Here is a 461,373-nt window from a genome sequence, read left to right on the forward strand (position 1 = left end):
AGAAAGATATAGCTAAATTTCAAGAAATTAGAAAAGCAAACAATTTTGCACCATTACTTGCACATGCTCCATATACTATGAATCTAGGTGGAGTGAAGGATGATGTTTATGAATTCGCAACAAGAGTAATAGATGAAGATATAAGAAGAATGGATTCACTAGGTATAGAATACATGTGTTTTCACCCTGGAAGTCATGTAGGTGGTGGAGTAGACTTTGGTATAGATAGGATAGTAAAAGGGCTAAACAATGCTATTAAAGGAGATGAAAATATAACTATACTCCTTGAAACAATGTCAGGAAAAGGGACTGAAATAGGATTTAGTTTTGAGCAGTTAAAGAGCATAATAGACAATGTCGAACATAAAGAAAGAATAGGTGTGTGTCTTGATACATGTCATATTTTTTCAGCTGGTTATGATATAGTTAATGACTTGGATGGAGTTTTAGGGGAATTTGACAAGATTATAGGTATAGATAGATTAAAAACTATACATTTAAATGATAGTATGATGCCATTTGGGGATAAAAAAGATAGACATGCTCCTATAGGTGAAGGTAAGATAGGGCTAAAAGCTTTAACTGATTTTATGGAACATCCAAGCATTAAAGATTTGCCATTCTTCTTAGAAACACCTTTTGATGAAGAAGGTCATAAGAGAGAGATTAAGATGATTAAAGAAATTTTATCTAGTAAATAGTATTTTGATATGATGTAAATAATATTTTGATGCTATTTAAGTAGCATTTTGATTATATTTGGATTAAATTTAGATTATATGCTAGTGAAATATAGATTGGTATATTATGAAGCATATTAAATAAAATTTTGATGTAATATAAAAGAGTATATTATAAACTATATAAATAAACTTGATAAAATGTGTATATATTTTGAATAGTATATAAATAGATTGCAAAAATTCTCATAATTTGTTGTATAATTAAAAGTAACATGTTAATAATGTTTAAAATTAATTAAAAGTTAGGTGGGGAAAGCTATGAGAAATTTAGGCAAAACTAGTATGAAGATAAAAAGAGTCGGTTTTGGGGGAATTCCAATACAAAGAATTACACAAGAGGATACTAATTTAGTTATAAATGAGCTAGAAAAACAAGGAATAAACTTTATTGATAGCGCAAGGGGATACACAATAAGTGAAGAAGCTATTGGAATTGCTATAGAAGGAAAAAGAGATAAATTTTTCCTAGCTACTAAAAGTATGTCTAGGGATTATGATTCAATGAAGAGAGATGTGGAAATAAGTTTAAATAACTTTAAAACTGATTTTATAGATTTATATCAATTTCACAATGTTAAAGAAGAAGAGTATGACAATATTTTTAAAGATAAAATGGCTTATAGTGCCCTTTTAGAAGCAAAAGAACAAGGGAAGATAAAACATATTGGTATAACTAGCCATAACTTAAACACTATAGAAAGAGCTTTAGAAAGTGGCAAATTTGATACTATACAATTTCCTTACAATATAGTTGAAGGACAAGCAGATGAGGTATTTAAAAAAGCTCATGAAAAAGGAATTGGTATAATAGTAATGAAACCTTTAGCTGGTGGAGCTTTAGATAATGCTACATTGGCTATTAAGTATATATTGTCTAAGGATTATATAGATGTGGTTATACCAGGAATGGATAGTGTTGAACAAGTTAGACAAAATGTCGCTGTGCTTGAAAATCTTGTATTAGATGAGGATGATGAGAAAAAAATTGAAGAAATAAGAAATTCTCTAGGTAAAAAATTCTGTAGAAGATGTGAATATTGTATGCCTTGTGCTGTTGGAATAAATATACCTTTAAGCTTCTTATGCGAAGGATATTACACTAGATATGGATTAGAGGAGTGGGCTAAGGAAAAATATGAGGTTATGGATGTTAAACCTACTGAATGTATTGACTGTGGTCTTTGTGAAAGTCGATGTCCATATGAACTTCCTATAAGAGAAATGTTGAAGACTGTTGTTGAAAAGCTAGGATAGATTTTACTTATTGAAATCGGTGTAATAAATTTACGCCGATTTCTTTTTTTATGTAAGTATAATTATTATGATAAGATTGTGTTTATGAAAGTATTAAGTGTTATGTCTGTGCAATTATTAAGTGTTATGTCTATGCAAGTATTAATTATTATATAAATATTGTTTTTGCATCAATATAGATTTATATAGCATATACAGATTTTTATTTTTCAAAAATATTATAAGATATATCGTATTTAGATATTGGATAAAGTTCAATTTCAACTCTAGGATTGTCCTTATCTATAAAATCAAATAAAAGTACTGGCTTAAGCTGCTTATCATTTTTTATTATTCCACTTTTTTCAATACCATCACAAATGCTCTTTGGATAGTTATGTAAATCGCCCATTCTCTTGTTAGGGAAGAATAATTTTAACACTGTTATTAAATTTTCTTCAACAGTTTCTCCTTGATACTGTTGATTTATAAAACCTGCAATCATGTTCTCATATGCTAAATACTTAGAATATTTTCCCTTTGAAGGCATCCATGCTTGACCATTTATATTATGAAGTTTAAAATTAGATTTACTAATGGGTCTACCTGGTATTGTTATTTTAATCAATTTATTCACCATCCTTATACAGTATTTATTATAATCTGTGGATGATTTAAAAGCAAATTCTTATTTGTTGTACCTTTCTGAATAACAAAGTCTAATTGGATAAGATATGATTTTAATAGTGTAATATATATTAGATTGTTGTAGATATGAAAGATATATTATAGAAGAAATACAAGGTAGCAATAGAGGGAAGAGATATGAAAGTTAAATTATAATAATGTTGTAGAACAACAAAAATATAGATAGTGAAAAATAAGTAGTGTTATAAGAGTAAAATAGCTAAAGATATAATATGGATGAAAGCTAAGCTATACAAATATTGTAGAATAACAAAATATAGATAGTTAAGAATAAGTAAGTGTTATAAGAGTAAAATAGTTAAAAATTAAAAATAGATAGATGTTAAATTATACTAAGATAACAGCATATAAAAGTCAAATTATATAGTAAATAAATTATATAAACATGTAAATTTTAAAAATTAGACTATTTAGACTATATATATTTAGGCTGTATAAATGTTGTTATGTCTAAACAAAGAAACATATGTAGCATAATTGTGATTTTAGAATTTAAGTTGAAAAGGAATAATTTTATGGATAATAACAGATTAAAAGAATTTTGTAACCTCATAGGATTAAAGTATGTAGGAATAGCTGGAGTAGACAAGTATGAAAATCTGAGAGAGATACTTGAAAATAGACAGAAAAAAGACTATTTAACAGGTATGGAAGAACCCATAATTGAAAATAGAATTAATCCTAGAAATATAATGGAAGATGCTAATTCTATAATAGTGTGTGCTTTTCCATACCATATAAATAGACAAGAAAAGAATAAAAATTCAAATTTATCAAAATATTGTCATGGAAAGGACTATCATATTGTAGTAAAAGATTTTTTACAACAAATTTGTGATTATATTTCCAAAAATGTAGAAGGTTTTAAATATAAGATATTTGCTGATAATGGACCATTAGTTGACAGATATTTAGCTTATTTATCAGGTATTGGATATTTTGGAATAAATAATAATATTATAACTGATGAATATGGTTCTTATATATTTATTGGATATATAGTAAATAATTATAAGTTTGAAGAAGATAAACCACTAGAAAAAAGCTGTTTTAAATGTGGAAAGTGTGTAAAATATTGTCCGGGAAATGCTATATTGGGAAATTATGATATGAATCCTAAAAAATGCTTATCATATATAACTCAAAAAAAGGGAGATTTGTCAGAGGAAGAAAAGTATGTTTTAAAGAAAAGTAAAAAGATATTTGGGTGCGATATTTGTCAAGAAGTATGTCCTCATAATATTGAAATACCAACAACTCACATCTTGGAATTTAAGGAAGATATAATAGACTATTTGGATTATGATGAGATACAAAATATATCAAATAAAGAATTTAAGAGGAGATATGGAGATAGAGCCTTTAGCTGGAGGGGTAAAAATATAATAAAGAGAAATATGGAAATAATTTTAGATAAGTATGATGACTAATAATAAGAGTCTACTTCATATACTTTAATGTGTATTTACTTTAACACTTATGGTGTAAAAGTCATATTATATCATTAAAGTTAAATATGAGGAGGTGGGGGAATATTGAAATATAATAATACATCTGAAATAAGTCCACTAGATAGTATATTGGGTCAAGAAAGAGCAGTAGAAGCTATGGAGTTAGGTTTAAAGATAAATAATCCAGCCTACAACATATACCTAGCTGGGGAATCTGGAACAGGTAAAAGTACTTATGCCTTAAAGGTTTTAAATGAATATGCATCTAAAAAAAGTACACATAAAGATTGGTGCTATATATATAATTTTGAAAACCCTAGAGAACCTATGATAGTTGAATTAGAAAAAGGGTTTGGAAGAGAACTTAAGAAAGATATGGAAAAGTTAGTAGAAAGTCTTTTAGAAGATTTTAAAAATGCATTTGAAAGTGAAGATTTTGAAATAGAGAAAAATAAACTTTTGGATGAATATGAAATAGAAAAAGATATGTTACTAAAGCAGATTAAAAAATATGGAGAAGAAAAAGGATTTAAACTAAAACAAAGTAAAATGGGAATAGTTTTCATACCTTTGAAGGAAGATGAAGAAGAAAGTGATATATCAGATGAAGAGTTTTATAAGGCTAAAAGAGAACTCGAAAACATGGCAATACAAGTTGTATATAAAATTAGAAACTTGGAAGAAAAAGCTGAAAAGGCTGTGTTAGAGCTTGAAGAAGAGATAGCTAAGCTTGTAGTAGAACCTCATATTAAAACGTTGTGCGAAAAATATGAATGTTATGAAAAAATTCAACTTTACTTAGAAAATATAAAAAAAGATATCATAGAATACATGTATTTATTTTACTTAGATGAAGAAGAATTGAAAGATAAGTATGATAAAGAACACTTTATAAAGTATAAAATTAATTTATTTGTAGATAATGGAGGTTCGAAAAAGAAGGAATCAGCACCTGTCATAGTAGAGATAAATCCAAGCCCATCAAACCTATTTGGAAAGGCAGAATATGATTATGCAAACGGAAATATAAAGACTGATTTTACAAAATTATTATCAGGAGCATTTCATAGAGCTAATGGCGGATATTTGGTGCTTTATGCAGACCAGTTATTAAAGTATACTATGTCTTGGGAAATTCTTAAAAAGACATTGCAAACAAAAAAAGTAATTTTGGAAACACAGACAGCAATTAAACCAGAAAATATGCCATTAGATGTCAAAGTGATATTGATAGGAAGTCATTATATATATGATATTTTATATAGATATGAAGAAGATTTTGGAAAATATTTTAAAATATTTGTAGATTTTGATAGCGAAATGGATAAGAATAAAAATAATGAAGATGGAATAGCTAGATTTATAGCATATCAATGCAATAAAAATGGCTTAAAACATTTTACAAAAGATGCAGTTGACGAAGTTGTTAAGTTTAGCACTAAATTGTCTGGTGATTTAGAGAAGCTCTCAACTAAGTTTAATAAAATAATGGAAGTTATAATAGAAGGAAGTGCATATGCAGAATTTAGAAGTTCCAATTATACAGAGCGAGATGATATTAAAAAAGCAATAAGTGAAAAGAAAAAGCGTATTAATAGAGTAGAGACACATATGGATGAATCAATTGAAAATGGTTTTACTCTAATAGAAACAGAAGGAAAAAAAGTTGGAGTAATAAATGGGCTATCAGTTTTAAGTACAGGAGAATATTCTTTTGGTAGGGCTTCAAGGATTACAGCAACTACTAGTCCAGGAAGCAATGGTATAGTAAATATAGAAAGAGAAGTAAATATGAGTGGCTCAATACATAATAAAGGAGTGCTTATATTAGGGGGATATCTTTCTGAAAACTTTGCACAGGATTTATTGATGTCATTAAATGCATATATTTGTTTTGAGCAAAATTATGGAGGTATAGATGGGGATAGTGCATCTTCTGCGGAGTTATATGTATTGTTATCATCTCTTAGTGGTGTAGCAATTAAGCAAAATATTGCAGTTACAGGCTCTATAAATCAAAAGGGAGATATACAAGTAGTTGGTGGAATAAGTGAAAAAGTAGAAGGATTTTATTCTATATGTAAAACTAAAGGCTTAAACAATGAACAGGGTGTAATAATTCCTAAAAAAAATCAGAGAAATCTTGTTTTATCAGATGAAGTTAATGATGCTATAAAAGATGGAAAATTTAAAATATATACAGTTGAAAGAGTAGAAGAAGCTATAGAGATATTGACAGATGTCAAATTTGAAGAAATAAAAAAATTGGTCAAAGAAAAACTACTATCTTTTAGTAAGATACAAATTGAGGCAAAAGAATAAGTTTATAATAGAATTTAATGGGTATTTATATGTATAATAAAAAGCAGGAACTTTAATAAGTTTTTGCTTTTTTTGTGAAATATCTGTAGAGTAAGTTTTGTTTTGTATGTTGATGTTTATTTTTTGTTGATATGATTAAACTATATATAAATAATGTTTTATAAATTGGTATTTTAAGGGGGATAATTATGAAAAGTGTAAATAAGAAAGATATAAGTAAGAATGATGCAACTAAGAATGATGTAAATAAAATTGAAACTCAAAAAGAAGTAGATGAAATAATTGGTGAAAAAGATATAGAAAATTTTGTAGATATTAAGGATAATAAAAAAAGTGTCAAAGTTAGCAAAAAAGATGCTCAAAAAAGTGAAAAAGATAGTAAATTAAAAGATAATAAATCTAGTAAAAATATACAAAAAGTGAGTAATAAGAAAGCTAAAAGTAAATCTGTGGATAAGAAAGAATCTAAAAACGAAAAAGATGTAAATAAAATTTTAGATGAATTAGAAAAATTATATCCAGATGCTACATGTGAACTAAATTATGGGACAGCCTTTGAACTTTTAATAGCAACTATATTATCCGCTCAATGTACTGACGTAAGAGTAAATAAAGTTACAGCAGAATTGTTTAAGAAGTACAATACAGCAAGAGATTTTGCAGATTTAAGTATTGAAGAAATTAGTAAAGAGATAAAAAGTTGTGGTCTTTATAAAAGTAAGGCTCAAAAAATAAAAGCTACATCTGAACAGTTGTGTGAATTATATAATGGTGAGGTACCAGATACTTTAGAAAAGCTTGTAAAACTTCCTGGTGTTGGGAGAAAGACAGCAGGCGTTGTTCTTAGTAATGCCTTTAATCATCCAGCAATAGCAGTAGATACACATGTATTTAGAGTCAGTAATAGAATTGGAATAGTAGATGAGCCAAACCCTCAAAAAACAGAATTTGCACTTATGGAAGCCATACCAAAAGAAAGATGGTCACACTCACATCATGTATTAATTTTTCATGGAAGAAGAATGTGTAAAGCTAGAAATCCAGAGTGTGAAAACTGTCCAATAAAAGATGATTGTAATTATTATCAAGAACTTAAAGAAATGAAATAACTTTTCTAAAGTAAGTTGTACAAGAGTGATTTTCTGATATAATAATACTTATGAAAATGTTAGATAGAAAACTATTATATATAATAATATAAAAATTATTATTAACATTATTATATATGATAGTATAATATTATTGTTATTCTGTTTATAAAATAAAGTTTAGTAAACAAGAACGATATTTAGGAGGATAAAAATGTCATTAAATATAGTATTAGTAGAACCAGAAATACCTCAAAATACAGGAAATATAATAAGAACTTGTGCAGCAACAGGTTCAACTTTGCATTTAGTAAAACCATTAGGTTTTTCATTGGATGATAAGCACTTAAAAAGATGTGGTCTTGACTATTGGGATATAGCTGATATACAATATTACGATAGCTTTGAAGAATTACAAGAAAAATATCCAAACAGTAGATACTTTTTTTCTACAACAAAGGCTAAACAATCGCATTCAGATGTAAAATATGAAGAAAATTGTTTTATAGTATTTGGGAAAGAAACAAAGGGATTACCAGAGTCTTTGTTGAAAGCAAATATGGATACTTGTATTAGAGTACCTATGTTAGATGTTGAAAAAGCTAGGTCATTAAATTTATCAAATTCAGTAGCTATAGTAGTATATGAGGCTTTAAGACAAATAGGATACCCTAATATGAGGTAGTTTAAATAATCCTAAATTAGAAAGGAGCATACTTAATGAAAAATCTAAAGATAATCTGTGACAGTTTATCGGACGTGCCAAAAGATTTGTTAGATAAATATGATATAGATATTGTTTCATTAACAGTTATATTAGAAGAAAAAGAATACAAGGATAGGATTGATATATCTGGAGATGAATTTTATAAAAAACTTAGAGAAGAAAATGCATATCCAAAAACTTCTCAAGCTACTTATGCCCAATTTAAGGAAGTTTTTGAAAAATACACGAGTGAAGGTAGAGCAATACTTTATATAGCTGGTTCGGCTACAGCTACAGGAACATATCAAAGTGCTGTAATGGCGAAGAATGATGTAGAAGGTGAAATATATACATATGATTCTAACTTACTTTGTATGGGAACTGGTCTGCTTGTAATAAAAGCAGGAGAGCTTGCAAGTGAAGGAAAATCTATTAATGAAATATTACCTGTTTTAGATGAATTAAAAGAAAAAGCTTTTGTTATATTTTCAGTGGATACATTGGAGTACTTACAAAAGGGAGGAAGAATATCATCTACTAAGGCGGCAATAGGAAGTATATTAAATATAAAACCTATTCTTGAAATAAAAGGAGGGTTAGTCTCACAATTATCTCAAGTAAGAGGTAAGAAGAATGTAATTTCTAAGATGATGGACTTGATAAAATCGAATTGTGGGGATGATTTATCAGACCAAGTTATATATATAGGATATAGTGATGACATTAAGGAAAAAGAACAATTGTCTAAAGTTATAGAGGATGAATTGAGACCTAAGGAAATTAAATTTTTCCAAATTGGTGTGTGTATAGGTGCACATGCTGGTCCTGGTGTAACTGGAATTATATGTCTAAAAAATAAATAACAATTTTTTATATTGGGATTATTTATTTTTTTATTAATTTATGATAAGATATGTTAAACATTGATACACTAGATATGATTTGTTTTAGATAGAATTAAGTGTTGATATATTAAGTTGAGTTTTTAGGGAAGTGTGTAAATAGATAGAAATCTATTACACACTTTTTTATGGTAAGTTTATTGAAAAAATTAAATAAATACTTGCAAATGAGGTATAACAAATCAGTAAATAGTATGTAAAAATGTCACAAAAATATAAGGAGTGGATTTTGATGCGTTTAAAAAAATTGTTGGTATTAATGTTAACTGTAGCAATGACTGCTGGAATGTTAGTTGGATGTAGCAGTAATTCAAGTAATAATTCTAGTTCTAATCAAGATAATAAAAATAAGCTAAGTAACAAAGAAAATTCAAAAAAATCTGTATCTATGATATTAGATATTGAAGGGTCAAATAATGGAGTCATGAATAATTCAGCTTTGTTAGCGTTAGATACTGCACAAAAAAATCTTAACATAGATACAAATAAAGTGGAATCAGAGGATTCATCAACTTTTTCTAATAGCATAGATATTTTATGTAATGATAATACTGACTTGATTATAGCTGTTGGTTCTAGATTTGCAAAGCCTCTAGAAAAGATAGCCAAGAAATACCCAAAGCAACAGTTTGCCATTGTAGATTATGAGTATGACAAACAACCATCTAATATAACTTCAATTTCTTTTGAGGATAATAAGACTGGATATTTGGCTGGATTAGTTGCTGGAAAGATGACAGAGACAGATAAGGTTGGTTTTATAGGTGGAGTAGAGGGTTCTAGTAGAAATAAATTTGAATCTGGCTTTAAAGAAGGTGTTAAATTTTCTAATAGCAATATAAAAGATATTTCAGTTGAGTATGTAGATATTTTTAAAGATAGTAAATCTGCTGAATCTGTTGCTAAAAAAATGATGGATAGTGGAGTAGATATTATTTTTTCTAATACTGAAGATGATTCAAAGAGTGTAATAAATATGGTTAGAGCAAAGAATAAAAAAGTGATAGCAATTAATAAAGATCAGCATGAGTTGGCTCCAGAAAATGTTATAAGTTCTATTGTAAAGGACTTTGAAAAGCCTACTTATGACTTAATACAAAGCTTTGTAAAAGGAGATTATAAGGGTGGTAAAGTTATAGAAAATACAATGAAGTCTGGAAGTACTGGACTTGCTCAAAATAGTTCTCAAAATATTCCTCCTGATGTGTTAGAATATGTAAATAAGAACAATAAATAATTTATAGAGACTTCATGTTCTATGTCAGGGAGTGAGTTTTGTGAAAATAAAAAGGATATTGATGTTTTGTTTTGTCATACTCTTTACAGTTTTTATACTATTTATCTGTAATTTTGATTTTGGATTTAATAGAGTAAATAATAATTCTAATATAAATAATAATAAGTCTAAACAAAGTGAATCTAAGAATGTGTCAACTTTGTCTGATAAAGATAAGTCAAATAGTGAAAGTAGCAATGATGAGGATGAATTGGAAGATGATTCTTATGTAAGAAAAACTGTTGGAGTATTGTTAGATACTGAAAATTTAGGTAATGAATCGTATAATAATAATGTACTGTCAGCTTTAAAAAGAGCTGATGAGGATTTTGATATTAGAGAGAAGATTGAAAGACCAAAGACTTTTAATGACTTTGAAAATAGCATAGAAAAATTATATAAATATGAACCAGACTTGATAATAGCAGTTGGAGCTAGATTTGCAGAACCGATTAAACAAGCTGCTACAAAATATCCAAAACAGCAATTTGCAATAGTTGATTATAATTATAAGGTTCAACCAGCTAATGTAATTTCTGTATCATTTCAAGATAATTCCACTGGATATTTGGCAGGTCTTATTGCAGGAAAAATGACTGACACTGGTAAAGTAGGATTTATAGGAGGGGTTGAAGGCTCTAGTAGAGACAAATATGAATCTGGATTTAGAAAAGGTCTTAAAACTTCAAATAAAAATGCTGATTTATTGGTAAAGTATGCAAATGTATTTGAAAATCCTGAGTCAGCTAGAACTATTGCAAAAGAAATGAGAGATTCTGATAGAGATGTTGTATTTTCAGCCACAGAGGATGATGGGAAAAGAGCTATTCAGGTAGCTAGAGAAAATGGTGGTAAAGTTATAGCTATTAATAAAGACCAATATGATATGGCTCCAGATAATGTAATAAGTTCGATTGTAAAGGATGTAGAACAGCCTGTTTATGAATTGATACAGAATGTTGTAAAGGATGGTTTTAAGGGAAGTAAAGTCATGGAGTTTAAGATAAAAGATGGAGAAATTGGACTTACTCCAAATAGCAATAGAAACATACCACCAGATGTTTTGGAATATGTAAAAAAAGAGTACAATAAGGTGAAAAGTACATACTAATTATTGCTGAAGATATGTATAGTATTTGTGTGGAATGTTATAATTATCTATAGAGGAGTTGATACATATGGAAGACAAAATTTTGCAATTTCTAGACAAAATGCAAAACAGTATTAACGACAGATTTAATAAATTAGAAAACAGATTAGATAAGATGGATACAAGACTAGATAAAATGGATGCTAGATTTGATGAGGTAGACATAAGACTAGAGAAGATGGGTGATAGATTTGATGAAGTAGACATAAGACTAGATAAAATGGATGCTAGATTTGATGAGGTAGACATAAGACTGGATAAAATGGATGCTAGATTTGATGAGGTAGACATAAGACTGGATAAAATGGATGCTAGATTTGATGAGGTAGACATAAGACTAGAGAAGATGGGTACTAGATTTGATGAAGTAGACATAAGACTAGATAAAGTAGATGTTAGATTTAATGGAATAGACTCTAGATTAGATAAGATAGAAAATAATCTAGTAGAAATTAAAAAAGATTTAAAAGACACAAAGGTAGAATTAGAATATACAGAAAAACATGTTGTAGCTGTTAAAGGAGACACACAAGAGATAAAAAGAGACTTAAATAAAATTGAAATAGTAACAGCAAGCAATTGGAACGATATAGCTAAATTAAAATCAATTAGATGATAGAGTAGAGTTTTTATAAAAATTTATCAAAAAAAACATTAATTAATTTAGATTAATTACATAAAAGTCCAATAATAAGTGTGTAAGTAGAAAAAATCTACTGCACACTTTATTTATATTCAAATAAAAAATTTATCAAAAAAAATAAAAAGGAGTAAAAAATGGAATTTACAAGAGAGCCATTTATACTAGATGACGATTTGTGTCTAGCTTTGGTGGACAAAAGAATTAGTTATCTAATGGAAAATGAATTAAAATTAAGAAATATAGAAATAATAAAAACAATAGAATGTAAAGAATTATATGAAAGTATAAAATATCACCCAGATATATGTATTTGTAATTTAGGAAAAGGAGATATAATTGTTGCGCCGAATGTATATAATCAATACAAAGAGTTATTAAGTAAACATAAATTTAATATAATTAAGGGAGAAGCTAATTTATCAAATAAATATCCTTATGATATACCTTACAATATTGCTATAGTTGGTGATTATGCCATACACAATTTTAAGTACACTGACAGAGCGATATTAGATTATATTGAAAATAATAAACTTAAAAAGATAAATATAGAGCAGGGCTATTCTAAATGCTCAATCTGTATAGTAGATAGAACATCTATAATAACATCAGATAAAGGTATTTGGAAAAGCATGAAGAATACAGAAATAGAGTGTTTATTAATAGAAAAAGGTCATATAAATTTATTTGAGATGAATTATGGATTTATAGGTGGATGTACAGGGTTAATTTCTAAGGATAAACTAGCTTTTTGTGGAGATGTTAAAAAACATCCTGACTATGAACGTATAAAAAGTTTTATAGAAAGTAAAAACAAGGAGATAGTTACACTTAGTAGTGAAAATTTACTCGATATAGGTTCTATAGTTCCTCTCATGACGAGAAAGGAGCGATAACTTTGGTTGAGAAGGATAATATTTCTTCTATGAAATTTTTGAGGAATAATAATGTAAACGATAGATTAATATATACAAATGACATTGTAGAAGTCGTAATTGATTCTGCAAAGCAAGAAGTATTAAATAAGAAGATACTTAATGGTACTAAAACTGAACAAAGAGCTCTAAATATTGATGAAATATCTACAGAAATAACTAGTATGATAATAAGTATAATGAAAGAGAAACTTTTAAAAGAATACATTCTAAAATGCTATGGGCGTACATATCCTGAAGATAAAAATAATATATACATATATTCACTAAACATATTTGCTAAAAAAGAGATTTTTATGAGAGAAACAGTATTTACAAGGGTTAGAAACTATATAGAGGAAAATGATTTTATAAATGTCGAAGGTTTTATTAGATTTAGAATGAGAGAATTTATGAAATATATTTCTGCTATAGGTGATATTGCAGTTGAAGAGTATTTAATAAAAAGAGACCAAGATGAGTTTATAAGAGTTTTAAAATATTTTATAGATACTCAAGAAGAAAAGATAGATTTACTTAAAGTTCATATAATGGAAGATAATACATTTATTTTATACGATAAAAATGGAAATAAAATAGACAGTATAGATGATGAAGAAATTATAAATATGGTCATAAGAGAAAATTTAAATTATGAGGACTTTTTAATAAGTACCTTATTAACTTTATGCCCTAAGAAGATAGAAATATTAGATTTATTAAATAACAATTGCTCAAAGGAAATCATAGATACAGTAGAAGCAATTTTTGAAAATAAAGTTAGTATAATTATGGAAAATTAGAATTGAAAGATATAATTTAAGATTTGAAAAGATAGTTAAAAATAAAAATATACTCAAATTACAGATAAATCAGAGTTAAAAGATAGTAAAATACAACTAAAATAATAAAAATAAAAATTAGAAATCAAAAAATTCTTTTGAAATCGACACGAAAGACTTATAATTGTATATAAAGCTATAATATAACTAGAGTTATTAAAGATAAAATATAGCTAACAAATATACAATTGATAAGGAGAAGTTTTATAATGGATAATTTAATTAGGATACTAATATTAGCTGTTATTGGTGGATTTATAGGTTATGTCACAAATGTAGTTGCTATAAGACTGATATTTAGACCAATAGTACCTATTAAGATACCTATTTTAAATATAGAGATAGTAGGTCTTATACCAAAGAGAAGAGCAGAAATAGCAGCAAATGTAGGTGAAATAATTCAAAACGAATTTCTTTCAATGGACGAAATACTTGCAAATATCATTACTGACGAAGATAAGGAAGAAGTTGTAAGATACATAAAAGCAAGGGTGAAAATTATCATACATGAGAAAGTTTCATTTATACCAAGCAGTATAAAGAACATGATTCAGGACTATTTAGGAGATATAATTGAATCTGAAGTGAAACAGAGCATAGATGAATTGAGCAAAAATATAATAAATAAAGCAAATGAGCGTATAGATATACAAAAAATGGTCGAAGATAAGATTAATGAACTAGATTTATATGAACTAGAAGAAATAATCATAAGAATAGCTAAAAATGAATTAAAACATATAGAAATCTTAGGTCTTGTATTAGGTTTCTTAATAGGTATAGTTCAAGGATTAGTGACTATATTTATCTAGTTATATCTATCATGCATGTAGATATGCTTTAAAAATTTAAAATTAGTGAAAATATTATAATATTACTATAAATCAAAAGATTAAATTAATATAAAATATAAGAATATTAGTTTAAAATTGATTGAGATGAAAAATAATGGGTAATTAATATATTACATTAATGTTGATTGATGTATGACTATCTGTTATAATGAAAATATATCAAAAATTATAGTGTTGAAGAGGAAGAGTAGAGTGGAAACCATTCACAGAGAATCTGGGTCTATGGCTGAAAACCCATGTAATAGGTCTATTTGAAAACTACCTTGGAGCTGAGCTTATTAGCAATATTTGTTTTACACGATTTGTGAAAGTGCTCGGGTGACTACCTTATAGTCATCAAGAGGGTTGTATATATTTGTATACACCAACTTGGGTGGAACCGCGAATTAATATCGTCCCAAATATATTTGGGGCGATTTTTTATTACAAAAAATTTAAAAATTATCTCAATAAGGAGGAAAAAACAATGATTAAAGTTGCTTTAAAAGATGGTTCAATAAAAGAATTTGAAAATGCTCTTTCTGTTATGGATGTGGCTAAATCCATTAGTGAAGGATTAGCTAGAAATGTGGTAGCAGCATCTGTGAACGGAGAGGTTGTAGGTCTGGACCACATGATAGATAGTGATTGTGATTTAAACTTATTTAAATTTGAAGATAAAGAAGGAAAAGACGTTTTTAGACATACATCAGCACATATGTTAGCTCAAGCTATAAAGAGACTTTACCCAGAAGCAAAACTTGCTATAGGGCCAAGTATAGAGAATGGATTCTATTATGATATAGATTTAGAACATAGATTAGTTCCAGAAGACTTGGAAAAAATAGAAGCTGAAATGAAAAAAATAGCTAAAGAAGATTTAAAAATAGAAAGATTTGAACTTCCTAGAAATGAAGCTTTAGAACTTATGAAAGAACAAGGAGAAGATTATAAGGTAGAGCTTATATCTGATTTACCTGAAAGTGAAATAATATCTTTCTACAAACAAGGTGATTTTACTGATTTATGTAGAGGACCACATTTACCATCTACTAAAAAGGTTAAAGCTGTTAAATTACAAAGTGTAGCAGGTGCATACTGGCGTGGTGACGAAAAAAATAAAATGCTTCAAAGAATCTATGGAACTTCTTTTGAAAAAAATAAAGATTTAGAAGAGTACCTACACTTATTAGAAGAAGCTAAAAAAAGAGACCATAGAAAATTAGGTAAAGAATTAGGTTTATTTATGATACCTGATGAAGGTCCTGGATTCCCTATGTTCTTACCAAAAGGAATGGAACTTAAAAATGAATTATTAAAATTCTGGAGAGAAATACACAGAAAAGCTGGATATATTGAAATAGAATCTCCAATTATATTAAACAGAAAATTATGGGAGACTTCAGGTCACTGGTATCATTACAAAGAGAATATGTATACAGTTAAAATAGATGACGAGGATTATGCTATAAAACCTATGAACTGTCCTGGTGGATTAATTTACTACAATTCTCAATTACACTCATATAGAGATTTCCCAATGAGAGTTGCAGAGCTTGGTAGAGTTCATAGACATGAGTTATCTGGAGCATTACAAGGATTAATGAGAGTTAGAGCATTTACTCAAGATGATTCACATATATTCATGTTACCAGAACAAATCAAAGATGAAATAAAAGGTGTAGCTAATCTAATAGATGGTATTTACAAGACTTTTGGATTTGAATACAATCTAGAATTATCTACAAGACCAGAAAATTCTATGGGAAGCGAAGAAGAGTGGGAAGCAGCTGAAAATGGATTAAGAGAAGCTTTAGAAGAGTTAGGTCTACCATATACTATAAATGAAGGTGATGGGGCATTCTATGGTCCTAAGATAGACTTCCATTTAAGAGACTGTTTAGGAAGAACTTGGCAATGTGGTACTATCCAATTAGATATGCAACTTCCAAGACAATTTGATAATACTTATATTGGACAAGATGGTGAGAAACATAGACCAGTTATGATTCATAGAGTTGCTTTTGGTAGTATAGAGAGATTTATAGGTATATTAATTGAACATTATGCTGGCAAATTCCCAGTTTGGTTATCTCCAACTCAAGTTAAGATACTTCCTATATCTGATAAGTTTATGGATTATGCTAATGAAGTTAAAAAAGTATTATTTGATAAAGGTATAAGAGTTGAATTAGATGATAGAGCTGAAAAAATTGGATTTAAAATAAGAGAAGCTCAACTTGAAAAAGTTCCTTATATGTTAGTAGTAGGTGAAAAAGAAGTAGCTGAAAATAATGTTTCTGTAAGATCAAGAGATAAAGGTGAAATAGGCAGTATTAAATTAGATGAGTTTATAGCTAGTATTTCAAAAGAAATTGAGTCAAGAGAAAGTGTTATTCAAAACTAATATATAAAATAAAGTTAATTGATATATAAAATGTTAACTTGTGTATAGATAGATATTTTCTGTATAGATAAGTATCTTGTGAATAAATAATTATAATTAGAGGCACATTTAGTCATATTTTTTATGATAATGTGCCTCTAATTTTTGCTTATAAGATATAAAGATTTATCTTCGTGTAATTTATATAACTTTTTAATGTATATTATCTTTATGTAGTTTATACAAAGCTTTAATATCGCTATTTTTTGTTAGTTATTTTTTATAATATTTAAATCGGCACTTGTAGTATCCACATACATCTTTGCAGTCCCATTTTTATAAACATATGAATCGCCATCCTGAAGTAATTTAAAACTACTATTTAAATTACCAGAGACCTTACTAAAATCTAAGATAAATCCTGAATTCTCAGGAATATACAAATCAATATCACCAGAAGTAGTATCACATTTGAAAGAAGACAACATTGCACTTGAATTAATTTTTATATCTCCACTAGTTGTCTCAGATTTGATATTGGAAAATTTACCCTCTATATTAACTTTACCAGAAGTTGATTCGCATATAAGATTCTTATTGTCCATATTTTCTAAATCTATATCTCCACTTGTTGTATTTATCTTCAAATCGTCAGTTTTACCAGAAAGTTGAATTTTACCAGATATTGAATTACAGGTAACACTTTTACTATCAAGTTTTTTTATGTTGATATTGCTACTAGTTGTCTCTAAAGTCATTTTGTCAATCTTACCATACATTTCTATATTACCTGAAACTGATTCAATATACGCCATGTTACTTTTAAGATAAGTACTATATATATCTGCTGAAGTAGTAGATACATTTATATTGTTATATAATTTTTCAGGTAAATATAGTTCAAGTACTGTTGATTTTGGAAGTCCAATTCCAATGAAGAATTTTTTTGCAGAATTATCAATGATAGAAAGGGTATTACCATCAACCTTTATTTTTGCAATCTTTTTCCTTGAAAAATTAGAAGGAGCTTTTTGAATTAATTTGATTTTATTAGAATCACTCTTTAAAACTCTAACTTCACCTGAAATCCAGTCAACATCAATATTATTTATTTTATTTGAAAAACTCTCACTTTTAACAGTTATATACTTATCATAATTTTTATTAGAGGATAAAAAACTTTCATTTTTAACTGAACCTTTAATCAAATCTTTGACATCATATTTAGATGAAGTAATAGTATTTGTAAGGAAAATAATAAATATTATAGAAAATACTATAGCCACAATACTCCAAACAATAATTTTTATTTTTAAAAATTTTTTATTCATATTTATCATCCTCCTCCGCGTCTTTTAATTGTAGTACACCTTCGACTATATGAATTCCCGCAGCACCTATTATGAATATTATCCATGAAAAGCTCCAAGCATCAAAACATATATTAACAATTAAAAAAATGCCAACTATTATCATCCAATATGCACTCATAAATGATTTATAAGCAAGATTTGTACTTTTAGTTTTTACTCTCCATTCTTTGAATTCTTCTACAATAGTATCATCAGATGGACTATAGTTTTGCTTTGTCATTCCATTGTAGACTAATAGACCTGTTCCAACTGCTATTAATATAAACATTGGAAGACTAGCCAGAGTTGGTTGGATACCCAAGTTTACAATTAAAACAGCAGTTAAAAATGGACTTATTATAAAAAGAGCAATTGCTATTGATACTCTCAAAGCTCTTTTTTTTCTTTCTTCAATTAATTCAGAAGACATAAAATATGGTTCTTTAACACTTTCAATTAATTCAGATAAATCTCCAATCCCAAATATTACTGAATTATATGCTTCTTGCTTTGACTTACCATTTTGTATTTGGTCGCTGTATTTTTCTTTTAGATTTTCGAATAGTTCATCTTTAAGTTCTTTGACCTTTCTTGTTTCTTTAACTTCTGTAAAGCTTTGTTCAATATAATCATGTATTTTATCTAACATATTTTCACCTCCTAAATTAATGTGTCTATTAACAATTTTGTATTATCCCATTCTTCACGGCTTTTTTTATATTTTTCTCTACCTTCGCTTGTTATAGAATAATATTTTCTTCTAGCACCAGTAGCCTCATCACCCCAATAAGATGTTATTGCACCAGATTGTTCAAGTCTACGAAAGGCTGTGTATAAGGTTGCTTCTTTTAACTCATACAAGCCTTGTGTTTTTTCTAATATAGATTTATTAATCTCATAACCATAGCTATCTTTTTCAAGTAAATGCTTTAAGATAATTGTTTCTGTATGACCTCTTATCATATCAGATGCGATTTTCATAAACATCACCTCCGTTTAAGTATATAATACTTTTATATACCTCGCCTGTCAATGTATTTCGTGTGATAAAATTTATTTTATTATAATTCTTACAGTTTTATATCGTTTTAGGAGAGAATTACATACTAAATCATATGAAAAACGTACTTTTATAGTTATTTATAGAGAAATGATGTTGTTATTAAATTGGAAGAAGGAAGAATGCTTAAATATATTAGCATATGTAATGATATTATTAAAAAATAAAATAAAATTCAATTTATTTAGGATAATTCTATCAAGGTATTTACTACAGGTGTAGAGTCGTATATAATTAAGTTATATGGAAAATTTTAAAAATTAAATTATTAATACACTAGGAGAAAATATTATGATAAAGTCAAATTTGTTTTGGAATATTTTCATTGCTATGTCTTTTATCATAGAATGGTTTGTTTGTAAAAAAATACTAGATTACACAAGTATACAAAAAATTTCCAATAAAAGAATAAATCTTTACATGATAGGTATTATTATTTTTGCTAATATATTTTATTTCTTTGACGTAATTCCAAATATAAGAGTAATTATATCTGTGATGATTATGATTGCATTTTACAAAATTTCATATAGAGTAAGGCTTACAAAAGCCATACTAATATCTTTAATGTATTGGATGTTGTTAATGGGTATAGATGCTTTGAGCATGTCTTTAACAATTTGGATTAATTCAATAGATGATATGAGCCAAATGTTAACAGAAAATATATATAGAATTGAGTCAATTGTATCTGGAAAGACAATTTTGCTTTTAATTTTATTTTTATATAAGACATTAAAAATAAAATTGAATATAGAAATAAATAAAAAGACATTAACATATGTAATTATACCTATAATTGCCAATATAGCGTCTTTCTTTGCTATTTTTGAATACATATTTAATCCTAAAACTAGTGGTAGTTTAATACATAATTATCAATTACTTATAATCTCTATCATGTTACTTCTATCAAGTATTATCTTGATTTTAGTTGCTAAAAAATTACAAGAGTATAATGCATTAATAGCAGAAAATAATATGATTAAAAACGTTTTACATAATAAAAATGAATATTATGAGGATATAGAAAAGAAACATTTAAAAACTAGATTATTAAGTCATGATATGAAAAATCATATCTTATGTATAAAAACTATGGTTAAAAAAGGTATTGATGTTACTTCATATTTAGATGACTTACAGATGGAGATTCAAAGTAATGATATTTTATTTAATACTGGTAATTTTATCTTAGATGCTATATTGAGTGAGAAGAAAGAAGTTTGTGATAAAAATAATATAGAACTTAAAATAGGAATAAATTTTGGTCACTGTGAAGCTATTGAATTAATAGATGTATGTCATATATTTTCAAATATCTTAGATAATGCAATTGAAGCATGTAAAAAAATTGAGGAGGGGAGTAAAGTAATTTGTGTTAAAGGTGATGTTTTACAAAATTTTTATCTTATAAAAGTGGAAAACACTAAAGTAAATGAAATTATCACAAAGAACGGACAAATTGTAACAGATAAAAAAGATGCACTTCATGGGCTAGGAATAAAAAGTATAAAAAACTCTGTAAATAAATATGGAGGTAATGTTGTAATTGAATATGATGATAAAAAATTTGTAGTGAAGATTGCTATACCACTTAGGAATGTGAAAAAAGCAATTAATATATAATTTGATGTGTCATGAGTAAATAATATAATTTTATAAAGATAATAGACTTAATTATTACCTATAAGAATCTATTTAAATTAGTGTGTTATATAGTGAATCATACATATAGTGTGTTGTACAAATAGTGTGTTGTACATATAGTGAGTCGTGCATAGAATGAGTTTTAAAATATAAAGTCTGAGATTTAGAGGTAATGTGGCTGGAAGTAGATAACAGGGGTGGAATCAGTAGACAAAATAACATAAAAAAGAAGTTGCATCGAAAGGAGAAAAACTCTTTAGAGATGTAACTTCTATTGCAACTAAAGTTATGTTATATTGATAAAATCAACAAAACATTTGTATCAACGTAACTGCTTATTAGTGAAACTATTAAATCGATAAATACATAATCAGATACTCTATATAAATAAAGTTGTTCTAGTATTTAATTTGGTTTTATTATACTTACTTTATATGTATGATAGCCTATATTTCCATTTCTGGAATTAGGCTTCTCATAGCCTCTATAGTTGTTTGTATAAGTTTGTCAAGTTCCCAATCAAGCATTTCTGCACCACTTCTTATAACATCTCTAGAACAGCCAGCAGCAAAAGATTTATCTTTAAATTTCTTTTTAACAGACTTTAATTCTAAATCAGATACACTTTTTGAAGGACGCATTATTGCAGCAGCACCAATTAATCCAGTAAGTTCATCTACAGCAAATAAAACTTTTTCCATAAATTGCTCTGGTTTAACGTCTGAGCCAGTCAATCCATATCCATGACTTACAGTAGAATCAATTATTGATTTATCTAAATCAAGTTCAGTCATTAATTCTCTTTGCTTAACACAATGTTCTTCAGGATACATCTCAAAGTCTAAGTCATGTAAAAGTCCAACGATTTCCCAAAATTCTACTCTTTCAGGGTCGTATTCTTTTGCATAATATCTCATAACACCAGATACAATTTGAGCATGTCTTATATGAAATTCTTCCTTATTGTATTTTTTTAAGATTTCCCATGCTTGCTCTAAATTTGGCATGTAACTCATTACTATCACTCCTCTAGCTGAATATTTTGAATTTTTATAAAGCTTATTTTTCATTGATTATATCAATCAATTTCCAATACGTCAACACACTAATGCATAATTTTGCATTTAAATTCAGAAATTAGTGAAAATTAAAATTTTATCAGTATATATGACACATTCATATATTATGCTACAGTCGTATAGTTTTGTATATTTTGTAAAATTAAGACTAAAATCAAACATCATAATGTATCTATGAATATAAATATTCTGCTTATATTATTTGTAAAAAATACAATTAGAATATAATAAAATCTCTATTTGCTGTACTTAGCACTTTTGTCTTTTAATATTATTTTTGAAATAATTGCTATAAAGAATGTAACTATACCAACTCCTATAATAATAATGTAAACTCTATCTGATAATAAATCAAAAAGTTTACCATATATGACCTGACCAAGAGGCATTGCGGCTGCTGTTCCTGCAAAAAGTATAGCCATTACTTTTCCTAACAGTTCATTTGGAGTTTCTAATTGAGTTATTGTTATGGCAAATATTGAAATAATTGTTGTCATGAAAAATATTAACATAGAGGATATTACAAGAATTAAAAATGGTGCTGCCAACCCTGTTTGTAATATAGATGGATATACCGAAAATGCCATTGGAATAAACATCAGTGCACATATACAAAGGTATATATATAAATTACTAATTTTTATATGTTTAGAGAACATGCCAATACTTATAGCAGCTACTAGTGAACTAAATGATATTGCTCCCTGTGCAGTACCATATAAGGTATCATTAGCACCCATTGTTATTTTTATTATATATGGTATACCTACAATTATCATTGAAGTTAAAAAGAGGTTTAATGCCATTGCTATAAATAATATTTTTAATAGAGTAGGATTTTCTTTACATATATGGACAATACCATCTTTTATATCATTAAAGATAGACTTTATGATATTATCAGACTGTTCTTGTTTAACAAAAGGCATCTGAATAAACATTTCCATAATAGCTGATAAAAAGAAGCTTATACAACTGATAATTACAATAGCATTAACTCCAAGAATTCCATATAAAACACCACCTAGTACAGGTCCAGCGATATTTGTAAGAGATGCAACTCCAGCTACGACACCATTTGCATTCATTAAATTTTTACTATCAACTAGGATAGGTGTACTCGACTGAACAGTGGGTTGATACATCGTACTTATTATTGAAAGTATAGTCATGATAATTCCTACAATCAGTATTGAACCTTTATTGTTAAATAAAAATAATGCTAAGACTAGAACAGTTAAACTACTTGAAAAATCAAAAATAACCATTAAATTTCTTTTATTAAATTTATCTGCAATAGCTCCACCAATAGGGGAACATATTATAATTGGAATTGAAGATACTGCAAGTATCGTAGCAAATATTCCAGCTTTTCCTGTCATATCAAGTATGTACAAGGATAAAGCGAATTTAAGTATTGAGGCACCAAACAGCGAAATTATTTGACCTAATACCATTAAGTTGAAGTTTTTGTTGAAAGTATTTAGTGATTTTGTCATATATACACCTACCTATCTAAGATTATTAAAACATTTATAATAATTGTTATAACAGCAATTACTACTAGAAGTTTTCTTTTTATTTTAATTCCTAACACTATTAAAAATATAGCAAACATTATAGATAGAGTAGAGTAGAAAGGCATAAGTTCACTACTAGGGTCTACAAGTTTTGTATGTATGTTTAATTTTTCATTTATTTTATATATAATATCGTTTAGTTTTTGTATTAGTTCAATCATATGGACTCTCCCAAAAGAATTTTAAAGGAATTTTAGCAGAAAAACAAAATTTATTATTTTTGCTGTGTAATTCACTTAATTTGTCTATTTAATTTATTTTATAGTTACCTATTCTACATAATCATTTATTTTACTTATATAATCTAGTAAAATTAGCACATCATATTATTCAAATATATCATCTACAAGATTCTCTATCATGAAATCGAATACTTCAAAGTAGTTATATCCAATATCTTCTTTTAACAGTAGACTTGATAATAGAGCATTACAAACACCAAAGGCTTTTTCTTTATCTATTTTTAGTTTAAAATCATACTTTTCAATTAAATCATAGAAGCTTTGTATATTGTTATGTTCAAGCTTTGAAACCATGTCTTTAGGTAATTTGTTTAAAAAAGCAATAGAATCATGATCTCTGGGAGCATATAAAAATGGATTTTTATCATATAAGCGATATAACATCTTTAAAGATGCTACAAATCCTTCTTTTGTAGGCATACTATTCAAGATTTCGTATAGTGATGATATAAGTCTGTTTTGAATTCCATTTAATACTTCAAAAAATAACTTTTCTTTTGAATCAAAAAATGTGTAGAAAGAGCCTTTTGCAATTCCTGCCTTTGAACAAAGCTCATCAATATTAGTTTTTTTATATCCATATTTAGACCAGTGGTTTTCACATTCTAAAATTAATCTTTCTCTTATATTGTTTTTTTCAACTTCTGTAAAGCTTTTAGCCATATTTATCAATCCTTTCCATAAGTATGTATATGTATGACTTAAAATATTTTTTTAGTCATACATATATAGTATTGTCCATTTATGAATTTGTCAAGCATGATTTTGTTAACAAACAACGGTTTTTTGCTACAATCTGCAAGTAGTATTATAGTAGAGGCAATTATATGAAAAGAGCCAATAGCCATAAGGAATGCCCTTATAGGTTATTGGTTCTATGTATGTGCATTTGATAACTGGCATATTTAATTGTTTTACAGGGGCATACTTTAGCACATAATCCGCAAGAAATACAATCATCCCAAATTGTGAAATATTTATCATTGCATGAACAGTTCTTTATATAACGGTCCATTATTTTATGAAAAAGTGTGTTTACTAAAAAATTGGATTTTGGATAGCTTTTTATTTCTTTTCGTGATGTTTCTTTTTTAAAACAGAATAGTGTTCTGTTTAAATTATATCACATAGGTAGATTAGGGTCAATAATTAACAAAATAATGTTCTTTTAATTGTATAATATGTTCTATTATTGCTGACATTATGATATGTGTAATTATATCTTGTAAGAAACTTAAGTATGAAATGATGAGGAATTATTTAAAATAAAAATACATTAAAATAAGTACTTAAACTACAGAGACATATTAAAAAATAGGTATTTAAATTAAAAAGCTACTTCTAATTAAAACGGTATTTAAAATACAAAAAATAAGGATTACAAATTTTTTTTAAAAGGTAAACGTTTATGAGAAAAAGAAATGTTTACATAACAAATAAATGGCTATAATTTAAATACATAATGTTATATCAGAGAGAGGAATAAAAATATGTTTAATGAACTTAAAACCGAAGAAAATGTATATAAAAATTTAATAAATGGGAAATGGGTAGAATCCAATTCAAAAAAACCAATAGAAATTTACTCACCAATAGATAACTCACTTGTTGGAAAAGTACAATCTATGACAAAGCATGAAGTAGATGAAGCTATTAAAAATACAAAAGAAAGTATAAAGGTATGGGCTGATATGCCTGTATACAAGAGGGCTAATATATTTCATAAAGCAGCTGACTTATTGCTAGAAAATATGGATGAAATAGCTAATATATTGGTACTTGAAATAGCTAAAGATATAAAATCTGCAAGAGCAGAAGTTGAAAGAACAGCAGATTTTTTGAGATACACAGCAGATGTAGGAAAGAATATGGAAGGTGAGGCTATTAGTGGTGACAATTTCCCTGGTGGAACACGTAATAAGATGTCTTATGTTTCAAGAGTTCCGTTGGGTACTGTTTTAGCTATATCTCCATTTAATTATCCTGTAAATTTATCAATGTCAAAAATTGCACCAGCACTTATTGGTGGAAATGCAGTTGTCCTAAAACCTGCTACACAAGGAGCTATTAGTGCACTTCATTTAGTAGAAATTATGAGAAAGGCTGGTATACCAGATGGTGTACTCAACACAATTACAGGTAGAGGTAGTGAAATAGGAGATTATGTTGTAACTCATAAGGGAATCAACTTTATAAATTTCACTGGTAGTACTGAAGTTGGTCAACATATATCAAAAATATCTAAAATGGTTCCGTTATTATTGGAACTTGGTGGAAAAGATGCTGCTATTGTATTAGAAGATGCCGACTTGGATTTTGCAGCTAAAAACATAGTAGCTGGAGCTTACTCATATTCAGGTCAAAGATGTACGGCAGTAAAGAGAATTTTGGTTCAAGATAGTGTGGCTGATAAGCTAGTTGAAAAAATAAAACCGTTAGTAGAGAAGTTAACAGTTGGGAATCCAATGGATGAAGTAGTTATTACACCTCTTATAGATAACAAATCAACTGATTTTGTTCAAGGATTAGTGGATGATGCATTGCATAAAGGGGCTAAATTAATAACAGGTAATGTTAGAAAAAATAATTTATTTTATCCAACATTATTGGATAATGTAAGTGTTGATATGAAAATTGCTTGGGAGGAACCTTTTGGACCAGTACTTCCAATTATAAGAATTAAAGATATAAATGAAGCAATTGAAATTGCTAATCAATCAGAGTATGGGCTTCAATCATCAGTATTTACAAGTGATATTGATAAGGCTTTTTATATAGCTGATAAGCTTGAGGTTGGTACTGTTCAAATAAATAATAAGACTGAGAGGGGACCAGACCACTTCCCATTTTTAGGGGTAAAGGCATCTGGAATGGGAACTCAAGGCGTTAAGTATTCAATTGAGGCTATGACTAGACCTAAGGCAGTAGTAGTAAATGTTAAGGGTCTGTAGATTATACTAGTAATATTGGATAGAGTGGAGAAATTAATTTTTTCCACTTTATATTTTGATTTTTAAAGCTTTATATAGCTCTAGAAAATAATGAAGTTTTAATCAGGATATAGATTTTGTATAAATTATATAGATATAAAAAAGGTTCACTCTAATTAGGGTGAACCTTTTTTCTCCTCTTTTTAGAGAAAGAACTAAAACTAATCCAGATATTGCAGTAGGGCAATATTTAATATAAATATCATAATAATCTTCAATATGGATTTGTATGAAAAGAATAAGTATTATATGAATTATTAATGTCAAAATAATTATATTTGTTAGTATATTTCCATTTCTAACTTTTTTATTTAGCTTGAATTCATCAACTTTATTTTTCATAGATATCTGTGATAAATTTTGTCTATGAGATGTTAGAGTGTGGTTACACTTGGGGCATATAGTTGTAGTATCGTCAAACTCTAAATCACAGTTTTTGCAATACATAAGCTATGACTTCTTACCCATGTCCATATCTGAAGATTTTGCACACATATCATATGAATTTGCTGTTGTTGCTACGAAAAAAGTAGTTGCTAGTGTTAAACTTAATACCTTTGATTTAGTTTTTTTCATTTGTTTTCCACCTCAAAACATATTTAATTAAAGTTAGAAAATTCTTGAAATTCTAACTAGAATTCAATGCTTTTATCTGTGATATTATGATTCGAATAAGAGTTATATAAAAAGATTAGATGATTAATTTAAGAGTGGTAATTTAATGGATTTTATTCTATATAAGTAGTATATCAGAAAAAATAAAACTATATCGTTGAAAAATAAAAAAATACATATAAATAATTTAATATCTAAGTATGGTGCAGAGTATAAAATTAAATGTAGGTCTAAATTAGATGATTCTATCTCTTTATTTTATATAGTTCGATCCCTAAAAGAATTATTTTAACATTGTTGAAATAGAAACAAAAGTTTAATATAATATTGTTAATGCACTAACGGGTGGGAGGATATATACCATGAATAAAGAAGAACAGGTCATGATGGGTTTTAGAGATTTACTAAATAAGACTGTTTGGCTTAATAAATTTAAGATGGAAGAGAGTCTCAAGGGTTATAAGTCTTCTGAAGTACATTGCATTGAATACATTGGAAGAAATGTAGACTGCAATGTGACAAAACTGGCAGAATACTTTTATATGACTAGAGGTGCCATAAGTAAAGTAACTAAAAAGCTAATAAAAAAAGGTGTTATTGAAAGTTACCAGAAGCCTGATAATAAAAAAGAAATCTATTTTAGACTTACTGAGCAAGGTAAAACAGTTTATAATATCCATGAGGAACTTCATAAAGAGTTTCAAGAACGTGATAAAGTTGTATTTGAGCAGGTAACTGATGAACAATTTGACAGTATGATTAGCTTTGTCGAAAATTATAACCGACATTTGGATGAAGAAATAAAAAAACAGGGGATAATATTAAAGTAGAATAAATCAGAATAATGAAAATGAAATCATATACAGCCTAACTCTATTGAGAATAGGCTGTATTTTTATTGTTATCTATTTTGTTGACAAGGAAACAAAAAAATGATACTATAAATATGTTTCCGAGGAATCAAAAAACGAATATAGGAATATACCTCTAAATGAGGCGAAATGATAAAAAATGAACATGCTACTAGGGAAATAAAATAATGAAAAAAGTAAAGAGGTAAAGAGGTAAAAAAGTAAAAAAGAAATAAATAAATATGTTTCTAAAGGAAACAAAATTATAATTTTTGAGAGGAGAATTTAAATGTTTATATTTAAATCAAACAATGAACAGAATACAGAACAAATTGTAGATAAAAAGGCTTTGATATTTGGTCTTATATCTGCGTTTCTTTGCGGAATCGGATTCACTATCATAGCACCTGTCGTTCCATTCTTAGTGCAACCTTATACAAATAGTCCAGAAGAACAAGCTATAGTTGTTACAATGCTAACTTCTGTTTATGCAATCTGTGTGTTTTTTGCAGCTCCTGGGCTTGGAGCTTTGAGTGACCGATATGGACGTCGTCCATTACTCTTATTATGCCTTTTGGGTTCTGCAATAGGGTACTTAGTTTTTGGAATAGGAGGAGCTCTATGGGTATTATTTGTTGGACGTATAATAGAAGGTGTAACAGGTGGGAGCATAAGCACTATCTTCGCATATTTTGCAGATATTACTCCTAGAGAACATAGAAGTAAATACTTTGGATGGGTGAGTGCATTTTCAGGTGTAGGCTGTGTTATTGGTCCAACTGTAGGTGGATTACTTGCTAAGTTTGGTTATTCTGTACCCATGTATTTTGGAGCAATAATAACTTTACTTAATGTTATTTATGGATTCCTGTATATGCCTGAGAGCCTTGATAAGAAGAATAGATTAAAGTCGATTACACTTGCAAGGCTAAATCCATTTATACAGCTTGCAAATGTACTTTCTGTAAAAAACTTAAAAAGACTACTTTTATCAGCATTCTTACTTTGGATACCAAATGGGTCTTTACAGTCAGTTTTTTCACAATTTACAATAGACACTTTCAATTGGAAACCCGCACTAATTGGACTTGTATTTTCAATTATGGGTATACAAGACATCATTTCACAAGGTTTTATAATGCCAAAGCTTTTGAAAAAACTTAGTGATGTACAGATAGCAATTCTTGGAATGGTTTCAGAGATTATAGGGTACAGTTTTATTGCAGCATCAGCCTTGTTTTCGTTCTATCCTATTTTTATTGTTGGAATGTTTATATTTGGTTTTGGCGATTCTATCTTTGGACCTTCATTCAATGGGATGCTATCCAAGTCTGTCGATTCTAGTGAGCAAGGGAGGATTCAAGGTGGTAGTCAATCCATTCAATCTTTAGCAAGAATAATTGGACCTATCATTGGAGGTCAAATCTATGTATTTCTTGGTCATGCGACACCTGCTTTTATGGGCATGATACTTATAGGAGTGGCAACATTAGTTTTGTATAAAGGGACACATGTAAATGTGTAAACTTTGTAAAATATAATAAGTAAAAATTCACTTTATGGAGCAGTTGATTTTAATAGATTGACTGTTTTTTTGTATTATATTATTTTTAATTAGATAAATTTGACTTTAAAAGTTTTTTATGATGACTATGTGTCCAGTTATGCACTTTTATCGACTAGTTACACAGTTTGTGTTGAATGTTTAGAAAATTCGTACTATTATATAAATAAATTTAATCATATAAGGAGGTTTGTTATATGAATATTTATTGTGGAGGATGGTCAAAATTTAGACCAGTAAAGAAATAAGAAGTAGAAAAATAATAAGTAGAAATATTCAATTAAGCTGTAGGAATGTTAAAAGATGTTGATTATGAAACACTTATCGTTGCTACTTAAGTTGTAGCAGGTACAAATTTAAAATTTATTTGTAATGCTACTGCAATTACAAAGGCTCCTAAGGATTATTTAGCAGAAATTATGATTTTCAAAGCTCTTCTTTGTGAAGAAAAAAGTAGAACATGTAATTAGATATATAAAATAAAAAATATAATTAGATATATAAAATAAAATAACTGTGTTAGTAAAGGCTTTATTTTACAAGCACAGTTATTTTAATATTAAAAAATTTTATAAAAAAGGGAGAAAATACATGGGAGAAAAAAATAAGCTTTTAGAAGAAATCAAAATCCTACTAGATGAAGGAAAAGTAGCAATAGATAAAGCTATAAATAAGAATCTAATTTTGATTCTTGGAGGCACAGGTTGTGGGAAAAGTACAGCAATTAATTATCTTGCAGGATGTGAAATGAAGGAAGTAGAAGATGAAGATACTGGTATCTCCTATATTGAATGTGTAGACCCTGTTGCAGAAATTGGTTCAGGAGCTGTTTCACAAACTTTGTATCCAAATATTGTAGATATGAGAAGAGAAGTAGAAGGAATGGATGCAAAATTATGTGATACTGCAGGATTTAGTGATAACAGAGGAGTAGCACATGACATTAGTGCAGCAGTTTCGTTAGGAGAGGTGTTTAGAAATTCTGCATCTATATGTGGAGTAGTTGTACTAATACCAGAAGCAGATATATTAGAGGCTAGACTTACAAAAGTACTTGATTTATTTCAACAATTAAATATGTGTCTTCATAAAGAGAATTTTAGAGGAAGTATTACTTTCTTTATTTCTAAAAGCTTTTTAGGAAGAACAGAAAAACAAATATATAATGTGATTAGAAAAAAATACGAACAATTGTGTGAAAGTCCAGAAAATAATATAAAAGATAAAGCTTGGTTATTTGAAGAATTGCTAAAAGGAGAAGGAAAAAATATTCATCTTTGTAAACCACTTGAAGCAGAGCAAAGAGAAGGATTATTAAAAGAAGTAATAAAATTAGAAGAAGTAAAAGATAAAACATCAGCATTCCAATATCCAATCAGTGCAGATGCAAGATTAGTTTTAGATACATTAATAAAAGATATTCAAAGTAGTATAGTATCTAGACTAGAAGTTTATGTCAAAGAATATACAGAAGACTTTATTAAGAAGGTTGAAAGAGTAACAATGATTCAAGAAATGTCAAAATATGAAAGAGTAGTAGACATATTTAAAAACTGGTTAGAAAGTTCAGTTAATGCAGAGAGTATTACTTTAGATAAATTTATCAATTTATTGTCAGGAGAAAGTGGATTATTCTTGGAAGACACATGTATAAAATTACAAAATGAGATAAGAAGAAACTTAGATATAATTAAAGATTTAAATAAATATACAGACCATGGAAATGCTGAAATTTCACTATCTTCTGTATATATGGAATCTATTATAGAAAAAACAAGTAAAAGTATAATGGAACAAAAATTTATTATTATAAGAAAGAAAATAGAAGAGATTTTAGTTTCTTATGAGGTACAAAAACAGGTATGGAGATTATCAAATAGAGATAAATTGATGGAAGTTGCAAATAAAACAGACTACATATATAGTAAACGTGATTTTGAGCCTATTTTAAAGAATCTTACAGATAGAAATAGTGAAGAATTAGAAGCAAATATAACAAGATTAAATGCATATGGAGAAAAAGGAAATGAAATAATTAGAAATCTTGTAAGTAAATATATTTTAAATCCATTTATAATAAAATCATTTATACTTAAAGAAAAGACGGTAATAGAAGTTAAAGCATTAATTAAAAACTTGGTAATTAGCAGTGTTTTAGAAGCTTTTAGAAATAGAAACGTGGGAGATGATGTCTCTACAATTATGTTTTCAGCTAAAGACACTATCTATATGGATACTAATCTTGGAATGGATTTTGCATCAGAAAAAAATATCATTATTTCTTGTGAGAATCTTGATGTAAGTAGTAATTCTAAGATTAATGTAAGTGGAAAGAGTGGAAATCTTATAGATAATTCTATATATGGAATCAATGGTGAAGATGGTAGAGATGCAGGAAATATTTATTTGTACATTAAAGAAGAAATTAGAAACTATCGCCTTACACTAATAGCAAATGGAGGAAATGGTTCAAGAGGAACAGATGGTAAAGATGGTGTGGCTGGAAGCACAGGTAGAAATGGAAGTGATGCAGGATATACAAGTTATTTCTATGGACAAATGTTTAAAGGTTATTTTGCAGAAGGAACAAGTGGTGCAAAAGGAGGAAAAGGAGAAAAAGGAGGAAATGCTGGAAGAGGTGGAAATGGAGGAAGTAAAGGAAATATTTACTTCTTGGCAGATTCAGATAAAAAGAGAGAGAAGTTAATCAGTTGTTGTGATATAACAGTAAGAGATGGAGAAAGAGGTCCAGATGGAAGACCAGGATTTGGTGGAAGTGGAGGAAAAGGTGGTCATCATGGTTATAATACACTTTCATTCTCTCCAAGTGCTATAGATTCTACTGTATACTATACAGGATATTTTAAAAGTTGGGATTATAAACTAACTAGTATTACTAGTTATCGTATAACTCTTGAAGGTGGAAGTTGGGAAAAAGGAAAAGAAGGTCCATCAAGAGAGTATGCTGATTATGGAGATAGAGGAGAATCTGGAGGATATAATAATCCAAATTATAAAAAATCAACAGCAGTTTTAAAAGTTGAAGAAAGCTTTGTTAAAGAGAAATATCAAAACTATTGTGCTGAAGTATAGAAAGGGATGGATATATGTCAAATGAATTGTATAATGGAATCATAAATCTTTTGGAAAATGGAAGGAATGAACTGGAAAGATACAATTTAAAAGAAAAATCGATTTTGTTATTCCTGGGTGCTTCAGGGGTTGGAAAAAGCACTTGTATCAACTATTTAAAAGGTTGTGATATGGAAGAAAAAACAGATGCGGAAACTGGACAAGTGTACATCACAGCTAAAGATTCAGCAGTTGATATTGGTAATGGTGTATATTCTAAGACTTTATGCCCAGAAGTTGTAGATATTGAAAATAAAGCATTTTCTTTATGCGATTGTCCTGGATTTTTTGATAATCGTGGAGCAGAGTATATGATTGCAGGAGCAATGCTTGTAAGAGAAACTATATCTGCATCTTTAAAAGTAAAAGGTATAGTAGTCATTTTAGACTACCAGTCTTTACTGGACTCTAGACATACACTGTTAATTGATACAGCTAAAAACTTAAAAGATATGTTTAATGAATATACACAGTATAAGGAAAATTTTTTCTTTCTTATCAATAAAATACCTAAGCCACTTAGTGGTAGCGTGACAAAAGAGAAAGTTAGAAATATACTGAAAAAAGTAAAAGAAGACCTAGATAGCCAAGAAAAATATTATGAAGGTTATAAGGAACTGGTATATCTGTTAAATGTGGTACTAGCAGATAATGTTTCTATAGAATTGTGTAATCCACTAGACACAAAGCCAGAAAATCTATTGAGAGAATTAGAAAAACTTCCAACTACTTTCAAGAAAACTGATATGGGATTAATGCTTACTGCTTCTTGTAAAATGGAGATACAAAAAGCTGTTGACACAACATATAAAGAACTAGAAAAACTTCTAGCTCCCTATATAGAAAGTGTAAAAAAGGCATTAGAAGATTCTATTTCCATTTTATCTTCTATAGAAAATCTAAAAGAAAAAAAATCTCAGTTGGAACAAATGTATCAGAGTTTATGTAAAACAAATAGTATTGAAGAACTTATGGAGTTTGTACAAGGGCTTTTCTATGGTGATGGAGTGCAAAAAGTAAATATATTAGAAAAAATACACCTTGTTCTAGAGCTAAATAGTTACTGCAAAGAAACTAATATTGTCGGTCTAAGTGAATTATTAAAGTCATTATTAAATACAACACTGGAAGATACATTAAAATGTATTAAATACTGGATAGCAGAGAAGGAATTGGAACAAGAAGAAGCTGAGAAGCTTCTAGATGCAGAATACAGAAGAGAAAAAATCCAAAATTGTACATATATAAAATCATATGAAAAAGATAAAGTGCTTTCTATATATATTCCTGTACCTAAAGTGAATTTATCAGATTTAACTAAAATAATATCTGGCTATAAACTTAATGAATTATCATCTATATATATGTATGGAGAGTGTGAGCTAAAAATAGATTGTGATATGAAGAAGGATGTTTTCTCAGGTAAAAATATAGTTCTATTAGTTGAAAGATTATGTATACCAAAAGGTTCTTATTCAATTAATGTTTCTGGAAATGACGCAAAAAAATTGGATGGAGAAAGTTCTATTTATAACGGAATGAATGGAAGAGTCGGAAATAATGCAGGAACCTCAGGCGATATTTTAATATCTTTTAAACATATACAAAAAGAAGGCGAACTTAAGCTTTATGCTGACGGTGGACAAGGTGGAAATGGTCAACATGGAAAAGTAGGAGAAACAGGAGCATCTGGAGTAGCTGGAGCAAATGCAAAACTAGGCTCTAAACCAGAGAAAAAAGAGTTTGCTGAGGAAAAAGGTGCAAAATACTATATAATAGAAGCAGAAAAAGGAAAACAAGGAAATACTGGAGGAACAGGTGGAGATGGTGGAAATGCTGGTCTTGGAAGTAAGGCTGGACAGATTTATCTCCTTGGAGAAGCAACAGTTCTAAAAAGTTATATAAGCCAAATAGACGGAAGACATGGCTTAGCTGGAAAAGGCGGTTCTGGAGGAAAAGGTGGAGCTGGGGGTCTTGGAGGAATCCGCGGAATTTTTGAAGAAGCAAGAATGTATACAGGAATTTCTGGTAAAACGGGTTATAGTGACATAAACTATTACTATTTTGATAGATATGTGATAGGGAGTGGTTCAGATAGTGAGGAAACAGCAGATGATGGAAAGGCATTAGATGATCTTTATACAAAACACAAGGACTGGACAATTAAAAAGCTTGCAGACTCAGGTCTAGATGGAGCACAGGGAAAAGAAGGAAATCCTGGAAAGTCATTAGTAGAAAACGAATTGTTAAAGCAAGAGTATTCTCTATCAATGGATACATTTTTCTATCAATTCTTTGAAAGATTTGGTTTTTCTGGAAGTAAAGGATATAGAAATCTTAAACTTTTATGTGCAGTAGGAATTTTAGAAGCTGATATTTTAGAAATTTCGCATATTTATGAGATTTTTAATGCAGTTGAGAAAGTGGAAATGCAGTTAAATAGAGAAATTCTTCAGAAGTATTATAAATTTGATAAGAAAAATAAAGAAGTAATTTCTTTAGATGATATGCATATTAAGAAAGCGTTTTACCAAGAAGCAAAAGAGATTTATGACTACCTTATAAATAAATTGATGCAGTCTAATAGAATAGAAGCTTTTGTAAAAGAAAATCAGAGTTTTAGTGAATGGAGTATGATTTTATTTGCATTAGAACAGAAGGCAGCATTTTACATGCAGATGATAGAGGAAGATGAAATTGGAGGAAATCGTGTTACAGATATTCGAACTCTGACAGATTATCTAGAGAAGACTTTAAAAGAATTGGAACAAGGAAAGAAAGATGAATTAAAAGAATCATATTTCAATACCTATAAGGAAAGTGTTCTAACTCAAATTAACTCAGGAAATCAACAGATAGAAGTTTTGAAAAAAGAGCTTGAAAATAAAATGCTTTCTGTTGGAGCAAAAATGAATCTTTTGATTCAAGAAATTCTAAAGATAAAAGAAGATGAAAAAGAAGATATAAAGAAACTAGAAGAAAAGAAGGAAAAACTTCAAGAACAGATGAAAATACAACTAATTCTTTCTGGAATACAGAGTGCGTTGAGTTTACTATCATCATTAAGTGGTATTGGTCAAGCGTGCTTAGGAGCTTTTGATAGTGCAAAATCTTTAAAAGAAAATCTTTCAGCTAAGGAAGAAGAGTATCAATGGACTAACAGAATGGTTAATTTTTCAGATTTCAAAATAGATTCTGAAGGTATGAGTTTTGTCCTTGGAACTCAGTTAAATGAAGATAGAAAGAATGCTTTAGGAGCAATGACAAATAAATTAGTCGGTGTTGATGATGGAAAGAGAGATAATTTTAATAAAATTAAAGAGATTATGACTAAGTCCTTAGATAATAATGACTACCAAGGGAAAGAAAATGACATTGCAGTAGCAAAAAATGGCTTGGATGAAGGCGAATATGAAAAGATATACAAAAGCATTCAGAAAAAAGAAATGGGTATGTTGGAAGCAAATTATAGTAATAAACAACAAAAAGATAAATTGGTTGCACTAGAGAAGTGTAAAGCATCTATTGAAAGACAGCAAAAAACAGCAACTATTAAAAATGTATTAAGCATTGGTAGTGCAAGTTGTTCTTTTATTAATACAGCAATTAGTAGTGTTAATAATTGTCTAAATGTAAAAGCTAGCTTTGAAGATAAAATAAAAGTAGTTAAAGATGCGATTAAGTCAAAAGAGGATAATATTAAAAAACTAGATAATTTAAATATTCAGATGGAAGAGTTCAAAAATAAAACATTGAAAGAATCTATTATACCATTTGTAGACGGATTTGATACTACAGTTAAAAATCAGGATATTTTTGAAAATGAAATAAGCAGACTAAAAATGAAAGATGTCCTAACTGAATTAATTAAGAAGTTTGAAATCTTGAAAATGGAAAATTCAGAGGATATTTCTGGGATTTTCAAAAAAGTACAGGATATGATGGATGCTCAGATTATTATTACTGATAAGATTGACAAGAAAAAAGATAATCTTGCAATGGGAGAACTGATTTATCAAATGTCAGACAGTGGTAACCAGATGAATGAGTATCAGAAAAAGCTTATTCATCAAATTGAATTGAATCAGATTAGATATTTGTGCCAATTGGAGGCAGCAGCTTTTCAATTATGGACATTTCCATTTGGAAGCAATATAGTAAATATCTTAAATAGATGTCATGTAGGGATAACAGAAAATGAAGATGAGGTGCTAAAGCAGGCAAAGGAACAAAATAGACAAATTAAAGAGTTTTTAGTTCAAGATACTTATCAATGGCAAAAGACAGATAATCATATTTTGAAAATACCATTAGCAGGAAGTTTAGCAGGAAAATCACGTGTGGGATTTGAAAATACATTTTCTTTATATGATTGTAATGAAGAAGAAGTGAAAAAGCTTTTGACAGGAGAAGAAATTAGCTTTGAAATTCCACTAAATCAAAACTATGATGCAATGAAATATGTGACTATTTATGCAAATATACCTAATCTTAGACGAAATATTTTAGATGATAGTTTAAAAATAAATGTACATATGCATTTATATGATAAAGGATATTTTTCTCTATATGATGATAACAAAGATATGCACTATCAATATGTATTTCCACAAAATTATATCGATATTACACATGGCTTGGATGTTAAATATAAAAAAGATGATGATTCAGATTCAGTAAACTCTATCTGGTCTTCAATAGAAGATAAAGGAATAGAAAAGTTTAAAAATGCGGGATTAAATTCTGGTAGAAGCCCATATTCTATGGCTAAGCTTTCTTTGAAAGCACATTTTAATAAGAAGCTTTCTTATGACCTATTGACAAGTGAGCAGAATAAAAAGCTAGAGTCATATTTTGAGAAGAGTAGCAAAGATGCATGGAATCAGAGTATAGAGAGCTTTAAAAAACTTGGATACATTGATAAAAGAGGCGTTTTGTTAAAAAACTGGTCTGAAATTAAAAAGGATATGGATAACAATGGAGAAATTATGAAGTATTTCTCTATATTACAGGCTGATTTGTGGGAAAAAATTATATATGAGCAGATGAGTATACTGAAAGAGAATATACCAAATCTGACAATTGAGTTTATTGGTTGTGGTATCTATGTAGAGTCTGAATTTAACTATCTAAAACAAAATGAACTAAAATGCTATGAACAGAGATTAATTGAAATATAGCGGTTTTAAGTGAGGTTTAAGGAAGGGTGTTTTTAGTAGTTAAGTAGAAATATTATGGAAATTTAGTCAAAAAAGCACTTTTAAATATTACTGTTTAATTGTTTAAAAGTGCTTTTTTTAATATGAATTATAAATTTTTTATGTATAAATGTGTTATACAAGGGGGTTTAATTGTAGTTATAAGTATTAGGTTTATCTAATAAATTTGTCATACTGTTTAAACTTATTCCAACAGTAGAAGCATTATGCAAAAACGCGGATGTACTTGGTCTAATAAATCCACCTACACCAAGAAAAATCAAACCTAAGTTGAAAGCAATAATAAACTTAGAACTTAAACCAATTCTTTTCATAAGTTTATTGCTAATCTGTTTTAAAGTAATTAAATTATTTAAATTATCTGCTGATATAGTAATATCTGAAATTTCTCTTGCTATTTCAGCACCTTCACTCATTGCAATTCCAACATCTGACTCAGATATAGCAGGGGAATCATTGATTCCATCTCCAATCATAATAACTTTACGACCTTTTAGTTTTTCATCTTTAATAAAATTGGCTTTGTCTTCTGGTAGAACTTCTGAATAATACTCATCCACTCCAATTTTACTAGCTATAGACCTAGCTGTTTTTTCACTATCACCAGTCATCATTACAATTTTTTTGAGTCCATATTCTCTTAAGTTTGAAATTACATCTTTAGCTTCTTTTCGTAAAGGGTCATTAATACAAATAACAGCTGATAATTTTCCTGATATTGCCATAAATAGGTGAGAATATTCGTCTGAAAGATTATTATATTTATACTCCTCGCCATCTGGTATAATACATTTTTCATCTTCAAATACGAAGTGTTTACTACCTATTATAACCTTTTTATTATCGACTTTTGTTGAAATACCATGTGCAATAATATATTCTACTTCTGTATGCATTTCCTTATGACTGAGACCTTGTTTTTCAGCTTCATGAACTACTGCATTAGCTATAGAATGTGGGAAATGTTCCTCTAGACAAGCAGCTAGTCTTAACATATCTTTTTTATTATAATCTTGGAAGGTAATTATATCTGCAACTGTTGGTTGAGCTTTTGTCAATGTGCCTGTTTTATCAAATACAATAGTATCTGCATAGGCAACATTTTCAAGGAATTTCCCACCTTTTACAGCAATATTATAATTGTTACATTCTCTCATAGCTGATAATACAGAAATAGGAATAGATAGCTTTAATGCACAAGAAAAATCTACCATCAAAATAGAAAGTGCTTTTATAGGATTTCTAGTAACTGCATAAGTAAATAGCGTTCCTAAAAAACTATATGGAACCAAGGTATCTGCTAGATGTTCAAATTTTCCTTCTACAGAAGACTTAAGTTTCTCAGATTCTTCAATCATAGTTACAATTTTTTGAAATCTTGTAGTACCAGCCTTTTCTTTGACACACATTACAATATTACCTTGTTCTATTACAGTTCCAGCATAGATGTAAGAGCCTTCTTTTTTATTAACTGCAAGAGATTCACCTGTAAGAGAGGCCTGATTAATCATTGCTTCACCAGATTCAATAATTCCATCTAATGGAATCATATTTCCCATATTTACACTAACTAAATCGTTTTCTTTTATTTCTGAAATTGGGACTAAAATTTCATTATCATCCTTTTTTAACCATACTTTTTCAATATTTAATGACATGCTTTGAGCTAAATCATCTATAGATTTTTTTCTAGTCCATTCTTCTAGTAATTCGCCTATACCAAGAAGAAACATCACTGACCCAGCTGTATTTATGTCTTTCCTAAAAATGGAGATACCTATTGCAGTTGCATCCAAAACAGAAATTTCTATCTTTTTATTTAGTAAAGAAGATATACCTTTTTTGAAATATTTTATAGAGTGAAGTCCTATAAAAAAAAATCTTAAATATTTTGGGAAAAATATCTTAGATACACTCTTTATAAATAGCTTATTTACTAATTTATCTCTGTAGTAATTATTTAACTCTCTACCAGTGTGTTCAGGGACTAGTTTTTCTATTTCGCTATTGTTGAAACTGAACTTAGTGATTTCTTTTATTATATAGTCTCTTTCACCTGTGTAATAAATAACAGCGTCACCAGTTCTATCATAAACCTTTGCTTTGGTAACACCATTTATAGAAGTCAAATAATATAGTAGAGTATCTGCCTGTTTGTTATTCAATTTACCAAGTTGTAAATCAAAACGTATACGACCTCTGATTTCATGCTTTATATAAAGATTCAATTTACTTCCTCCTGATACTATTAATCATAATACTTGATATTATTAATCATAACACCTGATATTATTAACCATAATAATCGTTAAATTTATTCTGCTGTGCAAGTACTATTTTTTTCTACAGTAGTATTTTCCTTGATGTCTTCACATTTAATGCTATCAGAATCAGTATTTTTTTCTACAGTTTGTACATTTTCATCTTTAATAGTTTCTTGTACAACTTTAGTATCTTCCTGTACATTTTTTGTTTTAGATGAAGATAATTCTTCTAGTTCATTGATTTCTTTTGCCTCAGCTAAAATATCTTCCATATTTTCTTGGATTTTAGTAGTTGTTTCAAGAACAGAATCCTTAACTTTCAACGCTCCAGCAGTTGCTTTAGTACAAGACTTTTTTACACAATCACTTGAAAGTATTTTGACACCTACAGTACCTAAAAGTACTCCTCCTAAAAATATCCCTGTTTTTTTCATTTTTAAAATATTCATTTTATCATATCCTTTCATTAAGTTAAATTTTATTTATATATCTTATGTATAAAGTAATAAATGTTAAAAATAGAGCGCGATTTTACAAAAGTAGTATTATATAGTTCTATTATGTTTCGAGAGTCCTATACGCTTTTGTATAATACTATATATTTTTGTATAGTTTTATGTGTTTTTTATATAGTCTATATAATTCTTTTACATTTTAATAATTCTCTTATATTTTAAAGAATTATCATGTATTTTAGAAAATTCTTGATATTTATTTCGAAAATTAAAAAGTTAATAATAATTGTTATTAATAGAATTGTAAAATCATATGACATTTATTACAATTTATGCAATTAAGTATAGCACGCATGAATGTAACTTTCAACAGAAAATGATAATTTATATCAATTAATTGGCTTATTTTATGAAAAATATTATTTTATCACTACTCAAGGCTCAATTATTGAGAGTTTTATTTGTAACACATTCCTATAAGTATTACATTGCTTAGAGAAACAAACTTATTCTTGTTTATAGTTGATTTTATTATATTAAATCTAATTTTTAAACAATATTTGATGATAGTAGGTAGATATGATGCTGAAAAGAAAATGGAGTTATTAGAATAAAAACACAGGTAAAATATGGGAAAGTATATGTTATAATATTTATAGCAAGAAGATGTAACCTATAATTTAAGAGTGGAGTTCATACTAGGATAAAACCTACTTCCTAATGAAAGGAGGTGGGAAGTATGAATAACTTTTTACTTAATGTAATAGCTGGCGTTGTTGCTAGTTTAATATTTTACTTAATTTGTAAAGTATTTACGAAAGTAAAAAGCCACTCAACTCGTGGCAAGAGTAAAAGTGGCTGGGAATTTGATTTTAAAATCAAGTTCCATAAGTTCAAATAGCTTCATTTAATTATGAACTTCACTCTACGACGAAATAGATTGTAGTTCTTCTTGCTTTTATTATACCACAAATTGGTACAGATATTCAAAAACAATATTTTTACTCTTATAGAAATTTGTTAAGTATAGTTATCCTTTTATGAGTGCATTTTCGATTGCTTTTTTTATAACTTTACTTGAATTTGTTGCACCTGATACAGCATCTACATCTACTTTTTGCTTGTTAAGTACTTTATCAATAACTTTTTCTGCTTTTTTTCCTCGTTCATTTTTATGTTCCAAAAGATTAATGTTTGAAATTTTACCACTTTTTACAGTGACTTCTACTTTAGCAGATATGATATTTATATTACATTCTCCAACACAGGTTCCATCAGCAATGTCAGAGATATTTACTTTTTTAAAGGTCATATTTTCCACTGTTTGTAATTGTATTTGGTAATTGTTTTGAATATCTTTTGTTTTAATTTAATTTCAGATATATTCAAATATATAAAGTAATAATGTCTATTATAAGAAATTGTATAGTTGTATATTTGTAGATTTATCTTATCTATTTGGGAATAGAGCGATAAAGCATATCAAATCCGTGTTTAAGAAATTCCTGTTTAGAAAGTTTTACTTCTTGTTTGATATAAGCTTCTTTATTTGGTGCTGTCTGTATAATGCCAGATAACATTCCCCACAGTGAAAATATAGTAGGCATAATTTCAATATCTTCTCTAAGTTCTCCTGATAAGATACTAGTCTTTAGTAACTGTTTTATTTTTTCATTGATTTCTTCACCAACACGGAAGGTTTCTTTTTCCCCAGGTGGGTAGTCTGTATTTTCAAAGTCAATGTTGATTTCATCGAGGGCTATTTTAAAACTTATTGCATAGAAAAACACCAGAGATATGACAATGTAGTGTTTATAATTTTCTGGTGCTATTTATATTAAATTATTTTAAAATTCTAACACTGTCGTTTTCAATTAATATTGCTTGATTATCATTAATAGCTTTTAATTCTAAAGTTTTAGAATACGCATTTACTATTTTTTCTACAGCTTTTCCAAATTCTCAATTTTGGAAATGTGGTACTACATAAAAATCAATTGAATTTAAGCTAGAATAGTCTTTTAAGTAGGGAGCTTTTTCTATATAGTCTATTTCAGATGAATATTTATTTTTTTATGATATTACAAATATCTGGAATATAAAGTGTTATATATAGTAGAGCAAATAAAGTTGTTAATAGGGGGTTAAGACCTAAAACTAAGCTGATTCCTATATCAATAAGCAATCCTATTGTAAATTTGATACCTTTATTAAGTTTCAATCAAATCACCATCCTTTTATTTTTTATTACCCAATTTAACTAAAAATAGTTGATTTTTATAAAAATTATTGATGTATAAAATTACTATCTTATAAGTTAATAGTATATTTAAACATTATACATGTCTATATTATTTTAAATATTATATATGTTTATATTATTTTTCTTATAAAACAATAAAAAAAGAAAAGACATTTTTAAAATTTACCTAAGAAATATATAAAAGAAATTTATAACTTAAAAAGTCATGAACTTGAAAAATAAGAGTTTGATTTTAAAACATATGTAAAATACAAAATATTGAGCTAAATACTGAAGAAATAATGATAATTATGCTGTTGGAAAATTATGTAAAATAATGGTAAAATATAGTTTATAATAGAAAAATTGATTTATATTATAATTATATTTATTTTTTTGGATTTATGCACTTAGAGGATTCATAATTTATGCTGATTACTACTAAAAGTGCATATATAATATTATGTTATAAGCTTTCATGAACTTCTATTTGAAAGGGGAGATTACAAATGGATAAAAGATATTTGGAATCCAGTGTATTTGAAGCTTTTCAAGACAGACTTTCTTATGTTTTCAGTGAATTTGATTATATCTATGTATCTTTCAGTGGAGGAAAAGATAGTGGTCTATTATTGAATTTAGTTTTGGATTATAAAAGAAAATATAATATAAAATCCAAAATAGGAGTATTTCATCAAGATTTTGAGGCTCAATATAGTATGACAACAGAATATGTTGAAAAAATGTTTGAAGACAATCTTGAAGATATTGAACCATATTGGGTATGTCTGCCAATGGCTACGAGAACAGCTGTAGGTAATCATGAAATGTTTTGGTATCCATGGGATGATGAGAAAGAAGAATTATGGGTAAGAAAAATGCCAGACAAAGAATACGTAATAAATCAAGAAAATAATCTTTTTACCTACTATAAGTATAAGATGAAGCAGGAAAGTTTGGCAAAGCAATTTGGTAGGTGGATGAGAAACAAGCATAAGGGTGCAAAAGTTGCTTGTTTACTTGGAACAAGAGCTTCAGAATCCTTACAACGTTATTGTGCTATTGTGAATAAACAGCATGGATATAAAGGAAAGTGTTGGATAACAAAGGAGTTTAAAAATGTATGGACAGCATCTCCTTTATATGACTGGGGACTAGAAGATGTTTGGGTAGCCAATTATAAATTCGACTATGAGTACAATAAAATCTATGATTTGTTCTATAAAGCTGGATTGCCTCCAAGAAAAATGAGAGTAGCATCTCCTTTCAATGATTCAGCAAAAGAGAGTTTAAACTTATATAAGATATTGGACCCAGAAGTATGGGTGAAATTGGTTGCTAGAGTACAAGGGGCTAATTTTACTTCTATTTATGGAAAAACAAAAGCTATGGGGTATCGTAGTGTAAAGTTGCCAGAAGGACATACATGGAAAAGTTTCACTTATTTTCTGCTTGATACACTACCTGAAGATATAAGAAATAATTATATTAAAAAATTTTCAACATCTATCGACTTTTGGCATAAAAAGGGTGGTGGTTTGCCAGAAATCGCTATATGTGAGTTGATAAGAAAAGGGTATAATATAGAAATAAATGGAATTTCTAATCATACAAAAGATAAAAAAAGTAGAGTCGTATTCTTAGGAGATATACCTGATGACACAGATGATATTAAATTTACTAAAGATATACCAAGTTGGAAAAGAATGTGTTATTGTATTTTAAAAAATGACCATATGTGTAAGTTTATGGGATTTGGTCCTACAAAAGAGCAAAGAATGAAAACAGAATACATTAAGAAAAAGTATGAAAAATTTTCTAAGATAGGAGTTAAGATGCTATGAAGTATAAAAGTCCTGTATATGAAATCATCGCTGTCCCAATTGAAAAGATAGAATCTAACGACTATAATCCAAATGCAGTAGCTCCACCAGAAATGCAGTTACTGTATAAAAGTATAAAAGAAGATGGATATACAATGCCGATTGTCTGTTATTATAATCCAGAAAATGACAAATATGTTATTGTAGATGGTTTTCATAGATATCGAATAATGCTTGAAAATAAGGATATATATGATAGAGAAGGTGGAGTACTTCCTGTTTCAGTAATTGATAAATCACTTGATGAGAGAATGGCAAGTACTATTCGTCACAATCGTGCAAGAGGTTCACATAATGTGGATTTAATGAGCAATATTATAAAGGAACTTTGTGATATTGGAAAATCTGATAAATGGATATCAAAGCACTTAGGGATGGATATTGAGGAGATTCTTAGATTAAAGCAAATAACTGGATTATCCTATTTATTTAAAGATAAAGAGTTTGGACGTGCATGGATTCCTTTTGATTCTGATACTAAACAAGATAATTAAAAAGATATGTTTTTAGTCTAAACACTATAGAAATACTATTAACCTTTTTGGAGCAGTGCTTTAAAGAACTATGAAGAAGTGTTTTAAAGAAATATGAGGCAGTATATTAAAGAAATATGAAGCAGTATATTAAAGAAAATATACTTGAGTTTAAAGCTTTTGAATAAATACAAGTATTGAGAATAGAGTAGTGTAAGATATAAATTACATAATATTAACAAAGAAAAAAGAGTAGGAGGATATCCTGCTCTTTTTCTTTGTTAGTACTGATTAACTTTTTTCATTTATGAATAAATAGTATATTTTAATAAAAAAATTATAAGTGTTATAAAATTGTTATTTTTTCATGTTAATCTTCTTATAGAAAATGAATTTAGATTATTACAAGAAAGGATGAATAGACATGAAAGACTTAATTCTTGAAACAAAAAATTTATCAAAAAGATATGGAGAGCAGATGGCAGCCAACCATATTTCACTTCAAATTGAACGTAATAGTATATATGGACTTCTTGGACCAAATGGTGCAGGTAAGTCAACAACACTTAAAATGATTGTTGGACTTCTTCATCCAACAGGAGGACATATTTTTTTTAATGGAAAGCCTTGGCAACGAGAATCTCTTACAAAAATCGGTTCTTTAATCGAATCACCTGCTTTATATGGAAACCTTACAGCAGAGGAAAATCTACTAGTTCACACAAGACTTCTAGGCATTCCACATGAAAAAATTCATGAAGTATTAGACACAGTTGATTTAAAAAATACTGGAAAAAAGAAAGCCTCACAATTTTCTATGGGAATGAAACAACGACTTGGAATCGCTATTGCACTTTTGAATAATCCAGAACTATTGATTTTAGATGAACCAACCAACGGGCTTGACCCATTTGGAATTCAAGAACTACGTGAGTTGATTGCATCTTTTCCTGAAAAGGGAATTACAGTAATTCTCTCAAGTCATATATTATCAGAGGTTGCTCAGGTAGTTGATAAAATAGGAATTATTAGTGGAGGAAGGCTATTATTTCAAGGTATACCAGACCCAAATGAAAATCTAGAGGAATTCTTCTCTGATGTAATCTTAAAAGGAGGAAAGTAAAATGAATGGACTTAAATCTGAACTTTTAAAATACAAAAGAACATTTATGGGGAAATTGATTGTTTTTATTCCAATATTCTTTGCATTATATGCAGGGATAACACAATCAACAATCATGAAAAACCCATTATCTCAAAGTAGCTCTTGGTCATGGGACAGCCTTCTAGCCTTGGTTTTTAATTCGTGGCCATTTGTATTTTTACCTCTTGGTATGGGATTGTTTGCTACTTTGGTAGCTAGTCAGGAAAGAAAAGCTGGGAATTATCGCACTTTGCGTGCATATAATGTTTCACCTATGATTCTTTGGACTGATAAGGTTATGGCTATGGCAGTTTACACTCTGCTATCAACACTAGTTTTGATAGTTTCAACAATTATGACTGGTTTGTTTTTATCAGAAGGAGCAATCCCATTTGGTAAGATTATTGCTGGAGGTTTTGTTTGTTGGCTTGTTTCTCTTTCACTTATCCCTATTCAGCTGTGGGCAGCTACATGGAAAGGAACATTTTTAAGTATGGGAATTGCACTTGTAGGTATGATGATAGGTGTTCTTACAGCAATAAAATCTTTATGGTTTGCAGTACCGTGGAGTTGGGCTATGAGACTGATGTGTCCTATTGCTGGTGTGCATCCAAATGGAGCTATTTTGGAGACTGGAAATCCACTTTTAGATTCATCTGTGATTCCTGTTGGGATTATCGTATCCGTGGTTATATTTGTTGGAATTACAGTAGTTACAGGTATTTGGTTTAATAGGAGGGAAATAAAATGATAGGAGTATTATCATCAGAGTGGCTAAAAACAAAACGTACAGCAATTCGTTGGCTTACATTCTTTATGCCTGTAGTCATTGCACTTTGTGTTGTTGCTTATCTGGCAATTAGGTCTGAAGTTACATATAAATTTGTTTTTGAAGGTTATTTTATAGTATGGACAGCAATTATCATTCCAGTAGGAATAAGTCTTCTATCAAGCTTTATTATACATGAGGAGGAACTTGCTGGAGAGTTCAATGGTTTTTTAAATACAGGAGTCTCCCGAATTAAGTTATACTTAGGAAAATTTTTTATATTGATTTTTTGTATGGCAGTCAGCACTTTTATTTCATCACTTATAATATGTGTCGGAATGAATATTATAATACCTGATGGAGGTAGCATTTCTCTATTTATGATGGCATCCTTACTTGCAGTAATAGGGACACTTCCAATTCTATCTATTCACTTGTGGGTCAGTTTTTTATGGGGGATGGGAGCATCCATAGGAATAAGCATGGGTGGTATTTTAATGGCTGCTTTGATTGGAGGAACAAGTCTTGGGGGTAAAATCTGGGTGTTTGTTCCTTGGGCTTGGCCAGTAAAGATGTCAATGTTTCCATCTATTTATTTTCAGACTACCTTATCAACTGCAATTTCTTCAGGAGCAGAGTCACAGCTAATAAATGCACTTAATTTAATAGGAATTGGACTTATCATTTTTCTAGTTGGTGGAATTATATGGTTTAACAGATGGGAAGGTAGAGCATGCAATGAGTAATGACTATGGACATTTTTATAAACTTGACCAATGAGAAAAATTATCAGATAATATATGAGCAGGTCACAATACAGGCTTGTTAATAATGCATAAGTATTGGAGGATAATTAAAATTGAGCAAAATATTGATTGTTGATGATGAAAGAGAATTGGTGGCATTATTAGAAAAAAAACTGAAGTCAAAAGGGCATGAAGTACTTATCGCATATAATGGAAATGATGGAATTGAATTAGCAAAGAAACAGCCAGACCTTATTATACTTGATATTATGATGCCTGGGGCTGATGGCTTTGAAGTTTGTAGTACCATACGAGATGATGTAGTGTGCCCTATCATTTTTCTAAGTGCAAAGCAATCAGAAACAGATAAAATAAAGGGATTAACTCTTGGTGGAGATGACTATATAGTGAAGCCTTTTGGGTTACGAGAATTGATGGCACGTATTGAAGCTAATCTACGCCGTGAAAAGAGGTCACAATATATCAATATGGAAAATAAACGTCCAAAAATGTATTTTGGAAAACTATGTTTAGATATACAAGAGCGTGCAGTCAAAATTGATGGCAAGGATGTTCACTTGACAAAGAGAGAATATGATATTGTAGAATTACTTGCATTGCATGCAGGACAGGTTTTTTCTAGAGAACAAATCTATGAAAAAGTCTGGGGATATGATTCAGAAGGTGAAGATTCAACAGTTGTTGAGCGTGTTAAGAAGATTCGTGCTAAATTTTCTGTGGTAACACCTAAAATTGAATATATTTCTACTGTTTGGGGGATTGGGTATAAATGGAACAAATTTTAGAGAAGGAGATTTTCATATAATGAAAAGCATAAAGAATCGGTCACTTTCAGCACAGTTTCGCAGAACACTTTTTTTAATTATAATCACCAGCATATTGGCGTCACTGATTACTTATGCTGGAGTAATTATGTTGTTTATTCGAGCTTTAAATAATAATGACATATATGGCGAAAATTATTATGAACAGCAGATACCAGAAATAGAAAAATACATTCATAAAAAAAATACAACTATTCTATCTCCTTCAAATGCAGAAGATTTGAACAATATGATTCATGGTGACGGATTACTCTATCAGGTTGTAGATAATGACAGTAACTTTTTATATGGTACATATAAGAAACAAATTTTTGAAACAAAGGAACAATTATTTAATAAACTAAATACTAAAATTATAGATTCGGGAAATTTTGTCAAGATTGTTCCTATTATTGATGATAGTGGAAAAATCAAAGGGGCTGTCCTTCTTGCTTATCAGTTGAAACTTACTTATGCAAATGGAAATGAAAATGAGTTGTGGAGAGACGATAGGGTTATTATTCTTGTTTTGTTATCTCCTTTTATATATATTATAGGATTTACAATACTATTTTCTCGAATTCTTGCTAAAAATATCAATCGACCACTAAAACTCTTGATGGATAGTTCACAGAAGATTAAAGAAAAGAACCTTGATTTTGAAATAGATTATTACGCGGATAATGAACTAGGAAATCTATGTAGTGCTTTTTCAGAAATGAAAGAAGAATTAAAAAAATCCTTATCTGCACAGTGGAAAATAGAACAGGAACGAGTAGAAATGGTAGAGGCATTGGCACATGACCTGAAATCACCATTATCTATTGTAAAGGTATATTCAGAAGCTCTGATTGATGATACTGAGATTAGTGAAGAACAACGTCAATATCTTGCAGTTATAGAAGCAAATGTAGATAAAAGTGTCTCACTAGTTCAGCAAATGCAATATACTTCTGAACTTGAAAAATCTTGTATTCAGTTACAGTTAGTTCCTATAAATCTGACTGAGTTTTTGGAGCAAAAAGTATACTACTATGAATTAGAGGCTAGGAAAAAAGAAATATCTATCACTTTAAACATTCAAAGTGATATAGAAGAATCTATTTTGATTGATATAGAGAAATTGGAAAGAATCTTTGATAATATCGTATCCAATAGTCTTCAATATACTCCAGAAGGTGGAAAAATCAAAATATCAGCAAAGGCAGAAAAAGAATATATCTCATATGAGGTTTGTGATTCTGGTACTGGATTTAGTGCTAAAGATATGCATAAAGTTTTTGAAAAATTTTATAGAGGTGATGAGGCTAGACAAACTAAGGATGGGCATTCTGGTTTGGGGTTGTACATTGTCAAGCAATTAGTTGAGATGCTTGGTGGTTCAATCAGAATAGAAAATGCGGAATGTGGTGGTGCATGTGTTATATTTCAGCATAAAATATTTAATCTCTAATCATTCATATTTAATTTTTTATTGTGTAGATATTGTAAATATATTAATAAGTGATTATGTTAAGTATATAAAAGAGGTATCAGCAATATGTTGATACCTCTTATTGTATTTGAGTATTGAAAAAATATCTTATAAGTTTTTAAATGAATATAGAAAGTTTCTACAATAAATAAAGAAACTTTCTACAAATAAAATCTGTTACCTTGACGTAATAAATATAGTATTATATAACTGTACCAATTAAAAGTAAATATATAACTTTAAGTTAGTTAAGGAGAATAATATGAAAAAATATTTACCTGTTTGTCCAGTAGAAATCACATTCTAAATGAGTTTATATGCGATTGTAATAATTTTTGATGTGTCTTAATAATGTGGCAAAAGGGATTTGGAGAGAAGAAGTTCCTTATTCTATGGATATGATAAATTATTATATCACTAATCTTGTTTAACTATTTTATGTCTGATAAAAAATAATAGTATGAGGTTAATTTATGAAAAGTACTAATGAAGAGTTGATAAAGCGAGGTTTTATTACAGAAGAATATATCAATAAATTTCAATCTTATTCAGATGAAGAGTTATTGGAACTAGCAAGTTCATCAAAAGCAGTTGAAAGGTCAGTTTATATAAATTTGATGTCAAAAAGATATGGAGTCGAAAATAAAGAATTTGTAGAGTTTTTGTTAGGAAAGCTTTGCGTTGAAAAATCTCTATATACGAAGATTGAGCTTTGTAATGCCCTTGAAAATGGGAATACTTATACTGCAAAACAGATGATTAAATATCTTGGAACAATAGGAAATAATCAACATAAATATTTGCCAGACAGGGTTTCTAAAAAGAAGAGTTATCCATTAGCAAGGGATATAATTGCAAGAAGTTTAGCAAGGATGAATGTAGAGATTTTACCTGTATTGTTTGACGTTTTAGAGAGTGATGATAGGATTAAGATTTCTGAGGTAATTGATGCTATAGGATTTATGATATTTTATAATCAAGGTGTAGCTAGTGAATATTACTTTAAAAAGATTGTAAGTGTAATGGAAAAGTATTCGGAAGATGATTTAATTATTTGGAAATGCGTAATGTGCCTTTCTTCTTTTAAGACTCAAGAAAGTATAGATATTCTTGAGCAAGTTTTATATAGTGATAAAAATGATTTAATAAAAAATGAAGCGGAGTGTTCTCTAAGTAAGATTAAAAAAGAGATAAAGTTGTAGAAGGAAATAAAATCAAAAGCAATAAAGTTGTAGAAGGAAATAAAATCAAAAGCAATAAAATTGTATAAAGAACAATCAAATTTGCTAATCTAAAAGGGGGAAACTGGTTTATGAGAAAACAGCTGTCAGATATGACATTAGAAGAGTTATGGAAGCTATTTCCTATATTTTTAACTAATCATAGGGAATGTTGGAAAGATTGGTTTAAAGAAGAAGAATCTAGACTAACTGAACTACTTCCTATGCGAAAAATTGTGAGAATAAGTCATATTGGAAGTACTGCTGTGAATACAATTTATGCAAAACCGATTGTTGATATACTGATGGAGATAAAGCCTGAGTGTAATATGCAAGAGATTAAAGAGATAATTGAGTCAGATGACTATATTTGCATGTCTGAAAGTGGTGATAGGATTTCATTTAATAAAGGATATACAGTAGATGGGTTTGCAGAACGAGTTTTTCATTTACATATAAGATATGCAGGAGACAATGATGAATTATTTTTTAGAGATTATTTGATTGATAATCCAAGCGTTGCGAAGGAATATGAGAATCTTAAGTTGAAATTATGGAAGGAATATGAGCATAATCGTGATGCTTATACAGATAATAAATCAGATTTTATTAAAGAGGTAATTGAAAAATCTAGGAAATTGTATTCTAATAGGTATAGTTAGGATGTTATTTACTATATTTAAGTTTAATATATTTAAATTTAAGTTTAATATATCAATGCTTACTAAAAATGAAATATTAAAATCACTTTGAGACAGTTGAAAAAGCTCACAATTTATATGTGTTTATATTATTATTAAAATATAAATTAAGGAAAGTCATTTCTGGCTTTCCTTTTTGGAGTTTTTTAAATATATTAAGATTCTCAGCTTAATACTAACACAAACTAATATAAAGAAATAAAGAAAAATCTGTATCAGTATAAGAAATATTCAACTCTCCACTATACTTATCAACAATTTCCTTGATATTTTCAACACCATATCCATGAGATTTACTATTATCTTTATCTGAAATAAATAAACCATGTTTTTTAATGATAGGATTTACCTTGTTATTTGTTAATAAATAGCTAAAATACTCATTTTCACAACGTGCTTTTAGCACCACTTTTCTATTGGATAAGTCGGAAATCTTTAAGGATGCTTCTATAGCATTATCCAAAGAGTTTGAAAAAATAGTACATAAATCCATTGGCTCTATACCAAAGTGATTGTCTATATCTATATTAAAATGAACATCAACACTATTTTCTTCCAATTCTGTATGACGAAGATTTAAAATTGAATTAAGGGCAGGGTTTTTACAAAATTGCTTACCACTTAAAGTCCCAAAACTAAGTTTTAATTGTGTAAAATAATCTTTAGCTCCATCAATATCTTCAACTTCTAAATAAGACTCAATCATTTGGAAGTGGTTATTTATATCATGTCGTATTTTGCGTATCTGAACCTGTTGATTCTCTAGTAAGTCGTAATATTCTTCTTTTATATGATTCGATTGATTTTCTAACTTCATCTTTACATTTTCAATTAATGGATTTAAAAGAAGTATCACACCAATATTAGCTATGATTGCAGATAAAATAATTAGATAAGTACCATAAGGTAAGTTACCTAAAATAATATTATAATCGCTACCCATAGGAATTAAATTAGTGGGTGGCAAAATAATGGCAATTAATATTGATAAAAATGAGGATATACATACTATATCAATAAAAATCCATATGCGATTTGTAAGGTACTGTTTTATATTAACTAATCTATTTTTTAAGAAAAAATGTATCAAAAACCATAAAAATACTTTAATTATGGCAGAAACTATCTTAAAGATTGAAAGTACTACAGTATACTCACTTGAGCTTACAAGTTCTCTATATAGAGGATTGTTTATAAAAAGAAAATTAACACCAACTATAATAGGATATAGTATCATTATAACTGATATTATAGGAATCAACCTACTTTTACTACAGACTATAAGGAGTATAAAATATCCAAGTAGTGTAAAAAGTATATTTACAGGGTCAGAAAGCCATATTATCATTTGACCAATAATAGAATAACCCAAAATCAATATTATTTTAAAAATCCAATGTTTCCTAAAATCTATAAAATAAGATGTTAGCTTATAAAGAAAAAAAGCCATAAAAATGCTAAGTAAAACTGTAATATAAATTGTAGCTTTTGATATTATTGAATAAGTATCCATTTGAAAACCTTTCTAAAAATTAAGATTCTAGCATATGTCTTGTAAATTTTCCTACAACTTCTTGATATTTTTGACGACTTATAGGAATTTTTTCATTTTGTACTTTAGCATATGTTTGATTTATACTGTTTACATAGTTTAGATTGACGATATATCTTTGATGTGTACGTATAAAATTAGATGGAAGAATATCTTCCATATCATTTAGTTTTCCATAATACTCTAAAGATTTGTCAGAGGTTACTACAGTCAGCTTTCTTAATTCACTTTTAAAGTAGAAAATGTCTTTTGTATTGATTTTACAAAGGTTAGTTCCAATCTGAATCGTAATAAAGTGTTCTTTCCATTGTTCTAATTTTTTTAGTGCTTCTTTTAAGACTTCACATATTTTTTCATTTTTATAAGGTTTTAAGATATAGTTTAAAGCTCCTACATCATATCCATGAAATACATAGTCAGAAAAACCTGTGACAAAGATAATTATAGTATCTTTTGAGTATTTTCGAATGACTTTTGCTATATCAACTCCATTAATTTCTCCAAGTTCAATATCTAAAAAAATGATGTCCATATAATAATTTTCATGTTCTAGATTATATATTAGACTTTCTCCATTTGAGTATTCTTTTATCTGGCAGGGATAGCCCCATAAATCCATTTCTCTTGTGATGATTTTATTTAGCATACTTCTTTGTTGTTTTTCGTCATCACAAATACAAATTGAAATCAATGATTATTCTCCTTTCAAGTTTTATATTTATATAATTAAGTATATAATAAATTGAGCTACCTAGATACATAAAAGAGAAAATATGTCTAGGTAGCAAAGTAGAGTCTTACTTAAATAAGTTTTGACTAAAATCGTACAGATAAGAATTATATAGACTTACTCAGAGAAGTTTTATCTAAAATAATTTAAGCAAACTTATTTTGAAATTCCAACAATTTCTTTAAATTTTTTGTAAGTCAACAGATATATAAGGTACATATAAACCCCACAAACCACTAGTAAACCTAGATTTATCAGAAGAGCATTGACTTCACTATGAACAATTCTACCATCATTGTTTACCATAATCATAAAGTTAAAAAGATATATTACAAAACTTCCAGTAATAAGAGGGTATGAAAAGATTTTCTTTAATTGGTTGCGAATACAGAATTTTATATAGTCGTTGTTAGCACCTAATCGACTCAAATCTATAAAAATCTGTTTGTGATTTACTGCTATTGTAACACCTCTTGTATATGCAATGATTCCCACAGCCGTAAAGCAGATTATACCTACATAGATGAATAACATCAAGAATACTGCTGTATTTTTTATCATATCTTGACTCTGCAAAGTTTTAAAATTAGGATAGTACTTCCATTGGAGATATAATTGATTATTATCTGGAGTTAATTTTAAAGAACCTTCTCCACTTGGATATTCTTCATCCAAAAAATACTTTTGACCAGTTGATTCAGCACGTTTTTTCACATATTCATCATACATAGTGTATGTTCCCATTTCCTTAGGTGTTCTTTTTATAATCTCTGACTTTAAATCATTAGCAAAAGCATAGGTATCTGTAGTTTTATCTACATTAAATAGGATAGAATTATTGTAGTTATTTATAGATAAACCTTTAGTAAATGCATTATAATCGTCTTCACTAAGGACGTAAGCAGTCATACGAGCATTTTGAAAGAAAGAACCATTAAATATTAGGTTTCCAGAATATTTAAAAGGAGTTTCTTTTTCTGTGGCTGGGCTTGATATAAATTTTGGAAAATCATAATCTCTATTATTATTTTCTTTACTTACAACAGCAAGATATTCACCATTTTTTATACTGATAGGTTTATCAATTAATTTAGAGAAATCCTTAGAATTAAAGAACATGGCTAAAGAATGTTTTTTCATATATACATCATCAATAGTTCTATCTTTATTAAATATTGATTCTGTACCATCTACAATTAATTCAATAGAAGGAAGTTCCATATAGTTTTGGATTTTTACTTTATGCTTATCTGCCAACTGTCCAATTTCTTTTTTAGATATTTGATTCACTCTTTGCTTATAAGTGAATGTGTAATCTATAGGATTCTTTTTAGTATTTTCATTAATTCCTGCAATCACATTAGGTATATAGAATACAGCAAATAAGGCTCCTGCAATTAAAAATGCAATAACACACATATTTTTTACAGTTTGCTTGCCCATAAATCTCATCATACTAGTAGATATAATATTTTTGTAGTATTTTTCTGGATGTTTTCCTCTTTTTGCATGTACTACTACATATGTCATAATCATGTAAATTCCAATAGCAGAGAATGCATACGTAATGTTCCATATAGATGGCATCATGTAATTAAGTTCACTTATGACTATTGAAGGTACTACATAACCTAGAAGAAGTCCTAATACCATAAAAAATGTTCCCAATATACCATACCAACTTTTTACCTCATGCACTGGTTCAGAGATTCTTTGGTCATTTAGTATATCAATTATATTTGTACGATTGATGAATTTTACTGAAAGTAAGAAAATACATAGAGTTACAAATATACAAAATATGAAACCATATATAAATCCTTGAGTTCCAAAGTGGTATGTCATTTCTCTTGTATCAATAATTACCAATTGGAATATCTTCCATATACCAAAAGATACAGGCATACTCAATAGAAGACCTAAAAAACAACAGACTATTGAAATAAGAAGTATTTCTGAAAATAGAATTTTTTTCAAATTTTTCTTATCTGTCCCTAGAGCCATAAAAATACCAATTTCTCTACTTTTAAATTTTAAAAATAGGGAAGAGGCATAAGTAGTAAAAACAGCACATCCTAATATAGCAACTGCAAATATCATTATGGCTTGTTTTCTACTATCTCCTCCAGCTGGAAGGATTGTTTGCACTGTAGGACTAAAATAAATTAAAGCATATGAAGTTACTAAGACTACAGAAAGTATTATACAAAAGAATAATGTTGTATAGTTTTTCCAATTGTAGGCTCGAAGTTTTCCATATAATTTATTAATTGTCATCTTGACCGCCTCCCATTTCTTTTAAAAGTTCCAATAATTCATCTAGGAATTCACGTCTTGAATTTGATTTTACGACTTCTTTGTAGACCATTCCATCTTTAAGGACAATGACACGGTCACAAAAACTTGCAGCAAAGCTATCATGTGTAACCATGAATATAGTGGCATCTAGCTCTTGTTTTGCTTTTAGGAATGAGTCAATTACTGTACGACAAGATTTGCTATCAAGATTACCAGTTGGCTCATCTGCTAATATCAAATCTGGATTATTCATAAGAGCTCTTGCTACTGCTGTACGCTGTTTTTCACCACCAGATATTTCAGCAGGGTATTTTTTGCGTATATGCTCAATACCAAATAATTTGCATAGGCTAGTAGCACGGTTTTCCATTTGTATAACTTTACCACCTTTGATAATTTGTGGAACACAGATATTTTCAAAGACACTAAGACCATCAAACAGCATAAAATCTTGGAATACAAATCCCAACTGCTGATTTCTAACTTCGGAAAGTTCTTTTTCTTGTAGGTTTCTTATATTATTGTTTCCAAGAGTTATTTCACCTTCATCAATTGGTATAAAGCATGAAATGCAGTTTAAGAGAGTTGTCTTTCCACTTCCAGATGCACCCATGATTGCAACGAATTCTCCTTTATTGATTTCAAAAGAAATATTTTTTAATACAGGGTACGTTTTATTACCTGCCTTGTATGATTTACATAAATTGTTTACTTTAAGCATATATATCATCCTCGCTTTCATTTATCTTGTAAGTCAATGATAGCATTTGAAAGGTGTATGGGAATATAAGTCTCGTTGTAAGAATTGGGTGTTTTTTTGTAATGTTTGAGTTAGAAAAATTTTTGAAAAGGTATTGTTACGATTATTTAGATAAAAGATATGTTGATGTATAAATGGTAGTCTTTTTTGTAAAATAATTATCTATTTTTATTTTATAATATAAAAACACTATTTTTTTACTAAAAAAGCTACCACAATCAATAACGAAAATACAATTGAAAGTATTGAAAAAGTAAAGTGAGAATTTGAGTCATTATTGCGATTATTAAGTTTTATCCAAAGTCCACATATAATTGTACATATCAATAAAACTGCTGATATTATCCCTATAAATGTAAAAAACATTAAAATTCCCCCTTTATTTAATGTAAGTATTTGAGTCCATGAGAATATCTTTAAGTTCTGTCAGAGTATGGCTGAGTTATGTATCAAAACTAAAAGACATATAATTAAACTGAAATAGTATTAAATAGACATAATACTAAATAGATATAAATACTAAACTGAAATAGTACTATTTTATGGTGTCTATTAAAAATAACTCTAATTGAGAGTCAATTAAAGCACTTCTTTTCTCTGCATCCATAATATCAATACCACTGTATCTTAAAAAGGCGTTAGAACGAAGAAGAACTAACTGTATAAATGAAGTTATTTGATATGCAATAACCTTGTAATCTTCTTCAGTTTTATTGTTGTCGTGATTTTTATAATGAGCTCTAATCAAAGGCAATATTTCAAATGGATAAATAATGTCTTCTTGAACTAATATGTAAGGTACAGAAATCTCTATAAATTGACTATATAAAATTATAACATCACAAAATGCCATTAACATTTCTTTTAACTCTTGCTTAGGTGTTAGATTTTGCTTATCATGTGTAGTTTTATATTCATCCATATGGCATTTTAAAATTCTCTTAATAGCAGTATTAATTAGTGCTTCTTTAGATTTAAAATAATAATTAATCATAGCCAAATTGACATTTGCTTTAGCTATGATTTCTCTAGCTGTGATACTTGAAATATCTCTGTTTGAAGTTAATAGCTGAACTGTTGTGTTAATTAGTTGCTCTTTTTTTGAATCTATTTTCATATTTTTCCCCTTAAGAATTCCTCATAAAAAAATTAAACGTGTTTAATACACGTTTAGATACTATCACGAAAGCTTTTATATGTCAATGGAGGGATAGTTTTTAAGGAGTATAGTAGGGGGAAGTTTTTTTATAATTGTCTTGTTAAATACATGATAAATAAGGTTATATGATACTAAGTTTAAGAGGTGTTCTATCAATCATGTATTAATATATATAATTATTAAAGATTGTATACTAATAAATAGAATTATGTTAAAATTTATATTATAATGAAATAAAAAATAAATAAAAAAAGTCATGAGTTCTTAAGTTTGGCGACTTACTCTTAGCTTTTTATACAGTCATTCTTGGTAAGAGAGTACTCTAGTTAGGGAGCTTTTTATATTGTTATCATCTTTTAATATTATCATAACAATCATAAAACATTAATAATTTCGATATTTAAAAAGTATACAAAATTATTAATGAGGCAATAAGCTTAAACCATATTAAGTATTGATTGTTATTAATAAATCTGTAAAATCTCCTTATCTTTAGTGCAAACATGCTAAAAATAGAGGAGAATTTTTTGTTGTAAATGACAAAGTTTTGTTACCATTTATATGATGTTAGACTCAGTATAACATCAAGATAATAAAAATGTATGAAAACTATCATAGATACTTATTAAAAACATTCTATAAGTAATGAAAAAAGAAGCGTGAAAAGAAAAAATGAAAATGGATTAATGAAGAGGGTAATAGAATAAAAAAGGAGATAGAGAATATAAAAAGTTAAAGGAATAAGGATTAAGCAAAAATAGGATAGCCAACTCTTTAAGTTTAGGAATAGTAAGGAGGTACTGTAGTTTATAAATGTGTAGCCTTAACTGTTTTTCTATCTAAGGGATAAGGGGGGATTTTTATGTATAGAATAGTTATTTGTGAGGATGATATTACACAAATGGTTTTCTTAAGAGAGTGTATACTAAAATCCTTAGAGGGAGTTTCTAGTCAAATTGAACTATTAGAGTTTAATTCAGGAGAAGAGTTATTGGAGTCTGCTTTAGAAGGAGTTGATATATATTTTTTAGATATTCAAATGCTTCAACTAACAGGGATGGATGTAGCTAAAATAATTAGAGAAACAAATGATACTTCTGAAATAATATTTATAACTTCAATAGTCGACTATATACAAGAAGGTTATAAGGTAAGGGCTTATAGATATTTATTAAAGCCTATAGATTTTGAGGATTTAAATGAAAATATTTTAAATTGTATATCAGATATTATTAAAAAAAGAGAAAACTTTATGCTGATAGAAAATAAAGGTATAATCAACAAAATTTTAATTAATAGTATTATGTATATAGAGGTCAGGAAAAAGGTTTTGACTATACATACTACAGATGGTATTTATAATACTAATAATAGTATGGATAAAATAGAGTTAGAATTAGAAAAATATAATTTTTTTAGATGTCATAAAAGCTATTTAATAAACATGGAATATATTCAACTTATATGCAAAAATACTGTAGTTATTAATAATGAAAATATTCCAGTCAGTAAATATAGAATATCTGATTTAAAGACAAAATTAACACATGTATTGGGAGATGTATTATGTTAGGGATAGATGTATGGGGGATTATTCTAACTTTATTTTCTACAATGATAGAATGGATTGTATTAAAATTTATATTAGATGAACTTAGTGAGCTAAGAAAGAGCAAGTCAGTTTTAAATAGTAGTCTACTAATTGCAATTATAATAATTACTACCTTGACTATAATTGAATTTGATATAAAGGTTAAGTTATTTATATGTATATTTATTACATATCTATTGTATAGAAGTAATTATGTGGTGGACCAATGGAAAAGTGTGTTTATAAGTTTATTATATTGGATGTTATTAATCGGATTTGATAGTACTGGATTAAGTATAGTAGGCACACTTAACTCTATACAAGAGATGAGTGATTTATTAAATAATAATTTATTAAAACTAGAATTAATAATTATATCTAAATCACTACTAATAGGATTAATACCATTACTTAAAGCTATTAGATTAAAAATAAAAATAAACAAGAAGGATTGTATCTATTTATTTTTCCCCTTAATAGCAAATATTGTTAGCATAATAGTTGTATTTGGATTTATTTTTAAAGATAAGAGTATTAATCCTACCGAAAGTTTGACAATACTTGTTATATCAATTGTATTTTTACTTTCAAATATTTCGTTAGTAAGTATTATAGGTAGAATAATAAAAGACAATAACCTAAAGATGGAACATGAAATTACAAAAGAAAAGATAAATATGCAATATAAATACTATTTAAATTTACAGGAATATCAGTCGAAAATAAGAAAACTATACCATGACATGAACAATCATATTATTTGTATTAAGAATATTTATGGTAAAAATGAGATTGCAGAGAAGTATATTAAAGATATAAATAAGCAAATAAATGAATGTAATACTATATTTAATACACAAAGTATGATTTTAGATGTTATTTTAAGTGAGAAAAAATCTATTTGTGATATAAATGGCATAGATTTTTTAGTAGATATTAATTTTTTAGAATGCAATTTTATAGAAATGGCGGATGTGTGTAGCATATTTTCAAATATGATAGATAATGCAATAGAAGCTTGTAATAAGATTTACGATACAAATATACAAAAAAAGATTAAATTAAGAGGAACTATTATAAATAGATTATTTGTAATTAAATGTGAAAATACAAAAATAAATGAGATTATATTAAAGAATAATAAAATTATTACAGATAAAAAAGACTCATTTTTACATGGAATAGGAATAAGTAGTATAAAAAGTTCAGTAGAAAAATATAATGGAAATGTAGAAATATATTCAGATAAAAATAAGTTTACAACTACTATTTATATACCATTATCTAGAAAATAATTCCAGTTGGAAATTTAAAGTGCCTAGTTGGAGTAATAGTATTGAAAAATAATATAGAGGATGTTATCTGCTAAGCATAGAAAATTTGGAGTTAATAAAAATAATCGAATCTTGCGTTAATAAGATAACATCCTTTTTAATTTTAAATAAAATAATATAACAAAAATAATATGATTTATATTTATATATATTATTACAATATTAATATTTGGAATGATTCAGCAACAAAGAGGGAGTAAGAAATGAAAAAAATTCAAAATATAAGATTAATAAAACTTATATTGAGTAACATAAAAATAGTAAAGGAGTAATTGATAGATAGTGGCTTGATATTAGCAATAAATATTTATTAAAAAATATTGAAAGAAAACATTTTATTAACTTAAGGAGGTCTTAATTATGATAGATTCTTTAGACAAATGTAAATCAATAATTAATGTATTCTGATAAGTGTCTAAAAGCTACATAAATAGTTGTTATAAATAAAAAACAGAGTGACTAAGAGAAAAAAGCGATATATCTAATCGGTATTGGTATGTATAGCTTCTTTACATTTAGTAAGGTAGCTTGTGAGTTTAGAGAGAACTTCTTAAATAACATAATAGTGATAAGAAGTTTTACATGATATAGATAAGAATTATTGGATAAAAATAGCTAACAGAATCAATCTGTTAGCTATTTTTATTTGTGTATTTTTATTACAAATCTATTTAACTTTTATTACTGGTATCTGAATTTCTGTAAGATAGTTTTCAGGATTTTCCTCATTATGAACCCCTTTATGACCAATTTGCCTATTGATACCAGACATTTTATAATCACTATTTTTATCCAGCCAGTAAGCAAATGACTCATACCCACCAGCTATATTTTCATATGGGCCATATACCATACTACATGCCATCATATCAACTGCCTCTGTCTCACGATATATAAATCCAGATTTGTTTTTTCCTAATTTTTTTACAACTGTTCCAACCTCTATATCTACACCACAATCTTTCAGTTCTTCATCATGATAAAGTGCTATATTGTTGCTTGCTTGGTGGGATATTTCTATATGTTCTTCTTTAATAAATTCATATAATTTTTCCCACAGTATACCTTCATGGTGATAGTCTGGAATTATTTCTCTAAGCGAGATAATCTTATAACTGGGAATTTCCTTAAAGATAACATTGTAATGAATCTCATCTTTATTGTCATCTATAGCCTTAATCAATTTATTAATATTATTTATTCTTTTTTGTTCTTTTTTAACTTCATCTTGTATTTCAATTTTTTTTCGATTCAATTCTTTAATCACAAGTTCGTCGTTCCAATTATGAATAATATTTGATATCTCTGAAACAGTAAATTTTGAATCTCTTAATAAAATAATTCTTTGTAAAGTTGAAATTTGGTCAGCAGAGTATAGGCGATAACCTGTGTATTTATCTATCTTTGCTGGTTTTAGAATACCAAGTTCATCATAATAACGTAACATTCGAATAGAGACTTGTGTTAGTTTTGAAAATTCTCCAATTTTAAACATGAAAATATGACCTCCTTCTCACTTATAATTAGTATATATTTTGTTTTTGTATACTTCAAGTGTTTAGGAAAATGCATTTAATTATCAGTTTAATCTATAATCAGCAGTCTAACTCAAATTCAAATTCGTCTGATTTTATCTTCTCAATTTCAGAATTAATTTTCTGTTTAAATTTAGCAGAAGAAATTATGTAAATAATTAATATGAGGCAAAATATTATTTTTACATATTGAGCCATTACATAGGCTTCAATAGGGTAGTAAGAATATAGTTGGATGGTAAAGAAGTCACACATCATATGTACAAATCCACCTGCTAAAATACTTCTATGTGTATTAATATATACAAATGTAATAACAAAGTTTAGAAGTATAGTAGATGGTATAAATAAAAGTGCATCAAATAAAGAATATTGCAGTAGATTATATGGCATTTGACCAGGTGTAAGATACCATCCCAAATACCAAACTCCACAAATAGAGCCTAAAATAATTGAAGCACCTGTAAATCCAAACCTGACTAATAATTTATCAAGAGAATACCCTATCCATCCAAATCCTTGGCTAAGTATACTTAGTATAAAGCTTATAAATAGCATAAGTGGTATTTTATAAGGTGTATAAATAGCTATGTGCATCCAATCCACATCATTAATTTCTAGATGAAAATATTTTCCTATTAGTAAAGAACAAATTACAATTAAAGCAAAAAAGAGTACTGTTAATAATGGCCATTTTACTCCTATTTCTTTGAAGCTAAAGCTCCTGTAAAGAAAATCTTTTCTTGCGCTATTTGGATATATTGTGAAAATAAAAAGTAGCCCTATGACGGAAGGGGCTGTATATGCGAAGTAAAAAAGAAGTTTTCCAAGCATGGTATTTGTAACTCCTAATAATACAGGTGTAAAGCTAAATAGCCAAGTCCATAATAGAGTGCTTGTAAAGAAAAAAATTAAATTTTTATCTGAATTAAAATGGGGATTATATAATTGCATCTTATGTTCACTATCCTTTCATTTTGTTAATAGTGGTTTAATTTATATTTATTTTATTTTGACTATAAAGTTGATTAATAAGTAGATAATTAGTGATATTAATAAAATATTTTCGATTTTTATAATTTTTATTAAATATTTAGCTTATCTCTAATATTTTTTATGTAACGGCGATTTATAATAACTTTTTCATTATTTGATAAAGTAGCTTGCATGCGATTATGTGATATTACTTTTATACTTTCTAGGTAATCCATATTTAAAATCATAGATTTAGATATTCGTAAAAAAGATGTATTGTGTAATCGGTTTGATAATTCATATATTTTTAGGTCAACTTCAAATACATCATCTTTATAGTAAGCAAATGTCTTATTGCCAACTGTCTCAAAGTATAAAATATCGCAAATATTAAGCTTATAAATTTCTCCTGCTTTTTTACCATTTATATCTAGTAATGGTGTATTTAGTAGTGAAATTATTTTTTCAATATTATTGTCAATGGCAGAGCATTTTATAATTATTTCAATATCATCAAAATTAGTGGATTGTTCGACATGTATTTTCATTAATTATCACCTCATTTTATTACTGTCATTAGAATAGCATTATATTTTATTGAGTCCAACTAGATGAGTGCTAAATTTCAAATTAAGTACAGTTAAATTCAAATTTAAAATAGTAAAATTCAAATTTAAAGTGGTAAAATTCGAAAAAATACTACGACCATTTGGGAATATTATCCAAATATCGTAGTACTTTTCATAGAATATCTCTAATTATTATACAAATAGACTTATCTTATGACTTACATATGTTGTCAAATTACTTCTCAAATGTCAAAATATTTTTAGATAGTACATCAATGCTGTTAGATAGTGTGTTCAATTTGCCCTCAATTCTAACCAATAAATACATGGATAGAGCTATAGGAAAACCAACATTAGTTATTAACAATTGTAAACTATCATCCATAAAATTACCTCCTATCCTAAACTAGGTCATAAGGAGTAGTATTAGTTTCTACAATCTTAGCTTCAACAGCAGAAGCAAGGTCAAATCCTCCAACTGAAAAAACATTTTTAGATACTATCAAATCCATAGCAGATTTTATATTTTCTTCAGTTAAGTCCTCCTTTGGATTTTCTATAGAAAAAGAAACTTGTTTATCCTTTGTATTCTTGAAACTCATGACTAATTTTTTCTTAATCTCCATACAGTTACCTCCACGATAATAATTTATTTTTTTAATTGATTTAAGTATTTTAATTATTGTTAGGGTAGAAAATACTCTGGTATTGTTATACTTAAAGCAAAGCAGTATTTAAAATAACTAACATGTTTAATTTACGAACATATTTAAATTACTTAAGATATTAAACTGCTTAAAGTATCAATATATTAAGTGTATAATTTGTTAAATTTATATAATATCAAGTGTATTATATATTGAACATGATATATAAATAGTTGATGAATTTTAATGTAGACTATAATCATTAGTATAGACTATATTTGAAAGTTACTATTTAGATAGTGATGTGCTATCTAGTTTTAAAATATCTACAATAGGATTTTCTTGAAGATTTGCGATTGCTTCTGCAACTGCATAAACATCATCATTTGATGCCTCTGCCTTTACATTTGCGAAAGATTTACTTTTAATAACTGCCTTACCCTTATCATCAAAACCAGCATCCAATTTCAGTTTTATACTAGATAAATTTTTTGTTGAAACAACTGCCATAAAACTACCTCCTAAAAATTTAATTTCAAAGATTTGTCGACTTTCTTTGTTAAATCTATAGTATCATATAAGATAATATAGGAGTTAAACCGTAATTTCTTAAGATTTTTTGTTAAAATTTTATAAAAAACTTTATAAGTATATATATTTTAATGATTGATTGAATGTTTGTATGCTCTATGTGCAATAGTTTTTTATTGATTTTGTTTAGAATATTTTCTAGAGGGGATAAAATGTTTAATATGTTTGTTTAGAATGAACTATCTAGATGTATCCAATATCTGTGTCCAGTAGCTAGATTGTAAGTATAGACCTTTAATTATTTTAGCTAGTTCATCGTCATATAATATACTCCATATATTGAACAGGAACACGATATTGAACAACAATATGCTATACTAAATTTTGAGAGGAGGTTATATTGTGAGTGAAATTCTGTTGGAACAGTTTGACTCTGATTTGGGAGGGATTTTGATGCCAGAATATGTAATAAAAAAACCTGATTGTCATTTTCCTGAGACTATCGTATGTGAATTTTCAAAATCTATGATACAAACAATTGTTGAAAAGTATAATGGTAAAAAAATAGGTCGTTTAATTAATGTTGCTGGAGATATACCAATTTATGAAGTATTTTTCAAGAATGTAAGAATTGGAATTTGTCAGGTTATGGTAGGTGCAACAGCATGTGTAACCAACTTTGAAGAATTAGTTGAGTTAGGAGCAAAGAAGATATTTATCTGTGGAGAATGTGGTGTGTTAGACAATTCTATTGATGATGCATATCTAATCATTCCAACATCAGCTATCCATGATGAGGGCACAAGTTATCATTATCAACCAGTCTCTGGTGAAATTATACTTAACCCACATGGAGTTAAAGTGATTGAATCTGTATTTAAAAGTAAAGGATTATCATACATAAAAGGTAAAATATGGACTACTGATGCTCCATACAGTGAAACACCTAATAAAATACTTACACGGAAGACACAGGGGTGTATTGCAGTTGATATGGAATGTGCTGCTGTAGCTGTCGCAGCACAATTTAGAAATGTTATATTTTCACAGTTTGTTTATGCTTGTGATAATCTAAACTCAGATGTATGGGAACAACGAGGATTAACTATACGTCCTATTTCACAAAAAGTATATACCTTTGAGCTTGCAATGGAGTGTGCTATTAAGTTGTAAATTTAAAGTCTTTTAACTTGTATTTTGATAATTTAAAATTGCCAAAGCAGTAAATCGATTAAGGTTTACTGCTTTTTTTATTGTTGAATTTAAAAGTGATATATAGCTATATGCTCCTTCTGGAAAAATATTATTATATTAAAAATGCTTTAAAAGTGTTCGTTTTAGTCTAAGGTTTATGTTAAAAAAATTATTAAATTTAATCTGTAAATAAAAAAGTTAAAAGTCCAATATTAACATTTTACTCTTAAACCATTAAAATCTTTATTAAAGCTATTAAATTTATCAAAAATATTTTAAAGGAGAGTGTAGTTTATGAAAGTAAAATTAGAAGATATACCAGTTCAGTTCCATGCAATGGTGGAAATAGTGGGGATTGATAAGTTTGTAGAGATTGCTAAATTGTATGGAGGTACAAACACTTATATACCTACATGTAAGGGGATTTTTAGATATGCAAGAAATAGGGAGATAGTGAGACAGTTTAATGGGGTTAATTATGGGGAACTCGCCATTAAACACAACATGTGTGTAAGCAATATTAAGCGAATAATAAATGAAAACAGTATATAAGTTGTTATACAAAGTATTTTGTAAAGATTAAGTGTGAGTAGGTAAAAGACATTTTATAAAGTTTTTTTTAGACAAAATTACTAAATTTATTGCCTATTAATTTAAATAGATTGTATATTCTATAAAATATTCTGTTAAATAATGGAGATATATTGAGAATTCAAAAAAAATAGTCGAAAATATTTGTTGGATAAAAAATAAACAAAATGATACAATTGCTTGTATAAAGGGGAAAAAACAATAAATAAGCTATATAAATAAAAAAATATAAATAAATATGACATAATATATTTGCATATTTAAGAATATAAATAGGGATTTTAAGGGATTAATAAGTATATTTAAAATATATTAAAATAAATATATATTTAAATTTAAACTTTATGTTATCTATATAAAGTAATAATTATTGAGAAATGATTACTTATTAGTAGAAAAGGGGTTAGTAGATATGAATAATGGATTTTATAAATTGAATTCAGTAGTATTAGGCTTTGATATAACAAATGATATTAATAAAATAAGATTTAATCATTATATAATGAGAAAAGAAAATATACAGAGATTGCAAGGTACTTTACCAAGAGGTCAATTTTATATGACAGTAAGAAGAACTGCTACAGATTTACAACTTTCTATTTCTACTATAAGTAGGCTTGTAAGAGAGTTTTCAGATTTAGGAGTAATAAGGCTTGTGTCTAAGGGAACAAGGGGGAAGATGCATTCTATATATAGCTATATCAGTTCAGAAATTAGTGAAGATTTATTTGATAGTACTAGTGAGAATTTACTTGATAGTGATGAAACTATAGATTTTAACTATAACAGTGTAGAGAACTATGAATTCAGTAATTTAGAGTATAGTTATGGAAATGTTGAAAATAAAGGTTGTATTGATGAAGATTGTATTTATGGTGGTGGAATGTCAAAGTACAATAGTGCTTATGATAATACAGAATGTAGTAGTTGTGATGACTGTAGTATATTAAGTAGTAAGAATAATTCTGCTAATAAAAAAAGCAATGACTTAGCTTCTAGTGGAATAAAAACTCATGGTAAAAATACTAGCTCTAATAATGAAAATATCAACAATGAAAATATCAACTCTGAAAAATCTGTTATTAATTTTACTAATGTAACTAATAAAATTAAAGATTATACCAAAAAAACACTTATTGGAGAAGAACTTAAAATCGAAAACTCTAATTTAAAATCGAGGTCTTCAAATGTTAGATTTAATGAAACATGTAATGACATAGATAAAATAACTAAAAATGACATAGAAGATAATCAAAGTAAAAATGTTATAAAATTAAGTAATAGTAAAGTATTTAGTAGCATGAATAGAGATGGTAAAAAGAGTGGTTTTGATAATATTCATGATACACAAAAAGAAGATAAGTTTGTAACAAATAAAAAAGAATCCTTAAATAAATTTAATAAAAAAAATATACAGCAAAGCATTATAAATATGCTAAATAAAAAAACAGGAAAAAATTTTAAAATCAATTCTCCAACGAGCATAAAACTTATCAACGAAAGACTAAAGGAAGGTTATGTCTTAGAAGATTTCTACAAAGTTATTGAGGTAAAAGTAGCTAAGTGGAAAGATACCATAATGGAAATGTATATAAGACCAGAGACCTTATTTAGCCATAAATTTGAATCCTATGTTAATGAAAACATATCTGTAAAAAATCAAAGTAATGTTTACCAGTGTAAAAAGAGCGACAATAATAGAAGTAATAATTATATGTATTCTGACTATACCACGTATGACGACAGCAATCGTGAAAGAAAAAAACATGAAAATGCAAGGTATTGGAATCCAATCTGTGAATTTTAATTAGTCTGATAATGCGTTTATAGGTGGAATGAATTTATATATTTTATAGCTGATAATGCATTTCTAACTAGTAATATATTTATATCTTTTATAATTAAAAGTATATTTCTAACTGACAATATCGTTGCAATCTAATATAAAAATAAAAGACTTAATAATATTAAAATATAAAACTTAAGAGGAAAGCGAGATTAATTTATATGGTTAAATCAAAAGCTGTTGAAATAGAGCAGGCTATTTTAGGCACAATTATTTTAGACAATAAATTAAACTACAAACTAGATGACTTAAATGAAAATATGTTTATGAATTCTACATGCATTGAAATATTTAAAATCATGAAAGAACTTAGAAAAGAAAATATAATAATTGATGTAGCAACTGTAAAATCAAAGATAGATGAGAAATCTTTAGCAATTAAAATGAGTAGTTTAACTAGTGTAATTACATGGGGTCAAACTTTTGGTATTGATGGTTATATAAAAATTTTAAAAGAAAACTTAGCAAGAAGAAGCATAAATCAAAATTGTCAAAGACTCTTGGAAGGCATAAACTTTGGAGAAAATATTGATACTTGCATCTATAAATTTGAAAATAATATAAGAAAAATCTTGGACAAAGATACTTATGAAAATGATGATGTACATAGCATAGCAGAAAAAGTCCTTGATTTTTTAGAAAGTAAAAAGGATGTTGGATTTAAGTTTGGGATAAGTTTACTTGATTCGACTATAGGAGGTCTTTTTAAAGGAGAGCTAACGACAATAGCAGCTAAATCAGGGGTTGGAAAGACTGCTTTAGCTCTTCAAATAATGTTAAATTCGGCCAAGCAAGGGAAAAAGACTCTATTTATAAGTAGAGAAATGACAAGTGAGCAAGTGTTTATGAGAAATATATGCAAGATAACAGGAGTAAGTACAAGAAATATGAAATCTAAAGAGATAAGTGAAAGTGATTGGAAACTAATTGTAAATGCAATAGGGGATTTACGTGAGAATAACTTAATTTATATAAATGACAAGATAGACACAATCAGTGCAATTAGAAAGAGGATAAGGCAAATAAAGCCAGACTTATTAATTGTTGATTATGTGCAACTTCTTACATCTCAAAAAAGTATGGAAAAAAGAGAAAGAGAAGTAGCCACTTTTTCTAGAGAATTAAAAAGTATGACTTTGGATTTTGATATACCAATAATTCAGTTAAGTCAATTAAATGATGAAATGAAAGATTTTAGACCTTATGGAGATAGACCTATGAGGGATAGTAAAGCCATCTACCACGATAGCAACAATGTGGTTTATATACATCAATTAAAAGGGAGTGATTATGAAGAAGCAGTAAAAGATATAGGAGAAAGTGAGGAATTAGTTAGAGAATCAGAGTACAGGGGAATTAAGATTGTTGATTTAATAGTTGCGAAGTGTAGGGATGGACAGACTAGGCATAAGCATTTTTGTTATTATGGGGATAGGTTGCATTTTCAAGAACTAAATTATTAGAGTAATGAGATAGCCATAACAAGCTTATTGAAAGTCGAAAAATAATATAAAATATGAGGTGAAAAGATGTTAGAATTAGAGGAAATCATAGAATTGCTTGAAGAACACAATATAGAAGTGAGTATTCCAAAGGAGTTACATAAGTATAATTTATTGGAGTATCTGAAATTGTGTCAACAAAGTGGGGGAACATATTTTTATATTAAGACAGTGGAGGGTGCTTTAAAAGAGGCTAGAAATGAGCTTATGATTAAATTGTTTAATGGAAAAAATTATATGGAATTAGCTAGAATGTTTGATATGAGTGTTATTAATGTCAGGTACATTGTTAGAAAAAAATAGATATATTGTGGATAAGGTAAGTGTGATGTGTATAAAGTTACGACTATAAATAAGTTTAAACTGTGAATAATAGAGTAAGACTGTGTATAAAGTTATGATTATTTGAACAACTCAATGTCGCTTATTTACTTAAAATCCTTCTACAATTAGAGTATAATTTCTAATCTGGATATCTTATGTGATTAAGTCACAGATAAAAAGCAAATATATTGTTATAATTCTTATAGATTAATAATACAGGGAGGTTATTATGTCTAATAAAAAAAAGAAGTATGCAAATATTTTAGAAAATGAGTGTGTAGCCTGTGGTAGCTGTATAAAAGTCTGTCCAAGGAGAGCTATCTCAGTACCATATGGTATTAGTGCAAAAATTGATAAAGACTTATGTGTTGGATGTGGTATTTGTAAGAAGGTATGTCCAGCATCTGTGATTGAGATTATAACAATATTAAAAGAGGAAGAAGGTAAGTGTCATGAATAATAAAAAACACTGGTATGACTATTTATGGATTTTTTCTTCTATATATTTGATATTGGGATTTGTAAATATTATTTTCGCTTGGATTGGGTTAATTTGTTTCTTTGTTCCATTACTTATTTCTATTATTAAAGGAAATAAAGCGTACTGCAATAAGTATTGTGGAAGAGGACAGCTGTTTAATTTGCTTGGAAATAAATTAAAGTTGTCAAGAAATAAAGATATTCCTAAATTTATTAGAAGCAAGTGGTTTAGATATGGTTTTTTGACGTTTTTTATGGTGATGTTCGCTAATATGCTTTTTTCAACTTATCTAGTGTTTGAGGGTAGTAGAAATTTTAAAGAGGTAGTGACTTTGCTTTGGACTATAAAGATGCCTTGGCAATGGGCATATCATGGGACTTTAGTTTCACCTTGGGTGGTACAGTTTGCGTTTGGTTTTTATAGTGTTATGCTTACATCGACTGTTCTTGGATTGATTACGATGATACTATTTAAGCCTCGTTCATGGTGTGTTTATTGTCCTATGGGTACTATGACTCAGATGATATGTAAGGCAAAGAGTAAGTCTATATAGATAGAGTTTATGTGAATATGTAAGGAGTATAGATAGAGTTTGTATAAAATAAACTTGTCTATGCTTCTTTTTTATGTGTAAGAGCATTAATTAAGTAGAAAAATTAAAAAGAGTAGATACAAGGAATTTAGATAGCAATAATAATTAAATAATAAGATAGAATATAAAGCAATGAAAGAGGCAGAAAGGGAAAGAAAAAGAGGGTGAAGGAGATAGGAAAATAACTATATAATAGGTAAAATATGTAGGAATTATATGTTATAATAGTTTTAGCAAGAAGATGTAATCTACAATTTATAGAGTGGAGTTCATACAAAAGGTTATCCTCCCAACGTATAGAAGGGAGGTGAGTATGTGTGGATAATTTTTTACAAGGTGTACTAGCAAGTTTAGTTGCCAGTTTAATAGTTTACTTAACTGATAAATTGTTTAAAAAAGTAAAAAGCCACTCTGGCAGGAGTGACTTTAGTTTTGAACTAAAGATTAAGTTCAACAAGAAACACTAATTTACGAACTCCACTCTACTGCAAATAGATTGTAGTTCTTCTTGCTTTTATTATATCACAAATTAGAAAAAATATGTAAAGTACTTGTTTTAATCGCAGGTACTTTTTTATGTAAAAATAAATTTGCCTACAGCCTTTTTGGTATACAGAATTAGTAAGTTTGAAATAACATTCATATAAAAACTTTAGTTGATTTTAAAATCAATATATTGAAGGCATTTTAAAATCAATTATTAACTTTTCATGATTTCTAAAGTATTTTATATCATCCATATCATGAGTAATTATTATAGCACTCTTGTTTTCCATCTTTCTTATTACAAAATCCATAACCTTATACTTAGTTTCTGTATCCAGCCCTTTAAATGGCTCATCCATTATAAGCAAGTCAAAATCATATAATAAAGCTCTTAATATTGCAACCCTTCTTTTCATACCACCACTTAATTCCCTTACTCTTTTATTCATACAACCATTTAAGCCCAATACCTCTAAGGCACTTTCAATTTCTGAATTACCCAGATTTTCACATACCAACTTTATATTCAATGACACACTTAGATTTTCACACAAACTATCATCTTGGAATACTGCACTAATCTTTTTATTACTAATACCTACAATTTTTCCGCTATCTGCTTTCTCCAAACCCATTAATATTCTTATCAATGTTGTCTTACCAATACCAGAGGTTCCTGTTATAAATGAGATAGCATTATCTTTAAATACATTATTAAAATTATCTAAAACAACCTTATCATTATATTTTTTACTTAGATTCTCAATTACTATATCCATTTAGTTTATCTCCAATCTTTTTAATAAATAGTCTATTAATGATAAAAATCCCTTTTGAAAGCAAATACTTATTATAATGATAACTATAGTCCATGCAAATAAATCTGGTGTATTTAAGTATACTTTAGCTTTGTATAAGTTTTCACCTATAGAATTAGCAGGCATTCCTATTATCTCTGCTGCTATTCCAGATTTCCAACATAGACCTAAAGAAACACTACATGCTGCTCTTAGATATGGTGCTACCTCAGACAAATATATGTACCTTATTTTTTTTATCTTACTGACTTTAAATACTTTTGCCATATCATTTAACTCTCTAGATATACTATTTATTCCATCTAGGATATTTCTATATACCACTGGCAATACCATCAAGAAGGATATAAAAATAGACAGGTTCTTTGAAGATATCCATATTAGAGATAATATTATGAACGAAGCTACTGGTATAGATTGTATTGTAAGTATTAAGGGTTCAATAAGTATCCTAAAATTTTTTTTATTAGATGCTATTATGGCAGATATTATTCCAATGATAAAGGCTAATATAAATCCTGTTGTTATTTTCAGAAAAGAAAAGAGTATAGATTGCCAAAACTCAAACTTCATAGATAATTCGAATAACCTTTTCAAAGATGAAAAAGGAGATACTAAAAGTATCTCCTGACCAATTATCATACTACTTATTTGCCAAACGATAAGCCAAAAGATTATTGCTAGTATATGAGTTTTACTAATTTTCTTGTGTATAGTAGAAATCTTCACCTGGCATCTTTCCTCCTATTGACTTTGGATTAGCATCATAAAGTACTTGTAAGTATCCACTTAATTTATCTTTCATTGTATTACCTTCTATAAATGTTATATTACACTTTGGAATTGCTTTTTTTGCTATCTGTGCTGGAACTATTTCATTTTCCTCAATAAGTTTTGAAGCTTCTTCTATATTATTGTTTGTAAAATCAACTGATTTCTTATATTCTTCTAAGAAACTTTTAACCTTTTCTGGATATTTATCAACAAACTCTTTTCGTGCAACAACAACTCCTGTTACTAAAGCACTTTCAGTATTTTTATCTTTATTTAAAGTATCCCATTCTTTTGTCAAATCCAAAGCTACTCTTAAGTTATCACTCTTAGTCAATGCTGTTGTTACAAAAGGTTGGGGAAGTAGTGCTATTCCATTTTTATCGTTTAATAATGCCGCCAAACATTCTGTATGTTCTGATTTGTATTCTATGTTGACATCTTTAGTTGGGTCAATTCCATTTTCTTTCAATATGTAATTCAAAGCATATTCAGGAGTAGAGCCTTTACCACTAGAATAAATAGTTTTGCCTTTTAAATCATTTACATTGTTTATAGAATTTCCATTCTCAATTATGTATAAAACTCCTAAAGTATTAATGGCTAGTGTTTCTATTTCACCATTGCTATTATTATATAAAACAGATGATAGATTTGCGGGAATAGCAGCAATATCTAGTTCTTTATTCACAAGCTTAGGTGTAATTTCGTCAACAGAATTTGCTATTGAAAATTCATAATCTTTTTCTTTTTTATCCTTTTCATCGCCAATCATCTTAACCATTCCCATTCCTGTAGGACCTTTTAGTGCTGTCACCTTTGCAACTACTTTAGTTTCTTCTTTTGTTTGTTTTTCTGGTGGGTTTGATGCACAACCTACCAATGAAATTATTATTAATGATGCCAGTAATAATATTGATAATTTCTTTTTCATAAAACCTTCCTCCTAGTATTTAATTTTATATAGAATCTGTTATTTAAGTTTATATTTCATATAGAATTTGTGTTAACTTTTCTTTATTCAATATTTTTATACACTTTTTACCAAACTCTAAACAATTTTCATTTTGTAATGATTGTAATTCCCTATATAAAGATGCTCGACTTACACTAATCCTTTTACTTAACTCCTCCTTAGAACATTCTAATAGGATAGTGTCATTTTTGCTAGTTTTTTCTAGTAAATATTCAATAACTTTCTTTTTACTAGACTGTATATTTAAAAACTCTATCTTTCTCAGTAAAAATTGTATTTTTCTATTACAATATCTTGAATACTCTAAAGCTACAGAAATGTCCAACTTCATCATATCTATAAAGCATTTTTTTGGATAAAAAACTACATAAACATCACTTTTGCATTTTAGTACAGTATCTAAGGATTCTTCATCAAATATATTAGAAATTCCAAAAACATCTCCTTCCTTTAGAATAGACATGTTAACTTCAGTTCCATCACTCGATATACAATAGATGGATACTTGTCCTGCTTTAACTACACCTACATAATATTCTTTATCAAAAAAATCACTTATAAATTGACCTTTTTTATAACTCTTTGCTTTTATCTTATCTTCTACAATGTATCTTTCAGAAAATAACTTACTATTTATTAGTACTTCTTTCTCATTCAAAGTCATCACCTTTTCTGATAAATATTCACTTTGATTGCAATAATATCACAGTATTTACCAAAATTCAATAATATTGATAATTATTTTCAATCAAGTTTATTTATTAATTGTCTCATCTGATACAATTTTTAGTAGTTTTTAATGCTATCATATCTCTTAACAAAATATGAAAGGAGACTTTACATAAGCCATGAAAACTATATTAATTTCTGGGTCATCCTCTGTAGGGAAGACCGCTTTAATAAAACATTTAATTCCATATCTTAAGTCTAATGGGCTTAACCCTTCAATATGTAAGATAGATTGTCTAGCTACTGATGATGATTTAATATATAAAAAATTGAATATACCTTATATTGTTGGACTTAGTAAAGACATATGTCCAGACCATTTTCTTATATCAAACATAAACGAACTTATGCTTTGGGCTAAAAATAAAAGTAGCGATATTTTACTAATAGAAACTGCTGGGCTTTGCAATAGGTGTTCACCTGCAACAAATAAAACACTACACATATGTGTATGTGATTGTACATCTAGCTTTAAGACTCCTCAAAAACTAGGTCCTATGTTAAGTGAAAGTGATGCCATAGTTCTAAGTAAAATAGACATGGTATCACAAGCAGAAAGAGAGATAATATCATTCAATATAAAAAAAATAAATCCTAATTCTAATATATTCTTTATAGATGGATTAGTTGGTTTTGGTGTAGAGCTAATTTCAAACTATATAAACAATGCTAATATTCTAAACAATGACGAACATTTATTGAGACATACAATGCCAAGTGGGGTGTGTTCTTATTGTATTGGAGAATGTAGAATTGGTGATGAATTCCAACAAGGCATAGTTTCTAAAATGAATTTTAGAGGTGAATTTTAATGAAAAGTATAACCATATATCCTGGAAAAAACAAACTTGGTAATACAGAGAACTTTGAATCTCTAACTTTTTATAGAGGTCATATTTATTCCATTGTAGGTAATACTGGTTCTGGTAAAAGCAGGTTAATCAAAGATATAGAGCAGTTTGTCAATAAAGATTCTTTGACTAATCGAAAAGTAGTCATTGATAATATGGAAGTTGCTATTGAGGAAAGAAATAAATTTTCTACAAATCTCATTTCTCATCTTAGCCAAAATATGAGGTTTGTTCTTGATTCTACAGTCGAGGAATTTTTAGTTATACATAAAGAATGTAAAAACAATACTTCTGTCTCAATAAAAGAAGTACTAGATGTAGCAAATTCCATAACAGCAGAACCTATTTCCCTATCTCAAGACCTTACATCATTGAGTGGGGGACAGACACGTGCCTTAATGATTGCAGATGTTGCTTTCATTTCAAATAATCCTATTGTTTTGATAGATGAAATAGAGAATGCTGGAATAAATAAAAATGTTGCTTTAGACATCTTATTGAAAAGTGATAAACTGATTTTTATAGTTACTCATGACCCTCATACAGCACTTATAGCAGAGAAGCGTATAATAATGAAAAATGGTTCAATCTTCAAAGTAATCAATAAGACTAACGAAGAAAAAGAAATCTTAGGCAAACTTAAAGATATATATGAATTTCAACTAGAATGTCAATATAAATTAAGAAAAGGAGAGACTCTTCATGAAAAATGTTAGGTTGTATTGGAGCAATATTTGTATACTTCATAAATATGAGAAAAACTATTTAGATAATTTAATTATGTCTTTAAAAGAGAAGGATATTAATTTAGAGGTAACTTATTTTGGTATAGGTTATCCTTACAAACTTAATGAATATTTAAAAAAAACAGACGCTTTAATTCCAGATATTATAGTTTCTACAGATTTAGAAGTGTATGAAGACAAGAATATCTATTCAAAGTTTTCAAGTAACTTATATCCATTATCGAATTATTTCAATATTAAGAGTGAGATTAAATCATCATCTATATATTTTGATGAAAGATTACTTCCATTTTTAGTTATACCATTAGTATTTTCTTATAACCAGAATTACAAGGGTTTGATAGATTCTATAAAAAACGTAATTGACACTGATACAAAAACTGTCATTGGTGGTATAAATAACTCTGGTGCGAAATCTGTTGTTAAAGCCATTTGGAGTAGGTATGGAAAAGAGTATGTAGAGAGATTTTTGTCCAATTCAACTATACTAGATATGCCAATACAATCATTTAATGATGTAAAAAATGGTTCGGATAGATTAGCTATAACTCCTAGTATATATGCAAAGCGTGCTAATAATAAAGATTTATTTATGTCATATCCTGATGACGGGGCTATAGCATTGCCATCTTATATTACTGCAAGTAAATCATTAGACGAAAAGACTATGTTAGAGGTATTAAAATCTCTTGTATCTAAGGAGTTTTGTAATTCTTTTGTGAAGTCTGCATCATTACTATCTTGCATCTATGATACTATAGAGGATAGTCTTATTAAAGATAATCAGTATAAGTTTTTATATCCTTCTAAAAAATGGTTAGATACAGTTACGACTGAAGAATTTTTTGAGGTTTATAATATGTATATATAATATATTTATTTTTACTTATTGTTTGTATGTTATTGTTTGTGACTAATAGTATTTTATATTTATGGATATATATAATTAGGCTAAGTAATCTTATTGAATCATCTTAGAGGAGAATTGTTTCAATGTCTAATGGTACTGTCGATTAATTATAATATTCATAGTCGATATAATTATAATGTGAGTTTTGTTTTTTAACAGAGCAATTATCATATAGATTAGGGGTTCTTAGGAACTCCTTTTCTGTTTTTATATAAAAAAAGAAGAAGATTCAAATTTTTATTTTGAGACATCACCTTTTATCATGGTAAAATGAGAGTATAAGATATTGATACAATACATATATATCGTTATGTGAATAATTTATCAGATATACTAAGTTCTAAGTCATTAAAAATTTACATTAATATAATGAAACTTGTATTTAAAAGTGCTTTTGATTTAAAAATGATAAGAATTCAACTAAAGGAGTAGATTTAGTTAAATCAAAACAAATTCAAAATAAAAATTATAATGAAGAGTAAATAATAAAACTATTAGAAGTATGTAAAGATACTGAATTAGAACTTCACATAAACTTAAATATTAGTCTGGGTATGAGAACATCCAAAATATTAGGTCCTTCATGGGAGAATGTAGATTTTGAAAGAAAAACAATTTCAATTGAGAAAATTACTGCAAAAGTAGATAATAAAGTAATTCTGAGGTGAATATTTTTAAAATCCTGTGAGTAGAAAATGGAGTGTCACTCTGAAGACATTATTTTGTGTGAAAAAATAATATAAAAAATAGACTAACAAAAGGAGGTTTTATGATATGAAAAATGAGATAGTAGTCATTGCTCCCTCTAAGTTATTTTCAGATACTGTATATGAAGTACTTGAAGAATTACATATAAAAATTCCATCATACATTGCTACAGGTAAAGAAACTATAGAACTAGCAGATAACATAATTAACTTAGGCACTAAAGTAATAATTACTCGTGGACAAAATGTTGATTTATTGCGTAAACATGTCTCAATTCCTATAGTGGATGTTGGATACAAATACGAAGACATATTTTATTCATATAAAAAAGCACTTAAGTATTCTTCAAAAATAGGATTTATAGGTTTAGAATCATCATATAAAACTGCTAAACGATTTAAAGAAATCTCCAATTTTGATTTAGAAATACCTAAGTTAAATTCTCTTTCTGAATTTGAAGATACAATAAAAGAATTAATTGATAATGGCACTGAGATTTTCATAGGTGGTAAAACAACAAAAGAAATCACCTCTAAATACAATAAACTCTGTATAGAGACTGAAGTTGAAAAGTCTTCTATTCATGCGTCTATCAATGAAGCAATTCATCTATATAACATAGGAATTGAAAAGAGAATAAATAACTCTATTACAGAAGAAATTCTAGAATGTACACATAGTGGTATAATTGCCATTGATAAAAATCACTCACCACTTTTTATAAATAATCAAGCAAAAAGGTTACTATTTAACCAAGTTGATAAATTTATAAAAGATTATTTAACTTCTGGTGATATTTCAGATTCACTAAAAAATGGGCACTCTATATGTAACAATATAATTAATTTTAAAGGTTCTTCCCTTACATTTGATTGTTTCCCGATTATAATTGATAGTTTGCATTTTGGATGTGTTGCAACCATACAAGATATCGAAAATATTCAATCAACAGAAAAAGAAATAAGAGAGAGTTTAATTTCAAAATCTCATTGTGCAAAGAACAATTTTAACGATATATTGGGTTCAAGTGATGCATTAATGCACTCGGTAAACATGGCTAAGAAATTTGCTAAATCTAATTCTACAATCATAATTACTGGTGAATCTGGTACTGGAAAAGAAATATTTGCTCAAAGTATTCATAACTATAGCAATAGATTTAATGGACCTTTTGTGGCTATAAACTGTGCAGCTATACCTGAAAATATACTTGAAAGTGAATTATTCGGATATGTAAAGGGAGCTTTTACAGGTGCTAGAAATGAAGGGAAAGCAGGTGTCTTTGAATTGGCACATAATGGGACTATATTTTTAGATGAAATTGGAGAAATTTCTAAAGATGTTCAAGTCAAACTACTTCGAGTATTACAGGAGAGGGAAGTCACTAGAATAGGGGATACTAAAGTTGTACCTATTAATGTAAGAGTTATAACAGCTACTAATAAAGATTTAGTGGAGCAGATTGATAATAATAATTTTAGAGAAGATTTATTTTACAGACTTTGTGTGTTGAAGTTAGATTTACCTCCTCTTAGAGAGCGAAAAGAAGATATCGAACAACTTACATATGCTATTATATCTCATTATAACAAACCAGTGTCAATATCTGATTCTGCACTTAAAATTTTAAGTAGATATGACTTTCCTGGTAATATAAGACAATTAAAAAATATAGTAGAAAGACTAGTAGTTATGTGTGATGATAATTTTATAGATGAGTACTTAGTTTCTGAAATTTTAACTTCTGAGCCACATTTTCGAAAGGATATAAGTTTAACTACTACAATAGATTATTCTCCTATTTTGGAAGAGAATAAAATCGTAGATTATGAAAAAAAATTAATTCTTGAGACGTTAGAGAAAAATAATGGAGTAAAATCTGTTACTGCAAGTCAGTTGGGTATCAGTACTACTACTCTTTGGCGTAAACTTAAAAAGTATCAACTTTCAGATTAAATATTTATTGAATAAAATAAAAGAGGCTGTTACATAACAATTTAGAATCGTTATGTAACAGCACCTGTTATTTTAAAATTTTTATATATAAATATTTTATATACATAGAGTAGAAGTCATTTATTACTAAACTCTGTAAACATCATCTATAATTTGTACACCTTTTTTTTCTAATGTCTCATTTACCCATTCTCTATTTGCAGTTCCTTCAGAAGCCTTTACCACTTTAGCATGGTCTTGTTTAGCATTTGCTTCTGCTTTATCAATAAGGTCTACTGCATCATTTTTAGGGATTACGATTACACCATCTTTGTCTCCTAATATTATATCTCCTGGATTAACAGCAATTCCTCCTATAGATATAGGTACATTCACTTCACCAGGACCTTCTTTATATGGGCCACCTGGAGTAGTTCCTGTAGCATATATTGGACAACTAGACTTTGATATAACATCAATATCTCTTATTGGACCATCTATTACAATTCCTGATACTTTTTTGAAATCTGCAAGATATTTGTACATGATTTCTCCCATGATGGCTTGTGTTCTATCTCCATTATTAGATAGTATTATTACATCGCCTTCTTGAGCTATATTAAGAGCTTGATGAAGCATTAAATTATCTCCTGGTCTTGATTTTACTGTTAACGCAACTCCACACATTTTGTTTTTTGGTGAAGACATTAACTTTATTTCTGAACTTAATGCACTTGACCTATACATACAATCTCCTACATTAGCTGCTGGTAATACACTAAATCTTTTTACAAGTTCTTTATCTGGTAAATCTCTTTTTAAATATACTCTATTTCCTATTGTCATTTTAAGTTCCTCCTAATAAGTGTTTATTGTTTACTAATCATTGTATATCGTTGCATTGTCCCAATCTATTGATTTTACTGGCCAAGTAGGGTTTTTACCTTCAAATACCTCATTAACTCCAATTGCAGAGTGTAAAGAGGCTCTATTAGTAGCTTCTTTAGTTGCTGCTCCTATATGAGGAGATACCACAACATTATCTAAATACAATATAGGGTTTTTAGAATCTACTGGCTCTTGTTGTAATACATCTAAGCCAGCACCTGCTATAATATTATCTCTACATGCTTCATATAAAGCTTGTTCATCTACAACACTTCCTCTTGCTGCATTTATAAAAAATGCTGTTTCTTTCATCATATTAAACTGTTCTTTTCCTATAAAATGTTTAGTGACAGAAGTTGTTGGACAGTGAACAGAAACAAAATCACTTTCTTTATATATTTTGCTTATATCTCTAGTTACTTCTACACCTTGTGGGAAGTCTTTAGATGGTTTATATGGGTCATATGCAACCACTTTCATATTGAATCCATCCATACACATCTTAGCAACTCTTGAACCTATGTTTCCACATCCAATAATTCCTACAGTTTTTCCATCAAGCTCACATTTAGGAGTTCTCAGCTTAGCTTTATAATAGTCATCTATAAAACTTTTTCTTACTTTTGTATAATTTCTAGAGCAGTATAACATATACATTAATGTTACTTCTGCAACAGAAGTACTATTTGCTACTGGACAATACAATACTTGAACACCAAATTCTTTTGCTGCATCTAAATCTACAGTATCAAATCCTGCTCCATGACGTACTATTACTTTTAAGTTATCAGCAGCTTCAAATACCTCTCTTGTTATTTTAGATAACCTAACTATAATTGCATCAATACCTTTTATATCATTTATTATATCTTTAGTCTCCATGCCTGAACCAGTTATCAGTTCATGCCCTCTACTTTCTAAGTAATCTCTTCCCTCTTGCATTATTTCTTGTGGTAATAATATTTTCCAACCCATTTTTTTCCTCCTAATTAATTTTCATATATGTAATCTGGGGCACAATATACTATAAATCCATTTTTAATTGTCATTTCTGTTTTTAATAATTTATCTGCCTCGAATTTACTACCTTTCCAATCTGTATAAGTTTGTTTAACATCCATAATGTCAAATATTGCTACATCTGCATTTGCACCTTCTGATAGACATCCTATCTGATTTTCCATTTTCATAAGTTTAGCTGGATTTTGTGTTGTCATTTTTACAACATCATATAGACTTATTCCCATACATATGTATCTAGACATAAGATTTGGTAGAGAGAATATAGGTCTTCTAAACATGCTTTCCAATACCAAATCTGTACTACAAATATCAGCTATAAATCCTTGTTCTTTTGCTTTTTGCATGACTTCAAAATCACCATGTTTTCTACCTTCTCCTGTATCAAATATGATTCCTCTTTCTCTTGCTTTCTTTACACATTCGTATAAATTGCCATTTGAGTCGAGGATAGTGTTTTGAACACCTTGATATACATGTTCAAATATATCTCCTGGTCTTAAGATATTTAACACATCCTCTGTAGGAACTGGTAAATTTGTACAATGCACCTCAACAGGGCATCCTATTTTTTCAGCTATTTTAATAGTCTCCTTTAATGGCTCTATTCCTAGACCTTCTACTAAATTTTCACTTAATCTTATTTTTAGACCTAATATATTATCTTTATTTTCATTGTATATTCGTTCTATTTTTTCATGATTGAAATACTTTGGGTCAATACATTCATGATAGCTAGTAGTTACTAATCCCGCTGAACAAACTTGTAAGAAACTTTTTATATTTACTTTACTTCTAGCCACAATTGAAGATTTAAAGAGTTGGTAGTTTGCTACTCCTGCTGAACAATCAATTGCACTAGTAACGCCTGTTGGAAGATATGTGCTATCTGGATATATACCAATTTCAGTTCCATCTGCAAACATATGAGCATGTGCATCAATCAGCCCTGGAAAAACAAATTTACCTCTTGCATCTATTGTGTGTTTTGCCTTATCACCATGTTTATATTCAGTTACTTTTCCATTGTATATAGCAATTGTTTTATTGCCATTTACATTATTTTTAGGGTCTATTACGTGTCCATTTACAATAAGTAAATCTAGCATAATTATTCATCTCCAATATATAAATTTAATGTGTACTTACCATAATCCAATTATTTTCCAGTAAGGTAAGCCTATTACTAAGAATATTGCTAATGCAACCATTACCATGATAGTGCCTACTTTCCAGAAATCTTTTTGAGATACATATCCTGATGCAAAGGCTATAAGACCAGCTCCATTTCCATAATGAGTCAATAAAGCTCCATAACTTGCAAAGAATGCTAGTAATAATGTAACTACCATCGGATTTGCTTTAGTAGATAAAACTATTGCAAATAGTACAGGATAAAAAGATGCTACAAATGCACTGTTTGATACAAAGAAGTATCTAACTGCCAAACTCACTAACAATAGTACTATTGTAACTAATAATCCATTTACATCTGATAGATTTAATACTGTACCTAATTTATCAGCTAACCAAGTGTAAAAACCTGCATCAGCTAATGAGCCAGCAATACCATAAAATGCACCATACCATATAAATATATTCCATGCTCCTTTAGCACCAATAACATCATCCCAATCTAAAATACCTGCTATAAGGACTAATGCTAAGAATACAAATCCTACTACTTGCATATTTAAGTTTATAAAAGGTATTTTTTCACCAAACATCCATCCAAGAATAGCAAGAATAAAGAATACAACTAGTATCTTTTCATGTTTTGTAATAGTACCTAATGATTCCAAATCTTTTCTTATCTGTGGTTTAATATCTGTTAAATGAGTTAAACCTGGTTTGTATATCTTATATACTATAAGTGGTGCTACTAGTAAGAATAAACCTGCTGGTACGATTGATGCCATAAACCAAGTTCCCCAAGTTAAGTTAACACCTAACATACTTGCTGCCAAAGAAACTGTTATCGCATTGGTTGCCATACCTGTCAAAAATAATGCTGCTGTTCCTTGAGATACTACATATGTTAATACTGTTAAATATGCACCTAATTTTTTAGGCTCATCATCAGGTTTAGAACCTGCACCTTCTGCTATATTTCTAAATATAGGGTAGATAATAGTTGTTCTAGATGAATTTGAACCTGTAGCAGGGCTAAGTATTAAATCACTTATCATCATTAGGTATCCAAGTCCTAAGGTAGAATCTCCTGCTCTTAGCAAAAGGTTGTATGCCATACGTTTTCCTAATCCTGTCTTTACAAAAGCTGTACAGACAATAGTTACAACAACTAAAAACCAAGTCATCTTATCTGAATATCCATGAAGTAGTATTGACTCATCCATAAACATAAGTGCTACACCTACAATGATTAAAGTAATGATTGGTTCTTTAAATGGTTTAATAATAAGACCTGCTAGTAAACCTAGATATAAAGCAACAATATCCCAAGTTTCTTTTTTTAATCCTTGTGGTGCAGGTAAATTCCATATAATTATTGGTATAGCTGCAACAAGTAAGAATTTCATCAACTGTTTTTTATTCATTTTCTTCTCCTTATTTAATTTTAGATTTATACTAAATTATAAAAGCACGAAATATGCCAACTTTTTAGATTAATAATATTTTATTTGTTTTTTTATGTGATTTATTGTAATTTAACTGTTAATCAAATTACTTTAATACAATTTTATTAAAATCTTTTTTTTTAGTTTGATAAAATAATATTATATTTATTTATATTATATTTCAAATAGAAATATTATATTTCAATTTGAAATGCAATATTTCCGATTGAAATATAGTGTTTGAATTGTTAACATAACAATAAAAGATATATATTCTTATATTCTTGATGAAATGGATAGAGAAGTTTCAGGTAAAGTCGTAGGTAAGTTATACTAATCATAAGAATAAACTTTAAAAAAATTTAAACTTATTTCATATTACTAATAGAAGCAAAACAAAGGTATTTTATTAGCAAATAAAAGTTCAAATTAAATTTATCAGTATTTATAAAAGTGGAAGGCAATTATATGGAAAATAAGATTAAATTAATGAAGAATTGATAGAATAAAAAAGGGTGCTTACATTATGAATAAAAGTGGAAATTTTAAAGAAGAAGTTGAAGAAAGAGATGAAAAGGAGATAAGAAGGAGATGATTCAAATTCTTATTTTGAAACATCTCCTTATAATGTTAAAGAACGAAGTCTATCTTTATCCAATACTTTTACACCACCACGAGATACAGACACAAGACCTTCTCTAGCAAAATATTTCAACATTCTAGACACAACTTCTCTAGCACTTCCCATATACTTAGCAATTTGCTCATGAGTCATATTTATAGTAGTATTATTGTTTTTAGTTATTTCATCAACTAAAAAAGATGCCAAACGCTTATCAAAACTCATAAAAAGGATTTGTTGCATTGCCCACATAACATCAGAAAAACGTTCAGTGGCTAGCTTATATGAGAACAATTCTGCGTGAATATTTTCTGTAGACAATTTTGAGAAAACAGAAGAACTAATTTGTATAATATCGCAATCTGTCTCAGCATCCACATATACATCAAAAGTTATTGTGTTTAGAATGCATGATGCTGATAAGATACATACATCACCATTATCAAGACGGAAAAGTGTCACCTCACGCCCTTCATCTGAAAGTATGTATGTACGTATTGTTCCAGACTTTATAATCAAAATACCAATACAATCACTATCACCACAATGAATTGAGTTTCCTTTTTTAAAGTGGGATATATTGGCTGAAGAGATTAATAAGCTTTTTTGTGAGTCAGTGAGTTTATCCCAAAAAGATAAACTTTGTGTAAGTATATCAATATCGTTTTGTGAAAGCATATAGTGATTCCTTTCCTAAAATAATTATAATCCAATAATACAAGTGAATAGATAAAATAACAAGTAGTTTGTGAAAAAGGATTATTCAATTGTATATTAATAGTATGATTTGTGTAGAAAATATATGTTAATATATATTATTGCCTATTTGTAAGTAGATTAAGTCATATTAAGCATGTAAATTAATGAATTATAATATACATATCTTGTAAGCTGAAAGAGCTGTTTGATAATGAATTTATCATACAATTCTTTGAGCCTACAAAATGCATGAAATAATTTTATATCTTTTCTGATGGTAGATTTGTATAACTAATATATATATTAGATTTGTATAACTAGAACATATCTTGAAGTATATTTATTTAGAAGAAATAGAATTTATTTTTAAAGTATGAAGCTCTTTATGTAGTTTTATTGCCATAAAACCTGCGATTATTGCAGCAGCAAAATCAGCTATTGGTTGTGCATATAAAATACCATTTAATCCCCAAAATATAGGAATAATCAAGATTATAGGAATAAAACATATACCTTGTCTACACATACCCAGTAACCCACCTTCCTTTGCTTTTCCTAGTGCAAGGAACAATGTAGAATATACTGTATAAAAACCAAATAACATAAATGAAAATCCATTTGCTCTAAGAGCCTTACTACCATTTTCAATTAATAACACATCACCACTTGTAAATTGTGAAATTATAGCTGTGGGAAAAAACACCATTACAAGACCAAGTACTACACAAAATAGAGTAGTCCATGCTATAGATGTTTTTATTGCTTGGTGTAATCTATCATAGTTCTTTGAGCCAAAATTATAACCAGCAATTGGTTGGAAGCCTTTTATAAACCCAAATACGATAAGACTTCCCAAAGACATTATTCGTGTTACTGCACCCATTCCAGCTATCACAGAGTCACCATATTTTGTAGCTTCCATATTAGTTAATGTAATAGCGAGACTAGTCAATAACTGGAATATTAAAGTAGGTACACCAATCTTTAAAATTTCTGACATGATTTCATTTGAAAAACAACATTCTTTAATTCTAAAACTAAACATACTTTTCTTGCTAAAAATGTACCTGATATAAACAAGTGTTGAAATCATCTGAGAAAGAGCAGTTGCAATGGAAGCACCTTTTACACCCATGCCAAAGGTATAAATGAATATTGGGTCTAAAACTATATTAAGCAATGCACCTAATAGCATAGCGCACATGGTTGTTTTAGCAGCTCCTTCACTTGTGACAATATTAGTCATAGTGACATTAAATACATTAAAAATAGATGATACGACATAGATACTAGCATAAGACATTGCATAAGGCATAATACTTTTTGTAGCTCCTAATAATTTTAAAACAGGATTGAGAAGAATCATAATGACAATAATAAATAATATACCAACTATTATACTGCTGTAAATAGCTGTACTAGCAACTTTGCCTGCTTTTTCCTTATCTCCATGACCTAGGAGTCTGGCAATGTAGGAAGCAGCTCCATTTCCAAATAATAATCCTAATCCCACAATAATCTGACCTAGTGGAAATGCAACAGATATAGCACCCATTTGACTTGTTCCAAGACCACCTACAAAGTATGCATCTACCAAATTGTACAATGCAGTTATCATCATACCTATCATAGTAGGTAATCCCATAGATAACAAGGCTTTTGGTATTGGGGCAGACCCTAATAATTCAATTTTTTTGTTGATTTCTTTCATGCTAAACACTCCCTTTCTATTGACATTAGCTCTAAAATATATTACTATAAATTATAGTAATAAAGAAAATGCTACTATAAATTATAGTATTTGTCAATAGAGAGAAAACGAGAGGAGAATTTTTATGGCAACAATAGATTTAATTGTACTGGGTATAGTAAAGCAACAGCCTCAGAGTGCTTATGATATTCAAAAAGTGGTGGAATATAGAAATATATCACGTTGGGTTAAAATCAGTACACCATCAATTTATAAGAAGGTAATTCAACTAGAAGAAAAAGGTTATATCCAAAGCACAATTGTAAGAGAGGGGAGAATGCCAGAAAAAGCAATTTACTCTTTAACAGAATTGGGTGAAAAACATTTTTTAGACTTAATGTTTGATACAGCTTCAAAGCCAGTAAATATTTTTCTGGATTTCAATGCTGTAATAGTAAATTTATACAGTCTTACACCAGAAAAGCAAAAGTTGTGTCTTAATAGTATTGAAGAAAATATACAAGTATTGAAGTCGTATATAGAGGAAAATATAAATACAAAATCGAATGTACCAGAAACAGGTAAGGCTATTTTAGACCAGCAATTGGTATTAGCTCAAACATTAGAAACATGGGTGAATTCTCTAAAGGTTATTCTAGATGTTGACAGTGAAAGAGATTAATCTCACTCATCTAAGAGAGATTGCAAAGTAATATAAAGGTCATCATGAATTAGCAATCTGAATTAGCAATCTCATTGTGGTAAAATGGATATTATGAAGCTAGGATTTTGACTAAAACGATTGATGACCTACTACAAGCAATTAAGAAACAAATTAGAAAATGGTCATCTGAATTTTATTCATTGGATATTTACGACTTATCCTGCCAAAACTTATTTGAAAATACTCCTTATGTACAGCCACTTATAACAAGATGGACAAAGTGTAATAGTATTTTCTTGAAAAGAGTAGGATTTGTATTGATTACAAGATATCCCAATGGATAACAAAAAATTATATGATGGAATTAGGGATAAGATAATGATTAAAAGCATACCAGCAAAACAAATTTTACAGAAAGTTAAATTTGACAACTCAAGATGGTTTGGGATTGATTATAATATGAATCTCTATCGTGGTTGTCCTCATGGTTGTATTTATTGTGACAGTCGTAGCACAGTATACAACATAGAAAATTTTGACCAAGTGAGATATAAGGAAAATGTGATAGAAACTCTAAAAAAGGAGCTACGTTCAAAGAGAAAAAAAGGAGTTGTTGGTATTGGAGCTATGTCTGACACATACAATCCTTTTGAAAAAGACCTTTGCATTACTCAACAAGCCTTGAATTTAATTTCAGAAAATCATTTTGGAGTATCTATTGATACAAAAAGTAGTTTGGTAGTTAGAGATATACCAATTTTGAAGGAAATAACAAGAAACAATTCTACTATTGTCAAAGTTACTATAACCACTGCAAATGATGAGTTAGCAAAGAAAATCGAGCCTAATGTGAGTCTAAGTTCTGAACGATTTGAAGCAGTAAAACAGCTCAATGATGCTGGAATATTTTGTGGTATATTATTGACACCTTTGATACCATTTTTGACTGACAATGAGAATGAAATAAGAGCAATTGTTGAAAAAGCACATAAGGCTAATGCAAAGTTTATCTATTGTATGTATGGAATGACAATGCGTAATGGTCAGAGAGAATTTTTTTATAAGCATTTAAAAAATATATCACCAAAACTAGTATTTCAGTATCAAAAAACGTATGGCTTAAATTATGTGTGTCCTAGCTTGAATGGAAAGAGATGTGAACAAGTGCTAAAAAAAGAATGTGCTCGTTATGGTATTTTGACAGAGATGAAAGATATTATAGAAGCCTATAAGAAATCAGACACACAGTTAAAGTTTTTTTAAGCTGTAAGTTGCAATTACCTTCATTCTTCTAAAAATGTATTCTATTATAAATTAAATAGCAAAAACTAAAAAGTAAAAACTAAAAAACAATAAATACAATGAAATTAGATAGTAATAATTATTCAATGTTTCAATTGTATTATCATTTAGTGAAGTGTATCAAATATGTAAAGAATAGTGAAGTGTATTAAATACGTAAAGGAAATATATGTTAAAAGGAAGGGGGATATATATGATAGAAATAAAAACTATAGATGAAAATAAAAAAGGTCATATTGAACTTTTATTGCTGGCTGACCCATATGAGGTAATGATTGATAAGTATCTTGATAAAGGCATTATGTATGCTCTATATGATAATGATGAACTTACTTGTATAGCAGTTGTAATTGAAATTTCTAAAGAAACCTGTGAATTAAAAAATATTGCTACATATGAGCATTTTCAAAATAGGGGTTATGCATCAAAGATGATAAATCATATTTTAGATGTTTATAGTGAACAGTATTCATCAATGGTTGTGGGTACAGCTGAAAGTGGAATCCCGTTTTATGAGAAATTTGGATTTGTTTATTCACATAAGATTAAAAACTTTTTTATAGATAATTATCCAGAGCCAATTTTTGAAGGGGAATCTCAATGTGTGGATATGCTGTATTTAGAATATAAATTCTAGATGCTAATGAGAAGATAAAGTGTTATATATAAAATAAAGAATCGTGATAAAGTAGATAAAGTGTTGCAGAAAGCACGTCTGAAAAGATGTGCTTTTCTATTACTATAAAACAGTATATTAGAGAATAGTTTGTAAAAAACCTATTGTCAATCAAATGGTTATACACTTAATAAAATCATATTTTGATAAATATTACTTTCAAAATATAAAGGAAAGGATTTAGATTTCCATTGATGCTATAATACAAAAAGAGAGGCAAAAATTATTACAAAATCATGTTTTAGCAACAAATTACATGAGTGCAACTTAAAGTTGACAATGTGCATTTCTTAAAATATAGAATTTAACAGTATAGTTTGATAATATTTGGATATCAAATCACAGGAGGTAATAATATATGAATTTTGGTGAAAAATTATTTAAGTTAAGAAAAGAAAAAGGATTATCACAGGAAGCACTTGCAGAATAAGTTGGAACAACAAGACAGGCGGTTAGTAAGTGGGAAAACAATCAGGGATTTCCAGAAACAGAAAAACTTTTACTACTATCTAATATTTTTGAAGTATCAACTGATTTTTTATTAAAAGATGAGAAATCAATAAAAGGAGCAAATGAAAAGGGATATTATGTAAGCAAGGAAGTGGCAAGGGGTTATCTCATCAATGAGAAAAGAGAATGCAAATATTTGGGGTTAGGTTTTTTGTTTTGGGTATTAGCAGGTATTCCTTATGTAATGTTTCCAACTCATACAAGTTGGCGTATTTTAGGAATTGCAGTTTGTGTTGTTTTAGGTATTGGTGCTGTTATACTTGGAATGTTTGCAGAACAAGAAGATTATAAAATCTTGAGAAAAGAGCCACTGTTATTTGATTATGAGTTTTTGAAAGAATTATCAAAGGAATATATTTCAATCAAGAAAAAATATAAGTTAGTTGCTATCCCAAGTACATTTTTGTTTGTGGTTGGTATTCTTATTATAGCAGTAACAGTTAGAGGGTACATTGAATGGGCAGAATATCATTTACTTGTATTTTTGGGATTGGCAGTTGGTATTTTTGGTTTCGTACAATCCATTGGGATTATGGATGCATATGAGCTGTTGGTAAAAAACGAACAGTATTGTGACCGATTTATCTTTAAAGTAAAGAGAAAATTAAAGAATAAAATTGATAGGTTCTAAAAGTAAATTTTTAAAGGTAGGAGCTAGTTAGGGCAAGGTATTAATTGTGAAATTTACAGAGACAGGATAAAAGGTCACGATAAAACAGCAAAATGTATGATAAGTATGAGTAATTATTATGATACTTTATTTTAGTATTATTTTATAAAAGTTAGAAGAGAGAAAGAAAAAATATAAAAAGGTCAAATTGACCAAATAAAAATAATATATATAGCATAATTTAAGAAAAATGTGAATGATGGAACTTAAACATAATACACATAGTATAATTTAAGAATCGTATGCATAATATAACTTAATCATAATACACATAGTATAAATTGAATGTTAATATAACTATAGAGAACTTAATATAGTTATATTAATATTAGAAGTGAATGAATATCATTCATTGACATAAAGAACTACCCATGATATACTGTGAACAATACAAGAAAGGAGGAGTTTAGATATGACAAATATAAAAGAAAAATCAAGAAAAACATTTAATAATCAAGCAGATACCTATGACCAAGATATAAAAGGACAACATGCAAGAAATCTTTATCCAGTTTTACTTAAAACACTTTCAGATATTTCATATGATACTATTTTAGATTTAGGGTGTGGGACAGGAGCAGTATTACAAGCTATTTTAAATGAAGATTGTAGGAAAAAGGCTTATGGAATTGATATTTCTGAGAATATGCTAAATATAGCAAAAAATAAACTAAAAGGGAATGCTACCTTAGTTTTAGGAGATTCAGAGTATTTGCCATTTGAAAATGAATTTTTTGATGTTGTATATTGTAATGATTCTTTTCATCATTATCCTAAACCTAATAAGGTATTGTCAGAGGTATGTAGGGTATTAAAGCCAGAAGGAACCCTAATAATTTGTGACTGTTGGCAACCATTTTTATTTAGACATATAATAAATATTTTTATGAAGTACAATAAAGATGGAGATGTAAAAATGTACTCAGAAAAAGAAATATGTAAATTGTTAGCTGTAGATTTTAGAAACATTGTGTGGAAGAGCGTGAATCATACTTCATATATTGTGACCAGCATAAAATAAGAAAGTATAAAAGAAAAACACATAGAGAAAAACATATAAAGAAAATTACATAAAATAAAACATAAAACATAAAAAAGCATAAAAAATAAAACATATGATACTTTATAATTTTGTAAATTTTTAACTCAAACCTGTCTAAATCTCAGGTATTTTTTAAAATTAATTAATGAATGAAATTCATTCATAAATAAGAGGACACATGAGTACAAAAATGGATTTTATCACAGAGGACACAAAGAAATGTCTAACAAAGATGTCTTTGCATTAATAGTAGCTATGTTTTTAAACATGGCATACAATCTAGTAGACAGTATATGGATTGGTAATTTATTGGAAGAGACTGCTATGGCAGTACTTACAACTTCCACGCCAATTATTTTAACTCTGACATCTATAGCTATTGGGGCTACAAATGGTATATCTATTTTACTTTCGCAAGTAATTGGGGCAAAAGAGCATAAAAAAGCAGAAAGTTTGATTTCTACTTCGTTTTTGGTATCAATAATATTTTCATTGATTATTACTGGAGTTATTGAGCTATTGTTACCATCCATCTTAAAAATATTGGTCAAGTTATAATAGGAGATGGTTATGCTAAACCTTTTTAATTTATAAAACTATAAAGGTTAGATTAATATTTATATAAAAATTGAGATGATTTTAATATAAAAGATATATTTAAATAGAATATAAAATTATTTTTAACTAATACTTCCAAAAATGTTCAATTGAATATATAATGTAATTATAAAAGCAAGCTATTTTTATAGTAGTGGTTAATTCTCTAATAAGGAGGGTGTAAAATGGCTAGTATGATTATGGAAGTTGTAGGAGTATTGTTTATAGTAATTGGATTAATTTTGACATTTGTTGAGATAAAAGGAAACTTCCCTTCTTTTTATGGTTTTGGTCAGAATGCTATAGGTAAAAATGCTATAGGAATTATAGCAGCAGGAATAGCATTAGTTTTCTTTAGAAATGGTATAGACAGCATAGATTCTATAGCTACTTATGGTATATTTTTAGCGATAGAGCTTGTTGTAATCTCTGCATATTTCTTAATAAGAAGAAAATTTTGTAGAGAAGATAAAAATTTAAGAGTTAACTAATAAAGTTGTCTACTATAAAATTAGAAAATTCAAAAAATAAATAAAATATTGCTTTTAAGTATTTAAAGTTCAAGAAACTATATTCTATATAAAAACAGAATGTGGTTTCTTTTTTTAGTGCAATAGCTTTAATAAAATTCTAATTGTAGAACAGGGTATAAAAGAAGGGGTCTTTCGTTATAAAAATGTGGCTTTAGATACTAAGTTCTTGGTGTTTGGTATTATTCATACTTTTAATGGGGCTATTTCCACATCATTCAAAGACAAATTATCTATAAATGATAATATTCTAAAAGGAAGTGTTAGAGTTGCACAAAATGTTACAGTTAAGCTGGAAAGTCGAAATGGAAATATAAAGGTTGATAAATAAAAATAGACAAAAGAATTATCAATTTTATAAAGTTCATAAAGTAGAGAATTATAAATTGAATAAATAAAACAATACTATAATAAATATTTTTTGTATACATAATTTTAATAATATGATGAAAAACTTTTAAATAACTTTATTTAAAAGTTTTTTTATTTCCACAAATAGAGATAGAATCCCAAAAATATATAAAAAAATCCATTATAACAAAAAATTAAACAAAAATAGTATTGACCTTTGTGTTGCACAAAGATATAGAATTCTAATCAAAGGAAAATGGTTTTTAATAGAAAAAGTTTTGACCAAAAACAAATCATACAAAGGAGAAACTATTATGAAAAATGAAAGTATAAGAGAAAATATGTCAGTATTTGGAGAGGTAATACAACCTTATGAAATTCAAGATTTCCTTAGGTTAATCAATTTAACAAAAACAGCATTTAGCCAAGAACTTAGCAAAATAGAAATAATGCCAGGCGGGCTTACAAATAAAAACTTTAAGCTTGAGATTGAAGATGGCACTCAAATAGCAATGCGTGTAGCAGGAGTAGGAACAGCAGGATATATAAATCGTCCAGCAGAAAAGCACAATGCTTCTTTAATGTCATGTCTTGGAATAGCTCCAGAAATATATTACTATGACCCAAAAACAGGTTCACAACTTTGTGAATTTATAAAATCAGATACAATGCATGCAGAGGATTTTATAAATAATTCAGATGTAGTCATGAAATCAGCAGAAATTATGAGAAAATACCATGATAGTGGAATGGAGTTTAAAAGTGTATTTAACCCAATAGCTAAGATGAAAGAGTACATACAAATACTTAAAGAAAATGGTTTTGATAAGAGATATGATGGATGGGATAGCATAACAGAAAAAGTAGATATAATAGAAGTTGCTTATCAAAATAATCCACAAAAATTAGTTCCTTGTCACAATGATACACTAGCAGAAAACTTTATGTATGATGGAAAAGTTATGCGTGTAATAGACTGGGAATACGGTGGAACAAATGATAGATTTTACGATATGGCATGTGTGTGTGTAGAAAATCCTCTTCCAAAAGATAAAGAAGAGCTTTATGTAAGAACATACTTTGGCGGAGAACCAACAGAAGAGCAAAGAGCAAGATTGCTTACAAGTAAGTTTTTAGTTAATGCACACTGGTCTTTATGGTCATTAGTTCAAATAACATATGGTAAAGACCATGACTTCTATTGGGAATATGGAAGAACTCGTGCAGCTGATTGTATAGAGTTTATGAAGGATGAAAACTTTGAACATTACTTAGATATAATAAATGACCCTAACTTTACAGAATCTGTAGAACCACTAGCATAAGAAGTATTTATTATGAGAAATATTAAATAAAAATTAAGTAATAAAGAGCTGATTAATGTTTTTAGTACATAGGGGGTATACTGTATGGAATTATTAGGAGACTCAGTACTGTATATCATCATGGCTTGTTGTGTAGCTGGAGGTTTAGCAAAGATTTTCAAAGAAGAATCGGAGCTAGCTAAATCTTTTGATGAAGGCTTACATACTATGGCAACGATGTTTATACCAATAGTAGGTCTTATGGTATCTGTTCCGTATCTAAAGGTCGGGGTAGAGAAAATATTTGGAAAGTTGTTTAGTATGTTTGGCGCAGACCCAGTGGTAGCAGCAGCTATGATTATGCCACCAGATTGCGGTTCATATGCTTTAGCTATAGAAATTGGGAAAACAAGTGAAATATTAGTGATAGTATTAGCAGTTGGATTTATGTGTGCATCGACAGTGGCATTTAATATTCCAATAGGACTTTCAATTTTAGATAAAAAAGATTACAAGTACCTAGCTTTAGGAGCTATGTCTGGATTTTTATCAGTACCTTTTGGAGTATTCACGTCATATATGGTTGCATTACTTACAAATCCTACAATACGTACAACACTTTCTACAGTAGGAAATTCTAATTATACTTTAAATTTAAGTATGCTAATGATTTTCCAAAATCTAATTCCTATTGTTGTGGTGTGTGTGTTGCTTGCATTAGGGTTAAAATTGTTTCCTAATGGAATGATAAAAGGATTCATGTATTTTGGAAAAGGTCTTACAAGCATATTAATAATAGTCGTAGTATCATCTATTGTTGAACACTATACAGGTATTTTCACTAAAGTATTTGGAAGTTGGGGATTTGACCCAATGTTTGCAGATGAGAAAGAAATGTTTAGGTCTATTGAGCTTCTAGGGAGTATTGCAATGATGCTTTGTGGAGCATTTCCAATGGTTTACCTTATACGTAAGTATTTTAAAAAGCCACTGGAAAAGCTTGGTTCAATAGCTGGGCTAGATAGTGCTGGTAGTGCTGGATTAGTTGCATGTATGGCAAATGGTATCGCAATTTTTGGACTAGTCAAAGATATGAAACCAACAAGTAAAGTAATATCTATGTCGTTTTTAGTTTGTGCAGGATATTCTTTAGGAGATTTTATAGCTTTCAATGTCAATTTCCAACCAAACTTGGTTATTGCAATACTTGTTGGTCAAATAGTAGGTGGAGTAATAGGTATAATATTTGCAAAATTAATTGCAGTTCCATACGTTCTTAAGATGGAAAAAGAAGATGAGGTAGCTGAAGCTTAGAGTAAAATTGATAAAAAAATAACAAAAACAAAGAAAATTAAGGGGAGTAGTTATGATTAAATATAAAACAATAAATTCTTTAAAATCACCTAGATTTGCAGGAATTAAAACATTCATGAGATTACAAAATGTAGTTACAACAGACGATGTAGATTTTGCTGTTGTTGGTATACCTTTTGATTCATGTGCTACATTTAGAGTTGGTGCTAGATTTGGTCCATCATCAATAAGAGAAATGTCAGTTCTAGGTTGTAAACCATATAATCCAGTTCTTGATGTTGGTATATTTGACTATTGTTCTGGGGTAGACTATGGTGATTTAGGCTCTGTACCAGGATATGTAGAAGATACATTTGATGTAATTACAGAGGGGATGTTACCTATCTTTGAAAATGGTGTAGTTCCAATAGCTATGGGAGGAGACCATAGTGTAACATTACCAGAATTAAGAGCTTGTCATAAGGTTCATGGACCAGTTGCTTTAATACACTTTGACTCTCATTATGATACAATAGCAGAATATTTTGGAAAGCCTTATAGTCATGGAACACCTTTCTACCATGCTGCTAAAGAAAATCTTGTTGATACATCTAAATCAATTCAAGTTGGAATAAGAGAAGGTTATTATGGTGAAGAAGATAAGTACCACTCAACTGATTTAGGGTATGAAGTTTTAAAAGCTGTTGAATGTCATAAGATGACTACAGAAGAAATAATAGAAAGAATTAAACAACGTGTTGGTGATTCAAAAGCATTCCTTACATTTGATATAGATTTTGTTGACCCAGCATATGCACCAGGGACAGGAACTCCTGTTATAGGTGGATTCTCATCTGCCCAAACATTAGAAATAATAAGAGGATTAAAGGAGTTAAATATAGTAGGCTATGACCTTGTTGAAGTTGCGCCACAATATGATGCTGGAAATGTTACTTCACTTACAGCTGCGGGTATAATGTATGAATTTATATCTCATATAGCTTATAAGAAAAAGCATAACATAAAGTATTAATATACAAGATTCTTGACTTTACTAAAATCCAATATTTACTAAAATAATGTCATAACGAAATATTGAAAGCTTAATAAAAGCTCCATAGATTGTTCTGTGGGGCTTTTGCTTAACAATTGTTTAATTTTAAATAAGTTTTTATAAAAGAGGAGATTAGATTGAATAATTTTGAAATAAAAACCAAAGTAAAATTTGGAGTAGATTCTTTAGAATATTTACAAGAGATAAAAGATAAAAAAGTGTTGGTTATAACAGACCCTTTTATGGTTAAATCAAAAACTATAGATAAAATCTTAGTAAATTTAAAACACAGTACATATGAAGTATTTAGTAATATAGTACCAGACCCACCTATAGATACAGTAGTACAAGGCATAGAAGTATTAAAAAATATAAAGCCAGATACAGTAATAGCTTTAGGTGGAGGTTCTGCAATAGATGCAGCCAAAGCTATAAAGGATTTTTCAAAGCAAATTTTAAGCACTAATGAAATCGAATTTATTGCTATCCCAACAACAAGTGGAACTGGCTCAGAAGTAACATCATTTTCTGTAATCACAGATAAGCAAAAAGGTGCAAAGTATCCTCTAGTGTCAGATGAATTAATTCCAGACATAGCAATACTAGACCCAGAGTTGGTTAAAACAGTGCCAGATTTTATAACAGCAGATACTGGAATGGATGTTTTGACACATGCATTAGAAGCATATGTATCAGTAAATGCTAATGATTTTTCTGATGCACTTGCTGAAAAGGCAATAAAACTAGTATTTGAATATTTATTGAAAGCATATAAGGATGGAAATGATTTAGAGGCTAGAGAAAAAATGCATAATGCATCTTGTCTAGCTGGAATGGCATTTAATCAAGCATCATTAGGAATAAATCACTCCATAGCACATGTTCTAGGTGGAAAGTTTCATATACCACATGGAAGAGCAAATTCAATATTATTGCCACATGTAATAGAATACAATGCTAATATCACAGGATATTTAAATACAGACTACTCATTATCAGCAAAAAAATATACACAAATATCAAAGTTAATAGGACTGAGTACCTCAAATACAAGAAGTGGTGTAAAGAGTTTAGTTAATGAAATAAAGAAATTACAAAAAGAACTAAACATGCCAACTAAATTGAGAGAATGCAATGTAAGTTTTGAAGAACTAAGTAATTTACAGAGTGAAATAGCAGTTTTGGCTATTCAAGATGGATGTACTAATGCAAATCCTAAAGTTCCCATAGAAGAAGACATAATAGAAATACTAAATAAAATTAAGTAAAAATGTGATAAAAATTAGGGGGCAAAATTGAACGAAGAAACTAAACAAAGAATTATACAAGAATATGTTCCAGGAAAGCAAGTAACACTTGCTCATATAATAGCTAATCCAAATGAGGATATATACAAAAAGTTAGGATTAATACTAGATAGAAAAGATGCAATAGGTATTCTTACAATAACACCGAGTGAAGCTTCAATAATAGCAGCAGATGTAGCAACAAAATCATCAGATATAACGCTTGGATTTATAGATAGATTTAGTGGGTCTTTAGTAATATCTGGAGATGTGAGTTCTGTAGAATCTGCATTAAATGAAGTATTAGAAGTGTTAGGTGAGATGTTGAATTTTTCATCAACTAAGATAACGAGGACATAAAATGAAAAATATAATTTTTATGGGAAAAACAAGTAGTGGAAAGACGACTCTTTGCCAAAAACTAGATGAGCTAGAGATTAAATATAAGAAAACACAGTCAATAGAAATTTATAAAAATGCAATAGATACACCAGGTGAATATATGGAAAATAGAGCATTGTATAATGCTTTAATAACTACAGCTGTAGATGCTAAAGTAGTGGCTATAGTTTATGATGCAACTCAAGAAGAAAATTATATGGCACCAGGTTTTGCAAGTATATTTTGTAAAGAAACTATAGGCATTCTGACTAAGATAAATAAATTAGATAAAAATCAAATAGATTTAGGAATAGAAAGATTAACGTTAGCAGGAGTCAATAAAATATTTAAAGTAGACACAATAGATGATGTAGGTATAGATGAATTATTTGAATATTTAAATGAGATAAGCTCATTGGAAGAAAAATATTGCTAGTCTATAGAACAATCTAACTTCTTTGTTTAAGAAATACTTTTAAATTATGAGGTGAGAAAATGAGAGAAGAGTTATTAAGTGTTGGGATAGATATTGGGACAAGTACTACTCAACTAATATTTTCTAAATTGATAGTTGAAAACACTGCATCTAGTTTTTCAGTACCTAGGATAAGTATAATAGACAAAGAAATTGTATATAAAAGTGAAATATACTTTACACCTCTTATCTCCAACAATGAGATAAATGGAAATGAAATAAAAAACATAGTTGATAGTGAATATAAAAAAGCAAATATATCTAAAGAAGACATACATACAGGTGCAGTTATTATAACTGGAGAAACTGCAAGAAAAGAAAATGCAAATTATGTACTTCATAATTTAAGTGGGTTTGCAGGAGACTTTGTGGTGGCAACAGCAGGACCAGATTTAGAAAGTATCATATCTGGCAAAGGAGCAGGAGCCCATATTTATTCTAAAAATCATTCAACTAATGTTGTAAATTTAGATGTAGGTGGAGGAACTAGCAATTTAGCTTTATTTAAAAGAGGTGAAGTATTAGATACTGGCTGTCTAGATATAGGTGGGAGACTTATAAAAATAGACAAGCATAGTAAAAAAATAACTTATATATCACCTAAGATAGAAAAAATCATAAAAGATTATAATTTAGGTCTTCAAATAGGAACTATAGCAACCATAGAAAACACAAAGCCAATAATAGATATAATGGTTGATTTAATATTACAAAGTATAGGAATAAAAAAGAAAACGAGTCTATTTGAGTTTATGGTAACTAATAAATCTATAAATTTAAGTGAAAAGATAGATAACATATCTTTTTCTGGTGGGGTCGCTGATTATATCTACTATGATAAAAAAATAGATGAATATTTTAAATATGGAGACTTAGGTATTTTATTAGGGCAAGCGATAAAAAATTGTGATGAACTAAAAAAAATAAATGTAATAACTCCATTAGAAACTATTAGAGCTACAGTAGTAGGTGCTGGTTCTCATACTACTGAAGTAAGTGGAAGTACTATAACTTATACAAGTGAAGATTTTCCACTTAAAAACTTACCTGTTTTAAAACTATCACGAGAAGAAGAAACTAGCAATGAAAAGGCATTAAGTGAAAGTATAAAAAATAAGTTAAATTGGTTTAAGTTAGAAAATGACTTACAAAAAATTGTTATCGCTATAGAAGGAAGTAAAAATCCAAGCTTTTTAGAAATTCAAGAGTATGCACGTGGATTAGTGAGTGGTATGGAAGAAATTATAGAAAATGACTTGCCATTTGTAGTAATTATAGAAAATGACATGGCAAAAGTATTAGGACAATCTATTTGTGCAGTTTTAGATTACAAAAAAGATATTATTTGTATAGATAGTATTAATGTTGAAAATGGAGACTACATAGATATTGGAAAGCCAATAGCTGAAGGTAAGGTGTTACCTGTAGTAATAAAGACATTAGTTTTTAATTAAAAAAGGGGGTAAGGAGATGATTTTAAAGACAAAATTATTTGGGCGTACTTATCAGTTCAAAGGATTATATGATGTAATGGCAAAAGCAAATGAAGAAAAGTCTGGTGATAAGTTAGCTGGTCTTGCAGCTCAAAGTGCCGAAGAAAGAGTGGCAGCAAAAGTAGTTTTATCTCATATAAAATTAGAGGATATAAGAAACAGTCCCGCAGTTCCTTATGATGAAGATGAGGTCACAAGAATAATTCAAGATGGAGTAAATGAAAAAGTTTATAGTGAGATAAAGGACTGGACTGTTTCAGAACTTAGAGAGTGGCTATTAGATAGTGAAACAAGTAGTTTAGATATAAAAAGAGTTTCAAGAGGATTAACTTCAGAAATGATAGCAGCAGTTGCAAAGCTAATGTCAAATATGGACTTAGTTTATGCAGCAAAAAAAATTAAAGTTACAGCTCATTGTAATACAACAATAGGAGAAGAAGGTACTTTATCAGTTAGACTTCAACCAAATCATCCAACAGATGACCCAGATGGAATACTTGCATCACTTCTAGAAGGATTAACTTTTGGAATAGGTGATGCAGTACTAGGATTAAACCCAGTTGATGATTCAGTTGAAAGTGTAACTAAAGTATTAAAGAGATTTGAGGAAGTAAAACAAAAATATAAAATACCTACTCAGACTTGTGTGTTGGCACACGTTACAACACAAATGGAAGCTATAAGAAATGGTGCTCCAACAGATTTAATATTCCAATCAATAGCTGGTTCTGAAAAAGGAAATGAAGCTTTTGGATTTAATTCAGAAACTATAGAAGAAGCAAGAAATTTAGCTTTAAAGCATGGAACAGCTACTGGTCCAAATGTAATGTATTTTGAAACAGGGCAGGGCTCAGAGCTTTCTTCAGAAGCACATCATGGGATAGACCAAGTTACTATGGAAGCTAGATGTTATGGATTTGCTAAAAAGTTTGAGCCGTTTTTAGTAAACACAGTAGTTGGATTTATAGGGCCAGAGTATCTATATGATGCAAAGGAAGTAATGAGGGCAGGACTAGAAGACCACTTTATGGGTAAATTACATGGATTACCAATGGGTGTTGATGTTTGCTATACAAACCATATGAAAGCAGACCAAAATGATATGGAAAATTTAGCGATATTATTAACTACAGCTGGATGTACATATTTTATGGGCATACCTCATGGAGATGATGTAATGCTTAACTACCAAACTACAGGATACCATGAGACAGCATCACTTAGAGAAATGTTTGGACTTACAGGAATAAAAGAGTTTGATGCTTGGATGGAACAAATGGGCTTCTCTAAAGATGGTAAATTAACAGAAAAAGCTGGAGATGCATCAATATTATTAGGGTAGGAGGTCTTAAGTATGAATGAAAAAGATTTAAAAGCATTAGTAGAGCAGTTAGTAAATCAAATGGCTGGTCAAATTGATTCTAGTGTTGTAAATGAAGTTGTTGAAAATACAGTAGACAAAGTAAATAAAAGTACAATAGACGATGATGCTTGCATAGAAGATATAACGGAAGTAGATTTAAAAAAGCAATTATTAGTAAAAAATCCTAAGGATGCAGAAGCCTATTTAGATATGAAATCTAAAACTCCTGCAAGAATAGGTATAGGTAGATGTGGAGCTAGATATAAAACAGAAACAGTTTTAAGATTTAGAGCAGACCATGCTGCTGCACAAGATGCTGTTTTCTCTTATGTAGATGAAGATTTTGTGGAAAATAGCAACTTAATAAAAATAGAAACTTTATGTAAGGATAAAGATGAATTTTTAACTAGACCAGACCTTGGAAGAAAGTTTTCAAGTGAAACTATAAATTTTATAAAAACGCAAATAGGTACAAATCAGAAGGTATTAATAATGGCAGGTGATGGACTAAGTTCAGCTGCTATAGAGGCCAATTCAAATGACTGTATTATGGCTATAAAGCAAGGTTTAAAGATGTATGGAATTGAAGTGGGAGATATTGTATTTGTTAAACATTGTAGAGTTGGGGCTATGGACCATTTAGGTGAAGAGTTAGACTGTGAAGTTGTATGTGTGTTAATTGGAGAAAGACCAGGTCTTGTTACAGCAGAATCTATGTCAGCATATATTACATATAAGCCTAAAGTTGGTATAGCAGAAGCCAAGAGAACAGTGGTGTCAAACATCCATAAAGGTGGAACTACTGCTGTTGAAGCAGGTGCACATATAGCTGAACTTATAAAAACAATTTTAGATAAGAAAGCTTCTGGAATTGATTTAAAATAATAACTTAAAGGAGTACAAGTTATGAAAAATGATATAATTCGTCCTAAAATACTGGGAATTAAAATGATTTCAAACATAAGTCCAGAAATGGCACAAAAGCTAGAATTAAATTCTGACCATAAAAGTTTAGGGTTTATAACTGCTGATTGTGATGATGTGACATATACTGCCCTTGATGAAGCAACTAAAGCTTCAGAAGTTGATGTTGTATATGCAAAGTCAATGTATGCAGGTGCTACAAATGCTTCAACAAAACTTGCTGGTGAGGTATTAGGTATAATAGCAGGACCAAGCCCAGCTGAAGTAAGAAGTGGATTAAATGCAGTAGTTGATTTTATGGAATACGGAGCAACTTTTATAAGTGCAAATGATGATGATTCAATAGTATATTATGCTCACTGTGTATCTAGAACAGGAACATATCTTTCTAAAGTGGCAGGAATCAAAGAAGGAGAAGCCATAGCTTATTTAGTAGCACCACCTTTAGAAGCTATGTATGCACTAGATGCAGCATTAAAAGCAGCAGATGTAAGTCTATGTGAATTATTTGCACCTCCAACTGAAACAAACTTTGGTGGAGCATTACTTACAGGTTCTCAATCAGCTTGTAAAGCAGCTTGTGATGCTTTTGCTGAAGCTGTTAAATCTGTAGCTGATGACCCAACAAGGTTTTAAAGATAAATGAATGCTGTAGGTTTAATAGAAGTAATAGGATATGTTGCTGCAATAGAGGCATGTGATGCATGTGTAAAGTCTGCTAGTGTAAATATACTTAGCATTGAAAAAGTAGGAGCGGGAATAGTTACATTAACGATAGTTGGAGATGTAGGCGCAGTTAAATCAGCTATAGAAGCTGGAGAAGTGGCTGTAAACAAGGTTGGAGTATTAAGAACAACTCATGTAATACCAAGGATACATAAAGAAGTAGCTGATAATTTATTTAAAAAAGAAGAAAGAATTACTCAGAAATATAATGAAGTTAGCGAAATACCAATTAAAGAAAATATGAAGATAGAAGAAAATGAAGATACAAATGTAGAAGCTTTAGAAGAAGATGTAAAAGTTGAAGAAAATGAAAATACAAATACAGAAATCTTAGAAGAAGACATAAAAATTGAAGAAAATGAAAATACAAATATAGAAACTTTAAATGAAGTAAAACCAGTAAAAGATGAGGTCACTAATAATAGAAATTTATTAAATATGAATATAAAAGAATTAAAAACTTTAGCTAGAGAATACGATTCTTCTTTGACTAATAAAGAATTAAATTCTTTAAGAAAAGAAGACCTAGTAGATTTAGTTTATAAATTGATTAGAGAGGATAAATAAAGATGGAAATTTTAGATAAAGATTTATTATCTATACAAGAAGTTAGAAATCTTGTAAAAAAAGCTAAAGAAGCTCAAGTTAAACTTTCCAGAATGAGCCAAGAACAAATAGATAAAATAGTTAAGTCAATGGCAGAGGCAGCATATGAAAATGCTGCTAAATTGGCTAAAATGGCCAATGAAGAAACTGGGTTTGGAAAATATGAAGATAAAATAGTTAAAAATACATTTGCATCTAAAATGTTATATGAAGCAATAAAAGATATGAAGACTATTGGGATAATAGGTGAAAATAAGGCAGAAAGAACGGTTGATATAGCTACACCAGTAGGAGTAGTAGCAGGGCTTATACCATCAACAAATCCAACATCAACAGTAATCTACAAAGCTATGATTTCTATAAAATCAGGAAATTCAATAATTTTCTCACCACATCCAAATGCAAAAAAATGTATACTTGAGACTATAAAAATAATAAGTGAGGCAGCTATAAAAGCAGGAAGTCCAGAGGATATTATATTAGGTATAACTAATCCCAGCCTTAAAGGTACTAATGAATTAATGAAGCATAAGGATACTAAACTTATTTTAGCAACTGGCGGAGAGGCTATGGTTAGAGCTGCTTATTCATCAGGAACACCTGCCATAGGAGTAGGACCAGGAAATGGACCAGCATTTATAGATAAGAGTGCAGATATTAAGTTAGCAGTTAAAAGAATATTAGATTCTAAAACTTTTGATAACGGTGTAATATGTGCATCTGAACAATCTATAATAGTAGAAAAATCTATGGAAGATATAATTGTTAATGAACTGAAAAATCAAGGGGCTTATTTCTTAAATGAAGAAGAAAGTGAAAAGCTGTCTAAATTTATATTAAGAGCAAATGGAACAATGAATCCTCAAATAGTTGGAAAGAGTGTAGAAGCACTTGCTAAATTAGCTAATTTAAGTAATGTGCCAAGTTATGCTAAAGTACTTATAGCAAGAGAATCTAGAGTAGGAAATGATGTAGCTTATTCTAGAGAAAAACTGACTCCAATACTTGCATTTTATGTAGAGGAAAATATTGAATCTATTATGCAAAAATCTAGAGAGATACTTTTAAATGAAGGTGCTGGTCACACATTCTCAATGCATGCTAATGATGAGGAACTTGTAAAGAAATTTGCACTTAATATGCCAGTATCAAGAATAATAGTAAATGCACCGTCTGCACTTGGAGGAATAGGTGGAGCAACAAACTTATCACCAGCTTTAACATTAGGGTGTGGAGCTATAGGTGGAAGTTCAACTTCAAATAATGTAGGACCATTAGACTTATTAAATATAAAGAAAATAGCCTATGGAGTTAAAGAAATAGAAGAACTTAGAGGTACAAATTCTAAAGTAGAAAAATCAATATTTGACTCTATGGATAGAGAAGAACTAATAAATGTATTAGTAAAAAAGATAGCTTTAGAGCTATGTTAGATTTTGAAAAACTAAAATAATTTTAAAAAATATTAATATAAAATTTTGGAGGTAAGCATTATGGCAAATGCAAACGCATTAGGGATGATAGAAACTAAAGGATTAGTAGGAGCAATAGAAGCAGCAGACGCAATGGTTAAGGCTGCCAATGTTCAATTAGTTGGAAAAGAGCAAGTAGGTGGAGGTTTAGTTACAGTAATGGTAAGAGGTGATGTTGGAGCTGTTAAAGCTGCTACAGATGCAGGTGCTTCTGCTGCTGAGAGAGTTGGAGATTTAGTATCTGTTCATGTTATACCAAGACCACACTTTGAAGTAGATGCTATATTACCAAAAGTAAATGTTGATTAATAAGTTTATATAGTAAATAAAATTTAAATTTGATAAAAAGGGGATGTCAATATATTTTGAGGGGTCCCCTTTTATACATCTAATAGGAGATGTGATAAAATGAGTGTTTTAACAGAGAATCAAATAAGAAAAGAAATGCGTGAAAATAAAGGGAATATAACTGAATATTACATTGAAAAAGGTCAAATTATAACTCCTTTAGCAAAGTCTTTTTTAGCCGAAAAAAAGATTGAAATAAAATATATTGATAATATTTCAAATGAAAATAATGAAAATAATAAGAATAAGGAAGCTATAAAAGAAACAGTAAGAGAAGAATCTTATAAGTACAAAACTGTATTTGGAGCTAAGTTAAATGAAAAGCCAGAACATATGACTCATTTAAATGGAGATATATTAGTATTTAAAGACCATAAAAGGATAATTTTAAGGGGAAAGATAGACTCGTTAGAATCAAAAATACTAGAAGTTCAAGTTTTATGCAACAAAAAGAGTCTTGGAAAATTAGTAAATGAATTACAAGAAATATTAGAGTTTGTAAGGAAAATAATGAGATGTGAAGTGTTAGAAGAAAAATTAGATAGCTTTAAGCTTTTAGGTCTATCTGAAAAAGAGTTGAGAGAGCATTCTCATAATCCTAAAAAATATTTTGGTATAGGTCATGAATTTCCAACTTATAAAATGGGTGAAGAAGTAGTACTCATAAATAGTATAAGAACTAGTACTAGGGAAGCTGAACTTTGTGCATATGAAGCGTTTAAAGGTGAATATGGAGAAGTTGAGAGAGAAGATTTAATAAAAGCTCTTAATAGATTGTCATCAGTGTTCTGGATTATAATTTATAAAATAAGAACTGGACAATACCAGTAGTTGGGGGAAGTTTATGGAAAACCTATTAAATGAAATAGTAAAAGAAGTAGTAAGTAGAGTTAAAAAAGAAGTATTTATAGAAGTTGAAGCGTCAGGAAGACATGTACATTTAAGTGAAGAAGATGTAGAAAAATTATTTGGTAAAGAATATATATTAACAAAATTAAAAGATTTATCTCAACCAGGTCAATATGCTTGTAAAGAAAGAGTTACAATAATTGGACCAAAGGGTACATTAAAAAATGTTGTAGTTCTTGGACCTTGTAGAAAGAAAACACAAGTAGAAATATCACTAACAGATGGTTCCATATTAGGATTGAAGCCACCAATAAAGCAAAGTGGAGATTTAGAAGATACCTTAGGTATTAAAATAGCTACAGAAAAAGGAGAGATTGAACTTCAAAAAGGTCTTATGGTAGCAAAAAGACATATACACATGTCGATAGAAGATGCCAAAAAATTTAATGTGGGAGACAATGAGATAGTTGAAGTTAAAGTATTTGGTAAAAGACCTCTAATATTTGATGATGTAGTTGTTAGGGTTAGCGATAAGTTTAAAACTTATATGCACATAGATTACGATGAGGCAAATGCATGCGCATATTCAAAAGGAAGTATTGCAAGGATAATAAAGAGATAGCTATATATCTAGAAAGGAAAGCTTATGGATTACAACAATATTATAGAGATTATAGTAGAAGAACTTTACAAAAAAATAAATACTACGAATGTTGGATATATAGAAAATGAAAATAGAAAAAAAGTAATTATATTATATGAAAATGATAAAAGTAAATTTGACTTATTAAATGATAAGTTTAATATAGAAATATTTGATAGTGCTACAAAAGATTGTGATGCAGTAATAGTATCAAAACTTTGTATGAGGAGTATTTGTAACTTAGCATTAGGAAATAGTTTTTCAAATGAAGAAAGATTTCTATTAAAAATGCTTATGAAAGGTAAGAAAGTATATGTGTTAGATGAAGGAATAGAATACAAACTCTATAAAGACACTGCACCTAAAGCACTATACAATAAATACAGAGCTTATGAAGAGGATATTTGTAGGTATGGAGTAAAGATTATAAAGAATTTAAATGAGATAACATTAAGTGAGAGAGCATTTAGTGAGGAAACGTTTAATAAAGAAATATTGAATGAAGAAATATTGAACGAAGAAAAAGTAAAAATAGATGATAATTTTAGCATAGATTTGACACAAAAAAGGCTTATATCTGAGTCTGATTTGAGAAAGCCTATGATAAGTGGAACTAAGGATATTATCGTAAGCAAAAATAGTATAATAACTCCATTAGCTATTGACTTTATAAGAATACATAATATAACAGTAAAAAGAATATAGTGGAGGAGACTTATGGAAATAGGAAAAATAGTTGGTAATGTATGGGCAACAAGAAAAGATGAAAAGTTAAATGGACAAAAATTCTTAGTTGTGAAACTATTAAATGCTAAAGATACATATAAAGAAGGTTTTTTAGTAGCAGCAGATAATGCAGGGGCAGGGAATGGAGATTTAGTTCTTATAACTAGAGGCTCTGCTGCTAGAACTTCAATAGAAAGACAGAGTGTTCCAATAGATGCAACTATAGTTGGTATAGTAGATTCTCTTGAATTTGCGGATGAATAACAAATGAGTAAAAGTATTGGTGATATAGAGATATAAGGTTAAGGAGGTAATAAGAGATGGATATAAGTACATTAAACAAAGATATGTTGGAAGTCTTAGTTAGACAAATAATAGAAGAAAATTTAAATAGTTCTAAAAATAATATAGATTTTAATAGACACAAAGATATAAGTGGAATAACTTCTATAAAATTACCAAGAGTAAAGGTAGATGAAAGTAATAGATTAGATACTGGTAATCCAAATGATATAGTTTATACAAAAGATTTATTTACTTTAGAAGAAAGTCCAAGACTAGGTTGTGGAATTATGGAAATGAAAGAAACAACTTTCGATTGGACCTTAAATTATGATGAAGTAGACTATATAATAGAAGGAACTTTAGATATATTAATAGATGGCAGAAAGATAACAGCATCTGAAGGGGAACTAATACTCATACCAAAAGGAAGTAGTATAAAGTTTTCAGTACCTAATTATGCTAGGTTTATATATGTAACATACCCAGCAGATTGGGAATCACAAAAGTAATAAAAAGACTATGGATAAAAGTAAGTAAAAAGGCTATGATAAGCTAACAATCATAGCCTTTATGTAATAGACTATATTTTTTTTACTGGAACTTGAATTTCCATAAGCGTTTCATTTAAGTAACTAGTAAGAGTCACATCTATTTTAAATATTTGATAAATATCGCCATTAAGGCATAGGTTGTGCTCACTCATATACTCTTTTATAAAATCAAAAGATGGATGGTATCTTTCAAGTTCATCACCATCATAATACATAGAAAGATATAACCCCCCTGGAACAAGTTTTTTTAAAGAGGACTGTATATCATCATCTTCTATGAATATAAATGGAGATAAAGGAATATAATCTTTAGATTCGTCTAAAATTAAATCATTACCATAAGCACCCACTCTATCGCTTGCAACAATTGGAGCAATCTCATTTAAATGAGATTCCAATTCAGTTACAGCAAGAGCTAATTCATGAGGTCCACCAGTTGGTTTATCAAAGGTAATCATATATCTATCTGGAAGTGTAAGTTCTGTAATTGTATTTACTGGAGATAGAGAATCTAGTTGTTTTAAAAATTCAACCTTTTTATTTAATACCTTTTCAAGCTCTATTTTTTCTCTGATTTCTGAGTGAAGTGTTTCTTGGTATTTTTCAAAAATTTCAATAGATTTTTTGAAATTTCTGTCATTAAAATAACTTGTAATATCATTAATACACATTCCTAATTGTCTTAGTTCTTTTACAGTTCCTAACTCTTCATATTGAAGAATAGAGTAATATCTATATTTAGTATTAGGGTCTACATAGTTAGGTTTTATAAGATTTATTCTGTCGTAATATCTTAGTGTTTCACTTGTAAGGTTTCTAAGTTTTGCTAATTGGGTAATTGACAAAAGTTTATTATGCACAATATTTACCTCCTATTTTAAGCTAAAAATTTTTAAAAGGAAAGATAGGCTTTTAATAGACGTCATATAAGGTGTTTAAATAAACTTTTTAGGAAAATGTAAACTAATTTAATTTGATAATACTAAATTATATTAATTTTCTTAACATAATAATATCAAAAAATAGGCAAAAAGTGAAGTATAAAGAACTGATTTTCTATGACCATTTTTATGGGAAAGTAAATATTAATTGAAAGGTGAAGTGTTTGGTATCACTTAGGTTGTAACTAAGTAATTTATTTTATTAAAAAGCATACAATAATAATATTTTATATCAAAAAAGTAGGATTTAGTCAGCATTATTAATTTATATTAAAAAATATAAATTAAGTACTATGAAATTTCAATATTAGATGTAGCATAAAAATAATATTTAATATACAATAAAATATAAAAACACATATCCTAGAAAGAAGGTATAACATGGGAGAATTGAGAAAAATTCCTGGGGTAGGAAAGGAAACTGAAAAAGACCTAATAATGTTGGGATATACAACAATTGAATCCCTTAAAGATGCCAATCCAGAAGAGTTGTACCAAAAAGAATGCTTAATGAGTGGGCAACATATAGATAGATGTCAACTATATGTATACCGCTGTGCAATATATTTTGCATCAACAGAAAACCCAGACCCAGAAAAACTAAAGTGGTGGTATTGGAAAGACTAAAGAATAATTATGAAGGATTAAAGAATAATTATAAAAGACTAAAGAGTGATTATAAAAGAGTTAAATATCAGTTTTGAATAATAATTAAAACTATTATTTAGCTCCTTTATAATACCTCACTCATCATATGTATCTTAACATAATATGTATTTCAATCAATGAATTAAATTAATTAAGAGAATCATTTAAAGATTTTTCTTCAGATAGCCATTTTCTGCATTGTTCAATCTTTATTGTAGGGTCAAAACCTCGGTCTTTCCCCATATTTGAAAGCATATCACAAGGAAAAGTATCACATTCTCCACAATGATTAAGTTCTTTGCTTTCACAGCAAGTCTTAACCTTACATTCACCACCCCAAAATGGACCTTTCATTTGAGTACATCCTTTACAATTTACTTTCTCTTTTCTTGCACAACTGTTACAGAGTACACCACATCTTGATTCAAACATATAAACTCTCCTTTTCTAACACTTAAATATATTATAAAATTCTTTTAATTCTTCCTTTTCATCTGAAGATAATTGACTTTTTCTGATGCCTTGAATTGCACCTTCTAGTGAATATAGACGGTTAATACATGCAGAAGCATCAATAGATTTTATTTTTAACCATGCCTGCTTGCTACCTATTTCCTTTAACTGTTCATAGGTTGTGATTCCAACTTGGTTTAATTGACCTTCAACTACAGGACCTATATTTGGTAATTTAGAAAGTTCACCCATTATATCACTCCTTATATCTTAAATATTAAATAGAATTACCAATCATAGTTTATAACTACTGTTCAAAAAATTCCTTTGCATATTCTACAGTACCAGACACTTCTTTCAATCCATTGTCTAGTAGCTCTATAGCCATAAAATTTTCATCTGGCACTTCAAATGGAGCTTTTATATTAAACTTACTTGCTACTTGATAGCCAAACTTAGGATAATATTTGTCATGACCTAAAACTACACAACCTTTATATCCTTTTGACTTTGCAATTTTATGTCCTTCTTCAATTAACTTTGAACCTATTTTTTTGCCTTGGACACTTGGAGAAACTGCTACTGGTGCTAGTGCAAGTAGTACATCATTTTTAATCTTTATTTCTGTAAATAGAATATGCCCAACTATATCTGCATCATCTTCAGCAACAAGTGAAAGTTCTGGAACAAAGCTAGTACTATTTCTTAATCGATTAACAAGGTTTTGTTCATCATGGTCAGAAGATTCTTCATTTGTAAATGCAGCTTTAATAACTTCATATACTTTATCTTTGTCACTGGCTTTTTCTTGTCTAATTATCATTTTAATTTATCCTCCTGTGGATTAAATTTTTTTATCTGTTATATTAAAGCTAATTCTATTAAGGTTAATTCTAGAAAATGAAAATAGCAGTGTACTATAGCCTTATCAATAGTTTTATCACTTTTCATAATAAAATGCATTACACCAAGAATAGTTATATCCTCTAATTTTTAACCATTCAGGAAAGGAAATTTTTTTGCTACTTTCATCATATTGAAACCATAAGTCATATAATTCTTGATAGTATGTTTTTTCTTTTAAATATTCATCATAATAATCTAGGTTTCCTTTATATTTTGTAAGTAGTCTATCTAATTCCTCTAAATCTTCTTTAATATTTTTTTTAGGGTTTAGAATTACACTTTCTTGTATATGATGAGAAGCAAACCATAACTCATCTATATATTTATTTAATAATAGTTCGACAGATTTAATATCTGTGTCATCTAATTTTAAAGCATCTTTTAGCATATCCTCAGAAGAGTAGTATCTATATTTATCATAATTCTCTTTATTTAAAGAAATAAATAGATTTAATTGATATCCCCACCTAAGAAAAGGCATTTCTTTATTTAAAACAGCTTTTTCAACTATTGGAAAAATTAATTTGACCACTAAAGGTTGTTGAAATTCTTTTATGTTGTTTTTATCAAAACGTTCCTTACAAATATATGTAACAAAATGCTTTTGTTTATTTTCAGGTAATTTTAATATGTAGTCGATTAAAAAGTCTAGTTTTTTGTTTGCTAATTTCTTTAATCCTCTATTTCTTGTACTTGCATATTCATTCCAAAGTTCTGTTATTTTGCTATCTTCATAATCTATAGTGTTCATTTATTGCCTCCAAATTATATCAAAAATCTTTAAATAGAAGTATCAAGATTTAGTACATGTATAGATAGTTATACATTAATATTAATGTGTAAATATTCAGTTATATAAATATTATCGATAATTAAATACCAATATTGATATGTAAATATTAAGCTATTTAAACAGATATCAATTGAACAAAATTAAATTTACTTATATATCTTTTATATCTTTTTTATATAGATTAGATTTTTCATCATAACAAAATTGATTTGCTTCTAAAACTTTTATAGATGCTACATTCGTTCTTGTTTCCTCGATTATTGGGTCAGCTACAATACGAACGACGTTTTTATTTTCTTCAATCACTTTGTCAGAAATCAATTTTACCAACTGCTTTCCAATGCTTTTTCCCAACAGATTCTTTTCACCAATTAGATAGTCAATACCATACGTTCCATTGGGTTGTGGAATTTCTGAATCCTCAAGGGGACTTTGATTATAATTATAATATTGGCAAAAACCAATAGCTTTGTGTTCAGATTCAACAATGAAATGATGTATAAAGTTATATTCATTATTTCTACCTTTTATTTCATTTAACCAATCAGAAGCATCCCCAAACCATTTTACAATATATTCTTGATATAACCATGATTTAACCATCTCAATATCTTTTTCTTCTAATTTTCGTAATGAATACATTACTCATTCACCTCACCAATTATAATTTCTAATTGTATACTTTGCTAACATAATGCGGAAACTGTATAATGCTTTCCTTGACTTTAATATTTAAACATTTATGTAATACTATATAAAGTAGAAGTTTATAGATTAAAGAACATCCAATATAATAACTCGTTGATTACAACTTTATCGGTTGTGATTTTTATATAATCTTACTACCATGTATCTGGAATAGAATTCCAAATTATGATTATAGTAGTAAGTATAATTAATAAAGTAACTAAGGATGTAACTAATATTGGTTTATTTTTTTTAATAATACCTACAAGTATACCTGCTATGAGTATTAATATTAATAAAAAGATTATTCCACTAAATGTAAGCATAGTTATATTTCCTCCTCATAAAATATAGGCAAGCTTTTTTATATTTTACCATACTACATCATGAAAGTCTTTTTTATTGATTAGATGGTCAAGAGGTGATTTGAATTATTTATCATACATACTTGATTTATTATAATACAAGAGGATGACACCATCTTGTCATATATAATTTTATTGTAAGGTTAAGATATAACATCATTTTTTCTAAAGTTTCTCTTAGCGATTTCAGAAAATATTATAGTAGTGGCAAATGCAACACATATTGTAACTATAGTATCATTAACGTTTAAAGCAGATTGTTTTATAATACCCATAGCACTTCCTAACATAGAGTATGGGAAAAATATACCAATAGAAGGTTGTGCTATTAGTAAGCCCATTCCAAATAGAGAAAGGCAAAGACTGATACCAATAGGAGTAGCAAAACTTCTAATCTTTATAGATAGGTATAGTTGTATAGAAGCTATTGAAATTGAAATAATCCAACCCTTAACAATCCAGCCAGGGAGTTCATTAGGTACACTTTGGGAAAATCCAATCATATTTCCAGCAACTATGTAAAAAATAACGAAAACAATTTGAGTGATAGCCGTAAGTATTGAAATAACTATAAGTTTAGATAAAAAAATGTTTTTTAAATTGATTGGAAGTGTCATTACATTATTCCAATTATGATTCATATGTTCAAGTCTGCAAACATAGGCACAAAAGATTGCTATTAATATAGGAAAGAAAAACTCACCATAAAATAGACTAACTTGAGTCCACAAGCTATACCATTCTTTCTTAAGGATATCTTGATTTAGATAAAAGTTTCCAGTACCAATTAGCACACTTAGAAGTGGTAAAGCCAATAATATATACCATATAAAAGAATTTTTTAACTTTAGGATTTCTCCCAAAACTGATTTTCTTAACATTTAAATCCCTCCTATATTTCCTTTTTTAATAAATGATTTTTTCCAATATAATAAATTAACATTCCAACAAAGAAGATTAAAACAGTCATTGAAAAATTCATATTTACTTTGTAAACTGATGAACCAAGGGCAGTGTCATAAGCATAATTTAGAGGCGTTAATTCTATGTAATAAGACCATATAAATAATCTACGAATACCTTGAAAAAATAGTCCTGATGTTAAACCTATAAAGCTACCTAACATACCAAGTGTAACAGCAAGCATTTGATTTTGGAATACAGTTGCAACCCATTGGTGCAGTGCTATTATAGCTATACTAACTAGTATCGTACCTAAGGTATATTTGATAATTAAGGACATAGAAAATGGTTCGATAAAGTCCTTAAAAGATGCAAAACCTAAAATAGCCAATATTTGTATAAGTATAGATAATGATATCAAAATAGTAGAGCATAAAAATTTAGAAAAATAAATACTATTTAAGGGTGTAGCAGAAGACTTTAAAAGTTTCCATGTATCTCCTTTATGCTCTATATCGCTTATTCGGGAAGTAATTATTGATATTAAGATAGGAAAAAATAATCCATTTAAACTTGTAAAACTCATAATCATGTATGAATATTCAAATCCACTTAGCATGTCTGGATTCTTTGTAAGAGCTCTACTTGAATTCATGATACACCATATTATTTCAACAGCTACAAATAAAAATGTCATCAAAATAATTTTCTTTCTTTTAATTTTATAAAATTCTAAACTAAGGTATTTCATTATAAAGTCACCGCCTTGCCAGTAAGTTCAAGGAATATATCCTCTAAGCTCTTTTTATGTTCTTCTATTCTAAATACATCCATATTTGAATGTACAAGTATGTTATTTATTTTAGCTACATCTGTATCTTTTAAATTTTCAATAGTTAAATATCCATCTTGTATAAGTGACATATATCCTTGTGTATTTAAAAGTTTTTGAGCAGATATTGGATTTTGTGTTTTAATAGCAATATGACTTTGACCTTTATCATGAAGTTCTTTTATACTATCTTGAAAAACAAGTTCACCATGATTTATTATTCCTATTGATGTGGCGATTTGGTCAATTTCACTTAGAAGATGACTAGAAATAAGAACTGTCATGCCATATTTTTCTGGAAGAGATTTTATTAGTTCTCTAATTTCTTCAATTCCAGCTGGGTCAAGTCCATTTGTAGGTTCATCAAGTATCAATAGTTTTGGAAACTTCATTATTGCCATGGCAATGCCAAGGCGTTGTTTCATACCTAGTGAATATTGACTGACCTTCTTATTTTTCTGATTTTCTAGTCTTACTATTTTTAAGGCTTCATGTATATTTTTTTTAGGTAAATCTAATAGTCTTTGCATAATAGTCATATTTTCAAGCCCTGTCAAGTGTCCATAATATGATGGAGATTCTATCAATGAGCCAATATCATTTAAAATTGATATTCTGTTTTTATCATTTAACTCTTTACCTAAAATACTAATATTTCCTTGTGTAGGTTTTGCAAGTCCAAGTAGCATTTTAAGAGTAGTAGATTTACCAGCACCATTAGGGCCTAAAAAGCCATATACAGCTCCTTTTGGTACTCTAAGGTCTAAGTCTTTTACTCTAAATATTTTATTGTATTCTTTTGAAAGTCTGTTTGTTTTAACTATCATTTCCATATGTTTTATCCTCTTTTCTATAATTTAGTATGAATTTTTATGACTTACATATAGTAGTGTTTGTAGCTTATATTAATACAATAAAGTACTTACATTTCAGATAGCTGAAGTTTACCTTACGATAACCTTAAATAGTCTATTGGGGTAAAGTTATAAAAATGGGTATATGATATACTTATGGAGGGTGATAATTATGGAAACAATAAAGGATAAAAAAATACTTGTGGTTGATGACCATAAAGAATTATTAAAAATGATAGATGAAATCTTAAGAAAAGATGGATTTAATAGAATTTTTCTAGCCTCTAGTTATGAAGAAGCTGTGAAAGTATTTAAAAATATAAAACCAGACTGTGCAATTTTAGATGTAGTATTGCCAGATGGAGATGGATTTTCTATTATGAGAAAAATTAGAGAGACGTCTAAGATACCAGTTATTTTTCTTTCTGCAAGAGGAGAGGATGAAGATAGATTGATTGGTTTGGGTTTAGGAGCTGATGATTATATAGTAAAGCCATTTTTACCTAAAGAACTTACTTTAAGGTTAATAGGTATACTAAATCGTGTATATATTCCTATGAAGGAAGAGGAGTTGCCAGTATTTAAACTAGGAGATTTTGTTGTCGTAAATTTAAATACTGCATGTGTAAAAAAAGATGGACAAGAAATATCTTTAACTGCTAAAGAACATTCCCTGCTTTTAAAGTTGTATGAAAATAAAGGGCGAATTGTTACTAGTGATGCACTATGTCAAGCTATATGGGGAGATGACATGTATGGGTATGAAAATACTCTTATGGTACATGTTAGGAGAGTTAGAGAAAAGATAGAGGAAGCACCATCTTCTCCTAAGCATCTTCTTACAGTAAGAGGGCTTGGATATAAATTAATTGTTAATTGATTTATGCCATAGGAAGATTTCAAGAGGAGTGATTTAACTTTGGATAGTGTAAAATATATATTGAGGCGATTTATAGGTTCAAGCATCTTGATTTCATTATTTCTAATTATCTTAAACATAACAGGATTTTTGATATTTTCATACATAACCTTTATATATCCATACTTGGGAGAATCGGATATAAGCACTAGCAGAGAGACTAAAGCAAATTTAATGATGCTTGAAGAAAAGTTAACCTCAAAAGATGGTAAATTTGTTTTGGATGAATCTAGCAAAGATGTGTTACATAAAAATCAAGCTTGGGCGATGTTAATTGATGATAATGGGGACAGAATATGGGAGTATGATTTACCCAAAGAAATACCAAAGCATTATACTTTAACGGATGTAGCTAAATTTTCAAAATTCTTTTTAAAAGACTATCCTGTGTATGTATGGGAGCATCCTGAGGGGCTTCTAGTTACAGGATATCCAAAAGACAAGTATACTAGGTTTAACCTTACTTATACCATTAGAGAAATAGAGCAATTTCCAAGGTTAATATTAGTTATGCTTTTGCTTAATGCAATAATTACTTTTTTAATAGCTTTGTTCATAGGATTAAAAATGGTAAAATCTATAAAGCCAATTATTACAGGGATGAAGCTTATTTCAAAGGGCGAGCCAGTATTTCTTCAAGAAAAGGGAATACTTAGTGATATTTCAAAATCTATTAACTCTGTATCTAGAGAATTACAGGAAAAAAATGCAAAGCTTAGAAAAAGAGAAGAAGCTAGGTCTAATTGGATTGCAGGAATATCTCATGATATAAGAACACCACTTTCAATGATAATAGGATATGCTGGAGAGCTTGAGGAAAGTAAAAATCTTTCTCAAAGAGAACATGAGCAAGTATCTATTATATGTAATCAAGGTATTAAGATTAGGGAATTAGTAAGCGACCTTAACTTAGTCTCTAAATTGGAATACAATATGCAACCATTGGATTGTGGTAAAATTAGAGTTTCTGTTTTCTTGAGAGAGGTTGTTTCTGATTTTATAAATAATAATTTGGATAATAACTTTTATATTGAGATTAATATATTGGATGAAGATATTATTATAGATGCAGATAAAAAGTTATTAAAAAGAGCTATTAGCAATTTGATACAAAATAGTATAACTCACAATCAACATGGGTGTAATATAAATGTAGTTTCAAGGTCTGATTTAGATTTTTGTTATATAACTATTGAAGATGATGGAAAAGGTATGAGCAAAGATAAAATTAGTTATTTATTGAATAATCAATATAATTTGAGTGATGCATATGCTAAAGGTCAGAATCATGGTCTGGGTCTTTTAATAGTAGCAGGTATTATAAACGCACATAAAGGTAAATTAAATATCACAAGTGATGATTGTCATGGTCTAAAAATAACTTTAAAATTACCACTAGCAAAGTAAAATTTTATGATAAAATAATAAATAAGCGTGAACAATGAAAATATTTTGAAAATAATTTTATTATTTATTGACAAAAATGTTCTATCGTAGTAGAATAAATATAAATTCTTTTCTTGTCAAGTTTTATTAAATAAAATAGTAACTTTTGCTTTATGCGCTTAGAGCTAAGTTACTCATGGTATCAAAATTTTCATAGGAATAATATATTTTGGAATTATTGTAAGACTGTTAAACTCTTTAAATAGTTCCCTTTTTTTTAATATTTTTCAATAATACTTAAAATATTATTGACAAAAATATTCTACTAAAATAGAATTATAATATAGTAGTTTTTAATTTTGAGAAGAAGATAATCAGATTTTAAGAGCAGATTTAATTAGAAGAACTTTTATGTAATTATTAGAGGAATATTTTAGTAGAACCTTGTATTTAGAGCGAAAGAGCATCTTAAATAGACATTTTTTGACCATATAAACTCTACTAAAGTAGAGTTTTGGTGTCTGATTTTTAGTGATATAAAGTATAGATGTCTAGATATGTTGAATTAAATTAGAGCTATAAAGAGCTGTTGAGGAAAAGGTTTGGATTATAAAAATCATAAATGAGAGATTCTTTTTTTAAAAGCTAGAGAAGCAATAAGTCAAAATTAAAAGAAGTAAGATTACTAAAATATAAATGCTTAAAACTAGAAAGAAAAATTTAAAAGAAGGGAGAGCTACTGAGACAAGTATCCAGAAGTATATAGCTGAGTACAAGATATTTCATAAAACTTAAGCAATATAAAGTAATTCTGACACTATTTACACATGTTTATTATGTACAAATAGCTAACTTTAGAATTTAAGATTGAGAAAATCTTATAAAATTACAGTAATTTAAATGAATATAACATCAATTAAATTGATGAAAATTTTACTGTGAATATTGCTTGTCTGTATTCTGAGTAGCAAAGGTTTATTATGCCAATAAAAAAGTTGCCACAATCAGAATTGAAGATAATGAAATTTATATGGAAAGTAGATTCCAAAATAACATCAAAAGATATTATTTTAGCTATGGAGCAAAAATATCAATGGAAGCAAACGACAACTTTAACTATTTTATCTAGATTAGTAGTTAAAGGATTTTTAAATTCTAAAAAGGTAAATAAACATACACAGTATGAGATTTTAATTAATAAAAAGGACTACTTGAATGTTGAAACGAGAGAATTTTTTAGTAATATTCATGATTCCTCTATAAAAAGCTTATTATTATCACTTCATGCAGATGATAATATAAGTGAAAAAGATATACTTTTTATTGAAGAGTGGTTAAGAAGTATTAAATAAAAATAAGAAAATAAGATTAAAGAAAAATAGTAGCTATTTGTAAAATAAAACATGATACCTAAAAATATGAAAACTTATTTTTAGAAATTTTGTGAGCTTGTATAATATAAGTAAAACATTAGATTGGTGATTTATGTAATTTAATAGATTATATGTAAATTAAATATTATAAAAATACAATCTTAAAGCAAAATTAAAGCAAAATTTTGTATAATATAAACATAAATCATATACAGTATATTTATGATATGTAGTATATCTGTATTTGAAAATTATAAATTATAAGTGGATTGTAATATGAACCAAAATAAAATTAAATATGAGTGTAAATTAATGATGGACAATTCTATTAATTCAATATAAAAAGCTACCTTTAGTTATCAATTAAATAACTATATTTTAGGGTAGCTTTTTGCATATGGATTGTAGTTGTGTAGAATACATAATTTCATAATTTTTATAAATATGACATATAGCTTTCAAGTTTAAATTGGTACAATAAAATAATAATAAAAATTAGGGGGGATATTTATGAAATATCAATGTTCATTATTGGCAGTAAATGATGTAGAAGTGTCAAAAAAGTTTTATGGAGAATTGTTTGACCAAAAAGTTGTGTTAGATTTAGGGAAAAATGTAACTTTTAGTGGAGGATTTGCAATACAAGAGGATTTCGCATGGTTAACAGGACTAAATCCAGATACAGTTGTGAAAAAATCACACAATATGGAACTTTATTTTGAAGCTGATGATTTTGATAAATTTATTGAAAAACTTAAATCATATAAAGATGTAGAGTATGTTCACCAACCACTAAAATATGAATGGAAACAGAGAGTAGTGCGTATTTATGACCCTGATAAGCATATTATTGAGGTAGGAGAAGCTATGGAAGTTATAGCCAGAAGATACTTAGATGAAGGGTATTCTGTAGAAGAAGTTTCTAAGATTATTCAACATCCAATTGAATTTGTAGAGGAATGTAAAAGGAGTGAATAATTTTGTTACTAGTATTTTCAGATTAAAAATAAATCAAAAGTGGTGATTAAAATTGTATGAAAGAATGTTGAATAAAAGTGTTATGCCATCAGAAAAAGAGATTTCTGAGTATGTTGGCAAAAAACATTTTAATCTTATTCTGCATCTTGAGAATTTATTAGATAAAAAATATGATTTGCGTAAAGAATTAAGATTTCCTTTTGGAAATAATTATGGCTGGGGATATAAGTATTCACATAAAACAATGCATCTATTTTATGTGTTTTTTGAGAAAGATTGCTTTACAACAACTATTCAAATTGGAAGTAATGATGTAGACAAGCTATTAGATATACTGGATAACTTATTACCAAAGACAAATGAATTTTGGAATAAGCGATACCCTTGTGGAAGTGGAGGATGGATAAATTATAGAGTGGAGAATGAGAAAGAGCTTGATGATATTTTAAAGATTATTGAAGTTAAGAAAAAGCCTCCAAAAAATCTAATCATATAAAATAATAGTATTTGACAAGATTAATGATGTAAATTAAAATGAAAAGATATTTCTAGACAAGAGTATTGAGATAGAATGTATACTAGAAAAATAAATTATACTTTAAGATGAGTGAATATTTATAGTGTTTTGAAATATAGTTGATTTTTAAAGTATAAGTATACTATAGAACTCTTGTATAAATAGATATTAGTTAAATATTATTGTAAAGGAGTGATTAGTATTAAAGCAAAAGAACTTTATAAAAAGTTAGACTTAGAATTTGATATTAAAAATATTGATGATGATTGGAGTTTTATGAATTTTGAAAATGATTTTATTACTCCAGAGTTTAAGAAAAAATACATAGGTTTAGTATTAGATAATGCTCAAGACATTAATAAAGTATATACAGTTACTTTTCCAGATAAAGAAATAATTCAGCAAATCATAGATAAAGATGAAAGAGATATCTTACTTTTTTCACACCATGCAATGGGATATATAGCATGTGATGAAGGTTTTCCATTTCATGATATTCCACTATCTTATATGGAAGAGATGAAAAAACGTAGAATTTCTTTTTATGTATTACATTCTCCATTAGACAATTATAGTGATTATTCAACTTCTGTTAGTTTTGCAAATGCTTTAGGTCTTGAAATTGTCAAACCATTCTGCAAATATGATGATAAAATCAAGGTAGGAGTTATATGTAAAACATCCTTAAAGTCAGTAGAAGAGATTAAGGAGCTTGTTAAAAAAGCAGTTGGACATGATGTGAAACTATATGATTATGGAAGCTCTTTTTTAAAAGATGGTTTAGTAGCTATTGCAGCAGGGGGAGGAAGTTATCCATTTGTAGCAAGTGAAGTTGATGAGCTTTGTATAAATTTATATATTACTGGATTTACCAAGCCTTTAAAACATTTTGAGCCAGTATTAGAATTTCATAGAATTGCAAAAGAGAATTTAATTAATGTTATAGGTGCTACTCATTATTCTACAGAAAAATTTGCATGTATGTCTTTAGTTAATTACTTCAAAAATCTAGGGCTAGAATCAGAATTCTTAGAAGGAAAGTATTATTTAGAAGATTTATAATAGATATTAAACAAAAATAGGCAGTCAGTAAAAATTTGTGTTTACTGACTGCCTATTTTATTGTTTTTAGAATAATATCTTAATTAGCTTTATAATGTAGTATCGTAATACTCTCTGGAGAATTTAAAAAAATTGTCTTGGAGTTAGATTTTTTAGATATTCCAAAATCTATTCATATCTGCTTCTTTATTTGTTCATATTTTATAGCTAACATATATCAAGGTTATTTTTCCTATTTCACTATAGAATACTTATTTTTCGATGTTTTTTTATAGTATTATTATGATAAACTATATTTTATAAGTATTTATTTTAAATTATTATAAATATTAATTTTAAAATAATAGAATTATTATATTTATGAGAATAAATGGTATAATAAAAGGTAAAGTGTCAAATATCCGCTAAACTAAATAGATTAATTAGTATATACATTAAAATATAAACAATTTAAATAAATAATAATTTATAAGGAAAGGAAAGATAGAATGGTATTTACGAAAAGTAATAAGTATGACAAAGAGTTCCTCATGAAAAATATGATGGGGCCTAATTGTATAAAAATACTAGAGGAACTGACAAATAAGATAAAATTAGAAAAGGGAATGCGTATTTTAGATTTAGGATGTGGAAGAGGTATATCTTCTATATTTTTAGCAAATGAATTTGATGCAACTGTATTTGCAACAGATTTGTGGATAGAACCAACTGAGAATTATGAAAGATTTAAGGACTTTAACTTAGATAATAAAATATTTCCAATACAAGCAGAGGCACATGAATTACCTTACGCAGAAGGTTTTTTTGATGCAGTAATAAGTGTTCATTCTTATCACTACTTTGGAAATAAAGAAGGTTTTTTAGAAAATCACATATCACCTCTTGTAAAAGAGGGTGGAATAATTGCAATGGCAATGCCAGGATTAAAACAAGATTTTGTAGATTGTATACCTGATGAACTTATTCCATTTTGGCAAGATAACATGAATTTTCATTCTCTTAAATGGTGGAATGAGCTTTGGTCAGAATCGGAGTCTGTGATTTTAGAGAAATGTGAAGCTTTAAGTTGTCATGAAGAAGCATGGCAAGATTGGCTAAACTGCGATAATTCTTATGCAAAAAATGATAAAAAAATGATGGAAGTAGAAGATGGTAAGTATTTTAATACAATTTCTCTAATAGCTAGAGTTAAGTAAAAGTTGGAGTTAGATAAAGACTAGAGCTTGATAAAGATTTGAATTAGATAAAGATTAGAGTTAGATAAAAATTCAAATACAAAGATAATTATTCAAATATAAAGATGATTATTTAAATACAAAATGATTTTTTATAGAATTTATACCCAATTGGACTATTTAGGTTGATTGGGTATTTTTATTTTGTAATAATATACTAAAAATAAAAATTTTATGTCACAAAGTACTTTTTAAATTGTCTAACTTAATATGGGGGTGAAATTATGAGTGAAAGTACACAAAATAATGTAAAAAAAGATGAAATAGAAAATTTGATAGATAGAGCTATTTTAGGAGACAAAAAATCTCTTGAAATTTTGTTATTGGATGTACAGGATTTAGTATTTAATTTATCCTTAAGAATGTTAGGTACTGTACAGGATGCAGAGGATGCCAGTCAAGAAATTATGATACGTGTAATTACTCATCTATCTACATTTAGAAAAGAAAGTTCTTTTTCTACATGGGTATTTAGAATAGCATACAATCATTTACAAAATTATAAAAAAAGTATGTTTTCTAAACAGCATTTAAGTTTTGAATATTATGGAGCTGATATCAAAAATGGCAAATCAAAAGATATACCTGATTTATCTCAAAATGTTGAAACTTCTATTATTGAAGAAGAACTAAAATATTCATGTACAAATGTAATGTTACAATGCTTGGATGTAGAGAGTAGATGCATTTTTATTTTAGGTACAATGTTTAAACTAAATAGTAAAGTTGCTGCTGATATTTTGGATATATCTTCTGAAGCATATAGACAGAGGCTATCACGAATTAGGAAGAAAATGGCCTCATTTTTAGATGAGTATTGTGGATTAAGTGGAAAAGGGGTATGTCAGTGCAAGAAGCGTATTAATTATGCAATAGTTAATCACCGTATAAATCCTAAAAACTTGGAGTATTCTAGTCTAGAAAAAGATGATGATAATACTATATTTAAATTTAAATCTGCTATGGAAGAAGCTGAAAATTTTTCAACAGTATTTTCAAGACTTCCATCATATTATTCTAGTGAAAAATTAAAAAAATTTCTAATAGATTTTTTACAGTCAGACTGCTACTCAATAATTAAAAATTTATAAATACTTAGAAAGTTTTTGAAATATGATGCAAAACTTTAATAAGTATTAAGTATGGATATTAGAAGTTATTTAGATATGTAATTTTAAAAATTAATTAATGAGTATTTTAAAATAGCTATATGGTATTTGAGTATCAATCAAGTATTTAAATAATTTTTAAAAATATTAATAAAATTAATATAAAAGGGAGAGAAAATTATGAAAAAAAATTGTATATTAGAGTTTTTAAATGCACTGAAAAACAATAATTCAAGAGAGTGGATGATGGAAAATAAAGAATGGAAAAAAGAAGCTACATTGCAATTTGAACAGTTGTTACAAGATATAATTAATGCTTTAGCTTATCAAGATAAATCTATTGCACATCTAAATGCAAAAGATTTAATATTTAGGTTGAATAGAGATACTCGTTTTAGTAATGATAAATCACCTTATAACCCATCATTTAGAGCACATATTTCATCTGCTGGACGAGTACCAATTCCAGTAGGGTATTACATAGATATTTCTCCACAAAATATATTTTTAGGAGCAGGACTTTTTACACCACAGCTTTCAGATGCAACAACAAGAGTGAGGGATTATATACTTAAACATTCAGATGAATTAGAATCTATTTTGTATAATCATAAATTTTCAGAGAATTTTACTTTAGATGGCGAAAAACTAAAAAATATTCCAAGAGGATATCCAAAAGATTTTACTAAAGGAGAGTATTTAAAACACAAAAGCTGGTATATTGAATATCACTTACAGGATAGTGACTTAGACAATTTATATGAATTTTGTAAAATGGTTACTGATAAATTCTTACTTATGAAACCTTTTAATGATTATATTAATAAAGCTTTAGAAGGCTACAAAATGCCTGAGAGAAAAGCTTAAACATAAGAAATATGAGTAGAGTATAATCGGGGCATAATATTAGTAAAAGTTTAAAATATAGTACAGTTAAAGTGTAATAAAGTGTTAAAATATTTGACAAATCGAAGGCTTGCTCTTATACTCAATACAAGTAAGGTACCTTTTTAAAGGACTTATTCGAAAAAAATCATATAATTAGTAAAATGTATGATTACAAAATTAATAATTAATTTAGGAGGTAAAAATCATGAATGAAACTCAAGATGAAAATTTATTAGAGCAATTTTTTAAAGTACAATCGTTACTACATAAATTTCACCTTCAAAATCATAAATCACATGGTTTTTTTAGAGGAACGCATAGAGGTCAAGGAAGAGTATTATCTATGCTAAAAATAAAACCAGAAATTACTCAAAAAGAACTATCTTATTTGCTTGATATGAGACCTCAATCTTTAGGCGAGTTGCTTTCAAAACTAGAAAATCAAGGATTTATTACTCGTACACCTTCAGAAAAAGACCGTAGAGTAATGGTAGTAAGACTGACATCAAAGGGTATGGATGAAATTAATAAAATTGAGCAGGAAGAAGACCCAACTAATAAAATATTCGATATTTTAGAAAAAGAAGAAAAAAGTATTCTAAGTGATATTCTTACTAAGATTACTAATGAGTTGGAGAGAACTATAAAAAATGATGATAATATTAATTTTGATGGGGCGCATATGGGAGCACACTCAAGACCATATCCTGGTCAACGCTTAAGTTTTAATGGAAGAGAAGGTTTTGGAATGGGGCATATGGGTTCACATCCAAATCCACATGAGGAACCACATCCAAGTTCTCAAGAAGAAAAAGAGTTTTACAATCCACGTATGGAAGCATTTCAAGCTTTTTTTAATAGAGAAGAATTCTTTGAACAAATGACGAAACAGCATCCAGGATTTTTTGAACAGATAGTAAAAGAACATCCAGAGTTTTTCAAGAATAAGGAATTTGATGAGCAGAATGTATCTAAGGATGAAAAGTATAGCGAAAAGGATGTTAATGAAGATTAGAAACTATCTATCCTCCCACTATAATTATATCATAAATAAAAAGTTTTTTTAAGACTATGAATATATCCTCACTTCTATATAATTGATATAGCGGATTAAACGTTAATTTCAATTGAGGAGGATTATAATATGAATCTAAATGATTTTGAATTGAATCTTGAAAATGAATGGCTCCAAAAAGTTTTTAAAGAAGCTAACAGACAGCTTGAGGAAAAACGTAGAGAAAAGGATAAACTAAAAAAAGATGCTATAGAAACTCAAAGGGAATTATGGAGTGATTTGGGGGCTATTTCTATTGAAAATGGATTAGAACAACTTTCTGAATTTATGTCATTTATGGATGTTATGAAGCATCAAAAAAGGAGCCATGAATTTACTGAAAAGCTCAAAGATAAATACGAAAAAATGATTGAATCTCCTTATTTCGGACGAATTGACTTTACTGAAGATAATGAAGTTGATACTCAAAAGTGTTATATTGGGCTATCAAATCTCATTGATGATGATTATGATTTTCTTGTATATGATTGGCGAGCTCCTATTTCAAGTATGTTTTACGACTATGAGATTGGACAAGCAAGTTATGATTGTCCAGAAGGATTAATCTCTGGAGAAATAACTAAGAAAAGACAGTATAAAATAAAAGATAGAAAAATTGAGTATATGTTTGACAGCAATCTAAATATTGATGATGATGTCTTACAAGAACTTTTAGGCAAAAACTCTGATGAGAAAATGAAAACTATAGTTACAACTATTCAAAGAGAGCAGAATCAAGTGATTCGTAATGAAGATTATAAAAACTTAATTGTACAAGGCGCCGCTGGAAGTGGAAAAACATCTATAGCACTTCATAGAATTGCATATTTACTATATAGACATAAAGATAAAATAACATCTAAAAATATAATAATATTTTCTCCAAATAACATATTTAACGACTATATATCAAATGTATTACCACAACTTGGTGAAGATAATATTTGTCAGACCACATTTAAAGACTATATGCATCAAGAATTAGGAAATGATTTTAAAAAAGAAAGTCCATCAGAAATGATGGAGTATATATTTGATAATAATCAAAAAATAACATATAGAGATAGGATAGAAAATATAGAATTTAAAACATCTTCAGAGTTTGTGAATATATTAAAAAAATATATAACTCATCTAGAGACAGAGGATAGATGCTTTGAAGATATTATTGTGAGAGGCAAGTTGATAATTTCATCTAAGGATTTGCAAGAGTTGTTTTCTAATGATTATTCAAATCTACCAATCAAGAGAAGATTAGAAAAGATAAAATCAAGAATAATGTTTCTAATTGAACCATATGAAAAAATTTGGGCTGATGAAGTATTTAAAGAACTTGAAGAATCTGGAAATTATATAGAAAAAGAAGAAATGATAGAAAGAAGTACTCTTATTGTAAAAGAAAATTTGAAAGAAATTTATTCTAAAGTTTTAAAAATGACAGAGTTAGACTTTATAGACACTTATAAAAACCTATTTGAGAATTTGGAGCTGTTTTTAGATAAAACGAATATTGAGTATGATAAAAATCTTATAGATAATATAAGAACTTATACAATGGATAATTTGAGTGTAAAGAGCCTTTATTATGAGGACCAAGTTGCTCTTTTATATTTAAAAGGAGTTCTTGGAGGTATCCCAAATACATCACAAATTAAATATGTAATCATAGATGAAGCACAGGATTACAGTCCATTACAATATGAAATATTTTATAAACTCTTTAATTCTGCAAATATGACTATATTAGGAGATATCAACCAATCAATCAATCCATTTATGAATATTGGAGATTACAATAATATTCATGATATATTAAAGAATGATACTTGTATAATAAATCTAAGTAAAACCTATCGTTCAACAATGGAAATTACTAGATTTTCAAGAAAACTTCTTACTGAATCTATAAATGATGAATATGTTGAAAGACATGGTGATGAGCCTAAGATAATCGGTTTTAAAGATAAAAATCAACTGAATAAAAAACTTATTGAAGATATAAAAGGTTATAAAAAGAAAAATTATAACTCTGTTGGTATCATAACAAAAACAGTTCGTGAAGCTAGAGAAGTATACGAGTTCTTAAAAGAGAATGATGTTGATGTACAGTGTATAACAAAAGATGATGATGAGTATATAAATGGCGTGTTAATAATGCCTTCATACCTATCTAAAGGGCTTGAATTTGATGTGGTTATTATATATAATGCAAGCAATAAAAATTATAATAATGAAGATGAAAGGTTGCTCCTTTATACTTGTTGTACAAGAGCTCTTCATGTACTAAACATATATTATTTAGATGAGATAAGTTCTTTATTAAAACAATATTAAAGTAAGATTAAAGTAATATTAAAACGATATTAAAACAATATTAAAATAATATTAAAATAATGAAATTTTAATTCTTTTCTAATTTTTTAGGATTATTATATATTTATTATGTACTTGTAATGAATATTTATATGAGTATTTTATGATAAAGTTAAAGCCCTTAAAATTCAAAATAGATGGTTTTTAAGGGCTTTTTTAGTAGTATTATTTAGTTAGAATTTGTATAGCAGTTAAATAGTTAAAATCTGATATATAAATTCTAAAAAAAATATTAATATAAAAGAGATGGTTATGTTTACTAATAAATAAATTAAAGTCACAAATAATAGACTCATAAATAATTCAATTGTTAGATATGTTTTATGTTACTTATCTTTATTTTGTATCTATTACTTCATGAGCCATCTCTACTAAATTATTCATAGATAAATCTGAGTCCTGAACTATAAATGAGTAATAAACTCCATTTTGTTTCCAGCTCAAATATTTATATTCATTAACTTCCACATCACCTGACCACTCACTAAATACATATTTACCTGATTTTTCATCAAGTTTATCCTGTTCTGTCATTTTATAACCTTCTGGTACATACTTTTGCTTGAATTCCTCATAAGAAATATTTACATCTTTGTATGTATCTACAATTTTTATATTCTCAGAATCTTTTCCAAGTACATTATTTGATGTTTTAAGAGATATTTCATCATTACCATTTTCATAGGTAAAATCAAGTGCTTTTAATTCGCCTAAAATGTTATCTTCCTTATCAAGTCCTTTTTCATTTATAGTATAAGCTCCTTTAAATTTATATCCATTACTAAATTCAGAAACAATATTAGGGGCAAATTTAAAGTCTTTTTTTACTTGTTCTGTAGTTGGGATAGATGTATAGGTAGCTCTAGCACTTGATTTTCCAATTATACTAGATATCTCTCCTGTAGCAAGAACTGTTGTACCCAAAAGTAGAGTAACAGCAAAAGTTGCAATTAATCCTTTTTTGAATGATAAATTAAATGGTAATTTATGTTTTTTATTATTAATCATTTTATAATTTTCCCCTCTTTCTGGTAGACTATTTAATGTTTTATTTAATCTATTATGAAAGCTTTCTGGAGCTTTCGGAAATGAATTATTTAATTTGTTTTTGTTCATACATTACCTCCACATTTTCTAATTTAGTTTTTAATAATTTTCTACCTCTTGATAATCTGCTTTTTACAGTTCCTTGAGGTATATCTAATATTTCTTTAATCTCATCTATTGAATATCCCTCGATATAATAAAGAACTATTGGAATCTTAATTTTTTTAGATAAACCTTGAATAGCAATATATAAATCACTGTAATCATCATCTTCTTCTACTTTTTTGTTCTTGAGAATTTCTTCAAAGGGTAGAAGATTAAACTGTTTACGTCTTAATGAATTACATTCATTTATGACTATTCTAATCAACCAAGTCTTAAAATATTGTTGTTCTTTCAGTGAGTCTAACTTTTCATATGCCTTTAAAATAGCATTGTTGACAGCATCCTCACAATCTTGGTCATTTCCTAAAATAGACTTAGATATGCGATACAAAGTCTGTTCTGACTCAAGAATATTATTAATAAATGTAGTTTTATCCAATTGTACTCCTACCTTTCTATGCAAATCGTAGCGCTACTTTTTTGCCTTACACTTATTAGATAAAATTTTACTATAAATGGTTCACTTTTTTTAAATAATTATTTTATTAGTAGGAGTATCCCTAATTTTTTTCATTTTGAAAATAGAAAATAAAAGAAATTGAAGAAAATACAAAGGTACCTTAAAAATAGTGTTGACAAAATTATAAGGTACCTTTATAATTAAAAATAGATAAGGTACCTTAATAAAACTGAAAAAATAAATTAATAGAAAAAATCGAGTTAATTAGGAGGAGTTAATATGAATTATTACAAAGATAAAAGAGAAGGATTTAGAGGATATGGAGATTTTGAAATGAGAGGACATCATAAACACCAAGAACATCATGGAGAAGATAGTAAATATTCACAACATCATGCTCAAGTGGGATATGGAGGTCCTCATAGACATCCATGGAATCATGTATGTGAAGGGTGCAAAATATTTGAAATGATGTGTCATGAAGGATTTGCACCAAGAGGATACGAAGGAGGTCATGGCAATAGAGAATATAGAGGTCATGAAGGATTTGCGTCAAGAGGATACGAAGGAGGTCATGGCAATAGAGAATATAGAGGTCATGAAGAATTTGTGCCAAGAGGATACGAAGGAGGTCATGGCAATAGAGAATGTAGAGGTCATGAAGGATTTGCACCAAGTGGTCATGAAAGAACTTACAGAGAATTTAAAGAAAATGAAGAATTTGATGCTAAAAATTATCAAGAAAACAATGAATATCAGAAATGTGGAAGATTTGAAAACCAAAATGTAGATGAAAAAATAGTGTCTGAAAATAAATCAGATACTGAGAAAAATAATATAAAAGAATATGAAAAAATTTATGAATCTAAAACAGCAACTGATGAACAAGTAGAAGAGGTTAAGAAAAATAATACTAAAGAAGAAATTAAAGGTGAAAAAAAAGATACTGATAAAAAATAGGGTTAGAAATTCAATAAATAAACAATTAAATTAAAGGTTAAAAAATAAATATCAGAATACAAATAAAAACATATTATTGACTAAATCAAAAAGGTGATAGCTTTAAAAAGACTGTCACCTTTATTTTTTTATAGTTGTTTATTGGTGCAAGTATTTCAATAAATATGGGAGATAAAGATTAGTTTTATTAGGAATGATTAAAAACATATAAATTTGAGTAGATATAAGTTACAATTTACATTTTTATGATAACATTTTCTTTACAATTTTTTAGATATATGTTAATATTTAGAAAAATGCATATGTATTCATAAAATAGCCTAAAAATAGATAAAAAGGTTGTAAAAAAGAAAACGTATGCAATGACAAGTCAATAAAGTTAGATTATACTTTATAAATTTGGGAGGATATAATCATGGGAAAATATCAAGAATCAAAAAGAGTTGTAAGAAATTACTTTGAAGCATTAGAAAATGCCAATGGAGATGAAATTAAAAAAATTTTAAAACAGCACATGAAGTCAGATTATGACTGGAGAGGCGTATATCCATTTCGTGAACAAAAAGGAGTTGAAAATGTAGCAGATATATTTTGGAAGCCTTTAAAGCATTCATTGAGTAATATGCAAAGACGACAAGATATCTTCATTGCAGGTACTAATGAAATTGATAACAGTGAGTGGGTAATGAGTATGGGTCATTTTATGGGACTTTTTGATAATGATTGGCTTGGGATTAAGCATACTCGCAAGATGATTAGCTTAAGATATGCGGAATTTAACTGTGTGAAGGATGGTAGAATTTCCAAAACTGGATTATTTGTAGATATAATTGGATTTATGATTCAGGCAGGTGTCAATCCATTGCCACCACAAACAGGTTCATATTTTGTATATCCAGGACCAATTGACCATAATGGATTACTTTTTGAAGATGCAGATGAAGTAGAGGGGGTTAAGACTTTAGCATTAGTCAATAAAATGGTAGATGATTTGTCTGAACTAAATGACAGTGGTTCTATGGGATGCCCACCAGAGATACTTGAAAAATCATGGGCTAAAGATATGATTTGGTATGGACCAGGGGGGATTGGAGCTTCTTATACTATACCTAGATATCAAGAACAACATCAATTGCCATTTAGAAATAATTTAAAAGGAAAGACTTTTAATGGACATGTATGTAGATTCGCAGAAGGTAATTTTGCTTGTTTCTTTGGATGGCCTAACTTAAGCAATATCCCATGTGGAGGATTTTTAGGATTGCCAGGTGGAGAGGTTAAGGCAGATATGCAAGTCGTTGATGTTTACTATCGTAAAGGAGATAAACTTAAAGAAAATTGGGTGTTGATTGATATTCCATACTGGTTAAAACAACAAGGTCTTGATATTCTTGAAAGAACTAAAAGTATTTTTAATGTTTAATTTTTAATAATTAATTTTGAATACGTATTCAAGAAAGGGGATAATGTAAATTGAAGTATATTGATAAAAATGATGTAAGAGAAAAAGATAAAGAAAAAGCAAAAGAAGTTGATATAAATGAGATTAAATTAAGTAATGTTGAAGTAGATAAAGCTAATAATGTTGAAGTAAATAAAGCTAATATAGATAAAATCAATGAGAATAATACTATTAAAAAAGCTGAAGAAATTACATTGAAGGGAGAAACAAATATGGAGTCTACAAAAATTTACTATGGAGATTCACTAGAAGTAACACCTGTTGGAGTAATGGATTATAATGATTTTTCAAATCAAACAAAAAGGGAGCAGAAGTTACTTGGATTTGATTCCAAATATAGAGATTTTGTAGACTATATTATGAAAATTACACATAATATTTGGGAAGAAAAAGGTATTGGAGTTATTTATGATACATATCACAATAATGTAACAATGCACTGTGGTTCTTCTAATTTAGTTGGTATAAAAGATGTTATTTCGAATACTCTTCAAACTTTACATGCGTTTCCAGATAGAAGGCTGATTGGTCAAAATGTAATATGGTCTAATTTTGGTGCTGATGGTTTTTTGTCTTCTCATCGTGTTTTGTCTACGGCAACTAATTTAGGTGACAGTAATTTTGCTCCAGCAACTGGAAAAAAGATAAATTTTAGAACTGTAATTGATTGTGCTACTACGAATAATAGAATCCATGAAGAATGGCTAGTTAGAGATAATCTATGGATTGTTACTCAGTTAGGGTTAAATCCTCAAGAAGTGGCAAAAAATATGGCAAAGGCAAGTGCATCTAAAGTATTGAGTTTACAATCAACTTATGGTATTTGTGAGTCTATGGATGGTCAATTTATGCCAGCAAAGTATCAAGCTAAAGATGATTCTGTTGGTGAAATGATGCTTGAGATGACAAGTCGTATTTACAATTATAAATATATAAATGAAGTTAAAAAGTACTATCACGATAATGCAGTAGTACATTTCATATGTGATAAAGATTTAAATGGGTATGATGAGATTCAAGGAATGATTGTAAGTTTACTTGCTTCAATTCCAAATGGCAGTTATGAAGTAGAAAGAGTAACTTGTAATCAAAAGGAAAAAAATGAAGGATATGATGTATCTGTGAGATGGAGACTACGTGGAATAAATGAAGGCATTGGATTTTTTGGACAACCTTCTGGTAAGCATGTAGAGGTAATGGGAATTAATCATTATCATGTACTACAAGGTAAGGTAAAGGAAGAATGGATGACTTTTGATGGTATGGATGTTTTGAAGCAGATGTACATGGGTGTAGAAGAGTAAGATAGTTTAGAGTATAAATATTTTTAGAAATTATATAATAAGTATTCTTGTTATATAATTTAAGCAAGAAATATGTATGAAAAGTAAAAATTTAAAGTTTTAGCAATAGTATGCTTAATAGTAAGGGAGGGGTAATTATGAATAATATGAAAACAACAGATGTGATAGAAAATGATATTATACTAGGAAAAGATTATTCAAATCTAAAAAGGGGAATTGCATTTTTTTCGATTGCTTTAATATACTTTTTCTATTGCTATAACTTTATGGTAGGTACCTTTATTAAACCAACAATGATTTATACTTTGGCAGAAGGTGGATTTGGGTTTTCATTAAAACAGACAGAAGAAATATTTGCTGTCATGTCCTTTGGTACAATTCCAGGTACATTCATTTTTGGAGTAATTTCTACAAAGCTTGGTAAAAAGAAAACTTTAATTAGTGTAGCTTTATTAATTGGGTTGACGACTTTTATTCCAATGTTATCTCCTACAAATATTATATTGTGGAAAATTGCACGTTTATGCACAGGGGTAGTATTGGGTGGTGTATTTGGAACAGCTATGCCTCTAGTTGCAGATATGTTTCCAAGCAAATATCGTGGTAAGTTAGCTGCTGTATTAACTGCATTATTTTCACTAGCTATGATTTTTGGTGGGAAAGTGTATGGATTTTTAGGTGATGCAAATTGGCAAATATTAATGTATACTGCGATTATACCACCTATAGTTGGAGCTATTTTGGCATTTTTCTTTGTACCAGATGATTCAGAGTATACAAGAGAATTAGTTAAAAAAGGAAAAGAAACAGGTGAAAAAATTAGCTATGTAAGTATGTATAAGGGGAAATATTTGTGGATTGGACTAGGAACAATTATTTTATCAGGTGCTAACTTCACAGCATACTCAGCATTTTCAAACAATGCAACTACATATTTGGTAACAGGGATAGGAATGACAGCAGCAGTAGCAGGTTCTATATATAGTTTACAAGGAATTGGGCAATTAGTAGGATATTTATTTTGGGGTTCAATAGCAGATAAATTTGGAAGAAAAGTACCTTTTATAGGGATGGCATTAGCAGCAGTATTTGTATTTATATATACAAAACTAGGAGGAAATAATACAACAGCATTTTATATGATATCAGTATTATTAGGAATTGCTGTTGGGTATTCTGGAGCATGGGGAGCATACTATACAGAGTTATTCCCAAGTAAATATCGTTCATTGTCCTCTGGAATGTCATTTAATGGAGGAAGAATTATATCTACATTTGCAATTCCTGCAATAGCTGGTACAGCTTCTGGTGCTTTAGGTATGACAACTATTTTTTATATATCAACAGCAGTATTTGTAGCAGGTGCTATTGTATGGCTGTTCTTACCAGAAACATTAAACAAGAAAGAGTAGAATTCTAAGAACTATTTTGTTGGTTAGAAAGGGGTGGCTTATGATTTCAGTAATCGATGTGTGTATTATAGTAGGATATTTGCTGTTAATGTTGGTTATTGGTTATTATTCAGGAAAAGATAATAAAAATCAAGAAGATTATTTCTTAGCAGGTAGGTCAATGCCATGGATTCCAATAGCTTTGTCAGTTGCTGCTACTATGATTAGTGCTAATGGATTTATAGGGGGGCCTGGATGGGCATATATGGATGGAATGTATCCAGTAATGGTTAACATTACAGTCCCTTTAGCAATATTTTTTGCACTGAGCATTACCACCCCAGTTATTTATAGATTAAAAATAACATCTGTATATGAATATATGGGACTTCGTTTAGGCAATTATTCAAGGGGCTTAACTATTATTCAATTTTTTATCAATTCATTGATTCAAGCGAGTTCTATGGTGTATATACCAGTACTTATTATTCAAATAATCACTGGTTGGTCACTTTATATTTTGGTTCCAATAGTTGTATGTGTAGCAATTATATATACACTACTAGGGGGAATTAAAGCAGTTATATGGACTGATAGTATTCAAATGTTAGTAGTAATAGGTGCTGTATTTATAGTAAGTATGACAGCACTAAAAGGAATGAATCTTGGCTTTTTTGATACATTGCAAATTGCACAACAGAGTGGTAAATTAAATACATTTGATTTTAATATGGATGTTTCAATTACAAATACTTTTTGGGCTACTCTGATTGGCGGAACTGTAATGTGGATAAGATATTTTTGCTTTGACCAATCTCAAGTTCAAAGAGTTTTGACATCTAAATCTTTAAAAGGAGCCAAAAATTCTTTTGTAGTTAGTGCATTTGTTATGAATTTAGCTTACTATTTTATGTTATTAGTAGGAGTGATTTTATTTGTTTATTATAAGGGAAGAACATTTGAAACTTCAAATGAAATAATGATTACTTTTATTTTGAATGAACTTCCAGTAGGGGCAATTGGAATTATTATTGCTGGTGTATTTGCAGCGGCTATGTCTAGTATTGACTCTATATTAAATAGTATGACAACTGTTTTTACAAAGGATATTTATGAGTTTTATTTTAAAAAAGATAATGAGGAATCGTCATTAAAAGTCACGATGATTATAACAATGATTATAGGTATTGTTATGACATGTTTTATTATTATGGGATTTGGAGGAAGCATCAAATCAATTCTTGACCTTGTTGGTAACTATATTTCATATTTTGCTGGTCCAGCTACAGGTGCATTTATATTGGCTATGTTTACATACAAAGCTCATGATAAAGGGGTATCTATTGGTTTTGTCATAGGATTAGTTTTAGGATTTTTTATTTCTAATAAATATAATGTGAGTTGGTTGTGGAATCCAGCAATAGGTGCTACAATAACATTAATATTTGGATATATTTTTAGTATCATTTTAAAGGATAATCATAATATAGAAGATATTAAAAAATATACTGTATTTGGTATGAGAAAAGAACTTATTTCACAAGGAATAGATAAAGTAGATGGAGTGTCTGTATTGCCATTTTCTTTAGGTAAACAAGAGTTAATTGTGTTAGTTTTTTTCGTTGTCCAATATATAATCTTATTTTTAATACAATTTTAATGAGAAATGCAAGATGTTTAATAAGAAGTAAAGGGCGTTAAAAAGAAATGCAAGATGTTTAAAAAGAAATACAAGATGTTTAAGGAGAAATACTAAATGAATCAAAAGAAAGTTCATTATAATAAATCGGCTACTTCAAAAGATGTTGCAAAATTAGCAGGAGTATCGCAGTCATCAGTTTCAAGGGCATTTGGTAGTGCAAATGGAAAAGGTGTAAAACCTGAAGTAAGAGAAAAAATTTTCCGTGTAGCAGATGAAATTGGATATGTTCCCAATTTAGTTGCAAGAGGAATGATTAGTGGCAAAACAAATGTTATAGGATTGATAGTTGGTGATAATCTAGGTCCGTTTTACAACAGAATTATTAACTTATTCGTGGAAAAGATTCAAGAAATAGGTAAACAGTGTCTTGTTTTTAAGGTTCCTAGACAAGAAAGAATAGATAATATAATTTCAAGAGTAATTCAGTTTCAAGTGGAAGCTGTGATTATTACAGCTTCAGCTATGAATAAGGTAATGGCTGAGACATGTGAAGAAAATAATATTCCTGTGATTCTTTTTAATCGTTTTATACCAGGTATAAAAATAAGTACAGTTTATGTAGACCCAATTGAAGGTGGAGGAATGGCTGCTGAATACCTAATTGATAGGGGACATAAAAATATAGGATACATTCAATTTACAAGAGAAACAAGTGAGGAAATGGAAAAGAAAATTGGATTTTATTCTAAATTAAGACAAAACGGAATTCACAATCTTAAAGAAGAATCTGCAAATTATGATTATGATTCTGGATATGAAGCTGGAAAGAGAATGTTAGCATTATCAAATCCTCCAACAGCAATTTTTTGTACAAGTGATTTGATAGCTATGGGTGTAATGGATGCCGCAAGATTTGAGTATAAATTGAAGATACCAGAGGATTTATCAGTAATGGGATATGATGATATTCAGATGGCTTCATGGAAAAGTTATAGTTTAACAACGATTAGACAACCATTAGACTTATTAATTGGAAAAACGATTAATATACTTAAAATCTTATTAGAAGAAGATGATTGTGAGCCAGTAGTTGAAATGCTTAAGCCTGAATTAATTAAAAGAGATTCTACCATTTAGGATAAAATTATATTAAAGATATACTAATAATACTGTATAAACAAGAAAAGTATTCTTCAAATTCAAAATGAAGAATACTTTCTTGAATACTTGTGATTAATTTAGTAAACCTATATTTATAGTATATTTTTTTATTTATATTATTTGTTTAATAAAAGTCTCAATTTATTAAGTACAGATAATTTTATGCCACCACCTACTTGATATACTTTTTCTGAGTTTTTTTTATCTAATATATTTTCTTGCTCTTTATTTAAACTACTTGTGGCTATTACAACTGGCATATTTTCCTTTGATGCAAATGGACCTACTGATAAAGCATCAATCAGATTATTTTCCTTAGCTAATATCACCCCATTTATGCTATTATCTTTATAGAAATGTTCAATAACACGGGCATTAGTTTCTTGTCTGTCATTTCCAGCAATTCTATTTTTTGATACATCATTTGAAGTTACATTATTAATTTGTTCTATAGCTTTTTGAGAGATTTTAGTTTCCCCACCTATAAAGTAAGAAGTTTTTATTTTTTTAGATTTAATATAATCATATGTATCTTTATCTAAACCATCTTTTTGTGTAAGTATTATAGGAGAGTTATTTTTTCCTGCTACTGATGAAATAGAGAGTGCATCAGCTTCTCCATCTCCAGCACTTACATATATTGTATCAATATTGTTATTACCAGACATTTCTTTAGCTATATTTAAAGACGTTTCATATCTTGATTTCCCACCTATTCTTTTTACATTCATAGATTTATTAACACCTTTTAGTTGGTTAACAACTGAATTGGATATTGAAGCTTCACCACCTACAACTATTACATTAGATGCTTTTAATCTTTTAATTTCATCCATTGTTGATTTATCTACATTATTTCCATTAGAAAGTAACATTGGTGCATTTTTTGTATTTGCAAGTGGAGTAGACGATAATCCATCTACTAAGTGCTTATCAGTACCGTTTACAAGTATTACAGTATTTGAAGTTTTCCAGCCTTCTTTAGATACTTTTACTGCTGTTTCGAATCTGTCATCTCCAGTCATTTTTTTAGATTTTACATTAGTGTCTAGATTATCCCATAAATTTACTCTATCCTCAGGAGCTACATACATACCATCATTCTTTGTTATATTATACGTTTTATAGAATTCTTCGAAATTTGATAAGACACGATTTACTCTTAAAGTATTTGGACTATGCTCATCTCCTGTAGAGTTCTTTGCATATTCTTTTGTGTATAATCTAGTATATGACTTTGCATAACTCTTGAAGAACTTATCATAATTTGGATTTTCCATCTTTGATAAAATTCCCAAGGCTGCTCCTACACCACCTATATCTGCAATATTTTCACCTAAACTTATCTTACCATTTGCTTTTACACCTGGAGCTATTTCCCATCCATCATAGAAATTAACTACATCATTACAACGTTCTTGAAATTCTCTGTAATCATCCTTAGTCCACCAATCATGTTCTTTCCCACTTGAATCATATTTGGCTCCACTGTTGTCAAATGCATGAGAAATTTCATGACCTATTATTGCACCTATTGCACCTAGATTTTCTTCTCTTGATGCATTTGGGTCATATAAAGGTGCTTGTAAAATACCTGCTGGGAAAGTCATTGCATTATCATACATTCCATACACTGCATTTACAGTAAATGTTGCTAAATTAAATCTATCTTTTGGTACTACCTTACCTGTATCTTCAGCATCCTTTTTTAGACGTGCAAGTTTAAAAGCAGTTATATTATCAAAATAATTTCCACCATTTTCTTTACCTTTAATGTCTACATTTTCTGTATCAGATTCCCATTTATCAGGATAGCCAACTACAAATGTCATTTTATCAAGTTTTTTTATAGCTTCTTTTTTGGTAGATTTACTCATCCAGTCAAGTTTTTTAATTCTTTCTTTATATAATTCTACAAAAGATTTAATCATATCTTCAATATCTTTCTTTGATTTTTCAGGAAAATATTTCTCTACAAATAATTTTCCAAGATATGAATTGAACCTTTCTGATGTTAATACTGATGCATCTTTTTCAGTTATTTTACTTTGTGAAGCATCTGCACCAGGATTAAAATTTTCAGCCCAAACATTTAGATATTTTTGGTCTAAAAATTGCGCATTTTCTTCAGAAAGTTTTATTTTAAAAAGTGTTTTTAAAACTTCTAAATTATTATTAGTATATGCCTTATTAAATAGTTCTAAATCTTTTGGATTCATTAGCTTGATTTCTTTAGGAAGATTAGTATATCCAGCAGCAGTAAGCATTTTAGACAACTCTAAGTTTGGAATTTTTTCTTCCATCTCTTTTAAAGTCATCCTCTTATCAATATTTTCTTCACCTCCAGATACTTTTTTTACAAAGTTTATATACTCATCAACATGCTTACTAGCTTGTGCTTCACTTTCTCCACTTAAAATTAACAGTTTTTTAAAAAATGTTTTACTATTTTCTATTACTTCATCATTTGAATAGGAGCTAAATAAATGTGTATCAGCTATTGTTCCTATATATAAAGCATATTTTGCTTCACCTACATTGTCTTGCATTAAAGAAAGAGTAATCAAACCACCAGTTCCTATTTCTTCAAGTGATTTTTTTTGAATATCGCTAAGTTCTTTTACATTCTTTGCTTTATCTATAGCATCAAGATATTTTTTTATTGGTTTATTTCCAAGTTCATTTCTGCTTTTCATGTCTAGTATATTAAGATAGAAATCTTTAATCTTTTGCTCTTCACTACCTTTTTTATGATTCCCTTCTACTATCTTTTTAATAATAGCATTAATTTTTTTTGTGTTCTCATTTTCAATATCAACATAACCACCAGATACTGCTTCGTCACTTGGAAGCTTTGATTCTTCCAAAGACTTTTTATTTACAAAATTATAAAAATCATCTTTTGGATTGCTACCTTTAAATGCCCAGATACGTCTAACCATAGTATCAACTTCTCCTACAGTCATAACATCACTACCATGAAGTTTTTTGTCTTTAGTGTTAACCATAACTCCACCCTTTATTAAGTTATCTATATGAGACTTAGCAGAAACAGGGATATCTGTAAAACTTACATTTTTATCTGCCACTCTTTCATTTTGACCTTTTGGAGCTGATAAAGTTCCAAAAGCTCTACTTATCATGATAAGACCATCTAGTCTATTAACTTTTTGATTTTCTTTCTTTTCGTATCCAGACAGGATTTTCTTTTTATCTATATTAGAATTATATGATTTAGCTGATTGTAAAAGAAAATCAGCTAGTTGACTATATGTAGTACTACTAGTTTTAATTTCTTTTCTACTTTTAGATTGTGTTGTTTTTTCTGACTTTTCTATATTAGTATTACCTTGAGCAGTTTCTTGTGCCTGAGCAACTCCTGTAACTAGTGTAGTCATAACCATTCCTGTAGATATAATTCTTGCATTTAATTTTTTATTCATGATATTTCCCCCTTTTTATATGTATTATTTATGTGTTTAACATTTAAAATTTACTTTTTATTAGTGTCTTATATATTAGTCTATTGGTATTTATATACAAAACAATATCATAGTAATGTTAATCTTATGTTTACAGGAAGATAGCATTTATTATTAAGCATATAAATAAAAAGAGACAATCTATAAATGATTCTTAAAATCAGATAAGAGATTGTCATGTTTACATTAAGAGATTATCATATTTACATAAGGATAAAGTTGTGTAGTTTTAATATACAAAAATCTAATTGCTATAGATGTAACTGATAAAGACAAATCACAAATATAGGATTTTGAAGAAAGGATAGAGTAGTCAGAGGCTATAAAATTAATGAAGAGGCTGTAGGTAAATTTGTTTTTACACAAATCTATCTACAGCCTCAAGACATATCATCTTAAAGTATTTTGGTACATTTTAAATATTGAAATTCTTTTTAAGATTAATTATTAATTTTAATGTAAGAATTATTTAAAATACTATCAAATTAATTTACAGCTTCTTTTCCTATTAAATCTTTTAATTCTTCATGAGTCATAGTTTCTTTTTCAAATAGGAATTTAGAAACAGAATGTAAATCTTCAAGATTATCCTTTAACATCTCTAAAGTTTCCTTATAACAACTTTCAACTATACGATTAGCTTCTTTTTGAATTTTATCACATAAGAAAGTCTTATCATTTCCATCAATAGTCATAAATCCTAAGTTACTCATACCATACTCACAAACCATTTGGTTAGCTATCTCAGTAACTTTCTTTAAGTCATCCTTTGCTCCCGTAGATTTATGATTGAATATTAATTCTTCTGATGCTTTTCCAGCAAGTAATATTTTTATTTTTCCAATCAGTTCATCTCTAGTATAAATATATCTATCTTCATCAGGTAATTGAAGAACATAACCTAATGCTTGTCCTCTAGGTACTATAGATATTTTTTGTATAGGACAAATTCCAACGATATCACTTACAAGAGCATGTCCAGCCTCATGATAAGCTACTATCTTTTTCTCTTTTTCAACTAATGAAGAGTTTTTAGATTCTAATCCTGCAATAACTCTTTCAAGTGCTTTGTCGAAGTGTTCTGCTGTAATATATTCACTGTCATCTCTAACTGCAAATATAGCTGCTTCATTTGCTATATTTGAAAGATGGGCTCCGTTGAAACCGTGAGTTTTTTTAGCTAAAAGTTCTAGATTTACAGATTTGTCTATAGGCTTGTCATCTGTATGTACCTTTAGAATTTCAAATCTAGTGTGATAATTTGGTGCACCTATATGAATGTGTCTGTCAAATCTTCCTGGTCTAAGTAAAGCTTCATCTAATAAGTCAAGTCTATTGGTAGCACCTATTATTAATACATTGGAGTCTTTATTAAATCCATCCATTTCAACTAAAAGTTGGTTTAACGTTTGGTCTTTCTCATTGTTACTTTCAAGATGTCTTTTTGCTCCTACAGCATCTATTTCGTCTATAAATATTATACTTGGAGCTTCTTTTCTAGCTTTTTCAAATAGAGTTCTTACCCTTTTTGCTCCTACACCTACGTATTTTTCAACGAACTCAGAACCTGTAACATTGAAAAATGATGAGTTTGTTTCACCAGCTACAGCAGATGCAAGTAATGTTTTTCCTGTTCCTGGAGGACCATAAAATAATACCCCTTTAGGTATTTTTGCACCCATTTTTTGATACTTTTGTGGAGACTTCATAAAATCAACTATTTCAAATAGTTCTTCTTTTACTTCATCTAATCCAGCTACATCTCTAAATGTAGTTTTTGGTTTTGTAGAAAGCGAATCATCTGTTTGATTTTCTCTTTCCATTTTTGTCTGTGCAAAGACAGGAACTGGATTGTTAATTTTTTTAAAAAAGTTGTTTAGCATTTTCATATTCACACCTCAGGTAATTAATTATTGTTAATCAATTTTATATTTTCCATATTTACTATTTTTTATTATTTATTTTTTATGGAAAAAATATACATGCAATCTAAATAAAAATAAATTCATAAATTTAATTGAAAAAAGTCATTTATGAATATGTGCAAATTAACTTTATATACTAAAAAAATACGACAAATCAAGATAAAATTGAAATGATGAAAAAACCATAATATAGATATTAAAGGATGTAAAGTAAAGTATTCAGTATAAAATTGGCTAAAGAAGTGTTTTTAGGTATTTACTATATAGAGTAGTAGGATAATAAAAGATTTTAAAGTTGAAGTTTGAATTTTTTTAATTAAATTTTGAAAAATAAGAGCAAAATAAATAGTACAAGCATATAATAAGTATTAGGAAGAAATAATTAAATGCAAATACTATGTACCTTATAATAAATATATGTAGGTTTAAATAAAAAAGCAGTTAATTTAGTAAAAATTTATTAAACTTAAAAAAATAGTTGCAAAAAATTTGATAAAATGATATAGTAGATAGGGTAAGAATAAAACAAAGAAGAAGTCCGCTTCTCACCTTACGCCGATGGTTAGTAAGGTAAATATAAGTTAAAGCTTAATAGTAATTTAAGCTTGTTTAAATTTGGTAACTTATATTGCGGATGATTATGTCATCCGCTTTTTATTTTATATTTTATAAAAATTTTGGAGGTGTCCTACAATTAGCAAAGAATTAGCAATCAATGAACAAATAAAAGACAAGGAAATAAGAGTCCTTTCACCTACAGGTGAACAACTTGGAGTAATGCCTACTAAAGAAGCTCAAGCAATGGCTACTAGTAAAAACTTAGATTTAGTTCAAATCTCGCCAAATGCAAATCCACCAGTGTGTAAGATAATGGATTATGGAAAGTTTAGATATGAGCAAGCGAGAAAAGATAAAGAAGCTAAGAAAAAACAAAAGACTATAGTTGTAAAAGAAGTAAGACTTAGACCAGGTATTGAACAAAATGATTTAAATACGAAAGCTAATAATGCTATAAAATTCCTTAAAAAAGGGGATAAAGTCAAAGTTGAACTTAGATTTAGAGGTAGAGAACTAGGACATAAAGATATAGGTAGAGAAGTTATGTTAAAGTTTTTAGAGATAATAAAAGAGTTTGGAGAACCAACAAAAGCCCCTGCATTTGAGGGTAATAATATGGTTGTAATTATAGATCCAAAAAAATAGATGATTAACTGAGAGGAGGAATTTGTCATGCCTAAAATGAAAACTCATAGAGGTGCAGCAAAGAGATTAAAGAAAACAGGAACAGGAAAGTTAAAGAGAGCTAAAGCTTATAAAAAACATATATTAACTAAAAAATCTGCAAAAACTAAGATGAACTTAAGAAAATCAACTCTAGTAAGTGATGGAGATGCTAAGAGAATAGCACAATTATTACCATACTAGGATAGGATACGGATTATAAACAATAACTATAGAAGAGGGATATAAAAGGAGGTCATAACGATGGCAAGAGTTAAAAAAGCTATGAACGCTCGTAAGAAGCATAAAAAAATATTAAAACTTGCAAAAGGATTCAGAGGATCTAGAAGCAAATTATATAGACCAGCAAATACATTCGTAATGAAGGCATTAAAAAATGCTTATATAGGAAGAAAGTTAAAGAAAAGAGACTTCAGAAAACTTTGGATACAAAGAATAAATGCAGCAGCTAGAATGAATGGAATATCTTATTCAAGATTAATGAATGGATTAAAATTATCTGGTATTGAAGTTAACAGAAAAATGTTATCTGAAATGGCTATACAAGATCCAGATGGATTTGCTAAATTAGCAGAAGTTGCTAAAGCAAAATTAGCTTAGTATTAAATCATGATAAAAAAAGCCCTTGAATTATTTACATAATTCAAGGGCTTTTTTTATTTTTTGAATATTATTTGTTTATATAAAATTTTTAATAAACTTGATTAAATATTATCAATATAATAATATTATCTTATTAATAATAATGAGGAGGTAGTATAATATGAATGATAAACTTATGGATTGCTTCATAAATCCAGTTAAATGCAAGTTGTTACTTGAGATTTATTCAAATAAGCAAACTACAGCAAAGCAATTAGCAGAGAAGTTTAAGGATATATCACAAGCTACACTTTATCGTTATCTTGATAAAATGTTAAAGGATAATATTCTAAAGGTAGTTGAAGAAAATAAAATACGAGGAACTGTTGAAAAGGTATATGCTGTTAAGTCAGATATTGATGATGATGCAAAAAAAATGATAAATGAAAACTCAGCAGAAGCATATGTACAGCTGTTTACTCAATATATGATGGCATTTATGAAGGAGTTTTATGATTATGCTAAAAGAGAAGAAAAAGATATTTTAAAGGATGGCTCTGTTTTTTCTGTCTGTCCAATATATGCGAATCTAGAAGAAATAACTGAAGTAGCTAGAAAGATTGGTGATATACTAGAACCTTTAAGAAATAACTCATCAGGAGAAGGACGCAAAATGCACTCTATAGGATTAATAATTGCACCTCCTAAAGAAGAATAAAGTAAAATTGTTGAAGTGCAGTGTAAACAATATATAAGCTAGTATGATTAAATAAAATATTGAGGGTAGTTTTAAAATAAAGATAGCAGTTTGATTTCTATATCAAATTGCTATCTTTATTTTAGCATGTTAAACTTTACATAAGTGATAAGTGATAAGTGATAAGTGATAAGTGATAAGTGATAAGTGATATTTTTATGTTAATTTATAAAATTTATATGATGAATTGATATAACGTGATATAGGTTATATTTAAGACTACAACAAAATATAAGTATATTCATAGTAATATAAGTATTTTATTTTAATCAAATTTTGGTTGTTAGGCAAGTTATAACTATATTCTTAGTAAAAGACAACGTTGTACTTTAGATAATAAATTATAGTACAAAAAATAAGTTTTGTTAGTATATATTGAAATGTATATCAAGCTGACATGTAAAGTGATATTATATATTTAAGGAAAAAATTACAATATCTATAGGCATATATTTAAAGCAAAGGGGTTGAAACATATGAGATTGATTACACGTTCTGATTTTGATGGATTAGTTTGTGGTGCATTATTAAAAGAAGCAGGTATTATTGATGATTGGAAATTTGCTCATCCTAAGGATTTACAAGATGGGTTGGTTGAGGTAACAGAAAATGATTGTCTTGCCAATGTACCATTTGTAGAAGGGTGTGGTCTTTGGTTTGACCATCATTCTAGTGAATTTGAGCGAAATGAGCTTAAAGGAAGGTATAGAGGCGAAAGTCGCATTGCTCCTTCTTGTGCAAGAATTATTTATGAGTATTATGGTGGAAATGAAAAATTTTCTCATTTTAATGAAATGTTAGAAGCAGTAGACAAAGTTGATTCTGGAAATCTTACTATAGAAGAGGTACAAAATCCAACTGGATGGATTTTAATTGGTTATCTTATGGACCCAAGAACAGGGTTGGGGCGTTGGAGAAACTTTACTATATCTAACTATCAATTGATGGAAAAGTTAATTGATGCATGTAGAACTTTAGATACAGAAGAAATTTTAAATCTGTCAGATGTAAAGGAACGTATAGAAGTTTATTTTGAGCAAACAGATAAATTTAAAGAAATGGTTGCTAAATACACACGTACAGAAGGAGATGTTATTATTTCTGATTTACGTGGAGTAGAGCCAATTTATACAGGTAATCGTTTCATGATTTACAGTATGTATCCAGAACAAAATATTTCTGCTTGGATTGTAAATGGAAAAGGTGGGAAAGGGTGTTCTGTAGCTGTAGGATATAGTATTTTAAATAGAACTTCCAATGTTGATGTTGGTAGTCTAATGCTTAAGTATGGCGGTGGAGGTCACAAAGCTGTTGGGACTTGCCAATTTAATGATGAACAAATAGACGAGTTACTTCCAATGTTGCTTGATGAACTTGTAAATCCTAAGAAGTAATGGTCTAACTTATATAAGGTTAGTATAAATAAAATAGAATTTCATTGTACCTTTTAACATAAGAAATTGAAGTGGTACAATGAAGTTCCTATAAGCATGCATATTGAGGATGCTTACATATGCAACAATCATATCTGAGGATATAAAATTACTTTGTATTTCTATATTTTGAATATAAGATAAAATATACGTAATACAGTCAAAAATACACAAGTCCCTTTATCAATTTTACAACTATTCTGGTTACTTAACTGTTCAAATAATATTTTATACTCGATTTTCTCCATATATTTTAATATCGCTACAATCTCATCATAGCTATCTGTGTTAAATAAAAGTTTGTTATGTGAAGTATCTATTTAAACATACTTAATAATATATTTAAATATATTATTAAGTATGTTTAAATACCATGACATAAGAAATGAAATGTATATCTTTAAATTATAGATATATTTACAGGTAATAATCTACTAGTCCAATGAATGTTGCTCATAATCCTATAACCTGCTATAGTTTAAAATAAAGCATGATATTAAATTTTATTATAATCTAAAAATTTATGAGGGGGGCTTTTATGAAAATAAAATTTATTATAATGGTATTGATAGTGTTTTTAGTGGGATTGCTTGTGGCATGTCAAAGTACTAAAAATAAAGAAACTAAAATAGAAGATACAAAAGTTAATGTATCAGATACAGAAGTAAAAATATTAGGAACAGGTGATTTGCATTCAGTTGTGACAGATTCTCTAGTTTCATATGTAAATGAAGAAAGAGCAAAGAATGAAAATATACTTATAGTAGATGCAGGAGATTTTTTTGGTGAACAGAGTAAAGAAATGTGGGAATGGACCTCTGGCAAAAAACTAGTTAATATTAGAGAGAGTGGTACAGCAGAATATGAAGACATAGTTAAGAATAGTCAAGATGAAGTACCTATAGTTAAAGACATGATACCATTGAGATATGATGCTGTAGTACTTGGCGATAATGAATTTATTTCAAATGATAAGCAAGGTCTTGATAAATTAGTTTCTGATTTTAAAAATAATAATATACCAGTAGTATCAGCAAATATATATGAACAATCTGGAAAAAACTACATACAACCATATGTGATGAAAAATGTTAAGACAGATAAAGGTGATGTAAAAGTAGGAATACTAGGTCTTACTATAAAAGAAGTGGGGAAAAGTTCAGGATTTGAAGATATTGAAAAAGAAACTAAATCAAGAGAACTTGGAGAGCAAGCTGAGTATAAAGGTAAATTATATGCAAATGATTTAGTAGAAGATGCAAAGAAATGGATAAAAGTGATGAAGAAAGAAAATCCAGATATAGTAGTTGCAGTTGTACATTCAGGGGAAGAATCTAAGAGTTCTGATAATACAGGAAATAGAATAAAGGAACTAGCAACCACAGTAGATGGAATAGATGCAATAGTAGCAGGTCATACTCATAAGAAAATAAAGCAACATACATATAAAAATAAATCTGGGAAAGAAGTAATTGTTACACAACCAGGTTCGCATGCAGATAGTGTGTCAGAGATTAGCTTTAAATTAGATAAGAAGAATGGTAAATGGGATATAAAGAAAAAGGCTAGCAAATTAAAAATAGTTGATAAAGAAATAAATATAGTTGCTACTGCAGATTTACATTCACATTTTTCTGACAAATTATTAGTAAGCCTTGTTAATGAACGAAGTAAGCCAATTGAACCTGTTGTAGTAGATGCAGGAGACTTTTTAGACCCTCAAACAGATGAAATGATTGAATGGTATAAAGAGTGGAAGGCTATAAGGGATAATAATACTGATACAGTGATTAGTAGATGCCCAATGGCAATAGCTATGAATCAAGGTATGTATGATGCAGTAGTACTTGGCAATCATGAGTTTGTATCCGAGAAAGATGAATTTTGGGCAGATGAGCGTCTTTTAGATGCTGTTGTAGAGGATTTTGAACAGATAACAATTTCTGTATTATCAGCAAACATATATAAACAATCTGGACAAAACTATGTTAAACCATATGTCATACAAGATGTGGAGACAAATGAAGGAAATGTAAAAGTAGGAATATTGGGTCTTACGATAAAAGAGGTAGGTAAAGGTCTTAAAAATGTAAATTTACAAGAGCAATTTCAATATAAAGGTAAATTATATGCAAATGATTTAGTAGAAGATGCAAAGAAGTGGGTAAAAGTGATGAAAGAAGAAAATCCAGATATAATAGTTGCAGTTGTACATTCAGGAGAAGAGCCTAAAAATCCCAAGCATCCAGGAAATAGAGTAAAAGAACTAGCAACTACAGTAGATGGGATTGATGCTATTGTTGCTAGTCATACTCATGAAAAGATAGATGAACATGACTATAAGAATAAGTCTAGAGGTAAAGTTATAGTGACACAACCAGGTGAACATGGTAAATATTATTCTAAAATTACTTTTAAAGTGAAAAAAGAAAAGAGTTCATGGGTTATTAATGATAAATCTAGTAAAACAATTGAGGTTGAATAATTTTAGCATACTAGAGTAAGCCTTGTTTTGTAACTGAAAAATATCAAGAACTATATGTAGATTTATTTAAAAAGGAATTTACATATAGTTTTTTTAGTATAATAAACAGTACAAACTTATATAGTAAAGATAAGGTATAAGAGTAAATTTTATTATCATCAAAAAAATTAAGGGGGAGGCTTTTATGAAAATAAAATTTATTATAGTTACATCAATAATATTTCTAATAATATTATTAGTGGGCTGTGAAAGTACTAAAGATATAGAAATCAATATACTTGGTACAAGCGACTTACATTCAATAGTCCCAGAAAACCTAGTTTCTTATGTGCAAGAAGAGAGAAAATACGATGAAAACTTGCTAATGGTTGATGCAGGCGATTTTTTTGACATACAAAGTATTGATATGAATGGATGGTTTACTGGTCAAAAACTAGTACGATTTAATGATGGTATGCCGGAATTTAAAAAAATAGCTGAGCCACGTGAAGGAGAAGTTCCTATAGCTAAAGAAATGGCAAAATTAAAATATGATGCAGTTACATTTGGAAATCATGAGTTCGTTTCCAATGATAAGCAAGGTCTTGATAGGTTAGTTTCTGATTTTAAAAATAATAACATACCATTAGTGTCTGCAAATATATATGAACAATCTGGAAAAAACTATGTAAAGCCGTACATAATGAAAGATGTCAAAACAGAAAAAGGGAATGTAAAGGTAGGAATACTAGGGCTTACTATAAAAGAAGTAGGAGAACGTTCAAGATTTAAAAGCTTTGAGCAAGATAAAAAAGCTAGAGCACTTGAAGAACAAGCACAATATAAAGGTAAATTATATGCAAATGATTTGGTGGAAGACGCCCAAAAATGGGTAAAAATCATGAAAAAAGAAAGTCCAGATATAATCGTTGCCATTGTACATTCAGGTGAAGAGCCTAAAAATCCTAAAAACCCAGGAAATAGAATAAAGGAGCTGGCAACAACAGTAGAAGGAATAGATGCTATTGTAGCTGGTCATACGCATGAAAAGATAGAGCAACATACATTTAAAAATAAATCTGGTGAAGAAGTGATAGTGACACAGCCTGGAGCTCATGGTGATAGTGTATCAAAGATTAATTTTAAGTTGGATAAGAAGAATGATAAGTGGTTTATAAAAGATAAGCATAGTGAATTAAAGGTATTTGGAAAAGAAGTAAATATAATTACGACATCTGGTTTACATTCAAATTTTTCAGATGAAATGGCAGTTAGTTTATTTAATGAAAGATATAGAGCTGTACAGCCAATCTTTATTGATACTGGAGACTTTTTTGATGCTAATACAAAAGAAATGACTAGATGGTCTAAAGAATGGCAATATAATACAAAAAAAGGTATTCATAAAAGAATAAACGAATGGCCTATTGTTTATCTCGGCTATGATGCTGTAGTACTTGGTAGTCATGAACTTCTATCTGAAAAAAATGATTTTGAAGAAAAAAAGTCTACATTGGATTCTATTATAGAAAACTTTGAGGAAATGAAAATTCCTGTTTTATCAGCTAATATATATGATGAGTCTGGAGAAAATTATGTAAAACCTTATATAATGCATAAAGTTGAGACTAAGGAAGGTGATATAAAGGTTGGAATATTGGGGCTTACTATAGATAAAGATGAAAAAAATACCAATGATTCGAGTTCAGAAAAAAATTCTAAAAAAACAAATAGATTATATACTAATGACTTAGTGAAGGATGCAAATGAGTGGGTAAAGGTTATGCAAAAAGAAAATCCAGATGTAATTGTCACAGTTGTACATTCAGATAGTAATAATATAAATTTAAAAAATCCAAGTAGCGAGATAAAAAAACTTGCTACTACAGTAGATGGAATAGATGCTATTGTAGTTGGGCATACCAAAAATAAGATAAAAGAACGTACCTACAAGAATAAGTCTGGAAATAAAGTTATAGTGACACAATCTAGTGAAGATGGAGAGTATTATTCAAAAATAAGTCTTGAATTAAGAAAAGAAAATGGGACATGGAATATTATCAATAAATATAGTAAGGCGATAAAAATGAAGTAGAACAATAAATATTAAGTGAGACAATAAAGATGAATTAATACAATAAATAAGTAAATTGATAAAGCAGTAAATCAATAAAAACAAAGTAAATTTATACCATAATTATACAATTAGATACAATGTAATATTAGATTTATTAGTAAGAATACGTTTATATAAAAAATATATTTGAATATAGTTAAAACACTAAAAAATAGTATACTAAGATGAAAGAGAAGAACCTTTATATTTGATGTTCTTCTTTTTTCTATTTACAAACCAGTAAAATTATCTATAAAGAATCGAATATATTTTTCCTTTACATTTTTTTGATATGCAATACCATACTCAATTATGGCTTCCTCAATGATTGGACGGATAATAAAACTATCACTTTCTGTTGGGATGCAATGTTCAGGTAGTATTGCTATACCATATCCACAATTTGCAAGTAGTATACTTGCTTGGTCGTTTTCACATACAATATTAAAATGGTCTTGAGAATGTAAGGCTATTTTTTGCTGTAATATATTCCCATGTTGAAATGGTATAAACTTAGGATTCAATATAATTAAGCAATTTGTCTTTAAATCATCAAAAGTTAGACTATCTTTTTCGGCAAGGATGGATTGTGATGACATAATAGCATAATTTTTAGTATTTTTTAATTTTTTAAAAGAGCATTCTTTCATATCTTTAATCATTTCTCTTGTTGAAAGCATAATATCTAAATGTTTATTATTGAATAAATTTTTAAGTTTAAAATAATCCTCCATAAATATTAAAGGGTACACCTGTGGAAAGGCAATTCGTAAGTCTGACAATATACCTTGTAATTTATTGAGTTCAGCATGACTAGAGCATCCAATACGCAAAAAAGAAGTGTTCTGAAATGTAGCTTTTGCCATCCTTTTCTGTGATACCTCTATTTTGTTGAGTATATCTTTGGCATCACTGTAAAACATATTTCCCATTTCTGTCAATCGAACCATTTTTGAATTTCGTATAAATAATTTCACTCCTAATTCTTCCTCTAGATTTTTGATATGGTGAGTAACTGTAGGAGTAGATAAAAAAAGTTCTTCTGCTGCTTTTGTGAAATTTAACTTGTCAGCAACACATACGAAACATTCTAATTGTTGAGTATTCATAAAGCACCTTCCTTCCATACCAAAAGTATAATTGTAAGATGATATAATTTCAAGATAATATTAGATTTTATCTAATGTTATTGCGTTTTTTGAAATTCTCATTCAACACAGATAATGATAAAATTCTAAATGTTAGGCATCTGAGTATATTCATTTCTATACAGAACAAATAAAAGTTAGGTAAGAACATTATAGACAATTGAAGTTGTCTGATAAAACTTAGAATAAGTCAACATTTTAAAAATTAGTTAAAAAGGAGATAGAATATGATTAAAAAATTAGCTTGTTCCATTAAAGAGTATAAAAAAACTTCCATACTAACATCAGTATTTGTTGTATTGGAAGTCTTAATGGAAATTTTGATTCCTATGATTATGGCAGAAATGATTGATGTGGGAATCAGTGGAAACAATACACAGACCCTAGTGCGACTTGGTACGATTTTGATTGTTTGTGTATTCTTAGGGTTATGTTTTGGAATACTGTCTGGAAGTTTTTGTGCTACTGCATCTGCTGGGTTTGCACAAAATTTAAGGAAGGATATGTATTACAAAATACAGGGATATTCTTTTGCTAATATTGATAAGTTTTCAACTTCCAGTATTGTCACAAGATTAACTACAGATGTTACAAATGTTCAAAATGCTTATATGATGATTATTCGTGTGGCTGTACGTGCTCCACTTATGCTTGTGTTTTCATTGGTTGCTGCATTTATGGTTAATACGAGTTTATCCTTTATATTTTTAATTGCAATACCGATTCTTGGAGTTGGTTTATATTTAATTGTAAGTCGCTCCCATCCATATTTTGAAAGAGTGTTTAATATTTATGATGACTTAAATGGAGTTGTGCAAGAGAATCTCACAGGTATACGAGTAGTTAAATCTTTTGTAAGAGAAAAATTTGAAATCAAGAAATTTAAGAATGTTTCAGAGAAAATATACAAGACATTTGGAAAAGCTGAAGGAATTGTTGCTTATAATATGCCATTAATGCAGTTTGCTATGTATTGCTGTACACTGCTACTTTGTTGGCTTGGTTCAAAAATGATAGTTTCAAGCAACGCAACTACAATGACTACAGGAGAACTTTCCAGCTTAATTACATATGCCATGAATATTCTTAATTGCCTTATGATGTTATCTATGGTTATGGTTATGATTAATATGGCAAGAGCTTCATCTGAACGAATTATAGAAATAGTAGATGAAGAAAGTTCATTAAAAAATTGTGATACTCCTGTATATCATATGGAAAATGGAGAAATAAGTTTTGATAATGTATGTTTCAGTTATGTAGATGATAAAGAAAAAGAATGTCTAAAAAATATTTCATTTCATATAGAAACTGGTTCAACATTGGGGATTATAGGTGGAACTGGAAGTGGAAAGAGTTCACTGGTTCAATTAATACCACGTCTTTATGATGTGACAGAGGGAAAAATTACAATAGGAGGCGTAAATGTAAAAGACTATGATTTATTTACACTTCGTAATGAAGTAGCAATGGTTCTTCAAAAAAATGAGCTATTTTCTGGAACAATTAAAGAAAATCTACTTTGGGGAAACAAATATGCTAGTGAAGAAGAAATGATACATGCTTGTAAATTGGCACAGGCAAATTCTTTTATTGAAACATTTCCAGATAAATACGACACATATATTGAACAGGGAGGTACAAATGTTTCTGGTGGTCAAAAGCAAAGACTATGTATTGCAAGAGCCTTGCTAAAAAAACCAAAAATTTTAATACTTGATGACTCTACAAGTGCAGTAGATACAAAAACTGATTCAATGATTAGAAAGTCATTCAGTGAAGAAATACCAGAGACTACAAAAATTATTATTGCACAGCGTATTTCCTCAGTAGAAGATGCTGATTATATTATCGTTATGGAAGGCGGTAAAATCAATGGGTATGGTACACATGAGGAATTGCTAAAAACAAATGTAATTTATAGGGAAATCTATGATTCACAAACGAAGGGAGATGACAAGTAATGGAAGCAAAAGTATTTAGCGTATGGAAACGACTGTTATCTTATATTGTAGGGCGACATAAAATTTTGTTTAGTATGGTTGTTATATGTATTCTTTTTAGTTCTTGTACTATTGTCATAAGTTCTTTGTTTCTACAAACATTGATTGATGACTATATCACTCCACTTTTACTTGAAGATAATCCATCTTTTAGTGGTTTATTATATACAATTATTATAATGGCATGTATTTATATCTTAGGGGTTGTCGCAACATTTCTATATAATCGAATTATGGTAAAGGTTTCTCAAGGAACCTTGAAAGAAATTAGAGATGACATGTTTGTACATATGCAAAAACTTCCCATTCGTTATTTTGATACTCATACACATGGAGATATTATGAGTCATTATACAAATGATACAGATACATTGCGTCAGTTTATTTCACAAGCATTGCCACAATTTATTTCGGCTATTATTACAGTAGTTGTTATATTAATTTCTATGCTTGTAAGCAATGTACCTTTGACACTTTTAGTTTTAGTAGTTACAGTCATCATGAGTATAGTTACTAAACAAATTGGTGGAGCAAGTGCAAAGTATTTTATAAAGCAACAAGAGACATTAGGAAATATTACAGGATATATTGAAGAAATGATAAATGGTCAAAAAGTCATTAAGGTATTCTGCCATGAAGAAGATGCAAAACAACAATTTGATAAAAAGAATAAAGATTTATGCTTAGATTCTACACAAGCAAATAAATATGGTAATATACTTATGCCAACTATTATGCAACTTGGTAATCTTCAATATGTGTTAATTGCCCTTTTTGGAGGACTTATGGCATTACATAATGTAGGCTCTATTACAGTTGGAATGATTGTAGCTTTCTTGAGTTTGTCGAAAACATTTTGTATGCCTGTCTCACAGATTGCACAACAAATTAGTATGATGGCTATGGCACTGGCAGGAGCAGAACGTATATTTGAGTTGATTGACGAAGAACCTGAGCAAGATGCTGGATATGTTACATTAGTACATGCTAGATTCAATAATGATAAAATAATCGAAACAACTGATAATACAGGAATATGGGCATGGAAACATCCTCATCATGATGGTACAATAACATATACACCTTTAAAAGGGGATATTCAGTTCTTTGATGTGGATTTTGGATATACAGAAAAGAAATTAGTATTACACAACATAGTTTTGGAAGCAACAGCAGGAGAAAAAATAGCATTTGTCGGTGCAACTGGAGCTGGAAAAACTACCATCACAAACTTGATTAATCGTTTTTATGATTTAGCAGATGGAAAAATTAGATATGATGGTATAAATATCAATAAAATTAAAAAGACAGATTTACGTCATTCCTTGGGGATTGTCTTGCAAGATGTCAACTTATTTACAGGAACAATTATGGATAATATCCGATATGGTAAAATGGATTCTACAGACAATGAATGCATTGAGGCCGCTAAATTGTCAAATGCACATGATTTTATTACTAGATTGCCAAATGGATATCAGACTATATTGGCACAAAATGGTGCGAGTCTTTCACAAGGTCAACGACAATTAATTTCAATTGCCCGTGCAGCAGTTGCAAATCCCCCAGTAATGATTCTTGATGAAGCGACATCTTCCATTGATACACGTACAGAAACACTGGTACAGCAAGGTATGGATAATCTTATGAAGGGTAGAACTGTTTTTGTAATAGCACATAGATTGTCTACTGTTAGAAACTCAGATGCAATTATAGTTCTTGAACAGGGACGTATAATAGAAAAAGGTACTCATAATGAATTAATAAATGAAAAAGGGGTTTATTATAGTCTTTATACAGGGGCATTTGAGTTGGAATAAAAATTATAGGTTATAAATTTTTATAGAATATATAAACAAAGCAAGGCACTTTAATATAATATGAGTGCTTTGCTTTGTTATTTTATACATGTAATTGTCTGTTATTTTTTATAAGTTTTACTTTTAATATTTTTCTACATACTTTTATTATTATATACTTATTAGATAAATTTAATTCCATATATTGGATATACAAGCTATTATTTAAACATACTTATTATATGATATAATATTATAAGTATAATTAAATTAAAATATCTTAATAAAGGAGGAGATTAAATATTTGGCATCTATACAACAGTCTATTAAAGATTATATGGAGAAGTATTTCAATAAAAAATTAAACTTACAAGAAAGACTTTTTTATCTTTTTTGTTTTGCTGGAGTTGTTTGTTCCTTTTTAGCCTTTGTTGCAGCTCTTTTTAGTAATCTTCCTAGTATATCTGTATGGGGAAGTTTTTCTTGTTTTTGTATCATGTCAATATTGGCAATCTATTCTCTTAAAACACAAGATATTGATAGAGGGTGTCTAGTAATTAATATAGGGCTTAATATATTCTTATTTCCAGTACTCTTTTTTATAAGTGGTGGAGTGGATAGTGGTATGATGTTTTATTTCTTGTTGGGAATATGTGTTATATCATTGACTCTTGATGGTCTTAAGAGAATAGTTATGATATTTGTATCTACACTTGTGTATAGTATATGTATATTTTTGGCATTTAATTACCCAAACTTAATTGTGTCTATAGGTGAATCTCGTGCATCAGATACGATAAGTAATTTTATTATAGTTTCATTGTTTTTATGTATAGTAATGATTGTGGTTTTACAAGAGTATTCTCATGAGCGTGATAAAGTATATAAATTGAACCAAAGACTTGAAAGGCAGGCAATTATAGATGATTTGACAAAGTTGTATAATAGAAGATATTTAATACAATATATGTCCGATATATTAAAAAAGCCATTGGAAGAAAGAATTATGTCCATTGTGTTATTTGATATAGATGATTTTAAAAAAATAAATGATAAATATGGTCATCTATGTGGAAATAATGTATTAATTCGATTTAGTGAGATTTTAATTGAAGAGGTTGGAAATGATGGAATTGTTTCAAGATATGGAGGAGAAGAGTTTATAGTGGTAATGCCTAGCTTTACTAAATCTAAAGCGGTTGAGGTAGCAGAGCGTATTCGCATACATGTTTCTAGTGACAAAAAATTATTTGATTTAGTGGACAAAATTACAGTCAGCGGTGGTGTAGAGGAGTATGTTGAAAATATGACTATGGAGAAGATAGTAAAAGGAGCTGATACAAAACTTTACATAGCTAAAAATAATGGAAAAAATAGAATTGTAAGTTAGAGAACGTTTGGTTTAATAGTGTCATCATAGTAGATGCATTTGCCATGATGACACTATTATTTTAATCAATAATACTAAGTACTATTTGTATGTTTCCACTTCCTAATATTTCAGCAAGTTTACTGGTATCTTCAATATACCCCAGTTTAGTGTAGTTATATGAGGTTTGAAAATCTTTATAAAATAGAACCAAACAATCAGAGCCGTAGAGCATAAAATCACCAGTTTTAATATTTTTTACAGATTCTGCATTTGATGGCAAATCTTTTATAAAGTAATTGTATTTTTCGTTTTTATTTAAATCCTTCATATCTATTGTAAGTGGCATTTTTTTTATTAATGCCTGTACAGAAGAATTATTATAAAGTTTCAATACAAAGTCTTTATCTCCAATTTTAAGATTGGCAGTTATAATGTTATTTTTAATTGGTTTATTTTCAGTTGGTGTTATTACTTCTTTTTCTTTATAAGAAATAGGAGTTGCAGTCAAAGTATTATTTTTAGGTTCTTGTTTTACTGTTTGTTTTGAGGCTGGAATATTTGTACAACCTAATAGTGCAAAGCTACAGAGTGCAGTTAACATGAGGGTTATAATCTTTTTTATATGATTATATTGCTTCATATGATTATACTACCTTTCCCATTTGATATGCTTTACTTAATAGATTAGGTAAAGCAGAGATAGAAGCATATTCATCTGCACCTGTACCGTGCAAAACATCTTTAAGTGTTGCATTTTCAAAACAATCAATCCAGCCCTGCAATCCTTTCACTGCACCATCCATTGCATGTTCCTCTTTATCAGCAGCAGTTGCTAGAAGATAAATATCTCTAAAAGAATACTCTAAGGGAAATAGTGGATTAGAACGATCAAGTAATGTTTTCATCTGTCCACTCATTTCATAAAAATAGATTGGAGTTGAAAAAACAATTACATCAGCAGTCATCATCTTTTGTACAATCATATCGGCATCATCTTGCATTATACAATGTCCTGTTTTTGTATTCTGACAAGCAAGACATCCTTTACAAAAGTGAATAGTTTTATCATACAAACAGATTTTTTCAACAATATTTCCTGATTCTTTTGCTCCTTTTAAAAACATATCTGCTAACATTTCAGAATTTCCGTCTTTGCGAAAGCTTGTAGATATAATTAAGACTTTTTTGTTCATTTATTTATTCCTCCTCAATTTTTTTTATAAACTTTGCTGGTACACCTCCCACCAATGTATTAGGTGTCACATCTTTTGTTACAACAGCTCCAGCTGCTATAATTGCCCCATCTCCTACTATTACACCAGGAGTTATTGTGACATTAGCACCAACCCAGACACTTTTCCCTATTTTAATAGGTTTTGGGTGCATAGTGCTTCGTTTGCTTGGAGCAAAATCATGATTCAAAGTTGCCAATACTACATTATGACCAATTAACGAATTGTCTCCTATAGTAATACCACCTTGGTCTTGAAATCGACATCCTGAATTTATAAAAACATTTCTACCTATTGTTATATTTTTTCCACAGTCAGTATAAAATGGAGGGAACATGTTAAATGTTTCATCTACCTGTTTTCCAATTAACTCTGAAAATAATGTTCTAATTTCTTCCGGCTCATGATAATGATTGTTTAATTTAGATGTAATTTTCATGGCTTCATTGCTAAGTTCACTCATAAACTGATGTAACTTTGAACCTCCAACAACAGTAAGTCCTTGATTAAGGTGTTCTAAAAATGTATTTAAGTTCAAGTTCATTTTGCACATCCTTTCTGATTAACTGTAAGATTTTTTCAATACTTCTACACAATCCTCATGTGTCATTTCACAAGGATTTGCTGCAAATAAACCTCCCATTGTTTCTCGTGCACTTTTTGCTATTAGATTAAAATCTCCTGGTGTAATTCCATAATCGGACATTTTTAAATCTGCAACCCCACAAGCTTCTTGTAATTTGCTAAGAGCTGTAATAAAATCTTCTGCTTTGTTAGCATCTTTCATTCCCAATGCCTGTGCCATGCGTACAAAGCGTTCATCACAAGCATGTTTTTCTATAAAAAATCCAAAGAAAGCTTTAGAAATCATAATCAAACCTGCACCATGAGGAAGTCTTGGGTAATAACCAGACATAGCTTGTTCTAAAGAATGCTGTGCTGTAGTGACACTGATTGTCATGACAATTCCTGCAATTGTATTTGCAAAAGCCATGTGTTCTCTTGCTTTCATATCATTACCATTTTTTACTGCATGTGCAAGATAGTTACCTACATTTTCGATAGCAGTTAAAGCATACATATCGCTCATAACACTGGAAAAAGAAGATATATAGCTTTCCACGGCATGGAATAAAGTATCAAATCCTTGATAAGCAGTAAATTCAGGTGGTACAGATTTCATTAATTCTGGGTCAATTATGGACAAAACAGGGAATAAAGAGTCATAACCACCAACACCAATTTTCTCATGGGTTTCTTCATTTGTAACAACTCCCCATTGGTCAGCTTCACTACCTGTTCCAGCAGTGGTTGTAATACAAACAACTGGTAGTGGTTCACTTTGTAATGGTTGAGCCTTTCCAGTACCTCCATTTACATAATCCCATAAGTCACCATCATTTGTCACCATCATTGCAATTGCCTTTGAAGCGTCCATGACACTTCCACCACCTAAGGCAATGATAAAATCGCATTCTGTTTTACGAGCACAGAAAGCCCCCTTCATGACAGAATTTTTATTAGGATTTGCGTCTATTTCATTGAATAACACAAATTCTACTCCTGCCATTTTTAACTGTTTTTCTGTTCGGGCAAGTGCACCATTTTCTTTAGTTGATTTTCCACTTGAAATAACAAGCAAGGCTTTCTTTCCAGGTAGTTTTTGTTGATGTAATTCATCTAAGCGTCCATTTCCAAAGATAAAACGAGTTGGTATATACATATTAAAATTCATATTTTTTTCTCCTTTTTATGTTATTGTTTTTATTAAAATTTATATCATAGTTTCTATACGTTTATTATATTAACGAAACAATATAATAGCAAATACTTATAAAGAATGCCTTCCCATAGTTGACAGGCATAGTAGGGAAAAGTACACTATAAATAGGAGGTATAGATAATGGAACTTAGAGTATTGAGATATTTCTTGGCAGTTGCAAAAGAGGAAAGTATTACAAGTGCAGCTCAATCACTTAATGTGACACAACCTACGCTTTCAAAACAACTTATGGAACTTGAAGATGAACTTGGGAAAAAGTTGTTTTTGCGTGGTAACAGAAAAATCACACTTACAGAGGATGGCTTATTTTTACGTAAACGTGCACAGGAAATAATTGACTTAACAGATAAAACTACTTCAGATTTTAACAATGATTGTGATGATATACGAGGAAATGTTTATATTGGTGGGGGAGAAACAGATGCTATGCGTTTTATTGCCAAAACTGCGAAAGAATTGAAGAAAGAATACCCTCATATCCGTTATCATCTATTTAGTGGAAATGCTGATGATGTAACGGAAAGACTAGATAAAGGGCTTTTAGATTTTGGAATTTTAATCGAACCTGCCAACATGGAAAAGTATGATTATATCAAACTTCCTGTTAATGATGTATGGGGATTGCTTATGAAAAAAGATTGTGAGCTTGCTCAAAAGAAAACGGTATGTCCAGATGATTTGAAGGAAATTCCTATCTTAACTTCACGTCAAACATTGGTTCAAAATGTAATTTCTGGTTGGTCTGGGCAAGATTTTCAAGCATTTAATATAGTGGCAACTTATAATCTTGTCTACAATGCTTCTCTTATGGTAGATGAAGGGGTTGGGTATGCTCTTTGCTTGGATAAGCTAATCAATACAACAGGTAATAGCAATCTTTGTTTTAGACCTTTAGAACCGAGATTAGAAGCACACTTAAATATTGTCTGGAAAAAGTATCAGGTTTTTTCTAAGGCAACTAAAATGTTCTTAAGTAAATTGCAAAGCGAAATTAATAATTTTGTATCAGAATAGAGAGACAGCTATTTAATTTATAATATTGTTTATATGAAGGTAGTGATTTTTATGAAGCGAGATTTATATGTAATGAGAGATAAAATAAAACTTTTTTATGCTGAAGATTATGATAGAAAACTAATATATGATATGGCATTTGAGGAAGATGAGATATGGAAGTCAATGTTTGACAATAAAGAGGATTTTGACTGGTCTGACATTCATGATGAAGAATCTTACTTTTTTAGTAGTAATCCTGGTCTTAATAAATACTTGCTTATAGAATATGATAATCAAATTGTGGGTACCATTTCTCATGCATACAATGATGGTAAGATACCTAATATGGAGCTAGATATGTGGTTGCGTTCAATGAAATATACTGGGAAGGGGATTGGTTCAAAAGCTATGAAGTTGTTAATTGACAGCTTGACTAGAGACTATGAGGTAGGCACATTTATTATTCGACCATGGATTAAAAATTCTCGTGCTATAAAGGCCTATGAAAAATGTGGTTTTGTGGTAAGTGATTGTTTTAATCCTAAAGAGTATTATGGGAAATACTTCGATAAATGGGGTCAAGGTGATTATCCAGAAGGTGAGAATGTGAATATGATACTTTCAATAGAGTAGTTAACAATGCTATGAAAAAATATACTTTTTCTATTAGTAGTTCGATGTCTGGAAAATAAGAGATTAGAATAAAAATAAATATTATTCCCTAGGTTGTAAGTTTAGCAAAGGATATTTATACTCAGTAAAGAAATAAAATGTGAGGTCCAACAAGTTCCTATTAGTTAGGAAGCTTGTCAGACATTCTAGCAAAGTTTGAAAAACCTAAAGAATCTAAAGCCGATTGTAATTGATGGTTATAGCAATTTCTTAGTCATTAATTGGGATGTTTATTCAAAAGTAGTACTTAAAGTATGAATCTATGTTTAAAAGACTTATAAAGAAGTACAACAAGAGCTAGAATACAAATATTATATAAATAAAACATCATTGAAACTTATTTTTTTCTAACTGGAAAGCATACTTCTGTTACCCAATTATCAGAATTACTGTCTTGACCAGGTCCTATATGATAAATATTAAACATAGGGCCGTCTACATCATAGTTATTGTCAGATATCCAATTACCAATAGCTTCACAAGCATCTGTAAGTTGATTGAAGTTTCCTTTTACAATAGCAGTTGCAGCAGTTACACTTGGAACAGTTCTAAACTTAACATTTTCAGTATCTTTATAATTTCCAGATACAGCAAGTTGTATTTCAACATCAACATAATTTTCTTTATACCCAACATCATAAAAGACTGCTTTAGAATAGTTAGGAACATCAACTTGTACATTATGCCCTTTTGTTTCTGAGAATAATTGATGCCATAGCATTCCTTCATCTTGATAAGTAGGTATAGTTTTTCTTAAAGTCATCATATATTTTGGAGCAAAGTCTTTTATAGTTACATCATAATTTTTCATAATATCAATCCTTCCAATTCTCTCTATAGTAGTTTCTATTTTTAATAGTTTTTTTTGCGTGTCTTCTAGATGTTCTCTTACTTGAGAATAGTGAATATTTAAATAACTTATCAAGCTTTCTCTATCATTGTATTCCGTCAAAATTTCTTTGATAGAAGATAAGCTGAACCCCATATCTTTTAAGGCATGGATTCTATTTGTAGTGGAAAGTTGATTTGCACTGTAGTATCTATAACCATTAACTTTATTTATATGAGTTGGTGTTAAAAGTCCAATTTCATCATAGTGACGTAGCATGCGAATACTAATTTTACTAAGTTTTGAAAAATCGCCTATCTTAAACATATTTACATCTCCTTTATAAAGGTGTTATTTTTGAGCTCAATATCAATATAAACCATATCATAGTGGTAGAGTCAACTAAAAATTATATATTGACAAATAATAAAAAAATATTATACTGAACATGTTTAGAACGAAAAATGTAAATGTTTTGGAGGTAGGTTATGATAAGGTACTATCTTTTATATTGAATCAATGTATAATCAATGGAAATATGCAGGCACAACTTGCTATCATTTCTATGCTTCGTAATATATTTGGGGACGAAAAAGACGAAATGAGTTTAAGAACTATTGCCTTACAAATTATTTTACCTATACAAATGGAGGCTTTATCACCAGACTCATTTCAATTATATAGTGGTACAAATATAAAAGTTAAACATCAGAGAGATAAATTTATTGATATTTTAATAGATAATATTATCAAATGAGATGATGTGAAATGAAACTTATAACTATTGGTGCAAGTGTTATTAAATATTAATCTAATCAGTCAAACATATGAAACCGCCAGAAGTAATAAAGGTAAAGGTTTATAAAATTTCTGACGGTTTTATTATATGTTACTAAGTATGGAAAATATTTACTAGATATAACATAAGTTAATAAGTATTAATAAGTACGTACTAGACATAACATGAGTTAATAAGTATTAATAAATATTTATTAGATATATCATAAGTTATTAAATACTAAGAAGCATTTTCTAATTCAAGAGGGTTCTCTATACCAAAATAATCGTATAAAGCTGAGCTTATTTCCTCCAAGTTTCCGCTTTCAAAAGGAGATTGTAGATTAACTTTTTCTACTACATCTTTAAATCCTGCATCTGTATTTTGATTTAAAAAATCCATATATACATCAACAGCTTTTCTATAGTCACCTTGTGATAACTCCCATATTTGAAGAGATACATCAGATGCAAGACCATAACTTAAATAGTAAAAAGGAACTTGGAAATTATGAGATACAAGTATCCAAAATGGAGCATTTTTATCTTTAAGTATCTTATTAGATACTCCATATTCTTCTTCTAAATCAAAAAATAGTTTATTTATATCATTTAAGCTCATATATGGGTTTTTATATATAATTTCTTGAAACTCATCGTAAAGACAAGCATCAATAATTGTGTTTAAAACAATCGATAAGTGTTCTTTTTTTATTGCTTCAGATTGTTTTCCAAAGAATTCATCAAAATACTTGTAAAATAAAATTTCTAAAGATGTTGAATGAACTTCGCATATATCAATACTTGGCTGTATTGTATTATTTGAGTTAATACTGTTGTAGTAATTAAAAAAATGACCAAACTCATGAGCAAAGCTAGTAACACCTAAAAAAGAATTGTCCCATGTATTAAATAAAAAGGGTGCTTTGTACTTGGTTATATAAGTAGTATAACCTCCAGGTGATTTGTTTTTCCCAGAGGAATAATCGTATAAGTCATACTTTTTCATATAGTTAAAACACTCTTTTAATTTTGGAGATATATCTTCAAGTACTTTATCAAATTTTCTAAATGAACGATTCTTATATGCCTTAATATAAATAGAAGAGTCAGAAGGTTGTGATGTAACTTTCCTATATAATGGAACTATGTACTCTTTTACTTCACTTCTAAATTTTCTTGCATCCTCTTGGGAGTAATCTTTATTTAAATTTAAATAAGCATAATCTGTATAATTCTTAAAGCCTAGCTTAGTTGCTATTTCAGTTCTCGTCTGTACAAGTTCTAAAAAAATATTACCAAATATAGGGTTGTATTTTTTTAAGTAATCTGAATAGATTTTTACATATTCTTCATAAGTGAGATTGGGTTTTGACATAGCTTCTTCAAAGTCTATTTCCATTCCATCTACTGATACAGTAGACTTAGATAATAAGTCTTCATATTTAACAACTAAGTCTTGCTCTTTTTTAAGTAGGTTTTCTACTTCTTCTGAATTAAGCTTTCCAATGTTTTTTAAATAATTAAATCCATCTTTTCCAATTTCTTTTTTTAGTTCTTTAGAAAACTTAGAATTTACAAATGTATCCTGAAAATCTTTGTATGCCATATCGACATCCACAGATTTACTCATAAGGTATTTGTATTCTTTAGAGTAAAATTCATCTGATGAATCAATATTATTTCTAAGTTTTGCTATAGTAAGTGTACTATAAAAGTCTTGGTAAATCTTATCGACATTACTAAATACGTTCAATTGCTCTTTGGCATTTTTACATGTTAAAAGTTTATCGTTATATGTGTTAATATTTTCGCATACTGACTTTATGTCAGGACGCTTATATTCCATTTTTTCAAAAGGAATAGTTCCTCTAATTGAATCTTTTTTTGAATCATTAGTATAATTTTTTATGTATAATGCAAATATAATAAAAATTACAATTAAAATTAGAGAAATAAATAATCTTTTCTTGGATTTAATCATAGAAATCCTCCAATCATGGATATAGTTATTAGTTATTTTACTATATTAAATATAAAAAATGCATATTAAGAAAATTTAATATAAAAATATGGACAAGATTATAGATAATATAAAAATTTAACTTCAAGAAAATATATGAAAATTGTATTGGTAAAATGATAAATAAATTTTAAGTATAAAATACGAAAAACTATTCTACTATTAGACTTATTATATGCAAAAAATATAGAAATTTTTGATGTAATTGAAATTAAAAGACATATATAAAAATTTGCAATATTCTAAACAAAATTTATAAAAATTCATATCATTGTCTTTATACAATATTTATACTATAATAGAGTAATAATTTAGAGGAAAACTCTAAAAATAAACAAATTAAAGGTCTTAACAGTAATGATTTTATGTTAAGGAGGTATAAAGAAAGTTGAAAACAATAGTTAGAAGACTTATTCTCTACGCAGATGGAATGCGACCTACTCAAATAATAGTATCTGGGTTTGCAGCAACTATTTTAATTGGAGCAATATTGTTAACACTCCCGATATCGTCACAGAGTAGAGAGAGTATAGGTTTATTAAATGCTCTATTTACAGCTACTTCAGCGGTTTGTGTTACTGGTCTAGTTATGGTAGATACAGCAACTTATTGGAGTTTATTTGGACAGATAGTAATAATAACATTGATACAAATTGGTGGTCTTGGATTTATGACCGTAGCTACAATGTTTTCACTTATGGCACGAAAAAAAATACAACTAAGAGAAAGATTATTGATACAAGAATCATTAAACCAAGCAGACTTATCAGGGCTAGTAAAACTTACAAGGTTTGTATTAATAATAACTATAACCATAGAGGGAATAGGAGCACTAGTCTTATCAACTGTCTTTATTCCACAATTTGGTTTATCTAGAGGGATATGGTATAGCGTATTTCACGCAATATCAGGGTTTTGTAATGCCGGATTTGACTTAATGGGTAGTGTAAGTGGGCCATTTACATCGCTAAATTCTTATGTAAACAATTTTATAGTATCAATGACTATTTGTGCACTTATAGTGTTAGGTGGATTAGGATTTCCAGTTGTTCTTGATATTGTAAGAAAAAGAAGATTTTCAAAATTAAATGTGCATTCTAAAGTTGTTTTATTTTCAACTGCAATACTTATTTTAGTAGGTGCAATATTTATTTTTCTTATAGAGTTTAACCAAAAGGCCACTATGGCAGATTTACCTGTAAAAGGGAAAATATTATCAGCGATATTTCAATCAGTAACAGCAAGAACTGCTGGTTTTAATACACTTGATTTAGCTACTTTACAAGAAAGTAGTATATTTATAATGATAATTTTGATGTTTATTGGAGCATCACCTGCATCTACTGGTGGAGGTATCAAAACAACAACATTAGCAGTTTTAATAATTACAGTTAGAAGTTTTTTATCAGGAAAATCTGATATAGAAACTTTTGAGAGAAGACTGGCTCCAACAACTATAAAAAAATCTCTAGGGATATTTGTAATTAGTATATCCGCAGTTATTTTTGGAACTTTGATTATTTCAATAACTCAACCTAAGTTTACACTAGTTCAATCAGCATTTGAGGTTACATCAGCACTAGCTACAGTTGGTTCAAGTTTAGCTGGAAGTGCAAATCTAAATGCTTTAGGTAAGGTTATAATAATAATCTTTATGTTTATGGGGAGAGTTGGTTCTCTTACTTTATTTATGGCTATACTTTCTGGAGGTAGAAGAAAGAGTCAGCCAGTTAGATACGCAGAAGGCAAGATTATGGTTGGTTAGAGTACCATTTATTAGATAAATCTATTAATAATGATATATAATCTAGGAAAATGAATTTGATATAATCAATTAAATAAATCAATTAATGATAGAAATAATCTAGCAAATAAATTTAGCTATGATTAATAAAATAAAAATATTAAAATTAATTTATCTATATAAAAGTTAATTTAATAGATATTATACAAATTGTGTATTAGGGAGGAAGTTTCGAGATGAAGCAATATATAGTCATTGGATGTGGGAGATTCGGAAGTTCAGTTGCATCTACTATGCATCTTTTAGGACATCAAGTAATGGCAATAGACAAAAATGAAGATTCAGTTCAAAGTATATCTGATAAAGTAACTCATTCACTTATAGTGGATGTTACTGAGGAACAAGCATTAAGATCATTGGGTTTAGGTAACTTTGATGTAGCAGTAGTTGCAATAGGTTCTGATATAAGAGCATCTATAATGGCGACTCTTATAGCCAAAGAAATGGGTGTAGAGTTAATAATATGTAAGGCAAAAGATGAATTGCAAGCCAAAGTTCTTTATAAGATTGGTGCAGATAGAGTTGTATTTCCAGAAAGAGATATGGGAGTAAGAGTTGCACATAATTTAGTTTCTGACAATATATTAGACCATATTGAACTTGACCCAGAATATTCAATTGTTGAAATCGTAACTCCAAATGGTTGGGTTGGTAAAACACTTGTAGAACTTGAGCTTAGAGCTAGATATGAGATAACTGTGCTTGCCATCAAGACTGGTAAAAATATAAATGTGACACCTTCTCCTGATGAGGAACTTACAGCTGGAAGTATATTGGTTATAATTGGTCAAAACACTAGCATAACAGCTATTACATCTGGAAATAAGGGTATAATTAGAAGAAGATAGTTTATTATTTAAGATATATTTGATTGCAATGAAAGTAGATAGTATTATATAATTATGAATAGTTATATGATACTATTTTTATTTTAATCGAGAATAGAGTTTCAATCGAGAATAGAATTTTAATAGAAATAAAGATTTTAGAAGTAGGATAAAGAATGATAAGGAGGTTGTGCTAATATCAAGTTAGCATTTATATAAAATGATTACAACTATAAGCAGTAAGGATAATGAAAGATTAAAATATACTAAAGCATTATTAAAGTCAAAAAATAGAACAAAAGAATCAAAGTTCATAATAGAAGGGTACAGAATAGTAGTGCTTGCACTTGAATGTAATGCAAATCTTGATTATGTATTTATCAATGAGGATTTTGAAAATAAAAAGGAACACATGGAATTATTAGAAAACTTAGATAAAAAAAACACAAATATATATAAGACTACTAATAAAAACTTTAAGGAACTTGTAGACACAGAAAATACTCAAGGTATAATAGGTGTAGTTTCATTTAAGGAAAAAAATTTAAAAGAAAGTATAAATGAAAAAGATAAGTTTGTATTAATTTTAGACAGAATACAAGACCCGGGAAATATGGGAACAATAATAAGGACTGCTGACTCTGCTGGAGTAGATGCAATAATAGCACTAAAGGGATGCGTCGATATATACAATCCAAAAGTAATTAGGTCAACTATGGGCTCTATTTTCGATATGAATATAATCAATGCCATACAAGATGAAACTGTGGATATACTTAAATCACAAGGATTTAATATAGTTTCAAGTTATTTAAATACAGATAATTTTTATGACAAAATAGACTACGGTTCAAAAGTAGCTTTGGTGATAGGAAACGAAGCAAATGGGATAAATGAAGAGCTTGTATCAGAATCTGATATTTTGGTTAAAATACCTATATATGGCAAAGCTGAGTCGTTAAATGCAGCAATAAGTTCTGCTATATTGATGTATGAAATAAAAAAATACTTAATTTAATGTATTGTAATAAATATAATGTCGTGTTATAATCTTGAATTAAATAGTAGAGTATCAAAAATAGTCAATATATTTTAAGCATGATTGATAAAAATATTATATGATTGTATTTTAAAATAGTCACAATAAAATAATCATATAGATAATCACAAAATGTAGATATAAATGATATAATACTAAAATAAACAATATAATATTGTAAATGCAATGAAAGAGGAAAGTATTTTGATTAAACTTAGTAAAGAGATAAACACCTAGGCTGGGAGTGTTTTCTAAGAGGTCAGGAGAAGTTCCCTCTAGAGTAACAAAGCTGAAATTTGATAGTAGGCTTTGACGTGAAAAACGCGTTAAGTTTGTTAGAGGTGGTTTGATGATTTTTAGATTGTTAAACTACTAGGGTGGTACCGCGAAACTATAGCCTTTCGTCCCTAGACAGGGATTGAGGGGCTTTTTTTATACAAAAAAACGAAAGGGTGATATGTGTGCAAGAAAAATTACTTGCTTTACGTGAAGCAGCTTTAGCTGAAATAAAAGAGGCACAAAGCATAGAAAATGTAGAAAGTTTAAGAGTTAAGTATTTAGGAAAAAAAGGTGAGATAACTGCCATACTTAAAGAGATGGGTAAATTATCTGCTGAAGAAAGACCAGTAGTTGGAAAAGTTGCCAATGATGTAAGAGAGAATATTGAACTTAGCATAAATTCTAAAAAAGAAGAAATAAATGCTATTGAAAAAGAAAGAAAGTTAAGAGAAGAAGTAATAGATGTTACTCAACCTGGAAAAGTATTGAAAGTTGGAAAGAAACATCCAATAACTCAAATTATAGATGAAGTAACAGATATATTTATAGGAATGGGATTCTCTATAGCAGAAGGTCCAGAAGTTGAAACAGTTGAAAATAACTTTGATGCATTAAATGCTCCTAAAGACCATCCATCAAGAGATATGAGTGATACATTCTATATCAATGATGGTGTATTACTTAGAACTCAAACGTCTCCAGTTCAAGTAAGATCTATGAGAAGCCAAGAGTTACCAATTAAAGTAATAGCACCAGGTAGATGCTTTAGATTTGATTCACCAGATGCGACACATTCACCAATGTTCCATCAAATAGAAGGACTTGTTGTTGGAAAAGATGTTACTATGGCAGAATTTAAAGGAACTATGGATATCTTCGTTGAAAAATTGTTTGGTTCTGATATCAAAACTAAGTTTAGACCTCATAACTTCCCATTTACAGAACCAAGTGCAGAGGTTGATGTTACTTGTTTCAAATGTGGTGGTAAAGGTTGCCCAATGTGTAAGTATGAAGGTTGGATAGAAATATTAGGTTCAGGTATGGTTCATCCAAATGTACTTAGAAATTGCGGAATAGACCCAGAAGTTTACAGTGGATTTGCATTTGGAGTTGGGGTTGAAAGACTTGCAATGCTTAAATATGAAATAGATGATATTAGATTATTATTCGAAAATGATATGAGATTCTTAAATCAATTTTAATTAGGAGGGTGTGTAGATGTTAGTATCTTTAAAATGGCTTAGAGACTATGTCGATATAGACATGGATGTAAAAGAGTTCGCTGATAAAATGACAATGACAGGAACTAAAGTTGAAACAATAGATTATTATGGTGAAGAAGTAGAAAATATATTAGTTGGAAAGATTTTAGAAATAAAACAACATCCAAATGCTGATAAGTTAGTTGTAACTAAAGTAGATGTTGGAGATAAAGTTGTTCAAATAGTTACAGGAGCTACAAATATATCAGAAGGAGATTATATTCCAGTAGCTGTAAATGGTTCTAAATTACCTGGAGGAGTTGAAATTAAACAAACTGACTTCAGAGGTGAATTATCAGATGGTATGATGTGTTCAGCAGCTGAATTAGGTATAGATGAACATTATATTGAAGAATACAAAAGAGGTGGTATATATATTTTAGACCACGAAGACTCTTATGAATTAGGAAAAGATGTAAAAGATGTATTAGGATTGAATGATGCTTTAATAGATTTTGAATTAACTTCAAACAGACCTGACTGCAAATGTATGATGGGGATAGCTAGAGAAGCGGCTGCAACTATAGGAACAAAAGTAAAATATCCTGAAATAGAAGTAAAAGAAAGTGACGAGGAAATAGACTTCAAAGTTGAGATAGATAATCCAGATTTATGTAGAAGATATGTTGCTAGAATGGTAACTGATGTAAAAATAGAACCTTCTCCATACTGGATGCAAAGAAGACTTACAGAAGCAGGTGTAAGACCTATAAGTAACATAGTTGATATAACAAACTTTGTAATGTTAGAGCTTGGTCAACCACTTCATGCTTTTGATATAAATCAAGTAGAAACAGGAAGAATAGTAGTAAGAACTGCTAAAGATGGAGAAAAGCTTGTAACACTAGATGATGTTGAAAGAACATTAGACAAAGATATGTTAGTTATAACAAATGGAGAAAAATCACTTGGTCTAGCTGGTGTAATGGGTGGTGCAAACTCAGAAATAACTGACAAGACAAAGACTGTACTTTTCGAAAGTGCCAATTTCAAGCCAGAAAACATAAGAATGACAGCTAAAAAAGTGGGAATTAGGTCAGAAGCATCTTCAAGAAATGAAAAAGCCTTAGACCCTAATCTTGCAGAAATAGCAGCAAATAGAGCTGTACAACTTGTTGAAATGTTAGGTGCTGGAAAAGTATTAAAAGGAACTGTTGATGTATATCCAAATAAACCAGAACCTAAAAAATTAGTAGTAAATCCTCAAAGAATCAACCATCTTTTAGGTGTAGATGTACCAATGGAACAATTTGTAGGAATTTTAGAATCATTAGAATTTAAATGCAATTTAATTGCTGATGATAAGCTAGAAGTAGATGTACCAAGTTTCAGAACAGATATGGAGCAAGAAGCTGATGTATGGGAAGAAATAGCTAGAATTTATGGATTTGAAAATATACCTTCTGTACAATTAGAAGGAAATACAACTGCAGGGGTTAAAACTCCAAAACAAAAATTCATGGAAGCGCTAAAAAATAATTCAACTGCTGTAGGATTAAATGAAATATTAACATATTCATTTGTAAGCCCTAAGGGAGTTGACAAGATAAGAGTACCAGAAGGTAATATAAAGAGAAACTTTGTTAAGTTGATGAACCCATTAGGAGAAGAAACTTCTGTAATGAGAACTACTTTAATACCAAATATGTTAGATGTTTTATCAACTAATATATCTCATAAGATAGAAGAAGTATCAGCATTTGAGTGTGGACATATATTCACACCACAAGATTCAGAACTTCCTATGGAAGCAAATAGAATGTGTGTAGGTATGTATGGTAAAGATGTAGATTTCTTTGCATTAAAGGGAGCTATAGAAACTGTACTTGTAAATGTAGGATTTAAAGATTATGAAATTGAACCTCAAGATAATAATACTACCTTCCACCCTGGTAGATGTGCTAAAATAGTGTATAATAATAAATATGTAGGTACATTAGGTGAATTGCATCCAGATGTTATAGAAAACTACAATCTAGGGCAAAGAGTTTATGTTGCTGAAATAGATATTGATTTTGTATTTGATAATTCTGATAGAACAAAGAATTATGTACCATTACCAAAATATCCATCTACATCTAGAGATATAGCTCTTATTGTTAAGGATGATGTATTTGTAAAACAAATAGAAGATATAATAAAGGAAAATGGTCAAGGATTAGTAGAAAGCTACAAATTATTTGATGTTTACAAAGGTTCTCAAATAGAAGCTGGATATAAATCAATTGCATATTCAATAACTTATAGAAGTAAAGATAAAACTCTAACAGATGAAGAAGTAGCTAAGGTGCATGATAAGATATTAAGTGAATTAAGCAAAAAATTGAATGCTAACTTAAGATCAAATTAACAACTAATGTCGGGGAGGTTAGGATGAACAAAGTAATGGTAAAAATCCATGGCGCTGAGTATCCAATGGTTGGAGACAAGTCAGAGAAATTTATGATTAGTATTGCTGATTTTGTTGACAAAGAAATGGATAAGATAACACGTCAAAACCCGAAGCTAAGCTTATCAGTTGCTGCAATATTAACTGCATTAAATATATCAGACCTTTTATTTGAATGTTCAGATGAAAATGAGAGGTTGATTAAAGCTAATGAAGAATTGAGCAAGAAGGTTGGTTCATCCAACGAAGAACTTCAATTAGAAATCAAATCTTTAAAACTTACAATAGCAGAAAAAGAAGCAGAAAATCGTGAAACTGAAGCTAAAATGAAAGAGTTAATTGAGATTATAGAAAATAAAAAGCAAGAAATATTTGAACTTAGTAATACAACAGAAGGCTCTAAAGCCGAGTTAGATGCTTATAAAAACAAGATAGAAGAGTTAACTGCTCAGCTTGAAGAATCAAATGAAAGAGCTACTATAGCTGAAAATTTAGCTTCTGAGTTTCAAAACAAGGCTTATGATTTACAGCTAAAATGTACAGGGTTAAATAATGATGTAAAAAACGTGGAATAAATTAAAAGATTTGCTGTCTCTTGTTTTTTGAGACAGCTTCTTTTAATTTATAAATAATAAATATAAATAACATGTAATGTATACATATAACTAGTGTATAAATAATATGTAAATATAAAATTTTTTTAAAATATTAAAATAAAAAATAATATCTAAAAGAATTTTGATTTGGTATCTATCAATAGAAAGTGAGATGTTTATATATGACAAAACAGAGCCAGATGTCTGAATCATTCTTCTTATGCGCTTTATTGGCAATAACAGGAGGATTTTTAGATATTTATACTTATGTAGTAAGAGGAAAAGTATTTGCTAATGCACAGACTGGAAATATAGTTTTATTTGGTCTTAACATAGCAGAAGGTAATGTCAGGAAATCTTTTTATTATTTTATTCCTATTTTGGCTTTTATTTTAGGGGTGTTGATAGCAGAAAAAATAAGAAATCATTTTAAAAATAATAATAGAAAGATTCATTGGCGACAAGTTATCATTGGAATTGAAATGATTACTATACTTATTGTTTCTTTTATTCCTCAAGGAAAATTTAATATGTTTGTAAATGTTGCTATATCTTTCATTTGTTCAATGCAAGTTGAGAGTTTTAGAAAGGTAAATGGCAACACATTTGCAACAACAATGTGTACTGGTAATTTAAGAAGTGCTACAGAAACACTATTTCATTATGTGCAAACTAAAAATATTTTTATGATAAAGAAGAGTTTGCAGTATTATGCTATTATTATATTCTTTATTTTGGGAGCTATTTTGGGAACTGTTTTTACAAAGATTTTTGTGGAAAAATCTATATTAATATGTTTCCTTATTTTATCAGTAGTCTTTATAGTTATGTTTATCAATAAAGATGATTCTTTTAATTTAAATTAACAAAACAATAGAGTCATTATTTGATATACTTTAAATATAGTAAGTAGTATATAAATTTAGTGTAAATGTGTAAATTATAGACATGATAACATTAAGTTTAACAAGTATATATAGAGGAGAAAAATATGAAAAAAATAGAATTACTTGCACCAGTTGGCTCTTTTGATTCCTTGAAAGCAGCAGTACAAAATGGGGCAAATGCTGTGTACTTAGGTGGAAAAGACTTTAGTGCGAGAGCATCTGCAAATAACTTTGATAGAAATGAGTTGATTGAAGCTGTTAAATATTGTCATATAAGAGGAGTACAAGTATTTGTCACTGTAAATACATTGATAAAACAGTATGAGATAGAAGATTTTGTCGAGTATGTAAAATTTTTATATGATATAGATATTGATGCATTAATAGTTCAAGATATAGGTATGGCAAGGCTTATAAAAAAATTACTACCTGATTTTGAATTACATGCAAGTACTCAGATGGTAGCTCATTCGCTAGAAGATGTAAAATACCTTAAAAGCGTAGGATTTGATAGGGTAGTTTTGGCAAGAGAATTAAATGTTGATGAGATAAAATGGATTTGTGAAAATACAACTGTAGATGTAGAAGTATTTGTGCATGGGGCTTTATGTGTATGTTATTCAGGTCAATGTCTTATGAGTAGTATGATAGGAAACAGGTCTGGAAACAGAGGAAGATGTGCACAACCATGTAGACAAAAATATGAGTTAATAGATATAAATACAGGTGAAGTTGTAAATAGTAATGGAGATTACTTATTAAGCCCTAGAGATTTAAGTACTATAGAAGATTTAGACAAAATAATCGAAGCAGGGGTATTATCTCTAAAAATTGAAGGAAGAATGAAAAAGCCAGAATATGTAGCTACTGTAGTTTCAGGATATAGAGAAGCGATTAATGAGTTTATAAGTGAGAATAAAATAAATATTTCTGAGGAAATAATAAATAATTTGTATACTATCTTCAATAGAAAGTTTACTAAAGGATATATATTAGGTGAAGTTGGTAAGGATATAATGAATTCTGATAGACCTAACAATCAAGGTCTATATGTTGGAAAAGTCTTAGACCATAATAGAAAAACAAAGAGACTTAGAGTGATACTAGAGAATACCCTTAAAAAAGGAGATGGAATCAACTTAGGTGGAGGAACTATTGGAAGAATTATAAAAGATGGAGAGATAACTACAATAGCACACAAAGGAGATTTAATCGAATTAGATTTTATTGGGGAAGCAAAGAGAAATCAACTTATATTCAAGACTTCAGACAGTGAATTAATGGACAAAGTACAGTCTACATTTCAGCAAGATAAAGAACTTATAAAAACTAACATAAATGCAAAAGTAAGTATTAAACTGGGTGAAAAGCCAGTACTCTCTATAAGTGATTTTTGTGGTAATAAAGCAGTTGTAGAGGGTGAAAAGGTAGCTGAAAAAGCTATAAAAGTTGCTTTAAGTGAAGAAAAAATCGAAACACAGATTCAAAAACTTGGAAATACGCCTTATAAATTAAAAGATATAGACATTGATTTAGACGAAGGTGTAAGTATACCTATAAGTATATTAAATCAAATGAGAAGAGATTGTATTGAGCTTTTGGATGAGGAAAGAATAAGGATAAAAGAGAGAAGATTTAAGGAAAGTAAATTAAAATATAAACCAGCTAAAATAAATCGACATAAAGAATTTAATACAACTCCTAAACTTAGAGTTAAAGTTAAGAATTTAGAGCAATTAGAAGCAGTACTAAAATATAATGTAGATTTAATTTATTATGAAGATATAAATACGCTATTTGAAGCTTTGGAAATAGCTTCAAGTATTTCTAAAGAATCAGTTAATTTAAGTTCAAATATAGATAGTGTAAATTCTTCATTAAATATAGATGATGTAAATGTTTCAAGTGAAAGAACATCTAGCTTTGAAGATAGATTAATCTATTCAGCACCAAGAATTATTAGAAATAGAGAATACAAACAGTTTGAAGTATTAGATAATATAAAAGGGCTTAATAAAATTCAAATTGGTAATTGGGGTTCTATGGATTATTTTAAAGATAAAAATCTAAATATAGATTGCTATTTGAATACTTTTAATAGTGAAAGTATAAATCACTTTAGGGATACAGGAGCAAGTACGGTTTGTTTATCACAGGAGTTAAATTTAAGTGAAATTGAACAAACATTAAAATATACAGATGCAGAAATTGAAGCAGTGATATATGGATATACGCCTATGATGGTCACAGAATACTGCCCTATGGGGGTTGTTGTTAGAGATTGTAAAAAAGATAAGAGAGTAGCTAAATGTAAGGAGAGCAGTTATGCTCTAAGAGATTTTACAGATGCAAGTTATAGGATAACACAAGATATATTCTGTAGAAGCACTATTTACAATTCAAAGGTAACATGTATGTTGGATAATCTTTATGAATTAGATGAGATTGGAGTAGATGTATTTAGAATAGATTTTACAGTGGAAAATAGTGAAATGGTAGAGAAAGTTATTGAAGCTCATATTGAGGTTTTAAACAATAATTATAAACTTGGAGAAAAAGCTACTAACTTATATAAGCAATTGGATGAAATTGGAACAGTTGCAGGACACTACTATAAAGGTGTAGAATAGATATAACATGAAAAATATACATAAATATATAAAAACTCTTGAATTTATGTGTATTAATATATAAAAATATCATATCTATGAAAAAACAGGGGGATTACTGAAAATGAGAGAAGAAGCTTTAGACATTTTATTTAAGTATTTAGAAACTGATAGAATGAGAAAACATTGCTATGCAGTTGAAGCAGTTATGAAAGATTTAGCCAAAAGACTAGAGCCAGAGAAAGAAGAAAAATGGGCGGTTGCAGGTCTTTTACATGATTTGGATTCAGATATAGTTGGAAGAAAGCCAGGAGAAATCTGTGAAGGTCATGCAACAACAACTGTAGAACTTCTCAAAAAAGAAAATTTTGGTGATGAAGAAATGTATAGAGCAATACTTGGTCATCATGATGGTATGGGGGTTACAAGAACTAGTTTAATGGAAAAAGCTATATATGCAGCAGACCCTATAACTGGATTTATAACTGCAATAGCTTTAGTTTATCCAGATAAAAAACTTATGAGTGTAAAGACAAAATCTGTAATTAAAAGAATGAAAGAAACAAGATTTGCTTCAAATGTAAATAGAGATGCAATGAGAAGTATAGAAGATATAGGGATTCCATTTGATGAATTTGCAGAGCTTTCTCTTAATGCAATGAAAAATATTAGTGATGTACTTGAAAACAATGAAAATGAGTAAATAAGGAAAATAACAATAAATTTAAAAATGTGAATTGGCAAATAATTAGTTTAAATAAATGACTATAATTAATATAAACTTAAGGTCAACTTGTTAATAATTGACTGCAATGAGTAATTATAGTGATTCTTTGCATCAGTAATTATAGTAATAAACTTAAATATATAAAATAAGTAAATGAAAAATAGAAAAGAGAAAGTAAGGCGAAGTATATGAAACTTACGACTATTTGTTATATAGAAAAAGATAGTAAGACTTTAATGTTGTATAGAAATAAGAAGAAAGATGATGTACATGAAGGTAAGTATGTAGGTGTTGGTGGAAAATTTGAGCAGGGAGAAACACCAGAAGAATGTATAGTCAGAGAAGTTAAAGAAGAAACAGGTCTTACTCTTAAGTCATTAACATATAAAGGATTGATAACTTTTCCAAAATTTAAAGATGAAGAAGATTGGTATATGTTTTTGTATTTTTCAGATGAATTTGAAGGAACTTTATCTAACAAAGATTTAGATAATTGTAAAGAAGGCAAGTTACTTTGGGTTGATAATGATAAAATATTTGACTTAAATATGTGGGAAGGCGACAGATTATTTTTAGATTGGGCTAAAAAAGGCAAAATTTTTAGTGCAAAGATAACATATGATAATGGTAAATTGAAAGATTACAGTGTAAATTTTTTAGATTAATTAAAAAATTAAAGCCTATGTATTGTTAAAAAAATAAAAATTGACTAGGACAACTATTTGATTTATACTAGAGTAAAAATTTTAAAATGGAGGAATAATCTGGAATGATAGACATAAATTTAGACAAATGTGTAGGATGTGGTATGTGTGAGTCAGACTGCCTTGTAAATGCAATAAGGGTTAAAGAAGATAAAGCAAAGGTGAAAAATATTCTCTGTATTAATTGTGGTCACTGTATGGCTATATGTCCAACAGATGCAATAGAAATGCAGGGATTTGATAAAAATGAAGTATTAGAATTCAATCATGAAAATTTTGAACTAGAGCCTGAAAAATTACTAAACTTTATCAAATTTAGAAGAAGTATAAGAAGCTATAAAGACATAGAGGTAGAAGAAGAAAAAATAAAAAACATAGTAGAAGCAGGAAGATACACACCAACAGGTGGAAATAGACAACCGATAAGATACATATTAGTAAAAGAAAAACTAAAAGAAGTAAAAGAATTAGCAATAGAAGGGCTTTATAACTTGGCATTAAATACTGATGATGAAGACCCTGTACGTTCTATATATAAAAATACATTTAAGAGAATGTACAAAAGATATAAAGAAGAAGGATATGATTCTCTATTCTATGATGCACCATTACTTATGGTAGTAGTTGGTGATACTTCTTTAGGAGGAAGTGTATATGTAGATGGTGGATTAGCTGCGTCTAATATGGAGCTTATGGCTTATTCTCAAGGATTAGGAATGTGCTACAATGGATTCTTTGTTATGGCATCAAATGTAGAGCCAAAGTTAAAGGAATTATTGGGAATGAATGATAATGAAGCAGTTATAACTTCATTTATATTGGGATACCCAAGTGTAAAATATAAGAGAACTGTAAATAGAAATAGTGCTAAATTTGAAATAAGATAGAACTTAGAATGTATTATATACTCGAGATTAGCACAAGATAATGTATACATTTAATATAGTAAATTTGTTGTAATAATCAAATAAATCAGTTATAATCTAGGTATATTGTATATGGTGAGGATATTTAAATTTTTAAGTAAATTTTTATATCCTTTTTTATGCTAATCTACTTTTTCATATCTAAAAGTTTAAGTAGTAATTTGCATTGTAAATCTTAATTATATGGAGGATTAGTGTAGTGAATTCAAAAAAATTACTTTTATTAATTATTGTAATTGCATCCATATTCACTTCTTGCATATTTCCTTTTAATGTCAATGCTCTAGGTAGTGATAATCGTACTATTCGGGTTGCTTATCCTATTCAAAAAGGGTTAACTGAACTAGATAAACAAGGTAAGTACTCTGGATATACATACGAATATCTGTTAGAAATTGCACAATATACTGGATGGAATTATGAATTTGTTCAAGTATCTGGTGATGAAAATGAAGCTCTTACAAAACTAATGAAAATGTTAGAAAAAGGTGAGATTGATATAATGGGAAGCATGTTATACAATGAGCAGATGGAAAAATTGTATAATTATGCAGGTAATAGTTATGGAGTAGTAAATACAGTATTACAAGTATTATATGAAAATACAGCTATTGATAGTATAAGTTTAGAAGCTATGAAAGAAATTCGTATTGCTGTAATAGAGAATTCTAATACTAGGCTTAAAGAATTAAATGAATATTGCAAGATGAATTTAATATCACCTAAATTGGTATATTGTAAGTCACAAGAAGAACAATTACAAGCACTAAAGGTTGGTGAAGCAGATGCACTGCTTAATGTGAGTGTGAGTCCAATGGAAGGTGTGCGTACTATAGCTAAATTCTCACCAAAGCCATTCTATTTTATTACACCTAAAGGAAGTACAGACTTAACTCAAAGACTCAATTCAGCAATTAATAATATCGAACAGACAGACCCATATTTTTCGACTGCTTTGTATGAAAAATATTTTACACCAGAAAATAGTAAGATGATTTTGTCTGATGATGAAACTACATATATTAAAGATATAGATACATTAAAAGTTGGAGTACTTTTAAATAAGACACCATTTCAAAACATAGATAAAAAAACGGGCGAATTAAAGGGTATATCAATAGATTTATTAAATCACATATCTGATAAAACTAGATTGAAGTTTGAACTGGTGCCTGTAAAGTCCCAAAAAGATTTGGATAAAATGACTAAAAATCATGAAATTGATATTGTAGCAGGAATGATTTATGATTATGAAGATTCTCGTAAACACAATGTGACTATGTCTCGACCATTTGTTTCCACCCAATATATTATGATGATTAATAACAAATTAAATGAAAATAGTTTAGATGGAAAACGTCTAGCTCTACCTAAAGGTACTGGTTATGATAATTATTTTAATGGGGATGTCATATGGTATGATACTTTGGAAGAGTGTATAGAAGCTGTTAACAAAGGGTTTGCAGATTATACTTATGGAGAAGGATATTCTATACAGTACTATATTAATCAACCTAAGTACAAAAACGTACGTTTAGTTCCACAGACTTATGAATCACAGAGTATTTGCTTTGGAATAGTTAAACCAAGTAAGCAGGAATTATTGGGTATATTTAATAAAGCTATTATAAGCATTCCATCAGAAAAGATGCAATCAATTATCTATCAAAACACTACATATAGACAAGACTTTTCACTACTTTATATTATGCAACAAAATCCAATTGAAACTATTTTAATAGTTGCTAGTTTATTACTTTGCATTATTGGAGGTATGGCATGGAGCTTGCATACACGTAAAAGTATGAATCAGAAAATATCTTTGGAACTTAAAAAGCATGCTGAAGTTTATGAAATGGCAAGTGAATACTTTTTTGAATATGATTATAAACGAGATAAATTGATAGTTTCTATGAAAGGGAAAGGAATTAGTACTTATTATGGTATAAGTAAGAGTGCTATGAGTGAGATTGAAATAGAACATAATAAAAAGTTTTTTGATGTAATCAAGTCACAGGAGAATGGGACGACTGAAATGTATTCTATCTGCGCTGATGGTAGTTGTCACTGGATTAGAATTACTTCAAAAATAATTTATAATGAAAAAAGTGTACCAGTGTATGTAATTGGAAAAATATCTAATATTGATTCTGAAAAAGAGGAAAAAGATAAGTTACTGGATAAGGTTCAAAAAGATGGCTTAACAAATATTCTTAATTCAGCATATATTAGAAAGTTAACTACAGAAAGTTTATCTAATTTATCTCCTAACAAAAATGGAGCTTTGTTAATTTTAGATATTGATTATTTTAAGTCTATTAATGATACTTATGGGCATTTAATTGGAGATAAAATATTAATTGATGTTGCAAAAGTGCTTGATAGAAGTTTTGAAAAAAATGATATTGTTGGTCGATTGGGTGGAGACGAGTTTAGTATATATATTAAAGATATAATAAATAAGGAAGAACTTGTCAATAAATGTAATGAAGTATATAAACAAATTCACCTCATAAAACTGCCAAGTGGAAAAAGCATATCTATAAGTATGGGTGTAGTAATAACAAAATATGGACAGAAATATGACGAATTATATCAAATGGCAGATGATGCTCTTTATGATTCTAAGAAGCAAGGAAGAAATAAATTTAAAATAGTAGGAGTATAATTTTTAGTAAGGTTTACTATAAAAATTGTAAATAAGATACAATTGAACGAGTTTTGTATAATTGTACATAAAAGAGATGTATTAATTTATATAAGATTCAGTATAAAAATATAATAAATTTTTAAATAAAAAGTATCTAATAAATCTTTTTAAAGTAAAAATAATAAAGCCCAATGACGTATGTTATTATCATCATTAGGCTTTATTTCTATAAATTAACACTAAAATTAAACTTGATGCTAACATTAGTATTAATTTACAGGTTAATTTTATATAGATTTACTTAGAATTAAAATCTGCTTCTTAAAACTTAGTCTTAATATTGGTTCATAGATTTTAATATTTCAATAACATAATCCCAAACATTAGCAATAGAAGGTATACTAACGTGTTCTTTTGGAGTATGAACATCAAACATATCTGGTCCTATAGATATAGCTTCAGCATGAGGAAGTTTATCAAGTAATAATCCACACTCAAGACCAGCATGTAGAGCCATAACAGTAGGAACTTTACCAGTTAATTTCTCATAAGTTTCACTACATATTTTTTCTAATTTAGAACCTTTTTTAAATTCCCAAGCTGGATATTGAGATGTAAGACCATAGTCAGCACCTAAAGCTTGAGCTAAAAGTCTTATTCTATCAGCTATCTCATCTCTAATAGACATAACAGAACTTCTAACAGAAGTTAAGAATTCAATAGTTGATTCTTTAGTTTCAATTATAGCAAAGTTAGTAGAACTTTCAACTAATCCTTCTATATCAAGACTTACAGATTGAACACCATGAGGAGTTAAGCTTGACATTTGAATAACTTTTTCTTTGCAGTCTTTAGTAAGAGCTTTAGTTGCAGAAGTTTCAACTACTGAATAAGCCATATCAGGGTCAGAAGTAGTAAACTCATGTTTAAATGCAGTTAAAATATCATTTATTTGTTTTTTAGCAGATTCAACATCAGCTTTATCAACAGCTATTATACATTTAGCTTCACGAGGTATAGCATTATGCTTAGTACCACCATCAACTGAAACTAATTCGTAATCAACATCTAGTACGCTTAATACTCTAGCTATTGCTTTGTTAGCATTTGCTCTTTGTAAAACAATTTCCATACCAGAATGTCCACCTAATAATCCAGTAACTTCAACTAATAAAGCTTGCTTGTCAGCTCCAACTTCTTTGTACTCAACAGGTAGACTAACAACACAAGTTTTACCACCAGCACAACTAACTAATAGATATCCTTCTTCCTCGGAGTCCATGTTTAGGATATATTGACCTTTGATTAAGCTTGGGTCTAATGCATCAGCACCATTCATACCATCTTCTTCATTAACAGTAACTAAAACTTCTAATGCTGGATGCTCTAAAGTATTATCTTCTAATATAGCCATACCCATAGCAACAGCGATACCATTGTCAGCTCCAAGAGTAGTTCCAGTAGCGTATATCATATCACCATTAATTCTTAATTTTATAGGGTCTTTAAGAAAATCATGTTCAACATTCTTTTCTTTTTCACAAACCATATCCATATGTCCTTGAAGAACTACTCCTGGACAATTTTCATATCCTTTTGTAGCAGGCTTTCTTATTATTATGTTTAAACTTTCATCCTGGATAGTTTCAAGCCCTAAATTTTTACCAAAGCTAAGTAAATAATCACTTATGCCTTTCTCGTTTCCAGAACCTCTAGGAATTTGAGATATTTTCTCAAAGTTTTTAAAAACATTTTCTGGCTTTAATCCTTCTAATACGTTTCCCATGACTTGTGTTCCTCCTTAATTTATCTATATAAGTAGCTATTTTTATAAAATAAGCTAAAATAAACTCCTTTAAAAAATATTAAAGAAGATTTTTTTAACAGATTATATTACAAATAAAGCATGTTTATGTATAATATATAGATAGCTACATACATAGTATAATACAAAATATGTTTAAAATATATCTAAAAGAGAAAAAATATAATAAATTTAGAAATAAAAAAGAAATAAAACTTGCAGTTTTTATTGAAAATGCTTGGAAAGCATACATTTTAAATATTAAAGAAAAAAGTTAAAATATTGAGGATGGTGAACATAGAAAAATGAATGAGAAATCGTTAAGAGTTCTAGAATACAATAAAATAATAGATTTATTAAAGAAGAAAGCCTCATCTTCTTTAGGTCTAAAATATATAGAAAGTTTAGTTCCAAATACTGATTTTGTAGAAGTAAAGTCCATGCTAGAAGAAACTAGTGAAGCTCAATCAATTATTATAAAGAGAGGTTCAGTAGGTTTGGATGGTATTCATGATATAGAAGATAAGGTTAAAAGAGCCTATATAGGTGCATCTCTTGACCCAGGAAGTTTAATTATGATAGCGGATACTTTAAGAGTAGCTAGAAGATTAAAAAATAGTCTATCTAGCAGTGATGAAGAAGATTTTAATTATCCAATAATACAATCTCTATCAAATTCTCTATATGTATATAAAGATATAGAAGAACAGATATACAATGCGATAATAAGTGAAGTAGAAATATCTGACAATGCTTCAAGTACACTTAGAGATATCAGAAGAAGAATAGCTCAAAAAAATCAATCCATTAGGTCTAAATTAAATTCAATAATAAGTTCAACTACTTATCAAAAATACTTACAAGATGCCATAATTTCTCTAAGAGGTGATAGATTTGTAGTACCTGTAAAATCTGAATATAGGTCGCAAGTAGCTGGTATAGTACATGACCAGTCATCTTCTGGTGCGACACTTTTTATAGAGCCAATGACTATAGTAGAGATGAACAATGAGTTAAGACAGCTAAAATTAGGAGAGCAAGAAGAGATAGAGAGAATTTTATCAGAACTTTCTGCAATGGTTGGAGAAGTAAGTGAAGATTTGATATCCAATCAAGAGATACTTGGAAGATTAGACTTTGCATTTTCAAAAGGAAAACTTTCTATACAAATGAGAGGTATAGAGCCTACATTAAATGAGGATAAATATTTAAATATAAAAAATGGAAGACATCCACTATTAGATAAGAAAAAAGTAGTGGCAAATACTATTTATTTAGGAAGAGACTTCCACACATTGGTAATAACAGGTCCAAATACAGGTGGTAAAACAGTTACAATAAAAACTGTAGGTTTATTTGCACTTATGACACAAAGTGGACTTCACATACCTGCTGATTATGGAAGTAGTATGTGTGTATATGATAATGTATTTGCAGATATAGGAGATGAACAAAGTATTGAGCAAAGTTTATCTACATTTTCATCTCACATGACAAATATAGTATCAATACTAAAAACCGTAACAGCAGACTCTTTAGTTATATTTGACGAATTAGGAGCAGGAACAGACCCTGTTGAGGGAGCTGCACTTGCAATAGCAGTATTAGAAGATATAAACTCTGTAGGAGCGAAATGTATAGCAACTACTCACTATAGTGAACTTAAAAATTATGCTCTTACTAAATCTGGTGTAGAAAATGCAGCAGTTGAATTTGATATAGAAACTTTAAGTCCAACATATAAGTTACTTATAGGTGTTCCTGGAAAATCAAATGCGTTTGAGATTTCCAGAAAACTTGGACTTAGTGACTATGTAATTTCACGTGCCAAAGAATATATAAACACAGATAACATAGCTTTAGAAGATGTATTACAAAATGTTGAAAAGAACAGAATCAAAGCTATTGAAGATAGAGAAGAAGCTGAGAGATTGAAGGAAGAGATAGAAAGACTAAAAGTAGAATACGACGAAAAACTTGAAAAATTAGTTACTCAAAGAGATAAGATGATTGAAAAGGCTAAATCAGAAGCATTTTCAATAACAAGACAAGCTAAGGAAGAAGTAGACCTTATAATAAAGGAACTTAGAAGTTTAGAACAAGAAAGAGCTTCTAAAGAAAAAAATCGTAAAATAGAAGAACTTAGAAAAGAATTGACTAGTTCTATGGGAAGTCTTCAACCGACAGTAAAAAGTATGATAGTTCCAAAAGTTTCAAGTAAAGAAATAAAAGACCTAAAACCAGGGGAAGAAGTTAGAGTAATAACTTTAAATCAAAATGGTAGTGTGGTTTCTGTAGACAAAAAGAGAAAAGAAGCAGTAGTGCAAATTGGTATAATGAAGATGACTCTACCTTTTAAATCTTTACAAAAATCTCACAAGGATGTTTCAAAACACGTTACTAAATCAACAAGAAATATCATAAGGGCAAAATCTGGAAATATAAAAAGTGAAGTTGACCTTAGAGGTTTAAATTTAGAAGAAGCTATAATGGAAGTCGAAAAATATCTAGATGATGCATATGTAGCAGGTCTAGAATCTGTAACAGTAATACATGGAATTGGTACAGGAGTGCTAAAATCAGGACTACAAGACATTTTAAGAAAAAATAGACATGTAAAATCACAAAGAGGTGGCCAGTATGGAGAAGGTGGAGCAGGAGTAACAATTGTTAAACTAAAATAATTTGTATAGGAGCACATTTTTATGATATTAGTATCTGCATGTTTAATAGGAATAAATTGTAAATATAGTGGCGATAATAATGAAAATGAAGAAGTAAAAGAATACCTAAAAGGTAAAGATTTTACTCTTGTATGTCCAGAACAGTTAGGTGGTTTATCTACACCAAGACCTCCTGCTGAGATAGTTGATGGAAAAGTAATCACAAAAGAAGATAATAAAGATGTAACAGAAAACTTTGTAAGAGGGGCTGAAGAAACTCTAAAAATAGCAAGATTATATGTATGTAGCGAAGCAATACTAAAAGAGGGTAGCCCCTCTTGTGGATGTAATCTAGTGTATGATGGTAGTTTTTCAGGCAAAAAAATACCAGGGAAAGGTATCACAGCAAAGTTACTGGAAGAAGAAGGAATAAAAGTCAAGAGTGAAAAAGACTTATAGAAAAGCAATAATCGTATAGATAAAAACTGTAATTATAGTATTTTTAATATATACAGAAAACATAATTATTAAAGTGTTTTGCCCTGTAATGAAATACTTGAAAAAACACTAAATTTGATTTAACATAAAGAGATAAGCACAATATAAACCAGGAACAATGTAGAGAGGAGCAACAAGATGCAAGATTTCAAGGTAGCAATATCAAATTGCCTTAAAGAGAAAATAGAAGAACTGTCGATAGAAGAGATAGAGGCACTTATAGAAGTTCCACCAAACAAGGACATGGGTGACTATGCTTTTCCATGCTTTAAATTAGCTAAAGTATTTAGAAAAGCTCCAAACATGATAGCAAGTGAATTAGCAGAAAGTATAGAAGCTAGTGGAGAGATAACAAAAGTAATACAATTAGGCGGATATGTGAATTTCTTTGTAAACAAATCTCAATTAGCAGAAACTGTAATCAAAAAAGTATTAGATGAAAAAGAAAATTATGGTCGTAGTGATTTTGGAAAAGATAAAACTGTAATAGTTGAATACTCTTCTCCAAATATAGCAAAGCCTTTCCATATAGGGCATATAAGAACTACAGTAATAGGTAATGCTCTATATAAGATATATGAATCACAAGGATACAAAACTATAAGAATAAATCATTTAGGTGACTATGGAACTCAATTTGGTAAGTTAATAGTGGCCTTTAAAAAGTGGGGAGAAAAGGAAGTAGTAGAATCTAATCCAATCCCAGAATTATTAAAATTATATGTAAGATTCCATGAGGAAGCAGAACAACATCCAGAAATGGAAGATGAAGCAAGAGCATGGTTTACTAAATTAGAAAATGGTGACGAAGAAGCAAAAGAATTATGGCAATGGTTTAGAGATGAAAGTCTAAAAGAATTTAGTAGAGTATATAAACTTTTAGATATAGAATTTGATTCTTTAGCAGGTGAAAGTTTCTATTCTGATAAGATGGACAGAGTAATAGAGTTGTTAGAAGAGAAAAATCTTTTACAAGAGTCTAAAGGTGCAAGAATCGTTGATTTAGAAGAATATAAGATGCCACCAGCTCTTATTACTAAGAATGATGGCTCAACATTATATATGACAAGAGATTTAGCTGCAGCAATATATAGAAAAGAAACTTATGATTTTGATAAGTGTATATATGTAGTTGGTTCTCAACAAAACCTACATTTCCAACAATGGTTTAAAGTAATTGAACTTATGGGATATGAATGGGCAAAAGACTTAGTGCATGTTGGATTTGGTATGGTAGCTCTTGAAGAAGGGACTATGTCAACTAGAAAAGGAAGAGTTGTATTTTTAGAAGATGCATTAAATCAAGCTATAGATAAAACTAAGGATATTATACTAACTAAAAACCCAGATGCTAAAAATGTAGATGAAATATCTAAACAAGTAGGTGTTGGAGCTGTAGTATTCCAAGAACTATCTAATAGTAGAATAAAAGACTATACTTTCTCATGGGAAAGAACATTAAGCTTTGATGGAGAGACTGGGCCATATGTTCAATATACACATGCTAGATGTTGTGCAGTTTTAAGAAAAGCAAAAGAAGAAATCACTTCTGATATAGATTATAGTCTATTGGCTGATGAAGATAGTGCAGAAGTTCTTAGAGTTATAGAGTCATTTAATAAAAATATTTTACTTGCTCTAAAGAAGAATGAGCCGCATATAGTTACAAGATTTATGCTAGATTTAGCTCAAGCGTTTAATAAATTTTATCATGACAATCCAATTTTAGTGGAAAATTTAGAGATTAGAAAATCGAGACTTGCTTTGGTACAAGCCACAAAACAAACTTTAGAAAATTCTCTGAAGCTGTTGGGAATGCACGCTCCAGAAAGAATGTAATACAACAAAATGTTGAAATAAAAAGAATAAAATTGAACTTAGTACGCAATTTGTATAACTGTAGAATATAGGGATGTCGAAAACTGATGCTTTACATATAAAAAAGTAGTATCGTATAATAATATATAGATAGTAGATTACAATGATTTTTGTACACTACTATCCCCCTATATATGACAGCTTCTTAACGGGCTGTCTCTTTTTTTTTAATAGCAGGATATTTAAATTAAGTTTTTGAGAAAGGATATATTTATGAATGACGTATTAATAAAAAAAGTCTACACATCTTCTTTTAATAATGGAAGTAAGACTCTTAAAGATTTAATTATAATAAATACAAAATCCTTAATAGATGATAAAACTCAAAGATGTGTATATATAGACGAAAAGAGATTGAAAGATGAACTTATTTACTTCAGATTTTATGGAGAAAAAATAGGTAATGTCAATTTTTTAAATATTTTATTACCATTAATTTTATCAAATACTAATATTCAAAAAAGTGAAGATGAGGTTGTTAAATTAATAAAAAAATATGTGAGTTACTTTAGAAAAGAGGAATTCTTATTTGATTATTTATTAAGTTCTGTAGCATATAATTCTGTTATGCACAATCTTATAAATAACAGTAAAATTGAATATGTCGAATTACTACAAAATATTAAAGACAAGATAATAGGTTTTTCTATAGAATTAGACAAGTCTGATATTGTAAAGTTTCAGATGGCAAGGATAGGCACAATACAATTAATTGATAAATATATTGATTTAAAATATGAAGATTATGATGAAGAAAGTATTCTATCAAGTGTTTTAAATATTTTATATGATATTTATATAGAAGACAGAAATGTAGAAAATGAAGGAATTAAAAGCATGAAAAAATCTATATTATCTATTTTAGGTGAAGAGACTGAATTAAACGAAGATAATATAGATTTTATTCTTTCTATGTCAGAATATGTTGTTAAGTTGAGAAAATATAAAATTGGGGTTAAAATGTATAATAAAAAAATAGACCCAAGAAGTCTTATAAGCCTTGAAGAAGGCGATACTACAATAGACCCCATATTTAATCAAATAACAGTTATGTCGAAAACCTTTAGTGATAATATATTAAGCATAAAGATACATTCTAAATCAGGTATTTATATATTAAAGTTTAAAAAGGTTTAGGTTACTAGAGATTACTGTTTTTTTCTAAGTAATCCAAAAAATCTTTTTCTTTAGTGTCAGTTAAGAAACATAATTCTTTTACTATATTATTTCTAAGGTCGATAAAGTCACTAATTTGGGTATTTTCATTAGTGTATTCAAGAGACTTTATAATAAGCAGTAAATCTCTTTTTGATAAAGAGTTGATAGATACTTTTTCAATTAATTCCATAAAAAACTTCCTTTCCTCACATTACTTGAAATTAATAATCTAATTATATAAATGTTATATAGACTTTACATATACTATTTTAACCTATAAGGGGTACAAAAAGCAGTATAATATTAAAAAGAGGTGAGAAATATTTGAAAATTTTATTAACAACGTTGAATTCTAAGTTTATTCATACAAATTTAGCTATAAGATACCTAAAAGAATTTGTAAGGAATTTGCTAGAAGTTGACATGAAAGAATATACGATAAACAATGACTTAGATTATATTTTAAAAGATATATACAAAAATGAATATGATATAATTTTATTCTCAACATATATCTGGAATATAGGAGATATAGTTAAACTTTGTGATAATCTAAAAAAAATTAGACCAAATACTAAAATAGCTTTGGGCGGGCCAGAAGTGAGTTATGATAGCTATGAGGCAATGAAGAAATACGATTTTGTAGATTATATACTTTATGGAGAAGGAGAATTAATCTTTAGAGATTTAGTGCTTCATCTTAAAGGAAAAAAAGAAATAAAAAGTGTAGACGGATTGGTATATAGACAAGGAAGCGAGATAATAGTAAATAAACCTATGGAACTTCTTCAAAATTTGGACGAGATTCCTAGTCCTTATGAAAATTTAAATCCAAAGGAATATGAAAATAGAATAGTATATTATGAGTCGTCAAGAGGTTGTCCATTTAACTGTCAATACTGCTTATCTTCTACCATTCCTGGTCTGAGATATTTCAGCTTAGATAGAATAAAAAGAGATTTAAAAGCTTTAATAGATGCAAGAGTCTCACAAATTAAATTTATTGATAGAACTTTTAATGCAAATAAAAAAGTAGCTATGGAAATTATGGATTTTCTTATGAAAAATGATAATGGATATACAACCTATCATTTTGAAGTTACAGCATATTTGATAGATGACAAGATGCTAGAGTTTTTGGCTGACTGTAAAGAAGGGCTTTTCCAGTTTGAAATAGGAGTACAGTCGACAAATGAAAAAACACTTGATGCAGTAGGAAGAAGAGATGATTTCAAAAAGTTATCTCATGTTGTTCAGACAGTAGCATCTTATAGAAATATACATCAACATTTAGACTTAATTGCAGGACTTCCCTATGAGGATTATGAAAGCTTTGAGAACTCATTTAATGATGTATTTAATCTAGGGATAGAACACTTACAATTAGGTTTCTTAAAGATGATTAAGGGTACAGGTATGAGAAAGGTAGCAGATGAGCATGGATTTAAATATAAGGATTATGCTCCATATGAGTTTTTATACAATAATTATATAAGCTATGAAGAAACATTGAAATTAAAGGATATAGAAGATGTACTTGAAAGATACTACAATTCTAAAAACTTTGTGTTGTCCATGAGATATATTATAGGCAAATTTTATAAACAAAGTCCTTTTAAATTTTTTGAAACTTTTGCTAAGTACTTTGATGAAAATGGGTATTTTGACTTGGCACAGGGGAAAAATCAATTATACAAAATATTACTGGATTTCTATAATGAAAAAATAAATATAGACAATGATGTATTTAATGATATATTAAAGTATGACTACATTTCACTAGGTAAGACATCAAATATACCACAGTTTTTTAATAAGTTAGATGTGGATGACTTTAAGAATAGATGTCATGTATTTTTACAAGATAATGATAACTTATCAACATATCTACCTAATTTTGTTGATAAACCAGCAAAACATATAATAAAATATGTTCATTTTGAACCATTTAAATTTAATATTGTGGATTTAAAAAATAATATAAATACAGAAATAAGAGAAGAAGAAAATATAGTCTTATTTGAATATGATGATAAAAAAATATTTGAGAAATCTAAAACTCATAAAGTAGAAATTTAAGTATTTAGGAGGAAACAATGGATTTTAAAATAGAAAAGTATTTACTGAAGAAGGCAGAAGAACTAGCTTTTATAACTATAAAGCATGGTGGAGAATTTAAATTAAAGAGTTATGATGTGCCAAAAGGTGGGCTAGATGTACCTATAAAAAATGAGGTACTAGTAAAAGGTATAAAAGAAAAAACTGCTCAAGATAAGTTAAACTCAATGTCTATAGCAGATGCAATGATATATATAATTGGTATAGATAGTAAATTTAAAAATAATGGAGAATATGAAAAGTTTTTAGATGCTTTGTCTAAGGATATTAACTTAGATTTAAAAGCATATATGGGATACATGTCTAGAAAATACTTTGAGATTGGAGAGCATACAGATTCTTTAATATATATAAAAGCATTTATAACTATGTATCCAGATGATTTAGATGCAATGTATAATTATGCAATTGTGTGCCAAGAGATAGCAAAACAATATCAAAAAGACCTAGATGATAAGGCTATGAATGCATTTTTACTTGAGGCAATGGCCAAACTTGAAAAGATAATAGATATTGATAATGATTTTGCATTAGGTTATTATCATTTAGGTTATCATTATTATAATCAAGGTCAATATTTGAAGACTAAATTGACATGGGAAGATGCATTAAGATTAGGTTTAGATGCTGACTTAGTGGCTGAGATACAAGAAAATTTAGGAAAGATGGATTTTAAAGTACAGTATGAAGAAGGATATACACTTATATTCCATGGTAAGTTTAAAGAGGGATTAGAAAAATTACTGCCACTGGAAGAAGAACATATGGATTGGTGGAATTTGCTGTTTATGATAGGGCTAGGATATAAGGGTATGGGCGAAATAGAGCAGGCTAAGATGTATTTTGAGAAGATATTAGTAATAAAACCTAAGCAAGTAGATGCTATAGTTGAATTAGGGCTTTGTGAAGCTTCTAAATATAATTTAGATAAAGCAATAGAGTATTTTGAGCAAGCTGCTAAGATAAAAGAGGACCCAGAAATTCTTTGTAATTTAGGTATGGCTTACTTAAACAATGGTGAAATTGATGATGCAACTTACTATATAGAAAGAGCTTATGAATTAAATCCACAGGATGAGATTACGATTGCTTGTTTAAGAGAGCTTGGTATAAATAAGTAAGAATGTTATTAGATTGTATTAGATTCTATTAGGTTTTACTTTATTAGGTTAGACTTGATGCTAGCGAGTTTTATCTGATGCTATTAAATTTTATTAATTAAGAGTGGTAGAACATTTATTATGTTGTACCACTTTTTTTATTTACTTTGTCTAAGTATTTTTACTCTTATTTACTATTTGTAATATTATATTTCATAAGTATCTTGAATTTATAATAATTAAATATTAAAGCAGATTTTAGTTGTACAAATTTTTTGTAACATAAAAAATAAATTGATAAAAGACATATCAAATATGGTATTATTTAGTTAAATATATATAAGGGAGGGGTTACTTTTGATAAAGAAATTAGATGATATTTTAGAGCAGCTTAAAGGAGGAGAAAAAATAGTACTTTCTGTAGCAGCAGCTCACGACAAAGAAGTTTTAATGGCTATAAAGGATGCTGTAGAAAGAAATATAATTACTCCTATATTGGTTGGAAATGAAGGAAAGATAAGAGAAATATCAAAAGAAATAGAATTTGATTTGGGTGGAATTAAAATTATTGACAAGGATGATATTAAAGACTGTGCTGAAATAGCAGTTAAATTAGTATCAAGTAAAGAAGCTGATTTTGTAATGAAAGGTTTATTAGATACATCTGTTATCTTGAAAGAAGTGTTAAATAAAGATTATGGTCTTAGAACTGATAGTTTATTAAGTCATGTTATGGTATATGAGTTAGAAAGATACCATAAGCTATTGATAACTACAGATGGAGGAATGAATATAGCTCCTGACTATGAACAAAAGGCAAAGATATTAAAAAATTCTATAAAAGCAGCAAAAGCTTTAGGTATGGAAACTGTAAAAGTTGCATGCTTAGCAGCTAAGGAAAAAGTAAATCCTAAAATGCAAGCTACTGTAGATGCAGATATGCTAGCAAAAGCTTGTCAAGCAGGAGAATTTGGAGATAATGTAATTGTAGAAGGTCCTTTAGCTTTTGACTTAGCAGTTTCAAAAGAAGCTAGTGAGATAAAAGGATTTAAAAGTGAAGTATCTGGAGATGTAGATATTATGTTGGTTCCAACAATAGAAGTTGGTAATGGCATAGGAAAAGCCTTTACATACATGGCAGATTCTAAATCAGCAGGTATAATTATGGGCGCAAAAGCTCCTATAGTTTTAGTATCAAGAGCTGATTCACATGAATCTAAATTGTACTCTATTGCGTATGGAGCTATTGTAGCTAAAAGTATGAAATAAAAACATTAAGTGTGTAAAATAAATGCGTTAAAAGATAAAATGTAGTCATAATATCTAAATTAATGCAATATTAAAAAAATTTTATATAAAAAATAATTATAGCTTCAAATGAATATATACAAATGTTCAATTTGAAGCTATAATTAATATTAAAGTAAGAAAAATAAAAAAATTTCAAAAAATTAGTCCAAAAAATGCTATTCTAAGAAGTTTTTACTAATTATGGTATAGGGAGTAAAAATCTGTAACAAGTCCAAAAAAGTAGTGAGAAATAATAAACACACAAATAAGATATAATATCAAAAAATTGACTAGAAATAATTCAAAATTGATTTAAAAAAATCAAAACATAATTTAATTAAACTAAAATATCAAAAAAGTAGGCTCAAGTATTAAAAAATAGCCAAAAATGAGTAGTTAAATTAACTTAAATTAGGTATTAAAAATAAAATTTTTATGTATTATCTAATTTTGTTAAAAAAATATTTAAATCTAAAGCAAAGTGCTGAAAATTAGTATATAATCAACTTAGAAAGCATTTATTTTATTATTTTATGACATGAAGTCAGTCACCTGGGGGATTTTAAAAATCAAAAAAAGGGGATAGGAATATGGATGAAAAAATGTTAACAATTGATTTAAACAGCCAGAAGATGATAGCAAAAGCTAGAGAAGAAGGCGTAGAAACAATGTATGATAGAAAAGAAGGCTTTAAAGCACAATGTGGTTTTGGTCTTCAAGGGGTTTGCTGTAGAATATGTGGAATGGGACCATGTAGAATAAGTCCTAAAACTCCAAGAGGGTTATGTGGAGCAGACGAACACACTATAGTAGGTAGAAACTTTGCAAGAATGGTTGCTGGTGGGACAGCTGCCCATTCAGACCATGCTAGAGATATAGCACATACATTAGCATTAGCTGATCCAAATGGAAACTATAAAATAAGAGACGAAGCTAAATTAATTACTTTAGCTAAAGAATGGGATGTAGAAACAGAAGGTAGAGATATCTATGATGTAGCACATGAAGTGGCAGAAATTGCATTAATGGAATTTGGTAAACCTTTTGGGACATTAAGATTTATAAAAAATGCGCCAGAACCAAGACAAAAAATATGGAAAGAATATGCTATAGAACCAAGAGCTATAGATAGAGAAATTGCAACAATAATGCACTCTACTCATATAGGTTGTACTGGTGATATAGATAGTTTAATACACATGAGTCTAAGAACTTCTATGGCTGATGGTTGGGGTGGTTCTATGATAGGTACTCGTTTAAGCGATATCTTATTTGGAACTCCAGTACCAAGAAGAACAGAAGCTAACTTAGCAGTATTAGAAGAAAATAAAGTTAATATAATATTACATGGACATGAGCCAGCATTATCAGAAATGATAGTTTTAGCTGCAGAAGAACCAGACTTAATAGCTTTAGCTAAAGAAGTTGGAGCAGATGGAATAAACTTAGCTGGTATGTGTTGTACAGGTAATGAAATTACAATGAGACATGGTGTAAGAATAGCAGGAGACTTCCATCAACAAGAACTTGCAATAGTAACTGGAGCAGTTGAGGCTGTAATAGTTGACGTTCAATGTATATTCCCTGCACTAGCTAGAGTAGCAGATTGTTACCACACTAAATTTGTAACAACTTCTCCAAAAGCTAAAATAACAGGTTCAACTTATATTGAATTTAGAGAAGAACAAGCTCTTGATGATGCTAAATCAATAGTTAAAGAAGCTATCTTAAACTTTAAAAATAGAGATAAATCAAAAGTACTTATACCTGAATTAAAATCAGGGGCAACAGTTGGGTATAGTGTAGAAGCAGTAGTAAATCAATTAGACAGAGTTGTAAACTCTCATATAGATCCAGCAGGAACAGTTAAGCCATTAACAGACTGTTTAAAATCTGGAGTATTAAGAGGAGCAGCTGGTGTAGTTGGATGTAACAATGCTAAAGGAGTTTCAAATGAGGCTCACGTAACAATAATGAAAGAATTAATTAAAAACGACATAATAGTAGTTACTACAGGATGTGGTGCTTCAGCAGCAGCTAAATTTGGTTTAATGGAAACTGATGCAGCTGAAAAATATGCAGGTAAAGGTCTTGCAACTGTCTGTAAATTAGTAGGAATCCCACCAGTACTACATATGGGTTCTTGCGTTGATATAAGCCGTATATTAGATTTAGTTGGAGCAGCAGCTAATTACTTAGATATGGATATGTGTGACCTTCCAGTTGTAGGTATAGCTCCAGAGTGGATGTCAGAAAAAGCAGTTGCTATAGGATGCTATGTTGTAGCTTCTGGTATAGACACTTACTTAGGAATAATGCCTCCAATAGCTGGTTCTTCAAGAGCAGTAGATATATTAACTAGCGAATTAAAAGATAAAGTTGGTGCAACATTTACTGTAAATACAAATCCAAAAGAGTTAGCAGCTACAATAATAGAAGATATAGAAAAGAAACGTGTTCACTTCGAAGCATTAGTTGAAGAAAAAATGGGTGTTGAAGCAGAAGCTTAGAAAATGGCTAAAGCCTTAGAAAAAACGATTTTATATCTAAATAAAGGTTTTATAGTTGAATGAAGTCAAATATTAAAGAAAAGAACATCAAAATACAATGAATATACTGAATAAATAAAATATAAACAATATAATGAAGAATACTAAAACTATACATGCTGCTTTGAAAAGCTAGTAGGGTAAATGTAATTGGTTCCTGTAAGGACTAGCTGTAGTTTATTTTTAGTGTTTAAAAAATAGATAACTACACTAAAACATAAATAAAATAAAAAGCAAATAGTAATAAAGGTGGTAGGGATTATGAAGATAGCAATAACAGGTAAAGGTGGAGTAGGTAAAACGACTTTTTCTTCAATGCTCTCTAGGATGTTTGCTGAAGACGGATACAGAGTTGTTGCTGTTGATGCCGATCCTGATGCTAATTTAGCTTTAGCACTAGGTTTTCCAAAAGAAGTATATGAATCAATAGTACCTATATCAGAAATGAAAAAGTTAGTTTCAGATAGAACAGCTGCTTCTGTAGGTTCATTTGGAAAAATGTTTAAGATGAATCCTAAAGTAGACGATATACCTGAAAATTTCTGTAAAGAATACAACGGAGTGAGATTACTTACATTAGGAACAGTGGATTCTGGTGGCACTGGATGTGTATGTCCAGAGCACGTTCTTTTAAAAAGACTCTGTTCACACTTAATACTACAAAATAAAGATGTAGTTGTTATGGATATGGAAGCTGGAATTGAACACTTAGGAAGAGGAACAGCTCAAGGTGTAGATGCTTTTATAGTAGTTGTAGAGCCAGGAGAAAGAAGTCTCCAAACATATAGAAAAGTTAAAAAACTTGGTCATGATATAGGCGTAAATAAGGTATTTGTTGTAGGTAACAAAATCAGAAATAAAGAAGATGAAGAATTTATAATACAAAACTTAGAAGATGGGGAATCTTTAGGATTTATCTATTACAATCAAGATGTTATAGATTCTGATAGAGCTAATCAATCTCCATATGATTCTAGTGAAACAACAAAGGCACAAATTAAAGAAATAAAAGAGAAATTAATGTCACTTAAAGATAAATAGAAATTTTGATTTATAATTGGGTTGTTGGTTAAAGGCAATAAATAGGTATTAGATAGGTAATAAATGATTAATTAGATAAATGACTAGCTATTAAGTTAAAGATATTTTAATAGCTTAGTAGCTAGTTTTTAAGCAATTTTACATGTATAATTATCTTATAAAATATAATTTTTACATATTAATACAATTTATACAAAAATTATATTTTAAATCTATTTAGGTTGTGGGAGGAGATTCAGTTATGGGATTTAAATCTGACATTGAAATAGCTCAAGAAGCTAAACCTCAAGATATTAGAGAGGTTGCAAAAAAATTAGGACTAGGTGAAGAAGATGTAGAACTATATGGTAAATACAAAGCCAAAGTTGACTACAATCTACTAAAAAGAGAAACTGGGAAAAAAGCTAAGTTAATATTAACTACAGCTATAAACCCAACTCCAGCAGGTGAAGGAAAAACTACTACTACTATCGGTGTTGCTGATGCATTTGCAAAATTAGATAAAAATGTATTAGTTGCTCTAAGAGAACCATCTCTAGGACCAGTATTTGGTGTTAAAGGTGGGGCAGCTGGTGGAGGATATGCACAAGTTGTTCCTATGGAAGATATAAATTTACACTTCACAGGAGACTTTCATGCTATAGGAGCTGCTAATAACCTTTTAGCTGCTATGCTTGACAATCATATTCATCAAGGAAATGAACTTAGAATAGACCCTAAGAAAATAACTTGGAGAAGATGTGTAGACATGAACGATAGACAACTTAGAAATATCGTTGATGGTATGGGTAAAAAAGGTGATGGAGCAGTTAGACAAGATGGATTTGATATAACTGTTGCTTCTGAAATAATGGCAGCGTTCTGTTTGGCAAGTGATATAGCTGACTTAAAAGAAAGATTAGGAAACATAATAGTTGGATATAGCTACGAAGGTGCACCTGTAACAGCTAGACAATTAAAAGCTAACGGTGCTATGGCTGCATTATTAAAAGATGCTTTAAAACCAAACCTAGTTCAAACTCTTGAAGGAACACCATCATTTGTACATGGTGGACCATTTGCAAATATAGCTCATGGATGTAACTCTGTTATAGCTACAAGAATGGCTATGCACTTTGCAGATTATGTAATAACTGAGGCTGGTTTCGGTGCTGACCTTGGAGCAGAAAAATTCTTAGATATAAAATGTAGAATGGCAAACTTAAAACCAGATGCTGTTATAATAGTTGCTACTGTAAGAGCATTAAAATACAATGGTGGAGTTGCTAAAGCAGACTTAAACGAAGAAAATCTAGAAGCTCTTGAAAAAGGACTTCCAAACTTATTAAAACATGTTGAAAACATAACTCAAGTATATGGATTACCAGCAGTTGTTGCAATAAACAGATTCCCACTTGATACTGAAGCTGAACTTAAACTTGTTGAAGACAAGTGTAAAGAATTAGGCGTTAATGTTGCTCTTTCTGAAGTATGGGCAAAAGGTGGAGAAGGTGGAATTGCAGTAGCTAAAGAAGTTTTAAGATTATTAGATGAAGAAGAAAATAATTTTAGATTCTGCTATGAAGATGATTTATCTATAAAAGATAAGATAAATGCTATAGCTACTAAGATTTATGGAGCAGATGGTGTAGATTATACTCCAGAAGCTGATAAAGAAATAGCTAACTTAGAAAAACTTGGATTTACTAAAGTTCCAGTATGTATGGCTAAAACTCAATATTCTTTAACTGATGACCAAACTAAATTAGGTAGACCAACAGGATTTAGAATAACTGTAAGACAAGCATCAATTTCAGCAGGAGCTGGATTTATAGTTGCACTTACTGGAGAAATAATGAAAATGCCAGGATTACCAAAAGTTCCAGCAGCAGAAAAAATAGATGTTGATGAAAACGGAGTAATAGCTGGATTATTCTAAGTGTATTAATTTATAAATAAAGAGTAGGAAATATCTCTAAGATAATTTAGGATATTTTCCTACATCCTTTTAAGGAGGATTATCATGAAAATAGCAGATAAAACTTGTGTTGATTTTGTAGAAGTACTATCTTCTAAAGAAGCAGTACCAGGTGGCGGTGGAGCTGCCGCACTAGTTGGTGCAATTGGTATGGCTTTAGGGAGTATGGTATGCAATCTTACAATAGGAAAGAAAAAGTATGCTGAGTATGAAGAAAGTGTAAAAGATATATTAAATAAAGCAGGAAAATTAGAAAAAGATTTATTAAAAATGATAGATGATGATGCAGAATGTTTCTTACCATTATCAAAAGCTTATGGGCTTCCTAAAGAAACAGAAGAGGAAAAAAGAATAAAAGCAGAAACAATGGAAAAAGCGCTAAAAGTTGCTTGTGAAGTACCATTAAATATAGTAAGAGTTTGTTATGAAGCTATTAAGTTACATGAAGATTTAGTTGATAAAGGTTCAAGACTTGCTATAAGCGACGTTGGTGTAGGAGTTCAATGTTTAAGAGCTGCTATACTTGGTGGACAATTAAATGTAGTTATAAATATAAATTCTATACAAGATCAAGAATATGTTAGTAAAGTAAAAACAGAAGTAGATAAATTAGTTGAAGATGGCGTTAAAACTTGTGATGAAGTTTATGCTAAAGTTGAAAAAGCGCTTGGTAAATAATTTTTAAATGACGAAAGTAGATACTATGTTATTAATATGTGGTATATAGAATAAATTAATTTAAGTTTGCTTGTAGGGGAGTTGTGAATATATGGAAGTAATGTCAACTAAAGGACAGATTATAAAAGGAAAACCTGTAGCTGATAAGATTAGTGAAGACTTAATAAAAGAAGTCGAGTTACTAGTTAAAGAAGGTATAAATCCTAAGCTAACAATAGTTAGAGTTGGAGCAAGAAGCGATGATTTATCATATGAAAGAGGAGCACTAAAAAGATGTCAAAACATTGGTATAACAACTGAAGTGTTGGAATTAGCTGAAGATATAACTCAAGAAGAATATATTGATGTTTTAAAGAAAGTTAATGATGACAAGGATGTTAATGGTATATTATGTTTTAGACCACTTCCAAAACACTTAAATGAAGAAGTTATAAAATATGTCATTGCACCAGAAAAAGATGTAGATTGTTTTAGCCCAATAAACTCTGCTAAAGTCATGGAAGGAGATAAGAGTGGATTCCCACCATGTACTCCTACAGCAGTAGTAGAAATATTAAAACATTATAATGTTGATTTAAAAGGAAGTAAGGTAACAGTTCTTGGAAGATCAATGGTAGTTGGGAAGCCAGTATCAATGCTTTTATTAAGTGAACATGCAACTGTTACAATATGCCATTCAAAGACTAAAAACTTATCAGATGTAGCTGCAGAAGCGGACGTATTGATAGCAGCTATTGGTAGAGCTAAGATGGTAGATGAAAGTTTTGTGAAAGATGGAGCAGTAGTTATAGACGTTGGTATAAATGTTGATGAAGAAGGAAATTTATGTGGAGATGTTGATACAAATGCAGTTTTAAATAAAGTATCGATGATAACTCCAGTTCCAGCGGGGGTTGGTTCAGTTACAACATCTATACTTGCAAAACATGTAGTTAAAGCTTGTAAGTTGCAAAACAATAAATAGATAGATATTGTGGAAGGTTTAGGGGGGAAGTAGATATGATAATTTCTGAAAATAAACCATTGGAAGAAGTGCTAGGGTACTTAAAGAATTTTGACAAGCTAGTTTTAGTTGGTTGTAATCAATGTGCAGCGACTTGTAAGAGTGGTGGAGAAGAAGAAGTTCTAAAAATGAAGGAAACTCTTGAAGGTGAGGGCAAAAAAATCTTAGGATATGTAATGCTTGATCCTGCTTGTAACCTTTTAAAGTCTAAAAAGGACTTAAAGGCTCTAAAAGAAGAAACTAAAGAAGCTGATGCAGTTTTATCTTTAGCATGTGGAGATGGGACACAAACAATAGTTAAAAACCTAAAAAATAAACCAGTTTATCCAGCCAACAACACTTTGTTTATAGGGGAAGTACAAAGGGTTGGAGAATATGAGGAAGCCTGTAAGGCTTGTGGAGACTGTGAACTTGGTTGGACAGGTGGAATATGTCCAGTAACTATGTGTGCTAAAGGTCTTATGAATGGGGCTTGTGGTGGAGCTAAAAATGGTAAATGTGAAGTAAATCCAGAAAATGATTGTGCTTGGATAAAAATATATGAAAGATTGGAATCTATAGGGCAATTAGATAATTTAGCAGAAATAAGACCGCCAAAAGACTATTCTAAGCAAAATAATCCAAGAAGCTTAAGTGCAAAGAAAAAGAAAGAAGCAACAGCCAATTCATAAAAGTTTTTTTTAGAAGGTTAAAAGGGGGATTAGAGATGAGCTTATTAAGAGAAACATTAGAGAGTGGAAAATTTGCAGTTACTACTGAGATGGCTCCTCCAAAAGGGACTGACCTTTCACATTTAATTGAATGTGCAAAGCCGTTAGTTGGAAGAGTTCATGCAGCAAATGTGACAGACTTTCAATCAGCAGTTATGAGAGCAACTTCTCTTGCTACATGTAAATTACTAAAAGATGCTGGATTAGAGCCAGTGATTCAAATAACAGGGAGAGATAGAAATAGGATAGCTATACAAGGAGAAATGTTGTCAGCAGGTGTATTTGGGATAAACAACTTGTTGGCATTAACAGGAGACCATACTAGCGTAGGAGACCATCCACAAGCTAAAGGTGTATTTGATTTAGACTCTGTAGGGATACTTCAAACTGCTGAAACTCTAATGGCAGGTACGGATATGGCTGGTAATAAATTAAAAGGTTCTCCAGATTTTTATCTAGGAGCATCAGTAACTCCAGAATATTCTCCAATAGAAGTTCAATTATTAAAAATGCAAAAGAAAATAAAAGCTGGAGCTAAATTTTTCCAAACTCAAGCACTTTATGACATAAATACAATGAGAAAGTTTAGAGAACTAACAAGAGATATGGATTGCAAGGTATTGGCAGGGATAGTACCTTTAAAATCTCCAGGAATGGCTAAATTTATGACTGCAAATGTACCAGGAATATTTGTGCCAGATGAACAAATCGAAAGATTAAGAGCAGCTGGAAAAGAAAACTGGGTAAGTGAAGGAATAAAAATGGCAGGAGAACTTATCAAACAATTAAAAGAAGAAGATTTATGTGATGGTGTTCATATAATGGCAATTGGGGCAGAAGAAAATATACCTGCTATACTAGATGCCGCAGGTTTATAGTATTACAAGATTGTAGATTATAAGGTTTGGGGGAATTAAGGATGAAAATAGTAGTAGTAGGTGGTGGACCAGGAGGATATGTAGCAGCTATAAAAGCTTCTATGCTTGGTGCAGAGGTGACAGTTGTTGAAAAAAGAAGAGTTGGAGGAACTTGCTTAAATGCAGGATGTATACCAACTAAAGCACTTCTTGCTTCTTCAGGGGTATTAAATACTGTGAAGGAAGCAAAGGATTTTGGTATAGAGATAGATGGTACAGTTACACCAAATTTCACTGCCATAATGGAAAGAAAAAATAAAGTTGTAAATCAATTAATAAGTGGTATAGAATTCCTATTTGAGAAAAGAGGAGTAAAACTAGTTAATGGTTTTGGAAAATTAATTGATAAAAATACTATAGAAGTAACAAAAGATGATGGAACAGTAGAATCTATAAAAGCTGATAAGATAATACTAGCTAATGGTTCTGTTCCAGTTGTACCAAGAATGTTCCCATATGATGGAAAGATTGTAATAACTAGTGATGAAGTTCTTGGACTTGAAGATATACCTGAATCTATGTTAATAGTAGGTGGTGGAGTTATAGGATGTGAAATAGGGCAATTCTTTAGAGCCTTAGGAACAGAAGTAACTATAGTTGAAATGGTTGACCAGATACTATTAAATGAAGATAAAGATGTAGCAAAACAACTACTTAGACAATTTAAGAAAGATAAGATTAAAGTTATTACAGGTATTGGAGTACAAACTTGTGAAGTAGTTGATGGTAAAGCTGTTGCAACTCTTTCTAATGGAAAGGTTATAGAAGCACAATATGCATTAGTATGTGTTGGTAGAAGACCTAACCTTGATAATTCTGGAGTAGAAGATATAGGAATTGAAATGGAAAGAGGAAAAGTAGTAGTTAATGAGCATCTTGAAACTAATGTAGAAGGTATATATGCAATAGGTGATATAATAGATACTCCTTTCTTAGCACATGTTGCTTCTAAAGAAGGTATTGTTGCAGTTGAAAATGCTTTAGGAAAAACTAAAGTAGTAGATTATAGAGCAATTCCAAGATGTGTTTATACTGAACCTGAAGTTGCTGGTGTTGGTAAAACTGAAAAACAACTTGAAGCTGAAGGTGTAGAATACAATGTAGGTCAATTTGATTTTAGAGGACTTGGAAAAGCACAGGCTATAGGACATTTCCAAGGATTTGTAAAAATAATAGCTGATAAAGAAACAGATAAAATAATAGGTGCAGCAGTAGTAGGTCCTCATGCTACAGATTTATTAACAGAGTTATCACTTGCTGTTCATCTAGGATTAACTGTAGAACAAGTAGGGGATGCAATACATCCACATCCAAGTTTATCTGAAGGACTAATGGAAGCACTTCATGATGTACATGGAGAATGTGTTCATTCTGTACCTAAATTATAATAAGTAAACAGAGTACATAAGGCTCTGTGGCTAGATTTAAGGGGGAAGTCTTAAAATGGGATACAATATAGCTGTTGCAGGAAAAGGTGGAACTGGTAAAACAAGTCTCACAGGGCTTTTGATTGATTATTTGGTTAAGGACAATAAGGGACCAGTATTAGTTGTAGATGCTGATGCTAATGCTAACATAAATGAAGTATTAGGTATTGAAGTTGAAGCAACAATAGGAGAAATAAGAGAAGAAGTAAATCAAAGAGAAAAGTTAGGCAATGCATTCCCAGGTGGTATGACAAAAGCACAATATCTACAATTTAGATTAAATTCTATAATTGAAGAAGGAGAAGGATATGACTTGTTAGTAATGGGGAGATCAGAAGGGGAAGGATGTTACTGTTTTGTAAATGGGATACTTAGAGAACAAGTAAACAAAATATCTGGTCACTACAAATACTTAGTCATGGACAACGAAGCTGGTATGGAACATCTAAGCAGAAAAGTTACTAGACATGTTGATACACTTTTATTGGTTAGTGATTGCTCAAGACGTAGCATACAAGCTGTTGCTAGAATAAGAGATTTAGCTGAGGAACTAAAATTAAATGTTGGAAGAATACTTCTAATTGTAAATAAGGTTCCAAATGGGGTTATGAATGATGGTGTTAAAGAGGAAATAGAAAAACATAACCTAGAGCTAATTGGTGTTGTACCTATGGATGAATTGATATATGAATATGATTCTACAGGTATTCCTTTAGTTAATTTACCTGAAGATTCAAAATCTAAAGTGGCTATGAAAGAGATTTTTGCTAAATTAGAATTAAAATAGGCTTAAGGGGGAAAAAAATATGGCATTTAAAATGTCTACTCAAAAATATTCTGGAAAAATATCAGAAGTTGAAGTAGGAATAGGGGAAAAAGCAATTAAATTAGGTGGGGAAAATGTATTACCTTTTTATAGTTTTGATGGAGAAGTAGGGAATACTCCAAAAATAGGTATAGAAATATCAGACGTTTATCCTGAAAGCTGGACTGATTCATATAAAGAGTTATACAAAGATGTAGCTAATTGTCCAGTAGAATGGGCTAAATATGTTGAAGCTAATACACAAGCAGATTTTATTTGTTTAAAATTTGATGGTTCTGACCCAAATGGATTAGATAAATCAGTTGATGACTGTGCTGAAGTTGCTAAAGCAGTAGTTGAAGCAATAACATTGCCTTTAGTAGTAGCTGGTTCAGGAAATCATGAAAAAGATGGTAAACTGTTTGAAAAATTAGCTCAAGCGTTGGATGGGCATAACTGTCTATTTATGTCAGCAGTAGAAGATAACTACAAAGGAGTAGGAGCATCAGCTGGAATGGCTTATTCACACAAAGTTGGAGCAGAATCTTCTGTTGATATAAACCTAGCAAAACAATTAAACGTACTGTTAACTCAATTAGGCGTTAAAGGTGAAAATATAGTTATGAATGTTGGATGTTCAGCAGTTGGTTATGGATATGAATATGTTGCATCTACTATGGATAGAATTAGACTTGCAGCATTTGGTCAAAATGATAAGACATTACAAATGCCTATCATAACACCAGTAGCTTTCGAAGTAGGTCATGTTAAAGAAGCTATAGCTCCAGTAGAAGATGAGCCAGATTGGGGTTGTCCAGAAGAAAGAACTATAGCAATGGAAGTTTCAACTGCAGCAAGTGTTTTAGTAGGTGGTTCAAACGCAGTTATACTTCGTCATCCAAAATCAATAGAAACTATAAAAGAATTGGTTAACGCATTAGCTTAATTAAATTGTTAAGGTTAGGGGGAGAAAATAATGGCATTAAAAGCTTTAGATATATTTAAATTAACACCAAAGAAAAACTGTAAGGATTGTGGATTCCCAACTTGTATGGCTTTCTCTATGAAGGTTGCTTCAGGAGCTGTAGAAGTAGGCAAATGCCCACATATGTCTGATGACGCTATAGCAAAACTATCAGAAGCTACAGCACCTTTAATGAAAGCATTAAAAGTTGGTACTGGAGCATCTGAATATGAACTAGGCGGGGAAACAGTATTATTTAGACATGAAAAAACATTAGTAAGTAGAAATAGATATGCAGTTTCATTCTGTACTTGTATGAGTGATGAAGCAGTAGACGCTAAAATAGCTAACATGAAAAAAGTTGACTATATAAGAATTGGTGAACAAATGAAAGTTGAAATGGTTGTTTTAGAATACTGTGGAGACAAAGATGCATATTTAAAACTAATAGACAAAATAAAAGGTAGTGGATTAGAAGTAGCTTATATTTTAGCTTGTGATGATGCACAAGCAGTTAAAGAAGCTGTTGAAGTATTAAAAGATGCTAGACCAATGGTATATGGAGCAACTAAAGATAACTACAAAGATATGATAGAAGTAGTTAAAGGAGCAAACCTACCATTAGGAGTAAAAGCAGCTAGCTTAGAAGAATTATATGAAACAGTTGAATTAGTTCAATCTGCTGGATATAAAGAATTAGTATTAGATGTAACTGGAGAAAATATAAAAGATACTTACACTAATGCTGTGCAAGTTAGAAGAATAGCTTTAAAAGAACAAGATAGAACATTTGGATATCCTTCAATAGTATTTGCAAATAGATTATCTAACTCAAATCCTATGATGGAAATTGCTTTATCATCAATATTTACTATAAAATATGGTTCTATAATAGTAATAGATGATATTAGTTATGCTAAAGCATTACCATTATTTGCATTAAGACAAAATATATACACTGACCCACAAAGACCAATGAGAGTTGAACCAAAGATTTACCCAATTAATAACCCAGATGAAAATTCTCCAGTATTAGTTACTGTTGACTTTGCATTAACTTATTTCATAGTTGCTGGAGATATAGAAAGATCAAAAGTTCCAGTATGGTTAGTAATACCAGATGCAGGTGGATATTCAGTTCTTACATCTTGGGCTGCTGGTAAATTTGGTGGAAATTCAATCTCTGCTTTCATCAAAGAAAGTAAAGTAGAAGAAGTAACTAATTGTAAAGACATTATCATTCCAGGAAAAGTTGCAGTACTTAAAGGTGATATAGAAGATAACTTACCAGGATGGAATGTAGTTATAGGACCAGAAGAATCTATGGAATTACCTAAGTTCTTAAAAGGATACCAAGAAAAAGCATGCCAAACAAACTAATAAAATATTAACTAACTATTAATATTAAATTTAAAGGGGGACATTATAAATGGAAAAATTTATGATTATAGGTGAAAGAATACACTGTATCTCACCTTCAATAAGAAAGGCATTAGCAGAAAGAGATCCAGCTCCAATATTAAAAAGAGCAAAAGAACAATTAGAAGCAGGAGCACACTATATAGATTTCAATATAGGGCCTGCTGAAAGAGATGGCGAAGAGATAATGACATGGGGAGTTAAGCTACTTCAATCTGAATTTAACAATGTTCCTATAGCATTAGATACAGCTAATAAAAAAGCTATCGAAGCTGGACTTAAGGTTTATGATAGAACTAATGCAAAACCAATAATAAACTCTGCTGATGCTGGTTCAAGATTTGATTTAATAGATATAGCAGCTGAATATGAATCAATGGTTATAGGTTTATGTGCAAAAGAAGGTATCCCAAGAGATAATGATGAACGTATGGCTTACTGCCAAGAGATACTAGAAAAAGGCTTAATGCTAGGAATGGAGCCAACTGATATATTATTTGACCCATTATGCTTAGTTATAAAAGGTATGCAAGAAAAACAAGTAGAAGTTTTAGAAGCTATAAAGATGATGACTGAAATGGGACTTTTAACTACAGGAGGATTATCTAATGTATCTAATGGATGTCCTAAACATGTTAGACCTGTTTTAGATAGTGCATTCTTAGCAATGGCAATGGCTAATGGATTTAGTTCAGCTATAATGAATCCATGTGACCCAGAATTAATGAAAACTGTAAAATCTTGTGACATAATCAACGGGGCATCTTTATATGCAGACTCTTTCTTAGAGTTAAATGAAGGTGGATTTGCTTTCTAGGGTTTTTAGGGTATAGTTAATAAAAAATAGGTGTAAATATTAAAGGGGGAAATAGAATGAATCTATATAATATAATCTTTACAGGGTCAGAACAAGCTTTGGGTGCAGCTCAAGCTATGTTAAATGAAGCTATAGAAAAAAACGGAAAAGAACATAAAGTAGCTTTCCCTGATACAGCATATTCATTACCTTGTATATATGCTGCAACAGGACAAAAAATGAACACTTTAGGGGACTTAGAAGGTGCTTTAGAAGTAGTAAAATCTTTAATCAATAGAACTCATTTATTAGAACATGCTTTTAATGCTGGTTTAGCTACTGCTTTAGCTGCAGAAGTAATTGAAGCATTAAAATACTCAACTATGGATGCTCCATATAGTGAGCCATGTGCAGGTCATATAACTGACCCTATAATCAGATCACTTGGTGTACCACTAGTTACAGGAGATATACCTGGTGTTGCAGTTGTTCTTGGAGAATGTCCTGATGCTGAATCAGCAGCAAAAGTTATAAAAGACTACCAATCTAAAGGTTTATTAACTTTCTTAGTTGGTAAGGTTATAGACCAAGCTATAGAAGCTGGAGTAAAAATGGGTCTTGAACTAAGAGTTATACCTCTAGGATATGATGTAACTTCTGTTATCCACGTTGTATCTGTTGCAGTAAGAGCAGCATTAATATTCGGTGGATTAACTCCTGGTGATTTAAACGGATTATTAGAATACACAGCTAATAGAGTTCCTGCATTTGTTAATGCTTTTGGACCATTAAGTGAATTAGTTGTATCTGCAGGTGCTGGAGCAATAGCTTTAGGATTCCCAGTTGTAACTGACCAAACTGTTCTTGAAGTTCCAATGAATTTATTAACTCAAAAAGATTATGATAAGATAGTAGCTACTTCATTAGAAGCTAGAGGAATAAAAATAAAAGTTACTGAAATACCTATACCAGTTTCATTTGCAGCAGCATTTGAAGGTGAAAGAATTAGAAAGAGCGACATGTTTGCTGAATTTGGTGGAAATAAAACTGAAGCTTGGGAGCTTGTTGTTAAGAAAGAAGCTGCTGAAGTTGAAGACCATAAGATAGAAATAATAGGACCAAACATAGATGAAGTTGAAGCAGATGGTGTATTAAGATTACCACTTGCTGTAATAGTTAAAATAGCTGGTAAAAACATGCAAGAAGATTTCGAACCAGTTCTTGAAAGACGTTTCCACTACTTCTTAAACTATATAGAAGGTGTAATGCACGTTGGACAAAGAGATATGGCTTGGGTAAGAATCTCTAAAGATGCATTTGATAAAGGATTTAGACTTGAGCATATAGGAGAAGTTTTATATGCTAAGATGTTAGATGAATTTGAATCAGTTGTTGATAAGTGTGAAATAACTATAATTACAGATGCAGAAAAAGTTTCTGAATTAAAAGGTGAAGCAATAGCTAAATACAATGCTAGAGATGAGAGATTAGCTTCATTGGTTGATGAAAGTGTAGAGACTTTCTATTCTTGTAACTTATGTCAATCATTTGCACCAGCTCACGTTTGTGTTGTTACTCCTGAAAGACTTGGTCTTTGTGGAGCAGTTAGCTGGTTAGATGCTAAAGCTACTAAAGAATTAGACCCTACAGGTCCTTGTCAACCAATAGAAAAAGGTGAATGTTTAGACGATAGAACAGGTGTATGGAACTCTGTAAATGAAACTGTAAACCAAATATCTCAAGGTGCAGTTGAAGCTGTTACATTATACTCTATATTAGAAGACCCTATGACTTCTTGTGGATGCTTCGAGTGTATCTGTGGTATAATGCCAGAAGCAAATGGATTTGTTGTAGTTAACAGAGAATTCCCAAGCGTTACTCCAGTTGGTATGACTTTCGGAGAACTTGCTTCTATGACAGGTGGAGGAGTTCAAACTCCAGGATTCATGGGACACGGAAGACATTTCATATCTTCTAAAAAATTCGCTTATGCAGAAGGTGGACCAGAAAGAATAGTTTGGATGCCAAAAGAATTAAAAGATTATGTAGCTGATAAATTAAATGCTACAGTTAAAGAAATGACTGGAATAGAGAACTTCTGTGATATGATTTGTGATGAAACTATAGCTGACGATTCTGAAGGAGTATTAGCTTTCTTAGAAGAAAAAGGTCATCCAGCATTAGCTATGGAAAGTGTAATGTAATTGATGGAAAATTTAAAATAATGTGATATAATATTAATATGATTTAAATAAATTAATCAATAATATAATATTGGGGGTCTATCGAAATGAAATTATTACCAGAATTAAAATACTCTAAAGATCATGAATGGGTAAAAGTAATTGATGGAGATGTTGTATATATAGGTATAACAGATTATGCTCAAGATCAATTAGGAGAAATATTATTTGTTGAAACACCAGAAGTAGAAGATACTGTAACTAAGGGAGTAGATTTTGGAGTAGTTGAATCTTCTAAAGTAGCTTCTGATTTAATATCTCCTGTTAATGGTGAAGTATTAGAAGTTAATGAAAAATTAGAAGATGAACCAGAATGTATAAATGAAGACCCATACGAAAACTGGATATTAAAAGTAAAACTAGCTGATGTTGCTGAGCTTGATACATTATTAAGTGATAAAGAATACGAGGCTGGATTAGAATAATTAAAGACTAGGGATGTTATTATAATTGGGGAAAGTATAGTAAAATTTGAGTGCACGCAAATTTAGCTATACTTTCCTTTTATAATATATAGAACAAATTGGGAGGGATATCATGATAAAGGTAAATTTTATGCCAAACAATAAAGAAGTTTATTGTAATGAGGGGGATATATTGCTAGAAGTTGCAAGAAATGCTGATATATTTATAGATGCTCCTTGTAATGGAAATATGTCTTGTGGTAAATGTAAGGTAAAGTTGTTAAAAGGTAAGGTTGATACAGAAAAAACGAGACATATAACAGATGACGAATGGGAGCAAGGTTATATATTAGCTTGTTGTACAAAAGTAATCTCAGATATAGAAATTGAAGTTCCTTCTAAAGTATCATCTTCTATGCATGGTATGAAGATTGAAGGTAGCAATAAACAAAAAGATAGAGAAATTTTTGAGAGAGCTAAAAAAATAATAGAAAAGCATAACTTACAATTTAAGACAAATATAAAAAAGAAATACATAGAAATGGAAGAGCCAAACTTAGATGACAATATAAGTGATGTAGATAGATTAGAAAGACATGTTAGAAATCATCTGGGATACAATGAAATAGATTTTAGATTAGATATACTTAGAAAGATGCCAACGATATTTAGAAAGAGCGATTTCAAAGTTACAATAACATATGTTCAAAAACAAAAGAAACTTACAATCATAAATATAGAAGAAGGAAATAAGGAAAATTCTCTTTATGGAGTTGCAATAGATATTGGTACAACTTCGGTAGTTGTATGTTTAGTAGACTTATATTCAAAAGAAGTAGTAGATAAAGCATCATCTGGAAATGCTCAGATAAAATATGGAGCAGATGTTATAAATAGGATTATATATTCGACTAAGAAAAATGGATTAGAAACTTTACACAAAGCTATAGTCGATGAAACTATAAATCCTCTATTAAAAACATTATATGAAAGAAATGGCATAAATAAGGAGGATGTAGTCACTTTAGTAGCTGCTGGAAATACAACTATGACAAGTTTATTCTTAGGGGTGTATACAGACTTTTTAAGACAAGAACCTTATATACCACCATTTTTAAAATCTCCAAAACTTATGGGTGAAAATGTAGGTCTTTTTGTAAATGATAGTGCATATGTGTACTTAGCTCCATCTGTAGCAAGTTATGTAGGAGGAGATATAACAGCAGGGGTATTATCAGCTGGTATATGGTCAAGTGAAGAAAATGTTTTATTTATAGACTTAGGTACCAATGGAGAGATAGTATTTGGAAATCAAGACTATATGATGAGCTGTGCATGTTCAGCAGGTCCTGCATTTGAAGGTGGAGGCATAAGCTGTGGAATGAGAGCATCAGCAGGAGCAATAGAGAAGGTGGCTATTGATAAAGGAACTTTAGAGCCTACATTAAAAATAATAGATGAATGTGCACCAGTTGGTATATGTGGTTCTGGTATAATTGATTTAATTTGCCAAATGATTACTAAGGGTGTAATAGATAGAAGAGGTAAGATATATAGAGATTTAAATAATAAGAGAGTCAGATTTAATGAACATGAAATAGGAGAGTATGTATTAGCATTTAAAGAAGAATTTGATTTGGAAAATGATATAGTAGTAAATGAAGTGGACATAGATAATTTTATTAGAGCTAAAGGAGCTATATATTCAGGAGCATATACTCTTGTAGATAGCTTGGGTATGGATTTTAGTATATTAGATAGAGTTTATATAGCAGGTGGTATAGGAAATAACCTAGATATAGAAAATTCAATAATTATAGGATTACTTCCTGATATCGATAGAGAGAAATTTACTTATATAGGAAATAGTTCACTTGTAGGTTCTTACTTGGCTCTTATAAGTAAAGATGCCAAAAATAAACTTGAAGAAATAGGTAAACAAATAACTTATGTTGAACTTAGTGTTTATCCAAGTTACATGGACGAATTTATTTCTGCATGCTTCTTACCACATACAAATATAGAGCAGTTCCCAACTGCAAAGCAACTACTAGAAGAGTAAAATATCAAAATATAGATGCATAGGTAGAGCATTAAAACATAAAAACATAAATGTAGAGGATTAAATTATGTATAAGGATTTGTCTGAGAAAATGAGAACTGCGTTTGACATTAAATTAAGAAATTTCGGAAATGAGATAGAGTTTGCTTATCCGAATCAGACTCTAGCTCTTAGTACTACAAGTAATAAGTGTAGTCTTAAATGTGCTCATTGTAATGGTCATTATTTAGAGAATATGATACCAATTGAGGACTATAAAGAAAAAGTTAAATCAAGAAATATAACTAGTTTTTTATTAAGTGGTGGTTGTAGTTATGAAGGTGATGTCCCAATAAATACCCATATACAGACCATTAAAAAGTTAAAGGAACAAGGATACAGATTAAATGCTCATTTAGGGCTTATGGATAAAGAGAGTATTATAGAATTATGTAAGTATTTAGATATAGTTTCTTTCGACTTGGTATTCGATAAAGAAACTATAAAAGAAGTTTATAAAATGGATAAAAGCAAAGAAGATTATATTAAAGCTTACAATACAATAAGAGAAAATACAGAAGTAGCACCACATATATGTATTGGTTTAAAAGGAGGAAAAGTAAAAGGTGAGTATGAGATTATAGAATACTTACAAAAAAATCCTCCTAATAAACTGACATTTATAGTTCTTATTCCTACAAAAGGTACTGAATATGAAGATGTAGAACCTCCTAATTTGAAAGAAGTAACAGATGTTTTATGTGAAGCTAGAATTAGTTTACCAAATACCGAGATTAACCTAGGTTGTATGAGACCTAGAGGTGTGTATAGAAAAGAACTAGACCAATTAGCTATAATGTGTGGAGTTAATAGAATAGTTCTTCCATCAAAATCTGCTAAGAATAAGGCTATAGATATGAATATGACAATAACTGAATGTAAGGAGTGTTGCGTTTTATGATTAGATTATCATCAGGGACAGCAATAGAACTTGGAATATTAAATAAAAAAAGCGATATACCTCCTACTACAGCATATATAATGATTGGGGAAAAATGCATAAACAAATGTAGTTTTTGTTCTCAATCAATAGAAAGCAGTACTAGAAAAGATAAATTATCAAGAGTAGTTTGGCCAGAGTATTCTAAAGAGGAAATATTGAATGCTTTGAGAGCATATAACGGGAAAAATATAAAGAGAATATGTATACAATCAATGGCAAGTGAAGAGGCACATAAATCTGTTTTAGATTTTATAAATTACATAAATGGTAAAATAGATATGCCTATTTCATTGTCTGCAAAATTAGAAAGTGATGAAGAAATAAACAAGTTTTTTTCTGCTGGAGTAGATAAAATAGGAATAGCGATAGATGCAGCAAGTAAAGACTTATATGAAAAAATAAAAGGATATAATTATGATGAAAAATTGAATTTTATAACAAAAATGTCAAAGTTATATCCTAATAAAATCAGCACACATATAATTGTTGGTATGGGAGAAAGTCATGAAGACATATACAACCTATATACTTATTTAAAGAAGAACAATATAACTATTAGTTTATTTGCGTTTACTCCAGTTAGAGGAACTAAAATGGAAAAAATAAGTCAACCAAATATAGAAAGTTACAGAAGAGTACAGCTAATGTCCTATATGATAAATAAAGGTTATTCACAAGAATACTTTGAATTCAAAAATGGATACTTGGAAAATATAAAACTTGATGATGAGACTGTATCAGATATAAACAGGGGTTACCCTTTTGAGATAAGAGGTTGTAAGGATTGTAATAGACCATATTATAATGAAAGACCAGGAAGTACTATATATAATTATTCAAGACCTTTAAATCAAGATGAGATAGATTTGGCTATAAGAGAACTAAATCTGTAAATGATTTCTTGAATATATTTATACTAAAGATTGGGGCGTAATAATCATGAATCAGTGGAGAGTTATACATAATAAATCATATGATGGTGCAATGAATATGGCAATTGATGAAGCTATATTTACTGCATATAAAAAAGGATGTGTGAAGCCAACACTTAGATTTTACACTTGGAAGCCAGCTTGCTTGAGTGTAGGATATTTTCAAAAACTTGAAGATGAGGTAGATTTAGATAAGTGTAAGTGCATGAATATAGACTATGTCAGAAGAATCACAGGAGGAAGAGCTGTATTACATGATAATGAGCTAACTTATAGTATAATTATAGGAGAAGATAATCCTTTAATTGATAAAAGTATAAATCTATCTTATAGATATATAAGTGAAGGTTTAGTTAGAGGATTGAATTTAAGTGGTATAGAAACAGATAACTTAAATAGTGGAGAGAGAATAGGTAGAGAAAATTTATCAGCTGCATGCTTTAATGCACATGCATCATATGAAGTTACTATTAATAATAAAAAGGTAATTGGAAGTGCTCAAAGTAGAAAAGACGGTGTTTTGTTACAGCATGGTTCAATAATAATGGATTTTGATGTAGAAAAATTGTTTAAATTAATAAAGGCTAAAACACCAGAACTAAAAGAAAGAGCAATGAAATTCACAGCTAAAAAGGCCAGTGGAATAGAGAATGAAATTGGTAAAAAAATAGACATAGATATTCTACAAGCTAATCTAATAAAAGGACTGGCTAGTCAATTTAATGTTGAGTTTGTAGAAGAAGACTTGACTGATTATGAAAAGCAATTAGCTGAAGAATTATATAAAAAATACAAGGATGAAGAGTATAATAAAAAGCGTTAACTTTAATTGACTTTAAGTAAATTAAAGTGATATACTTAAGGTATAATAATATACGAAAATTGAAATCATGAAGGTTTCTTTGGTGTATTGAAATACCTGAGGAAGTCTTTTTTTGATTTTTAATAAAAATCATATTAGGAGGAGATTTATATGTGTGAATCATCAGCTTTCATTTGTAAGAATAACAATGAATTAGAAAAGGTTATGGAGAATGTGGTTAATATAGACCCTTGTGATGGAAAGATTTATTTAACTGATTTATTAGGAGAACAAAAAATAATAGATGGAATAATTAAAGAAATAAGATTGATGGACCATAAGATAATAATACAAGAAAATTAATTAATAGGGGAATTTCATATGATAATAGCAGTGATAGATGGAATGGGTGGAGGTATAGGAGCCCAGATAGTTTCTTCTCTGAGAGAAGAATTACCTACATATGTAGAAATTTATGCACTAGGAACTAATTCTATAGCAACTAGTTCTATGATGAAGGCTCATGCTAATAAAGGAGCTACAGGGGAAAATGCTATAGTAGTATCAGCTAGAAAAGCCAATATAATAGTTGCACCTATTTCTGTAATAATACCTAATTCTATGATGGGGGAAGTCACTTGTAATATAAGTGAAGCTATTGCAGATAGTGAGGCACTTAAGATACTTTTACCTATTATGCCAGAAAATATAGAGTTAGTTGGATTAGAAGGTAAACCATTAGCACTACTTGTAAAAGATTCTGTTAATGTTATAAAAAAAGAATTTAATATAAAATAACAGGGGGAATAACTAATGATGTTTGATAGAGAGATTATAAGATACCACCATGGGCACCATGACCATGACGACCATTGCCATGAACATACTCATGGAGATATGTGCCATGAACATCCACACGACCATGCTCATGACCATGACCACGAACATAATCATGAAGAATCATCAGAGTCTAAAGATGAGAAAACTTTAAAAATACTTTTAGTACATTGGATAAATCACAATGAGACTCATGAAGAAGGATTTAGAGAATGGGTAGAAAAGGCTAGAGCTATTGGAAAAGAAGAAACTGCAAAGAGTATTGAAAAAGCTATAGAATGTATGGAAGAAGCAAATAAAATGTTATTAGAGGCTAAAAAACATATGTAAATATGATTGTTAAAATCGCTTATATATTTTGATATAGGCGATTTTTTATGCCTTATTTATATTTAATTATTGAAATTTCTAATGAGTATGTACTATACTTTAATGAGGAAATTTATTATAAAACTGAGTTATTTAATATATCTTCGGCTTCAAATATTACTGGAGATAGTTAAGGAGGAGTAGTTCAATTTAATAAAAGGAGAGAATTAGTTATGAAAGATGGTCATATACATTCACCTTATTGTCCTCATGGAAGTAAGGATGATTTTGAAAAATATATACAAAGGGCAATTGATGTTGGTCTAACAGAAATGACATTTACAGAGCATTTTCCATATCCAAATGGATTTCAAGACCCTGCACCTGAAAATGATAGTTGCATGAATCCTGAAAATTTATCAAATTACCTTGATGATGTTAAAAATTTCAAGCAAAAATATGAGAGCAAAATTAAGATAAATGTAGGAGCGGAAGTAGATTTTCTTGAAGGTTATGAAGAAGGCATAAAAAACAATTTAGATAAATATGGTGATGAATTAGAGGATTCTCTATTATCAGTACATATAATTAAAATTGATGGTGCCTATTGTTGTGTGGACTATAGTGTAGAAGAGTTTCAAAATCTGATTGATAAGCTTGGAAGCATTGAAGCTGTTTATAATAAGTATTATGAAACATTAATAAAAGCTGTAAATGCTGATTTAGGTACATATAAACCAAAGAGAATAGGTCATTTAAATTTAGTTAGAAAGTTTAATCAAGTATTTCCATATAATTATGAAGGAAATAAAGTTCTTGAAGAATTAATAAAGCTAGTTAAAGAAAAAGGATATGAACTTGATTACAATGTTTCTGGAAACAGAAAAGAATATTGTAAAGAGCCTTATGTAGATGGATACTTATTAGAATTAGCAAAAAAATATGATATTCCATTAGTCCTTGGCTCAGATTCTCACTGTGCAGAGGAAATAAATAATTATGATATAGGATAAAGATATATATATTATAATCCTAAAGTTATGATAATTTATATTTTTAAAGTATTTATTTAAAAGACTGTAAGTAGATTTATGTAAAATAAATCTACTTACAGTCTTTTTGTTAAATTAGAAAAATATTTATAGATTTGTTCAGTATGAAAGTTTTATAATTAATATTTTTTCATGGATATAGCCTATTTTTACTTATCTTAACAATCATAAAGTGCTTTTAGTATTTAGAGATATTACTGCATAAGTTTATCATTTTCCATTATTATTGGGTCTAGTAATTCTACATTTCCTTCTGACATCTTTAATCTATTGAACATATAATTTTTCACATCTTTTTTACTTTTGAACTTAGTAACTTGGTAAGGTGATGTAGAACCATATTTTTCTATAAATAAGATATCTTTATCAGTTTTGATACATATACCTGTATGACCTATAAATACATTTTTAGTTTCTGGATAACGAAGAAAGCCACTTATAATAGACATATTTTTATTATCTTTAAAAGATATTTTTCTTTTTTTCCACTCTTTTTTTATTTGTTCTGCATTTTTATTTATATCATCTGTGTCTTGAGTTGGTATTGCAGAGAAAAAGTTAATAAATTTTTCTACATCCTTTGAGTTAAATTTTGCATCTCTATTATTCATTATAGTATCTAAATCAATACTTAAATCGATAGAATCTCCAGTAAACTTCTCTTTTGAGTTGATGAAATCTTTAAAAAGTCTAAATGCTGTTATTCTACAATTTACATCCATATAGTTAGGAAACTTTTCCATCCAGTTACTTTGTAATTTATCTAAATTGTATGGAACCTGTTTTGTGTTAATTGAACTATATCCAGACTTAGATATATTTACATTGTTTTGAAGTATTTTAATTTGAAGTTTGTTGTAGCTCCTAACTGATTTAATAAAAATATCAATATCTTTCTTATTTATTTTATTTTTTTCTAATACATTTTTCACTTGATTTTCTATCTTTCTATCTATTATGTTAGAGTATACTAATCTACTATTATCTTTAATAGTTGAATATGCAAAGATTGTAAGTATGCTTGATAACACTAAAATAGCAGACAATATTGCTATTAGTAAATTTTTTCTCACCTGTTTTTCTCCTTTATAAATTTATTTTGTCGACATATTTATAGTATATAGTACATTTAATTTTAGCTTCAATATGTTTTTAATTACAAAACTGTTGCAAAAAATATAACTTTATTTAAAACTTTTTTTTAATATATAAAAATATATACTAAATAGGGGTATATATTCTTTGAATTTTCAACTAATTTATTTGGATATTGATTATAGGATTTTATAAGTCAAAAATGAGTAAACTATCAATGAAATATATAGTGAGACTAGTTTTTTGGATGTAGTATTTTTGGTAAATAAGTAGGTTTGAGATATATGATAAATTTTACTTTATTAAAAATAAAATTTATTAAGTTCGATAAATATACTATTAGATTCATTAAAAGTTTAAAAATTTTATTTTTTTAATTCAACTATTCCCCAAAAAATTAGGTTTTAAGGAATAGTTAAATTAAAAAGTTTGGTTACATAATAGTAATTTTAGTTACAAGAATTAAACTGTAAAAATTAGATTTTTATTTATATAATTTCACTAAGAACATTTAATTTAGGAGGTAAAATATGAAGTTAAAAAAATTAAAAACTGGTATGGTCATGGCATTAACAATAATAACTATTGGGACGTCACTGATAAATGTATCAGCTATGGAATTAAACAGGAGTGAAGAATTTGAGACTAAGTACAGTGAAATGAAAAAAGAATTTCAAGAAGAGTATGGAAAGGAAGATAAATTCAAAGTCGTGCTAGATGATGAATTTACAAAAGAAGAAGTAAATGGAGCTAAAGGGATTATAAAGACAACTAATAAAATGAATAATGAGGTTGTAGTTTTAAATTATTTTGCTGAAATGAAATCAGGAATTGAATTTGAATTAAAACCAAAAGCTGAAAAAAATGTAATTTTAAGAGCTGAGTTTCAGCAAGGATATGGAAATGAAGATAAATTTAAAGTTGTACTAGACGATGAATTCACAAAAGAAGAGGTAAATGGAGCTAAAGGGATTATAAAGACAACAGATAAAGAAACAGGTGAAGTTATTGTATATAATTACTTTGATGAGCTTGAAAAGTAATATTTAAAGCCTTTAATTAAAAAAAGAATCAGATTTAAAAGTATATAGTATCATGTATAGATTTTAAATTTATAACAATCTATACAGTTAAATAGCCGAATTGTATCAAAAATATAAAAGAATTAAATATAAAAAGAATTGTATAAAAATAAATTTTTCATATAGGGGTGAACTTTACATATTAGAGTTCACCCTTATAAAAAAATATAAAACAACATCTGGCTATATTTAATGTTCAAGTATATTTTTGAATATGTTCATATAGAGTGATTATTTATAGATAGCTGTTATTTACAAACCATAATCTAGTTTAACTTGAGATATTTATATAGTTTTTTTATTTATGGTCTTGAGATATTTATATGGCTTTTTTAACTTCTAGCTTTGATTTTAAAATATCAAGGAATTTATAACAATCGTCTGGATAAATTTCTCCCATATTTGCAACTTGGAACATATTATCATCTAGAAATTTGCCTTTTCCTGGATATACCACATAACCATTTTCTTCTTCTAGTTCTAATATAAATCTATTTATATCAATTTCTTTAGGAAGAAATACAGACGTAACAGTATTAGACATATATTTATCTGGAAGTAAAAATGTTAGACCTAGTTCCTCCATACCATTTCTTAAAATAGCAGAACATTCTTTATATCTTTCTATCTTACTGTCATCTTCTAAAAATTCAGTTAAAGCTTCATTAAGAGCAAATATTAAAGTGACATTAGGTGTATTTGGTGTTTGAGAAGATGATTTTGCAAGCTTATAATGTTTGTAAAGGCTAAGATACACATTTTTACATTGACCTTCTTTAATATTTTGTAAAACGCTTTCTTTAGCACAAAGATATGCAGAGCCTGGAAATGCCCCAAGGGCTTTACCACCAACACCTGTTATTATATCTATATTAAACTCATCAACATCAATGTATTCACCAGCAGATGCACTTATTGCATCAACAAAAAATATTTTGTTATATTTTTTTGCAAGTTTTCCTAATTCAGGTACAGGATTTATCATTCCTGAACTAGTCTCATGAAATACCATAGCAATTACTTTTATGTCAGGATTTTCAAGTAAGTATTTTTCTAAAATATCTAAGTCTGGATATTCAGCCCATTTAAAGTCTGGTTTGTAGGTCTTAACACTATAAGCAGATAATATTTCTTCTAGCCTTTCTCCAAATACACCATTACTAACTAATAAAGCAGCATCTTCTTTATCAAATATAGAAGATAATACACATTCATTTACAGATGTTCCAGAACCAGATACAACTAGAGAATAATAATCAGAAGTTGCATTATATAATTTACCGATTTTTTGTTGTGTATCTTTAAATAAATTCATGAATTCATTTCCTCTATGACATATATCATAGTGAAGAAGTGAATTTCTAACCCTATCTGTAACCATTACTGGTCCAGGACTAAATAGATATGTTTTTTTCATTGCAAATCCTCCTTAAAGTTTAATTTAAATTTTATGATGACTGTTTATGTGCATATATTAAAAGTTTATGTGTTAATTTAACTAGATTATAGAATAAAACTAATAATATTGCAATAATATTTTAATTAAAATACTTTAACAATCAAAAAAAGTAAAAATATACAAAAAATATTGTAATAAATATTGTATAAATCCCCAAGATGATATAGAATATAAATAAGTTGAATAGATTTTATATTCAAAAAATAATAAAAAATCTATTAATTCTGAAAATAAAGGGGGACGCTTAAAGTGAAATATGTATTAGCAATTGATCAAGGAACAACAGGAACAAGAGCAGTATTAATAAATGAAAAATCAGAGTTTGTTTTTAGTGATTATATGGAGCATACTCAAATCTATCCACAATCTGGATACGTCGAACATGACCCTATAGAAATTTGGAATAACACAAAAACTGTAAGTAATAATGTACTACAACAAGCTTTTAAAAGTGGAATAGATGAAAGTGATATAAAGGGAATAGGTATAGATAATCAAGGTGAAACAGTAATGCTATGGGATAAAAATACAGGTATGCCATTATACAATGCAATTGTATGGCAGTGCAGAAGAACTTATGATTATGTTGAAAATTTAAAGAATATACCAGGATTAGAAAATAAGATAATAGATAAAACAGGACTAATCATAGACCCTTATTTTTCAGGGACAAAAATTAAATGGATAATAGATAATGTAAAAGGTGTAAAAGAAAAAATCAAAAATGGAGAAGTACTTGCTGGAACATTAGATAGCTGGTTAATTTGGAAAATGACAGGAGGAAAGTCTTTTTTAACTGATGTTTCTACAGCAGCAAGAACCATGCTTTTTAATATAAGAGATATGAATTGGGATAGAGAATTACTTGATATTATAGGAGTTCCTAGAAGTATTTTAGCGGATATAATGCCTACAAGTGGTGATTTTGGGACTACAGACAAAGGGGCATTTTGTGGTGTATCAATAAAAATTACTGCTTCGATGGTTGACCAGCCAGCAGCTCTATTTGGAAATGGATGCTTTGAGCCAGGTATGGTTAAAAATACTTATGGGACAGGATGTTTCTTATATATGAATATAGGTGAAGAGTTGAAAATAGCGGGTAATGGTATATTAACAACTGTTGCTTGGAAAATAGGAGACAAAATTACATATGCTTATGATGGCGGAGTATATATAGCAGGTGCTGCAATACAGTGGCTTAGAGATGGAATTGGAGTTATAAAAAATTACTCAGAAACTGATGATATGGCTAACTCAATACCAAGTACTGGTGGTGTATATTTTGTTCCAGCGTTTGCAGGGATTGCAGCACCTTATTGGGACCAATATGCAAGAGGTACAATGGTTGGTATAACAGGCAGTACTAAGAAAGAGCATATAGTGAGAGCTACTCTTGAATCTGTTGCACTTCAGGTCAAAGATGTTGTTGACTCTATGAATTTAGCTTCAGGAAAGGATATAAAAATGCTAAGAGTGGATGGTGGAATTACAAAAAATAATTTTACAATGCAGTTTCAATCCGATATATTAGATATACCAATTGAAATTGCAGAAAATCCTGAGACAACAGTGCTTGGAGTAGGATATATGGCAGGTCTTTCCTGTGGTGTTTGGAATAGTATTGATGAAATTAGAAATGAGTTTACAATAAGTAAAGAATACACTCCAAATATGACAAAACAAAAAAGAGAAGAAATTTTGCTTGGATGGAATCAAGCAGTAAAAAGAGCTATGAATTGGGAAAACGATACCAAAAAGATGTGTGCTAATTAAAGTACAACATAGTATTTACATGTATAGGAGGAATTAAATATGCCCTTTGATAAAGTTATATTATATATAATGGCTGTAGGGGTGCTTTTAGGAGCATTAGATAGGATAATTGGAAATAAATTTGGTCTTGGTGAACAATTCGAAGAAGGTTTTAATTCAATGGGTCCACTAGCTTTAGGGATGGTTGGTATAGTTTGTTTAGCTCCAGTTATCTCAAATGTATTAGGACCAGTAATAATACCAATATTCAATTTATGTGGAGCAGACCCATCTATGTTTGCAACCATATTAGCAAATGATATGGGAGGATATCCATTAGCGATGGAACTTGCACACAATAAAGAAGCAGGGATGCTTGCAGGATTAGTTGTATCATCAATGCTTGGGTGTACACTTGTATTTTCAATCCCAGTAGGATTAGGTCTTATAGAGTATGAAGACAGACCATTTTTTGCAAAAGGGTTATTAATAGGATTAATAACAATACCTTTTGGAGGGATTGTAGGAGGAATGATAGCAGGATTTAATTTATCAATGGTGATTATAAATATGGTGCCAGTAATAATATTAGCAGTAATATTAGCAATAGGTCTGAAAGTAAACTCAACACTTATGATAAATGGGTCTTTAGTTTTTGGAAAAATTATATCTATATTGATAACAATAGGATTAGGTACAGCAGCATTTCAAGAAATAACAGGGGTAGTACTTATAAAAGGAATGACACCTATAGGAGAAGGTATTCAAGTAATTGGAAGTATTGCAATAGTATTATTGGGTACTTTTCCTATACTACATTTATTAGTTAAAGTTTTAAATAAACCACTTACAGCAATAGGTGGAAAATTAGGTATGGATGCAACAAGTGCAGCTGGATTAGTTTTCACTTTAGCTAATAGTATTCCAGTGTATAAAATGATGAAAGACATGAGCCCAAAGGGAAAAGTAGTAAATACAGCATGGTTAGTTTGTGCAACAGCAGCACTAGGTGATCACCTAGGATTTACAGCAGGAGTAGTGCCAGAGATGATTACACCTGTTGTAATTGGAAAGTTAGTTGGTGGAGTATTGGCGATTGCACTTGCTATGGTAATGACAAAAGATTTAACAGCAGAAGAAGAGCAAAGTAGTAAAATGAAAAAAGAGGTTGTATAAAAGAATTAATGTTAAAGTAAGCGTTAAGCTAAATTAAAAAATAGAGTTAAGTTAAAAAAATAAGGTAAATAAAAAAAGACATAGTGACATAGTAAAGACACTGTATAGTTTAGGTATAAATGGAGCTAAATAAATAATTATTTGGCTCCTTAACTTTAATCAATGATATTTTATAAGGAACTAAAAAGCAATCATATAAGCTAATTATCAGCTATGACTAAAGGTATTCCTTTTTGAGAAAATTCTATAATTATGTCGTGGTCTATACTAGCAGATGTAATAATAGTATCTATATGCTCTATAGGAGCAACAGAAGCAAATGAATTTATTCCAAACTTAGGTGGCTCAACAACTACTATTGACTTTCTAGACCTTTCAATCATTTTTTTTCGAACAAGTGATTCTTCTAAATGATAGTCAGAAATACCATTTTCAAGTGTAATGCCTCCAGCACCTAAAATTGCCTTATCAACATTAAATTGTTCAATGGCTGCTAATGTAAGTGGTCCAGAAAAAGAACCTTCAGTTTCTCTAAGATATCCACCAAGTACATATACTTTTATATTAGTATTCATAAGTTCATTTGCAACCAAAATTGAGTTAGTTATTACAGTCAAGTTTTTTTTGTCTTTTAAACTTTTTGCAACTTCAAGAACAGTAGTTCCAGTATCCATAAAAATAGTGTCATTTGTATTTATAAACTCACTACATTTAAGAGCAATTTGTTTTTTATCATTTGAATTTATTTTTTTTCTTTTAATATAGTTAAGTTCTACGCTACTTGCTATAACTGGTATAGCACCACCATAAACTCTTTTTAAAAGTCCAATACTTTCCATATGTGCTAAGTCTCTTCGTGCTGTTTCTATTGATATATTAAACATTTGGACTATGTCATTTATTTTAATTATATTATCTGATTCGAGAATACTTAAAATCTTCTCATATCTTTCCTGTGGTAACATGGAAAATCCTCCTTGGATTAATATTATTTTAGTTTTAAGCATAACTTATGATGAATTAAGGATTTATGTCTATATGTTAATGTGTGTATATTTAGTAAATAATATTATAAGCGTTATGCAAGATAATTTTACCATATTTCAAACTTACATTTAAGTAAAAAAGTGAAAATAGATATTTAATGACTTAAAATACCTTAAATTTCATAAATTAATTGACTAAAATATAATTTTATTATATAATTTAATTGCATAGAAATAAGGAGAAGTACTCAAGTGGCTCAAGAGGATCCCCTGCTAAGGGATTAGGCTGGGTAACCGGTGCGAGGGTTCGAATCCCTCCTTCTCCGCCAATTATCAAAGGCTATCCTTGTTGAAGGTAGTCTTTTTTGTAATGTCTATTAATAAAAACAACCTAGCAGACATAATTAAAGAAAGGAGGTAATATATGACAACTTTAATTTTCTTTATAGTGGGAATAGCATCTTTAGTGGTTGCTTTCGTTATTGATGGGGGACACATTGGAGCCTTATTTGTATTTTCATCAGCACTTGTTGTTTTTGGTGGAACTATAGGGGCTGTTGGTGCTTCAACACCATTTCCTGTATTCAAAAAGTCCATAAAGATAATGTTGTTAGCTTTTAAAAATAAAAAGCCTAACAATATAGAAAACATAGTTTATTTCAAAGAAATTGCAATCAAGGCCAGAAAAGAAGGTCTTCTTAGTATTGATAAAGAAATAAGCGAAAATGATGAATTGGACCCATTTATTAGAAAAGGTCTTGAACTTATGGTAGACGGCGTTGATGCAGCTACAATAAGAAATATATTAGAATCTCAAATACAAATAACATCAAAAAGACATAAAGAAGGAATAGCAATATTCGATTCAGCAGGAGGGTATGCACCTACACTGGGAATCATAGGTACAGTTATGGGATTAGTACATATTTTAGGAAATCTTTCGAGTAATCCAGATGCACTTGGACCTCAGATATCTGTAGCGTTTTTGGCTACTTTATACGGTGTTGGTTCCGCCAATTTAATTTGGTTACCAATAGCATCAAAGCTTAAAGCTATAAATCAGCAAGAAACTAATGAAAGACTTTTAGTGATAGAAGCGATACTATCTATACTTGAGGGAGATAATTCTAATTTAATGACAGAAAAATTAAAGATATTTTTGAATTCAAAAGAATTAATTGAACTTGGAGAAGCTGATGGTAGAATTGAATAATATAAAAGGATGGAATATTTATGTTACATGATGAAGACGAAAAAGAAGAAAATAATGAGCGATGGCTTTTAACTTATTCAGACCTCATAACATTACTTATGATTTTCTTTGTCATAATGTATTCTATGAGTAATGTTGATGCAGAGAAATATAAACAATTATCTCAATCCCTAAGTTCTGCATTTGGTGGTTCATCTGGAGTTATTGAAGGTGGACAAAATAAAATAGAACCAGTAGTTGACCAAAACAATAATAATCTAGATAGTTTACAAAATCCTGAGTTTAAAGAAGTTGGTGAAAATATTCAAAAGTATTTAAATGAAAGTGGATTGGCAAATTCGGTATCATTAAAAGCTCAAGATAGAGGACTAGTAATAAGCCTTAAAGATACTATATTATTTGATACTGGAAAAGCTGTTATAATAAATGATTCTAGAGATAAGATTATTCAAATAGGTAAGATGTTAAATGAAATGAATAGTTATATAAGAGTAGAAGGTCATACAGATAACCTATCTATAAAAAATTCTGAATTTAAATCTAATTGGGATTTATCAGTCATGAGAGCAACCAATGTTGTCCAACTTCTTATTGATAGTGCAGGTATTGCACCAAATAAGTTGTCTGCTGTAGGATATGGTGAATTTAGACCAATAGCTGACAATTCATCTCCAGATGGCAAATCAAAAAACAGAAGAGTTGATATAGTCTTGGTTGATAGTAAGTTCGATGATGTAGAAAATGTTGGAGAAAATAAATAGTTAAATAAGCTATCTCAATACAGAGTTATTTCTAATAAGGGATAGCTTTTTTATGCGAAAATTAAAAATAGATGATTAGTAAGTTACCTTTTTGTGATAAATATATGGTATCTTAAATATATAATATTTAAATTATGAAAGGACTCAATTTTAAAATTGATATCAAAGGTGAGTAAATAAATGGGTAATAAGAATAAAAACACAAAATATAAAGATAAAACAAGGGCAAGGTATAATAAAAAGGTTGAAACTTTAAATAAAGAGAAGTTAAAAGAATCTAATAAACAACATAAAAAAGAAGATAAGATTACTACTATTATTAATAAATCTAGTATTGTATTATGTGTTCTTTTAGTAATATTTTCTTTACTTTATCTGTTTAAGTTAGTTCAGCTTAATATAATAATGACACTTTTAGTAATTACAGTGGCTATTCAACAAGGTTTGGTATCATTTGGTGCATTTAGAGAGAAGAATTATGCTAAAGGTATATTTTCAATATTTGTAATCATTTGTTTTCTAGTTGCTTTTAAATATACTGTTAGTCCTATTTAAATATATCAGTAAATATTTTATAATTAATATAAGTAATTAAGTTACGGTTTTAATGCTATAATAAATTTTATACATTTGAAGGAGTCGATTTTATGAATAGGAGTGGATTTGTAAAATTAATTATCACATCAATGATTATTTTATTACTTACAGGGTGTGATTTGAAAAAGGAAGAGAGTTATAAACTAGATCCAGAAAATCCGACATCAATAGAAATTTGGCATTATTATAATGGACAGCAAAAAATGGCGTTTGATAAGCTAGTTAAGGAATTTAATGACACTGTAGGTGCTGAAAAAGGAATTATTGTTGAAGCGTTTAGTCAGGGAAATGTAGTTGATTTATCTGAAAAGGTGCTGGATTCTGCTAATAAAAAGGTTGGTTCTGAAGATGTTCCAAATATTTTTGCAGCGTACTCAGATACTGCATATGAAATGGATAAATTAAAACTACTAGTAGATATTGATAAGTACATAAGTAAGGATGAATTAAATGAGTATATAGAAGAATATGTAGATGAAGGTAGACTAAATTCTGATAACGAACTTAAGCTTTTTCCGATTGCAAAGTCTACTGAGATTTTGATGTTAAATAAGACAGATTGGGATAAGTTTGCCAAAGCAACAAATTCAAATATAAATGATATACAAACAATTGAAGGATTAGTAGAGACATCAAAGAAATACTATGAATGGACAGATAGTTTAACAAAAGAGCCTAATGATGGTAAAGCATTTTTTGGAAGAGATGCTCTAGCAAATTATATTATTATAGGAAGTAAGCAGTTAGGAGTAGAAATTTTTTCAGTTAAAGATGGAAAAGTTACATTGAATCTTGATGAAAAGGTTATGAAAAAATTATGGGATAATTTTTATGTCCCATATATAAATGGATATTTTGCATCTTATGGTAAGTTCCGTTCTGATGATGCAAAAACAGGAGATATACTAGCTCTTGTTGGCTCTAGTTCAGGAGCATCATATTTTCCAGATGAAGTAATGTTAAATGATAATGAGAGTTATAAAATTGAGACATCTGTCTTTCAAGCTCCACGTTTTAAAGATAAAGAAAAATATGCTGTACAACAAGGGGCAGGAATGGCTGTAACAAAATCTACTAAAGAAGAAGAGTATGCATCAGTAGAATTTTTAAAATGGTTTACAGATAAAGAGTCTAATGTAAAATTCTCTATTGCTTCTGGATATCTACCAGTAAAGAAAAAAACAAATAATTTGGATGTTATAAAGGATGTTATGAATAAAGACGATTTAAAGGTATCAAGTAAAGTGGAAAGTTCAATTGTTTCATCTATTGAACAGATTAATAGTTGTAAGTTGTACACTAATAAAGCATTTGATGGTGGGACAAAAGCCAGACAAATCCTTGAGTATTCAATGATTGATAAAGCTAAAGAAGATTTAAATAAAATAAATGAATTAATAAAAAATGGAACCTCTAAAGAGAATGCAGTAGCACAATTTAATAATAATGAAAATTTTTCAGCATGGTTTTTAAATTTTAAGACTGAGCTTGAAAATGCTGTAAAAGAGTAGGTGAATTGGCAACGTGTACCAAAATGCACAAAGGTATGGGTGGAATAAATATGGAAAATAATCTAAAAAAGAATAACTCAATAATGAAAAAGATGATATTTCCTCTAATTATTGTTATGCTAATTCAAACAAGTTTATTTTGTGCCACAATTTTATGGGGAGGAACTATTAAAAGACTAAATGATAATTCATTTGATATTTTAAATGAAAGAGTAATTAATCGTAAAAATTATATACAAAATGAGATGTTACAAAGATGGTCAAAGACAAGCGAGACAGAACTAGCTATTAACTCATCTGTAAAAAAGGTTTTAGATGAAAATAATGTCTCAATTAAAGATGTGGGTATAAACGAAGAAATTAATAAAGAAATTATAAAAAATATATCAAAAGATTTAATATATCTTTTGAGAAAAAATTCTGTTACAGGTTCTTTCATAATTTTAAATAACAAAGATATTGAAGATGATTCAATAAATAGTAAAGATGAAATAAGTAGGACAGGATTGTATATAAGAGACCTAGACCCTAAATTTAACCCAAATGATAATTCTGATTTGCTAATTGAAAGAGGCTCCTCAGAGATAGCAAGAAGTTTTGGAATATCTATGGATAGTTATTGGGCTCCAAAGTTTTCCTTTAAAAGTGAAAATGAGGAAAAAGGAGATAATTTCTTTTATAAACCATTTAGAGCTGCAATTGATAATCCAAATACATCAAGTTCTAATTTAGGATACTGGGGAAGTCAGTTCTTATTAACAAATGAAGGCGATAGAGTTATAACATATTCAGTTCCTCTTATTTATGAAGATGGAACTGTATATGGAGTACTTGGAATAGATTTAGGTATAAATTATTTAAGAGAGTTGCTTCCATATGGGGAGATAAATGAGAATAAAAAAGGTAATTATATTTTAGGCGTAGATAGAAATGATGATTTGGCATTTGAAAATGTTGTTTCGAATGGTTATACATTTAAAGACAAATTTTGGGATGGTTTACATTCGAACCTTGAGCAAAAAGAATCTTATAAAAATGTATATAAAGTTAAAAATGAAGATGATGGTAAAATTAAAGAAAGTACTTATGCTAGTGTACAATATTTAGATTTATACAATTCCAATACTCCATTTGAAAATGAGCGTTGGGCTCTTTTGGGAATTATTGAAGAAAAAAGTTTATTGTGTTTTTCAAAAAGAGTGGAAACCTTGGTAATAGTGTCTGTTGCAGTTTCCTTAGTGATAGGGCTTATAGGTATTTATATTGCTTCGAGATTGTTTACAAAACCAATTGTTCTTTTGGTTAATAAAGTTAGAAATAGTAATCCATCAAAACCAGTAAATCTTGATAAAATAAACATATCTGAAATAGATGAATTATCTTCAGCCATAGAGCTACTTAGTGCAAATGTTGCAGATTCCTCATCAAAATTATCACAAATTATTGAAATTGCAGATATGCCAATTGGAGCTTTTGAATTATATAAAAATGGAGATAATGTTTTTTGTACAAAAGGATTTTTTAGTATATTTACTACGGATGATGAATTTCAAGAATATGGATATATATCAAAAAGTAAATTTATGAAAAAAATGAATGAAATGGATACATATTTACAGAAAAATTATAAGACAGAAAATATATACATATATAAATTTGAATCTAAAGATAAAACTTCTAAGTGGATAAGATTAAATATTGTTGAAGATGACTTAAAGATATTAGGTGTTGTTGTTGATGTTACAAAAGAGTTTATTGAGAAAATGAAAATTGAGTATGAAAGAGATTTTGATATTTTAACAAATCTTCTAAATAGGAGAGCTTTTTATTCACAAGTACGAGAAAAATTTGAAAATAAAGAAGAGATTAAAATAGCTGCATTTATAATGTGGGATTTAGATAATTTAAAATATATTAATGATACCTATGGTCATGATGCTGGTGATGAATATATTAGATGTGCAGCAGATATACTTAAAAAGTTTATATCATGGAATGGTATAGTTTCTAGACTTTCAGGGGATGAGTTTTATGTATTCATATATGGGTATGAAAGTAAAGATAGCATAAGAACTATTATTAACTCAGTTAAGACACAGATGAATAATACTTTATTAAAGCTTCATGATGGGACAGAATTTAAAATAAGAGCATCAGCAGGAATTTCTTGGTATCCTAGCGATTCAACTAACTATGATGAACTAATGAAATATGCAGATTTTGCTATGTATCAAATTAAAAATACAATTAAAGGTGAAGTAAGTGAATTTGATGTCAATATATATAATAAAGATTCATTCTTGTTGCATAATAGAGAAGAGTTAAATAAATTAATTGATGGTCAATTGGTTGAATATGCATTTCAGCCTATTGTGGATTGTAAAGGTGAAGTATTTGCATATGAAGCACTTATGAGACCCAAAATGGAAACTTTTAGTTCTCCAATGGATGTTATTAGATTGGCTCGTTCACAGTCTAAGTTATATCAAATCGAACGTATCACATGGTTCAAAGCACTTAAATCTTTTAAGAGATATAGGGAACAGTTTGGAGTGTGTAAATTGTTCTTAAACTCTATACCAAATAATAATTTATCAAAAGTTGATTTTGAAGAAATAGAAGATTTATATGGTAATTATCTAAATAGGGTAGTGCTAGAAATAACAGAGAATGATAAGATTAGTGAAGATTTTATTGACAAAAAGAAAGTGTATATAAATCAGTGGAATATAGAAATTGCTTTAGATGATTTTGGAACAGGTTACAATGGCGATGCTGTACTACTGTACATAATGCCAAATTATGTGAAGATTGATATGTCTATTGTAAGAGGTATTGACAAAGATGAAGATAGAAGAAAAATACTAAAAAACCTTATTTCATATTCTAAAGAAAGAAATATTAAAGTTATAGCAGAAGGTGTAGAAACCAAAAGTGAAATGGAAGCATTAGTAGCTATTGGAATAGATTATATTCAAGGATATTACATTGGTAAACCAGAATTTGTTCCTCAAGATATAAGTGATAAAATTAAACAGGAACTCAAGATATGTTATGAAAATAGAGATGATATAGTTTAATAGAAGAAAAATTAAATGTATTTTTAGGATACTTTTAGTTTATAATTAAAAAAGAAAATAGGATGATTATAAATTAAGGTGGTGGATGTAATAATCACAACAAATATAGATATAAGACAGTTAAATGAAAATCAACTAGAAGCAGTTGAACATATAGATGGGCCTTGCATGATACTTGCAGGGCCTGGTTCAGGTAAGACTAGGGTAATTACATATAGAATAGCTAATATGGTAGTAAACAAAAATATAGCACCAGCAAGAATATTGGCGATAAGTTTTACCAAAGCATCCTCAGTAGAAATGAAAAATAGAGCATTGAGTTTAAGTGATGATATAAGACTCAATAAGGTAACATATGGCACTTTTCATTCTGTGTTTTTTAAGATTTTGAGGTATTTTGAAAGGTACAATTTAGATAGCATATTTGATGAAAAGTCAAAGAGGATAACAATAAAGGCAATATTAAAAAGTCTAAATATAGAAAATGCAGATGATGATGAAAATATAGGTCAAGTTATAAATGAAATATCTTATGTAAAAAATGAACTTATGGATAAGAATGAATTTAGCTCAGAAGTGTTGACAAAAGATGAGTTTTTAAAAGTATATAATTTATATGAAGAGCAAAAATCAAAAGTTAATAAGATTGATTTTGATGATATGCTTATAAAGACTTATTATTTGCTTTTGAATAATAAATCAGCCTTAGAAATGGTTAGGAATGTATATAAATATATATTGATAGATGAATTCCAAGATATAAATAAAGTGCAATTTGAGGTTTTAAAGTTAATTTGTAATCCACTAAACAACATATTTGCGGTTGGAGACGAAGACCAAAGTATATATGGTTTTAGAGGAGCTAGACCAGATTTTTTGCTTGAATTTGAAAAATATTTTAATAATACTAAAAAAATAGTGCTGGATGTAAATTATAGGTCTAAAAGTGAAATAGTAAATACTGCAAACAGGCTTATAGAAAAAAATAGAAATAGATATGAAAAAGTTATTAAATGTAGTCAAGGTAAGGGAGGCATTGTGAGTTATATTTCTCCATATGATTCAGAGGAAGAAGCTTTACATATTGCCAAGGAAATAATTGACGAAATAAAAAAGGATTATGTAGAGTATTCAGATTTTGCAGTAATTTATAGAACTAATATACAGTCAAGAGCCTTAGTAGATGTATTTATGGATATGAGAATTCCATTTGTAGTAAAAGATTCAGTAATTACAATATATGACCATTGGGCAAGTCAGGATATACTAGCATATTTAAGAATAGGTATTAATCCAAAATCAAATAAAGATTGGTTAAGAATTATAAATAAGCCATTTAGATATATATCTAAAGATAATGTAAATATGGTTAAAGATGAAAAAGATTTTGTAACAGCACTAATAAACAAATGTAACCTTCATCCCAAACAAGTCAAAACAATAACAGATTTGGAGATAGACTTGAGCTATTTGAATACTTTAAATCCTAAAAATGCAATATCTTATATTAGAACTAGTCTTGATTATGATAGATATGTCTTGGATTACTGTAGCAATAGAAAGATAAAGACTAATGGGCTTGTAGAGATATTAAACGAACTTGAGAGCTCTGCTACAAATTTCAATACAGTGACAGAGTTTTTAGACCATATTGAGAGAGTAAAGATTGAGTTAATGGAAAATAACAAGAATAAACAGACTGATGGTGTTATATTTACAACTATGCATAGTGCAAAAGGATTAGAATTTAGGAATGTCTATATTATAGGTGCAAATGAAGGAACAATACCTCATGAAAAATCATATGATATTTGTAAGGAAGAAAAAAAAGAGGAACAATTAGAAGAAGAAAGAAGACTTATGTATGTAGCTATTACAAGAGCTGAAGAAAAACTATGTATAAGTTCTACTTTAAATAAATATGGTAAAAAAGTTGATAAATCATTGTTTATCAATGATATAAAATCTCCAACTAAAAAAGAAATTGATAGTATTGGTGTTGGTGATAAGGTATACCATAAAAAATTTCACGAAGGCGAAATAATCAAAAAAGATGGAAACATGTTTACGATAAAGTTTAAAGATAGAGAGCGAACTTTAGATTTGAAAACTTGTTTATTGAAGAATATAATCCATATTATTTAACTTAGTATATAAAATTTAATAAATATAAGATATATTATTTATAAGTATTTAAGCAATGAAAATGAAAAAGAAAAATATTATTTATAAGCATTTAAGAAATAGAAACAAATAAGAAGTATATTATTTGTAATTACCTAAAGAACAGAAATAAATAAGAAATACATTATTTATAAATATATGGATAATATCAACAAGCATGTAATACAATATCTAAATTTTAGAAAATAAAATTATTAAAAAAATAAAAAACTTATTGACAAAAATATTAGAAGGAAGTACAATTGTATTAACAATTTAAGGAAACAAATCCAGTGATAGAGAAAGTAGCATATATGGATTTACAGCGAGTTAGGGGTTGGTGTAAGCCTAGCAATGAAGTCTATGTGAAGAGAGCTCTGGAGGAAATTATCAGAAGTTTTAGTTAGTATGATAATTGGTTTGCCCGCCTTAAGGGATTGAGAGGATAAGTACTTACTTATCAAAAAGAGTGGTAACGCGGATATAATTCGTCTCTTAGCTGTAAAGCTAAGGGACTTTTTTGATTTTAAAATTAAAATATCCCTGTAGCTATAAAGGCTAAAATTCACAAATTTTGAAGGTTGTATAAGTATTTATCAATAAGAGTGGTAACGCGGTAAAGTCGTCTCTTAGTCATTAAAGACTGAGGGACTTTTTTTGTAACTCGAAACATTAAAGTATTAAAAATTTGAGGGAAAATTATAATTAAAAGAGAGGGGTAGTTAAAATGAAAGTATTTAAAAAATTATTAAGTTTAGGATTAGTATTAGGATTAACATTATCGCTAGTAGGATGTAGTGGTGGAGAAGAAAAAACAAAATTAGAGCAAATAAAAGAAAGTGGAAAATTAGTTGTTGGTACTAGTGCAGAATTCCCACCATTTGAATTTCATAAAGTAGTAGATGGTAAAGATTCAATAAAAGGATTCGATGTAATGTTGGCTGAAGAATTTGCAAAGGAACTTGGTGTAAAGGTTGAAATTAAAGATATGTCATTTGATGGATTAATAGGTGCTTTAAATGCAGACCAAGTTGATATGGTTCTTGCAGGGATGTCTCCAACACCAGAAAGAGAAAAGAGTGTTGATTTCTCAGAATTATATTATTTAAGTAGAAATGCAGTTATAGTTAAAGATGCAGATATAGACAAAGTAAAAACTGAAGACGATTTGAAAAAACTTAGAGTAGGGGTACAGGCAGGAAGCATTCAAGAAGAATATGTAGTTAACACTCTAAAAATGACAACTACAAAATCTTTAAAAGCAGTACCTGACCTAATCACAGAATTAAAAAATGGAAATATAGATGCAGTTGTTGTTAATGAAGCAGTTTCTTTAATAAATGTTAAAAAATATGATGGAATAAAAATGGCAAATACTGAAGTTGGTAAAGATGTAACAGAAGGTATGGCAGCAGCAATTAAAAAAGCTGATAACAACAAAGACTTTATAGAATTATTAAATAAAAAAATAAAAGAATTACAAGATGGTAAAAAAATAGAAGAATTTTTAAATGAAGCATCTACTGAAGCTGCTTCAAATTAGTAAGAAAGTTATGTGGGAGATGAAATTATGAGTTTAGATTTTAGTTTTTTAAGTAGATTTGGGACTTCTTTTTTGGAAGGAACAGGTGTGACAGTAGGAATTTCTCTTGTGGCATTATGCTTTGGATTTGTAATAGGTATAATTATCTGTATGGCAAAAATATCAAAGAGTAAAGTATTAAGAGTAATATCATCAATCTATATTGAGATTTTAAGAGGAACACCATTATTAGTACAGATATATATAGTATGGTTTGGATTACCTCAATTAGGAATAAGATTCCCTATGTTATTTGGTATACCAAGTGAATTTATAGCTAGTGCATTTGCATTGTCAGTAAACTCTGGTGCATATGTGGCAGAGATACTTAGATCAGGTATACAATCAGTTGATAATGGACAAATGGAAGCAAGTAGATCATTAGGATTAAATTACTGGTCAACTATGAGATATATAATAATACCTCAAGCTATAAAAAATATACTACCTTCATTAGCAAATGAGTTTATTACACTTGTAAAAGAATCTTCAATAATATCTGTAATAGGTGTTGTTGAGATAATGCGTACTGCTGATATAGTAAAAAATGCAGCATTCAGAGCATTAGAGCCATTAATAGTAGCAGCAGCAATTTATTTTGTTATAACATTTACTCTATCAAGATTAGTTGGATTATTAGAAAAGAAACTATCTGTGTCTAACTAGATGAGAGCATGTTTAGCATTTAGGGAAAACATAGAATAGTAAAAAGGAAAGTGATAATATGATTACAATAAAAAATTTAAGTAAATCTTTTGGAGATTTAAATGTATTAAAAAATATAGACTTAGAAATCGCTAAAGGCGAAATAATGGTTATAGTAGGTCCAAGTGGCTCTGGTAAAAGTACACTTCTTAGATGTATGAATTTATTAGAAATACCTACAGGTGGAGAGATAATATTTGAAGGAAAAAATTTAGTTGATAAAAAAACTAATATTGATGAAGTTAGACAAAATATAGGTATGGTGTTTCAGAACTTTAATTTATTCCCACATAAGACTATTTTAGATAATATAACATTGGCACCAATTAAATTAAAAAAAATGACTAAGGAAGAAGCAGAAAAAAAAGCAGAAGTTTTATTAAGTAGAGTTGGTCTTTTAGATAAAAAAGATTCATATCCGTCACAATTATCTGGAGGGCAAAAGCAAAGAATAGCAATAGCGCGAGCTCTTGCTATGGAACCAGATATGATGTTATTTGATGAGCCAACATCTGCTCTTGACCCAGAAATGGTAAATGAAGTTTTGGATGTTATAAAAGAACTTGCTAAGGAAGGAATGACAATGGCAATTGTAACTCATGAAATGGGATTTGCTAAAGAAGTTGCAGATAGAGTTATCTTTATAGATGGAGGAAGTATTCTTGAGGAGGATTCTCCAGAAGAAGTCTTTGGAAATCCAAAACACGATAGAACAAAATCATTCTTAGCAAAAGTGTTATAATATATAAAAAAAGGATGTATTGATATTAGAAATTCAATACATCCTTTTTTAGTGATAATTAATATGATTTTTAAAATTAAAATTATACTGACATTAACTTTATCTTAGCTTAATATTATATTTTTGCAGAAAAAAAAAGAGCTCGGGGTAAGCTCTTTTTTTCCATCGAATTAGTTTCCGATATTAATTCGATTTTTAATAAATATAAAATATATCCTTATGAAAGGGTATTGGGAATAGATATATTAACTAACTAGGGTTACCAGGGGGATAACCTTAATTTATTATAACAAAATGCGACACAAAAATCAATATTTTTTTTGATATAAATTATAAAAGTTATTTTTATAACAAGTAAGCTTATAAAAATAGACTTTATAGCAAAAATAAGTATATGTATAATATAATATATTTATTTTATATAATATATTATTTTATCATATATTGTATGTTATCACGTATTTTTGTAGGGTATAGTATAAATATATTATATTTTAGCATAAAATTTTGTAGTTAAGTGAAAAAACTAGATTTTTATGAAAGAAGATTCTATAAACTTAAGATTATCTTTTTAATAAAGATTAACAAAAAAAATACTGTAATTAATGGTATAATAATTAGAGTTGAAGATTTTAAATAAAGGCAGGTGTAATTAAGTTGGAAATATACTTAGATAATAGTGCAACTACAAAACCTTATCCAGAAGTTATAGATAAAATGGTATATGCACTTAGTACGGATTATGGAAATCCTTCTTCTGTTCATAGAAAAGGTGTGGAAGTTGAAAAAGGTATAAAAGAAGTAAGACAGATTATAGCTAAATCTCTAGGCGCGAAAGATAAAGAGATTTATTTTACATCAGGTGGAACAGAATGTAATAATACTATAATAAGAGGTATTGCCAATCTAAATAAGAAGAGAAGAAATCATATAATATCTACAAATATAGAACATCCTTCTGTTTTAAACACACTAAAAGATTTAGAAGAAGATGGATTTGAAGTAACTTACTTAGAGGTCGGAAAAGATGGAAAGATAAATATAGAAGATTTGAAAAATGCTATAAAATCAGCTACATGTTTAGTAAGTATGATGCATGTTAACAATGAAATAGGAACTATACAGCCAATAGATGAAGTTGGAAAATATCTGAAGTCTTTAAAAGAGAAGATATATTTCCATGTAGACGCTATTCAATCATATGGAAAAATAAACTTTAGACCATCTAAATACAATATAGATTTTATGAGTGTAAGTGCACATAAATTTCATGGTCCAAAGGGAATTGGATTTATGTATATTAAGGAAAATAATCGCTTAAAGCCTATGTTAACAGGAGGAGGACAAGAAATTGGAATTAGGTCTGGAACAGAAAATGTACCTGGAATATATGGGCTTGGAGAAGCTGTAAATATATTAAGTAAAGATTTAGATGCTGTTATTTTGAAGATAAATAACTTAAAAAACATATTTAGAAATAAAATAGTTGAGAATATAGAAGATATAAAAATTAATTCTCCAGAAGATGGCGTATGTCATATATTAAATGTATCATTTATAGGTACAAAAGGAGAAGTTTTACTTCATTACCTAGAGCAAAAAGGAATTTATGTGTCAACTGGATCTGCATGTTCTTCTAAGAAAAAAGGTAGTCATGTTTTGAATGCCATAGGTCTTACAAATGAAGAAATCAATGGAACAATAAGGTTTAGCCTATCTGATATGAATACAGAAGATGAGATATCTGAAGCTGTGAAAGTATTAAAAGAATCAATTTGTGATTTAAGGTCAATAATGAGAAAGAAATAAAGAATACTGTATAAATAATAAGAAGAAAGTAGTTTAAGAGGTGAAATGGTGTATAATATATTAATAGTAAAGTATGGAGAAATTGGAGTAAAAGGAAAAAATAGATATATATTTGAGAATAGACTTATAAGAAATATAAGAAATATGTTAAAGCCAATTGGCAAATTTAATGTATATAAAGAGTATGGAAGAATATATGTCGATTTAGAAGATTATGATTATGAAGAAGTTATTGAAGAAGTTAGAAAAGTATTTGGTATAGTAGGTGTGTGTCCTGGAGTAAGAGCTAAAAAAGATTATGATACATTAAAAGAAATAGCTTTAAAGATGCTAGAAGAAAAAATAGATGCTGGATATAAAACTTTTAAGGTAGAGTCAAGAAGAGGAGATAAGTCTTTTAGATTAACTTCTCAAGAAATGAGTATGGATATAGGTGGGTACTTATTATCAAAGGTAGGAGATAGAATTGATGTTGATGTAAGAAATCCAGAAGTTAAAATAAAATGTGAATACAGAGAATTTCATACTATGGTTTATAGTGATACTATACCTGGATACGGTGGATTACCACTTGGAACTAATGGTAGAGCGATGTCTCTTTTGTCTGGTGGTATAGATAGTCCAGTAGCAACATGGATGGTCGCAAAAAGGGGTATGGAAGTAGAAGCAGTGCATTTTCACAGCTATCCATTCACAAGTGAAAGGTCACAAGAAAAAGTTAAAGATTTAGCTAAGATATTAGCTAAATATTGTGGTAGAGTAAGGCTTCATAAGGTAAATATACTAGAAATACAAAAAGCAATTGGCGAGAATTGTAATGAAGAAGAAGCGACTATTCTTTCAAGAAGATTTATGATGAGAATAGCACAAAAACTTTCTGAAAAAAGACATTGTGATGCTTTGATTACAGGGGAAAGTATTGGTCAAGTTGCATCTCAAACTATACAAGGGCTTACTTGCACTAATGCTGTTGTAAATTTACCAGTATTTAGACCACTTATAGCTATGGACAAATCAGACATAGTTGATATAGCTAAGAAAATAGGGACTTTTGAAACATCTATAATACCTGAAGAAGATTGCTGTAGCGTATTTTCTCCTAGAAAACCTGTTACTAAACCTAGACTAGAAAAAATAGAAAAATCTGAGTTGTCACTTGATATTGAAAAATTAGTACAGGATGCAATTGACGGAATAGAGGTTGAAGACATAGAATTTTAATATGGAAGTGATTTAGTTATTTGGGGTAGGTGTTATATGTGATTCAAGTATTATATGTTGGTATTGGTGGATTTTTAGGAGCTATATTAAGATATTTAATATCTCTAAAGTTTGTAGGAACTAAGTTTCCATTTGGGACTTTGGTGGTCAATATTCTGGGTGGAATTTTAATTGGCTTTGTAATGGAAATGAGTATAAGGACAGATTCTATTTCTAATAATTTAAAATTGTTTTTGACAACTGGTTTAATGGGAGGACTAACTACATTTTCTACTTTTAGCTTCGAAACTGTAAAGTTTTTTGATAGTGGGAATTATATATTATTTGGACTAAACATATTTTTTAATTTGGCATTAAGTATTTTGGGAGTTTTTGTTGGAAGGACTTTATGTAGACACTTTATTACTGTATAGCAGATTAAATTAAACACTATAATTTTATTTAATGGGAATGATTATTATGAATAAAAAGGGTTTTACACTAATTGAATTATTGGTAGTTATATCTATAATAGGAATTTTGGTTATAGTTGCGTTACCAGCACTTTTTAAAAATATAGAGAAAAGTAAAGCAGTAACATGTCTTTCCAATAGAGAAAATATAAAGACTCAAATTGTTATTGCTGTGGCTGAGGAACCTAGCAAAGATAAAAAAGAAGTTATAAAAGATGTATTAAAAAATACGGATGGTAAGTATTTTGAAACAGAGCCAAAGTGTAAGTCAGGTGGAACATATTCAGCAGAGTTTGATGATGGTTATGATGGAATAACTGGAGAAGAAAGTATTGCAAGAGTTTATGTTACTTGTACAGAACATCCAGATGGTGTTGAGATGGCTAGAGATGTACACCAAAGTATGATGGACTTGATTGCATCATTTGCAGTAGACCCTTCTGTAATACCAGGGCCTTCAAAAGGGAATGATGCTTTTAGAAATTATTTACTAAATAATAAATATAAAAATGGGTGGCCTACAATTCCAGATGAATTTAAAAAGAAATATAATTTAAGTAAGGCAACATTATATATACAACCATATGCATATAACCCTACTGAATCTGATGCTACTGTAGTTGTATTTGCAAATGATAAGACTGGAGGTAATTGGTACACATCTTTAGTTTATGATTATGATGAAGGTAGATGGTATAAAGGTAACAATGGTATTTCTGTTGCAGGTAGGTCATGGAATGTTGATTCAGCTGATGGTAAGACTAAATCTGTAAAAACAGAGATTCATACAAAAGCTGGTTGGGGTCCTTTAAATTAATATAGTAAATTTTATCAACTTTACTGGTATTAATCGTTCTATAGAAAAATGATATTTTCTATAGTTGAGTGATACCAGTTTTGTATTTAAGTTTATTTGTGAGGTAGATATATTGATGTTTTGATATTATAAAAGCTTCACATATAAACTAAAAATAATTATAATAAGAATATAAAGAAGTTTAATTATAAAATTAATTTTCTAAAGATTTGGTATTTAAACTAACAAATACATAAAAAGGGGAATCGATGTAATGAATAATTTACAAGATAATCAAACAATAAACTTGATAAAAGAACGTAGAAGTATACGAAAATTTACAACAAAGCAAATTACAGATGAACAATTAGATACATTATTACATTGTGCATTTGCAGCACCTTCAGGGTGTAATAAACAGCCATGGCACATAACTGTTGTACAAGACCAGAAACTTTTAAAAGAGATTAGTGATGATACTCTTTCTAGAATTCATGAAGTTAGTAACGTTGAAATAAATAAAAATTTTAAATTATTTTATGGTGCACCAACTGTTTTATTTATTTCTTATGATGAAGAGAGTTCATGGGCTCCATATGATGTGGGAATACTTACAGGAAACATAACAACAGCTGCACAAGCTTTAGGGCTTGGGAGTTGCATAATAGGAATGGTTAGGGGGCTATTTACACCTGTTGAGCAAGGGGATATTGTAGGTCTTGTTAGTGTATTGGATGACAATGATGTAAAAGAATCAGATTCAATAAAGATGAAGTTTGATACAAATAAAAAATATAGAGAATTACTAGATATACCAGAAGGATATTCTGTACCATTTGGTATTGCTGTTGGTGTCCCAGAAGGGAATTTACCACAAGCTAGAAATGTAGTTTATAAAGTCTCTAGAGTTTAGAATATTTGAGTAGGAGTAGTTATAATGTCTATATCTGTTAATACAAGAAGTACACATGTAAATCAGAGTAATTATAGCAATAAAAGTAATGACAAGTTAGAAAAGTTTGATGAGCAAATACAGAAGCTAGAAAGTTTTATCACAGATTTGAAAACTGATAAAAATATGGATTCTAAGATAAAAAATATGAAAATTGAAGCATTACAACAACAAATTAATGATTTGAAAAATCAAAAACAGGAATATGCAAGTCAATTAATCAAAGAGGGTACACTTAAAAAAGAATCTAAACAATCTGATATTAATCAAGAAAATTCTCAAGATAAATACGATTATGTAAAAGGATTAACTTACTATACCACAAAGACTTTAGTGTCATCTGATTGTGATATAAAAAATATTTCTAAAACTAATAGTATGAGAATTAGTTTATCTGATGATATTCGTACTAAGAATATGGAAATGAGTAGTCAAACTCGTCATTCACCTACCAAATTCGATTTATTTGAGAGTGGTAAATTAAGTAGCGGATTAAGCAAGATTAATATGTCTTTTGGAGAACAACTATATGCTAGTACAGATAAAATTAAAGATAATAATAAAAAGCTAGAAGAAATTAAAGAAAATGAAAAGAGTAAGGAAGAAGAAATTTATGAAAATAAACAAGAATCTATGGATGTTATTACTGAAGAACATATAATTATATCAAATGATTCAGTTGATAAGTATAAAAATTCTGTTTTAAATAGTACTGAAAATATTAAAGAGGAAAATGTTAAAAAAGAAAACAAAATATATACAGAAACTGATAAAGTAGAATACATAATGGAAATTGCTAATTTAGAAAACAAACCTCATAGAAGAATTGATACTACTATTTAGATAGATACATTTTTATTTGGATTATGAGATACAGTTATAAAGTTTTATGTAATTGAAAATAGAAGGGACAAGGTTAAAAATAAAAATTATTTGCTTTAATCTTGTCTTCTATTATTTTATATTTATAGAATAATAAAATGAGTTTAATTAATTTAAGTATTATGTATAAAGAATATAAAGTCGAAAAAGATAAAAAAATAATAATAATATTTTGGGAAAAAGTGGTATAAGATTGAAATAAATAAAAAATCATGATACAATAAATGTAAAATAAAGGAAAAAGTGACCCTTAGTTATAAAAAGGGTTTTTTTTTATGTAAAAAAAACTATAAGAATATTATAAAAAATGTATATCAAAGCCATTCAAAATTTTTTGCCACTTCTAATAATTGATTATCAGTAAAAGTACTGAACGACTGTTTACAAGATAAAGAAATAATTATAATTTTAATAGTATATATATATAATTTTTTGAAAAAAATGTATATAAATGTAAAAAAAACTATTAATCATATAAATAGTGACTTTTTTATAACAAACGGAAACTATAATAACCATAATTAAAATAATTATTTTAATTGAAATAATTATTTTAATTAAAAAACTATTGATACTCTAAATACATATCATACTTATATCACAACTAATTTTTATGAAATTGAAAACAATTAAAGTTAATTACTTTAAGTAATATAAATATATAAAATATCTTACTTTATTGTTTTTTAGGTTGTTTAATTCTACAAAAATAAAATTAAAATGTCTAGTCTATAGAGCATTAATATCTTTGTGTAAAAATTAAATATATTTTTTATTTAATAAAAAGGATTTCAAGTGAAAATTAAATAAACTATAAAAACTTCACTTTTAAGATAGACTTCATAATAGATTAATTAGACTTTAAATAAATAGTTTTGATAAAGACTATGCAAAATAAAGTATGAAAAATCTGTTTGAAATAAAAAATATTGGAGGGGGATTTTTAATGAAACACAGATTGAGTAAACTAACATCTTTTTTGGCAACCTTAGCTTTAGTTGTTGGTGTAGGAGTACCATCATATGGACAAACTTTACCAGATAAAGTTAATAATGAAGTACTACAAAATACAGAGCGAAGATATGATATTAATGGAAGATATCAAGTAGATTTTCGTGCAAATATGGGAAATGGATATGTAACATTTTTCTCATTATTTGTCCCATGTGGTGGTAACTCATTAAATGTAAAATATGTATGGGGGAATGATCCAAAAGGAGGTTCTCAAGAAGGTTGGGTATTACAAATTAATGGGGAAAAAGTTTCAACTATTTATGGAACAAGCTATGGATTTCCTAATGGCATACCATCTGCAGGGATAACAGGAAGTCAAATGACAGGAATTTATTCTTTTGTTACAAATCGAGACATGTCTGGAGTAAGTTGGAGCTATACATCACCTAATACAGGTAATGGAAACGCTACAAGAACATCATATGCATCTACTGAGATTTCAAATACAAAACTTTCTATTAAGGTAAATTATAAAAATAAAGAAACAGGAGCTATAGTTGGGTCATATACAACTCAAGTTCCAGCTAAGTATGGAAATAGCACTGTTACACCTGATACCACACAAATTCCTGCTGGATATAAATTAGATCCGGCAAGTCAATCTAAAGTAGTAAATCTTGTTCAAAATGGAGTTAATCCAAATGTAGTTGATTTTACAGTTATTCCTGATAATGCAGGAGTTCCAGAAGAAGATCGTGTTCTTATAGTTGGATTTAAAGATAAAGATGGAAATAATGTTGGAAGTACTTATATAGAAGAAATTCCAGATATACTAGGGTCACATGATGTAACACCAAACACATCAAAAGTTCCTAATGGTTATAAGCTTGATCCTTCTAATCAAACTCAGACTGTTAATTTACAACCAACAGGTCTTGACAAGAGTATTGTTTATTTTACAGTAAGTCCTGATATTCCACTTGTAAATCGTATAGTTACAGTTAACTTTAAAGATAAAGATAGTGGAGCAATAATTGGAGACCCATATACAGTTACACTACCAGCTGAATATGGAAATCATAGAGTGGAATCTGATTCTACAAAGGTACCAAATGGATATGTACTTAATCCAGATAATCAATTTGAAATGGTAAATCTTAGTACAAGTGGTCTTGTACCAGATAGAGTTTACTTTACAGTAAGTAAGATGCCTTCAGAAGCAGAACGTACTTTAACAATTGGTTTTAAAGATAAAGATGGTAATATAGTTGGAGATACATACACAGAGGTTGTTAATGCTGTACTTGGAAACCATACAATAACTCCAGATTCTACAAAGGTTCCTGTTGGATATAAATTAGACCCAGCAAGTCAGTCTCAGACAGTTACACTTAATTCTTCTGGAATTAATCCAAATACAATTTATTTTACTGTAGCCGAAAAAACTTATAGGGTAGCTTATGTATCAAACTTCCCTTCAGGAGTAACTGTTTCTGGTTCAGCACCAGTTGATACAACAGAATATAAAAAAGGAGATACTGTGACTGTTTTAGGAAATACTAATGGGCTTGATGCTGATACTTATACATTTGTAGGGTGGAGTACAGTTAGAAATGATCCATCAACAATAGTATCAGGTACAATCACTATGAACGAAAGAAACATTATATTATATGCAGTGTGGCAAAAAAATTAATAATATAAGTTGTTTATTATTGTAATTTATAAGCTAGAATCTTATTTAATATTTATATAAGAATAAGATTCTAGTAGTTATAAGAAATACTGATATAGATTTTATCAGTATTTCTTTGTTTTACAAAATGAAAAATAAAATCAATTTGTATATGAGGAGGAGGGGTTTGATGAACCAAAAGTTAAAAAAGTTAACTATATGCATACTTACATTTGCTATAATTCCTTTAAATTATTCAAATGTTTTTGCTGATTATGATTTAAATAAGATATTTAATAAGCAGATTCAAGATAAAAGCTTAAGGAGAGTTAATAATATTACAATAACTTATGATGATAATGGGGCTACTGGAGGAACGATAAATGAAGCTGTACTTAGTGGGGGAAATCTTATTCATGGACCAGTAATAACAGGTCAAAAAGTATATGACCTTGATGATTTTGATTCTTATATAGCTTTCAGTAATAATCTTACAAAAGGAAACTATCATACTGATGCTTGGAGTGTCTCAAGTGACCATCTAGCCAGTGGTACTCAACCATATGGAGGAGGAGATTGGTTAGGAGGAACGGGTATTGATAGAGATATAACGCTTTACGCCATTTGGATTCCAGACTTTTTACAAGTAAGATATAACGGAAATGGAAATACTTCAGGTAATGTTCCATCAGATTCAAATAAGTATCATCAGAATGATAATTTGCAAATTAAAGGAAATGAAGGTAACCTTAAAAAAACAAATTATAAACTTACAAAGTGGAATACAAAAGCTGATGGCGCAGGAAAATCTTATAATTTAGGCTCAAGTTTTGAGGTATTATTAAACGATTATGACAATTTTAACATAGACCTTTATGCACAATGGGAATATGATTTGCAACTGGATGGTAATGGAGGAACAGGTACACTTCCAGATTTGCCAAAACCAGGAGAGGCTGACAAATTCCCAGGGTCAGGTGGACTTATCAATGGTGATGAAGAATTCATAGGGTGGAATACAGAAGAAGATGGAAGTGGTACATCTTTTAAAGAAGGAGACCCTATTCCGCCAAATATCTCAGGAGATACAATATATGCACAATGGGGATATAAATTAGATTATAACTTAAATGGAGGAGCAGGAAGTATATCAGAAGAAAAACATAAAAAAGGCGCTGAAGTAACTGTTACAAGCCAGATACCATCTAAAGTTGGATCAATATTTATGGGATGGAATACAAAAAATAATGGTGAAGGGACTTCATACAGAGATGGTGATAAATTTAACCTTACGAAAAATACAACTTTATTTGCACAATGGAAAGAGGAATGTAGAATAACATATGATAAAAATGGAAGTACAGGTACAGCTCCAATAGATAATAATGTATATGGAAAAGGAGATGAAGTTACTGTACTTGGTGATAATGGTTTAGTAGCACCCTCTGGTAGAGGAGGAAATTTTTATTGGAGTACAAAAGCAGATGATACAGGCAGTAGATATAAATCAGGAGAAAAGTTTAACATAAAGGATATAAATACAACCCTTTATGCATTTTGGACAGATAAATACAGAGTTAAATATGAAAATAATGGTGGACAAGGAGATGTACCTGAAGATGAACTGCATGATGGAAATGCAAATACAAGTGTAAAAGCGAATACAGGAAATCTTACAAAAGAAGGATACAAATTTATTGGATGGAATACAAAACCAGATGGTAGTGGAACTCCATATAAAGGTGATGGAAGTGAGATAATTAATGTTGATGATAATATAACACTTTATGCTCAATGGGAAAAGATATCTGATAATTCAGGTGGAGATGATAATTCAGGTGAAAATAGTGGAGGAAGTAGTGGTGGAAGTAGTGGAGGCTCATCTACTAATACAACTAGCCCATCAGAAGAAAATTTGACAGGTGATGATAGATATGAAACTGCTATAAAAATAAGTAAAAGAGGTTTTGAATCAGCTGAAAATGTGATACTAGTAAATAGTACATCAATACCAGATGCCCTATCAGCAACTCCATTTTCATCTACTAAAAATGCACCTATTTTATTAACTGAAAAAAATAAATTAAATACAAATACAGAAGCAGAGATAAAAAGATTAAAAGCAAAAAATATTTATATAATAGGTGGAGAAAATACATTAAGTTCCGATTTAGAAAAAGAATTAAAATTAAAAGGGTTTACTATTGTAAGAATAGGTGGAGTGGATAGATATTCAACTTCTCTAAAACTTGCTAAAGAAATAGATAAAATAGTAGATGTAGAAAAAGTATCTGTAGTCAATGGACACGATGGATTAGCAGATGCAATAAGTGTTGGTGGTATTTCAGCACAAAATAAAACTCCAATAATTCTTACAAATATAAAAAATGAGATGATATCTATTAAAAAATTTATAGATGAAGAAGAAATATCAAAATCTTATATTATAGGAGGAGAAACTTCTTTGCCAAAATCTATAGAAAAACAATTTCCAAATCCAAAGAGAATAGGTGGAGAAGATAGAAATAAAACAAATTCAAAAGTAATAGAAGAGTTTTATAAGGATAAAGAACTAAGAAATCTTTATGTAACAAAAAATGGGATGTTAAGAGAAAATGATTTAATAGATGCTTTAACAGTAGGTGTTTTAGCAGGTAAAAATAAATCGCCAGTAATGATTGTAGCAAAATCACTTGATGAGTCTCAAAAAACTTTAGTTAAAAGTAAGAAATTTGATAAGATAACTAAGGTAGGAGGAAATGGAAATGAAGATGCATTTAATGAGATAAAAAAATTAGTAAAATAGTATAATCTAAATAAGAATATTTTGTTGATTAAACTACACCAATAGTAATAAATTATAACCCTACTTTTATTTTTATTATAAGTAGGGTTATAATCTTACTATATTACTTATATTGTAGGGGGAAAAGATGAGAGAAGAACTAAACTCTTTAGATTTAAATCAGGTAGAAATTTTCTTTGAACTTTTATCTCAAAATACAGAAGATTATATTTTTTTTTGGGATATAAATAAGAATAATTTTAAAATATCCTCAACCGTTTTTGATGAATTTAATCTAAGTAAAGATATAGAATATGATTTAGTCGATTGTTGGAGCAAAATTATTTATCCAGATGATGTTCAAGTGTGGAAAGACGATATACAAGTCTTGCTAAATGGAGAAAAGGATGAACACAATTTAGAGTATAGATTAATAAACAAGTATGAAGAGATAGTATGGGTTTCTTGTAGAGGTAAAGCTTATGTATCAGATGATAAAAAAACTATAATTATGGTTGGTAGGATAAAGAATATAGGCGAAAAGAATAAATTTGATTCTATCACAGGGACATGGAATAGAGAACAATTTGAATACAGAATGAATTGTATTACAAAAGAGAAAATCTATACAAGTGGAGCTATGTTTATCATGGATATTGATAATTTTAAAAATATAAATGAGAAATATGGACACTCTTATGGTGACAAGGTTTTGCGTGCAATTGCTACAGAAGTTTTAGAATATTTACCTAAGGATGTTAGATTGTACAGATTAGATGGAGACGAATTTGCATTTTTTTACCCTATGTGCAATAAAGAAACTATAGAAAATTTATATGAAAAAATACAATTGTATACAAATACTCAGCATGAAATCGAATCAAATAAATATTATTGTACAATAACTGCGGGGGTTGCTATGTATCCAGAAGATGGAGATAATTATTTGGACTTATTTAAACATGCTGATATTGCGTTAGATATCGCAAAAATTGGTGGTAAAAATAGAATGAAGTTTTTTTCAAAAGAACTCTATGAAAATAAGTTAAAAGTAATTTCAATGCAACAGAAGTTGAGAGAGTGTGTTGAAAATGATTTTAATGACCTTGAATTATTTTTCCAGCCACAGGTAGATGCATTTAACAAAAATGTCATAGGAGCAGAGGCACTTTTGAGATGGCATTCAAATACTTATGGAGAAGTATCTCCTGTTGAATTTATACCAATACTAGAACAAAGTAATCTAATTATACCAGTAGGAAAGTGGATTATAAAAAAGGCTGTAAAACAGTGTAAAGAATGGCATAAAGTAAATCCAGATTTCAAGATATCTGTAAATGTATCATATATTCAACTAAAGGAAGATTTTTTTAGAGATTTTATAATAGAATGTTTGATAGAATATCAATTAAAACCTGAATTTTTAATTTTAGAATTAACAGAGAATTGTTGGATACCAGATATAAATTTATTGAATGATAAGTTTATTAGTTTAAAAAGTATTGGAGTACATATTGCAATTGATGATTTTGGTACTGGATATTCATCTTTAAATTATCTTAAAGAGTTATCTGTTAATATAATAAAGATTGAAAGAAGTTTTGTTAAGAATATTACATATAATAGTTATGAACATACCTTCCTAGAATATATTATTAAATTAGCTCATATTATCAACTTAAAAGTTTGTGTTGAAGGTATTGAGTCCTATGAAGAATACAATATAGTGAAGAGTTTAGGTGTAGATATTATTCAAGGTTTTTTATTTGGTAGACCTGTAAGTGCATCTGAGTTTTATAGACTTCAATTATCAAATTGATGAGTGTAGATAAAGTATACTAAAAATAAGGTGAAATATAAGGTTTTTTAAATCTTATATTTTACCTTATTTTATTGTGATAACTATTAATCTCAAGTAGTATTAGCTATTATACACTTTTGCCCCAAACTTAGAGATTATTTCACTAGCTTTTTTAATATCTTCTTTGGTAGCATCAGGAACATCTTTTAATTCATAATCAATACCTAGATTTTCCCATTTGTGTATTCCCATAGAATGGTATGGCAGTAATTCGAATCTCTCTACATTTTTTAATGTAGCAACGAATTTACCTAATTTTTCTAAGTTGTCTATATCATCAGTAATTCCAGGAACTAAAACATGTCTTATCCATACTGGAATATTTCTTGATTCTAAGTGTTTAGCAAGTTTTAAAGCTTTATCCATACCCACACCAGTCAAATCAATAGATTTTTCTTCAACCATATGTTTTAAATCAAGCAAAACTAAGTCAGTATTATCTAAAACTGAGTCTATAGTTTCTATATCTACAAATCCAGATGTATCTAGACAAGTGTGTATGTTATTTTCTTTAGCTTTTTTAAATAGCTCACTTAAAAACTCTGGTTGAAGAGTAGACTCGCCACCAGAAGCAGTAATACCTCCACCAGAAAACTTCATAAAAGAAGTATACTTAAGAGCATCAGTTATTATTTCATCAACTGTATATTCTTTTCCAGATTTGGTATCCCATGTATCTCTATTATGACAGTATTTGCATCTAAGAGGACATCCTTGAAAGAATAGTATGTATCTTATTCCTGGACCATCTACAGTACCAAATGTTTCTATAGAGTGTACCTTTCCATTAATCATAGAGTTCACCTCACAATATATTTTGATAACTTTATTAATAGTTATAATATTTCTCTAAAAAAGGCCATCTTATACCAGAAATAATTCAAGTATAAGATAGCCATTTATTTTTATTTTCTACACAGTAGTAATCTTAGCTAAAGTATAAAAATTTAAAGACTAAGCCATTTTACCGTGGAATGTTCTGTTTATAACATCTAATTGTTGTTCTTTAGTTAATTTTATGAAGTTAACTGCATATCCAGAAACTCTTATAGTTAATTGTGGATATTCTTCTGGATGTTCCATAGCATCTTCTAAAGTAGCTCTATCAAATACATTAACATTTAAGTGATGAGCATTTTGAGCGAAGTAAGCATCCATCATTGCAGAAAGATTATTTATTCTTTCATCCATATCTTTTCCTAAAGCACCAGGTACTATAGAGAAAGTATTAGATATACCATCTTGAGCATGCTCATATGGTAATTTAGCAACTGAAGATAATGAAGCTAAAGCACCATTAGTATCTCTACCATGCATTGGGTTTGCACCAGGAGCAAATGGAGCACCAGCTCTTCTACCATCTGGTGTATTACCAGTTTTCTTACCATAAACAACATTTGAAGTTATTGTAAGTATAGATTGAGTAGGATAAGAATTTCTATAAGTTTTATTTTTTCTTATCTTATTCATGAAGCTTTCAACTAGCTCTACAGCTATACTATCAACTCTATCATCGTTGTTTCCGTATTTTGGATAATCTCCTTCTATTTCGAAATCAACAGCTATTCCTTGTTCATTTCTGATAGTCTTAACTTTAGCATGTTTTATAGCAGATAATGAATCCGCACAAACTGATAATCCAGCCATACCACAAGCCATAGTTCTAAATATATCTCTATCATGTAATGCCATCTCTAATGCTTCATAAGAGTATTTATCATGCATATAATGTATTACATTTAAAGTATTTACATATAAGTTTGCTAACCAATCAGTAAATGGTTCAAATTTACTCATAACTTCATCAAAGTCTAAATACTCAGAAGTTATAGGCTCAAATCTTGGTCCAACTTGAGCACCAGATTTTTCATCAATACCACCATTTATAGCATATAATAAAGTTTTTGCTAAGTTAACTCTAGCTCCGAAGAACTGCATTTGTTTACCTATTTTCATTGCAGATACACAACAAGCTATACCGTAATCGTCTCCCCAGTATGGTCTCATTAAATCATCATTTTCATATTGAACTGAACTTGTATCTATAGATACCTTAGAACAGAAATCTTTGAATCCTTGAGGTAATCTAGTTGACCATAAAACTGTTAAGTTTGGTTCTGGTGATGGTCCTAATGTATATAGAGTATTTAACATTCTAAATGAGTTTTTAGTAACTAATGTTCTACCATCTACTCCCATACCTCCTATACACTCAGTTACCCAAGTTGGGTCTCCAGAGAATAAATTGTTGTAATCAGGAGTTCTTAAGAATTTAACCATTCTTAATTTCATAACAAAATGGTCCATATATTCTTGTAATTCTTCTTCTGTCACTGTTCCAGCTTTTAAATCTCTTTCAAAGTATATATCTAGGAAAGTAGATGTTCTACCTAAAGACATTGCAGCACCATTTTGGTCTTTAACAGCAGCTAAATAACCAAAGTATAACCATTGTACAGCTTCTTTTGAGTTAGTTGCTGGTTTTGATATATCAAAGCCATAAGATTCAGCCATCTTTTTAAGTTCATTTAAAGCTGATATTTGTTCAGTTATTTCTTCTCTTAGTCTTATAACTTCTTCATCCATGCAAGAAACTTCTAACGATTTCTTTTGTTCAATTTTATCTTCTATTAAGGCATCAACACCATATAAAGCAACTCTTCTATAGTCACCTATTATTCTACCTCTACCATAAGCATCTGGAAGACCTGTTATTATACCAGATTTTCTAGCAGCTCTCATTTCTGGAGTATATGCATCAAAGACTCCTTGGTTATGTGTTTTTCTATATTTAGTAAATATTTCTTTTATTTCAGGGTCTAATTCATATCCAAAAGCATCACATGAATTTTCAACCATTTTTATACCACCATATGGCATAACCGCTCTTTTTAAAGGGGCATCCGTTTGTAATCCAACTATTGTTTCTAATACTTTATCTAAATATCCTGGAGCATATGCAGCTATTCCAGAAATAGTTTTTGTATCTACATCTAAAGTACCACCATTTTCTCTTTCTTTTTTAAATAAGACCATTGCTTTGTCCCATAGTTTTTTAGTGTTTTCAGTAGCACCAGCTAAGAAAGAGTCATTTCCTTCATATGGAGAATAGTTTAATTGTATAAACTCTCTGACATTTACTTCTTTAGTCCATCTTCCTGTTTTAAATCCTTGCCATGCATTCATTAAGTATTTCCTCCTTAGATTTAAATGATAAATAATGTTGTTAAAATTAATTTTTATATACTTAATTTGTTTTATATATTTTTTTAAAAATATATTTTCTAATATAATAATAACATATTATGCGTATTCTGTATACAAGAAAAATAAAAAAATGTCGTTTTAAAGTATAAAACAAATTATATGTTAGTAATGTGATGAAATTATACCCATATATTAATAAAATGAAACAAATAAATATCTAAAATAATAAGGTAATATTTGAAAAAATTATAAATTAGAAATAAATAAATCTCAGTACAAAAAAGAAAAAGCATACATCTTGATAACTTGAATATTTATTTAATAGGGGGAGGTGATATATTGTTTATCACAGTGATATTATTTTTAGTAGGTTTCCTATTAATTACTAAAGGCGCAGATATCTTTATAAATTGTACTGTAGAGATAGGTAGAAAAACGAATATTTCAGAAATTATACTTGGAGCAACTATTGTTAGTTTTGCAACAACATTGCCTGAATTTACAGTGTCATTACTTGCTTCTATTGATGGTCACACTACAATGAGTTTAGGAAATGCAATTGGTTCTATAATATGTAATACAGGGTTAGCATTAGGTTTAGTTGTTTTTCTAAGTCCATTTAATGTAGATAAAAAAATGTTTTTTTCTAAGTCTTTACTATTAATGGTATCTGTTATAGTTTTAATTTTATTGGGGTTAGATGGAGTTATAACAAGAGGAGATTCATTATTACTTATAATAATATTGATTTTTTATATGGTTAATAACTATAAGAGTGTTGTAGGAAAATCGAATACTAAAAATAGAGGTATTCAAAAAGATACTATTAAAGAAATACCTATAAAGAAGAGTAAACAGTACAGAGGTTTTTCTATAGCAGAAATTATAAAAATACTAATACTTTTTGCTACAGGCTTAATAATGATGATAATAGGTTCTCAAATTCTTATAGAGAGTGGTGTAAGAATAGCTAGTTTTCTTAATATACCTCAAGGTATAGTGAGTTTGACTATAATAGCACTTGGAACTTCTTTACCAGAGATAGTGTCTTCAATTACTGCCATAAGAAAAAATCATCATGAAATATCTGTAGGAAATATTCTAGGTGCAAATATATTGAATATAGTATCAGTAATAGCTGTATCAGCAATACCAAATGACATACCAATATTATCTCAAAATAGAAAACTTGATATACCATTCATGATATTATTATTGTTATTAGTAATAGTACCAACTCTTAAATCAAATAGACTTAGTAGACTACAAGGTGTATTAATGTTATTTACATATTTTATATATATATCAATTTTGTATTTTATGTATATTATTTAATCATACTGTTAAAAATATTAATTGCAGAATATCCTAAAAAAGTATATAATGGATAGGTTAAGATTAATTGATAACGGAGAGGAATAATATATGAATATAACAAAGTTTGAAGATTTACCAATAAGTGAGGGAATAAAAAAAGCTATAGCTGAAATGGGGTTTGAAGAGCCATCTCCTATACAAGCACAGTCTATACCTGCAATTTTGTCAGGTAAAGACGTTATAGGACAAGCACAAACTGGTACGGGGAAAACAGCAGCTTTTAGTATACCTATACTAGAAACAATAGACCCAAATAATAGAAGTTTACAAGCTGTAGTACTTTGCCCAACAAGAGAGCTTGCAATACAAGTATCTACAGAAATAAGAAAACTAGCTAAATACTCGCACGGAATAAAGACATTACCTATATATGGTGGTCAACCAATAGATAGACAAATAAAATCTCTAAAGAGTGGTGTGCAAGTTGTAATAGGTACACCTGGACGTACAATAGACCATATTAATCGTAAAACATTAAAGATGGATAATGTAAAAATGATTATACTAGATGAAGCAGATGAAATGCTAGATATGGGATTTAGAGAAGACATAGAAATGATTTTAAGTAAGATTCCTGAAGAAAGACAAACAACTTTCTTTTCAGCAACTATGCCAAGAGGAATTTTAGATTTAACTAAGAGATATCAAAAAGACCCAGAACATATAAAAGTTGTTAGAAAAGAACTTACAGTTTCAAATACAAAACAATATTATATAGAAACTAGATCATCAAATAAATTGGAAGTATTATGTAGATTAGTTGATGTGTATGACCCTAAATTATCTGTTGTTTTCTGTAATACTAAAAGAAAAGCAGATGAGTTAGTAGGAGATTTACAAGCAAGAGGATATTTTGCAGATGCATTACATGGTGACTTAAAACAAACACAAAGAGATATAGTAATGGATAAGTTTAGAAATGGTACAATAGATATACTTGTTGCTACTGATGTTGCGGCTAGAGGTATAGATGTTGATGATGTTGAATGTGTATTTAACTATGATTTACCACAAGATGAAGAGTACTATGTTCATAGAATTGGTAGAACTGGTCGTGCTGGTAGAGAAGGTATGTCATTTACTTTTGTATTTGGAAAAGAAATGAGAAAGATGAAAGATATAGAAAGATATACTAAATCTAAATTAATCAAGCATAATATACCAACAATAACTGATGTTGAAGAGAAAAAAGTAGGCTCTTTCTTTGCACAAGTTAAACAAACTATAGAAGAAGGTCATTTAACTAAACAATTACAATGGTTAGAAAGTTTCTGTAATGATGAAGATTATGCAATGGTTGATATTGCTGCTGCACTTGTTAAGTTATCTCTAGGGGAAGAAATGAAAGAAGAAATAATAGAAGAAAAACCTAGAAGAGAACGTGGAGATAGAAAAGGTGCTACTGGAGCTAAAGATGGTATGATTAGATTGTTTATCAATATTGGTAGAAATCAAAGAATACAAGCTAAAGATATCGTTGGTGCTATAGCTGGAGAAGTTGGAATACCAGGTAAAATGGTAGGAACTATAGATATATATGATAAGTATACTTTTGTTGAAATACCTAAAAAAGATGCAAAAACAGTAATTGAAAAAATGAAAGATATTAAGATAAAAGGTAACAAAATTAATATAGAAAAAGCCAATAAAAAGAAAAAATAATATATAGTATATAAAAATATAATCGAAAGATATATAAAATAGTATATTGAATATTTAAAAAGCCTAATGTGTTTTCAAAACAGATGATAAATAATCTGTAAGAGTCAACAACATAAGGCTTTTATTGTTTTATATAATAGTATTATTAAAGACATTTTAAATTTTGTTTGTGCTTTATTTACATAAGTATAAAAAATATATTAGAAAATAAATAATCAAATAAAAATTAATATATGATTTTCATTTGATAATGGAAGTAAGAGATTGATTTATCACTTTATGATAGGCACATGTATAGAGAAAAACACCACTTACTAGAATATTTCATCGCCACTCTTAAAGCCAAAGGCTGGATGAAAATCAAATTTAACTGCACCCACAGCAACCTTAGGTCCAACAGCCTTTTTAATTCTATAAATACCCTCATTGCCGAAACCAGCACATAGCTCAATAGCTGTATATCATTTTTCCTCATTTTCTTGTGATTCTAATGATAGCATAGTACTTTCTCAATTTAATTTGCTTAAAAGTAATTTTATATGAATATCATATTTATAAGGTATTTTTAAATTTATTTTGATAAAATATACTTATGTCTTAAACAGAGTATTTTAAGTATATGAAATTTAATGAAAATATAGTGAATATGTAACTTTTATAAGGAGATAAAGATATTTTATGGATACAATAAAGAAATTAAGTCATGGATGTACACTAGATTGCCATGATTGTTGTAAATTTAATGTTTATACTAAAGGAAATAATGTGATAAAAATTGAAGGAGATAGAAATCATCCTTATACAAAAGGATTTATATGTAAAAAGGGGTTTGCTCATTTAGATAGATTAAATCATAAAGATAGGATAGAGACTCCAATGTTAAAGGTAGATGGTCTATGGAAAAAGATTTCTTTTGATGAAGCATTAGAGATAATGGCAGATAAACTCCTATTTTATAAAGAACATTATACATCAAAGTCTATTATGCACTATGACCAATATGGAAGTGGGTCTATATTAAAATATATAGGAGATGTATTTTTTAATTTTTATGGAGGAGTTAGTAGGCATAAGGGTGGCCCATGTTGGAGTGCAGGAATGCATGCCCAAAAGTATGACTTTGGAGTAGCTAAGGGACATGCTATAGAAGATATGCTAAACAGCAAGAGTATATTTATATGGGGAAAAAATCCAGCATATACTACCATTCATACTATGCAAATAATTAAAAAAGCCAAAGAAAAAGGGATAAAAATAGTAGTCATTGACCCTATATATACAAAGACTGCTCAAATGGCAGATAAGTACATACAAGTAAACCCTGGAACAGATGGAGCATTAGCTATAGCTATGGCAAAAATTATAATAGAAGATAACCTGCAGGACGAAGAATATATAAATTCGTATGTTGTTGGTTTTGAGGAATATAAAAAATATTTGGATTCATTAGATTTAAACTTTTTATGTAATGAATGTGGTGTTAAAGAAAAGGATATAAGTGCATTAGTTGATTTATATGCTAATAAATATTCAAGTATAAATGTAGGTTATGGTCTTCAAAAGTATAAAAATGGAGGAAATACAATAAGAGCGATAGATGCATTAGGAGCTATAACAGGTCAAATAGGATTTAGTGGTGGTGGAGTGAATTATGCTAATAAGGTTTATCCAAATGTGATAGATGCTGACCCTTATAATAGCCAATCATATGGCGAAGATAGGGAGTTTTATGTAAGTAATATTAGCAAGTTTATAGAAGAATCCTTAAAAGACAGTATATCAGATGAAGTTAATAATACATTAGAGAAACCAAATAATACATTGAACAAGTTTGATAAGATGTCAAGTAAATCACTAAAAGGAAATATTCCTATAAAGATGGCAGTAATAACTAAAAGTAATATGTTAAATCAATTGCCAGATTTAGTAGAGTTAGAAAGAGTTTTTTCAAAGATTGAATTTAAAGTATGCTTTGATATGTTTATGACTGACACAGCTACTTTATGTGACTTATTTATACCTTGTACAAATACGCTTGAAAGTGAAGATATAATTTATAGTTCAATGACCAATCCATATATAACATACAATGAAAGAGCAGTAACACCAAAGCATGAATTGATGGATGAGTATTATTTTTTTATGGAGTTAGCTAAAAAGATGAAACTAGAAGGTTATCCTTTTGTAACAAAAAAAGAATACTTAGAAAAAGTAATTGAGCCGCTTAAACGTTTTGAGAAAAGTCTAGATATAGAGAAACTTAAAAATAGTTATTTTACTATACATAATCCTATTGCTTGGGAAGATAAGAAGTTCGAAACTCCATCTGGAAAATATGAACTTTATTCAGAAAGGATAAGAGATTTAGGAATTAGTCCAATTCCAGTGTATATAAGTAATAAAACTAGAAACTTTGAAGATGAAAATAGGAAAAATATTTTTAGACTGCTAACTAATCACCATGCAGATACTTTGTTTAGTCAACACTTTATGGATAAGACATCTATAGCTCAAGCGTATATAAATCAAATTATGGCTAGAAAAATAGGTGTTAACAATAAGGATATTGTAACTTTAAAGTCAAAAAAAACAAAAATAGATGTACAGATAAATATAGATAGTGGAGTAAGTGATTATATAGTAAAAATGTATGTTGGATGGTGGAAGAAACATGGCAATCCTAATAGTTTAACAGATACTGGTATATCTGATATTGGTGGTCAAGTAACATATAATGAAACGATGGTAGAAATAATACGACAAAACTAGTTAAATTTCATTGAAGGAATAGAAATGCGATTATAGAATTGATTAAAAGTTACTATTTTTACAAAACTATTGAAGGAGGGATTTTGATGGTAAAATATTCCTTAGAACATAAGAATCTATACATAGAATTTATGTGCTCAGAACTAGACCACCATGTAGCTAATGAAATAAGGGAAGAAATAGATAACTTATTAAGTGTTAATCAAGTAAAAAATGTTGTATTTGATTTTGGAAATATTAATTTTATGGATTCTTCAGGTATAGGTGTCATCATAGGTAGATATAAAAAAATTTCTAATGAAGGGGGACGAGTTTCAGTAATTAATATAAGTTCACGAGTTAAGAAAATTTTTGATTTATCTGGGTTAAATAAAATTATTGGCATTTATGATACGTATGAAGAAGCTCTAAGTTCTTTGTAGGGAGGAGTATGTGATGAATAATATTATGGAAGTTAAATTTTCGGCACTATCAGAAAATGAAAGTTTAGCAAGAGTTATAGTAGCATCATTTGCAGCAAAATTAGACCCAACAGTAGATGAATTAGTTGATATAAAGACTGCTGTCTCTGAGGCTGTTACAAATGCTATAATACATGGATATGAAGAAGACAGTTCTAAGTTTGTTTTTTTGAAATGTGAGATAGAGGGAAATACTATAAAAATCGTAGTTGAAGATGAAGGGTATGGAATAGAAAATGTGGAGAAGGCAATGGAACCACTTTATACATCAAAACCAGAACTTGATAGATCAGGAATGGGATTCACAGTTATGAAAAGCTTTATGGACGATGTAGAGGTAAGTTCTAGAAAAGATAATGGCACTAGAATTGAAATGACTAAAAAAATAAATTTGCCTAAATAAAGTCCAAAAGTGAGGTTTTATTATGGAAGTAACTGTTGCCAGAGAAGAAAAAAAACCTCTTCTTAGTCATGAAGAGACTCTAGAACTTATTGATAAAGTTCAAAATGGAGATGAAGAGGCAAAAGAAATATTAATATCAAGTAATTTAGGTCTAGTTAGGAGCGTTGTATCTAGATTTTTAAATATAGGGTATGATAGAGAAGATTTATTTCAATTAGGTTCTATAGGTTTAATAAAATCAATATATAAATTTGACCCTAAATTTAATGTTAAATTCTCTACTTATGCAGTACCAATGATTCTAGGTGAAATAAAGAGATACTTAAGAGATGATGGTATGATAAAAGTATCAAGGTCATTGAAGCAAATAGCTGTAAAGGCCAAGATGGAAAGTGAAGCTTTAACTAAAAAGCTAGGCAGAGAACCAAGTATAGAAGAAATAGCTCAAGCATTAGATGTAGAAAAAGAAGATTTAGTAATGGCTATGGAAGCTAATTTTAATGTAGAGTATTTGCAAGGTGTTATTCATGAAGAAGAAGGTTCTCCAATATGCCTTATTGATAAGATAAGCATGAAAGGAGAAAGTGAGGAAGAAAAAGTTGTAGATAATATATTATTAAAGGATATACTTGGAAGACTGGATAAGAGAGAACGTCAAATAATAGTTCTCAGATATTTTGAAGATATGACTCAAAGTGAAATAGGAGAAATGCTCAATATATCACAGGTTCAAGTATCAAGAATAGAGAAAAAAGTATTATCTAAGTTAAAAGAATATATATCATGATAATACTTATGATATATTAAACTTTTTAGAATTTTTATATTAAGTTTTTAAGTTACTATTAAAAAATTATAAGTTCAAATAAAAAATATTAAAAAACAAGGTGTCTTTATGATAGAAAATAAATTATTTTCTTTATTAGGCATCTTTTTTATTTTTTGACAAAACTTTGAGTGTCTAAAATAAATAATAGGTTTATTTTTTTAAAATTAACAAATAATACTTTAGAGAGGTGTTTAGTATGGATAAAAATTATAAAAAATATGTAGACCAAATAAGCCCAAAACCTACATATTTAAAAAACTATACAATTGCATTTATTGTAGGTGGAATTATTTGTATGATAGGGCAAGCCATAAGTGATTTATACATGAAAGTTGGAGGTCTTGATAAATTAGGTGCTAGTTCCGCTACATCAATAACACTGATATTTATAGGGGCATTTCTAACTGGATTAGGAGTTTATGACCTAATCGGAAAAAGAGCAGGAGCTGGTTCTATAATACCAATAACAGGTTTTGCTAACTCAATAGTATCTCCTGCTATGGAGTATAAAAGAGAAGGATATGTATTAGGTGTAGGTGCAAACTTATTTAAAATTGCAGGGCCAGTTTTAGTTTATGGTATAGGTTCTTCTATTTTATGTGGAATTATTTATTATATTTTTAAGATGTTTTAGAGGATTTTTATTTAATTTAAATTTTATTAATTATGAAGAAGATATGAAATCTGAAAAATAGTTATGGAAGTAGTTAGTTAGGAAATAATCATGCAGATTTTAATTAATATTTTTAATTAATATTAAAAAATTAAATATTAAAATGCAAAATTAAAAAGGTGTGAAAATATGAAAAATAAAAGAATTGGAAAAAGAACAGTCAAGCTAGAGAATAAACCAACAATAATATCAGCTGGTACTATAGTAGGTTCTAAAGAAGGTGAAGGACCATTAAAAGATTATTTTGATATGATTATGACTGATGATTTATATGGTGAAAAAACTTGGGAATTGGCTGAAAGTAAAATGGTAGAGACTGCATCTCAGAAAGCCATACAGAAGGCAGGAAAAAAACTGTCAGATGTAAATTATATGCTAGGCGGGGATTTAATCAATCAAATAGTACCAGCATCTTTTGCTGCAAGAGAATTAGCAATTCCATTTTTGGGTATATATGGCGCTTGTTCTACAATGGCAGAAGGACTTTGCATAGGTTCTATGCTTGTAGATGGTGGTTTTGCAGATTTAGTGCTATCAGGAACATCAAGCCATTATTGTACAGCAGAAAGACAATTTAGATTTCCACTAGAATTAGGAAATCAAAAGCCAATGACAGCTCAATGGACAGTTACAGGAGCAGGAAGTGTTTTATTAGCTCCTAATGGAGAAGGTCCTAAAGTAAAATATGTTACAGTTGGAAAAGTAATAGATAAAGGTATTGATGATGGTAATAATATGGGACCAGCCATGGCTCCAGCAGCAATAGATACTATATATTCTTATTTTGAAGATACTAATGATGACCCAAATAGCTTTGACATAATTGCTACTGGCGATTTAGGTACACTTGGCAAACAAATAGCAGAAGACTTTTTGAAAGAGAAGGGTGTAGATATTTCAAAGTGTTATACTGATTGTGGTATAGAAATGTTTAACCTTAAAGAGCAAGATGTTCACTGTGGTGGGAGTGGATGTGGATGTTCAGCTACAGTATTTGCAGGATATATATATGAAAAATTAAGAAAAAAAGAATTTAACAAAGTAATGCTTGTATCAACAGGAGCACTATTATCACCAACAAGTACACTACAAAAGCAAACAATACCTTGTGTTGCACATGCAGTAGTAATAGTAAATGAGTAGGAAGTGATATATATGTTAATGGAATACGTAAGAGTATTTATTGTAGGTGGAATTATATGTTTAATAGCTCAAGTAATGATGGACTACTTTAAAATGCAAACTCCATATGTTATGGTGACATATGTAACAACTGGTGTAGTTTTAACTTTTCTAGGACTTTATGAACCATTAGTTAAGTTTGCAGCAGCAGGTGCAACAGTTCCTATAATAGGATTTGGATATTCACTTGCCAAAGGAGTAATAAAATCAATACAAAGTGATGGATTTTTAGGTATTTTCCTAGGTGGAACAACTGCTACAGCTGGTGGGATAGCCGCAGCTATATTTTTTGGATATATTATGTCGGTAGTATTTACACCAAAAGCAAAACCATAAAACCACTTAAATATATGATAATTTTTTGTATAAAGTAGGTAGATATCTTTTTAGATTCTACCTATTTTTTTATACTTACAAGCGTTTACATAATCAAGTTGACAATTATTTACAACATGGTGTAGTATTATATTAGCAAAAATAAAATGAAGTGAAGTAGGGGATAAAGATGGTAACTATTAAAGATATTGCAAGGAACCTAGGCATTAGCTATTCAACTGTTTCTAGGTGTTTAAACAATAATCCTAATGTATCTGAAAAAACAAAAAAGAAGGTAGTGGAAGAGGCTAACAGGCTAGGGTTTCATTTTAATGTAAATGCGAGAAATCTAGCAAAAAAAGAAACAAATAGAATAGGGGTAATCTTTTCAAATAATTTTAATCATCAAGACACTAGAAAATTTTTTAGTGATATAATGGACAGTTCTATAAATTCTATTGAGACTAATAAGTACGACTTTATAATACAGCCCAATAACAACATTAGTGGTGATAGTAATGTCTATAAAATGGTTAATGGACAAATGGTTGATGGATTAGTAATAGTGTCTCAATCAATAAAAAAAGAAGAGTATGAGTTTTTAAAAGACAATAATTTTCCACACGTATTCATATATTTTAAGCCATCTTTTGTAGGAGAGGTAGATAACTTCTTTTGGGACGATAACGTATATGGAGGCTATATAGCTACTAAACATTTAATCGACCATGGTCATAAAAATATAATAACAATAACTTCAGAAGATAAGAGTTCAAAAATGCATGAAGATAGAACCAAAGGGTATTTAAATGCTATGGAAGAAGCTAATTTAAAGACAGATGTAATTGAATCTAAAATGGATTTTGAATCTCAAGTTGAACTATTAAGAAATCATATTGATAAAATAAAAAAGGCTTCAGCTATATTTGTGCAACAAGATGTACCAGCTATTTCTATAATACAAGAATTAAAAACTACTTATGGTATAAATGTACCAGAAGACTTATCTGTAATAGGATATAATAATATTGAATTAATATCTTACTTTAGGTCACACTTATCGACAATAGATGACCCAAGAGAGCAAGTTATAAAAAATGGAGTAGATAGTTTAGTAAATACAATAAATAAAAAGAGCACAGAACATATCCCAAGAAAACTTTATCCAAGACTAATTATAAGAAACAGCGTTAATAGAATAAAAGACTAAAAGTAATCCAGTTGATTATAGAATTTAATATCAATAAAAACTTGAATAAATAAAAATACTGGAATGAAAGTTCATTCCAGTATAAAATCTAACTTTTGAGTCTCGGTACAACATTGAGATTTATTATTTTTTAAGTAGTTTCATTAAGATAGTTTTTTATAAAATCAATAAACATTCTTGTTGACTTGTTTAAAAATTTATTATCTGTCCAATATAGCTCAATAAATTGCTCACATCTTATATCATTAATAGGTAATAGTTTAATAGAAGATTCATAATCTATACACCATGATTTTTCAGGAATAAATCCAACTCCATGACCTTCTTTTATCAAATTATAAACGGTTGAAGGAGAATCACATTCAAAACCTACATTAGGTTCAAAGTCAGCATAGTTACAAAATCTATCTGTAATTTTTCTGAAATTTGTACCTTCATCTAAACATATAAAATTCTCATCTTGTACATCTTTAAAATACACACTATTAAGCTCTGATAGTGGATTGCTGTAAGGTACACCTATAAATATTTCTTCACTAGTTAATACTTCATAATTTGATGACTTAAATTCAAAGCAATATGAAGTAATACATATATCAAAATCGTAGTCAAATGTTGATTTTGGAATATGTTGCATTAATTTGAATGAAATATTTGGATGTAATTTTTTAAATTCACTAAGTACATCTAAAATTAACCCTGATGCAGTAAGTACGATTAATTTGATTTGGTCAAATTCACTACAAGCTAAATCTTTTATTTCTTTAGTTGATGTATCTAATAAATTAAGTATAGAATCAACTCTTTTAAGAAAAATATTTCCACAATAGTTTAATTTAATAGACTTTCCTTTCCTGTCAAATAATTTTACACCTAAATCCATTTCAAGTAGAGCTATACTTTTGCTAAGTGCTGACTGTGTTACATGTAATTGCTTAGCAGCATTAGTCATATTTTCAGTACAAGCTACAACTTGAAAATATTTTAATTGTAATAAATCCATGATGCTTAATCCTCCTTTTGCTTTATGACTAAAAGCATATAAAAATAATGAAACATTTATATTATACATTATCGATGAGAGAATATATAATTAAATCACTAATACTTATATTGTAAGAAAATTATAAAAATTGCAAGGAGGTATAAAAATGAAAGGAATTAAAAATGCTCTGATAGCAGCCTGTATAATTACCGTATTGGCTGAATTAATTGGGCCTATTTCATTTAAAGTTATGGGTATTAATATAACTTTACTTAGTATACTATGGGCTATCTTTATAGGTATGGCTGTTTCCCCTCATTTGTTAGGAAGGGTTATACCAGCTTTAAAAAAGTTTATAGGAGATAATGAAATAAATGTATCTCCATATCTTTTATCTTTAACTCTATATCCATTAGGAATAATGTTTGGAATTAATGCAGGTCCTAAAGTTGGTATATTACTTCAAGCAGGACCAGCACTTTTATTACAAGAGTTTGGTCATATGGGTACAATGTTGATAGCATTACCTGTTGGAGTAGCACTAGGTCTTGGAAGAAGTGCATTAGGAGGGACTTTTTCATTATGTCGTGATACAGCACTAGGAATTATTGGGGATAAGTATGGATTAAATTCACCAGAAGGTATAGGAACATTGGGAACTTATATAAGTGGTAGTATCTTTGGAACATTATTATTTTCATTTTTGGCACCATTGGGTGTTCTTATAGGCTTTCATCCATATGCTTTAGCAATGGCATCAGGAATGGGAAGTGGTTCTATGATGGGGGCTGCAACAGCATCATTGATGAATACTGTCCCAAATATGTCTGAACAGATTTTAGCTTATTCAGCTACCAGTGGATTGATTACAGCTGTTACTGGAATATACATAGAATTATTTTTATCATTACCAGTTGCTAATTATTATTATAGTAAAGTGGCTCCGATTATTGAGAAGTTTAGAAGTAGAAAAAAAACAAAAACAAGAGATGTCTTATAATGGAGGATGTATAGATGGAAAAGACTTTGAAGACTATTATGGAACAGATAAAAATAGTAATGTTCATATATATTATTATTTGCTTTGGACAGGCTATAGCACTTAAAACACAGGCTAAAGATTTGTTGATTGGAAGTGTATTTGGGTTTATATTAGTAATAATTGCTATTGTAATAAAGAATTTTGTTAAGAGACCAAATTTACCAGGTTTTGCATGGGCGACTTTAGTTGCGTTTGTATTATCACTTCCAATATCACCAGTTGGAGATTTTATAGCAAGTAATATAGGAAAAATCAATTTTATGTCTACAGTAACACCATTATTAGCTTTTGCAGGAATTTCTGTAGGTAACCAATTAGACATATTAAAGACTTTGAGTTGGAAGCTAGTAGTTATATCATTTATAGTTATGACATCTACTTATTTTGGTTCTGCTTTTATATCTCAAACAGTTCTAAAAATAAATGGAATGATTTAAGGAGGTAGTAAGTATGAAAGAATTAAAATTAAAAATCAAAGAAGATATAAAGCTGTTATCTGATGAGAAAAAAGCATCATTTGAAAAGGTATCCAAATCTTTATTTGAAAATCCAGAATTAGCATTTGAAGAATTTAAATCACAAAAAGCATTATGTAATTTATTAGAAGAAAATGGATTTGATGTGACAAAGGGTGTAGGAGGATTAGAAACATCTTTTGAGGCAGTCTACTCAAATGGAACTGGTGGAAAGACAGTAGCTTTTCTAGCTGAATATGATGCACTTCCAGGTATGGGACATGCTTGTGGACATAATATAATAGGTACAAGTTCTGTTGGAGCGGGTATTATTTTAAAAGAAGTTATAAAAAAATATGATATAGAAGGAACTGTAAAAGTATTTGGAACACCTGCAGAAGAAAGAGTAGGTGGAAAAATAACTATGATTAGAGAAGGGGTATTTAAAGATGTAGATGCTGCATTAATTTTACATCCATGTGATGCTTCAATACCTGATGATATATCATTTGCTCAAGTTAACTTAAAATTTGATTTTAGTGGAAAAGCTTCTCATGCTGCTGCTTATCCTTGGGAAGGAAGAAGTGCATTAAGTGGAGTAATAGCATTATTCAATAGTGTAAATAGCATGAGATTACATCTTAAAGATTATGCAAGAGTACATGGAATTATAACTGATGGAGGTAGTATACATAACATAATTCCTGAAAAATCTATAGCTATATTTAATGTAAGAGCATTAAGTATAGAATACCTAAATGAAATTTGTGATATGCTTAAAGATTGTGCTAAGGGAGCTGCAATTTCTACAGGAACTAGTGTAGAAGTAATTCAATTAGATGAGATATATAAAGAGATAAAAAATGATTCAAGATTGGTAAATATAGTTAGAGAAAATTTTGAAGTATTGGGTGAAGATTATATTGAAAGAGATTTAACTCAAGGTATTGGTTCAACTGATACTGGAAATTTAACTCATGAAATACCTGCAATACAAGCATATATAAAATTAAAAGAAAACACTGCAACTCATACAGAAGAATTTGCTGTAGCTGCTGGTGGCGAAGAAGGAAAAATAGCACTTATAAAAGCAATTAAAGTACTAGCAATGTGTGGTGTAGATGTTTTGTACAGTAAATAATGTATTACTAAAAAAATACATGAAGAAAGGAGACTAAATATGATATTAAAACAAGTATTAGAGGTTTATGACATTTTAGACAAATCAACTGCAAGTGGAGAAGAAGTGAAGACATACTTACAAAGCTATGGTGGAGAAAATATAATAGTAAAAAAGCTATCATCAAGTAAAGGTTCTACAGACTTAGTTAAGCTTACAATTGCTGGTAAGAATGGTAAATTAAACGGAGGAAATGCCCCTACTCTAGGTATTTTAGGCAGACTTGGAGGTATTGGAGCAAGACCAGATGTAATAGGTTTTGTTTCAGATGGTGATGGAGCATTAGTAGCAATTTCAGTAGCAGCGAAACTTTTAGATATGCAACGAAAAGGAGATGTGCTAGAAGGAGATATTATAATTTCTACTCATATTTGTCCAGATGCTCCAACTAAAGAGCATTATCCTACACCTTTTATGGATTCACCAATAGATATGACAACTATGAATGAAAATGAAGTTGACAGTAGTTGTGATGCAATACTTTCAATCGATACTACTAAAGGTAATAGAATAATCAATACTAGAGGATTTGCAATATCGCCAACTGTCAAAGAAGGGTACATATTGAAAACTAGTGATAATCTTTTAGATATTATACAGACTGTAACTGGAAAATCTCCATTTGTATTTCCTTTATCTATTCAAGATATAACACCATATGGAAATGACCTGTATCACTTGAATAGTATTTTACAGCCAGCAGTTGCTACAAATTCTCCAGTAGTTGGAGTAGCAATTACTACAGAAATGCCTGTTGCTGGATGTGCTACAGGTGCAACTCATTTTAGTGATTTAGAGTCAGCTGGTAGATTTGCAATTGAAGTTGGCAAATTATTTGGTGTAAATAAGTGTGATTTTTATGATAAGGAAGAATGGGATATACTTATCAAAAGATATGGGAAATTAAACGCATTCCAAACTTTTGGTATACAATAAGCAAAAAATATAAAGTTTATATAGTTTGTAATAAGTTTATATAGTTTGTAATATATAAATATTATAACAATCGCCACATTAATTATAATTACTAAAAAAGGAGTGTCTCATCGAGGATTTCTAAAAATCACTTTGAGGCAACTCCTTATATTTTTGTTTTAATTTTAATTATTTATTAATATTTAAATGTAATCTTTTATTAAACTATGGTGTTGTATTTCCACCACCATCAGGAGGGGTGACAGTACCACCACTGTTTCCACCATTGTCAGGAGGGTTAGTAGTACCACCACTGTTTCCACCATTGTCAGGAGGGTTAGTAGTACCGCCACTGTTTCCACCATTGTCAGGAGGAGTAGTAGTACCGCCACTATTTCCACCGTTATCAGGAGGAGTAGAGCCACCACCATTATTACCTGAATTATTGTTGTTATTATTGTTTTCTTCTTCTTGTTGATTATTATCTGGTTTCTTTGTATCTTCAGGAGATGGCTGAGAACTTACTCTAGAAGGAGCAGTACCTTCAATAAATGCTGCTTTAGAGCCAGAAGATTGCTTTCCTCCATCTTCTAAATTAATTTTTGTAAAATATACATTTTTAGGAACTTCAAATTCAGTAACTGTTAAATTTGCATGTATTTTTGCCATGATTTTTTGCCAAAGTTTTGCTGTACTAGTACTTCCATGTGGAACATCTCTACGTTTTATAGTGTTACCAGCATCATCTTTTCTACCAGCATCATCTCCAATGTATGTTGCTCCTACATAATAAGGTGTATAACCAACAAACCAAGCATCATATGCGCTATTTGTAGTACCTGTTTTACCTGCAACAGGCATTCCTTTAGGAAGTGATGCAATACCACCTGTACCTTCAGTAATTACACTTTCTAACATATCTGTAACAACATAAGCTACTTCTGGGTCTACAACTTTATGCTCTTCAGGAGCGTTTTTAACTAATAATTGCCCATCAAAAGTAGTTATAGTAGTGTAAATAGATGGTTCTACATAAACTCCTTGATTTGCTAATGTACCATAAGCAGCAGCCATCTGAAGTGGAGTAATACCACTTGCCATACCACCAAGTGTTAATGCTGGGAACTGTCTATCAGTTGCTCCTGTTTGGCTATTTTTAACAGTTGTTATACCAAAGTTCTTTAAGTAGTCCATCATTATATCTATACATTCATCATAAGAATCTCCAAGCATCTCAGCAGTTTTAACTGCTATTGTATTTGAAGATTTAGCAAGAGCTTTACGTAAACTCATAGAGCCATGACCACTAGTGGTAGTTCTTGGATTCCATTTAGTGTTTTCTTCAAATTTATATCCTCCTCTAACATCATTTAGAGCAGTCGATTGTGTAATCTTTAAAGTATCAATAGCTGGTGTATAAATTGCTAGAGGTTTTATAGAAGAACCTGGCTGATGAGGGCTAGTAGCACGATTTAAAGTTTTTCTGCCACTTATGTTTCGGCCTCCAGCTAGTGCTCTTATTTCACCATTTTTGTAATCTAAAATTACCATTGCAGACTGTGGCTGGCTAACTCCATCAGGTCCAACCATATGTCCTGGGAAATTGCTATTTTTATCAAATTCTTCTTCCAAAGCATCCTGCATTTTAGGGTCTATAGTTGTATTTACAATTAGACCACCATTGTAGAATAAGTTTTGAGCTTCATCATTTGTATGTCCTTGTTCCATTAGGGCATTTATAACTTCACTTTCAATAAGGTCTTCTACAGATGAAGAAACTTTATCTGCTGATTTAGGTAATTTTATTTCTATCTTAGCATTAATTGCTTCATCATATTCTTTTTGTTTTATATATCCTAGGTCTAACATTTTCTTTAGAACAATTTCTTGTCTTTTCTTAGCTTCAGGGTTGTTTATAGCTTTTCTAACAACTAATGTACCTGCTTTTAGCTGTCTATAAGTATCACTAGATATAAGTTCCCAAGTTTTTAATTTCTCAATCATATCAAAGTCTACTTGAGTTGGGTCATCTAAATCATCATCAGTTGTATTAACAAAAAATAACAACTTATTCTCTAAGTCACTCTTAGTTTCATTTCCATCTAATTTAGAAGTTTTGTAAGCTGAAAACCTAGATGGATTTTTAGTTGAACCAGCAAGAAGTGCTGACTCAGCTATAGTAAGGTCAGATGCAGACTTATCAAAATAACCACGTGCACCAGCCTCAGCTCCTGCAAGACCCTTTCCAACGAAGAAGTTATTTAAATAAGTTTCTAGTATTTTGTCTTTACTTACTGTCTTACTCATCTCATATGCATAATAAATATCTTTTATTTTACGAGGTAGAGTTTGTTGCTCAGTAGTCAATAGCATCTTAGATACCTGCATAGGAATAGTACTACCACCTTGCTTAGTACCAGTAAGAGTTTTTAATACTGATCTAAATAAACCTTTAATGTCAACACCCTTGTGTTCATAAAAACGTTCATCTTCTATTGCAATTACTGCATGTTGAAGATGAGTTGAAATTTTATCTAATGGAACGGGTGTCTTTTTATTTACACTTGGAGCAGTAGATAATGTTTTTCCATTAGCGTATTTAATTGTAGTTGTTTGGTTTGTTTGCTTGTCTAAAACAGCTTCTGTAACTGGAGAGACATCTCTTAATGATGCAAATACTAATCCAGCAGTACCTGCTGCACCAACAACTAATAAAACTAAAAATACTATACCAAATACTCTTAGTTTTTTAAATTTATCGCTTTTCTTAGATTTCTTCTTGCTTTTAGTTGAATGAGTTTTGTTAGCTGAATTTCTATTAACTGGTTTATTTGAGCTACTAGATGAACTAACCTTTTTTCTTCTTATTTTATTTCCATTTTTATCATTATCGTTATTCATAAGATTTTAACCTCCTTACTTAATGCAATATTATAACACAAATAGGAGTAATTTTGTAATTAATAGAAAAAATGAATTTGCTATAATATTCTGTACATTGTAGATATGTATAAACAAAATGTATTAATAAGTCTATATTTTTATTTATTTATTTTTGACAAATATTATAAAAATTATGCCAAAGTTACATATAAATAAATAGGAGGGGATAAATTTGAATAGGATAGTAGATAGAAAAAAGAAAAATGAATTTAGAAAAATTGTAGCTATTTTCTTGTTAATTCTTTTCTTGTCTGTATTTATAGGCAGTTTCATATATATAGATAAAAGTTTAAGACCAACAATTACAGTTTTAGCAGAAACAAAAGCTCTTGAATTGGCAAACAGGTCTATAAATAAAGCTGTTGCTGAAATGGTAGAAGGGAAAATAAATTATGAAGATTTAATGGATATACAGCTTGATAATAACGGAAAAATAACTATGATACAAGCAAATACTATTATGATGAATGAAATTGCATCTGCAATAGCTTTAGAAATACAAGATGAATTAAAAAAAGGTAAAACAGCAGATTCTTACATACCTATAGGAACAGCATTAGGAAGTCCTATATTAGCTAAATACGGCCCTAAACTTGAAGTATCTATTGAACCTATAGGAACAGTATCAGTAAACTTTAAAACGGAATTTGAGTCTTCAGGCATAAATCAAACAAGACATAGGATATATTTAGAAGCTCAAACTCAAGTGAAAGTAGTAATCCCACTTATAACTTCAACAAAACAAATTAAAGCTCAGATACCTATCTGTGAGACTATAATAGTAGGTGATGTTCCAGAAAGTTATGTAAATATACCTGAAAAGAACCTTGGCAATGTTTTACCTAACACTGGAAAAAATGCTAACAAGTAATATTAATGATATTTATTTTTTAATAAATTTGAAATAATAGTTTATAAATAAAAATTATGTCAATAATAAGTAATAAATAAGAATCAATATAGTTGTAATAAAAATTAATATAATTGTAATAAAAATTTATGTTTTAAAGTATGTAAAATATTTAATATATTTGGTCTGTAGAGTGAAGAAATATGTCTTCAGACCAAATATATTATAAACATTTATTTAATGATGATTTAAGAGTTACAAATTACTTATATAATTTATTATCTAAAGCATCCATTTAATAAATACACCATAACCTACAGCTGGGTCATTTTCAATGGCATGAGAAACTGCTCCTATTATTTTATCATCTTGTACTATTGGAGTACCACTCATACCTTGTACAATACCACCAGTTTGAGCTAAAAGGTTTTTGTCAGTGATTTTAATTTTAAAACTTTTACTCTCAGGATGGTTTTGGTTTTCTATATCTATAATTTCAATATTATATTTTTTACATTCATTAGAGTTGTTTTGTAAAATTATTTGAGCTTTTCCCAGCTTAACTTCATTTAGTGAAGCTACCTTATATTTTTTTAAGCTAGAAATATCAAAGTTATTAATTTGACCTCTTATTCCAAAATCAGTGTTTTCTGTAAAACTACCAATAATATTTTCTCTTTTTGCATTTATACATCCAACACTACCTCGATAGGATTTTTCTATGTCGAGGTGCTTAGTTGTAGAAATTGAACCTGATTTTATAGGTATTTTTCTTGAATTACCAACACTTATTGGGTGACCTACAGCACCAAATTCTGAGGTTTCTGGATTGATATAAGTCAAAGTAGCAAATCCAGAAAGTAAGTTATTAAAACTAATTTTTTCTAATATGTGTTTAGTTGTTTTCATTGTTAAAAGTTGACCACCTCTATTTAATAAAATAGACACTGGTTTTTCTTCTGGTAAAGCATTTAGTGTATTAGCAAAATCACTATATCCATCAACTTCTATATTATTTACTTTGATTATAGCATCACCTAATCTAAATGGAGATGCTTCACCAGGACTTCTAACGATGATATTTTTTAGTTCTGCATCAATTTGAAGAACATTTCCTATAGGTATTAAATATTGAGGTTCACTTTTTTGTAAATTTTGTGCATAAATTAAATTATTTGAGAAAAAATATAATAAAAATAAAAATGTTAAAACAATTGTAAATTTTGACTTAGCTAAGTTGTTTCTTTTACTTAAAGATTTATCTTTAAAATAAAAATTTTTAAATTGCATAGAACACCTCTTTCTTATTAAAATATTTTAATAATAAAATTGAAATTTTCTTGCTGCTTCAATATTATGTTGCTCAAGAATCAGTTTTTGATGCTTGGAAAACTGACACAATAACTCCTTAGTTTTCATAAAAATAAATAAAATAAACAAGGTATATGATAAAATAGATACATATTCATATAAATTTAAAATAGATAATAGCTGTCTATCATTGAAAGGAGCAAAAGATGAAAAAATATAGATTGTTAGTTACTTGTATAATTGCCATGGGAATTATAATTATAGGTACATCAAATCCAGTTACCAATTTTTACAAGACAACAAATTTAATTAATTCAGGCACTACTAAAAATGAAAAAACAGATAAAGATGAAAATAAAAATATAAAAGATAAAGATAAAGATGAAAATAAATCAAATTCAAAAAGCAAAAATGATAATAAGTCAGAGGATAATAAATCAGATAATAAAACAGAAACTCAAAAAAATAAAAAGTTTTTAATTTGTATAGACCCAGGGCATCAAGGAAAAGGGGATAGTAATTTAGAACCAGTAGCTCCAGGTTCTTCATCTCAAAAAGCAAGAGTATCTTCAGGAACAGAAGGTATAGCTACAAAGAAAGCAGAGTATGTTTTAAATCTTGAAGCATCTGTAGTTTTAAAAAATATATTAGAGTCTAAAGGTTACAATGTAATAATGACTAGAGAAACACATGATGTAAATATAAGTAACTCAGAAAGAGCAATACTTGCTAATGAGAAAAAAGCAGATATGGTTGTAAGAATACATGCAGATAGTTTAAATAATTCTTCAAAGACTGGTGCATCTATATTAGTTCCTGAGAAGGATGGAAAATATACAGCTCCTATATATGAAGATAGTAATAGATGTGCAGAATTCATCAAAACAAACATGGAACAAGCTGGGATACAGATAAATGGAATTGTTCAAAGAGGAGATTTGACTGGATTTAACTGGTCAAAAGTGCCAGCTGTATTAGTAGAGATGGGATTTATGAGCAACTATAATGAAGACCAAATGATGTCAAATCCAGAATATCAAAGAAAAATGATGCAATGTGTAGCGGATGGATTAGATGAATATTTTAAATAAAACATAAATAGAGAAAAAAATTGGGATGGTACTATTTTCCTAATTTTTATCTCTATTTTTTATTCAAATAATAGTGAAAAAGCAAATTACAAGGCTACATACCTGTTTGTATAAGAGACTACAAACCTACATTAAATGGAAAAATAGACATTTACATATATGACTATATTTTCATAATAAACCCTAACTATATAGTTTTGTAAAGTTAGATAATATTTAGGAAGAATTTAAAGCTGATATACTTTATTAAGAAAAGACCAAAAAAAGAAGAAAACAACAAAAAGAATTATGTGTATTATAGGAAGAAAACTAAATAAAGAAAACTTTTTACTATCACGAGTTTTGATTAATGAAATAATATATGAGATAGGATATAAACCAGCAAGTAGCATAGTAATTAAAGCAATCACAGATTGTATAATCTCACTGAAAATCTTCCAGTTTACCATTCCTAAATCAGCAACAGAAATGATAGTTCCAATCCATGTTATTAGAGAAAATGGAATTGGCAATGCATAAATAATATAAATAATAATGAAGTATTTTTTCTGTTTAATAACTATTTTTCACCTCCGTTTAGATAAATAACCTGTAGCACCACTTATCGCCTAAGGCAAGCAAACGTAAATTGGTTTTATTCTATTCTAATAATTGTGTCTGTAAATATCAAATGATTTGCATTGTGTCAAAAACTTATATTAATGTTCATAAGAAATTTTGTTTATTTGAGAATCAATCAGAAACCATTTTATAATTTCAAGATTAAACAGGCTACAAAGAAATTATAGCATGCATGTATTTTTTAGTCGATAAAGAAGTTCTATCATTGATGAAAGTATCTATTTTTATTTTACATAATACAGCTATAAAGTTTATTCTCAGTTAAATTATTGTAAATATAACTAAAAATATTGGTAATACTTGATTTAAGTTTAAAAAGAATATATTATAGTATAGAATGTGTAAAATTTTTTTGAGAGGTGTTAGAATGCTAGTAGTAGAAAACGTAAGCCACGGATTTGGAGCAAGAACAATATTAGAAAATGTATCCTTTAGACTTAGAAAAGGTGAACATATTGCACTAGTTGGCGCTAATGGAGAAGGAAAATCGAGTTTTTTAAATATAATAACGAAAAAGCTTATGCCTGATGCTGGAAATATAAAATGGTCTTCAAGAGCTACAGTAGGTTACTTAGACCAACATACAGTATTAAGTAAAGGTAAAAGTATAAGAGAAGTGCTTAGAGAAGCTTTTAAGCATATGTTTGATTTAGAGCAAGAAATGATTGCTATGTATGACAAGATGGGAGAAGCTAGTGATGATGAGATGAGTAAGCTTCTTGAAGAAACAGCAGAAATACAAACTATACTTGAAAATAGTGGTTTTTATATGATAGATGCAAAGATACAAGAAGTTGCAAATGGTCTTGGTCTTGGAGAGATTGGTCTTGATAAGGATGTAACTGATTTAAGTGGAGGTCAAAGAACAAAAGTACTTCTGACTAAACTTTTACTTGAAAATCCAACTATTCTTATACTGGATGAGCCTACAAACTATTTAGATGAGGAACATATAACATGGCTTACTAGATATCTTCAGGAATATGAAAACAGTTTTGTTCTAGTATCACATGATATTGACTTTATAAATAATACTTGTAATGTAATATATCATATGGAAAATGGCGAGTTAAATAGATATAAAGGTAATTATGATGAATTTGTAAGACTGAATGATATAAAGAAACGTCAAGAAGAGCAAGCTTATGATAAACAAGTTGAAGAAAGAAAAAGGTTAGAAGATTTTGTAGCCAGAAATAAAGCTAGAGTTGCAACAAGAGGAATGGCTAATAGTAGACAAAAACAACTAGATAAGATGGAAATACTAGAAAGACCAAAGGAAAAGATAAAACCTACTTTTTCTTTTAAAGATGCCAGAGCAGCAAGCAAGATAATCTTTGAAACAGAAGACTTAGTTTTAGGTTATGATGAAGCGTTAACAAAACCACTTAACTTCCATTTAGAAAGAGGAAAGAAGGTTGCTTTAAAAGGGATGAATGGTATTGGTAAATCTACATTATTAAAGACATTACTTGGAATAATAAAACCATTTGGTGGAAATGTTAGATTGGGAGATTATTTAGAAGTTGGATATTTTGAACAAGAGAGTTCAAGAGAAAATAATAATACACCTATGGATGAAGTCTGGAGTGAATTCCCTGGTCTTACGAATTTTGAAGTTAGACAAGTCCTTGCAAAATGCGGACTTACTAATGAGCATATAACTAGTCAAATGAGAGTATTAAGTGGAGGCGAAGCTGCCAAGGTTAGACTTTGTAAAGTTATGCTAAAAAATATAAACTTTTTAGTATTAGACGAGCCTACAAACCACTTAGATGTAGATGCAAAAGACGAATTAAAGAAAGCTATAAAAGAATTTAAAGGTACAGTTCTTTTAGTATGCCATGAGCCAGAATTCTATTCAGAAATTGTCGATGATGTATGGAATATAGAAGATTTCACTACTAAAATCGTTTAGGTAATTAATTTGTTACTGGGGGGATTTCATGAAAAAGTTTCTAAATATAATTTTTTCAGTGTGTATAAGTGTGGTTGTAATAGTAGGTGCTATTAATTTTACTGTTGGATTTAAGCAACTTTATTATTTTGATATTGATTATTTAAACATATCAGAGTTATCTGGTTTATCTAAAGATGATATAAAATTAAATTATGATTACTTAATAGATTACAACCTAAGTAAGGATGTATCTGAGTTTAAGTTACCAACATTAGAATCTTCTCCAGAAGGGAAAATACATTTTGAAGAAGTGAGAAATATATTTCAAAATATCAATAAATTAGCTAAGTTATTAATGGTAATTTCTTTGGTGGGAATTATATTAAGTATAAAAAATAAAAATATAAAACTACTAAAAACTACATCAATGACATTGATAATAATGCCAGTAGTGTTGGCACTTCCTATTTTGTTGAATTTTGAAAAATCATTTATTATTTTTCATAAATTATTATTTAGAAATGATTATTGGATATTTAATCCTGATTTAGACCCAGTTATAAATATGCTTCCAGAAGAATTTTTCTTTCATGCTGGAATGATGATTTTAATATTGATTTTTGCAGTAAGCATGTTGATTTTTGCAATGTATAAATTATGTAAATTATTTAAAAGTAGAAAGATATAAGGTAGAGCGATATAAATTAAAACTTATATAATAAAAATAGCTATGTAATATTATTTAGACGAAAATGAGTCAAAAAATATTTATGCATAGCTATTTTTAATAAAAAATTATTTTTTGCAAGTAATTTTAACTAAGTCTTGAAATTTTCCCATAATATAATTATAATTATCTTTTTTATGAGGTAGTATACAGCTACTGCAATCTTTAATGCCTTTCTCTGTGTACTTAAAGTTTCCTCCACAATTTTCTCCTAAAGCATATAAAGGACAATAGCAAAATAAACAGTTAAATTCTTCTGGTTTATCAGTTTTATGACAAGGGAAAAACTCACAATCTTTGTGATTAAAAAATTTATAATTTTCGCCCATATTTTCCTCCTAATTTAAATAAAATATGAAATCTTTTATAACTATATAAGATTTTGGTGATAATATAATTATACAATATTTTTATTAATAGTTGATAATATAGTACTCTTAATCATATTATTAATGGTATAATTAGTCAACAGAGAAATAATGTAAGTGTTTTTAATACAATTAGATTATGTTTTATAACAAAAAATGAGGTGATTAAGTGAAAGAAATTCAAGAAAGAGCACTTCTTGTAGGTCTGAATTTGACAACAATAGTTAAAAAAAGTGATGATATAGACACTAACGAATCCATGGAAGAACTAAAAGAATTAGCGAAGGCTGCTGGAGCAGAGGTTGTAGGTAGCTTAATTCAAAATAAGCAAGCTGTTGATGCAGCTTATTATATAGGAAAAGGTAAGGTAGAGGAAATAAGAGCATATAGTGAATCATTAGATGCTACTTTAGTAATTTTTAATGATGAATTATCTGGCGCTCAAATTAGGAATATTGAAAATGTTGTTGGAAAAAAAGTAATAGATAGAACTACCTTAATTTTAGATATATTTGCTCAAAGAGCACTTAGTAAAGAAGGTAAATTACAGGTCGAATTAGCACAATTAAAATACAGATTACCACGACTTTATGGAATGGGTGGTGAAATGAGTAGAACTGGTGCAGGAATTGGAACGAGAGGACCTGGTGAACAAAAGTTAGAAGTAGATAAAAGACATATACTTAATAAAGCAGCGGATATAAGACGTGAACTTAAAGAGGTAAAAAAGAATAGAGAGACACAAAGAGTTAAGCGTTTAAAATCAAATATACCAATTGTAGCACTTGTTGGATATACAAATGCAGGAAAATCGACCTTACTAAACGAATTAATAAAGACACACAAGGATTATGAACAAGAAAAAGAAGTTTTTGTAAAAGATATGCTTTTTGCAACTTTAGATGTAACTTTAAGAAAAGCTCTTTTGCCAAACAAGAAAGAATTTTTAGTAGTAGATACTGTTGGATTTGTTAGTAAACTTCCCCATGATTTAGTAGAGGCATTTAAGGCTACACTAGAAGAAGTACAATATGCAGATTTAATTTTACACGTAATTGACACAACGAACACTAGTTATGAATTGCAAAAAAGTACAACTGAAGGTGTATTAAAAGAACTTGGTGCAAATGATAAAAAACATATACTTGTATACAATAAAGTAGATAAGCTAGAGTTAGATATATATCCTAAGAGTCAAGAAGATATTGTGTATATATCTGCAAAACAAGGCATAAATATGGATAAACTATTAAATATGATAGAAATTGCTTTAATGGAAAATACTTATTCAGTAAGTTTGATGTTACCTTATGAAAGAGGTGATATATTTAGTAGAATAAAAGATAAATACAATGTGGAGAATTTTGAGTATGGGGAAAATGGTGTAACATTAGATGTAAATTTAGATGAAGAAGATTTTAATATCTATAGAGAGTACATATTAGAAAAATAGGTTTGATATGGATATAAATTGGGAAAATATAGATAATCTTGAAGATTATTTTATAACCTATCTTCTTTACAAAGAATCTAAAACAGTATCTCAAATTAGTAAAATTAGAAACATTTCAAATGTTGAAGCAAGTGAGCAACTTATACAAGCAAAGTTGAAGATAAAAGAAATGCAAAAAGATGATTTTGAAGCATCTAAGGACATTTTAGATAAATTTTTAGAATTAGATAAAATTAAGAGACTTGATTTTATGGATAGCTTAGATGACGAAAAAATGGTATACTTTAAGAGAAAGGTTTTCAAAAGAATCCTTGTAGAAAAAAATGCTGAAGATTTGATTGTTTTAATTTGGGCAACAGGTGAGCTAAAAGATGATAGATTTTTGAAGTTACTCCATCAGCTCACAAACCACAGACACTCAGATATTAGAAGAATAACTTATTCAGCAATAAGAAAGATTGAGTCACCAAGTAGTAGAGAAGTCTTACAAAAAGGTCTCTACGATAAAAATGCACAAACTAGACAATATTGTGCAAAAGCTCTTTCAAAATTAGGAGATGAAAACAGTTTAAAGATTTTACAGCAGTTAAAAGATAAGAATAAGAATTTTGAAAAAGAGTACGTGCTTAGAGCTTATGATGAAGCCATTGAAGCATTATTAAATTTGAAAAAGTAATTTTTTATTAAAGCAATTTGTTTACTTAATGATTTATTTATGGAGTTTAACAAGGTAATTAATAAATTAATGGGAGGGGTTTCAAATGATAGTAAGACGTTGTGCAGGTGGAGTAGTGTTTTATGCTAATAAAGTACTTATTGTAAAAAATGATAGAGGTGAATGGACACTTCCAAAAGGAAAGATACTTGGAGGAGGACTTCCATATGAAAGTGCTGTTGAAAGAGTTAAAGTAGAAACTGGCATAGACGCTAAAATGATAGATGTAGCTGGCGATACTATGTATGAATTTTTCTCAAGAAGTAGACAACAAGAAGTTTGCAATGCGATAATGTGGTATGTTATGGAAGCTTGTAATACTGAATGTGTACTTGCTCCTGAATTCCAAGAAGGTGGATTTTACAAGATAAAAGATGCTTTAGAAATGTTGTCACATCATAAAGAGCAAGCTTTAGTTGAAGTATCTTATAAAAAGTTTAAAGAATTAAAGAAATTAGTTTCAGAGGGCGACGATGTTCCAGCAAACTAGTAGTGAATTTATAGAGTTTTGAGGAAGGGATAGACCCTTCCTTTTTTAATTCCAAGTTTTAGAAATGTATACTTTATAGTTTATCTGATTTGTATTTTAATAAATTATATTGATTTATGTATCAATAAATTATATTAAAAATAAAAATTAAAAATCTTGTGATTTTATTATATAATTATCTTATAATGCTAACTAAATGAATACTAAAAATTCTATTTACATTTTAATTGGAGTAATTTTTATAAATAAAGATATATTTTAGCAAATGACAAAAATAGGAGGAGTTATAATGAGTAATTATAGGACATTACACGAATTTGGAACAGATGAAATAACAATTGAAAAATCTGTTTTTATTGGATATGCTAAGCCTATACAAAGTGAAGAAGAAGCAGTAGAATTTATAAATGAAATAAAGAAAAAACACAAAGATGCAAATCATAATGTGTGGGCTTATACAGTTGGACAAAATATGAATATACAAAGGTATAGTGATGATGGAGAGCCACAAGGAACAGCAGGGATACCAACATTAGAAGTCATAAAAAAAGAGGACTTGAGAGATGTAGTAGTAGTTGTCACTAGATATTTTGGTGGTATAAAATTAGGTGCAGGTGGTCTGGTTAGAGCTTATACAAAAGGTGCTAAATTAGGCTTAGAAGCTGGAAAAATAATTAGTAAGGTAATGTACCAAGAAGTTAAAGTTAAGATAGATTATACTCAACTTGGAAAGGTACAAAATGAACTGATGAATTTAGGGTACTTTATAAAAGATACCATATATGAGGATAATGTTGAGATAATAGTATATTCAAAGTTAGAAGATGTGGAAAAACTATCAGAGAAAATGATTGATATAACAAGTGGAACAGGAAAGATAGTTTTAGGAGAAGAATTTTATTTATCTGAACAGGATGGAGAAATTTTACTATAAAAATCTTACTGTAATTTAAGCTAAAAGTAAAAAAGTAGAGTAGCAATATAGAAGATAAAAGCATAAAAATAGAATAGTTATATAGAAAATAAAAGCCATTAATTTATATTAAAATAATTTAATGGCTTTTATCAGACTTTGCACAGAATCCTTTTTTAACTTCAAATAAACCAACTAAAAGTAAAAACACTCCAAATATTTTCTTCAATATATCAGACGATAAATAATTAGCTAATAGTGAGCCAAATATAGCTCCTAACACTCCAAATACAGCTATTGGAATAACTAATTTGAAAATTACGTTTTTATTTTTGATATGTATAGCTAATGCTATCAAAGTCATAGGTATGGAGGAAAGTAAGTTTACACTCTGTGCTATTTTAGTATCTATACCAGCAAGTAAAACGAGAGCAGGAATAAGAATAGTTCCACCGCCCATTCCCATTCCTCCAATAATTCCTGCAAAAAATCCAATTAAAGCAAATAACATTAAAACACCATCCTTAATGCTGCAATTATCATAATCAAGCCAAAAGAAATCCTAAGAAACTTTCCAGTAACTTTATTTAGTAATTTAGCCCCTATAATACCACCAACAATACTTCCTGCCGCAACTTTTATTGTTAAGTTAATGTCGTAAGTTCCTTTAGAAACATATAAAACAGAACTTGCTGTTGTCAAGAAAATGATTATAGAAAGAGCTGTTGCATGAGATTTATGTTCTTCTACCTTCACAATATCATTTAATATTGGGACTAAAAGAGTACCACCTCCAGAGCCAAATACTCCGTTTATAAATCCTGTAAATACTCCAATTATCGTATTTTTTATATTGAAATCAAAATATTTTTTCCTTAAGTTATTAGTATTTTTCATAAAAACCACCTTCTAAAATAGTTTTACCAAAATAGGCAAATTATATTTATATAAAATAATATTAAATATAATCTTTCATTTTTGCTTAAATTTGAATAAAAAAAAACATGTTAAAACAACATATTAATATATGGTATAATATATTAAAACAAAGTAGTAAATTGAGAGGAGATAACAATGTCGAATATAAAAATACAAATAGACAAAACTGTAGAATGGCTTAAAAATAAGGTTAATGAGGCAAATGCAAAAGGATTAATTGTTGGTGTATCTGGAGGAATTGATTCAGCAGTAGTTGCCAATTTAATTAAAAAAGCTTTTCCAGAAAACTCTATGGGAGTTATAATGAGCATAAAAAGTAATCCTCAAGATAGAGAAGATGCACTTAAGGTTATAGAAGGATGTGATATAGAATATCTTGATTTAGACCTTATAGAACCACAAAGTGCTATATTAGACATGGTGGTAGGAAATTTAAAAGAGAAACATTTATATAGAGAAGAATATTTAAAAATGACAGATGCAAATTTAAGAGCAAGAGTAAGAATGAGTACTATTTACACAATTGCTAATAACTTAGGATATTTAGTTGTTGGTACAGATAATGCTGCAGAAATACACACTGGATACTTTACTAAGTTTGGTGATGGTGGAGTTGACATTTTACCAATTGCAAATTTAACTAAAGCTGAAGTATACGAATGGGCAAAAGAACTTGGTGTTCATGAAGATTTAATAAATAAAGCTCCTTCAGCAGGTCTTTGGGAAGGACAAACAGATGAAAATGAAATGGGAACTACTTACAATATGATAGATGCTGTATTAGAAGGTAGATTAGATGAAGTTCCTCAAAGAGACCAAGAGATAATAGAAAGACTTCATAGAATAAGTGAACACAAGAGAAAAACGCCTGCACAACCTCCTAAGTTCTAATTTACTATTTTCAAGATTTGTGATAAAATTTACAAGTGATAAAAATTAGAATAATTAATTGTACGTATTAAGGAGTGGAAATATGGGACGTATAGGAAATATAATTAATAGAAAAGGTAAACAAGATGCTCAAAGAGCAAAAATATTTACTAAACATGCTAGAGCAATAGCCGTTGCAGCTAAAGAAGGTGGAGCAGACCCAGAATATAATGCAGCATTAAAAACAGCTATAGAAAAAGCTAAGGCAGATAATATGCCAAATGATAATATAGATAGAGCTGTTGCTAAAGGTGCAGGTGCAGGTGCTGGAGAAGACTATGAAACTATAGTTTATGAAGGATATGGACCTGGTGGGGTTGCTGTTATAGTAGAGACTTTAACTGACAATAAAAATAGAACTGCTGGTAATGTAAGATATTACTTTGATAAAAACGGAGGAAACCTAGGAACTACTGGATGTGTGTCTTTTATGTTTGATAACAAAGGACAAATATTAGTTGGTGCAGGAGATGGCGTTTCAGAGGAAGAATTAATGGATGTTGCATTAGAAGCAGGTGCTGAAGATTTTATAACAGAAGAAGATGGTTATGAAATAATAACTACACCAGAAGATTTTTCTAGTGTTCGTGATGAATTAAAAGCAAAAGGGTATGAATTTATATCTGCTGATGTAAAGATGATACCTCAAACTACAACTGTACTAACTGAAGAATCTCATTTAAAAATGATGAATAAATTAGTTGATATGCTTGAAGAAGATGATGATGTTCAAGATATATATCATAACTGGGAAATGGAAGAATAAATATTCTAATATCTTAGAAATATATACACCTCTGAGCCATGTTTGCATAATAATATGTTAATATGGTTCAGAGGTGTTTTTATGTCTATAAAAATTGTTCTATAAAAATATATCTTATAAAATATTGTAGATATTAAACATCCTATTATAGGAGATATGAGAGTCAATGGAAATCCAGTTAAGTTGATGACAACAAAAGCTCAAATTAATGTACCAGCGCCATCTTTAGGAGAAAATAATGAGGAGATTTATAGAAGTTGGCTTGGCTTTGATAGTGGTAAAATAAATGATTTAAAAGAAAATGGAGTTATCTAATTTTAGAGGAAAAGTATAAATATAATATTCATTATCTTCTAAAAATTGTAAATCAAATCTAAAATTATCAGAAGCATTTAAGATAGGAAAATCTATTTAGACACTAAGTCTTTTTGGATTTTCCTATTTTCGTTAAAAAATTTATAATATTGGAACAGATACATAGATATATTAAGCTAAAATATTAACTACTCAAATTAATAGAGAATAAACTATTTATATGTTGAATAAAGGCTTCTTTATTAGAGTTCAAATAAACTTGTGAATATATTACCTAAACTATTTTAGTGAAAATATCAAAAGTGAGACCGCATTCTCAAAAATGAGACTGTGTTTTTTAAGTATTTTCTCGAAAATGAGACAAAAATATTGTTTTATGGGTTTTGTTGGATAAAAATTCTTTCGTGAATTACAATCTAATCAATTCTAAAGTTAAAAATTATTAAAAATTCAGTGAAATTTATGTATATTTTGTTTATTTTATCAAAAAAAACAGTTTTTTAACAAAAATAGAGAAATTAAATATAAGTTGGCGTAGAACTTGCTACTATATATTAACAAGAAAGTGTAGAAAAAATAACAATAAATAATGGGGGGAATATGATGGGATTTGTAATGGACAATTTGAAAAATCTTAAGGTGGAAGTTAAGGATAAAGTCTGTGTTATTACTATAAATAGACCTAAAGCTTTAAATGCTCTTAACAATGACACTCTTAGAGAATTATCTCAAGTTATTGATGTAGTATCAGAAAAGGATGAAATATTAGGAGTTATTATTACTGGAGAAGGCAAAGTTTTTGTAGCTGGAGCTGACATACGTCAGATGCAAAACTATAAAAGTGAAGAAGGCAGAAAATATGCAGGTTATGCCCAAGGGATTTTCGATAAAATTGAAGCTCTTGAGAAAACAGTAATAGCAGCAGTTAATGGATATGCATTAGGTGGTGGATGTGAACTTGCTATGAGCTGTGACATTAGAATTGCATCAGAAAAGGCTATATTTGGGCAACCTGAAGTTAATTTAGGAGTCATTCCATGTTTTGGTGGAACTCAAAGATTATCAAGACTTGTTGGAACTGGGATAGCCAAAGAATTAATTTTTACAGGAAGGCAAGTAGATGCAGAAGAAGCTAAATCTATTGGTCTTATTAATAAAGTGGTTCCAAGTGATTTGCTTTTACAAGAGTCGATGAATATGATGAACCAAATAGTTGAAAAAGCACCAATAGCAATAAGATATGCAAAAGTTGTTATTAATAAGGGGATAGATATGGATTTAAAAAATGCTCTTGAATTAGAGAAAGATATTGCAGGTTTAACTTTTGCTACAAGAGATAAGCAAGAAGGAATGAATGCCTTTATAGAAAAGAGAAAACCGATTTTTGAAAATAAGTAGCTATTATAACTATTGAAACAAATATAGAACATATTTAAAATCTAAATTTCGTGAAAAAATACATATAGTTTTATAGTTTAATTTTAAAAGGAGTTAATTTATGAATACGGGAGTAATTATAAGTTTAGTAGGGATTATCATAGCCCTATCCCTTCTAGTTGTAATGGTTATGAAGGGCGTAAATATTTTTATAATAGCAATTGTATGTTCATTATTAGTTGCTATAACAGGAAATTTAAATGTGTATGATGCACTTAAGGTGGATTATATGACAGGATTTGTTGGATTTCTTCAGGCAAATTTCTTTATTTTCCTAACAGGTACCTTAATGGGAAAAATAATGGAGATTACTGGAGGAGCAAAATCTATTGCTAAGATGATTGTAAGATGGATTGGGAAGGATAAAGCATTACTTTCTATTCCAATAGCTTGTGGAATATTAGCCTATGGGGGAGTAAGCGTTTTTGTTGTAAGTTTTGCTGTGTTTCCGATAGCTTTAGAAATTTTTAAAGAAGCTGATTTGCCACGACGATTTATACCAGCAGCCTTGACTTTTGGATGTTCAACTTTTGCTATGGTTGCACCAGGGGCACCTCAGATTCAGAATATTGTCCCAGCTTCAACATTAGGAACAGATATTATGGCTGGAGCAGTAAATGGATTTATATCATGTGCAGTAATGTTTATAGTTGGAAGCATTATTTTATACAAAATGGTTTCAAAAGAAAAGGCTAATGGTGGGCATTTTATAGCACATGAATCAGATACATTTGATGAAGTAGCAGCAACTAATTCCAAGAGAGAAAATGGTCCTAATGGTCTAATTGCATTAATTCCATTAATAGTATCAATCTTGATAATCAATGTGAAAATTAATGGAAAAGCAATAGTACCAATTGAGGTAGGAGTATTTATTGGAGCTTTATTAGTGTATTTATTGTTAAATAAATATCAAGATAATACCAAAATAGTTGGACATGTTGGTGATGCATGTAAAACTACAGTAGTAGCAATATGTAATACTTGTGCTGTAGTTGCATTTGGCTCAGTTGTAAAATCAGCAGTTGGTTTTGACTTCATAGTTAATGCTATGACTAATATTCCTGGACCTCCTATTGCAGGGGCTGCAGTTGGGACTACAGTTATTGCAGGTATCTGTGGGTCAGCTTCAGGTGGACTTGGAATTGCGGCTCCACTTCTTGGACCAGTATTTTTAGCTAAGGGTGTTTCTGCTGCTGCATTAACTAGAACTATGGCAATTTCGTCAGCAGCATTAGATTCACTTCCACATAATGGATATATCGTTACTGTAACAAATGGTCTATGTAATGAATCACATAAGGATGCTTATATGCCAATATTCTGGGTAACTGTTTTAACCCCGATTATTGGAACTGTAGTAGCAGTTCTTCTGTTTACGATGTTCCCAGGATTACCATAACAGAAAAGATAAAAAGTATAAATTATATTTTGATATTGTAGAATCAATTTTCAAAGTATGTATAATAAATTTTATGTTTTAATAACATAAATACCATATTTAAAATACCAAGTTGACAGTATAAGGAGGAATTGAAAGTGTTAAATAAACCATTAGAAGGAGTTAAGGTCATTGACTTAACATATTTTGTAGCAGGTCCAGGTACTTCTAAAATATTAGCTGACTGGGGTGCTGATGTTATTAAGGTAGAGCCAAGCTTTGGAGACCCAGGAAGAAAGACAGGGGCAACAATGACAATGCCAATAGATGATTATAATAATCCTTTTTACAGCACATATAATTCAAATAAAAGAGGCTTGTCTATAAATCTTAAGAGTGAGGCTGGAATTGAAATTATGGATAAGCTTTTAAGTGAAGCAAACGTATTTGTTTCAAGCTATAGAACAGGAGCGCTAAAAAGACTAGGTCTTGACTATGAATCATTAAGTAAAAAGCATCCACATCTTATCTGGGGACAAATAAATGGTTTTGGTGATTTCGGACCTGCTAAGGATAATGCAGGTTTTGATACAGTTGCTTTTTGGGCAAGAAGTGGAGCTATGCTTGATATTGCAGAGAAGGATACAAGTCCAATAAACCCACCTATAGCCTTTGGAGATGCCACAACTTCTTGCAGTTTATCTGGAGGTATATGTGCAGCTTTATACCAACAAGCTAAGACTGGAAAAGGACAAAAAGTAATGGCATCTTTATTTGGACAAGCAATATGGAATGCATCATCTTTATTAGCATCTACACAGTTTAGTGATGAGTATCCAAAAACTAGAAAAAATGCCATTTCTCCAGTAATAAACTCTTATCGTTGTAAGGATGGAAAGTGGATATTCTTAAGCATTCTAGAGCATGAAAGATATTTTGAGGCACTTTGCAGATTATTTGGAAGAGAAGATTTAATAAAAGAAGAGAAATTTGCATCTTCAGTAGAAAGTAAGAAAAATGCTACAGAACTTATTAATATTTTGGATGGTGAATTTGCAAAATTTACTCAAAATGAGATGGTTGAAAAGCTTACTACTGCGGATATAGCCCATGAGAGAATTCAACATGTTAATGATGTGGTAACTGATGAACAAGCTATTGCTAATAACTATATATATGAACATACAAGTAAAAATGGAAATAAGACAATGCTTGCATCCACTCCAGTTAAGTTTGGGAACATTGAAGTTAACATGACTTGTGATGCTCCACTTATAGGAGAACATTCAGATGAGATATTGAGAGAGCTTGGATACAGTGATTCTGATATAGAAGTTCTAATTGAGTCTGGAATTGTAGCAATGAATAAAGAAACATGTGAAGTACGTTAATGAATAGGAGGAAATTTTATGGATTTTAGATTAACAGAAGCACAACTAATGCTTCAAAGAGTAGCAAAAGAATTTGCAGAGAATGAAATAGCACCAATAGCTGCTGAAACAGATAGAACAGGTATTTTTCCAAGAGAGCTTTTTAGCAAAATGGCTAAAATAGGCTTTAATGGTATTGGAACACCTGTAGAGTATGGCGGTTCTGGTGGAGCAGATATAGAAAAGGTAATTGTTGTTACTGAGGTTGCCAAAAAATGTGCAGCATCTGCAGCAATATTATCAATACACACAATATACGCTCAAGCTATTTTGAAATTTGGTACTGAGGAACAAAAGAAAAAATACCTTCCAATGATGGCTGAAGGTGGGTGTGTAGGTGCCTTTGCTTTAACTGAGCCTAATGCTGGTTCAGATGCTGCAAGAGCTGCAACAACTGCAATTATTGATGAAGCAACTGATGAATACGTCTTAAATGGGACTAAGTGTTTTATTTCTGGTGGAGGTCAAGCAGAATCATTAATAATATTTGCATTGACAGAGCCATCAAAGGGAATAAAGGGCATGTCTGCTATCATCGTTGACAAAGGTACGCCAGGTTTTTCAATAGGAAAAATTGAAGAAAAAATGGGTATCCATGGTTCAGAAACTGCAGAGTTAATATTTGATAATTGTAGAGTTCCAAAGTCTAATTTATTAGGAAAAGAAGGGAAAGGCTTTAACATAGCTATGACTTGTCTAGATGGAGCAAGAATTGGAGTTGGAGCTCAAGCTGTAGGAATTGCGGAAGGTGCTTTAGAAGAGAGTATCAAATATTCTAAAGAAAGAGTTCAGTTTGGCAAGCCAATTTCAGCTTTGCAAGGTATTCAATGGTATATAGCAGATATGGCGACTATGGTGGAATCAGCAAAGTTGTTAGTATATTATGCTGCAGACTTGAAAGCTAGAGGGGAAAGACACACTAAAGAAGCTGCTATGGCAAAATACAATGCGTCACGTACTGCAAGAGAGGTTACAAACCTAGCTCTTCAAATCCATGGAGGATATGGATATATGAAGGATTATCCATTAGAGAGAATGTACAGAGATGCCAAGATAACAGAAATTTACGAAGGTACTTCAGAAATACACAAGGTTGTTATTTCAAGAGCAGTACTAGGATAGGAGGAAGAGCATGAATATAGTTGTTTGTTTAAAGCAAGTTCCAGATACTAACGAAGTTAAAATAAATAAAGAGACAGGTACTCTAATAAGAGATGGTGTACCAAGTATAATCAATCCAGATGATAGAAATGCTTTAGAAGAAGCTTTAAAAATAAAAGATGAACTAGGAGCAGTGATTAAGGTTGTAAGCATGGGACCCCCTCAAGCTAAAAGTGCTTTAAAAGAAGCTTTGGCAATGGGTGCTGACGAAGCATATTTAATTTCAGATAGAGCTTTTGGTGGTTCAGACACTTGGGCTACATCTACAATTATTGCTGCTGCTATAGAGAAGGTTGGAAAGTATGATGTAATATTCTGTGGAAGACAAGCTATAGATGGAGATACAGCTCAGGTTGGACCAGAGGTTGCAGAATTCTTAGGTGTCCCACAGGTTACATATGCAAAAGAAGTAAAGGTTCAAGATGATAAATTACTAGTAACTCGTTATACAGAGACAGGAGATTATTTAATAGAAGCAAAGATGCCAGTTTTATTAACTGCTATAAAAGAGTTAAATAATCCAAGATATCCAAGTGTCAAAGGAATCTTAGAAGCTTACAATAATGGAGATGCAAAGATTACTGTGTTAACACTTGAAGACTTAGCTGTTGATACAACTCAAATTGGATTAAAGGGTTCGCCTACAAATGTTTACAAGTCTTTTGTACCAGTTAAAGACAAGCATAATGAAATAATCGAAGGTATAAATAAAAAGGAAAAAGCTGAGAAACTAATAGAAATACTATTCGATTTGAAACTAGTATAGGAGTGTTAAGATGATGAGAGCAAAAGTTAATCAAGGTATAAATTTAAATGATTATAATGGTGTTTGGGTAATAGGAGAGCAAAGGGAAGGTAAAATAAATCCTGTTACTATAGAACTTATTGGTGAAGGAAGAAAGCTTGCTGACCAATTAGGAAAAGAGCTTGCAGTTGTAATAGCTGGATATGAAGTAGAGAAAGAAGTAAAGGAGTTACTTCACTATAGTGTTGATAAAGCTTATTATATCAACGACCCTCTTCTTAAAGATTTCACAACTGATGGATATGCAATTTCAATTGCAGGTTTAATTGAAGAGAAAAAGCCAGAGGTTGTACTAGTTGGAGCTACTTCTATAGGAAGAGATATCGCACCTAGAATTGCAGGTAAAGTTGGAACAGGTCTAACTGCTGACTGTACAAAACTTGAAATAGATTCAACAGATAATAAGTTATTACAAACAAGACCAGCCTTTGGTGGAAATTTAATGGCTACTATTGTTTGTCCAAAAAATAGACCACAGATGTCAACAGTTCGACCAGGTGTTATGGCAAAAGCTGTAAGAACTGAATCAAAGACTGGAGTTTTAGAGGTTGTTACTCCAGAACTTAATGAAAAAATGATTAGAACTAGATTAGTAGAAATTCTTCCAAAAGAAAAGAAATCTATAAATCTAACTGATGCTAGAATAATAGTATCAGCAGGAAGAGGATTAAAGAGGGCAGAAGGATTTGAACTAATAAAAGAATTAGCTGATAAATTGGGGGCAGAAATTGGTGCTTCAAGAGCGGCAGTAGATTCAGGGTGGATAGAACATTCTCATCAAGTGGGACAAACAGGAACTACTGTTAGACCAGAGTTATACATTGCGTGCGGGATATCTGGAGCAATACAGCATTTAGCAGGTATGAGTGATTCTAAATATATAGTTGCTATAAATAAAGATTCAAAGGCACCTATTTTCAGTATATGTGACTATGGAATTGTAGGGGATTTATATGAAATTCTACCTGAAATGATAGAATCATTAAATAGGTAACTTCTAGAAAACATTGAATATATAGAATGGTAAGTCTTATAATATTGTATTGTAAGACTTATTATTTTTGCTGAAGGTTATAGTGGAGGGATGAAACAATGAAAGAGCACTGGTATAAGGATATATTTGCAAGAGTATTATCCATGACTGATGATGGTTTTATTGTTGTAAATAAAGATGGAGTAATCATAGATATTAACGATAAATATTGTGACTTCTTAGGGAAAGAAAGAGACGATATAATAGGACACAATATACAAAGTATTATACCAAATACAAAAATGTTAGATATTATGAGAGATAAATATTGTGAAGAAGGAGCTATACACCATTACTCAGGTGGAAAAACAAAAGAAAAAAGTGTAATAGTAAGTAGGTCTTATGTGGAGAATGATAATGGAGAAGTAGTTGCAGGGGTAGCTCAAGTTAAATTTAGATTACAATCCTTTGATGTAGCTAAAAAGTTAATGTCAGAATATATGGAACTCCAATATTATAAAGAACAGTTCAAGGATAAATGTAGTTTTGACAAGCTCATAGGTGAAAATAGAGATTTCATAGAACTTAAGAAAACAGGTATGAAAGCTTCTAAAACGAACTTCTCAGTGCTTTTAACAGGTGAAACAGGTACAGGTAAAGAAGTCTTTGCTAGAGCAATTCACAATAATAGCAGTAGAGCAGACAAGCCTATGGTTAGTATAAACTGTGCTGCAATACCAGAAGAACTATTAGAATCAGAGCTATTTGGGTATGACGAAGGAGCTTTTACAGGAGCAAAAAAAGGAGGCAAAAAAGGTAAGTTTTTAGTTGCAAATAATGGCACAATCTTCTTAGATGAAATAGGTGACATGCCTTTGACCATGCAAGCAAAACTTTTAAGAGTTCTTCAGGAAAGTGAAATAGAACCAGTTGGAGGTCTTAAAACTATAAAAATAGATGTAAGAGTAATCTCTGCTACAAGAAAGAATTTAAGTAAAATGGTTGAAGAGGGATTATTTAGAGAAGATTTATACTATAGGTTAAATGTAATAAATATTCATATGATGGAATTAAAGGACAGACAAGATGATATTTTATTGTTAGCAAATTATATACTAAATAAATTAAATGTTGAATATAAGGAATTGAAGGTTTTAAGTGATAAAGTTAAAAATTGTTTTATTAACTATATTTGGCCAGGAAATATAAGAGAACTGCAAAATGTAATAAAAAGTGCTTATGCTGTAAGTGATGATATGGTCATTATGATGTGTGACCTTCCATCTAAAATGGATAATATAAGCAGAGTAGCTCAATGTAATGTGGATAGTAATTGCTCAATTCATGAAATGGTTGAAAATTATGAGAAGAGTTTAATTATTGATGTGTTAAGGAAGTACAATTGGAAATGTTCCAAGGCAGCAGAGGTTATGGGAATACACAAAAGTCTTTTGTATAAGAAAATAAAAAAGTATGAAATTGAATTAAACAATTAAGATGACTTGAATTAAGATTAAGGCACACAAAAAATCACCCTTATACAGTGAACCATACCCACTGTTTTAACTGTACAAAACAGTGGGTATAGTTCAAAATTAGAGTGATTTTTACTTTATTTAATATTTATAAAAAATGTTTTAAAATATTTATCTTATTATTTAATCATAATTTTCCACTTCTTTATCAAGTTCTTTTCCACAAGAATCACATTTATATATAGCATTATATCCGTAATCATATTCATCAACTATTTTCTTTTGTCTAAATACACCACCACAATCACATAAAAAACCGTTTTTTATAAGAGTAACAATAAATTGTGATTTTATAAATTTTATATCATTACATTTATCATTAGTGTAAAAATTATAAATATAAGAGTTGTCACATTCATCTCTCAATTCAAATTTTTCAATATATGTGTTGTTTTTTAACTCCTCAAATTCTTCTTTAGTTAAGTATGACTTTTGTTGCAATTCGTGTAAGCGCTTAATTTGGTCCATAATTTATATCCTCCTAATAATTTTAGTATTTTAAGCTTAGATAAGGACTCTAAGTTTTATTAAATTTATCTCAAGGAATTATTTAAATTATATTTAGTTTTATTTAATTACAACATAAATAAATTAGCTATAAATAAAAACTAATTTTAAAAATAATTTCCTATGAAAATCTAAATTACTAACCCCTTACTAACCCGAAAAACTAAAAAAGAAAATAAAAAATATATCCAATCTAAATGATATATAAATAAAGATGATATATAAATAAAGGTATTTTATATAAATTTAACTTTAAATATCTCAACTGTAATATATAAAAATATATTATAGTTAAAATATACCACATATTTTGGGTATTGTATACTGGAATTAAAGCAATTAATTTATTTTTTAACACACAAATGATTTTATAAAAAAAAACAAGACTGAAAAATTCTTATATTATTTGATAAAATAAAAATGATAGTAAATTTATTGAATTTTATAAAATTTATAAGGAGTGAACTTAAAATATGCAAGAGAATAAAAATGATATATTTGAATCAATAGATAATGATGACTTTGACAATAAAACAGAAGATGAGTATTTAGAAATAGTAAAGCAAAATGGATTAAATTTAATATACATAAAAAATCAAACAGAAAAGATATGTCTGGAGGCTGTTAAACAAAATTGTAATGCAATAAAGTGTGTTGATAATCAAACAGAAAAAATATGTATAGAAGCAGTCAAGCAAGATTGGAGAATGTTAGAATTTGTTGAAGATCCAACAGAAGAAATATGTATGTTAGCACTTAGTCAAGATGGAACAGCATTAAAATATATAGAAAATCAGACAGAAGAATTATGTTTAAGAGCTGTTGAAAAAAATGGCACAGCTTTAGCATTTGTAAAAGAGCAAACAGAAGAAATATGTATAGAAGCAGTTAGAAATAGTGAATTTGGATTAGCAAGGGTAAAAAATCAAACAGATAAAATATGTATGGAAGCAGTTAAACAATGTAGTTATAACCTAAAATGGGTGGAAAATCAGACAGAAGAAATATGTATGGAAGCAGTAAGACAAAATGGGCTTGATTTGAAGTTTGTAAAAAATCAGACAGAAACAATATGTCTAAGAGCAGTAAGACAAAACGGTATGGCTTTAGAGTTTGTAAAGGAACAGACTGTTGGAATATGCTTGAAAGCAGTGAGACAATATGGAATGGCTCTAAAATTTGTGAAAGAACAAACAGAAGAAATTTGCACAGAGGCTGTTAAACAAGATAAAAGAGCTCTTAGTTTTGTCAAAGGAGATAAAGAAAAATATAAAGTTTTATGCGATGGCAATGAGCCATTTGCAAAAAGATACGTTAGAAATGTAATAGAAAAAGAAAATAGAGCTTTGATTAAAAAAGGAGAAGAAAATGCAAAAATCAAAATTGCAGGAAAACTTCATGATAGAGGCATGTCTTTTGAAGATATATCAGATATAGTTGAGATTGAAATAAATAAGTTAAAGGTGAGTTTGGGGATTTTTTAATATAAAATAGTTAATTAAATAATAATTGGATAGTTCTTTGTAGGATAGTAAAATAAGTGCTATAATTTGACATATAATAAATTATTTTTATTACACATTAAGGAGGGATTGAAATTGAAAATTACAATATTGTATCAAACAAGAAGTGGAAACACAGAAAGGGTAGCTAAGTTAATAGAAGATGGTGCTAAAAAGGTAGACGGAATAGAAGTTAGACTTATGAGATTAGATAGTATTGATACAGAGTATTTAAATGAAAGTAAAGCAGTAATATTTGGAACACCAACATATTTAGCTAATACAACTTGGGAAGTAAAAAAATGGTTTGATGAGGATTCAAAAAAGATAAATCTAGCTGGCAAGTTGGGAGCAGTTTTTGCTACATGTGACTATGTCTGTGGAGGTCCTGATGTAGCAATTCTTACTATAGTAGGGCATTTAATGGTTAAGGGAATGCTTGTGTACTCTGGAGGTGGCTCTTTAGGAAAACCATTTATACATTTAGGACATGTACATTCAATTGAAGGACCAGAAATACAAGACGAAAAAGCTGTAATATTTGGAGAAAGAATTGCTACAAAAGCAAAAGAATTATTTGCTTAATTTCTATATACATAACAATGCTTGAAATAAGTTTAATGTTTTAATGGGGATTTAAGGTAAAAATTGTATACAAATAAAAATTTTCCATAAAATTACTCAATATGCTATCAATATGAATTATAATATGATTGTAAACATATTATATTAAATAAAATAGATAAAATTAAACGATAATAGTGAGGTAAGTTTATGGTATGGCATATAGAATATGAAATTTTTTCTGCAATTATAGTTATTTTTTTGATGGTATACTTTTTTAAAAGTAAATTTATACCTACTTTACAAAATAAAATATATTGTGCACTTTTAATTTGTTCATTTTTATTCATAATTTCAAATGTTTTAGGCTCACTTTGTCTAAATAATATAGACAAACTTCCGATTTTTTTAACTGCTTCATTGAATCAAATATATTTATTTTTATTGCCAATACCAGCGGCTCTTGTATTATTTTATGTCATGGCTATTATTTATCAAGATATTAGATATATGAAAAAAAAGCTTTTATTTTTATCTATACCACTTATAATTTGTATGATTCTATCTATAACTAATCCTTTTACACACATTTTATTTGGACTGTCAAAAGAAACAGGTTATGTACGTGGTTATGGATATGCTGCAACTTTTTTATCATTTTTCTTTTATGCAATATATTCGGCATTTTTATCTTTTAAATACAAAAAAGCAATGCATGAATCTAAAATATGGGCTATTAGAGGTTTTCTCATAGTTTCAATTATAGCAATTATTTTGCAGGCAATTTTTTTACAGTATCTTCTTACAGGAACAGCATGTGCATGTAGTTTGCTCTTGACATATCTCTCCATGCAGAATAGAGGTCTTATCATTGATGACCTTACTGGTGTACTTAATAGACAATCCTTTATTCAAGAACTAGATTTAAATATAAATACTGAACAATCAGGATTTATCATTACAATTGCTCTTGATGATTTCAAATTTATGAATGAAACTTTTGGAACTAAAAATGGAGATATTGCATTAAAAGAGGTTGGTAAATATTTGATTCATATTCATGATGTAAATCATGTGTATAGAATAGGAGGAGATATATTTTCTATTGTTGTTAATAGCCAGTTAGGTATATCTCCAGAGAAAATTACTAAACAGATAGAAGAAAGATTTAAAAAAGCATGGCTAATAGAAGAGATAAGTTTTAACTTATCAACTAGTATTGCAGTTGTTTCTTTTCCAGAAAATGCTGAAACGACAGAAGATGTTATAGTTGCAATTGATTTCTCTATACATGAAGCAAAACGCTCTGAATCAAGACAAGTTATTTATGCAGATGCATCTATAAGTGAAAAGATAAAGAAAAAACATATAATAAAAAATTGTTTGAAAGAAGCTCTAGAAAATGATGGCTTTGATGTATATTATCAGCCTATATTTTCTACTAGTAAAGATAGATTTGCTTTAGCAGAGGCTTTGATTAGGCTAGAACATAAAGAGTTAGGGTTTATACCACCAGATGAATTTATACCAATTGCAGAGCAGACAGGTCTTATTAATTCAATTGGGTTAGTGGTTTTTGAGAAGGTGTGTAAATTTATAGCTAGTGATGATTTTGAAGATTTAAAGTTAGATACCATAGCTGTCAATCTTTCTGTAGTACAATGCATGCAAAAGAATTTAGCTGATGATTTGTTTGATATTATGAAAAAATACAAAGTGTCACCAAATAAATTTAAACTTGAAATTACAGAAACTGTGGCATCAGGTTCATTTAATATAATTAGAGAGACAATGGAAAAATTAATTACTTTAGGGGTTAAATTTGCACTTGACGATTTTGGGATAGGTTATTCTGGAGTTACTAATATGCTTTCCTTACCATTTTCAGTAATTAAGTTAGATAAGAGTCTGATTTGGTCTATGAATGAAGATAGTAAGCATAAACTCACAGTTGAAACTATTATATCTCTTATAAATAAATTAAATATGAAAGCTGTAGCAGAAGGTGTTGAAACCATTGAATACGCTAAAGATTTAAAGTCTATGAATTGTGAATATTTACAAGGGTATTATTTTTCTAAACCTGTTCCAGAGGAAATTTTAAGGGATTTATTGAGAGAAAATGCTTTTACAGTTTAATACCCTTTATTTTTTTAATTACAATTTTGTTCATTGACACTATTAGCTAAATATTATAAAATTAACACAATAATAAATATTAAAATTATTATATATATTATTAATATTTAATATTAATTCCTAGAGTAAAGATTTATTATATATTTTTATAGCTTAAAATATATATTTTACTTAATTATTCTAACGTAAGAAAGGAAGATGTGACATGAATAAAAAGAAAATATTAGTACCAATTGATGGAACAGAAAGAAGTATGCATTCTTTGGAATTTATACAAGGAATATTCAAAAAAGATGAAGTCGAAGTGGAAATAATGAATGTAAAAGAACTAGTATTTATTGATGGCATATCCCTAGCTGAAGAGATAAAGAATTCTGAGAACTTAGGAAGACGAATCCTGGACAGAGCAGCAGAGATAATGGGAGAGTATGATGTTAAAGTTCATTTTACTTTTGGTTATCCAGGAGATGAAATAATTAGAAAAGCAAAAGAAGATAATGTAGATATTATAGTTATGACAAAATCTACTAAAAAAGGTCTAACACGAATGATAGGTTCAGTAACAGCAAGTGTAGTTAAACAAGCAAAGTGTATAGTAATGATTGTACCGGAGTAGAATTAGTGAGGTATCTGAAATATGAATAAAAAAATAGCAGCAGTTTGTGAAAGTGAAAAAAGTTCAAATTCTCTTAAAGAAGCTGCAAATATTTTAGGGTTTGACTTAGTTTATGAAATTCAAAACGATGGAAGTATAAAAAATGAACTTTCTATGTATGATATAGAAGATGCATCTATAGTGTTATTTGTTACAAGTGATTCTATAGAGGGTATAGAAAAGATTGATAGATTTATAGATAGGGAGTTTTATGAGGTCGAACCAAAATATATAATAAGTGATGCAAAATCTATAGTAAATGAAATTTTAATAGATTTAAATTAATCTTAAAAATATAGGAAAAGCTTCAAGTAAATAGTATTTACTTGAAGCTTTTTTAATATTGAGGATTAAATTATATTTGTTATTAGACAATATTTAGATGAAACACTCATTTACTGAAGTTAGAATTCCTATTGAAAAGGACAATCTTGCAATACTTAGGGATGAATATATGTTGAAGAAAAGATGGTTTCTGCTTTAAGAAAATTAGGGGCAGATTATGTATTTGATACTACATTTTCAGCTGATTTAACCATTATGGAAGAAGCATCTGAATTAATAGAGCTTATAACAAAGAATGATAAATCACTAAATTTACAAGTTGCTGTCCAGTTTGGGTTAAGTTTGTAGAAACATTTTATCCAGAACTGATACCAAATTTATATCCAGAATATAATTCTAAAAATTATATGTTAAATAATATATTAGAAAATGAGAATATTTAAATAAAAAAAATAATATTATATATAGTTGACAAAATGTGGAAATTAATATACTATATAAATATAGAAATAGTAATCATTACTATTATTAAAAAGGGGAGGAATTAATTATGAACTTAAAAGGAACTAAAACAGAAAAGAATTTAATGGCAGGATTTGCAGGGGAATCAGAAGCAAGAAATAAATATACATACTATGCATCAAAAGCTAAAAAAGAAGGTTACAATCAAATAGCTGCTATATTTGAGGAAACTGCTAACAATGAAAAAGAACATGCAAAACTATGGTTTAAACTTTTACATGATGGAATGCCTTCAACAGAAGAAAATTTAAAAGATGCAGCAGCAGGTGAAAATTATGAGTGGACTGACATGTATGCAACATTTGCTAAAGAAGCTAGAGAAGAAGGATTTGACAAAATAGCTTATTTATTTGAAGCTGTTGGAAGAATAGAAAAAGAACATGAAGAAAGATACTTAAAACTTTTAGAAAACCTAAATGAAGGAAAAATATTTAAAAGAGAAGAAGAAGTTGTTTGGCAATGTCAAAACTGTGGTCATGTGTATGTAGGTACTGAAGCACCAGAAAAATGCCCTGTATGTGACCATCCAAAAGCTTATTTCAATATAAAAGCTGAAAACTATTAAAAATTATTATAATTAAAAAGGAATGTTAACTATGAAATTTTCTAAACAAAGAGAACTGATTTTAAATGAAATATTAAATAATCCAGTTCATCCTACTGCTGATTGTTTGTATGAAAGTCTAAAAAAAGATAATCCGAGCTTAAGCTTAGGGACTGTGTATAGAAATTTAGCTCAGCTAACAGAACATGGTTTTATAAAAAAAGTTAGTATTCCAGGAAATCCAGATAGATTTGATGGTAGAATAGAAAATCACTATCATATTATATGTGAAGTATGTGGAGAGGTGTACGATTTAGAATCTGAAATTCTTAGCAATTTAAAAGAATCAATATCAGAAGAAACAGACATAAAAATAACATCTTATAACATAAGTTTTAAAGGGATTTGTAATAATTGTAGAAAGTGTAGTCAAGTAGGTTAACTTTTCAAATTCTAAAAATAATTAATGAGGTGAGTTTATGTGTAGTGAAAAAAGATTTTTTATATGTGAGACTTGTGGTAATCTTATAGGGATGATACACAGTGCAGGTGTTCCTGTTTTCTGTTGTGGAAAGCCTATGAAAGAGCTTGTTCCTAATACAACAGATGCAGCAGTTGAAAAACATGTGCCTGTGATTGAAGTAGATGGAAATAATGTTACTGTTAAAGTGAGTAGTGTTGCTCATCCAATGACTAAAGAACATCATATAGCATGGGTGTATCTTATGACTGAACAAGGTGGTCAACGTAAATGTCTAGCAGTAGATGGAGAACCTGTAGTTAAATTTGCTTTGAATGATGACGATAAAGTAATATCTGCATATGCTTATTGTAATTTACATGGATTATGGAAAGCTGAATTGTAATATTTAAATAAACTGAATTAAAAAGGAGGCTAAAAAATAGAAATTTATTTCTATAAAAATAGCCTCCTATAAATTTATATAATCTCAAATCTTAATTTATTTTGAGATTAATAGCGTATAAGGAGAAAATAATATGTCAATTTATAAATGTAGTGTTTGTGGATATATTTATGATGAATCTAAAAATGATAAAACATGGGATGAGTTAAGTGAAGACTGGACATGTCCTGTATGTACAAAGGGTCGTAGTTATTTTGGAAAAATAAGTACAGTGTATTTTGAAGGTGAAGAAAAGAAAGAAAATAAAATAGAAGCATCTGTTCAAGAAAAATCTGATGTGAGTAGTGAAAAAACAGGCGATTTAAATTATTTAAATACATATTTAAGAAGAGATGATGAAGTTGAACAACATATGGATATAATTCATGAAATGGCTGTTACAGGAAAGTCTATAATAGAGCCTATGAAAACTAAACTACCAGTAATTTCTTGGGATGATATTTTAATTATGGGAGCTCAATTAAATCCATTACCGCTAAATGAACATGATGAAGTAAATACAACAACGATAATAGGAAAAAAAGCAAAAAAGCCTATGGTAATAGAAAATCCAGTTTATATTTCTCACATGTCATTTGGTGCTTTGTCTAAAGAGTTAAAAATAGCTTTAGCAAAAGGTGCAGCTAAAAATAAAACAGCTATGTGTAGTGGCGAAGGTGGTATATTACCAGAAGAAAAGGAAGCTTCATATAAGTATATTTTTGAATATGTACCAAACAAATATAGTGTAACTGAAGAAAATCTTAAAAATTCTGATGCTATAGAGATAAAAATTGGTCAGGGAACAAAGCCTGGAATGGGAGGGCATCTTCCTGGTGAAAAAGTAACTGAAGAAATTGCAAAAGTTAGAAATAAACCTGTGGGGCAAGATGTTATAAGCCCATCTTGTTTTGAAGAAATACAATCAAAAGAAGACTTAAAGAAACTTGTAGATGAACTTAGAGAAGTTTCAGAAGGACGTCCAATTGGTATTAAAATTTCAGCAGGGCACATTGAGAGAGATATGGAATTTATAGCTTATGCTAAACCTGATTTTATGACTATTGATGGACGTGGTGGAGCTACTGGAGCAAGTCCAAAGTTACTTAAGGATGCAACTTCAGTTCCAACAATATTTGCTCTTTATCGTGCTAGAAAATACATAGATACACATGGATTAGATATAGATTTAGTTATAACAGGTGGGCTTCGTATATCTACTGACTTTGCTAAGGCTATAGCTATGGGAGCTGATGCAATTGCTATTGCTAGTTCTGCACTTATGGCAGCAGCGTGTCAACAATATCGTATATGTGGTTCTGGTAAGTGTCCTGTAGGAGTAGCTACTCAAGATGAGGAGTTAAGAAAAAGATTACATATAGAAAATAGTGCAAATAGAGTGGCAAATTTCTTAAATGTTAGTCTAGAAGAACTTAAGACTTTTGCTAGAATTTCTGGTCATAAAGATATACATGATTTGAGCGTTGATGATTTATATACAGTTAACTCTGAAATATCAAATTATACGAATATACAACATGTATAAATTTTATAAAGAAAACTATTTAAAAATATGAGTTTATAAAAGAAAATAGATTTTATAAAAAGAGAATTTTATATTATAGAATTCTCTTTTTTAATGTGAAAATTGGAGAGATTAAATTGTAAAATACCTTGTAATATCGTACTATTAAACTAAACAACAATTTAAGGAGTGATTAGTATGGAAAAAATGCAGATACAAGTTCTCGTTGATAATAATACATATATTGATAGATACTTTGTTGGAGAACCAGCAGTTAGTTACTATATTGAAATTGATGGAAATAGAATTTTATTTGATGCAGGATATTCAGAAATATTTATATCAAATGCTGAAAAAATGGATATAGATTTAGGTGACTTGACTCATATTATTTTTTCTCATGGACATAATGACCATACAAGGGGTATTCAATTTTTAGAAAATAAATATGATTTATCTAAAGTTAAACTTATAGCACACCCTAATTGTTTTGAACCTAAAAAATGTGGGGAGGATAATATAGGAGCACCATTTTCTATTGAGAAAGTTAGAAATACTTTTATGTATGAACCAACTAACAAACCTTTTAAGATAAGTGAAAATTGTATATTCTTAGGAGAGATTCCATCTGTAAATAATTTTGAAAAAAGAGCTAAAATAGGAAAATATAAATCAGAAGATTTATGGGAGGATGATTATGTTTTAGATGATTCAGCTATAGCATGTAAGACCGATAAAGGTGTTTTTATTGTTACAGGATGTTCTCATAGTGGAATTTGTAATATAGTGGAGTATGCCAAAAAATTATGTGGTGATGATAGAATTGCTGGAATCTTGGGTGGTTTTCATCTTTTTGAATTGGATGATAGACTAGATAGTACTATTCAATATTTAAAAAAAGAAGAAATAAAAATGTTGTATCCTTGTCACTGTGTTTCTTTTAAGGTAAAAGCCAAGATGAATGAAATGTTAAATGTAAATGAAGTTGGAGTAGGATTAACCATAAATATATAGTATATTAATAATGAGTTTGGAAAAATAAATTTTATTTAAAAAAATTAAGGGAATTAACAACAACTACAGGTGTATAAATTAAAAGCAAAAAGATACTTTCTAAAAGAAAGTATCTTTTTTATATTATGTATTTATTTTAAGATAAATAGAAATGTATAGTATTAATTTGTTGAAAGAAGAGTTATTTTTAATTATTTAGTATTTTCATTAGTAGATAATTATATCATGTATTAATAATAATGATATAAGAGAAATAAATTAAATTAGTTTATCTAAATACAATATTATTTTAAATATAAATTTATTTTTATATATAAATCTTAATGATTTCAATAAGAACGCAAATACAGTAATAAATAATTATGACCATTATAGGTATGTTAAGTATTTTCTAATTATAGAAATTGATTTGTAAAAAATTTAACACTGTAAAAACGATTTCATATAAAATAACAGGATATAAAAATATTATTAATTCATAATAATAAAATAAATATATAAAATTTACCTAATTAGAAATAAAAAAATTAAAATTGTAAATTTTTAGAAAAATTACGGTTGAATTAACTTGACAAAAATGTTATTCTTTTGTCAAATGTATGTTAAATTATAAATTTTTACTATTATTTCTAGAGGGGATGATTTTATGCAAAAAAATGTAAAAAAAGCAAAAGCAACAGGCTCTATTCTAGCTATATTTGGAGTTGCAAGTGTTCTTTTTAGTTCGCATGCAGGTGGAGGGTTTGCTACAGGTAATCAAGAAACACAGTATTATGTGCAATATGGATGGATTGCACCACTCATGGCAATTTTAGCAATGATTATACTTACTGCCACTATGAGAGAAGTTATTATAATGTATAATAATAATAATTGTAAGAATTATAAGGACTTATTTTGTGAACTTTGGAATCCATATCCAAAGCTTGAAATAATATGGGAGATATATTATTATTTAATGGTTTTAATAGCTGTAAGTGCTGTTATAGCAGGTGCAGCAGCAGTTTTCCAAAGTATAGGAATTAATTATTTTATAGCTGTCTTTATTATCGGAATTGTACTTCTTGTTTTTACTATATTTGGAGCTATGCTTGTATCTAAAGCAGCAACAGCAATGACAATAGCTATATTAGTATGTACTCTTACTATTTTCATAGTGGGTATAAAAGCTAAGGTACCAGAAATATCTGAAATATTTTCAAATAAAACGAGCTTCACACCTGGATACTTTAAGCCAATACTTAATACTCTTATTTATGCAGGATTCCAATCAGTTGTTATACCTACACTTGCAAGCTGTTCAAGACCACTTCTTAAAAATTCCAAAGAAGCTACTAAAGCAATGCTAGTTTCATTTGTTATGAATGCAGTTGCGTTGGGGCTTGCTGTAACTATGTTAATGGGATGGTATAGAGAATTTACTGCTGCTGGGCAAACAACTCTTCCTACTCTTTATGTTGCAGGTCAATCTGGAAATAACACTATATACATAATTTATAATGTAGCACTATTCCTTTGTTTGATGTCTACAGGAGTAACTACAATATTTGGTCTTGTAAATAGATTTGAAGACCATAAAGCACTTTCTTTCCTTTCTTCAAAAATGAAAAGAAGAGTATTTACAGCATGTGCAATAATGGTAGTATCAATGCTTATATCTTTGACAGGGTTAAGTAACATAGTTAAGTATGGATATGGGTATTGTGGCTATCTTGGTCTATTCACTATAGTTATACCTTTTCTAACATTAGGTCACTATAAGAATAAGAAATTTGCCAAAGAACATCCAGAGGCTAAGTGGCCAGCTGATTTAGATGAGAATGTTGAGAATTTATAGTATAAATTAGTAGTTTAAGTATAAAAAGATGGTCTAGAAAAGATTCATTAATGATGATTTAAGTGAAAAATTAATATAATATTAATAGCAGAAAAAATTTAAAATGATGTTAACAATATTATTAAAATGAAATGATATGAAAATAAAGTAAAATATAAAAATGTATGTGAATTTATCTAGGATAAGTACGCATACATTTTTATTTATGACTTTATTCAATTTTTATTTATACTGTCTTTATTTATACAATAAATATTGAAAATATGTTTTATTATTTGATAGTTGCCTTATATATTATAATTCTATAATTCTTCTATTAATTTTAGATTCTATAGCTGTTTCAATTTCACTTAACATTCTCTCATTTTTAGGGTCAATAAAAGCACAAGTATAACCCTGTTCTCCAGCTCTACCAGTTCTACCAATACGATGAATATAGTCTTCAGGCGTTTCTGGTAAATCGTAATTATATATGTGACTTACTCCAGATATATCAAGACCTCGAGAAGCTACATCTGTGGCTATTAAATATTGTATTTCTAAATTTCTAAATGATTTCATTATTCTTTCTCGCTTTGATTGTGCAATATCACTATGCAACTTTTGACAATTATATCCTCGTATAGCAAGAGCCTCTTCAAGGTTGTCAACTCTTCTTTTAGTTCTACAGAATATTATAGCCATAAAAGGATTGTCTTCATTTAAAACACTGCATAAAGCATCTAATTTCTTTCTATCTGTAGTTTCTACTACTTCCTGCTTTATATTAGTAAGAGTAATTTCTTCTTTTTCAATAGAAACAACAACAGGATTTTTTGTATATCTATAAGCTAATTTTTTAACTTGAGAATCCATAGTTGCAGAAAAGCATAATGTCTGTTTTTTATTTGAAGTTTCTTTTAAAATAGCTTCAACTTCATTTTTAAATCCCATAAGCAACATTTGGTCTGCTTCATCTAAAACAAAAGTTTTTAATTTGCTAAGGTCAATTGTTTTTCTATTTAAGTGGTCTAGAAGTCTACCTGGTGTAGCTATAATCATATGAATATTTCCTTTTAGTTTTTTTATCTGAGAACCAATGTCTTTTCCACCATAAGCTGCTAGAATATTTATATCCTTAGATTCTTTAAGTTTTATAGCTTCTTCTGTTATTTGAATAGCAAGTTCTCTAGTTGGAGACAGTACAAGTACTTGTATATCATCTACATCTAATGATATATTCTCAAATATCGGAAGCAGGAAAGCCAGTGTTTTACCTGTCCCAGTTTGCGCTTCGGCTATGACATCTTTTCCTGATTTTATTAAGGGGATACTTTCTTTTTGTATAGGTGTAGGTGTTGTTATTCCTGATGTTTTTATAATATTTATAGTATTTTCGCTAATTCCTAAGCTCTTAAAATCCATTATTATCTTACCTTTCATGAAAAATTTTCTATTTTATTAATCAATTAATAATATCATATTTGTAAGTATTTTTAGTAATTTTTTCGATTATTATTTATATAGTTTAAAAATATAGTGTATAACTCTTAAAATATAGTGTATAACTCTTAAAATATAGTGTAGATTAAATTAGATTTTAGCTAGAATTTTAGAGGTTTATTTTAAAAGGTTTTTTGAAAATAAATCTATTTATAAATTAAATTAAAATGCAAGAAAAACATAATAACTTTCATTTTTAAGAAGTTTTCACAAAAAGGAAAAAATATAGTGCAATAATTAATATAAAGTAATATAATAGATTACAAGATATGAAAAGCTAAAAAAATAAATTGCAAATGAAATTAAAATGAATAAAAAATAAAAAAATAATCAAAAGTTAGAGACATCACTGAAAGATAAGACCTAATATTATTAAAACTAAATGTATACTAAGGGGGGCATTAATATGTGCATTATATCAAAAGATAGAGCAAAGGAAATCAAAATAGTAGATACTACTTTAAGAGATGGGGAACAAACAGCTGGGGTTGTATTTGCGAATAGAGAAAAAATAATGATTGCTGAAATGTTAAGTGATTTAGGTGTTGACCAAATTGAAGTTGGTATACCTACTATGGGTGGAGACGAAAAAAATGTAATAAAGCACATATGTAATAGAAATTTAAAAGCAGATATAATGGCTTGGAATAGAGCAGTGATAAAAGATGTTGAAGAATCTATTTCTTGTGGTGTTGATGCAGTAGCCATATCAATATCAGTATCTGATATTCATATAGAAAATAAACTTAGAACTTCTAGAGGTTGGGTTTTAGAGAATATGGCTAAGACAGTTGAATTTGCAAAGAAAAACGGATTATATGTTTCAGTAAATGGAGAAGATGCTTCAAGAGCGGATATCGACTTCTTAACTGAGTTTATAAATGTTGGAAAGCAAGCAGGAGCAGATAGATTTAGATATTGTGATACAGTAGGAGTTATGAATCCTTTTTCTATAAAAAATGCAATAGAAACTCTTTACGAAAGAACTAATTTTGACATAGAAATGCATACACATAATGATTTTGGTATGGCAACTGCAAATGCACTTGCAGGATTAGCAGCAGGAGCAAATTATGTTGGAGTTACAGTTAATGGCTTAGGCGAAAGAGCTGGAAATGCAGCATTAGAAGAAGTTTTAATGGCACTTAAATGCATCTATAAATGTGATTTAAATAACGTAGATACTAGAAAATTTAGAGGAATATGTGAATATGTGTCACAAGCATCAGGAAGAATACTTCCTACATGGAAACCAGTAGTTGGAGATAATATGTTTATACATGAATCTGGTATACATGCTGATGGAGCATTAAAAGACCCACATAACTATGAACCATTTGACCCAAGTGAAGTAAATCTTGAAAGAAAAATAGTAATAGGAAAGCATTCAGGAAGAGCAGCAGTAATAAATAAATTGAGTGAATATGAAATGTATATTTCTCCAGAAAACGCTACCAAATTATTAAATGCAATAAGAGCTACATCTATAAGATTGAAAAGAAGTTTGATGGATAAAGAGATTCTTCAATTATATTGTGATATACTAGCACATGAAAAAGGTACAACAGAAGAAGAAGCAGTTAGAGGTTCATATATTTAAGATATAATTGTTTAGGAGGAAAGTATGGGAGATAATATAGTTTATAAAATAATCAAAAAACATATAGTGGATGGAGAGGCTGTTGCTGGCAATTCAATTGGGATAAAAATAGACCAGACTTTAACACAAGATTCCACTGGAACAATGACATATCTTCAATTAGAAGCTATGGGCATAGATAAAGTAAAAACAAAAAGAAGTGTTGCATTTGTAGACCATAATATGTTACAACAAGGATTTGAAAATGCAGATGACCATAAATATATACAAACAGTAGCTGACAAATACGGTGTTTATTTTTCTAAACCAGGAAATGGTATCTGCCATCAAGTATTTTTAGAAAGATTTTCAACACCAGGAGATACACTTTTGGGTTCTGATAGTCACACGCCTACTGCTGGTGGTGTTGGTATGATGGCTATTGGTGCTGGGGGATTGGATGTTGCTCTAGCTATGGCAGGAGGAGCATACTATATAAAAGCACCAATCGTCTGTAAGGTAAACTTAGTTGGAAAATTAAATAATATGGTATCTTCAAAAGATATAATATTAGAAGTGTTGAGAAAACAAACTGTAAAAGGTGGCGTAGGTAAAGTCTACGAATATGGAGGAGAAGGAGTTAAAAATCTATCTGTTCCACAAAGAGCCACAATAACAAACATGGGAGCTGAACTTGGAGCAACTACTTCAATATTCCCAAGTGATGAAAAAACATTAGAGTTTTTTAAGAGTCAAGGAAGAGAAGATGCATGGATGGAACTAAAACCTGATTCAGATGCAGTTTATGATGAAGAGATTACTATAAACTTAGATGAATTAAAACCATTAGCTGCAAAGCCTCATAGTCCAGATAATGTAGATGAAGTTGAAAATATAGGAAAGATAAAAATAGACCAAGTTGCGATAGGAAGCTGTACAAATTCTTCTTATGAAGACTTAATGAAAGTAGCTCAAATCTTAAAAGGAAACAAAGTTCATAAGAATGTAAGTTTGGTAATAGCACCAGGCTCAAGACAGGTTATGGAAATGATAGCTAGAAATGGAGCTTTAGGAGATATAATAAGTGCTGGAGCTAGAATATTAGAAAACTCTTGTGGGCCATGTATAGGTATGGGGCAATCTCCAGGAACTGATTCTGTATCCTTAAGAACTTTCAATAGAAACTTCTATGGAAGAAGTGGAACTCTATCAGCACAAGTATATTTAGTGAGCCCAGAAGTAGCAGTAGTAAGTGCTATAAAAGGAGAACTTACAGACCCAAGAGAATTTGATGTTAAATTTGAAAACTTAGATGTAAGTGAATTTTTAATAGATGATAGTATGATAATAAAGCCTTCTGATGTAGGAAGTGATGTAGAAGTAGTTAGAGGTCCTAATATAAAACCTTTCCCTCTTAACACAGAACTAAGTGAGTCTATAAGTGGAAACGTAATATTAAAGACAGAAGATAATATAACTACTGACCATATAATGCCATCAAATGCCAAGTTACTTCCTTTTAGAAGTAACATACCATATCTTGCAAACTATTGTTTTAATACTGTGGATACAGAGTTTCCTCAAAGAGCAAAAGATAATAATGGTGGATTTATAATTGGTGGAGACAACTATGGACAAGGTTCAAGCAGAGAACACGCTGCTTTAGCACCATTATATCTTGGTGTTAAAGGAGTAATAGTAAAAAGTTTTGCAAGAATACACAAAGCCAATTTAATAAACAGTGGAATAATTCCAATGGAGTTTTGTGATGAAAAAGATTATGAAAATTTATCTCTTTTAGATAATCTGGAAATACCAAATATTTTAGATAATTTAGATAGTGGTGTTTTAGAGGTTAAGAATATAAGTAAAGGAACTTCTTTCAAAGTTAAAGTAGAATTATCAGCAAAAGAAGTTGATGTATTAAAAGCAGGTGGAAAATTAAATTACACTAAGAATCAAGCTAATTAATATGAAAAGAGGGAATATTGATGTATAAAGTGACACTTATACCAGGAGATGGAATAGGACCAGAAGTTGCGAAAGCTATGAAAAAGGTTGTAGAAGCTACTGGAGTAGAGATAGAATGGGAAGAAGTTAATGCAGGAGAAGCAGTTATTGAGGAATATGGAACTCCACTTCCTCAATATATTATAGATAGTATAAAAAAGAACAAAATAGCTATAAAAGGTCCAATCACTACTCCTGTGGGGAAAGGGTTTAGAAGTGTAAATGTAACTTTGAGACAAGCATTAGATTTATATGTTAATTTAAGACCAATTAAGAGTTTTAAAGGTATAAAGTCAAGATATGAAGATGTTGATTTAGTTGTAGTAAGGGAAAATACAGAAGACTTATATGCTGGTATAGAGCATAAGATAGGTGATTATGCAGCTGAAAGTATAAAGATAATAACAAGAGGAGCAAGTGAGAGAATTGTTGACTTTGCATGTAACTATGTTAAAGATAACAAGAGAAAAAAAGTCACTGCTATACATAAAGCGAATATAATGAAAATGTCTGATGGTTTGTTTTTAGATGTATTTAGAGAAGTAGCATCAAAACATGGTGTTGAGTATGATGATTTAATTGTAGATGCAGCAGCTATGAACTTAGTTTTAAATCCAGAAAATTATGATGTAATGGTAATGCCAAATCTTTATGGAGATATACTATCTGATTTAGGAGCTGGTCTTGTTGGAGGCTTGGGTATAATTCCAAGTGCAAACATTGGTAAAGATTGTGCTATATTTGAAGCTGTTCATGGAAGTGCTCCACAAATAGCTGGGCAAAATAAGGCTAATCCAACAGCGCTTATTCAATCATCAGTAATGATGCTTAGATATTTAGGAGAATATGAAAATGCACAAAAGATAGAAACAGCTCTAGAAAAAGTATTTCTTGATGGAAGCAAATTAACTGTAGATTTAGGTGGTTCAGCTTCAACTACCGAATTTGCAGATGAGGTATGTAAGTATATTTAGTTGTTGTTTATAATAATATGATGTAAGTTTTAAAAAGAGCTGTTAATTGTATATGGGACAATTAACAGCTCTTAATTTAGTTTTGTAATGATATATTTGTAAACATCCAGTCAAAAACAAAAATAAATGTAAAAAAGTTGTTTTTTTAGTTGAGTATTCAACCAATATATGGTAATATACAAATATAGTTGAAAGTTCAACTAAAAATATTTTGAATTTAGAGATATTGATTGGAGGTGCATTTGATTAAAACTTTAGACAGTAATATATTAAGAGAAGTTGGTACTTTATCTAGAGCAGTAAATTCAATAAATGATATGAAGTACAAAGAATTAAAGTTACAAAAAGGGCAATTTACTTTTTTAACACGAATTTGTGAAAATCCTGGAATAAACCTTGTAGAATTATCAAATGTGTTAAAAGTAGATAAGGCCACTACAACTAAAGCTATACAGAAGTTAATAAAAGCTGGATATGTAGATAAAAAGCAAGATGAGTTTGACAAAAGAGGATACAATTTAACTCCTACCAATAAATCTTTAGAAGTATATGAGCTAATAATTGAAGAAGAAAATAGAAGTATAGAAATATGTTTTAATAATCTTACAGATGAAGAGAAGCAAACAGCAAATAATATACTAGAGAAAATGAGAAAAAATATAGAAGAAGAATGGTTTAGAGTAAAAAGATAATAAATTAATGGATGAATATAAGGAGATATTTTTATGATTAGAAAAGCAAATATAAGTGACTTAGATAGTATTATGGGAATTATAAAATCAACAGTAGAAGAAATGAAAGGCTATAATAATACACAGTGGGATGAAAATTATCCATCAGATAAAGACTTTATTTCTGACATTGAGAAACAAGATTTATATGTAGAAGAAGTAGATGGAAAAATAGCAGGATTTATATGTATTAATTATGATGAACCTAAAGAATATATAGATTTAAATTGGTCATCTAATGATAAGGCTATGGTAGTACATAGAATGGCAGTAAATCCAAGTTTTAGAAAGATGGGAATTGCATCTAGACTAGTTAATTTTGCTGAAGAATTAGCTAAAGAAAACAATGTATCATATTTAAAGAGTGATACATATTCAATAAACTCAAAGATGAATTCATTGCTTATAAAATGTGGCTTTATTAAAATTGGTGAAATGAGTTTCCTAGGAAAAGAGAAATCTTTCTATTGTTATGATAAAATATTATAAAAAGTATTTATCATACAAAGGCTAAAGGATACATTTTTAGTACTAGTAGGGGAATAATGTAAGCCAAATGTATGCTATTATGAAAGGGTTGATTTAGATGATTGAATTTCTAAAAAAAAGAAGAAGTATTAGAAAGTATAAAAATGTTGAAGTAGAAAAAGAGAAGTTAGATAAGATATTAAAAGCGGCTCTTTTAGCACCATCATCAAAGGGACTTAGAACATGGGAATTTATCGTGGTAGACGATAAAGAAACATTGACTAATTTATCTCAGTGTAGGACTAAAGGTGGTGGGTTTTTCCTAAAAAATGCACCTTTAGCTATTGTAGTTATTGGAGATAAAGAAAAAAATGATGTTTGGATAGAAGATGCAAGTATTGCTGCTTCATATATACAGCTTCAATCTCATGAGCTTGGATTAGGTTCTTGTTGGATACAGGTAAGAAATAGGATGCATGATGATAGTATAGATGCTGATAAATATATTAGAGATGAACTGAACATACCTGATAAGTACAGTGTAGAATGTATAATTTCTATAGGCTACCCTGATGAAGAAAAAAAATCATACTGTGACTCTGATTTGGATTATGAAAAAGTCCATTTTAATAAATTTTAATGTATAATATATTATATTAAGACAGTATGTTTTTTTGATATTGTTAATATATATTTAAAATTGTAAAAATATATCTGAATTTTACTAACTTATATAAGGGTTATGTACAAGGATTTTAAAGATAAGTATAGAAATTAATGTTTATAATCGATACATAACTATAGTAACAAAATTTAAGGAGGTTCAAATATGGGTATATTTAAAACAAAAATTGATGAGGATTGGAAAGTAAATTACATCAAAGAATTTAATGAAATGAGAGACTCTTATGAGAGTAAGCTCCAAAAAAAACAATTTGAAGTAGATAGTTTGAAATCAGAATTAGATAGACTTAGAAGTTATAAAAATAGTCTTAAGCCAAAGGAAAAGCAAATTACTGATGATGATATAAATAATATAAAAAACTTGAGAAGAGATGGTTTAAGCTATAAAGAAATTTCAAGTGAAACAAGTTGGAGTAAAGCAACTGTGAGTAGAGTACTAAATGGACTTTACGATTAGTATACACATGGGGTGATTTAAATTGGGGATGAAGTATAGTTATAAAAAATGTATAATAGATTCTATTTCATTGATGTTCATAGTTCAGATAGTAAGAATGATTTTAAATTATATACTTCTAAGTCAATTTGAATTTACTCTTGAAAATTTTAATATTGTAAATTTAATTTCTTTTACACTAGTTGGATTATCATTAATTTTATTTTTAAAAAATAGTTCTTTGTATAATAAAATGAGAAATAGAAAGATTACAGAAGCTTTCAAGGAAAATAAAGATAGTGTACTTATAAAAAGGTGTAAGTTGATACTTTTTATAGTAGTCTTATCTCTAGCTGTAATCTCAATTTATTATAATAGAAGCTATATGTTTTTTAATGTAACTATGATGACTTTATCTGTATTAATAATTCCAGTATTTGAAGAATTATTTTTTAGAGAGTACATCTGGAATTATTTAAACAATTTTATAAAATCAAAGAGTAAAGTTGTATGTATAACATCTATATTATCTGGTATTTATAATATAGGATATATAGATGTTATACGTAATTACATAATGTTATATAATAACTCTTACTATACATTTGAAGTTGTTATTTCAAAAATTATTATAGGTACTGTTTTTGGTATTATACTTGGTATTGTTAAGTCAAGATTTAAAGATGTAAGCTTTTGTATAATATTGAGAAGTCTGTTTACTATACTTACTAGACAGATAATATGATTATATATACTTAAATAATTGTAATAAGTGTATGAAGAGAATAAATGATAGCTATATATATAAAATAAACTCTAGTATCTGGAGTTTATTTTTTTTTATGAAGTTATTTTAATAAATTTATATAAGAACTGGATAAATTGCTACAATACAAATTGAATGTAAATATATTTTCTATCACAATTAAGAAATAAATGTATTACTTATACAATTTATTTTTTTAAATATTAAGAAGACTATTTGACAGGTTAGCCAATAATATGATATTTATATAAAATAAGATGAGTGTACAAACTAAAACTAATTATGAATGAGAGTGATTTACTTGAAGAAATTTTATGAAATATATTTAGATTTAGAGAAAGATATAAGAAATAATGTATATGAAGTAGGAGAGCTTTTACCAACAGAAGTAAAGCTTGCTCAAAAATATCGAGTATCAAGAGAAACTATTAGAAAAGCACAGTCGCTTTTACTAGAGAAGGGGTTTATACAAAAAAAACAAGGTAAAGGGGCTATTGTTTTAGATATAAATAAATTTGAAATAGAAGGGTCAGGGTTGATTAGTTTCAATGAATTACAAAAGAATAAAAATTTAGATACAGAAATAAGTGTACTAAAAAATAAAAAGGAGATTATGCCCTTAGAAATTTGTAAAAAACTAGATATAGATACAAAAACTAAGATTATAGCAGTTGAAAGACTTAGAAAAATTAATGGAGAAGCTGTTATTTTAGATAAAGATTACTTTATATCTGAAATAATACCAGAAATACCATTAACAGCGGTTCAAAGTTCAATATTTAATTATATAGAGAAAAATTTAGAACTAAAAATAGGTTATGCAAATAAAGAAGTAACAGTAACTCCTGTTACAGAAGAAGATAAAATATTGCTAGATGTTGGAACAGACACACATGTTGTAGTGATACGAAGTGAAGTTTATTTAGAAGATACAAGATTATTTCAGTATCATGAATCTAGACATAGAGTTGATACATTTAGATTTGTAGATTTTGCAAGAAGAAGAAATCTTTAATTATATAAAAAGAGTGTCTTTTTTGTACTGTACCCTCAATTGTTAAATCAAAATTCTAATGATTGGGTTTCAGTATATTTAGACACTCTTTTTTTATTAGACCATATATTATTTAATTTTCTATAAATTCTTTATTAAAGTATTTGCTCTTTGAGAATATGTATGTAAGGATACAAGTAATGGCTATAGAAAGTCCCATTGCCAAGAAGTAAACACCCCATTGGTCTGTAAATATAGATAAAAACGCTGGTAACCCTGATATACCTATAGAACTTGCTTTAACATTAAAGTAAGATACAACCCCTCCAGCTATACCTGCACCTATCATAGATGCTATGAATGGGAAACGATAACGTAAGTTTATACCAAATATTGCAGGTTCAGTAATACCTAACCAAGCTGAAATTGAAGCTGTTAATGCAACACCCTTGATTTTTTTATTTTTTAATATAAAGAACATTGTCAAAGCTGCTGCACCTTGACCAAGGCTAGCCATAACTTGTATTGGCCATAATGTAGCAAATCCTAAAGTACCTATCATTTGTAAATTTATACCTAAGAATAAGTGATGCATTCCTGTTATAACCAATGGAGATAATATGAATCCAAAAAGTGCTCCTGCAAGGACTGCATTAATTTCAAATAATCCAAGAATTCCACTTGTAATTAAGTTTGCAAATGACATTGTTATAGGACCTATGATAGAGAATGTTAAGAAACCAGTTATTAATAATGTAAGAGGAGCAACAAAAATAAGTTGAACCATCTCAGGAATTTTTTTAGTTAAGAACTTTTCAATTGTTGCTAGAAGATAAGAAGAACATAAAACAGGGATTACTTGTCCTTGATAGCCTATTTTAGCAATATTAAAACCTAATATATTCCAGTAAGTAACAGCTTCAGGTGTTTTAGAGTATTGTGCACCAGGCATTAAATCTGGATTAATTAAAATAAGACCTAATACAATACCAAGTACAGGATTTCCTCCAAACTTTTTAACAGCTGACCAACCTATTAGTGCAGGTAAAAATGAAAAAGAAGTATTTGCTATAAGATTAATCATATTAGATATACCAGCCCAATTGCTATGAACTTTTAAAAAGGGTTGTTCATAGAAAATTCCTGGGTTAGCAAGTAGATTATTTATACCCATCAATAAACCAGAGGCAACTATAGCAGGTAATATAGGAATGAATATATCTGCCAACACCTTTATAGCTTTTTGAAGTGGATTTAATTTTTTATTAGAAATCTCTTTAACCTCAGATTTTGTTGCTTCCTTAAGCCCCGTAATTTCTATTAATGTAGCATAAACTTTATTCACAAGACCTGGACCTATAATAACTTGAAATTGACCATTTGAGGTAAAGCTTCCTTTCACTATATCTATTTGTTCTAATTGCTTTACATTAACTTTACTTTCTGAATTTAGAGCAAATCTTAATCTAGTAATACAGTGTGTTGCAGATATTATATTCTCTACTCCCCCAATTGCTTCAAGGATTTGTTCAACCTGCTCTTTATGATATGTATTTTCTTTTAATGTACTCATAAAATTACCTCCCCCTTAGAATGTGATGTTGTATAGACAAATCTTGAAAATAATATACCATAGAGAAATTTTTATGTCAACGTTATCCTAAATTTTTCTGAAATTTAATTACTAAAATATAAATTGTATATTATTGGAAAATCAGAAAAGTAAGAGAAAATTTGGAAGGAGTATAGGGAATATATTTTTTTATTTAGAGTAAATATTGATTTTAACAAAAAAAAGGTTTATTATAAAAATATAAAAATTGTCTAGACAAAAATGAAAGGAAAAATTTGCGTATGGATTTCAAGAAGAAAGTTATTTATCAAATATATCCAAAATCATTTAATGATTCTAATAATGATGGGATAGGAGATTTAAAAGGAATTATAGAGAAATTACCTTATTTATATAAATTAGGTGTAGATATAATTTGGATTAACCCATTTTTTGTTTCTCCACAAAGGGATAATGGATATGATATTGCTGACTATACATCAATAGATTCTATGTTTGGAACTATGGAGGATTTTGAAAAGTTAGTGGATGAAAGTAAAAAATATAATATAGAGTTGATGCTGGATATGGTGTTAAATCACACATCAACAGAACATAAATGGTTTAAAAAAGCTTTGGCAGGAGATAAAAAGTATCAAGATTTCTACTTCATTAGAGATGGCAAAGAAAATAATCAACTACCAACAAATTGGAAATCTAAATTTGGTGGAGATGCTTGGGGAAAATTTGGGGATACAGATAAGTACTACTTACACTTATATGATGTTACACAAGCCGACCTCAACTGGCGTAATCCTGAGGTTAGGGAAGAATTATATAAAGTTGTAAATTTTTGGATAGATAGAGGAGTTAAGGGGTTTAGGTTTGATGTAATAAATGTAATTGGCAAAGATGAAGAATTGAAAGACTCTACAAATAATATAGGAAAAGAAATGTATACAGATAAACCTATTGTCCATGAATTTATTAAAGAAATGAATAAAGAAACTTTTGGAAGAGTTGAGGGCATAACAACTGTTGGAGAAATGTCTTCAACAACTATTGAAAATTGTATCTTATATTCTTCTCCAAAAGAAAAAGAGCTTTCAATGACATTTAATTTTCATCATCTAAAAGTAGATTATGAAAATGGAGAAAAGTGGAGCGATATACCTTTTGACTTTATGATGTTGAAAAAACTCTTAAATGAATGGCAAGAAAAGATTGAAAGTGGCGGTGGCTGGAATGCACTATTTTGGAATAATCATGACCAACCAAGAGCTATTAGTAGATTTTGTAATGAAGAATACAGAGTTGAAGCATCAAAAATGTTAGCTGCTACAATACATCTATTAAGAGGAACACCATATATATATCAAGGTGAAGAAATAGGTATGACAAATCCAAATTTTGAAAGAATAGATGATTATTTAGATGTTGAAACTCATAATGCGTATAGTGAATTTTTAAAAAATAAAATTGAAAAAGAAACAATAATGAATATTATAAAGTCCAAATCCAGAGATAATAGTCGTACACCTATGCAGTGGTCAGATAAATTAAATGCAGGTTTTACAAATGGGAAGCCATGGATTAAAATAGCTGAAAATTATAAAGAGATAAATGTTGAAAAGGAACTTAAAGAAGGGTCAATTTTTAACTTCTATCAAAAGTTAATATCTTTAAGAAAGCAATTAAATATTATATCTGAAGGTTCCTATAAGGGAATTTTACTAGATAATGATAAGGTTTATGCTTATGTTAGAGGCTTAGAAGATGAAAGATTAATAGTATTTAACAACTTCTATGATTGTGAAGTTGAAGTTGAGATTAGTGAGGAATTTTTAGGAAAATCATTTACATATTTGATAGGGAACTATGAAAAGCGAGATTTAGAACCTAAGTTAGAGTTAAGACCTTATGAAACAGTAGCATTTTATAGTAAGGATATAAAAAAATAATGGAAAGAGGTAGTATTAATGAAACCAAATATTTTACTTATGATTTCTCATGACAGTGGTAGAAAATTCAGTAACTATGGATATAATGTGGAAACTCCATGTATAAATAAATTAGCTCAAGAAGGAATTCAATTTGATAATTATTTTTGTGCAGCACCTCAATGCAGTCCAAGTAGAGGAAGTATACTAACTGGATTATACCCTCACAATAATGGGTTAATGGGACTTGCACATCTAGGATTTTGTATAGATTCTAAACATACAACACTTCCTATGGAGTTACAAAAAAACGGATATGAAACAACATTAATAGGACTAAGCCATGAAACAATAAATGAAGCACCACCAATAAAAGATAGAGTATTTTCTTCAACCTATGACTTAGGATATGATAATTTTATAGCGGTTCCAGGGGATAGAGCTCCTAAGGTTGCTAAAGAGGCAGTTAAATTTTTAGAGGAATATAAAGAAAATCAGGAAAAGCCATTTTATTTAAATATAGGATTTTTTGAAACACATAGAGATTTTGATGAATATAAACCTTATGCAGATAAATTGGATGAAGTAGAGGTATTTAAGTTTTTACCCGATACAGAAGATGTAAGAAAAGATATAGCTTTATATAATGGTTCAGCAAAAGTATTGGATAAGGCAATAGGCAAAATATATAATAAATTACAAGAAACAGGATTAGATAAAAATACAATTGTTATACTGACAACAGACCATGGAGTTGCTTTTCCAGGAGCTAAAGGAATGTTAAAAGAAGCAGGATTAGAGACAGCACTTATAATTTTATTACCTAATTCCTCTCAAAAAAATGTAAAAAAAGAAGCATTATTATGTAATGTTGATTTATTGCCAACGATACTAGATTTAATAGAAGCTGAAATTCCTAAAAATATAGATGGAGAAAGTTTTGCCAATTTATTAAAAACTAATGAAGATATAGGTAGAGACTCATTCTTTACAGAAATGACATGGCATGACCAATATAGACCAATGAGAGGCATAAGGACTAATGAATATAGCTATGTTAAAAATTTTGAAGATGGGCCTAAAATATATATTACAGTTGATTCACATTTGAGTTTATCAGGTAAAGCTGTTAGAGATAAATTTTATGTTCCTAATGATAAAGAAGAACTTTATGATTTAAGAAAAGACCCACTAGAAGAAAATAATCTGATAAATGATTCAGATTATCAAGACATAGCAGAGGAATTGAGAAAGAAAGTTGATAATTGGATGTTAGAAACGAATGACCCACTTTTAAAAGGACCTGTAAAAGGAACAGGCTCAAGTAGATGGAAAACAGAAATAGAAGAGGGTAGAGCTTATCCAGGAAGAGACGAATATTATAGACTATTATCTGATAAGTAGAAAATATTAAACAAGTAAAAAATATTTAATAAAGAAGGTCTTTTATAATGAAAAGTATATCAGTTTTAATTAAACCTGTTTCATCGTTATGTAATTTGAGATGTAGATATTGTTTTTATGGAAATGTGAGTGATTTAAGAGAAGTAAAATCCTATGGTATTATGCAGGAAGACACTATAAAAAACATAGTAAATAATACATTTAAAATTTTGGATAATGGAGATATAGTTACATTTGCTTTTCAAGGTGGAGAGCCTACTTTAGCTGGATTAAGATTTTTCCAATATTTTATTGAGTATGTTAGTAAAATAAAAAAAAATATAACAGTAAACTACTCTATTCAAACGAATGGAACTCTTATTGATAATCAATGGTGTGAGTTCTTAAAGAAAAATAATTTTTTAGTAGGATTATCATTAGATTTACTAGAAGACTTGCATGATAAAAATCGTGTATATTCAGATAATAAGGGAAGTTATATAGATGTAATAAATACAAAAAAACTACTGGAAACACACAAGATAAACTTTAACATACTGTGTGTTTTGACAAAACAGATTGCACTTAATCCAAAAGAGGTTTTTAATTTTATAAAATTAAACAATGTGAAGTATATACAATTTATACCTTGTTTAGATGATTTAGACTGTAAAACTAAGTCAGAGTACTCTTTAGAACCTAAATATTTTGCATACTTTTATAAAATAATATTTAAGCTTTGGAAAAATGAGTTTGATAAAGGAAATTATATAAGTATTAATTTGTTCGATAATCTTATATCTGTTTTAATTACAGGAATTCCTAGTACCTGTGGGATAATTGGGAAATGCCAACCGCAATTTGTAATAGAGGCTGATGGAAGTGTATATCCATGTGATTTTTATGTACTAGATAACTTTAATTTAGGTAATATAAAAGATAACACTTTATTGGATATTTTAAGAAAATCTAAAATGCAAGAATTTTTGCATAAAGATATAAACAAAGAAAGTATTTGTTTAAAGTGTAATTTTCACAAAATATGTGGTGGTGGATGCAAAAGAATGAAAAATTCTATGTATATTGATTCTAGTAATAATTACTGTGGATATAAAGAATTTTTAATGTCTACTTTTGGTGATTTAGAAAAAATATCAGTATTAGTATATAAAAATCAAATACCAAAATAATTTTAGTATTTAGCATTCTAAGTTAAAGTGATTAAAAATTATGTATAATTAAAGGGTTTTGAGCAGAGTAAATTTAGTTAGGATGGTTTTAAATGAATGTAATTTTATTTGCAATAGCTGTACTTTCAACAACTATAGGAGCTATAACAGGCATTGGTGGAGGTGTAATAATAAAGCCAGTACTAGATTTGATTGGAATATTTGATGTTTCAACTATAAGTGTGTTATCATCTTTTACTGTGTTATCGATGGCAATTGTTTCTGTATATAAACAAATTAAATCAAAACTTTTTAAAATAAACTTTAGACTTATTTTAATTGGTGTAGCATCAGTATTAGGAGGTACTATAGGTCAAAGGTTATTAGATTTATCTATTTCATATGTAAATAATCCTTCTATAATAAAAATAACTCAAAATATTATGATGATTATTTTGTTAGTAATGGTTTATTTATATAGAGATAAAAGTTTAAATGTTAAGTTTAATACTAACATTACATATTTTATTGTTGGCATTTTTTTAGGGGTTACATCTTCATTTTTAGGAATAGGTGGAGGTCCTATAAATGTGGCCGTGTTTACAATATTATTTGGATTATCAGCTAAAGAAGCTGCGTTTAATTCCATTATAACTATTTTATTTTCTAATATTTCAAAGTTAGTTACAGTTTTCATAAATACAGGGTTTGGTATATATGATTTATCTGGATTACCTTTTATGATAATAGGAGCAGTGTTGGGAGGAATTATAGGTTCCTCTATTAGTAAAAATATGGATGACAAAAGAGTTAAATATATGTTCTCGTATATGACTATAATTATTACTGGAATAAATATATATAGTATATTTCAGGTAATATATTTTATGAATTAAAGTGTATAATGTAGATAATACGAGAAGTTAATTTAAATTATTGGAATGAGGAGATTTAATATGTTCAAAAAGTTATTCTCAAAAAATAAAAATGAAGAAGTAAAAAGTAATTATATAAAAGGAATATTACAATCGCCACTTACAGGGAAAGTATTAAGTATAACTGATGTTCCTGATGATGCTTTTTCTAGTAAAATGCTAGGTGATGGGATTGCTATAGAGCCACAAGAAGGAGTCGTATCTTCTCCTGTTGATGGTGAGGTGATTCAAGTGTTTTTGCCATCTAAACATGCTATATGCATAAAGAGTGAAGATGGTTTGGAGATACTAATACATATCGGATTAGATACTGTAAAGATGAATGGAGATGGATTTGAAGTATTAGTAAATGCAGGAGATAAAGTTTACTGTGGGCAAAAACTTATAAGATTTAATTTAGAAAAAATTAAAAAAAGCGTTAAATCTGTTATAACTCCTATAGTTATAACCAATTCTTATGACATAGATAGAGTTGAAATTTTAAGAACTGGAGATATATGCATTGGAGAAGATTTAATGAAAGTTTATAAGTAAATAGGTTTTACCAAGAGGTTTTGTCTAAATAAAAAATATTATAACTATAAAATGGCTGTATATAATAATATTGAAAGAGTGTAGGTATGCTTATTTTATTAAGGATACCTTTTTTTATTGTGTTTTATAGAAAATTTATCTGCATAAATAAAGTTTTTAAAACTCCATTCTTATAATTATTTTACTTTTACTAATTATATTACTTATAATAATTTCTGATATTTATGAATTGTTATACTTTTTAGAACTCTATTTTTAAATATATATTGACATATATATATTATCTATTACAATTGATATAAACTAATAAAAATAAAATATTATTAATCAAATTATTGAATGGAGGAATAGAAATGAAATTTGTAACTTTCTGTACTGGCAATGAAGAAAATATAGGTGTATTTAACTCAGAAGCAAATAGTATATATGAAATTAATAGTTTAGGATTAAGTAAATTATATACAGATATGAATGATTTTATTGAAAATGTATCTACAGGTGATTTAGAAAAAATAAAAAACAATTCATTTGAAAATGCAAAGTGTTATAAGTTAGAAGAAGTGAAATTATGTTCCCCAATTGTAAGACCTAAAAAAGATATTATATGTTTAGGTCTAAACTATAAAGACCATGTCAATGAAATTCCAGATGGTGTTATAAAAAATGTAGTTATGCCAGACTATCCTATTTATTTCTCTAAAAGAGCAGATAAGGCAATTGGAGTAGATGATAAGATAAGTCTGCATGGAGATTTAGTAGAAAAGCTGGATTATGAATCAGAGCTGGCAGTAATTATAGGAAAAGAAGGTATAAATATATCAAAAGAAGATGCCTATGAATATATATTTGGATATACAATAATGAATGATATAAGTGAAAGAGCACTTCAAGACAAACATGTGCAGTGGTATAGAGGAAAAAGTTTAGATACACATACCTCTATGGGCCCTTGCATAGTACATAAAGAAAAATTTGAGCATCCTTTAAAACTGGATATAAGTAGTGTGGTAAATGGAGAAGTAAGACAAGATTCTAATACAAAATATTTTATATTTGATATACCTACTGTAATAAGTGATTTATCAAGAGGAATGACTCTAAAACCAGGAGATATAATTTCAACTGGAACTCCAGCAGGTGTTGCTATGGGAATGAATCCTCAAGTATATTTAAAACATGGTGATGTGGTTGAATGTAAAGTCGAAGGAATAGGAGTTTTAAAAAATATAGTTGATTAATGGATAAATATGCCATATAATTTTATTAGTACGAATAATTTAATTAATATGGAATTAGTCAAATTTAAGATTAATTTACTATAGAGAGGGATGAGTATATGGCAAAAGAACTAGAACTAAAGTATGGCTGTAATCCAAACCAAAAACCATCAAAGATTTATATGAAAAATGGAGAACTTCCTATAGAAGTATTAAATGGAAAGCCTGGATACATAAATTTTTTGGATGCATTTAATAGTTGGCAACTTGTAAAAGAATTAAAAGAGGCTACTGGTCTTCCAGCAGCAACTTCATTTAAACATGTAAGTCCAGCAGGTGCAGCAGTAGGTATACCTTTATCAGATACTTTAAAGCAAATATACTTTGTTGATGATTTAGAGCTTTCTCCATTAGCTTGTGCTTATGCAATGGCAAGAGGGGCAGATAGAATGTCTTCTTATGGAGATTTTATAGCACTTTCAGATGTGTGTGATAAAGAAACTGCAACTATTATAGCGAGAGAGGTTTCTGATGGTGTAATAGCCCCAGGATATACAGATGAGGCTCTTGAAATATTAAAAGGAAAGCGTAAAGGTAATTACAATATTGTAAAAATTGATGAAAATTATACTCCTGAACCTATTGAAACAAAGGATGTTTATGGAATTACTTTTGAACAAGGCAGAAATGAAATATTAATAAATGAAGACCTGTTAAAAGATATCCCAACTGATAATAAAATCTTTACAGATAACGCAAAGCGTGATTTAATTATAGCTCTTATCACATTAAAATATACACAATCAAACTCAGTTTGTTATGTTAAAGATGGACAAGTAATAGGAGTAGGTGCAGGACAACAATCACGTATTCACTGTACTAGACTTGCAGGTAATAAAGCTGATATTTGGTATCTTCGCCAACATCCTAAAGTATTAAATTTAAAATTTAAAAAAGATATAGGTCGTCCAGATAGAGACAATACTATTGATGTATATCTTTCTGATGATTATATGGATGTACTTGCTGATGGTATATGGCAAAATTTCTTTGAAGAAAAACCAGAACCTCTTACTGGAGAAGGTAAAAGAGCATGGCTTAAAACTCTAACAGGAGTAGCTCTTGGTTCTGATGCATTTTTCCCATTTGGAGATAATATAGAACGTGCTAAAAGAAGTGGAGTAAGTTTTATAGCACAACCAGGTGGCTCTATTCGTGATGATAATGTTATATTAACTTGCAATAAGTACAATATAGTTATGGCATTTACTAAAAATAGATTGTTCCATCACTAAAGTGTAAAGAATATAAATTAAATACTGATTAAATTAAAAATCTACAACAAGTTTTGTTGTAGATTTTTTTATTTGCTGTATAATTTTAAATAGAACTTTATTTTTAGATATTCAATTTGGAGGATGATATGGCTTTAAATATAAGAGACTATAGCCTATTGTGTAGTCAGGGTACAGCTAAATTTAATGAAGATGTAGTTGGTATAAGCCCATTTGGTGCGTGGATTTTGGATGGTGCGACAGGGCTCAATGGAAAAAACTTAGTATCAAATGAAAGCGATGCAAGATGGTATGTTCAGTGGTGGAATAAGTATTTATATAAAAATATGAATAGAGAAGAATCATTAAAGAGTATTATCAGTAGTGGGATAAAAGAAGTTAAAAAAGAGTATGAGATGAAATTAAATGGAATAAAGGTCGAAAAATTAGATTTGCCATCAAGTTCTATAGTCATTGTTAAGTTTCATGAAAATAAAGTAGAGTATTTTTTATTAGGAGATTGTGCTTTGTTTATTAAAAATGGAGATTCTAAAGTCATAAAAGATAGAACTATCTGTAAATTTGATAATGCTGTGTTTGATGAAATGAGTAAGTTTTCTAATTTAAAAGAAATGACTTTTGATGAGATAAAGTCAAGTGTCATGGATACAATAGTAAGCAATAGATTGAAAAAGAATACCAAAGATGGATACTGGATATTGGATTTTGATGAGGATGCTGTGGAAAATTCAATATATGGATACTTAGAAATAAAAAAAGATTTTCAATTGATGTTAACAAGTGATGGCTTTACAAGTGCATGTGATAGGTATAACCTCATAAAAGAAGAAGAATTGATACGTATAGCAGAAAAATTTGGTATAGGATATATACATAATAAAGTTAGAGACTTTGAGGATAACGACTATAAAGCAATTAAGGTTCCAAGATTTAAAGTAAAAGATGATTCATCCTGTTTGTATCTAGATATATATAATGATTAGATTATATGAAATTGTTTAATTTTAGAGGGGCGGTAAGTAAAAAAGTGAAAATTCTTCATATAATAACACAAAAACCAAATAGTACGGGTAGTGGAATATACATGTGCGGTATGATAAAAGGGTTTGAAAAAATAGGTCATGAGCAAGCTGTAATTGCAGGTATAGATGTTAATGACAATGTAAACTGTTTTTCAAGTGATATAAGTTTTTATCCAGTAAAGTATAATTGTGGAGAACTAAATTTTCCTGTTGTAGGAATGAGTGATTCTATGCCATATGAAAGTACTAGATATAGAGATTTAAATGTAGAAATGATAGATAGATTAAAACATCAATTTAAAATAAATATAGACAGAGCTATGGAAGATTTTAAGCCAGATATTATAATATGTCATCATTTATATCTTTTAACAGCATTTGTCAGAGAGATTGTGAAAGATATTAAAGTTATGTCTGTTTGTCATGGGACTTGTTTAAGACAGTTAAATACTATAGATTTAGAAAAAGAATATATAATATCAAATATAAAAAAATTGGATTTAATATTTGCTCTTCATAAAAAGCAAAAAGATGATATTGTAAAAAGTTTTGGAGTAAGTGAAAGTAAAGTAGTTGTGATTGGCAGTGGATACAATGATAGTGTATTTTATGATAAAAATTATAAAATGCAAGGTGATAAGATAAGGATAGTGTTTGCAGGGAAGATATGTAAGTCAAAAGGGTTGATTCCATTTATAAAAGCTATATCTGAACTAATATATCGTAAAGATTTAATAGAAGTCAATTTTGCAGGTACAGGAAGTGATATTGAATCTTATAATGAGATTGTTAAGCTTGCAAATCAATCTCCATTTAAAATGAATTTCCTAGGAAAATTAGACCAAAGTGACTTAGCGGAGTTATTTAATAAGTCACATATATTTGTATTACCATCGTTTTATGAAGGGTTACCAGTTGTAGTTTTAGAGGCTTTATCATGTGGGTTAGATGTAATTACCACTGATATTCCTGGTGTTAGAGAGTGGATTGGTAGCCAAATTAATGATTCTGGCAAGATAGAATATGTAACTCTACCTTCTATGCATGGAGAAGGTATTCCAAATGAAGAAGAGTTATCTATATTTGAGAAGAATTTATATAATGCAATGGACTCTAAAATACAGTATCTATTATCCAATTTAGAGAAAAGGTCATTTGCAGATATGTCAAAAAAAACATGGGACGCTTTAGCTTATAGGATGAATGAAGTTATTTTAATGGATGAGATGTGTGTAATTTAGAGTGATTTAAATTATAAAAAAAGTGTAACTATTTCTACACTACTTTTAAGCGAATTTATATTATACTAATACTAAATATATTTATTTTGAGGGAGGTAATTTATGAAGTTTAGTAAAAGAATATTAGCATTAGGTATTTCAGCATTATTATTAAGTGTTAGTTTTCCAACATCAGCAAATGCACTAGATAAAATCGAAAATATCAAGGGAACGGATAAATATGAAACAGCTGGTATTATTTCTGATAAGCAAGATTATACAACAGCTGTACTTATCAACTCGGATTCTACGATGGTCGATGGTATTTCTGCTAGTGGTCTTGCAGGGGTAAATAATGCAGCAATTTTATTAACTAATAAGAATGATATACCAGAAGCCACTTTACAAAGGCTTAATAGAGTTACTAAGATATATATAATAGGTGGCGAAAATACTATAAGTAAAGATGTAGAAAAAATGCTACTTATGAGAAGAATGCAGGTTATAAGAATTGATGGAGTAGATAGAGTAGATACAAGTTATAAAATTGCAGCTGAAATAGAAAAGATAAAGAGTAGTGATAAGACGTTTTTAGTAAATGGATTTAAAGACGAGGCTGATGCAGTGAGTGTTGCGTCTGTTGCATACAGAGATGGTGCTCCTATTTTATTGACAAAGGATATAGCTTCAGCAGAAGAAGATACAGATTTAGACCCATGGTTTGGTGTTTCACCTGTTCCAGTATATGCTATTGGAGGAAAATCTACACTAAGTGATTATATAGTAAGTAGATATAGAGCAACTAGAATTGATGGTAGTGATAGATATGAAACTAATAAGAATGTAATTAAGAAGTTTTATAATGAAACAAAAGAGTTTTATGTGGCAAGTGGAGATGATTTAGTTTATGCTTTAGTTGCTTCACCAATGGCTAAAAACGCTCCTGTTGTTTTAGTTTCAGACAAAAGCGATAAGAGTATATTAAATAATGCTAATAAAGTTACTGCAATAGGTATAAATGATAATAAGGTTATAGAGCAATGTTTAGAAGCTACAAAATAATAAAATGTTGTTAGTAAAATGAATACATAATATATAGTAAAAGTCAGTATAATGCTTATATTTTAGTGATATATAATGTATAAATGTTAAACTATATGAATCTTCTAGTTGATTTTATGATAAAAATCAATTAGAAGGTTTTTTTATTAAAATTATGTATCAAAATTATATACTAAATTGAATTGTATATGTTAAAAAAGAGTACGTGAGCTATTCATATATACGAATCAATTATCCTCATAAGTGAAAATGTGAATGGAGTCATACACAAAATTGTATGACAATTCCATCCTATCACGTTTACATCAAAAAAGAAGATATGATGCCTATTTTTTATAAAGAATAAATCTCATAAGAGTTATCTTCTTTTAGCTTTTCTAACCAAACCATTTCTAAAATATCTAATTCTTCTAAGTAGTCTTTTTTAGTTTTGTTATCATCGTGTTTTATAAGTTCTAAAATTTCAAATGTAAATGTTTTTTCTCCATATTTTTTCCAATCATTGTTTAAATCTCTTACCATACATGACCCAGCACCAAGTTGAAATTTGAGGGAGTTAAACTTGCTTTTTATGTCATTGCTCTTTCCAAGATAAATCTTTTTAGTAGTATCACTTTTTATCATAAATACACCAATGTCAAATTTCATTTCCTTATATAGTTGTTTTAATTCACGTTTTCTATCCATTTTCTTAGTACCTCTCTTTATAATTAATATGTAATATGTAATATGTAATATGTAAAATTATTTATATATTACATATTATTATAAAGAGATTAATTTCAAATGTAAATAGATTTTGATAAAATTAATTATAAGTTTACTATTACTTAGTATCAATATCTAGGCTAATTAGAGTTATTATATGACTTAATATTATATAAAATTAAAAGAAGAGTTGACATGATGAAAATTATAGAATAAACTAAAAATGTAATAGTTAATAAATCTTAACTATTACATTCAAAGGAGGCTGTTATTATGAATAAAAATATAGAATTAATTGGAAACTTTGCAAGTGATTGGATTCGCTATAGTGATTATGAATATAAAATTACTGAAGAAGATGAACTGTATATAGTACCAACAGAAGATGCTGTATTTACTATGTACAATCCATTTGATGTTGCAGATGAAATTATAGTAGATATAATTCGCATAGGACAAGAAGCATTACAAGAGATATCAAAAGAAACTAAAGAAATGAGATTAAAAAAAGAAGTACTTGAATTTGTAAAGAAATATGGGTTGTTAGGATTAATTTATTCAAGTGTATATAATAGAGATATTGTTGGTGAAGAAAGAGTACTGATGATTGAAAAGAATTATATTACAAAAGAGAATATATTGAATAATGATGAGTATGTAAATATGTTCATCCCATTTGCAAGTGATGAAGATGTATACTTTAAAAAATATAAACGAGGTATAGATGTATCAAAACGAGAGGAATCACCCAAGTTTTTTGGAAAAAGACCATTGATTTTAGATTTAGTATTTTCAAGGTTTTATACAGAACAATTGGATTGGATTGTAAATTTTGCTAAGGATATGTGTAGACATTTTAATCAAATTTGTGTCTATAAAAACATGTCTAACCTACTAACTGAAAGTGTGACTATTATGTCTGGAGGGTTTAACCCTCAAAAGATTGGATTTTCTATAAGTCAATTAGATAAACCCACAATTGCATGGGAATTTAATTCTTTAAAAACAGCTATTGAAACTATATATGCATTTGCAATTACAAGTGAACCTGCATCTTTAAATAAATGTAAGTATTGTGGAAAGATTTATATACCTACAAATTCTAAATCTCAATACTGTTCACCTTCCTGTAGAAATTGCTCAAATGTAAAGAAAAGCAGAAGTAGAGCTAAAAAAGATAAGTAAATTAATATATCATTCTTTAGATTTTAATTATAAATAACTATTAAATTGATGAATAGTTATAAAAAATATATCTGAGTAATGATATATTTTTTTTATTGAAAAATTTAATTAAAATAGTAATTTTGAGTTGACAAAAACTACTTATAATAATATTATTATAAGTAGTTCTATAAGTTAATAAATATACTAATTTAAATATAACATAAAATGAATTAAAAGTCAATAGAAAAAATAAAAAAGGAGAATTTTAAAATGATATCACCTATTATTTTGAGTTCTATGCATCAAAATTTAAAGGAAATAGAAAGAAATGAATTGCTTGAAACTAATAAAGAATCTAAGTGTTATGGTCTAGTACTTTCCGAAGCGGATGTAAAAGATATAATAACTTCAAGAAATGATACTTTAAAGGGATATGGAAGAATAGAATTAGATATAAAAGTTACAAAACAATTAATAGAAAACATATATACATCACAGTTTACGAATATGGATGATTATTTAGAAATTATTAATGATATGCAAGAAATCTTTTATTACTTAAAAAATGAAACAGATGATAAAATTTGTGATGATGAAATTATAGAAATACTTGATGAACTTTATGAAAAATTTACAGGGAATATGGATAATGTAAGGGGAGAAGCAGAGGAATTTGCAAAAAAGTTTAAATTTGGAGAAGTTTAATCTAATGAGAGGGGAAACTTACTATGTCAAATAATAATCTAACCAACATCAATATAAATGAAAATAATCTAATAAAAAATCAATATGCAATATCTCTACTTAAAGAATGTATGGATTGTAAAGTAATAAATGAGAGAGAAGTATATAACATACAACAGGAAATATCCTTAATTCTTATAGATTTAATTAAAAAATATACAAATGGTCAAAGTACATCAGTAAAGACTGAAGTTGCTGAAAAATTATTGCTTTCAATTTGGTATTCTATTGATGCATATGTAAGTAAACTTGAAAGTATAGAAAAAAGAGTTGCAGAATTGACGTCTAAAAATATTAAGTATGTATACTTAGAAGGCATTAAAATTCTTGAATATGATTTACTTGAGTTAGAAAAATTTTATGAAGTAATGAAAAGTAGAAAATTAGACACTAATTTAATGGCGTATAATGATACTTTAATGGAACTGTCTGGTTTCTTTAAAAACTATAGTATAAAATTTGAAGCATATGATATTCCAGTGAGTATAGATTATCCATTGGCATTAGATGATATGGATATTCAAGGAATTTATTATGTGAAAAATTATATTGAGAGTATGGATATAGAAAATAGATTTTGTAATTTATTTAGAAAGAAAGATAGAGAAAAATTATTTTATGATTATGGAATAACTTATAAAATAGATTGTGATGTTATACTTATAAATTTATTTGAACTTATTATAAATAACTCTATTTTCTCTACAATTTTAGGTAATGAATCAACTAATTTGAAGATTTCAGAATATGAATATGAATTTTTAGAAAAACAATTTAAAAACATATACAATCATACTTTTGAAGATGAAATTAAGCAATATGAGGAAAATAATGTAGTTGAATTTATTGAAGAAAGTAATAGTTTTGATTTTAATAATTCTGAAGAGCTCAATAAAGAAAGTATAATAAATGAAAAAATAGTTTTATTGCTTGAAGAAGCAATTGATGTTTTGATAGAAAGATTAAATATAGAAGATGAAGCCATGATAAAATACATAAAAGCATATGAGAAGATATTTATTGAGTCTGTACTAAGTTCAATAAAAAGTGGCACTTTTAAAAGTATGATAACTGTAAGTAAGAATGAAAGTGAACCTTTAGAAAAGTATATTGTTGATGATGAAAATAAATTAGATGATAAGTCATTTAGAGCGATATTCAATGCTGTACTAGAGAGTACTTCTATAATTGAAAAAATAAAAATAATAAAGGAAAATATCAATGCAAAAAAAGACTTTATTGATATTCTTGAATCTGAGTGCTTATTTGGGGATGATTATCTAATGCTATTTGCTTCATTAAGTGAATTTGAATTGGCAATACTAGGAAGTGTAGTATTTTATGAAGATATGAGAATGGAAGAAATTAATTTATTAGAACTATTACTAAACAAAAATAATAAAACTACACCATGGAAAAGAGAGTACATTGAATTTATGAAGAAAAAAAATAAGGAAAAAATACATTGTATAGAAGAATATATAAATCAAATTAATTAACAAAAAATTGTGAATAAATAGAATGTTAGTATATAATATAATTTGTAAAGTATATCAAAAATACATATCTGTGGAGGAGACTATGAAAGAATATATTATAAATAATATTGAGGAGATAAGAGAAGAATTAATTGATTTATCTAAAAAAATATGGGAAAATCCAGAATTAGCTTTTGAAGAAAAGTATGCAAGCAGTATTCAAAAGGAATATCTAAAGTCAAAAGGATTTGAAATTGAAGAAGTAGACAATTTACCCACTGGATTTATAGCGAGTTTTGGAGAAGGTAAGCCAGTAATTGGAATACTTGGCGAATATGATGCTTTGCCAGAACTATCACAATCTGTGAGTACAGAAAAAAATCCATTGGTAGAGGGAGAATCTGGACATGGATGTGGTCATAATTTATTGGGTGTAGCAGGTGTAGGAGCAGTCGTTTCTATCAAAGAACTTATGGAAAAAAATAAATTTAATGGAACAATAAAATATTTCGGTTGTCCTGCTGAAGAAGAAGGTGGAGGAAAGACTGTAATGTGTGTAAATGGATGTTTTGATAATGTAGATTGCGCATTTACATGGCATCCTTTTGATATAAATGGCACATGGAGAGGTGGAAGTCTGGCAAATTTATCTGCTAGATTTAAGTTTAAGGGAATAACAGCACATGCAGCTCAAGCCCCTCATAATGGTAGAAGCGCATTAGATGCTGTTGAACTTATGAATGTAGGAGCAAATTATTTAAGAGAACATGTAATTGACTCTATAAGAATGCATTATGTTATAACTAATGGTGGAGGAAGACCTAATGTAGTTCCTGGTTTTGCGGAAAGTTGGTATTTTATAAGAGGTAAAAAAGCAAAGGATGCAGAGAATGTTCTTGATAGGCTAATAAAAGTGGCACAAGGAGCAGCTATGATGACAGAGACTGAAATGGAGTATGTAATTACTGATGGGATTTATGATTATATACCAAATCAGTGTTTAACTGATTTAGTATACGATAATATGATTCTTGTTGGAACTCCTAAAACTACTCCTGAAGAAGAAGAATTTGCAAAAAAATTATGTGCTACTCTTACTAAGGATGAGAGACTAGGTGTAGCTACAGCATTCCAAGACGATAAATCTATTGTGGACAGTTATATACATCATGGTATAGCTGATGGAGCAGAAGATAAGGGATTAGCTGGTTCTACTGATGTTGGAGATGTAAGTTATGTGATACCAGTAGCTCAATTTGCAATGGCAGCATGGCCTGTTGGTGTGGCAAGCCACACATGGCAGTCATGTGCATCAGCTGGTTCAAGTATAGGATTTTCAGCTATGATAAATTCAGCTAAGGTATTGGCTTGTAGTGCTTATGATGTATTTATGAATACTAAGATTATTGATGAGGCAAATATAGAGTTTGAAAAATCATTAGATGGACAAAAATTTAAACCATTGGTATAATCTTGGTAATAAAAATATTTCTGGGGGGAATAACTATGAGAGAACAAGTTGAAAAAGTACTTGAACAAAAGATAAAACCTGTATTACAAAGAGATGGTGGAGATGTAGAGTTTATAGATGTAAATGAGAATGGTGTAGTTTTAGTTAGACTACAAGGTGCTTGTAGTGGATGTCCAGGAGCAACTATGACAATAAAAGCTGTTATTGAAAATGTTTTGGTAAGCGAAGTTCCAGGAGTAACTCAAGTGTTAGGTGTTTAATAAATTTAAATTATACATAAGGATTTATTAAGTTGTGTAAAAGAGTAAGTAAAACATTATAGATATATATGAAAAAGTGTGTAAGTGTATATTCATTTTCTTACACACTTTTTTTATTTATTATCCAGCCATACCAATAAACATACCTATAAAGTATGGAATTAACCAGATAGTCCATACAACTATACTAAACTTATGGAAGAATTTTTTCTTATCTTCATCGTCCTTATACAAAACAAAAGTAGCCCAGCCTGCATGAAAAAGCATAAGCACAATTGCTAGGAGACCAGTTATACTATGAAGATTTTGTGACAATACAGACTTCACTTCAAAAGCGTGGCTATTAGCTATATTACTCATTGTAAATGTTCCTAAAGTATCAAATATTAAACCAAGCCAAAATATAATTACATGTTTCTTTTTTAAAATTTTAGCTTTTCTTTCTCCAAATACACCTATAGTGTAAAAAATTAAAGCTGATGTTATAAACACTATTGCAAGTATTAATTTAGAACTCATAATTATCTCTCCTTTATTTTTGCTAATATATTTCTAAGATTTTTTACTAATTCATTTAATTCTTTTTCATCACAATTTTTAAAAATACCATCAAAGCTTTCTTGCATTTTACTTTTAAAATTTGTGGCGAATTCAAGTCCATCCTCTGTAAATTTAACATATGTATTTCTCTTATCATCATATTTTTTGAACTTTTCTACATATCCAAATTGCTCTAATCTACTGATTATACCTGATACCGTTCCTTTAGCTAAAGACATCTCATCGCATAGTTGTGAAATTGTTAGTTCTTGATTATGAGCTATTAGCTTTATAACTATAATCTGTTGATGTGTTAATCCATTTTCCTTAAAATTTTCCTCTACTGTGTACATTGTTTTAGAATAGAGTTCTTTTAGAAGCATAGCTATTCTAAAACAATCATAATTAGTTTTCAATAAAATCACCTCTTAGATAGTTTGCATAGAAACTAATATAATATAGTTTCAGTAAATAGTCAATATAAAATTTAATAATTATGTAATAAATAAGAGATTAGTAATATCATAAAAATTTAATTTTAGGTAAAAATAAAACAATTTGATGAAATTTTAACAATTTTTCAAAAGTTTGTTTACACACAACATAAATGATGCTAAAATTGGTTTATAGATAAATATTTAAAATTTAATTTTTATTTAATGATAATAAAACCACGAAGGTTTAAACGTCGATTGACGCTTGCTTTTGGTGGTTTTTTTTATTGCAACAAAGGGGGAATAGGGGTTTGTTAAAGGATATAGTTAAAAAGTTGTTGCAGTTTATTTTAGTAATGTTTTTATTATCTTTTGTGGTTTTTTATATGGCAAGACTTGCTCCAGGAGACCCATTAATTTCTTACTATGGAGATGGTGTAGAAAGAATGAGTACTCAAGAAAAAGAAAATGCTATGAAAAAACTTGGTCTAAACGAACCAATATACAGTCAATATATAAAATGGATTTCAGATGCATCAAAAGGAGAATTTGGGATTTCATTTAAATATAAGCAAAATGTTACTTCTGTTATAAATGATGTTTATATAAATACTATCATATTAGGTGGTTCAGGATACATACTTACCTTTGTTCTAGCATTACTTTTAGGAATTTTTTGTACATTGCATGAAGATAAGCTTATAGATAGGGTTATATGTAAACTAGGTACGATAACCAATTGTATTCCATCATTCTGGGTTGCTTTAGTACTTATACTTATATTCAGTATAAATCTAAGTATACTTCCAAGTAGTGGAGCTTATTCAATGGGAGAGGAATATAGTATATCAAGTAGGATATCTCATTTAATATTACCTCTTACAGTACTTATATTGAGCCATTTATGGTATTACACATATATGATAAGAAATAAATTGCTAGAAGAAATAAGAGAAGATTATGTATTGCTATGTAAAGCAAAAGGTTTAAACAATAGAACCATTGTTTTTAAGCATTGCCTGAGAAATATAATGCCATCATATATAAGTATCATGGCTATTTCAATACCTCATATATTAGGAGGAACTTATGTAGTTGAAAAGGTTTTTTCTTATCCAGGGTTAGGAACTCTTTGTTTTGAGAGTGCAAAGTATCACGATTATAATATGTTATTAGTTTTATGTCTAATAACAGGAGCTTTAGTGGTATTTGGAAATATGCTAGCTCAAATTATAAACAATAAAATAGACCCTAGAATGAAGTACGATAGAGGTGATAACAATGAAGCCGCAATGTAGTGATTTTGAGATTGTAGGAGAAAATTATATTTCAGTAGTAAAAGATGAACAAATAGAAATAAAAAAAACTCTGTTTGAAAAATTTAAACAGTTACCATATATATCAATCATAATTTTATCCATTATAGTTATTGGAAGTGTATTTTCATCTTTGATAATGACACATGAGCCAACATATATGGATTTAGTAAGTTCTAATTTAGCTCCAAGTAAAGATTTTTTCTTTGGAACAGATTCAATGGGAAGAGATATATATTCTATGATATGGTATGGAGGAAAAATATCTTTATTTATAGGAATATTTTCGACAATAATATCAACTATTATAGGAATTGTTTATGGTAGCATAAGCGGTTCAGCATCTGAGCTTGTAGATGATGCAATGATGAGATTTACAGAAATCATACTTAGTATACCATCAATATTAATTATAATATTTGTACAAGCGATACTTGGGAATTCAAATCCAATATCTATGTCCATAGTAATAGGGATAACAAGTTGGATGAATATATCTAAGATTGTAAGGACTGAAGTTAGACAAATAAGAAATAGTGAGTACATACTAGCAGCTAAAAGTATGGGTGGAGGATTTTTATATATATTAAAACAGCACTTACTTCCAAACTTTGTTGCATCAATAATGTTTATGGTAGTAACAAATATAGGTGCAGCTATTGGAACTGAGTCAACACTGAGTTTTTTAGGAATTGGTTTGCCAATAGAAATTGTTTCTTGGGGAAGTATGCTATCTTTATCAGAAGAAGCACTGCTTTCAAATAGATGGTGGATTATCCTAATTCCAGGTATATTTTTAGTTACTACATTGGTCTGTATAACTAATATTGGTAATTATATAAGAAAGAGCAATAATAAAAAATCAAGTAATTTATAAATCAGCGTTTTAAGTGTTAAATAAGCAAATACTAAGGTATTTGAAATATCTATTTAAATAAATGGGGTCAAAGCTTTAAAAAATATTTATTATTAAAAGCAAAAGGGGGAGCATCATGAAATTAAAAAAATTAAAAGTTTTAAGTCTAGTAATGATACTTAGTCTAATGGCAGGCTGTTCGAGTGCAGGAAATGGGGACAAAAAAACATATAAACCTAAAGATGGTAAAGTACTTGTTTATGGAAGTAATGACTATACAAGTATAAATCCAGCACTATATGAACATGGCGAAATAAATTCATTGATATTTAATGGATTAACAGCTCATGATGAAAATAATAAAGTAGTTCCTTGTCTAGCAAAAGATTGGAAATTTGATGAAGCAACAAATACATATACTTTTAATTTAAGAGATGATGTTAAGTGGCATGATGGAGAGAAATTTACAGCAAATGATGTTAAATTCACAATGGAAACTATAATGAATCCAGACAATGCTTCTGAAATAGCATCAAATTATGAAGATATAACAAAAATTGATGTAATTAATGATACTACTATAAAAATTGCTTTAAAAGCACCAAATACAGCAATGCTTGATTATTTAACAGTTGGAATATTACCAAAACATGCATTAGAAGGTAAAGATATAACTACTGATGGATTTAATCAAAAACCAATAGGTACTGGACCATTCAAACTTGAAAAATGGGATAAAGGGCAAAGTATAACACTTGTTAAAAATAGTGATTATTTTGTAAAAGAGCCAGGACTGGATAAAGTAGTATTTAAGATTGTACCAGATGACAAAGCTAAAGCAATGCAATTAAAATCAGGTGAATTAGATTTAGCGCAAGTAACTCCTAAAGATATGTCTAATTTTGAGAAAGACGAAAAGAATTTTAAAGTAAATATAATGAAAACTGCAGATTATAGAGGTATACTATATAACTTCAATTCTAAATTCTTTAAAGATGAAAAGACTAAAGGATTACCAAATGCTTTAAGTTATGCAATAGATAGAAAAGCAATAGTTGATAGTGTATTATTGGGTCATGGTGTAGCCGCATATTCACCTTTACAAATGGGACCATATAATAATCCTGATATAGAGAAATTTGAATATAATCCAGAAAAGGCTAAGCAAGAAATTGAAAAATTAGGTTGGAAGTTAGGTTCTGATGGAATATATGAAAAAGAAGGTACTAAATTAGCTTTTGAAATAACAGCTGGCGAAAGTGACCAAGTTAGAGTTGATATGGCTAAAATATGTGCACAACAGCTAAAAGAAATAGGTGTTGATGCTAAAGCTGTAGTTGTAACTGAAACAGATTGGGCTAATCAAGATGCGCACTTAATCGGTTGGGGAAGTCCATTTGACCCAGATGACCATACATATAAAGTATTTGGAACAGATAAAGGTGCAAACTACAGTGCTTATTCTAATCCTACTATAGACAAAATACTTCAACAAGCAAGAGAAACAGAAAATAAAGATGAAAAATTAAAGTTATATAAACAATTCCAAGTAGAGATGACTAAAGATATGCCATATACATTTATTGCTTATATAGATGCTATATATGTTGGAAAACCAAATATAAAAGGTTTAACACCTGATACAGTTTTAGGTCATCATGGTGTAGGGATATTCTGGAACATAGCTGATTGGACAATAGAATAATAGTTAGATTAATTAGAAACCTTAGGGATGAAATATATCCCTAAGGTTTGAATAGCATAGGGGTTGATGGTTTTTGGAACATTTATTGGAGGTTAATAATCTATCTGTAAGCTTTAAAATAGAAGAAGGCGAAGTACAGGCTGTGAGAGATGTGTCCTTTACCCTAAAAAGGGGTGAAACACTAGCTATAGTTGGAGAATCTGGTTGTGGAAAATCTGTATTATGCAAAAGTTTGATAAAGATACTTCCATATAATGGATATATCAAAAGTGGAGAGGTTCTATTTAAATCAAAGGACTTAGTTAAAAAATCTGAGAAAGAAATGGAAGATATTAGAGGAAGAGATATATCAATGATATTTCAAGACCCTATGACATCTTTGAATCCAACCATATCAATAGGAAAGCAAATAACTGAAGCTATAGTAATCCATCAAGGCATAAGTAAAAGTGAAGCTAAGAAAAGAGCTATAGAGCTTATTGAATTAGTTGGGATAGATAATCCTGAAAAAAGATTTAAACAATTTCCGCATCATTTTTCAGGAGGAATGAGGCAACGTATAGTAATTGCTATAGCACTAGCTTGTAATCCAGAAGTATTAATTGCTGATGAGCCTACAACAGCCTTGGATGTAACTATACAAGCTCAAATAATTGACTTAATAAAAGAACTACAAAATAAAATAGGCTTATCAATAATATTTATAACTCATGATTTAGGTGTAGTTGCAACTATGGCTGATAGGATAGCAGTTATGTATGCAGGTAAGATTGTAGAAATAGGAACAGTAGAAGATATATTTTATGACCCTAGACATCCATATACTTGGGGATTATTAGGTTCATTACCTACTTTAGATTCACAAGAAGATTATTTGTATAATATACCTGGAATGCCTCCAAATTTATTAAATCCTCCAAAGGGGGATGCATTTGCAGTAAGAAATAAAAATGCTCTTAGGATAGATTATGAAAAGGAGCCACCAATGTTTAAAATTAATGATACACACAGTGCAGCAACTTGGTTATTGCATCCAGATGCACCTAAAATAAATATACCAGTTAGGGTAAATGGTGGAAGGGTGATTTCTAATGAATAAAGAAAAAATACTAGAAATAAAAAATTTAAAACAATATTTTCATTTGGATAAAAGTACTATTGTAAAAGCAGTTGATGATATAAGTTTTGATATATATAAAGGAGAAATATTTGGTTTAGTAGGAGAATCTGGTTCAGGAAAATCTACAACTGGTAAAACTATAATAAAGTTACATGAGCCTACTGGTGGAGACGTAATTTATAAGGGAAATTGTATCTCAGATAAAAAATCATATAAATTTGTAAAAAAAGATGTAAATAAAAGTATGCAGATTATTTTTCAAGATTCTACCTCATCATTAAATCCTCGTATGACAATTGGAGATATAATTTCAGAGCCACTTAAAATTCAGGGTGTCTGTAAAAATAAAGCAGAAAGACTGGATAAAGTCTATGAGATGTTAAATTTAGTGGGACTTGATAGAAGCTATGCAAATAAATATCCTTCTGACTTTTCAGGTGGGCAAAGACAACGTATTGGTATAGCTCGAGCTCTTTCAGTAGACCCAGAGTTTATAATAGCTGATGAACCGATAGCCTCTTTAGATGTGTCTATACAAGCACAAATAGTAAATTTATTTAAAAAATTACAGAAAGAAAAGAATTTAACTTGTTTGTTTATAGCGCATGATTTATCTATGGTGAGACATATTAGTGACCGTATAGGAGTTATGCATAATGGAAAATTAGTAGAATTAGCGAATTCAGAAGAGTTGTATAATAATCCTATACATCCATATACAAAGTCTTTACTTTCTGCAATTCCTATTCCTGACCCAAGATATGCTAAGGTAAGAAATAGAGTGGAATATAATTATAGTATGTATAATTGTTCAAGTGATGAGTTATCAAGTTGGATTGAGGTTTCAGATGGTCATTTTGTATATGCTTCTAAATCAGATATAAATAAATACCAACAAAATTTAAAAGTTGTTTAGTGTAAAAACCATTCTAGGTAAGAGTTGCTTATTTAGAGTGGTTTTTATGTATGTAAATTTATGTGTAAAAGTGTAACCTTTAGAACGTTCCCTTTAATTATTATCTTTAAAAATTTTATGATTAAAGTGTTAGCAAGTAGCATATTATTTTATAAAGGTTTATATAAAATACTTAAAATTGTTCTATATTTTGTCTTTAAATATATTAATATTAAAAAATTTACACTTTTAACAGGATTTATGTAAGTGTTTATAGAAATAAATAAGTATGTACATAATACATAATTATTTTTTATAATTCTAAAATAAAAGAATGGAGAGATAGCTATGAAGTGGAGAGATTATGCTGATGATGTAAACTTATTTGAGGATTTTGATAGAAGTATCAAACCTCTAACTGACGAACAAAGAAAGAAAAATATAAACACTTTAATTGCATATTTTTCAAAAGAAGTTCCTTCTAAAATATACAATTTATCAAATGATGAAATCAAGCCTAGAGATATACTTAGAGGACTTCTTAATGTATATCCACCAAAAGAAATTGCTCCAGAGATACTTAGTATGTTACATAACTTATTGTTAATTGAATGTGAAGAAAGAGAGTTAGTAGATGTAAATGATATAGAAGAAGTTGAGGAAGGCATTGCTATATGGAGAGGCAATATAACTAATTTAAAAGCAGATGCAATAGTAAATGCTGCAAACAATAAGCTATTAGGATGTTTACAACCATTACATTTATGTGTAGATAATGAGATACATTCATGCGCAGGTCCTAGACTTAGAGAAGATTGTGATAAAATAATAAAAAAACAAGGACATTTAGAATATACAGGAGATGCTAAAATAACTAGAGGTTATTGTCTACCTGCAAAATTTGTAGTACACACTGTTGGACCTATTGTATCTGGTGGTCAGCCAAGCAAAGAACAGGAAAAACAATTACTACATTGCTACAAATCATCTCTAAATACTATAAGAGAAATTGATGAAATAAAGAATATCGTTTTTTGTGGTATTTCTACAGGGGTATTTGGATATCCAAAAAAAGAAGCAGCTAATCTTGCTGTAAATAGAGTGAGATTATGGCTAAAAGAAAATCCTGAGAAAAATTTAAAAGTTGTATTTAATGTATTCACAGAAGAGGAAGAAGAAAAATATAGAAGAATATTTAGATAGCACTTGCCAATAAAGTATCTAGTAATATTTATTAGATAAGGCAATAGCTTATAAATATTAATGATTGATAAAATATAATTTGTAATTTTAGTAGATTAATAGGTATAATAGAAATCATAAGAGTAGTATAAGTAGCGATTGTATTACTTTTAAAAAACAAAATATAGGAAAATTAAATGGTAAATAAATATGAAAAATAGTTTTAAGAATTATATTAGTTTAAGAAATAAGGTAATAATTGTATCAGTTGTATTTCTGTTAATACCGTTAATCATATCGTATATATTTGGCAAATTGGTGTACGATAGCTCAGTTGGCTCAGAACAGTTAATAAAAAAAGAAGATGTATTAAAAGTATTTTCTAAGAGGAAAGATAAGCCCTTAGATAAATTGAAAAACTACAAGACAGATGAGCTGATGATACAAAGCTCTAATAATTACAAACTTGAAAGTCTTTTTATAAATTCAAATATAAAAACAAAAAATACTATTATAATTGTTCATGGAATGGGAAGTAATCACTATGAAATGCTAAAAATAGCATATGAATACTTAGATAAAGGTTATAATGTATTGATTTACAATCAAAGAAATACTGGTAATAGTGGAGGCGACAATTACACATTTGGTCTTTATGAGAGATATGATTTAGATAGTATAGTTAAGTTTGTAAAAAATAAATTCCCAGATGGTAAATTGGGAATCCATGGATTTTCTATGGGTGCAGGAACAGCTGCTATGCATACAGCTATAAACTCAGAAAGTCAAGAGGTCGATTTTTATATATTGGATTCTCCATATTCTGAAATGAAGGATGCCATTAGAATGGGAGTAATAGAAAAACATATACCAAATGTATTAGTAAATTATGTAGTAGCATGTGGGGATGTGTATAATAAATTTAAATCTGGATTTTGGTATAGTGATGTAGAACCATATAAGGCAATCGAAAAGAGTAATGTTCCTATACTATTTATACATGGAACAAAAGACACTGTTTGTAATTATCAAAATAGCCAAACCATGTATGACTTAGTCAAGCATAATAAAAAAGAGCTATGGCTCATAGAAGGTATTGAACATGTTGCTGGATATGACTCTGATAGTAGAGCATATTTCAATAGAATTTTTAGGTTTATAGATAGTAGTATTATCAATTAATAGAAATTAGTTGTATATTTTAATAGCTTATTTATTTTATTACAAAATAAATAAGCTATTTTTCATATTAAATATAAATATTTAATATGAATTAATTGATTATGAAAATGAAAATAACTACCAATTAAATTCACCTGTACCTCAAATAAAAGAGTTAGTATTATATACAATAAAATCTAACGAAAAGAGAGGTAGTATATATGAAAAACAAAAATAATAAAGAAAAAGGCATGTTGAATATGAGAGTATTAAGAGTTTTGGGATTACTATTAATATTTTTTGACTATACAGGAGATACTTTAAATTTTTATAACTTTTTTGCTAAACCCTTAGTATCAGGAAGTTTATATCAATCAGGAGGAGCTGATTATATAGTATTATTGTTATTTGTTACAGAATGTGTATACTTAGTTGGAAGATACATATTAAAAGTTAAAATAAATTGGAGTGAAGTTATTGAAAATGAAAAAGATAATTTTATTAATAATTTATTAGTTGAGAAGATACAAGAAGAAAGCAACTTTGTATATAACCTATTAAACTCATTTATTTTACCGCATGTATACAAGATAGGAAAATTATTCATATCAAAAACACATAATACGTTAATCTACATTAAGGAAAATTACTATTATGTAAATATATATTAATATATTTAACTATTTAGTATATTGAATTTTATATGTGGCTACCAAAATGAACAATATAGGTTTTTATGATAGACTGAATTTTTTGATGTACGTTTTTGGCATACATAAAAATCGCAATTTACTTTACAATTAATTTATAAATCATGTAAAAATAGATTGCGATTTTTATTTTTAAACTTCTGCTATGATTTTGCCTGTGTCAATCAAATCATATCCACCAAGACCTTGAAGTTCGGCCTTAAATTCAGCTGAATTAATTATACTAATTATAGTTTGGTAGACAGGGTTTTTCAAGTCTTCTTTTTTAATAACCAAATCATAACGTTCCTTGTGAAGAGGAATAAAGTCAATATTGTTTACTTGTAGAGCAGCTTTTTCATTGCCTAATCCAACATCAGCTATACCACGAGAAACCTTGCTTGCTACACCTAAATGCGATAATTCTTCATTATAATAACCATTTATATCAGTGCCATTAAAATTTAAAAGTCTAAGTTTGCCATCAAGCAAAACTCTAGTTCCAGCCCCTTTTTCTCGATTTACAAGTGTTATATTTGGTCTGGTTAAATCATTCCAACCTTTTATTTCCTTAGGATTTCCTTTAGCAACATAAAAACCTTGCATTCTATATGCTAGATTTATAAGTACACATGGGATTCCTGGCAATAGTTTTTTAACAAAAGTACTATTATATTCGTCTGTTTCAAAATCCCATAGATGGGATGATGCTATAGAAACCCTGCCATTATATAATTCATATAAAGCATTATAACTTCCTATATAAGAGCGAAATGTATTTACTCTATCTAATCTTTTTTCAACAGACCTAGCTAAAATGTCTAATATTACATCTTGGCCAGAAATAATAATTTTACGATTATTATCAATATCTATATTTTTATTGTTAAAATGTGTATCTTTAATTTTACCAGTTTTTTGATTGTTGATATATTCTTCGACATCTTTAATATCAACTCTTATTTTTTTACCTACTTTGTAAGAAGGAAGTTCACCTCTTTTGATTAATTCATATACAGTATTTTTTGTTATCTTTAATAATTCAGCTACTTCAACAGGTGTCAAAGATGATAATGAGTCCATAATCCACCTCCATATAAGGTTATTTTAACATTAAAAAAAGAAAAATGTAGAAAAATATTTAAAAGTAATATAAATAATTTACTTGAAAATTTATTAGCAGGTATATATAATTAAGTTATACATAACAAAACATGATAAAACATGATAAAACGAATTAAAATATGTATCAAATTTACAAAAAGGGAGAGTATTATGAAAAAAATATTGGGAATATTAGGATTAGTTGCATGTTTAACTTTGGGGACAGTTGGATGTAGTAGTAAAGAAAGTCCAAAAGATGATGGTAAAGAAGAAAAAACAAATAAAAGCAGTGAGACAGTAGAACTAAACATATCTGCTGCTGCAAGTTTAAAAGAAGCAATGGCAAAAATTGAAGAAGAATACAAAAAAGTTGATTCCAATGTAAAGCTTACAGTTAACTATGGAGCATCAGGTTCACTTCAACAGCAAATAGAACAAGGTGCACCATGTGATTTATTTATTTCAGCAGGTCAGAAACAAATGAAAGCTTTAGATGAAGAAAAGTTATTAGTTTCCGATACTATGAAAGATTTAGTTAAAAATGATTTAGTTCTTATTTCTTCAGCTGATAGTGATGTATCTAGTATGAAAGACTTAACTACAGATAAAGTAAAGAAAATTGCAGTTGGAGAAGCTGAAAGTGTTCCAGCAGGTAAATATGCAGATGAAGTATTAACTAATTTAAATTTAAAAGATACATTAAAAGATAAATTGGTGTTTGCGAAAGATGTAAAAGAGGTTTTAGCATGGGTGCAATCAGGTAATGCAGATGTTGGATTCGTTTATTTTAGTGACACTGTGAATAATGATAAAATAAAAGTAGTTGAGAAAACAGATGAAAAAACTCATTCACCTATTACATATCCAGTTGCAGTAATTGAAGCTAGTAAAAATGCAGATGCTGCTAAGAAATTTGAAGAATTCCTGTTGAGTGATGCAGGACAAAAGATTTTTGAGGAATTTGGATATAAAAAAGTAGAATAAGCTTACAAATAATTTATATGTAATTAAAAAGAAGTTGTATATAAATAAATGAAAATTGAAAATAATTGTATATTATAATAAAATGGAAATAGTGAAATTAATATATTTATTAATTTCACTATTTCCATTTAAATTAAGGAGGGAAAAAATGGGGACAGATTGGTCACCTTTATGGATATCACTTAAGACAGCTTTTTTGTCAACGATAATAACTTTTATAATAGGAATATTTGTGTCATATATTATGGCTAACTATAGAGGTAAGTGGAAAGGTATTATAGATGGTATCTTTACACTTCCATTAATTTTGCCACCCACAGTTGTTGGATTCTTTTTATTGTTGTTATGTGGGAAAAATGGCTTTGTAGGTAAATTTTTACTGAATTTTGATAAAACCTTAATATTTAGCTGGACAGCAACTGTAATCTCAGCAGTAGTAGTATCTTTTCCTATGATGTATAGAACTTCAAGGTCAGCTTTTGAACAAATTGATAGCAACATGTTGTCTGCTGCTAGAACCTTAGGTCTTAATGAATGGAAAGTTTTTTTAAAGATTGCAGTACCATTAGCTTGGCCTGGGATAATAGGTGGACTTGTGTTGTCGTTTGCTAGAGCACTTGGAGAATTTGGTGCTACACTTATGATAGCTGGAAATATACCTGGAAAAACTCAAACTATGCCAATCGCTATATTTTTTGCAGTTGAAGGTGGAGATATGAATAAAGCTATGATGTGGGTTATGATTATTGTAGCGATATCTATAGCAATGATTTTATTATTAAATTATTGGTCAGAATTCCAGCAGAAAATAATAGGAAAGAGGTGCAGATAGTTGAGTTTATATGTAGATATTGAAAAAGATTTATCCTCTTTTAAATTAAAAGTAAAAATTGAACAGGAAAAAGGAATTTTAGGATTTTTAGGTGAATCTGGTTCTGGAAAAAGTATGACATTAAAATGTATAGCAGGACTTGAAAAACCTACAAGAGGTAAGATTATATTAAATGAAAGAGTATTGTTTGATTCTGAAAAAAAGATAAATTTATCAACACAAGAAAGAAACATTGGTTTTTTATTTCAAAACTATGCATTATTTCCTCACATGACTGTAAGCCAAAATATCGAACTTGGTCTTTCAAAGTTAAGTAAAGATGAAAAAAAGGAAATAATAATGAAATATTTAGAAATACTTAAATTAAATGGATTTGAGGGTCGATACCCTTGGCAATTATCTGGTGGTCAGCAACAAAGAGTAGCACTAGCTAGAGCCTTAGCTACATCTCCAGATATACTACTTTTAGATGAACCTTTTTCTGCATTAGACCATCATTTGAGAAGTAATATGGAAAAAGAACTTATGAATATGTTAAAAGATTATAAGGGAGATATATTGTTTGTTACTCATGATATTGAAGAAGCTTACCGAGTTTGTGATGATATTATGGTTTATAATAAAGGAGAAGGTCTTCCAAAAAGACCTAAAAAAGAACTATTTGAGTCTCCAAAATATCTTATAGAAGCAAAAATAACAGGATGTAAAAATATATCTCGATTAAATAGAATAGATAACAATACTATTTATGCTACAGATTGGGGATGTAAGTTGACATTAACTGGAAACATAGGTGATAATATAGAATATGTGGGAATCAGAGAGCATCATATTAAGGTTTTAGATTCTAGTGAAAATTTAGATGGCAAGTTATGTTTTAGACTAATTAACATTATAGAAAATCCATTTACATACACTATATATGCTATAAACAATAATTTATCTAGCAAAAGTATGCCTATTCAGATAGAATTAGAAAAAAACAAAATGAAATTTGATAAGGGAGACAGCATTTATTTAGATTTTCCACAGGAATATTTATTTTGCTTTAAGTACAATTGCAAAGAAAAGGAGTAATTTATATGACTGAAAAAGAAAAAATGTTGTCAGGGAAAGGTTACTATGCAAATGATGAATTGCTAGTAAAAGAAAGAGAGTATTGTAAAAAATTAACTAGGTTGTTTAATAACTCTTTGGAAGATGAATATGAAAAAAGAGTGGATATTTTAAAAAAACTATTTGGTTCAGTTGGGAATCAAATAAATGTTGAACAAAATATAAGGTGTGACTATGGATATAATATACATGTAGGTGAAAATTTCTTTGCAAACTATGACTGTATTTTTTTAGATGTATGTAAAATTGAAATTGGTGATAATGTAATGTTAGCTCCAAATGTTCAAATTTATACAGCTTATCATCCAATTGAGGCACAGCTTAGAATTTCAGGAATAGAGTATGGTTCACCTGTAAAGATAGGAGATAATGCATGGATAGGTGGAGGCGTGATTATAACTCCAGGAGTTACTATAGGTGATAATGTGGTAATAGGTGCAGGAAGTGTAGTGACAAAAGATATACCATCAAATACTGTAGCCGTTGGAAATCCATGTAGAGTAATAAAACATATAGAAGAATAATTTTATTTATATAAATAAGTTAAGATTATTAATATATTATCTTTGGATAAGAAATATATCAATGTAAAATTGAATAGACAATATATTAAAATAAAAATATATGCCTGTTTTTATGTTTGGAAAGATTCATAGAAACAGGCATATTGATTGTATATAAAAATATCATTAAATTTTACTTTATTTTCATATTTTATATTAATTAGAGTGGTCAAATTATTTATTTTCAGTTTTAATATAAACTATGTTCTTGTCAGAAGGTTTATCTAGAGAAAGTGCCTTTAGAGTATCTTCATTAATAATTAAATTAGTTTCTTCTAAACTTGTTATAGGCATATCTGAAACTTTAGATTCTCCTTTTAGGACTTTAACAGCCATCTCACCAGTCTTATAACCTAATTTTTCATAATCTATACCTTGGCAAGCTAATGCTCCACCTTTTACCATACCTTCCTCTGCAGCTATTATAGGTATTTTATTTTTAGTAGCAAGTTGAGAAACGATAGGCATAGAAGATGCAAGTAAATTATCTGTAGGAGCATAAATAACATCTACGCTACCCATTAAACTAGAAGCAGCTTGATTTATTTCACTAGAAGAACTAATTCCTTTTTCAACAACTTTAAGACCTTTATCATTTGCATATTTCTTCAAGTTATCAACTTGAACTTTAGAATTTACCTCACTAGTATTATATATAACACCTATAGTCTTTGCTTGTGGGATTAGTATATCAAGAGCCTTTAAACTCTTATCAATAGGTGTAAAATTAGAAGTTCCAGAAACATTTTTACCTGGTTTATCTAAAGAATCTGCAAATCCAGCTGAAACAGGGTCAGTTACAGCAGTTATAAGTATAGGTATATCTTTAGTAGCATTGTATGATGCCTGAGCAGATGGAGTAGATATAGCAAATATCAAATCTTTTTTATCAGAAACAAATTTACTAGCTATAGTTTGTGTAGTAGGCATATCATTTTGAGCATTTTGATAATCTATTTCTATATTTTTACCATCTTTAAATCCATTATCTTCTAGAGCTTTAATGAATCCTTCTCTGGATGCATCTAAAGCTTGATGCTCAACTAACTGAGTAATACCAATTTTTTTAATTTCATTATTTTTATCAGATGATTTATTTGACTCACCTTCATTATTTTTAGAACAACCTGTAATGGTAGATACACTAAGAACACCAATTAAAATTAAATTTATCAACTTACTGGACTTCATTTTGACCACTCCCTCATAAAAATCTATTATATTTATTCTTGTTTAGTTTTTACATAAGAAATATTTTCATTAGAAGGTTTTTCCATACCTAAAGCTTTTAGTATATCTTCATTAACAATGATATCTGTATCATCTGATGTAGCTACAGGCATATCAGAAACTGATTCACCATTTAAAATTTTAACAGCCATTTCACCTGTTTTGTAACCAAGTTTTTCATAGTTTATACCTTGACAAGCAAGAGCACCTTTTTCAACTGGACCAGATTCAGCTGCTATAACTGGAATCTTATTTTCAGTAGCTATTTTAGAAACTATTGGCATAGAAGAAGCTACTAAGTTGTCAGTAGGAACATATAAAACATCTATCTTACCAACTAAGCTAGAAATTCCCTGATTGACTTCATTTGAAGTAGTTATTCCTTTTTCAACAACTTTAAAACCATTTTTAGAAGCATATTCTTTTAAAGCATCAACTTGAACTTTTGAATTAACTTCACTAGTATTGTACATAACTCCTATAGTCTTTGCTTTAGGAGCAAATATTTTAAGTAGTTCTAATCCTTTTTCTACAGAAACAAAGTCTGATGTTCCAGATACATTTCCACCTGGTTTTTCAATTGATTTAACTAAGCCAGCAGCGACAGGGTCACTGACAGCAGTTATAAGTATAGGTATATCCTTAGTTGCATTATAAGCTGCTTGAGCAGATGGAGTAGATATTGCAAATATTAAGTCCTTTTTATCAGATGCAAATTTACTTGCAATACTTTGTGTAGTAGGCATATCATTTTGAGCATTTTGGAAATCTATATCAATATTTTCTCCATCTTTAAATCCATTTTTTTCTAAGGCTTTTACAAATCCTGTTTTAGTAGCATCTAATGCTGGATGTTCAACCAATTGAGTTATACCAATTTTTTTAACTTCTTTGTCTTTAGAGTTATTTTCTTGTTTAGAATTGCTAGAGTCTCCACCTTGTGAACATCCTGTAAGCATAGATATTCCAAGAGCACCAGCTAAAATTAAACTTACCAATCTTTTTTTATTAATCATTTTTATATCCCCCTCAAAATTTTTTTTATTATTATATATGTTCATATATTCATATGAATGGTTGTAGTATTGCTAAAAATATTATGACTTTAAAATTATTTTATAAATAAACTAATTTGTAAGTAAGCTAAAATTAAATTATCATAATATATACTTTTAAACAGCATATTCAAATTTTTCTAAGATTTCTTCAACTGTTAATTCTTCTTTTTCTTTTCCCTTTACATCTAAGACCACTTCACCTTTATGGAGCATAATTAATCTATCTCCATATTGAAGAGCATGCTTTAAGTTGTGAGTTACCATAAGTGTAGTTATATTTTTTTCTCTTACAATTTTATCGGTTAATTCAATTACCTCATTTGATGTTTTTGGGTCAAGAGCTGCTGTATGCTCATCAAGTAATAAAACTGAAGGACTTGTTAAGCATGACATAATTAGTGAAAGTGATTGTCTTTGACCTCCTGATAAAAATTGTACTTGTACGTCTAGGTATTTTTTTAAATCTAGAGAAACTCCTTCTAATAAATTTTCTAGAAAATCTCTTTTATAACGAAGACATTTTTTTAGATTTAATAACTTACCTTTATTAAGAGCCAAAGATAAATTTTCTCTAACTGTCATAGAGGGACAAGTTCCTAAACTTGGGTCTTGAAAAACTCTACTTACTATTTGAGTTCTTCTATGTTCAGCCAAATTAGATAAATTGTGTTTATTTAATAATACTTGGCCAGAAGATTCTTTTATAAGACCCGATATTATATTTAATAAAGTGGATTTACCAGTTCCATTACTACCTATGATACTTACAAATTCACCGTCTTCTATGTCAATTGATAAATTTTCAAATATAGTATTAGGTTGACCGTATGGATTGGGGAAACTCTTTGAAAGATTTTTAATTTGTAACATCTATAACACCTCTTTTTTCAGATTTATTTTTGGTACTAGCCTTGCACTTGTTTTTTTTTAGTGAGATATTTAAGTTACCAGTAGCTAAGAAAGCTATTATAACTATGGCAGTTATCAGTTTTAAATCAGTTGATAACATACCTAAACTCATTGCAAAGTATATAGTGAATTGGTATATGAAAGAACCAACAATTATTGCAGTAGTATTTTTAATAAAAGTGAATTTCTTAAATAATGTAATACCAATTATGATAGAAGCAATTCCAAGTACTAAAGTTCCGATACCCATATTTACGTCTGAGAATCCTAAGAATTGAGCCATCAAACTACCAGATAAAGCTATAAGTCCATTTGAAATCATAAGCCCTAATATTTTTATAGAACCAATGTTTATACCCAAAGATTTAATCATTTGAGAGTTGTCACCAACACCTTTTAGAGTGTATCCAAGACCTGTCTTTAAGAATAAATCTAAAAGCACTTTACAGATAAGTACAAATGCTAGAGCTAAAACTATAGGAGATATTTCTCCATTGAATAAATGCTTAAAACTAAATAGTGGGATATTTGATTTTCCCATTATTCTTAGGTTGATAGAGTAGAGCATTCCCATAACTAAAATACCAGAAAGTAAGTTAGATATTTTAAATTTAATGTGAAGTATACCAGTTACAAGACCAGCAATACAACCACATAAAATAGCCATTAAAGTTGCTACTATAGGAGAAATCCCATTAGTAAGAGAAAATGCTACAATAGAAGCTCCCATTGTGTAGCTACCATCAGCAGACATATCGGGAAAATCTAAGATTTTGTAAGTTATATAAACCCCCAGTGCCATGATTGATAAAATTAAACTTTGCGTCATTACAGATATAATACCTGACATAAATAAAACACTCCTTTAAAAATATTTTTATAATTTTAATTATTTGTTAATTTTGTATATAAAAAAACCACATAGTATACACAACTATGTGGTAAAAACACGAATAAGCCACATAGTATAATCTATGTGGCTCTTATATAGTTAAATGAAAACTCTATAAACAATATAGCCTACATAGATACAATCCCAAAGTTTTGCTAGTCTTAAGGGGTCTGTATCTATGTTAAAACGTAGGTACAAACCCTAGAAATAGTGGCTATAGTAATAATAATATTTTTTATTGTTTAATAAAGTATTCATAATTATCTCTCCCTTTTAATATTTTAATTAGTCAGAAAATTATATGTATTCTTGACTTGTTATAAATTATAAATTATACAATAATAAAAGTCAACTGCTAAATTTAATTAAGATACTACATAGTGTATACTTGGAATTTTTAAAAGAGAATGTATCAATTGGAAAAAACGTTATCCTAAACTTATAAATTGAATGGGAATTTTGTGAAAAAATATTTAATTAAAGAAAAATGTGGAATGAAGATAAAGCTGTAGATATTAAAATTTATAAAAAAAAGCTGTCTAAGAAATTTAAATTTCTATTTAGACAGCTCAAATAATGATTAGAAAGTTATATAACTTTCATAATCTGTCGTCAAAATAGACGACTTTATGGAAAATGAATAACTTTATATGCAATAAATTGCTACAATAAGTACAATTTTCAAAGGGTTAGGGTGGATAAGAGTACTTACTATATAAAGTTTTCATATTACCTACTTTTTTGAATTTACTACATTTTACTCTGCAGATTTTGCATTTTTATCTGACTTTATATACTTTATATTATCTGCTGATAGCTTTTGCATGTCAAGTGCTTTTAGTGTATCTTCATTGATTATTATTTCAGTTTCATCTAACATAGCAACAGGTATATCACCAACAGGTTTACCCTCTAACACTTCAATAGCAAGTTCTCCAGCCTTGTAACCTAGTTTTTCATAGTCTATTCCACAACAAGCTAAAGCACCAGATGATACAGAGCCTTCTTCAGAAGCTATTATAGGTATTTTGTTTTCGTTAGCTACTTTAGAAACTATAGGCATAGAAGAAACTATTAAATTATCAGTAGGAACATATAAAACATCTATTTTGCCAACTAAACTAGAAATAGCTTGGTTAACTTCACTTGAAGAACTGATTCCTTTTTCAACAACTTCATAATTATTTTTCTTAGCATAATCATGTAGAGAATCAACTTGTATTTTTGAATTAACTTCACTAGTATTGTATATAACGCCTATTTTCTTTGCTTTTGGAGTTAAAGTTTTAACCAATTCAAGTGTTTTATCAATTGAAAGATAATCTGATGTACCTGAAACGTTTCCACCTGGTTTTTCAAGAGATTTAACCAAGCCAGCCTCTACAGGGTCTGTAACAGCAGTCATGATTATAGGTATATCTTTAGTAGCATTATAAGCTGCTTGAGCTGAAGGTGTAGATATAGCATATATCAAATCTTTTTTATCAGATACGAATTTACTTGCAATACTTTGTGTAGTAGGCATATCATTTTGTGCATTTTGGAAGTCTATTTTTATATTATCTCCATCCTTATAACCTTTATCTTCTAGTGCTTTTATGAATCCCTGTTTTGCCTTATCTAAAGATGGATGTTCTACTAATTGAGTGATTCCTATATTTTTTATTTCTTTCTTGTCTGTTTTTTCATTGTCTTTTGAAGCATCTGAGCCTCCATTTTGAGAACATCCAGTGAGCATAGATATTCCAAGAGTACCAGCTAAAATTAAACTTACCAATCTTTTTTTATTAATCATTTTTATATCCCCCTCAAAAATTTTATTGTTATATATGTTCATATATTCATATGAATTATTGTAGTATTGCTAAAAATATTATGATTTTACAATTATTTTATAAATAAACTAATTTGTAACTAAGCTAAAATTAAATTATCATAATACATACTTTTAAACAGCATATTCAAATTTTTCTAAGATTTCTTCAACTGTTAATTCTTCTTTTTCTTTTCCCTTTACATCTAAGACCACTTCACCTTTATGGAGCATTATCAATCTATCTCCATATTGAAGTGCATGCTTTAAGTTGTGAGTTACCATAAGTGTAGTTATATTTTTTTCTCTTATAATTTTATCAGTTAATTCAATTACTTCATTTGATGTCTTTGGGTCAAGTGCTGCTGTATGCTCATCTAATAATAGAATCTTAGGGCTTGCTAAACTAGACATAATTAGTGAAAGTGATTGTCTTTGACCTCCTGAAAGATATTGTACTTTGATATCTAAGTATTTTTTTAAATCTAGAGAAATTCCTTCAAGTAAGTGCTCTAAGTCATTTGTTTTATGACGAAGACATCTCTTTAAATTTAGCAATTTCCCCTTATTAAGAGCCAAAGATAAATTTTCTCTAACTGTCATAGAAGGACAAGTTCCTAAGCTTGGGTCTTGAAAAACTCTACTTACTATTTGAGTTCTTTTGTGTTCAGCTAAATTTGTTATATTAGTATTATCTAGAGTGATTTCACCAGAGGATTCTTTTAATAATCCCGATATTATATTTAATAAAGTAGATTTACCAGTTCCATTACTACCTATGATACTTACAAATTCACCGTCTTCTATACTAAGGGATAAATTTTCAAATATAGTATTAGGTTGACCATATGGATTTGGGAAACTCTTTGAAATATTTTTAATTTGTAACATCTATAACACCTCTTTTTTCAGATTTATTTTTGGTACTAGCCTTGCACTTGTTTTTTTTTAGTGAGATATTTAAGTTACCAGTAGCTAAGAAAGCTATTATAACTATGGCAGTTATTAGTTTTAAATCAGTTGATAACATACCTAAACTCATTGCAAAGTATATAGTGAATTGGTATATGAAAGAACCAACAATTATTGCAGTAGTATTTTTAATAAAAGTAAATTTCTTAAATAATGTAATACCAATTATGATAGAAGCAATTCCAAGTACTAAAGTTCCGATACCCATATTTACGTCTGAGAATCCTAAGAATTGAGCCATCAAACTACCAGATAAAGCTATAAGTCCATTTGAAATCATAAGCCCTAATATTTTTATAGAACCGATGTTTATACCCAAAGATTTAATCATTTGAGAGTTGTCACCAACACCTTTTAGAGTGTATCCAAGACCTGTCTTTAAGAATAAATCCAAAAGTACTTTACAGATAAGTACAAATGCTAGAGCTAAAACTATAGGAGATATTTCTCCATTGAATAAATGTTTAAAACTAAATAGTGGGATATTTGATTTTCCCATTATTCTTAGGTTGATAGAGTAGAGCATTCCCATAACTAAAATACCAGAAAGTAAGTTAGATATTTTAAATTTAATGTGAAGTATACCAGTTACAAGACCAGCAATACAACCACATAAAATAGCCATTAAAGTTGCTACTATAGGAGAAATCCCATTAGTAAGAGAAAATGCTACAATAGAAGCTCCCATTGTGTAGCTACCATCAGCAGACATATCGGGAAAATCTAAGATTTTGTAAGTTATATAAACCCCCAGTGCCATGATTGATAAAATTAAACTTTGCGTCATTACAGATATAATACCTGACATAAATAAAACACCCCTTTGAAAATATTTTAAAATAATTTTTTAAATATAATTGAAAATTAAATTTTGGATATAAAAAAACCACACAGTACATATAACTGTATGGCAAAAACACGAATGAGCCACACAGTATAATCCATGTGGCTCTCTATAATATGATGATAAAATAAAAACTTTAACAACAATCACTATAGCCAACATAGATACAATCCTTAAAAATGGTAATCCTAAGGGGTCTGTATCTATGTTATGACAATTTGTCTTAACTTAGCTACAAACCCTAACTAAATTGGCTACTAAAAAATCGTACTTGTTTGTTTAATAAAGTCTTCATATTTACCTCTCCTTTTAATTTAATAATTTTGAAAATTTTGTTTTATATTTTGTATAGTAATTAGTTTAATACAGTAAAAAATAAAAGTCAACAATAAATTTTGAAAAATTATTAAATTGTCAGAAAATTGAGTTCGAATAAAAAAAGTTTTATGTATAGGATTGGGTAGTTTTCTTAACTTTTAATTTATAAATAAAAATTAAAATTCATTTGGATTTTAGAAACAAATTGAGCAAAAGGTAAACTTTTTATAGAATTAATGAAAATAGATTTTGAAGTAATATAATGACCAAAATTATATGATATAATAAATTGAATGATTATTTCAATTCAGAATTTTTATTATTTTTTTAATTATTTTTAGGAATCTTATTTTTGATGTTTTTATTCAAGATGTTTACAAGATTAAAAAGACTTCAGTAGATATTTATATGTTTTTATTTAAATATTTTAGGAAGTATTTAATTTTATAGGAGTGATGATATGTGTTGATAGGTACAGCGAATTTAAGTAGAAGTGTTGATAATGCATGCGTAGAAGAATTGGGAATTCCAATGATTGTATTGATGGAAAATGCAGTAATATCTGCAATGAGAAACATGGATATAGATATATATAATGATTATACAATTGTATGTGGTGTTGGAAATAATGGTGGAGATGGTCTTGGAATAGCAAGACATTTAAAGCTAAAAGAAAAAAATGTAAATGTCTTTTTAATTGGTAATATCAAGAAACTAAGTGAATGTTCTAAAATCAATTATAATATACTTTTAAATATGGGGATTAATATTATAAATATTGATAAAAATGATTTAAGCGAGGAATATAATGACTATATAAATAAAAATAAAGTAGATGAAATTATTGAAACAGAAAAACAGAGTATAATTAAAAATAAAAATTTAACAATGTTTAAGGAAGCAGTATCTAAAAGTGATGTTGTAATAGATGCAATATTTGGAACAGGACTAAAGAGAGAAATAACTGGTATTTTTAAAGAAGTAATTGATATAGTAAATGATAACAGCAAAAATACATATTCTATAGATATACCATCTGGTATAGATAGTGACAAAGGAAGTATACTTGGAATTTGTATTAAAGCAAAAAAAACAATTAGTTTTGAGTTTTATAAAAGAGGTTTTTTAAATTATGATGTAAACTCACTTATTGGGGATGTAATTGTAGAAAAAATAGGTATTCCAGATTTTATTACAAGAAAATACCATAATGATGAATTCATAACTGATGAGAGTTTTGTAAAAAATAATATTAGAAGAAGAGATAAGAATGGATTTAAAAGTGATTTTGGAAAAGTATCTATAGTTGCAGGCTCAAAAGGATTTTATGGGGCTAGTTTCATAGCAACTGAATCTGCTGTTAAAAGTGGAAGTGGTCTTGTAACTTTGATTAGTAGTAAAGATGTACAAGAAAAAGTATCTATTAGACTCACTGAAGCAATGACTGTAAATTTTGAAGAAGAGAGAGTTGATAAACTATTGAGCTCTAGCAATGCAATTGGTTTTGGTCCAGGAATGGGAGATAATCACAAAACTTTTGAGAGATTACTTAGAGTAGTAGAAAACTCTAGTTGTCCAATAATATTGGATGCAGATGGATTAAATGTTATGAAGGATAGATGCTATAAGTTTTTAGAGTGGAAAAATAAGTTTGTAATTACTCCACATCTGGGAGAAATGGCCAGGTTGACAGGTGACTCAATTGGGTATATAAGAGAACATAGAGTAGATGTGGCAAAAGAATTTGCTCAAAAATACAATGTAGTTGTCCTTTTAAAAGGATATCAAACTATCATAACAGATGGTAAAGAAACATATATAAATCCTACAGGAAATAGTTGTATGGCAACTGGTGGAATGGGAGACTGTTTACTTGGTATGATTACTTCTTTTGTAGGTCAAGGTATGGATATACTTGAAGCTACAGTGAGTGGAGCATATGTACATGGTTATATAGGAGATAAGTTAGGAAAAAGTATGTATACAGTAAATGCAACAGATTTAATAAGTAACATTTCGTTAACAATGAACAAGTTTTTGATTATTTAATTACTAATATTTGATACTACTTTGTAACAACTTTAACAAAGTATGCTGATATAATACTATTAAATTAATCTCAAATTGACTTATTTTATTGGTTTTTGGTTGATTGTTTAAAATCATATTCAAATATATTGTATAAAGAATATGATTTATATAGTGTTTGATAATTCATATGAAAAGAGGGTAGATAGTATGAAGTTGATATGGTTAATAGTAGCAGTCTTATTTGGAATAGCAGAAATGTTGACTCCAAGCTTAACACTAATATGGTTTAGTGTGGGAGCAGTAATACTTATATTTTTAAGTACTTTTATAAAGAGTATATTTTTACAAGTTTTAATATTTGCTGTAATTTCTATAGCTATGTTAGTTGTAGCTACTAAGAAAATTGTAAAAAAAGATAAAACTTATAAATCTAATACCAATTTACAAGCAATGATATCTAAAAAAGGTGTTGTTACAGAGGAAATTTCTCCAAATCAAACTGGTTTAGTTGTAGTTGAACATGAAACATGGACTGCTATTTCTATAGATGATGAAAAGATTGATCAGGGTTCTACAGTAGAAGTATTAAAAATAGAAGGGGTAAAACTAGTTGTTAAAAAAGTAAATTCTGCAACTAGTGTGACGAATCAATAAAATAAAAGGAGGATATATTTATGGGCATGAAAGTTGTTTTAAGTATTGTATTAATAATAGTAGTAGTAGCAATAAGTTTAACTTGTATAAGAGTAATAAAACAATCTAAAGTAGGTATAATAATGCGACTTGGTAAGTTTCAAAAAGTGGCTGAAACAGGAGTACATTTCTTGATACCATTTTTAGATAAAATGGCATATGTGATTGACTTGAGAGAAATTGTAATAGATTTCCCACCTCAGCCAGTTATAACTAAAGATAATGTAACTATGCAGATTGATACAGTTGTATATTATAAAGTTACAGACCCAGTTAGATATGTATTTGAAATAGCAAATCCAATAGCTGCTATTGAAAATCTAACAGCTACAACTTTAAGAAATATAATTGGTGAACTTGATTTAGATGAAACACTAACATCAAGAGATATAATAAATGTAAAAATGAGAACAATCCTTGATGAAGCAACAGATAAATGGGGAATAAAAGTAAATAGAGTAGAGTTAAAGAACATAATGCCTCCTCATGATATTCAAGTTGCGATGGAAAAGCAAATGAGAGCGGAAAGAGAAAGAAGAGAAGCAATACTTCAAGCAGAAGGTAATAAGTCAGCTGCTATATTACAAGCAGAAGGAGAAAAACAATCTGCTATATTAACAGCAGAAGCAAGAAAAGAAGCTATGGTACGTGTAGCAGAAGGAGAAAAAGAGTCTGCTATATTGGTAGCAGAAGGTGAAGCTGAGGCTATAAGACAAACAGCTATTGCTAAAGCACAAGGTGAAGCTGAAATGATTAAAAGAACTCAAATGGCTACTGCAGAAGGTTTGAAATTAGTATTTTCAGCTATGAAAGAGTCTGACATTGACAATAATATCTTAGCATTAAAATCTATGGAAGCACTTGAAAAAATGGCTGAAGGTAAGTCAACAAAATTGGTTTTACCTTCAGAAGCAGTTAATTTCTTAGGAACATTCAAAGGAATAAAAGAAGTCATGAGTGATGATAAAAATGATATATTAGATGTAAAAGATGCATTTAGTGGAAATGATTCATTAAAAAAATAAAAGAGTTTTTTTATAGTAGGAAGGAAATGGAAATTAAATGTCGAATTAATTAAATATAGTATAGAATGCACATTGAAAAGAAGAAGACTTATAGTTTTTTAGGTCTTCTTCTTTGTTTTTATTTATAAAACGCGATTTTAAAAATAAATTAACAGAATTTTTATACAATTTACCCTTTACTAATGTAAAAAGTGTTATATAATATTAAATAAAACATATAGGAAAAGAAAGTAACTTTAATTTGGATATTTATATTGATAACATATATAGTTATAAAAATATCAAACATAATGAATATGTCTAACAATAGAACTAAAATTTTATAATTCAATGATTTAATCATAGATGAGCAAATAACAAAAAATAAAATTAGCTAGTAATTATTTAAAGATTTTTAGATAATCATGTCATATTATGTTCTATTATTATCAAATCAAAAAAGCATAAAAATTTAAGTACGTTTGTATGATATAAATTGATTTATAAAAAATATTTTTTATATCTATAAAATAAATGTTTATATTATTTTCTAACTAGGAATTGAATATTATAAGTACTATAGCACTTATGGAAAATAATGTATACTTCAATAAAGTAATTATGGGGTATACATTATAGAAATTGTATAGTTTATATTATTTTACTCTTATTACATTATCATTTGGGCAAAATTTATACACAACATTTATTGACTAAAAGTTTATAAAGGTAAAAATGCAATTATAAATATTAATTACTAGATGAGGGGAGTGTCATTAAATGAAAAAAGAGATGTTAGCTATGATTTTGGCAGGGGGGCAAGGTTCAAGACTTGGAGTTTTCACAAAGAGAATTGCAAAACCAGCTGTATCATTTGGAGGAAAGTACAGAATTATTGACTTTGTTTTAAGTAATTGTTCAAATTCTGGTATAGATACTGTAGGTGTTTTAACTCAATATAGACCACTGATATTAAATTCTCATATAGGTATGGGAAGTCATTGGGATTTAGACAGAATAAATGGTGGAGTATATGTATTACAACCATTTATGAATGAAAAAGAGGGAAATTGGTATAATGGTACAGCACATGCTATATATCAGAATATGGATTTTGTAGATACCTATAATCCAGAATATGTATTAATATTATCTGGTGACCATATATATAAGATGGATTATAGTAAAATGCTAAAATTTCATAAAGAAAAAGGCTCTAAGGCTACGATTGCAGTAATTGAAGTACCTTGGGATGAAGCTTCTAGATTTGGCATAATGAATACAAATGAAGATTCAAGTATTTATGAATTTGAAGAAAAGCCAGGTGAACCTAAAAGTAATTTGGCATCTATGGGAGTATACATATTTGATTGGAAAATGTTGAGAAGTTATTTTAAAGAAGCAGAAAAAAATTCAGATATAAATTATGATGATTTTGGAAAGAATTTAATACCTAAAATGTTAGAGGATAATGTTGGAATGTATGCATATCCATTTAAAGGGTATTGGAGAGACGTAGGAACTATACAAAGTTTATGGGATGCAAATATGGATATAATTAAATCTCCAGAAACACTGGATTTATCAGACCCTAAATGGAAGATATATACAAATACAATGGCAATGCCTCCTCAATATATAGGCAAAAGTGCAAATGTTCATAGATCAATGATAGCTGATGGTTGTAGAATTTTAGGAGAAGTAGGAAACTCTGTATTATCACATGGAGTTGTTGTTGGAAAAGGAAGTAAAGTAATTGATTCAGTAATCATGCCAAATGTTGTAATAGGAGAAAATGTAACTATAGAAAAAGCTATGATAGGTGAATGTGCAACTATAAATGACAATGTTCAGATAAAAAATGTAAATAATGAGATAAATGTAGTTTCTGAATATGAAAATATAGAGCCTAGATGCGTATTAATAGAAGGAGGTCTTTAAGATGAGAAATGAATGTTTAGGTATAATAAATTTAAACAAAAAAGGAGACCCTGCAATAAATAAACTTAATTATGGAAGACCGATAGCTTCTACACCAATAGCTGGAAGATATAGAATAATAGATTTTGCTCTATCTAATATGATAAATTCAGGAATCACAAAAGTTGGAATATTCGCAAAAGAAAAGTATAGATCATTGACAGACCATATAGGTAGTGGAAAAGATTGGGATTTAAGTAGAAAAAAGGGCGGTTTATCAATTTTTAGCCCAGAAAATACTAAGTATAGAAATACTTACTCACATAGAGAAGGAGATATATACACAATACTAGCTAATCTTGATTATATAGAGAAAAGTGAAGAAGAATACATTTTAATAGCTCCAAGTTATATGTTATGTAACCTAGATTACTCTCAGGCTTTGGAGTACCATAAAAAATCTCATAATGATATAACTATAATATATAAAAATGTAAACAATGCAAATAAAGATTTTGCTGGTAATCTAACCTTAAACTTAGATAGTAATAACAGAGTAATAAATGTAGGAAATAATTTAGGAAAATTCCCTAGAGCAAATATATGTATGGAAACATATATTATGAAACGTGAAGATTTTGTAGAATGTATATATAATATTGTAAATAAAGGGAATTATTGTTATTTAGAAGAGTTCATTGTTGAAGAAGCAGAAAATATGAAAATAGGAGCTTATGAGTATACAGGATATTTGAAATGTGTAAATTCTGTTGAATCATATTTTCAAATGAGCAAAGATTTATTAGAAATAGAAGTGGCTGATGAATTACTGTATTCTGAAAGAAAAATATTTACTAAAGAAAAGAATGAGTCACCTACAATTTACACAGATAGTGCAAAGGTAGAAAATAGTTTTATAGCATCAGGTTGCTTAATAGAAGGTACTGTAAAAGATAGCATTATATTTAGAAAAGTTAATGTTGAAAAAGGAACAGTTATAGAAAACTCAATAGTAATGCAAAATTGTGTAATAAAGTCAAATGCAAAACTATATAATGCAATACTAGATAAAAATACAAGTGTATCAAAAGGAAAAGAGTTAAAAGGAGATGAAAAATATCCTATTGTAGTAGAAAAAAATACGAATATATAAAAATATTTTTTAGAAGGGGGAATAGCTAGTGAAGGTTTTTTATGTAACAGCAGAGTGTTGGCCCTTTGCTAAAACTGGAGGATTAGGAGATGTATCTTATGCATTGCCTAAAGAATTAAAAAAAGAAGGTGTAGATGTAAGGGTAATAATGCCTAAATATTCAACTATACCAAGTTATTTAAAAGATCAATTAAAAGAAATAGCCGTTTTTAGTGTACGCGTTGGATGGAGAAATCAATATTGTGGTCTTTTAGAAATGGAACTAGATGGTGTTAAATTTTATTTTATAGACAATGAATTTTATTTTAGAAGAGAAGATGAGAGAAAGAGTATTTATGGGTATGGAGATGATGCAGAAAGATATACATTCTTTACAGATGCTGTCTTAGAAGCTATAAGTAGAATTGACTTTTATCCAGATGTAATACATATAAATGATTGGCACACAGGTATGTTACCATTAATTTTAAAAGAGAGATATGCAACCCTTGAGGGGTATAAAAATATAAAAACTATGTATACTATACATAATCTACAATATCAAGGTGTATTTGATAAGTATGTCTTAAATGATATATTAGATTTACCTGAAAAATATTTTGATAATGGAGATATAGAGTATTATGGTTCAATAAATTTTATGAAAGCTGGAATAAATTTTGCAGATAAAGTTATAACTGTTAGTCCTACTTATGCAAATGAGATACAAACATCTTTTTATGGAGAACAATTAGATGGTTTACTTAGAAAGGAATCAGGCAAATTAAAAGGGATATTAAATGGCATAGATTATGACCTGAATAACCCTGAGAAAGATAAGGATATATTTGTCAATTACAATGTAAATTCTATTGAGAAAAAATTGGAAAATAAATTAAGATTACAAGATATATTAGGATTAAAAAAGGATTCATCTATTCCATTAATAGGGATAGTTTCAAGACTAGTTTCTCAAAAAGGATTTGATTTAATAGCCTATATGATGCCTGAGCTTATGAGGGAAGATTTACAAATTGTCATTTTAGGAACTGGGGAACATCAATATCAATCAATGTTTAATTATTATGATTCTAATTTTTCAGATAAAGTATCTGCTAGAATTACATTCAATGCATCGTTGGCTCAACAAATTTATGCTGCAAGTGATATATTCTTGATGCCATCACTATTTGAACCTTGTGGTATAGGTCAAATGCTAGCTATGAGATATGGTTCTTTACCAGTAGTTAGAGAAACTGGAGGACTTAAAGATACTGTAATACCTTACAATCAATTTACTGGAGAAGGTAATGGATTTAGTTTTAAAAATTACAATGCTCATGAGATGTTTTTCTGTTTGCAAAATGCAATTAAAGTTTTTAAAGATAAAGAAAAATGGATTAAAGTAGTTGAGAATGCAATGAATACTGATAATAGTTGGAAAAAATCAGCTAAGGAGTATATAGAAACATATAGAGACATATGTGATTAAAGGAGTGGTTTTTTTGGTAACAATAAGCAAAAAGAAATTCAAGCAAAAATTTGAAGTGAAAATGTATAGCTTATATGCACAGTCTATCAAGGAAGCTACTGATGAACAATTGTTAAATGTATTATGTAGTCTACTGAAAGATGAAATAGCAAAAAAATGGGTTGCTACGAAATTAGATAAGAAAAAAGAGGTTTATTATTTTAGTCTAGAGTTTTTAATAGGAAGACAATTAAAATCTAATTTACTAAATTTAAATATTGAAGAAGAAGTTAGAGAAGGATTACTAGAATTAGGAATTAACTTAGATGATTTAATCAAAGCTGAGGTAGACCCAGCTATAGGGAATGGTGGCCTTGGAAGATTAGCAGCATGTTTTTTAGATTCTATGGCATCTTTGAACATAAGTGGTCAAGGATATGGAATTAGATATAAATACGGTTTATTTGAACAAAAATTTGTAAATGGTTATCAGGTCGAAGTACCTGATAACTGGCTTACAGAAGGACGTTATGCATGGGAAACTGTAAGACCAAATGAAGCGACGATGGTAAAGTTTGGTGGAGAAGTAGAGTTGATTAAGGAGGGAAGCCATTTAAAAGTAGTCCATAAAAACTATCTTCCTGTAATGGCAATGCCTTATGATATACCAATAATCGGATACCAAAATCAGTGTATCAATACTTTAAGATTATTTAAAAGTGAGATACCAAAAAGAGACTTTGGAGAACTTACTTCAAATGCTCTAAATTATTCAGGAAGTTATGAAGAGGCCCTAAAACACAAGTACTATACTGAAGAAATTTCACAGGTGTTGTATCCTGATGATTCAAATTATGCAGGAAAATTATTGAGACTGAAGCAAGAGTATTTCTTTGTAAGTGCAGGTGTACAAGATATAATAAGGAAGTATAAAAAGAATAAACTAAACATCAGTAATTTATTTGATAAGGTGGCAATTCATATAAATGATACACATCCTACCTTGTGTATACCAGAACTTATGAGAATTTTACTTGATGAAGAAGGCTTATCTTGGGATGAAGCATGGCAGATAACTAAAAAAACAGTATCTTATACTAATCATACTATAATGTCAGAAGCAATGGAAAAGTGGCCTGTAAGTATGATAAAAGAGTTATTACCAAGAATTTATATGATAATAGAAGAAATAAACAGAAGGTATGTAGAAGAATTAAATAATAAAGGATATGACCAAGACAAAATAAGAAGAATGAGTATAATAGACTGGGACAACATAAATATGGCAAATTTATGTATTGTAACAAGTCACAGTGTAAATGGAGTTGCTAAGCTTCATACTCAAATTCTTGAAACAGAAGTTTTAAAAGATTTTTATCAAGACGAACCAAATAAATTTAACAATAAAACTAATGGAATTGCACATAGACGATGGCTTATAAGTTCAAATCCGCAACTTAGCAATTTAATAACAGATTTAATTGGTGATTCATGGAAAACAGATACTTTACAGCTAAAGAATATTGAAAAATTTAAAAATGATTCTTCTGTTTTAAAAAGACTTGATGATATAAAATACAATAATAAAGTAAATTTAGCAAATTTTATAAATGATAAATACGATTTAAATATCGACCCTAATTCTATATTTGATGTTCAGGTTAAGAGGTTGCATGCTTATAAAAGGCAGCTATTGAATATTTTTAATGTACTTCATATGTATCATGAATTACTTGACAATCCTAATTTAAATATTGACCCAAGAACTTTTATATTTGGAGCAAAAGCTGCACCAGGATATTATTTAGCCAAGTGCATAATTAAATTTATAAATTCAGTTGCAAGTACTATAAATAATGATGTTAGAGTAAAGGACAAGTTAAAAGTCGTATTTATAGAGAATTATGGTGTATCATTAGCAGAGATAATAATACCAGCAGCAAATGTGAGTGAGCAAATTTCAACGACAACAAAAGAAGCATCAGGAACAAGTAATATGAAGTTTATGATGAATGGTGCTATAACTTTAGCAACATTAGATGGTGCAAATGTAGAAATATGTGAACAAGTAGGAAAAGAAAATATGTTTTTATTTGGACTTAGTGCAGAGCAAGTACTTAATTATAATAAGTTTGGTGGATATTCTTCACTTGACTTGTATCATTCTAACATGGATATAAAAAGAGTAGTAGATGACTTAATAAATGGATTTATTCCTAACCTAGGTGAAGAAGGTAGAAGTATTTATAATTCACTTACCACTTACAATGATGAATACTTTGTATTGAGGGATTTTGAAAATTATGGGCAAGCTCAAGCAAATATAAACAAACTATATCGTGATAAAGAAAAATGGAATACAATGTCTTTGGTTAATATAGCTAATTCAGGATTTTTTTCTTCTGATAGAACAATTTCTGAATATGCAAAAGACATTTGGTTTAAAAGGGTGTGATTATAAATGCAAAACATAATAGAATATAACTCTTGGGATAAAAATTTTAAGGCTCCGTTTGGAGCTTTAAAATTTGATGAAGAATTGATGATTAATGTCAAAGTAAATGAAGGATATAATGTTGAGTCTATTTCCCTAGAAATAAACAAAGAAGATGAATCAAAAACAATAATTTTAAATGAAGAATTAAACAATAATACACTTAGAAAGTATTTTTATTGTAAGGTTGGAAAATTTGATACAACTGGTGTTTATTTTTATTATTTTAAAGTGATTGCTGAAATAAATGGTGAGAAAAAGACTGTATTCTATGGAAAGAATAGAGAAAATGGATACACTTGTGAATATAATTATAATGATATCAATAAATATCAAATTACTGTTTATAGAGACTTTAAAGTGCCAAACTGGTACAAAGAAGGAGTACTTTACCATATATTTGTAGATAGATTTAACAATGGAAATCGTAATGGGAAGGTTGATAATCCTAAAAAAAACAGCTTTATATATGGCAATTGGGACGATATACCTATGTACATAAAGGACAATAGAGGGGATATTATAAGATGGGATTTTCATGGTGGAAATTTAAGGGGAATAATTAATAAACTTGGGTATCTAAAAAAATTAGGAGTGAGTATATTATATCTGAGTCCTATATTTGAAGCTTCTAGTAATCACAAGTATGACACAGGAAATTATAAAAAGATTGACCCTATGTTTGGAGATGAAGATACATTTAAAGAATTAATTGATAAAGCAAAAGAAAAAGATATATCAATAGTACTTGATGGTGTTTTTAGTCACACTGGAGCAGATAGTAAGTATTTTAATATGTATGGAAATTATGATAGTTTAGGTGCATATCAATCAAAAGAATCACCATATTATTCATGGTATGTGTTTGAAGAATTTCCTCATAAATATAAAAGTTGGTGGGATATAAAGACCTTGCCAAATACAAATGAATTAGAAAAAAGCTATATGGATTATATAATATATGACAAGGATAGTGTCATAAACAAATGGATGAATATGGGGATTAAAGGATGGCGATTGGATGTTGCAGATGAACTGCCAACTGAGTTTATAAGAGAGCTGAGAAAGCAACTAAAAGAAGCTGATAATGACTCTATACTTATAGGGGAAGTATGGGAAGATGCCTCAAATAAGATTAGTTATGGTCAAAGGAGAAGCTATTTATTAGGTGAAGAATTAGATTCTGTTATGGGATATCCATTTAGAAATAATATGTTTTCATTTTTAAAAGGAGAAATTAATTCATATGAACTTAGCAATAAATATATGCAAATTAAAGAAAATTATCCAGAAGAATCATTTAAGTCTAATTTAAATTTAATTGGAACACATGATGTCACAAGAGCTAAAACTGAATTAAATAATGATATAGATTTGATGAAACTTGCTGTAGCTACGCAGATGACATTTGAAGGAGTACCATATATATACTATGGAGATGAGGCAGGTCTTTGTGGAGATGTAGACCCAGACAATAGAAGAACATATCCATGGAAAAATGAAGATGAAGATATGTTAAATTTTTATAAAAATATTATAAAAATCAGAAATAAAAATAAAATTTTAAGTTCTGGAGAAACAGAATTTATATATACTAAAAATGACAATGTGTTTGCATTTATAAGATTTAATGAATATAATGATAGGATACTGATTTTAATAAATAGAAGTAACAATCCTGAAAATATATCATTAAATATAGAAGGTAACTTTATAGAGGAAATACCTATAAAGTATAATCTTAAAAATATAAATAAAAATATACAGATAGAAAACAATGAATTAAAAATCCATATGGATTCTAAATCATTTATTATTTTTAGTGTATTTTAAGTATAATAATTTAAGTTAAAAATAAAAATGTAGCAAAAATTTTGATTTATCAAAGGTTTTGCTACATTTTTGTTTTAAATTATCATAAAAATTTTAGTATTTCAAAATATACAAAGAAGTGTAAAAAATATAGAAGTTATGATATTATATAGATAAGTAAGATAAAACAAAACCTCTCTACTGAAGTTGTAGGGAGATTTAACTTTTATAATCTTAATATGGAGGAGTGTCTTATGAAAGTAGATCCACTTACAACTCAAGTCTATGACTATATATCAAAAAAAATCCAAAATGGAGAGTATGAAGCTAATCAGAGAATTACTGAATCTGAAATTTGTAACTCTATTGGAGTTAGTAGAACACCAGCAAGGGAAGCACTAACGAGGTTGGCAGGTGAAAATTTACTAGAAAAGATACCTAATAAGGGATTTGTGGTAAAAGAGTTTCAGGAAAAGGAAAAACTAGACACATACTCTGTAATTGGTATGTTAGATGCGTTAGCAGGCTCTTCATCTTTAGAAAATTTAACTGAATCAGATTTAATAAAAATGGACGAGTTAACAGAAATGATGGCTATCTCTATAAAGTATAAAAATTACAATAACTACTTAAAACTAAGCAATGAATTTCACGATATATACATAGCAAAATCAGATAATCAGGTGTTAATAAATATGTTGAACTCTCTTAGATATAATTTTATGTCAAAGTCATATACTAGCGACAATGAAGAAGAATTGTATAAAATGCTAACTTACAGCAATAATCAACATATTGAGGCAGTGAAGTTTATGAGAGCAAAGGATTCAGAAAATGTTGAAGCAATTTTAAGAAAACATTGGAAAACGATACCTATAGCAGAGATGGAATAAGAGAAGCTTTTAAAAGCTTCTCTTATTTTTTTATAATTCTATCATTATTTTATTATTTTTAATATATAAATATCAATATAAAATTAATTAAAAATACAATTAATTTTTATATTGATATTTATAGGTTAATGTAGTACTATTTTAATGCAAAATATAAAGGGAGGGGATAATATAAAAACATATTTTTCAATAGGAGAAGTGTCTAGACTTTTTGATTTATCAATAAAAACTCTAAGATACTACGATAAAGTAGGTATATTAAAACCAGCATATGTAAATCAAGAAAATAAATATAGGTATTATTCAAGAGAACAATTTATGAGTATAGATGTAATTAAGTACTGTAAGATTATGGGGATGGCTCTTGAAGATATAAAAAAATTAATTGATTCAGACAGTTCAATTGATTCTATGATGAATACAATTGATAGACAAAATAAAATGATAGAAAATAAAATAAAAGAACTATCAGATGTGAAAAATTATCTAAATGATATAGAATTTAAAGTAAATGAACTGTTAAAATATGATTTAAATAATGTATTTATAAAATACAATAAAGAAAGAAAAGTAAATGTATATAAATGTAATTCAAAGGATGAAGTGGAACTTGAGATGTATCTGAGACATATTATTTTACACATTCAAGATAAGTATAATGATGTATATCCTATAATCTCAGGTAGTATTTCATATGAGAAAGTAATCAAAGAAGGTAAAGCATTATTATATGATGATATAGTAGATTTTAAAGAAAGAGAAGAATATGAGAATGAGCATATTTTACCAGCAGGTGAATATTTAACAATTATATATGATGATAATTGGAATAATGCCTATGATTATTATCAAAAAATAATAGATTATGCAAAGAATAATAATATAGAACTTGTTGGAAATTTTAATGAAATATGGATGCTTTCCAGAGTAGATTCAGATACAAAAGAAAAGACATTGGTTCAATTAGAAATAAGAAAAAAATAGTATACAAAAAAACTTGACTCTACCCTCAGAGGATAGATTAGTATTTTATATAGTGAAATAATATTTATTATAATAATCTATGGGAGGGAGATTTTTAATGGCAAAAAAATTTTTAGAGTATGCTATACCATCAGCTCTTGCTATGTTTGTATCATCATTTAATACAATATTAGATGGAATATTTTTGGGAAAAGGACTAGGCGATTCAGCACTTACAGCTGTTAGTATAGTAATGCCTCTTGTAATGGTATTTTTAGGATTATCTAGTTTAATGGCAGTTGGAGGAGGAGTACTAGTTTCCAAAAAATTTGGTTCTAGAGATGATGAAAGGGCTGTAAATATATTTAGACAAGTGATAAAAATCTTAATAATAGGTAGTTTATCTCTTACAATAATTTGTATACTTTTTTCAGAGCATATAGTTAGAATTATGGGAGCAACAGAAAATTTAGTAGGATTATCTTCTGAATATTTAACATTTTATGCTATTTTCTGTTTACCAAATTTGCTAGGTCTTGTTTTTTGTAGTTTTTTAAGAAATGATGGAAGACCAAAACTTGCTATGATAGCTACTGTGTCAGGAACAATATTTCATATAACTTTAAATTATCTATTTATATTTAAGCTTGGATTTGGTGTAAAAAGTGCAGCAATTGCAAGTGGCTTAGGTCAACTATCTACACTTATAATAATGTTACCTCATTTTATGTTTAAAAAAGGTAAGTTATCTTTTGGTTCAGCAAAGATAGAAAAGGATGTTTTAAAAGAATTATTTAATATAGGATTTCCCTCATTCTTTGCAGAGAGTGCTTTTTCAATAATTATACTTGCACATAATATAGTTTTGACAAGAGTTGTTGGAGATGTAGGTCTTTCTGCTTATGCTGTAGTAAACTATGTAACTACTAATATTTATAATCTCTTAATGGGTATAACTTTAGGTGTTCAACCACTTATAAGCTATAATTTTGGTTCTAAAGAAAGTAAAAAAATGTTAGGCTATTATAATATGGCAACAAAAATGAGTTTCTTTGTATCTATAATGTTTACAGTAATATGTTTTTTATTTGGAAAAGAAATTATAAAAATATTTACAAGTGATAGAGAAATTATTTTAATGGCCTATGTTGCACTTAATATGGCTAATTTAGCCTATCTTATGATTGGGAAGAATTTGACAACTATGATGTATTATCAGGCGATAGAAATGCCAGTACATTCTAATATTATAGGTGTTTTACGTTCAATCCTACTGTTGCCAATTATACTACTTGTTTTTTCTAAGTTATTTGGAGTAAATGGAATATGGGTAAGTATGGCTGTTTCAGAACTTTTAACAGTTATAATTATGAGTAAAGTAGCAAATATAAAGGAATGTACAAAAAATGCTATAAGTCTATAATGTTATGATACTATAAATCTAGAGTAGTGAATTTATTTACTACTCTATTTTTGTTTGTACAAATAGAATTTATTCTATAGTATTAGATTAAATTTTAATAATTTTTATAAAAAATTTAAATCTACAAATATGAAAATTATTTAGTTACACTAAACTATGGATTTTAATATATAAAATAAAAATAGTATAAAAGTTTAGTAATAGAATACATACTAATTAAAAATATTAAACTTAAAGCGTTAGTAAAACTTGAAAAAAATAAAAATAAGAAATTGACTAAAAATAAGAAAGTTTACAAATACTAATTTTAAAAAAAATTAATATAAACAATAAAAAATATAAAAGTTTATAAATATTGATAACACTAAGGTATAGGTTTTTGATATGAAATAAAAAAATACTTGTAAAAATACTCGTTTGTTAATATAATAAATATCATGAGTTTAATAAAAGTAAAAATAAAAAATAGAAATAATAAATAAAAACAATGAAAATATTAGAATATAGAGAGGGGATGAATTTAAAGTCATGGACAGTGAGTTCGCAAATGCAGTTGAATTGAGCTATGAATGTGCTCCATTATTGGAATCATTAAAAGAATATTCAAAAAGAGATATAGCTTGTTTTGATGTACCTGGACATGTGAAAAATAGAGGTGTAGATATATTAAATAAATATCTAGGTGAAAATCTCATGAAAATGGATATAAACTCATCACCCACTATGGATAATGTATCTAATCCAACTGGAGTCATAAAAAATGCACAAGATTTATTAGCACAGGCTTATATGGCTGATGAAGCATTCTTTATAACTAATGGTACTACACAAGCAATACATGCAATGATTTTAAGTGTAATAAATCCAGGAGAAAAAGTATTGCTACCAAGAAATATTCATAAGTCAGTAATAAATGCTTTAATACTTTGTGGAGGAATACCAATATTTATACAACCAGAATTTGATGAGCAATTAGGTATAAGTTTAAATATTACTATTGATAAAGTTAAAGAGGAAATAGAAAAAAACTGCGATATAAAAGCTTTATTTTTACTTAATCCAACTTATTATGGTGCTTGTGCAGACCTTGAGAGCATCATAGAATTATGTCATAAAAATAATCTTTTAGTATTAGTAGATGAAGCTCATGGTGCTCATTTTCCATTTCATTTAGATTTACCTCCTTCTGCAATAAGTTTAGGAGCAGATATGGTGGCTGTAAGTATACATAAAACTGGAGGAGCATTGACACAATCTTCAGCACTTTTATTGAATAGAGAAAATATAAGAGTTGAAAAAGTACTTCAGTCAATCAACATGTTACAGTCTACATCTGCATCTTATTTACTTATGGCAAGTATAGATGGAGCAAGAGTTAACCTAGTTGAAAATGGAGAAGAACAATTATCAAAAGCATTAAATTTATCTAGATATGCAAAAGCTAGATTAAATAAAATAGATGGAATAGATGTTTTGTCTACCGAAATATTAAAAAGAAAAGGTGTTAAATTTATAGATGAAACTAAATTATGTATAAATGTAAAAGGGTTAAATTTAACTGGTTTTGAAGTGTATGATTTGTTGTATAAAAAGTTTTCAATTCAAGTAGAACTAGGCGATTTGTACAATATCTTGGCACTTGTGTCTATTGGAACCAACAAATCAGATATTGACAGATTGGTTAAGGCTCTTTCTATAATTGAAAAAAATTATAGAAAAGAAACCAAGTTAAATGAGTTTAATATGATTCAAATAAATCCAACTATTGAGCTTAATCCGCGAGAAGCTTTTTATGCATCTAAAGAAAGCATAGATATTAAGTCATGCATAGGTAGAATTTGTGGAGAATCAATAATGGCATACCCACCAGGCATACCAATTGTTACTCCAGGAGAATTAATAACAAAAGAAATTATGGAGTATATTGTTTTTTTAAAAAAGAGTAATGCATATTTGACTGATATGCAAGATAAAAACTTAGATACAATACTCGTTATAAAATAAATTGTGTTATTGGATAAATACAATAGTACATATAAATATGTAAAAGGAGTTGGGATTGAAATGAAATTTGAAACACTAGGAAGACATATACTAGTAGAATACTATAACTGTGATGAGAGTATACTTAAAGACCCACATCTTATAGAAAATTTTATGAATGATTCAGCATTAAACGCAAAGGCTACAATTGTTGATTCTGTATTTCACCATTTTAATCCTTGGGGGGTTTCAGGTGCTGTAATAATTGCTGAATCTCATTTGACAATACATACTTGGCCTGAATATGGTTATGCAGCGGCGGATTTTTTCACTTGTGGTGATATAGACCCATGGAAAAGTTTTGAATTATTGGAACAGCTTCTAAAATCAGAAAGAAGTGAGTCCACAGAAATTCCAAGAGGATTGACAACAAAAATAAAAAAATATTCAAAAAAAGATTTAGGTAAAATCACTCATAAACCTGAAGCAGTATAAACGTAAAATAGATAAATGAAAGTGAGGATTATTATATGGAACTTTGGTATACAGAGGAATGGACAAAAAATGTAAGATTTTCTATAAAAGTAGATAGACATTTGTTTGAAGGAAAATCTGAATTTCAAAGAATAGATGTGTTTGATAGTGAGGAATTTGGTAAGTTTCTGACAATAGATGGTTTAATGATGGTGACATATAAAGATGAGTTTATATATCATGACATGATAACTCATGTTCCTATGGCTACAAATCTAAATATTAAAAAAGTCTTAGTTATAGGTGGTGGAGATGGTGGTACAGTAAGAGAGTTAAGTCGTTATCCTAAAATAGAAAAAATTGATATGGTTGAAATAGATAAAATGGTTGTGGATGTGTCTAAAGAGTATATAGATATATGTTCATGTAAATTAGATGATGAAAGAGTAAATTTATATTTTGAAGATGGAGTTAAATTTGTTAAGGAAGCTTATGACAAATCTTATGACCTGATAATAGTAGATTCAACTGACCCAATAGGACCAGGAGAAGGACTTTTTTCAAATGATTTTTATAGAGATTGTTATAGAATACTAACTGATGATGGAATTTTGGTAAATCAAAGTGAAAGTCCTTATTTCGAGTTTAATGCTAAGGAAATGAAAAGAGCCAACGATAAGTTAAAAGGGATATTTCCAATAGCTAAAGTTTATCAAGCACATATACCAACATATCCATCTGGACATTGGTTATTTGGCTTTGCTTCAAAAAAACTAGACCCAATAAAGAATCAAGATAGAGATGGCTGGGAAAAATTAAATTTAAAAACGAAGTATTATAATAGTGATATCCATTTAGGTTCATTTATGTTACCTCAATATGTAAAGGAGATGCTAAATGAAGAGTAATTTCTATCATATAAATACATTTATGGGTATGGATAAAAGTTATGAAGAATCAAATCTGATAGTGTTTGGAGTAGGGTTTGATGGAACTACTTCAAATAGACCTGGAGCTAGATTTGCAAGTAGCTCAATGAGAAAAGAATTTTATGGTCTTGAGACATATAGTCCTTTTTTAGACTTGGATTTAGAAGATTATAATATATGTGATTGTGGAGATTTGGAAATTAGTGTTGGAGATACAGAACAAGTTTTGAAAGAAATATATGATGAAACTGCTAGTATAGTTGAAGATTTAAAGATTCCATTTATGATTGGTGGAGAACATCTAGTTACTTTACCAGCCTTTAAAGCAGTTTATGAGAAGTATAATGATGTGTATGTAATTCATTTTGATGCTCACACAGATTTAAGAGAAGAATATAATAACAGTAAAAATTCTCATGCAACAGTAATTAAAAGAGTATGGGATATTGTTGGAGATGATAAAATATTTCAATTTGGAATAAGGTCTGGAACAAGAGAAGAATTTAAGTTTGCAATAGAACAAAAACATACCTATATGGAAGTCGGTGGAATAAATACATTTGAAAAGATAATTAATAAATTGAATGGGAAAAATGTTTATTTAACTATAGATTTAGATGTGTTGGATGCATCTGTATTTCCAGGAACAGGCACGCCAGAACCTGGTGGTATAAATTATAGAGAATTTCAAGATGTTTTTAAGATTATAAAAAAATCTAATATAAATATAGTTGGTTGTGATATTGTAGAGCTTAGCCCTGATTATGATACGACAGGAGTATCAACAGTTATAGCATGTAAAGTATTGAGAGAATTATGTTTAATAATATCAAGTAAATTTAGGTAGAGAAGTCTGTATGAATAATATACTATAAAATAAAGAAGTTACTTTAAATAAGTTGTTTTAAGCTTAGCACTTTTTTAAGGTAACTTCTTTATTTTTTAAACAATAAATTTAAACAATAAAAAAGAGCCTTATGTAGCTCCTTTTTCTAAAATATATATATTTAAATTAAATAATTATATTCTATTTACGTTTTCAGCTTGAGGTCCTCTATTACCTTGAGTTATATCAAAGCTAACCTTTTCGCCTTCTTCTAAAGTTTTGTATCCATCAGTTTGTATAGCTGAGAAATGTACAAAAACATCGTCTTCTCCTTCTACTGATATGAATCCAAATCCTTTTTCACTATTAAACCATTTTACTATTCCGTTTTTCATTATAAAAAAACCTCCGCTTTATTAAAAAATACAAACTAAATAAATTAAGTCTGTTCTATTAATATAGCATAAATTTTAAAAAAAAGCAATTGAAATTTTAAAAAAAGTTAACCAATTTTATAATTTAAAAAAATTTATTAAAAAATATATTAATAATGAAAGAAAATAAAATAGAAATCTGAGAGAGTCTGGTAAATTTAATATCAAAAAATGTAATATATAAATTGAAAAATAAAAAATAAAATTTAAAAAAATAATAAAAAATATTATAAAATAGGTTAAAAATAAAATTTAAAAATAGTGAAATTTCAGAAATATCACTATTATTATATAATAAAATAAAAAAACAATATATGAATTCGATAAAATAAAAATTAAATATATAATATTTTACATATATATTAATAAAAGGAAATATTATGCTATAATAATACCGTATAAAATTATTTACGGGGGTGGTATTAACATGTTTCAATTTGAAACACAAATACACAAATTAAGACATGATGTTTTAACTGCAATAGCTAGGCTTGGAAAAGAAGATAACCTTACAAGAGAAGCAATGGATAATATTCAATATGAAATAATAAAAGGCGAGAAACCTACATACAGATGTTGTGTTTATAAAGAAAGAGCTATAATATCTGAAAGAGTAAATGTAAGTATGGGACTATTGCCAGGTCAAGATAAAATAGATTTAGATACAATGGATGTAGGAGAAGATGAACAAATAATATATATTTTAGAAGCAGCATGTGATAGTTGCCCAATAAATGAATTTACAGTAACTGATATCTGTAGAGGTTGTTTAGCACATAGATGTAAAGAAGCTTGTAAATTTGGGGCTATTACACATGTTGGAGGAATGGCTTATATAAATCATGAATTATGTAAGGCTTGTGGAATGTGTAAAAAAGCTTGTCAGTATGATGCCATCTCAGAGGTTGTAAGACCATGTAAGAGCGTATGTCCAACTAATGCTTTAGGGTTTGATAGAGAAAATATGAAAGCTATGATACATGAAGATAAATGTTTAAACTGTGGTGCTTGTATGTCAGCATGCCCATTTGGAGCGATATCTGATAAGAGTTTGATAGCTCCAGTAGCTAGAAAATTAGTACAAAAAGAAAAAATGTACGCAGTAGTAGCTCCAGCTATAACAGGTCAAGTTGAAGCAAATGTTACATATGGTCAAATAAAAAATGCTATAAAATCATTAGGTTTTGTCGATGTACTAGAGGCAGCTTGTGGAGCAGATGCAGTTACAGTTCATGAAAGTTTAGAGTTTGCTGAAAGAATGGAAAAAGGAGACACTTTTATGACAAACTCTTGTTGCCCAGGATTTGTTGGTTACATAGAAAAGACATTCCCAGACCTTGTAGGAAAAATATCTTCTACTGTATCTCCTATGATAGCTAGTGGAAGATTTATAAAAAATTATGAACCTGATGCAAAAGTAGTATTTATAGGTCCTTGTACAGCTAAAAAGAATGAAGCAGCTAAAAAGGAATTAAAAGGAGCTGTTGACTATGTACTAACTTTTGAAGAAATAATGGCACTATTTGAAGCCTTTGATATAGACTTAGCTAAGTGTTCAAATGAAGATATAGATGATGCATCAATATTTGGAAGAGGCTTTGGTGCTGCTGGTGGACTTACAAAAGCTATAGAAAATTATCTTGCTGAAAAAGGTATTGGAGTTAATTTCGAACCTGTAAAAATTTCTGGTTCAAGAGAGATTAAGAAGACAATGACTATGGCTAATTTAGGGAAATTAGAAGGAAACTTTATAGAAGGTATGATGTGCGAAGGTGGATGTATTAATGGTTCTGGTAAGTTCTTACTAGGCACAAAAGCTAAAGCTACATTTGATAGAAAAAATTCTCAATCAACTAAGAAAAGTGTTTTAGCAAATACAAAAATAAAAGATTTTAGTGATATAAATCTAGAAAAATAAATCTATAGATAATCATAAAAAATATAGATGGAGAATAGAGTTGTTCTAAGTTGTAATTTAACATTAGGATAACTCTATTTTTATTTAGATTTATATCAAGATGTTTAAGTACTTAAAATAAAAATTAGATATATAATATTTTGTATATAACTTAACAAAAACCATGCCTGTGTTATAATAATTTATGGAAATAAATAAAAAATACAATATACATAATAGTATAAATATAGGTGAAATAGGTGACTTATAGGAAGGAGTACTTATGTTTGAGTTCGAAACACAGCTAAAAAGATTAAAACATGAAGTTTTAACAGTTGTAGCAAAGTTATCAATTGAAGAAAATTTAACAAAAGAAAATATAGAAAAAATTCCATATGAAATAATTAAAGGAGAGAAAGCAAGATATAGATGTTGCGTTTATAAAGAGAGAGAGGTAGTTCTTGAACGCGCACAGCTTGCACTGAGTTTGACACCAAATGCTAAATATGAAAATATAAATCCAGATTCAGTAAATTTAGGTTCTAATGAGCAAATTATGTATATAGTAGAAGCTGCATGTGATAGATGTCCAATAAATGAATTTACAGTAACAGAACTTTGTAGAGGGTGTTTGGCACATAGATGTAAAGAAGCTTGTAAGTTTGGAGCAATTTCTTATATAAATGGAAGAGCTTATATAAACCATGATTTATGCAAAGCTTGTGGAATGTGTAAAAGTTCATGTCAATATGATGCTATCTCAGAAGTTGTAAGACCATGTAAAAGTGTATGCCCAACTGGGGCGTTAGATTTTAACAGGGATACTATGAAGGCTATGATACATGAAGATAATTGTATAAATTGTGGTGCATGCATGTCAGCCTGTCCATTTGGAGCAATATGTGACAAGAGTTTGATAGCACCAGTTGCAAAAAAACTTGCAAGAAAAGAAAATATGTATGCTATAGTAGCTCCAGCAATAACAGGTCAAATTGATAGTAATATTACATATGGACAATTAAAAAATGCTGTAAAATCACTAGGATTTATAGATATGATAGAAGCTTCTTGTGGAGCAGATGCAGTTACAGTTCATGAAAGTAATGAATTTATTGAAAGAATAAAATCTGGAGATAAGTATATGACCAATTCATGTTGTCCTGGCTTCTTTAAGTATATAGAGAAGATGTTCCCAGATGAAGTTGATAAAATATCTTCTACAGTATCACCTATGGTAGCTACAGGAAGATTCGTAAAAAAATTTGATTCTGATGCTAAGGTAGTATTTATAGGTCCATGTACTGCAAAAAAGAGTGAGGCAACTGAGGAATGTTTAAAAGATGCAGTAGATTATGTACTTACTTTTGAAGAATTAATGGCATTATTTGAAGCTTTTAATGTAGATTTGTCAAAATGCTCAAATGATGATATAAATGATGGTTCAATTTTTGGAAGAGGATTTGGAGCATCTGGTGGGCTCACAAAATCAATACAAAATTATATTGCTGAAAAAGGTATCAGTTTTGATTTTGAGCCTATAAAAGTTTCTGGACCAAGACAAATTAAGAAAACAATGACAATGGCTAAATTAGGTAGATTAGAAGGTAATTTTATAGAAGGAATGATGTGCGAAGAAGGCTGTATTAATGGAGCTGGTAAGTTCTTATCAGGTGCAAAAGCTAAAAATACTTTTGATAGAAAAAATGGACAGTCAACTAAGAAGAGTGTTTTATCTAATGATAAAATAAAAGAGTTTGAAGATTTAAATTTAGAAAGATAGTATTAATTAATATTTTAAAAAATACTTAGTTACAATTATAAAACTAAACTATTTGTTATATTTAATGCCACAAATATGCCTAGAATTTGCCCTTTTTCTAGGTGTATTTTATTATGTCAGCATTGCTATACTATAAATATGTAATAAATAAAATTTATAGGAGCTTTTGGATGAAGAAAATAATATTAAAAGACATCATGTTTTTAATTACAACAGTATCTTTGATTGCAGTTCTATTGATTGTAGTAAATGTAACTGCTAATGGTAAGACAGAGTCAACAAGTAAATCTTATTTAGATAGTGAGAAAAATAGTATGAGTCAAAATAATATTCAAAATGATATAGGAAATACTGCATTTAAAACTACTATACTAAATACTGGAAAGTCAGATTGCATATTAATTGAGATAGGCAAAAAAGCCATAATGATTGATACAGGAGAAGATAAAGATGGTGAACAAATAGTTAATAAGTTAAAAGAAAAAGGAATAAATACACTTGATTATCTAATTTTAACTCATTTAGATAAAGACCATATAGGTGGAGTTGATAGTGTGTTGTCCAGTGTTAAAGTGAATAATTTAATACAAGCAAATTATAAAAAAGACAGTAAACAATATGATGAATATGTTAACTCACTTAAAAAAACTGGTATAGAGCCCATAATATTGAAAGAAAAAATGAATATTGTAGTTAATAATGCAAATATAAGCATACAACCAGCTTTAAAAAGTGAGTATGAGAGTTCAAACGATTACTCAATAATCACTAGTATAAATTATGGCACACACAATTTTTTATTTGCAGGAGATGCAGAAGAAGAACGTCTAGCTGAATTTATAAGTGAAAATACTTTAAAATACGATTTTGTGAAAATTCCTCATCATGGAAGGTATGATAAATTAAGTGAAGCATTTTTAAAATCTATTTCACCAAAATATGCTGCTATTACTTGCTCACAAAAAAAAGAACCTGATAAAGAAGTATTAGAAATATTAAAAAAATTAGATATAAAAACTTTTCTTACTTATAATGGAGAGATAGTTATAGATAGTGATGGAAATAAATTAAGTGTAAGTCAATAGTGTTTTCTGAAAAATTGTATAAAAAAATTTAAAAAAATCATTAGCAAATATAAGACCTTAAACATAGTATATTTTAGGAGCTGAAACTCCACATACAAAATAACTAGGAGGTAACATATTATGTTGGATAGATTTTTTGGTGAAGGCGGATTTGGCGGATGTGCTTGGTGGATAATAATATTATTTTTCTTATTCTTAGCATTCCAAGACTGTTGGGCTGAGATGGACTTATGTGCATGGATACCTTTCTTAATATTATTATTAATACTTTGCGAATGTGGTGACGTTTTTGATGGAGGATGTGGATGCTAAAAAAATCAATTTAAATGATTTAAAAAAGCTTATGGTGGGTATAAACAAAATACCAAACCAATCACAATCTAGTGTTTGAAGGTAGTCGGAGATCCCCCGCTACCTTCTTTTTTTTATTATTTAAAATTTATTTATTCATCATTTTATTTACATACAATAATTTTTTCTATAAAGTTTGGTATAATTAAAAAGAAAATAAATTTTATTTATAGGAGATGTAAATATGGCTATAGTGGATAAGATTTTCAATGAGATAAAATTGATGGTTGCAAGATTCTTATTGGGGAAAAAATACAGTGAATATGAAGAGAAAGATTTAGTATATAATACTGAAGAAGAAGTTATATTAATAACTTTGAAAAGATTAGTTTTCCAGGGAAATGTGAATGAAGCAGAAGAAATTTTATTTGATAAAGCTAAAACTGTAAATAGTGAAAATATGCAGTATATAGCAATAGAATTTTATACTATGCTTATGGAAAAAACTGATGAAGAATTAGAGGCTATGAATTTTTCTAAACAAGAAGTTTATCAAGGTATAGAAGATATTAGGAAAGTTTTAAATTTAGAATAAAGCATGTATAAAGATATTAAAATAAATTAATGTTAAGATGAGAATATTATATTTTATATATTTAAATATAATATTCTTATTTTATTAATAATATAAGTATATCTTATTTACCATAAAACTATCTTGAAAAAAATTAATCTTAAATGTATAATATTACTTTGAGTGAAAAAGTATTAACATTTTTTTATAAGATGTTTTACTAAAAAAATATATATAAATATACTGTTATCAAAAAGAAATTTAATTTAGTGAGGTGTTAAGATGAAAATAGGATTTGACCACAAAAAATATTTAGAAGAGCAGTCTAAATATATCTTAGAAAGAGTAAATAATTTTGACAAGCTTTATTTGGAGTTTGGAGGAAAATTAATGGGAGACCTTCATGCAAAAAGAGTACTTCCAGGGTTTGATGAAAATGCAAAGATAAAAGTATTACAACATATGAAAGAAAAAGTTGAAGTTGTAATTTGTGTGTATGCAGGAGATATAGAAAGAAATAAAATAAGAGGTGACTTTGGTATCACTTATGATATGGAAGTTTTAAGATTAATAGATGATTTAAGAGGTTATGAGCTAGATGTAAACAGTGTAGTAATCACTAGATTTGAGGGACAACCTGCAACGACTGTATTCATAAATAAGTTAGAGCGTAGAGGAATCAAAGTTTATAAACATTATCCAACAAAGGGATATCCTTCAGATGTTGAAACTATAGTTAGTGATGAAGGATATGGAGCAAATGATTATATAGAAACTACAAAGCCAATTGTAGTAGTAACAGCACCAGGACCTAATAGTGGAAAACTTGGTACTTGTTTAAGTCAGTTATACCATGAAAATAAAAGAGGAAATGTAGTTGGATATTCTAAATTTGAAACATTCCCAGTTTGGAATATACCTGTGAAACATCCTTTAAACATAGCTTATGAGGCAGCTACAGTAGATTTAAAAGACGTAAATATGATAGATTCATTCCATCTTGAAACGTATGGTGAAATGTCAGTAAACTATAATAGAGATTTAGAGTTATTCCCAGTGCTAAAAAAAATAATAGAAAAAATAACTGGAAAAGAATCAATTTTCCAATCTCCAACTGACATGGGTGTTAATAGAGTTGGTTTTGGAATAATAGATGATGAAGTAATAAGAAAAGCTTCTATAGAAGAAATTATAAGAAGATACTTTAAAACTGCTTGTGAGTATAAAAAGGGACAAGTTGATAAAGGTGCTTATGATAGAATGAAAATGATTATGGAAGAGCTTAATTTAAAGCCAGAAGATAGAAACGTTGTTTTACCTGCTAGAAATTACAGTAATAAGTTAAAAGAAAATGCTGATAAAAATGATACTTGTCCTGTAGTGGCACTAGAATTAGAAGATGGGACAATATTAACTGGTAAAGGTTCTGACTTAATGAATGGAACAGCAGCAGCAGTACTGAATGCAATTAAGCATTTAGCTAATATATCTGATGATATGCACTTAATATCACCTGTAATATTAGAGCCTATTATAAATTTAAAAACAAAAACTTTAGCAAGTAGAAATGTTTCACTTAGTTGTCAAGAGGTTTTAACTGCTCTTAGTATTTGTGCTGTAACTAATCCAACTGCACAATTTGCTATGGAAAAGTTAGCTTTATTAAAAGGGTGTCAAGCACATTCTACTACTATATTAAATAGAGATGATGAACAAACATTTAGAAAGCTTGGTATAGATGTAACTTGTGACCCAGAGTATCCTTCACAAAATCTTTACTATAGCTAAAAATATAATTATACAAAAAAATATGGGCTGTTTTAAAGTAATAGTTTGAGCAGTCCATTACAATTATAATAAAATCAGTAGACTGTCTTGTATAAGGCAGTCTTTTATTTTTAAAACATCCCATTTAAATTAATATATATACTGTTATCCATAAGGAATTTTAATTTAGTTCCTTGGAATACCTATTGTAAAGCTTTTACCTAGTTTTTGCAAGTGTTTTTTATGATTTTTTATAAATTGTATTGAATTAATTGATTATAAACTGTTTTAGTAAGAGAAAGTATTGACATATAAATAAAATAGATGAAAAAATAGCATAAAGAAACATAAGTTTGGTATAATTAAAACAGTGATGTAAATAAATTTAATCTAGTTATACTTTAAGGTGATAAGAATGGAATTTTATAGAAAAATAATTCATATAGATATGGATGCTTTTTATGCGTCTATAGAACAAAGAGACAATAAAAAATTAAAAGGTAGACCTGTGGTTGTTGGTGGAAATCCACAAAGCAGAGGAGTAGTTGCAACGTGTTCTTATGAGGCTAGAAAATTTGGCATACATTCAGCTATGCCATCCACTGTAGCTTACAATAGATGTCCATATGCAGTTTTTGTAAGACCTAGATTTGAGGTATATAAAAGTGTATCAAATCAAATAAGAAATATATTTTATAGATACACAGATTTAGTAGAGCCACTATCTTTAGATGAAGCATATTTAGATGTAACAAAAAATAAAAAGAATATTGATTCATCAATTGAAATAGCAAAGCAAATTAAAAGAGATATATTTAGAGAAGTTGGACTTACCTCTTCAGCAGGTGTCTCATATAATAAGTTTCTTGCTAAGATAGCATCAGACTTAAAAAAGCCTAATGGTTTGACTGTAATAAATGAAGAAAATGCTCAGGATTTTTTAGATAAATTGCCTGTAAATAAATTTTTTGGTGTTGGAAAAGTCACTTCAAATACTCTTAAAAATTTAGGGATAAAAACAGGATATGATTTAAGGTGTTTAGATTTATTTGAACTTGAGAACATATTTAAGAAAAAAGGATATGACTTATATAAATTTGCAAGGGGTATAGATGATAGACCAGTAGAGCCAAATAGAGTTAGAAAATCTGTTGGAGCAGAGACTACACTAAGTCATAACTTGGATATTGACGAAGAGGAAACACGTAATATCCTTGATGAACTTTGTGAGGAAGTGTGCCATAGATTAAAAAACTCTGAGAAATTTGGAAAGACGTTGACATTAAAAGTTAAGTATGAGGATTTTACACAGATAACTAGAAGTCTTAGTTTAGAACATTATATTGATGAATATAATGATATAAGAAATGGTGTTGACAATTTATTGAGAAATGTTGAAATGAATGGAAAACAAATTAGACTATTAGGAGTTACAATATCAAACTTAAGCGACAAAAAAGAAACTTACAAAGACATTACTTTATTTGAGTATATGGATAGTATTCAGCGATGACTATTTGTTTAAATGAATGAATTAACACTAGCCTTAATTATATATAATTAAGGCTAGTGTTGTATTGTTTTATTAAGATTTTTTTATTTTTTTTTATATCTTTTAAATTTGAGTATTGTATACAAATACTTGATATTTATAGTAATGTTTACTAATATGTATTAACCCAAAAGTCGTACTTTGTTTACATAAAGGGGATATTGTGATATAATTATAAAAACAACTTATTGCGTTGGCAAGGGTTGCTTGTCGAAAGAGGGGATGATAAATTATGATAGAGATAAGAAACGTAACCAAGAAAATGGGAAATAATGTAATATTAGATGATATTTCTCTAGCTGTCGAAACAGGCACATTGGTAGTTTTAATTGGCTCAAGTGGTTGTGGGAAAACTACTACTTTGAAGCTTATAAACAAATTAATAAAACCTACATCTGGTGAAATATATATTAATGGTAAACCAATTTCTCAAGAAAATGAAATAGAACTTAGAAGGAAAATAGGATATGTTATACAGAACACAGGTCTATTTCCTCATCTTACAATAAAAGAGAATATAGAGTTAATTCCACGTTTAAAAAAGGAAAAGTCAGTTGAAGAAATTGAGGCAAGAACTTTACAATTACTTGAAATGGTAGGTCTTGATAGTGATGATTTTTTAAATAAGTATCCTTCAGAGCTTAGTGGGGGTCAACAGCAAAGAATTGGTGTTGCAAGAGCCATTGCAACTGATGCTGAAATAATATTAATGGATGAGCCTTTTAGTGCTTTAGACCCAATAACAAGAACATCTTTACAAGAACAATTATTTTCTCTTCAAGATGAACTGAAAAAAACTATAATATTTGTAACTCATGATATGGATGAAGCTTTAAAGATAGCTGATAAGATTTGTATTATGAAAGATGGAAGAATAGCGCAGTATGATACTCCAGAGAACATACTTAGAAATCCAGCAAATGATTTTGTAAAAGACTTTATTGGAGAAGATAGAGTCTGGGATAATCCAGAATATATAAAAGCAAAAGATATTATGATAAAAAATCCTATTGCTGTTAATTCAACAAGAACTGTAACTCAAGGTATAGAAATTATGAGAACGAGTAAGGTTGATAGCTTACTAATCATAGATAGAGCTAGAACACTAAAAGGTATTGTCACTGTAAAAGATATGAAAGACCGTCATGATAAATCGACATTGCTTGGTGATATTATGTCAAGAGAGCCTTTGCATGTAAATGAAGGTGATAATTTAGTAGAAATACTAAATATAATGAACTGTAATTCAGTTGGATATATTCCAGTTGTTTCAAGTGAAAATAAATTAGTAGGACTGATTACTAGAAGTAGTTTACTTTCTGTTTTAAGTGAGCAATTCCTAGAGATGGAGGTGAGTGTCCTTGGATAATTTTTTTAATTTTATACTATTGCAAAAAGATAAGATTATAGAGCTTTTGATACAACATATGAGCTTAACTGTTACATCTATTTTGATAGCTATACTAGTGGGTGTTCCTCTAGGAATAATTATTTCAAGAATACCATCTCTTAGAAAAATTGTGCTTGGATTTGTAAACTTAGTTCAAGCAGTTCCATCAATGGCACTTTTGGGTCTTCTTGTACCAGTACTTGGTATAGGAAGCAAACCAGCAATATTTATGGTAGTAGTATATTCATTATTACCAATTGTAAAGAACACGTATATAGGTATAACAAGTATTGACCCAGTAGTATTAGAATCGGCTAAAGGTATTGGTCTTACAAGAAACCAAACTTTATTTAAAATACAGTTTCCTTTAGCTTTGCCTATAATAATGGGTGGGGTTAGAATTTCTGCTGTTACAGCGGTTGGTCTTATGACTCTTGCAGCATTTATAGGTGCTGGTGGTCTGGGATATTTAGTATTTTCAGGTGTACAAACTGTAAATAACAATATGATTTTAGCAGGAGCAATTCCATCATGTATAATTGCATTGCTAGTTGATTATTTATTTAGTAAGATTGAAGTTGCAGTTACTCCAAAAGGCTTAAATCCAAAGGCTCCAAAGAAAAATTATATAGGGCTTAAAGTAGTATCTGCTATAATAATTATTGCAATGTTATTTGTTACTTTTGGTTCAAGTTTTTCAAGCAAAAAAGAGACAATAACTATAGGTTCGAAAGATTATACAGAACAACTTATTCTTGGTAATGTTTATGCTGAATTGATAGAGAAAAATACAGACCTTAATGTTAAAAAGAATTTAAATCTAGGTGGTTCATCTGTTGCATTTAATGCTATTAAATCTGGTGAACTTGATATGTATGTAGATTATACAGGTACACTTTTAGTAAATGTAATGAAGCATGCTCCAATTAAAGATGCTGATGAAGCATATAAAGTTGTTAAAGATACTATGGAAAAAGAGAATCAATTAACTTTACTTGACCCTATTGGATTTAACAATACTTATACATTAGCCATGATGCCTAAAACTGCTGAGAAATATGGAATAAACACTATTTCTGATTTAACTAAATATAGTAGTGACTTTACTTTCTCACCAACTTTAGAGTTTGAAAATAGAGAAGATGGTTTTGTAGGTATTTCTAGAGATTATGGTCTAAAATTCAAAGATGTAAAAGCTATGAATGGAAGTTTAAGATATACAGCTTTAGATAATAATGAATCTCAAGTTGTAGATGCGTTTTTAACTGATGGTCTTATTAAGAAGTTTAATCTTAAGATATTAGAAGATGACAAAAACTTCTTTGTTCCATATTATGCGGCTCCATTAGTGAGACAAGATACTCTTAAGAAATATCCTGAGTTAGAAAAAGTGATGAATATGCTTTCAGGAAAAATAAATGAAGAAACTATGAGAGAACTTAACTATCAAGTTGATGAGCTTGGAAAATCACCAGAAGAGGTTGCTCATTCATTCTTAGTTAAAGAAGGTTTAGTATAGAAAATTAATAGTTTATATTATGAACTTAAGTTATAGATAGTATTTTAAATACTATTTATAACTTATTTTTTTGTATACAAAACCTATATTATGATTTTTAATTCATAATTAATTTTTAAATTGAATGAACAAGTACAACCAACTTTGAATATAAATATAGTAAGTGTGCATATATACAATTTGCTTTATCTAGTCAATTGATATTGATACATAGTCTTTTTTCGATTAAGTCGAAGGGAGGAGGTATACAGTTATGGATAATTATAAAAAAGTGAAGCAAGTGTTATGGATAATTTTATTTGCCAATTTTGCTGTAGCATTATTAAAAATAATTATTGGTAATAAAATTAAAAGTTATAGTATGACAGCAGATGGGTTTCATTCTCTGTCAGATGGAGCATCTAATATAGTAGGATTAATAGGTATTTTTTTTGCATCTAAACCAAAAGATAAAGATCATCCTTATGGGCATAAAAAATTTGAAATTATAACCAGTTTATTTATTAGTGGTATGCTATTTGTTATAGCAGTTAAGATAATTCTTAGTTCTATATCAAGACTGGCAAACCCAGTTACACCTTCTATAACTATAGAAAGTTTAATTGCTCTAGTCATTACTCTTTTTATAAATATTTTTGTCTGTATATATGAGTATAGAGTTGGAACTAAACTGAATAGTTATGTCTTAATTTCAGACTCATTGCATACAAGAAGTGATATATTTGTGTCTTTAGGAGTATTGGTTACTTTAGTTGGTGTTAAGTTAGGATTTCCAGTAATAATAGAATCTGTAGTTCCTATTATTATTTCTGGGTTTATAATTTATTCAGCTTATGGAATATTTAAACCGTCTATTGGAATTTTAGTTGATAGAGTAGCTGTAGATGAAGAGTATATAAGGGAAATTGTATTTGAATTTAATGAAGTGAGAGATGTTCATAATATTAGAAGTAGAGGTAGTAAGAGTGTTATTTATATTGATATGCATGTAATGGTAGACCCATTTATAAGTGTAGAGCAATCACATGACTTAACACATAAAATTGAGAAACAAATACAAGAAGAAATTAATGAAAATGCTCAGGTAATAGTGCATATTGAACCTTTTTATAGCTTTTAATTTGATTATAAAGACATAAGTATAAAAATTTATAATTCATAAAAAAAATATTATACCATAAATATTTTCAGAAAATATTTATGGTATAATATTTTTTATAGAGAAATTAAGTCTTAATATACCTAAGGAGGAATTTATTATGAGATACGTTGAATATGGAAAGACTGGGAAAATGGTTTCGGTAGTTGGATATGGAGGATTAAGATTTGATTTAGAAAAAAATGACCAAGAAAATGCAGATTTAATTAAATATGCATATGAAAAGGGCATTAATTATTTTGATACAGCACCGGGGTATTGTGATGACAGAAGCGAAGATATATTTGGACTAGCTTTTAGGCAAATGATAAAAGAAGGTAAAACAGACTTTTACGTATCTACAAAAGGAAAGCCAAAAGTATACGACACAGCAGAAAAAGCAATAGATGCTGTGAAAAAGTCAATAGAAAGATTGGGCGTATCTAAAATAAATTTCTATCATATATGGAATATTAGAAAGATGGAACATTATGAATTTGCAATGAGACCTGGAGGTCAGTATGAGGGTCTATTAAAATGTAAAGAAGAAGGATTGATAGACCACATAGTATTTTCATCTCATCAGCCAGGAGATGAGGTCATAAAGGTTCTTGATGAAAATAAGTTTGAAGGTGTTACTATGGGAATTAATATACTAAACTTTCCATATAGATTAAAAGGTGCTAAACATGCTATTGAAAATGGATATGGTGTTGTAGCTATGAATCCATTAAGTGGTGGAACTATTCCAAAGTACAATGAAGAGCTTTCTTTTCTAGCAAGAGAAGGTGAAAGTACTATAGAATCAGCCTTAAGATTTAACATAGGAATTCCACAAATAAATATATCGTTAATAGGAGTTAATAAAAAGCAGGATATAGATGATGCTTGTAAAATTGCAGATGAGCATAAAATATATTCAGATGAAGATATACATGATATTGAAACTAGATTAAGTAAAAATATGAATGAAATATGTACAGGTTGTGGATATTGTAAAGTATGTCCAAAAGATATAAACACTCCAGCATATATGCTTTTTTATAATGAAAAACAGATGTTTAAAAAGAGTGATGAAGAAATGACAAAATCGGTCTATGGGCTAGCACATTGGAATTATACAATGAATAGTAAAGCAAAAGCTAAAGAATGTATAGCTTGCGGAAAATGTGAAATTGAGTGTACTCAACATTTACCGATAATTGACAGATTAAGAGAAATTAAGCAATGGGAAGAACATGGAGTTAATAATGTCACAGTATAGTCAGTTTATATTGTACTTAAAATTTGTATAGTATTTAATAAGGTTTAATATATAAGGAGACAAATTATGATTTTGTCTCCTTATATATTATGCTTTAATTTATTATGGGTAAATTTTATCTATACTAACTGACAGTATCTATTTTCACATTGAATTATTCCAATATTTTACAATAAAATTACTTGCAAACTCTAATTTTATAAGCTTTCAATATATATTACACAAATAATTTTTATTTAATTATAGCTTTTAATAAAGTAAATATTGTGGTTGTAAATAAGGAATTATTCAATTACAATAAAACAAGTAAGGATATTATAAAAGTGATTATTATAATTAAAAGAATAAATTGTAGGTAGTAACAAATCCTATATAATGAATGGAGGGTGATATATATTGAAAAATAATATATTTAAATATAAAAATGAGATGTTTTTATTTATATTAGTCATAATAACTTATTTAATAATAACAATAGCATTCTTTTCTAAAACTACAATATTTTATGATTTGAACAACACTTATGATGTGTTATTAGATACAGATACAGGTGTACTATTCAATTTAAATGTATTTGCTATAAATCAAGACAATAGCAAGCACGTATTATTTTCAGCTATTATATCAATTTTTGCATATCCAATATATTTACTATGTACTTCGATAGCAAATCCAGGGACAACTGATTTTAATACTGCTTATGGATTTGGATTGATTTGTCTACAAATAGTAACTAGTGCTATATCTATAACTTTAGTTTTTAATCATATTAAAAAAATAAAAATGCAGAGGTTAACCTTAATTTTACTTACTATGATAATGATATTTTCTTTTCCGCAACTATTTATGACCTTAAATGTAGAAAGATTTATATATAGTCAGTTTACATTAATATTTTTTATATTTATTGCAAATAAAATGAACGGAAAAAACTCTTATTTAGTAGAATTAGCAGCTATACCATTATTTGGAATAACTATTAGTAATATATATTTGTATTTGCTCAACATAATATTTGAATTTAAATTAAAAATAGGAAAAATATTAAAGCATTTAATTACATTTATTTTAATGGCATATATTTGTGTAGTTTCAACAAAATCTTATGAAAGTTTTATGAATCTTGGAAATGTAATACAATATGATACAAAGTTTATAAGTGGAGAGCCTATTTTAGAAAAAGTTGCAATGATTATAGAAAGATTATTGTATTCAGTTTTTTATTTTCCTGGAGCAGAGATTAAAAAAGGACTATTTTTACAAAATGGAGAAGTTGCAACGATACCAGTTATCCTTACTTTATTAGCATTTTGTTTTTGTGTTTTAGCTGTTATTGAGAACTCAGAAAAAAGAGTTCCTAAATTGTGTATGGGAATAATTTTATTTAATTTAGTTTTACATGGTATAATAGGGTACAATCTGACTAATTCAAGTATAATGACTATAAATTTTAGTTTTGCTGTTATAGTTTTGTTAGCTTACTTTACTAAAGCACTTAGAAAAAATGAAAAAAGTATGTACAATATATTTTTATCATTGTTGCTAGTCACTATAATAATTAGTAATATAAATGGATTTATAGAAATTTTAAATATTGGGATAAAATCATATCCTGTTTAAAAAATAATGTTGAAAGGGTAGTAAGTTTATGAAACAGACAAATACAATAATTAATCTTCTTACTAAAATTTCAGATTATATAAGATTAATGAGAATAAAGCAGTATATAAAGAATTTATTTATATTTGCTGCTATAATATTTTCAAACAATATACTAAATATAAGTCTATTGTTAAATACATTTATAGCTTTTGTGTGTTTTTGTTTGATATCATCATCAGCATATGCATTAAATGATGCTATAGATATGGATAAAGATAAAAGACATCCTAAAAAACGTAATAGACCAGTAGCAAGTGGAAGAATAAGTAAAAGAAGTGCGAATATATTATTTGTTGTTTTAGCTTTAATTTCAATTTGCTTGTCAACGGTTATTAATTTTAAATTAACTATAATTCTCATTTTATATTTGATAAATAATATATTATATTCTCTTAAGTTAAAGAATATAATTCTATTAGATGTGTTTTCTATATCTCTTGGTTTTATACTTAGAGTTTATGCAGGATGTGTAGCTATAGATGTTAGATTATCAAACTGGATAATATTATGTACATTTTTTTTATCTCTGTATTTAGCTCTTGGAAAGCGCAAAAAAGAAATCATAATTTTAAAAGATAATGCAGTTGAGCATAGAAAAATACTAGAAGATTATGATATAGAAAATTTAAATCAAATGATGATAGTTATACTAAGTTCTACAATTGTATGCTATGCATTATATTCTACAAGTAATCCAGAAAAACCAGATATGATATTTACAACAATATTTGTAGTTTATGGTGTACTTAGATATAATTATATAATTAACAAAACAAATGAAGGAAATCCTACTGACATTATACTAAAAGATAATGCTTTAAAAATAAACGTAATCTTATGGGTAATTACATGTTTAATAATATTAATTTTTTAGTGATAGGATGGGAAAATACTTATGAAAAAAAGTGTATTATTGCTCGATATAGATTATACTGTTATAAATACTGATAGTATGGTAGACTTTTTTATTTATTCTTTAAAAAATAAAACACTTAAGACTATTATAAAATTGCCATACATAATTTTTACTCTAATGATGTATTTGGTTAAAATAGTACCTTTGAAAAAAGCAAAAGAGGCAATCTTTTATCCAATAGTAGATTTTAGCGAAGACGAGTTAAAAGATTTTTTTGATAGTTGTATAATGAAAAAAATTAATGAGTCTATAAAAAAAGTAATTTATAAAAACAAAGAAGAGCATAATGTTGTAATTATGATAACTGCATCTCCATATGCATATATGAAGTACTTTAAGTATTATGATTTCGCAGATGAGGTTATAGGCACTGAGCTATTTTGTGAAAATTCAAGATACAAAAACCAATTCATTGGCGAAAACTGCAAGGGAATTGAAAAAATACAGAGAATAAATACTGTATTAGATAAACTTGGAATTGAGATTGATTATGAAAATTCATATGCATATTCAGACTCTAAAAGTGATTTACCTATGCTTTCCTTAGCTAAAAATGCATTTTTGGTTAATAAGAAAAATGGTGAGGTTATAGAACAAATAAATTCATAGCTTTATATCACTTAGAATAGGAGGGGATAGTTTGGGATATTTGCACATATTAATTTTGTCTATGGTTCCTGTAACAGAGTTAAGAGGAGCCATTCCTATAGGTATTGCAATGGGCTTAAATCCTATATGGGTTTATGTATTTAGTGTGATTGGTTCTACATTAGTATCAATTCCTTTGATATTGACATTTAGACATATATTGCAATTTTTGAAAGGTAAAAAGTTATTTAAGGGACTTGCTAACACAATTGATAAAAAAATAAATTCAAGAATGAAGAAATTAAAAAGCGTTTCAATAATAGGTATAATACTATTTGTAGGCATACCACTTCCAACAACAGGAACATGGACTGCGTCTGCGATAGCCTCAATACTAAAAATGAGAATAAAAGATGCTTTTATAGGAGTATTTTTAGGAAATTTATTGTCTGGAGTCATAGTGTCAGCCCTTTCTCTACATATAATATAAAACTATCCAAATATACTATTGGATAGTTTTTTTATGAAAATATGTGAAAAATATTTTTTATTTAGACAAAATATTTAAATTCATTTGGTCTTAAAATGTTTACTATCATAAAAGAAATATAGTATAGTAGTATTTATGAGGAAATTAATTTAAACTTGCCTATCAATAAAATAAAGTTTTTATATAAAATGTATTTTTAATAGTAATAGATTTAAACATTAAATTATTAAGGAGGTTTTAAGATGGAAAATTCAAATACTGATTTAGGTCGTGAGAATGTAGGCAAATTGCTTTTTAAATTGGCTACACCAGCTATTATTGCACAAATTGTGAATGTTTTGTACAACATAGTAGATAGAATCTTTATTGGTAGAATGGAAAGTGGCGAAGTTGCTATGGCAGGTGTTGGAGTAGCATTTCCTATAATAATTATAATAACTTCATGTAGTTATTTAATTGGTATGGGGGGAGGACCTTTAGCTGCTATAAAAATGGGGGAACAAGATAATGATGGGGCAGAGAAAATAATGAGTAATAGTTTTTCTGTATTAGTTATTTTGGCGATACTATTGACTATAGGTTTTCAGATTGGAAAAGAACCCTTACTTTGGCTATTTGGAGCAAGCGAATCTACAATTGGATATTCAATGGATTATTTGAATATTTATTTAATAGGGACAGTATTTGTTCAAATTTCACTAGGTATGAATACCTTTATAAATACTCAAGGATTTGCGACAACTGGTATGATTACGGTTGCTATAGGAGCTTTGATAAACATAATACTAGACCCAATTTTTATATTTGGATTTGGTATGGGGGTAAAAGGAGCTGCATTAGCCACTATAATTGCACAAGGAGTTTCTGCTATTTGGGTATTGGTATTTCTATTTGGAAAGAAAAGTATACTTAAGATAAAAAAGAAATACATGATGCCTAAAGCAAGTATTATTTTGCCAGTATTAGGTCTGGGAATTTCTCCATTTATAATGCAATCTACAGAAAGTTTAGTGCTTATAGCCCTAAATAGCAAATTACAGATGTATGGAGGAGATTTAGCAGTAGGTTCAATGGCAATAATGAGTAGTATAATGCAAATTCTTATGCTTCCTAACATGGGATTTACACAAGGGGCACAACCAATAATAAGTTACAATTATGGTTCAGGACAGATTGACAGAGTAAAAAAGACTTTTAAGTTATGTTTATTGTCATGTTTTACATACTCTGCAATTTTGTGGATTTTACTTATGATATTCCCTACGTTCTTTGTAAGTATATTTAACAAAAACCCACAATTACTTAGTATGACTAGTTGGAGTATAAAAATATATTTTGCTGGCTCTTTTATGTTTGGAATACAATTAGCTTGCCAGCAGACATTTTTAGCGCTTGGAAAAGCAAAAATATCTTTAATTTTAGCTCTTCTTAGAAAAGTTGTACTTTTGATACCTTTAATATTTATACTTCCAATGTTTTTTGATGAAAAACTTTTTGCTGTACTTTTAGCAGAGCCAATTGCAGATATAACAGCAGCCACTATTACAGCAATTTGTTTCTTTGTGTTTTATAAATGTTCTCTATCAAAACCTAAAGTAATAGAGGAGTAAAATATAAATAGTAGAAAGTTTTTAGGAGCATATATTATTAGTTAAAAATTAAAATTTGTATTTTAATTTAAGAAGATATTTTTTATAATTTACAAAGATACAAACTAGAATTAAAATTTAAAATTATAGTAAGAAAAATGTAAGTATTTGCAATATTAATGGTATAATATTTACAGATATGATAATCAATAAGAGGAAAGGATGTTTATATAATGGAAAATGATTTAACAATGCAAGAGCTACTTGAGCAACAAGAGCAAGTGTTCAGCAAAGTGAAAGTTGGGGAATTGATAACTGGAAAAATAACTGCAGTGAGAAATGATGAAGTACAACTAGAATTAGGTTATGGGTTTGATGGAATAATACCTATAAGTGAATTAAACATAGAAAAAAATCAATCTATAGAAGAGTTATATCATATAAATGATGAAATAACTGCTATAATAACAAAAGTATCTCAAAAAGATGGAACAATAACTTTATCTAAGTTACAATTAGATAGAAAAAATGATTTTGCTGATTTACACAAAGCTTATGATGAACATAGAATAATAACTGTAAACGTTGAAAAAAATATAGAAAAAGGTGTATTTGCTAATTACAATACATATACATTTTTTATACCAATTTCTCAGCTTGACACAAAGTTTATTACAGATACGTCTAAATTTGTTGGTCGTAACTTAGAAGTATATATAAAAGAAATGGATGCTAGAAAAAATAGATTTGTAGCATCTCATAGAGACGTATTACAAGAACGTATAAATAAAGAGAGAGAAGAAAGAAGAGTTCAAATTAAGGCAGAAAAGGAAGCCGAAAGAGCTAGAATAAAACATGAAAGAGAAGAAGAAAAAGCTCGTATTAAATTAGCTAAAGAAGAATTGTTTAATTCCCTTGAAGTTGGTCAGAAAAGAGATGGTAAAGTAACAAAGATAATGTCTTATGGTGCATTCATAGATATTGGTGGAATTGAAGGATTAGCACATATAAATAACCTATCTTGGACAAGAGTTGAAAGTGTGGAAGATGTTGTCTCTGAAGGTCAAGAAGTGGAAGTTTATGTATTAGATGTAAATCAAGAAACTAAAAAAATTGCACTAGCATTAAAAGATATAAACAATGACCCATGGGATTTAATAGCAAAAGAATTACAAGTTGATGATGTTGTTAATGCTAAAGTTCTTAGAATTATAGAAAAGGGAGCTTTTGTCCAAATCGAAGAAGGTGTAGATGCTTATTTACCAATTTCTGAATTGAGTGATACTAGAGTAGCTAAAGTTACTAATGTTGTTAATATTGGAGACGAAATTAAAGTTAAAATTCTTGATTTTAAACCAAAAACTAAGAGAATGTTAGTTTCGATAAAAGAAGCAACTAGAGAGCCAGAAGAGGATATAACAGAGTTTTTAGAAGTAGAAGAATCTCTAGGAAGTATTGGAGAATTATTTAAAGATAAATTTAAAGACTTAGAAATATAAAATAATCAAAAAGGGGGGCTGTTTTAAAACATTACTCTGTCTATTTTGACAGCTTTAGTTTTAAAATAGCCCTTCAACTATCTATAAAAATTTATATACAGTATTAGGAGGAAAATTAATGAAAAAAGCTATTATAGATGTACATTGTCATACTTTAATAAGTGGACATGCACATAGTACTTTTAAAGAAAATGTTGAAGAAGCAATTCAAAAAAATATAAAATATTTAGGCATATCAGACCATGGTCCTAATATGCCAGGAGGACCACATCCATTTTACTTCTATAATTTACATCTACTTCCACGCCAAATACAAGATTTAAAAATTCTTAGAGGTATAGAAGGAAATATCATGGATTATGATGGAAACTTAGATGTTCCAGAAGACATGCTACAACATTTAGATTATATAATTGCAAGTTTGCATAGACCTTGTATAGTTTCAGGTACAAAAGAAGAAAATACAAATGCTATTTTAAAAGTGATGGATAAACCTAGAGTAAAGATAATTGGGCATCCAGATGATAGTAGATATCCTTTAGATTATGAGTCTATAGTAAAAAAAGCAAAGGATAAAAATATTCTTTTAGAAATAAATAACTCTTCATTAAGTTCAAATTCTCATAGAACTGGAACTTGGGAAAATGCAAGTGAAATGTTACTATTATGTAAACAATATGGTGTAAGAGTTATTCTTGGTACAGATTCGCATATATGTTACTCTATAGGTGAATTTGAAAGTGCAGAGAAAGTTTTAAAATCAGTGGATTTTCCAGAAGAACTAGTAATAAATTATCATGAAGATGAAATTGTAGAGTTTTTTAATATAAATTTTTAGAATTTTAGGAGTGAGAAAATTTGAGTAAAAATAAGTTTATCTACATGAATTATTATGACAATGGTTATTTCAAAAAGGGAATGGTTATAAATATGGTTTTAGCTCTTATAATTTTGGCCACAATTTTTATATACTCAACAACATTTTTATATCTTTTATGTATAATAACAGCGGTTTTTCTTTTTAAGCAAGGTCGTGATTTTTCAAATAGATATAAGGGAAAAGTATATCTTACTCTTGATAATCATTCAATATCAATAAATAATCAATGTATTTTCAGTATAAAAGCTAGAAAAAATCAAAAATTTAACTATAAAGTAATAGAAAAAACAGAAGTAACAAAAAATATATTAAATATATGTGCTGATAATTTTAATTACAAAATTAGATTAAATGCATTGAGTTTGGAAGATGAAAAAAAATTATTGAGTACAATAGATGAAAAGATAAAAAAATTTAAGGGGTAATATCATACTATTTTCAATAGTTAGCATGATTTAGAATATTATCTGACAAAAATAAATAATAAAAAAATACAGATAATTATTTTTTTATGTTGACAATACATTTTAATGTGTATATAATAACTATTAAATCAAAATATTTAGAAAATTTAAATGATTTTAAAAGCGATGAATAGAAGTAGTAAGAATCATGAAACTTCCAGAGAGCTAAAGTATGGTGTGATTTAGCAGTTGATAATTCTGAACTTGTCTAGGAGCTGTTTCCTGAGTTGTGTAACTTAGGATAACCGTATTTCCACGTTATAGGAAAAATAGCTATTATAATAATTAGTAGTAGCTATTACTAAGGGAGCTTTTTAAAAAGCTAAATAGAGTGGTACCGCGAGCAAAACCTCGTCTCTAGTTTTACTAGAGATGGGGTTATTTTTATTCTAATGATAAATCTAACATTTGTACTTATGAATTGAAAAGGGGTAGAATTGCGTCGATATAAGGTATACTGAATACAAAAAACAGAAAAGGGGGAAAATAACATGAAATATGGAAAATATAAAAAATATAATAGAATGAAAATGGTAAATCGTAAATGGCCAGATAACGAAATAACAAAAGCTCCAGTTTGGTGTAGTGTCGATTTAAGAGATGGAAATCAATCACTGCCAACACCTATGAATGTAGAAGAAAAAGTCAGAATGTTCCGAATGCTTTTGGATACAGGGTTTAAAGAAATAGAAGTAGGCTTTCCATCAGCATCAAATACAGAGTATACATTTTTAAGAAAGCTAATAGATGAAAATATGATTCCAGATGATGTAACTATACAAGTACTTACACAATCTAGAGCTCATCTTATAGAAAAAACATTTGAATCAGTAAAAGGATGTAAGAAAGCAATAATACATTTATATAATTCTACATCTGTTCTTCAAAGAGAAGTGGTTTTTAATATGAGTAAACAAGAAATCATAGATATAGCAGTTGAGGGAGCAAGATTATTCAATGAAGAAGCAAAGAAATATCCTGAAACAGAGTTTATTTTTGAATACTCACCTGAAAGTTTCACAGGTACAGAAATGGATTATGCACTTGAGATATGTGAGGCAGTTATAGATGTGTGGAAACCAACGCCACAAAAGAAAGTTATAATAAATCTTCCATCAACAGTAGAAATGGCAACACCAAATATATATGCAGACCAAATAGAATGGTTTTGTGAAAATATAAGCTGTAGAGATTCTATTATAATGAGTTTACACACTCATAATGATAGGGGAACTTGTACAGCAGCAAGTGAACTTGGATTATTAGCTGGAGCAGATAGACTTGAAGGTACATTATTTGGAAATGGTGAAAGAACTGGTAATATGGACATAGTAAATGTGGGTCTTAATCTTTATACACAAGGAATAAACCCAGAATTAGACTTTAGTAATATTGATAAAATGATAGAAATATATGAAGATTGTACAAAACTTACAGTACATGATAGACATCCATATGCAGGAAATCTTGTACATTGTGCCTTTTCAGGTTCTCACCAGGATGCTATTAGAAAAGGTATGATAGCAATTAGCAATAGAAATGATGGTTGTTGGGAAGTTCCATATTTACCAATAGACCCTCATGATATAGGAAGAGAATACAAAGAAATCATTAGAATAAACAGCCAATCTGGAAAAGGTGGAGCTGTTTATATAATGGAAACAGATTATGGTTTCATGATACCTAAAAATATGCATGCTGATTTTGGAAATGTGGTTAAAATGGAATCTGATAGAATAGGAGCGGAACTTAGCAGTGAGTCAATATTTAACTTATTCAAGAAGGAATATATTGATGTTGAGAGTCCATATAAAGTTAAGAAATATAAGATAAAATCAATGGATGAGATAAACTATGAAAGTGATGATTCTGATGATACTAATATGATTGAGATGACTGCAAGAGTAACTTATATGGGTAATGAACAAAGGATTGTTGGAATAGGAAATGGGCCAGTAGATTCATTTAATAATGCATTAAAACAATGTGGAATGAAAGATTATAAATTTAGATATTATTGGGAACATGCATTAGAGGAAGGTTCACATTCAAGAGGTGTGGCCTATGTGGGAATAGAACATAATGATAAAGTTTATTTTGGGGTAAGCATATCAGAAAATATAAATACAGCAGCTATTAATGCTCTTATGAATGCAATAAATAAAAGTTATATTGAGGAGGAAGCAGAAAATGGGGATGACTATGACGCAGAAAATCTTAGCGAAACATGCTAATTTAAATGAGGTTAAGAAAGGACAATTGATTGAAGCAAACTTAGATATAGTTTTAGGCAATGATATAACATCACCAGTAGCTATTAGAGAATTTGAAAAGTTAGGAATTGAGGATGTTTATGATAAATCTAAAGTGGCAATAGTTTTGGACCATTTTACACCTAATAAAGATATAAAGAGTGCAGAGCAGTGTAAGTTTACAAGAAGTTTTGCAAAATCCAAAGGAGTGGTCAATTTCTTTGATGTAGGGGATATGGGAATAGAACATGTTCTTCTTCCTGAAAAAGGTATAGTAACAGCAGGAGATGTAGTCATAGGTGCCGATTCTCATACTTGCACATATGGAGCATTAGGCGCTTTTTCCACTGGCGTAGGTTCAACTGATATGGGAGCTGGCATGGCTACAGGAAAATGTTGGTTTAAGGTACCTGGTGCAATAAAATTTGTCCTAAAGAATAAGCCAAATAAATGGATAACTGGAAAAGATGTGATACTTCATATAATAGGGAAGATAGGTGTTGATGGGGCACTTTACAAATCAATGGAATTTTGTGGAGATGGAGTAAGTAATCTATCTATGGATGATAGATTTACTATTTGTAATATGGCAATAGAAGCAGGGGCTAAAAATGGAATTTTTCCAGTAGATGATAAAACTATAGAATATATAAATTCACATAAATGTACAACAACAGAAAAAGTTGTAAATGTATACGAAGCAGATGAAGATGCAATTTATGATGAAGTATATGAAATTGACTTAGCTACATTAAAAGAAACAGTAGCTTTTCCACATCTTCCTGAAAATACTAAAACAGTAGATGAGATTGATAACGATATAAAGATAGACCAAGTTGTAATAGGCTCTTGTACAAATGGAAGAATATCAGACCTTGAAGTTGCAGCTGAAATCATGAAAGGTAAAAAAGTTGCAGATGGGGTTAGAGTGATGATATTTCCTGGAACTCAAAAAGTATATCTTGAAGCAATAGAAAAAGGATATATTACTATCTTTATAGAAGCAGGAGCAGCTGTTTCTACACCAACATGTGGACCATGTCTTGGAGGTCATATGGGTATACTTGCAGCAGGAGAAAGGTCAGTTTCAACAACAAATAGGAACTTTGTAGGAAGAATGGGTCATGTTGATTCAGAAGTCTATCTTGCCAGTCCAGCTGTAGCAGCAGCATCAGCTATAACTGGAAAAATATCAAAACCATCAGAAATAATTTAAGGGAGGTAAAGTTTATGATTGCTAATGGAAGAGTTTTTAAATTTGGTGATAATATAGATACAGATGTAATAATACCAGCTAGATATTTAAATATAGCTGATTATAAGGAACTATCAACACACTGTATGGAAGATATTGATGATAAGTTTGTATCTAAAGTAAAGGCAGGAGATATTATAGTTGCAACTAAAAATTTTGGATGTGGTTCATCAAGAGAACATGCTCCAATCGTAATAAAAGAAAGTGGAGTATCCTGTGTAATTGCATCAACTTTTGCTAGAATATTTTTTAGAAATTCTATAAATATAGGGCTTCCAATACTTGAATGTGAGGAAGCAGCTAATAGCATAGAAGAAGGTGATACTATAGAAGTGGATTTTTCAACAGGTGTAATAAAAAACATAACAAAAGGAACAAAATATAAGGCTGAACCATTTCCTGAGTTTATGCAAAATATCATAACAAATGAAGGTTTAATTAACTCAATAAAGGTAAACAGGGGGTAATGGTGTATGAATTGTAAAGTAGCAGTCATAAAAGGTGATGGTGTTGGGCCAGAAATTATAAAAGAAGGTATAAAGGTCTTAAATAAAATTTGTTATAAATTTAATCATAAATTTGATTGTGAATATGTATTGGCTGGAGGATGTGCAATTGATGAAACTGGAGAACCTCTACCTGATAAAACTGTTGAAATATGTCGAAAAAACGAGGCAGTATTACTTGGAGCTGTTGGGGGTCCAAAGTGGGATAAATGTAAAGGGGATGCAAGACCAGAAGCAGGTCTTTTGAAATTGAGAGAATCCTTAGGCTTATTTGCAAATTTGAGACCAGCAACTATATATGAAAGTATAAAGGAATCTTCACCACTTAGAGCAGATATAGTAGAAAAAGGCATTGATTTTGTTGTTGTGAGGGAGTTAACAGGGGGCATTTATTTTGGAGAACGTGGAAGAAAGATTATTGATGGTGTTGAAGAGGCTTATGATGTAGAGGTATACAATGAAAATGAAATAAGAAGAATTGGAAGAAGGGCTTTTGAAATCGCTAGAGATAGAAAGAAGAAGCTTGTCAGTATAGATAAAGCAAATGTGCTTGAAAGTTCAAGACTTTGGAGAGGTATTATGGAGAACTTAGCTAAAGAATTTGATGATGTAGAGCTATCACATATGTATGTTGATAATGCTGCTATGCAAGTTGTGAAAGACCCTAGCCAATTTGATGTAATAGTGACTAATAACATCTTTGGAGATATAATATCTGACGAAGCATCCATGGTTACAGGTTCTATAGGTATGTTACCATCTGCATCACTTCGAGAAGATAGCTTTGGAATGTATGAACCAATACATGGGAGTGCTCCTGATATAGCTGGAAAAGATATTGTAAATCCAATTGCAACTATTTTATCTGTCGCAATGATGTTAAGACATAGCTTTAATCTAGAAGATGAAGCTAAATGCATTGAAGATGCAGTACAAAATGTACTTAGAAAAGGATACAGAACTAGTGATATATATAATAGTATAGGAACTGTTGTTGGTACAAAGAAAATGGGAGAATTAATAGTAAATGAAATTTAGAATTATAGTTTAATTTATATAATACGATTTGGTCATATAATGGGGGGCATTAGTAAAAAATTTATTGTGAAATAGTTTTATATTTGGGGTAGAAGAGATATTTTATTTTTAAAGCACAACATGATTTTAGGTAATTTTAATTACATAAAATCACGTTGTGCTTTTTTATAAAATAACACTTTGGATTAAGATTTTAATGCTGAAATAGCCTATTTTTGTTTATTAGAAATTTGCAGGGATTTAATTAATATTATATAATATATTTTAGTATTATGAATATTAAGTGACTGTCAATATTAGTTAGGAGATGGAGTTTTTGGGAAAATATAAGGTTTTAAAAAAGCAAAACAGTAGTAAATCTTGTTTAGTTTGTGGAACGCAAAATGAATTAGGATTAAAAGCAGATTTTTATGAACTTGAAAATGGAGAACTTGTATCAATTTGTAATACAAAAGATTGGCATCAGAGTTATCCAGGAAGAGTTCATGGAGGTATGTCTGCTGCAATATTAGATGAGACTATTGGAAGAGCTGTAAGTATAAATGATGACCAAATATGGGGGGTTACAGTATCTTTGGAATTGAAATATAAAAAGCCAGTACCAACAGATGCTACTATAAAAGTAGTTGGAAGGATAACTAAAGAAAATAGAAAATTATTTGAAGGTACAGGAGAAATAATTTTGCCAAATGGAGAGATAGCAGTAACAGCAACTGGAAAATATATGAAGATGCCTATTGGTCAAATAGCAGAAGGTGATTTTTCTGATGAAGAATGGTTCTTTGCTGAATCAGAAGAAAAAGTTGAATATATTGAGATTTAAGTGATTACATATTTGCTATGTAAAATGATGTGTAAAAAAATATAAAATTGAAAAACATAAGATAAAAATAACTTAGCTATACTTAAAAAAAATTCTTATAATAGCATTAAATTTACACGTTAAAAAAAATAATTTATATATTTAAAAAGTGTATTTTTTTTACAGGTAAAATTCAGAAAATTCAAACTAATGATGAGGTGTAAAATGGATGATTTCACAAAATATAGAAAATAAATTATATATAAAATATAATTTTTATGTTGACATACTTAATTTAGCTTGATATTATAGATATTAAAAATAAGGACAGTAAACACACTATCCATATTACAAACTAAAAAAGGAGGGAATTATAATGAGTAAGAAATTATTTATTCCTGGTCCTATTGATGTTAGAGCAGAAGTCTTGGAAAAGATGGCTACACCAATGATAGGACATAGAGGGAAAGATGCATCTATACTTCAAAAAAGTATAAGTGAAAAAATGCAAAAACTATTCTATACCAACAACACGATACTTTTATCCACGTCGTCCGGAACTGGTTTAATGGAAGGCTCCATTCGTTCCTGTACATCCAAAAAGGCAGCAGTATTTTCCTGTGGGTCCTTTGGTGATAGATGGTACAAAATGGCAGTGGCTAATAATGTCCCAGCGGATATATTTAAAGTTGAATTAGGAGAGGCAACAACACCAGAAATGGTTGATAAGGTGCTTTCTACCGGAGAATATGATTTAATAACCGTAACTCACAATGAAACTTCAACTGGAATAAGAAATCCAATAGAAGAAATTGGAGAAGTTGTTAAAAAATATAAAGATGTGGTCTACTGTGTAGACACTGTAAGTTCAGCCGGTGGAATAAAAGTCGAGGTTGATAAGATTGGAATAGATATTTGTATAACATCATTACAAAAAGCACTGGGATTACCACCAGGAATGTCTATTTGCACATTTTCTCAAAAAGCAATCGATAGAGCTAAGCAAGTACCTTTTAGAGGAGTTTATTTTGATTTGTTAGAAATGTATGAATACTTAATCAAGAAAAACTACCAATACCCTTCAACACCATCTCTTTCTCACATGTTCGCTTTAGATTTCCAATTAGATAATATATTAGATGAAGGCCTAGATAATAGATTCAAACGACATGAAGACATGGCAAACTTAGTTAGAATCTGGGCTAAAAAACACTTCCAAATTTTTACCAATGAAAATCACTTATCCAATACACTTACTGTTATAGAAAATACTCAAGGTATTAGTGTATCAAATTTAAATTCAAAATTACAAGAACGAGGATTCCAAATAGCAAATGGCTATGGCAATTTAAAAGAAAAAACTTTTAGAATTTCACATATGGGTGACTATACTGTCGAAGATGTACAAGAATTATTAGATAATATTGATGATATATTAGGTTTTAATAAGTAATATTACAAAATTATGTGTATTTTAAGTTAAATTTAAAATATATAAAATAAAATGTGTTTTATGAAAATTACATATTAAATTTTTAACAAACATTAATGAAATTTGATATGACTTTAATAAAAAATATTTTGAAAATTATATAAATAGAAAGTGTAATTAAATAAAGTTTTTTAGTGATGAAAATACTTTAAAAAATAAAAATTGGAAAAATTAAGTGAATATAATTGGAGGAGTTTGTTATGTATAATATATTAATTACTGATGGAATAGAGAAAGATGCAGCGAGAAAATTGAGAGAGTTAAATTTTAATGTGATAGAAGAGTTTTATGAAAAAGATGTTTTAGGAGATAAACTTAAAGATGTTGATGTGCTTGTAGTACGTTCAGCTACTAAGGTTACTAAGGATGTAATAGACAAAGCATTAGAAGGTAAAAAGTTAAAATTGATAGTAAGAGGTGGGGTAGGATTAGACAATATAGATGTTAAATATGCAGAAGCTAATGGAATAAAAGTCATGAATACTCCAAATGCAAGCAGTATATCTGTTGCAGAACTTACAATAGGTCAATTATTTGTACTTGCAAGATTCATAAATACTGCAAATGTAACTATGAGAGATGGAAAATGGGAAAAGAAAAAATACAAAGGTACAGAAATTAATGGAAAAACATTAGGACTTATAGGTTTTGGAAGAATTGCAAAAGAAGTTGCAAAGAGGGCAGAACTATTAGGAATGAATGTCATATATACTGATATAATGGGTGAAGCACAAGGCTTTAACAAATATAGATTCTGTGATATGGAAGAAGTTTTACAAAAAGCAGATTTCTTATCTTTACACATACCTTTTGATAAGAATAAGGGGGCAGTAATAACTGAAAAAGAAATAAATAAGATGAAAAATGGAGCTTATTTAATAAACTGTGCAAGAGGCGGTTTGGTGGACGAAAAAGATTTACTAAAAGCATTAGATGAGGGTAAATTATCAGCAGCAGCTATAGATGTTTATGAGCAAGAACCTACATTAAATCTAGATTTAGTAAATCACCCAAGAGTTTCTCCTACACCTCATATTGGTGCATCTACAGTAGAGGCTCAAGAAAGAATTGGAGAAGAAATTGTAAATGTGATTCAAGACTACTTTCTTGACTTCAACAATCTAATAGGGGTAGCATTATAAAATATTTTATACAATTAGGAGGAATTTAGTAATGGCAACGATTAAACCATTTAAGGCGATTAGACCAAATAAATATATAGTAGATAAAGTAGCAGCACTTCCTTACGATGTTATGAATAGTGAAGAAGCTAGAGAAATTGCAAAAGGGAATCCATATTCATTTTTGCATATAGATAAATCAGAAATTGATTTAGATGAAAATATAAATTTATATGATGAAAAAGTTTATTTAAAAGCACGAGAAAATTTGGACGAATTTCGAAAACAAGAAATTCTAGTAAAAGATGAAAAAGATTGTATATATATATACAAACAAGTTATGGATGGCAGAGCTCAAGTTGGTATAGTTGCATGTATTTCAGTTGATGAAAGCTTAGATGGAACAATAAAAAAACATGAGTACACTAGACCAGAAAAGGAAGTTGATAGAACTAATCATATAAAATACTGTGATGCTAATACGGGAACTATACTTGTAACTTACAAACATCAAAGATTAATAGATGATATGATAAATGATTTTATGGATAATCATGAGCCTTTATATGATTTTATAACAGATGACAAGATAGAGCATACAGTGTGGAAGATTGATAATGATGATATAATATGTAATTTAGTAAATGCATTTGGAAAATTAGATTATTTATATATTGCAGATGGTCATCATAGAACAGCTTCAGCAGAAAATGTAGCTAAAGAAATGAGAGCTAAAAATCCAAACTATACTGGAAAAGAAGAATTTAATTATTTTATAGCAATGATTGCACCAGATGAAAATCTAATGGTTTTAGATTATAATAGAGTTATCAAAGACTTAAATGGTTTAAATGAAGAAGAATTTATAAATAAAATAAAAGAAAATTTTGATGTAGAACAAATGAAAGGTAAAGAAAAATATAAACCTGACAAAAAAGGAACTTTCGGAATGTATCTAGGTGATAAATGGTACAAAATGAAGGCAAATAAGAATTTATTAGACATAGAAGACCCAGTTGACTCATTAGATATTTCTATACTACAAAATTATGTGATTGATGCTATTTTAGGAATTGAAAATCCTAGAGTAGATAAAAGAATTGATTTTATTGGTGGAATTAGAGGTATTGAGGAATTAGAAAGAAGAGTTAATGAAGATATGAAGGTAGCGTTTGCAATGTATCCTACTAGTATTGAGGATTTAATAAAAGTAGCAGATGCAGGCAAGATAATGCCAGCTAAGTCAACATGGTTTGAACCTAAGGTAAGATGTGGGCTATTCTTACACGAAATAAATGAATAATTAATAAAATTAAAGGCTAAAAAGTAAACTCTACTACTTTTTAGCCTTTAATTTTTAATTAAAAATAATAGTATAGTAATTTTAAATTATAAGAGATAGTTTTTCTAAAAAGCTATCTTTTTTTTAGATTTTTATATGGTAAAAATTTACATTTAACAGAAATAGAGTAATATTGTATGTTATAATTTAGAATGGAAATTTATATAGACAGTATTTATAATAAGCGTTAAAAGATATTTGTTATTATTATAGACTATATTGTTATATGAGCAAAATTAGAAAAATAAAAGGATATTAAAGTGACATGCTAGAATTATTATTCGGAAACTAAGTTTCAAGGATGAGTATGAAGCTTATAATTATTTTATAGTGTTGAAGCTTAAGAAAATGGTAATTCAATTTGGAAACAGGATTGATTATATAAAAAGTATAGTGATTAATTAGAAAAATAATGAATAATAATTAGTATATACTATGTTATTAAGCCTTATTAAAATCAAAAGAAAATTAAGTTATATTTTTAAAATATTCATTAAAATTAAAGTGTTGAAAATGAGGATATATTGAGTTTAATTTTATCTTTAAATTAAAGTGGGACAATGTTAAATAGTATCTTATCTAAGAGGAACTTAAAAAATTGATTGAGGTATTTATAAGCATGAAAAGAATTATAAGGAATTTATTAATATAAGTATTATAAAAGAGAATAATTTTTATACATCAATTAATATATAATTAAAAGAAGTGTAAAATGAAAATTTTATAGATAAATTTAACTATATGTTGTTTGATTCTAATATAGGAAGAAATAAAATATGTATAAAAATAGGAAGATATAATATAAACATATAATATATTATATGTAATGAGGATGTGAGTATGGTGAACAGACTAAAGCCAAAAATTTTAGGTATTAGTATCTTGTTTATTATTATAATTATTTTAACCTGTGGGGCTATTTTTAAGTTTAAGTTTAAATTGGATAATAAGTTGAAAGAGACCACGCATACATATTTGTCAGAATTTACGGAGCATAACATAATTAATCTTAAGACAAAACTTAGTGGTCAATTTGACATGCTTGAATCTATTGCTAGTTTTATGGGAAATTTAGATAATATAAATAATGATATGATGATTAATTTAATGGAGTCTGGAGTAAAGCGAAGTTCTTTAATTAGAATGTCTGTTTCTACACTGGATGGAAAAAGTTATTCTAATGATGGAATTATTACTAATTTAAAAGATAGAGATTATTTTAAAAAAGCTAAAAATGGAGAAAAAAACATATCAGAATCTTTAAAATCCATTATTGATAAGAAAGAAATAATAGTTTTAGCTACTCCTATCTATAAAGATGGAAAAGTAGCAGGTGTTTTAAGTGGAGCTTATGATTCAACTAAATTAAATGAATTATTAGGCTTATCTGCATTTGATAAAAAAGCACACGTTTATATTGCCAAAAAAAATGGAGATGTAATTGCTCAAAATACAAACGAAAATAGTAAAATGTTATCATGTGTATTTAAACTTTTTAATAAGGATAATTGTGAGGAAGTAAATTGTTTAAAAGTTATAAAAGAAAATATTAAAAATGATAAATCTGGATATTCTAACTATAATTTAGATAATAAGAAATTTATGTTAAATTATCAACCACTTGGAATTAATGATTGGTATATTTTTTCTGTTGTACCAAGTGAAGTAGTATATATTCAGTCAGATAATATTTCGTATGATGTATACATATTTGCATTAGAAATATTATTAGTTATATTAATTTTTGTTGTATATATAGCTTATATTATAAATAACAATACTAAGACTATTATAAATGAAAAAGAAAAATTTAAGGCACTTACTGATAATATATTAGGAGGTGTTAAAAACTGCTTAAAAGATAAATATATGACTATGACTTATGTAAGTCAGGGGTTTTTGGAACTTACAGGTTATTCTGAAGAGGATTTAGATGTAGTTTTTAAAAATAAATTTAAAAATATGATTTATAAAGAAGATGTAGACAAGGTTAATAGTATCGTTTTAAATCAATTAAAAAGACAAGATAAAATTGAAGTTGAATATAGAATTGTAAAAAAAGATGGAAGTATAATTTGGGTTTTAGATAGAAGTAAATCTATAAAAGATAGTAAAGGGAATGAATATATACAAGGAGTCTTAACTGATATAACAGAACTCAAGAAAATACAAGAAGAATTAGACTCAAAAAGGTTTGAAATAGAGACTATCAATGATAGCATTGTTGGTGGAATAGTGATAACTGAGATAAATGATGATTTTGATAGTATATATTTAAATGAAGGTTATTTAAATATGATTGGATACACACGTAAACAGTTAGAAGATGAATTAGATAATAAATTAATCAAGCTGATTTTCAGAGATGATAGAGCTGGAATGATTGATGATATAAATAAGCAACTTAAAGTAAATGATACATTTGCATGTGAACGAAGAGTTGAGAAACGAGATGGTAGCATTATATGGATTTTATTAAAAGGAAGAAAAATAGTTGATGAAAATGGAAACTCAGTACTATGTAGTGTAATTGTCGATATTACTTCTGCTAAATTATTAGAGCAAGAGCTTAAAAAGAGTGAAGAACGTCATGAGATTATTATAAAGCAGACACAAAATATTATAGTTGAATGGAATATAGAAAAAGACCAAATGAGTATTTCTCCTAATTGGTATAATAAATTTGGTTATGAACCTATAACTGAAAATGCAACGAAAAATATAATTAAATCAGTTGATATATATCATGATGATATAGATAAGTTTATTTTATTAACTAAGCTCACTTCATCAGGAAGTGAGTATGAGGAGTGTGAGATTAGGCTTAGAGTTAGAGATACTACTTATGCATGGTTTAGTATAAAAGCAACGACACTGTTTGATGATAATGGAATACCTTATAAAGTTGTAGGTAGTTTAACTGATATTGATGAATCAAAACGAGAAGCTGAAAAATTAAAAGAGAGAGCGGAAAAAGACCCACTAACAGGTTTATATAATAAAAAAGCATCACAAGCACTTATAGAAGAATATATAACATTGGATAAAAACAGACAAGGTACTTTAATGATTATTGATATTGATGACTTTAAAGGTATAAATGATAATTTAGGTCATTTATATGGTGATGCTGTATTAAGTGAAATTGCAAGTGATTTAATAAATTTATTTAGAGCATCTGATATAGTAGGAAGAATTGGTGGAGATGAGTTCATTGTTTTTATGAAAGATATTTCTGAAACAAAAGATATTATGAACAAAGCAGAGGAATTGGTCAAAACGTTTGAGAGGTCTTTTGTAGGTAAAGGATATAATTATAAAATATCTTTGAGTGTAGGGATTGCTAGATTTCCAAAAGATGGAACAGATTACATGCAGTTATTTAGAAATGCGGACATAGCTCTTTATTCAGCTAAGGGTAAAGGAAAGAATCGTTATGCCTTGTATGATAAAAAAATTGATAAAGTACAATATATAGCAAATACAAGAAATACAGATGAAAATACCAATGTAGCAAGGTCTTTTAAGGAACATATTACAAATTATATATTTGATATATTGTATGAATCAAATAATATAGAAATGGCTGTAAATTTGATTCTTGATATTGTGGGTAAACATTTTAATGTGAGTCGAGTCTATATATTTGAAAACTCAGATGATAACCTCTACTGTAAAAATACATTTGAATGGTGTAATGAAGGAATAACAGCAGAAATTGATAATCTTAAGAATATTTACTATGGTCATTTAGGCAATTATCTTTTAAATTTTAATGCAGATGGATTATTTTATTGTAATGATGTTGATAATCTCAATAGCGATTTAAAAAATTTGCTTAAAGCACAAGGGATATGTTCAATATTACAATGTAAAATTTTAGAAGGTAATGAATTTAGAGGATTTGTAGGATTTGATGAATGTTCATATAATCGTATGTGGACCAGTGATGAAGTGGATACACTTACATTTATTTCCAAGACGCTTAGTGTGTTTTTATTAAAAATGCGTATCCAAAGTAAGCTAGAAGAATCTTTAGAAGTTCAAAAGTCTGTAATGGATAACATGGACATATGGGCTTATGTTGTTGACAGAAACACATATGAACTGTTATTTATCAATAAAAAGATGCTTGAGTCAGCCCCAGATACACATGTAGGTGATTTATGTTATAAAGTATTATGGAACAATCAGAATAAACAATGTAGAAAATGCCCTATGAGTTGTTTAAAAGATGGAACTGATACTTGTAAATCATTTATGCGTAACAAAAAGTTTGGTGTAAATGTAAATATAACGGCAACAGCTTTAAAATGGTTTGATGGTAAAGATGCATGTTTAATATTTGGTAGTGAAGTAAATAGTGTTGAGTCTGAAGCAAATATTTAAATGAGCTTCTTGTAAAGATTTCCTAACTAATTGAATAAAACGTTTAAACTACTGTATTATAGATTTACTTAAAATCACAATTTTGATTTATTGAACCTAAAACGTTCATATAAATTATTTAAGTTGTGGTTTTAAGTATTTTTTGTGTTATAATTAAGCGTTAAGAACAAAATTAAAAGATACTTTTAATTTTAAGAAAGTATTTGTTAAATATACATTGAGCAGGTGATGATATGGAAAATAGGTTTTTACCAATAAGTAAACAAGATATGATAGATAGAGGATGGGAAGAGCTAGACTTTGTGTTGGTTACAGGTGATGCATATGTAGACCATCATAGTTTTGGTACAGCAATAATATCTAGAGTTTTAGAAAATGCTGGATATAAGGTAGGTATAATAGCACAACCAAATTGGAAGACGACAGATGATTTTATGAAATTAGGAAAGCCTAGACTTGGATTTTTGGTTAATGCAGGGAATATGGATTCAATGGTGAATCACTATTCAGTGAGTAAGAAGCATAGAGATAAGGATATGTATTCTCCTGGTGGAAAAATGGGTTATAGACCAGATAGAGCTACAATAGTCTATTGTAATAAAATAAGAGAAGCATATAGCGATGTTGCAATAGTAATAGGAGGAATTGAAGCTAGTTTAAGAAGATTTGCCCATTATGATTATTGGAGTGATAAGGTTAGAAAGTCAATGTTGATAGATAGTGGAGCAGATTTATTAGTTTATGGAATGAGTGAAAAGCAGATTGTGGATGTAGCTAATGCACTTAATGATGGATATGCCCCCAAATATATTAGACATATTGATGGGACATGTTATGTTGCAGATACACTAGAAGAAATATACGATAACTATATATTGATTCCATCATATAAAGAAATATGTGAAGATAAAATGAAATATGTAGAGGCTTTTAAAATTCAATATGATGAACAAGACCCATTTAGAGGAAACATAATTGTTCAACCTCATGGAAGTAAGTATTTAGTTCAAAATAAGCCAGAGAAACCTCTAAATAGAGAAGAATTGGATGAAGTTTATGGATTACCATATCAAAAAACATATCATCCTGTATATGAGAAATCTGGTGGTATACCAGCTATAGAAGAAGTGAAATTTAGCATAGTAAGTTCAAGAGGGTGTTTTGGTAGTTGTTCATTTTGTGCAATAACCTTTCATCAGGGAAGAGCTGTTCAAAGTAGAAGTGAGAAATCAATTATTGATGAAGCAGTAGGAATAACAAAATTAAATGATTTTAAAGGATATATACATGATGTTGGAGGTCCAACAGCTAATTTTAGAAGACCAGCATGTAACAAACAAATTACTAAAGGTGCATGTAAAAATAGACAATGTTTATCACCATCACCATGTAAAAACTTAGATGCAGACCATAGTGAGTATCTACATTTACTTAGAGCTGTAAGAAAATTACCTAACATAAAAAAGGTTTTTGTACGCTCTGGTATTAGGTATGATTATGTAATGGCAGATAAAAATAATAAGTTTCTTAGAGAGCTAATAGAACATCATGTAAGTGGTCAACTGAAGGTGGCTCCAGAACATATATCAGAAGAAGTTTTAGAATATATGCAAAAGCCAGCAGGAAAAACTTATGATAAGTTTAGACAGAAATTTTTTGCTATAAATGAAGAATTAGGTAAAAAACAATATTTGATACCATATTTAATGTCTAGTCATCCAGGGTCTACACTAAATAGTGCCATAGAGTTAGCTGAATATTTGAGGGATACTCATTATCAACCAGAGCAAGTTCAAGATTTTTATCCAACTCCTGGGACACTGTCAACTACAATGTTTTATACAGGAATAGACCCACTTACAATGAAGCCAGTTTATGTCCCAAAATCAAAACGAGACAAAGCAATGCAAAGAGCTTTATTACAGTATAGAGCACCTAGAAACTATGACTTGGTATATTCTGCACTAGTTGAAGCTGGAAGAGAGGATTTGATAGGTTTTGGACATAGATGTCTAATAAAACCAAAGGATGAGAAACCTTATTTTAATAGAAATAATTCTAATAAAAATAAGTCTAAGTCTTCTACTGAAAATAAAAAATATAATGCAAATAATAGAAACAATAAAAAACAACAAAAAAGTCCAAGTAAGAGAAAGAAAAAATATTAAAATAGAGTGTAGGTAAATAGTAAATAAAATTATTTAAATAAGAAGGATTATTCGATAAATTAACAGAAATTAATATAAATAAATATAATTATTTTATAAAAAGTTAGTTTCGGGAGGAAGAGATGAAAAAGTATATTTATATAATGTTATCAGCAGCATTAAGTGTAATTTTTTTAGTGGGGTGTTCACAAGGACAAAATGAAAAGCCAAAAGAAGAACCAGCAGTTGTTAAAGAAGTAAAGGTAGCTGTTCCAGATGGATTGCCAGCGGTAGCAGTAGCGAAATTAGCAAATGAAAATCCAGCAATTAAAGATGGATATGAAACAATTTATAGCATTGAGAAAACACCAGAGGCAATTTCTACTAGAGTAATGAAAAAAGATGTAGATATAGCTATAGTTCCATCAAATATGGCTGCAATAGCATATAATAAAACTTCAAGTTATAATATAGTTGGTACTGTAGGTATGGGGTCTCTTTATTTAGTATCAACAGATGATATAAAGGATTATTCTGATTTAATTGGGAAAGAAGTTGGATGTACAGGGAAAGGTCTTACTCCAGATATAACAATAAGAAGTCTTTTATCACAAAAGGATATAAATCCAGCAGATATAAATTTTAATTATGTAAACTCTGCAAGTGAATTAGTACCATTATTGGCTACAGGAAAAATTACAACAGGGATTGTTCCAGAACCTGCACTTAGTGCTTTAATGTCCAAAAATCCAAATATAAAAATTATAAAAAGTTTAAATGATTCATGGAAAGAAGTAAGTGGTTCAAAGGATGGATATCCTCAATCTACATTAATTATCAAATCTGATTTTTTAAGAGATAATAAAGAATTTGTAGATTCTTTCTTAGGACAATTATCAAATAGTGTAGATTGGGCAAATAAAAATCCTGAGGAATTAGGTAAATATTCTGAGGAGATAGAAATATCTACTGAACCTAAAATAATAGGCAAAGCTCTTGAAAGAGCTAATTTAAAGTATATTCCAGTTAAAGATATGATTAATGATTACAAAAACTACTATGAAAAATTAGCTAATTTTGATGATAAGACAGTAGGAGGCAAAGTGCCAGATGAAGCAATATACTTTGTTGAAAAATAAGAAAATTAAAGAACAATTTATAGACAAATTAGAGGTAACACTTTCTTGTGTTATCCTCTTATTTTTGTGGCAAATTATTGCTTTAAAAATTAACAATGATATATTCTTGCCAACTATAAATCAAGTCTCTAGTAGTATCAAAGAAATAGCATTGAATTCTAATTTCTATATAGACATACTTTACTCAATAGGTAGATGTTTTTTTAGTTTTTTATTTGCTTTGATTTTTGCTATCATATTGTCTATAGTAGCATACTTAAGCAGGATTTTTAGAAATTTATTAAAGCCAATTAATGCTCTAGCACGTTCAATACCAACGATGATATTAGTAATACTTGCACTAATTTGGTTTAAAAAAGATACTACACCTTTTATAGTTGGGTTTACTATAGTTTTTCCAATCTTATACGAGAGTGTTTTAGGAGCAATATTGAATATTGATAAAAATTTATTAGAAATGGCAAGCGTGTATAAGATAAGGTTTATAGATAAGGTGTTGAAAATCTATTTACCAGCTATAAAATTTCAAATTATATCTATATTAGTATCGACATTTTCATTAAGCTTAAAAGTCGCTATAGCAGGAGAGGTATATAGTCAACCTACATATGGTATTGGGACTATGATACAAACTGAAAAAATTAATTTTAATACATCTGGGATATTTGCATGGATAATTATAATAGTTTTAATATCAGTCATTTTACAAGTAGCTCAAAAATTTTTGTCAAGGAGAGCTTTTTTATGGAAAAGATAAGGTTAAGTATTGAGAATATAAATAAAAAATATGATAATCATATTATATTTAAAAATTTTAATATTGATTTTTATATAGATAATGTTAACTGTATACTTGGGAAATCTGGATGTGGAAAAACTACTCTCTTAAATATAATAAGTGGTATTATAGAAAATGATACTTGTAATTTAAATATTAAAGAAAGTTCAAATAAAATTGGGAGTAAGCTAGATGTAAGTTACATATTTCAAGAAGATAGGCTAATAGATTGGCTAACTGTAGAAGAAAATATAAAGATAGTTGTAAATAAATACTACAGTAAAACTCAATTAGATAAAATTTGTGATGAATATTTAGATTTGGTTGGAATTATTAAATATAAAAATTTTTATCCTCAGATGCTTAGTGGAGGGCTTAGGCAAAGAGTCAATATTGCTAGAGCATTTATCTATCCATCAAAGACTATTATAATGGATGAACCTTTTAAATCTATTGATGCAAAGAATAAACAAATAATAATGGATAATTTTAAAGACATACTTAAAAAAGAAAAAAGAACTGTTTTATTTGTAACTCATGATATTGAAGAAGCATTATTTTTAGCAGATAATATCTTTATTTTAGGAGATTCTCCTATGAGAATAAAAAAAGAACTAAAAAATTCTAGTGAATTGGAAAAAAATGAAGTTTTGAAGTTAATATAGAGTTATAATAATATTGTTGTTTTAAAATATAATTATTTTAACTATAATACTCTATTAAAATAGTACAGAATATTCGAAAATATGGATAATGTTCGTATTTTATAAAAAGGAAGTGAATGTATGATTAAAGTAAAAACTAATGCTATGAGAATTTTAGATTCAAACAAAATTGATTATAAGGTACTATCTTATGAAGTCAAAAGTGAACATGTAGATGGTGTAGAGGTAGCACATGATATAGGAAGAGATGTAAATGAAGTATATAAGACTCTAGTAACTCAAGGAGTTAGTAAGAGTATTTATGTATATGTAATACCAGTACATGAAAATTTAGACTTAAAAAAAGCTGCAAAAGTAGCTAAAGAAAAAAGTGTGGATATGATTCATGTAAAAGATATAAATAAGCTTACAGGATATATTAGAGGTGGTTGTTCTCCTGTAGGGATGAAGAAGCTTTATAAGACTTTTGTAAATGAAAGTGCAAAACAATTAGATACAATTATAGTAAGTGCTGGAAAAATAGGATACCAAATAGAATTATCACCACTTGATTTACAGAAACTTATAAAAGTAGAGTTTACAGATGTAATAAAAAAATAGATATTTCAGATAAAAAATTGATGACAAAAAATTATATGATTAATAAAATAAATAATGACTTAAAAATAAACATTTAACTACTATTATGTAATTGATATAAAAATATTGAGAAATTTTAAAAATGATGGTAAAGTGTAAATATGATTACGAATATTTTTTATAAAGTAATGGAGGGATGTTCGCTTGAGGAAGATAAAATCTGAACAAATTGTTGAACAAGTAAAAAAACTTTGCATAGAAGCTAGTTTATACTTAGGAGATGATGTCTTAAGCTGTATAAAAGAGAAAGCTAAAACTGAAAAAAGTGAAGTGGGAAAAAACATATTAAATATATTAGTTGAAAATGCTGAAATAGCAAAGGAAAAAAATATACCAATATGCCAAGATACTGGTATGGCTATATTTTTTGTTGAAATAGGACAAGAGGTTTTAGTTGAAGGAGATACAATTACTGATGCTATAAATGAGGGCGTAAGACAAGGGTACGAGGAAGGATATTTGAGAAAATCTGTTGTAAGTCCAATTAGTAGAATAAATACAAAGGATAATACTCCTGCCATTATTCATTATGAAATGGTAAAAGGCGATGAAATTAAAATAGAGTTTGCTGCTAAGGGATTTGGAAGCGAAAATATGAGTAAAATGAAGATGTTAAAGCCATCAGATGGATTAGAAGGAATTAAAAAATTTATTATTGATACAGTTTCAGAAGCTGGACCTAATCCATGCCCTCCTATGGTAATTGGAGTTGGTATAGGTGGAACTGTAGATAAATGTGCTCAAATAGCTAAAAAAGCACTTTTTAGAGAACTAGGCGAATTTAATGAAGATGAAAATATTGCAAAATTAGAAAGTGAATTATTAGCCTCTATTAATAAATTGGGGATAGGACCTCAGGGGTTAGGAGGAACTACAACAGCTTTAGGTTTAAATATAGAGACTTTTCCTACACATATAGCAGGTCTTCCTGTTGTTGTAAATATAAACTGCCATGCATCAAGACATAAAAAGGTAGTAATTTAGGAGGAAAAATAAAATGATAAAGATAACTACACCTGTAAGTGAGATTGATATAGCTAAGTTAAATTGTGGAGATACAATTAGTCTAAGTGGTATACTTTATACAGCAAGAGATGCAGCTCATAAAAGATTGATAGATTGTATAAATAAAGGTGAAGAGTTACCATTCGATGTAAATGGTCAAGGTATATACTATGTAGGTCCTACTCCAACAAAACCAGGAGAAGTTATAGGAGCAGCAGGTCCAACGACGAGCTATAGAATGGATGATTTGACGATACCTCTTTTAGAGAGAGGTCTTAGATTGATGATAGGTAAAGGAAAAAGAAGTGAAGAAGTTATACAAGGTATGGAGAAGTATGGAGCAGTTTACCTTGCAGCAATAGGAGGAGCTGGTGCATACATTTCAAATTCTATAAAATCATGTGAAATTATTGCATATGAAGACTTAGGACCTGAAGCTATAAGAAAGATTGTAGTAGAAGACCTTAAACTTACAGTAGCTATAGATAGTTATGGAAATAATATCTATGAACAAGGAAGAGCAATTTATGAATGTAAATAAATTTTGAAAATTTATATAAATACTAAATATACAAAACAATTTAATTGTAAACATTTTAAGGAGGAAGATTGATGTCTAAGGATTATGCAAAATTGGCATTAGAAATGCATGAAATTAATAAAGGGAAAATAAATGTAGAAAGTAAGGTAGAAGTTAAAACTAAGGATGATTTATCAACAGCATATACGCCAGGTGTTGCAGAGCCTTGTCTAAAAATACATGAAAATCAAGAGGATGTTTATAGATATACTTCTAAAGGTAATTTAGTAGCAGTAGTTAGTGATGGAAGTGCTGTACTTGGATTAGGCAATATTGGTGCTGAAGCAGCTATACCTGTTATGGAAGGTAAATCTATATTATTTAAGCAATTTGGAGATGTAGATGCTTTTCCAATATGTTTAAAGACTAATGATGTAGATGAAATAGTTAAGTCTGTGGAATTAATGGAACCAGTATTTGGAGGAATAAATTTAGAGGATATATCTTCTCCAAGATGTTTTGAAATAGAGGATAGATTAAAAAAATCTTTGAGTATACCTGTTTTTCATGATGACCAACATGGTACTGCAATAGTAGTGGCAGCAGCAATAATAAATGCAATAAAGTTAATTGAAAACAAAAAAATAGAAGATTTAGAAATAGTTATAAATGGAGCAGGTGCTGCAGGTATAGCAATAGCAAAAATATTACTTAAAATGAATGTTAAAAATATAGTATTATGTAACAGAAGTGGTGCACTGGAAGCCAACATGGAAAGATTAAATTTGGTTCAAAAAGAAATGTTAGATGTAACTAATATAAGAAATGAAAAAGGTTCTTTGAAAGATGTTATAAAAGGTAAAGATGTATTCATAGGTGTTTCAGGTCCAAAAACTGTAACAAAAGAAATGGTTGAAAGTATGTCTGAAAAACCAATAATATTAGCAATGGCAAATCCTACTCCAGAAATAATGCCAGAGGAAGCAAAACTAGGTGGAGCGTTTATAATGGGAACTGGTCGTTCAGATTTCCCTAATCAAGTTAATAATGTTTTAGCATTTCCAGGAATATTTAGAGGGGCACTTGATGTGAAAGCTAAAGAAATAAATGAAGAAATGAAAATAGCGGCTGCATATGCAATTGCTAATACAATAACTGATGAAGAAATATGTCCAGAGTATATATTACCAGATGTATTTAACAAAAATGTAGTAAAAAATGTTGCTGAAGCAGTTAAAGAAGCAGCAATAAAGACTAAAGTAAATAGAATATAATTTTTATTTAAGAATCCAAAACTTAAGTGAGTAAATAAAATATAGACTAATAGAATTTATATATTAATATATAATTTTATTAGTCTTTTTATTGTTAATATGACATAATCATGTCATATTAATATTGCTATAATTTAAATATGGTCAAGAGCCAAAGAAAAATATACAAGGAGTGATTATATATGGAAGAAACTAGATTTTGTCAATGTTGTGGCATGCCAATGGGATGTACTAATGAATTGTATGGAACAAATAAAGATGGAAGTAAAAGTGATGATTACTGTAGTTATTGTTTTAAAGATGGTGAATTTACTGCTGATATAAGTATGGAAGAGATGATAGAAATCTGTATACCTCCTATGGTTCAAAGTAATAAAAGTATGACTGAAGATGAAGCAAGAAGTATGATGAATAATTTCTTTCCAAAATTAAAACGCTGGAAATAAGCTTATACAAAATCAATAACTCATATAAACTTCATGAAAACTTAATACTATAAACACATTAACTCTATATACTAATATTATTATATTTTATTAAATAATGTATTGGAGGAGTTAAAATGAAAAATTTTATTGAGAAGTTGAAAAAAGCTTTTAGAGTTAAACAATTAAAAAAAATATCAAAGGTTTCAATTACAATGTATTGTTTGTCTGTCATGTTGGTTATTTATGGTATATATGTATTTATAAATTGTACTGAATACATATATACTATGCTATCTACAAAACAGTTGGCATTCACAGGAAATGAATATACTATTATAAATTATTATATGAGTAACTTTAGTCAGTATATAATATTTGCTATTTTACTTGCATCAATGGGATTTGTGATACAAAAGCTAGGGAATATGAATTTCGATAAGATGGGAATTAGTGGCAACTATTCAACAAATATTAGAAATATAAGTGATATTTTTATAGATAATAGTAAAGATAGTGAAATGTTTGATAAAGTCAGTATTGAAAATAGTATTTTAAAAAATAAATAATACAAATATATAAAATGTGATTAAAAAAAGCTTAGAATACTTAGTGTATTTTAAGCTTTTTTAATTATTAGGATTTCAAAGTATTAGATTAATGATATAAAATTATATAAAAATAATTTTAAAATATTTAAATCATTGATTTCAAGGTATTGTATTTTTAAAAGAGTAAAAATATAATAAGTTAAGTATATAATAAATGAAAAATAAAAATAAATAAAATGGAAGTGATTGAGATGAGTAGTATATTGTTGGTTGAAGATGATTTAAGCTTGATATATGGATTAGAATTTTCTATACAAAAGAGTGGCTTTAGTGTTGATATAGCAAGAACAGTAAAAGAAGCATTGCGAATGTACAAAGAAAAAAATTATGATTTACTGATTTTGGATGTATCCTTACCTGATGGTAATGGTTTTGATATTTGTAAAAAGGTAAGAGAAGTTTCTAATGTGCCAATTATATTTTTAACTGCTTCTGATGAAGAAGTAAATGTAGTGATGGGGCTTGATATGGGTGGAGATGATTACATAACAAAACCTTTTAAATTAAATGAGTTAATTTCAAGAATAAAAGCTTTACTTAGGCGTTATAATTTTACAAATGAAAATGTAACTGAACTAAAGTCAAATAGTATTACTGTTAAATTACTTGAAAATCGTGTTTTTAAAAATGAAATTGAGCTGGAGCTTACTACAGCAGAATATAAATTATTGTGCCTATTTATGAAAAATAAAAATATCGTACTTACAAGAAAAAATATATTGGACAAGTTATGGGATGGAAATGGTAGTTTTGTAGATGATAACACTCTGTCAGTATATGTGAGAAGGCTTAGAAATAAGATTGAAGATAATCCTGAAAATCCAAAATTTCTATTAACAGTTAGAAGAATGGGTTACAAATGGAATGTTATAAAGTGAGGGTGTTAATATGAAGATATTTTCTAATAAAGACATAAAAATATTTTTTTGGTTATTATATCCGTTTTATTGATGTTTATAGTAGTAGGTCAAATAGTAGTTGTAAATATAACCAATGATTATAAAAGAGCATTGGTAGAATATGATTATAATGTAGCTGGATACTTACATAGTATGGGTGTTGATAAATCAAAAATACCAGTAGTATTCACTACTAATGAAGATAAATATATTGGAAATATTATAACATCTGAAAATACTTTTACAAATGTAACAGGTATGAAAGACTATGTAATAATTGATACTCAAGTTGATGAAGATGCTCCTGGAAATTTAATTCAAAATATAAGAAGTGTACTAGATGATAATTTAGAGGTTCGAGATAAGCGACAAGGTAACTTAGAAGCTAGAAATTCATTTTACACTATGGCAATTTTTGTATATGGGTTTGTATTTATAATTGCCATTATAAGTATGTTTAATATCATAAACAGTATGAATATAAGTGTTACAAGTAGAATAAATTACTATGGTATTATGCGTGCAATAGGCATGTCCAATAAGCAATTAAGAAAAATGGTAATAGTAGAGTCAAGTACATATGCTTTAAGTGGTTGTTTACTGGGGAGTGTACTTGGATTAATATTACATAGGTATATATTTGTATCTTTAGTAACATTAAAGTTTCATATAGAGTGGCAAATACCTTTTGATTTGCTGTTTATCATTGTGGTAACTATGATAATAATAACTTTACTTTCAGTAAGAAAACCAATTAAAAAGATTTGTGAACTAGACATAATAGATGTAGTAAATGCACAATAAATATAGGTAGTAACCTAAATAAAAAATCGAAGTAAATATGAAATAGAAAATATCTTTCATTTTTACTTCGATTTTTGTGTTATATAATTTATTTTAAATAAGTTCCATCTTCATCTTGATAAATTAAATCTTTCTTCATAAGTACTCCAAGAGCACGTTTGAAATTTTTCTTACTTGAATTAAATAAGATAGAAATATCTTTAGGGTCAGATTTATCATTAAATCTCATATATCCATCTGAACCTTCTAAATAGCTTAAAATTTTATTTTCTAAGGTATCAAGTTCATCTTTTCTGTTTCCTCTAGGAGAAAGCCCTAATTTACCATCATCATATATTTTTATAACATGTAAATTTTCAAGAACATCTCCAGCTTTTAATTCTGTAAAGTATTCATTATGAAGGATTACACCAGCATATTTATTGTCAACACATATCATAGCAGAGTTATTGGTTTGGAACCCATATACAACTCCATTTACCATATCTCCTACATTGTAAGTATGGTCTGTTTCTAAATATGAATCTATGTCTGTAGTAGCAGCGATTCTTCCGCTTTTATCCAAATATATATAAAATAAATATTTTTCATCTCTAAACAATGGATAGGTCTTAGATTTAAAAGGAACTAGTATGTCTTTTGTAAGCCCCATATCTATAAAAGTACCAATGTCAGTGTTATCAACCACTTTTAGATAAGCAACATCTCCAACTTTAGCTAAAGGAGGTATTAAAGTTGCAGCAGTTCTGTCATCAGAATCTTTAAATATGAAAGCATCTACTTCATCGCCTATATTTATTTCATTTTTTCCTATTAATCTATTGTGAAGAAGCACATCATCCTTGGTGTTATTAGTTTGTCCATCTAGGAAATATCCAAATTCTGTTTTTCTTTTTACTATAAGTTTATTAAAATCACCTATTTTTATCAAATTAAAATCATCCTCTCATTTTATATTTACAATTTAGTTATACTACTCTTATGTAGTAGTGTTTCACAGTATATATATTAGTATTAGTGAAATTTATAATAAATAATGTAATTATTCATGCATTTTCAATTATTTAGCTTCTTATATAGTATAAACTCCAATTTCTTTTTTGTCTTTAGATTTCCCTAAAATTTTTACAAAATAAGTTAAAAGTATTGAAATAAATTTTCTTTTAAAGTATAATTGGTATATACCAAAATTGGTATATACCATATTGAAAAGTGGTGATTTTATGAAAATAGTGGATAAATCTAGTAATATACCATTGCATACTCAACTAAGTGCCATAATAAGAGAGATGATAGAAACTGGTGAACTTAAAGAAGGTGATGCAATAATACCAGAAAGAGAACTTTGTAATATACAAAATGTAAGTCGCATGACAGTGAATAAAACTATTGTTGGCTTAGTTACAGAAGGTCTTCTTTATAGGGTACAAGGAAAGGGTACATTCGTCGCAAAGCAAAAAAAGAAGTATCAGTTTTCAAATGTAAAAGGTTTTACTGATGTAATGAAGGAAAAAGGAGTAAACATAAGAACTGATATATTATCCTTTGAGATGGAACTACCAGACGATTTAGTAAAAAGAAAGCTTGGAATAAGTGATAATACAACAAATATATATAAAATTATTAGACTTAGATATACAGATGGAGAGCCATTTGGATTAGAAATAGTGTATCTATCAGAAGAAATGTGTAAAGGTCTTACAAAAGGAATATTAGATAATTCTTCATTATATAGAGTTTTGAATGAGAAATATGGCTATAAGATACAAAAAGCTGAGCAAGTAATGGAGCCAATTATACTTTCAGATGAAGAAAGTAAGCTACTTGAAACAGAAGAAGGTTCTTTAGCCCTTAAACTTCATAGGAATTCTTATAATAAAGAAGGTAATCCTATAGAGTATACCATATCGATATTTAGAACAGATAAATATCAATATGAAATAGTATTGAGTGAGTAGGTGAATAAGGTGAAATGTTTAATTAATGGGAAAATAATATTAAAGAATCAAATTTTAGAAAACAAAGTACTAGTATTTGATGAAAAAATAATTGATATATCTGATGAGATACCAAATGATTGTGAAGTTATAGATGTTGGTGGTAAATATATCTCTCCAGGTCTTATTGATATTCATATACATGGAAACATGGGAAAAGACACAATGGATTCAACTGATGAATCTATAGAGACAATTTCAAAATCAATAATGAGACATGGTGTAACATCTTTTCTTCCAACTACGATGACAATGGATAAAGAGCATGTTTATGATGCACTTGAAGTTATCAAAAAAGCTAAAAGTAGAAAACTTGGAGGAGCTCAAGTATTAGGAGCACATTTAGAAGGACCTTTTATAAATGAAAATTATAAGGGGGCACAAAATGAAAAATTTATAATAAATTCAAAATATGAATTTATCAAAGAATACAAGAATGTTATAAAGGTAATAACTTATGCTCCAGAAAAGGATATAGACTTTGACTTTACTAGAGAAATCAAAAGATGTACAAATATAGTTTTATCTATAGGTCACAGTAATGCAAGTTATGAGCAAGCTAAAGAAGCTATAAACTTAGGTGTAACAAATATAACTCATATGTTTAATGCAATGACTGGATTAAACCATAGAGATCCTGGTGTTGTTGGTGCAGCACTTACAACTGATGTATATAGTGAATTAATAGCAGATACAATCCATATAAATAAAGATTTATTTCAATTTATATTGAACAATAAAGGTAGAGAAAAATTGATTTTAATAACGGATTCTATTGAAGCGGGTGGGCTTGAAGATGGAAACTATGCTCTTGGAGGTCAAAAAGTTATAGTAAAAGGCAATGAAGCAAGACTTGAAAATGGTGCATTAGCTGGTAGTGTATTATCTTTAAATAAAATGGTACTTAACTTTTTAAATAATACAAACCTTAGAGTAAATGAAGCAATTAATTTAGCATCCTTGAACCCAGCAACATCTTTAGGCATAAATGATAAAAAAGGAAGTCTAGATATAGGTAAAGATGCAGATATAGCTGTGTTTGATGAAAACTTGGACTGCAAGATGACTCTATGTTTGGGTGAAGTAGTATACAAAAATATGTAGAATGTAAAAAATAAGCTTTAAATAAAATAAAAGTTATATAAAAATAGTAATAAATTAAACTTATATCAATTAAAGTATTAGCTAAAATTTAGGAGGAACAAAATGAGAGTATTAGTATGTAAAGATTATGATGGAATGAGTAAAAAAGCAGCTGAAATGATAGCAGCTCAAATAGTTTTAAAGCCAAATTCAATATTAGGATTAGCTACGGGAAGTACGCCAATAGGTATGTATAGAGATTTAGTTAAGAAATATAATGAAAATATAGTAGATTTTTCAGATGTAATAAGCTTTAATTTAGATGAATACTATAAGTTGCCAATATCTAATGACCAAAGTTATGATTATTTTATGAAAGAAAATCTGTTTAATCATGTAAACATTAAGTCAGAAAATACTCATTTACCAAATGGAATGGCTGATGATATTGAAAAAGAATGTATAAATTACGAAGCTTCTATTGATAGAGCAGGTGGTATAGATGTACAAGTACTTGGAATAGGTCGTAATGCTCATATAGGTTTTAATGAACCTGATAATAAATTTGCAAAAAGAACTCATGTAGTTGAATTAACAGAATCTACAATAGAAGCTAATGCAAGATTCTTTGAATCAAGAGAAGATGTTCCTAAAAAAGCTGTAAGTATGGGAATTGGTTCAATTTTAAAATCTAAAAAAATATTACTTTTAGCTTCAGGAGAAGAAAAAGCTGATGCAGTATATAAAACTGTTTATGGGGATATAACTCCAGAAGTTCCTGGTTCTATACTTCAACTTCACAAAGATACTATAGTTATAGTAGATGAAGCAGCAGCAAGTAAACTGAATCCAAAAGATTATAAATTAGTATAAGAATATAATTGGGTTTAAGTAAAAAATAGCTATCTTTAAATAATAAAATTTATTTAAAGATAGCTATTTTTATTTAAGTTATTTAGTTATTATTTTTTACGAAAACTCGTTATCAAGAAGTATCCAAATAATATATTAAAAATTATTATATTAAGTGGTATTCGGTCAAGCATAATAAAACTACCTATAATTGGAATTTTGCCAACTGGAAACATAAATATTAATACAGGCATTAATGTTAGTAAAAAAGATGGAAGACAGAGAAGGATTAATCTTGGAATATCAATATACCAATTGCCAACTTTTTTATACTCCTTAATAAATAATTCAGTTCCTAAAAATAAACCAATGCCACCAGAGGAGATTAAATTAATAAAAATAAATTTTTTAAAGTCTTGCATAAAACCAGTGCCAAATTTACGATAGAAGTCAAAATTCAATTTAACAGCTAAAAAATACATACTTAATAGAATAATTAAAAATAAAAGATATCTAAGCGTTTTTTTCATTTTAAATTCTCCCTTCAGAGATACTTTACCTAGTTTTATTTTGTTGAAATATAATTTTGTCAATGAGTTTAAGAAATCCATAAAATTAATTGAGAATGGAATAAGTATGATATATGAATAAATGTTTTTTATGCTTGAAGTAAACTGTATTACTTAATATAACTATAATATTAATTGTTTGAATATTCAATAAAAAGTCTGAGAAATATCAGTTTTGGTAGAAAATGAATAAATATAGTTAGAAGTTGAATTATTATTTTATAACATTTTGTATTGAGTCTGATAAATTCTATAATAATTTGTTTTTGCCTTAAAATTGCCTTAAAATCTAAACAATTTTAAAACTAATGTACCATAAAAAGCTGATATAATTTAAATATAGTAAAAAATATTATTTATATTACATATTGGGATTTTATTGTTTAATCAATGTATTTATACTATTTAATTTAAATTAAGAGTTTATTAAGGAGTGAGTGTATGAATAAGTTAATTTATATAGCAGATGACGAAGATAATATAAGAAATTTGGTAAAGACATTCTTAAAAAATGAAGGCCATGATGTTATGGATTTTAAAACAGGTGACGAACTTTTAGAGCAATTTAATAAAAAAGAGTGTGACTTAGTAATCCTAGATATAATGATGCCTGGTTTAAGTGGTTTTGATGTATGTACGAAACTTCGTGAGAAGAGTACTGTTCCAATAATCATGCTTACTGCAAGAGATACAGATATAGATTATATTACAGGGATAACTTTGGGTAGTGATGATTATTTTACAAAGCCATTTAGCCCAATGTCTTTAGTTATGAGAGTAAAGTCGATATTTAGAAGGATAGAATTTGAAAAGAAACAAATTTATAATAAGTATGGTGATTCTGTAGATATGGAATTGAAATTTGGTGATATAACAATAAATAAAAAAAATAAAATCGTTACAAATAAAAGTGACAATATAGACTTAACACCAAATGAATACAACTTATTAACTTATTTGTTTGAAAATAGAGACAGAGCAGTTTCTAGAGATGAATTATTAAATAAAATATGGGGATATGATATAGAAGTTGAGACAAGAGCTGCTGACGATACGGTAAAGAGACTACGTAAAAAAATTTTAGATACAAATATTTTGATAGAAACTGTCTGGGGTTTTGGGTTTAGATTAAAGGAGAAAAATTCAGATGGAAAATAAAAATGATAAAAAGAGAGGAAATAAGATTAAATCCATATTTAAATTAAAATTTTCAAAGAAAAATATAAGCATAAAAACTAGAATTTTATTGAGCATATTGTGTTTAATAATTGTAGTCTTTATGATAATATTAGTATCTTTTAATATATTGCTTGATACGTACATAAAAACGACTGCAAATGAAGAACTAACAAAATCTACAGAAATAGTAGAACATATGGATAGCAATTTTAGACCTATTAAGCCTCCTCAAGATGATGGAAAGCTTCCTCCAAAAGCATTATCTAATTTTATGAGAAATGTACAAGATAAAGTTAGGATGGCAGAAACACAATCAGATGCTGATGCTATGGTGGTTGATTCAAAGTATAACTTGATATTTCCAACAAGAGAGGATGATTTCTTAAAGAATATTGATGAGATGGAATCGATTAAAAAGTGTATCCAAAATGAAAAATTCGACTTAAACTCAGATGAAAACACACGTATATCCACTGGAAGTAAAGATTATTATATTTCTACTGTAAAAATTACTAGTATATATGGAGAACAAGATAAATATTTGATTCTTTTTATAGATATATCAAAGACTTTAAATCTAGTTCAAAAGATAAATATTGTATTGATATTTGTAATGTGCTTTGCGGGGATATTAGCAATATTTACAGCAGTAGTTTTATCTGAAAAAATTGCTAAGCCGATAAAAGAGTTATGTGGTTTTGCAAAAAAAATGGGTCAAGGAGATTTTAAAAGAACTTACTTTGACTTTTCAGATAAGGAATTAGTAGAACTTTCAAATATTATGAATAAGAGTGCTGAATATCTTGATAAGTATGATAATGAACAAAAAATATTTTTTCAAAATGCTTCTCATGAACTTAGGACTCCACTTATGTCCATTAAAGGTTATGCAGAAGCCATAAAGTATAATGTAATAGATAGCAAACATGCAAGTGATATAATACTTGAAGAAAGTGATAGGTTGAGTGATATGGTTGAAGATTTGTTATATATTTCTAAAATTGATAACATAACTAAAGATTATGACCTTGTAGAATGTGATTTAAGGGAAGTACTTTCAAACTGTGGTTCTAGACAAAATGTAAGAGCGGCAAATAAAGGTATAAAATTTATTTATGAGTTTGATGAAGAAATGGTTCTATTTGAATGTGATGAAAAAAATGTATCCAAAGCATTTATGAATCTTATAGAAAATGCTTTAAGGTATGCTAAGAGTGAAATTAAAATAGTATGTAAATATAATCAAAAAAATATAGTTGTTGTAGTTGAAGATGATGGGATTGGGATTAATAAAGACGATTTACCTCATATTTTTGAACGATTTTATAAGGGAGTTGGGGGAAATCATGGAATTGGATTATCAATAGTTAAATCTATTGTAAATAAACATGGTGGACGTATATATGCGGAAAATGGTAAAAAAGGAGCTAAGTTTACTATAGTATTTAAGTTATAAAGATAATATTGATATATATTAAAGAAATATGTCAATATTTGAAGTTGTTTTTTACATATATCTATTGTATACTGTTGAAAAAAGAACAATATTAAGCTGACATATATTATAATGGTTGACAATTAAAGTAGGTGCTTAAATATATATGCAGAAAGGAAAAGTAAAATCTGAAGTGTATTTAGCTTAAGTAAGCTTCTTATTTTATAAAAAATATGTATGAAAGAACAACTGCTTTTTGATATTACAAATTTAGTAACAGTTATCTTTGAAGCTTTTGTTGTCCATATGTTTTTATCAGATTTTTTAGGTCAGAAAGAAGGATATACAAGAGCTGTAAGATATGCTAGATTGGGTTTTATAATATGTTTAGGAGTCTGTAATTTAATAACTTTAAATCCTGTAATCACAACACCTTTAATTTTCATCCTTATTTTTTCATCATCATTTTTATATGAAGGAAATACAAAGACACGATTGTTTGCGACTGTTTTATTAAATGTATTCTTTATATTATCAGAAATTGTGGTAACAAGTATTTTTGTTTTATTTATAAAAGAAGGCTTCGAAATAATGTTTGAAAACAATACTATAAGAGTACCAGCCACAATTTTATCTAAGATAGTTTTTTTATTTATATGCAAGATAGTTTGTTTATTTAAAAAAGATGTACATTCAGATATGCCAATAAAGTATTGGGTTATTTTACTTGCAATACCTTTGTTCAGCTTATTTCTGACTATTTCTATCTTTGATGTAAATAATTTTTTTAGTTCTGAAAGTTTAAAATTTCTAAACTTAATATCAAGTGTTGGTATTTTATATATTAATTTTATCGTGTTTTATCTATTTAAATCTATTATAGATAAAACTAAATTATCTATGAAGTATGAAATACTTGAGCAAGAAATAATTCATAAGGAAGAATTAAGGCTCAGTAATGAACGTTATAAAATTATTGTTGAACAGACTGACTCTGTTGTCTTTGAATGGAATGCTAAAGAAAATAAATCATTTGTATCTCAAGCATGGAATGAAAAATTTGGATATAGTAGTAAATGTGACAATCTTTTAAAAGAGATTATGGATAAAGAATTAGTTCATCAGGAAGATTATAGTGGATTTGAAGAGTTTCTTAAGTGTATTAAAGAAAATAACAAACATAATCAGGTAATCTATCGTTTAAAAAAATCTAATGGCGAATACCTTTGGTGTAGAACATCAGTAACAAAGATTTTTAATGATGAAAATGAACTTTTGAAGGTTGTAGGCGTAATTGTAGATGTAGATAGTGATATAAAAAAATACGAAGAGTTGAAAACTAGAGCAGAAAGTGACTCATTGACAAATATATACAATAAAGGCACCTTTGAAAAATTAGTAGAAGAAGTTATATCTACAAATAAAAGTAATAAAAAAGATGCATTATTCATTATTGATTTGGACGATTTTAAGGAAATAAATGATAATTTTGGGCATCCATTTGGTGATTTTGTATTAAAAACGTTTGCTGAGAAGATACAAGATAGTTTTGGTAATGAAGATTTAGTTGGAAGAATTGGTGGAGATGAATTTGTAGTATATATGCAAGATTATCATTCAGAAGTAAATTTGCATAAAAAAGCTAAAGAATTAAATAGAGTACTTTATGAGAACTACAATGATTTAAGTTTTAGCTTTGAGGCTTCTGTTAGTATAGGTATTGCAAGACATCCTCAAAATGGAAATTCATTTTTAGAATTGTTTAAAAATGCAGATAGAGCTCTTTATAATGTAAAGGCTTCTGGAAAAAATTCTTACTGTTTATTTGAAGAAGAATTATATATACAGTGAATTTAGAAGATATAGTTTGAGTATATAGTTAAATTATTAAAAAAATTGACTCATGTAGTGAATTTGTAAGTATTTGTTAAAGGCTATGACCATAAAAAGCATAGCCTTATTTTCATGTCTAATTAAGCACTATGTATTTTAAAAGAATTCTATTTATTAAAACCAAATTGTCAATAAGTTTTATAGTTTAAAAATATGTAGGATTCATAAATGGTATTGTAAGTTCTGTGACTTCTCCACTTGGAAAATCTGTCTCTCCCACAATGAAGGGTTCAAGTTTGTCGCTTTTCTGAAACAAGTTTTGAAAGAATTCTACTGGATAATTTTCCTGATTTAAAAATTTTAGATTCTTTTCAAATGCTATTTGTGCAGGATGTTTAACTAGTTCTCTAATTTCTTTCCTTGTGTTTGTGTCAATAAAATATTTTCCACTTTTATCAGAGCGAAATTCTAGGTCTGTTCCTATAGGCATATAAAAAACATTCAAAGTAGTTGGTTCAATATTAACAAGAGTATTAAAATCTACAATTGTCATGTTTTTAGGATTATCAATATACTCTTGTGTATCTGTATCTCCAAAAGCAATTAGCATTTTCTTAACTCAAAATAATGTAATACATATTACCAAACCTATAGCGCTGATAGCCAAAAAAATCAATCCAACTCCAACTGATTTTTTTCTAGATTCAATTTCTTTACAATCTTCTTTAGACATATCTATAATAGGGTATTTTCGTCTGCCTATTAAGTATATTATTAAACCACTCGAATTATTACCATTCATAGCAAACAATCCCCACAATTTAGGATGTTTTAATCCACGAGCTTTTGCATCAATCACAGTCATATGATAAATTTGATATACAACACCAACTGAACCCACAAGAGCTACAGCAAAACATATCAAAATAAGCATAGTTTTATTCACTTCCATAATGAGTACACCTCCTAAAATTTTCTTATAATTTGGTAGAACAATGCTGATGAACTTATTATTGCTGTACAAAATACACTAACCATAAAGTAGTAGTTGTCTGGTATAAAGCTATTAAATAGCACAAATAAAATAAGTAATATAATATTGATAATAATTGCAGTTATTAACTTTTTATTACTATTAACTAGATTTGTACTTTCTTTTAAATGTTCAATCATTTTATTATCTCCTTTCAATAATTCATCTAAGCTAATGGAATACAAATCACTTAGTTTGATGACGCTTATAATATCTGGATAAGATTTCTCATTTTCCCAATTTGAAATTGTTTGTCGTGATACATTAATTTTTTCTGCAACTTTTTCCTGTGTCAATCCAGAATTTATACGAGCATTTTTCAGTTTCTTTCCAATTTCCATGTAGCTATCGCTCCTTTCATAATTATTTTGTCATATTGAGAGGGTAAAATCTATCAAATATCTTTTACAATAGTGATTTAAGTGTGTCAAAATATTTTTACATGCCTGTATATGTGTTGAAACAGGTCTTATTTCTTGAGTTAATTTCAATCATTTTTATAGAAATATAAATCTGAAGTATTTCATCAGCATAATCTAGTGTAATACCTGTAATTTCTTTTATTTTATTAATTCTATAAAACAGAGTATTTCTATGGATATTTAAAACTTCAGCTGCTTTGCTTGGTGAATTATTAAAGTAGATATATTGCTTTAAGGTCTCTAAAAAATTAGAACCATTTTTTTTATCTTCTTCAATTAGTTTGGTTACAGCAGGATGATTGAGGTCATATAAATCATAGTTGGTACTAAGTAGCTCGTAGAGGATATATGGTATGCTTTTCCCAAATGGAGAAAAGTTTATGTCATATTTTTGAGCAATTTCACTAGCTTTTTTGGCTTGAATATAATACTTCCAACTATCAGATAGCTTTGAAAATCTTGGGCTTATTCCAGCATAAAGTGAATTTAGTTTTAAGTAATTAATAAATTCTTTATTTTCATGCTCAATTAAATTATGAATTAAAGAATCATTAATAAAAACAACTAAAGTAGACTTGTATACTACACAATTATTAGATGGTATAAATGCACTTAAAGACTGCATAATAAAAGGAACTTTACTGTCAAAGTAATTATTATCTTTGTTTACTATTACCATTATGTTTAATGAATTTGACTTAGTCCAATTTAGATAATGAAATCTTCTGCTTATAGTATCATCATCTAGATACTTTTTTTCCAACAAATCAGAAAGTATATAATTAGGAATAAGTTTTTTATCTATATTAAACAGATTATTTTTTTGCAGTTCTAGAGATAAAGCTTTATTAAGTGATTCTAATAATTTGAAGTGAAATTCATTAAATGGAATTTTCCATTCACAGATAGCTATATGAGCTATTTCAATTTCTTCTACACACACGGATGAGATTAATGTACCAAGCCAGCTGTCTGGTTTATTTTCTTCTTTAATAGATTTATTATAATGTATTTTTTTATGTATATTTTGATATTTTATGTAATTTATTGTTTCTTCGTCTAAATATTTATCTCCATTAGAATCTTCAGTAAGTTGCAATATATCACTAACATCATAAGAATGAGCTAAAACTTTGAAGGTAGAGTCACGAATTATCATGGGATAGCCAAATTCTTCATGTGCTATATCAATTAAATATTGTATGCCTTTATTCTCAGAAACCACATCAAAAAACCTTTGAGAACATAAACTAAGACGTATTTCTTGATTCATAATATTTAACAATTCACTAAAAAGGTCATATTTTTCTTTTTTTGATTTTATGATACAAATATCTGAGTTTAAATTATATCTTTCTAAATCAATGTTAACTTCATTTTGTATAAATATACCTAAAAAATTTATATTGTTCAAATCCACAGTAATATCTGATATATTTCCTAAATATAAACATCCAGTAGTAAATTCAGTTTGATTATTCTTATAAATATTCAAGCTAGTAATGTCTATATATTCATTTGGAAATGGCTTTAATACTGAGATATATTGAGATATATCTTTCATTAAATCTGTTAATTTCATGCTAAACCTCCTCTAATTATATTTGATTGTACTATAGCACAATCAATATAGTATATTTTACATTAAAGTTTAGATTATAACACATAGTTTAGGTAAATTAATTTATATATAATTAGTTATATAAATTAAGAAAATATCAAAGTAAGAAATTTTTAATTAAATAAGAATTAAATTTTTAATAAATAAAAATAAAGGGAGTGTGAAGTATGGCAATAACTAAAATTACGAATGTTAAAATATTTGATGGAGAAAAACTTTCAGAACAAAGGAGTGTTGTAATAGAAGATGGTGTGATATCATCAAAAACAATATCTGATATTACTATAGATGGAGAAGGATGCACTTTACTTCCAGGATTTATTGATTCTCATATACATTTGGATAGTTTAAAAAACTTGGAGGACGCAACTGATTGGGGTATAACTACTATGCTTGATATGGCAACTAATAGTAAAGATGTAGTAGAATCTTTAAGAAATTTAGACGGATTAACTGATATTCGTAGTGTATATGAACCTGTTGCACCAGAATCGCACCCTCATCTTATGGGAATGGGGTTTAAAGATAGTAAAATACACACTATTGAAGATGCTGAAAATTTTGCTAAGAAACAAATTAAACAAGGAGCAGATTTTGTAAAAATCATAATAGAAGACCCTAAAACATCTAAAACGGCTTTTGATTTTGAGACAATAAAAAGAGTAGTTGAAATATCTCATGAACATGGTAAAAAAGTATTTGCTCATGCACCTACAACTATAGCTTATGAATATGCAGAAAAAGCAAATGTTGATGTAATAAATCATATTCCTTTTATAGGTAAATTATCTGATGATGTAGCCAAAAGGATAAAAGAGAAAAATCTTATATCAATTCCAACTATAGTTATGATGGAAAGTATAGTATCAAATATAAAAAAAGCTACAGGAAGAGAAGATGTTAGGTTAGAAACAGCAATAGAAAATACAGCTACATTGAAAAAAGCTGGAGTGATGATATTAGCTGGAACTGATGCAAATAATGATGAAAATTCTATTAGTATAGTGAAACATGGGGAATCTCTTCATCGTGAATTTGAATTATTAGTTAAGGCAGGTCTTAATACAATTGAAGTACTTGAGAGTGCAACAAGTTTACCAGCAAAATTATTAGGTCTTAATGACCGTGGAGTAATAAAAGAGGGAAAAAGAGCTGATTTAGTAATGGTTGAAGGTGACCCAATTAAAGATATAGCAGCAACTAGAAATATAAAAGGTGTATGGATAAAGGGTAATAAAGTAAGATAATGAATGGAGTATTGTTAAAAATAAAAGAAGTTTATGTTAAAGGAGATTGAGAACATGTTATTAAGTAGACCAGGAAAAAATTCTATAGAAGATATAGTGGATAAAAATAGTGTAAAAGAGCTTATAGAATTTGAAAGGTTTTGTAGAGATAATGCGTTATGGGATGAAATGAAAAAATGTTTTGCAAAGGAATCTACTGTTTCAATATCTTGGTATCAAGGTAGTGGAGAGGGGTTCGTAGAAGAGTCAAGTAAGATGAAATCTTATGCGCCACATAAAATTTGTGATACATTAGTTTGGGTAAATAAAGATAAGGCAGTATCAATTACAATGGGAGCTATCCATATTAGAAATGAAATAGATGGAAATTTAGTTGAACTTCAGTCAGATGTCAAGTTTCTGTATAAGACTCAAAAGATAGACGATATGTGGTATATAATATCTATGGATGCTATATATGAAAAAGATATAATTTTACCTGTTTATCAGGATGGGGATGTCAAAATTTCTAAGGAAGATATAAAGGATTATAGACCTTCATATGCAAGTCTTTCTTATATGCTTAGTACAGATGGATATAAAATAAATCAAGAACTCCCCGGAATAGATAGACCAGAGAAGGTTGATAGACTTTATAAAGATGCAGAAAAATGGCTATTAGATAACTCTAGAAATTAGTTTAAATATAAATAAAGATGTAGGTGATTTTATATAAAATCACCTACATCTTTTTAAATAAACTTCTGTATGCTTTAGATAATACTATTATAAAATTTATTTAATTTGCTATACTCATTATTAATCTTTACATTCATTTTTGTATTCTTTAGTATCTCCTTTTACATTTTAACTTCTGCTGATATTTGAGTTAGATATTCATTAGAATCTCTTACACTTATATCATATAGGAGATATTCTTCATAAACAAAATCTCCCATATATAAATTATTTTGATTGAAAAATTCTAATAGTTTTTCATAAGTTTTATTAATAGTTTCATAACTTCCTTTATGATAAGCAGTTACATAAAGCCCTTTTGGTTTGATTGATGTAGGATATTTCTTATAGTCTTTATTAACTTTTGTAAATAAATATGAATATGACTCAAAATCTCTATTCATTATATCTTCGCCTTTAATGATTGAACCAATCATACCATTATCACCTAAATCATAGTTATCCATAAAGTTAATACATTCATATAAAAAGTTTTCATCATCATCTCCAAGAAAGGGTTCTTTATAAGTAAGAGGCGTTTTGACTAAATACTCTTCCTCATGTTCTTCTAAAGTAATCGTATTTGCATCTATATTACATGCTTTTTTAGTAAATGAAATAGTAGACTCCATTAAAGCCTTAATATTATTCAATTTTTCAATTTCATTGTTAATATCAAGAGTTTTCTTTTCTAAAAGTTCAATTAGTAAATTCGGAGTTCGTTTATCTATATAAGCTTTAATTTCTTTTAAAGGCATTTTAATTTCCTTAAGAGAAGAAATTATACCAAAAATACTGAGTTGATGGTATGAGTAGTATCTATATCCGTTTTCATTCTTTAACTCTGGAGAGAAAAGACCTATATCATCATAATGAAAAAGCGTCTTTTTATTGACTCCACAAATCTTTGCAAATTCTCCAGTTGTGAAATAATTTTTCGAAATTTGACTCATAATTAAAATTCCTCCTTGACTATCCTGTTACAGTATAGTTTATCATAATATTCTATAAAGGAGTGTGATTGTATGAAAAAATTAATTCGTTTTTTAAAACCATATAGAGTTTTAATTGTTACAGTGCTGATGTTTACATTTTTACAAACTCTTGGAACTTTATATATACCAACACTTACAGCAAGTATAGTAAATAATGGTGTAGTAAAGGGGGATGTAGATTATATTGTAAAGACAGGTTTAATTATGTTGATAGCAGCAGGTATAACAGCTTTATCAGCTGTTTTAGTTTGCAAAGTATCATCAAATCTCTCATCTGGATTTTGTAGAGATATTAGAGAAGCAGTATTTATAAAATCACAAGATTTATCAATAAATGATTTTAATAAAATAGGAACAGCTTCAATGATTACTAGGAGTACTAGTGATATTACTTTAATAGGTCAATCTTTGTTTATGTTTATTCAGTTGGTATTACCAGCACCAATCATAACAGTTTGTGGTTTATTCTTAGCATATTCTATAGATAAAGTAATGACAATTATTATTGTTACAGTAATGTTTCTATTCATGTTATCTGCGTTTTTGGTTGGTAAAAAAGTTATCAGATTGTTTAAAATGATGCAAATAAAGATGGATAATATGAATAGAGTATTACGTGAAGTAGTAACTGGAGTAAGAGTTATAAGAGCTTTTGATAGAAGTCGTTTTGAAAAAAAGAGATTTGATAGAACTGCAATAGATTATTCTGAAACAGCAATTTCAATAAATAAAATATTTGCAGTACTTATGCCTGTTGTAATGTTAATAATGAACTTAGGTATAGTGAGTATAATTTGGTTTGGTGGTATGAGAGTAAGTAATGGAAATATGGAGATAGGTCATATAATGGCACTGGTTGAGTATTGTATCTTAATATTATTTTATTTAATTATGGGAGTAATGGTATTTATGTACATACCTAGAGCAGGAGCTTGTGCAGATAGAGTAAACCAAATCTTAGACATAGAACCTGAAATTGTAGATGGAAATGGATATAAAGATATTACTTCAGAAAGAGGCCATTTAGTATTTAAAAATGTAACTTTTTCATATTCACAGTCGGAGGAACCTGTTTTAAACAATATAACATTTGAAGCAAAATCTGGAGAAGTAACTGCAATTATAGGAAGCACTGGTTCTGGTAAATCTACTATTGCAAATATAATACCACGTTTTTTTGAAATTCAATCTGGAGAAATATCTATAAATGGTCAAGATATTAATAACATGCCTCAAAAAGAGCTTAGAGACAAGATTGGATTTGTACCACAAAAAGCCTTTTTATTTAGTGGGACAATAGAAGAAAATATAAGATATGGAAAAGAAGATGCAAGTATTGAAGAAGTAAAATATGCTGCAAATGTAGCCCAAGCTGATGAATTTATTTCTGATATGGAAGATAAGTATGATTCGTTCGTAGCACAAGGAGGAAATAACTTATCTGGCGGCCAGAAACAGAGAATATCTATTGCAAGGGCATTAGTTAGAAAACCAGAAGTATATGTTTTTGATGATAGCTTTTCTGCATTAGATTTCAATACAGATAAAAGGCTTAGAAAAGCATTGAAGAATGAAATTAAAGATTCATCAGCCATAATTATAGCACAGCGTATAAGTACAATTATGGATGCTAATCAGATTATAGTTTTGAATGATGGAGAAATTGTAGGTATAGGAAAACATAAAGAGTTACTTGAAAATTGTGAAGTTTATAAGCAAATCGCAGATTCACAGCTTAGTAAAGAAGAACTTGCATAGAGTGAAGAATCAATCTGTGTATTTGGAGGTGTAATATGAGTGAAAAAATAACAGAAAAACAAGATGTAGATGTACTTAGTTTTGAGGATGGTATGTCAGCAGAAAAAGCTAAAAATGCAAAAAAGACTACTAAAAGATTATTGAAATATATGAAGAAACAAAAATTTAAGTTATTAATGATTTTTATTTCAGTATTAGTAAGTTCAGCTCTTACAGTTTTAGCACCAATGGTTATGGGAAAAGCTATTGACCAATTATTTAATGGGATTAAGACTGCAGTTCAAACAGGTACAAAGTTCAGTGTGAATTTTAGTACTATGGGAGGTATAATATCAATACTTCTAGGGTTATATTTGATTAGTGCAGTATTCATATATATACAACAATATATTATGTCAGGGGTTGCACAAAATTTAGTTCTTAACATGAGAAAAGATTTAAGTGATAAATTAAATAAGCTTCCTCTTAAGTACTATGATTCCCACAAAAAAGGGGAAACACTTAGTATCGTCACAAATGATTTAGAGAAGGTAGCAGATAGTTTACAAGAAGGGTTAATGCAACTTATTACGGCAGTGGTCACAGTGATTGGTTCTATTGTAATGATGATAAGCATAAGTATACCACTTACAATAGTATCAGCTGTAACATTGCTTGTTTCCTTAGGTATTACTGTTATAATTGCAAGAAAATCACAAAATAGATTTTCAGAAAATCAAAAAGCATTGGGAGAATTAAATAGCAATATAGAAGAGATGTTTACTGGTCAAATAGTAGTCAAGGCATTTAGTAAAGAAAAAGATACTATAAAAAACTTCAAAGAATTAAATCAAAATCTTTATAATGCTAGTAGAAAAGCTCAATTCTCATCATATGCTATATCTCCAATTATTAGATTTATAAATCAAATTGGGTATGTTATTATAGCAGTTGTGGGAGGTGTATTTGCATCAACTGGAGCAATGACTCTTGGTAGTATACAGGCGTTTATACAATATGTAAATCAAGCATCAGAGCCTACTACAGAGATATCTTATATTGTAAATATGCTTCAAGCTGCAATTGCATCTGCAGAGAGAGTTTTTAAAGTTATGGATGAAGTTGAAGAAATAAAGGACAAAGAAGATTCAAAAGTTATCAACATGCCTAAAGGTAAAGTGGAATTTGAACATGTTAAATTTGGATATAGTGATGATTCTATTCTTATGAAAGACATTAATATTAAATTGAATGCAGGAGATAAGATTGCAATTGTTGGACCTACAGGAGCTGGGAAGACAACTCTTGTAAATTTACTTATGAGGTTTTATGAGATACAAGGTGGAAGAATTACTATTGATGGAGTTAATATAAAAGACTTAAAACGTGGAGAACTTAGAACTATGTTTGGAATGGTTCTACAAGATACATGGCTATTTAATGGTAGTATAAAAGAAAATATTGCTTATAGTAAGTCAGATGCTACAATGGATGAGATTGTAAATGCAGCAAAATCAGCAAGAGTAGACCACTTTATAAGAACTTTACCTAAAGGTTATGATACCGTATTGACTGAGGACGCTTCTAATCTATCTCAAGGTCAGAAACAACTTTTAACAATTGCCAGGGCAATACTTTCAGACCCATCAGTGTTAATTCTTGATGAGGCAACCTCTAGCGTAGATACTAGAACAGAGGTTGAGATTCAAAAGGCAATGAATAACTTAATGAAGGGAAGAACTAGCTTCGTTATTGCACATAGATTATCCACTATTCGTGATGCGGATTTAATATTAGTAATGAAAGAAGGTACTATTATTGAACAAGGAAATCACAAAGAACTTATTGAAAATAAAGGATTTTATGAAGAACTTTATAATAGCCAATTTTCAAGTGAATATGACGAAGAAGTTGTGTAATTAAAATAATTAATATGATAAGAAATAGATAGACTTATTTTAAATAAGTCTATCTATTTTTCATTTGAAACAACTAAATCAATAAATAATTGCATAAGGGGACTAATCCACTTATTTTTATGATGGCCACATACTGCTACAATGCTTCTATCATCTAACTCTGTATCTATTGCACATAGTTCTCCTGTCTTCAAATCATCTTCTACTGCAAACGTAGGAAGGTATGACACTCCCATATCATTTTTTACTAAATTTTTAATAGTAGGTATACTCCAGAGTTCAATCGTATGGTCTAGAGTAATATTTTTTTCATTTAAATATGATTCAAACATTTGTCTAAAAATACATGCTGGCTCATCTATTATGAAAGGTATATCTAATTCTTGGTTTGGAGTAATAAAATCAGGGAATTGTTTTTTTACTTTTGGAGATGCAACTAGTGTCAAAGGTGATTCTCCAACAGTATAGGTAGAAATAGAATTTCCCAAGCCTCCAATATCTTTATAAAATATTCCTAAATCAATGCTTCCTGCAAGCAAAGAATTTCTAATATCATAGCAATTCATTGAGCGAAGAAATAGCCTTGCATTTGGTGCCATTTCATGAAAACGTTTTAAAATAGGAGGTATTTTATAACAAATAAGAGTTTCTCCCATTGCGATATGTAAATCACCACGTAACTCAGACAAGTCAGTACCAAAATTCTTCATTTTATCAACAGAACATAGAACGTCATCCACATAAGGTATTAGATTTTTGCCAGCTTTAGTTAGAACCATTTTTCTTCCTATCTTTTCAAATAAGTGTGTAGATAGCTCTTGTTCTAACTGTTGCACTTGGAATGTTATTGTTGATTGTGTGTAATTGAGTTTATTTGCTGCTTTAGAAAAACTACCTTCTTCTATTATGGTTTTAAAAGTTTGTAGGTATTTAAAATACATGCTCATCCTCATTTCATTCAATATAATTGAAGTATAGATTTAAATGTTTCGATTTTTTTTATTATTTGATTTATAGTATTATAATATAAAAGGAGAGTGATTACAAGTGTTGAGTGAAGTTTTATTGTCTTTTTTACCATACGCATTTGTTACAGGTTTTACACCAGGACCTAATAATATTCTTGCATTAAACACAATTAGTAATAATGGATGGAAAAAAGGAAAGTCAGTGGTTATAGGAATTAGTATGGGATTTATATGTATTATGTTTATATGTGCTCTTGGATGCCTTGAATTATCAAAGTTTATACCAATGATTACTGGTATTATGAAGTACATAGGAGCACTTTATATTATTTGGTTAGCAATACAAGTAGCTAAGAGCAAACCAAACAATGATAGTGATGTGAAGAAAGAATCCTTTTGGACTGGATTTATTTTGCAGTTTGTCAATGTAAAAATTATAATATTTGCTATTACTGTATATACAGGGTATGTAATACCTGTGTCACAGTCAGTTGAATATTTATTATCAGCAGCAGTTTGTAATAGTATTGTAGGCATATCTGGGACTTTGACATGGGCTCTAGCAGGAGGTATTTTACAAAAATATATAAACAAGCATTATAAAGTAATTAATATTATTATGGCACTAGTACTTGTTTGGAGTGCAGTAAAACTAATTTTAACATAATTAAGCATATAAATTTAATTATTTAGTATTATAAATTTAGAAGATGGAATTATGGATTATATCATTTTGAATAAGAAACTTGATTTTTTATTTGAAATATTTAATTTATCTATAAATAACATCTTCTTTTTTTTACCTCTAAAACAACTATTCATTGACTATACAGAATCTAATACCATATAAAATTTAATAAATTTATAGAAATCTCATCAGCTTAATCTTGTTTGCCACATATATGCCATAAAGATGCACTTATTTTACGGAGATTTAACAAAGTCAAGTGAAGTATACTCTAAATATAAAATAAATCAAACATAGTTAAATGAATTGAGAGGTGATAATAATGGATAAGAAGTTAAACTATAGATTTGAGATGAAACACAAAATAACTGAAGCTGATGTCCTAGCTTTAAAATCAAGGCTTTATCCAATAATGAAAAAAGATAGAAATGCATCAAAAGATGGAAAGTATCTTATCAGAAGTTTATACTTTGACACTCCTGAAGATAAAGCACTTTTAGATAAGTTAAATGGAGTTGCAATGAGAGAAAAGTTTAGAATAAGATTTTATAATAATGACCTTTCTTATATAAAATTGGAGAAGAAAATAAAACATTATAATATGACATCAAAACTGTCAGCTAGTTTAACTAAAAAAGAAGTAGAGAAGATATTAAAAAATGACATTGAGTTTTTAAAAGAATCGACAAACTGCTTATTAAGAGAATTTTATTTAAAAATAAAATGTGAAAGATTGGAGGCAAAAAGTATAGTTGATTATGATAGAGAAGCTTTTGTCTATCCACTTGGAAATGTAAGAGTTACAATCGATAGCAATATTAAGACTTCTGTAAATTCAGTCAATTTATTCAATAAAGAATTGCCAACAGTATCAGTTATTGATGAAAATATGACTGTATTAGAAGTTAAATATGATGAGTTTATACCAGATTTTATAAAAGATTTGGTTCAGATTAATAAAACTACTTCTACAGCAGTTTCAAAGTATGCATCAAGTAGATTGTATATATAGGATTTAAATTCAAATTTTAGGTAAAGAGCGTCCAAATAAAATAAAAAAATTAAAAAATAGGAAGGATGATTTTAGTTATGACGTTTAACGATATTTTTAAATCAAGTTTTATAGAAAATGTATCAGGTTTTTCATTTGTAGATAGTGCTTTAGCTCTAGGTTCAGCATTTTTAGTAGGTTTGTTTATATATATGATTTACAAAAAAACCTATATGGGTATTATGTATTCTCGACCATTTAATGTGTCACTTGTAGCACTTACAATGCTTACAACTTTCGTAATATTGGCAGTTACATCAAATGTAGTTTTATCTCTAGGTATGGTTGGTGCTTTATCTATAGTAAGATTTAGAACAGCAATTAAAGACCCAATGGATTTGGTATTTCTATTTTGGTCATTAGGCTCAGGTATAGTTTTAGGTGCAGGTTTGATTCCATTAGCTGTTATGGGCTCAATAATCATGGGATTGATTCTAATATTCTTTTCAAACAAAACAATATCTGAAACACCATATATATTGATGGTAAATTGTAATAATGAGAATTCAGAAGATATTGCAACTGACAAAATTAAAAAAGTATTTTCTAAATATCAAATAAAATCAAAAAGTGTTACACCAGAAAAAGGTATAGAATTGGTATTTGAAGTAAGAATGAAAGACGGAGAAACAAGTCTTATAAATGACTTAAGCCAAGTCGATGGAGTTACTAATGCAGTTCTTGTAAGTTATAATGGTGACTATGTAGCATAGAGAGGAGTAATCTTTTATGAAAGATAAAAAATTTACCCTTCTTATCTCAATTATGGTTATATTTTTATGTGCAGTAGTTGGAGTTTACAGTACATATGGTAATAAAAATGTTGATTTATATAGCAATGTATATATTGAAAAATATTTTGACAGAGACAAGGTTATGGAAGTTAATATAGAAATAGATGAAAGTGACTTGGAAGACATGAATGAAAATGCTATAAAAGAAGAATTTAAAGTTGCAAAAGTAACTGTAAATGGAGACACATATGGAAACGTTGGTATAAGAACTAAAGGAAATTCAAGTCTTACATCTGTAGCAAATAGTGATAGTGATAGATATAGCTATAAGATTAATTTCGATAAATATAATACTAGTCAAAGTATGGAAGGTCTTACTCAATTAAACCTTAATAACTGTTATTCTGACCCATCTTATATGAGAGAATTTTTAACTTATAGTGTCTGTGAGGAGATGGGATTAGCTACTCCAGAATTTGCATATGCTAAAGTTTATATAAATGGTGAATATCATGGATTATATTTGGCAGTAGAAGGGTTAAAGGAATCTTATCTTGAAAATAATTTTGGAGATGTAACTGGAGACTTATACAAATCAGATGAAGGAGCCTCATTACAATATGAGGGTGATGACCCAGATAGTTATTCAAATCTAATCGTTGAAAGTGACAAGAAAACTGCTGATTGGTCTAAAGTTACAAAACTACTAAAATCTTTAGATACAGGTGAGGATATTGAAAAATATCTTGATGTAGATTCTGTCCTCAAAAATATAGCAATAAGTACAGCTTTATTAAATCTTGATAGTTATCAAGGTAGTTTCGCTCATAATTACTATTTATATGAACAAGATGGAGTGTTTTCTATGTTGCCATGGGACTTTAATATGTCATTTGGTGGATTTAGTGGTTTTGGTGGAGGTAGTCAATCTATAGCTATTGATGAACCTACAACAGGTAATTTGGAAGAGAGACCTTTAATATCTGCATTATTAAAAAATGATACATATAAAGCTAAGTATCATGAATACCTAGAAGAAATAGTAACCAAGTACTTGGATTCAGATTATCTGGAAAATATGACAACAAAATTACATGACTTGATAGCATCATATGTAAAAGAAGACCCAACAGCATTTTATACTTATGAAGAATTTGAAAAAAATATAACATCTTCAATTGAAGACTCTAGTGATAATAAGGGATTTAGTGATAAAGAATCTAATAATAAAGAATCTAATAATAAAGATTCTAACAATGAAAATAAGAGTTTTGAAAACAAAAGTAATGAAAAAGAAGTTAATGCTGAATTAACATTAAGCAAAGCCAAAACTAATACGGATAATGATACTCAAAATAACACTACAGATAATAGTGAAAATGAGAATAATACAAATACCAATAAAAGTGGTGATGATACTAATGAAAAGTCAGGAGGGCCTATGGGTAAAGGTGGAAAGTCAATACCAGGAGTTTTAGAAGTTGCAGAAAATATGAGTAAAACTATAAAAGCTCAATTAAGTGGAGAATCTTCTTCAACTAAGGAAACTTCTGATGATAATAGTTCAAGTGAAAGTAAAGACACAGAAAATTCTGATGATAAGATGAGTGGCATGCCAGAGCCACCTGAAGGCATGGATGGTAAAACACCACCAGGAATGGGAAATATGGATAAGGGTGATATGAATGGTAAAAATGGAGATATGAATATAGATAGAAGTCAAGGTAATCCAAAGGAAGCTGGGGGTTTTGGTAATAAAGGAGGCGACTCTATGAATAAAACAACAACATACTCTAAATTAATTTTAGGTGGAGTTTCAATGATAATCATGTCAGTTATGCTAGTAGGTGTATCAAAGATAAACCGAAGAAGATTTATAAAGTCAAAATAGATTCAGATACAAATAATATTGATACTGTTAAGTAAATATCTACTTAACAGTATTTTTTTATTTTAATATCTTTGTTTTTAATAAAAAGTATTTTCTTATTAGTGTTAGATTAATAATCGTTGTAATTTCGTACATTTATAATTTTACAATGATATAGTAAAATTTGATTCTATTAAAAAAGTACATAGAAAAAAACGATTAGACAAAGTATGAAAAGTATAATACGATTATTTTGGGGTAAATGGAAAATAAATTTATATTTTGTAGAAATATCCATAAAAATAAATGTTTTAAATTTAACTTATATTAAAGTAAAGAGTGATGTGTAAGTTTAAAAATTATAAAACTAAATTATGGTATATAAATAAAGTTTAAATTCATGTAAATAAAAATATCATCAAGTAATGTACAAATATTTAGAAGAATAGTTATGCCACAGGCTATAAGAGTAGCTATACCTGCATTGTCTAATCACTTTGTAGATTTAATTAAGGGTTCATCACTAGCTTTTACTATAGGGGTAATAGAAATAATGGCAACAGCAAATTATAATGGCGGTAGTAAATATAAATATCTAGAAGCTTTCTTAGTAGCAGGATTTGTGTATTGGTTCATATTATTTGTATTTGGATTTATTCAAAAGAAAATAGAAGAAAAACTAAATGCTGCATACTAACAATAATATTACCATAATAAAATAAAAGCTATTTAAATATAATAAAATATGTTTAAATAGCTTTTATTATTTAATTATAAATAAAATTGAAAATATAGTGTTTAATTGTAGAAAACATAAATTATTTCTTCGAAAAAATAATCTGAAAATTTGTAACCAAATTGTAATAAAATGGTAGTTATTTAGCATAAAATGATGTATCATAGAGTTAGATTATAAAATTTATAAGATAGGATTTTTGCACGAAAACTGCTGACTTTTGGTATTTAAGGTGAGTAGTTAAATTATGTTTAGGAGGGGTAGATTTTGTTACAAAAAGTATTATGGAAATTTTCAAAGCTGGTTTTAGGTCTATTTATATGTTCAATTGGTATAGTATTGACGATAAATTGTAACCTAGGTTTATCTCCTTGGGATGTGTTTCATCAAGGTCTTTCAAATCATGTAGGAATAACTATAGGGACTGCCTCTATAATTGTAGGCTCTATAGTAGTTATAGCTGATGTTATTCTAGGTGAAAATGTAGGATGGGGAACTGTATTCAATATGTTATTAATTGGCTTTTTTATGGACTTACTTCTATATACTAACTTAATTCCAAAGACGGATAGTGTATTAATAGGAATAATTATGTTAATTTTAGGTTTGGGGCTTGTAGCTCTTGGAATGGTATTTTACATGGGAAGTGGTCTAGGAAGTGGACCCAGAGATGGTTTGATGGTTGCTCTTCAAAAGAAAACAGGAAAATCACTTAACTTAATAAGAGGAACTATAGAAGTTGGTGCATTAATAGTTGGATTTTTCTTAGGTGGAAAAGTTGGCATAGGAACTATAATAAGTGCATTTGGTCTAGGATATCTTACACAAATATTATTCAATTTGTTTAAATTAGATTGTAGTAAAATCAAACATAGATTTATAATAGATGATATAAAATTTATAAAATTGTATGTGAGCGGAGATAAAAAACCTGCTACTCAAAATATGGCTAAATAGCTCTATAAAGAATTAATTAGAAGTATATAGTAATTATAAATAAAAATTTTCTTGTAAATATATAAAATTTCAAATATTAAAAGATATGGATTGCTAAAAAACTATAAAATATAGATTTTTAGCAATTTTTTATTTACTTAACATATTCTAAGACTTTAAAAGCTTTTATATATGTTATATGAATTGATTTATTTATAATTAGAGATACTAAACTTTATAGATATTAATATAAACACATTCAAATTGTGTATTTTCAAAGCCTTTAAAATGCTTGTATTTATTCTAACTAAAAAAATAAAAAAATTAGCAAAAAAGTCTTGTATTATATCTAAATTTTATATATAATTACCTATGTTGTTTACAAATTTTAAACTCAATGTTTAGTAAACAAAATGTTTAGTAAAATAAAACAAAAATTAGGAGGTGCAACATGGATATAGGTGAAAAGATAAAAAGATTAAGAACAGAAAAACAACTGACCCAGGAAGAGTTAGCTAATAGATGTGAATTGTCAAAAGGATTTATTTCTCAACTAGAAAATAACTTAACATCACCATCCATAGCTACCCTTATAGATATACTTGAGATATTAGGTACAAATTTAAGGGAATTTTTTAATGAAATAGATGACGAAAGAATTAGTTTTACAAAAGAAGACATGTTTGAAACTGAAGATGAAGATTTAAAATATAAATTAAAGTGGTTAATTCCAAATTCACAAAAAAATGAAATGGAGCCAATAATAATAACATTGTATCCAGGTGGACAATATAAAGAAGAAAAGCCACATGAAGGTGAAGAATTTGGATATGTATTAGCAGGTTCAATATATGTTCATATAGGCGAAAAGAAAAATAAGGTAAAAAAAGGAGAAAGCTTTTACTTTAGACCAAGAGCAAATCACTATATATCAAACGAAGGTAAAACGACAGCAAAAGTGATTTGGGTAAGTACGCCACCATCATTTTAGAATAGAGGTGTTTAATAAGTGGTAGAAAATATAATAGAATTAAGAGATATATCTAAGCATTATGAGGAACTTACTGTTTTAGATAATTTCAATTTAGATATAAAGAAAAATGAGTTTTTAACTTTACTTGGACCAAGTGGATGTGGAAAAACTACTACATTAAAAATAATAGCAGGGTTTGAGTATGCTGATGATGGTAAAGTTTTATTTGAAAGTAAAGAGATAAATAATTTGCCACCATATGAAAGACAAGTAAATACAGTGTTTCAAAAATATGCTTTATTTCCACATATGGATGTATATGAAAATGTAGCTTTTGGACTAAAAATTAAAAAGACTCCAAAAGATGTAATAGATGCTAAAGTGAAAGAGGTTTTAAAACTTGTTGCACTAGAAGGCTTTGAAAGACGACAAGTTGACTCATTAAGTGGAGGACAACAACAGAGGATTGCAATAGCAAGAGCTTTAGTTAATGAACCAAAAGTATTGTTACTAGACGAGCCACTTGGAGCATTAGATTTAAAATTAAGACAAGAAATGCAAATAGAATTAAAAAGAATTCAAAAAAAATTAGGAATAACATTTGTGTTTGTAACTCATGACCAAGAAGAGGCTCTTACTATGTCAGATACTATTGTTGTAATGTATAAAGGTAAAATACAACAAATGGGAACACCTCAAGATATATACAATGAACCTAAAAATTCATTTGTAGCAAAGTTTATAGGTGAAAGTAATATATTTGATGGAATTATGATGGAAGATTATAAAGTAAATTTCTGTAATAGAGAGTTTGAGTGCGTAGATAAAGGATTTGAAAAAAATGAAAATATAGAAGTAGTAATAAGACCAGAAGATATAAAAATGGTAAAGCCAGAAGAAGGAATGTTAAAGGGGAAAGTTACATCTACAGTATTTAAAGGAGTGCACTATGAAATAGAATTAAATGAAAATGGAAGATTGTGGATACTTCATAATACTAAAAATGCTGAAGTTGGAGTAGAACTAGGCATGGACATATATCCAGAAGACATCCATATAATGAGAAAAGAGAGTAACTAATATGAAGAAGAAATCTTTTTTAGCATATCCATATGTAGTTTGGAGTGCGATATTTGTAATAATTCCTTTAATACTAGTAGTATTTTTCAGTTTTACAAAAGACTCAAGTACAGGTTATGCATTTACACTTGAGAATTATAAAGAAGTAATAGACCCTATATATATTAAAGTATTTGCTCGTTCTATTCTTTTAGCAGGAGTAGCTACATTGATATGTCTTGTAGTTGGTTATCCAGTGGCATATATAATTTCAAAAGCTCATGTAAGTAGAAGAGGTTCATTAATACTGTTGTTTATTCTTCCTATGTGGATGAATTTTCTTTTAAGAACATATGCATGGGTAGCTATATTAGGAAAAAATGGACTTTTAAATACATTTTTAGGATGGTTTGGAATACAGCCATTAGCAATTTTGTATACTAATGTTGCTATACTTTTAGGTATGGTATATAACTTTTTACCATTTATGGTTCTTCCAATATATACAGCACTTTCAAAGATGGATAATGATTTAATAAATGCTGCTCATGATTTAGGTGCAAATAACATGACAGTATTTAGAAAAATTATATTTCCTTTGAGTTTGCCTGGAGTAATGTCTGGAATAACTATGGTATTTATGCCAGCAGTTACTACTTTTGCAATATCAAGACTGCTAGGTGGAGGTAAAATAATGTTAGTTGGAGATTTAATTGAACAACAATTCACAGTTGTTGGAGATTGGAACTTTGGCTCAGCTATATCGATATTTATGATGATAGTAATATTAATATCCATGTCGATAATGTCAAAATTTGGAGATGAATCTGACAAAGAAGGTGGTGGGTTACTATTTTAAAATTAAAGAAAATAACTTCTAATATATATTTAGCATTAGTATTCTTATTTTTGTATGCACCCATATTTGCATTGGTACTATTTTCTTTTAATGATTCAAAATCAATGGCAAGATGGAATGGATTTACGTGGAAATGGTATGGTCAATTACTTCAAAATGAAAGTATAATGAGTGCTTTATATTACACTGTTGTTATAGCTATATTAGCATCTGTAATATCAACAATAGTAGGAACTATAAGTGCTATAGGGATACATAAGATGAGAGGGAAGAGTAAAAAATTAATACTGAATGTAAACTACCTTCCTATTTTAAATACAGAAATAGTTACAGCAGTAGCCCTTATGAGTCTATTTGTATTTGTAAAAATGGAATTTGGTTTTACAACAATGTTATTAGCACATATAATGTTTTGTTTGCCATATGTTATACTTTCAGTTTTACCAAAAATGAAGCAATTACCTGATAATATAGAAGATGCAGCTATGGACTTAGGAGCAACACCTATGTATGCTCTTAGAAAAGTAATTTTACCACAAATAAAACCAGGTATAGTTTCTGGATTTTTGATTGCATTTACTATGTCAATAGATGACTTTATAATAAGTTTCTTTAATGCTGGAAATGGTGTAAGTAATCTTTCTATAGAAATCTATGGAATGGCTCGAAGAGGTATAAAGCCTGAAATAAATGCATTATCAACGATAATGTTTGCGGTGGTTTTAGGATTACTTCTATTGGCTAATAAAAAAGAATCTATAGTAAGGGGGACTAAATAATGATTAAGTTTAAGAAAATAATATCCCTTATAACTGTAGGTATGATTACAGCAACTTTATTTACAGGATGTAATAAATCAACAGATTCTACAAAGGTTCTAAATGTATATAATGTTGGTGATTATATAGATGAATCTCTTATATATAAGTTTGAAAAAGAAACAGGAATAGAAGTTCAGTATTCAACTTATGATACTAATGAAATGATGTATCAAAAGGTTAAGAGTGGTAGCACTCATTATGATTTAGTTTTTCCATCAGATTATATGGTGGAAAAAATGAAAAATGAAGGTCTTTTG

General features: G+C 28.7%; 417 protein-coding genes, 1 tRNA gene and 5 other annotated features (2 of these 423 running past the window's edge). Of the genes, 324 read left to right on the top strand and 94 right to left on the bottom strand.

Annotated features, from left to right (window positions below; genetic code table 11):
* Together IC218_RS12990 and IC218_RS12995 are read left to right on the top strand one after the other, a co-directional pair.
* Window positions 1-701 carry the 3' portion of a deoxyribonuclease IV gene (locus tag IC218_RS12990; RefSeq protein ID WP_227433609.1) on the top strand. It extends 136 nt beyond the left edge of the window, so only the last 701 of its 837 coding nucleotides appear in the window; its start codon lies off the left edge, out of view; it ends in the stop codon at window positions 699-701.
* 300 nt (window positions 702-1,001) lie between these two features.
* Window positions 1,002-1,997, top strand: a complete 996-nt coding sequence (locus IC218_RS12995) for an aldo/keto reductase (RefSeq protein WP_227824629.1) — start codon at window positions 1,002-1,004, stop codon at window positions 1,995-1,997.
* Between the two features lie 202 nt (window positions 1,998-2,199).
* Here the strand turns inward: IC218_RS12995 and IC218_RS13000 are convergent, their stop codons facing one another.
* Window positions 2,200-2,604, bottom strand: coding sequence for a RusA family crossover junction endodeoxyribonuclease (locus tag IC218_RS13000; protein WP_227433607.1), 405 nt, complete (start codon window positions 2,602-2,604; stop codon window positions 2,200-2,202).
* Between the two features lie 595 nt (window positions 2,605-3,199).
* Here IC218_RS13000 and queG point away from each other — a divergent pair.
* The 12 genes from queG to thrS all read left to right on the top strand — a co-directional run bounded on the left by queG (window position 3,200) and on the right by thrS (window position 17,218).
* The gene (gene queG, locus IC218_RS13005; RefSeq protein WP_227824630.1) at window positions 3,200-4,114 is read left to right on the top strand and encodes a tRNA epoxyqueuosine(34) reductase QueG; all 915 of its coding nucleotides are present in this window, start codon (window positions 3,200-3,202) and stop codon (window positions 4,112-4,114) included.
* A 105-nt stretch (window positions 4,115-4,219) separates the two neighbouring features.
* Entirely contained in the window at window positions 4,220-6,457 is a 2,238-nt protein-coding gene (locus IC218_RS13010) for a Lon protease family protein (protein ID WP_227824631.1), read from the top strand.
* A 188-nt stretch (window positions 6,458-6,645) separates the two neighbouring features.
* Window positions 6,646-7,566 (top strand): endonuclease III, encoded by a 921-nt coding sequence (gene nth / locus IC218_RS13015; protein WP_255612943.1) that lies wholly within the window; start codon window positions 6,646-6,648, stop codon window positions 7,564-7,566.
* Between the two features lie 193 nt (window positions 7,567-7,759).
* The gene (gene trmL / locus IC218_RS13020) at window positions 7,760-8,230 is read left to right on the top strand and encodes a tRNA (uridine(34)/cytosine(34)/5-carboxymethylaminomethyluridine(34)-2'-O)-methyltransferase TrmL (RefSeq protein WP_227433604.1); all 471 of its coding nucleotides are present in this window, start codon (window positions 7,760-7,762) and stop codon (window positions 8,228-8,230) included.
* Window positions 8,231-8,265: 35 nt separating this feature from the next.
* Entirely contained in the window at window positions 8,266-9,114 is an 849-nt protein-coding gene (locus tag IC218_RS13025) for a DegV family protein (RefSeq protein WP_227433603.1), read from the top strand.
* A gap of 271 nt (window positions 9,115-9,385) precedes the next feature.
* Window positions 9,386-10,390, top strand: a complete 1,005-nt coding sequence (locus tag IC218_RS13030) for a BMP family ABC transporter substrate-binding protein (RefSeq protein ID WP_227433602.1) — start codon at window positions 9,386-9,388, stop codon at window positions 10,388-10,390.
* A gap of 40 nt (window positions 10,391-10,430) precedes the next feature.
* Window positions 10,431-11,540 carry a BMP family ABC transporter substrate-binding protein gene (locus IC218_RS13035; RefSeq protein ID WP_227824632.1) on the top strand — a complete coding sequence of 370 codons (1,110 nt, stop codon included), beginning with the start codon at window positions 10,431-10,433 and terminating at the stop codon, window positions 11,538-11,540.
* Between the two features lie 67 nt (window positions 11,541-11,607).
* The gene (locus tag IC218_RS13040; RefSeq protein ID WP_227824633.1) at window positions 11,608-12,195 is read left to right on the top strand and encodes a hypothetical protein; all 588 of its coding nucleotides are present in this window, start codon (window positions 11,608-11,610) and stop codon (window positions 12,193-12,195) included.
* Between the two features lie 161 nt (window positions 12,196-12,356).
* Window positions 12,357-13,118 (top strand): DUF6873 family GME fold protein, encoded by a 762-nt coding sequence (locus tag IC218_RS13045; protein ID WP_227433599.1) that lies wholly within the window; start codon window positions 12,357-12,359, stop codon window positions 13,116-13,118.
* 2 nt (window positions 13,119-13,120) lie between these two features.
* Window positions 13,121-13,939 carry a putative sporulation protein YtxC gene (locus IC218_RS13050; protein ID WP_227433598.1) on the top strand — a complete coding sequence of 273 codons (819 nt, stop codon included), beginning with the start codon at window positions 13,121-13,123 and terminating at the stop codon, window positions 13,937-13,939.
* Window positions 13,940-14,187: 248 nt separating this feature from the next.
* Complete coding sequence (locus IC218_RS13055) at window positions 14,188-14,790, top strand: DUF445 domain-containing protein (RefSeq protein ID WP_227433597.1); 603 nt, start codon at window positions 14,188-14,190, stop codon at window positions 14,788-14,790.
* Between the two features lie 207 nt (window positions 14,791-14,997).
* Window positions 14,998-15,235: a binding site (T-box leader), on the top strand.
* Between the two features lie 63 nt (window positions 15,236-15,298).
* Entirely contained in the window at window positions 15,299-17,218 is a 1,920-nt protein-coding gene (thrS, locus tag IC218_RS13060) for a threonine--tRNA ligase (protein WP_227433596.1), read from the top strand.
* A gap of 248 nt (window positions 17,219-17,466) precedes the next feature.
* Here thrS and IC218_RS13065 read toward each other — a convergent pair whose 3' ends face one another.
* The 3 genes from IC218_RS13065 to IC218_RS13075 are packed head-to-tail and all read right to left on the bottom strand — an operon-like array spanning window position 17,467 to window position 19,530.
* The gene (locus tag IC218_RS13065) at window positions 17,467-18,528 is read right to left on the bottom strand and encodes a DUF4097 family beta strand repeat-containing protein (RefSeq protein ID WP_227824634.1); all 1,062 of its coding nucleotides are present in this window, start codon (window positions 18,526-18,528) and stop codon (window positions 17,467-17,469) included.
* Window positions 18,521-19,198, bottom strand: a complete 678-nt coding sequence (locus IC218_RS13070) for a TMEM198/TM7SF3 family protein (protein WP_227824635.1) — start codon at window positions 19,196-19,198, stop codon at window positions 18,521-18,523. The genes IC218_RS13065 and IC218_RS13070 overlap by 8 nt, the downstream gene beginning before the upstream one ends.
* An 11-nt stretch (window positions 19,199-19,209) precedes the next feature.
* Window positions 19,210-19,530 (bottom strand): PadR family transcriptional regulator, encoded by a 321-nt coding sequence (locus IC218_RS13075; RefSeq protein WP_227433593.1) that lies wholly within the window; start codon window positions 19,528-19,530, stop codon window positions 19,210-19,212.
* Window positions 19,531-19,900: 370 nt separating this feature from the next.
* On the opposite strand from IC218_RS13075, the gene IC218_RS13080 reads away from it, so the two are divergent.
* On the top strand, window positions 19,901-21,238 hold the full coding sequence (locus tag IC218_RS13080; RefSeq protein ID WP_227824636.1) for an ATP-binding protein: 1,338 nt from the start codon (window positions 19,901-19,903) through the stop codon (window positions 21,236-21,238).
* A gap of 467 nt (window positions 21,239-21,705) precedes the next feature.
* On the opposite strand, the gene IC218_RS13085 is transcribed toward IC218_RS13080, so the two are convergent.
* The 5 genes from IC218_RS13085 to IC218_RS22235 all read right to left on the bottom strand — a co-directional run bounded on the left by IC218_RS13085 (window position 21,706) and on the right by IC218_RS22235 (window position 25,175).
* The gene (locus IC218_RS13085) at window positions 21,706-22,275 is read right to left on the bottom strand and encodes a hydrolase (RefSeq protein WP_227433591.1); all 570 of its coding nucleotides are present in this window, start codon (window positions 22,273-22,275) and stop codon (window positions 21,706-21,708) included.
* 299 nt (window positions 22,276-22,574) lie between these two features.
* On the bottom strand, window positions 22,575-23,837 hold the full coding sequence (locus IC218_RS13090) for an MFS transporter (protein WP_227824637.1): 1,263 nt from the start codon (window positions 23,835-23,837) through the stop codon (window positions 22,575-22,577).
* A gap of 8 nt (window positions 23,838-23,845) precedes the next feature.
* Window positions 23,846-24,079 carry a hypothetical protein gene (locus IC218_RS13095; RefSeq protein ID WP_227483080.1) on the bottom strand — a complete coding sequence of 78 codons (234 nt, stop codon included), beginning with the start codon at window positions 24,077-24,079 and terminating at the stop codon, window positions 23,846-23,848.
* Between the two features lie 165 nt (window positions 24,080-24,244).
* A complete protein-coding gene (locus tag IC218_RS13100) occupies window positions 24,245-24,823 on the bottom strand; it encodes a TetR/AcrR family transcriptional regulator (RefSeq protein ID WP_227433588.1) in 579 nt (192 codons plus the stop codon).
* Between the two features lie 196 nt (window positions 24,824-25,019).
* Window positions 25,020-25,175 (bottom strand): 4Fe-4S binding protein, encoded by a 156-nt coding sequence (locus IC218_RS22235; protein WP_227824638.1) that lies wholly within the window; start codon window positions 25,173-25,175, stop codon window positions 25,020-25,022.
* A gap of 475 nt (window positions 25,176-25,650) precedes the next feature.
* Between IC218_RS22235 and IC218_RS13110 the strand changes: the two genes are divergently transcribed.
* Window positions 25,651-27,111: an NADP-dependent glyceraldehyde-3-phosphate dehydrogenase gene (locus IC218_RS13110; RefSeq protein WP_227433587.1), complete on the top strand. Its 1,461-nt coding sequence runs from the start codon at window positions 25,651-25,653 to the stop codon at window positions 27,109-27,111.
* A gap of 489 nt (window positions 27,112-27,600) precedes the next feature.
* Here the strand turns inward: IC218_RS13110 and IC218_RS21950 are convergent, their stop codons facing one another.
* Window positions 27,601-27,726 (bottom strand): hypothetical protein, encoded by a 126-nt coding sequence (locus tag IC218_RS21950; RefSeq protein ID WP_255606096.1) that lies wholly within the window; start codon window positions 27,724-27,726, stop codon window positions 27,601-27,603.
* Between the two features lie 401 nt (window positions 27,727-28,127).
* On the opposite strand from IC218_RS21950, the gene IC218_RS13115 reads away from it, so the two are divergent.
* The 4 genes from IC218_RS13115 (at window position 28,128) to IC218_RS13130 (ending at window position 38,492) form a co-directional block, all read left to right on the top strand.
* Window positions 28,128-28,595 carry a MarR family transcriptional regulator gene (locus tag IC218_RS13115; protein WP_227433583.1) on the top strand — a complete coding sequence of 156 codons (468 nt, stop codon included), beginning with the start codon at window positions 28,128-28,130 and terminating at the stop codon, window positions 28,593-28,595.
* A gap of 310 nt (window positions 28,596-28,905) precedes the next feature.
* Complete coding sequence (locus IC218_RS13120; RefSeq protein WP_227824639.1) at window positions 28,906-30,141, top strand: MFS transporter; 1,236 nt, start codon at window positions 28,906-28,908, stop codon at window positions 30,139-30,141.
* Between the two features lie 630 nt (window positions 30,142-30,771).
* Window positions 30,772-33,273 (top strand): ATP-binding protein, encoded by a 2,502-nt coding sequence (locus IC218_RS13125; RefSeq protein ID WP_227824640.1) that lies wholly within the window; start codon window positions 30,772-30,774, stop codon window positions 33,271-33,273.
* A 14-nt stretch (window positions 33,274-33,287) separates the two neighbouring features.
* Entirely contained in the window at window positions 33,288-38,492 is a 5,205-nt protein-coding gene (locus IC218_RS13130) for a GTPase (RefSeq protein WP_227824641.1), read from the top strand.
* A gap of 167 nt (window positions 38,493-38,659) precedes the next feature.
* On the opposite strand, the gene IC218_RS13135 is transcribed toward IC218_RS13130, so the two are convergent.
* Together IC218_RS13135 and IC218_RS13140 are read right to left on the bottom strand one after the other, a co-directional pair.
* Complete coding sequence (locus IC218_RS13135; protein ID WP_227433579.1) at window positions 38,660-40,759, bottom strand: heavy metal translocating P-type ATPase; 2,100 nt, start codon at window positions 40,757-40,759, stop codon at window positions 38,660-38,662.
* Window positions 40,760-40,845: 86 nt separating this feature from the next.
* Window positions 40,846-41,244, bottom strand: coding sequence for a DUF6110 family protein (locus IC218_RS13140; protein ID WP_227433578.1), 399 nt, complete (start codon window positions 41,242-41,244; stop codon window positions 40,846-40,848).
* Window positions 41,245-41,989: 745 nt separating this feature from the next.
* On the opposite strand from IC218_RS13140, the gene IC218_RS13145 reads away from it, so the two are divergent.
* Window positions 41,990-42,151, top strand: a complete 162-nt coding sequence (locus IC218_RS13145) for a type I toxin-antitoxin system toxin (protein ID WP_227433577.1) — start codon at window positions 41,990-41,992, stop codon at window positions 42,149-42,151.
* Between the two features lie 129 nt (window positions 42,152-42,280).
* Here IC218_RS13145 and IC218_RS13150 read toward each other — a convergent pair whose 3' ends face one another.
* Both IC218_RS13150 and IC218_RS13155 read right to left on the bottom strand, forming a co-directional pair.
* The gene (locus tag IC218_RS13150; protein WP_227824642.1) at window positions 42,281-42,562 is read right to left on the bottom strand and encodes an FMN-binding protein; all 282 of its coding nucleotides are present in this window, start codon (window positions 42,560-42,562) and stop codon (window positions 42,281-42,283) included.
* 142 nt (window positions 42,563-42,704) lie between these two features.
* On the bottom strand, window positions 42,705-43,040 hold the full coding sequence (locus IC218_RS13155; RefSeq protein ID WP_227824643.1) for a hypothetical protein: 336 nt from the start codon (window positions 43,038-43,040) through the stop codon (window positions 42,705-42,707).
* A 961-nt stretch (window positions 43,041-44,001) separates the two neighbouring features.
* Here IC218_RS13155 and IC218_RS13160 point away from each other — a divergent pair.
* The 10 genes from IC218_RS13160 (at window position 44,002) to IC218_RS13205 (ending at window position 52,687) form a co-directional block, all read left to right on the top strand.
* Window positions 44,002-45,336, top strand: a complete 1,335-nt coding sequence (locus IC218_RS13160; protein WP_227433576.1) for a phosphoadenosine phosphosulfate reductase — start codon at window positions 44,002-44,004, stop codon at window positions 45,334-45,336.
* Window positions 45,333-45,869 (top strand): IbrB-like domain-containing protein, encoded by a 537-nt coding sequence (locus IC218_RS13165; RefSeq protein WP_227433575.1) that lies wholly within the window; start codon window positions 45,333-45,335, stop codon window positions 45,867-45,869. Before IC218_RS13160 ends, IC218_RS13165 begins: the two co-directional genes overlap by 4 nt.
* 403 nt (window positions 45,870-46,272) lie before the next feature.
* On the top strand, window positions 46,273-46,971 hold the full coding sequence (locus tag IC218_RS13170; protein ID WP_227433574.1) for a lantibiotic protection ABC transporter ATP-binding protein: 699 nt from the start codon (window positions 46,273-46,275) through the stop codon (window positions 46,969-46,971).
* Between the two features lies 1 nt (window position 46,972).
* Entirely contained in the window at window positions 46,973-47,743 is a 771-nt protein-coding gene (locus IC218_RS13175; RefSeq protein ID WP_227824644.1) for a lantibiotic immunity ABC transporter MutE/EpiE family permease subunit, read from the top strand.
* On the top strand, window positions 47,740-48,507 hold the full coding sequence (locus IC218_RS13180; protein WP_227824645.1) for a lantibiotic immunity ABC transporter MutG family permease subunit: 768 nt from the start codon (window positions 47,740-47,742) through the stop codon (window positions 48,505-48,507). The genes IC218_RS13175 and IC218_RS13180 overlap by 4 nt, the downstream gene beginning before the upstream one ends.
* Before the next feature lie 113 nt (window positions 48,508-48,620).
* Window positions 48,621-49,313, top strand: a complete 693-nt coding sequence (locus IC218_RS13185; RefSeq protein WP_227433571.1) for a response regulator transcription factor — start codon at window positions 48,621-48,623, stop codon at window positions 49,311-49,313.
* Between the two features lie 19 nt (window positions 49,314-49,332).
* Window positions 49,333-50,784: a sensor histidine kinase gene (locus tag IC218_RS13190; protein WP_255616414.1), complete on the top strand. Its 1,452-nt coding sequence runs from the start codon at window positions 49,333-49,335 to the stop codon at window positions 50,782-50,784.
* A 359-nt stretch (window positions 50,785-51,143) separates the two neighbouring features.
* The gene (locus IC218_RS13195; RefSeq protein WP_227433570.1) at window positions 51,144-51,236 is read left to right on the top strand and encodes an aminoglycoside 6-adenylyltransferase; all 93 of its coding nucleotides are present in this window, start codon (window positions 51,144-51,146) and stop codon (window positions 51,234-51,236) included.
* A 42-nt stretch (window positions 51,237-51,278) separates the two neighbouring features.
* The gene (locus IC218_RS13200; RefSeq protein WP_227483068.1) at window positions 51,279-52,007 is read left to right on the top strand and encodes a HEAT repeat domain-containing protein; all 729 of its coding nucleotides are present in this window, start codon (window positions 51,279-51,281) and stop codon (window positions 52,005-52,007) included.
* 110 nt (window positions 52,008-52,117) lie between these two features.
* Window positions 52,118-52,687, top strand: a complete 570-nt coding sequence (locus IC218_RS13205; RefSeq protein WP_227824646.1) for a GrpB family protein — start codon at window positions 52,118-52,120, stop codon at window positions 52,685-52,687.
* Window positions 52,688-52,901: 214 nt separating this feature from the next.
* Here IC218_RS13205 and IC218_RS13210 read toward each other — a convergent pair whose 3' ends face one another.
* From IC218_RS13210 to IC218_RS13235, 6 genes are all read right to left on the bottom strand, one after another.
* A complete protein-coding gene (locus IC218_RS13210) occupies window positions 52,902-54,239 on the bottom strand; it encodes a sensor histidine kinase (RefSeq protein WP_227824647.1) in 1,338 nt (445 codons plus the stop codon).
* Window positions 54,240-54,258: 19 nt separating this feature from the next.
* Complete coding sequence (locus IC218_RS13215) at window positions 54,259-54,969, bottom strand: LytR/AlgR family response regulator transcription factor (RefSeq protein ID WP_227824648.1); 711 nt, start codon at window positions 54,967-54,969, stop codon at window positions 54,259-54,261.
* Between the two features lie 195 nt (window positions 54,970-55,164).
* Complete coding sequence (locus tag IC218_RS13220) at window positions 55,165-57,285, bottom strand: FtsX-like permease family protein (protein ID WP_227824649.1); 2,121 nt, start codon at window positions 57,283-57,285, stop codon at window positions 55,165-55,167.
* Complete coding sequence (locus IC218_RS13225; RefSeq protein ID WP_227824650.1) at window positions 57,275-58,027, bottom strand: ABC transporter ATP-binding protein; 753 nt, start codon at window positions 58,025-58,027, stop codon at window positions 57,275-57,277. Before IC218_RS13225 ends, IC218_RS13220 begins: the two co-directional genes overlap by 11 nt.
* 228 nt (window positions 58,028-58,255) lie before the next feature.
* Window positions 58,256-58,432: a hypothetical protein gene (locus IC218_RS13230; protein ID WP_227433563.1), complete on the bottom strand. Its 177-nt coding sequence runs from the start codon at window positions 58,430-58,432 to the stop codon at window positions 58,256-58,258.
* Between the two features lie 169 nt (window positions 58,433-58,601).
* Window positions 58,602-59,183 carry a TetR/AcrR family transcriptional regulator gene (locus IC218_RS13235; protein WP_227824651.1) on the bottom strand — a complete coding sequence of 194 codons (582 nt, stop codon included), beginning with the start codon at window positions 59,181-59,183 and terminating at the stop codon, window positions 58,602-58,604.
* Window positions 59,184-60,087: 904 nt separating this feature from the next.
* Here IC218_RS13235 and IC218_RS13240 point away from each other — a divergent pair.
* Together IC218_RS13240 and IC218_RS13245 are read left to right on the top strand one after the other, a co-directional pair.
* Window positions 60,088-60,798, top strand: a complete 711-nt coding sequence (locus IC218_RS13240) for a LytR/AlgR family response regulator transcription factor (RefSeq protein WP_227433561.1) — start codon at window positions 60,088-60,090, stop codon at window positions 60,796-60,798.
* Window positions 60,792-62,111 carry an ATP-binding protein gene (locus IC218_RS13245; protein WP_227433560.1) on the top strand — a complete coding sequence of 440 codons (1,320 nt, stop codon included), beginning with the start codon at window positions 60,792-60,794 and terminating at the stop codon, window positions 62,109-62,111. The genes IC218_RS13240 and IC218_RS13245 overlap by 7 nt, the downstream gene beginning before the upstream one ends.
* 706 nt (window positions 62,112-62,817) lie before the next feature.
* Here IC218_RS13245 and IC218_RS13250 read toward each other — a convergent pair.
* From IC218_RS13250 to IC218_RS13275, 6 genes are all read right to left on the bottom strand, one after another.
* Entirely contained in the window at window positions 62,818-63,645 is an 828-nt protein-coding gene (locus tag IC218_RS13250) for a MerR family transcriptional regulator (protein ID WP_227824652.1), read from the bottom strand.
* 100 nt (window positions 63,646-63,745) lie between these two features.
* Complete coding sequence (locus IC218_RS13255; protein WP_227824653.1) at window positions 63,746-64,519, bottom strand: CPBP family intramembrane metalloprotease; 774 nt, start codon at window positions 64,517-64,519, stop codon at window positions 63,746-63,748.
* A gap of 251 nt (window positions 64,520-64,770) precedes the next feature.
* Entirely contained in the window at window positions 64,771-65,208 is a 438-nt protein-coding gene (locus IC218_RS13260) for a LytTR family DNA-binding domain-containing protein (RefSeq protein ID WP_227433549.1), read from the bottom strand.
* A gap of 256 nt (window positions 65,209-65,464) precedes the next feature.
* Window positions 65,465-65,614 (bottom strand): YvrJ family protein, encoded by a 150-nt coding sequence (locus IC218_RS13265; RefSeq protein ID WP_227433548.1) that lies wholly within the window; start codon window positions 65,612-65,614, stop codon window positions 65,465-65,467.
* Between the two features lie 16 nt (window positions 65,615-65,630).
* Complete coding sequence (locus IC218_RS13270; protein ID WP_227433547.1) at window positions 65,631-65,855, bottom strand: DUF2922 domain-containing protein; 225 nt, start codon at window positions 65,853-65,855, stop codon at window positions 65,631-65,633.
* A 309-nt stretch (window positions 65,856-66,164) separates the two neighbouring features.
* Window positions 66,165-66,386, bottom strand: a complete 222-nt coding sequence (locus IC218_RS13275) for a DUF1659 domain-containing protein (protein WP_227433546.1) — start codon at window positions 66,384-66,386, stop codon at window positions 66,165-66,167.
* A gap of 423 nt (window positions 66,387-66,809) precedes the next feature.
* Between IC218_RS13275 and IC218_RS13280 the strand changes: the two genes are divergently transcribed.
* The 8 genes from IC218_RS13280 to IC218_RS13315 all read left to right on the top strand — a co-directional run bounded on the left by IC218_RS13280 (window position 66,810) and on the right by IC218_RS13315 (window position 73,404).
* Window positions 66,810-67,580: a nucleoside phosphorylase gene (locus tag IC218_RS13280; RefSeq protein WP_227824654.1), complete on the top strand. Its 771-nt coding sequence runs from the start codon at window positions 66,810-66,812 to the stop codon at window positions 67,578-67,580.
* Window positions 67,581-67,895: 315 nt separating this feature from the next.
* Entirely contained in the window at window positions 67,896-68,153 is a 258-nt protein-coding gene (locus IC218_RS13285; protein ID WP_227433544.1) for a Mor transcription activator family protein, read from the top strand.
* A 451-nt stretch (window positions 68,154-68,604) separates the two neighbouring features.
* On the top strand, window positions 68,605-69,999 hold the full coding sequence (locus IC218_RS13290; RefSeq protein WP_227824655.1) for a conserved phage C-terminal domain-containing protein: 1,395 nt from the start codon (window positions 68,605-68,607) through the stop codon (window positions 69,997-69,999).
* Between the two features lie 200 nt (window positions 70,000-70,199).
* Window positions 70,200-71,501: a replicative DNA helicase gene (locus IC218_RS13295; RefSeq protein WP_227824656.1), complete on the top strand. Its 1,302-nt coding sequence runs from the start codon at window positions 70,200-70,202 to the stop codon at window positions 71,499-71,501.
* A 66-nt stretch (window positions 71,502-71,567) separates the two neighbouring features.
* A complete protein-coding gene (locus tag IC218_RS13300) occupies window positions 71,568-71,843 on the top strand; it encodes a Mor transcription activator family protein (RefSeq protein WP_227433541.1) in 276 nt (91 codons plus the stop codon).
* Window positions 71,844-72,093: 250 nt separating this feature from the next.
* Window positions 72,094-72,324: a 4Fe-4S dicluster-binding protein gene (locus IC218_RS13305; protein WP_227824657.1), complete on the top strand. Its 231-nt coding sequence runs from the start codon at window positions 72,094-72,096 to the stop codon at window positions 72,322-72,324.
* Complete coding sequence (locus IC218_RS13310) at window positions 72,317-72,898, top strand: 4Fe-4S binding protein (protein ID WP_227433539.1); 582 nt, start codon at window positions 72,317-72,319, stop codon at window positions 72,896-72,898. The genes IC218_RS13305 and IC218_RS13310 overlap by 8 nt, the downstream gene beginning before the upstream one ends.
* Before the next feature lie 356 nt (window positions 72,899-73,254).
* Window positions 73,255-73,404 carry a type I toxin-antitoxin system toxin gene (locus IC218_RS13315; RefSeq protein WP_227824658.1) on the top strand — a complete coding sequence of 50 codons (150 nt, stop codon included), beginning with the start codon at window positions 73,255-73,257 and terminating at the stop codon, window positions 73,402-73,404.
* A gap of 201 nt (window positions 73,405-73,605) precedes the next feature.
* Here IC218_RS13315 and IC218_RS13320 read toward each other — a convergent pair whose 3' ends face one another.
* Genes IC218_RS13320 through IC218_RS13335 form a run of 4 tightly spaced genes read right to left on the bottom strand, consistent with a single transcriptional unit; the run spans window position 73,606 to window position 76,646 of the window.
* Window positions 73,606-74,202: an ATP-binding cassette domain-containing protein gene (locus IC218_RS13320; RefSeq protein ID WP_227433537.1), complete on the bottom strand. Its 597-nt coding sequence runs from the start codon at window positions 74,200-74,202 to the stop codon at window positions 73,606-73,608.
* On the bottom strand, window positions 74,203-74,970 hold the full coding sequence (locus IC218_RS13325; RefSeq protein ID WP_227433536.1) for an ABC transporter permease subunit: 768 nt from the start codon (window positions 74,968-74,970) through the stop codon (window positions 74,203-74,205). It lies immediately after the preceding gene.
* Window positions 74,939-75,946, bottom strand: a complete 1,008-nt coding sequence (locus IC218_RS13330; RefSeq protein WP_227433535.1) for an ABC transporter substrate-binding protein — start codon at window positions 75,944-75,946, stop codon at window positions 74,939-74,941. The genes IC218_RS13325 and IC218_RS13330 overlap by 32 nt, the downstream gene beginning before the upstream one ends.
* Window positions 75,947-75,995: 49 nt before the next feature.
* Window positions 75,996-76,646 (bottom strand): Crp/Fnr family transcriptional regulator, encoded by a 651-nt coding sequence (locus IC218_RS13335; RefSeq protein ID WP_227433534.1) that lies wholly within the window; start codon window positions 76,644-76,646, stop codon window positions 75,996-75,998.
* A 190-nt stretch (window positions 76,647-76,836) separates the two neighbouring features.
* Between IC218_RS13335 and IC218_RS13340 the strand changes: the two genes are divergently transcribed.
* From IC218_RS13340 to IC218_RS13355, 4 genes are all read left to right on the top strand, one after another.
* Window positions 76,837-77,529, top strand: coding sequence for a GTP-binding protein (locus IC218_RS13340; protein ID WP_227483057.1), 693 nt, complete (start codon window positions 76,837-76,839; stop codon window positions 77,527-77,529).
* Window positions 77,529-78,284, top strand: coding sequence for an ATP-binding cassette domain-containing protein (locus IC218_RS13345; RefSeq protein ID WP_227824659.1), 756 nt, complete (start codon window positions 77,529-77,531; stop codon window positions 78,282-78,284). Before IC218_RS13340 ends, IC218_RS13345 begins: the two co-directional genes overlap by 1 nt.
* Complete coding sequence (locus IC218_RS13350; protein ID WP_227824660.1) at window positions 78,271-79,185, top strand: hypothetical protein; 915 nt, start codon at window positions 78,271-78,273, stop codon at window positions 79,183-79,185. Before IC218_RS13345 ends, IC218_RS13350 begins: the two co-directional genes overlap by 14 nt.
* Window positions 79,186-79,998: 813 nt before the next feature.
* On the top strand, window positions 79,999-81,888 hold the full coding sequence (locus IC218_RS13355; RefSeq protein ID WP_227824661.1) for a sigma 54-interacting transcriptional regulator: 1,890 nt from the start codon (window positions 79,999-80,001) through the stop codon (window positions 81,886-81,888).
* A gap of 126 nt (window positions 81,889-82,014) precedes the next feature.
* Here the strand turns inward: IC218_RS13355 and IC218_RS13360 are convergent, their stop codons facing one another.
* The 6 genes from IC218_RS13360 to IC218_RS13385 all read right to left on the bottom strand — a co-directional run bounded on the left by IC218_RS13360 (window position 82,015) and on the right by IC218_RS13385 (window position 89,386).
* Window positions 82,015-82,713 carry an RraA family protein gene (locus IC218_RS13360; protein ID WP_227433529.1) on the bottom strand — a complete coding sequence of 233 codons (699 nt, stop codon included), beginning with the start codon at window positions 82,711-82,713 and terminating at the stop codon, window positions 82,015-82,017.
* 33 nt (window positions 82,714-82,746) lie between these two features.
* Window positions 82,747-83,730 (bottom strand): hydroxyacid dehydrogenase, encoded by a 984-nt coding sequence (locus tag IC218_RS13365; protein ID WP_227824662.1) that lies wholly within the window; start codon window positions 83,728-83,730, stop codon window positions 82,747-82,749.
* A gap of 14 nt (window positions 83,731-83,744) precedes the next feature.
* Window positions 83,745-84,884, bottom strand: a complete 1,140-nt coding sequence (locus IC218_RS13370; protein WP_227433527.1) for an amidohydrolase family protein — start codon at window positions 84,882-84,884, stop codon at window positions 83,745-83,747.
* 36 nt (window positions 84,885-84,920) lie between these two features.
* The gene (locus tag IC218_RS13375) at window positions 84,921-86,333 is read right to left on the bottom strand and encodes a DASS family sodium-coupled anion symporter (RefSeq protein WP_227433526.1); all 1,413 of its coding nucleotides are present in this window, start codon (window positions 86,331-86,333) and stop codon (window positions 84,921-84,923) included.
* Between the two features lie 643 nt (window positions 86,334-86,976).
* On the bottom strand, window positions 86,977-87,654 hold the full coding sequence (locus tag IC218_RS13380; RefSeq protein ID WP_227824663.1) for a Crp/Fnr family transcriptional regulator: 678 nt from the start codon (window positions 87,652-87,654) through the stop codon (window positions 86,977-86,979).
* A gap of 361 nt (window positions 87,655-88,015) precedes the next feature.
* The gene (locus IC218_RS13385) at window positions 88,016-89,386 is read right to left on the bottom strand and encodes an MATE family efflux transporter (protein ID WP_227824664.1); all 1,371 of its coding nucleotides are present in this window, start codon (window positions 89,384-89,386) and stop codon (window positions 88,016-88,018) included.
* 124 nt (window positions 89,387-89,510) lie between these two features.
* Between IC218_RS13385 and IC218_RS13390 the strand changes: the two genes are divergently transcribed.
* The 27 genes from IC218_RS13390 (at window position 89,511) to IC218_RS13520 (ending at window position 111,444) form a co-directional block, all read left to right on the top strand.
* Window positions 89,511-90,047 (top strand): PadR family transcriptional regulator, encoded by a 537-nt coding sequence (locus tag IC218_RS13390; RefSeq protein ID WP_227824665.1) that lies wholly within the window; start codon window positions 89,511-89,513, stop codon window positions 90,045-90,047.
* Between the two features lie 107 nt (window positions 90,048-90,154).
* Window positions 90,155-90,373 carry a DNA alkylation repair protein gene (locus tag IC218_RS13395; RefSeq protein WP_227824666.1) on the top strand — a complete coding sequence of 73 codons (219 nt, stop codon included), beginning with the start codon at window positions 90,155-90,157 and terminating at the stop codon, window positions 90,371-90,373.
* Window positions 90,366-91,292 (top strand): SPL family radical SAM protein, encoded by a 927-nt coding sequence (locus IC218_RS13400; RefSeq protein ID WP_413927328.1) that lies wholly within the window; start codon window positions 90,366-90,368, stop codon window positions 91,290-91,292. The genes IC218_RS13395 and IC218_RS13400 overlap by 8 nt, the downstream gene beginning before the upstream one ends.
* Before the next feature lie 232 nt (window positions 91,293-91,524).
* The gene (locus IC218_RS13405) at window positions 91,525-91,968 is read left to right on the top strand and encodes a GNAT family N-acetyltransferase (RefSeq protein ID WP_227824667.1); all 444 of its coding nucleotides are present in this window, start codon (window positions 91,525-91,527) and stop codon (window positions 91,966-91,968) included.
* A 700-nt stretch (window positions 91,969-92,668) separates the two neighbouring features.
* A complete protein-coding gene (locus IC218_RS13410) occupies window positions 92,669-93,148 on the top strand; it encodes an XRE family transcriptional regulator (RefSeq protein WP_227824668.1) in 480 nt (159 codons plus the stop codon).
* Window positions 93,149-93,599: 451 nt separating this feature from the next.
* Window positions 93,600-94,208 (top strand): class I SAM-dependent methyltransferase, encoded by a 609-nt coding sequence (locus IC218_RS13415; RefSeq protein ID WP_227824669.1) that lies wholly within the window; start codon window positions 93,600-93,602, stop codon window positions 94,206-94,208.
* A gap of 240 nt (window positions 94,209-94,448) precedes the next feature.
* The gene (locus tag IC218_RS13420) at window positions 94,449-94,787 is read left to right on the top strand and encodes an MATE family efflux transporter (RefSeq protein ID WP_413927329.1); all 339 of its coding nucleotides are present in this window, start codon (window positions 94,449-94,451) and stop codon (window positions 94,785-94,787) included.
* Window positions 94,788-95,011: 224 nt separating this feature from the next.
* Entirely contained in the window at window positions 95,012-95,317 is a 306-nt protein-coding gene (locus IC218_RS13425) for a hypothetical protein (RefSeq protein WP_227433518.1), read from the top strand.
* 187 nt (window positions 95,318-95,504) lie between these two features.
* Complete coding sequence (locus IC218_RS13430) at window positions 95,505-95,687, top strand: hypothetical protein (protein ID WP_227824670.1); 183 nt, start codon at window positions 95,505-95,507, stop codon at window positions 95,685-95,687.
* Window positions 95,688-96,021: 334 nt separating this feature from the next.
* Window positions 96,022-97,032, top strand: coding sequence for a choline/ethanolamine kinase family protein (locus IC218_RS13435; protein WP_227824671.1), 1,011 nt, complete (start codon window positions 96,022-96,024; stop codon window positions 97,030-97,032).
* Window positions 97,033-97,116: 84 nt separating this feature from the next.
* A complete protein-coding gene (locus IC218_RS13440) occupies window positions 97,117-98,325 on the top strand; it encodes an ethanolamine utilization protein EutH (RefSeq protein WP_227824672.1) in 1,209 nt (402 codons plus the stop codon).
* Window positions 98,326-98,377: 52 nt separating this feature from the next.
* Window positions 98,378-99,337, top strand: coding sequence for an agmatinase (gene speB / locus IC218_RS13445; RefSeq protein ID WP_227824673.1), 960 nt, complete (start codon window positions 98,378-98,380; stop codon window positions 99,335-99,337).
* A 158-nt stretch (window positions 99,338-99,495) separates the two neighbouring features.
* Complete coding sequence (locus IC218_RS13450) at window positions 99,496-100,626, top strand: 1-propanol dehydrogenase PduQ (protein WP_227824674.1); 1,131 nt, start codon at window positions 99,496-99,498, stop codon at window positions 100,624-100,626.
* 27 nt (window positions 100,627-100,653) lie between these two features.
* Complete coding sequence (eutS, locus tag IC218_RS13455) at window positions 100,654-101,004, top strand: ethanolamine utilization microcompartment protein EutS (RefSeq protein WP_227824675.1); 351 nt, start codon at window positions 100,654-100,656, stop codon at window positions 101,002-101,004.
* A 1-nt stretch (window position 101,005) separates the two neighbouring features.
* A complete protein-coding gene (locus IC218_RS13460) occupies window positions 101,006-101,461 on the top strand; it encodes a EutP/PduV family microcompartment system protein (RefSeq protein WP_227824676.1) in 456 nt (151 codons plus the stop codon).
* A 59-nt stretch (window positions 101,462-101,520) separates the two neighbouring features.
* The gene (gene eutA / locus IC218_RS13465; RefSeq protein ID WP_227824677.1) at window positions 101,521-102,954 is read left to right on the top strand and encodes an ethanolamine ammonia-lyase reactivating factor EutA; all 1,434 of its coding nucleotides are present in this window, start codon (window positions 101,521-101,523) and stop codon (window positions 102,952-102,954) included.
* A 16-nt stretch (window positions 102,955-102,970) separates the two neighbouring features.
* The gene (locus IC218_RS13470; protein WP_227824678.1) at window positions 102,971-104,335 is read left to right on the top strand and encodes an ethanolamine ammonia-lyase subunit EutB; all 1,365 of its coding nucleotides are present in this window, start codon (window positions 102,971-102,973) and stop codon (window positions 104,333-104,335) included.
* Between the two features lie 12 nt (window positions 104,336-104,347).
* Window positions 104,348-105,241, top strand: coding sequence for an ethanolamine ammonia-lyase subunit EutC (gene eutC, locus IC218_RS13475; RefSeq protein WP_227824679.1), 894 nt, complete (start codon window positions 104,348-104,350; stop codon window positions 105,239-105,241).
* A 21-nt stretch (window positions 105,242-105,262) separates the two neighbouring features.
* Window positions 105,263-105,916 (top strand): ethanolamine utilization microcompartment protein EutL, encoded by a 654-nt coding sequence (eutL, locus tag IC218_RS13480; RefSeq protein ID WP_227824680.1) that lies wholly within the window; start codon window positions 105,263-105,265, stop codon window positions 105,914-105,916.
* Window positions 105,917-105,922: 6 nt separating this feature from the next.
* The gene (locus tag IC218_RS22080; RefSeq protein WP_285894796.1) at window positions 105,923-106,573 is read left to right on the top strand and encodes a BMC domain-containing protein; all 651 of its coding nucleotides are present in this window, start codon (window positions 105,923-105,925) and stop codon (window positions 106,571-106,573) included.
* A 2-nt stretch (window positions 106,574-106,575) separates the two neighbouring features.
* Window positions 106,576-108,045, top strand: a complete 1,470-nt coding sequence (locus tag IC218_RS13490; protein ID WP_227824681.1) for an acetaldehyde dehydrogenase (acetylating) — start codon at window positions 106,576-106,578, stop codon at window positions 108,043-108,045.
* Window positions 108,046-108,105: 60 nt separating this feature from the next.
* Window positions 108,106-108,393: a BMC domain-containing protein gene (locus IC218_RS13495; RefSeq protein ID WP_227824682.1), complete on the top strand. Its 288-nt coding sequence runs from the start codon at window positions 108,106-108,108 to the stop codon at window positions 108,391-108,393.
* Window positions 108,394-108,492: 99 nt separating this feature from the next.
* Entirely contained in the window at window positions 108,493-109,263 is a 771-nt protein-coding gene (locus tag IC218_RS13500; protein ID WP_227824683.1) for a cobalamin adenosyltransferase, read from the top strand.
* 13 nt (window positions 109,264-109,276) lie between these two features.
* The gene (gene eutD / locus IC218_RS13505; RefSeq protein ID WP_227824684.1) at window positions 109,277-109,903 is read left to right on the top strand and encodes an ethanolamine utilization phosphate acetyltransferase EutD; all 627 of its coding nucleotides are present in this window, start codon (window positions 109,277-109,279) and stop codon (window positions 109,901-109,903) included.
* A 24-nt stretch (window positions 109,904-109,927) separates the two neighbouring features.
* Complete coding sequence (locus IC218_RS13510) at window positions 109,928-110,629, top strand: TIGR02536 family ethanolamine utilization protein (RefSeq protein WP_227824685.1); 702 nt, start codon at window positions 109,928-109,930, stop codon at window positions 110,627-110,629.
* A 12-nt stretch (window positions 110,630-110,641) separates the two neighbouring features.
* Window positions 110,642-110,914, top strand: a complete 273-nt coding sequence (locus IC218_RS13515; protein ID WP_227824686.1) for a EutN/CcmL family microcompartment protein — start codon at window positions 110,642-110,644, stop codon at window positions 110,912-110,914.
* Window positions 110,915-110,970: 56 nt separating this feature from the next.
* Window positions 110,971-111,444, top strand: a complete 474-nt coding sequence (locus IC218_RS13520) for a cupin domain-containing protein (protein WP_227824687.1) — start codon at window positions 110,971-110,973, stop codon at window positions 111,442-111,444.
* Between the two features lie 71 nt (window positions 111,445-111,515).
* Here IC218_RS13520 and IC218_RS13525 read toward each other — a convergent pair whose 3' ends face one another.
* Window positions 111,516-112,346: a MerR family transcriptional regulator gene (locus IC218_RS13525; protein ID WP_227824688.1), complete on the bottom strand. Its 831-nt coding sequence runs from the start codon at window positions 112,344-112,346 to the stop codon at window positions 111,516-111,518.
* 462 nt (window positions 112,347-112,808) lie between these two features.
* On the opposite strand from IC218_RS13525, the gene IC218_RS13530 reads away from it, so the two are divergent.
* The gene (locus tag IC218_RS13530; protein WP_227433517.1) at window positions 112,809-113,054 is read left to right on the top strand and encodes a helix-hairpin-helix domain-containing protein; all 246 of its coding nucleotides are present in this window, start codon (window positions 112,809-112,811) and stop codon (window positions 113,052-113,054) included.
* A 168-nt stretch (window positions 113,055-113,222) separates the two neighbouring features.
* Here the strand turns inward: IC218_RS13530 and IC218_RS13535 are convergent, their stop codons facing one another.
* The 9 genes from IC218_RS13535 to IC218_RS13575 form a co-directional block, all read right to left on the bottom strand.
* Complete coding sequence (locus tag IC218_RS13535; protein WP_227824689.1) at window positions 113,223-113,507, bottom strand: DUF3795 domain-containing protein; 285 nt, start codon at window positions 113,505-113,507, stop codon at window positions 113,223-113,225.
* 15 nt (window positions 113,508-113,522) lie between these two features.
* Window positions 113,523-113,780, bottom strand: a complete 258-nt coding sequence (locus tag IC218_RS13540; RefSeq protein WP_227433515.1) for a TfoX/Sxy family protein — start codon at window positions 113,778-113,780, stop codon at window positions 113,523-113,525.
* Window positions 113,781-113,835: 55 nt separating this feature from the next.
* Entirely contained in the window at window positions 113,836-114,351 is a 516-nt protein-coding gene (locus IC218_RS13545) for a GNAT family N-acetyltransferase (protein WP_255616422.1), read from the bottom strand.
* Window positions 114,352-114,468: 117 nt separating this feature from the next.
* Entirely contained in the window at window positions 114,469-115,185 is a 717-nt protein-coding gene (locus IC218_RS13550; RefSeq protein WP_227824690.1) for a hypothetical protein, read from the bottom strand.
* Between the two features lie 192 nt (window positions 115,186-115,377).
* Entirely contained in the window at window positions 115,378-115,869 is a 492-nt protein-coding gene (locus tag IC218_RS13555; protein WP_227433513.1) for a GNAT family N-acetyltransferase, read from the bottom strand.
* 200 nt (window positions 115,870-116,069) lie between these two features.
* On the bottom strand, window positions 116,070-116,240 hold the full coding sequence (locus tag IC218_RS13560; protein WP_227824691.1) for a hypothetical protein: 171 nt from the start codon (window positions 116,238-116,240) through the stop codon (window positions 116,070-116,072).
* 182 nt (window positions 116,241-116,422) lie between these two features.
* Window positions 116,423-117,160: an ABC transporter permease gene (locus IC218_RS13565; RefSeq protein WP_227824692.1), complete on the bottom strand. Its 738-nt coding sequence runs from the start codon at window positions 117,158-117,160 to the stop codon at window positions 116,423-116,425.
* Window positions 117,161-117,171: 11 nt separating this feature from the next.
* On the bottom strand, window positions 117,172-117,933 hold the full coding sequence (locus IC218_RS13570; RefSeq protein ID WP_227433511.1) for an ABC transporter permease: 762 nt from the start codon (window positions 117,931-117,933) through the stop codon (window positions 117,172-117,174).
* Window positions 117,933-118,847 (bottom strand): ABC transporter ATP-binding protein, encoded by a 915-nt coding sequence (locus IC218_RS13575; protein ID WP_227433510.1) that lies wholly within the window; start codon window positions 118,845-118,847, stop codon window positions 117,933-117,935. The genes IC218_RS13570 and IC218_RS13575 overlap by 1 nt, the downstream gene beginning before the upstream one ends.
* A gap of 193 nt (window positions 118,848-119,040) precedes the next feature.
* Between IC218_RS13575 and IC218_RS13580 the strand changes: the two genes are divergently transcribed.
* The 11 genes from IC218_RS13580 to helD all read left to right on the top strand — a co-directional run bounded on the left by IC218_RS13580 (window position 119,041) and on the right by helD (window position 131,723).
* Window positions 119,041-119,748, top strand: a complete 708-nt coding sequence (locus IC218_RS13580) for a response regulator transcription factor (RefSeq protein ID WP_227824693.1) — start codon at window positions 119,041-119,043, stop codon at window positions 119,746-119,748.
* A gap of 39 nt (window positions 119,749-119,787) precedes the next feature.
* Window positions 119,788-121,194, top strand: a complete 1,407-nt coding sequence (locus tag IC218_RS13585; protein WP_227824694.1) for a sensor histidine kinase — start codon at window positions 119,788-119,790, stop codon at window positions 121,192-121,194.
* Between the two features lie 959 nt (window positions 121,195-122,153).
* Window positions 122,154-122,525, top strand: coding sequence for a BlaI/MecI/CopY family transcriptional regulator (locus IC218_RS13590; protein ID WP_227483037.1), 372 nt, complete (start codon window positions 122,154-122,156; stop codon window positions 122,523-122,525).
* 531 nt (window positions 122,526-123,056) lie between these two features.
* On the top strand, window positions 123,057-123,524 hold the full coding sequence (locus IC218_RS13595) for a VOC family protein (RefSeq protein ID WP_227483036.1): 468 nt from the start codon (window positions 123,057-123,059) through the stop codon (window positions 123,522-123,524).
* A 52-nt stretch (window positions 123,525-123,576) separates the two neighbouring features.
* The gene (locus IC218_RS13600; RefSeq protein ID WP_227483035.1) at window positions 123,577-124,020 is read left to right on the top strand and encodes a DUF3788 family protein; all 444 of its coding nucleotides are present in this window, start codon (window positions 123,577-123,579) and stop codon (window positions 124,018-124,020) included.
* A gap of 213 nt (window positions 124,021-124,233) precedes the next feature.
* Window positions 124,234-125,103: a Nif3-like dinuclear metal center hexameric protein gene (locus IC218_RS13605; protein ID WP_227824695.1), complete on the top strand. Its 870-nt coding sequence runs from the start codon at window positions 124,234-124,236 to the stop codon at window positions 125,101-125,103.
* Between the two features lie 488 nt (window positions 125,104-125,591).
* On the top strand, window positions 125,592-126,299 hold the full coding sequence (locus tag IC218_RS13610) for an SAM-dependent methyltransferase (protein WP_227433502.1): 708 nt from the start codon (window positions 125,592-125,594) through the stop codon (window positions 126,297-126,299).
* 263 nt (window positions 126,300-126,562) lie between these two features.
* Window positions 126,563-127,429 carry an RNA polymerase sigma factor gene (locus IC218_RS13615; protein WP_227824696.1) on the top strand — a complete coding sequence of 289 codons (867 nt, stop codon included), beginning with the start codon at window positions 126,563-126,565 and terminating at the stop codon, window positions 127,427-127,429.
* A gap of 198 nt (window positions 127,430-127,627) precedes the next feature.
* Window positions 127,628-128,314 carry a DUF2461 domain-containing protein gene (locus tag IC218_RS13620; RefSeq protein ID WP_227483031.1) on the top strand — a complete coding sequence of 229 codons (687 nt, stop codon included), beginning with the start codon at window positions 127,628-127,630 and terminating at the stop codon, window positions 128,312-128,314.
* A 226-nt stretch (window positions 128,315-128,540) separates the two neighbouring features.
* Window positions 128,541-129,350 (top strand): MarR family winged helix-turn-helix transcriptional regulator, encoded by an 810-nt coding sequence (locus IC218_RS13625; protein WP_227483030.1) that lies wholly within the window; start codon window positions 128,541-128,543, stop codon window positions 129,348-129,350.
* A gap of 129 nt (window positions 129,351-129,479) precedes the next feature.
* A complete protein-coding gene (gene helD / locus IC218_RS13630) occupies window positions 129,480-131,723 on the top strand; it encodes an RNA polymerase recycling motor HelD (RefSeq protein ID WP_227824697.1) in 2,244 nt (747 codons plus the stop codon).
* Window positions 131,724-132,098: 375 nt separating this feature from the next.
* Here helD and IC218_RS13635 read toward each other — a convergent pair whose 3' ends face one another.
* Together IC218_RS13635 and IC218_RS13640 are read right to left on the bottom strand one after the other, a co-directional pair.
* Window positions 132,099-132,878 (bottom strand): hypothetical protein, encoded by a 780-nt coding sequence (locus tag IC218_RS13635; protein ID WP_227824698.1) that lies wholly within the window; start codon window positions 132,876-132,878, stop codon window positions 132,099-132,101.
* Window positions 132,856-133,353 (bottom strand): RNA polymerase sigma factor, encoded by a 498-nt coding sequence (locus tag IC218_RS13640; RefSeq protein WP_227433496.1) that lies wholly within the window; start codon window positions 133,351-133,353, stop codon window positions 132,856-132,858. Before IC218_RS13640 ends, IC218_RS13635 begins: the two co-directional genes overlap by 23 nt.
* A 300-nt stretch (window positions 133,354-133,653) precedes the next feature.
* On the opposite strand from IC218_RS13640, the gene IC218_RS13645 reads away from it, so the two are divergent.
* The 6 genes from IC218_RS13645 (at window position 133,654) to IC218_RS13670 (ending at window position 141,270) form a co-directional block, all read left to right on the top strand.
* Window positions 133,654-134,334, top strand: coding sequence for a hypothetical protein (locus IC218_RS13645; protein ID WP_227824699.1), 681 nt, complete (start codon window positions 133,654-133,656; stop codon window positions 134,332-134,334).
* 415 nt (window positions 134,335-134,749) lie between these two features.
* A complete protein-coding gene (locus tag IC218_RS13650; RefSeq protein WP_227483027.1) occupies window positions 134,750-135,757 on the top strand; it encodes a nuclear transport factor 2 family protein in 1,008 nt (335 codons plus the stop codon).
* Between the two features lie 50 nt (window positions 135,758-135,807).
* Window positions 135,808-137,100: an ester cyclase gene (locus IC218_RS13655; RefSeq protein WP_255616423.1), complete on the top strand. Its 1,293-nt coding sequence runs from the start codon at window positions 135,808-135,810 to the stop codon at window positions 137,098-137,100.
* Between the two features lie 137 nt (window positions 137,101-137,237).
* The gene (locus IC218_RS13660; RefSeq protein ID WP_227483026.1) at window positions 137,238-138,512 is read left to right on the top strand and encodes an MFS transporter; all 1,275 of its coding nucleotides are present in this window, start codon (window positions 137,238-137,240) and stop codon (window positions 138,510-138,512) included.
* A gap of 40 nt (window positions 138,513-138,552) precedes the next feature.
* Complete coding sequence (locus IC218_RS13665; RefSeq protein ID WP_227824700.1) at window positions 138,553-140,151, top strand: sodium:solute symporter; 1,599 nt, start codon at window positions 138,553-138,555, stop codon at window positions 140,149-140,151.
* A 96-nt stretch (window positions 140,152-140,247) separates the two neighbouring features.
* Window positions 140,248-141,270, top strand: coding sequence for a LacI family DNA-binding transcriptional regulator (locus IC218_RS13670; RefSeq protein WP_227483025.1), 1,023 nt, complete (start codon window positions 140,248-140,250; stop codon window positions 141,268-141,270).
* A 140-nt stretch (window positions 141,271-141,410) separates the two neighbouring features.
* On the opposite strand, the gene IC218_RS13675 is transcribed toward IC218_RS13670, so the two are convergent.
* The gene (locus IC218_RS13675) at window positions 141,411-144,737 is read right to left on the bottom strand and encodes a cell wall-binding repeat-containing protein (RefSeq protein WP_227824701.1); all 3,327 of its coding nucleotides are present in this window, start codon (window positions 144,735-144,737) and stop codon (window positions 141,411-141,413) included.
* A gap of 524 nt (window positions 144,738-145,261) precedes the next feature.
* Complete coding sequence (locus IC218_RS13680; protein ID WP_227433489.1) at window positions 145,262-146,665, bottom strand: ATP-dependent metallopeptidase FtsH/Yme1/Tma family protein; 1,404 nt, start codon at window positions 146,663-146,665, stop codon at window positions 145,262-145,264.
* 558 nt (window positions 146,666-147,223) lie between these two features.
* Window positions 147,224-147,366, top strand: a sequence feature (ribosomal protein L20 leader region).
* A 28-nt stretch (window positions 147,367-147,394) separates the two neighbouring features.
* On the opposite strand from IC218_RS13680, the gene infC reads away from it, so the two are divergent.
* The 7 genes from infC to IC218_RS13715 all read left to right on the top strand — a co-directional run bounded on the left by infC (window position 147,395) and on the right by IC218_RS13715 (window position 155,274).
* Window positions 147,395-147,904, top strand: coding sequence for a translation initiation factor IF-3 (gene infC, locus IC218_RS13685; RefSeq protein ID WP_227433661.1), 510 nt, complete (start codon window positions 147,395-147,397; stop codon window positions 147,902-147,904).
* A 27-nt stretch (window positions 147,905-147,931) separates the two neighbouring features.
* Window positions 147,932-148,126 carry a 50S ribosomal protein L35 gene (rpmI, locus tag IC218_RS13690; RefSeq protein WP_003418222.1) on the top strand — a complete coding sequence of 65 codons (195 nt, stop codon included), beginning with the start codon at window positions 147,932-147,934 and terminating at the stop codon, window positions 148,124-148,126.
* A 60-nt stretch (window positions 148,127-148,186) separates the two neighbouring features.
* Window positions 148,187-148,543: a 50S ribosomal protein L20 gene (gene rplT / locus IC218_RS13695; RefSeq protein WP_227433488.1), complete on the top strand. Its 357-nt coding sequence runs from the start codon at window positions 148,187-148,189 to the stop codon at window positions 148,541-148,543.
* Window positions 148,544-148,706: 163 nt separating this feature from the next.
* A complete protein-coding gene (locus IC218_RS13700; RefSeq protein ID WP_227824702.1) occupies window positions 148,707-149,243 on the top strand; it encodes a helix-turn-helix domain-containing protein in 537 nt (178 codons plus the stop codon).
* 515 nt (window positions 149,244-149,758) lie between these two features.
* A complete protein-coding gene (locus tag IC218_RS13705) occupies window positions 149,759-150,676 on the top strand; it encodes an exopolyphosphatase (protein ID WP_227824703.1) in 918 nt (305 codons plus the stop codon).
* Between the two features lie 577 nt (window positions 150,677-151,253).
* Window positions 151,254-153,200, top strand: a complete 1,947-nt coding sequence (locus tag IC218_RS13710; RefSeq protein WP_227824704.1) for a metallophosphoesterase — start codon at window positions 151,254-151,256, stop codon at window positions 153,198-153,200.
* 184 nt (window positions 153,201-153,384) lie between these two features.
* Window positions 153,385-155,274: a metallophosphoesterase gene (locus tag IC218_RS13715; protein ID WP_227824705.1), complete on the top strand. Its 1,890-nt coding sequence runs from the start codon at window positions 153,385-153,387 to the stop codon at window positions 155,272-155,274.
* A 251-nt stretch (window positions 155,275-155,525) separates the two neighbouring features.
* Here the strand turns inward: IC218_RS13715 and IC218_RS13720 are convergent, their stop codons facing one another.
* The gene (locus tag IC218_RS13720) at window positions 155,526-156,404 is read right to left on the bottom strand and encodes a LysR family transcriptional regulator (RefSeq protein WP_227824706.1); all 879 of its coding nucleotides are present in this window, start codon (window positions 156,402-156,404) and stop codon (window positions 155,526-155,528) included.
* A gap of 266 nt (window positions 156,405-156,670) precedes the next feature.
* Between IC218_RS13720 and IC218_RS13725 the strand changes: the two genes are divergently transcribed.
* From IC218_RS13725 to IC218_RS13735, 3 genes are all read left to right on the top strand, one after another.
* Window positions 156,671-158,407, top strand: coding sequence for an ABC transporter ATP-binding protein (locus IC218_RS13725; protein ID WP_227824707.1), 1,737 nt, complete (start codon window positions 156,671-156,673; stop codon window positions 158,405-158,407).
* The gene (locus IC218_RS13730) at window positions 158,407-160,266 is read left to right on the top strand and encodes an ABC transporter ATP-binding protein (RefSeq protein WP_227824708.1); all 1,860 of its coding nucleotides are present in this window, start codon (window positions 158,407-158,409) and stop codon (window positions 160,264-160,266) included. The genes IC218_RS13725 and IC218_RS13730 overlap by 1 nt, the downstream gene beginning before the upstream one ends.
* 283 nt (window positions 160,267-160,549) lie before the next feature.
* On the top strand, window positions 160,550-161,635 hold the full coding sequence (locus tag IC218_RS13735; RefSeq protein WP_227824709.1) for a GGDEF domain-containing protein: 1,086 nt from the start codon (window positions 160,550-160,552) through the stop codon (window positions 161,633-161,635).
* A 61-nt stretch (window positions 161,636-161,696) separates the two neighbouring features.
* Here IC218_RS13735 and IC218_RS13740 read toward each other — a convergent pair whose 3' ends face one another.
* Genes IC218_RS13740 through IC218_RS13755 form a run of 4 tightly spaced genes read right to left on the bottom strand, consistent with a single transcriptional unit; the run spans window position 161,697 to window position 164,584 of the window.
* On the bottom strand, window positions 161,697-162,257 hold the full coding sequence (locus IC218_RS13740) for a cyclophilin-like fold protein (RefSeq protein ID WP_227824710.1): 561 nt from the start codon (window positions 162,255-162,257) through the stop codon (window positions 161,697-161,699).
* A 4-nt stretch (window positions 162,258-162,261) separates the two neighbouring features.
* Window positions 162,262-162,810 carry a flavodoxin family protein gene (locus tag IC218_RS13745; RefSeq protein ID WP_227824711.1) on the bottom strand — a complete coding sequence of 183 codons (549 nt, stop codon included), beginning with the start codon at window positions 162,808-162,810 and terminating at the stop codon, window positions 162,262-162,264.
* Window positions 162,811-162,814: 4 nt separating this feature from the next.
* A complete protein-coding gene (locus IC218_RS13750; RefSeq protein WP_227824794.1) occupies window positions 162,815-163,387 on the bottom strand; it encodes a DapH/DapD/GlmU-related protein in 573 nt (190 codons plus the stop codon).
* Window positions 163,388-163,411: 24 nt separating this feature from the next.
* Entirely contained in the window at window positions 163,412-164,584 is a 1,173-nt protein-coding gene (locus IC218_RS13755; RefSeq protein WP_227824712.1) for an iron-containing alcohol dehydrogenase, read from the bottom strand.
* Between the two features lie 168 nt (window positions 164,585-164,752).
* On the opposite strand from IC218_RS13755, the gene IC218_RS13760 reads away from it, so the two are divergent.
* A complete protein-coding gene (locus IC218_RS13760) occupies window positions 164,753-165,646 on the top strand; it encodes a LysR family transcriptional regulator (protein WP_227433479.1) in 894 nt (297 codons plus the stop codon).
* A 51-nt stretch (window positions 165,647-165,697) separates the two neighbouring features.
* On the top strand, window positions 165,698-166,261 hold the full coding sequence (locus IC218_RS13765; protein WP_227824713.1) for a GNAT family N-acetyltransferase: 564 nt from the start codon (window positions 165,698-165,700) through the stop codon (window positions 166,259-166,261).
* A gap of 376 nt (window positions 166,262-166,637) precedes the next feature.
* Here IC218_RS13765 and IC218_RS13770 read toward each other — a convergent pair whose 3' ends face one another.
* Window positions 166,638-167,456 carry a MerR family transcriptional regulator gene (locus tag IC218_RS13770; RefSeq protein ID WP_227824714.1) on the bottom strand — a complete coding sequence of 273 codons (819 nt, stop codon included), beginning with the start codon at window positions 167,454-167,456 and terminating at the stop codon, window positions 166,638-166,640.
* A gap of 121 nt (window positions 167,457-167,577) precedes the next feature.
* Between IC218_RS13770 and IC218_RS13775 the strand changes: the two genes are divergently transcribed.
* Window positions 167,578-167,886 carry a hypothetical protein gene (locus IC218_RS13775; RefSeq protein WP_227483015.1) on the top strand — a complete coding sequence of 103 codons (309 nt, stop codon included), beginning with the start codon at window positions 167,578-167,580 and terminating at the stop codon, window positions 167,884-167,886.
* Window positions 167,887-168,147: 261 nt separating this feature from the next.
* Here IC218_RS13775 and IC218_RS13780 read toward each other — a convergent pair whose 3' ends face one another.
* Window positions 168,148-169,890, bottom strand: a complete 1,743-nt coding sequence (locus IC218_RS13780; RefSeq protein ID WP_227824715.1) for a peptidase M3 — start codon at window positions 169,888-169,890, stop codon at window positions 168,148-168,150.
* Window positions 169,891-170,317: 427 nt separating this feature from the next.
* On the opposite strand from IC218_RS13780, the gene IC218_RS13785 reads away from it, so the two are divergent.
* The 12 genes from IC218_RS13785 (at window position 170,318) to IC218_RS22240 (ending at window position 186,646) form a co-directional block, all read left to right on the top strand.
* Complete coding sequence (locus tag IC218_RS13785) at window positions 170,318-171,694, top strand: TrkH family potassium uptake protein (protein WP_227824716.1); 1,377 nt, start codon at window positions 170,318-170,320, stop codon at window positions 171,692-171,694.
* A 215-nt stretch (window positions 171,695-171,909) separates the two neighbouring features.
* Window positions 171,910-172,581, top strand: a complete 672-nt coding sequence (locus tag IC218_RS13790) for a potassium channel family protein (protein ID WP_227433473.1) — start codon at window positions 171,910-171,912, stop codon at window positions 172,579-172,581.
* Between the two features lie 199 nt (window positions 172,582-172,780).
* On the top strand, window positions 172,781-173,578 hold the full coding sequence (locus IC218_RS13795; protein WP_227824717.1) for a TrmH family RNA methyltransferase: 798 nt from the start codon (window positions 172,781-172,783) through the stop codon (window positions 173,576-173,578).
* A 198-nt stretch (window positions 173,579-173,776) separates the two neighbouring features.
* Window positions 173,777-174,011: a binding site (T-box leader), on the top strand.
* Between the two features lie 49 nt (window positions 174,012-174,060).
* Entirely contained in the window at window positions 174,061-175,080 is a 1,020-nt protein-coding gene (pheS, locus tag IC218_RS13800; protein ID WP_227433471.1) for a phenylalanine--tRNA ligase subunit alpha, read from the top strand.
* Window positions 175,081-175,096: 16 nt separating this feature from the next.
* On the top strand, window positions 175,097-177,490 hold the full coding sequence (gene pheT, locus IC218_RS13805; protein WP_227824718.1) for a phenylalanine--tRNA ligase subunit beta: 2,394 nt from the start codon (window positions 175,097-175,099) through the stop codon (window positions 177,488-177,490).
* 23 nt (window positions 177,491-177,513) lie between these two features.
* Window positions 177,514-178,104 carry a cell division protein ZapA gene (gene zapA, locus IC218_RS13810; protein ID WP_227433469.1) on the top strand — a complete coding sequence of 197 codons (591 nt, stop codon included), beginning with the start codon at window positions 177,514-177,516 and terminating at the stop codon, window positions 178,102-178,104.
* 203 nt (window positions 178,105-178,307) lie between these two features.
* Window positions 178,308-178,991, top strand: a complete 684-nt coding sequence (locus IC218_RS13815; RefSeq protein ID WP_227433468.1) for a YoaK family protein — start codon at window positions 178,308-178,310, stop codon at window positions 178,989-178,991.
* 125 nt (window positions 178,992-179,116) lie between these two features.
* On the top strand, window positions 179,117-181,642 hold the full coding sequence (locus tag IC218_RS13820; protein ID WP_227824719.1) for a U32 family peptidase: 2,526 nt from the start codon (window positions 179,117-179,119) through the stop codon (window positions 181,640-181,642).
* 103 nt (window positions 181,643-181,745) lie between these two features.
* On the top strand, window positions 181,746-182,324 hold the full coding sequence (locus tag IC218_RS13825) for an HD domain-containing protein (RefSeq protein WP_227824720.1): 579 nt from the start codon (window positions 181,746-181,748) through the stop codon (window positions 182,322-182,324).
* 212 nt (window positions 182,325-182,536) lie between these two features.
* Entirely contained in the window at window positions 182,537-183,013 is a 477-nt protein-coding gene (locus IC218_RS13830) for an NUDIX hydrolase (RefSeq protein ID WP_227433465.1), read from the top strand.
* A gap of 104 nt (window positions 183,014-183,117) precedes the next feature.
* On the top strand, window positions 183,118-183,939 hold the full coding sequence (locus IC218_RS13835; protein WP_227824721.1) for a nitroreductase family protein: 822 nt from the start codon (window positions 183,118-183,120) through the stop codon (window positions 183,937-183,939).
* Between the two features lie 238 nt (window positions 183,940-184,177).
* Entirely contained in the window at window positions 184,178-186,646 is a 2,469-nt protein-coding gene (locus IC218_RS22240) for a diguanylate cyclase domain-containing protein (RefSeq protein ID WP_227824722.1), read from the top strand.
* 316 nt (window positions 186,647-186,962) lie between these two features.
* Here IC218_RS22240 and IC218_RS13845 read toward each other — a convergent pair whose 3' ends face one another.
* Entirely contained in the window at window positions 186,963-188,414 is a 1,452-nt protein-coding gene (locus tag IC218_RS13845; protein ID WP_227824723.1) for an aminoacyl-histidine dipeptidase, read from the bottom strand.
* A gap of 323 nt (window positions 188,415-188,737) precedes the next feature.
* Here IC218_RS13845 and IC218_RS13850 point away from each other — a divergent pair, with 323 nt between their 5' ends.
* The 4 genes from IC218_RS13850 to IC218_RS13865 all read left to right on the top strand — a co-directional run bounded on the left by IC218_RS13850 (window position 188,738) and on the right by IC218_RS13865 (window position 194,608).
* Window positions 188,738-191,116 (top strand): endonuclease MutS2, encoded by a 2,379-nt coding sequence (locus tag IC218_RS13850; protein WP_227483008.1) that lies wholly within the window; start codon window positions 188,738-188,740, stop codon window positions 191,114-191,116.
* 21 nt (window positions 191,117-191,137) lie between these two features.
* Window positions 191,138-191,554, top strand: a complete 417-nt coding sequence (locus IC218_RS13855) for a DUF523 domain-containing protein (RefSeq protein WP_227433460.1) — start codon at window positions 191,138-191,140, stop codon at window positions 191,552-191,554.
* A 177-nt stretch (window positions 191,555-191,731) separates the two neighbouring features.
* A complete protein-coding gene (argS, locus tag IC218_RS13860; protein ID WP_227433459.1) occupies window positions 191,732-193,432 on the top strand; it encodes an arginine--tRNA ligase in 1,701 nt (566 codons plus the stop codon).
* A gap of 252 nt (window positions 193,433-193,684) precedes the next feature.
* Window positions 193,685-194,608 (top strand): hypothetical protein, encoded by a 924-nt coding sequence (locus tag IC218_RS13865; RefSeq protein WP_227824724.1) that lies wholly within the window; start codon window positions 193,685-193,687, stop codon window positions 194,606-194,608.
* Between the two features lie 4 nt (window positions 194,609-194,612).
* On the opposite strand, the gene IC218_RS13870 is transcribed toward IC218_RS13865, so the two are convergent.
* A complete protein-coding gene (locus IC218_RS13870) occupies window positions 194,613-194,819 on the bottom strand; it encodes a hypothetical protein (RefSeq protein WP_227433457.1) in 207 nt (68 codons plus the stop codon).
* Between the two features lie 134 nt (window positions 194,820-194,953).
* On the opposite strand from IC218_RS13870, the gene IC218_RS13875 reads away from it, so the two are divergent.
* The 25 genes from IC218_RS13875 (at window position 194,954) to hisJ (ending at window position 222,987) form a co-directional block, all read left to right on the top strand.
* Entirely contained in the window at window positions 194,954-196,708 is a 1,755-nt protein-coding gene (locus IC218_RS13875; protein ID WP_227483006.1) for a B12-binding domain-containing radical SAM protein, read from the top strand.
* Window positions 196,709-196,725: 17 nt separating this feature from the next.
* Entirely contained in the window at window positions 196,726-197,868 is a 1,143-nt protein-coding gene (locus tag IC218_RS13880; protein WP_227824725.1) for a tetratricopeptide repeat protein, read from the top strand.
* A gap of 336 nt (window positions 197,869-198,204) precedes the next feature.
* A complete protein-coding gene (locus IC218_RS13885) occupies window positions 198,205-199,116 on the top strand; it encodes a bifunctional enoyl-CoA hydratase/phosphate acetyltransferase (protein ID WP_227433454.1) in 912 nt (303 codons plus the stop codon).
* A gap of 611 nt (window positions 199,117-199,727) precedes the next feature.
* Window positions 199,728-201,647 carry an anaerobic carbon-monoxide dehydrogenase catalytic subunit gene (gene cooS, locus IC218_RS13890; RefSeq protein WP_227433453.1) on the top strand — a complete coding sequence of 640 codons (1,920 nt, stop codon included), beginning with the start codon at window positions 199,728-199,730 and terminating at the stop codon, window positions 201,645-201,647.
* Window positions 201,648-201,947: 300 nt separating this feature from the next.
* Window positions 201,948-202,727 (top strand): AAA family ATPase, encoded by a 780-nt coding sequence (locus IC218_RS13895; RefSeq protein ID WP_227433452.1) that lies wholly within the window; start codon window positions 201,948-201,950, stop codon window positions 202,725-202,727.
* A 241-nt stretch (window positions 202,728-202,968) separates the two neighbouring features.
* Window positions 202,969-204,645 (top strand): formate--tetrahydrofolate ligase, encoded by a 1,677-nt coding sequence (locus IC218_RS13900; protein ID WP_227433451.1) that lies wholly within the window; start codon window positions 202,969-202,971, stop codon window positions 204,643-204,645.
* Window positions 204,646-204,729: 84 nt separating this feature from the next.
* Window positions 204,730-205,362 (top strand): cyclodeaminase/cyclohydrolase family protein, encoded by a 633-nt coding sequence (locus tag IC218_RS13905; RefSeq protein ID WP_227433450.1) that lies wholly within the window; start codon window positions 204,730-204,732, stop codon window positions 205,360-205,362.
* Between the two features lie 91 nt (window positions 205,363-205,453).
* Window positions 205,454-206,326 (top strand): bifunctional 5,10-methylenetetrahydrofolate dehydrogenase/5,10-methenyltetrahydrofolate cyclohydrolase, encoded by an 873-nt coding sequence (locus tag IC218_RS13910; protein ID WP_227433449.1) that lies wholly within the window; start codon window positions 205,454-205,456, stop codon window positions 206,324-206,326.
* Between the two features lie 35 nt (window positions 206,327-206,361).
* Entirely contained in the window at window positions 206,362-207,036 is a 675-nt protein-coding gene (locus tag IC218_RS13915) for a methylenetetrahydrofolate reductase C-terminal domain-containing protein (RefSeq protein WP_227433448.1), read from the top strand.
* A 35-nt stretch (window positions 207,037-207,071) separates the two neighbouring features.
* Complete coding sequence (locus IC218_RS13920; protein ID WP_003432262.1) at window positions 207,072-207,953, top strand: methylenetetrahydrofolate reductase; 882 nt, start codon at window positions 207,072-207,074, stop codon at window positions 207,951-207,953.
* A 41-nt stretch (window positions 207,954-207,994) separates the two neighbouring features.
* On the top strand, window positions 207,995-209,380 hold the full coding sequence (gene lpdA / locus IC218_RS13925; RefSeq protein WP_227433447.1) for a dihydrolipoyl dehydrogenase: 1,386 nt from the start codon (window positions 207,995-207,997) through the stop codon (window positions 209,378-209,380).
* 55 nt (window positions 209,381-209,435) lie between these two features.
* Window positions 209,436-210,206: a carbon monoxide dehydrogenase accessory protein CooC gene (locus tag IC218_RS13930; RefSeq protein WP_021383511.1), complete on the top strand. Its 771-nt coding sequence runs from the start codon at window positions 209,436-209,438 to the stop codon at window positions 210,204-210,206.
* Between the two features lie 19 nt (window positions 210,207-210,225).
* On the top strand, window positions 210,226-211,170 hold the full coding sequence (acsD, locus tag IC218_RS13935) for an acetyl-CoA decarbonylase/synthase complex subunit delta (protein ID WP_227433446.1): 945 nt from the start codon (window positions 210,226-210,228) through the stop codon (window positions 211,168-211,170).
* Window positions 211,171-211,200: 30 nt separating this feature from the next.
* Window positions 211,201-212,568, top strand: coding sequence for an acetyl-CoA decarbonylase/synthase complex subunit gamma (gene acsC / locus IC218_RS13940; RefSeq protein WP_227433445.1), 1,368 nt, complete (start codon window positions 211,201-211,203; stop codon window positions 212,566-212,568).
* A gap of 49 nt (window positions 212,569-212,617) precedes the next feature.
* Complete coding sequence (acsE, locus tag IC218_RS13945; protein ID WP_227433444.1) at window positions 212,618-213,424, top strand: carbon monoxide dehydrogenase/acetyl-CoA synthase methytransferase subunit; 807 nt, start codon at window positions 212,618-212,620, stop codon at window positions 213,422-213,424.
* A 56-nt stretch (window positions 213,425-213,480) separates the two neighbouring features.
* On the top strand, window positions 213,481-215,607 hold the full coding sequence (acsB, locus tag IC218_RS13950; protein WP_227433443.1) for an acetyl-CoA decarbonylase/synthase complex subunit alpha/beta: 2,127 nt from the start codon (window positions 213,481-213,483) through the stop codon (window positions 215,605-215,607).
* 86 nt (window positions 215,608-215,693) lie between these two features.
* A complete protein-coding gene (gene gcvH, locus IC218_RS13955) occupies window positions 215,694-216,071 on the top strand; it encodes a glycine cleavage system protein GcvH (RefSeq protein WP_003418363.1) in 378 nt (125 codons plus the stop codon).
* Window positions 216,072-216,183: 112 nt separating this feature from the next.
* The gene (gene acsV / locus IC218_RS13960; RefSeq protein ID WP_227433442.1) at window positions 216,184-218,112 is read left to right on the top strand and encodes a corrinoid activation/regeneration protein AcsV; all 1,929 of its coding nucleotides are present in this window, start codon (window positions 216,184-216,186) and stop codon (window positions 218,110-218,112) included.
* Between the two features lie 67 nt (window positions 218,113-218,179).
* Window positions 218,180-219,052, top strand: a complete 873-nt coding sequence (locus IC218_RS13965; protein WP_227433441.1) for a radical SAM protein — start codon at window positions 218,180-218,182, stop codon at window positions 219,050-219,052.
* The gene (locus IC218_RS13970; protein WP_227433440.1) at window positions 219,049-219,987 is read left to right on the top strand and encodes a radical SAM protein; all 939 of its coding nucleotides are present in this window, start codon (window positions 219,049-219,051) and stop codon (window positions 219,985-219,987) included. Before IC218_RS13965 ends, IC218_RS13970 begins: the two co-directional genes overlap by 4 nt.
* Window positions 219,988-220,033: 46 nt before the next feature.
* On the top strand, window positions 220,034-220,849 hold the full coding sequence (locus IC218_RS13975) for a biotin/lipoate A/B protein ligase family protein (RefSeq protein WP_227433439.1): 816 nt from the start codon (window positions 220,034-220,036) through the stop codon (window positions 220,847-220,849).
* A 150-nt stretch (window positions 220,850-220,999) separates the two neighbouring features.
* Entirely contained in the window at window positions 221,000-221,191 is a 192-nt protein-coding gene (locus IC218_RS13980; protein WP_227433438.1) for a CooT family nickel-binding protein, read from the top strand.
* Between the two features lie 18 nt (window positions 221,192-221,209).
* A complete protein-coding gene (locus IC218_RS13985) occupies window positions 221,210-221,626 on the top strand; it encodes a DUF3842 family protein (RefSeq protein ID WP_227433437.1) in 417 nt (138 codons plus the stop codon).
* Window positions 221,627-221,641: 15 nt separating this feature from the next.
* Complete coding sequence (locus IC218_RS13990; RefSeq protein WP_227433436.1) at window positions 221,642-221,995, top strand: zinc transporter; 354 nt, start codon at window positions 221,642-221,644, stop codon at window positions 221,993-221,995.
* Between the two features lie 212 nt (window positions 221,996-222,207).
* Entirely contained in the window at window positions 222,208-222,987 is a 780-nt protein-coding gene (hisJ, locus tag IC218_RS13995) for a histidinol-phosphatase HisJ (RefSeq protein ID WP_227824726.1), read from the top strand.
* Between the two features lie 233 nt (window positions 222,988-223,220).
* Here hisJ and IC218_RS14000 read toward each other — a convergent pair whose 3' ends face one another.
* Window positions 223,221-224,099: a DUF4300 family protein gene (locus tag IC218_RS14000; protein ID WP_227483000.1), complete on the bottom strand. Its 879-nt coding sequence runs from the start codon at window positions 224,097-224,099 to the stop codon at window positions 223,221-223,223.
* Window positions 224,100-224,651: 552 nt separating this feature from the next.
* Here IC218_RS14000 and IC218_RS14005 point away from each other — a divergent pair.
* A complete protein-coding gene (locus IC218_RS14005; RefSeq protein WP_227824727.1) occupies window positions 224,652-225,164 on the top strand; it encodes a hypothetical protein in 513 nt (170 codons plus the stop codon).
* Window positions 225,165-225,522: 358 nt separating this feature from the next.
* On the opposite strand, the gene IC218_RS14010 is transcribed toward IC218_RS14005, so the two are convergent.
* Window positions 225,523-226,620, bottom strand: a complete 1,098-nt coding sequence (locus tag IC218_RS14010; protein ID WP_227824728.1) for a pyridoxal-phosphate-dependent aminotransferase family protein — start codon at window positions 226,618-226,620, stop codon at window positions 225,523-225,525.
* 291 nt (window positions 226,621-226,911) lie between these two features.
* Between IC218_RS14010 and glpK the strand changes: the two genes are divergently transcribed.
* Together glpK and IC218_RS14020 are read left to right on the top strand one after the other, a co-directional pair.
* On the top strand, window positions 226,912-228,438 hold the full coding sequence (gene glpK, locus IC218_RS14015) for a glycerol kinase GlpK (protein ID WP_227433431.1): 1,527 nt from the start codon (window positions 226,912-226,914) through the stop codon (window positions 228,436-228,438).
* Between the two features lie 39 nt (window positions 228,439-228,477).
* Complete coding sequence (locus IC218_RS14020; RefSeq protein WP_227824729.1) at window positions 228,478-229,593, top strand: ethanolamine utilization protein EutH; 1,116 nt, start codon at window positions 228,478-228,480, stop codon at window positions 229,591-229,593.
* A gap of 200 nt (window positions 229,594-229,793) precedes the next feature.
* On the opposite strand, the gene IC218_RS14025 is transcribed toward IC218_RS14020, so the two are convergent.
* Window positions 229,794-230,558, bottom strand: a complete 765-nt coding sequence (locus IC218_RS14025; protein WP_227824730.1) for a DeoR/GlpR family DNA-binding transcription regulator — start codon at window positions 230,556-230,558, stop codon at window positions 229,794-229,796.
* 259 nt (window positions 230,559-230,817) lie between these two features.
* Between IC218_RS14025 and IC218_RS14030 the strand changes: the two genes are divergently transcribed.
* From IC218_RS14030 to IC218_RS14125, 19 genes are all read left to right on the top strand, one after another.
* Window positions 230,818-230,908, top strand: a tRNA-Ser gene (locus IC218_RS14030).
* A gap of 95 nt (window positions 230,909-231,003) precedes the next feature.
* Window positions 231,004-231,792 (top strand): flagellar motor protein, encoded by a 789-nt coding sequence (locus tag IC218_RS14035; protein ID WP_227433428.1) that lies wholly within the window; start codon window positions 231,004-231,006, stop codon window positions 231,790-231,792.
* 20 nt (window positions 231,793-231,812) lie between these two features.
* The gene (locus tag IC218_RS14040; protein WP_227433427.1) at window positions 231,813-232,553 is read left to right on the top strand and encodes a flagellar motor protein MotB; all 741 of its coding nucleotides are present in this window, start codon (window positions 231,813-231,815) and stop codon (window positions 232,551-232,553) included.
* Window positions 232,554-232,733: 180 nt separating this feature from the next.
* Window positions 232,734-233,108, top strand: coding sequence for a hypothetical protein (locus IC218_RS14045; RefSeq protein WP_227433426.1), 375 nt, complete (start codon window positions 232,734-232,736; stop codon window positions 233,106-233,108).
* Between the two features lie 92 nt (window positions 233,109-233,200).
* Entirely contained in the window at window positions 233,201-234,661 is a 1,461-nt protein-coding gene (locus IC218_RS14050; protein WP_227824731.1) for an extracellular solute-binding protein, read from the top strand.
* A 50-nt stretch (window positions 234,662-234,711) separates the two neighbouring features.
* A complete protein-coding gene (locus IC218_RS14055; protein WP_227824732.1) occupies window positions 234,712-237,741 on the top strand; it encodes an EAL domain-containing protein in 3,030 nt (1,009 codons plus the stop codon).
* Between the two features lie 78 nt (window positions 237,742-237,819).
* A complete protein-coding gene (locus IC218_RS14060; RefSeq protein ID WP_227824733.1) occupies window positions 237,820-239,886 on the top strand; it encodes an ATP-dependent helicase in 2,067 nt (688 codons plus the stop codon).
* A gap of 302 nt (window positions 239,887-240,188) precedes the next feature.
* Window positions 240,189-240,403 (top strand) — a binding site (T-box leader).
* A 228-nt stretch (window positions 240,404-240,631) separates the two neighbouring features.
* Window positions 240,632-241,447 carry a transporter substrate-binding domain-containing protein gene (locus IC218_RS14065; protein WP_227433422.1) on the top strand — a complete coding sequence of 272 codons (816 nt, stop codon included), beginning with the start codon at window positions 240,632-240,634 and terminating at the stop codon, window positions 241,445-241,447.
* Window positions 241,448-241,474: 27 nt separating this feature from the next.
* Window positions 241,475-242,152, top strand: a complete 678-nt coding sequence (locus tag IC218_RS14070) for an amino acid ABC transporter permease (RefSeq protein ID WP_227433421.1) — start codon at window positions 241,475-241,477, stop codon at window positions 242,150-242,152.
* A 58-nt stretch (window positions 242,153-242,210) separates the two neighbouring features.
* Window positions 242,211-242,933 carry an amino acid ABC transporter ATP-binding protein gene (locus IC218_RS14075; RefSeq protein WP_227433420.1) on the top strand — a complete coding sequence of 241 codons (723 nt, stop codon included), beginning with the start codon at window positions 242,211-242,213 and terminating at the stop codon, window positions 242,931-242,933.
* Window positions 242,934-243,590: 657 nt separating this feature from the next.
* Window positions 243,591-244,742 carry a cysteine desulfurase family protein gene (locus tag IC218_RS14080; RefSeq protein ID WP_227433419.1) on the top strand — a complete coding sequence of 384 codons (1,152 nt, stop codon included), beginning with the start codon at window positions 243,591-243,593 and terminating at the stop codon, window positions 244,740-244,742.
* A gap of 45 nt (window positions 244,743-244,787) precedes the next feature.
* The gene (thiI, locus tag IC218_RS14085; protein ID WP_227433418.1) at window positions 244,788-245,963 is read left to right on the top strand and encodes a tRNA uracil 4-sulfurtransferase ThiI; all 1,176 of its coding nucleotides are present in this window, start codon (window positions 244,788-244,790) and stop codon (window positions 245,961-245,963) included.
* 38 nt (window positions 245,964-246,001) lie between these two features.
* Window positions 246,002-246,376, top strand: a complete 375-nt coding sequence (gene crcB / locus IC218_RS14090) for a fluoride efflux transporter CrcB (protein WP_227433417.1) — start codon at window positions 246,002-246,004, stop codon at window positions 246,374-246,376.
* A 46-nt stretch (window positions 246,377-246,422) separates the two neighbouring features.
* Window positions 246,423-247,232 (top strand): prepilin-type N-terminal cleavage/methylation domain-containing protein, encoded by an 810-nt coding sequence (locus tag IC218_RS22085; RefSeq protein ID WP_285894571.1) that lies wholly within the window; start codon window positions 246,423-246,425, stop codon window positions 247,230-247,232.
* 253 nt (window positions 247,233-247,485) lie between these two features.
* The gene (locus IC218_RS14105; protein WP_227824734.1) at window positions 247,486-248,124 is read left to right on the top strand and encodes a nitroreductase; all 639 of its coding nucleotides are present in this window, start codon (window positions 247,486-247,488) and stop codon (window positions 248,122-248,124) included.
* A 24-nt stretch (window positions 248,125-248,148) separates the two neighbouring features.
* Entirely contained in the window at window positions 248,149-249,006 is an 858-nt protein-coding gene (locus IC218_RS14110; RefSeq protein WP_227824735.1) for a FlxA-like family protein, read from the top strand.
* Window positions 249,007-249,991: 985 nt separating this feature from the next.
* Complete coding sequence (locus tag IC218_RS14115; RefSeq protein ID WP_227824736.1) at window positions 249,992-251,695, top strand: InlB B-repeat-containing protein; 1,704 nt, start codon at window positions 249,992-249,994, stop codon at window positions 251,693-251,695.
* 169 nt (window positions 251,696-251,864) lie between these two features.
* Complete coding sequence (locus tag IC218_RS14120; RefSeq protein WP_227824737.1) at window positions 251,865-254,480, top strand: cell wall-binding repeat-containing protein; 2,616 nt, start codon at window positions 251,865-251,867, stop codon at window positions 254,478-254,480.
* A gap of 127 nt (window positions 254,481-254,607) precedes the next feature.
* Window positions 254,608-256,278, top strand: coding sequence for a GGDEF and EAL domain-containing protein (locus IC218_RS14125; RefSeq protein ID WP_227824738.1), 1,671 nt, complete (start codon window positions 254,608-254,610; stop codon window positions 256,276-256,278).
* A gap of 102 nt (window positions 256,279-256,380) precedes the next feature.
* On the opposite strand, the gene pflA is transcribed toward IC218_RS14125, so the two are convergent.
* Together pflA and pflB are read right to left on the bottom strand one after the other, a co-directional pair.
* Complete coding sequence (gene pflA, locus IC218_RS14130; RefSeq protein WP_227824739.1) at window positions 256,381-257,115, bottom strand: pyruvate formate-lyase-activating protein; 735 nt, start codon at window positions 257,113-257,115, stop codon at window positions 256,381-256,383.
* A gap of 159 nt (window positions 257,116-257,274) precedes the next feature.
* Window positions 257,275-259,506 carry a formate C-acetyltransferase gene (gene pflB, locus IC218_RS14135; protein WP_227824740.1) on the bottom strand — a complete coding sequence of 744 codons (2,232 nt, stop codon included), beginning with the start codon at window positions 259,504-259,506 and terminating at the stop codon, window positions 257,275-257,277.
* A 360-nt stretch (window positions 259,507-259,866) separates the two neighbouring features.
* Here pflB and IC218_RS14140 point away from each other — a divergent pair, with 360 nt between their 5' ends.
* The gene (locus tag IC218_RS14140) at window positions 259,867-260,862 is read left to right on the top strand and encodes a calcium/sodium antiporter (protein ID WP_227824741.1); all 996 of its coding nucleotides are present in this window, start codon (window positions 259,867-259,869) and stop codon (window positions 260,860-260,862) included.
* 90 nt (window positions 260,863-260,952) lie between these two features.
* Window positions 260,953-262,566: a DEAD/DEAH box helicase gene (locus tag IC218_RS14145; RefSeq protein ID WP_227433407.1), complete on the top strand. Its 1,614-nt coding sequence runs from the start codon at window positions 260,953-260,955 to the stop codon at window positions 262,564-262,566.
* Window positions 262,567-262,880: 314 nt separating this feature from the next.
* Here IC218_RS14145 and IC218_RS14150 read toward each other — a convergent pair whose 3' ends face one another.
* Window positions 262,881-263,018: a DUF6506 family protein gene (locus IC218_RS14150; RefSeq protein WP_413927331.1), complete on the bottom strand. Its 138-nt coding sequence runs from the start codon at window positions 263,016-263,018 to the stop codon at window positions 262,881-262,883.
* A 226-nt stretch (window positions 263,019-263,244) separates the two neighbouring features.
* Between IC218_RS14150 and IC218_RS14155 the strand changes: the two genes are divergently transcribed.
* The 8 genes from IC218_RS14155 (at window position 263,245) to IC218_RS14190 (ending at window position 270,408) form a co-directional block, all read left to right on the top strand.
* On the top strand, window positions 263,245-265,335 hold the full coding sequence (locus tag IC218_RS14155) for a molybdopterin-dependent oxidoreductase (RefSeq protein ID WP_227824742.1): 2,091 nt from the start codon (window positions 263,245-263,247) through the stop codon (window positions 265,333-265,335).
* 86 nt (window positions 265,336-265,421) lie between these two features.
* Window positions 265,422-265,757: an anti-sigma F factor antagonist gene (gene spoIIAA, locus IC218_RS14160; RefSeq protein ID WP_227433405.1), complete on the top strand. Its 336-nt coding sequence runs from the start codon at window positions 265,422-265,424 to the stop codon at window positions 265,755-265,757.
* A gap of 13 nt (window positions 265,758-265,770) precedes the next feature.
* Window positions 265,771-266,199, top strand: a complete 429-nt coding sequence (gene spoIIAB / locus IC218_RS14165) for an anti-sigma F factor (protein ID WP_227433404.1) — start codon at window positions 265,771-265,773, stop codon at window positions 266,197-266,199.
* A 22-nt stretch (window positions 266,200-266,221) separates the two neighbouring features.
* Window positions 266,222-266,986 (top strand): RNA polymerase sporulation sigma factor SigF, encoded by a 765-nt coding sequence (sigF, locus tag IC218_RS14170; protein WP_227433403.1) that lies wholly within the window; start codon window positions 266,222-266,224, stop codon window positions 266,984-266,986.
* Window positions 266,987-267,224: 238 nt separating this feature from the next.
* Window positions 267,225-267,662, top strand: coding sequence for a stage V sporulation protein AC (gene spoVAC / locus IC218_RS14175; protein ID WP_227824743.1), 438 nt, complete (start codon window positions 267,225-267,227; stop codon window positions 267,660-267,662).
* A 168-nt stretch (window positions 267,663-267,830) separates the two neighbouring features.
* Window positions 267,831-268,844, top strand: coding sequence for a stage V sporulation protein AD (spoVAD, locus tag IC218_RS14180; protein WP_227433402.1), 1,014 nt, complete (start codon window positions 267,831-267,833; stop codon window positions 268,842-268,844).
* A gap of 12 nt (window positions 268,845-268,856) precedes the next feature.
* Window positions 268,857-269,219, top strand: coding sequence for a stage V sporulation protein AE (gene spoVAE, locus IC218_RS14185; RefSeq protein WP_227433401.1), 363 nt, complete (start codon window positions 268,857-268,859; stop codon window positions 269,217-269,219).
* 169 nt (window positions 269,220-269,388) lie between these two features.
* A complete protein-coding gene (locus tag IC218_RS14190) occupies window positions 269,389-270,408 on the top strand; it encodes a LacI family DNA-binding transcriptional regulator (protein WP_227482987.1) in 1,020 nt (339 codons plus the stop codon).
* Between the two features lie 130 nt (window positions 270,409-270,538).
* Here the strand turns inward: IC218_RS14190 and IC218_RS14195 are convergent, their stop codons facing one another.
* Window positions 270,539-271,411 (bottom strand): LysR family transcriptional regulator, encoded by an 873-nt coding sequence (locus tag IC218_RS14195; RefSeq protein WP_227433399.1) that lies wholly within the window; start codon window positions 271,409-271,411, stop codon window positions 270,539-270,541.
* Window positions 271,412-271,559: 148 nt separating this feature from the next.
* Here IC218_RS14195 and IC218_RS14200 point away from each other — a divergent pair, with 148 nt between their 5' ends.
* Genes IC218_RS14200 through IC218_RS14215 form a run of 4 tightly spaced genes read left to right on the top strand, consistent with a single transcriptional unit; the run spans window position 271,560 to window position 275,006 of the window.
* A complete protein-coding gene (locus tag IC218_RS14200; protein WP_227433398.1) occupies window positions 271,560-272,393 on the top strand; it encodes a DUF3100 domain-containing protein in 834 nt (277 codons plus the stop codon).
* A gap of 14 nt (window positions 272,394-272,407) precedes the next feature.
* A complete protein-coding gene (locus IC218_RS14205; protein WP_227433397.1) occupies window positions 272,408-272,872 on the top strand; it encodes a hypothetical protein in 465 nt (154 codons plus the stop codon).
* Window positions 272,873-272,885: 13 nt separating this feature from the next.
* Window positions 272,886-274,031, top strand: a complete 1,146-nt coding sequence (locus IC218_RS14210) for a M20 family metallopeptidase (protein ID WP_227433396.1) — start codon at window positions 272,886-272,888, stop codon at window positions 274,029-274,031.
* A gap of 39 nt (window positions 274,032-274,070) precedes the next feature.
* Window positions 274,071-275,006, top strand: coding sequence for a DUF1177 domain-containing protein (locus IC218_RS14215; RefSeq protein WP_227433395.1), 936 nt, complete (start codon window positions 274,071-274,073; stop codon window positions 275,004-275,006).
* Window positions 275,007-275,210: 204 nt separating this feature from the next.
* On the opposite strand, the gene IC218_RS14220 is transcribed toward IC218_RS14215, so the two are convergent.
* Window positions 275,211-277,886, bottom strand: a complete 2,676-nt coding sequence (locus IC218_RS14220) for a transglycosylase domain-containing protein (protein WP_227433394.1) — start codon at window positions 277,884-277,886, stop codon at window positions 275,211-275,213.
* Window positions 277,887-278,100: 214 nt separating this feature from the next.
* Here IC218_RS14220 and yunB point away from each other — a divergent pair, with 214 nt between their 5' ends.
* Window positions 278,101-278,799: a sporulation protein YunB gene (gene yunB / locus IC218_RS14225; RefSeq protein ID WP_227433393.1), complete on the top strand. Its 699-nt coding sequence runs from the start codon at window positions 278,101-278,103 to the stop codon at window positions 278,797-278,799.
* 261 nt (window positions 278,800-279,060) lie between these two features.
* On the opposite strand, the gene IC218_RS14230 is transcribed toward yunB, so the two are convergent.
* Window positions 279,061-280,068, bottom strand: coding sequence for a SpoIVB peptidase S55 domain-containing protein (locus IC218_RS14230; RefSeq protein WP_227433392.1), 1,008 nt, complete (start codon window positions 280,066-280,068; stop codon window positions 279,061-279,063).
* 227 nt (window positions 280,069-280,295) lie between these two features.
* Here IC218_RS14230 and IC218_RS14235 point away from each other — a divergent pair, with 227 nt between their 5' ends.
* From IC218_RS14235 to IC218_RS14250, 4 genes are all read left to right on the top strand, one after another.
* Entirely contained in the window at window positions 280,296-281,180 is an 885-nt protein-coding gene (locus tag IC218_RS14235; protein WP_227433391.1) for an N-acetylmuramoyl-L-alanine amidase family protein, read from the top strand.
* Between the two features lie 342 nt (window positions 281,181-281,522).
* The gene (locus IC218_RS14240; RefSeq protein WP_227433390.1) at window positions 281,523-281,699 is read left to right on the top strand and encodes a hypothetical protein; all 177 of its coding nucleotides are present in this window, start codon (window positions 281,523-281,525) and stop codon (window positions 281,697-281,699) included.
* Window positions 281,700-282,168: 469 nt separating this feature from the next.
* Window positions 282,169-283,719: an ABC-F family ATP-binding cassette domain-containing protein gene (locus IC218_RS14245; protein WP_227433389.1), complete on the top strand. Its 1,551-nt coding sequence runs from the start codon at window positions 282,169-282,171 to the stop codon at window positions 283,717-283,719.
* A gap of 28 nt (window positions 283,720-283,747) precedes the next feature.
* Complete coding sequence (locus IC218_RS14250) at window positions 283,748-284,389, top strand: TIGR01906 family membrane protein (protein ID WP_227824744.1); 642 nt, start codon at window positions 283,748-283,750, stop codon at window positions 284,387-284,389.
* A gap of 107 nt (window positions 284,390-284,496) precedes the next feature.
* Here the strand turns inward: IC218_RS14250 and IC218_RS14255 are convergent, their stop codons facing one another.
* Window positions 284,497-284,757 (bottom strand): cysteine-rich small domain-containing protein, encoded by a 261-nt coding sequence (locus IC218_RS14255; protein WP_227433387.1) that lies wholly within the window; start codon window positions 284,755-284,757, stop codon window positions 284,497-284,499.
* A 208-nt stretch (window positions 284,758-284,965) separates the two neighbouring features.
* On the opposite strand from IC218_RS14255, the gene hflX reads away from it, so the two are divergent.
* The 4 genes from hflX (at window position 284,966) to IC218_RS14275 (ending at window position 288,388) form a co-directional block, all read left to right on the top strand.
* On the top strand, window positions 284,966-286,249 hold the full coding sequence (gene hflX, locus IC218_RS14260) for a GTPase HflX (RefSeq protein WP_227482981.1): 1,284 nt from the start codon (window positions 284,966-284,968) through the stop codon (window positions 286,247-286,249).
* 7 nt (window positions 286,250-286,256) lie between these two features.
* Entirely contained in the window at window positions 286,257-286,925 is a 669-nt protein-coding gene (locus tag IC218_RS14265) for a HEAT repeat domain-containing protein (RefSeq protein ID WP_227433385.1), read from the top strand.
* An 85-nt stretch (window positions 286,926-287,010) separates the two neighbouring features.
* Window positions 287,011-287,454: an NUDIX domain-containing protein gene (locus IC218_RS14270; protein WP_227433384.1), complete on the top strand. Its 444-nt coding sequence runs from the start codon at window positions 287,011-287,013 to the stop codon at window positions 287,452-287,454.
* Window positions 287,455-287,743: 289 nt separating this feature from the next.
* The gene (locus IC218_RS14275; RefSeq protein ID WP_227482980.1) at window positions 287,744-288,388 is read left to right on the top strand and encodes a YigZ family protein; all 645 of its coding nucleotides are present in this window, start codon (window positions 287,744-287,746) and stop codon (window positions 288,386-288,388) included.
* Window positions 288,389-288,506: 118 nt separating this feature from the next.
* Here IC218_RS14275 and IC218_RS14280 read toward each other — a convergent pair whose 3' ends face one another.
* Complete coding sequence (locus tag IC218_RS14280; protein WP_227433382.1) at window positions 288,507-288,878, bottom strand: sulfite exporter TauE/SafE family protein; 372 nt, start codon at window positions 288,876-288,878, stop codon at window positions 288,507-288,509.
* Complete coding sequence (locus IC218_RS14285) at window positions 288,878-289,264, bottom strand: sulfite exporter TauE/SafE family protein (protein WP_227433381.1); 387 nt, start codon at window positions 289,262-289,264, stop codon at window positions 288,878-288,880. Before IC218_RS14285 ends, IC218_RS14280 begins: the two co-directional genes overlap by 1 nt.
* A gap of 177 nt (window positions 289,265-289,441) precedes the next feature.
* Here IC218_RS14285 and nadE point away from each other — a divergent pair, with 177 nt between their 5' ends.
* From nadE to IC218_RS14335, 10 genes are all read left to right on the top strand, one after another.
* Window positions 289,442-290,197, top strand: a complete 756-nt coding sequence (gene nadE / locus IC218_RS14290) for an NAD(+) synthase (RefSeq protein ID WP_227433380.1) — start codon at window positions 289,442-289,444, stop codon at window positions 290,195-290,197.
* A gap of 82 nt (window positions 290,198-290,279) precedes the next feature.
* The gene (locus tag IC218_RS14295) at window positions 290,280-291,002 is read left to right on the top strand and encodes a YebC/PmpR family DNA-binding transcriptional regulator (RefSeq protein ID WP_227433379.1); all 723 of its coding nucleotides are present in this window, start codon (window positions 290,280-290,282) and stop codon (window positions 291,000-291,002) included.
* 156 nt (window positions 291,003-291,158) lie between these two features.
* Window positions 291,159-291,317, top strand: coding sequence for a hypothetical protein (locus IC218_RS14300; RefSeq protein ID WP_227433378.1), 159 nt, complete (start codon window positions 291,159-291,161; stop codon window positions 291,315-291,317).
* 603 nt (window positions 291,318-291,920) lie between these two features.
* Window positions 291,921-292,715 carry an enoyl-CoA hydratase-related protein gene (locus IC218_RS14305; protein WP_227482979.1) on the top strand — a complete coding sequence of 265 codons (795 nt, stop codon included), beginning with the start codon at window positions 291,921-291,923 and terminating at the stop codon, window positions 292,713-292,715.
* A 100-nt stretch (window positions 292,716-292,815) separates the two neighbouring features.
* Complete coding sequence (locus IC218_RS14310; protein ID WP_227482978.1) at window positions 292,816-294,156, top strand: GntP family permease; 1,341 nt, start codon at window positions 292,816-292,818, stop codon at window positions 294,154-294,156.
* 137 nt (window positions 294,157-294,293) lie between these two features.
* Window positions 294,294-295,526 (top strand): CaiB/BaiF CoA transferase family protein, encoded by a 1,233-nt coding sequence (locus IC218_RS14315; protein ID WP_227482977.1) that lies wholly within the window; start codon window positions 294,294-294,296, stop codon window positions 295,524-295,526.
* Window positions 295,527-295,544: 18 nt separating this feature from the next.
* Entirely contained in the window at window positions 295,545-296,687 is a 1,143-nt protein-coding gene (gene acrC / locus IC218_RS14320) for an acryloyl-CoA reductase (protein ID WP_227433374.1), read from the top strand.
* A gap of 10 nt (window positions 296,688-296,697) precedes the next feature.
* Window positions 296,698-297,492: an electron transfer flavoprotein subunit beta/FixA family protein gene (locus tag IC218_RS14325; RefSeq protein ID WP_227433373.1), complete on the top strand. Its 795-nt coding sequence runs from the start codon at window positions 296,698-296,700 to the stop codon at window positions 297,490-297,492.
* 13 nt (window positions 297,493-297,505) lie between these two features.
* Complete coding sequence (locus IC218_RS14330; protein ID WP_413926925.1) at window positions 297,506-298,525, top strand: electron transfer flavoprotein subunit alpha/FixB family protein; 1,020 nt, start codon at window positions 297,506-297,508, stop codon at window positions 298,523-298,525.
* 98 nt (window positions 298,526-298,623) lie between these two features.
* Window positions 298,624-300,000, top strand: coding sequence for a sigma-54 interaction domain-containing protein (locus IC218_RS14335; protein WP_227433371.1), 1,377 nt, complete (start codon window positions 298,624-298,626; stop codon window positions 299,998-300,000).
* Window positions 300,001-300,162: 162 nt separating this feature from the next.
* Here the strand turns inward: IC218_RS14335 and IC218_RS14340 are convergent, their stop codons facing one another.
* Window positions 300,163-300,507: a hypothetical protein gene (locus IC218_RS14340; RefSeq protein ID WP_227433370.1), complete on the bottom strand. Its 345-nt coding sequence runs from the start codon at window positions 300,505-300,507 to the stop codon at window positions 300,163-300,165.
* 512 nt (window positions 300,508-301,019) lie between these two features.
* Between IC218_RS14340 and IC218_RS14345 the strand changes: the two genes are divergently transcribed.
* From IC218_RS14345 to IC218_RS14400, 13 genes are all read left to right on the top strand, one after another.
* Complete coding sequence (locus IC218_RS14345; protein ID WP_227433369.1) at window positions 301,020-302,030, top strand: DUF4116 domain-containing protein; 1,011 nt, start codon at window positions 301,020-301,022, stop codon at window positions 302,028-302,030.
* Between the two features lie 114 nt (window positions 302,031-302,144).
* A complete protein-coding gene (locus IC218_RS14350) occupies window positions 302,145-302,633 on the top strand; it encodes a flavodoxin family protein (protein WP_227433368.1) in 489 nt (162 codons plus the stop codon).
* Between the two features lie 189 nt (window positions 302,634-302,822).
* Window positions 302,823-304,751 (top strand): EAL domain-containing protein, encoded by a 1,929-nt coding sequence (locus IC218_RS14355; protein ID WP_227433367.1) that lies wholly within the window; start codon window positions 302,823-302,825, stop codon window positions 304,749-304,751.
* Between the two features lie 205 nt (window positions 304,752-304,956).
* Window positions 304,957-305,367, top strand: a complete 411-nt coding sequence (locus IC218_RS14360; protein ID WP_227433366.1) for a universal stress protein — start codon at window positions 304,957-304,959, stop codon at window positions 305,365-305,367.
* 21 nt (window positions 305,368-305,388) lie between these two features.
* Window positions 305,389-305,691 carry a PTS sugar transporter subunit IIBC gene (locus IC218_RS14365; protein ID WP_227433365.1) on the top strand — a complete coding sequence of 101 codons (303 nt, stop codon included), beginning with the start codon at window positions 305,389-305,391 and terminating at the stop codon, window positions 305,689-305,691.
* A gap of 183 nt (window positions 305,692-305,874) precedes the next feature.
* Window positions 305,875-306,039, top strand: coding sequence for a [Fe-Fe] hydrogenase large subunit C-terminal domain-containing protein (locus IC218_RS14370; protein WP_413926625.1), 165 nt, complete (start codon window positions 305,875-305,877; stop codon window positions 306,037-306,039).
* A complete protein-coding gene (locus tag IC218_RS22245; RefSeq protein ID WP_413926929.1) occupies window positions 305,994-306,134 on the top strand; it encodes a [Fe-Fe] hydrogenase large subunit C-terminal domain-containing protein in 141 nt (46 codons plus the stop codon). The genes IC218_RS14370 and IC218_RS22245 overlap by 46 nt, the downstream gene beginning before the upstream one ends.
* A 107-nt stretch (window positions 306,135-306,241) precedes the next feature.
* A complete protein-coding gene (rbr, locus tag IC218_RS14375; RefSeq protein ID WP_227433364.1) occupies window positions 306,242-306,778 on the top strand; it encodes a rubrerythrin in 537 nt (178 codons plus the stop codon).
* A gap of 31 nt (window positions 306,779-306,809) precedes the next feature.
* Window positions 306,810-307,199: a Fur family transcriptional regulator gene (locus tag IC218_RS14380; protein WP_227433363.1), complete on the top strand. Its 390-nt coding sequence runs from the start codon at window positions 306,810-306,812 to the stop codon at window positions 307,197-307,199.
* A 37-nt stretch (window positions 307,200-307,236) separates the two neighbouring features.
* Window positions 307,237-307,623: a desulfoferrodoxin family protein gene (locus IC218_RS14385; protein ID WP_227433362.1), complete on the top strand. Its 387-nt coding sequence runs from the start codon at window positions 307,237-307,239 to the stop codon at window positions 307,621-307,623.
* Window positions 307,624-307,756: 133 nt separating this feature from the next.
* Window positions 307,757-309,208, top strand: a complete 1,452-nt coding sequence (locus IC218_RS14390) for a glutamate synthase-related protein (RefSeq protein WP_227433361.1) — start codon at window positions 307,757-307,759, stop codon at window positions 309,206-309,208.
* 177 nt (window positions 309,209-309,385) lie between these two features.
* On the top strand, window positions 309,386-310,201 hold the full coding sequence (locus tag IC218_RS14395) for an MBL fold metallo-hydrolase (RefSeq protein ID WP_227824745.1): 816 nt from the start codon (window positions 309,386-309,388) through the stop codon (window positions 310,199-310,201).
* 646 nt (window positions 310,202-310,847) lie between these two features.
* Window positions 310,848-312,038 carry a hypothetical protein gene (locus tag IC218_RS14400; protein WP_227482974.1) on the top strand — a complete coding sequence of 397 codons (1,191 nt, stop codon included), beginning with the start codon at window positions 310,848-310,850 and terminating at the stop codon, window positions 312,036-312,038.
* 294 nt (window positions 312,039-312,332) lie between these two features.
* Here the strand turns inward: IC218_RS14400 and IC218_RS14405 are convergent, their stop codons facing one another.
* A complete protein-coding gene (locus IC218_RS14405) occupies window positions 312,333-313,460 on the bottom strand; it encodes a DEAD/DEAH box helicase (protein WP_227863168.1) in 1,128 nt (375 codons plus the stop codon).
* Window positions 313,461-313,926: 466 nt separating this feature from the next.
* Here IC218_RS14405 and nifV point away from each other — a divergent pair, with 466 nt between their 5' ends.
* From nifV to treR, 9 genes are all read left to right on the top strand, one after another.
* Window positions 313,927-315,120 (top strand): homocitrate synthase, encoded by a 1,194-nt coding sequence (gene nifV, locus IC218_RS14410; RefSeq protein WP_227433357.1) that lies wholly within the window; start codon window positions 313,927-313,929, stop codon window positions 315,118-315,120.
* A gap of 24 nt (window positions 315,121-315,144) precedes the next feature.
* Window positions 315,145-317,070 (top strand): aconitate hydratase, encoded by a 1,926-nt coding sequence (locus IC218_RS14415; RefSeq protein ID WP_227824746.1) that lies wholly within the window; start codon window positions 315,145-315,147, stop codon window positions 317,068-317,070.
* A gap of 20 nt (window positions 317,071-317,090) precedes the next feature.
* Entirely contained in the window at window positions 317,091-318,083 is a 993-nt protein-coding gene (locus IC218_RS14420) for an isocitrate/isopropylmalate dehydrogenase family protein (protein WP_227482972.1), read from the top strand.
* Between the two features lie 242 nt (window positions 318,084-318,325).
* Window positions 318,326-318,775, top strand: a complete 450-nt coding sequence (locus IC218_RS14425; protein WP_227482971.1) for a MarR family winged helix-turn-helix transcriptional regulator — start codon at window positions 318,326-318,328, stop codon at window positions 318,773-318,775.
* 33 nt (window positions 318,776-318,808) lie between these two features.
* Window positions 318,809-319,303 (top strand): GNAT family N-acetyltransferase, encoded by a 495-nt coding sequence (locus tag IC218_RS14430; RefSeq protein WP_227824747.1) that lies wholly within the window; start codon window positions 318,809-318,811, stop codon window positions 319,301-319,303.
* 97 nt (window positions 319,304-319,400) lie between these two features.
* Window positions 319,401-319,922 carry a nitroreductase family protein gene (locus IC218_RS14435; protein ID WP_227433352.1) on the top strand — a complete coding sequence of 174 codons (522 nt, stop codon included), beginning with the start codon at window positions 319,401-319,403 and terminating at the stop codon, window positions 319,920-319,922.
* Window positions 319,923-320,111: 189 nt separating this feature from the next.
* On the top strand, window positions 320,112-320,423 hold the full coding sequence (locus IC218_RS14440; RefSeq protein ID WP_227433351.1) for a helix-turn-helix domain-containing protein: 312 nt from the start codon (window positions 320,112-320,114) through the stop codon (window positions 320,421-320,423).
* Window positions 320,424-320,451: 28 nt separating this feature from the next.
* Window positions 320,452-321,147, top strand: coding sequence for a CPBP family intramembrane glutamic endopeptidase (locus IC218_RS14445; protein WP_227433658.1), 696 nt, complete (start codon window positions 320,452-320,454; stop codon window positions 321,145-321,147).
* Between the two features lie 313 nt (window positions 321,148-321,460).
* Window positions 321,461-322,183 carry a trehalose operon repressor gene (treR, locus tag IC218_RS14450; RefSeq protein WP_413927330.1) on the top strand — a complete coding sequence of 241 codons (723 nt, stop codon included), beginning with the start codon at window positions 321,461-321,463 and terminating at the stop codon, window positions 322,181-322,183.
* A gap of 112 nt (window positions 322,184-322,295) precedes the next feature.
* Here treR and treB read toward each other — a convergent pair whose 3' ends face one another.
* A complete protein-coding gene (gene treB, locus IC218_RS14455) occupies window positions 322,296-323,735 on the bottom strand; it encodes a PTS trehalose transporter subunit IIBC (RefSeq protein WP_227824749.1) in 1,440 nt (479 codons plus the stop codon).
* Window positions 323,736-324,016: 281 nt separating this feature from the next.
* Between treB and treC the strand changes: the two genes are divergently transcribed.
* The 10 genes from treC (at window position 324,017) to IC218_RS14505 (ending at window position 335,491) form a co-directional block, all read left to right on the top strand.
* The gene (gene treC / locus IC218_RS14460; RefSeq protein WP_227824750.1) at window positions 324,017-325,675 is read left to right on the top strand and encodes an alpha,alpha-phosphotrehalase; all 1,659 of its coding nucleotides are present in this window, start codon (window positions 324,017-324,019) and stop codon (window positions 325,673-325,675) included.
* Between the two features lie 18 nt (window positions 325,676-325,693).
* Window positions 325,694-327,058: a sulfatase gene (locus IC218_RS14465; protein ID WP_227433347.1), complete on the top strand. Its 1,365-nt coding sequence runs from the start codon at window positions 325,694-325,696 to the stop codon at window positions 327,056-327,058.
* A 47-nt stretch (window positions 327,059-327,105) separates the two neighbouring features.
* On the top strand, window positions 327,106-328,227 hold the full coding sequence (locus tag IC218_RS14470) for a radical SAM/SPASM domain-containing protein (protein WP_227824751.1): 1,122 nt from the start codon (window positions 327,106-327,108) through the stop codon (window positions 328,225-328,227).
* A 92-nt stretch (window positions 328,228-328,319) separates the two neighbouring features.
* Window positions 328,320-329,102 carry a sulfite exporter TauE/SafE family protein gene (locus tag IC218_RS14475; RefSeq protein ID WP_227824752.1) on the top strand — a complete coding sequence of 261 codons (783 nt, stop codon included), beginning with the start codon at window positions 328,320-328,322 and terminating at the stop codon, window positions 329,100-329,102.
* A 60-nt stretch (window positions 329,103-329,162) separates the two neighbouring features.
* The gene (locus tag IC218_RS14480) at window positions 329,163-329,675 is read left to right on the top strand and encodes a PTS glucose transporter subunit IIA (RefSeq protein ID WP_227433344.1); all 513 of its coding nucleotides are present in this window, start codon (window positions 329,163-329,165) and stop codon (window positions 329,673-329,675) included.
* Window positions 329,676-330,028: 353 nt separating this feature from the next.
* Window positions 330,029-330,913: a fumarylacetoacetate hydrolase family protein gene (locus IC218_RS14485; RefSeq protein ID WP_227824753.1), complete on the top strand. Its 885-nt coding sequence runs from the start codon at window positions 330,029-330,031 to the stop codon at window positions 330,911-330,913.
* Window positions 330,914-331,011: 98 nt separating this feature from the next.
* Entirely contained in the window at window positions 331,012-332,187 is a 1,176-nt protein-coding gene (locus tag IC218_RS14490; protein ID WP_227433342.1) for a phosphoribosylaminoimidazolecarboxamide formyltransferase, read from the top strand.
* A 128-nt stretch (window positions 332,188-332,315) separates the two neighbouring features.
* Window positions 332,316-333,170 carry a hypothetical protein gene (locus IC218_RS14495; RefSeq protein ID WP_227433341.1) on the top strand — a complete coding sequence of 285 codons (855 nt, stop codon included), beginning with the start codon at window positions 332,316-332,318 and terminating at the stop codon, window positions 333,168-333,170.
* A gap of 44 nt (window positions 333,171-333,214) precedes the next feature.
* Window positions 333,215-334,450 carry a glycosyltransferase family 4 protein gene (locus IC218_RS14500; protein WP_227824754.1) on the top strand — a complete coding sequence of 412 codons (1,236 nt, stop codon included), beginning with the start codon at window positions 333,215-333,217 and terminating at the stop codon, window positions 334,448-334,450.
* Window positions 334,451-334,552: 102 nt separating this feature from the next.
* Complete coding sequence (locus IC218_RS14505) at window positions 334,553-335,491, top strand: cell wall-binding repeat-containing protein (protein ID WP_227433339.1); 939 nt, start codon at window positions 334,553-334,555, stop codon at window positions 335,489-335,491.
* A 333-nt stretch (window positions 335,492-335,824) separates the two neighbouring features.
* Here the strand turns inward: IC218_RS14505 and IC218_RS14510 are convergent, their stop codons facing one another.
* Entirely contained in the window at window positions 335,825-336,178 is a 354-nt protein-coding gene (locus tag IC218_RS14510; protein ID WP_227482965.1) for a GIY-YIG nuclease family protein, read from the bottom strand.
* Between the two features lie 294 nt (window positions 336,179-336,472).
* On the opposite strand from IC218_RS14510, the gene IC218_RS14515 reads away from it, so the two are divergent.
* From IC218_RS14515 to IC218_RS14535, 5 genes are all read left to right on the top strand, one after another.
* Window positions 336,473-337,384: a recombination protein NinG gene (locus IC218_RS14515; RefSeq protein WP_227482964.1), complete on the top strand. Its 912-nt coding sequence runs from the start codon at window positions 336,473-336,475 to the stop codon at window positions 337,382-337,384.
* Window positions 337,385-337,636: 252 nt separating this feature from the next.
* Window positions 337,637-338,071, top strand: coding sequence for a DUF6323 family protein (locus IC218_RS14520; protein ID WP_227433336.1), 435 nt, complete (start codon window positions 337,637-337,639; stop codon window positions 338,069-338,071).
* 23 nt (window positions 338,072-338,094) lie between these two features.
* The gene (locus IC218_RS14525; protein ID WP_227824755.1) at window positions 338,095-339,609 is read left to right on the top strand and encodes a DUF6179 domain-containing protein; all 1,515 of its coding nucleotides are present in this window, start codon (window positions 338,095-338,097) and stop codon (window positions 339,607-339,609) included.
* An 82-nt stretch (window positions 339,610-339,691) separates the two neighbouring features.
* On the top strand, window positions 339,692-341,059 hold the full coding sequence (locus IC218_RS14530) for a M20 family metallopeptidase (protein ID WP_227433334.1): 1,368 nt from the start codon (window positions 339,692-339,694) through the stop codon (window positions 341,057-341,059).
* A gap of 35 nt (window positions 341,060-341,094) precedes the next feature.
* On the top strand, window positions 341,095-341,319 hold the full coding sequence (locus IC218_RS14535; RefSeq protein WP_227824756.1) for a NifU family protein: 225 nt from the start codon (window positions 341,095-341,097) through the stop codon (window positions 341,317-341,319).
* Between the two features lie 120 nt (window positions 341,320-341,439).
* Here IC218_RS14535 and IC218_RS14540 read toward each other — a convergent pair whose 3' ends face one another.
* Window positions 341,440-341,838 (bottom strand): HsmA family protein, encoded by a 399-nt coding sequence (locus IC218_RS14540; RefSeq protein WP_227433332.1) that lies wholly within the window; start codon window positions 341,836-341,838, stop codon window positions 341,440-341,442.
* 2 nt (window positions 341,839-341,840) lie between these two features.
* Window positions 341,841-342,275: a MarR family winged helix-turn-helix transcriptional regulator gene (locus IC218_RS14545; protein ID WP_255605859.1), complete on the bottom strand. Its 435-nt coding sequence runs from the start codon at window positions 342,273-342,275 to the stop codon at window positions 341,841-341,843.
* 329 nt (window positions 342,276-342,604) lie between these two features.
* Between IC218_RS14545 and IC218_RS14550 the strand changes: the two genes are divergently transcribed.
* From IC218_RS14550 to IC218_RS14585, 8 genes are all read left to right on the top strand, one after another.
* Complete coding sequence (locus IC218_RS14550; RefSeq protein ID WP_227433331.1) at window positions 342,605-343,591, top strand: ABC transporter permease; 987 nt, start codon at window positions 342,605-342,607, stop codon at window positions 343,589-343,591.
* Entirely contained in the window at window positions 343,575-344,486 is a 912-nt protein-coding gene (locus IC218_RS14555; protein ID WP_227433330.1) for an ABC transporter permease, read from the top strand. Before IC218_RS14550 ends, IC218_RS14555 begins: the two co-directional genes overlap by 17 nt.
* A 115-nt stretch (window positions 344,487-344,601) precedes the next feature.
* Window positions 344,602-346,170, top strand: a complete 1,569-nt coding sequence (locus IC218_RS14560) for an ABC transporter substrate-binding protein (protein WP_227824757.1) — start codon at window positions 344,602-344,604, stop codon at window positions 346,168-346,170.
* Window positions 346,171-346,243: 73 nt separating this feature from the next.
* Complete coding sequence (locus IC218_RS14565) at window positions 346,244-347,269, top strand: ABC transporter ATP-binding protein (protein WP_227433328.1); 1,026 nt, start codon at window positions 346,244-346,246, stop codon at window positions 347,267-347,269.
* Window positions 347,262-348,206, top strand: coding sequence for an ABC transporter ATP-binding protein (locus IC218_RS14570; RefSeq protein ID WP_227433327.1), 945 nt, complete (start codon window positions 347,262-347,264; stop codon window positions 348,204-348,206). Before IC218_RS14565 ends, IC218_RS14570 begins: the two co-directional genes overlap by 8 nt.
* A 327-nt stretch (window positions 348,207-348,533) precedes the next feature.
* Window positions 348,534-349,388, top strand: a complete 855-nt coding sequence (locus IC218_RS14575) for a protein-ADP-ribose hydrolase (RefSeq protein ID WP_227433326.1) — start codon at window positions 348,534-348,536, stop codon at window positions 349,386-349,388.
* Window positions 349,389-349,577: 189 nt separating this feature from the next.
* Window positions 349,578-350,549, top strand: coding sequence for an alpha/beta hydrolase (locus tag IC218_RS14580; RefSeq protein WP_227824758.1), 972 nt, complete (start codon window positions 349,578-349,580; stop codon window positions 350,547-350,549).
* A 200-nt stretch (window positions 350,550-350,749) separates the two neighbouring features.
* Window positions 350,750-351,199 carry a hypothetical protein gene (locus IC218_RS14585; protein ID WP_227433324.1) on the top strand — a complete coding sequence of 150 codons (450 nt, stop codon included), beginning with the start codon at window positions 350,750-350,752 and terminating at the stop codon, window positions 351,197-351,199.
* Window positions 351,200-351,370: 171 nt separating this feature from the next.
* Here IC218_RS14585 and IC218_RS14590 read toward each other — a convergent pair whose 3' ends face one another.
* Complete coding sequence (locus IC218_RS14590; protein ID WP_227433323.1) at window positions 351,371-352,300, bottom strand: helix-turn-helix transcriptional regulator; 930 nt, start codon at window positions 352,298-352,300, stop codon at window positions 351,371-351,373.
* Window positions 352,301-352,492: 192 nt separating this feature from the next.
* Here IC218_RS14590 and modA point away from each other — a divergent pair, with 192 nt between their 5' ends.
* The 4 genes from modA (at window position 352,493) to IC218_RS14610 (ending at window position 355,777) form a co-directional block, all read left to right on the top strand.
* On the top strand, window positions 352,493-353,305 hold the full coding sequence (gene modA / locus IC218_RS14595) for a molybdate ABC transporter substrate-binding protein (protein WP_227824759.1): 813 nt from the start codon (window positions 352,493-352,495) through the stop codon (window positions 353,303-353,305).
* A gap of 148 nt (window positions 353,306-353,453) precedes the next feature.
* Entirely contained in the window at window positions 353,454-354,137 is a 684-nt protein-coding gene (gene modB, locus IC218_RS14600; protein WP_227433321.1) for a molybdate ABC transporter permease subunit, read from the top strand.
* A complete protein-coding gene (locus tag IC218_RS14605; protein ID WP_227433320.1) occupies window positions 354,138-355,214 on the top strand; it encodes a sulfate/molybdate ABC transporter ATP-binding protein in 1,077 nt (358 codons plus the stop codon).
* A gap of 5 nt (window positions 355,215-355,219) precedes the next feature.
* Window positions 355,220-355,777 (top strand): sugar O-acetyltransferase, encoded by a 558-nt coding sequence (locus IC218_RS14610; RefSeq protein WP_227433319.1) that lies wholly within the window; start codon window positions 355,220-355,222, stop codon window positions 355,775-355,777.
* A gap of 213 nt (window positions 355,778-355,990) precedes the next feature.
* Here the strand turns inward: IC218_RS14610 and IC218_RS14615 are convergent, their stop codons facing one another.
* The 7 genes from IC218_RS14615 to IC218_RS14645 form a co-directional block, all read right to left on the bottom strand.
* Window positions 355,991-357,007: an ABC transporter substrate-binding protein gene (locus tag IC218_RS14615; protein ID WP_227433318.1), complete on the bottom strand. Its 1,017-nt coding sequence runs from the start codon at window positions 357,005-357,007 to the stop codon at window positions 355,991-355,993.
* Window positions 357,008-357,039: 32 nt separating this feature from the next.
* Complete coding sequence (locus IC218_RS14620; RefSeq protein WP_227433317.1) at window positions 357,040-358,062, bottom strand: CD0873 family tyrosine ABC transporter substrate-binding lipoprotein; 1,023 nt, start codon at window positions 358,060-358,062, stop codon at window positions 357,040-357,042.
* Window positions 358,063-358,218: 156 nt separating this feature from the next.
* On the bottom strand, window positions 358,219-358,974 hold the full coding sequence (locus tag IC218_RS14625; protein ID WP_227433316.1) for an ABC transporter ATP-binding protein: 756 nt from the start codon (window positions 358,972-358,974) through the stop codon (window positions 358,219-358,221).
* Window positions 358,961-359,863, bottom strand: coding sequence for an ABC transporter permease (locus IC218_RS14630; RefSeq protein WP_227482956.1), 903 nt, complete (start codon window positions 359,861-359,863; stop codon window positions 358,961-358,963). Before IC218_RS14630 ends, IC218_RS14625 begins: the two co-directional genes overlap by 14 nt.
* 799 nt (window positions 359,864-360,662) lie before the next feature.
* Window positions 360,663-361,700 (bottom strand): ABC transporter substrate-binding protein, encoded by a 1,038-nt coding sequence (locus IC218_RS14635; protein ID WP_227824760.1) that lies wholly within the window; start codon window positions 361,698-361,700, stop codon window positions 360,663-360,665.
* A gap of 153 nt (window positions 361,701-361,853) precedes the next feature.
* Window positions 361,854-362,609: an ABC transporter ATP-binding protein gene (locus IC218_RS14640; RefSeq protein WP_227824761.1), complete on the bottom strand. Its 756-nt coding sequence runs from the start codon at window positions 362,607-362,609 to the stop codon at window positions 361,854-361,856.
* The gene (locus IC218_RS14645; RefSeq protein ID WP_227482956.1) at window positions 362,596-363,498 is read right to left on the bottom strand and encodes an ABC transporter permease; all 903 of its coding nucleotides are present in this window, start codon (window positions 363,496-363,498) and stop codon (window positions 362,596-362,598) included. The genes IC218_RS14640 and IC218_RS14645 overlap by 14 nt, the downstream gene beginning before the upstream one ends.
* Window positions 363,499-364,314: 816 nt before the next feature.
* Between IC218_RS14645 and IC218_RS14650 the strand changes: the two genes are divergently transcribed.
* The 15 genes from IC218_RS14650 (at window position 364,315) to speB (IC218_RS14720) (ending at window position 383,921) form a co-directional block, all read left to right on the top strand.
* Window positions 364,315-365,901: an NAD(P)H-hydrate dehydratase gene (locus tag IC218_RS14650; RefSeq protein ID WP_227824762.1), complete on the top strand. Its 1,587-nt coding sequence runs from the start codon at window positions 364,315-364,317 to the stop codon at window positions 365,899-365,901.
* Window positions 365,902-366,090: 189 nt separating this feature from the next.
* Window positions 366,091-366,537, top strand: a complete 447-nt coding sequence (locus IC218_RS14655) for an NfeD family protein (RefSeq protein WP_227824763.1) — start codon at window positions 366,091-366,093, stop codon at window positions 366,535-366,537.
* Window positions 366,538-366,557: 20 nt separating this feature from the next.
* Complete coding sequence (locus IC218_RS14660) at window positions 366,558-367,601, top strand: SPFH domain-containing protein (protein WP_227436770.1); 1,044 nt, start codon at window positions 366,558-366,560, stop codon at window positions 367,599-367,601.
* Window positions 367,602-368,360: 759 nt separating this feature from the next.
* Entirely contained in the window at window positions 368,361-369,521 is a 1,161-nt protein-coding gene (locus IC218_RS14665; RefSeq protein WP_227436768.1) for a glucose-1-phosphate adenylyltransferase, read from the top strand.
* A 1-nt stretch (window position 369,522) separates the two neighbouring features.
* Window positions 369,523-370,653 carry a glucose-1-phosphate adenylyltransferase subunit GlgD gene (glgD, locus tag IC218_RS14670; protein WP_227436767.1) on the top strand — a complete coding sequence of 377 codons (1,131 nt, stop codon included), beginning with the start codon at window positions 369,523-369,525 and terminating at the stop codon, window positions 370,651-370,653.
* Window positions 370,654-370,681: 28 nt separating this feature from the next.
* Complete coding sequence (gene glgA / locus IC218_RS14675; RefSeq protein WP_227824764.1) at window positions 370,682-372,124, top strand: glycogen synthase GlgA; 1,443 nt, start codon at window positions 370,682-370,684, stop codon at window positions 372,122-372,124.
* Between the two features lie 13 nt (window positions 372,125-372,137).
* The gene (locus IC218_RS14680) at window positions 372,138-374,558 is read left to right on the top strand and encodes a glycogen/starch/alpha-glucan phosphorylase (RefSeq protein WP_227824765.1); all 2,421 of its coding nucleotides are present in this window, start codon (window positions 372,138-372,140) and stop codon (window positions 374,556-374,558) included.
* Window positions 374,559-374,564: 6 nt separating this feature from the next.
* Window positions 374,565-376,430 (top strand): glycoside hydrolase family 13 protein, encoded by a 1,866-nt coding sequence (locus tag IC218_RS14685; RefSeq protein ID WP_227436761.1) that lies wholly within the window; start codon window positions 374,565-374,567, stop codon window positions 376,428-376,430.
* Between the two features lie 233 nt (window positions 376,431-376,663).
* Window positions 376,664-377,302, top strand: coding sequence for a GntR family transcriptional regulator (locus IC218_RS14690; protein WP_227436760.1), 639 nt, complete (start codon window positions 376,664-376,666; stop codon window positions 377,300-377,302).
* 144 nt (window positions 377,303-377,446) lie between these two features.
* Complete coding sequence (locus IC218_RS14695; protein WP_227436759.1) at window positions 377,447-378,286, top strand: MerR family transcriptional regulator; 840 nt, start codon at window positions 377,447-377,449, stop codon at window positions 378,284-378,286.
* 97 nt (window positions 378,287-378,383) lie between these two features.
* Window positions 378,384-379,688: an MATE family efflux transporter gene (locus IC218_RS14700; protein ID WP_227436758.1), complete on the top strand. Its 1,305-nt coding sequence runs from the start codon at window positions 378,384-378,386 to the stop codon at window positions 379,686-379,688.
* A gap of 528 nt (window positions 379,689-380,216) precedes the next feature.
* Window positions 380,217-381,692, top strand: a complete 1,476-nt coding sequence (locus tag IC218_RS14705; RefSeq protein ID WP_227824766.1) for an aminotransferase class I/II-fold pyridoxal phosphate-dependent enzyme — start codon at window positions 380,217-380,219, stop codon at window positions 381,690-381,692.
* A gap of 60 nt (window positions 381,693-381,752) precedes the next feature.
* A complete protein-coding gene (speD, locus tag IC218_RS14710) occupies window positions 381,753-382,166 on the top strand; it encodes an adenosylmethionine decarboxylase (RefSeq protein WP_227436754.1) in 414 nt (137 codons plus the stop codon).
* Between the two features lie 35 nt (window positions 382,167-382,201).
* Window positions 382,202-383,053 carry a polyamine aminopropyltransferase gene (speE, locus tag IC218_RS14715; RefSeq protein ID WP_227436752.1) on the top strand — a complete coding sequence of 284 codons (852 nt, stop codon included), beginning with the start codon at window positions 382,202-382,204 and terminating at the stop codon, window positions 383,051-383,053.
* Window positions 383,043-383,921, top strand: a complete 879-nt coding sequence (gene speB / locus IC218_RS14720; RefSeq protein ID WP_227824767.1) for an agmatinase — start codon at window positions 383,043-383,045, stop codon at window positions 383,919-383,921. The genes speE and speB (IC218_RS14720) overlap by 11 nt, the downstream gene beginning before the upstream one ends.
* A 173-nt stretch (window positions 383,922-384,094) precedes the next feature.
* Here the strand turns inward: speB (IC218_RS14720) and IC218_RS14725 are convergent, their stop codons facing one another.
* The gene (locus tag IC218_RS14725) at window positions 384,095-384,295 is read right to left on the bottom strand and encodes a cold-shock protein (protein WP_227436749.1); all 201 of its coding nucleotides are present in this window, start codon (window positions 384,293-384,295) and stop codon (window positions 384,095-384,097) included.
* 466 nt (window positions 384,296-384,761) lie between these two features.
* Here IC218_RS14725 and IC218_RS14730 point away from each other — a divergent pair, with 466 nt between their 5' ends.
* The 40 genes from IC218_RS14730 (at window position 384,762) to IC218_RS14925 (ending at window position 431,782) form a co-directional block, all read left to right on the top strand.
* Window positions 384,762-386,252, top strand: a complete 1,491-nt coding sequence (locus IC218_RS14730) for a 4Fe-4S dicluster domain-containing protein (RefSeq protein ID WP_227436747.1) — start codon at window positions 384,762-384,764, stop codon at window positions 386,250-386,252.
* Window positions 386,253-386,514: 262 nt separating this feature from the next.
* The gene (locus IC218_RS14735; RefSeq protein ID WP_227436744.1) at window positions 386,515-388,011 is read left to right on the top strand and encodes a 4Fe-4S dicluster domain-containing protein; all 1,497 of its coding nucleotides are present in this window, start codon (window positions 386,515-386,517) and stop codon (window positions 388,009-388,011) included.
* A 170-nt stretch (window positions 388,012-388,181) separates the two neighbouring features.
* Complete coding sequence (locus IC218_RS14740) at window positions 388,182-389,096, top strand: ComEC/Rec2 family competence protein (protein ID WP_227824768.1); 915 nt, start codon at window positions 388,182-388,184, stop codon at window positions 389,094-389,096.
* 120 nt (window positions 389,097-389,216) lie between these two features.
* Complete coding sequence (locus IC218_RS14745; RefSeq protein WP_003418667.1) at window positions 389,217-389,408, top strand: hypothetical protein; 192 nt, start codon at window positions 389,217-389,219, stop codon at window positions 389,406-389,408.
* A 223-nt stretch (window positions 389,409-389,631) separates the two neighbouring features.
* Window positions 389,632-389,982 carry a DUF6483 family protein gene (locus IC218_RS14750; protein WP_227436740.1) on the top strand — a complete coding sequence of 117 codons (351 nt, stop codon included), beginning with the start codon at window positions 389,632-389,634 and terminating at the stop codon, window positions 389,980-389,982.
* A 261-nt stretch (window positions 389,983-390,243) separates the two neighbouring features.
* Entirely contained in the window at window positions 390,244-391,749 is a 1,506-nt protein-coding gene (locus IC218_RS14755) for a DUF1846 domain-containing protein (protein ID WP_227436738.1), read from the top strand.
* 394 nt (window positions 391,750-392,143) lie between these two features.
* Entirely contained in the window at window positions 392,144-393,241 is a 1,098-nt protein-coding gene (gene dinB / locus IC218_RS14760) for a DNA polymerase IV (protein ID WP_227824769.1), read from the top strand.
* A gap of 271 nt (window positions 393,242-393,512) precedes the next feature.
* Window positions 393,513-394,649 carry an ABC transporter ATP-binding protein gene (locus tag IC218_RS14765; protein ID WP_227436734.1) on the top strand — a complete coding sequence of 379 codons (1,137 nt, stop codon included), beginning with the start codon at window positions 393,513-393,515 and terminating at the stop codon, window positions 394,647-394,649.
* Window positions 394,642-396,189: a glycine betaine ABC transporter substrate-binding protein gene (locus IC218_RS14770; RefSeq protein ID WP_227436732.1), complete on the top strand. Its 1,548-nt coding sequence runs from the start codon at window positions 394,642-394,644 to the stop codon at window positions 396,187-396,189. The genes IC218_RS14765 and IC218_RS14770 overlap by 8 nt, the downstream gene beginning before the upstream one ends.
* Before the next feature lie 253 nt (window positions 396,190-396,442).
* Window positions 396,443-397,309: a cation diffusion facilitator family transporter gene (locus IC218_RS14775; protein WP_227436730.1), complete on the top strand. Its 867-nt coding sequence runs from the start codon at window positions 396,443-396,445 to the stop codon at window positions 397,307-397,309.
* 139 nt (window positions 397,310-397,448) lie between these two features.
* Window positions 397,449-398,591 (top strand): aldo/keto reductase, encoded by a 1,143-nt coding sequence (locus IC218_RS14780; RefSeq protein ID WP_227436728.1) that lies wholly within the window; start codon window positions 397,449-397,451, stop codon window positions 398,589-398,591.
* Window positions 398,592-398,987: 396 nt separating this feature from the next.
* The gene (locus IC218_RS14785) at window positions 398,988-400,211 is read left to right on the top strand and encodes a DUF6080 domain-containing protein (protein WP_227436727.1); all 1,224 of its coding nucleotides are present in this window, start codon (window positions 398,988-398,990) and stop codon (window positions 400,209-400,211) included.
* A gap of 28 nt (window positions 400,212-400,239) precedes the next feature.
* Window positions 400,240-401,127 carry a decaprenyl-phosphate phosphoribosyltransferase gene (locus IC218_RS14790; protein WP_227824770.1) on the top strand — a complete coding sequence of 296 codons (888 nt, stop codon included), beginning with the start codon at window positions 400,240-400,242 and terminating at the stop codon, window positions 401,125-401,127.
* 21 nt (window positions 401,128-401,148) lie between these two features.
* The gene (locus tag IC218_RS14795) at window positions 401,149-401,778 is read left to right on the top strand and encodes an HAD family hydrolase (protein WP_227436722.1); all 630 of its coding nucleotides are present in this window, start codon (window positions 401,149-401,151) and stop codon (window positions 401,776-401,778) included.
* Window positions 401,779-401,809: 31 nt separating this feature from the next.
* Entirely contained in the window at window positions 401,810-402,247 is a 438-nt protein-coding gene (locus IC218_RS14800; protein ID WP_227436720.1) for a COG2426 family protein, read from the top strand.
* A 242-nt stretch (window positions 402,248-402,489) separates the two neighbouring features.
* Entirely contained in the window at window positions 402,490-403,857 is a 1,368-nt protein-coding gene (locus tag IC218_RS14805; RefSeq protein ID WP_227436718.1) for an MATE family efflux transporter, read from the top strand.
* A 212-nt stretch (window positions 403,858-404,069) separates the two neighbouring features.
* Window positions 404,070-405,335, top strand: coding sequence for a 30S ribosomal protein S1 (locus IC218_RS14810; RefSeq protein WP_227436716.1), 1,266 nt, complete (start codon window positions 404,070-404,072; stop codon window positions 405,333-405,335).
* A gap of 118 nt (window positions 405,336-405,453) precedes the next feature.
* Window positions 405,454-406,173, top strand: coding sequence for a phosphatase (locus IC218_RS14815; RefSeq protein WP_227436715.1), 720 nt, complete (start codon window positions 405,454-405,456; stop codon window positions 406,171-406,173).
* 20 nt (window positions 406,174-406,193) lie between these two features.
* Window positions 406,194-406,640 (top strand): hypothetical protein, encoded by a 447-nt coding sequence (locus tag IC218_RS14820; protein ID WP_227436713.1) that lies wholly within the window; start codon window positions 406,194-406,196, stop codon window positions 406,638-406,640.
* Between the two features lie 156 nt (window positions 406,641-406,796).
* Window positions 406,797-407,041, top strand: a binding site (T-box leader).
* Between the two features lie 129 nt (window positions 407,042-407,170).
* Complete coding sequence (gene leuA / locus IC218_RS14825) at window positions 407,171-408,913, top strand: 2-isopropylmalate synthase (protein ID WP_227436712.1); 1,743 nt, start codon at window positions 407,171-407,173, stop codon at window positions 408,911-408,913.
* Window positions 408,870-410,147 carry a 3-isopropylmalate dehydratase large subunit gene (leuC, locus tag IC218_RS14830; RefSeq protein WP_227436709.1) on the top strand — a complete coding sequence of 426 codons (1,278 nt, stop codon included), beginning with the start codon at window positions 408,870-408,872 and terminating at the stop codon, window positions 410,145-410,147. Before leuA ends, leuC begins: the two co-directional genes overlap by 44 nt.
* Before the next feature lie 14 nt (window positions 410,148-410,161).
* The gene (gene leuD, locus IC218_RS14835; protein WP_227436706.1) at window positions 410,162-410,653 is read left to right on the top strand and encodes a 3-isopropylmalate dehydratase small subunit; all 492 of its coding nucleotides are present in this window, start codon (window positions 410,162-410,164) and stop codon (window positions 410,651-410,653) included.
* Window positions 410,654-410,659: 6 nt separating this feature from the next.
* On the top strand, window positions 410,660-411,730 hold the full coding sequence (gene leuB / locus IC218_RS14840) for a 3-isopropylmalate dehydrogenase (RefSeq protein ID WP_227436704.1): 1,071 nt from the start codon (window positions 410,660-410,662) through the stop codon (window positions 411,728-411,730).
* A gap of 307 nt (window positions 411,731-412,037) precedes the next feature.
* A complete protein-coding gene (locus IC218_RS14845; protein ID WP_227436702.1) occupies window positions 412,038-412,553 on the top strand; it encodes a PaaI family thioesterase in 516 nt (171 codons plus the stop codon).
* A 355-nt stretch (window positions 412,554-412,908) separates the two neighbouring features.
* Window positions 412,909-413,985, top strand: coding sequence for a pyridoxal-phosphate-dependent aminotransferase family protein (locus IC218_RS14850; RefSeq protein ID WP_227436700.1), 1,077 nt, complete (start codon window positions 412,909-412,911; stop codon window positions 413,983-413,985).
* A gap of 239 nt (window positions 413,986-414,224) precedes the next feature.
* Window positions 414,225-415,166 (top strand): D-2-hydroxyacid dehydrogenase, encoded by a 942-nt coding sequence (locus tag IC218_RS14855; RefSeq protein ID WP_227824771.1) that lies wholly within the window; start codon window positions 414,225-414,227, stop codon window positions 415,164-415,166.
* Window positions 415,167-415,197: 31 nt separating this feature from the next.
* Window positions 415,198-416,448: a DUF1015 domain-containing protein gene (locus tag IC218_RS14860; RefSeq protein WP_227436697.1), complete on the top strand. Its 1,251-nt coding sequence runs from the start codon at window positions 415,198-415,200 to the stop codon at window positions 416,446-416,448.
* An 879-nt stretch (window positions 416,449-417,327) separates the two neighbouring features.
* Complete coding sequence (locus tag IC218_RS14865; protein WP_227436695.1) at window positions 417,328-420,876, top strand: diguanylate cyclase domain-containing protein; 3,549 nt, start codon at window positions 417,328-417,330, stop codon at window positions 420,874-420,876.
* A gap of 233 nt (window positions 420,877-421,109) precedes the next feature.
* Window positions 421,110-423,044, top strand: coding sequence for a YgiQ family radical SAM protein (locus tag IC218_RS14870; protein ID WP_227436692.1), 1,935 nt, complete (start codon window positions 421,110-421,112; stop codon window positions 423,042-423,044).
* 122 nt (window positions 423,045-423,166) lie between these two features.
* Window positions 423,167-424,162, top strand: coding sequence for an ABC transporter substrate-binding protein (locus IC218_RS14875; RefSeq protein ID WP_227436690.1), 996 nt, complete (start codon window positions 423,167-423,169; stop codon window positions 424,160-424,162).
* Window positions 424,134-424,919, top strand: coding sequence for an ABC transporter permease (locus IC218_RS14880; RefSeq protein WP_227436688.1), 786 nt, complete (start codon window positions 424,134-424,136; stop codon window positions 424,917-424,919). The genes IC218_RS14875 and IC218_RS14880 overlap by 29 nt, the downstream gene beginning before the upstream one ends.
* Window positions 424,907-425,605, top strand: coding sequence for an ABC transporter ATP-binding protein (locus IC218_RS14885; protein ID WP_227436685.1), 699 nt, complete (start codon window positions 424,907-424,909; stop codon window positions 425,603-425,605). Before IC218_RS14880 ends, IC218_RS14885 begins: the two co-directional genes overlap by 13 nt.
* A gap of 120 nt (window positions 425,606-425,725) precedes the next feature.
* The gene (gene ybaK / locus IC218_RS14890; RefSeq protein ID WP_227436683.1) at window positions 425,726-426,205 is read left to right on the top strand and encodes a Cys-tRNA(Pro) deacylase; all 480 of its coding nucleotides are present in this window, start codon (window positions 425,726-425,728) and stop codon (window positions 426,203-426,205) included.
* Window positions 426,206-426,388: 183 nt separating this feature from the next.
* Complete coding sequence (locus IC218_RS14895) at window positions 426,389-427,228, top strand: fumarate hydratase (RefSeq protein WP_227436681.1); 840 nt, start codon at window positions 426,389-426,391, stop codon at window positions 427,226-427,228.
* Window positions 427,229-427,241: 13 nt separating this feature from the next.
* Complete coding sequence (locus tag IC218_RS14900; RefSeq protein WP_227436679.1) at window positions 427,242-427,790, top strand: Fe-S-containing hydro-lyase; 549 nt, start codon at window positions 427,242-427,244, stop codon at window positions 427,788-427,790.
* 71 nt (window positions 427,791-427,861) lie between these two features.
* A complete protein-coding gene (locus IC218_RS14905; RefSeq protein ID WP_227436677.1) occupies window positions 427,862-429,043 on the top strand; it encodes an NADP-dependent malic enzyme in 1,182 nt (393 codons plus the stop codon).
* A gap of 182 nt (window positions 429,044-429,225) precedes the next feature.
* Complete coding sequence (locus IC218_RS14910; protein ID WP_227824772.1) at window positions 429,226-429,489, top strand: zinc ribbon domain-containing protein; 264 nt, start codon at window positions 429,226-429,228, stop codon at window positions 429,487-429,489.
* Window positions 429,490-429,605: 116 nt separating this feature from the next.
* Window positions 429,606-430,037: a hypothetical protein gene (locus IC218_RS14915; protein ID WP_227824773.1), complete on the top strand. Its 432-nt coding sequence runs from the start codon at window positions 429,606-429,608 to the stop codon at window positions 430,035-430,037.
* A gap of 233 nt (window positions 430,038-430,270) precedes the next feature.
* Window positions 430,271-430,957: a response regulator transcription factor gene (locus tag IC218_RS14920; protein ID WP_227824774.1), complete on the top strand. Its 687-nt coding sequence runs from the start codon at window positions 430,271-430,273 to the stop codon at window positions 430,955-430,957.
* 72 nt (window positions 430,958-431,029) lie between these two features.
* The gene (locus IC218_RS14925) at window positions 431,030-431,782 is read left to right on the top strand and encodes an ABC transporter permease (RefSeq protein ID WP_227824775.1); all 753 of its coding nucleotides are present in this window, start codon (window positions 431,030-431,032) and stop codon (window positions 431,780-431,782) included.
* A gap of 88 nt (window positions 431,783-431,870) precedes the next feature.
* Here the strand turns inward: IC218_RS14925 and IC218_RS14930 are convergent, their stop codons facing one another.
* Window positions 431,871-432,713 carry a S1 RNA-binding domain-containing protein gene (locus IC218_RS14930; protein ID WP_227482934.1) on the bottom strand — a complete coding sequence of 281 codons (843 nt, stop codon included), beginning with the start codon at window positions 432,711-432,713 and terminating at the stop codon, window positions 431,871-431,873.
* Between the two features lie 292 nt (window positions 432,714-433,005).
* On the opposite strand from IC218_RS14930, the gene IC218_RS14935 reads away from it, so the two are divergent.
* From IC218_RS14935 to nagB, 3 genes are all read left to right on the top strand, one after another.
* Window positions 433,006-433,740, top strand: coding sequence for a GntR family transcriptional regulator (locus IC218_RS14935; RefSeq protein ID WP_227436666.1), 735 nt, complete (start codon window positions 433,006-433,008; stop codon window positions 433,738-433,740).
* 9 nt (window positions 433,741-433,749) lie between these two features.
* A complete protein-coding gene (gene nagA, locus IC218_RS14940; RefSeq protein ID WP_227436664.1) occupies window positions 433,750-434,883 on the top strand; it encodes an N-acetylglucosamine-6-phosphate deacetylase in 1,134 nt (377 codons plus the stop codon).
* A gap of 102 nt (window positions 434,884-434,985) precedes the next feature.
* Window positions 434,986-435,735, top strand: a complete 750-nt coding sequence (nagB, locus tag IC218_RS14945) for a glucosamine-6-phosphate deaminase (RefSeq protein ID WP_227436662.1) — start codon at window positions 434,986-434,988, stop codon at window positions 435,733-435,735.
* 89 nt (window positions 435,736-435,824) lie between these two features.
* Here nagB and IC218_RS14950 read toward each other — a convergent pair whose 3' ends face one another.
* Window positions 435,825-436,244, bottom strand: coding sequence for a hypothetical protein (locus IC218_RS14950; RefSeq protein ID WP_227824776.1), 420 nt, complete (start codon window positions 436,242-436,244; stop codon window positions 435,825-435,827).
* A gap of 480 nt (window positions 436,245-436,724) precedes the next feature.
* On the opposite strand from IC218_RS14950, the gene IC218_RS14955 reads away from it, so the two are divergent.
* The 3 genes from IC218_RS14955 (at window position 436,725) to IC218_RS14965 (ending at window position 440,748) form a co-directional block, all read left to right on the top strand.
* Entirely contained in the window at window positions 436,725-437,441 is a 717-nt protein-coding gene (locus IC218_RS14955; RefSeq protein ID WP_227824777.1) for a response regulator transcription factor, read from the top strand.
* The gene (locus IC218_RS14960; RefSeq protein ID WP_227482932.1) at window positions 437,431-438,918 is read left to right on the top strand and encodes a sensor histidine kinase; all 1,488 of its coding nucleotides are present in this window, start codon (window positions 437,431-437,433) and stop codon (window positions 438,916-438,918) included. The genes IC218_RS14955 and IC218_RS14960 overlap by 11 nt, the downstream gene beginning before the upstream one ends.
* 216 nt (window positions 438,919-439,134) lie before the next feature.
* Window positions 439,135-440,748: a sensor domain-containing diguanylate cyclase gene (locus IC218_RS14965; RefSeq protein ID WP_227482931.1), complete on the top strand. Its 1,614-nt coding sequence runs from the start codon at window positions 439,135-439,137 to the stop codon at window positions 440,746-440,748.
* Between the two features lie 187 nt (window positions 440,749-440,935).
* Here IC218_RS14965 and IC218_RS14970 read toward each other — a convergent pair whose 3' ends face one another.
* From IC218_RS14970 to IC218_RS14985, 4 genes are all read right to left on the bottom strand, one after another.
* Window positions 440,936-441,340, bottom strand: a complete 405-nt coding sequence (locus IC218_RS14970; RefSeq protein WP_227824778.1) for a DUF2185 domain-containing protein — start codon at window positions 441,338-441,340, stop codon at window positions 440,936-440,938.
* Window positions 441,341-441,349: 9 nt separating this feature from the next.
* Window positions 441,350-441,682, bottom strand: a complete 333-nt coding sequence (locus IC218_RS14975; RefSeq protein ID WP_227436650.1) for a hypothetical protein — start codon at window positions 441,680-441,682, stop codon at window positions 441,350-441,352.
* 14 nt (window positions 441,683-441,696) lie between these two features.
* A complete protein-coding gene (locus tag IC218_RS14980) occupies window positions 441,697-442,104 on the bottom strand; it encodes a helix-turn-helix domain-containing protein (protein ID WP_227436649.1) in 408 nt (135 codons plus the stop codon).
* Between the two features lie 97 nt (window positions 442,105-442,201).
* A complete protein-coding gene (locus tag IC218_RS14985; RefSeq protein ID WP_227824779.1) occupies window positions 442,202-443,767 on the bottom strand; it encodes a PucR family transcriptional regulator in 1,566 nt (521 codons plus the stop codon).
* A 206-nt stretch (window positions 443,768-443,973) separates the two neighbouring features.
* Here IC218_RS14985 and IC218_RS14990 point away from each other — a divergent pair, with 206 nt between their 5' ends.
* Together IC218_RS14990 and IC218_RS14995 are read left to right on the top strand one after the other, a co-directional pair.
* On the top strand, window positions 443,974-445,053 hold the full coding sequence (locus tag IC218_RS14990; protein WP_227824780.1) for an amidohydrolase family protein: 1,080 nt from the start codon (window positions 443,974-443,976) through the stop codon (window positions 445,051-445,053).
* Window positions 445,054-445,107: 54 nt separating this feature from the next.
* Entirely contained in the window at window positions 445,108-445,731 is a 624-nt protein-coding gene (locus IC218_RS14995; protein ID WP_227482927.1) for a hypothetical protein, read from the top strand.
* 161 nt (window positions 445,732-445,892) lie between these two features.
* Here the strand turns inward: IC218_RS14995 and IC218_RS15000 are convergent, their stop codons facing one another.
* On the bottom strand, window positions 445,893-446,723 hold the full coding sequence (locus IC218_RS15000) for a MerR family transcriptional regulator (RefSeq protein ID WP_227824781.1): 831 nt from the start codon (window positions 446,721-446,723) through the stop codon (window positions 445,893-445,895).
* Between the two features lie 72 nt (window positions 446,724-446,795).
* Here IC218_RS15000 and IC218_RS15005 point away from each other — a divergent pair, with 72 nt between their 5' ends.
* Both IC218_RS15005 and IC218_RS15010 read left to right on the top strand, forming a co-directional pair.
* Window positions 446,796-448,523, top strand: coding sequence for an ABC transporter ATP-binding protein (locus IC218_RS15005; protein ID WP_227824782.1), 1,728 nt, complete (start codon window positions 446,796-446,798; stop codon window positions 448,521-448,523).
* A gap of 35 nt (window positions 448,524-448,558) precedes the next feature.
* Window positions 448,559-450,421: an ABC transporter ATP-binding protein gene (locus IC218_RS15010; RefSeq protein ID WP_227824783.1), complete on the top strand. Its 1,863-nt coding sequence runs from the start codon at window positions 448,559-448,561 to the stop codon at window positions 450,419-450,421.
* A gap of 53 nt (window positions 450,422-450,474) precedes the next feature.
* Here IC218_RS15010 and IC218_RS15015 read toward each other — a convergent pair whose 3' ends face one another.
* Window positions 450,475-451,362, bottom strand: a complete 888-nt coding sequence (locus tag IC218_RS15015) for a LysR family transcriptional regulator (RefSeq protein ID WP_227436635.1) — start codon at window positions 451,360-451,362, stop codon at window positions 450,475-450,477.
* Window positions 451,363-451,468: 106 nt separating this feature from the next.
* On the opposite strand from IC218_RS15015, the gene IC218_RS15020 reads away from it, so the two are divergent.
* The 11 genes from IC218_RS15020 to IC218_RS15070 form a co-directional block, all read left to right on the top strand.
* Complete coding sequence (locus tag IC218_RS15020; RefSeq protein WP_227436633.1) at window positions 451,469-452,056, top strand: LysE family transporter; 588 nt, start codon at window positions 451,469-451,471, stop codon at window positions 452,054-452,056.
* Window positions 452,057-452,399: 343 nt separating this feature from the next.
* A complete protein-coding gene (locus IC218_RS15025; protein ID WP_227436630.1) occupies window positions 452,400-453,089 on the top strand; it encodes a polyphosphate polymerase domain-containing protein in 690 nt (229 codons plus the stop codon).
* A 77-nt stretch (window positions 453,090-453,166) separates the two neighbouring features.
* Complete coding sequence (locus IC218_RS15030) at window positions 453,167-453,841, top strand: DUF4956 domain-containing protein (protein ID WP_407812130.1); 675 nt, start codon at window positions 453,167-453,169, stop codon at window positions 453,839-453,841.
* A gap of 16 nt (window positions 453,842-453,857) precedes the next feature.
* Window positions 453,858-455,753 carry a CotH kinase family protein gene (locus IC218_RS15035; RefSeq protein ID WP_227824784.1) on the top strand — a complete coding sequence of 632 codons (1,896 nt, stop codon included), beginning with the start codon at window positions 453,858-453,860 and terminating at the stop codon, window positions 455,751-455,753.
* A 412-nt stretch (window positions 455,754-456,165) separates the two neighbouring features.
* Window positions 456,166-456,429, top strand: coding sequence for an ABC transporter permease subunit (locus IC218_RS15040; RefSeq protein WP_227824795.1), 264 nt, complete (start codon window positions 456,166-456,168; stop codon window positions 456,427-456,429).
* A 306-nt stretch (window positions 456,430-456,735) separates the two neighbouring features.
* On the top strand, window positions 456,736-457,425 hold the full coding sequence (locus IC218_RS15045) for a YczE/YyaS/YitT family protein (protein WP_227436626.1): 690 nt from the start codon (window positions 456,736-456,738) through the stop codon (window positions 457,423-457,425).
* Window positions 457,426-457,855: 430 nt separating this feature from the next.
* On the top strand, window positions 457,856-458,395 hold the full coding sequence (locus IC218_RS15050; RefSeq protein WP_021383760.1) for a helix-turn-helix domain-containing protein: 540 nt from the start codon (window positions 457,856-457,858) through the stop codon (window positions 458,393-458,395).
* 18 nt (window positions 458,396-458,413) lie between these two features.
* Window positions 458,414-459,457 carry a spermidine/putrescine ABC transporter ATP-binding protein gene (gene potA / locus IC218_RS15055; RefSeq protein WP_227436625.1) on the top strand — a complete coding sequence of 348 codons (1,044 nt, stop codon included), beginning with the start codon at window positions 458,414-458,416 and terminating at the stop codon, window positions 459,455-459,457.
* A gap of 1 nt (window position 459,458) precedes the next feature.
* Window positions 459,459-460,295 (top strand): ABC transporter permease, encoded by an 837-nt coding sequence (locus IC218_RS15060; RefSeq protein ID WP_227436623.1) that lies wholly within the window; start codon window positions 459,459-459,461, stop codon window positions 460,293-460,295.
* A 104-nt stretch (window positions 460,296-460,399) separates the two neighbouring features.
* The gene (locus IC218_RS15065) at window positions 460,400-461,074 is read left to right on the top strand and encodes an ABC transporter permease (protein WP_227436781.1); all 675 of its coding nucleotides are present in this window, start codon (window positions 460,400-460,402) and stop codon (window positions 461,072-461,074) included.
* On the top strand, window positions 461,074-461,373 hold the 5' end (the start) of the coding sequence (locus IC218_RS15070) for an ABC transporter substrate-binding protein (protein WP_227824785.1). Its footprint extends 753 nt past the window's final position; only the first 300 of its 1,053 coding nucleotides appear in the window; the start codon lies at window positions 461,074-461,076; its stop codon lies beyond the right edge, outside the window. Before IC218_RS15065 ends, IC218_RS15070 begins: the two co-directional genes overlap by 1 nt.

Source organism: Clostridioides sp. ES-S-0005-03 (assembly GCF_020658455.1).
Classification (GTDB): Bacteria; Bacillota; Clostridia; order Peptostreptococcales; family Peptostreptococcaceae; genus Clostridioides.

What these genes read in the sequence shown, in the direction of transcription:
- IC218_RS13670 (WP_227483025.1), top strand. Translation starts at nt 140,248, where the DNA reads ATGAATCAAAAGAAAGTTCATTATAATAAATCGGCTACTTCAAAAGAT.
- IC218_RS13300 (WP_227433541.1), top strand. Translation starts at nt 71,568, where the DNA reads ATGTTAGAATTAGAGGAAATCATAGAATTGCTTGAAGAACACAATATA.
- pheT (WP_227824718.1), top strand. Translation starts at nt 175,097, where the DNA reads ATGTTAGTATCTTTAAAATGGCTTAGAGACTATGTCGATATAGACATG.
- IC218_RS14365 (WP_227433365.1), top strand. Translation starts at nt 305,389, where the DNA reads ATGAATAAAAAAATAGCAGCAGTTTGTGAAAGTGAAAAAAGTTCAAAT.
- IC218_RS13770 (WP_227824714.1), bottom strand. Translation starts at nt 167,456, where the DNA reads ATGTTTAAGATAGGCGATTTTTCAAAACTTAGTAAAATTAGTATTCGC.
- IC218_RS14380 (WP_227433363.1), top strand. Translation starts at nt 306,810, where the DNA reads ATGAAATTTTCTAAACAAAGAGAACTGATTTTAAATGAAATATTAAAT.
- IC218_RS13880 (WP_227824725.1), top strand. Translation starts at nt 196,726, where the DNA reads ATGGATTTTAAAATAGAAAAGTATTTACTGAAGAAGGCAGAAGAACTA.
- IC218_RS14485 (WP_227824753.1), top strand. Translation starts at nt 330,029, where the DNA reads ATGAAATTTGTAACTTTCTGTACTGGCAATGAAGAAAATATAGGTGTA.
- modB (WP_227433321.1), top strand. Translation starts at nt 353,454, where the DNA reads ATGGGGACAGATTGGTCACCTTTATGGATATCACTTAAGACAGCTTTT.
- IC218_RS14475 (WP_227824752.1), top strand. Translation starts at nt 328,320, where the DNA reads ATGAATGTAATTTTATTTGCAATAGCTGTACTTTCAACAACTATAGGA.
- cooS (WP_227433453.1), top strand. Translation starts at nt 199,728, where the DNA reads ATGGATGAAAAAATGTTAACAATTGATTTAAACAGCCAGAAGATGATA.
- IC218_RS14540 (WP_227433332.1), bottom strand. Translation starts at nt 341,838, where the DNA reads ATGAGTTCTAAATTAATACTTGCAATAGTGTTTATAACATCAGCTTTA.
- IC218_RS13030 (WP_227433602.1), top strand. Translation starts at nt 9,386, where the DNA reads ATGCGTTTAAAAAAATTGTTGGTATTAATGTTAACTGTAGCAATGACT.
- treB (WP_227824749.1), bottom strand. Translation starts at nt 323,735, where the DNA reads ATGAGTACATTAAAAGAAAATACATATCATAAAGAGCAGGTTGAACAA.
- IC218_RS13340 (WP_227483057.1), top strand. Translation starts at nt 76,837, where the DNA reads ATGAAAACTATATTAATTTCTGGGTCATCCTCTGTAGGGAAGACCGCT.
- IC218_RS13515 (WP_227824686.1), top strand. Translation starts at nt 110,642, where the DNA reads ATGGAAATAGGAAAAATAGTTGGTAATGTATGGGCAACAAGAAAAGAT.
- IC218_RS14625 (WP_227433316.1), bottom strand. Translation starts at nt 358,974, where the DNA reads ATGTTACAAATTAAAAATCTTTCAAAGAGTTTCCCCAATCCATACGGT.
- IC218_RS15065 (WP_227436781.1), top strand. Translation starts at nt 460,400, where the DNA reads ATGGCAAGATGGAATGGATTTACGTGGAAATGGTATGGTCAATTACTT.
- IC218_RS13530 (WP_227433517.1), top strand. Translation starts at nt 112,809, where the DNA reads ATGGGAGAATTGAGAAAAATTCCTGGGGTAGGAAAGGAAACTGAAAAA.
- IC218_RS14910 (WP_227824772.1), top strand. Translation starts at nt 429,226, where the DNA reads ATGGAAGAAACTAGATTTTGTCAATGTTGTGGCATGCCAATGGGATGT.
- IC218_RS13270 (WP_227433547.1), bottom strand. Translation starts at nt 65,855, where the DNA reads ATGGAGATTAAGAAAAAATTAGTCATGAGTTTCAAGAATACAAAGGAT.
- IC218_RS13260 (WP_227433549.1), bottom strand. Translation starts at nt 65,208, where the DNA reads ATGAAAATACATGTCGAACAATCCACTAATTTTGATGATATTGAAATA.
- IC218_RS14870 (WP_227436692.1), top strand. Translation starts at nt 421,110, where the DNA reads ATGGAAAATAGGTTTTTACCAATAAGTAAACAAGATATGATAGATAGA.
- IC218_RS14645 (WP_227482956.1), bottom strand. Translation starts at nt 363,498, where the DNA reads ATGTCAGGTATTATATCTGTAATGACGCAAAGTTTAATTTTATCAATC.
- IC218_RS14120 (WP_227824737.1), top strand. Translation starts at nt 251,865, where the DNA reads ATGAACCAAAAGTTAAAAAAGTTAACTATATGCATACTTACATTTGCT.
- IC218_RS13225 (WP_227824650.1), bottom strand. Translation starts at nt 58,027, where the DNA reads ATGCTTAAAGTAAACAATTTATGTAAATCATACAAGGCAGGTAATAAA.
- IC218_RS14995 (WP_227482927.1), top strand. Translation starts at nt 445,108, where the DNA reads ATGTTATTAAGTAGACCAGGAAAAAATTCTATAGAAGATATAGTGGAT.
- dinB (WP_227824769.1), top strand. Translation starts at nt 392,144, where the DNA reads ATGGAATTTTATAGAAAAATAATTCATATAGATATGGATGCTTTTTAT.
- IC218_RS13205 (WP_227824646.1), top strand. Translation starts at nt 52,118, where the DNA reads ATGAGAAAACAGCTGTCAGATATGACATTAGAAGAGTTATGGAAGCTA.
- IC218_RS14215 (WP_227433395.1), top strand. Translation starts at nt 274,071, where the DNA reads ATGATATTAAAACAAGTATTAGAGGTTTATGACATTTTAGACAAATCA.
- IC218_RS13145 (WP_227433577.1), top strand. Translation starts at nt 41,990, where the DNA reads ATGAATAACTTTTTACTTAATGTAATAGCTGGCGTTGTTGCTAGTTTA.
- speD (WP_227436754.1), top strand. Translation starts at nt 381,753, where the DNA reads ATGAAATTTGAAACACTAGGAAGACATATACTAGTAGAATACTATAAC.
- IC218_RS13150 (WP_227824642.1), bottom strand. Translation starts at nt 42,562, where the DNA reads ATGACCTTTAAAAAAGTAAATATCTCTGACATTGCTGATGGAACCTGT.
- IC218_RS13375 (WP_227433526.1), bottom strand. Translation starts at nt 86,333, where the DNA reads ATGAATAAAAAACAGTTGATGAAATTCTTACTTGTTGCAGCTATACCA.
- IC218_RS14725 (WP_227436749.1), bottom strand. Translation starts at nt 384,295, where the DNA reads ATGAAAAACGGAATAGTAAAATGGTTTAATAGTGAAAAAGGATTTGGA.
- IC218_RS14385 (WP_227433362.1), top strand. Translation starts at nt 307,237, where the DNA reads ATGTGTAGTGAAAAAAGATTTTTTATATGTGAGACTTGTGGTAATCTT.
- IC218_RS13240 (WP_227433561.1), top strand. Translation starts at nt 60,088, where the DNA reads ATGTATAGAATAGTTATTTGTGAGGATGATATTACACAAATGGTTTTC.
- IC218_RS13985 (WP_227433437.1), top strand. Translation starts at nt 221,210, where the DNA reads ATGATAATAGCAGTGATAGATGGAATGGGTGGAGGTATAGGAGCCCAG.
- IC218_RS13175 (WP_227824644.1), top strand. Translation starts at nt 46,973, where the DNA reads ATGAATGGACTTAAATCTGAACTTTTAAAATACAAAAGAACATTTATG.
- IC218_RS13130 (WP_227824641.1), top strand. Translation starts at nt 33,288, where the DNA reads ATGTCAAATGAATTGTATAATGGAATCATAAATCTTTTGGAAAATGGA.
- IC218_RS14775 (WP_227436730.1), top strand. Translation starts at nt 396,443, where the DNA reads ATGGATAATTATAAAAAAGTGAAGCAAGTGTTATGGATAATTTTATTT.
- lpdA (WP_227433447.1), top strand. Translation starts at nt 207,995, where the DNA reads ATGAAAATAGTAGTAGTAGGTGGTGGACCAGGAGGATATGTAGCAGCT.
- queG (WP_227824630.1), top strand. Translation starts at nt 3,200, where the DNA reads ATGGATAATAACAGATTAAAAGAATTTTGTAACCTCATAGGATTAAAG.
- IC218_RS14400 (WP_227482974.1), top strand. Translation starts at nt 310,848, where the DNA reads ATGCAAAAAAATGTAAAAAAAGCAAAAGCAACAGGCTCTATTCTAGCT.
- IC218_RS13865 (WP_227824724.1), top strand. Translation starts at nt 193,685, where the DNA reads ATGAATGACGTATTAATAAAAAAAGTCTACACATCTTCTTTTAATAAT.
- IC218_RS22080 (WP_285894796.1), top strand. Translation starts at nt 105,923, where the DNA reads ATGAATGCTGTAGGTTTAATAGAAGTAATAGGATATGTTGCTGCAATA.
- IC218_RS13820 (WP_227824719.1), top strand. Translation starts at nt 179,117, where the DNA reads ATGAAAAAAATAGAATTACTTGCACCAGTTGGCTCTTTTGATTCCTTG.
- IC218_RS15025 (WP_227436630.1), top strand. Translation starts at nt 452,400, where the DNA reads ATGGATAAGAAGTTAAACTATAGATTTGAGATGAAACACAAAATAACT.
- IC218_RS14210 (WP_227433396.1), top strand. Translation starts at nt 272,886, where the DNA reads ATGAAAGAATTAAAATTAAAAATCAAAGAAGATATAAAGCTGTTATCT.
- IC218_RS13180 (WP_227824645.1), top strand. Translation starts at nt 47,740, where the DNA reads ATGATAGGAGTATTATCATCAGAGTGGCTAAAAACAAAACGTACAGCA.
- IC218_RS14255 (WP_227433387.1), bottom strand. Translation starts at nt 284,757, where the DNA reads ATGGGCGAAAATTATAAATTTTTTAATCACAAAGATTGTGAGTTTTTC.
- IC218_RS14040 (WP_227433427.1), top strand. Translation starts at nt 231,813, where the DNA reads ATGTTACATGATGAAGACGAAAAAGAAGAAAATAATGAGCGATGGCTT.
- IC218_RS14975 (WP_227436650.1), bottom strand. Translation starts at nt 441,682, where the DNA reads ATGGAAGTGAATAAAACTATGCTTATTTTGATATGTTTTGCTGTAGCT.
- IC218_RS14430 (WP_227824747.1), top strand. Translation starts at nt 318,809, where the DNA reads ATGATTAGAAAAGCAAATATAAGTGACTTAGATAGTATTATGGGAATT.
- IC218_RS13075 (WP_227433593.1), bottom strand. Translation starts at nt 19,530, where the DNA reads ATGAAAATCGCATCTGATATGATAAGAGGTCATACAGAAACAATTATC.
- IC218_RS13090 (WP_227824637.1), bottom strand. Translation starts at nt 23,837, where the DNA reads ATGACAAAATCACTAAATACTTTCAACAAAAACTTCAACTTAATGGTA.
- IC218_RS14590 (WP_227433323.1), bottom strand. Translation starts at nt 352,300, where the DNA reads ATGGACTCATTATCATCTTTGACACCTGTTGAAGTAGCTGAATTATTA.
- IC218_RS13440 (WP_227824672.1), top strand. Translation starts at nt 97,117, where the DNA reads ATGGAATTATTAGGAGACTCAGTACTGTATATCATCATGGCTTGTTGT.
- IC218_RS13040 (WP_227824633.1), top strand. Translation starts at nt 11,608, where the DNA reads ATGGAAGACAAAATTTTGCAATTTCTAGACAAAATGCAAAACAGTATT.
- IC218_RS13765 (WP_227824713.1), top strand. Translation starts at nt 165,698, where the DNA reads ATGAAGCGAGATTTATATGTAATGAGAGATAAAATAAAACTTTTTTAT.
- IC218_RS13570 (WP_227433511.1), bottom strand. Translation starts at nt 117,933, where the DNA reads ATGAAATACCTTAGTTTAGAATTTTATAAAATTAAAAGAAAGAAAATT.
- IC218_RS13560 (WP_227824691.1), bottom strand. Translation starts at nt 116,240, where the DNA reads ATGCTTACATTTAGTGGAATAATCTTTTTATTAATATTAATACTCATA.
- IC218_RS14610 (WP_227433319.1), top strand. Translation starts at nt 355,220, where the DNA reads ATGACTGAAAAAGAAAAAATGTTGTCAGGGAAAGGTTACTATGCAAAT.
- IC218_RS14345 (WP_227433369.1), top strand. Translation starts at nt 301,020, where the DNA reads ATGCAAGAGAATAAAAATGATATATTTGAATCAATAGATAATGATGAC.
- IC218_RS14955 (WP_227824777.1), top strand. Translation starts at nt 436,725, where the DNA reads ATGAATAAGTTAATTTATATAGCAGATGACGAAGATAATATAAGAAAT.
- pflA (WP_227824739.1), bottom strand. Translation starts at nt 257,115, where the DNA reads ATGATTAATGGAAAGGTACACTCTATAGAAACATTTGGTACTGTAGAT.
- IC218_RS13085 (WP_227433591.1), bottom strand. Translation starts at nt 22,275, where the DNA reads ATGAGTTACATGCCAAATTTAGAGCAAGCATGGGAAATCTTAAAAAAA.
- IC218_RS13200 (WP_227483068.1), top strand. Translation starts at nt 51,279, where the DNA reads ATGAAAAGTACTAATGAAGAGTTGATAAAGCGAGGTTTTATTACAGAA.
- IC218_RS14200 (WP_227433398.1), top strand. Translation starts at nt 271,560, where the DNA reads ATGAAAGGAATTAAAAATGCTCTGATAGCAGCCTGTATAATTACCGTA.
- IC218_RS14355 (WP_227433367.1), top strand. Translation starts at nt 302,823, where the DNA reads ATGGTATGGCATATAGAATATGAAATTTTTTCTGCAATTATAGTTATT.
- IC218_RS13650 (WP_227483027.1), top strand. Translation starts at nt 134,750, where the DNA reads ATGGGAAAATATCAAGAATCAAAAAGAGTTGTAAGAAATTACTTTGAA.
- IC218_RS14860 (WP_227436697.1), top strand. Translation starts at nt 415,198, where the DNA reads ATGGCAACGATTAAACCATTTAAGGCGATTAGACCAAATAAATATATA.
- IC218_RS13065 (WP_227824634.1), bottom strand. Translation starts at nt 18,528, where the DNA reads ATGAATAAAAAATTTTTAAAAATAAAAATTATTGTTTGGAGTATTGTG.
- IC218_RS13725 (WP_227824707.1), top strand. Translation starts at nt 156,671, where the DNA reads ATGATTAAAAAATTAGCTTGTTCCATTAAAGAGTATAAAAAAACTTCC.
- leuD (WP_227436706.1), top strand. Translation starts at nt 410,162, where the DNA reads ATGATTGCTAATGGAAGAGTTTTTAAATTTGGTGATAATATAGATACA.
- IC218_RS13550 (WP_227824690.1), bottom strand. Translation starts at nt 115,185, where the DNA reads ATGAACACTATAGATTATGAAGATAGCAAAATAACAGAACTTTGGAAT.
- IC218_RS13610 (WP_227433502.1), top strand. Translation starts at nt 125,592, where the DNA reads ATGGTATTTACGAAAAGTAATAAGTATGACAAAGAGTTCCTCATGAAA.
- IC218_RS13495 (WP_227824682.1), top strand. Translation starts at nt 108,106, where the DNA reads ATGGCAAATGCAAACGCATTAGGGATGATAGAAACTAAAGGATTAGTA.
- IC218_RS14915 (WP_227824773.1), top strand. Translation starts at nt 429,606, where the DNA reads ATGAAAAATTTTATTGAGAAGTTGAAAAAAGCTTTTAGAGTTAAACAA.
- treC (WP_227824750.1), top strand. Translation starts at nt 324,017, where the DNA reads ATGGATTTCAAGAAGAAAGTTATTTATCAAATATATCCAAAATCATTT.
- leuA (WP_227436712.1), top strand. Translation starts at nt 407,171, where the DNA reads ATGAAATATGGAAAATATAAAAAATATAATAGAATGAAAATGGTAAAT.
- IC218_RS13700 (WP_227824702.1), top strand. Translation starts at nt 148,707, where the DNA reads ATGAATGATAAACTTATGGATTGCTTCATAAATCCAGTTAAATGCAAG.
- IC218_RS15060 (WP_227436623.1), top strand. Translation starts at nt 459,459, where the DNA reads ATGAAGAAGAAATCTTTTTTAGCATATCCATATGTAGTTTGGAGTGCG.
- IC218_RS14025 (WP_227824730.1), bottom strand. Translation starts at nt 230,558, where the DNA reads ATGTTACCACAGGAAAGATATGAGAAGATTTTAAGTATTCTCGAATCA.
- IC218_RS13210 (WP_227824647.1), bottom strand. Translation starts at nt 54,239, where the DNA reads ATGGATACTTATTCAATAATATCAAAAGCTACAATTTATATTACAGTT.
- IC218_RS22235 (WP_227824638.1), bottom strand. Translation starts at nt 25,175, where the DNA reads ATGGACCGTTATATAAAGAACTGTTCATGCAATGATAAATATTTCACA.
- IC218_RS14585 (WP_227433324.1), top strand. Translation starts at nt 350,750, where the DNA reads ATGAAAAACAAAAATAATAAAGAAAAAGGCATGTTGAATATGAGAGTA.
- IC218_RS14730 (WP_227436747.1), top strand. Translation starts at nt 384,762, where the DNA reads ATGTTTCAATTTGAAACACAAATACACAAATTAAGACATGATGTTTTA.
- IC218_RS14465 (WP_227433347.1), top strand. Translation starts at nt 325,694, where the DNA reads ATGAAACCAAATATTTTACTTATGATTTCTCATGACAGTGGTAGAAAA.
- IC218_RS14920 (WP_227824774.1), top strand. Translation starts at nt 430,271, where the DNA reads ATGAGTAGTATATTGTTGGTTGAAGATGATTTAAGCTTGATATATGGA.
- IC218_RS14555 (WP_227433330.1), top strand. Translation starts at nt 343,575, where the DNA reads ATGAAGCCGCAATGTAGTGATTTTGAGATTGTAGGAGAAAATTATATT.
- IC218_RS14295 (WP_227433379.1), top strand. Translation starts at nt 290,280, where the DNA reads ATGGGACGTATAGGAAATATAATTAATAGAAAAGGTAAACAAGATGCT.
- IC218_RS14480 (WP_227433344.1), top strand. Translation starts at nt 329,163, where the DNA reads ATGTTCAAAAAGTTATTCTCAAAAAATAAAAATGAAGAAGTAAAAAGT.
- IC218_RS15010 (WP_227824783.1), top strand. Translation starts at nt 448,559, where the DNA reads ATGAGTGAAAAAATAACAGAAAAACAAGATGTAGATGTACTTAGTTTT.
- IC218_RS13895 (WP_227433452.1), top strand. Translation starts at nt 201,948, where the DNA reads ATGAAGATAGCAATAACAGGTAAAGGTGGAGTAGGTAAAACGACTTTT.
- IC218_RS13555 (WP_227433513.1), bottom strand. Translation starts at nt 115,869, where the DNA reads ATGTATTCATTACGAAAATTAGAAGAAAAAGATATTGAGATGGTTAAA.
- IC218_RS13910 (WP_227433449.1), top strand. Translation starts at nt 205,454, where the DNA reads ATGGAAGTAATGTCAACTAAAGGACAGATTATAAAAGGAAAACCTGTA.
- IC218_RS14330 (WP_413926925.1), top strand. Translation starts at nt 297,506, where the DNA reads ATGAGAGCAAAAGTTAATCAAGGTATAAATTTAAATGATTATAATGGT.
- acsD (WP_227433446.1), top strand. Translation starts at nt 210,226, where the DNA reads ATGGCATTTAAAATGTCTACTCAAAAATATTCTGGAAAAATATCAGAA.
- IC218_RS13745 (WP_227824711.1), bottom strand. Translation starts at nt 162,810, where the DNA reads ATGAACAAAAAAGTCTTAATTATATCTACAAGCTTTCGCAAAGACGGA.
- IC218_RS13845 (WP_227824723.1), bottom strand. Translation starts at nt 188,414, where the DNA reads ATGGGAAACGTATTAGAAGGATTAAAGCCAGAAAATGTTTTTAAAAAC.
- IC218_RS14925 (WP_227824775.1), top strand. Translation starts at nt 431,030, where the DNA reads ATGTTTATAGTAGTAGGTCAAATAGTAGTTGTAAATATAACCAATGAT.
- IC218_RS13855 (WP_227433460.1), top strand. Translation starts at nt 191,138, where the DNA reads ATGATATTAGTATCTGCATGTTTAATAGGAATAAATTGTAAATATAGT.
- IC218_RS13645 (WP_227824699.1), top strand. Translation starts at nt 133,654, where the DNA reads ATGAATTATTACAAAGATAAAAGAGAAGGATTTAGAGGATATGGAGAT.
- speB (WP_227824767.1), top strand. Translation starts at nt 383,043, where the DNA reads ATGAAGAGTAATTTCTATCATATAAATACATTTATGGGTATGGATAAA.
- IC218_RS14125 (WP_227824738.1), top strand. Translation starts at nt 254,608, where the DNA reads ATGAGAGAAGAACTAAACTCTTTAGATTTAAATCAGGTAGAAATTTTC.
- IC218_RS13760 (WP_227433479.1), top strand. Translation starts at nt 164,753, where the DNA reads ATGGAACTTAGAGTATTGAGATATTTCTTGGCAGTTGCAAAAGAGGAA.
- IC218_RS14065 (WP_227433422.1), top strand. Translation starts at nt 240,632, where the DNA reads ATGAAAGTATTTAAAAAATTATTAAGTTTAGGATTAGTATTAGGATTA.
- IC218_RS14235 (WP_227433391.1), top strand. Translation starts at nt 280,296, where the DNA reads ATGAAAAAATATAGATTGTTAGTTACTTGTATAATTGCCATGGGAATT.
- IC218_RS13385 (WP_227824664.1), bottom strand. Translation starts at nt 89,386, where the DNA reads ATGAAAGAAATCAACAAAAAAATTGAATTATTAGGGTCTGCCCCAATA.
- IC218_RS14305 (WP_227482979.1), top strand. Translation starts at nt 291,921, where the DNA reads ATGGGATTTGTAATGGACAATTTGAAAAATCTTAAGGTGGAAGTTAAG.
- IC218_RS13705 (WP_227824703.1), top strand. Translation starts at nt 149,759, where the DNA reads ATGAGATTGATTACACGTTCTGATTTTGATGGATTAGTTTGTGGTGCA.
- IC218_RS14370 (WP_413926625.1), top strand. Translation starts at nt 305,875, where the DNA reads ATGGTTTCTGCTTTAAGAAAATTAGGGGCAGATTATGTATTTGATACT.
- IC218_RS14635 (WP_227824760.1), bottom strand. Translation starts at nt 361,700, where the DNA reads ATGATTAATAAAAAAAGATTGGTAAGTTTAATTTTAGCTGGTACTCTT.
- IC218_RS13290 (WP_227824655.1), top strand. Translation starts at nt 68,605, where the DNA reads ATGAATAATGGATTTTATAAATTGAATTCAGTAGTATTAGGCTTTGAT.
- IC218_RS14045 (WP_227433426.1), top strand. Translation starts at nt 232,734, where the DNA reads ATGGGTAATAAGAATAAAAACACAAAATATAAAGATAAAACAAGGGCA.
- IC218_RS13740 (WP_227824710.1), bottom strand. Translation starts at nt 162,257, where the DNA reads ATGAAGCAATATAATCATATAAAAAAGATTATAACCCTCATGTTAACT.
- IC218_RS14745 (WP_003418667.1), top strand. Translation starts at nt 389,217, where the DNA reads ATGTTGGATAGATTTTTTGGTGAAGGCGGATTTGGCGGATGTGCTTGG.
- IC218_RS14525 (WP_227824755.1), top strand. Translation starts at nt 338,095, where the DNA reads ATGTCAAATAATAATCTAACCAACATCAATATAAATGAAAATAATCTA.
- IC218_RS13310 (WP_227433539.1), top strand. Translation starts at nt 72,317, where the DNA reads ATGAATAATAAAAAACACTGGTATGACTATTTATGGATTTTTTCTTCT.
- IC218_RS13365 (WP_227824662.1), bottom strand. Translation starts at nt 83,730, where the DNA reads ATGGGTTGGAAAATATTATTACCACAAGAAATAATGCAAGAGGGAAGA.
- IC218_RS14810 (WP_227436716.1), top strand. Translation starts at nt 404,070, where the DNA reads ATGGAAAATGATTTAACAATGCAAGAGCTACTTGAGCAACAAGAGCAA.
- IC218_RS14265 (WP_227433385.1), top strand. Translation starts at nt 286,257, where the DNA reads ATGGATATAAATTGGGAAAATATAGATAATCTTGAAGATTATTTTATA.
- IC218_RS13815 (WP_227433468.1), top strand. Translation starts at nt 178,308, where the DNA reads ATGACAAAACAGAGCCAGATGTCTGAATCATTCTTCTTATGCGCTTTA.
- IC218_RS14300 (WP_227433378.1), top strand. Translation starts at nt 291,159, where the DNA reads ATGAGAGTCAATGGAAATCCAGTTAAGTTGATGACAACAAAAGCTCAA.
- IC218_RS13660 (WP_227483026.1), top strand. Translation starts at nt 137,238, where the DNA reads ATGAATAATATGAAAACAACAGATGTGATAGAAAATGATATTATACTA.
- IC218_RS13320 (WP_227433537.1), bottom strand. Translation starts at nt 74,202, where the DNA reads ATGGATATAGTAATTGAGAATCTAAGTAAAAAATATAATGATAAGGTT.
- IC218_RS15000 (WP_227824781.1), bottom strand. Translation starts at nt 446,723, where the DNA reads ATGAGTCAAATTTCGAAAAATTATTTCACAACTGGAGAATTTGCAAAG.
- IC218_RS13535 (WP_227824689.1), bottom strand. Translation starts at nt 113,507, where the DNA reads ATGTTTGAATCAAGATGTGGTGTACTCTGTAACAGTTGTGCAAGAAAA.
- rpmI (WP_003418222.1), top strand. Translation starts at nt 147,932, where the DNA reads ATGCCTAAAATGAAAACTCATAGAGGTGCAGCAAAGAGATTAAAGAAA.
- IC218_RS22085 (WP_285894571.1), top strand. Translation starts at nt 246,423, where the DNA reads ATGAATAAAAAGGGTTTTACACTAATTGAATTATTGGTAGTTATATCT.
- IC218_RS14205 (WP_227433397.1), top strand. Translation starts at nt 272,408, where the DNA reads ATGGAAAAGACTTTGAAGACTATTATGGAACAGATAAAAATAGTAATG.
- thrS (WP_227433596.1), top strand. Translation starts at nt 15,299, where the DNA reads ATGATTAAAGTTGCTTTAAAAGATGGTTCAATAAAAGAATTTGAAAAT.
- IC218_RS14575 (WP_227433326.1), top strand. Translation starts at nt 348,534, where the DNA reads ATGAAGTGGAGAGATTATGCTGATGATGTAAACTTATTTGAGGATTTT.
- nifV (WP_227433357.1), top strand. Translation starts at nt 313,927, where the DNA reads ATGTGCATTATATCAAAAGATAGAGCAAAGGAAATCAAAATAGTAGAT.
- sigF (WP_227433403.1), top strand. Translation starts at nt 266,222, where the DNA reads ATGGAAGTAACTGTTGCCAGAGAAGAAAAAAAACCTCTTCTTAGTCAT.
- IC218_RS14875 (WP_227436690.1), top strand. Translation starts at nt 423,167, where the DNA reads ATGAAAAAGTATATTTATATAATGTTATCAGCAGCATTAAGTGTAATT.
- spoIIAB (WP_227433404.1), top strand. Translation starts at nt 265,771, where the DNA reads ATGAATAATATTATGGAAGTTAAATTTTCGGCACTATCAGAAAATGAA.
- IC218_RS14145 (WP_227433407.1), top strand. Translation starts at nt 260,953, where the DNA reads ATGAATATAACAAAGTTTGAAGATTTACCAATAAGTGAGGGAATAAAA.
- IC218_RS14960 (WP_227482932.1), top strand. Translation starts at nt 437,431, where the DNA reads ATGGAAAATAAAAATGATAAAAAGAGAGGAAATAAGATTAAATCCATA.
- IC218_RS13665 (WP_227824700.1), top strand. Translation starts at nt 138,553, where the DNA reads ATGATTTCAGTAATCGATGTGTGTATTATAGTAGGATATTTGCTGTTA.
- IC218_RS14340 (WP_227433370.1), bottom strand. Translation starts at nt 300,507, where the DNA reads ATGGACCAAATTAAGCGCTTACACGAATTGCAACAAAAGTCATACTTA.
- IC218_RS13055 (WP_227433597.1), top strand. Translation starts at nt 14,188, where the DNA reads ATGGATAATTTAATTAGGATACTAATATTAGCTGTTATTGGTGGATTT.
- hisJ (WP_227824726.1), top strand. Translation starts at nt 222,208, where the DNA reads ATGAAAGATGGTCATATACATTCACCTTATTGTCCTCATGGAAGTAAG.
- argS (WP_227433459.1), top strand. Translation starts at nt 191,732, where the DNA reads ATGCAAGATTTCAAGGTAGCAATATCAAATTGCCTTAAAGAGAAAATA.
- IC218_RS14530 (WP_227433334.1), top strand. Translation starts at nt 339,692, where the DNA reads ATGAAAGAATATATTATAAATAATATTGAGGAGATAAGAGAAGAATTA.
- IC218_RS14935 (WP_227436666.1), top strand. Translation starts at nt 433,006, where the DNA reads ATGAAAATAGTGGATAAATCTAGTAATATACCATTGCATACTCAACTA.
- IC218_RS13980 (WP_227433438.1), top strand. Translation starts at nt 221,000, where the DNA reads ATGTGTGAATCATCAGCTTTCATTTGTAAGAATAACAATGAATTAGAA.
- IC218_RS14655 (WP_227824763.1), top strand. Translation starts at nt 366,091, where the DNA reads ATGAAGTTGATATGGTTAATAGTAGCAGTCTTATTTGGAATAGCAGAA.
- IC218_RS14845 (WP_227436702.1), top strand. Translation starts at nt 412,038, where the DNA reads ATGGAGTTTTTGGGAAAATATAAGGTTTTAAAAAAGCAAAACAGTAGT.
- IC218_RS14035 (WP_227433428.1), top strand. Translation starts at nt 231,004, where the DNA reads ATGACAACTTTAATTTTCTTTATAGTGGGAATAGCATCTTTAGTGGTT.
- IC218_RS13250 (WP_227824652.1), bottom strand. Translation starts at nt 63,645, where the DNA reads ATGTTTAAAATTGGAGAATTTTCAAAACTAACACAAGTCTCTATTCGA.
- IC218_RS14620 (WP_227433317.1), bottom strand. Translation starts at nt 358,062, where the DNA reads ATGATTAATAAAAAAAGATTGGTAAGTTTAATTTTAGCTGGTGCTCTT.
- IC218_RS13850 (WP_227483008.1), top strand. Translation starts at nt 188,738, where the DNA reads ATGAATGAGAAATCGTTAAGAGTTCTAGAATACAATAAAATAATAGAT.
- IC218_RS13930 (WP_021383511.1), top strand. Translation starts at nt 209,436, where the DNA reads ATGGGATACAATATAGCTGTTGCAGGAAAAGGTGGAACTGGTAAAACA.
- eutD (WP_227824684.1), top strand. Translation starts at nt 109,277, where the DNA reads ATGGAAAACCTATTAAATGAAATAGTAAAAGAAGTAGTAAGTAGAGTT.
- IC218_RS13545 (WP_255616422.1), bottom strand. Translation starts at nt 114,351, where the DNA reads ATGATAATTAGACAAGAAAAAGCCAGTGACAAAGATAAAGTATATGAA.
- IC218_RS14420 (WP_227482972.1), top strand. Translation starts at nt 317,091, where the DNA reads ATGTATAAAGTGACACTTATACCAGGAGATGGAATAGGACCAGAAGTT.
- IC218_RS14470 (WP_227824751.1), top strand. Translation starts at nt 327,106, where the DNA reads ATGAAAAGTATATCAGTTTTAATTAAACCTGTTTCATCGTTATGTAAT.
- IC218_RS14660 (WP_227436770.1), top strand. Translation starts at nt 366,558, where the DNA reads ATGGGCATGAAAGTTGTTTTAAGTATTGTATTAATAATAGTAGTAGTA.
- IC218_RS14115 (WP_227824736.1), top strand. Translation starts at nt 249,992, where the DNA reads ATGAAACACAGATTGAGTAAACTAACATCTTTTTTGGCAACCTTAGCT.
- IC218_RS13870 (WP_227433457.1), bottom strand. Translation starts at nt 194,819, where the DNA reads ATGGAATTAATTGAAAAAGTATCTATCAACTCTTTATCAAAAAGAGAT.
- IC218_RS13680 (WP_227433489.1), bottom strand. Translation starts at nt 146,665, where the DNA reads ATGAAAATGCTAAACAACTTTTTTAAAAAAATTAACAATCCAGTTCCT.
- rbr (WP_227433364.1), top strand. Translation starts at nt 306,242, where the DNA reads ATGAACTTAAAAGGAACTAAAACAGAAAAGAATTTAATGGCAGGATTT.
- IC218_RS14360 (WP_227433366.1), top strand. Translation starts at nt 304,957, where the DNA reads ATGAATAAAAAGAAAATATTAGTACCAATTGATGGAACAGAAAGAAGT.
- IC218_RS14580 (WP_227824758.1), top strand. Translation starts at nt 349,578, where the DNA reads ATGAAAAATAGTTTTAAGAATTATATTAGTTTAAGAAATAAGGTAATA.
- IC218_RS14415 (WP_227824746.1), top strand. Translation starts at nt 315,145, where the DNA reads ATGGGAGATAATATAGTTTATAAAATAATCAAAAAACATATAGTGGAT.
- IC218_RS14515 (WP_227482964.1), top strand. Translation starts at nt 336,473, where the DNA reads ATGAATAAAAATATAGAATTAATTGGAAACTTTGCAAGTGATTGGATT.
- IC218_RS13345 (WP_227824659.1), top strand. Translation starts at nt 77,529, where the DNA reads ATGAAAAGTATAACCATATATCCTGGAAAAAACAAACTTGGTAATACA.
- gcvH (WP_003418363.1), top strand. Translation starts at nt 215,694, where the DNA reads ATGAAATTATTACCAGAATTAAAATACTCTAAAGATCATGAATGGGTA.
- IC218_RS13835 (WP_227824721.1), top strand. Translation starts at nt 183,118, where the DNA reads ATGATAGACATAAATTTAGACAAATGTGTAGGATGTGGTATGTGTGAG.
- IC218_RS13715 (WP_227824705.1), top strand. Translation starts at nt 153,385, where the DNA reads ATGAAAATAAAATTTATTATAGTTACATCAATAATATTTCTAATAATA.
- IC218_RS15030 (WP_407812130.1), top strand. Translation starts at nt 453,167, where the DNA reads ATGACGTTTAACGATATTTTTAAATCAAGTTTTATAGAAAATGTATCA.
- IC218_RS14735 (WP_227436744.1), top strand. Translation starts at nt 386,515, where the DNA reads ATGTTTGAGTTCGAAACACAGCTAAAAAGATTAAAACATGAAGTTTTA.
- IC218_RS14195 (WP_227433399.1), bottom strand. Translation starts at nt 271,411, where the DNA reads ATGGATTTATTACAATTAAAATATTTTCAAGTTGTAGCTTGTACTGAA.
- IC218_RS14335 (WP_227433371.1), top strand. Translation starts at nt 298,624, where the DNA reads ATGAAAGAGCACTGGTATAAGGATATATTTGCAAGAGTATTATCCATG.
- IC218_RS14755 (WP_227436738.1), top strand. Translation starts at nt 390,244, where the DNA reads ATGAAAATAGGATTTGACCACAAAAAATATTTAGAAGAGCAGTCTAAA.
- IC218_RS13425 (WP_227433518.1), top strand. Translation starts at nt 95,012, where the DNA reads ATGGCTAGTATGATTATGGAAGTTGTAGGAGTATTGTTTATAGTAATT.
- IC218_RS13970 (WP_227433440.1), top strand. Translation starts at nt 219,049, where the DNA reads ATGATTAGATTATCATCAGGGACAGCAATAGAACTTGGAATATTAAAT.
- acsC (WP_227433445.1), top strand. Translation starts at nt 211,201, where the DNA reads ATGGCATTAAAAGCTTTAGATATATTTAAATTAACACCAAAGAAAAAC.
- IC218_RS14050 (WP_227824731.1), top strand. Translation starts at nt 233,201, where the DNA reads ATGAATAGGAGTGGATTTGTAAAATTAATTATCACATCAATGATTATT.
- IC218_RS13730 (WP_227824708.1), top strand. Translation starts at nt 158,407, where the DNA reads ATGGAAGCAAAAGTATTTAGCGTATGGAAACGACTGTTATCTTATATT.
- IC218_RS14905 (WP_227436677.1), top strand. Translation starts at nt 427,862, where the DNA reads ATGTCTAAGGATTATGCAAAATTGGCATTAGAAATGCATGAAATTAAT.
- IC218_RS13470 (WP_227824678.1), top strand. Translation starts at nt 102,971, where the DNA reads ATGATTTTAAAGACAAAATTATTTGGGCGTACTTATCAGTTCAAAGGA.
- IC218_RS13080 (WP_227824636.1), top strand. Translation starts at nt 19,901, where the DNA reads ATGATAAAGTCAAATTTGTTTTGGAATATTTTCATTGCTATGTCTTTT.
- IC218_RS21950 (WP_255606096.1), bottom strand. Translation starts at nt 27,726, where the DNA reads ATGAAAAAAACTAAATCAAAGGTATTAAGTTTAACACTAGCAACTACT.
- IC218_RS13305 (WP_227824657.1), top strand. Translation starts at nt 72,094, where the DNA reads ATGTCTAATAAAAAAAAGAAGTATGCAAATATTTTAGAAAATGAGTGT.
- IC218_RS14560 (WP_227824757.1), top strand. Translation starts at nt 344,602, where the DNA reads ATGAAATTAAAAAAATTAAAAGTTTTAAGTCTAGTAATGATACTTAGT.
- IC218_RS13295 (WP_227824656.1), top strand. Translation starts at nt 70,200, where the DNA reads ATGGTTAAATCAAAAGCTGTTGAAATAGAGCAGGCTATTTTAGGCACA.
- IC218_RS14275 (WP_227482980.1), top strand. Translation starts at nt 287,744, where the DNA reads ATGAGTAATTATAGGACATTACACGAATTTGGAACAGATGAAATAACA.
- IC218_RS13400 (WP_413927328.1), top strand. Translation starts at nt 90,366, where the DNA reads ATGGATAACAAAAAATTATATGATGGAATTAGGGATAAGATAATGATT.
- ybaK (WP_227436683.1), top strand. Translation starts at nt 425,726, where the DNA reads ATGATTAAAGTAAAAACTAATGCTATGAGAATTTTAGATTCAAACAAA.
- IC218_RS14690 (WP_227436760.1), top strand. Translation starts at nt 376,664, where the DNA reads ATGAAAGTAGATCCACTTACAACTCAAGTCTATGACTATATATCAAAA.
- IC218_RS14280 (WP_227433382.1), bottom strand. Translation starts at nt 288,878, where the DNA reads ATGTTATTTGCTTTAATTGGATTTTTTGCAGGAATTATTGGAGGAATG.
- IC218_RS14570 (WP_227433327.1), top strand. Translation starts at nt 347,262, where the DNA reads ATGAATAAAGAAAAAATACTAGAAATAAAAAATTTAAAACAATATTTT.
- IC218_RS14505 (WP_227433339.1), top strand. Translation starts at nt 334,553, where the DNA reads ATGAAGTTTAGTAAAAGAATATTAGCATTAGGTATTTCAGCATTATTA.
- IC218_RS13285 (WP_227433544.1), top strand. Translation starts at nt 67,896, where the DNA reads ATGAAAGTAAAATTAGAAGATATACCAGTTCAGTTCCATGCAATGGTG.
- IC218_RS13380 (WP_227824663.1), bottom strand. Translation starts at nt 87,654, where the DNA reads ATGCTTTCACAAAACGATATTGATATACTTACACAAAGTTTATCTTTT.
- nth (WP_255612943.1), top strand. Translation starts at nt 6,646, where the DNA reads ATGAAAAGTGTAAATAAGAAAGATATAAGTAAGAATGATGCAACTAAG.
- IC218_RS14440 (WP_227433351.1), top strand. Translation starts at nt 320,112, where the DNA reads ATGGGTATATTTAAAACAAAAATTGATGAGGATTGGAAAGTAAATTAC.
- IC218_RS14010 (WP_227824728.1), bottom strand. Translation starts at nt 226,620, where the DNA reads ATGAAAAAAACATATCTATTTAGTCCTGGACCAGTAATGGTTACAGAT.
- IC218_RS13575 (WP_227433510.1), bottom strand. Translation starts at nt 118,847, where the DNA reads ATGGAAATGATAGTTAAAACAAACAGACTTTCAAAAGAATACAATAAA.
- IC218_RS14395 (WP_227824745.1), top strand. Translation starts at nt 309,386, where the DNA reads ATGGAAAAAATGCAGATACAAGTTCTCGTTGATAATAATACATATATT.
- IC218_RS13265 (WP_227433548.1), bottom strand. Translation starts at nt 65,614, where the DNA reads ATGGATGATAGTTTACAATTGTTAATAACTAATGTTGGTTTTCCTATA.
- IC218_RS14980 (WP_227436649.1), bottom strand. Translation starts at nt 442,104, where the DNA reads ATGGAAATTGGAAAGAAACTGAAAAATGCTCGTATAAATTCTGGATTG.
- IC218_RS14815 (WP_227436715.1), top strand. Translation starts at nt 405,454, where the DNA reads ATGAAAAAAGCTATTATAGATGTACATTGTCATACTTTAATAAGTGGA.
- IC218_RS13245 (WP_227433560.1), top strand. Translation starts at nt 60,792, where the DNA reads ATGTTAGGGATAGATGTATGGGGGATTATTCTAACTTTATTTTCTACA.
- IC218_RS13755 (WP_227824712.1), bottom strand. Translation starts at nt 164,584, where the DNA reads ATGAATTTTAATATGTATATACCAACTCGTTTTATCTTTGGAAATGGA.
- IC218_RS14270 (WP_227433384.1), top strand. Translation starts at nt 287,011, where the DNA reads ATGATAGTAAGACGTTGTGCAGGTGGAGTAGTGTTTTATGCTAATAAA.
- pflB (WP_227824740.1), bottom strand. Translation starts at nt 259,506, where the DNA reads ATGAATGCATGGCAAGGATTTAAAACAGGAAGATGGACTAAAGAAGTA.
- IC218_RS15035 (WP_227824784.1), top strand. Translation starts at nt 453,858, where the DNA reads ATGAAAGATAAAAAATTTACCCTTCTTATCTCAATTATGGTTATATTT.
- IC218_RS14325 (WP_227433373.1), top strand. Translation starts at nt 296,698, where the DNA reads ATGAATATAGTTGTTTGTTTAAAGCAAGTTCCAGATACTAACGAAGTT.
- IC218_RS13620 (WP_227483031.1), top strand. Translation starts at nt 127,628, where the DNA reads ATGAAAAAAAATTGTATATTAGAGTTTTTAAATGCACTGAAAAACAAT.
- IC218_RS13125 (WP_227824640.1), top strand. Translation starts at nt 30,772, where the DNA reads ATGGGAGAAAAAAATAAGCTTTTAGAAGAAATCAAAATCCTACTAGAT.
- IC218_RS14965 (WP_227482931.1), top strand. Translation starts at nt 439,135, where the DNA reads ATGAAAGAACAACTGCTTTTTGATATTACAAATTTAGTAACAGTTATC.
- IC218_RS13100 (WP_227433588.1), bottom strand. Translation starts at nt 24,823, where the DNA reads ATGGCTAAAAGCTTTACAGAAGTTGAAAAAAACAATATAAGAGAAAGA.
- IC218_RS14865 (WP_227436695.1), top strand. Translation starts at nt 417,328, where the DNA reads ATGGTGAACAGACTAAAGCCAAAAATTTTAGGTATTAGTATCTTGTTT.
- eutA (WP_227824677.1), top strand. Translation starts at nt 101,521, where the DNA reads ATGAGAGAAGAGTTATTAAGTGTTGGGATAGATATTGGGACAAGTACT.
- IC218_RS13830 (WP_227433465.1), top strand. Translation starts at nt 182,537, where the DNA reads ATGAAACTTACGACTATTTGTTATATAGAAAAAGATAGTAAGACTTTA.
- IC218_RS13190 (WP_255616414.1), top strand. Translation starts at nt 49,333, where the DNA reads ATGAAAAGCATAAAGAATCGGTCACTTTCAGCACAGTTTCGCAGAACA.
- IC218_RS13915 (WP_227433448.1), top strand. Translation starts at nt 206,362, where the DNA reads ATGATAATTTCTGAAAATAAACCATTGGAAGAAGTGCTAGGGTACTTA.
- IC218_RS13370 (WP_227433527.1), bottom strand. Translation starts at nt 84,884, where the DNA reads ATGCTAGATTTACTTATTGTAAATGGACACGTAATAGACCCTAAAAAT.
- IC218_RS14110 (WP_227824735.1), top strand. Translation starts at nt 248,149, where the DNA reads ATGTCTATATCTGTTAATACAAGAAGTACACATGTAAATCAGAGTAAT.
- IC218_RS14630 (WP_227482956.1), bottom strand. Translation starts at nt 359,863, where the DNA reads ATGTCAGGTATTATATCTGTAATGACGCAAAGTTTAATTTTATCAATC.
- IC218_RS13095 (WP_227483080.1), bottom strand. Translation starts at nt 24,079, where the DNA reads ATGATTGAACTAATACAAAAACTAAACGATATTATATATAAAATAAAT.
- IC218_RS13540 (WP_227433515.1), bottom strand. Translation starts at nt 113,780, where the DNA reads ATGGGTGAACTTTCTAAATTACCAAATATAGGTCCTGTAGTTGAAGGT.
- IC218_RS13490 (WP_227824681.1), top strand. Translation starts at nt 106,576, where the DNA reads ATGGAAATTTTAGATAAAGATTTATTATCTATACAAGAAGTTAGAAAT.
- spoVAC (WP_227824743.1), top strand. Translation starts at nt 267,225, where the DNA reads ATGGATAAAAATTATAAAAAATATGTAGACCAAATAAGCCCAAAACCT.
- IC218_RS13500 (WP_227824683.1), top strand. Translation starts at nt 108,493, where the DNA reads ATGAGTGTTTTAACAGAGAATCAAATAAGAAAAGAAATGCGTGAAAAT.
- acsB (WP_227433443.1), top strand. Translation starts at nt 213,481, where the DNA reads ATGAATCTATATAATATAATCTTTACAGGGTCAGAACAAGCTTTGGGT.
- IC218_RS14790 (WP_227824770.1), top strand. Translation starts at nt 400,240, where the DNA reads ATGAAACAGACAAATACAATAATTAATCTTCTTACTAAAATTTCAGAT.
- IC218_RS13330 (WP_227433535.1), bottom strand. Translation starts at nt 75,946, where the DNA reads ATGAAAAAGAAATTATCAATATTATTACTGGCATCATTAATAATAATT.
- IC218_RS14695 (WP_227436759.1), top strand. Translation starts at nt 377,447, where the DNA reads ATGCAAAATATAAAGGGAGGGGATAATATAAAAACATATTTTTCAATA.
- IC218_RS14750 (WP_227436740.1), top strand. Translation starts at nt 389,632, where the DNA reads ATGGCTATAGTGGATAAGATTTTCAATGAGATAAAATTGATGGTTGCA.
- IC218_RS15050 (WP_021383760.1), top strand. Translation starts at nt 457,856, where the DNA reads ATGGATATAGGTGAAAAGATAAAAAGATTAAGAACAGAAAAACAACTG.
- IC218_RS15015 (WP_227436635.1), bottom strand. Translation starts at nt 451,362, where the DNA reads ATGTATTTTAAATACCTACAAACTTTTAAAACCATAATAGAAGAAGGT.
- IC218_RS14795 (WP_227436722.1), top strand. Translation starts at nt 401,149, where the DNA reads ATGAAAAAAAGTGTATTATTGCTCGATATAGATTATACTGTTATAAAT.
- IC218_RS14850 (WP_227436700.1), top strand. Translation starts at nt 412,909, where the DNA reads ATGAGTAAGAAATTATTTATTCCTGGTCCTATTGATGTTAGAGCAGAA.
- IC218_RS13350 (WP_227824660.1), top strand. Translation starts at nt 78,271, where the DNA reads ATGAAAAATGTTAGGTTGTATTGGAGCAATATTTGTATACTTCATAAA.
- rplT (WP_227433488.1), top strand. Translation starts at nt 148,187, where the DNA reads ATGGCAAGAGTTAAAAAAGCTATGAACGCTCGTAAGAAGCATAAAAAA.
- IC218_RS13420 (WP_413927329.1), top strand. Translation starts at nt 94,449, where the DNA reads ATGTCTAACAAAGATGTCTTTGCATTAATAGTAGCTATGTTTTTAAAC.
- IC218_RS14805 (WP_227436718.1), top strand. Translation starts at nt 402,490, where the DNA reads ATGGAAAATTCAAATACTGATTTAGGTCGTGAGAATGTAGGCAAATTG.
- thiI (WP_227433418.1), top strand. Translation starts at nt 244,788, where the DNA reads ATGGTGTATAATATATTAATAGTAAAGTATGGAGAAATTGGAGTAAAA.
- speB (WP_227824673.1), top strand. Translation starts at nt 98,378, where the DNA reads ATGATTAAATATAAAACAATAAATTCTTTAAAATCACCTAGATTTGCA.
- IC218_RS13990 (WP_227433436.1), top strand. Translation starts at nt 221,642, where the DNA reads ATGATGTTTGATAGAGAGATTATAAGATACCACCATGGGCACCATGAC.
- acrC (WP_227433374.1), top strand. Translation starts at nt 295,545, where the DNA reads ATGGATTTTAGATTAACAGAAGCACAACTAATGCTTCAAAGAGTAGCA.
- IC218_RS13720 (WP_227824706.1), bottom strand. Translation starts at nt 156,404, where the DNA reads ATGAATACTCAACAATTAGAATGTTTCGTATGTGTTGCTGACAAGTTA.
- IC218_RS14005 (WP_227824727.1), top strand. Translation starts at nt 224,652, where the DNA reads ATGAAGTTAAAAAAATTAAAAACTGGTATGGTCATGGCATTAACAATA.
- IC218_RS13110 (WP_227433587.1), top strand. Translation starts at nt 25,651, where the DNA reads ATGTTTAATGAACTTAAAACCGAAGAAAATGTATATAAAAATTTAATA.
- eutL (WP_227824680.1), top strand. Translation starts at nt 105,263, where the DNA reads ATGAAAAATGATATAATTCGTCCTAAAATACTGGGAATTAAAATGATT.
- IC218_RS14705 (WP_227824766.1), top strand. Translation starts at nt 380,217, where the DNA reads ATGGACAGTGAGTTCGCAAATGCAGTTGAATTGAGCTATGAATGTGCT.
- IC218_RS14685 (WP_227436761.1), top strand. Translation starts at nt 374,565, where the DNA reads ATGCAAAACATAATAGAATATAACTCTTGGGATAAAAATTTTAAGGCT.
- IC218_RS13360 (WP_227433529.1), bottom strand. Translation starts at nt 82,713, where the DNA reads ATGACAATAGGAAATAGAGTATATTTAAAAAGAGATTTACCAGATAAA.
- IC218_RS13580 (WP_227824693.1), top strand. Translation starts at nt 119,041, where the DNA reads ATGGAAACAATAAAGGATAAAAAAATACTTGTGGTTGATGACCATAAA.
- IC218_RS13520 (WP_227824687.1), top strand. Translation starts at nt 110,971, where the DNA reads ATGGATATAAGTACATTAAACAAAGATATGTTGGAAGTCTTAGTTAGA.
- IC218_RS14780 (WP_227436728.1), top strand. Translation starts at nt 397,449, where the DNA reads ATGAGATACGTTGAATATGGAAAGACTGGGAAAATGGTTTCGGTAGTT.
- IC218_RS14490 (WP_227433342.1), top strand. Translation starts at nt 331,012, where the DNA reads ATGGCAAAAGAACTAGAACTAAAGTATGGCTGTAATCCAAACCAAAAA.
- IC218_RS14405 (WP_227863168.1), bottom strand. Translation starts at nt 313,460, where the DNA reads ATGAAAGGTAAGATAATAATGGATTTTAAGAGCTTAGGAATTAGCGAA.
- IC218_RS14390 (WP_227433361.1), top strand. Translation starts at nt 307,757, where the DNA reads ATGTCAATTTATAAATGTAGTGTTTGTGGATATATTTATGATGAATCT.
- glgD (WP_227436767.1), top strand. Translation starts at nt 369,523, where the DNA reads ATGAGAAATGAATGTTTAGGTATAATAAATTTAAACAAAAAAGGAGAC.
- IC218_RS13590 (WP_227483037.1), top strand. Translation starts at nt 122,154, where the DNA reads ATGCCAATAAAAAAGTTGCCACAATCAGAATTGAAGATAATGAAATTT.
- leuB (WP_227436704.1), top strand. Translation starts at nt 410,660, where the DNA reads ATGAATTGTAAAGTAGCAGTCATAAAAGGTGATGGTGTTGGGCCAGAA.
- IC218_RS13025 (WP_227433603.1), top strand. Translation starts at nt 8,266, where the DNA reads ATGAAAAATCTAAAGATAATCTGTGACAGTTTATCGGACGTGCCAAAA.
- nagB (WP_227436662.1), top strand. Translation starts at nt 434,986, where the DNA reads ATGAGAGTATTAGTATGTAAAGATTATGATGGAATGAGTAAAAAAGCA.
- IC218_RS14245 (WP_227433389.1), top strand. Translation starts at nt 282,169, where the DNA reads ATGCTAGTAGTAGAAAACGTAAGCCACGGATTTGGAGCAAGAACAATA.
- spoIIAA (WP_227433405.1), top strand. Translation starts at nt 265,422, where the DNA reads ATGGTAAAATATTCCTTAGAACATAAGAATCTATACATAGAATTTATG.
- IC218_RS14510 (WP_227482965.1), bottom strand. Translation starts at nt 336,178, where the DNA reads ATGGATAGAAAACGTGAATTAAAACAACTATATAAGGAAATGAAATTT.
- acsE (WP_227433444.1), top strand. Translation starts at nt 212,618, where the DNA reads ATGGAAAAATTTATGATTATAGGTGAAAGAATACACTGTATCTCACCT.
- IC218_RS13920 (WP_003432262.1), top strand. Translation starts at nt 207,072, where the DNA reads ATGAGCTTATTAAGAGAAACATTAGAGAGTGGAAAATTTGCAGTTACT.
- IC218_RS13140 (WP_227433578.1), bottom strand. Translation starts at nt 41,244, where the DNA reads ATGAATATTTTAAAAATGAAAAAAACAGGGATATTTTTAGGAGGAGTA.
- IC218_RS14615 (WP_227433318.1), bottom strand. Translation starts at nt 357,007, where the DNA reads ATGAAGTCCAGTAAGTTGATAAATTTAATTTTAATTGGTGTTCTTAGT.
- IC218_RS13565 (WP_227824692.1), bottom strand. Translation starts at nt 117,160, where the DNA reads ATGTTAAGAAAATCAGTTTTGGGAGAAATCCTAAAGTTAAAAAATTCT.
- IC218_RS14020 (WP_227824729.1), top strand. Translation starts at nt 228,478, where the DNA reads ATGCCCTTTGATAAAGTTATATTATATATAATGGCTGTAGGGGTGCTT.
- IC218_RS14230 (WP_227433392.1), bottom strand. Translation starts at nt 280,068, where the DNA reads ATGCAATTTAAAAATTTTTATTTTAAAGATAAATCTTTAAGTAAAAGA.
- IC218_RS13115 (WP_227433583.1), top strand. Translation starts at nt 28,128, where the DNA reads ATGAATAAAGAAGAACAGGTCATGATGGGTTTTAGAGATTTACTAAAT.
- IC218_RS14990 (WP_227824780.1), top strand. Translation starts at nt 443,974, where the DNA reads ATGGCAATAACTAAAATTACGAATGTTAAAATATTTGATGGAGAAAAA.
- IC218_RS13795 (WP_227824717.1), top strand. Translation starts at nt 172,781, where the DNA reads ATGATTACAACTATAAGCAGTAAGGATAATGAAAGATTAAAATATACT.
- IC218_RS14950 (WP_227824776.1), bottom strand. Translation starts at nt 436,244, where the DNA reads ATGAAAAAAACGCTTAGATATCTTTTATTTTTAATTATTCTATTAAGT.
- IC218_RS13790 (WP_227433473.1), top strand. Translation starts at nt 171,910, where the DNA reads ATGAAGCAATATATAGTCATTGGATGTGGGAGATTCGGAAGTTCAGTT.
- IC218_RS14190 (WP_227482987.1), top strand. Translation starts at nt 269,389, where the DNA reads ATGGTAACTATTAAAGATATTGCAAGGAACCTAGGCATTAGCTATTCA.
- IC218_RS14520 (WP_227433336.1), top strand. Translation starts at nt 337,637, where the DNA reads ATGATATCACCTATTATTTTGAGTTCTATGCATCAAAATTTAAAGGAA.
- IC218_RS13275 (WP_227433546.1), bottom strand. Translation starts at nt 66,386, where the DNA reads ATGGCAGTTGTTTCAACAAAAAATTTATCTAGTATAAAACTGAAATTG.
- IC218_RS13775 (WP_227483015.1), top strand. Translation starts at nt 167,578, where the DNA reads ATGTTTAGAACGAAAAATGTAAATGTTTTGGAGGTAGGTTATGATAAG.
- spoVAD (WP_227433402.1), top strand. Translation starts at nt 267,831, where the DNA reads ATGAAAAATAAAAGAATTGGAAAAAGAACAGTCAAGCTAGAGAATAAA.
- IC218_RS14885 (WP_227436685.1), top strand. Translation starts at nt 424,907, where the DNA reads ATGGAAAAGATAAGGTTAAGTATTGAGAATATAAATAAAAAATATGAT.
- IC218_RS13435 (WP_227824671.1), top strand. Translation starts at nt 96,022, where the DNA reads ATGAAAAATGAAAGTATAAGAGAAAATATGTCAGTATTTGGAGAGGTA.
- IC218_RS14740 (WP_227824768.1), top strand. Translation starts at nt 388,182, where the DNA reads ATGAAGAAAATAATATTAAAAGACATCATGTTTTTAATTACAACAGTA.
- IC218_RS14985 (WP_227824779.1), bottom strand. Translation starts at nt 443,767, where the DNA reads ATGAAATTAACAGATTTAATGAAAGATATATCTCAATATATCTCAGTA.
- IC218_RS13595 (WP_227483036.1), top strand. Translation starts at nt 123,057, where the DNA reads ATGAAATATCAATGTTCATTATTGGCAGTAAATGATGTAGAAGTGTCA.
- IC218_RS13825 (WP_227824720.1), top strand. Translation starts at nt 181,746, where the DNA reads ATGAGAGAAGAAGCTTTAGACATTTTATTTAAGTATTTAGAAACTGAT.
- IC218_RS13900 (WP_227433451.1), top strand. Translation starts at nt 202,969, where the DNA reads ATGGGATTTAAATCTGACATTGAAATAGCTCAAGAAGCTAAACCTCAA.
- IC218_RS13710 (WP_227824704.1), top strand. Translation starts at nt 151,254, where the DNA reads ATGAAAATAAAATTTATTATAATGGTATTGATAGTGTTTTTAGTGGGA.
- IC218_RS14435 (WP_227433352.1), top strand. Translation starts at nt 319,401, where the DNA reads ATGATTGAATTTCTAAAAAAAAGAAGAAGTATTAGAAAGTATAAAAAT.
- IC218_RS13905 (WP_227433450.1), top strand. Translation starts at nt 204,730, where the DNA reads ATGAAAATAGCAGATAAAACTTGTGTTGATTTTGTAGAAGTACTATCT.
- IC218_RS12995 (WP_227824629.1), top strand. Translation starts at nt 1,002, where the DNA reads ATGAGAAATTTAGGCAAAACTAGTATGAAGATAAAAAGAGTCGGTTTT.
- IC218_RS14285 (WP_227433381.1), bottom strand. Translation starts at nt 289,264, where the DNA reads ATGAAAAATACTAATAACTTAAGGAAAAAATATTTTGATTTCAATATA.
- IC218_RS13165 (WP_227433575.1), top strand. Translation starts at nt 45,333, where the DNA reads ATGAAGTATAAAAGTCCTGTATATGAAATCATCGCTGTCCCAATTGAA.
- IC218_RS14765 (WP_227436734.1), top strand. Translation starts at nt 393,513, where the DNA reads ATGATAGAGATAAGAAACGTAACCAAGAAAATGGGAAATAATGTAATA.
- IC218_RS13195 (WP_227433570.1), top strand. Translation starts at nt 51,144, where the DNA reads ATGTGTCTTAATAATGTGGCAAAAGGGATTTGGAGAGAAGAAGTTCCT.
- IC218_RS14055 (WP_227824732.1), top strand. Translation starts at nt 234,712, where the DNA reads ATGGAAAATAATCTAAAAAAGAATAACTCAATAATGAAAAAGATGATA.
- zapA (WP_227433469.1), top strand. Translation starts at nt 177,514, where the DNA reads ATGAACAAAGTAATGGTAAAAATCCATGGCGCTGAGTATCCAATGGTT.
- IC218_RS13615 (WP_227824696.1), top strand. Translation starts at nt 126,563, where the DNA reads ATGAGTGAAAGTACACAAAATAATGTAAAAAAAGATGAAATAGAAAAT.
- IC218_RS14640 (WP_227824761.1), bottom strand. Translation starts at nt 362,609, where the DNA reads ATGTTACAAATTAAAAATATTTCAAAGAGTTTCCCAAATCCATATGGT.
- IC218_RS14700 (WP_227436758.1), top strand. Translation starts at nt 378,384, where the DNA reads ATGGCAAAAAAATTTTTAGAGTATGCTATACCATCAGCTCTTGCTATG.
- IC218_RS14250 (WP_227824744.1), top strand. Translation starts at nt 283,748, where the DNA reads ATGAAAAAGTTTCTAAATATAATTTTTTCAGTGTGTATAAGTGTGGTT.
- IC218_RS13390 (WP_227824665.1), top strand. Translation starts at nt 89,511, where the DNA reads ATGGCAACAATAGATTTAATTGTACTGGGTATAGTAAAGCAACAGCCT.
- IC218_RS14070 (WP_227433421.1), top strand. Translation starts at nt 241,475, where the DNA reads ATGAGTTTAGATTTTAGTTTTTTAAGTAGATTTGGGACTTCTTTTTTG.
- IC218_RS14855 (WP_227824771.1), top strand. Translation starts at nt 414,225, where the DNA reads ATGTATAATATATTAATTACTGATGGAATAGAGAAAGATGCAGCGAGA.
- speE (WP_227436752.1), top strand. Translation starts at nt 382,202, where the DNA reads ATGGAACTTTGGTATACAGAGGAATGGACAAAAAATGTAAGATTTTCT.
- IC218_RS13230 (WP_227433563.1), bottom strand. Translation starts at nt 58,432, where the DNA reads ATGTTTTTTACATTTATAGGGATAATATCAGCAGTTTTATTGATATGT.
- IC218_RS15005 (WP_227824782.1), top strand. Translation starts at nt 446,796, where the DNA reads ATGAAAAAATTAATTCGTTTTTTAAAACCATATAGAGTTTTAATTGTT.
- IC218_RS14495 (WP_227433341.1), top strand. Translation starts at nt 332,316, where the DNA reads ATGGCTTTAAATATAAGAGACTATAGCCTATTGTGTAGTCAGGGTACA.
- IC218_RS13965 (WP_227433441.1), top strand. Translation starts at nt 218,180, where the DNA reads ATGTATAAGGATTTGTCTGAGAAAATGAGAACTGCGTTTGACATTAAA.
- nadE (WP_227433380.1), top strand. Translation starts at nt 289,442, where the DNA reads ATGTCGAATATAAAAATACAAATAGACAAAACTGTAGAATGGCTTAAA.
- eutC (WP_227824679.1), top strand. Translation starts at nt 104,348, where the DNA reads ATGAATGAAAAAGATTTAAAAGCATTAGTAGAGCAGTTAGTAAATCAA.
- IC218_RS13170 (WP_227433574.1), top strand. Translation starts at nt 46,273, where the DNA reads ATGAAAGACTTAATTCTTGAAACAAAAAATTTATCAAAAAGATATGGA.
- IC218_RS13045 (WP_227433599.1), top strand. Translation starts at nt 12,357, where the DNA reads ATGGAATTTACAAGAGAGCCATTTATACTAGATGACGATTTGTGTCTA.
- IC218_RS14445 (WP_227433658.1), top strand. Translation starts at nt 320,452, where the DNA reads ATGAAGTATAGTTATAAAAAATGTATAATAGATTCTATTTCATTGATG.
- IC218_RS13235 (WP_227824651.1), bottom strand. Translation starts at nt 59,183, where the DNA reads ATGAAAATAGATTCAAAAAAAGAGCAACTAATTAACACAACAGTTCAG.
- IC218_RS14900 (WP_227436679.1), top strand. Translation starts at nt 427,242, where the DNA reads ATGATAAAGATAACTACACCTGTAAGTGAGATTGATATAGCTAAGTTA.
- IC218_RS13975 (WP_227433439.1), top strand. Translation starts at nt 220,034, where the DNA reads ATGAATCAGTGGAGAGTTATACATAATAAATCATATGATGGTGCAATG.
- IC218_RS13220 (WP_227824649.1), bottom strand. Translation starts at nt 57,285, where the DNA reads ATGACAATTAATAAATTATATGGAAAACTTCGAGCCTACAATTGGAAA.
- IC218_RS13415 (WP_227824669.1), top strand. Translation starts at nt 93,600, where the DNA reads ATGACAAATATAAAAGAAAAATCAAGAAAAACATTTAATAATCAAGCA.
- IC218_RS14535 (WP_227824756.1), top strand. Translation starts at nt 341,095, where the DNA reads ATGAGAGAACAAGTTGAAAAAGTACTTGAACAAAAGATAAAACCTGTA.
- IC218_RS13070 (WP_227824635.1), bottom strand. Translation starts at nt 19,198, where the DNA reads ATGTTAGATAAAATACATGATTATATTGAACAAAGCTTTACAGAAGTT.
- IC218_RS13405 (WP_227824667.1), top strand. Translation starts at nt 91,525, where the DNA reads ATGATAGAAATAAAAACTATAGATGAAAATAAAAAAGGTCATATTGAA.
- IC218_RS14105 (WP_227824734.1), top strand. Translation starts at nt 247,486, where the DNA reads ATGAATAATTTACAAGATAATCAAACAATAAACTTGATAAAAGAACGT.
- IC218_RS14075 (WP_227433420.1), top strand. Translation starts at nt 242,211, where the DNA reads ATGATTACAATAAAAAATTTAAGTAAATCTTTTGGAGATTTAAATGTA.
- IC218_RS13355 (WP_227824661.1), top strand. Translation starts at nt 79,999, where the DNA reads ATGAAAAATGAGATAGTAGTCATTGCTCCCTCTAAGTTATTTTCAGAT.
- IC218_RS14220 (WP_227433394.1), bottom strand. Translation starts at nt 277,886, where the DNA reads ATGAATAACGATAATGATAAAAATGGAAATAAAATAAGAAGAAAAAAG.
- IC218_RS13120 (WP_227824639.1), top strand. Translation starts at nt 28,906, where the DNA reads ATGTTTATATTTAAATCAAACAATGAACAGAATACAGAACAAATTGTA.
- modA (WP_227824759.1), top strand. Translation starts at nt 352,493, where the DNA reads ATGAAAAAAATATTGGGAATATTAGGATTAGTTGCATGTTTAACTTTG.
- acsV (WP_227433442.1), top strand. Translation starts at nt 216,184, where the DNA reads ATGATAAAGGTAAATTTTATGCCAAACAATAAAGAAGTTTATTGTAAT.
- spoVAE (WP_227433401.1), top strand. Translation starts at nt 268,857, where the DNA reads ATGTTAATGGAATACGTAAGAGTATTTATTGTAGGTGGAATTATATGT.
- IC218_RS13635 (WP_227824698.1), bottom strand. Translation starts at nt 132,878, where the DNA reads ATGAACAAAAACAAATTAAATAATTCATTTCCGAAAGCTCCAGAAAGC.
- IC218_RS13780 (WP_227824715.1), bottom strand. Translation starts at nt 169,890, where the DNA reads ATGATTAAATCCAAGAAAAGATTATTTATTTCTCTAATTTTAATTGTA.
- IC218_RS13675 (WP_227824701.1), bottom strand. Translation starts at nt 144,737, where the DNA reads ATGAATAAAAAATTAAATGCAAGAATTATATCTACAGGAATGGTTATG.
- IC218_RS14310 (WP_227482978.1), top strand. Translation starts at nt 292,816, where the DNA reads ATGAATACGGGAGTAATTATAAGTTTAGTAGGGATTATCATAGCCCTA.
- IC218_RS13255 (WP_227824653.1), bottom strand. Translation starts at nt 64,519, where the DNA reads ATGCTTGGAAAACTTCTTTTTTACTTCGCATATACAGCCCCTTCCGTC.
- helD (WP_227824697.1), top strand. Translation starts at nt 129,480, where the DNA reads ATGAATCTAAATGATTTTGAATTGAATCTTGAAAATGAATGGCTCCAA.
- IC218_RS13160 (WP_227433576.1), top strand. Translation starts at nt 44,002, where the DNA reads ATGGATAAAAGATATTTGGAATCCAGTGTATTTGAAGCTTTTCAAGAC.
- IC218_RS13625 (WP_227483030.1), top strand. Translation starts at nt 128,541, where the DNA reads ATGAATGAAACTCAAGATGAAAATTTATTAGAGCAATTTTTTAAAGTA.
- IC218_RS14665 (WP_227436768.1), top strand. Translation starts at nt 368,361, where the DNA reads ATGAAAAAAGAGATGTTAGCTATGATTTTGGCAGGGGGGCAAGGTTCA.
- IC218_RS13510 (WP_227824685.1), top strand. Translation starts at nt 109,928, where the DNA reads ATGGATTACAACAATATTATAGAGATTATAGTAGAAGAACTTTACAAA.
- leuC (WP_227436709.1), top strand. Translation starts at nt 408,870, where the DNA reads ATGGGGATGACTATGACGCAGAAAATCTTAGCGAAACATGCTAATTTA.
- IC218_RS13460 (WP_227824676.1), top strand. Translation starts at nt 101,006, where the DNA reads ATGAAAAATATAATTTTTATGGGAAAAACAAGTAGTGGAAAGACGACT.
- IC218_RS14155 (WP_227824742.1), top strand. Translation starts at nt 263,245, where the DNA reads ATGGATACAATAAAGAAATTAAGTCATGGATGTACACTAGATTGCCAT.
- trmL (WP_227433604.1), top strand. Translation starts at nt 7,760, where the DNA reads ATGTCATTAAATATAGTATTAGTAGAACCAGAAATACCTCAAAATACA.
- IC218_RS14970 (WP_227824778.1), bottom strand. Translation starts at nt 441,340, where the DNA reads ATGCTAATTGCTTTTGGAGATACAGATACACAAGAGTATATTGATAAT.
- IC218_RS14880 (WP_227436688.1), top strand. Translation starts at nt 424,134, where the DNA reads ATGAAGCAATATACTTTGTTGAAAAATAAGAAAATTAAAGAACAATTT.